The sequence below is a fragment of the Enterobacter sp. NFIX59 genome, from assembly GCF_900113755.1.
GTDB lineage: Bacteria > Pseudomonadota > Gammaproteobacteria > Enterobacterales > Enterobacteriaceae > Enterobacter > Enterobacter pseudoroggenkampii.
On record NZ_FOQN01000003.1, the window covers coordinates 57,672 to 494,662 of the forward strand.

General features: G+C 56.5%; 401 protein-coding genes, 7 tRNA genes, 3 pseudogenes, 1 riboswitch and 1 other annotated feature (1 of these 413 only partly in view). Of the genes and pseudogenes, 191 read left to right on the forward strand and 220 right to left on the reverse strand.

Translation table 11 applies throughout. The annotated features are described in order from the left end of the window. The 4 genes from BM007_RS12395 to hrpB all read right to left on the reverse strand — a co-directional run. A protein-coding gene (locus BM007_RS12395) for a fimbrial biogenesis chaperone (RefSeq protein ID WP_090419003.1) crosses the window boundary here: on the reverse strand, positions 1–566 show its 5' portion. The gene continues 148 nt to the left of window position 1, outside the view; only the first 566 of its 714 coding nucleotides appear in the window; it begins with the start codon at positions 564–566; its stop codon lies beyond the left edge, outside the window. Between the two features lie 42 nt (positions 567–608). Beyond that, positions 609–1,181 (reverse strand): fimbrial protein, encoded by a 573-nt coding sequence (locus BM007_RS12400; protein WP_175557801.1) that lies wholly within the window; start codon positions 1,179–1,181, stop codon positions 609–611. Positions 1,182–1,527: 346 nt separating this feature from the next. Beyond that, complete coding sequence (gene mrcB / locus BM007_RS12405) at positions 1,528–4,053, reverse strand: bifunctional glycosyl transferase/transpeptidase (RefSeq protein ID WP_024907503.1); 2,526 nt, start codon at positions 4,051–4,053, stop codon at positions 1,528–1,530. Between the two features lie 144 nt (positions 4,054–4,197). Then, positions 4,198–6,627 carry an ATP-dependent helicase HrpB gene (gene hrpB / locus BM007_RS12410; RefSeq protein WP_090419008.1) on the reverse strand — a complete coding sequence of 810 codons (2,430 nt, stop codon included), beginning with the start codon at positions 6,625–6,627 and terminating at the stop codon, positions 4,198–4,200. 73 nt (positions 6,628–6,700) lie between these two features. Between hrpB and thpR the strand changes: the two genes are divergently transcribed. From thpR to BM007_RS12500, 16 genes are all read left to right on the forward strand, one after another. Next, the gene (gene thpR, locus BM007_RS12415) at positions 6,701–7,255 is read left to right on the forward strand and encodes an RNA 2',3'-cyclic phosphodiesterase (RefSeq protein WP_090419011.1); all 555 of its coding nucleotides are present in this window, start codon (positions 6,701–6,703) and stop codon (positions 7,253–7,255) included. Further along, entirely contained in the window at positions 7,245–7,949 is a 705-nt protein-coding gene (sfsA, locus tag BM007_RS12420; RefSeq protein ID WP_024907500.1) for a DNA/RNA nuclease SfsA, read from the forward strand. Before thpR ends, sfsA begins: the two co-directional genes overlap by 11 nt. Before the next feature lie 176 nt (positions 7,950–8,125). Then, positions 8,126–8,581: an RNA polymerase-binding protein DksA gene (gene dksA, locus BM007_RS12430; RefSeq protein WP_001155232.1), complete on the forward strand. Its 456-nt coding sequence runs from the start codon at positions 8,126–8,128 to the stop codon at positions 8,579–8,581. Positions 8,582–8,640: 59 nt separating this feature from the next. Then, on the forward strand, positions 8,641–9,531 hold the full coding sequence (gluQRS, locus tag BM007_RS12435) for a tRNA glutamyl-Q(34) synthetase GluQRS (protein WP_090419014.1): 891 nt from the start codon (positions 8,641–8,643) through the stop codon (positions 9,529–9,531). 42 nt (positions 9,532–9,573) lie between these two features. After that, on the forward strand, positions 9,574–10,971 hold the full coding sequence (pcnB, locus tag BM007_RS12440) for a polynucleotide adenylyltransferase PcnB (protein ID WP_073961632.1): 1,398 nt from the start codon (positions 9,574–9,576) through the stop codon (positions 10,969–10,971). After that, a complete protein-coding gene (gene folK / locus BM007_RS12445) occupies positions 10,968–11,447 on the forward strand; it encodes a 2-amino-4-hydroxy-6-hydroxymethyldihydropteridine diphosphokinase (protein ID WP_090419018.1) in 480 nt (159 codons plus the stop codon). The genes pcnB and folK overlap by 4 nt, the downstream gene beginning before the upstream one ends. A gap of 123 nt (positions 11,448–11,570) precedes the next feature. Beyond that, entirely contained in the window at positions 11,571–12,362 is a 792-nt protein-coding gene (gene panB, locus BM007_RS12450) for a 3-methyl-2-oxobutanoate hydroxymethyltransferase (RefSeq protein ID WP_008501941.1), read from the forward strand. A gap of 11 nt (positions 12,363–12,373) precedes the next feature. Next, positions 12,374–13,225 carry a pantoate--beta-alanine ligase gene (gene panC, locus BM007_RS12455; protein ID WP_024907496.1) on the forward strand — a complete coding sequence of 284 codons (852 nt, stop codon included), beginning with the start codon at positions 12,374–12,376 and terminating at the stop codon, positions 13,223–13,225. A 31-nt stretch (positions 13,226–13,256) separates the two neighbouring features. Then, complete coding sequence (gene panD, locus BM007_RS12460; protein ID WP_003856284.1) at positions 13,257–13,637, forward strand: aspartate 1-decarboxylase; 381 nt, start codon at positions 13,257–13,259, stop codon at positions 13,635–13,637. A 401-nt stretch (positions 13,638–14,038) separates the two neighbouring features. Next, positions 14,039–14,623, forward strand: coding sequence for a fimbrial protein (locus BM007_RS12470; protein WP_048990228.1), 585 nt, complete (start codon positions 14,039–14,041; stop codon positions 14,621–14,623). A gap of 67 nt (positions 14,624–14,690) precedes the next feature. After that, the gene (locus tag BM007_RS12475; RefSeq protein ID WP_061715954.1) at positions 14,691–15,410 is read left to right on the forward strand and encodes a fimbrial chaperone; all 720 of its coding nucleotides are present in this window, start codon (positions 14,691–14,693) and stop codon (positions 15,408–15,410) included. A 54-nt stretch (positions 15,411–15,464) separates the two neighbouring features. Beyond that, complete coding sequence (locus tag BM007_RS12480) at positions 15,465–18,068, forward strand: outer membrane usher protein (protein ID WP_090419020.1); 2,604 nt, start codon at positions 15,465–15,467, stop codon at positions 18,066–18,068. A 27-nt stretch (positions 18,069–18,095) separates the two neighbouring features. After that, positions 18,096–18,659, forward strand: a complete 564-nt coding sequence (locus BM007_RS12485) for a fimbrial protein (RefSeq protein WP_231103404.1) — start codon at positions 18,096–18,098, stop codon at positions 18,657–18,659. Positions 18,660–18,677: 18 nt separating this feature from the next. After that, positions 18,678–19,244 (forward strand): fimbrial protein, encoded by a 567-nt coding sequence (locus BM007_RS12490; protein ID WP_048990222.1) that lies wholly within the window; start codon positions 18,678–18,680, stop codon positions 19,242–19,244. Between the two features lie 80 nt (positions 19,245–19,324). After that, complete coding sequence (locus tag BM007_RS12495) at positions 19,325–19,870, forward strand: fimbrial-like protein (RefSeq protein WP_048990220.1); 546 nt, start codon at positions 19,325–19,327, stop codon at positions 19,868–19,870. 23 nt (positions 19,871–19,893) lie between these two features. Further along, positions 19,894–20,994 (forward strand): fimbrial protein, encoded by a 1,101-nt coding sequence (locus BM007_RS12500; RefSeq protein WP_048990218.1) that lies wholly within the window; start codon positions 19,894–19,896, stop codon positions 20,992–20,994. Position 20,995: 1 nt separating this feature from the next. Here the strand turns inward: BM007_RS12500 and BM007_RS12505 are convergent, their stop codons facing one another. The 4 genes from BM007_RS12505 to BM007_RS12520 all read right to left on the reverse strand — a co-directional run bounded on the left by BM007_RS12505 (position 20,996) and on the right by BM007_RS12520 (position 24,547). Next, complete coding sequence (locus tag BM007_RS12505; RefSeq protein WP_090419023.1) at positions 20,996–22,243, reverse strand: polysaccharide deacetylase family protein; 1,248 nt, start codon at positions 22,241–22,243, stop codon at positions 20,996–20,998. Positions 22,244–22,308: 65 nt separating this feature from the next. Continuing rightward, a complete protein-coding gene (locus BM007_RS12510) occupies positions 22,309–22,749 on the reverse strand; it encodes a PTS sugar transporter subunit IIA (RefSeq protein WP_024907487.1) in 441 nt (146 codons plus the stop codon). Positions 22,750–22,853: 104 nt separating this feature from the next. Next, positions 22,854–23,624 (reverse strand): ABC transporter permease, encoded by a 771-nt coding sequence (locus tag BM007_RS12515; RefSeq protein WP_023334536.1) that lies wholly within the window; start codon positions 23,622–23,624, stop codon positions 22,854–22,856. Continuing rightward, entirely contained in the window at positions 23,621–24,547 is a 927-nt protein-coding gene (locus BM007_RS12520; protein WP_008501946.1) for an ABC transporter ATP-binding protein, read from the reverse strand. The genes BM007_RS12515 and BM007_RS12520 overlap by 4 nt, the downstream gene beginning before the upstream one ends. A gap of 107 nt (positions 24,548–24,654) precedes the next feature. Between BM007_RS12520 and can the strand changes: the two genes are divergently transcribed. After that, positions 24,655–25,317, forward strand: coding sequence for a carbonate dehydratase (gene can, locus BM007_RS12525; protein WP_008501947.1), 663 nt, complete (start codon positions 24,655–24,657; stop codon positions 25,315–25,317). Between the two features lie 61 nt (positions 25,318–25,378). On the opposite strand, the gene hpt is transcribed toward can, so the two are convergent. Beyond that, positions 25,379–25,915, reverse strand: coding sequence for a hypoxanthine phosphoribosyltransferase (gene hpt, locus BM007_RS12530; protein WP_008501948.1), 537 nt, complete (start codon positions 25,913–25,915; stop codon positions 25,379–25,381). Positions 25,916–26,123: 208 nt separating this feature from the next. Here hpt and BM007_RS12535 point away from each other — a divergent pair, with 208 nt between their 5' ends. Further along, positions 26,124–28,514, forward strand: coding sequence for a glucose/quinate/shikimate family membrane-bound PQQ-dependent dehydrogenase (locus BM007_RS12535; RefSeq protein ID WP_090419026.1), 2,391 nt, complete (start codon positions 26,124–26,126; stop codon positions 28,512–28,514). Positions 28,515–28,664: 150 nt separating this feature from the next. Here BM007_RS12535 and cueO read toward each other — a convergent pair whose 3' ends face one another. Next, positions 28,665–30,233 (reverse strand): multicopper oxidase CueO, encoded by a 1,569-nt coding sequence (gene cueO / locus BM007_RS12540; RefSeq protein WP_090419029.1) that lies wholly within the window; start codon positions 30,231–30,233, stop codon positions 28,665–28,667. A 145-nt stretch (positions 30,234–30,378) separates the two neighbouring features. Here cueO and BM007_RS12545 point away from each other — a divergent pair, with 145 nt between their 5' ends. From BM007_RS12545 to speD, 3 genes are all read left to right on the forward strand, one after another. Beyond that, positions 30,379–30,726: a YacC family pilotin-like protein gene (locus BM007_RS12545; RefSeq protein ID WP_014882582.1), complete on the forward strand. Its 348-nt coding sequence runs from the start codon at positions 30,379–30,381 to the stop codon at positions 30,724–30,726. 114 nt (positions 30,727–30,840) lie between these two features. Then, the gene (speE, locus tag BM007_RS12550; protein ID WP_023310424.1) at positions 30,841–31,710 is read left to right on the forward strand and encodes a polyamine aminopropyltransferase; all 870 of its coding nucleotides are present in this window, start codon (positions 30,841–30,843) and stop codon (positions 31,708–31,710) included. Then, complete coding sequence (gene speD, locus BM007_RS12555) at positions 31,711–32,505, forward strand: adenosylmethionine decarboxylase (RefSeq protein WP_090419032.1); 795 nt, start codon at positions 31,711–31,713, stop codon at positions 32,503–32,505. 31 nt (positions 32,506–32,536) lie between these two features. Here speD and yacL read toward each other — a convergent pair whose 3' ends face one another. Next, a complete protein-coding gene (gene yacL, locus BM007_RS12560) occupies positions 32,537–32,899 on the reverse strand; it encodes a protein YacL (protein ID WP_045907811.1) in 363 nt (120 codons plus the stop codon). Between the two features lie 190 nt (positions 32,900–33,089). After that, complete coding sequence (gene acnB / locus BM007_RS12565; RefSeq protein ID WP_090419034.1) at positions 33,090–35,687, reverse strand: bifunctional aconitate hydratase 2/2-methylisocitrate dehydratase; 2,598 nt, start codon at positions 35,685–35,687, stop codon at positions 33,090–33,092. An 891-nt stretch (positions 35,688–36,578) separates the two neighbouring features. Here acnB and BM007_RS12570 point away from each other — a divergent pair. Both BM007_RS12570 and BM007_RS12575 read left to right on the forward strand, forming a co-directional pair. Then, complete coding sequence (locus BM007_RS12570) at positions 36,579–38,144, forward strand: DUF3300 domain-containing protein (RefSeq protein ID WP_090419039.1); 1,566 nt, start codon at positions 36,579–36,581, stop codon at positions 38,142–38,144. Between the two features lie 10 nt (positions 38,145–38,154). Next, a complete protein-coding gene (locus tag BM007_RS12575; protein ID WP_090419421.1) occupies positions 38,155–38,946 on the forward strand; it encodes a DUF2950 family protein in 792 nt (263 codons plus the stop codon). Between the two features lie 52 nt (positions 38,947–38,998). Here the strand turns inward: BM007_RS12575 and lpdA are convergent, their stop codons facing one another. From lpdA to pdhR, 4 genes are all read right to left on the reverse strand, one after another. Continuing rightward, positions 38,999–40,423, reverse strand: a complete 1,425-nt coding sequence (gene lpdA, locus BM007_RS12580) for a dihydrolipoyl dehydrogenase (protein ID WP_003856313.1) — start codon at positions 40,421–40,423, stop codon at positions 38,999–39,001. A 175-nt stretch (positions 40,424–40,598) separates the two neighbouring features. Then, positions 40,599–42,494, reverse strand: a complete 1,896-nt coding sequence (gene aceF, locus BM007_RS12585; RefSeq protein WP_090419042.1) for a pyruvate dehydrogenase complex dihydrolipoyllysine-residue acetyltransferase — start codon at positions 42,492–42,494, stop codon at positions 40,599–40,601. A gap of 14 nt (positions 42,495–42,508) precedes the next feature. Then, complete coding sequence (aceE, locus tag BM007_RS12590; protein ID WP_048989635.1) at positions 42,509–45,172, reverse strand: pyruvate dehydrogenase (acetyl-transferring), homodimeric type; 2,664 nt, start codon at positions 45,170–45,172, stop codon at positions 42,509–42,511. A 123-nt stretch (positions 45,173–45,295) separates the two neighbouring features. Then, positions 45,296–46,060, reverse strand: coding sequence for a pyruvate dehydrogenase complex transcriptional repressor PdhR (gene pdhR / locus BM007_RS12595; protein ID WP_014882565.1), 765 nt, complete (start codon positions 46,058–46,060; stop codon positions 45,296–45,298). Positions 46,061–46,323: 263 nt separating this feature from the next. On the opposite strand from pdhR, the gene BM007_RS12600 reads away from it, so the two are divergent. From BM007_RS12600 to BM007_RS12615, 4 genes are all read left to right on the forward strand, one after another. Further along, on the forward strand, positions 46,324–46,551 hold the full coding sequence (locus BM007_RS12600; RefSeq protein WP_081112054.1) for a hypothetical protein: 228 nt from the start codon (positions 46,324–46,326) through the stop codon (positions 46,549–46,551). A gap of 46 nt (positions 46,552–46,597) precedes the next feature. Beyond that, complete coding sequence (gene aroP / locus BM007_RS12605) at positions 46,598–47,968, forward strand: aromatic amino acid transporter AroP (RefSeq protein ID WP_024907477.1); 1,371 nt, start codon at positions 46,598–46,600, stop codon at positions 47,966–47,968. A 164-nt stretch (positions 47,969–48,132) separates the two neighbouring features. Continuing rightward, on the forward strand, positions 48,133–49,530 hold the full coding sequence (locus BM007_RS12610; protein WP_090419044.1) for a glycoside-pentoside-hexuronide (GPH):cation symporter: 1,398 nt from the start codon (positions 48,133–48,135) through the stop codon (positions 49,528–49,530). Positions 49,531–49,540: 10 nt separating this feature from the next. Next, positions 49,541–50,491, forward strand: a complete 951-nt coding sequence (locus tag BM007_RS12615) for a glycoside hydrolase family 43 protein (RefSeq protein WP_090419046.1) — start codon at positions 49,541–49,543, stop codon at positions 50,489–50,491. Between the two features lie 18 nt (positions 50,492–50,509). Here the strand turns inward: BM007_RS12615 and ampE are convergent, their stop codons facing one another. After that, positions 50,510–51,364: a beta-lactamase regulator AmpE gene (ampE, locus tag BM007_RS12620; protein WP_090419051.1), complete on the reverse strand. Its 855-nt coding sequence runs from the start codon at positions 51,362–51,364 to the stop codon at positions 50,510–50,512. A gap of 9 nt (positions 51,365–51,373) precedes the next feature. After that, positions 51,374–51,925, reverse strand: coding sequence for a 1,6-anhydro-N-acetylmuramyl-L-alanine amidase AmpD (gene ampD, locus BM007_RS12625; protein WP_024907473.1), 552 nt, complete (start codon positions 51,923–51,925; stop codon positions 51,374–51,376). Positions 51,926–52,012: 87 nt separating this feature from the next. Here ampD and nadC point away from each other — a divergent pair, with 87 nt between their 5' ends. From nadC to hofC, 4 genes are all read left to right on the forward strand, one after another. Next, positions 52,013–52,906: a carboxylating nicotinate-nucleotide diphosphorylase gene (gene nadC / locus BM007_RS12630; RefSeq protein WP_024907472.1), complete on the forward strand. Its 894-nt coding sequence runs from the start codon at positions 52,013–52,015 to the stop codon at positions 52,904–52,906. A 174-nt stretch (positions 52,907–53,080) separates the two neighbouring features. Next, entirely contained in the window at positions 53,081–53,518 is a 438-nt protein-coding gene (gene ppdD, locus BM007_RS12635) for a prepilin peptidase-dependent pilin (protein WP_024907471.1), read from the forward strand. 10 nt (positions 53,519–53,528) lie between these two features. Continuing rightward, a complete protein-coding gene (gene gspE / locus BM007_RS12640) occupies positions 53,529–54,911 on the forward strand; it encodes a type II secretion system protein GspE (protein ID WP_090419054.1) in 1,383 nt (460 codons plus the stop codon). Beyond that, positions 54,901–56,085 (forward strand): protein transport protein HofC, encoded by a 1,185-nt coding sequence (gene hofC / locus BM007_RS12645; RefSeq protein ID WP_090419056.1) that lies wholly within the window; start codon positions 54,901–54,903, stop codon positions 56,083–56,085. The genes gspE and hofC overlap by 11 nt, the downstream gene beginning before the upstream one ends. A 41-nt stretch (positions 56,086–56,126) precedes the next feature. Here hofC and BM007_RS12650 read toward each other — a convergent pair whose 3' ends face one another. Beyond that, on the reverse strand, positions 56,127–57,170 hold the full coding sequence (locus BM007_RS12650) for a GMP reductase (protein WP_023310407.1): 1,044 nt from the start codon (positions 57,168–57,170) through the stop codon (positions 56,127–56,129). A 228-nt stretch (positions 57,171–57,398) separates the two neighbouring features. Between BM007_RS12650 and coaE the strand changes: the two genes are divergently transcribed. Genes coaE through yacG form a run of 3 tightly spaced genes read left to right on the forward strand, consistent with a single transcriptional unit; the run spans position 57,399 to position 58,966 of the window. Next, positions 57,399–58,019, forward strand: coding sequence for a dephospho-CoA kinase (gene coaE, locus BM007_RS12655; protein ID WP_024907467.1), 621 nt, complete (start codon positions 57,399–57,401; stop codon positions 58,017–58,019). Beyond that, entirely contained in the window at positions 58,019–58,762 is a 744-nt protein-coding gene (gene zapD / locus BM007_RS12660; RefSeq protein WP_024907466.1) for a cell division protein ZapD, read from the forward strand. The genes coaE and zapD overlap by 1 nt, the downstream gene beginning before the upstream one ends. Positions 58,763–58,771: 9 nt before the next feature. Continuing rightward, a complete protein-coding gene (gene yacG, locus BM007_RS12665; protein ID WP_024907465.1) occupies positions 58,772–58,966 on the forward strand; it encodes a DNA gyrase inhibitor YacG in 195 nt (64 codons plus the stop codon). A 34-nt stretch (positions 58,967–59,000) separates the two neighbouring features. Here the strand turns inward: yacG and mutT are convergent, their stop codons facing one another. From mutT to leuO, 23 genes are all read right to left on the reverse strand, one after another. Next, positions 59,001–59,393 (reverse strand): 8-oxo-dGTP diphosphatase MutT, encoded by a 393-nt coding sequence (mutT, locus tag BM007_RS12670; protein ID WP_024907464.1) that lies wholly within the window; start codon positions 59,391–59,393, stop codon positions 59,001–59,003. 56 nt (positions 59,394–59,449) lie between these two features. Continuing rightward, positions 59,450–62,155, reverse strand: a complete 2,706-nt coding sequence (gene secA, locus BM007_RS12675) for a preprotein translocase subunit SecA (protein ID WP_024907463.1) — start codon at positions 62,153–62,155, stop codon at positions 59,450–59,452. A 58-nt stretch (positions 62,156–62,213) separates the two neighbouring features. Further along, positions 62,214–62,717: a secA translation cis-regulator SecM gene (gene secM / locus BM007_RS12680; RefSeq protein WP_073961640.1), complete on the reverse strand. Its 504-nt coding sequence runs from the start codon at positions 62,715–62,717 to the stop codon at positions 62,214–62,216. Between the two features lie 279 nt (positions 62,718–62,996). Continuing rightward, the gene (gene lpxC / locus BM007_RS12685) at positions 62,997–63,914 is read right to left on the reverse strand and encodes a UDP-3-O-acyl-N-acetylglucosamine deacetylase (RefSeq protein WP_008501977.1); all 918 of its coding nucleotides are present in this window, start codon (positions 63,912–63,914) and stop codon (positions 62,997–62,999) included. Between the two features lie 101 nt (positions 63,915–64,015). Further along, positions 64,016–65,167, reverse strand: a complete 1,152-nt coding sequence (gene ftsZ / locus BM007_RS12690; protein ID WP_008501978.1) for a cell division protein FtsZ — start codon at positions 65,165–65,167, stop codon at positions 64,016–64,018. Between the two features lie 63 nt (positions 65,168–65,230). Beyond that, positions 65,231–66,487 (reverse strand): cell division protein FtsA, encoded by a 1,257-nt coding sequence (ftsA, locus tag BM007_RS12695; RefSeq protein WP_023334508.1) that lies wholly within the window; start codon positions 66,485–66,487, stop codon positions 65,231–65,233. Beyond that, positions 66,484–67,326 (reverse strand): cell division protein FtsQ, encoded by an 843-nt coding sequence (ftsQ, locus tag BM007_RS12700; protein WP_024907461.1) that lies wholly within the window; start codon positions 67,324–67,326, stop codon positions 66,484–66,486. Before ftsQ ends, ftsA begins: the two co-directional genes overlap by 4 nt. 1 nt (position 67,327) lies before the next feature. Next, a complete protein-coding gene (locus BM007_RS12705; RefSeq protein WP_032649808.1) occupies positions 67,328–68,248 on the reverse strand; it encodes a D-alanine--D-alanine ligase in 921 nt (306 codons plus the stop codon). Then, entirely contained in the window at positions 68,241–69,716 is a 1,476-nt protein-coding gene (gene murC / locus BM007_RS12710) for a UDP-N-acetylmuramate--L-alanine ligase (protein ID WP_032649810.1), read from the reverse strand. The genes BM007_RS12705 and murC overlap by 8 nt, the downstream gene beginning before the upstream one ends. Before the next feature lie 56 nt (positions 69,717–69,772). Then, on the reverse strand, positions 69,773–70,837 hold the full coding sequence (gene murG, locus BM007_RS12715) for an undecaprenyldiphospho-muramoylpentapeptide beta-N-acetylglucosaminyltransferase (protein WP_023334504.1): 1,065 nt from the start codon (positions 70,835–70,837) through the stop codon (positions 69,773–69,775). After that, positions 70,834–72,078 (reverse strand): cell division protein FtsW, encoded by a 1,245-nt coding sequence (gene ftsW / locus BM007_RS12720; protein ID WP_048989648.1) that lies wholly within the window; start codon positions 72,076–72,078, stop codon positions 70,834–70,836. The genes murG and ftsW overlap by 4 nt, the downstream gene beginning before the upstream one ends. Then, positions 72,078–73,394, reverse strand: a complete 1,317-nt coding sequence (gene murD, locus BM007_RS12725) for a UDP-N-acetylmuramoyl-L-alanine--D-glutamate ligase (protein WP_024907457.1) — start codon at positions 73,392–73,394, stop codon at positions 72,078–72,080. Before murD ends, ftsW begins: the two co-directional genes overlap by 1 nt. A gap of 2 nt (positions 73,395–73,396) precedes the next feature. Continuing rightward, positions 73,397–74,479, reverse strand: coding sequence for a phospho-N-acetylmuramoyl-pentapeptide-transferase (mraY, locus tag BM007_RS12730; protein ID WP_008501985.1), 1,083 nt, complete (start codon positions 74,477–74,479; stop codon positions 73,397–73,399). Further along, the gene (gene murF, locus BM007_RS12735; RefSeq protein ID WP_061715971.1) at positions 74,473–75,831 is read right to left on the reverse strand and encodes a UDP-N-acetylmuramoyl-tripeptide--D-alanyl-D-alanine ligase; all 1,359 of its coding nucleotides are present in this window, start codon (positions 75,829–75,831) and stop codon (positions 74,473–74,475) included. Before murF ends, mraY begins: the two co-directional genes overlap by 7 nt. Continuing rightward, entirely contained in the window at positions 75,828–77,315 is a 1,488-nt protein-coding gene (murE, locus tag BM007_RS12740; RefSeq protein WP_032649816.1) for a UDP-N-acetylmuramoyl-L-alanyl-D-glutamate--2,6-diaminopimelate ligase, read from the reverse strand. Before murE ends, murF begins: the two co-directional genes overlap by 4 nt. Next, positions 77,302–79,068: a peptidoglycan glycosyltransferase FtsI gene (locus BM007_RS12745; protein ID WP_024907454.1), complete on the reverse strand. Its 1,767-nt coding sequence runs from the start codon at positions 79,066–79,068 to the stop codon at positions 77,302–77,304. The genes murE and BM007_RS12745 overlap by 14 nt, the downstream gene beginning before the upstream one ends. 15 nt (positions 79,069–79,083) lie before the next feature. Next, a complete protein-coding gene (gene ftsL / locus BM007_RS12750) occupies positions 79,084–79,449 on the reverse strand; it encodes a cell division protein FtsL (RefSeq protein WP_008501989.1) in 366 nt (121 codons plus the stop codon). Continuing rightward, positions 79,446–80,387, reverse strand: a complete 942-nt coding sequence (gene rsmH, locus BM007_RS12755) for a 16S rRNA (cytosine(1402)-N(4))-methyltransferase RsmH (protein ID WP_021240527.1) — start codon at positions 80,385–80,387, stop codon at positions 79,446–79,448. The genes ftsL and rsmH overlap by 4 nt, the downstream gene beginning before the upstream one ends. 2 nt (positions 80,388–80,389) lie before the next feature. Further along, a complete protein-coding gene (mraZ, locus tag BM007_RS12760; protein ID WP_021240528.1) occupies positions 80,390–80,848 on the reverse strand; it encodes a division/cell wall cluster transcriptional repressor MraZ in 459 nt (152 codons plus the stop codon). Between the two features lie 599 nt (positions 80,849–81,447). Further along, positions 81,448–82,455: a catabolite repressor/activator gene (gene cra, locus BM007_RS12765; protein WP_008501993.1), complete on the reverse strand. Its 1,008-nt coding sequence runs from the start codon at positions 82,453–82,455 to the stop codon at positions 81,448–81,450. A 179-nt stretch (positions 82,456–82,634) separates the two neighbouring features. Next, positions 82,635–83,126 carry an acetolactate synthase small subunit gene (gene ilvN / locus BM007_RS12770; protein WP_008501994.1) on the reverse strand — a complete coding sequence of 164 codons (492 nt, stop codon included), beginning with the start codon at positions 83,124–83,126 and terminating at the stop codon, positions 82,635–82,637. A gap of 1 nt (position 83,127) precedes the next feature. Next, on the reverse strand, positions 83,128–84,852 hold the full coding sequence (gene ilvI / locus BM007_RS12775) for an acetolactate synthase 3 large subunit (protein WP_090419059.1): 1,725 nt from the start codon (positions 84,850–84,852) through the stop codon (positions 83,128–83,130). Between the two features lie 380 nt (positions 84,853–85,232). Next, positions 85,233–86,177 carry a transcriptional regulator LeuO gene (gene leuO, locus BM007_RS12780; RefSeq protein ID WP_050597746.1) on the reverse strand — a complete coding sequence of 315 codons (945 nt, stop codon included), beginning with the start codon at positions 86,175–86,177 and terminating at the stop codon, positions 85,233–85,235. Positions 86,178–86,783: 606 nt separating this feature from the next. Between leuO and leuL the strand changes: the two genes are divergently transcribed. From leuL to BM007_RS12810, 7 genes are all read left to right on the forward strand, one after another. Further along, positions 86,784–86,870: a leu operon leader peptide gene (gene leuL / locus BM007_RS23560; protein WP_071787438.1), complete on the forward strand. Its 87-nt coding sequence runs from the start codon at positions 86,784–86,786 to the stop codon at positions 86,868–86,870. Positions 86,871–86,961: 91 nt separating this feature from the next. Continuing rightward, entirely contained in the window at positions 86,962–88,533 is a 1,572-nt protein-coding gene (gene leuA / locus BM007_RS12785) for a 2-isopropylmalate synthase (RefSeq protein ID WP_090419062.1), read from the forward strand. Then, a complete protein-coding gene (gene leuB, locus BM007_RS12790) occupies positions 88,533–89,624 on the forward strand; it encodes a 3-isopropylmalate dehydrogenase (protein ID WP_090419065.1) in 1,092 nt (363 codons plus the stop codon). Before leuA ends, leuB begins: the two co-directional genes overlap by 1 nt. 2 nt (positions 89,625–89,626) lie before the next feature. Next, on the forward strand, positions 89,627–91,027 hold the full coding sequence (gene leuC / locus BM007_RS12795) for a 3-isopropylmalate dehydratase large subunit (RefSeq protein WP_032649821.1): 1,401 nt from the start codon (positions 89,627–89,629) through the stop codon (positions 91,025–91,027). A 10-nt stretch (positions 91,028–91,037) separates the two neighbouring features. Continuing rightward, the gene (leuD, locus tag BM007_RS12800; RefSeq protein ID WP_048989656.1) at positions 91,038–91,643 is read left to right on the forward strand and encodes a 3-isopropylmalate dehydratase small subunit; all 606 of its coding nucleotides are present in this window, start codon (positions 91,038–91,040) and stop codon (positions 91,641–91,643) included. Positions 91,644–91,806: 163 nt separating this feature from the next. After that, complete coding sequence (locus BM007_RS12805; protein ID WP_090419068.1) at positions 91,807–92,697, forward strand: cation diffusion facilitator family transporter; 891 nt, start codon at positions 91,807–91,809, stop codon at positions 92,695–92,697. Between the two features lie 106 nt (positions 92,698–92,803). Further along, a complete protein-coding gene (locus BM007_RS12810) occupies positions 92,804–93,385 on the forward strand; it encodes a cytochrome b/b6 domain-containing protein (RefSeq protein ID WP_090419071.1) in 582 nt (193 codons plus the stop codon). Positions 93,386–93,433: 48 nt separating this feature from the next. Here the strand turns inward: BM007_RS12810 and BM007_RS12815 are convergent, their stop codons facing one another. Both BM007_RS12815 and sgrT read right to left on the reverse strand, forming a co-directional pair. Then, positions 93,434–94,612 carry a sugar efflux transporter gene (locus tag BM007_RS12815; RefSeq protein ID WP_090419074.1) on the reverse strand — a complete coding sequence of 393 codons (1,179 nt, stop codon included), beginning with the start codon at positions 94,610–94,612 and terminating at the stop codon, positions 93,434–93,436. Between the two features lie 120 nt (positions 94,613–94,732). Continuing rightward, on the reverse strand, positions 94,733–94,885 hold the full coding sequence (gene sgrT / locus BM007_RS12820; protein WP_032644049.1) for a glucose uptake inhibitor SgrT: 153 nt from the start codon (positions 94,883–94,885) through the stop codon (positions 94,733–94,735). 88 nt (positions 94,886–94,973) lie between these two features. Between sgrT and sgrR the strand changes: the two genes are divergently transcribed. The 4 genes from sgrR to thiQ all read left to right on the forward strand — a co-directional run bounded on the left by sgrR (position 94,974) and on the right by thiQ (position 100,052). After that, a complete protein-coding gene (gene sgrR, locus BM007_RS12825) occupies positions 94,974–96,629 on the forward strand; it encodes an HTH-type transcriptional regulator SgrR (protein ID WP_024907445.1) in 1,656 nt (551 codons plus the stop codon). A 36-nt stretch (positions 96,630–96,665) separates the two neighbouring features. Next, positions 96,666–96,766: riboswitch (TPP riboswitch) on the forward strand. Positions 96,767–96,797: 31 nt separating this feature from the next. After that, positions 96,798–97,781, forward strand: a complete 984-nt coding sequence (gene thiB / locus BM007_RS12830) for a thiamine ABC transporter substrate binding subunit (RefSeq protein ID WP_090419077.1) — start codon at positions 96,798–96,800, stop codon at positions 97,779–97,781. Next, positions 97,757–99,367 (forward strand): thiamine/thiamine pyrophosphate ABC transporter permease ThiP, encoded by a 1,611-nt coding sequence (gene thiP / locus BM007_RS12835; protein ID WP_090419080.1) that lies wholly within the window; start codon positions 97,757–97,759, stop codon positions 99,365–99,367. Before thiB ends, thiP begins: the two co-directional genes overlap by 25 nt. Next, complete coding sequence (gene thiQ / locus BM007_RS12840; protein ID WP_024907442.1) at positions 99,351–100,052, forward strand: thiamine ABC transporter ATP-binding protein ThiQ; 702 nt, start codon at positions 99,351–99,353, stop codon at positions 100,050–100,052. Before thiP ends, thiQ begins: the two co-directional genes overlap by 17 nt. A 32-nt stretch (positions 100,053–100,084) precedes the next feature. Here thiQ and BM007_RS12845 read toward each other — a convergent pair whose 3' ends face one another. Together BM007_RS12845 and araC are read right to left on the reverse strand one after the other, a co-directional pair. Beyond that, the gene (locus BM007_RS12845) at positions 100,085–100,852 is read right to left on the reverse strand and encodes a DedA family protein (RefSeq protein WP_024907441.1); all 768 of its coding nucleotides are present in this window, start codon (positions 100,850–100,852) and stop codon (positions 100,085–100,087) included. Positions 100,853–100,980: 128 nt separating this feature from the next. After that, positions 100,981–101,826 (reverse strand): arabinose operon transcriptional regulator AraC, encoded by an 846-nt coding sequence (araC, locus tag BM007_RS12850; protein ID WP_023310373.1) that lies wholly within the window; start codon positions 101,824–101,826, stop codon positions 100,981–100,983. 337 nt (positions 101,827–102,163) lie between these two features. Here araC and araB point away from each other — a divergent pair, with 337 nt between their 5' ends. From araB to rluA, 6 genes are all read left to right on the forward strand, one after another. Continuing rightward, positions 102,164–103,873 (forward strand): ribulokinase, encoded by a 1,710-nt coding sequence (araB, locus tag BM007_RS12855; RefSeq protein WP_090419084.1) that lies wholly within the window; start codon positions 102,164–102,166, stop codon positions 103,871–103,873. Positions 103,874–103,883: 10 nt separating this feature from the next. Continuing rightward, the gene (araA, locus tag BM007_RS12860; RefSeq protein WP_032649842.1) at positions 103,884–105,386 is read left to right on the forward strand and encodes an L-arabinose isomerase; all 1,503 of its coding nucleotides are present in this window, start codon (positions 103,884–103,886) and stop codon (positions 105,384–105,386) included. 86 nt (positions 105,387–105,472) lie between these two features. Then, positions 105,473–106,168 carry an L-ribulose-5-phosphate 4-epimerase gene (araD, locus tag BM007_RS12865; RefSeq protein ID WP_090419087.1) on the forward strand — a complete coding sequence of 232 codons (696 nt, stop codon included), beginning with the start codon at positions 105,473–105,475 and terminating at the stop codon, positions 106,166–106,168. Positions 106,169–106,242: 74 nt separating this feature from the next. After that, positions 106,243–108,600, forward strand: coding sequence for a DNA polymerase II (polB, locus tag BM007_RS12870; RefSeq protein WP_090419090.1), 2,358 nt, complete (start codon positions 106,243–106,245; stop codon positions 108,598–108,600). A gap of 128 nt (positions 108,601–108,728) precedes the next feature. Continuing rightward, positions 108,729–111,635 carry an RNA polymerase-associated protein RapA gene (gene rapA / locus BM007_RS12875; protein WP_090419092.1) on the forward strand — a complete coding sequence of 969 codons (2,907 nt, stop codon included), beginning with the start codon at positions 108,729–108,731 and terminating at the stop codon, positions 111,633–111,635. Between the two features lie 12 nt (positions 111,636–111,647). Then, a complete protein-coding gene (rluA, locus tag BM007_RS12880; RefSeq protein WP_090419095.1) occupies positions 111,648–112,307 on the forward strand; it encodes a bifunctional tRNA pseudouridine(32) synthase/23S rRNA pseudouridine(746) synthase RluA in 660 nt (219 codons plus the stop codon). Positions 112,308–112,336: 29 nt separating this feature from the next. Here the strand turns inward: rluA and djlA are convergent, their stop codons facing one another. Further along, positions 112,337–113,152: a co-chaperone DjlA gene (gene djlA, locus BM007_RS12885; protein ID WP_008502016.1), complete on the reverse strand. Its 816-nt coding sequence runs from the start codon at positions 113,150–113,152 to the stop codon at positions 112,337–112,339. A 239-nt stretch (positions 113,153–113,391) separates the two neighbouring features. Here djlA and lptD point away from each other — a divergent pair, with 239 nt between their 5' ends. From lptD to apaH, 6 genes are read left to right on the forward strand one after another with little or no spacing between them, the layout of a single operon-like run. Then, the gene (gene lptD, locus BM007_RS12890; protein WP_090419098.1) at positions 113,392–115,749 is read left to right on the forward strand and encodes an LPS assembly protein LptD; all 2,358 of its coding nucleotides are present in this window, start codon (positions 113,392–113,394) and stop codon (positions 115,747–115,749) included. 53 nt (positions 115,750–115,802) lie between these two features. Continuing rightward, positions 115,803–117,089 carry a peptidylprolyl isomerase SurA gene (surA, locus tag BM007_RS12895; protein ID WP_024907433.1) on the forward strand — a complete coding sequence of 429 codons (1,287 nt, stop codon included), beginning with the start codon at positions 115,803–115,805 and terminating at the stop codon, positions 117,087–117,089. Next, positions 117,089–118,075, forward strand: coding sequence for a 4-hydroxythreonine-4-phosphate dehydrogenase PdxA (pdxA, locus tag BM007_RS12900; protein ID WP_024907432.1), 987 nt, complete (start codon positions 117,089–117,091; stop codon positions 118,073–118,075). Before surA ends, pdxA begins: the two co-directional genes overlap by 1 nt. After that, positions 118,072–118,893: a 16S rRNA (adenine(1518)-N(6)/adenine(1519)-N(6))-dimethyltransferase RsmA gene (gene rsmA, locus BM007_RS12905; protein ID WP_023310362.1), complete on the forward strand. Its 822-nt coding sequence runs from the start codon at positions 118,072–118,074 to the stop codon at positions 118,891–118,893. The genes pdxA and rsmA overlap by 4 nt, the downstream gene beginning before the upstream one ends. A 3-nt stretch (positions 118,894–118,896) precedes the next feature. Continuing rightward, a complete protein-coding gene (gene apaG / locus BM007_RS12910; RefSeq protein WP_024907431.1) occupies positions 118,897–119,274 on the forward strand; it encodes a Co2+/Mg2+ efflux protein ApaG in 378 nt (125 codons plus the stop codon). Positions 119,275–119,278: 4 nt separating this feature from the next. Beyond that, positions 119,279–120,127: a bis(5'-nucleosyl)-tetraphosphatase (symmetrical) ApaH gene (gene apaH, locus BM007_RS12915; RefSeq protein WP_023310360.1), complete on the forward strand. Its 849-nt coding sequence runs from the start codon at positions 119,279–119,281 to the stop codon at positions 120,125–120,127. A gap of 38 nt (positions 120,128–120,165) precedes the next feature. Here apaH and folA read toward each other — a convergent pair whose 3' ends face one another. The 13 genes and pseudogenes from folA to BM007_RS23435 all read right to left on the reverse strand — a co-directional run bounded on the left by folA (position 120,166) and on the right by BM007_RS23435 (position 135,507). After that, on the reverse strand, positions 120,166–120,645 hold the full coding sequence (gene folA / locus BM007_RS12920) for a type 3 dihydrofolate reductase (RefSeq protein WP_008502023.1): 480 nt from the start codon (positions 120,643–120,645) through the stop codon (positions 120,166–120,168). Between the two features lie 114 nt (positions 120,646–120,759). Next, positions 120,760–122,625: a glutathione-regulated potassium-efflux system protein KefC gene (gene kefC / locus BM007_RS12930; RefSeq protein WP_090419102.1), complete on the reverse strand. Its 1,866-nt coding sequence runs from the start codon at positions 122,623–122,625 to the stop codon at positions 120,760–120,762. Beyond that, on the reverse strand, positions 122,618–123,148 hold the full coding sequence (gene kefF / locus BM007_RS12935) for a glutathione-regulated potassium-efflux system oxidoreductase KefF (protein WP_024907429.1): 531 nt from the start codon (positions 123,146–123,148) through the stop codon (positions 122,618–122,620). The genes kefC and kefF overlap by 8 nt, the downstream gene beginning before the upstream one ends. A 103-nt stretch (positions 123,149–123,251) precedes the next feature. Continuing rightward, positions 123,252–123,485 (reverse strand): YgdI/YgdR family lipoprotein, encoded by a 234-nt coding sequence (locus BM007_RS12940; RefSeq protein WP_048989669.1) that lies wholly within the window; start codon positions 123,483–123,485, stop codon positions 123,252–123,254. Positions 123,486–123,624: 139 nt separating this feature from the next. Further along, a complete protein-coding gene (carB, locus tag BM007_RS12945) occupies positions 123,625–126,849 on the reverse strand; it encodes a carbamoyl-phosphate synthase large subunit (protein WP_024907428.1) in 3,225 nt (1,074 codons plus the stop codon). Positions 126,850–126,867: 18 nt separating this feature from the next. After that, the gene (gene carA, locus BM007_RS12950; RefSeq protein ID WP_024907427.1) at positions 126,868–128,016 is read right to left on the reverse strand and encodes a glutamine-hydrolyzing carbamoyl-phosphate synthase small subunit; all 1,149 of its coding nucleotides are present in this window, start codon (positions 128,014–128,016) and stop codon (positions 126,868–126,870) included. Positions 128,017–128,470: 454 nt separating this feature from the next. Next, positions 128,471–129,292, reverse strand: a complete 822-nt coding sequence (dapB, locus tag BM007_RS12955; protein ID WP_024907426.1) for a 4-hydroxy-tetrahydrodipicolinate reductase — start codon at positions 129,290–129,292, stop codon at positions 128,471–128,473. A gap of 205 nt (positions 129,293–129,497) precedes the next feature. Beyond that, entirely contained in the window at positions 129,498–130,448 is a 951-nt protein-coding gene (gene ispH / locus BM007_RS12960) for a 4-hydroxy-3-methylbut-2-enyl diphosphate reductase (RefSeq protein WP_024907425.1), read from the reverse strand. Between the two features lies 1 nt (position 130,449). Continuing rightward, the gene (gene fkpB, locus BM007_RS12965) at positions 130,450–130,899 is read right to left on the reverse strand and encodes an FKBP-type peptidyl-prolyl cis-trans isomerase (protein ID WP_090419109.1); all 450 of its coding nucleotides are present in this window, start codon (positions 130,897–130,899) and stop codon (positions 130,450–130,452) included. A 93-nt stretch (positions 130,900–130,992) separates the two neighbouring features. Then, positions 130,993–131,493 carry a signal peptidase II gene (gene lspA / locus BM007_RS12970; RefSeq protein WP_008502034.1) on the reverse strand — a complete coding sequence of 167 codons (501 nt, stop codon included), beginning with the start codon at positions 131,491–131,493 and terminating at the stop codon, positions 130,993–130,995. Next, on the reverse strand, positions 131,493–134,309 hold the full coding sequence (ileS, locus tag BM007_RS12975) for an isoleucine--tRNA ligase (RefSeq protein ID WP_090419112.1): 2,817 nt from the start codon (positions 134,307–134,309) through the stop codon (positions 131,493–131,495). Before ileS ends, lspA begins: the two co-directional genes overlap by 1 nt. 45 nt (positions 134,310–134,354) lie before the next feature. Then, entirely contained in the window at positions 134,355–135,281 is a 927-nt protein-coding gene (gene ribF, locus BM007_RS12980; protein WP_032644021.1) for a bifunctional riboflavin kinase/FAD synthetase, read from the reverse strand. A gap of 7 nt (positions 135,282–135,288) precedes the next feature. Beyond that, positions 135,289–135,507: pseudogene (locus BM007_RS23435) on the reverse strand (DUF2575 domain-containing protein). Between the two features lie 101 nt (positions 135,508–135,608). On the opposite strand from BM007_RS23435, the gene rpsT reads away from it, so the two are divergent. Further along, the gene (gene rpsT, locus BM007_RS12990) at positions 135,609–135,872 is read left to right on the forward strand and encodes a 30S ribosomal protein S20 (RefSeq protein ID WP_003856458.1); all 264 of its coding nucleotides are present in this window, start codon (positions 135,609–135,611) and stop codon (positions 135,870–135,872) included. 57 nt (positions 135,873–135,929) lie between these two features. On the opposite strand, the gene nhaR is transcribed toward rpsT, so the two are convergent. The 4 genes from nhaR to dnaK form a co-directional block, all read right to left on the reverse strand. After that, complete coding sequence (nhaR, locus tag BM007_RS12995) at positions 135,930–136,829, reverse strand: transcriptional activator NhaR (protein ID WP_003856462.1); 900 nt, start codon at positions 136,827–136,829, stop codon at positions 135,930–135,932. 58 nt (positions 136,830–136,887) lie between these two features. Then, a complete protein-coding gene (gene nhaA, locus BM007_RS13000) occupies positions 136,888–138,063 on the reverse strand; it encodes a Na+/H+ antiporter NhaA (protein WP_024907422.1) in 1,176 nt (391 codons plus the stop codon). A gap of 172 nt (positions 138,064–138,235) precedes the next feature. Next, the gene (dnaJ, locus tag BM007_RS13005; RefSeq protein WP_023310347.1) at positions 138,236–139,381 is read right to left on the reverse strand and encodes a molecular chaperone DnaJ; all 1,146 of its coding nucleotides are present in this window, start codon (positions 139,379–139,381) and stop codon (positions 138,236–138,238) included. An 87-nt stretch (positions 139,382–139,468) separates the two neighbouring features. Beyond that, a complete protein-coding gene (gene dnaK / locus BM007_RS13010) occupies positions 139,469–141,382 on the reverse strand; it encodes a molecular chaperone DnaK (protein WP_024907421.1) in 1,914 nt (637 codons plus the stop codon). A gap of 296 nt (positions 141,383–141,678) precedes the next feature. Between dnaK and satP the strand changes: the two genes are divergently transcribed. Next, complete coding sequence (gene satP / locus BM007_RS13015) at positions 141,679–142,245, forward strand: acetate uptake transporter (RefSeq protein WP_008502042.1); 567 nt, start codon at positions 141,679–141,681, stop codon at positions 142,243–142,245. Here satP and BM007_RS13020 read toward each other — a convergent pair. From BM007_RS13020 to tal, 3 genes are all read right to left on the reverse strand, one after another. After that, positions 142,222–143,544 (reverse strand): MFS transporter, encoded by a 1,323-nt coding sequence (locus BM007_RS13020; RefSeq protein ID WP_024907420.1) that lies wholly within the window; start codon positions 143,542–143,544, stop codon positions 142,222–142,224. The genes satP and BM007_RS13020 overlap by 24 nt on opposite strands. Before the next feature lie 122 nt (positions 143,545–143,666). Beyond that, entirely contained in the window at positions 143,667–144,254 is a 588-nt protein-coding gene (gene mog, locus BM007_RS13025; protein WP_023310343.1) for a molybdopterin adenylyltransferase, read from the reverse strand. A 110-nt stretch (positions 144,255–144,364) separates the two neighbouring features. Continuing rightward, positions 144,365–145,318 carry a transaldolase gene (tal, locus tag BM007_RS13030; RefSeq protein WP_024907418.1) on the reverse strand — a complete coding sequence of 318 codons (954 nt, stop codon included), beginning with the start codon at positions 145,316–145,318 and terminating at the stop codon, positions 144,365–144,367. A gap of 262 nt (positions 145,319–145,580) precedes the next feature. Here tal and BM007_RS13035 point away from each other — a divergent pair, with 262 nt between their 5' ends. Next, positions 145,581–147,011: an alanine/glycine:cation symporter family protein gene (locus tag BM007_RS13035; RefSeq protein ID WP_090419115.1), complete on the forward strand. Its 1,431-nt coding sequence runs from the start codon at positions 145,581–145,583 to the stop codon at positions 147,009–147,011. Between the two features lie 66 nt (positions 147,012–147,077). Then, positions 147,078–147,851 carry a peroxide stress protein YaaA gene (gene yaaA, locus BM007_RS13040; protein ID WP_061715988.1) on the forward strand — a complete coding sequence of 258 codons (774 nt, stop codon included), beginning with the start codon at positions 147,078–147,080 and terminating at the stop codon, positions 147,849–147,851. 32 nt (positions 147,852–147,883) lie between these two features. Here yaaA and BM007_RS13045 read toward each other — a convergent pair whose 3' ends face one another. The 7 genes from BM007_RS13045 to yjjY form a co-directional block, all read right to left on the reverse strand. After that, on the reverse strand, positions 147,884–148,186 hold the full coding sequence (locus tag BM007_RS13045) for a DUF2502 domain-containing protein (protein ID WP_045327616.1): 303 nt from the start codon (positions 148,184–148,186) through the stop codon (positions 147,884–147,886). A 245-nt stretch (positions 148,187–148,431) separates the two neighbouring features. Further along, complete coding sequence (thrC, locus tag BM007_RS13050) at positions 148,432–149,718, reverse strand: threonine synthase (protein ID WP_024907414.1); 1,287 nt, start codon at positions 149,716–149,718, stop codon at positions 148,432–148,434. Between the two features lie 3 nt (positions 149,719–149,721). Continuing rightward, positions 149,722–150,651 (reverse strand): homoserine kinase, encoded by a 930-nt coding sequence (gene thrB / locus BM007_RS13055; RefSeq protein ID WP_090419118.1) that lies wholly within the window; start codon positions 150,649–150,651, stop codon positions 149,722–149,724. Position 150,652: 1 nt separating this feature from the next. Beyond that, the gene (gene thrA / locus BM007_RS13060; RefSeq protein WP_090419121.1) at positions 150,653–153,115 is read right to left on the reverse strand and encodes a bifunctional aspartate kinase/homoserine dehydrogenase I; all 2,463 of its coding nucleotides are present in this window, start codon (positions 153,113–153,115) and stop codon (positions 150,653–150,655) included. 24 nt (positions 153,116–153,139) lie between these two features. Next, positions 153,140–153,257, reverse strand: a sequence feature (Thr leader region). Next, positions 153,196–153,264: a thr operon leader peptide gene (thrL, locus tag BM007_RS13065; RefSeq protein ID WP_015572623.1), complete on the reverse strand. Its 69-nt coding sequence runs from the start codon at positions 153,262–153,264 to the stop codon at positions 153,196–153,198. (Overlaps the previous feature by 62 nt.) Positions 153,265–153,475: 211 nt before the next feature. Further along, positions 153,476–154,162 carry a tRNA/rRNA methyltransferase gene (locus tag BM007_RS13070; protein ID WP_090419124.1) on the reverse strand — a complete coding sequence of 229 codons (687 nt, stop codon included), beginning with the start codon at positions 154,160–154,162 and terminating at the stop codon, positions 153,476–153,478. A 399-nt stretch (positions 154,163–154,561) separates the two neighbouring features. After that, positions 154,562–154,702 (reverse strand): YjjY family protein, encoded by a 141-nt coding sequence (gene yjjY / locus BM007_RS13075; RefSeq protein ID WP_085928893.1) that lies wholly within the window; start codon positions 154,700–154,702, stop codon positions 154,562–154,564. A gap of 95 nt (positions 154,703–154,797) precedes the next feature. Between yjjY and arcA (BM007_RS13080) the strand changes: the two genes are divergently transcribed. Beyond that, positions 154,798–155,514 carry a two-component system response regulator ArcA gene (gene arcA, locus BM007_RS13080; RefSeq protein WP_003856501.1) on the forward strand — a complete coding sequence of 239 codons (717 nt, stop codon included), beginning with the start codon at positions 154,798–154,800 and terminating at the stop codon, positions 155,512–155,514. A 45-nt stretch (positions 155,515–155,559) separates the two neighbouring features. Here arcA (BM007_RS13080) and creD read toward each other — a convergent pair whose 3' ends face one another. From creD to creA, 4 genes are read right to left on the reverse strand one after another with little or no spacing between them, the layout of a single operon-like run. Next, positions 155,560–156,912, reverse strand: a complete 1,353-nt coding sequence (gene creD / locus BM007_RS13085) for a cell envelope integrity protein CreD (protein WP_090419127.1) — start codon at positions 156,910–156,912, stop codon at positions 155,560–155,562. A 56-nt stretch (positions 156,913–156,968) separates the two neighbouring features. Continuing rightward, positions 156,969–158,393 (reverse strand): two-component system sensor histidine kinase CreC, encoded by a 1,425-nt coding sequence (gene creC / locus BM007_RS13090; protein WP_090419130.1) that lies wholly within the window; start codon positions 158,391–158,393, stop codon positions 156,969–156,971. Continuing rightward, positions 158,393–159,082, reverse strand: coding sequence for a two-component system response regulator CreB (gene creB, locus BM007_RS13095; RefSeq protein ID WP_024907408.1), 690 nt, complete (start codon positions 159,080–159,082; stop codon positions 158,393–158,395). The genes creC and creB overlap by 1 nt, the downstream gene beginning before the upstream one ends. Before the next feature lie 14 nt (positions 159,083–159,096). Next, positions 159,097–159,567, reverse strand: a complete 471-nt coding sequence (creA, locus tag BM007_RS13100) for a protein CreA (RefSeq protein WP_024907407.1) — start codon at positions 159,565–159,567, stop codon at positions 159,097–159,099. A 211-nt stretch (positions 159,568–159,778) separates the two neighbouring features. Here creA and robA point away from each other — a divergent pair, with 211 nt between their 5' ends. After that, positions 159,779–160,648, forward strand: coding sequence for an MDR efflux pump AcrAB transcriptional activator RobA (gene robA / locus BM007_RS13105; RefSeq protein ID WP_024907406.1), 870 nt, complete (start codon positions 159,779–159,781; stop codon positions 160,646–160,648). Here the strand turns inward: robA and gpmB are convergent. Continuing rightward, positions 160,645–161,292: a 2,3-diphosphoglycerate-dependent phosphoglycerate mutase GpmB gene (gene gpmB / locus BM007_RS13110; RefSeq protein WP_008502057.1), complete on the reverse strand. Its 648-nt coding sequence runs from the start codon at positions 161,290–161,292 to the stop codon at positions 160,645–160,647. The two genes, robA and gpmB, sit on opposite strands and share 4 nt — an antisense overlap. Positions 161,293–161,342: 50 nt before the next feature. Between gpmB and yjjX the strand changes: the two genes are divergently transcribed. Beyond that, positions 161,343–161,858, forward strand: coding sequence for an inosine/xanthosine triphosphatase (gene yjjX / locus BM007_RS13115; protein WP_023334447.1), 516 nt, complete (start codon positions 161,343–161,345; stop codon positions 161,856–161,858). Here the strand turns inward: yjjX and trpR are convergent. Both trpR and sltY read right to left on the reverse strand, forming a co-directional pair. Next, a complete protein-coding gene (gene trpR, locus BM007_RS13120; RefSeq protein ID WP_024907404.1) occupies positions 161,849–162,178 on the reverse strand; it encodes a trp operon repressor in 330 nt (109 codons plus the stop codon). The genes yjjX and trpR overlap by 10 nt on opposite strands. A gap of 55 nt (positions 162,179–162,233) precedes the next feature. Then, positions 162,234–164,171, reverse strand: a complete 1,938-nt coding sequence (gene sltY / locus BM007_RS13125; RefSeq protein WP_090419133.1) for a murein transglycosylase — start codon at positions 164,169–164,171, stop codon at positions 162,234–162,236. Positions 164,172–164,398: 227 nt separating this feature from the next. On the opposite strand from sltY, the gene ettA reads away from it, so the two are divergent. After that, entirely contained in the window at positions 164,399–166,066 is a 1,668-nt protein-coding gene (ettA, locus tag BM007_RS13135) for an energy-dependent translational throttle protein EttA (protein WP_003856515.1), read from the forward strand. A 91-nt stretch (positions 166,067–166,157) separates the two neighbouring features. Here the strand turns inward: ettA and BM007_RS13140 are convergent, their stop codons facing one another. Continuing rightward, positions 166,158–167,057, reverse strand: coding sequence for a LysR family transcriptional regulator (locus tag BM007_RS13140; protein WP_090419139.1), 900 nt, complete (start codon positions 167,055–167,057; stop codon positions 166,158–166,160). 108 nt (positions 167,058–167,165) lie between these two features. On the opposite strand from BM007_RS13140, the gene BM007_RS13145 reads away from it, so the two are divergent. Then, on the forward strand, positions 167,166–168,167 hold the full coding sequence (locus BM007_RS13145; RefSeq protein ID WP_090419142.1) for a zinc-binding alcohol dehydrogenase family protein: 1,002 nt from the start codon (positions 167,166–167,168) through the stop codon (positions 168,165–168,167). Positions 168,168–168,221: 54 nt separating this feature from the next. Here the strand turns inward: BM007_RS13145 and nadR are convergent, their stop codons facing one another. From nadR to serB, 3 genes are all read right to left on the reverse strand, one after another. Next, positions 168,222–169,454 (reverse strand): multifunctional transcriptional regulator/nicotinamide-nucleotide adenylyltransferase/ribosylnicotinamide kinase NadR, encoded by a 1,233-nt coding sequence (gene nadR / locus BM007_RS13150; protein WP_024907400.1) that lies wholly within the window; start codon positions 169,452–169,454, stop codon positions 168,222–168,224. Positions 169,455–169,489: 35 nt separating this feature from the next. Continuing rightward, positions 169,490–170,875, reverse strand: a complete 1,386-nt coding sequence (gene radA / locus BM007_RS13155) for a DNA repair protein RadA (RefSeq protein ID WP_090419145.1) — start codon at positions 170,873–170,875, stop codon at positions 169,490–169,492. 74 nt (positions 170,876–170,949) lie between these two features. Further along, positions 170,950–171,918, reverse strand: a complete 969-nt coding sequence (serB, locus tag BM007_RS13160; RefSeq protein ID WP_025757501.1) for a phosphoserine phosphatase — start codon at positions 171,916–171,918, stop codon at positions 170,950–170,952. 117 nt (positions 171,919–172,035) lie between these two features. Here serB and BM007_RS13165 point away from each other — a divergent pair, with 117 nt between their 5' ends. Both BM007_RS13165 and lplA read left to right on the forward strand, forming a co-directional pair. After that, positions 172,036–172,680, forward strand: a complete 645-nt coding sequence (locus BM007_RS13165) for a YtjB family periplasmic protein (protein WP_024907398.1) — start codon at positions 172,036–172,038, stop codon at positions 172,678–172,680. Positions 172,681–172,719: 39 nt separating this feature from the next. Then, on the forward strand, positions 172,720–173,736 hold the full coding sequence (lplA, locus tag BM007_RS13170) for a lipoate--protein ligase (protein WP_024907397.1): 1,017 nt from the start codon (positions 172,720–172,722) through the stop codon (positions 173,734–173,736). A 61-nt stretch (positions 173,737–173,797) separates the two neighbouring features. On the opposite strand, the gene deoD is transcribed toward lplA, so the two are convergent. The 4 genes from deoD to deoC form a co-directional block, all read right to left on the reverse strand. Next, complete coding sequence (gene deoD / locus BM007_RS13175; protein WP_032649888.1) at positions 173,798–174,520, reverse strand: purine-nucleoside phosphorylase; 723 nt, start codon at positions 174,518–174,520, stop codon at positions 173,798–173,800. Between the two features lie 89 nt (positions 174,521–174,609). Beyond that, positions 174,610–175,833, reverse strand: coding sequence for a phosphopentomutase (gene deoB, locus BM007_RS13180; protein ID WP_024908262.1), 1,224 nt, complete (start codon positions 175,831–175,833; stop codon positions 174,610–174,612). A gap of 53 nt (positions 175,834–175,886) precedes the next feature. Further along, positions 175,887–177,209, reverse strand: a complete 1,323-nt coding sequence (deoA, locus tag BM007_RS13185) for a thymidine phosphorylase (RefSeq protein ID WP_024908263.1) — start codon at positions 177,207–177,209, stop codon at positions 175,887–175,889. Between the two features lie 109 nt (positions 177,210–177,318). Continuing rightward, on the reverse strand, positions 177,319–178,098 hold the full coding sequence (deoC, locus tag BM007_RS13190) for a deoxyribose-phosphate aldolase (protein WP_003856543.1): 780 nt from the start codon (positions 178,096–178,098) through the stop codon (positions 177,319–177,321). A gap of 262 nt (positions 178,099–178,360) precedes the next feature. Here deoC and BM007_RS13195 point away from each other — a divergent pair, with 262 nt between their 5' ends. Together BM007_RS13195 and BM007_RS13200 are read left to right on the forward strand one after the other, a co-directional pair. Further along, positions 178,361–179,908, forward strand: coding sequence for a YjjI family glycine radical enzyme (locus BM007_RS13195; RefSeq protein ID WP_090419149.1), 1,548 nt, complete (start codon positions 178,361–178,363; stop codon positions 179,906–179,908). Beyond that, positions 179,883–180,743, forward strand: coding sequence for a YjjW family glycine radical enzyme activase (locus tag BM007_RS13200; protein WP_090419153.1), 861 nt, complete (start codon positions 179,883–179,885; stop codon positions 180,741–180,743). The genes BM007_RS13195 and BM007_RS13200 overlap by 26 nt, the downstream gene beginning before the upstream one ends. On the opposite strand, the gene BM007_RS13205 is transcribed toward BM007_RS13200, so the two are convergent. The 8 genes from BM007_RS13205 to BM007_RS13240 form a co-directional block, all read right to left on the reverse strand. Further along, entirely contained in the window at positions 180,738–181,520 is a 783-nt protein-coding gene (locus BM007_RS13205) for a TatD family hydrolase (protein ID WP_024908267.1), read from the reverse strand. The genes BM007_RS13200 and BM007_RS13205 overlap by 6 nt on opposite strands. Continuing rightward, positions 181,517–182,569: a patatin-like phospholipase family protein gene (locus tag BM007_RS13210; protein WP_024908268.1), complete on the reverse strand. Its 1,053-nt coding sequence runs from the start codon at positions 182,567–182,569 to the stop codon at positions 181,517–181,519. The genes BM007_RS13205 and BM007_RS13210 overlap by 4 nt, the downstream gene beginning before the upstream one ends. A 120-nt stretch (positions 182,570–182,689) precedes the next feature. Then, positions 182,690–182,851, reverse strand: coding sequence for a DUF1328 domain-containing protein (locus BM007_RS13215; protein ID WP_003856556.1), 162 nt, complete (start codon positions 182,849–182,851; stop codon positions 182,690–182,692). Positions 182,852–182,978: 127 nt separating this feature from the next. After that, positions 182,979–183,596 (reverse strand): molecular chaperone OsmY, encoded by a 618-nt coding sequence (gene osmY, locus BM007_RS13220; RefSeq protein WP_039260909.1) that lies wholly within the window; start codon positions 183,594–183,596, stop codon positions 182,979–182,981. Between the two features lie 299 nt (positions 183,597–183,895). Next, positions 183,896–185,485, reverse strand: coding sequence for a peptide chain release factor 3 (gene prfC, locus BM007_RS13225; RefSeq protein WP_024908269.1), 1,590 nt, complete (start codon positions 185,483–185,485; stop codon positions 183,896–183,898). Positions 185,486–185,576: 91 nt separating this feature from the next. Further along, positions 185,577–186,254 (reverse strand): pyrimidine 5'-nucleotidase, encoded by a 678-nt coding sequence (gene yjjG / locus BM007_RS13230; protein WP_008502077.1) that lies wholly within the window; start codon positions 186,252–186,254, stop codon positions 185,577–185,579. A 20-nt stretch (positions 186,255–186,274) separates the two neighbouring features. Continuing rightward, positions 186,275–186,718 carry a ribosomal protein S18-alanine N-acetyltransferase gene (gene rimI, locus BM007_RS13235; protein ID WP_023334424.1) on the reverse strand — a complete coding sequence of 148 codons (444 nt, stop codon included), beginning with the start codon at positions 186,716–186,718 and terminating at the stop codon, positions 186,275–186,277. Further along, positions 186,687–187,100, reverse strand: coding sequence for a DNA polymerase III subunit psi (locus tag BM007_RS13240; RefSeq protein WP_032649897.1), 414 nt, complete (start codon positions 187,098–187,100; stop codon positions 186,687–186,689). The genes rimI and BM007_RS13240 overlap by 32 nt, the downstream gene beginning before the upstream one ends. A 102-nt stretch (positions 187,101–187,202) precedes the next feature. On the opposite strand from BM007_RS13240, the gene rsmC reads away from it, so the two are divergent. From rsmC to BM007_RS13260, 4 genes are all read left to right on the forward strand, one after another. Beyond that, positions 187,203–188,231 (forward strand): 16S rRNA (guanine(1207)-N(2))-methyltransferase RsmC, encoded by a 1,029-nt coding sequence (rsmC, locus tag BM007_RS13245; RefSeq protein WP_024908271.1) that lies wholly within the window; start codon positions 187,203–187,205, stop codon positions 188,229–188,231. Between the two features lie 171 nt (positions 188,232–188,402). After that, positions 188,403–188,489: transfer RNA gene (locus tag BM007_RS13250), tRNA-Leu, on the forward strand. A gap of 28 nt (positions 188,490–188,517) precedes the next feature. After that, positions 188,518–188,604: transfer RNA gene (locus BM007_RS13255), tRNA-Leu, on the forward strand. Between the two features lie 47 nt (positions 188,605–188,651). Then, a tRNA-Leu gene (locus tag BM007_RS13260) sits at positions 188,652–188,737 on the forward strand. Positions 188,738–188,775: 38 nt separating this feature from the next. Here BM007_RS13260 and BM007_RS13265 read toward each other — a convergent pair. Continuing rightward, on the reverse strand, positions 188,776–189,045 hold the full coding sequence (locus BM007_RS13265) for a DUF1435 domain-containing protein (RefSeq protein ID WP_048991757.1): 270 nt from the start codon (positions 189,043–189,045) through the stop codon (positions 188,776–188,778). Between the two features lie 215 nt (positions 189,046–189,260). Here BM007_RS13265 and BM007_RS13270 point away from each other — a divergent pair, with 215 nt between their 5' ends. Beyond that, a complete protein-coding gene (locus tag BM007_RS13270; RefSeq protein ID WP_032649902.1) occupies positions 189,261–190,325 on the forward strand; it encodes a GGDEF domain-containing protein in 1,065 nt (354 codons plus the stop codon). A 95-nt stretch (positions 190,326–190,420) separates the two neighbouring features. Then, the gene (fhuF, locus tag BM007_RS13275) at positions 190,421–191,209 is read left to right on the forward strand and encodes a siderophore-iron reductase FhuF (RefSeq protein WP_061716000.1); all 789 of its coding nucleotides are present in this window, start codon (positions 190,421–190,423) and stop codon (positions 191,207–191,209) included. Positions 191,210–191,746: 537 nt separating this feature from the next. Here the strand turns inward: fhuF and BM007_RS13280 are convergent. Further along, positions 191,747–193,093: a PTS sugar transporter subunit IIC gene (locus tag BM007_RS13280; RefSeq protein ID WP_024908275.1), complete on the reverse strand. Its 1,347-nt coding sequence runs from the start codon at positions 193,091–193,093 to the stop codon at positions 191,747–191,749. 328 nt (positions 193,094–193,421) lie between these two features. Here BM007_RS13280 and BM007_RS13285 point away from each other — a divergent pair, with 328 nt between their 5' ends. Beyond that, positions 193,422–193,880: a YbaK/EbsC family protein gene (locus tag BM007_RS13285; RefSeq protein ID WP_008502085.1), complete on the forward strand. Its 459-nt coding sequence runs from the start codon at positions 193,422–193,424 to the stop codon at positions 193,878–193,880. A gap of 38 nt (positions 193,881–193,918) precedes the next feature. On the opposite strand, the gene bglJ is transcribed toward BM007_RS13285, so the two are convergent. Together bglJ and BM007_RS13295 are read right to left on the reverse strand one after the other, a co-directional pair. After that, positions 193,919–194,554, reverse strand: a complete 636-nt coding sequence (bglJ, locus tag BM007_RS13290) for a DNA-binding transcriptional activator BglJ (protein ID WP_032649905.1) — start codon at positions 194,552–194,554, stop codon at positions 193,919–193,921. Continuing rightward, positions 194,551–195,288 (reverse strand): helix-turn-helix transcriptional regulator, encoded by a 738-nt coding sequence (locus BM007_RS13295; RefSeq protein ID WP_024908277.1) that lies wholly within the window; start codon positions 195,286–195,288, stop codon positions 194,551–194,553. Before BM007_RS13295 ends, bglJ begins: the two co-directional genes overlap by 4 nt. A gap of 411 nt (positions 195,289–195,699) precedes the next feature. On the opposite strand from BM007_RS13295, the gene BM007_RS13300 reads away from it, so the two are divergent. The 10 genes from BM007_RS13300 to BM007_RS13345 all read left to right on the forward strand — a co-directional run bounded on the left by BM007_RS13300 (position 195,700) and on the right by BM007_RS13345 (position 203,713). Further along, entirely contained in the window at positions 195,700–196,476 is a 777-nt protein-coding gene (locus tag BM007_RS13300; protein WP_024908278.1) for a threonine/serine exporter family protein, read from the forward strand. Further along, a complete protein-coding gene (locus BM007_RS13305) occupies positions 196,467–196,940 on the forward strand; it encodes a threonine/serine exporter (protein WP_024908279.1) in 474 nt (157 codons plus the stop codon). Before BM007_RS13300 ends, BM007_RS13305 begins: the two co-directional genes overlap by 10 nt. A 67-nt stretch (positions 196,941–197,007) precedes the next feature. Next, positions 197,008–197,649 (forward strand): TetR/AcrR family transcriptional regulator, encoded by a 642-nt coding sequence (locus BM007_RS13310; protein WP_061716003.1) that lies wholly within the window; start codon positions 197,008–197,010, stop codon positions 197,647–197,649. A 41-nt stretch (positions 197,650–197,690) separates the two neighbouring features. Further along, a complete protein-coding gene (locus tag BM007_RS13315) occupies positions 197,691–198,143 on the forward strand; it encodes a MarR family winged helix-turn-helix transcriptional regulator (protein ID WP_023293337.1) in 453 nt (150 codons plus the stop codon). Positions 198,144–198,225: 82 nt separating this feature from the next. Then, on the forward strand, positions 198,226–198,654 hold the full coding sequence (locus tag BM007_RS13320; RefSeq protein WP_023310299.1) for an organic hydroperoxide resistance protein: 429 nt from the start codon (positions 198,226–198,228) through the stop codon (positions 198,652–198,654). 136 nt (positions 198,655–198,790) lie between these two features. Next, positions 198,791–199,336, forward strand: a complete 546-nt coding sequence (gene dnaT / locus BM007_RS13325; RefSeq protein WP_024908281.1) for a primosomal protein DnaT — start codon at positions 198,791–198,793, stop codon at positions 199,334–199,336. Continuing rightward, entirely contained in the window at positions 199,333–200,070 is a 738-nt protein-coding gene (gene dnaC, locus BM007_RS13330; protein ID WP_032643964.1) for a replicative helicase loader DnaC, read from the forward strand. The genes dnaT and dnaC overlap by 4 nt, the downstream gene beginning before the upstream one ends. Positions 200,071–200,153: 83 nt before the next feature. After that, positions 200,154–200,636, forward strand: a complete 483-nt coding sequence (locus tag BM007_RS13335) for a YjjA family protein (RefSeq protein ID WP_061716004.1) — start codon at positions 200,154–200,156, stop codon at positions 200,634–200,636. 270 nt (positions 200,637–200,906) lie between these two features. Beyond that, positions 200,907–203,198 carry a phosphatidylglycerol--membrane-oligosaccharide glycerophosphotransferase gene (opgB, locus tag BM007_RS13340; RefSeq protein ID WP_090419424.1) on the forward strand — a complete coding sequence of 764 codons (2,292 nt, stop codon included), beginning with the start codon at positions 200,907–200,909 and terminating at the stop codon, positions 203,196–203,198. Then, a complete protein-coding gene (locus BM007_RS13345) occupies positions 203,198–203,713 on the forward strand; it encodes a GNAT family N-acetyltransferase (RefSeq protein ID WP_090419156.1) in 516 nt (171 codons plus the stop codon). The genes opgB and BM007_RS13345 overlap by 1 nt, the downstream gene beginning before the upstream one ends. 92 nt (positions 203,714–203,805) lie before the next feature. Here BM007_RS13345 and tsr read toward each other — a convergent pair whose 3' ends face one another. Together tsr and hpaR are read right to left on the reverse strand one after the other, a co-directional pair. Next, on the reverse strand, positions 203,806–205,470 hold the full coding sequence (gene tsr, locus BM007_RS13350; protein WP_048991744.1) for a methyl-accepting chemotaxis protein: 1,665 nt from the start codon (positions 205,468–205,470) through the stop codon (positions 203,806–203,808). A gap of 83 nt (positions 205,471–205,553) precedes the next feature. Next, positions 205,554–205,994 (reverse strand): homoprotocatechuate degradation operon regulator HpaR, encoded by a 441-nt coding sequence (gene hpaR / locus BM007_RS13355; RefSeq protein WP_023334396.1) that lies wholly within the window; start codon positions 205,992–205,994, stop codon positions 205,554–205,556. 270 nt (positions 205,995–206,264) lie between these two features. Between hpaR and hpaG the strand changes: the two genes are divergently transcribed. The 14 genes from hpaG to yjiA all read left to right on the forward strand — a co-directional run bounded on the left by hpaG (position 206,265) and on the right by yjiA (position 221,135). Beyond that, positions 206,265–207,542: a 4-hydroxyphenylacetate degradation bifunctional isomerase/decarboxylase gene (hpaG, locus tag BM007_RS13360; protein WP_090419159.1), complete on the forward strand. Its 1,278-nt coding sequence runs from the start codon at positions 206,265–206,267 to the stop codon at positions 207,540–207,542. Continuing rightward, a complete protein-coding gene (gene hpaE / locus BM007_RS13365) occupies positions 207,539–209,005 on the forward strand; it encodes a 5-carboxymethyl-2-hydroxymuconate semialdehyde dehydrogenase (protein ID WP_024908287.1) in 1,467 nt (488 codons plus the stop codon). The genes hpaG and hpaE overlap by 4 nt, the downstream gene beginning before the upstream one ends. A 2-nt stretch (positions 209,006–209,007) precedes the next feature. Then, positions 209,008–209,859 carry a 3,4-dihydroxyphenylacetate 2,3-dioxygenase gene (gene hpaD / locus BM007_RS13370; RefSeq protein WP_032649922.1) on the forward strand — a complete coding sequence of 284 codons (852 nt, stop codon included), beginning with the start codon at positions 209,008–209,010 and terminating at the stop codon, positions 209,857–209,859. A 9-nt stretch (positions 209,860–209,868) separates the two neighbouring features. Further along, positions 209,869–210,249 carry a 5-carboxymethyl-2-hydroxymuconate Delta-isomerase gene (locus BM007_RS13375; RefSeq protein ID WP_024908289.1) on the forward strand — a complete coding sequence of 127 codons (381 nt, stop codon included), beginning with the start codon at positions 209,869–209,871 and terminating at the stop codon, positions 210,247–210,249. A 75-nt stretch (positions 210,250–210,324) separates the two neighbouring features. Further along, the gene (hpaH, locus tag BM007_RS13380) at positions 210,325–211,128 is read left to right on the forward strand and encodes a 2-oxo-hept-4-ene-1,7-dioate hydratase (RefSeq protein WP_090419162.1); all 804 of its coding nucleotides are present in this window, start codon (positions 210,325–210,327) and stop codon (positions 211,126–211,128) included. A 9-nt stretch (positions 211,129–211,137) separates the two neighbouring features. Then, entirely contained in the window at positions 211,138–211,935 is a 798-nt protein-coding gene (hpaI, locus tag BM007_RS13385; protein ID WP_090419165.1) for a 4-hydroxy-2-oxoheptanedioate aldolase, read from the forward strand. A gap of 21 nt (positions 211,936–211,956) precedes the next feature. After that, on the forward strand, positions 211,957–213,309 hold the full coding sequence (gene hpaX, locus BM007_RS13390) for a 4-hydroxyphenylacetate permease (RefSeq protein WP_090419168.1): 1,353 nt from the start codon (positions 211,957–211,959) through the stop codon (positions 213,307–213,309). Beyond that, on the forward strand, positions 213,281–214,171 hold the full coding sequence (gene hpaA / locus BM007_RS13395; protein WP_024908293.1) for a 4-hydroxyphenylacetate catabolism regulatory protein HpaA: 891 nt from the start codon (positions 213,281–213,283) through the stop codon (positions 214,169–214,171). The genes hpaX and hpaA overlap by 29 nt, the downstream gene beginning before the upstream one ends. A gap of 196 nt (positions 214,172–214,367) precedes the next feature. Then, positions 214,368–215,930, forward strand: a complete 1,563-nt coding sequence (gene hpaB / locus BM007_RS13400; protein ID WP_045335599.1) for a 4-hydroxyphenylacetate 3-monooxygenase, oxygenase component — start codon at positions 214,368–214,370, stop codon at positions 215,928–215,930. A 17-nt stretch (positions 215,931–215,947) separates the two neighbouring features. Beyond that, positions 215,948–216,460, forward strand: a complete 513-nt coding sequence (locus BM007_RS13405; protein ID WP_090419171.1) for a 4-hydroxyphenylacetate 3-monooxygenase reductase subunit — start codon at positions 215,948–215,950, stop codon at positions 216,458–216,460. 179 nt (positions 216,461–216,639) lie between these two features. Beyond that, positions 216,640–217,557, forward strand: a complete 918-nt coding sequence (locus tag BM007_RS13410; protein WP_024908296.1) for a helix-turn-helix transcriptional regulator — start codon at positions 216,640–216,642, stop codon at positions 217,555–217,557. 191 nt (positions 217,558–217,748) lie between these two features. Beyond that, a complete protein-coding gene (locus BM007_RS13415) occupies positions 217,749–219,902 on the forward strand; it encodes a carbon starvation CstA family protein (protein WP_024908297.1) in 2,154 nt (717 codons plus the stop codon). A 65-nt stretch (positions 219,903–219,967) separates the two neighbouring features. Beyond that, positions 219,968–220,171: a YbdD/YjiX family protein gene (locus BM007_RS13420; protein WP_003856610.1), complete on the forward strand. Its 204-nt coding sequence runs from the start codon at positions 219,968–219,970 to the stop codon at positions 220,169–220,171. Between the two features lie 10 nt (positions 220,172–220,181). Next, complete coding sequence (gene yjiA / locus BM007_RS13425) at positions 220,182–221,135, forward strand: GTPase (protein ID WP_090419174.1); 954 nt, start codon at positions 220,182–220,184, stop codon at positions 221,133–221,135. Between the two features lie 430 nt (positions 221,136–221,565). On the opposite strand, the gene BM007_RS13430 is transcribed toward yjiA, so the two are convergent. Beyond that, complete coding sequence (locus tag BM007_RS13430; protein WP_139210912.1) at positions 221,566–222,924, reverse strand: esterase-like activity of phytase family protein; 1,359 nt, start codon at positions 222,922–222,924, stop codon at positions 221,566–221,568. 411 nt (positions 222,925–223,335) lie between these two features. Here BM007_RS13430 and BM007_RS13435 point away from each other — a divergent pair, with 411 nt between their 5' ends. Together BM007_RS13435 and BM007_RS13440 are read left to right on the forward strand one after the other, a co-directional pair. Then, positions 223,336–223,881, forward strand: coding sequence for a YfaZ family outer membrane protein (locus BM007_RS13435; protein ID WP_047746519.1), 546 nt, complete (start codon positions 223,336–223,338; stop codon positions 223,879–223,881). Continuing rightward, positions 223,881–224,201, forward strand: a complete 321-nt coding sequence (locus tag BM007_RS13440) for a hypothetical protein (protein ID WP_048992924.1) — start codon at positions 223,881–223,883, stop codon at positions 224,199–224,201. The genes BM007_RS13435 and BM007_RS13440 overlap by 1 nt, the downstream gene beginning before the upstream one ends. Positions 224,202–224,246: 45 nt before the next feature. Here BM007_RS13440 and BM007_RS13445 read toward each other — a convergent pair whose 3' ends face one another. Then, positions 224,247–225,617 (reverse strand): NAD-dependent succinate-semialdehyde dehydrogenase, encoded by a 1,371-nt coding sequence (locus BM007_RS13445; RefSeq protein ID WP_090419179.1) that lies wholly within the window; start codon positions 225,615–225,617, stop codon positions 224,247–224,249. A gap of 150 nt (positions 225,618–225,767) precedes the next feature. On the opposite strand from BM007_RS13445, the gene BM007_RS13450 reads away from it, so the two are divergent. Together BM007_RS13450 and BM007_RS13455 are read left to right on the forward strand one after the other, a co-directional pair. Beyond that, on the forward strand, positions 225,768–226,511 hold the full coding sequence (locus tag BM007_RS13450; protein WP_032649933.1) for a helix-turn-helix domain-containing protein: 744 nt from the start codon (positions 225,768–225,770) through the stop codon (positions 226,509–226,511). A 47-nt stretch (positions 226,512–226,558) separates the two neighbouring features. Next, positions 226,559–227,185: a LysE family translocator gene (locus BM007_RS13455; RefSeq protein WP_090419181.1), complete on the forward strand. Its 627-nt coding sequence runs from the start codon at positions 226,559–226,561 to the stop codon at positions 227,183–227,185. Between the two features lie 21 nt (positions 227,186–227,206). Here BM007_RS13455 and tssD read toward each other — a convergent pair whose 3' ends face one another. Genes tssD through BM007_RS13470 form a run of 3 tightly spaced genes read right to left on the reverse strand, consistent with a single transcriptional unit; the run spans position 227,207 to position 228,573 of the window. Then, a complete protein-coding gene (gene tssD / locus BM007_RS13460; RefSeq protein ID WP_090419183.1) occupies positions 227,207–227,698 on the reverse strand; it encodes a type VI secretion system tube protein TssD in 492 nt (163 codons plus the stop codon). Continuing rightward, positions 227,699–228,211 carry a hypothetical protein gene (locus tag BM007_RS13465; protein ID WP_090419186.1) on the reverse strand — a complete coding sequence of 171 codons (513 nt, stop codon included), beginning with the start codon at positions 228,209–228,211 and terminating at the stop codon, positions 227,699–227,701. Beyond that, a complete protein-coding gene (locus tag BM007_RS13470) occupies positions 228,211–228,573 on the reverse strand; it encodes a tlde1 domain-containing protein (RefSeq protein WP_090419189.1) in 363 nt (120 codons plus the stop codon). Before BM007_RS13470 ends, BM007_RS13465 begins: the two co-directional genes overlap by 1 nt. Positions 228,574–228,815: 242 nt before the next feature. On the opposite strand from BM007_RS13470, the gene BM007_RS13475 reads away from it, so the two are divergent. After that, positions 228,816–230,084 carry a DUF445 domain-containing protein gene (locus BM007_RS13475; protein WP_090419192.1) on the forward strand — a complete coding sequence of 423 codons (1,269 nt, stop codon included), beginning with the start codon at positions 228,816–228,818 and terminating at the stop codon, positions 230,082–230,084. On the opposite strand, the gene BM007_RS13480 is transcribed toward BM007_RS13475, so the two are convergent. After that, positions 230,074–230,937 carry a LysR substrate-binding domain-containing protein gene (locus BM007_RS13480; protein ID WP_090419195.1) on the reverse strand — a complete coding sequence of 288 codons (864 nt, stop codon included), beginning with the start codon at positions 230,935–230,937 and terminating at the stop codon, positions 230,074–230,076. The genes BM007_RS13475 and BM007_RS13480 overlap by 11 nt on opposite strands. Before the next feature lie 97 nt (positions 230,938–231,034). Here BM007_RS13480 and BM007_RS13485 point away from each other — a divergent pair, with 97 nt between their 5' ends. Then, positions 231,035–231,343 carry a carboxymuconolactone decarboxylase family protein gene (locus BM007_RS13485; protein ID WP_024908308.1) on the forward strand — a complete coding sequence of 103 codons (309 nt, stop codon included), beginning with the start codon at positions 231,035–231,037 and terminating at the stop codon, positions 231,341–231,343. Then, positions 231,343–231,723 carry a tautomerase family protein gene (locus BM007_RS13490; protein ID WP_090419198.1) on the forward strand — a complete coding sequence of 127 codons (381 nt, stop codon included), beginning with the start codon at positions 231,343–231,345 and terminating at the stop codon, positions 231,721–231,723. The genes BM007_RS13485 and BM007_RS13490 overlap by 1 nt, the downstream gene beginning before the upstream one ends. Here the strand turns inward: BM007_RS13490 and BM007_RS13495 are convergent. The 7 genes from BM007_RS13495 to BM007_RS13525 all read right to left on the reverse strand — a co-directional run bounded on the left by BM007_RS13495 (position 231,714) and on the right by BM007_RS13525 (position 237,325). Next, a complete protein-coding gene (locus BM007_RS13495) occupies positions 231,714–232,778 on the reverse strand; it encodes a DUF2955 domain-containing protein (RefSeq protein ID WP_090419202.1) in 1,065 nt (354 codons plus the stop codon). The two genes, BM007_RS13490 and BM007_RS13495, sit on opposite strands and share 10 nt — an antisense overlap. After that, positions 232,768–233,835 carry an HlyD family secretion protein gene (locus tag BM007_RS13500; RefSeq protein ID WP_090419205.1) on the reverse strand — a complete coding sequence of 356 codons (1,068 nt, stop codon included), beginning with the start codon at positions 233,833–233,835 and terminating at the stop codon, positions 232,768–232,770. Before BM007_RS13500 ends, BM007_RS13495 begins: the two co-directional genes overlap by 11 nt. Next, positions 233,832–234,302 carry a MarR family winged helix-turn-helix transcriptional regulator gene (locus BM007_RS13505; RefSeq protein WP_090419208.1) on the reverse strand — a complete coding sequence of 157 codons (471 nt, stop codon included), beginning with the start codon at positions 234,300–234,302 and terminating at the stop codon, positions 233,832–233,834. Before BM007_RS13505 ends, BM007_RS13500 begins: the two co-directional genes overlap by 4 nt. 150 nt (positions 234,303–234,452) lie before the next feature. Continuing rightward, positions 234,453–235,148: an ArsR/SmtB family transcription factor gene (locus BM007_RS13510; protein WP_090419211.1), complete on the reverse strand. Its 696-nt coding sequence runs from the start codon at positions 235,146–235,148 to the stop codon at positions 234,453–234,455. Then, complete coding sequence (locus BM007_RS13515; RefSeq protein WP_061716024.1) at positions 235,141–235,518, reverse strand: hypothetical protein; 378 nt, start codon at positions 235,516–235,518, stop codon at positions 235,141–235,143. The genes BM007_RS13510 and BM007_RS13515 overlap by 8 nt, the downstream gene beginning before the upstream one ends. Further along, positions 235,511–235,834, reverse strand: a complete 324-nt coding sequence (locus tag BM007_RS13520) for an antibiotic biosynthesis monooxygenase family protein (protein ID WP_090419214.1) — start codon at positions 235,832–235,834, stop codon at positions 235,511–235,513. Before BM007_RS13520 ends, BM007_RS13515 begins: the two co-directional genes overlap by 8 nt. 75 nt (positions 235,835–235,909) lie before the next feature. Further along, positions 235,910–237,325 (reverse strand): aldehyde dehydrogenase family protein, encoded by a 1,416-nt coding sequence (locus BM007_RS13525; RefSeq protein ID WP_090419217.1) that lies wholly within the window; start codon positions 237,323–237,325, stop codon positions 235,910–235,912. Positions 237,326–237,425: 100 nt separating this feature from the next. On the opposite strand from BM007_RS13525, the gene BM007_RS13530 reads away from it, so the two are divergent. Then, complete coding sequence (locus BM007_RS13530; protein WP_090419220.1) at positions 237,426–238,328, forward strand: LysR family transcriptional regulator; 903 nt, start codon at positions 237,426–237,428, stop codon at positions 238,326–238,328. On the opposite strand, the gene BM007_RS13535 is transcribed toward BM007_RS13530, so the two are convergent. Further along, positions 238,315–238,794 carry a carboxymuconolactone decarboxylase family protein gene (locus BM007_RS13535; RefSeq protein WP_024909883.1) on the reverse strand — a complete coding sequence of 160 codons (480 nt, stop codon included), beginning with the start codon at positions 238,792–238,794 and terminating at the stop codon, positions 238,315–238,317. The two genes, BM007_RS13530 and BM007_RS13535, sit on opposite strands and share 14 nt — an antisense overlap. Before the next feature lie 101 nt (positions 238,795–238,895). On the opposite strand from BM007_RS13535, the gene BM007_RS13540 reads away from it, so the two are divergent. Next, a complete protein-coding gene (locus BM007_RS13540) occupies positions 238,896–240,284 on the forward strand; it encodes a MocR-like pyridoxine biosynthesis transcription factor PdxR (protein WP_090419223.1) in 1,389 nt (462 codons plus the stop codon). A 40-nt stretch (positions 240,285–240,324) separates the two neighbouring features. Here BM007_RS13540 and BM007_RS13545 read toward each other — a convergent pair whose 3' ends face one another. Beyond that, positions 240,325–240,486, reverse strand: coding sequence for a DUF1127 domain-containing protein (locus tag BM007_RS13545; RefSeq protein WP_032645487.1), 162 nt, complete (start codon positions 240,484–240,486; stop codon positions 240,325–240,327). A 176-nt stretch (positions 240,487–240,662) separates the two neighbouring features. On the opposite strand from BM007_RS13545, the gene BM007_RS13550 reads away from it, so the two are divergent. After that, positions 240,663–242,081: an aminotransferase-like domain-containing protein gene (locus tag BM007_RS13550; RefSeq protein WP_024909502.1), complete on the forward strand. Its 1,419-nt coding sequence runs from the start codon at positions 240,663–240,665 to the stop codon at positions 242,079–242,081. Positions 242,082–242,142: 61 nt separating this feature from the next. Here BM007_RS13550 and BM007_RS13555 read toward each other — a convergent pair whose 3' ends face one another. After that, positions 242,143–243,264, reverse strand: a complete 1,122-nt coding sequence (locus tag BM007_RS13555) for a ribosomal protein uL16 3-hydroxylase (RefSeq protein WP_090419226.1) — start codon at positions 243,262–243,264, stop codon at positions 242,143–242,145. 135 nt (positions 243,265–243,399) lie between these two features. Next, complete coding sequence (locus BM007_RS13560) at positions 243,400–244,002, reverse strand: ATP-dependent Clp protease proteolytic subunit (protein WP_024909504.1); 603 nt, start codon at positions 244,000–244,002, stop codon at positions 243,400–243,402. Between the two features lie 284 nt (positions 244,003–244,286). Between BM007_RS13560 and BM007_RS13565 the strand changes: the two genes are divergently transcribed. Further along, positions 244,287–244,904 carry a response regulator transcription factor gene (locus tag BM007_RS13565; RefSeq protein ID WP_032649964.1) on the forward strand — a complete coding sequence of 206 codons (618 nt, stop codon included), beginning with the start codon at positions 244,287–244,289 and terminating at the stop codon, positions 244,902–244,904. Between the two features lie 3 nt (positions 244,905–244,907). Here BM007_RS13565 and BM007_RS13570 read toward each other — a convergent pair whose 3' ends face one another. The 5 genes from BM007_RS13570 to BM007_RS13590 form a co-directional block, all read right to left on the reverse strand. Then, the gene (locus BM007_RS13570; protein WP_090419229.1) at positions 244,908–250,490 is read right to left on the reverse strand and encodes a trifunctional serine/threonine-protein kinase/ATP-binding protein/sensor histidine kinase; all 5,583 of its coding nucleotides are present in this window, start codon (positions 250,488–250,490) and stop codon (positions 244,908–244,910) included. A gap of 9 nt (positions 250,491–250,499) precedes the next feature. Further along, the gene (locus tag BM007_RS13575) at positions 250,500–250,880 is read right to left on the reverse strand and encodes a response regulator transcription factor (RefSeq protein WP_008501346.1); all 381 of its coding nucleotides are present in this window, start codon (positions 250,878–250,880) and stop codon (positions 250,500–250,502) included. Between the two features lie 20 nt (positions 250,881–250,900). Continuing rightward, the gene (locus tag BM007_RS13580) at positions 250,901–251,164 is read right to left on the reverse strand and encodes a XapX domain-containing protein (RefSeq protein ID WP_024909507.1); all 264 of its coding nucleotides are present in this window, start codon (positions 251,162–251,164) and stop codon (positions 250,901–250,903) included. Further along, positions 251,161–251,382 carry a DUF1427 family protein gene (locus tag BM007_RS13585; RefSeq protein ID WP_024909508.1) on the reverse strand — a complete coding sequence of 74 codons (222 nt, stop codon included), beginning with the start codon at positions 251,380–251,382 and terminating at the stop codon, positions 251,161–251,163. The genes BM007_RS13580 and BM007_RS13585 overlap by 4 nt, the downstream gene beginning before the upstream one ends. Positions 251,383–251,443: 61 nt before the next feature. Then, positions 251,444–252,130 carry a hydrolase gene (locus BM007_RS13590; protein ID WP_008501349.1) on the reverse strand — a complete coding sequence of 229 codons (687 nt, stop codon included), beginning with the start codon at positions 252,128–252,130 and terminating at the stop codon, positions 251,444–251,446. A 219-nt stretch (positions 252,131–252,349) separates the two neighbouring features. Here BM007_RS13590 and BM007_RS13595 point away from each other — a divergent pair, with 219 nt between their 5' ends. The 4 genes from BM007_RS13595 to BM007_RS13610 are packed head-to-tail and all read left to right on the forward strand — an operon-like array spanning position 252,350 to position 257,096. Next, positions 252,350–254,221: an amidohydrolase gene (locus BM007_RS13595; protein WP_090419231.1), complete on the forward strand. Its 1,872-nt coding sequence runs from the start codon at positions 252,350–252,352 to the stop codon at positions 254,219–254,221. Next, positions 254,221–254,628 (forward strand): DoxX family protein, encoded by a 408-nt coding sequence (locus BM007_RS13600; RefSeq protein ID WP_090419234.1) that lies wholly within the window; start codon positions 254,221–254,223, stop codon positions 254,626–254,628. Before BM007_RS13595 ends, BM007_RS13600 begins: the two co-directional genes overlap by 1 nt. Further along, positions 254,625–256,244 carry an MFS transporter gene (locus BM007_RS13605; protein ID WP_024909511.1) on the forward strand — a complete coding sequence of 540 codons (1,620 nt, stop codon included), beginning with the start codon at positions 254,625–254,627 and terminating at the stop codon, positions 256,242–256,244. Before BM007_RS13600 ends, BM007_RS13605 begins: the two co-directional genes overlap by 4 nt. A gap of 30 nt (positions 256,245–256,274) precedes the next feature. After that, positions 256,275–257,096 (forward strand): alpha/beta fold hydrolase, encoded by an 822-nt coding sequence (locus BM007_RS13610; RefSeq protein ID WP_039265314.1) that lies wholly within the window; start codon positions 256,275–256,277, stop codon positions 257,094–257,096. A 40-nt stretch (positions 257,097–257,136) separates the two neighbouring features. Here the strand turns inward: BM007_RS13610 and BM007_RS13615 are convergent, their stop codons facing one another. Together BM007_RS13615 and BM007_RS13620 are read right to left on the reverse strand one after the other, a co-directional pair. Further along, complete coding sequence (locus BM007_RS13615) at positions 257,137–258,531, reverse strand: MFS transporter (protein WP_090419236.1); 1,395 nt, start codon at positions 258,529–258,531, stop codon at positions 257,137–257,139. Between the two features lie 50 nt (positions 258,532–258,581). Further along, a complete protein-coding gene (locus BM007_RS13620) occupies positions 258,582–259,670 on the reverse strand; it encodes a cellulase family glycosylhydrolase (RefSeq protein WP_090419238.1) in 1,089 nt (362 codons plus the stop codon). Positions 259,671–259,855: 185 nt separating this feature from the next. Between BM007_RS13620 and BM007_RS13625 the strand changes: the two genes are divergently transcribed. Beyond that, the gene (locus BM007_RS13625; RefSeq protein ID WP_090419242.1) at positions 259,856–260,863 is read left to right on the forward strand and encodes a LacI family DNA-binding transcriptional regulator; all 1,008 of its coding nucleotides are present in this window, start codon (positions 259,856–259,858) and stop codon (positions 260,861–260,863) included. Here BM007_RS13625 and fosA read toward each other — a convergent pair. Further along, positions 260,849–261,274 (reverse strand): FosA/FosA2 family fosfomycin resistance glutathione transferase, encoded by a 426-nt coding sequence (gene fosA / locus BM007_RS13630; protein ID WP_090419245.1) that lies wholly within the window; start codon positions 261,272–261,274, stop codon positions 260,849–260,851. The two genes, BM007_RS13625 and fosA, sit on opposite strands and share 15 nt — an antisense overlap. A gap of 199 nt (positions 261,275–261,473) precedes the next feature. On the opposite strand from fosA, the gene trpS reads away from it, so the two are divergent. The 5 genes from trpS to BM007_RS13655 all read left to right on the forward strand — a co-directional run bounded on the left by trpS (position 261,474) and on the right by BM007_RS13655 (position 264,649). Continuing rightward, positions 261,474–262,475: a tryptophan--tRNA ligase gene (gene trpS / locus BM007_RS13635; protein WP_090419248.1), complete on the forward strand. Its 1,002-nt coding sequence runs from the start codon at positions 261,474–261,476 to the stop codon at positions 262,473–262,475. Between the two features lie 181 nt (positions 262,476–262,656). After that, complete coding sequence (locus BM007_RS13640) at positions 262,657–263,340, forward strand: hypothetical protein (protein WP_090419250.1); 684 nt, start codon at positions 262,657–262,659, stop codon at positions 263,338–263,340. Next, a complete protein-coding gene (locus BM007_RS13645; protein ID WP_090419253.1) occupies positions 263,333–263,680 on the forward strand; it encodes a hypothetical protein in 348 nt (115 codons plus the stop codon). The genes BM007_RS13640 and BM007_RS13645 overlap by 8 nt, the downstream gene beginning before the upstream one ends. A 2-nt stretch (positions 263,681–263,682) precedes the next feature. Further along, positions 263,683–264,162, forward strand: a complete 480-nt coding sequence (locus BM007_RS13650; RefSeq protein WP_028015347.1) for an Hcp family type VI secretion system effector — start codon at positions 263,683–263,685, stop codon at positions 264,160–264,162. A 115-nt stretch (positions 264,163–264,277) separates the two neighbouring features. Continuing rightward, positions 264,278–264,649 (forward strand): hypothetical protein, encoded by a 372-nt coding sequence (locus BM007_RS13655; protein WP_090419256.1) that lies wholly within the window; start codon positions 264,278–264,280, stop codon positions 264,647–264,649. Between the two features lie 73 nt (positions 264,650–264,722). Here the strand turns inward: BM007_RS13655 and BM007_RS13660 are convergent, their stop codons facing one another. Then, positions 264,723–265,196 (reverse strand): SymE family type I addiction module toxin, encoded by a 474-nt coding sequence (locus BM007_RS13660; RefSeq protein ID WP_090419259.1) that lies wholly within the window; start codon positions 265,194–265,196, stop codon positions 264,723–264,725. A gap of 458 nt (positions 265,197–265,654) precedes the next feature. Between BM007_RS13660 and BM007_RS13665 the strand changes: the two genes are divergently transcribed. Then, complete coding sequence (locus BM007_RS13665; RefSeq protein WP_090419262.1) at positions 265,655–266,668, forward strand: HNH endonuclease family protein; 1,014 nt, start codon at positions 265,655–265,657, stop codon at positions 266,666–266,668. Further along, positions 266,668–267,246 (forward strand): class I SAM-dependent methyltransferase, encoded by a 579-nt coding sequence (locus tag BM007_RS13670; protein WP_090419266.1) that lies wholly within the window; start codon positions 266,668–266,670, stop codon positions 267,244–267,246. The genes BM007_RS13665 and BM007_RS13670 overlap by 1 nt, the downstream gene beginning before the upstream one ends. A gap of 71 nt (positions 267,247–267,317) precedes the next feature. On the opposite strand, the gene BM007_RS13675 is transcribed toward BM007_RS13670, so the two are convergent. From BM007_RS13675 to rraB, 7 genes are all read right to left on the reverse strand, one after another. Continuing rightward, positions 267,318–269,495: a Z1 domain-containing protein gene (locus BM007_RS13675; protein ID WP_090419269.1), complete on the reverse strand. Its 2,178-nt coding sequence runs from the start codon at positions 269,493–269,495 to the stop codon at positions 267,318–267,320. Between the two features lie 6 nt (positions 269,496–269,501). After that, a complete protein-coding gene (locus tag BM007_RS13680; protein ID WP_090419272.1) occupies positions 269,502–271,016 on the reverse strand; it encodes an ATP-binding protein in 1,515 nt (504 codons plus the stop codon). A 20-nt stretch (positions 271,017–271,036) separates the two neighbouring features. Next, positions 271,037–272,398: a DNA cytosine methyltransferase gene (gene dcm, locus BM007_RS13685; protein ID WP_090419275.1), complete on the reverse strand. Its 1,362-nt coding sequence runs from the start codon at positions 272,396–272,398 to the stop codon at positions 271,037–271,039. Between the two features lie 371 nt (positions 272,399–272,769). Beyond that, a tRNA-Leu gene (locus BM007_RS13690) sits at positions 272,770–272,854 on the reverse strand. 106 nt (positions 272,855–272,960) lie between these two features. After that, positions 272,961–273,683, reverse strand: a complete 723-nt coding sequence (locus tag BM007_RS13695; protein WP_090419278.1) for a topoisomerase II — start codon at positions 273,681–273,683, stop codon at positions 272,961–272,963. Between the two features lie 30 nt (positions 273,684–273,713). After that, positions 273,714–274,472: a tRNA isopentenyl-2-thiomethyl-A-37 hydroxylase MiaE gene (miaE, locus tag BM007_RS13700; protein WP_090419281.1), complete on the reverse strand. Its 759-nt coding sequence runs from the start codon at positions 274,470–274,472 to the stop codon at positions 273,714–273,716. A gap of 47 nt (positions 274,473–274,519) precedes the next feature. After that, the gene (gene rraB, locus BM007_RS13705) at positions 274,520–274,945 is read right to left on the reverse strand and encodes a ribonuclease E inhibitor RraB (protein ID WP_029739283.1); all 426 of its coding nucleotides are present in this window, start codon (positions 274,943–274,945) and stop codon (positions 274,520–274,522) included. Positions 274,946–275,044: 99 nt separating this feature from the next. On the opposite strand from rraB, the gene BM007_RS23275 reads away from it, so the two are divergent. The 5 genes and pseudogenes from BM007_RS23275 (at position 275,045) to xynR (ending at position 278,125) form a co-directional block, all read left to right on the forward strand. Further along, positions 275,045–275,140, forward strand: coding sequence for a putative translational regulatory protein ArgL (locus tag BM007_RS23275; protein WP_213014347.1), 96 nt, complete (start codon positions 275,045–275,047; stop codon positions 275,138–275,140). Next, positions 275,110–276,114, forward strand: coding sequence for an ornithine carbamoyltransferase (gene argF, locus BM007_RS13710; protein ID WP_090419284.1), 1,005 nt, complete (start codon positions 275,110–275,112; stop codon positions 276,112–276,114). Before BM007_RS23275 ends, argF (BM007_RS13710) begins: the two co-directional genes overlap by 31 nt. A gap of 278 nt (positions 276,115–276,392) precedes the next feature. After that, a pseudogene (locus BM007_RS13715) lies at positions 276,393–276,755 on the forward strand (CHAP domain-containing protein). After that, positions 276,637–277,191: a DUF3828 domain-containing protein gene (locus BM007_RS13720; RefSeq protein ID WP_254780649.1), complete on the forward strand. Its 555-nt coding sequence runs from the start codon at positions 276,637–276,639 to the stop codon at positions 277,189–277,191. Before BM007_RS13715 ends, BM007_RS13720 begins: the two are co-directional and overlap by 119 nt. A 175-nt stretch (positions 277,192–277,366) precedes the next feature. Further along, positions 277,367–278,125: a DNA-binding transcriptional repressor XynR gene (gene xynR, locus BM007_RS13725; RefSeq protein WP_090419427.1), complete on the forward strand. Its 759-nt coding sequence runs from the start codon at positions 277,367–277,369 to the stop codon at positions 278,123–278,125. A gap of 4 nt (positions 278,126–278,129) precedes the next feature. Here xynR and BM007_RS13730 read toward each other — a convergent pair whose 3' ends face one another. The 5 genes from BM007_RS13730 to BM007_RS13750 all read right to left on the reverse strand — a co-directional run bounded on the left by BM007_RS13730 (position 278,130) and on the right by BM007_RS13750 (position 284,936). Then, complete coding sequence (locus tag BM007_RS13730; RefSeq protein WP_090419290.1) at positions 278,130–279,740, reverse strand: glycoside hydrolase family 43 protein; 1,611 nt, start codon at positions 279,738–279,740, stop codon at positions 278,130–278,132. 11 nt (positions 279,741–279,751) lie between these two features. Further along, a complete protein-coding gene (locus BM007_RS13735; RefSeq protein WP_047054596.1) occupies positions 279,752–281,134 on the reverse strand; it encodes an MFS transporter in 1,383 nt (460 codons plus the stop codon). Positions 281,135–281,359: 225 nt separating this feature from the next. After that, complete coding sequence (gene yagF / locus BM007_RS13740) at positions 281,360–283,327, reverse strand: xylonate dehydratase YagF (RefSeq protein ID WP_090419292.1); 1,968 nt, start codon at positions 283,325–283,327, stop codon at positions 281,360–281,362. 14 nt (positions 283,328–283,341) lie between these two features. Further along, positions 283,342–284,250, reverse strand: a complete 909-nt coding sequence (yagE, locus tag BM007_RS13745) for a 2-keto-3-deoxygluconate aldolase (protein WP_032651481.1) — start codon at positions 284,248–284,250, stop codon at positions 283,342–283,344. 242 nt (positions 284,251–284,492) lie between these two features. Then, on the reverse strand, positions 284,493–284,936 hold the full coding sequence (locus BM007_RS13750) for a YhcH/YjgK/YiaL family protein (protein ID WP_090419295.1): 444 nt from the start codon (positions 284,934–284,936) through the stop codon (positions 284,493–284,495). 675 nt (positions 284,937–285,611) lie between these two features. Between BM007_RS13750 and arcA (BM007_RS13755) the strand changes: the two genes are divergently transcribed. From arcA (BM007_RS13755) to BM007_RS13775, 5 genes are all read left to right on the forward strand, one after another. Then, positions 285,612–286,832, forward strand: coding sequence for an arginine deiminase (gene arcA, locus BM007_RS13755; protein WP_090419297.1), 1,221 nt, complete (start codon positions 285,612–285,614; stop codon positions 286,830–286,832). A 10-nt stretch (positions 286,833–286,842) separates the two neighbouring features. Continuing rightward, positions 286,843–287,754: a carbamate kinase gene (gene arcC / locus BM007_RS13760; protein ID WP_048992985.1), complete on the forward strand. Its 912-nt coding sequence runs from the start codon at positions 286,843–286,845 to the stop codon at positions 287,752–287,754. Between the two features lie 26 nt (positions 287,755–287,780). After that, a complete protein-coding gene (gene argF, locus BM007_RS13765; protein ID WP_090419300.1) occupies positions 287,781–288,785 on the forward strand; it encodes an ornithine carbamoyltransferase in 1,005 nt (334 codons plus the stop codon). Between the two features lie 47 nt (positions 288,786–288,832). After that, entirely contained in the window at positions 288,833–290,236 is a 1,404-nt protein-coding gene (locus BM007_RS13770; RefSeq protein WP_045908063.1) for a YfcC family protein, read from the forward strand. 80 nt (positions 290,237–290,316) lie between these two features. Continuing rightward, positions 290,317–290,796 carry an arginine repressor gene (locus BM007_RS13775; protein WP_090419430.1) on the forward strand — a complete coding sequence of 160 codons (480 nt, stop codon included), beginning with the start codon at positions 290,317–290,319 and terminating at the stop codon, positions 290,794–290,796. Here the strand turns inward: BM007_RS13775 and BM007_RS23050 are convergent. After that, positions 290,793–290,917, reverse strand: a pseudogene (locus BM007_RS23050) (hypothetical protein). The gene BM007_RS13775 and the pseudogene BM007_RS23050 sit on opposite strands and share 4 nt — an antisense overlap. Here BM007_RS23050 and BM007_RS13780 point away from each other — a divergent pair. The 4 genes from BM007_RS13780 (at position 290,897) to ridA (ending at position 292,902) form a co-directional block, all read left to right on the forward strand. Then, on the forward strand, positions 290,897–291,001 hold the full coding sequence (locus BM007_RS13780) for a pyrBI operon leader peptide (RefSeq protein WP_175557803.1): 105 nt from the start codon (positions 290,897–290,899) through the stop codon (positions 290,999–291,001). The pseudogene BM007_RS23050 and the gene BM007_RS13780 sit on opposite strands and share 21 nt — an antisense overlap. Before the next feature lie 34 nt (positions 291,002–291,035). Further along, entirely contained in the window at positions 291,036–291,968 is a 933-nt protein-coding gene (pyrB, locus tag BM007_RS13785; protein ID WP_024907262.1) for an aspartate carbamoyltransferase, read from the forward strand. A 12-nt stretch (positions 291,969–291,980) separates the two neighbouring features. Next, positions 291,981–292,442 carry an aspartate carbamoyltransferase regulatory subunit gene (gene pyrI / locus BM007_RS13790; RefSeq protein WP_090419304.1) on the forward strand — a complete coding sequence of 154 codons (462 nt, stop codon included), beginning with the start codon at positions 291,981–291,983 and terminating at the stop codon, positions 292,440–292,442. A 73-nt stretch (positions 292,443–292,515) separates the two neighbouring features. Beyond that, the gene (gene ridA / locus BM007_RS13795) at positions 292,516–292,902 is read left to right on the forward strand and encodes a 2-iminobutanoate/2-iminopropanoate deaminase (RefSeq protein WP_024907263.1); all 387 of its coding nucleotides are present in this window, start codon (positions 292,516–292,518) and stop codon (positions 292,900–292,902) included. Positions 292,903–292,953: 51 nt separating this feature from the next. Here ridA and BM007_RS13800 read toward each other — a convergent pair whose 3' ends face one another. Beyond that, complete coding sequence (locus tag BM007_RS13800; RefSeq protein WP_090419307.1) at positions 292,954–295,338, reverse strand: beta-N-acetylhexosaminidase; 2,385 nt, start codon at positions 295,336–295,338, stop codon at positions 292,954–292,956. 222 nt (positions 295,339–295,560) lie between these two features. After that, a complete protein-coding gene (gene mgtA, locus BM007_RS13805; RefSeq protein WP_090419310.1) occupies positions 295,561–298,269 on the reverse strand; it encodes a magnesium-translocating P-type ATPase in 2,709 nt (902 codons plus the stop codon). A gap of 391 nt (positions 298,270–298,660) precedes the next feature. On the opposite strand from mgtA, the gene treR reads away from it, so the two are divergent. The 5 genes from treR to nrdG all read left to right on the forward strand — a co-directional run bounded on the left by treR (position 298,661) and on the right by nrdG (position 305,973). Further along, positions 298,661–299,608 carry a trehalose operon repressor TreR gene (gene treR / locus BM007_RS13815; protein WP_024907266.1) on the forward strand — a complete coding sequence of 316 codons (948 nt, stop codon included), beginning with the start codon at positions 298,661–298,663 and terminating at the stop codon, positions 299,606–299,608. A 129-nt stretch (positions 299,609–299,737) separates the two neighbouring features. After that, positions 299,738–301,156: a PTS trehalose transporter subunit IIBC gene (gene treB / locus BM007_RS13820; RefSeq protein WP_029739268.1), complete on the forward strand. Its 1,419-nt coding sequence runs from the start codon at positions 299,738–299,740 to the stop codon at positions 301,154–301,156. Positions 301,157–301,210: 54 nt separating this feature from the next. Further along, complete coding sequence (gene treC / locus BM007_RS13825; protein WP_090419312.1) at positions 301,211–302,854, forward strand: alpha,alpha-phosphotrehalase; 1,644 nt, start codon at positions 301,211–301,213, stop codon at positions 302,852–302,854. A 374-nt stretch (positions 302,855–303,228) separates the two neighbouring features. Continuing rightward, the gene (nrdD, locus tag BM007_RS13830) at positions 303,229–305,367 is read left to right on the forward strand and encodes an anaerobic ribonucleoside-triphosphate reductase (protein WP_090419315.1); all 2,139 of its coding nucleotides are present in this window, start codon (positions 303,229–303,231) and stop codon (positions 305,365–305,367) included. Between the two features lie 141 nt (positions 305,368–305,508). Continuing rightward, a complete protein-coding gene (gene nrdG, locus BM007_RS13835; RefSeq protein ID WP_090419317.1) occupies positions 305,509–305,973 on the forward strand; it encodes an anaerobic ribonucleoside-triphosphate reductase-activating protein in 465 nt (154 codons plus the stop codon). A gap of 32 nt (positions 305,974–306,005) precedes the next feature. Here the strand turns inward: nrdG and BM007_RS13840 are convergent, their stop codons facing one another. Genes BM007_RS13840 through BM007_RS13885 form a run of 10 tightly spaced genes read right to left on the reverse strand, consistent with a single transcriptional unit; the run spans position 306,006 to position 314,580 of the window. Next, the gene (locus BM007_RS13840; protein WP_090419320.1) at positions 306,006–307,916 is read right to left on the reverse strand and encodes a BglG family transcription antiterminator; all 1,911 of its coding nucleotides are present in this window, start codon (positions 307,914–307,916) and stop codon (positions 306,006–306,008) included. Positions 307,917–307,935: 19 nt separating this feature from the next. Beyond that, positions 307,936–309,072, reverse strand: coding sequence for a lactonase family protein (locus tag BM007_RS13845; RefSeq protein ID WP_090419323.1), 1,137 nt, complete (start codon positions 309,070–309,072; stop codon positions 307,936–307,938). Between the two features lie 25 nt (positions 309,073–309,097). After that, entirely contained in the window at positions 309,098–309,838 is a 741-nt protein-coding gene (locus tag BM007_RS13850) for a 2-dehydro-3-deoxy-phosphogluconate aldolase (protein ID WP_024907273.1), read from the reverse strand. After that, positions 309,835–310,953 carry a DgaE family pyridoxal phosphate-dependent ammonia lyase gene (locus BM007_RS13855; protein WP_090419326.1) on the reverse strand — a complete coding sequence of 373 codons (1,119 nt, stop codon included), beginning with the start codon at positions 310,951–310,953 and terminating at the stop codon, positions 309,835–309,837. The genes BM007_RS13850 and BM007_RS13855 overlap by 4 nt, the downstream gene beginning before the upstream one ends. Beyond that, on the reverse strand, positions 310,937–312,070 hold the full coding sequence (locus BM007_RS13860; RefSeq protein ID WP_090419329.1) for an amidohydrolase/deacetylase family metallohydrolase: 1,134 nt from the start codon (positions 312,068–312,070) through the stop codon (positions 310,937–310,939). The genes BM007_RS13855 and BM007_RS13860 overlap by 17 nt, the downstream gene beginning before the upstream one ends. Positions 312,071–312,112: 42 nt before the next feature. After that, positions 312,113–312,754 carry a DUF4310 family protein gene (locus BM007_RS13865; RefSeq protein ID WP_024907276.1) on the reverse strand — a complete coding sequence of 214 codons (642 nt, stop codon included), beginning with the start codon at positions 312,752–312,754 and terminating at the stop codon, positions 312,113–312,115. 13 nt (positions 312,755–312,767) lie between these two features. Next, a complete protein-coding gene (locus tag BM007_RS13870) occupies positions 312,768–313,544 on the reverse strand; it encodes a DUF4311 domain-containing protein (protein WP_008501408.1) in 777 nt (258 codons plus the stop codon). 22 nt (positions 313,545–313,566) lie between these two features. After that, positions 313,567–313,866: a DUF4312 family protein gene (locus BM007_RS13875; protein ID WP_006810338.1), complete on the reverse strand. Its 300-nt coding sequence runs from the start codon at positions 313,864–313,866 to the stop codon at positions 313,567–313,569. Between the two features lie 2 nt (positions 313,867–313,868). After that, complete coding sequence (locus BM007_RS13880; RefSeq protein ID WP_010427372.1) at positions 313,869–314,231, reverse strand: SFCGS family glycine-rich protein; 363 nt, start codon at positions 314,229–314,231, stop codon at positions 313,869–313,871. A gap of 10 nt (positions 314,232–314,241) precedes the next feature. Further along, on the reverse strand, positions 314,242–314,580 hold the full coding sequence (locus BM007_RS13885; RefSeq protein WP_025911967.1) for a glycine dehydrogenase: 339 nt from the start codon (positions 314,578–314,580) through the stop codon (positions 314,242–314,244). Between the two features lie 449 nt (positions 314,581–315,029). Between BM007_RS13885 and BM007_RS13890 the strand changes: the two genes are divergently transcribed. After that, positions 315,030–315,152 (forward strand): Hok/Gef family protein, encoded by a 123-nt coding sequence (locus tag BM007_RS13890; protein WP_231103408.1) that lies wholly within the window; start codon positions 315,030–315,032, stop codon positions 315,150–315,152. A 70-nt stretch (positions 315,153–315,222) separates the two neighbouring features. Here the strand turns inward: BM007_RS13890 and cybC are convergent, their stop codons facing one another. Both cybC and pmbA read right to left on the reverse strand, forming a co-directional pair. Next, on the reverse strand, positions 315,223–315,609 hold the full coding sequence (cybC, locus tag BM007_RS13895; RefSeq protein ID WP_032651443.1) for a cytochrome b562: 387 nt from the start codon (positions 315,607–315,609) through the stop codon (positions 315,223–315,225). Between the two features lie 41 nt (positions 315,610–315,650). Then, entirely contained in the window at positions 315,651–317,003 is a 1,353-nt protein-coding gene (gene pmbA / locus BM007_RS13900; RefSeq protein ID WP_048992995.1) for a metalloprotease PmbA, read from the reverse strand. A gap of 95 nt (positions 317,004–317,098) precedes the next feature. Here pmbA and yjgA point away from each other — a divergent pair, with 95 nt between their 5' ends. After that, positions 317,099–317,650 carry a ribosome biogenesis factor YjgA gene (gene yjgA, locus BM007_RS13905; RefSeq protein WP_008501414.1) on the forward strand — a complete coding sequence of 184 codons (552 nt, stop codon included), beginning with the start codon at positions 317,099–317,101 and terminating at the stop codon, positions 317,648–317,650. A 73-nt stretch (positions 317,651–317,723) separates the two neighbouring features. On the opposite strand, the gene mpl is transcribed toward yjgA, so the two are convergent. Further along, a complete protein-coding gene (mpl, locus tag BM007_RS13910; RefSeq protein ID WP_024907282.1) occupies positions 317,724–319,103 on the reverse strand; it encodes a UDP-N-acetylmuramate:L-alanyl-gamma-D-glutamyl-meso-diaminopimelate ligase in 1,380 nt (459 codons plus the stop codon). 197 nt (positions 319,104–319,300) lie between these two features. On the opposite strand from mpl, the gene fbp reads away from it, so the two are divergent. Both fbp and BM007_RS13920 read left to right on the forward strand, forming a co-directional pair. Then, the gene (fbp, locus tag BM007_RS13915) at positions 319,301–320,299 is read left to right on the forward strand and encodes a class 1 fructose-bisphosphatase (protein ID WP_024907283.1); all 999 of its coding nucleotides are present in this window, start codon (positions 319,301–319,303) and stop codon (positions 320,297–320,299) included. Between the two features lie 150 nt (positions 320,300–320,449). Further along, on the forward strand, positions 320,450–320,806 hold the full coding sequence (locus BM007_RS13920; protein WP_024907284.1) for a helix-turn-helix domain-containing protein: 357 nt from the start codon (positions 320,450–320,452) through the stop codon (positions 320,804–320,806). Here the strand turns inward: BM007_RS13920 and BM007_RS13925 are convergent. The 5 genes from BM007_RS13925 to ytfQ all read right to left on the reverse strand — a co-directional run bounded on the left by BM007_RS13925 (position 320,778) and on the right by ytfQ (position 327,058). Beyond that, a complete protein-coding gene (locus tag BM007_RS13925) occupies positions 320,778–322,349 on the reverse strand; it encodes a methyl-accepting chemotaxis protein (protein WP_048989433.1) in 1,572 nt (523 codons plus the stop codon). The two genes, BM007_RS13920 and BM007_RS13925, sit on opposite strands and share 29 nt — an antisense overlap. A gap of 93 nt (positions 322,350–322,442) precedes the next feature. Further along, a complete protein-coding gene (gene yjfF, locus BM007_RS13930; protein ID WP_090419332.1) occupies positions 322,443–323,444 on the reverse strand; it encodes a galactofuranose ABC transporter, permease protein YjfF in 1,002 nt (333 codons plus the stop codon). Then, complete coding sequence (gene ytfT, locus BM007_RS13935; protein WP_024907286.1) at positions 323,431–324,456, reverse strand: galactofuranose ABC transporter, ATP-binding protein YtfT; 1,026 nt, start codon at positions 324,454–324,456, stop codon at positions 323,431–323,433. The genes yjfF and ytfT overlap by 14 nt, the downstream gene beginning before the upstream one ends. 10 nt (positions 324,457–324,466) lie before the next feature. Continuing rightward, a complete protein-coding gene (gene ytfR, locus BM007_RS13940) occupies positions 324,467–325,969 on the reverse strand; it encodes a galactofuranose ABC transporter, ATP-binding protein YtfR (protein WP_024907287.1) in 1,503 nt (500 codons plus the stop codon). A 132-nt stretch (positions 325,970–326,101) separates the two neighbouring features. After that, complete coding sequence (gene ytfQ / locus BM007_RS13945) at positions 326,102–327,058, reverse strand: galactofuranose ABC transporter substrate-binding protein YtfQ (protein ID WP_014882271.1); 957 nt, start codon at positions 327,056–327,058, stop codon at positions 326,102–326,104. A 309-nt stretch (positions 327,059–327,367) separates the two neighbouring features. On the opposite strand from ytfQ, the gene ppa reads away from it, so the two are divergent. Further along, positions 327,368–327,898: an inorganic diphosphatase gene (gene ppa / locus BM007_RS13955; protein WP_010427397.1), complete on the forward strand. Its 531-nt coding sequence runs from the start codon at positions 327,368–327,370 to the stop codon at positions 327,896–327,898. Between the two features lie 98 nt (positions 327,899–327,996). After that, complete coding sequence (locus tag BM007_RS13960) at positions 327,997–328,320, forward strand: hypothetical protein (protein ID WP_023334291.1); 324 nt, start codon at positions 327,997–327,999, stop codon at positions 328,318–328,320. Positions 328,321–328,364: 44 nt separating this feature from the next. On the opposite strand, the gene BM007_RS13965 is transcribed toward BM007_RS13960, so the two are convergent. Genes BM007_RS13965 through tamA form a run of 3 tightly spaced genes read right to left on the reverse strand, consistent with a single transcriptional unit; the run spans position 328,365 to position 334,218 of the window. Then, positions 328,365–328,709 carry a gamma-glutamylcyclotransferase family protein gene (locus tag BM007_RS13965; RefSeq protein ID WP_024907288.1) on the reverse strand — a complete coding sequence of 115 codons (345 nt, stop codon included), beginning with the start codon at positions 328,707–328,709 and terminating at the stop codon, positions 328,365–328,367. 2 nt (positions 328,710–328,711) lie between these two features. Then, positions 328,712–332,488 carry an autotransporter assembly complex protein TamB gene (tamB, locus tag BM007_RS13970; RefSeq protein ID WP_090419335.1) on the reverse strand — a complete coding sequence of 1,259 codons (3,777 nt, stop codon included), beginning with the start codon at positions 332,486–332,488 and terminating at the stop codon, positions 328,712–328,714. Continuing rightward, positions 332,485–334,218, reverse strand: a complete 1,734-nt coding sequence (gene tamA, locus BM007_RS13975) for an autotransporter assembly complex protein TamA (RefSeq protein WP_024907290.1) — start codon at positions 334,216–334,218, stop codon at positions 332,485–332,487. The genes tamB and tamA overlap by 4 nt, the downstream gene beginning before the upstream one ends. A gap of 224 nt (positions 334,219–334,442) precedes the next feature. Between tamA and msrA the strand changes: the two genes are divergently transcribed. Then, positions 334,443–335,084, forward strand: a complete 642-nt coding sequence (msrA, locus tag BM007_RS13980; RefSeq protein WP_090419338.1) for a peptide-methionine (S)-S-oxide reductase MsrA — start codon at positions 334,443–334,445, stop codon at positions 335,082–335,084. On the opposite strand, the gene BM007_RS13985 is transcribed toward msrA, so the two are convergent. Further along, positions 335,085–336,143, reverse strand: a complete 1,059-nt coding sequence (locus tag BM007_RS13985; protein ID WP_024907292.1) for a LacI family DNA-binding transcriptional regulator — start codon at positions 336,141–336,143, stop codon at positions 335,085–335,087. It abuts the gene before it with no gap. A 192-nt stretch (positions 336,144–336,335) separates the two neighbouring features. On the opposite strand from BM007_RS13985, the gene BM007_RS13990 reads away from it, so the two are divergent. From BM007_RS13990 to BM007_RS14015, 6 genes are all read left to right on the forward strand, one after another. After that, on the forward strand, positions 336,336–337,487 hold the full coding sequence (locus BM007_RS13990; RefSeq protein WP_090419340.1) for a Gfo/Idh/MocA family protein: 1,152 nt from the start codon (positions 336,336–336,338) through the stop codon (positions 337,485–337,487). 16 nt (positions 337,488–337,503) lie between these two features. Then, entirely contained in the window at positions 337,504–338,673 is a 1,170-nt protein-coding gene (locus BM007_RS13995; RefSeq protein ID WP_090419343.1) for a Gfo/Idh/MocA family protein, read from the forward strand. An 11-nt stretch (positions 338,674–338,684) separates the two neighbouring features. Then, entirely contained in the window at positions 338,685–339,752 is a 1,068-nt protein-coding gene (locus tag BM007_RS14000; RefSeq protein ID WP_090419346.1) for a Gfo/Idh/MocA family protein, read from the forward strand. Between the two features lie 12 nt (positions 339,753–339,764). Then, positions 339,765–340,787 carry a Gfo/Idh/MocA family protein gene (locus BM007_RS14005; RefSeq protein WP_090419348.1) on the forward strand — a complete coding sequence of 341 codons (1,023 nt, stop codon included), beginning with the start codon at positions 339,765–339,767 and terminating at the stop codon, positions 340,785–340,787. A gap of 79 nt (positions 340,788–340,866) precedes the next feature. Continuing rightward, on the forward strand, positions 340,867–342,414 hold the full coding sequence (locus BM007_RS14010) for an MFS transporter (RefSeq protein ID WP_090419352.1): 1,548 nt from the start codon (positions 340,867–340,869) through the stop codon (positions 342,412–342,414). 194 nt (positions 342,415–342,608) lie between these two features. Further along, a complete protein-coding gene (locus BM007_RS14015) occupies positions 342,609–343,946 on the forward strand; it encodes a polyamine export protein PaeA (RefSeq protein ID WP_023310162.1) in 1,338 nt (445 codons plus the stop codon). 71 nt (positions 343,947–344,017) lie between these two features. Here BM007_RS14015 and BM007_RS14020 read toward each other — a convergent pair whose 3' ends face one another. Further along, positions 344,018–344,224, reverse strand: a complete 207-nt coding sequence (locus BM007_RS14020) for a DUF1107 domain-containing protein (RefSeq protein ID WP_008501430.1) — start codon at positions 344,222–344,224, stop codon at positions 344,018–344,020. Positions 344,225–344,548: 324 nt separating this feature from the next. Between BM007_RS14020 and BM007_RS14025 the strand changes: the two genes are divergently transcribed. Then, positions 344,549–345,106, forward strand: a complete 558-nt coding sequence (locus BM007_RS14025) for a YtfJ family protein (protein ID WP_032651402.1) — start codon at positions 344,549–344,551, stop codon at positions 345,104–345,106. Here the strand turns inward: BM007_RS14025 and cysQ are convergent. Further along, positions 345,100–345,840: a 3'(2'),5'-bisphosphate nucleotidase CysQ gene (gene cysQ / locus BM007_RS14030; protein ID WP_024907298.1), complete on the reverse strand. Its 741-nt coding sequence runs from the start codon at positions 345,838–345,840 to the stop codon at positions 345,100–345,102. The genes BM007_RS14025 and cysQ overlap by 7 nt on opposite strands. 190 nt (positions 345,841–346,030) lie before the next feature. Here cysQ and BM007_RS14035 point away from each other — a divergent pair, with 190 nt between their 5' ends. Next, the gene (locus tag BM007_RS14035; RefSeq protein ID WP_090419354.1) at positions 346,031–347,974 is read left to right on the forward strand and encodes a bifunctional 2',3'-cyclic-nucleotide 2'-phosphodiesterase/3'-nucleotidase; all 1,944 of its coding nucleotides are present in this window, start codon (positions 346,031–346,033) and stop codon (positions 347,972–347,974) included. 98 nt (positions 347,975–348,072) lie between these two features. Here BM007_RS14035 and BM007_RS14040 read toward each other — a convergent pair whose 3' ends face one another. Further along, positions 348,073–348,459, reverse strand: a complete 387-nt coding sequence (locus BM007_RS14040) for a winged helix-turn-helix transcriptional regulator (RefSeq protein WP_023334278.1) — start codon at positions 348,457–348,459, stop codon at positions 348,073–348,075. A gap of 84 nt (positions 348,460–348,543) precedes the next feature. Between BM007_RS14040 and BM007_RS14045 the strand changes: the two genes are divergently transcribed. After that, entirely contained in the window at positions 348,544–349,392 is an 849-nt protein-coding gene (locus BM007_RS14045) for an SDR family oxidoreductase (RefSeq protein ID WP_090419358.1), read from the forward strand. 96 nt (positions 349,393–349,488) lie between these two features. Further along, positions 349,489–350,202: a 4'-phosphopantetheinyl transferase family protein gene (locus tag BM007_RS14050; RefSeq protein ID WP_048989470.1), complete on the forward strand. Its 714-nt coding sequence runs from the start codon at positions 349,489–349,491 to the stop codon at positions 350,200–350,202. Here the strand turns inward: BM007_RS14050 and BM007_RS14055 are convergent. The 8 genes from BM007_RS14055 to BM007_RS14090 form a co-directional block, all read right to left on the reverse strand. Continuing rightward, positions 350,170–351,117: an alpha/beta fold hydrolase gene (locus BM007_RS14055; RefSeq protein WP_090419361.1), complete on the reverse strand. Its 948-nt coding sequence runs from the start codon at positions 351,115–351,117 to the stop codon at positions 350,170–350,172. The two genes, BM007_RS14050 and BM007_RS14055, sit on opposite strands and share 33 nt — an antisense overlap. After that, positions 351,110–352,279, reverse strand: coding sequence for an alkane 1-monooxygenase (locus BM007_RS14060; RefSeq protein ID WP_090419364.1), 1,170 nt, complete (start codon positions 352,277–352,279; stop codon positions 351,110–351,112). The genes BM007_RS14055 and BM007_RS14060 overlap by 8 nt, the downstream gene beginning before the upstream one ends. Next, positions 352,273–353,328 (reverse strand): 2Fe-2S iron-sulfur cluster binding domain-containing protein, encoded by a 1,056-nt coding sequence (locus BM007_RS14065; RefSeq protein ID WP_090419366.1) that lies wholly within the window; start codon positions 353,326–353,328, stop codon positions 352,273–352,275. Before BM007_RS14065 ends, BM007_RS14060 begins: the two co-directional genes overlap by 7 nt. Before the next feature lies 1 nt (position 353,329). Beyond that, positions 353,330–354,346: an arylesterase gene (locus tag BM007_RS14070; RefSeq protein ID WP_090419369.1), complete on the reverse strand. Its 1,017-nt coding sequence runs from the start codon at positions 354,344–354,346 to the stop codon at positions 353,330–353,332. Further along, the gene (locus BM007_RS14075; RefSeq protein WP_368073430.1) at positions 354,343–362,082 is read right to left on the reverse strand and encodes an aminotransferase class III-fold pyridoxal phosphate-dependent enzyme; all 7,740 of its coding nucleotides are present in this window, start codon (positions 362,080–362,082) and stop codon (positions 354,343–354,345) included. Before BM007_RS14075 ends, BM007_RS14070 begins: the two co-directional genes overlap by 4 nt. Positions 362,083–362,122: 40 nt before the next feature. Further along, positions 362,123–362,950, reverse strand: a complete 828-nt coding sequence (locus BM007_RS14080; protein WP_090419372.1) for a hypothetical protein — start codon at positions 362,948–362,950, stop codon at positions 362,123–362,125. Between the two features lie 25 nt (positions 362,951–362,975). Continuing rightward, positions 362,976–363,386: a membrane protein gene (locus BM007_RS14085; RefSeq protein WP_024907308.1), complete on the reverse strand. Its 411-nt coding sequence runs from the start codon at positions 363,384–363,386 to the stop codon at positions 362,976–362,978. Positions 363,387–363,477: 91 nt separating this feature from the next. Next, complete coding sequence (locus tag BM007_RS14090) at positions 363,478–364,956, reverse strand: beta-ketoacyl synthase (protein WP_302847458.1); 1,479 nt, start codon at positions 364,954–364,956, stop codon at positions 363,478–363,480. A gap of 596 nt (positions 364,957–365,552) precedes the next feature. Between BM007_RS14090 and BM007_RS14095 the strand changes: the two genes are divergently transcribed. From BM007_RS14095 to BM007_RS14105, 3 genes are all read left to right on the forward strand, one after another. After that, complete coding sequence (locus tag BM007_RS14095; RefSeq protein WP_248165822.1) at positions 365,553–366,596, forward strand: GlxA family transcriptional regulator; 1,044 nt, start codon at positions 365,553–365,555, stop codon at positions 366,594–366,596. 49 nt (positions 366,597–366,645) lie between these two features. Further along, positions 366,646–367,470 carry an AraC family transcriptional regulator gene (locus BM007_RS14100; protein WP_024907311.1) on the forward strand — a complete coding sequence of 275 codons (825 nt, stop codon included), beginning with the start codon at positions 366,646–366,648 and terminating at the stop codon, positions 367,468–367,470. 75 nt (positions 367,471–367,545) lie between these two features. Then, a complete protein-coding gene (locus BM007_RS14105; protein WP_024907312.1) occupies positions 367,546–368,511 on the forward strand; it encodes a DMT family transporter in 966 nt (321 codons plus the stop codon). Between the two features lie 37 nt (positions 368,512–368,548). Here the strand turns inward: BM007_RS14105 and BM007_RS14110 are convergent, their stop codons facing one another. Beyond that, the gene (locus BM007_RS14110; protein WP_024907313.1) at positions 368,549–370,198 is read right to left on the reverse strand and encodes a methyl-accepting chemotaxis protein; all 1,650 of its coding nucleotides are present in this window, start codon (positions 370,196–370,198) and stop codon (positions 368,549–368,551) included. Positions 370,199–370,442: 244 nt separating this feature from the next. On the opposite strand from BM007_RS14110, the gene ytfE reads away from it, so the two are divergent. Next, complete coding sequence (gene ytfE, locus BM007_RS14115; protein ID WP_024907314.1) at positions 370,443–371,105, forward strand: iron-sulfur cluster repair protein YtfE; 663 nt, start codon at positions 370,443–370,445, stop codon at positions 371,103–371,105. A gap of 96 nt (positions 371,106–371,201) precedes the next feature. On the opposite strand, the gene cycA is transcribed toward ytfE, so the two are convergent. Together cycA and fklB are read right to left on the reverse strand one after the other, a co-directional pair. Further along, on the reverse strand, positions 371,202–372,611 hold the full coding sequence (cycA, locus tag BM007_RS14120) for a D-serine/D-alanine/glycine transporter (protein ID WP_024907315.1): 1,410 nt from the start codon (positions 372,609–372,611) through the stop codon (positions 371,202–371,204). Positions 372,612–372,923: 312 nt separating this feature from the next. Further along, positions 372,924–373,544: a BamJ family beta-barrel-assembly machinery protein gene (fklB, locus tag BM007_RS14125; protein WP_008502892.1), complete on the reverse strand. Its 621-nt coding sequence runs from the start codon at positions 373,542–373,544 to the stop codon at positions 372,924–372,926. Positions 373,545–373,777: 233 nt separating this feature from the next. Here fklB and BM007_RS14130 point away from each other — a divergent pair, with 233 nt between their 5' ends. Next, positions 373,778–374,422 (forward strand): OapA family protein, encoded by a 645-nt coding sequence (locus BM007_RS14130; protein ID WP_048989485.1) that lies wholly within the window; start codon positions 373,778–373,780, stop codon positions 374,420–374,422. Positions 374,423–374,490: 68 nt separating this feature from the next. Here BM007_RS14130 and rplI read toward each other — a convergent pair whose 3' ends face one another. From rplI to rpsF, 4 genes are read right to left on the reverse strand one after another with little or no spacing between them, the layout of a single operon-like run. Further along, the gene (gene rplI / locus BM007_RS14135) at positions 374,491–374,940 is read right to left on the reverse strand and encodes a 50S ribosomal protein L9 (RefSeq protein WP_024907318.1); all 450 of its coding nucleotides are present in this window, start codon (positions 374,938–374,940) and stop codon (positions 374,491–374,493) included. Between the two features lie 41 nt (positions 374,941–374,981). After that, positions 374,982–375,209: a 30S ribosomal protein S18 gene (rpsR, locus tag BM007_RS14140; RefSeq protein WP_000135199.1), complete on the reverse strand. Its 228-nt coding sequence runs from the start codon at positions 375,207–375,209 to the stop codon at positions 374,982–374,984. A 4-nt stretch (positions 375,210–375,213) separates the two neighbouring features. Next, positions 375,214–375,528 (reverse strand): primosomal replication protein N, encoded by a 315-nt coding sequence (gene priB, locus BM007_RS14145; RefSeq protein WP_008502895.1) that lies wholly within the window; start codon positions 375,526–375,528, stop codon positions 375,214–375,216. 6 nt (positions 375,529–375,534) lie between these two features. Next, positions 375,535–375,930, reverse strand: coding sequence for a 30S ribosomal protein S6 (gene rpsF / locus BM007_RS14150; RefSeq protein WP_014068637.1), 396 nt, complete (start codon positions 375,928–375,930; stop codon positions 375,535–375,537). Positions 375,931–376,271: 341 nt separating this feature from the next. Between rpsF and yjfY the strand changes: the two genes are divergently transcribed. Continuing rightward, the gene (gene yjfY / locus BM007_RS14155; RefSeq protein WP_010427445.1) at positions 376,272–376,547 is read left to right on the forward strand and encodes a DUF1471 family protein YjfY; all 276 of its coding nucleotides are present in this window, start codon (positions 376,272–376,274) and stop codon (positions 376,545–376,547) included. 141 nt (positions 376,548–376,688) lie between these two features. Here yjfY and BM007_RS14160 read toward each other — a convergent pair whose 3' ends face one another. From BM007_RS14160 to ulaA, 6 genes are read right to left on the reverse strand one after another with little or no spacing between them, the layout of a single operon-like run. Next, entirely contained in the window at positions 376,689–377,375 is a 687-nt protein-coding gene (locus BM007_RS14160; protein WP_090419378.1) for an L-ribulose-5-phosphate 4-epimerase, read from the reverse strand. Continuing rightward, on the reverse strand, positions 377,368–378,228 hold the full coding sequence (locus BM007_RS14165; RefSeq protein WP_090419381.1) for an L-ribulose-5-phosphate 3-epimerase: 861 nt from the start codon (positions 378,226–378,228) through the stop codon (positions 377,368–377,370). Before BM007_RS14165 ends, BM007_RS14160 begins: the two co-directional genes overlap by 8 nt. Positions 378,229–378,237: 9 nt before the next feature. Further along, positions 378,238–378,888 carry a 3-keto-L-gulonate-6-phosphate decarboxylase UlaD gene (ulaD, locus tag BM007_RS14170; RefSeq protein ID WP_008502901.1) on the reverse strand — a complete coding sequence of 217 codons (651 nt, stop codon included), beginning with the start codon at positions 378,886–378,888 and terminating at the stop codon, positions 378,238–378,240. Positions 378,889–378,900: 12 nt separating this feature from the next. Further along, positions 378,901–379,368, reverse strand: a complete 468-nt coding sequence (gene ulaC / locus BM007_RS14175) for a PTS ascorbate transporter subunit IIA (protein ID WP_024907321.1) — start codon at positions 379,366–379,368, stop codon at positions 378,901–378,903. Between the two features lie 9 nt (positions 379,369–379,377). Next, positions 379,378–379,683 carry a PTS ascorbate transporter subunit IIB gene (ulaB, locus tag BM007_RS14180; RefSeq protein ID WP_003856022.1) on the reverse strand — a complete coding sequence of 102 codons (306 nt, stop codon included), beginning with the start codon at positions 379,681–379,683 and terminating at the stop codon, positions 379,378–379,380. A 12-nt stretch (positions 379,684–379,695) separates the two neighbouring features. After that, positions 379,696–381,096, reverse strand: a complete 1,401-nt coding sequence (gene ulaA / locus BM007_RS14185; protein ID WP_024907322.1) for a PTS ascorbate transporter subunit IIC — start codon at positions 381,094–381,096, stop codon at positions 379,696–379,698. Between the two features lie 358 nt (positions 381,097–381,454). Here ulaA and ulaG point away from each other — a divergent pair, with 358 nt between their 5' ends. Then, entirely contained in the window at positions 381,455–382,519 is a 1,065-nt protein-coding gene (gene ulaG, locus BM007_RS14190) for an L-ascorbate 6-phosphate lactonase (RefSeq protein WP_024907323.1), read from the forward strand. A gap of 110 nt (positions 382,520–382,629) precedes the next feature. Next, positions 382,630–383,385 carry an HTH-type transcriptional regulator UlaR gene (gene ulaR / locus BM007_RS14195; protein ID WP_024907324.1) on the forward strand — a complete coding sequence of 252 codons (756 nt, stop codon included), beginning with the start codon at positions 382,630–382,632 and terminating at the stop codon, positions 383,383–383,385. Here the strand turns inward: ulaR and yjfP are convergent. Continuing rightward, on the reverse strand, positions 383,382–384,104 hold the full coding sequence (gene yjfP, locus BM007_RS14200; protein ID WP_090419384.1) for an esterase: 723 nt from the start codon (positions 384,102–384,104) through the stop codon (positions 383,382–383,384). The two genes, ulaR and yjfP, sit on opposite strands and share 4 nt — an antisense overlap. Positions 384,105–384,241: 137 nt before the next feature. Here yjfP and bsmA point away from each other — a divergent pair, with 137 nt between their 5' ends. From bsmA to BM007_RS14215, 3 genes are all read left to right on the forward strand, one after another. Further along, complete coding sequence (gene bsmA / locus BM007_RS14205) at positions 384,242–384,571, forward strand: biofilm peroxide resistance protein BsmA (protein ID WP_024907326.1); 330 nt, start codon at positions 384,242–384,244, stop codon at positions 384,569–384,571. 148 nt (positions 384,572–384,719) lie between these two features. Next, a complete protein-coding gene (gene yjfN / locus BM007_RS14210; protein WP_023310144.1) occupies positions 384,720–384,995 on the forward strand; it encodes a DUF1471 family protease activator YjfN in 276 nt (91 codons plus the stop codon). A gap of 172 nt (positions 384,996–385,167) precedes the next feature. After that, the gene (locus BM007_RS14215) at positions 385,168–387,099 is read left to right on the forward strand and encodes a methyl-accepting chemotaxis protein (protein WP_090419387.1); all 1,932 of its coding nucleotides are present in this window, start codon (positions 385,168–385,170) and stop codon (positions 387,097–387,099) included. Here the strand turns inward: BM007_RS14215 and BM007_RS14220 are convergent. Beyond that, on the reverse strand, positions 387,096–388,718 hold the full coding sequence (locus BM007_RS14220) for an isovaleryl-CoA dehydrogenase (RefSeq protein ID WP_090419390.1): 1,623 nt from the start codon (positions 388,716–388,718) through the stop codon (positions 387,096–387,098). The genes BM007_RS14215 and BM007_RS14220 overlap by 4 nt on opposite strands. Positions 388,719–388,911: 193 nt before the next feature. On the opposite strand from BM007_RS14220, the gene BM007_RS14225 reads away from it, so the two are divergent. Next, positions 388,912–390,186 carry an MFS transporter gene (locus BM007_RS14225; protein ID WP_024907329.1) on the forward strand — a complete coding sequence of 425 codons (1,275 nt, stop codon included), beginning with the start codon at positions 388,912–388,914 and terminating at the stop codon, positions 390,184–390,186. Between the two features lie 90 nt (positions 390,187–390,276). Here BM007_RS14225 and rlmB read toward each other — a convergent pair whose 3' ends face one another. The 14 genes from rlmB to nnr form a co-directional block, all read right to left on the reverse strand. Then, entirely contained in the window at positions 390,277–391,011 is a 735-nt protein-coding gene (rlmB, locus tag BM007_RS14230) for a 23S rRNA (guanosine(2251)-2'-O)-methyltransferase RlmB (RefSeq protein ID WP_024907330.1), read from the reverse strand. 66 nt (positions 391,012–391,077) lie between these two features. Next, positions 391,078–393,522, reverse strand: a complete 2,445-nt coding sequence (gene rnr / locus BM007_RS14235; protein ID WP_090419393.1) for a ribonuclease R — start codon at positions 393,520–393,522, stop codon at positions 391,078–391,080. Positions 393,523–393,560: 38 nt separating this feature from the next. Beyond that, positions 393,561–393,986 carry a nitric oxide-sensing transcriptional repressor NsrR gene (nsrR, locus tag BM007_RS14240; protein ID WP_023334253.1) on the reverse strand — a complete coding sequence of 142 codons (426 nt, stop codon included), beginning with the start codon at positions 393,984–393,986 and terminating at the stop codon, positions 393,561–393,563. 193 nt (positions 393,987–394,179) lie between these two features. Beyond that, positions 394,180–395,478, reverse strand: coding sequence for an adenylosuccinate synthase (locus BM007_RS14245; RefSeq protein ID WP_024907332.1), 1,299 nt, complete (start codon positions 395,476–395,478; stop codon positions 394,180–394,182). 104 nt (positions 395,479–395,582) lie between these two features. Continuing rightward, a complete protein-coding gene (locus BM007_RS14250) occupies positions 395,583–395,780 on the reverse strand; it encodes a DUF2065 domain-containing protein (protein ID WP_003855996.1) in 198 nt (65 codons plus the stop codon). Positions 395,781–395,851: 71 nt separating this feature from the next. Further along, positions 395,852–396,856 (reverse strand): protease modulator HflC, encoded by a 1,005-nt coding sequence (hflC, locus tag BM007_RS14255; RefSeq protein ID WP_024907333.1) that lies wholly within the window; start codon positions 396,854–396,856, stop codon positions 395,852–395,854. A gap of 2 nt (positions 396,857–396,858) precedes the next feature. Beyond that, positions 396,859–398,118: an FtsH protease activity modulator HflK gene (gene hflK, locus BM007_RS14260; RefSeq protein WP_032651348.1), complete on the reverse strand. Its 1,260-nt coding sequence runs from the start codon at positions 398,116–398,118 to the stop codon at positions 396,859–396,861. 56 nt (positions 398,119–398,174) lie between these two features. Beyond that, positions 398,175–399,455 (reverse strand): ribosome rescue GTPase HflX, encoded by a 1,281-nt coding sequence (gene hflX, locus BM007_RS14265; protein WP_023310136.1) that lies wholly within the window; start codon positions 399,453–399,455, stop codon positions 398,175–398,177. 74 nt (positions 399,456–399,529) lie between these two features. After that, on the reverse strand, positions 399,530–399,841 hold the full coding sequence (gene hfq / locus BM007_RS14270; protein ID WP_023334248.1) for an RNA chaperone Hfq: 312 nt from the start codon (positions 399,839–399,841) through the stop codon (positions 399,530–399,532). An 85-nt stretch (positions 399,842–399,926) separates the two neighbouring features. Continuing rightward, positions 399,927–400,877, reverse strand: coding sequence for a tRNA (adenosine(37)-N6)-dimethylallyltransferase MiaA (gene miaA, locus BM007_RS14275; protein WP_032651346.1), 951 nt, complete (start codon positions 400,875–400,877; stop codon positions 399,927–399,929). Beyond that, positions 400,870–402,714 (reverse strand): DNA mismatch repair endonuclease MutL, encoded by a 1,845-nt coding sequence (gene mutL / locus BM007_RS14280; protein ID WP_048989506.1) that lies wholly within the window; start codon positions 402,712–402,714, stop codon positions 400,870–400,872. The genes miaA and mutL overlap by 8 nt, the downstream gene beginning before the upstream one ends. A 9-nt stretch (positions 402,715–402,723) precedes the next feature. Further along, a complete protein-coding gene (gene amiB / locus BM007_RS14285; RefSeq protein WP_048989509.1) occupies positions 402,724–404,064 on the reverse strand; it encodes an N-acetylmuramoyl-L-alanine amidase AmiB in 1,341 nt (446 codons plus the stop codon). 16 nt (positions 404,065–404,080) lie between these two features. After that, on the reverse strand, positions 404,081–404,542 hold the full coding sequence (gene tsaE, locus BM007_RS14290) for a tRNA (adenosine(37)-N6)-threonylcarbamoyltransferase complex ATPase subunit type 1 TsaE (RefSeq protein ID WP_013095283.1): 462 nt from the start codon (positions 404,540–404,542) through the stop codon (positions 404,081–404,083). Beyond that, positions 404,535–406,058, reverse strand: a complete 1,524-nt coding sequence (nnr, locus tag BM007_RS14295) for a bifunctional ADP-dependent NAD(P)H-hydrate dehydratase/NAD(P)H-hydrate epimerase (RefSeq protein ID WP_090419396.1) — start codon at positions 406,056–406,058, stop codon at positions 404,535–404,537. Before nnr ends, tsaE begins: the two co-directional genes overlap by 8 nt. Here nnr and queG point away from each other — a divergent pair. Further along, positions 406,057–407,196 carry a tRNA epoxyqueuosine(34) reductase QueG gene (gene queG, locus BM007_RS14300; protein ID WP_090419399.1) on the forward strand — a complete coding sequence of 380 codons (1,140 nt, stop codon included), beginning with the start codon at positions 406,057–406,059 and terminating at the stop codon, positions 407,194–407,196. The two genes, nnr and queG, sit on opposite strands and share 2 nt — an antisense overlap. Positions 407,197–407,466: 270 nt before the next feature. Here queG and BM007_RS14305 read toward each other — a convergent pair. The 3 genes from BM007_RS14305 to orn all read right to left on the reverse strand — a co-directional run bounded on the left by BM007_RS14305 (position 407,467) and on the right by orn (position 408,396). After that, positions 407,467–407,542, reverse strand: a tRNA-Gly gene (locus BM007_RS14305). Positions 407,543–407,578: 36 nt separating this feature from the next. After that, positions 407,579–407,654, reverse strand: a tRNA-Gly gene (locus BM007_RS14310). Between the two features lie 196 nt (positions 407,655–407,850). Beyond that, a complete protein-coding gene (gene orn / locus BM007_RS14315; protein ID WP_008502926.1) occupies positions 407,851–408,396 on the reverse strand; it encodes an oligoribonuclease in 546 nt (181 codons plus the stop codon). Positions 408,397–408,503: 107 nt separating this feature from the next. On the opposite strand from orn, the gene rsgA reads away from it, so the two are divergent. From rsgA to mscM, 3 genes are all read left to right on the forward strand, one after another. Further along, positions 408,504–409,556 carry a small ribosomal subunit biogenesis GTPase RsgA gene (rsgA, locus tag BM007_RS14320; protein WP_008502927.1) on the forward strand — a complete coding sequence of 351 codons (1,053 nt, stop codon included), beginning with the start codon at positions 408,504–408,506 and terminating at the stop codon, positions 409,554–409,556. A gap of 97 nt (positions 409,557–409,653) precedes the next feature. Next, positions 409,654–410,622 (forward strand): archaetidylserine decarboxylase, encoded by a 969-nt coding sequence (gene asd, locus BM007_RS14325; protein WP_024907342.1) that lies wholly within the window; start codon positions 409,654–409,656, stop codon positions 410,620–410,622. Positions 410,623–410,641: 19 nt separating this feature from the next. Continuing rightward, a complete protein-coding gene (gene mscM, locus BM007_RS14330; RefSeq protein WP_061716099.1) occupies positions 410,642–413,965 on the forward strand; it encodes a miniconductance mechanosensitive channel MscM in 3,324 nt (1,107 codons plus the stop codon). A 37-nt stretch (positions 413,966–414,002) separates the two neighbouring features. On the opposite strand, the gene yjeM is transcribed toward mscM, so the two are convergent. Continuing rightward, positions 414,003–415,502 (reverse strand): glutamate/gamma-aminobutyrate family transporter YjeM, encoded by a 1,500-nt coding sequence (gene yjeM, locus BM007_RS14335; RefSeq protein ID WP_090419402.1) that lies wholly within the window; start codon positions 415,500–415,502, stop codon positions 414,003–414,005. 195 nt (positions 415,503–415,697) lie between these two features. Next, positions 415,698–416,675, reverse strand: a complete 978-nt coding sequence (epmA, locus tag BM007_RS14340; protein WP_023310126.1) for an elongation factor P--(R)-beta-lysine ligase — start codon at positions 416,673–416,675, stop codon at positions 415,698–415,700. A 310-nt stretch (positions 416,676–416,985) separates the two neighbouring features. Here epmA and frdA point away from each other — a divergent pair, with 310 nt between their 5' ends. Genes frdA through frdD form a run of 4 tightly spaced genes read left to right on the forward strand, consistent with a single transcriptional unit; the run spans position 416,986 to position 420,279 of the window. Further along, positions 416,986–418,776, forward strand: a complete 1,791-nt coding sequence (frdA, locus tag BM007_RS14345) for a fumarate reductase (quinol) flavoprotein subunit (protein ID WP_024907346.1) — start codon at positions 416,986–416,988, stop codon at positions 418,774–418,776. After that, entirely contained in the window at positions 418,769–419,503 is a 735-nt protein-coding gene (locus BM007_RS14350) for a succinate dehydrogenase/fumarate reductase iron-sulfur subunit (RefSeq protein ID WP_023310124.1), read from the forward strand. The genes frdA and BM007_RS14350 overlap by 8 nt, the downstream gene beginning before the upstream one ends. A 10-nt stretch (positions 419,504–419,513) precedes the next feature. After that, positions 419,514–419,909: a fumarate reductase subunit FrdC gene (gene frdC, locus BM007_RS14355; RefSeq protein WP_090419405.1), complete on the forward strand. Its 396-nt coding sequence runs from the start codon at positions 419,514–419,516 to the stop codon at positions 419,907–419,909. Positions 419,910–419,919: 10 nt separating this feature from the next. Continuing rightward, on the forward strand, positions 419,920–420,279 hold the full coding sequence (gene frdD, locus BM007_RS14360; protein ID WP_013095272.1) for a fumarate reductase subunit FrdD: 360 nt from the start codon (positions 419,920–419,922) through the stop codon (positions 420,277–420,279). Between the two features lie 29 nt (positions 420,280–420,308). On the opposite strand, the gene ampR is transcribed toward frdD, so the two are convergent. Further along, entirely contained in the window at positions 420,309–421,184 is an 876-nt protein-coding gene (ampR, locus tag BM007_RS14365) for a LysR family transcriptional regulator AmpR (protein ID WP_090419406.1), read from the reverse strand. Positions 421,185–421,316: 132 nt separating this feature from the next. Between ampR and blaACT the strand changes: the two genes are divergently transcribed. Further along, the gene (blaACT, locus tag BM007_RS14370; protein ID WP_090419409.1) at positions 421,317–422,462 is read left to right on the forward strand and encodes an ACT family cephalosporin-hydrolyzing class C beta-lactamase; all 1,146 of its coding nucleotides are present in this window, start codon (positions 421,317–421,319) and stop codon (positions 422,460–422,462) included. A 121-nt stretch (positions 422,463–422,583) separates the two neighbouring features. Further along, positions 422,584–423,114: a lipocalin family protein gene (locus BM007_RS14375; protein WP_090419412.1), complete on the forward strand. Its 531-nt coding sequence runs from the start codon at positions 422,584–422,586 to the stop codon at positions 423,112–423,114. Here BM007_RS14375 and sugE read toward each other — a convergent pair. Next, on the reverse strand, positions 423,111–423,428 hold the full coding sequence (gene sugE / locus BM007_RS14380) for a quaternary ammonium compound efflux SMR transporter SugE (protein ID WP_008502938.1): 318 nt from the start codon (positions 423,426–423,428) through the stop codon (positions 423,111–423,113). The two genes, BM007_RS14375 and sugE, sit on opposite strands and share 4 nt — an antisense overlap. A gap of 261 nt (positions 423,429–423,689) precedes the next feature. On the opposite strand from sugE, the gene BM007_RS14385 reads away from it, so the two are divergent. Continuing rightward, positions 423,690–424,289 carry a helix-turn-helix transcriptional regulator gene (locus BM007_RS14385; RefSeq protein ID WP_024907351.1) on the forward strand — a complete coding sequence of 200 codons (600 nt, stop codon included), beginning with the start codon at positions 423,690–423,692 and terminating at the stop codon, positions 424,287–424,289. Positions 424,290–424,326: 37 nt separating this feature from the next. Here the strand turns inward: BM007_RS14385 and ecnB are convergent, their stop codons facing one another. The 3 genes from ecnB to efp form a co-directional block, all read right to left on the reverse strand. Then, a complete protein-coding gene (gene ecnB / locus BM007_RS14390; RefSeq protein WP_003025482.1) occupies positions 424,327–424,473 on the reverse strand; it encodes a lipoprotein toxin entericidin B in 147 nt (48 codons plus the stop codon). A 108-nt stretch (positions 424,474–424,581) separates the two neighbouring features. Continuing rightward, entirely contained in the window at positions 424,582–424,713 is a 132-nt protein-coding gene (locus tag BM007_RS14395) for an entericidin A/B family lipoprotein (protein WP_048990206.1), read from the reverse strand. Between the two features lie 57 nt (positions 424,714–424,770). After that, positions 424,771–425,337 (reverse strand): elongation factor P, encoded by a 567-nt coding sequence (gene efp, locus BM007_RS14400; RefSeq protein WP_010427766.1) that lies wholly within the window; start codon positions 425,335–425,337, stop codon positions 424,771–424,773. A gap of 40 nt (positions 425,338–425,377) precedes the next feature. Here efp and epmB point away from each other — a divergent pair, with 40 nt between their 5' ends. Next, complete coding sequence (gene epmB, locus BM007_RS14405; protein WP_049123429.1) at positions 425,378–426,406, forward strand: EF-P beta-lysylation protein EpmB; 1,029 nt, start codon at positions 425,378–425,380, stop codon at positions 426,404–426,406. Positions 426,407–426,472: 66 nt separating this feature from the next. Here the strand turns inward: epmB and BM007_RS14410 are convergent, their stop codons facing one another. The 3 genes from BM007_RS14410 to BM007_RS14420 all read right to left on the reverse strand — a co-directional run bounded on the left by BM007_RS14410 (position 426,473) and on the right by BM007_RS14420 (position 428,929). Next, the gene (locus BM007_RS14410; protein ID WP_024907354.1) at positions 426,473–426,826 is read right to left on the reverse strand and encodes a DUF4156 domain-containing protein; all 354 of its coding nucleotides are present in this window, start codon (positions 426,824–426,826) and stop codon (positions 426,473–426,475) included. A 134-nt stretch (positions 426,827–426,960) separates the two neighbouring features. Beyond that, positions 426,961–428,604, reverse strand: a complete 1,644-nt coding sequence (gene groL / locus BM007_RS14415; protein WP_023310114.1) for a chaperonin GroEL — start codon at positions 428,602–428,604, stop codon at positions 426,961–426,963. Positions 428,605–428,635: 31 nt separating this feature from the next. After that, complete coding sequence (locus tag BM007_RS14420; protein WP_003855929.1) at positions 428,636–428,929, reverse strand: co-chaperone GroES; 294 nt, start codon at positions 428,927–428,929, stop codon at positions 428,636–428,638. Between the two features lie 179 nt (positions 428,930–429,108). Between BM007_RS14420 and yjeH the strand changes: the two genes are divergently transcribed. Continuing rightward, the gene (gene yjeH, locus BM007_RS14425) at positions 429,109–430,350 is read left to right on the forward strand and encodes an L-methionine/branched-chain amino acid transporter (protein WP_090419415.1); all 1,242 of its coding nucleotides are present in this window, start codon (positions 429,109–429,111) and stop codon (positions 430,348–430,350) included. A 34-nt stretch (positions 430,351–430,384) separates the two neighbouring features. Here the strand turns inward: yjeH and BM007_RS14430 are convergent, their stop codons facing one another. Further along, positions 430,385–430,849 carry an FxsA family protein gene (locus tag BM007_RS14430; protein ID WP_024907356.1) on the reverse strand — a complete coding sequence of 155 codons (465 nt, stop codon included), beginning with the start codon at positions 430,847–430,849 and terminating at the stop codon, positions 430,385–430,387. A gap of 335 nt (positions 430,850–431,184) precedes the next feature. On the opposite strand from BM007_RS14430, the gene aspA reads away from it, so the two are divergent. From aspA to BM007_RS14465, 6 genes are all read left to right on the forward strand, one after another. After that, complete coding sequence (gene aspA, locus BM007_RS14440) at positions 431,185–432,621, forward strand: aspartate ammonia-lyase (protein ID WP_003855923.1); 1,437 nt, start codon at positions 431,185–431,187, stop codon at positions 432,619–432,621. A gap of 115 nt (positions 432,622–432,736) precedes the next feature. Further along, positions 432,737–434,038 carry an anaerobic C4-dicarboxylate transporter gene (locus tag BM007_RS14445; protein WP_024907357.1) on the forward strand — a complete coding sequence of 434 codons (1,302 nt, stop codon included), beginning with the start codon at positions 432,737–432,739 and terminating at the stop codon, positions 434,036–434,038. A 113-nt stretch (positions 434,039–434,151) separates the two neighbouring features. Continuing rightward, positions 434,152–434,475, forward strand: a complete 324-nt coding sequence (cutA, locus tag BM007_RS14450; RefSeq protein WP_014168278.1) for a divalent cation tolerance protein CutA — start codon at positions 434,152–434,154, stop codon at positions 434,473–434,475. Continuing rightward, complete coding sequence (locus BM007_RS14455) at positions 434,451–436,148, forward strand: protein-disulfide reductase DsbD (RefSeq protein WP_090419418.1); 1,698 nt, start codon at positions 434,451–434,453, stop codon at positions 436,146–436,148. Before cutA ends, BM007_RS14455 begins: the two co-directional genes overlap by 25 nt. Before the next feature lie 49 nt (positions 436,149–436,197). Continuing rightward, on the forward strand, positions 436,198–436,773 hold the full coding sequence (locus tag BM007_RS14460) for a transcriptional regulator (protein ID WP_024907359.1): 576 nt from the start codon (positions 436,198–436,200) through the stop codon (positions 436,771–436,773). Positions 436,774–436,900: 127 nt separating this feature from the next. Then, positions 436,901–436,976, forward strand: a tRNA-Phe gene (locus tag BM007_RS14465). The last annotated feature ends 15 nt before the right edge of the window (positions 436,977–436,991 follow it).

Here is a 436,991-nt window from a genome sequence, read left to right on the forward strand (position 1 = left end):
GTCTCTTTCACCGGTACATTTTTCCCGCCAACGGCCAGTTCGCCAAAAGAGACGTAAAAAGGGGTGGGGTTGTTTGCAATTAGCGTCTCACCCTGACGATGGAACGTGATTTTTTCATAGGCTCCCAGGGCATCGGTTTCCTTCAGTTGAGCAGGACGCCAGAAAAGCTTCAGGCGCGTTTTCATCGCGAACTGCAGCGTGTTTTTCTCTTTCAGATCGCGCGACAGAGCAGAGACGGATTTCACATTCGCCAGAAAAAGTGATTCGCGGTCTGCCGGCAGGCTGTTTTTATCGCCGGTAAAAATAACGTGTAATAGCGTCTGACGATTTTCCTGCAACTTATAGACAGGCGGCGTAATAATAAAGGGAGCCTTTGCATCATTGGGATAACTGACCCAGCTTTGCACCAGATAACGCGTATGAGGATCTTTATTTTTAAGTGCGATTTGTACTTCAGATTTATTCGATGGATAAATAATTCGCGTACCACCGAGAACAACGCTTGCCTGCACTGAAAAGCAAGAGATAATTAAACAACCACATAACAATTTAAATAACGTCTTCATACAGCGTTCCAGGAGGCAGCCGTTCAGGCTGCCAATAATTGCTTAGCGATAGACAACCTCAAATGTGGCTGAGGAGGAGTAATGACCCGCGGTTGGCGCGGCATCACCGACCTGAATCACTTTCGCGGTGTAGTTAAAGACAGAAGCCGCTGCGCCGGTCGGATCGTTAGCCACGTCGGTGCCCGCATCCGGTACTGAACCGTCGAAGACCACATCGCCTTTGGAGCCGTTGTCGTTGCTGACAATGATGCCAACGTTAGTGGCGTTGCCTGCGCCGGAGAGATCGTTCTTCAAACGCTTGTACGCGGCGTCTGTCGTTGTGCCGCTGAACTTGAGGTTCAGTTTGGCGACCAGCGGGTCACATTTTTTTACTTCAATCTTAAAAGCTTTAGACGTCCCGACCTGACCGTCGATGCCAAAGTCTGAAGGATAAGTATCTGCGAATGTGACGGTGGATTCATTGGTCCCCGTACCATCAACATTGATCTCGCAGGTATCCGCCACAATTTTTCCGGCGAAATTTACCGTACCTGAATCATTCGCTGCAAAGACCGGCAGCGACAAAGCCGCCATAATGCTTCCGGCCAATAAAGAAGAAATAATTATCTTATTCATAACAACATCCTTATATATGTTTATAATGGAATCCATTCCTGGGAAAAATACTTTTCGCCAGAATGCCATTTAAAATTGGACGTCACTTAGCCCCGAAAAACCATTAATAAGAACATCCCATGAGGAAAGTGAAATTCACGAACTTAATTACATCAGATTAATCTTTACCGTGTCCAGCAGGATGGCGAATAAAATAGTTTAAAGTGATACCAACGCACTGATTAAAAAAAGAAAAATCACGCATTAATAATTCTTAATTAGACATTTACTAAAATTAAAATAAGAATAAATGTTAAGACAAAAAAAGCCGCTTATCACTAAGCGGCTTTTTTATTCAGGAAACTAATCAGTTTCCGCCAAACATGTCCTTAATCCAGCCGGCTACGCCATCGCTGTCTTTCTTCTCATTCTGCTGCTGCGGCTGTTGCTGCTGCGGCTGCTGTGGCTGAGAAGACTGATCGAACGGGTTGCCCGTCGGCTGTTCAGGCTGGCTCTGCTGGCACAGGGAATCCGGGTTGGTTGTCCAGACCGGCAGGGTACGCATTCCGCCACCGCAGACAAAGTTACCGGAGCTGTCCACGCCCATATCCACGATATCTTCCGGTGCAACGAGGTTCAGCGGCACCGGTGACTGATTGGCCAGATAGCGCTGGTAAATCGACATCGCCCCGCTCGCCCCGTACAGTTTGGTCGGCTGGTTGTTGTCGCGGCCTACCCAGGTGATCACCACTTCGCGGCCATCAATACCGGCAAACCAGGTATCAACGTTGTTGTTGGTGGTCCCGGTTTTACCCGCCAGATGCAGACCCGGATACTTCGCCCCCAGCTGACGCCCGGTACCACGCTGCACCACCTGCTGCATGGTCCACAGCGTCATGTAGGCGGCCTGAGCAGGAACGGCACGCTCTGCCTGCGGGAAGCTCTGATACAGCACGGAGCCATCTTCGGCAATCACCGAACGCAGGGCAGACAGCGGTGCGCGGTTACCCCCGCTGGCAATGGTCTGGAAAGCCTGGGCGACTTCGATCGGCGTCAGGTTAAGCGCGCCGAGGATCATTGCCGGCACCGGGTGCAGCTGATCTTTCGATACGCCCAGTTTTTGCCAGGTGTCGACAATCGCTGGCAGTCCCAGCGACATGCCCAGGTTAACGGTTGGTACGTTCATGGAACGCGTTAACGCATCCACCAGCATCACCTGACCGCTGAACTGTTTATCATCGTTCTGCGGTGACCACACCTGGCCGTTAGGCTGGCGCAGGGAGATAGGCGCATCCGCAATCCAGGTATTCAGACGATACTGGTTTGGCTGACTCAGGGCAGTGAGATAGGTCGCCGGTTTTGCCAGAGAACCGATCGAGCGACGCGCCTGCATGGCACGGTTGTAGCCTGCAAACTGCGGCTCGGCACCGCCCACCATCGCACGCACTTCGCCGGAGTTGCGATCAACCACTACCATCGCGGTTTCAAGATCGGAGAGCTTACGCTGTTTCTTCAGCGCAGGAATGCCTTCCACCGCCGCTTTTTCTGCCGCATCCTGCGCCACGGAGTCAAAGGTGGTGAAGATCTTCACGCCGGAGAGATCTTTGACCTTATCGCCAAGCTTGCTTTGCAGCTCCTGACGCACCAGCTGCATAAACGCAGGCTGAGGCGAAATCACACCGCCGCGCGGCTGAACGCCAAGCGGACGTGCGCTCAGCATGTCGTACAGCTCCTGATCAATCACCTGCTGTTGTTGCAGCAGACGCAGCACCAGGTTACGACGCTCCAGCGCCAGTTTCGGGTTACGCCACGGGTTATAGATGGACGCCCCTTTCACCATGCCCACCAGCAGCGCCTGCTGATCCAGGCTCAGCTCCTCCACCGGACGACCAAAGTAGTACAGGCTCGCCAGCGGGAAGCCGCGGATTTCGTTATCGCCGCTCTGACCGAGATACACCTCGTTCATGTACAGCTCAAGGATGCGATCCTTGCTGTAGCGCGCATCCATCAGCACGGCCATGTAGGCTTCGTTCGCTTTACGCCAGTAAGAACGTTCGCTGGAGAGGAACAGGTTCTTCACCAGCTGCTGGGTCAGCGTACTCGCGCCCTGTACGGTACGGCCGGCAGTCAGGTTAGCCAACACCGCACGACCAATCGAGTAGAGGCTGATGCCATCATGCTCGTAGAAGTGGCGGTCTTCGGTTGCCAGCAGGGTATCGACCAGCAGATCCGGGAAGCCGTTACGCGCCACGAACAGGCGCTGCTCGCCGTTTGCTGACGAAAGCATGGTGATCAGACGCGGATCGAGACGGAAGAAACCAAACTGACGGTTGTTATCCATGTTCTCGATGGTATCCAGACGATCGCCGTCAAAGGTCAGACGCGCGCGCACCTGCCCCTCTTTGCTGTCCGGGAAATCAAACGGACGACGGATCATCTCAATGCTGTTGGACTGCACGGTAAATTCGCCAGGCCGCGTCATTTTTGACACCTGACGATACTGGGTGGCTTCGAGCAGTTTAACCATCTCGTTCTTCGTGATGGACATATCTGGCTCAAGGTTCACCATACGGCCATATACTGCCGCAGGTAACTGCCAGACTTTACCGTCGATACGGCTGCGGATCTTCTGATCCAGATACACGCCGTAAATCGCCATCAGGACGACAAAAACAATGAACAGCTTCAGCAGCAGCCAGAACCAGCCGCGCTTGCCCCGAGGCTTACGCCCTTTGCCTTTTCCATTACGCGGCATCGGTTCTTCATCCTCATAATCGTCTTCATAGTCATCGTCATAGTCCTCATCTCTGAGGCGACGACGGCTTACCTTTTCTTTCGCCGGACGCGTTGGTTTTCCCTTACGTCCTATTGGCTCGCGGTCATTCCCCGCCATGCTTTTTCTCCGCAACTTTCAGGCGCAAAGGCCAGATTTTCTTTTCTTTCACAGGCCTGTGAAAGAAGAAATCTCTCAAAATTTGTTTTCTCCCTCTCCCTGTGGGAGAGAGTTGGGGTGAGGGCATCAGGCCGCACATCCCTTTCAGGAATATTTCTTCGTCCGCCTCGTCGGCGCCGTATTCGCCGGATCGTCCGGCCAGACATGTTTGGGGTATCGCCCCTTCATCTCTTTTTGCACTTCACGGTAGCTTCCCGCCCAGAACGCCCCCAAATCTCGAGTGATTTGTAATGGACGATGCGCAGGCGACAGCAGCTCAAGCACTAACGGCACACGCCCTTCCGCAATGGACGGCGTGGTGGCCTCACCAAACATCTCCTGCATCCGAACCGCCAGCGCCGGCGGATTATCCTCATGATAACGGATGGCAATCCGGCTTCCGGTGGGCACAGTGTAATGCCCTGGCAGTTCACTATCCAGACGTTGACGTAATGACCAGTCCAGTAAATTCTGTAACGCGACCTTAACATCAAGGGCTTTCAGCGCCCGAAGCGAGTGAACACCGTGCATTTGCGGCAGCAGCCAGCGCTCCAGAGAGCCCAGCAATGTCTCATCATCGACTGCGGGCCAGTCATACTCCGGCAGCCAACGTGCAGCACAATGCAGGCGAAGACGATACTGTTCAGCCTCTGGTGACCAGTTCAGCCCGCCTAATCCTTTTTCCCGAATGCCGTTCAGCATAGCCTGATGAAGCTCTTCTTCCGACGGCTTCGCCAACGGCTTCGTCCCGAGGGTCAGTTTACCAATCTGGCTACGCCGAAACGCCTTCAGCGTACCCTGGGCATCATCCCACTCAACGATGTCCGATTGCTGAAGCAGCTGCGGACAGGTACGGGTCAGGGCGTCAATATCTATGGCTATCGCCTGCAGGATACGCGCATCCGGGGAGTGACTCCCCTGCAGCAGGAGCGGCGCAATCAGCCACTCGTGACGCGTCAGGGCATCATCACTGTCCAGCATCGCTCCCATGCCGTTTGCCAGCTGGTAGCGACCGTCCAGCCCGCGCCGACGCGCAATCCTGTCCGGGAAGGCCTGCGCCAGCAGCCGGGGAATGCTCTCACTGTCCGGTACGCCGCCGCGGCTGTTAAGCCGTTTACCGAGCTGCTGCGCCCGCTGCTGCCAGTTCCCCTGACTGCGCGAAAACGCCTGCCCCAGATCGCTGCTGCCACCGCGCGGCGGCTCCTCAAGAATAGCCGCCAGTTTGGCCGCCGTGGCAATTTCATCGTCCCCCTGCGCGGCCGCCAGCATCGCGGCCAGACGCGGATCGTTGCCCAGTGCCGCCATTTTCTGGCCGCGCGCCGTCAGACGTTCGCCTTCCAGCGCGCAAAGCTGGGTCAGCAGATTGCGCGCAGCGGCGAGATTCACGGCAGGCGGAGAATCAAGCCAGGTAAGCTGTCCAGGATCCGGACAGCCCCACTGAAGCAGATCCATCACCAGGCCCGACAAATCACTTTGTAAAATTTCCGGCGTGCTTTGCTGTGCAGCGCGTTCAGCCTGTTCCGCGCTGGTCAAATGCAGGCAGATACCCGGCTCAAGACGCCCCGCGCGGCCCGCGCGCTGCATCATCGACGCCTGGCTAATGCGTTGCGTCAGAAGTTTAGTCAGCCCGGTACGCGGGTCAAAGCTTGCCACCCTCTCCTGGGCGCTATCCACCACCAGGCGAATCCCTTCAATGGTCAAACTGGTTTCAGCAATGTTGGTTGCCAGCACCACCTTGCGCTGCCCCACCGGGGCCGGAAGGATGGCTTTACGCTGATCCTGGAGCGACAGCGCGCCGTAGAGCGGGCAAAGCAGCACATCACCGGCTACGCGGGTAGAAAGCTGTTCCTGCACGCGCTGGATCTCACCGACACCCGGCAAAAACAGCAGCAGGGAACCGGGCTCCTGGCGCAGCAGCTCAGCGGTGGCAATGGCGACCGCCTCGTCAAAACGCTGGTGGGAGGGAAGCGGTTGATAGCGGCGTTCTACCGGAAACGCCCGCCCTTCAGAGCTGATGACCGGTGCATCGGGTAGCGCCTGCCGTAGCCGCTCGTTATCCAGCGTGGCCGACATAATCAGCAGCCGGAGATCGTCACGCAGTCCCTGCTGAACGTCCAGCAACAGCGCGAGGGCCAGATCCGCCTGCAGGCTACGCTCGTGGAATTCATCCAGGATCACCAGCCCGACGCCGGTGAGCTCCGGATCGTTTTGCAGCATGCGGGTGAGAATACCCTCGGTGACCACTTCGAGGCGCGTGCTCGGCCCCACGCAGGTCTCGGCGCGCATCCGGTAACCTACCGTTTCGCCCGGTTTTTCATTCAGCAGTTCCGCCAGACGCTGCGCCACGTTGCGCGCGGCCAGCCTGCGCGGCTCCAGCAGGATAATTTTCCCGCTGATGTTCCCGTCTTTCAGAATCTGCAGCGGCAGCCAGGTGGACTTCCCCGCACCCGTCGGGGCATTCAGCAAAACCTGCGGGGCATGATGTAAGGCAGCGAGAAGCTCAGGAAGAACGACGGCGACCGGCAATGAGGACACTAACAGCTCCAGAGGGTTAACATTAGTCGGCGTACATTGTAGCATCGGCGCATATCATTACCGAGTCCTCCGTATGCCTGAGTCCAAACGGCTGTTTTTTGCCATTGAATTGCCCACCGCGATACAGCGTCAAATTGTTCGCTGGCGCGCCGAACGCTTCCCGCCGGAAGCCGGTCGCCCTGTCGCGGCGGCTAACCTGCACCTGACGCTGGCCTTTTTGGGCGACGTCAGTGCCGAAAAGCAGCGGGCGTTAGCCGCAATGGCCGGGCGTATTGCCCAGCCGGAATTTACGCTGCACCTCGACGATGCGGGTCAGTGGCTGCGTTCGCGCGTGGTCTGGCTGGGCACGCGCCAGCCACCGCGCGGATTATTGCAGCTTGCGAACATGCTGCGCGCGCAGGCGGCGCGCAGCGGCTGTTATCAGAGCCCGCAGCCGTTTCATCCACATATCACGCTGCTGCGCGATGCCGGTCAGGCCGTTGCCATCCCGCCGCCGGGTTTTCACTGGGCTTTTCCGGTCAACGGATTCGCGCTTTACGAATCCGTCTTTGCACAGGGACGCACCCGCTATACGCCGCTACAGCGCTGGACGCTGGGCAACACCGAAAGGAATTCTGATGAAGTTTAGTCCTCCCCTGCAGCACGCTACGCTTATCCAACGCTACAAACGCTTCCTCGCCGACGTGATCACCCCCGAAGGGATACAGCTCACCCTGCACTGTCCCAATACCGGTGCCATGACGGGCTGTGCGACGCCGGGTGACAGGGTCTGGTATTCCACATCAGAAAATACTAAACGCAAATATGCCCATACCTGGGAAATGACCGAAACCCAAAATGGGGCATTTATTTGCGTTAACACCCTGCGCGCAAATCAACTGGTTAAGGAAGCGCTGACCCATGGCACCATTCCTGAACTGGTCGGTTATGGTACGCATAAAAGTGAAGTGAAATATGGCGATGAAAGCAGCAGAATTGACTTCATGTTACAGGCGGAAGACAGGCCGGAGTGCTATATTGAAGTGAAATCAGTGACGTTAGCGGAGCAGGAAAATGGCTACTTCCCGGATGCGGTAACGCTACGTGGCCAGAAGCATCTGCGAGAGCTAATGAGTGTTGCGGCGGCGGGCAAACGCGCCGTATTGCTGTTTGCGGTGTTGCATTCAGCCATTGAACGTTTCTCCCCTGCCCGCCATATTGATCCTAAATACGCGCAATTGTTGAATGAGGCACAAAAGCAGGGGGTAGAGGTTTTCGCTTATAAAGCGGAACTTTCTGCCGATAATATGACTCTGAGATCCTCTCTTCCCATTGTCTTATAAGGGATTAGACGATTGACGATTAAGTGTTCTGGCCGCGTGCGCAAATACGCTTTTCCTCACAGGCTTGTCAAGTGTTACGTTTAGATAATTGCCATCCGGAAAAGCATCTGCTATTTATAGCGACCTGATTTTTCCCCCAACACGGGGATCGATAGTGCGTGTTAAGGAGAAGCAACATGCAAGAAGGGCAAAACCGTAAAACATCGTCCCTGAGTATTCTCGCCATCGCTGGGGTGGAGCCGTATCAAGAGAAGCCGGGCGAAGAGTATATGAACGAAGCCCAGCTGTCGCACTTCAAGCGTATTCTTGAAGCATGGCGTAATCAACTCAGGGATGAAGTCGATCGCACCGTTACTCATATGCAGGATGAAGCTGCTAACTTCCCGGATCCGGTAGACCGTGCCGCTCAGGAAGAAGAGTTCAGCCTCGAACTGCGTAACCGTGACCGCGAACGCAAACTGATCAAAAAGATCGAGAAAACGCTGAAAAAAGTCGAAGACGAAGATTTTGGCTACTGCGAATCCTGCGGTGTTGAAATCGGTATTCGTCGCCTGGAAGCGCGTCCAACCGCCGATCTGTGCATCGACTGTAAAACGCTGGCCGAAATCCGCGAAAAACAGATGGCCGGTTAATACCAGCGCTGTTTACACACTCTAAAGGCGGGAGTCTCTCCCGCCTTGTTACTGTTGATATGTCTGAATCACACTATATTGGGCGCTTCGCGCCATCTCCTTCCGGTGAATTACACTTCGGCTCATTAATTGCCGCGCTCGGCAGCTACCTGCAGGCTCACGCCCGCCAGGGAAAATGGCTCGTCCGCATTGAAGATATTGACCCTCCGCGTGAAGTTCCCGGTGCTGCAGAGACGATTCTGCGTCAGCTGGAACATTACGGTCTTCACTGGGATGACGAGGTGCTGTGGCAGTCAAAACGTCACGGGGCGTATCGGGAACGTCTGGCCTGGCTTCGCGCACAGGGACTTTCCTATAACTGCACCTGCACCCGCGCGCGTATCCAGAGCGCAGGCGGCGTCTATGACGGCCACTGCCGCACGCTTAATCTTCCTCCGGAAAATGCCGCCGTGCGTATCAGTCAGCGCTCCCCGGTGACGCGCTTTACCGATTTACTCTCCGGTGAGATTCATGCCGATGAACGTCTGGCGCGTGAGGATTTTATTATTCACCGTCGCGATGGCCTGTTCGCCTATAACCTGGCCGTGGTGGTGGACGATCATTTCCAGGGCGTGACGGAAATTGTGCGCGGGGCGGATCTGGTCGAGCCGACCGTTCGACAAATCTCGCTGTATCACCAGTTTGGCTGGACGGCGCCGGACTACATTCATCTGCCGCTGGCGGTCAATGCGCAGGGCTTTAAATTGTCAAAGCAGAACCACGCCCCGGCCCTGCCAGACGGCGATCCGCGTCCTGTTTTGATCGACGCGCTGCGATTTCTCAACCAGAATGTAACCAACGAATGGCAGGATCTGCGTATTGACGAACTGCTGAAAATGGCCGTTGCCAACTGGACGCTCGCGGCAGTGCCAAAAATCCAGCATTCTCAAATGCGTTGCGCTGAGCTATGATTAGCCGCTTTTTTCATAACAAAACACACTACGAGGTGTACCATTTTTACCCGAGTCGCTAATTTTTGCCGTAAAGTGCTAAGCCGCGAAGAGAGCATGGCGAACGATGCTATTGCACAGCCACACATGTCGGTTATTCCGCGTGAGCAGCACACTATTTCCCGCAAAGATATCAGTGAAAATGCCCTCAAGGTGCTCTATCGACTGAATAAAGCGGGCTACGAGGCCTATCTCGTGGGCGGTGGAGTGCGTGATTTACTGCTGGGCAAAAAACCAAAAGATTTCGACGTGACGACCAGCGCCACGCCTGAGCAGGTGCGCAAATTATTCCGTAACTGTCGTCTCGTTGGCCGCCGTTTCCGTCTGGCTCACGTGATGTTTGGGCCGGAAATTATCGAAGTGGCGACCTTCCGCGGCCACCACGAAGCGGGCGCGTCCGATCGCACTACGTCACAGCGCGGCCAGAACGGTATGCTGCTGCGCGACAATATCTTCGGATCCATCGAAGAAGATGCCCAGCGTCGCGACTTCACCATCAATAGCCTTTATTACAGCGTGGCGGATTTCACCGTGCGCGATTACGTCGGCGGCATGCAGGACCTGAAAGAAGGTCTGATCCGTCTGATCGGCACGCCGGAAACGCGCTACCGTGAAGATCCCGTGCGTATGCTGCGCGCCGTGCGTTTCGCCGCCAAGCTGGATATGCGCATCAGCCCGGAAACGGCAGAGCCGATCCCGCGGCTGGCAACGCTGATTAACGACGTGCCGCCTGCTCGCCTGTTTGAAGAGGCTCTGAAGCTGCTGCAGGCCGGCCACGGCTTTGAAACCTATAATCTGCTGCGCGAATACAACCTGTTCCAGCCGCTGTTCCCGACCATTACCCGCTACTTCACCGAAAACGGTGACAGCCCAATGGAGCGGATGATTGCGCAGGTGCTGAAAAATACCGATACCCGCATTCGCAACGACATGCGCGTGAACCCGGCGTTCCTGTTTGCCGCAATGTTCTGGTATCCGCTGCTGGAAACGGCACAGCGTATTACCCAGGAGAGCGGGCTCGCCTATTACGATGCGTTCGCGCTGGCTGCCAACGACGTGCTGGACGAAGGCTGCCGCACACTCGCCATTCCGAAACGTATTACCACCCTGGTGCGCGACATCTGGCAGCTTCAGCTGCGCATGTCCCGTCGTCAGGGCAAACGCGCCTGGAAGCTGATGGAGCATCCTAAATTCCGCGCTGCCTTCGATCTCCTGTCGCTGCGTGCGGAAATTGAACGCAACCAGGAGCTGCAGCGTCTGGCGCAGTGGTGGGCTGAATTCCAGGTCTCCGCCCCGCCGGAGCAGAAAGATATGCTTACCGGGCTGGATGAAGAGCCGGAACCGCGTCGCCGTCATCGTCGTCCGCGCAAACGCGCGCCGCGTCGTGAAGGGACAGCATGACCCTCGCGTATATCGCCATCGGCAGCAATTTAGCCTCTCCGCTGGAGCAGGTGAATGCTGCCGTACAGGCGCTGGGCGAGATTCCGCAAAGCAAGATCGTGGCGGTCTCCTCGTTCTACCGCACGCCGCCGCTGGGGCCGCAGGATCAGCCCGATTACCTCAACGCCGCCGTGGTACTTGAAACTGCCCTTGATGCCGAAACACTGCTGGACAATACCCAGCGCATCGAACTGCAGCAGGGCCGCGTACGCAAAGCCGAACGCTGGGGACCGCGCACGCTGGACCTCGACATTATGCTGTTTGGTCACGAGACGATTAACACTGAACGTCTCACCGTTCCGCATTACGATATGAAAAATCGCGGGTTTATGCTCTGGCCGCTCTATGAAGTCGCCCCCAATCTCATCTTCCCGGATGGCACCTCACTTAAGTCCATTCTGGACAACCTCAACGCGGAAAAACCCGCTCGCTGGTGATCGGGTTCCCCTGTCAGTTAGCCTCAAAATAATTGTGGCTAATCGTTTACCTAAAATCATTGTTCCCTCGAATGTTACTGTTAGAATGCGCAAAGATTCGCTTTTGGGCTATCAGGAAACAGTATGAAACCAACCACCATCTCCTTACTGCAGAAATGCAAACAGGAAAAAAAACGCTTCGCCACCATCACCGCGTATGACTACAGCTTCGCCAAACTGTTTGCCGAAGAGGGGATCAACGTCATGCTGGTCGGAGATTCGTTAGGGATGACGGTACAAGGACATGATTCCACCCTGCCGGTGACGGTTGAGGATATCGCTTACCATACCCGCGCCGTGCGCCGTGGCGCCCCAGCCTGCCTGCTGCTTTCCGATCTGCCGTTTATGGCCTATGCCACGCCGGAACAGGCATTCGAAAACGCGGCGGCAGTGATGCGCGCCGGTGCCAATATGGTCAAAATTGAAGGCGGCGCCTGGCTGGTTGATACGGTGAAGATGCTCACCGAGCGCGCCGTGCCGGTCTGCGGCCATTTAGGCCTGACGCCGCAGTCCGTGAATATCTTCGGCGGCTATAAGGTGCAGGGCCGCGGCGATGCAGCCCAGACGCTGCTGGATGATGCCCTGGCGCTGGAAGCCGCAGGTGCCCAGCTGCTGGTGCTGGAGTGCGTGCCGGTTGAGCTGGCGAAACGCATCACCGACGCGCTGTCCATTCCGGTGATTGGTATTGGTGCAGGCAACGTCACCGACGGCCAGATTCTGGTGATGCACGACGCCTTCGGTATCACCGGCGGACACATCCCGAAATTTGCTAAAAATTTCCTCGCCGAAGCGGGCGACATGCGCGCTGCGGTCAGGCAGTATATTGCCGACGTTGAATCCGGTGTTTACCCGGGTGAAGAACACAGTTTCCATTAAGGAGTCTCGTTGTGCTAATCATTGAAACCCTGCCGCTGCTGCGCCAGCATATCCGCCGCGCGCGTCAGGAAGGTAAACGTATCGCACTGGTCCCAACCATGGGCAATCTGCATGACGGCCACATGAAGCTCGTCGACGAAGCCCGCGCGCGGGCAGATATCGTGGTGGTCAGTATCTTCGTGAACCCCATGCAGTTTGACCGCGCCGACGATCTGGCGCGCTATCCGCGCACCCTGCAGGAAGATTGCGAGAAGCTCAAAAAACGCCATGCGGATATCGTCTTCTCACCTGCACCGGCGGATGTTTACCCGCAGGGTACTGAAGAGGCAACCTACGTTGACGTCCCGGGGATTTCCACCATGCTCGAAGGTGCCAGCCGCCCGGGCCATTTCCGCGGCGTTTCCACCATCGTCAGCAAGCTGTTCAACCTGGTACAGCCGGACGTTGCCTGCTTCGGTGAGAAAGATTTCCAGCAGCTGGCGCTGATCCGCAAAATGGTCGCGGATATGGGTTACGATATCGAGATTGTCGGCGTACCGATTGTACGTGCCAAAGACGGTCTGGCGCTCAGTTCGCGAAATGGCTACCTGACCGCTGAACAGCGTAAAATCGCGCCGGGCTTAAGCAAGGTCATGAACACCATGGCGGAGCAGGTTCTGGCAAAAGAGTTGACCGTCGAAGAGATCGTCGCCCTCGCCGAACAGGCGCTGAACGATAAAGGTCTTCGCGCTGACGACGTACAAATTCGTGATGCTGATACGCTGCTGGAATTTACGGAAACCAGCAAACGTGCGGTGATCCTGGTAGCGGCATGGCTTGGCCAGGCTCGTCTGATTGATAATAAAGTGGTTGAGCTGGCGTAGTTCTCGCCCTTGATAATTAAAGGTAAACGTAATGATTCGCAAAATGCTGCAAGGTAAGCTTCACCGTGTGAAAGTCACCCAGGCCGACCTGCACTATGAAGGCTCCTGCGCCATTGACCAGGATTTCCTCGATGCTGCGGGGATCCTTGAAAACGAAGCGATCGATATCTGGAACGTGAATAACGGTAAACGCTTCTCTACCTACGCGATTGCCGCCGAGCGCGGTTCTAAAATCATCTCCGTTAACGGCGCAGCCGCGCACTGTGCAGACGTGGGCGACATTGTGATTATCGCCAGCTTCGTGATGATGTCTGACGAAGAAGCCCGGCGCTGGCAGCCTAAAGTGGCCTACTTCGAAGGCGACAATGAAATGAAGCGCACCGCAAAGGCGATTCCGGTTCAGGTTGCCTGACCTATTCACAGGACTGTTATATTCAGGACAGTCCTGCTCTTTATTTCGCTGTTATCGCGTTTATAATGAAACAGATACATCACCCCCAGCAATAATAAGACTAAATAAACATGAAGAAATATAAGATTTATTATATACAAACATTCATTTTTGTTAGTATTCCTACTATTACGTTCTAATTTTTCTGCTTTTTGGTCATTCCTTTCCACAATATTCATCACCCCTCATCACTCACCTCCTTGATTTTCAATAAAAAAACAGCTCAATTTAATTAACCTAAATTCACTCTAAAGTTCTTTTAAATACCAACCCTCAGAAAACAATATTATATTCATTTCGCTTTATGGGAGAAAACCATAATTATCTTGAATAACTTTATTTAATAAATGGATATTGTAAATATGTTTAAGAAAACTGTGTTGGCTGCATCTGTAGCTGTTATGGCAATGGGTTCTGTTTCCGCAATGGCTGCCGATGTTGGCCTGATCACTTTTGACGGTGCTGTTTCTGATACCACTTGCGTTATCACTACGAATAACGGTGTTGATGCAAACAACGTGACCATAACTCTGCCTGTTGTTAAAAAAGCTGACCTCGAAAAAACCACTGTTGATGCTGGCATCGGTTCCAAAGAGTTCGAACTGCATATGAGCCAGTGCCCGGATACACTAACCTCTGCATCCGCAATCTTTACCTCTCAGCAGTTCGCTGATCTGTCTAACGGCACCCTGAAAGCAGACCCAACTGTTGCGGGTCATGCTGACAACGTTGGTCTGGCTCTGTTTAACAACACCAGCGCAAACACCGATCGTATCATGATTGGCCAGCCTGCGAACAATACCCAGGTTGCGACGCTGACTGCTGGTGAAGGCACTCTGGCTTACCGTGTTGCATACGTTCCAGGCGCTGCATGGGTTAAAGGTACTAACGACATCACATCTGGTAAGGTGAGCAGCAACGTAACCTTCACCATGAGCTACGAATAAGAGTTTATCTCTGATATATGCGCTCACGGATGAGGTGGGCGCATTTTTATTTTAAAGGATTAAAATTATGCGCCCGATTAAAACCTGTCTTACCGCACTGATGTTAAGTGCTGTTTTTTCAGTTTCACATTCAGCATTTGCCGATATTGTTATCTCTGGCACGCGAGTCATTTACCCTGAATCGGCCAAAGATGTGACCGTAAATATGGAAAACCGTGGTAATAAACCACTATTAGTTCAGTCCTGGCTTGATGATGGTCGCGATACTACTAACCCACAAGAGTTAAAGCTGCCGTTTATCGTCACTCCTCCTGTTTCACGTGTTGATCCCGCAAAGGGGCAGACCGTCCGTATTACATGGCTAGGACAGGCAATGGCAAAAGACAGAGAGACCATGTACTGGTTTAACGTACTGGAAGTGCCGCCCAAAGCGAAAGAGGCGGATAGTCAGAACATGCTGCAGTTGGCTTTCCGTACGCGTATCAAGATGTTTTTCCGCCCAGATGGTCTGAAAGGCGACCCGACAACGGCAGCTGCCCAGTTGCAATGGTCTCAGCAGTCTAATGCTTTAATCGCGCGCAATGATTCACCATTCTATGTATCTATTGCCAAAATTGAAACGACCGTGGGCGGTAAGAAAATTGAATTAGAACCTCACGTTGTTGCGCCATTTGCCAGCCAGTCTTATGACCTGAAAACCGCGGTTTCGGCAAAGATTAGTAAAATCACCTTTACGTCAATCAATGATTTTGGCGGTGCAGATAAGCGCGACGCAATCGTCAATTGATTAAAAATAATTATTTGTTCTTTATTATTAGCAGCTAACGGATTAGTAATAGCAATGTTATTTCGCCGCTCATTTCTTTGTATTGCCATATGCACAGCGTTCCAGTCAGCATCTTTTGCCGCTGACAAAACGCCTGCGCCATCTTCTGGTAGTGAAGAGGTCGAATTCAACGATCAGTTCCTGTTTAATACAGGAGCCAATATTGACGTTAGCCGCTTTTCTCGCGGGAATCCCGTTATTCCAGGAACATTTAAAACACAACTCGTTTTGAACGGGCAAAAAAAAATACTCACTGACTTCACGTTTAAAGAAAACGGAACCCCGCGAGCAACGCCTTGTTTTACACCTAAGTTATTGATGCAGATCGGTATTAAAGCCGACGCGCTCAAAAATGTGTTAGGTGATCAGGATTTCGAAGAGGGTAAAGAAGTCTGTATCAATATTAGTGAGGCCTTAACAGGGGCTTCCTGGGACTTCAATGCCGCGACGCAGGAATTAAGCCTGGTCGTACCGCAGGTTTTTGTTGAACGTCGCCCGAATGGTTATGTTGACCCGTCTCTGTGGGAAGATGGTATTACCGCCGGAATGCTCTCTTACGATCTCAACGCGTGGCATTCAGACAGCACCGACGGTGCACGTGATACCGCGTATGCCGGCCTCAAATATGGCCTCAACATGGGCCCGTGGCGTTTGCGCTCACGCGGTACGCTCAACTGGAGCCAGGATGATGGTTCGGATTACTCCAGCCAGGATATTTACCTGCAACGTGATATTACGCCGTTACGCGCCCAGTTATTGTTAGGTGACTCTTTTACCCGCGGCGATACCTTTAACTCCTTCAGCCTGCGTGGCGTGAGAATGTATAACGACGATCGCATGCTGCCAGGGGGGATCTCCACCTACGCCCCGACCATCCGTGGCGTCGCAAAAAGTAACGCCAAAGTGACCGTGACACAAAGCGGGAACAAGATATTCGAATCAACCGTTCCACCGGGAGCTTTTGAACTCAACGATCTCAGCACAACCGGTTACGGGAGTGATTTGGTTGTTACCATCGAAGAATCGGACGGAAGTACTCGCACATTTTCCGTGCCCTACTCTTCCGTAAGTCAAATGCTTCGCCCGGGCTATAGCCGCTGGGATATCGGCGTCGGCGAACTTAACGATGACAGTCTTCGCGATAAGCCGCGTCTGGGTTATGCCACAGGCTATTACGGGATAAACAACACCTTTACCGGCTACACTGGCTTCCAGTATATGGACACGGGTTACTTATCTGGATTGATCGGGATCGCCATGAACACCCCGATCGGAGCCTTTGCACTGGATGTCACCCATTCTGATGCTAATATCGACGGTCTCGATAACCTGAGCGGCCAGAATTATCGCGTCTCCTGGAGCAAACTGCTTACCGATACCAACACCTCGTTTAACGTGGCGGCCTATCGCTTCTCAACGCAGAACTATCTGACGCTGAATGACGCGGCATCACTGGCGGATGACGTGAAATATCGCGATAAATCACGTAACCCCGACCATACGAACGAAGATGTGTACAACAGCTTCCAGCGTATGAAAAACCAGGTGCAGGTCAACATCAGCCAACCTTTGTCATCCGGCAAGGAGAACTACGGCTCGTTATATATCACCGGCAGCTGGCAGGATTACTGGACTGATTCCAGCTCAACATCTCAGTATTCGGTGGGTTACAACAGCTCATTCTGGCTGGGTAGTTATAGCGTCTCATTACAGCGCAGCTACGATGCATATGGCGCAAAAGATGACAGCGTCTACGTGAACCTCAGTATCCCTCTGGAAAACCTGTTTGGTCACGGCAAACATCCAGGCGGTTTCTCCAGCGTGAACATGAGCGTGAACTCAGATTTCAAAGACAGTTCGGCGTTTAACACCAGCGCAAATGGCAACTCCGACGATTACCGTTTCAGCTACAGCGTCAATACCAGTACCAGCCATGCCGACAGCGGCGATCTCAACCAAATAGGCGGCTATGGCAGTTACAGCAGCCCATATGGTCCCTTGAGCTTATCTGCCTCTGCCTCTGATGACAGCAGCCAGCAGTACTCTCTGAGCTACAGCGGAGGAATGCTGGTGCACTCAGGCGGCATTACATTGGCTCCAGGCAGCATTGGCGACACCGATACACTGGCGCTGGTAAGCGCGCCTGGGGCGAAAGGGGCCCAGCTGACGGTAGGGGACGGCGTTATTGGAAGTTCAGGTTACGCAATCATGCCTTATCTGTCGGCTTACCGTGAGAACACCGTCGGGATTGATATTGCCAGACTGGAATCAGACGTGGAAGTCAAAAACACCAGCACAGTTGCCGTGCCGCGCAGCGGCGCCATTGTTCGCGTGGATTTCGAAACCGACCAGGGACGCTCAATGCTGCTGGACCTGCATCGTTCTGACAACGGTTTTATTCCGCTGGGGGCAGATGTCCAGAACGATAAAGGCCAGTCCGTCGGTTCCGTTGGCCAGGCAGGCCAAGCATATGTGCGTGGTATCGACGATCGCGGCACGTTACGTGTTGTATGGGGAAGCGAGGCAAACAGCACCTGTACTGTGACCTATAACACCACCTCATCTACCCGGAAAGTGGGTCTGACAACCATGCTGGATAACCAGTCCTGTCAGATGTAATCGTTTTATAACATGGAGTTATTTTTAATGAAGAAAACAAGCCTTTGCGCAGTAGTTCTGCTGGCCTTAAGCGCGCAAGCCATGGCTGGCAGCACCAGTCTGGACGTGACCTTCACCGCCACGCTGCGTGAAACGACCTGCGATATGGCCATTGAAGGCGGAACGGGTGATGGTCAAAAAAACACCATTCCGATTGGTGCCGCAGGTAAAACGTCGCTGGCTGATATTAGCAGCGGAGCAGATACAGCGAGCACCACATTCAAGCTGAAAATCATTGAATGTCCATCCAGCCTTGCAGGATTGAAAACCACCATTGCGGGCAGCCAGTCCGCCAATATGGTTACAGCGATTGCAAACACAGCGTCTGTAACACCTGCTGCCAACATGGGGGTTTCTATTGCTCGCGTCTCTGCACCAACAGCACCGTTTACCATCAACTCAACAGTAGATGCAGAACGTCTGGTATGGACAGGAGGAGAGATCAGCGGCCAGGAAGTTCCCCTGATAGCGCGTCTGGTTGAAACAAAAGCAGGCGAGGCAACAACCGGCAGCTTCAGTGCAATTGCCACATTTAACTTTGAATATCAATAAGCGGAAGGAAACGCGACAATGAACAAAAAATCTTCCACTCTGATTGCGCTGGCCGTTTCCACCGGTCTGTTTAGCGTTGCAGCAAGTGCAATCACCGGCACCACAAACGTGCAGGCGACGTTTACCTCTACCATTGAAGCCGGTACCTGTTCGGCACAAATCCAGAATGCTGGCGGTCAGCCGATCAGCACCCTGGCCTTTGGCGATGTCTTCAAGTCAGACCTTGTTGCCCAGACCCGCAGCGAGCCGTTTAAAATTGCCTTCAGCGGTTGCGCTGGTGTGAAATCGGCAACCATAACCGCGACGCCAGGTACAGGGGGAGGATGTTCCGGCGGAAATGCGGATGGCGATTCTTTCGCTGCCGGTCACTCCACTGGCTTTGAAGTCTGGAAAGGTAATGTAGATAACGGCACGTTGATGATCTGTGATAACGCCAGAAGGATGCCTCAGACGGTTACAATCAGCAGTTCAACGACGAATGTTGATATGACGGCTCGAATCGTCCTGGCCAAGGGCAAAACTATCAGCCAGGTAACGCCAGGTGAAGCCAGCGCACCCGTTACTTTTCTCGTGACCTATCAGTAATTAAGTACAGGGGCAGTACCGCGATGACCAAAATAACGAACAATCATGTCCTGGGAAGTCTCCTGGTGATAGCAGGACTCATGAGCGTAAGCTGGTCTGCCCCATGTCTGTCTGAAGAGACAGGCATGGACATTACGCTCAGTGCCAATATCATTGAAACCACCTGTCAGGTGTCGATTCCCGAGGATGGACAAGTCCATCTGCCAACGGTGGGCAAAAGCTGGTTTTACAACACAGATGGAAGTTCACGTCTGCAGCCAACAGATGCGGATTCCGGCACGGCATTCACGGTAAAAATTGACAGCTGTCTGGGTGCCGGAACCAGTGTGAATACCCTTAACTTCAGCTTTCAACCTCAGAGCAAGCAGTTTCCTGCCGGCAGCCGGCAGGTATTCATCAACGAAACCAGCCCTGCCGAAGGCGGCGCTGGCAACACCGGTATTGTTATCTTTTCAAAAGAGCTCAATACCAACGTGCTGAATTCTGATGGCAGTTCCAGCGTCGCGCTAACTGCCAAATCAGAGTGGGCAACAGAATATGATTTCTATGCCCGTTTGCAAAATACCGGTCCGGTAACCGCAGGGACAGTGGCCAGCCGAGTCGTCGTGAATGCGACATATAATTAAATGGAACAGGCAAAGTTATCACTATGAAATTAAATGGATTTTCAGCAAAAGCAATCCTGATAAAAATCGCTGTTATAGCCTTGCTGTTGGTACAGGGCTATGCGAGGGCCGAATGTCACTTTGGCGCGCGTGGCGAGGGAGGCTCATCCACTATCGTGAATACAATAGCCGGTTCACCAGTCTACTTTAGTCCTGTACCCCAGGGACAATTCCCCAGTGGTGGGTATGAAATAGGCGGCCCTTACAATGCCAGCCTCACCCCTGCACTATGGTCTGACTGTGACAGTGGTAATGATGGCGATCAGATGTCTAACATCGTCTATGATGCCATTGGTGGTGTAGACGGTGATATGTGGCCAACCAATGTTACGGGTATTTACTACGCGGTCAGGATCTACTCTGATAATAACCCGGGTTCCTATTTTCAGGCCACAATGAATGGCCAATGGCAAGATTTGCCCGTGCACGCTGGCGCGGCAAGTCACGACTGGAAAGCACAAATTAAGCTGATTCAAACCAGCGAGTATCTCGGTAACCCTACGGGCATAACCATGATTACACCTAAGGAAGCGAAAAGAATCGGCGGCATGTCAATTGGTGGCCATACAGACTCGGATAACCAACCCTGGTGGTTTGATGTCACTCCCGCAACGTTCAGTATCCCTATTGCTGCGTCAACGTGCCAAACGGCCGTCGTTAACAACGGTACAAATAATGTCGATTTCGGTGAAATCATGTTTTCAACAATGAGAGACGGGTACTACCCATCTCAGACTTTTAATTTACAGCTCAGGGGCTGTAATAATGTAGTCGCAATAAATTATCGGGTTTCATCTTCCAAAGTCACAGGTACTACCCCTGGACAGATCTTGATAAATACATTGTCAGGTCCAGATGTCGCTGCCGGGATTGGCGTATCTATTGCTCAGAAATTTTCTGCAAACCCAAGCGGTCATGGCGAACCCTTTATCAATGACCCAAACTATATTTACGTGCCGTTACCCGAAGTCGGCTCTAGTGCCAGTAACGATCTTCCTTTCCAGGCATCGTTAAGAAAAGACGGAGCAGAGCTTAGACCTGGTAACTTTGTTGCCCTCGCTACCTTTACGATTAATTATCTGTAAACTACCCCTGCGGCTGATTGCTGATCAGCCGCGACATCGTCTCCAGCGAATCCGTTCTTAAGATATACAGGCGCTTCAGTAAGAACGGATTATCCCCCGGCTTGACCTTCCCGCGTACCGTCGTCACCGCCAGATGAAACCCGGCGTCATTCGCGGCTTTAATCGCCTTATCGTCGTAGCCGCCGAACGGATACGAGAGGTAAAGCACGTGCGGGTTAAACTGCGCCAGGTCCCTGCGCGAGCGCTTAAAATCAAACAAAATATTGTGATAGCTGCGGCTCAGTAGAATGGGCTGATGGTTGTCGTCGACGCGGTGCAGGAAGTGCGTGTGGGACTGATAGTCGAACACGTCATGCATCTGCTCCAGCTCCGACACGCTCATAAACTGCAGGGATTTCGGCGCCCATTTTTGCGGGTGGCGCTTGATGCGCGAGGAGATAATAAACTCCGTCGCCTTAAAGCCATACGCTTTGAGGATCGGGTAAGCATAGCGGTTAACGGACTTCAGGCCGTCGTCGAAGGTGATCACCACCGATTTCGCCGGCAGGTTCATTTTGTTACGCACGTATCCTTCCAGCTGGTACATCGTCAGGGTGGTATAGCCCTGGTCGCGCAGCCAGGTCATCTGGTTACTGAACGCCCGCACGCTGGTGGTCGTGGAGGTATGGCGGAAGCGGGTGTTCTCCTCGTCGCGCAAAATATGGTGGTAGGTAATGACCGGAATGCCATTATCTTCCTGCGCGTCCAGGCTGCTGATCCACGCCAGGCGGTTGCCGATGCGGATCTGGAACCAGGTCTGATTGAGGCGATCTTTGAGTTTATTCAGGATCGGATAGCGAAGATTAGCGCTTAAGGTGCCGAAGGGTGCGCTACCGTTGTTCGGGGCATTATAAACGGGCGTGTCTTTCCACGTTATCAGGTTTTGATTGCTCAGCGGTTTATTCAGATCTCCCAGCCCATCCTCGACGCGCTGTTTACCCTGCACCGGCTCCAGATGTCCCTTGTCGATAAAGCCCGTGCCAAATCCGAAGCGAAATTCATAGTAGTCCGCCGCCGCAGGCACCACCGCGAGGATCTGCCCTGCCCGCACGTTGCCGACGTTAATAACGCTGTTGCCGACCTGCGCCCAAATCGCCGCATCTTCGGTGGTTTGCATATATTGGGCAGGCAGTCTTTGCTGACTTAATAAACTGGCAGAAGAAGTGCCGGACACGAACATCAACAACAGAAAAACAATACGCGTGAACATGAGGGGTCTTATTCGAAGCGGAAATACTTATGCCATTGTAGCAAAAGCGACATCAATACCAACGTTTAATTCTTATACAGATCATGGAGCAGGACGAAAGGAGGATTTTTTTGCTGCTGATGCCACAAGCTGCTGACGTCCGGTGTACCCTGCGCGACGATAGCGTTCCGGAACCCGGCGCTGGTTAACGTTTCACGCTGCGGATACATCGCTTCAAGTAATGGAAGGCTGATGCCCGAGATCACCTCACAGCAATCATGCTTATGGCTCAGCAAAGCGGCTGCGCGGTAAGGCGCCGCGCCCGATTTATCGGTCAAAAAAATGACGCCATCACCGGTGTCCGTTTCATGCAGGGCATCGCACATCATGCGGCTCAGCATATTGGTGCTCAATCCGCGCCAGTAATTTACCGCCCGGCATTGCGCCAGCGGGCCAAATCTGGCTTCAAGCTTGTCCAGCATGTCCTGCGCCCGTTCATCGTGGCAGGTGATAACCCATCCCAGCATAACTCTCTCCTTAGCAGGCAAGTAGTTTAGCGGAGTGAAGGTTAGCTTTCGGTGATAACTGTCAAAGAAAGTGCCCGGCAGACAGAATGTCGCCGGGCAAAAGATTAGCTGCGCAGACCGCGTCCGCGCTGGATCAGATACCAGCACAGCAGGTAGAAGGCGATGATGAACACCACCAGCACCGCCACCGTGGTAAACAGCGGCACGTCAGTGATACCGAGGAAGCCAAAGCGGAAGCCGCTGATCATGTAGACAATCGGGTTCAGGTGCGACAGCGCCTGCCAGAACGGTGGCAGCAGCGTCAGGGAGTAGAACACCCCGCCAAGATAGGTCAGCGGCGTCAGCACGAAGGTCGGGATCAGGCTGATGTCGTCAAACGTTTTGGCGAACACGGCGTTCAGCAGACCGGCCAGCGAGAACAGGATCGCCGTCAGGAGCAGCGTCAGCGCGACGAACAGCCAGGAGTGCACCTGGAACGGCACGAAGAACAGCGAAATCGCCGTGACCAGGATCCCCACGCACAGCCCGCGCGCCACGCCGCCGCCGACATAGCCGGCGATAATAACGTGCGTCGGTACCGGCGCGACCAGCAGCTCTTCGATGTTGCGCTGGAACTTGGCGCTGAAGAATGACGACGCCACGTTGGCATAGGCGTTGGTGATCACCGCCATCATAATCAGGCCCGGCACGATAAACTGCATATAGGTAAAGCCGTGCATCTCACCAATCCGGGAACCTATCAGGTTACCGAAAATAATGAAGTACAGAGTCATCGTAATGACTGGCGGCACCAGGGTTTGCACCCAGATGCGCATGAAGCGGTTAATCTCTTTCGCCCAGATACTTTTCAGCGCGACCCAGTAAAGATGCGTCATGCCTTGTCTCCTTGTTTATCCTGCACCAGAGAGACAAACAGCTCTTCCAGTCGGTTCGCTTTGTTACGCATACTTAAGACCTGAATCCCCTGCGCGCTCAGCTGCGAGAACACGCTGTTGATGCCCTGCTCGCGCAGCACTTCCACTTCCAGCGTCGAGGTATCGACAAGACGATACTGATACCCTTCCAGCTTCGGCAGTGGACTTTTTGCCGCCAGATCGAGAATGAAGGTTTCTGATTTCAGCTTGGAGAGCAGGTTCTTCATCGAGGTGTTTTCCACCAGCTCGCCGTGCTGAATGATGCCGATGTTGCGGCACAGCATTTCAGCCTCTTCAAGGTAGTGGGTGGTCAAAATAATGGTGGTTCCCTTGTCGTTGAGATCTTTCAGGAAGCCCCACATGGAACGACGAAGTTCAATATCGACGCCCGCCGTCGGCTCATCGAGGATCAGCAGCTTTGGCTCGTGCATCAGCGCGCGGGCAATCATCAGGCGGCGCTTCATCCCGCCGGACAACATCCGCGCGCGTTCGTTACGCTTTTCCCACAGATCGAGCTGCTTAAGGTATTTTTCGCTCCGCTCCAGGGCCTCTTTACGCTCGACGCCGTAATAACCCGCCTGGTTAACGACGATCTGCTGCACCGTTTCAAACGGATTGAAGTTGAACTCCTGCGGCACCAGACCCAGCTGGCGCTTGGCGTTCACCACATCTTTTTGCAGGTCATAACCAAAGACGCTCACCCGGCCGGAGGTTTTATTGACCAGCGAACTGATGATCCCAATGGTGGTCGATTTCCCCGCCCCGTTCGGCCCCAGAAGCGCATAAAAATCACCGGCCTCTACTTTTAGATCTATTCCGCGCAGCGCCTGAACGCCGCCCGGATAGGTTTTTTTAAGCTGCTCAAGCTCCAGTGCAATTGCCATGAAATTAACTTACCTTCCGTTCTGACACACGTTGTGTGGTTTCATTAAAAGTCGGGTTACCCTATAGTAGCGCAACGCAATTACTCGGTTACAGGTCGCTAACCTCCATGAACAACATAGATACACTCATCAGCAACAATGCACTATGGTCAAAAATGCTGGTGGAGGAAGACCCCGGATTTTTTGGAAAACTCGCGCAGGCGCAAAACCCACGCTTTCTCTGGATTGGATGCTCCGACAGCCGCGTACCGGCGGAGCGCCTGACCGGCCTCGAGCCCGGCGAACTGTTTGTTCACCGCAACGTGGCTAACCTGGTGATTCACACCGATCTCAACTGTCTTTCTGTTGTTCAGTATGCCGTGGATGTTCTGCAAGTCGAGCACATCATCATTTGCGGCCACTACGGCTGCGGCGGCGTGCAGGCGGCGGTTGAAAACACGGAACTGGGGCTCATTGATAACTGGCTGCTGCACATCCGCGACATCTGGTTCAAACATAGCTCACTGCTGGGCGAAATGCCGCAGGAGCGTCGCATGGATACCCTGTGCGAACTCAACGTGATGGAGCAGGTGTATAACCTGGGCCACTCAACGATCATGCAATCGGCGTGGAAACGCGGGCAGAAGGTCTCGATCCACGGCTGGGCGTACGGCATTCACGACGGTCTGCTGCGCAATCTGGAAGTGACTGCCACCAACCGGGAAACGCTGGAGCAACGTTACCGTTCGGGAATTGCCAACCTTCAGCTTAAGCATGTGAACCATAAATAAAGCCGGGGATTTTCTCCCTCTCCCTGTGGGAGAGGGCCGGGGTGAGGGCATCAGCCCGCAATTACTCGTCCAGCAATACCACTTTCCCAACATACGGCAGATGGCGATAGCGCTGCGCGTAGTCAATACCGTAACCGACGACGAACTCGTCCGGGATAGAGAAACCGACAAACTCTACCGGCACCTGCACTTCACGGCGGTCAGGCTTATCCAGCAGGGTGCAAATCGCCAGCGATTTTGGCTCACGCAGGCTCAGGATCTCGCGCACTTTTGACAGCGTGTTGCCGGAGTCGATGATGTCTTCCACGATCAACACATCTTTGCCACGAATATCTTCATCCAGATCTTTCAGGATTTTCACATCACGGGTGGTGGACATGCCGCTGCCGTAGCTGGAGGCGGTCATAAAATCGACCTCATGGGGCACATGCACTTCACGGCACAGGTCCGCCATGAACATGAAAGAGCCGCGCAACAGACCGACCAGCACCATTTCACTGCCGCTGTCCTTGTAATGTTCGGTGATTTGACGACCCAGTTCGGCGATACGCGCTTTGATCTCGGCTTCCGGGATCATCACTTCAACAGTATGTTTCATATTACTAACCAAATGATTTTGATGAAAATCTCTCAATACGGATGAGTTAATATCCAGCACTGATACGCAAGCCAGCCATTATATCAGCAAATGGATAACCCTGGCGTATGAGTTATAAAAAGCAAATATTGTGATTCCGATCACACTTGTTAATACCTATAATTAGTTGCTAGCAAATTATTAACAAAAACTGACGAGTACACTTTCTATGGCTGAAACAAACTCTAAACAGCCGCGTCTACTGGTAACATTAACAGCGGCGTTCGCAGCCTTCTGCGCGCTGTATCTGTTAATCGGTGGCGTCTGGCTGGTCGCGATCGGCGGCTCCTGGTACTACCCGATTGCGGGCCTGGTTATGCTTGGCGTAACCGTCCTGCTCTGGCGTAGAAAACAATCTGCACTGTGGCTGTATGCCGCACTCCTTCTTGCCACCATGATCTGGGGCGTCTGGGAAGTCGGCTTTGACTTCTGGGCGCTGACGCCGCGCAGCGACATCCTGGTCTTCTTCGGTATCTGGCTGATCCTGCCGTTCGTGTGGCGTCGCCTGATTGTGCCTTCCAGCGGTGCTGTGGCGGGCCTGGTTGTTGCCCTGCTGATTACCGGCGGCATTCTGACCTGGGCCGGTTTTAACGACCCGCAGGAGATCAACGGTACGCTGAACGCAGAATCGACGCCTGCGGCGGCTATCTCGCAGGTGGCGGACGGCGACTGGCCTGCCTATGGTCGTAATCAGGAAGGTCAACGCTACTCTCCGCTGAAGCAGATCAACGCGGACAACGTTAAGAACCTGAAAGAAGCCTGGGTATTCCGTACCGGCGACCTGAAGATGCCGAACGATCCGGGCGAGCTGACCAACGAAGTGACGCCAATTAAAGTCGGCGATATGCTTTATCTGTGTACGGCGCACCAGCGTCTGTTCGCGCTCGACGCGGCCACGGGTAAAGAGAAATGGCACTTCGATCCGCAGCTGAACTCCAACCCGTCCTTCCAGCACGTCACCTGCCGCGGCGTCTCTTACCACGAAGCGCGTGCCGACAATGCGAGCCCGGAAGTGGTTGCCGACTGTCCGCGCCGCATCATGCTGCCGGTCAACGATGGCCGTCTGTTCGCCATCAATGCCGAAACGGGCAAGCTGTGCGAAACCTTTGCCAACAAAGGTATCCTGAATTTGCAGACCAACATGCCGGACACCACGCCGGGTCTGTATGAGCCAACCTCGCCGCCGATCATCACCGATAAAACCATCGTGATTGCCGGTTCGGTAACGGATAACTTCTCCACGCGTGAAACCTCCGGCGTTATCCGCGGTTTCGACGTGAACACCGGTAAACTGCTGTGGGCCTTTGACCCGGGCGCGAAAGATCCAAACGCGATCCCGTCGGACGAGCACACCTTTACCTTTAACTCGCCAAACTCCTGGGCCCCGGCTGCGTATGACGCGAAGCTGGACCTGGTCTACCTGCCGATGGGCGTTACTACGCCAGATATCTGGGGCGGTAACCGCACGCCGGAGCAGGAACGTTATGCCAGCGCTATCGTGGCGCTGAACGCGACCACCGGTAAGCTGGCCTGGAGCTATCAGACCGTACACCACGATCTGTGGGATATGGATATGCCGTCCCAGCCGACGCTGGCGGACATTACCGTTGACGGCAAAACCGTTCCGGTGATTTACGCCCCGGCCAAGACCGGCAACATCTTCGTTCTGGATCGCAGCAACGGCAAGCTGGTTGTGCCGGCACCGGAAAAACCGGTTCCGCAGGGCGCGGCGAAAGGCGATTACGTTAGCAAAACCCAGCCGTTCTCCGATCTGAGCTTCCGTCCGAAGAAAGACCTCAGCGGGGCAGACATGTGGGGTGCCACCATGTTTGACCAGCTGGTGTGCCGCGTGATGTTCCATCAGCTGCGCTATGAAGGCATCTTCACGCCGCCTTCTGAGCAGGGCACGCTGGTCTTCCCGGGTAACCTGGGGATGTTCGAGTGGGGCGGGATCTCCGTTGACCCGAACCGTCAGGTCGCGATTGCCAACCCAATGGCGCTGCCGTTCGTTTCCCGTCTGATCCCACGCGGTCCGGGCAACCCAATGGAGCAGCCGAAAGACGCGAAAGGCAGCGGTACCGAAGCCGGTATTCAGCCGCAGTATGGCGTACCGTTCGGCGTAACGCTGAACCCGTTCCTGTCGCCGTTTGGCCTGCCGTGTAAACAGCCTGCCTGGGGTTATATCTCCGGCCTGGATCTGAAAACCAATCAGATCGTGTGGAAAAAACGTATTGGTACCCCGCAGGACAGCATGCCGTTCCCGATGCCGGTTCCGGTGCCGTTCAATATGGGTATGCCAATGCTGGGTGGCCCAATTTCCACCGCCGGTAACGTGCTGTTCATCGCGGCAACCGCAGATAACTACCTGCGCGCGTACAACATGACCAACGGTGAGAAACTGTGGCAAGGCCGTCTGCCGGCTGGCGGACAGGCTACCCCGATGACCTATGAAGTGAATGGCAAGCAGTACGTTGTCATCTCCGCGGGCGGTCACGGTTCGTTTGGCACGAAGATGGGCGACTATATTGTCGCGTATGCACTGCCTGATGAAAGTAAGTAACTGAAAAGCCGGGTGGCGGCTACGCCTTACCCGGCCTACGGAAAAATGCAAAACGGCAACTTCGGTTGCCGTTTTTGTGTTTGTTCCCTCTCCAGGTGGGAGAGGGTCAGGGTGAGGGCATCAGGCCGCACCTGCGACCATCCGGCTTTTTTATACGGTAAAGCCCAGCATCATCCCCGTATCTTCATGCTCCAGCAGATGGCAGTGCGCCATATAGGCAAACTCCTTCGGCGCATCGTGGTCAAACTTCACCAGCACCTCGCTGACGCCGCCTTCCACTCTCACCGTATCTTTCCAGCCCGCGCGATGCGCGTCCGGCGCTTTACCGTTTTCTGAGAGAATGCGGAACTGGGTACCGTGGATATGGAACGGATGCAGCATCATGTCCCCTTCGCCCGAAATCACCCAGCGCTCAAACTGACCCTTTGTCGCAGCAAACATCGGCGTGTTCATGTCGAACGCTTTGCCGTTAATCATATTGGCGTTGTGGAAATCAAAGCCATGGTCGCCGTGATCCATGTTCCCCATGCCGCCCATTTTGCCGTGGTCCATATTCATATGACCCATCATCTGCCCGTGATGCATCCCCGCCATCGCCTTATCGCCATATTTCGCCATCAGCGCCTGCATGCCCATCATATCGAGCATCGGGTTCATGGAGAGCTGCAGCTTACGCTGCGTAAGCCCATCAAGCGACGGGAGTGCTGGCAGAGTGGTTAACGTATCAGGCAGCGTGCCGGAAGCGGTCACCAGTAACGGCTGAATACGCAGCACCGGATGCGGCTTGTCAAACGGTGCGACCGCCATCCCCATCTGGCTAACCGGCAGGGTCACAAGATCAAACGCCTTGCCGTCGCTGATATCCACCAGCACCTCAAAGCGTTCTCCCATCAGCATCGGCAGTTCGCTTACTTTTACCGGCTCCGGCAGAAGTCCACCGTCGCTTGCCACTACGTACAGCGGGCGCTTATCGCTAGCGGCGAAGTTCAGCGAACGCGCGTTACAGCCATTGAGCAGACGCAGGCGCAGCCAGCCTTTGGGTGCGGCGTGCTGAGGATAAATGGCGCCGTTGGTCAACAGCGTGTCGCCAAACCAGCCTACCGCCGCGCTCATCACGTCCAGCTGGTAGTCAATTTGCCCGTCCGCGGTGAATTTCTTGTCCTGCACAATCACCGGCACGTCGTCGATGCCCCACTGTTTCGGCAGGCGCAGCAGGCGGCTTTCGTCGTCTTCAATCAGCACCAGCCCCGCCAGCCCCATCGCCACCTGATGGCCCGTTTTGCCATGCTGATGCGGATGGAACCAGCAGGTTGCCGCGCGCTGGTCGGGCGTAAAGGTGACGCTGCGCGTGCCGCCCGCTTTGATGACGCCCTGCGGCCCGCCGTCTACCTCGCCCGGCACTTCCAGCCCGTGCCAGTGCAGCGTCGTCTCTTCGGCAAGCGTGTTGTGGATATCCACCGTCACCGCTTTCCCTTTGCGCAGCTGTAGCGCCGGGCCGAGCAGATTGCCGTTATAGCCCCAGGTCGTCGCGTTGTGCGCACCGAACAGCGTGTTGCCGGACTGAACAACAAGTTTGATACGGCTACGGGCATCCGCGGTCAGCAAGTCAGGGATGGGTAAGGCAGGCCTGTCAGCCGCGAAAACCGCGCGGCTCCAGAGAGGCAATGCGCTGGCAGCACCCAGCGCCACGGAATATTTTAAAAAATCACGACGTTGCATGTTCATTTCCTTATTTCCAGCAGGCGATCTTTTGAGCATAAACCCTCCCCTTACCGGAAGGTCAAGTCAAGCGGCAATAATAAAGATCGTCGCACTGGCATCAAGTATGCTAACGTTAATTTTCCGTGAAGAAGTGGTAGAAGCAATGAAGACGTTTTTCAGGACAATTTTGTTCGGTAGCCTGATGGCAATGTGTGCGAACAGCTATGCGCTAAGTGAAAATGAAGCGGAAGATATGGCCGATTTAACGGCGGTTTTTGTATTCCTGAAAAATGATTGCGGCTACCAGAATTTACCCAACGGGCAAATTCGCCGCGCGCTGGTCTTTTTTGCCCAGCAGAACCAGTGGGATCTCAGCAACTACGACAGCTTCGACATGAAGGCGCTCGGCGAAGACAGCTACCGCGACCTAAGCGGTATTGGTATTCCCACTGCCAAAAAATGCAAAGCGCTGGCTCGCGACTCACTCAGCCTGCTCGCCTACGTCAAATAACCTTCCCGACGCCCCCTGTTGAACCTCTGACCGTGCAACCGCGGTTAGAGTTAGCTATCATGTTTCGCTCATTTTTTGTGAGCGTAACGGATGTTTACACAGGAGGAGTTCGCTATGGCCGACCACACGTTGTGGCATGAAACCTTGCATGACCAGTTTGGTCAGTACTTTGCCGTTGATAACGTGCTCTATCATGAGAAAACCGATCACCAGGATCTGATCATCTTCGAGAATGCTGCCTTTGGCCGCGTGATGGCGCTGGACGGCGTCGTGCAAACTACCGAGCGAGATGAGTTTATCTATCATGAGATGATGACCCACGTCCCGCTGCTGGCGCACGGTCACGCGAAGCATGTCCTGATTATCGGCGGTGGCGATGGCGCAATGCTGCGTGAAGTTTCCCGCCATCGTTCCATTGAAACCATCACCATGGTGGAAATCGATGCGGGCGTCGTCTCTTTCTGCCGCCAGTATCTGCCCAACCACAATGCCGGCAGCTATGACGACCCGCGCTTTAGCCTGGTGATTGACGACGGCGTTAACTTCGTTAACCAGACCTCGCAGACCTTTGACGTGATCATCTCCGACTGCACCGATCCTATCGGTCCTGGCGCGTCGCTGTTTACCTCCTCGTTCTACGAAGGCTGCAAGCGCTGTCTGAACCCGGGCGGGATCTTCGTCGCCCAAAATGGCGTCTGCTTCCTGCAGCAGGATGAAGCGCTGGATAGCCATCGTAAGCTCAGCACCTATTTCGATGATGTCAGCTTCTATCAGGCCGCTATTCCGACGTACTACGGCGGGATCATGACCTTTGCCTGGGCGACGGATAACGACGTCTTACGTCATCTCTCCACCGAAATTATTCAGGCCCGCTTCCATCAGGCCGGTCTTCAGTGCCGATACTACAATCCGGCTATTCATACCGCAGCGTTTGCTCTGCCGCAGTACCTGCAAGACGCATTATCCACTAAGGGGGTGAGCTAATTGAAAAAGCTTAAACTGCATGGCTTTAACAACCTGACCAAAAGCCTGAGTTTTTGTATTTACGATATCTGCTATGCCAAAACAGCGGAAGAACGCGATGGTTACATCGCCTATATCGACGAACTCTACAACGCCAACCGTCTGACCGAGATCCTGTCAGAAACCTGTTCCATTATCGGCGCCAACATCCTGAATATCGCCCGACAGGATTATGAACCCCAGGGCGCCAGCGTGACCATCCTGGTCAGCGAAGAGCCGGTCGATCCCAAGCTTATCGACAAAACGGAACACCCGGGCCCGCTGCCGGAAGTGGTTGTTGCCCACCTGGATAAAAGCCATATCTGCGTCCATACCTACCCGGAGAGTCACCCGGAAGGTGGGCTGTGTACGTTCCGCGCCGATATTGAAGTGTCGACCTGCGGCGTGATTTCCCCGCTCAACGCGCTGAACTATCTCATCCATCAGCTGGAATCGGATATCGTCACGATTGATTACCGCGTGCGCGGTTTTACTCGTGATATCAACGGTATGAAGCACTTCATCGACCACGAAATCAACTCTATTCAGAACTTTATGTCCGAGGACATGAAATCACTGTATGACATGATGGATGTGAACGTGTATCAGGAAAACATCTTCCATACCAAGATGTTACTTAAGGAATTCGACCTTAAGCACTATATGTTCCACACGAAGCCGGAAGATTTGAGCGAAGAAGAGCGTAAGACGATTACTGACCTGCTCTGGAAAGAGATGCGCGAGATTTACTACGGCCGTAATATTCCGGCCGTGTAAGTGTTGCCCGGAGCAGGGACGCTTCGGGAAGTTACCGCTGTTTCATGAACTCGCGGTAGGCATTCACCACCTGAAGGAAGTCTTCTACGCCGCACAGCGACAGGCTTTCTTCGTCATAGTAGCTCATCCCCTCTTCCATCTCGTCGCCTGAAAACTCGAGCTGGTTGGCACGCACCATGACCTCTTCACCATCCATCCACAGCGTGTATTCGTGCCCGGCGCGTTGCCAGGAGCGTTCACTGCCTTTCACCGTATTTGCCGCCTGTTCAACCTCATCAAGAAGGGCGAGATTTTCTTTCACCTCTTCGTTAAACCAGTGTCCAACGGCTTCGTGGCCCATCGACATACGCACTTTCACCACTCCGGTGATGTCGCGCAGAAATTCGTAATCCATAGTGTTTTCCTCTGCAAAGCCATTAGGGTAATTATCGCAGCAGAGAGGAAGAAAAAAAGCGTGAGAGGTGGGAGGAATGAAAATAAAAAGGTGAGAGCAAGACCCTGCGGCCTGATCACCTCACCCCGTCCCTCTCCCACGGGAGAGGGTGCAAACACTAAAAACCGTCTCGTAGAGACGGTTTTGCTGCTTATACTGCCGTCTGGAAGATAACCCCGTCAGCCTTCTCGGTGTACTGAGAGAGCTGGTCGAAGTTCAGGTAGCGATAGGTATCCACCGCGGTCTTATCCACCTGAGCCACAAAGGTCTGGTACTCTTCCGGCGTTGGCAGTTTGCCAATCAGCGCCGCAACCGCTGCCAGCTCCGCAGAGGCCAGGAAGACGTTCGCACCGGTACCTAAACGGTTCGGGAAGTTACGGGTCGAGGTGGAAACCACCGTCGCGCCGTCGGCGACGCGCGCCTGGTTGCCCATACACAGGGAACAGCCAGGAATTTCGATACGCGCACCGCTCTTACCAAACACGCTGTAGTAGCCCTCTTCGGTCAGCTGAGCCGCATCCATACGGGTTGGCGGCGCCACCCACAGACGGGTTGGCAGCTGGCCTTTGTGGGTATCCAGAAGCTTACCGGCCGCACGGAAGTGACCGATGTTGGTCATGCAGGATCCGATGAACACTTCGTCGATCTTCTCGCCCTGAACTTCGGACAGCGGACGCGCGTCGTCCGGATCGTTCGGTGCACACAGGATTGGTTCTTTGATATCCGCCAGATCGATGTCGATCACCGCCGCGTACTCTGCGTCAGCATCAGCTTCCAGCAGCTGCGGATCGGCCAGCCATTTCTCCATGCCCTGGATACGACGCTCCAGCGTACGACGGTCGCCGTAGCCTTCTGCGATCATCCACTTCAGCAGCACGATGTTAGAGTTCAGATACTCAATAATCGGCTCTTTGTTCAGCTTGATGGTACAGCCCGCAGCTGAACGCTCAGCGGAGGCATCGGTCAGCTCGAACGCCTGCTCAACCTTCAGATCCGGCAGACCTTCGATTTCCAGGATACGGCCAGAGAAGATGTTTTTCTTCCCTTTCTTCTCAACGGTCAGCAGACCCTGTTTAATCGCATACAGCGGGATCGCGTGAACCAGGTCGCGCAGGGTGATACCCGGCTGCATTTTACCTTTGAAGCGCACCAGCACCGATTCCGGCATATCCAGCGGCATCACGCCCGTCGCCGCAGCAAACGCCACCAGACCGGAGCCCGCCGGGAAAGAGATACCGATTGGGAAACGGGTATGGGAGTCACCGCCGGTACCCACGGTATCCGGCAGCAGCATGCGGTTCAGCCAGGAGTGAATTACGCCGTCGCCCGGACGCAGGGAAACACCGCCGCGGTTCATGATGAAGTCTGGCAGCGTGTGGTGCGTGGTTACGTCAACCGGCTTCGGATACGCCGCAGTGTGGCAGAAGGACTGCATCACCAGATCGGAAGAGAAGCCCAGGCACGCCAGGTCTTTCAGTTCGTCACGGGTCATTGGGCCAGTGGTGTCCTGAGAGCCTACGGAGGTCATCTTCGGCTCGCAGTATGCGCCAGGACGAACACCGGCGACGCCGCAGGCGCGACCGACCATTTTCTGCGCCAGAGAGTAACCGCGATTGCTTTCCACCACGTCTTTCGCGTGACGGAATACATCACTGTGCGGCAGACCCAGCGCTTCACGCGCTTTGGTGGTCAGGCCACGGCCGATGATCAGCGGAATACGGCCACCGGCACGCACTTCGTCGATCAGCACGTCGGTTTTCAGCTCAAAGCTCGCCAACAGCTCGTTAGTTTCGTGGTTACGCACTTCACCTTTGTACGGGTAAACGTCAATCACGTCGCCCATGTTCAGGTTGGAGACGTCCACTTCGATCGGCAGGGCGCCCGCATCTTCCATGGTGTTGAAGAAGATCGGTGCAATTTTGCCGCCAAGGCACAGGCCGCCGCCGCGTTTGTTTGGCACATGAGGGATGTCGTCACCCATGAACCACAGCACGGAGTTGGTGGCGGACTTACGGGAAGAACCGGTACCTACAACGTCACCCACGTAGGCCAGCGGGAACCCTTTTTTCTGCAGGGCTTCGATCTGTTTGATCGGGCCAACGCTGCCAGGCTGATCCGGCTCAATGCCTTCACGGGCGTTTTTCAGCATCGCCAGGGCGTGCAGAGGGATATCCGGGCGAGACCACGCGTCCGGTGCCGGAGAGAGGTCATCGGTGTTGGTTTCACCGGTCACTTTGAAGACGGTAACGGTGATTTTTTCAGCCAGCGCAGGACGGTTCAGGAACCATTCGGCATCCGCCCAGGACTGCATCACCTGCTTCGCATAGACGTTGCCTGCTTTGGCTTTTTCTTCTACATCGTAGAAGTTATCGAACATCAGCAGCGTGGAAGAGAGCGCTTTAGCGGCAATCGGCGCCAGCTTGTCGTTATCCAGCGCGTCAATCAGCGGATGAATGTTGTAACCACCCTGCATGGTGCCGAGCAGTTCAATGGCTTTTTCAGGAGTAACCAGTGGGGAGGTGGCTTCGCCTTTGGCGATAGCAGCAAGGAATCCGGCTTTTACGTAGGCAGCTTCATCTACGCCAGGCGGTACGCGGTTGATCAGCAGATCTAACAGGAATTCTTCTTCGCCCTTAGGCGGGTTCTTCAGCAGCTCGACGAGCGCGGCCATTTGGGTTGCATCTAAAGGTTTGGGTACAATTCCCTCGGCGGCACGTTCTGCTACGTGCTTACGGTATTCTTCTAGCACGACGGTTCTCCTCGCTCTCATTGTCATATGCGGCGGGCGTTCTCTTCACGCTCCTGTGAGACAGCAGTTTGTAGGGTAAATGCCCGATACCGCGTCGGGCAGCATAGCAGGATTTCTGCACAGTGTTAATCCGTTTACAAAAAAGCAACATTAAAAAATTTGCTGAATCGTTAAGCATGGTGTAGCGGGGAGACAAGACGAATTTTGGGTACAAAAAAACCGCCTGATAGCGGTTTATTTGTTGCCTTGCGATGGTAGCACACCGTGTTGGCAGATTTGCGGCAACCCCAACGCAATGAATTTTGCATCACGCCCCGCTGGCTTGCAAGCCATTATGTCAATTTTGCGTAGCGCCTTCCTGTTTCGAATGAAAATTCGTTTCACTTCATTTTTCGCCTTCAGAATGACTACTGAGTCGATTACTCTTCCTCTCGGCCTGCTTCGCTGGTGTAGCAACCAGTCACCGGGCCCGGGAGCAGTTCCGTAACCTACGCGGCAATCCCAACTTGCCTGGTTCTGCCTTTCCCGGTGAAGAATGAACCCGCGTAGCCTGTACAGGAACGCACGCAATGGAGATGCGAATCACTGCGCTGATCGTTGTGACCGGTTTACTGCTAACCGCGCTGCACGGTGGCTGGAACATATCCGACATCACGGTGCTGTTTGTCGTCAACCTCGGCAACTAGCTGCTGGCCGCTCGTAAGAGCGGCCTTCTGAATTCCCTTCGGTTTTTCCCGCATCGCATATAATTGTGTAATAAATACTCACAATCTTTATCCGGACGTACCGGACGCTTCCCAATAAAAGTCAAAACAGTAAAAGACGGGTGAATAATACTCACGCCAACCGTAACGCCTCACGGCACAGCGCTTGTCTCGTTGGAGTCATTTTATGAAGTTGCCCTTTAAGCCACATCTGCTCGTCCTTCTGTGCAGTGCCGGGCTGCTTGCCGCCTCAGGCGTCATGTTTGTCAAAAGTCGTGCAACGGAACCCGTTGCGCCGGCCCCCGTCGCACAACAACCAGCGGCACCGGCGGTACCGGTAGCACCAACGCCCGCCCCTGTCGCCGCACCAACCTATACTGCCGCGCAAATCGATCAGTGGGTTGCCCCCATCGCGCTCTACCCGGATGCCCTGCTGTCGCAAATCCTGATGGCCTCGACTTACCCGGCCAACGTGATCCAGGCGGCGCAGTGGTCAAAAGACAACCCTAAAATGGAAGGGGACGCCGCGATTCAGGCCGTTGCCAGCCAGCCCTGGGATCCCAGCGTAAAATCGCTGGTCGCGTTTCCTCAGCTCATGTCCCTGATGGGTGAAAACCCGCCGTGGGTACAAAATCTGGGCGATGCGTTTCTCGCGCAGCCGAAGGACGTAATGGATTCCGTTCAACGCCTGCGCGCGCTGGCACAGAAGACCGGCGCTTTACAATCCACGCCTCAGCAGACGGTCACCACCGTGACAAAACCGGCACCAGCGAAAACCAGCACCACCGAGACAACGACAACCACAGCAGCAACGCCCGCGCCGGCCCCAACGGTAATCAAAATTGAATCTGCCGATCCGCAGGTTGTTTACGTCCCCACCTATAACCCCAATACGGTTTACGGGACCTGGCCAAACACCGCCTATCCACCTACCTATCTCCCGCCTACACCCGGGGAGCAGTTTGGCAACAGCTTCGTCAACGGCTTAGGCTTCAGCCTGGGCGTCGCCACAACCTATGCCATCTTCAGCAACATCGACTGGGATGATGACGATGACTGGGATCATCACCATGACGACTGGGATAATCACGGCGGCTATAACCGCAACGGTGATAACAACATCAATATCAACGTTGAGAACTTCAATAAAATCAGCGGGCAGCGTCTGACGGACGCCAACCGTACCTGGCAGCATAACCCAGCCTATCGTGAAGGCGTGCCTTATCCGACTAACCAGCTCAACAACCGTTTCCACTCCACCAGCACGGCTACCGGACTAAGCTCAACGCAGCAAAAACCGGTTAACCGGGACAGCCAGCGTCAGGCTGCCCTGAGCCAGATGGAGAAGTCCACGGGTAAAACCTTCCCCCAAACGGCGCGTCCCGGCACGAAAGATGTGCAGCGTCAGGCCTCAAGTGAACAGCTGAAGCAGATTTCGCAGCGCAATAACTACCGTGGCTACGACACCAAACCGCAGACGACGAAGCGAACCACCACGCAGCAGCGAGAAAATCGCCAGACCACCGCGCAGAGACAAGAGAAACGGGGTTCGCAGCCGGCGCAGCAACGCGCTCTCCAGCAGCGAAACAGCCAGCCCAGGGCCAATGCGCTGAGCGGCAACGACAGCCGCTCCGCGAACTGGCAGGCGCAGCAGCAGCGCGGTGCGCAAAGCAGACAGCTTGCGGCTCGCCAGCAGCAGCCACGTCAGGCGTCTGGTGGACGCGCTGAACGCCGTGAAATTCGACATCGCTAAGGGAACCGACATGAAAAGTAAACTACTCAGTGGAATGGTGTTGTTCATGCTTTCGGCCTCGGCGATGGCGCAGCAGTCTTTCAGCACGCCCGATCAGGCGACCGATGCGCTGGCCAACGCCATTGGTGAGCATAATGAGCGCGCGATGAGCAATCTGCTTGGAGAGAACTGGCGCGATTTTCTGCCCCCTGAAGGCGTTGATCCGGATGCCGTCGATCGTTTCCTGCGCGACTGGAAAGTCCGTCATAACACCGTTGTCGAAGGGGATACGGCGCATCTTGTTGTCGGCGATAACAGCTGGCAGCTTCCCATCCCGGTGATCAAAACCGCCACCGGTTGGCAATTCGATATCAAAGAAGGGGCGGAAGAGATCCTGACCCGCGAAATCGGGCGTAATGAACTTGCCGCCATTGAAGCCTTACATGCCTATGTTGATGCGCAGCAAAGCTACTTTGCGATGAACCAGAAATACGCGCAGAAGATTGTCAGCTCGAAGGGCAAAAAAGACGGTTTGTACTGGCCCGCCTCTCCCGGCGAAGCGCCCAGTCCGCTCGGACCAGCATTTAGCCCAAAAGAGCCGGGTATCGGCTATCACGGCTATCGCTTCCGGATCCTGCCGGATAATAACGGTTTCGCGATGGTGGCCTGGCCAGTCAGCTATGGTCAGACGGGCGTCATGAGCTTTGTGATAAATCAGGATGATAAGGTGTATCAGACCGATCTCGGCAGCGATTCTGAGCAGAAAGCCCGGGCGTTAACCACCTATAGTCCTGATAAAACCTGGCAGCCTGTGGCCCCCTGAACGCAGCGCATAAAAAAAGCGGCCTGAGGCCGCTTTTTTCATCTGAAGAAACTTATTTCTTCTTCGCTTTCGCGTTTGGCAGGTCGGTGATGCTACCTTCAAACACTTCTGCCGCCAGGCCCACGGACTCGTGCAGAGTCGGGTGAGCGTGGATGGTCAGCGCGATGTCTTCAGCGTCACAGCCCATTTCGATAGCCAGACCGATTTCACCCAGCAGCTCGCCGCCGTTGGTACCGACAATCGCACCACCGATTACACGGTGAGTCTCTTTGTCGAAGATCAGTTTGGTCATACCGTCTGCGCAGTCGGAAGCGATAGCACGGCCAGAAGCAGCCCACGGGAAGGTGGCGGTTTCGTAGCTGATGCCTTTCTCTTTCGCTTCTTTCTCGGTCAGACCCACCCATGCCACTTCTGGCTCGGTGTACGCGATAGATGGGATGACTTTCGGATCGAAGTAGTGCTTCATGCCGGCGATAACTTCAGCGGCAACGTGACCTTCGTGAACACCTTTGTGTGCCAGCATTGGCTGGCCGACGATATCGCCGATTGCAAAGATGTGCGGCACGTTAGTGCGCAGCTGCTTGTCAACGCGGATAAAGCCACGGTCGTCCACTTCCACGCCAGCTTTGCCCGCGTCGAGGTTTTTACCGTTCGGCACACGGCCGATAGCCACCAGCACGGCGTCGTAACGCTGTGGTTCGGATGGGGCTTTTTTGCCTTCCATGGAAACGTAAATACCGTCTTCTTTCGCTTCAACGGCAGTCACTTTGGTTTCCAGCATCAGGTTAAATTTCTTGCTGATACGTTTGGTGAAGACCTTAACGATGTCTTTGTCGGCAGCCGGGATAACTTGGTCGAACATTTCAACCACGTCGATCTCTGAACCCAGCGCATGGTACACGGTACCCATTTCCAGACCGATGATACCGCCGCCCATAACCAGCAGACGCTTAGGAACGGTTTTCAGCTCCAGCGCATCGGTGGAATCCCACACGCGTGGATCTTCATGCGGAATGAATGGCAGTTCGATTGGGCGAGAGCCTGCCGCGATGATCGCGTTGTCGAAGTTGATCACGGTTTTGCCGTTTTCGCCTTCCACTTCCAGGGTGTTCGCACCGGTGAATTTACCCAGACCGTTTACCACTTTCACTTTACGGCCTTTGGCCATACCCGCCAGACCGCCGGTCAGCTGAGTGATAACTTTCTCTTTCCAGGTACGAATTTTGTCGATATCGGTTTTCGGCTCGCCGAAGACGATACCGTGTTCAGCCAGCGCTTTGGCTTCTTCGATAACTTTCGCTACGTGCAGCAGCGCTTTAGAAGGGATACAGCCGACGTTCAGACAAACACCGCCGAGGGTGCTGTAACGCTCTACGATGACGGTTTCCAGACCTAAATCCGCGGCGCGGAATGCTGCGGAGTAACCTGCCGGGCCTGCCCCAAGTACTACGACCTGAGTTTTGATTTCTGTGCTCATCATGACCTCTTAATTTATACCCGTCGTCCACCGGGTCGTTCTATCCGCCCGCAGTTTACAAAATTGTTAACAATTTTGAAACAACAAACGGCTCACGAATTGTCGCTTTCGCCAATAACCTCACAAACCCCATGAGATTATCAGAAAAAAGCCGGCCGACTGGCCGGCTTTTCGATTACATCACCAGGCGGCGAATGTCGCTCAGCATGTTGTTGATGATGGTGATGAAACGCGCACCATCAGCACCGTCGATCACGCGGTGGTCGAAGGACAGAGAGATTGGCATCATCAGACGCGGTACGAACTCTTTGCCATTCCACACCGGCTCCATCGCGGACTTGGACACACCGAGGATAGCCACTTCCGGCGCGTTCACAATCGGCGCGAAGTGGGTAGTACCCAGGCCGCCGATGCTGGAGATAGTGAAGCAGCCGCCCTGCATTTCGCCGGCAGTCAGCTTACCATCACGCGCTTTCTTGGAGATCACGGTCAGTTCACGGGACAGCTCGGTAATGCTCTTCTTGTTCACGTCTTTGAAGACCGGAACAACCAGACCATTTGGCGTATCAACCGCAACACCGATGTTGATGTATTTCTTCAGCGTCAGCTTCTGACCGTCTTCGGACAGGGAGCTGTTGAAGCGTGGCATCTGTTCCAGAGCCGCAGCAACCGCTTTCATGATGAAGACCACTGGGGTGAATTTCACGTCCAGTTTGCGCTTCTCGGCTTCGGCGTTCTGCTGTTTACGGAACGCTTCCAGATCGGTGATATCGGTCTTATCGAAGTGCGTAACGTGCGGGATCATCACCCAGTTACGGCTCAGGTTCGCACCAGAGATTTTCTGGATACGGCCCAGCTCCACTTCTTCGATTTCGCCGAACTTGCTGAAGTCCACTTTCGGCCATGGCAGCATGCCCGGGATACCGCCGCCAGCGGCTGCAGCTGGTGCAGCTTCGGCGCGTTTCACCGCGTCTTTCACATAGGTCTGAACGTCTTCGCGCAGGATACGACCCTTACGGCCGGTCCCTTTCACTTTCGCCAGGTTCACACCGAATTCGCGCGCCAGGCGACGAATCAGCGGGGTAGCGTGGACGTAAGCGTCGTTTTCAGCGAACTCAGATTTTTCTGCTTTAGCAGCAGGAGCAGCGGCTGGTTTAGCAGCCTGAGCCGGCGCAGCAGCAGGTGCTGGAGCAGCCGCGGTAGCCGGAGCTGCGGCAGGCGCAGCGCCTTCCACTTCGAAGACCATGATCAGAGAGCCGGTAGACACTTTGTCGCCGGTGCTGATTTTGATCTCTTTAACCGTACCCGCGAACGGCGCAGGGACTTCCATAGAAGCCTTGTCGCCTTCAACGGTGATCAGTGACTGTTCAGCGGCAACTTTGTCGCCCACTTTCACCATCACTTCGGTGACTTCAACTTCGTCACCGCCGATGTCCGGTACGTTAACGTCTTTCGCGCCGCCAGCAGCGGCTGGTGCTGCGGCTGGAGCCGGAGCAGCGGCCTGTGCAGGCGCGGCAGCGCCTTCTGCACCCGCCACTTCGAAGACCATAATCAGGGAGCCAGTAGACACTTTGTCACCGGTGTTGATCTTGATCTCTTTAACGGTACCGGCGAACGGCGCTGGCACTTCCATAGAGGCTTTGTCGCCTTCTACGGTGATCAGTGACTGCTCGGCCGCAACGGTGTCGCCCACTTTCACCAGGATTTCAGTGACTTCAACTTCGTCACCGCCGATGTCAGGCACGTTCACTTCTTTCGCGCTCGCGGCAGCGGCTGGAGCAGCGGCGGCCGGAGCGGCTTTCTTCTCTTCCTGCGCAGGTGCAGCAGCTGCTGCACCGTCGGCGGAATCGAAAATCATGATCAGTTTGCCAGTCTCGGTTTTATCGCCAACAGAGACTTTGATCTCTTTAACGATGCCAGCCTGAGGAGACGGGACTTCCATAGAGGCTTTGTCGCCTTCTACGGTGATCAGCGACTGTTCAGCTTCTACTTTGTCGCCAACTTTGACCAGGATCTCGGTGATTTCAACTTCATCAGCCCCGATGTCCGGTACATTGATTTCGATAGCCATTATTCTTTTACCTCTTACGCCAGACGCGGGTTAACTTTTTCTGCATCGATGTTGAATTTGGTGATTGCGTCTGCAACCACTTTCTTATCGATTTCGCCACGTTTAGCCAGTTCGCCCAGTGCTGCTACAACCACGTAAGAAGCATCAACTTCGAAGTGGTGACGCAGGTTTTCGCGGCTGTCAGAACGACCGAAGCCGTCAGTACCCAGAACGCGATAATCATCAGCTGGAACGTAAGTACGAACCTGCTCAGCGAACAGTTTCATATAGTCAGTAGACGCCACCGCTGGCGCGTCGTTCATCACCTGAGCGATGTACGGAACGCGTGGGGTTTCCATTGGGTGCAGCATGTTCCAGCGCTCACAATCCTGGCCATCACGCGCCAGCTCAGTGAAGGAGGTCACAGAGTACACATCGGAACCGACACCGTAGTCTTTCGCCAGGATCTGCGCTGCTTCACGTACGTGACGCAGGATAGAACCGGAGCCCAGCAGCTGAACTTTACCTTTGCTACCTTCAATGGTTTCGAGTTTGTAGATACCTTTACGGATACCTTCCTCGGCACCTGCTGGCATTGCCGGCATGTGGTAGTTTTCGTTCAGGGTGGTGATGTAGTAGTAAATGTTCTCTTGCGCTTCACCGTACATGCGCTGCAGACCGTCATGCATGATGACTGCCACTTCGTATGCGTAAGACGGGTCGTAAGAGATACAGTTAGGGATAGTCAGAGACTGAATGTGGCTGTGGCCATCTTCGTGCTGCAGACCTTCACCGTTCAGGGTCGTACGACCGGAAGTACCACCGATCAGGAAGCCGCGAGCCTGCTGGTCGCCTGCCTGCCAGCACAGGTCACCGATACGCTGGAACCCGAACATGGAGTAGTAAATGTAGAACGGGATCATCGGCAGGTTGTTGGTGCTGTAAGAAGTCGCAGCAGCCAGCCAGGATGCGCCTGCGCCCAGCTCGTTGATACCTTCCTGCAGGATCTGACCTTTCTCGTCTTCTTTGTAGTAGGCAACCTGCTCACGGTCCTGCGGGGTGTACTGCTGGCCGTTCGGGCTGTAGATACCGATCTGACGGAACAGACCTTCCATACCGAAAGTACGCGCTTCGTCGGCGATGATTGGAACCAGACGATCTTTGATCGACTTGTTCTTCAGCATCACGTTCAGGGCACGAACGAAAGCGATAGTGGTAGAGATCTCTTTGTTCTGCTCTTCCAGCAGCTGAGAGAAGTCTTCCAGCGCTGGCAGTTCCAGCTTCTCGGTGAAGTTTGGCTGACGAGCTGGCAGGTAGCCTTTCAGCGCCTGACGACGTTCGTGCAGGTACTTGTGCTCTTCAGACCCTTCCGGGAAGGTGATGTAAGACAGGTTTTCTACCTGCTCATCGGTCACTGGAACGTTGAAACGGTCGCGGATATAACGCACGCCGTCCATGTTCATTTTCTTAACCTGGTGAGCGATGTTTTTACCTTCTGCGGTATCACCCATGCCGTAACCTTTGATGGTATGGGCCAGGATTACAGTCGCTTTACCTTTGGTTTCACGCGCTTTTTTCAGTGCAGCGTAGACTTTCTTCGGATCGTGACCACCGCGGTTCAGAGCCCAGATCTGCTCATCAGTCCAGTCTGCAACCAGGGCTGCGGTTTCAGGGTATTTGCCGAAGAAGTGCTCACGAACGTAGGCACCGTCTTTGGATTTGAAGGTCTGGTAGTCACCGTCAACGGTTTCGTTCATCAGCTGGATCAGTTTACCGCTGGTGTCTTTACGCAGCAGCTCATCCCAACGACCGCCCCACATAACTTTGATCACGTTCCAGCCAGCACCCGCGAAGATGCCTTCCAGTTCGTTGATGATCTTGCCGTTGCCGGTTACCGGACCATCCAGACGCTGCAGGTTACAGTTGATGATGAAGCACAGGTTGTCCAGCTTCTCACGGGTAGCGATGGTGATCGCACCTTTAGATTCTGGCTCATCCATTTCGCCGTCGCCCAGGAAGGCGTAAACGGTCTGCTCAGAGGTGTCTTTCAGACCACGGTGTTCCAGATACTTCAGGAATTTAGCCTGGTAGATCGCACCGATTGGGCCCAGGCCCATAGATACGGTCGGGAACTGCCAGAATTCAGGCATCAGTTTAGGGTGCGGGTAAGAAGACAGACCTTTACCGTGAACTTCCTGACGGAAGTTGTTCATCTGCTCTTCAGTCAGACGACCTTCCAGGAAGGCACGTGCATAGATGCCCGGAGAGATGTGGCCCTGGAAGTACACCAGGTCGCCGCCGTCTTTCTCGTTCGCTGCACGGAAGAAGTGGTTGAAGCACACTTCGTAAACGGTCGCAGAAGACTGGAAGGACGCCATGTGGCCACCCAGCTCCAGGTCTTTCTTGGAGGCGCGCAGAACGGTCATGATGGCGTTCCAGCGGATTGCAGAACGGATACGACGTTCCAGATCCAGATTGCCCGGGTATTCCGGTTCGTCTTCGACGGCAATCGTGTTTACGTAGTTGCTAGCCCCTGCACCTGAAGCAACCTTCACACCGCCTTTGCGGGCTTCAGAAAGCAGCTGATCAATCAGATACTGAGCGCGCTCAACACCTTCTTCACGGATGACCGATTCGATCGCCTGTAGCCAGTCGCGAGTTTCGATCGGATCCACGTCATTTTGGAGACGTTCTGACATGGGGGTATTCCTTATCTATCTAATACGTTGATTTGTCTGGAACCTGTCCCATTGTGCTCATGGGCAAGAACACAATAAGACAGGTTCTGCGTTTAGTTGCCGCGCTCTAAAAGTACCTGGCGCTTAATCCTTTCGTTGCTGTATGCGGCGTAATGAACGTTCGCGTCGCGATTGTTCACGGCTGCGGTCCAGCAAGATTTCCTCAATGAAAGCCAGATGGCGGTGCGACGCTTCACGCGCCTGCTCCGGTTCCCCGGCCATTATCGCCTCGAATATTCGGGTGCGATGGTTGCTTACCAGTGGGAGCATCTCCCGACGGGCATACAACAATTCAAAATTCTGACGAACGTTCTGGGCCAGCATCGGCTCCATGCAGCGTAGCAGATGGAGGAGCACCACATTGTGTGCCGCTTCGGTGACGGCGATTTGATACTGGACGACGGCGCTGGACTCGGCGTCTAAATCGCCGGACTGCTGTGCCCGTTCAATGGCCTGATGCAGTTCGCGGATACGCACGCGATCTTCATCAGTGCTGCGAAGGGCGGCGTAATAGGCCGCAATCCCTTCAAGCGCGTGACGGGTCTCAAGCAGGTCAAACTGGGATTCTGGGTGGTCAGAGAGAAGTTCTACCAGCGGATCGCTGAAGCTCTGCCACAGGCTGTTTTGCACAAAGGTTCCGCCGCCCTGGCGACGAAGCAGCAAGCCCTTTGCTTCGAGACGTTGAATCGCCTCACGCAGAGAGGGACGTGAAACGTCGAACTGTTTTGCCAGCTCGCGTTCTGGTGGAAGTTTCTCACCCGGGCGCAGAGTCCCTTCGAGGATTAAAAACTCCAGCTGCTGCTCAATCACATCAGATAGTTTTGGTTGGCGAATTTTGCTGTAGGCCATATTCCCTGTCTTACGCCTTTTTGCCCGGAGTCAATTGGTCTTACCAATTTCTATTTCGTATCGCTAAAGTAACAAAGTATTCACCTTCTGTCCATATTGGTTTTGATTGAAATCAGTAAACCCTGCACATTTTAACAACCTTACAGAAATAACGTTTCAGAAATGTAACTTTGCACAAATGAGTTGATTACTCCTAAAGAGGGAGTTTTAACCATAATGAAACGAGGGTTTTTGCAATCTGAAGCGATTCAACAAGGCAAATAATGAAAATTCGCCCACTTACGGCGCATTTCTATTCTATAGGTTGGGTTAGGAACAACGAGCGGGCCGATTTACAAATGCTTTCTTTTTATTCAAGTCGTCATCACCCCTTCATAAAGCAGGTGCATTCGCAGGCGCTTACCACTATTCTTGCGCTTACGGAAGTCATCTCCGCTTTTTTCGGTCTCGTTAACCGTAAAGAAATAAATACAGAATATGGATTTTCATAATTACACACGCACAGCGTGAACATAACAACCACACACGAGGTTTCAAATGGAAGCTCAACAGCACGGCGATCAGCTAAAGCGCGGGCTTAAAAACCGCCATATTCAGCTCATCGCACTGGGCGGTGCGATAGGTACCGGCCTGTTTCTGGGCAGCGCATCCGTTATCCAGTCTGCCGGTCCGGGTATTATTTTGGGTTACGCGATTGCGGGTTTCATTGCTTTTCTGATCATGCGCCAGCTGGGCGAAATGGTCGTTGAAGAGCCGGTCGCAGGCTCCTTCAGCCACTTTGCCTATAAATACTGGGGCAGCTTTGCCGGTTTCGCCTCAGGCTGGAACTACTGGGTGCTGTACGTTCTGGTTGCCATGGCTGAGCTTACCGCCGTCGGAAAATACATTCAGTTCTGGTATCCCGAAATCCCAACCTGGGCTTCTGCTGCGGCCTTCTTTGTCATTATTAACGCCATTAACCTGACCAACGTTAAAGTGTTCGGTGAGATGGAGTTCTGGTTCGCCATCATCAAAGTCATTGCCGTGGTGGCGATGATTATCTTTGGCGGCTGGCTGCTGTTCAGCGGCAACGGCGGACCGCAGGCCACCGTGCGCAACCTCTGGGAACAGGGTGGCTTCCTGCCTCACGGCATGACCGGTCTGGTGATGATGATGGCCATCATTATGTTCTCCTTTGGCGGTCTGGAGCTGGTGGGTATCACCGCCGCTGAAGCCGACAACCCGGAGCAGAGCATTCCAAAAGCCACTAACCAGGTTATCTACCGTATTCTGATCTTCTATGTGGGCTCACTGGCCGTGCTGCTCTCCCTGCTGCCATGGACGCGCGTCACCGCTGACACCAGCCCGTTTGTGCTGATCTTCCACGAGCTGGGCGACACCTTTGTCGCCAACGCCCTGAACATCGTGGTGCTGACCGCAGCGCTCTCCGTATACAACAGCTGCGTATACTGCAACAGCCGTATGCTGTTCGGCCTTGCCCAACAGGGCAACGCGCCGAAGATGCTGCTTAACGTTGATAAACGCGGCGTACCGGTGAATACCATCATTGTTTCCGCCATCGTGACCGCCCTGTGCGTGCTCATTAACTACATGGCACCAGAATCGGCGTTTGGCCTGCTGATGGCGCTGGTGGTCTCTGCCCTGGTCATCAACTGGGCGATGATCAGCCTGGCACACATCAAATTCCGCCGCGCGAAACAGCAGCAGGGCGTCACCACGCGCTTCCCTGCCCTGCTCTATCCGCTGGGTAACTGGATCTGCCTGCTGTTTATGGCGGCCGTGCTGGTGATCATGCTGATCACGCCGGGTATGGCGATTTCCGTCTACCTGATCCCGGTCTGGATTGCGATCCTGGGCGTGGGCTATCTCTTCAGTCAGAAAAGCCGTAATGCCATGAAGGCGCACTAAGCCTCCCTCCGCGGTACCTGCTTTTACGGGTACCGCGCGTTGTTACCTCCCTCACACTTTCGCGCCCACAGCGCATTTATCCATATCACCGCCCTGATACTGCAACGCATATATCCCTTCGCCAGCGAATAATTCTCTCCATACCGTAAACCGGAGAGCTGTCGATGGATAACAACACACTGTCAGTAAAAGAAAAGATCGGCTATGGGATGGGCGACGCCGGATGCAACATTATCTTTGGCGCCATCATGCTGTTTGTTAACTATTTTTATACGGATATTTTTGGCCTCGCGCCTGCGCTGGTCGGCGTGCTGCTGCTGTCCGTCCGCGTAATTGACGCCGTAACGGACCCGATCATGGGCGCGATTGCCGACCGTACCCGCAGTAAATATGGCCGGTTTCGTCCATGGCTGCTGTGGATCGCCTTCCCCTACGCGCTGTTCAGCATCCTGATGTTCACCACGCCGGAGTGGAGCTATAACAGCAAAGTTATCTATGCGTTTGTCACCTACTTCCTGCTCTCTTTGACCTATACGGCAATCAACATCCCCTACTGCTCCTTAGGAGGGGTAATCACCAACGATCCAAAAGAACGCGTGGCCTGCCAGTCGTATCGCTTCGTGCTGGTCGGCATCGCCACGCTGCTGCTCTCATTAACGCTGCTGCCGATGGCCGACTGGTTTGGCGGGGACAACAAAGCCAAAGGCTACCAGATGGCGATGACCGTGCTGGCGCTGATTGGCACCTGCATGTTCCTGTTCTGCTTCGCCACCGTGCGCGAGCGCGTGCGCCCGGCGGTACAGACCAACGACGAGTTGAAAAACGATTTGAAAGACGTGTGGAAGAACGACCAGTGGGTACGCATTCTGCTGCTGACGCTCTGCAACGTCTGCCCGGGCTTTATCCGTATGGCGGCCACCATGTATTACGTCACCTGGGTGATGGGCCAGAGCACCCACTTCGCTACGCTGTTTATCAGCCTGGGCGTGGTCGGCATGATGCTCGGCAGCGTGCTGGCAAAAGTGCTGACCGACCGCTGGTGTAAGCTGAAAGTCTTCTTCTGGACCAACATCGTGCTGGCGATTTTCTCCTGCGCCTTCTACTTCTTCGACCCGAAAGCCACCGTCACCATTGTGGTGCTCTACGTCCTGCTGAACATCCTGCACCAGATCCCGTCTCCGCTGCACTGGTCGCTGATGGCCGACGTGGACGACTACGGCGAGTGGAAGACCGGGAAGCGCATCACGGGCATCAGCTTCTCCGGCAACATCTTCTTCCTGAAATTAGGGCTGGCGATTGCCGGTGCGATGGTCGGCTTCCTGCTCTCCTGGTACGGCTATGACGCGGGCGCAAAAGCGCAGAGCGCGGACGCCATCAACGGGATCGTCCTGCTGTTTACCGTCATTCCCGGCATTGGATACTTAATCACCGCGGGCGTAGTACGGCTGCTGAAGGTTGACCGTGAAACGATGAAACGCATTCAGGAAGACCTGGAAAAACGTCGCACCAATTACCGTGAACTGAGCGACTATCAGGAACTGAAAGCCGCAGAGACAAAATAAGGAGAGCCAAATGCATCAGTGGCCAAACCCGTTTATCGAACAACGCGCCGACCCGTACATTTTACACCATGAGGGGGAATACTATTTTATCGCCTCCGTGCCGCAGTACGACAGGCTGGCGATCCGCCGCGCAGCGTCGCTGGAAGGCTTACGCCATGCTGAAGAAGTTGTGGTCTGGCGCAAACCCGAGACCGGACCCATGAGCCAGCTGATCTGGGCGCCGGAACTGCACCACATTGACGGGAAGTGGTACATCTACTTTGCCGCGACGCACACCCAGGCGCTCGACGCGCTCGGGATGTTCCAGCACCGGATGTTCGCCATTGAATGTGCTGACGACGATCCGCTTACCGGCGCGTGGGTGGAAAAAGGGCAGATCAAAACGCCTTTCGACACCTTCGCCCTGGACGCCACCACCTTTGTGCATCAGGGAAAACGCTGGTATCTGTGGGCGCAAAAAGCGCCGGATATCACCGGGAACTCCAACCTTTACCTGTGCGAAATGGCGAACCCGTGGACGCTAAAAGGCGAGCCGGTGATGCTCAGCAAGCCGGAGTATGACTGGGAATGTCGCGGGTTCTGGGTTAACGAAGGCCCGGCGGTACTGATTCACGGCGATAAGCTGTTTATCAGCTATTCCGCCAGCGCCACCGACGAGAACTACTGTATGGGGCTACTGTGGATAGACCTGAATGCCGATCCGCAAAACCCGGCAAACTGGCACAAATCCCCGCGTCCAGTGTTCGTTACCAGCTATGAAAACCGCCAGTTCGGCCCGGGACACAACAGCTTTACGCAAACGCCGGAAGGGGAAGACGTGCTGGTGTATCACGCGCGTAACTACACCGAAATTGAGGGCGACCCGCTGTACGATCCGAACCGGCATACCCGCCTGAAGCTCGTCCGCTGGAATGAAAACGGGATGCCTGATTTCGGCATCCCGCCCGCGGATACGCTGTAGTCTTTGCGGCGCGCTGGCTTACACCAGCGTGCCGTAAATAGTCAGCAGCGCCACGATCACCACCACCACAAACGACGTTTTCTTCGCCATGGAGACAGCGGCTTTTGGTGTTTCAATCTTGTCGGTATGCGGCTCACGCGCCAGCGAGAACTGCGCCAGACGCGTTAACACCTGGTACTGCGACGTATGGCGATCGGCAAGAGACGCAAACCAAGCGGGCAGCGCTTTTTCACCGTGACCAATTAACGCGTACACCACGCCCACCAGACGCACCGGAAGCCAGTCGAGCACGTGCAGGATGGCATCGATGCCGGACAGCAAACGTTCATGCGGCGTCAGATAGCGGGCAAGCCAGGTCTGCCAGGCGCGCAGGAACGCATACCCCATCAGCAGTACCGGTCCCCACGGGCCGCCCACCACGAACCAGAACAGCGGTGCCAGGTAGTAGCGGAAGTTAATCCACAGCAGCGCGTTCTGCAGCTCGCGCAGAAATTCGCGCTCGTCGCAGTCCGGCGGCACGCCGTGGATCATCGTCAGCTCGCTCGCCATGGCATTGCGCGCATGGGCATCGTCACGGGAGGCGGCTTTCAGGTAGGCGTGATAGTGCAAACGCACCTTGCCCGCACCAATGCACAGCACCCCAAGCAGGATCCACACCACCAGCAGCGGTACGTTGAAAAAGAGTCCGTGCAGCGAGCGCAGGAGCAGGAACGTAATGACCATCACGCCCGCCATCATCAGCAGCGTGCGCAGCATGGAAAAGTGCTTAATCCGGCGGAAAAACACCTCCAGCCGGTGATCCAGATGCCAGTGCTCGCCGAGCTTGAACAGGCGTTCAGCGATGATAACCAGCAGCATGGTAAACAACGTCATGGTATCTCCTTATTCTGACGACGCGGTGAGCATGGCGCGAAACCGGGGCCAGTCAAAGGCCGGGCCGGGATCGGTTTTTCTCTCCGGGGCAATATCACTGTGCCCCGTGATATTGTCGGCGATAGCCGGGTAGAGTCCGATAAGCGTGCGGGTCACGGCCGCTAGCTGTTGATACTGTGAATCGGTATAAGGCGTCGTATCCGTGCCTTCCAGTTCGATCCCGATAGAAAAATCGTTGCACCGTTCGCGCCCGTGATACATCGACACCCCGGCATGCCAGGCGCGCTTATCAAAGGGAACATACTGAACCACTTCACCATCGCGACGAATCAGGCAGTGAGCCGATACGCGCAGATGCGCAATTTCAGCAAAAAAGGGATGAGCATCGGGATCAATCGTTCCCGTGAATAACGCATCGATCCACGGGCCGCCAAATTCACCCGGCGGGAGACTAATATTATGAACCACCAGCAGTGTGGGCTTTTCATCCTCCGGGCGGCAATCGTGGTGCGGCGAGGGCACATGCCGCGCATCCACCAGCCATCCGTTTTCTAACAACATGCTGGAACTCCTTCTGTATGGTGCAATGACTCGGTTCAGAGTAGCATGTTTCAATATTATGATTCGTTACCAATTTGGAGTTTTATCATGCCGCCTCGCCGCTACAACCCCGACCACCGACGTGAAGCGCTTCTGGAACGTATTAATATGGATATTCCGGCAAGCGTCTCCCATGCTTTGAAAGAAGATCTGGGCGGTGACGTTAATGCTGAAAAGGATATTACCGCACAATTATTGCCAAAAGAGACGCGCTCCCACGCGGTCATCATCACCCGTGAAGACGGTGTTTTTTGCGGCAAGCGTTGGGTTGAAGAGGTCTTTACTCAACTGGCAGGCGACGATGTGCAGGTAACATGGCACGTGGAAGACGGCGATGCAGTCAAGGCCAACCAGCCGCTGTTCGAACTGGACGGACCTTCCCGCGTCTTGCTGACCGGCGAACGTACCGCGCTCAATTTTGTACAAACGCTCTCTGGCGTTGCCAGCGAAGTGCGTCGCTACGTTGACCTGCTGGCCGGTACCCGCACTCAGCTGCTGGATACCCGCAAAACGCTGCCGGGCCTGCGCACCGCGCTGAAATATGCGGTGCTCTGCGGCGGGGGCGCAAACCATCGTCTGGGCCTGTCCGACGCCTTCCTGATTAAAGAGAACCACATTATTGCCTCTGGCTCCGTGCGTCAGGCGGTGGAGAAAGCCTTCTGGCTGCACCCGGATGTGCCGGTTGAAGTGGAAGTGGAAAACCTGGACGAGCTGGAGCAGGCGATTAAGGCCGGGGCCGATATCATCATGCTCGATAACTTCGAAACAGAGCAGATGCGCGAGGCGGTAAAACTGACAAACGGCCGGGCTCAGCTTGAAGTATCCGGGAACGTCACTTTCGAAACGATCCGTGAATTCGCCGAAACCGGCGTGGATTACATCTCCGTCGGTGCGCTAACCAAACACGTTCGCGCTCTCGACCTCTCAATGCGCTTTAAATAACGCATTCTCCCCTCTCCACCCGGAGAGGGGAATTTCTGCCCCGCTCGCAGATCCGCTGTTCTTCCCTGCAATACTGAATAAATTCTCTGAAGCCCCCTTCCCGTTCCCTTTTTTGCCCCTCGTTTCTGTTCTTTCCCGCTGACAAAGTAGCGCCACTTTGCATAAGGAGCAGATATGGACAGACAACAAGGCTTCACACTCATTGAGCTGATGGTGGTCATTGGCATTATTGCGATTCTGAGCGCCATCGGCGTCCCCGCCTATCAGAATTACCTGCGCAAGGCGGCGCTGACCGATATGCTGCAAACCTTCGTTCCCTACCGCACCGCCATCGAGCTTTGCGCGCTGGATCACGGTGGTGTGGAAAGCTGCGATGCCGGCAGCAACGGCATCCCTTCCCCCACCACGACACGCTACGTTTCAGGAATGAGCGTAGCGAAAGGGGTCGTGACCTTAACAGGACAGGAGAGTCTTAACGGGCTGACGGTAACCATGACGCCACGGTGGAGCGACGGCAACGGTATGACGGGCTGGACGCGTGACTGCAGCATCAGTGCTGACAGCGCCCTGAAGCAGGCCTGCGAAGACGTTTTCCGCTTCGACAATAACTGAGGAGCGGAAAATGAATACCGATCAACTCGTGGCGCTTTGCCTGCGCCATCACGCTCTGCTGCTCAACAGCGACAGTGACATGGTCAGCATCGCCGTTGTAGGCAACCCCGCGGCTGAACTGATGGAGGCGCTGCGTTTCGCCACCCAGAAACGAATTGATATTGAGTGCTGGAGCGCTGAGCGCATGGAAAAACAGCGACAGCTAACGTCACAATCCCATCTGCCCGTTGTTTCGCTAACGCACTCAACGGTAGATATCCTCAACCACACGCTGCAGCAGGCAATCAACCAGCGCGCCTCTGATATTCATATCGAACCGATGGAGCACGCGTGCCAGATCCGTTTACGCATCGACGGGGTTCTTTGCCCCCAGCCTCCGCTTTCCGCCTCGCTGGCAAGCCAGTTCAGCGCGCGTTTAAAAGTGCTGGGTAACCTGGATATTGCAGAGCGTCGTTTGCCACAGGACGGTCAGTTTACGATTGAGCTGGCGAACGCGCCGGTCTCGTTTCGGATCGCGACGCTTCCCTGCAGCGGCGGCGAGAAAATTGTGCTGCGTCTCCTGCATCAGGTTCAGCAGGCCCTTGAGCCAAAAGCGCTTGGCATGAGTGCTGAACAACTGGCCTGTTTTAATGAGGCCCTCCACCAGCCGCAGGGGCTAATTCTGGTTACCGGCCCTACCGGCAGCGGCAAAACCGTGACGCTGTATAGCGCGCTGCAGGCGCGTAACATCCCTGACGTCAACATCTGTAGCGTGGAGGATCCCATTGAAATCCCCCTTACGGGATTAAACCAGACGCAGATTAATCCCCGGGCGGGTTTAACATTCCAGAGCGTGCTGCGGGCGCTGCTACGCCAGGATCCAGACATCATTATGGTCGGCGAAATTCGTGACGGTGAAACGGCAGGGATTGCCATTAATGCTGCCCAGACCGGGCACCTGGTGCTATCAACGCTGCACACCAACTCGACGACGGAAGCCCTGACTCGCCTGGAGCAGATGGGCGTGGCGCGCTGGATGATATCTTCCGCGCTGTCGATGGTGATTGCCCAGCGGCTGGTCCGGCGTCTGTGCCCGCACTGTCGCCGGGAAGCCAGCGAGCATGCTGAATTACCGCGCGCCGTATGGTCCAGACCGCTTCCACGCTGGCAGCCCATCGGCTGTGAGCGTTGTTATCACGGTTTTTATGGCCGTGTGGCCATTTTTGAAGTACTCACGATCGACAATGCCCTGCGGCAGGCCATTGCCAGCGGGGCGGGAACAGAAGTGATAGAGGCGAGCGCCCGGCAGGCGGGAATGATTTCTCTTTTCGAGCACGGCTGCATGGCCGTCGAACAGGGGATGACCACGATCGAAGAGCTGGTGCGCATCCTGGGCATGCCGGATGGCTGCTAATCAGCTCTGGCGCTGGCGAGCGCTCACCCAGGAAGGAGAACCCCGAAGCGGGACTCTCTGGGCCACAGACCGCAATGCCGCCTTCACCAGGCTGATGCACAGCGGCCTCCATCCTCTGACGCTGACCCGATGCGCTCAGAGACACCGCTGGCGGCCACACCACTGCTACGAGATGTTTCGCCAGCTCGCAACGCTTCTGCAGGCCGGGCTGACATTGTCCCACAGCCTGCAGATGCTGGCAGAACAACATCCGTTAAAACCGTGGCAGGCGCTGCTGCAAAGCATTGCCGATGAGCTTAGTGAGGGAGCCCCCTTTTCTGAGTCGCTAAAAAAGTGGCCAGCCGTTTTTAGCCCACTGCATGTCTCGATGGTGAAAACCGGTGAACTCACAGGGAAGCTGGAGGAGTGCTGTCGCCAGCTCGCGCAGCAGCAAAAAGCGCAGCAGCAGCTCAGTGCGAAAGTGAAAAAGGCGCTGCGCTACCCGGCGATCGTCCTGACCCTGGCCGTACTCGTGGTGCTGGCGATGGTCATCCTGGTCTTGCCCGAGTTTGCCGCGATCTACAAAACGTTTAACACTCCGCTTCCGCTGCTGACGCAAATGGTCATGGGGATGGCCGCATTTATGCGGTCATATGCCCTTGCGTTGTTCGCCGCGTTACTCGCGCCCTTAGCCACCGCCTGGACTCTGCGGCAGAACCCTCGCTGGCAGCGCATCCTGATGCTAACTCCCGTGTTGGGCGCACTGGCAAAAGGTCAAAAACTGGGACATATCTTTACCGTGCTGTCACTCACGCAACAGGCGGGCATCCCCTTTTTACAGGGCCTGGCGAGTGCAGAGGAAACTGTTGAGAGCCGGTACTGGCAGGGAATACTTCGCGGCGTGCGAGAGGACATTGAAAAAGGCCTCCCCGTCTGCTCATCCTTTCAGAAAGCGGCCATCTTTACCCCGCTGTGCATTCAGCTTTTACGAACCGGCGAAATGTCAGGTGCGCTGGACATCATGCTGGCAAACCTCGCCCGACATCACACGGAACAGACCTTTCAACGGGCAGATAGCCTGGCGGCACTTCTCGAGCCAGTGCTTCTGATTGTGACGGGGGTCATTATCGGCACGCTGGTGATGGCCATGTACCTGCCGATATTCCACCTGGGAGATGCGATGAGCGCGGGATAGTAAAATAGGGCTGGCGCACGAGCATGCGCCAGCGAAAACCATTACAGGCTATTGAATACGCGGTTTTCCTGTTCCTGAACGCGAATAAACGTTGTACGTTTTGTCAGCTCTTTCAGGCGGGATGCCCCAACGTAGGTGCAGGCCGAGCGCAGGCCGCCAAGGATATCGCGCGCGGTGTATTCAACCGGGCCGCGCAGAGGCAGCTTCACTGTTTTACCTTCTGCCGCACGGTATTTTGCCACGCCACCGACGTGACGGGTCATCGCGGATTCAGAGCTCATGCCGTAGAACAGCATAAATTTCTCGCCGTTCTCTTCAACCACGGTACCACCGCTCTCTTCGTGACCTGCCAGCATACCGCCGAGCATCACGAAGTCCGCACCGCCACCAAAGGCTTTCGCAACATCACCCGGCATGGTGCAACCGCCGTCGCTGATGATCTGGCCGCCGAGCCCGTGCGCCGCGTCGGCACATTCAATGACGGCGGAGAGCTGCGGATAACCGACGCCGGTTTTGACGCGTGTGGTGCATACGGAGCCCGGGCCAATACCTACTTTCACGATATCTGCACCGGAGAGGATCAGCTCTTCACACATTTCACCGGTCACCACGTTGCCCGCGATGATGGTTTTCGTCGGCCAGGCCTCACGCGCCTTGCTGACGAACTGCACGAAGTGCTCGGAGTAACCATTCGCCACATCAATACAAACGAAGTTCAGCGCCGGGTTAGCATTCAGGATCTGTTTGGTCTTCTCGAAATCCGCATCGGAGGTACCGGTAGAGACCATCACATGCTTCACCACGTCAGCAGACGCGGACGCAACGAACGCATTCCACTCTTCAGGGCTGTAATGTTTGTGCACGGCGGTGAGAATGTCGAACTGTGCCAGGGCGGTTGCCATCTCAAAGGTTCCCACAGTATCCATGTTGGCAGCGATGATCGGCACGCCAGACCAGGTCTGACCGGAATGCTTAAAGGTGAATTGACGTTCGAGTTCAACGTCTGAGCGACTTTTCAGTGTAGAGCGTTTAGGGCGGATAAGAACGTCTTTGAAACCTAACTTCAGATCTTCTTCGATACGCATGTGCGGATTCCTGGGGTTAGAGGCAAATATGTTAAAAGCACAACTCCAGTGACGTTATCATACGCACTAATACCTGCTCCGCAAGACTGCGAAATTCTCTTTTTTTACGCTACAATCCTATAAATTTACCTGGTAAAAAGCCGGTAAACGGGGCTAAACAGTGGCTGGCGCACGTAAGAATTTTAATCAACTGATTTTAAAAATGAATAATTCCCAGGATTTGATTTAATGGGGTATATCGTCGCATTAACCGGCGGCATCGGTAGTGGCAAAAGTACCGTTGCTGACGCTTTCTCTCGTTTGGGTGTCACGATTATCGATGCCGATATCATTGCCCGCCAGGTGGTAGAGCCCAATACACCCGCGCTAAAGGCCATCGCAGAACATTTTGGTCAGGCCATCATCAATGCCGATGGCACACTGAATCGCCGTCAGCTTCGTGAATGCATTTTTTCCGATTCCGCGGAAAAAGCCTGGCTTAATAGCCTTCTCCACCCCATCATCCACCTGGAAACTCAGCGTCAGATCGCCGCGGCCCGCTCGCCCTATGTCTTATGGGTGGTTCCGCTACTGGTTGAAAATCAGCTGCAGAAGAAAGCCGATCGGGTGCTGGTGATTGATGTCTCTCCCGAAACGCAAATCCAGAGAACCATGACGCGCGACCATGTCTCGCGGGAGCATGCTGAACACATTCTTGCCGCTCAGGCTACGCGCGCTCAGCGCCTTGCCGTGGCGGATGATGTCATTGATAATAACGGCGCACCAGATGCCATTGCATCGGATGTTGCCCGTCTGCACGCGCAGTATCTGACGTTTGCCGCGCAGGCCGTTGCACAGGAAAAACCATAATGTCGACACACATCCTTTTTGAGCATCCGCTCAACGAAAAAATGCGCACCTGGCTGCGCATCGAATTCCTCATTCAGCAGCTTTCACAACATCTGCCGGTTAACGATCACGCTACGGCGCTGCACTTCTTCCGCAACGTAGGCGATCTGCTGGATGTGATTGAACGCGGCGATGTCCGCACAGAATTACTCAAAGAGCTGGAGCGCCAGCAGCGTAAATTACAGGCATGGGCTGAGGTTCCGGGGGTGGATGTAAGCCGTATCGATTCCCTTCGTCAGCAGCTTAAAACCAGCAGCAGCATCCTGATGGCCGCGCCGCGCGTCGGGCAGTTTTTGCGTGAAGACCGCCTGATTGGCCTGGTCCGCCAGCGTCTGAGCATCCCTGGCGGCTGCTGTAGCTTCGACCTGCCGACGCTGCATATGTGGCTACATATGCCACAGGCGCAGCGTGACGCGCAGGTGAACAGCTGGCTGGCAAGCCTGGAGCCGATGCACCAGACGCTGTCGCTGATCCTCGATCTGATTCGTAACTCTGCACCGTTCCGCAAGCAAACCAGCCTGAATGGTTTCTTCCAGGATAACGGTGATGATGCCGATCTTCTGCGTCTCAATCTGTCTCTTGGCGAACAGCTTTACCCACAGATTTCCGGGCATAAGAGCCGCTTTGCGATTCGCTTTATGCCGCTGGACAGTGAAAATGGCACCGTGCCGGAACGTCTCGATTTTGAACTGGCCTGTTGTTAAGGAGTGCCGATGTCTGATGTCACCACCGTAAACTGCCCTACCTGTGGCAAAACCGTTGTCTGGGGCGAAGTGAGTCCGTTCCGCCCATTCTGCTGCAAACGCTGCCAGCTTATTGACCTGGGCGAATGGGCGGCGGAAGAGAAACGCATTCCGAGTAAAGGCGATCTCTCCGACAGCGACGACTGGAGTGAAACCCAGCAGTAATCTGTAAAGCCTGCTGGCGCGTCGCTCAGCAGGCCTACGGTTGTGCGACTAACCGCAGGATCACAGGTTCATTAGCTGGCGGGAATTTTTCGGCATCACTTGCCTGAAGCGCCACCCAGTTACCCGGCTGCCCCTCTTTTCCCCAGGGTTCACCTTCCCAGTTTTCCACTAGCCAGAACCACAGCGTGATGTGCCTGTCCGGAAACTGGTACTCAAGCTTATCAAACAGCGTAGCGCCAAGCGGAGTGATCCCCACCTCTTCCTGAAGTTCCCGAACCAGCGCCTCTTCCGGTGTTTCACCTGACTCGATTTTACCGCCCGGAAACTCCCACTTGTTCGCCATATGGGCGTCGGCAGCACGCTGGGTGATGAAGATTTGGTTTTGCGGGTTGCGAATAATCCCGACGGCAATTTGCAGTATTTTCATATTGTTACTTCCATAAAAAAGGCGCAGATGTCTGCGCCTTTTTGTTTTTTATGAACTTAGCTCAGACGGCCGTGGCACGCCTTGTACTTTTTACCGGAACCACACGGGCACGGATCGTTACGACCCACTTTACGATCGCCGGTCTGCGCGGCGATCGCCGCTGCGGCTTCGCTGTCGTCGGTCTGATGACTCAGCTGTTGCATTTGTGCCAGACGCTCGGCTTCTTCACGACGCTGCTGCTCCATCGCTTCCACTTCTTCCGGCATACGCACCTGAACCTTGCTCAGGGTGCTGATCACTTCGTACTTCAGTGACTCCAGCATAGACGCAAACATGGAGAAGGATTCACGCTTGTATTCCTGCTTCGGATCTTTCTGCGCATAGCCACGCAGGTGGATACCCTGACGCAGGTAGTCCATCGCCGCCAGGTGCTCTTTCCACAGGGAGTCCAGAGTCTGCAGCATCACGCCTTTTTCGAAGTGACGCATCATTTCAGCGCCAACAACCTCTTCCTTACGCTTGTAAACGTCCAGCGCGGTTTCAAAGATACGTTCACGCAGGGTCTCTTCGTGCAGCTCAGGCTCTTTGTCCAGCCACTCTTTGATTGGCAGTTCGAGGTCAAAGTCATTTTTCAGACGTTCCTGCAGGCCTTCAATATCCCACATCTCTTCCAGAGACTGCGGTGGAATATGCGCGTCGATGGTGGCTTTGAACACATCTTCACGAATGCTGTTGATGGTTTCGCTCACATCGGACACGTCCAGCAGTTCGTTACGCTGGGTGTAGATCGCACGGCGCTGATCGTTAGCCACGTCATCATATTCCAGCAGCTGCTTACGAATATCGAAGTTACGGCTTTCCACTTTGCGCTGTGCGTTAGCGATCGCTTTGGTGACCCACGGGTGCTCAATAGCTTCGCCAGGTTTCATCCCCAGCTTACGCATCATGCCGGACACGCGGTCGGAGGCAAAAATACGCATCAGCGCATCTTCCATAGACAGGTAGAACCGGGATGAACCGGCATCACCCTGACGACCCGCACGACCACGCAGCTGGTTATCGATACGACGGGATTCATGACGTTCTGTACCGATGATGTGCAGACCGCCGGACGCCAGAACGGCGTCATGACGAACCTGCCAGTCGGCTTTGATCTGGGCAATCTGTTCTGGCGTTGGGTTTTCCAGCTCCGCCACTTCAGCCTGCCAGCTACCGCCCAGCATAATGTCGGTACCACGACCCGCCATGTTGGTGGCGATGGTTACGGCAGCCGGATAACCCGCCTGCGCAACGATGTCCGCTTCTTTGGCGTGGAATTTGGCGTTAAGAACGTTGTGTTGGATACCCGCTTTCGTCAGCTCATGCGAAACCACTTCGGATTTCTCGATGGAGATGGTCCCCACCAGAACCGGCTGGCCATTGGCAGTACGGTCGCGAATATCTTCGATGATCGCCTGAATTTTTTCCGCTTCGGTCATGTACACCAGGTCCGGCATATCCTTACGGATCATCGGACGGTTGGTTGGAACGACCACGGTATCCAGCTTGTAGATAGAGCTGAATTCAAACGCTTCGGTATCGGCAGTACCGGTCATCCCCGCCAGCTTCTCGTACAGACGGAAGTAGTTCTGGAAGGTGATAGACGCCAGCGTCTGGTTTTCATTCTGAATATCCACGCCTTCTTTGGCTTCCACAGCCTGGTGCAGACCGTCAGACCAGCGACGTCCCTGCATGGTACGGCCGGTGTGCTCATCGACGATGATCACTTCGCCGTCTTTTACGATGTAGTCGACGTCGCGGGTGAACAGCGCGTGGGCACGCAGCGCGGCGGTCACGTGGTGCATCAGCATAATGTTGCTCGGGGAGTACAGAGACTCGCCCTCTTCCATAATGCCTTCAGCGACCAGCAGCTCTTCAATTTTCACCAGACCACGTTCGGTCAGGTTCACCTGGCGCGCTTTTTCATCAACGGAGAAGTGGCCTTCACCCTGGAAGGTATCCGAGTCCTCTTTCTCCTGACGCAGCAGGTGTGGAATGATTTTGTCGACCTTACGGTACATCTCGGAGCTGTCTTCAGCCGGGCCGGAGATGATAAGCGGAGTACGCGCTTCATCGATCAGGATGGAGTCCACCTCATCCACCAGCGCATAGTGCAGTTTACGCTGTACGCGTTCTTCCGGGCTGAACGCCATGTTGTCACGCAGGTAGTCGAAGCCGTATTCGTTGTTGGTGCCGTAGGTGATGTCCGCGTTATACGCTTCACGCTTGGCTGGCGCAGGCAGGCCGGACATGTTGATGCCGACGGTCATACCGAGGAATTCGAACAGTGGACGGTTGTTTTCGGCGTCACGCTGCGCCAGATAGTCGTTGACGGTTACCACGTGAACGCCTTTACCGGTCAGCGCGTTCAGGTAAGCCGGCAGCGTTGCGGTCAGGGTTTTACCTTCACCGGTACGCATTTCCGCGATGCAGCGCTCGTTAAGCACCATACCGCCCAGCAGCTGAACGTCGAAGTGACGCATGCCGAATACGCGCTTACTCGCTTCACGCACAACAGCAAACGCTTCTGGGATCAGGCTTTCTAAGGTTTCGCCTTTTTCCAGACGCGCACGGAATTCCGCCGTTTTCGCTTTCAGCTCATCATCAGAGAGCTTCTCCATCGCCGGTTCCATACCGTTGATGACGGCAACAGCTTTGCGCATACGGCGCAGGGTACGATCGTTACGACTACCAAAAACTTTAGTTAACAATTTGATTAGCATAATAAATTCTCAAACGCCCCATCGTGGGCAGATAAATTAAGGTATTGAAAAAGTTAATTTAGCTGAGGCGTTGCGGCCCGGCACGAATGCCGTGAGTCTGGCTAATCCAGGTTGAAACAGAGAATGAGACAGGCGGAACGAGCGCGAGCTGCGTCGTCTGGCGAACCATAACCGGCGGCTGGCTGTCCTGCGTGAGCAGCGCGTTGAGCGTGTCCAGCAGCGCAAGATGCTGTGCCTGCACCGGAAGCGTCTCTTCCGCAACAGGCATGGCCTGTGGTGCCATCGCGAAGGAGAGATGACGGATAACCGTGCGGATAGCGTGCTGGTGCCAGTAATCAACGGAGAAATTCGGGCGGCGGCTGGCTTCAAGCCACGCGAGGTTTGTAAAGTTAACCCGCGTGTTGAGATCGTGTTTGGTGGTAGAGGTTTTCGCGGGCGTCGCCGCTTCTGCACTGTTGCTGAGCGCAGGCAAGCCGAAACTCGCCGCGACCATCCCTAATAAGAGATGCGGCCAGAAGTAACGTCTGCCAAATTGTCGCCAGCGCGTCAGTATTCCGCTCACCTGCTCCACCCAATAAGCCAGCCTTGCAGAGGCTGAGTTCAGTTATTCTTTTTAGCGCCCAGATAGTACCACTAAAGCTAATGTACATCAGCAGGAATGAGGTGCCGCCGCGGGGAAAAACGGTCAAGAATGCAGCTAACGCACACATTTTCTGCGTAAGACAAACGAGAGATAACGCCGGGGCAAACGAAGAAGGGTAAAAATAAAAACGACTGGTCTTCCTGGTCGGAGAGAGTACCAGGTTAACCAGTCGATTTTTTTACGAAACGGTTTGAACCGTTACGCCAGAACCATGCTTGGTGCTTTGAAAGCCAGCGGCAGTTCAGCTTCGTCTTCGAAGGTCACATATTCCCAGGCTTCCTGTTTTGCCAGGACGGCCTGCAACAGTTTGTTGTTCAGCGCATGACCGGATTTGAACGCGGTAAATGCACCAATGATGTTGTGACCACACATGAACAGGTCGCCGATAGCATCCAGCATTTTGTGACGAACGAATTCATCTTCGAAACGCAGGCCGTCTTCGTTCAGTACGCGATAATCGTCAACAACGATGGCACAATCGAAGCTGCCGCCCAGGCACAGGCCGCGGGACTGCAGATATTCGATATCACGCATGAAGCCAAATGTACGGGCTCGGCTGATCTGGCGCATAAACGCATCAGCAGAGAAGTTCATCGCATAGCGTTGGGTGCTGGAGTCAATCGCCGGATGGTTAAAGTCGATGGTAAAGTCCAACGAGAAACCATTGTACGGTTTGAATTCAGCCCACTTGTCGCCATCTTCGACGCGAACGGTCTCTTTGATGCGTACAAATTTCTTCGCGCAGTTCAGTTCTTCGATGCCGGCATCCAGCAACAGATAGACGAACGGTGCAGCACTGCCATCCATAATCGGGATTTCTGGCGCATCGACTTCAACAATAATGTTGTCGATACCCAGACCCGCCAGGGCGGCGTTCAGGTGCTCTACGGTAGAAATCCGCACGTCATGCTCGTTCACCAGACAAGTACAGAGCATAGTATCACGCACAGATTTGGCATCGGCCGGAAAATCTACCGGTGGATTCAAGTCGGTGCGACGATAGATGACCCCGGTATTGGCCGGCGCAGGGCGTAACGTCAGCGTGACTTTCTTGCCGGTATGTAAACCGACACCAGTCGCCTGAACGATACGTTTAAGTGTCCTTTGTTTGATCATCGTATAATCTCGCCAAATTAACTATCCAACCGAGAGTGTATATCACTAACGGTGGGCCAGTTTAGCACAAAGAGCGCAAATCCCCTAATTCCAGCCAATTCTTAGTCAGCTTGCTTACGCAGGAACGCCGGGATATCCAGATAATCTGGCTCTTTCGCCGTTTGCGGCGTTGGGTCATTCACCACTTTCGCGGCCGGTTTCTGCTCCTGAGTCAGAGGAGACATACCGTGCTGCTGGTAACGATCCATTACCGGTTGCTGAGTCTGCTTGTTGGTCACTAAGGTGATCTCAGGACGTTTGTCCATACCGATACCGGTCGCAACAACGGTAACACGCAGCTCGTCGTTCATTTCAGGGTCAAGGGAAGTACCGATTACCACGGTAGCGTTGTCAGAGGCGAACGCACGGATAGTGTTACCCACGGTTTCGAACTCATCCAGACGCAGGTCGAAGCCAGCGGTAATGTTGACCAGCACGCCGCGCGCACCAGACAGATCGATATCTTCCAGCAGTGGAGAAGAGATAGCCATTTCAGCCGCTTCTTCTGCACGGTCTTCACCGCTCGCCACGCCAGAGCCCATCATCGCGTAGCCCATTTCGGACATCACGGTGCGAACGTCTGCAAAGTCAACGTTCATCAGGCCAGGACGGGTAATCAGTTCAGCGATACCCTGAACCGCACCTTTCAGCACGTCGTTTGCTGCACCGAATGCGTCCAGCAGGGAGATACCGCGACCCAGAACTTTCAACAGTTTATCGTTCGGGATGGTGATCAGCGAGTCCACATGCTTGGACAGCTCGGTGATCCCCTGCTCCGCGAAAGCCATACGCTTCTTGCCTTCAAAGTTGAAAGGCTTGGTCACGACAGCAACGGTCAGGATACCTAAATCTTTTGCCACTTCAGCCACAACAGGTGCTGCGCCGGTACCGGTACCGCCACCCATACCTGCTGCGATGAAGACCATGTCCGCACCTTCCAGTGCAGCGCGCAGGGCTTCACGATCTTCTTCAGCCGCATTGCGACCCACTTCCGGGTTAGCCCCTGCTCCCAGCCCTTTGGTGATACCACCGCCGATCTGGATAGTCTGGCCTACAGCCGTTTTACGCAGTGCCTGTGCATCGGTGTTAACTGCGAAGAACTCAACACCCTCAATGCGTTCACGCACCATATGCTCTACGGCGTTACCGCCGCCGCCACCGACGCCGATGACTTTAATCACCGCGTCGTTGGTCAGTTCCATAGGTTCAAACATAATTTCTCTCTCCGTTGTGCCTGTCGCCCGAGACCGCTAATTCTCTCCGGTCTCTTAAAAAAATTAAAACTCTTTTCGCAACCAGTTGTTCAGTCGTTTGACCCACGACCCCACTGAGACGCGTTTTTCCACTTCTGCTTCACCACTGAGATGAGATTCCTTCCCGTAGTGGAGCAGGCCCACAGCCGTTGAATAATACGGCTCCTGAGCATAATCCGTTAAACCGGTGATATTCAGCGGCGCACCAATACGCACCTGCGTATGGAACACGCGCTGAGCACAGGCCGCAAGACCTTCAATTTGCGCTGCACCGCCGGTTAATACAATCCCCGCAGCAAGATGATGTTTAACGCCCTGCTGACGAAGCTGTTCCTGTAACTGTAAAATCTCTTCGTTGACCAGGTTGAGCAGCTCGGTATAGCGCGGCTCAATCACCTCTGCCAACGTCTGGCGCTGCAGGCTACGCGGTGGACGACCACCAACGCTCGGCACTTCAACGCTCTCATCTTTGCCAACAATAGACCCCAGCGCACAGCCGTGGCGCACTTTAATCGCTTCTGCATCGCTCGGCGGCGTACCAAAAGCGTAAGCAATATCGCTGGTCACGACGTTCCCTGCGTACGGGATCACTTTGGTGTGGCGCAACGCACCGCCGGTATATACGGCGATATCCATTGTACCACCACCAATATCGACCACACAGACACCCAGTTCACGTTCATCTTCGGTCAGCACGGAATAACTTGCCGCCAGACCCGCGAAAATAAGTTGGTCAACTTTCAGGCCACAACGTTCAACGGCTTTTACAATGTTCTTCGCCATATCGTTGTGACATGTGATCAGGTGCACTTTTGCCTGCATACGTACGCCAGAAAGACCGACCGGGTTCTTGATCCCTTCCTGGTAGTCAATCGCATATTCCTGCGGGATGACATGCAGCACGCGATGCTCATCGCGGACGCGCACGGACTTCGCCGTGTGCACGACGTTTTCAACGTCTTCCTGCGTCACTTCTTCTTCGGAAATCGGCACCATACCGATTTCGTTCTGGCAGCTAATGTGCTTACCAGAAAGGGCCAGATAGACAGAAGAAATCTGGCAATCTGCCATCAATTCAGCCTGATCGATGGCGCGCTGAACGCATTTCACCACCGATTCAAGATCGTTTACCCCACCTTTATCCATACCACGGGACGGGCAACTGCCTACGCCAATGATATTGACCATACCGTCGGGCAGAACTTCCCCTACTAAAGCGGCAACCTTCGCGGTGCCAATCTCCAGTCCAACTACCAGTTTTCTGTCCGTCGCCTTGATCATTGTTGTTCTGCCTGTACCTGTGCCTGATTCTGTTGCTGATTAGGTTCCTCGACCGGAGCCGGTACCCAACCGACTGCTGCGCCTGAGTCATAGCGCAAATCAACGTAGCTTATCCGTTTGCCGTCAGTCTGTGCTTGCTGCTGTAAAACCGGGTAAAGTTCGACAAAACGCGCCAGACGCTTCATTGTGTCTCCGCGTCCCAGGTTGAGCTTAATGCCGTTCGTTAACGTCAGCTGCCAGGAACGGCGCGCCGTCATGGCAGCATCTTTTAACGTAAACCTGTCCTTCGCCAGCACCTGACCCATCTCGCGAAAACCCTGTAACACTTCGTTTTCGCTGCCTTCAGGGCCATACAACATCGGTAAATTTTGCTTGTTGACACGATCGGTCGGGACGCTGAAGGAATTTCCGTCTACGTCAACCATGTGCTGATCATTCCAACGCGCAATGGGCACATATTCAACCAGATGAATCTTCAATTCATCAGGCCATTGCTTTCTTACGCTCGCCTGTTTTATCCATGGCAGACGTTCTATCTGGCTCTGGATAATATTGACGTCCTGCGTCATAAAGGTGCCAGGCGAGCCCAGCGCCAGTATTGACTGACGAATATCGTCGTTACGCGTGTAGTGGCGCTCGCCGGTGACCACCAGCTTAGAGAGCGGCAACCGCTGCGCATCTTCCATCCAGCCCAGGACCATCCAGCCGCTGATAAACACAGTGCACAACACCCCGAGCAGGAAAATGATGCCTGCAAGACGCGTTCCATTACTGCGGCGTGAAGAGGTGTATTCGTCCTCGTCATCGCGGTTGCGCGTGTTCAATGCAGCCTGAGACATATCAGCCCGCCTGGTCCAGAATGCGTACGACTAACTGCGAGAAACTCATCCCCGCCTGACGCGCAGCCATCGGCACAAGGCTGTGACTGGTCATTCCCGGAGAGGTATTGGCTTCCAGCAAATAAAATTGCCCATCACTGTCCTGCATCACGTCGATGCGTCCCCAGCCTCGGCAACCCAGAACATGCCAGGCTTTAAGCACCAGGGACTGTAAATCTGCTTCACGCTCGGCTTCAAGACCACAAGGGCAGAAATATTGCGTCTCATCAGAGAGATACTTCGCCTCATAATCATAGAAGACTCCAGCGGGTTGGATGCGGATTGACGGTAAAATTTCTTCGCCAAGCATCGCGACGGTAAATTCTGGCCCGCTGAGCCATTTTTCAATCAGAACTTCTTCATCATGTTGAAATGCCAGTGCTAAAGCGGACGAAAGATCTTCAGCTTTGTCGACTTTGGACATTCCCACACTGGAGCCTTCCCGGCTGGGCTTTACAATAACCGGTAAGCCCAGTTCAGCAATGCGTGTATTAACGCTATCCGGCAGGCCCAATTCAAATTCGCGACGCGTCAGCGCAACCCATGGCGCAACGGGTAACCCCGCGCCCTGCCACAGGAGTTTGCTGCGCAGTTTATCCATAGAGATAGCGGAGGCCATCACGCCGCTGCCGGTGTACGGCATGCCGATCAAATCCAGAAGCCCCTGCAGGGTGCCATCTTCACCGCCGCGACCATGCAAAGCGATAAAGACTTTATCGAAGCCCATGGCTTTTAATTGCGTCACGTCGACCTCTTTTGGGTCGACCAGGTGCGCATTGACGCCCCCTTCACGCAGGCCCGCGAGCACAGCCGCGCCGGAATTCAGGGAAACCTCACGCTCGGCGGAGGTGCCGCCAGACAGGACAGCAATCTTATCAGCCATGATGCTCATCCTCCTGAGTTTGCGGCTTCAGTTTGATTTCAGCTAAGGTACGGGCGATTTTGCCGATATTTCCCGCGCCCTGAATCAGAATCAAATCGTTACCTGTCAGGACCGGAGCCAGAATTTCCGCCACCTGTGCAGGGTCAGAAACCAGAATAGGGTCAACTTTACCGCGTCCACGGATGGTGCGACATAAAGAACGACTGTCTGCGCCCGGAATCGGAGTTTCACCCGCTGAATAAACATCCAGCATTAACAGTGTATCGACCTGTGAAAGGACGCTGGCGAAATCGTCGTACAGATCGCGCGTACGCGTGAAGCGGTGCGGCTGGAAGATCATCACCAGATTCTTGTCAGGCCAGCCTGCACGTGCGGCTTTAATGGTGGCGTCCACTTCGGTCGGATGGTGGCCGTAGTCGTCCACCAGCATCGCTGTGCCGGCTTTACCGTTCACGGCGTCCAGCGGGAATTCACCGAGGAAGTCGAAACGACGGCCGGTGCCCTGGAAGCTTTCCAGCGCGCGCAGAATCGCATCATCATCAATGCCTTCTTCGGTCGCGACGGCCACTGCCGCTGCGGCATTGAGGGCGTTATGGCGACCTGGCGCATTCAGCGTGACGTGCAGCAGTTCTTTGTCCTGACGCGCCAGCGTGAAATGCCCCTGCGCACCAATCTGTTTGTACTCTTCCACGCGAACGTCAGCGTCTTCGCTGAAGCCGTAAGTGGTGATTTGACGACCCACGCGCGGCAGCAGCTCGCGGATCACCGGATCGTCTACGCACATCACCGCGCGTCCATAGAACGGCAGGTTGTGCAGGAAGTTGATGAAGGTCTGCTTTAGGTTTTCGAAGTCGCCCTGGTAGGTATCCATATGGTCAGCTTCGATGTTAGTGACAATCGCCACCATCGGCTGCAGGTGCAGGAACGACGCGTCGCTCTCATCCGCTTCGGCAATCAGATAACGGCTGTGGCCCAGACGCGCATGTACGCCTGCGGCTTTGACCAGACCGCCGTTGACGAAGGTCGGATCGAGGCCCGCTTCCGCATAAATACTGGAGACCATCGCCGTGGTCGTGGTTTTACCGTGGGTCCCGGCAATAGCGATGCCGTGACGGAAACGCATCAGTTCCGCCAGCATTTCTGCACGGCGGATCACCGGAATGCGCGCTTCATGCGCGGCAACGATTTCCGGATTGTCAGAGGAGATGGCGCTTGAGACCACCACCACGCTCGCATCGCGCACGTTTTCCGGACGATGGTTGAAATAGATAGTCGCCCCAAGCGACGCCAGCTGCTGCGTAACAGGGTTTGGCGCCAGGTCAGACCCGCTGATCTGATAGCCTTCGTTAGCTAACACTTCGGCAATACCGCCCATGCCAGCACCACCGATGCCAACAAAGTGAATGTGCCGGACGCGACGCATCTCGGGCACGATTGAACGCAGTTTTGCCAGTTGTTGTGTATTCATTCTCTAAACGCCATCGACTACTTAAAATTCGTGCCGCGCTTCACGCGCTGCGAGGGTTAAGCCTGGGCTGCCAGGCTCACTTCTTTTGCCACCCGTTCCGTCGCATCAGGGATAGCGGCCGCGCGCGCGCGTTGCGCCATCTCCAGCAGTGCGTCTCTGTTCCAGCCCGCCAGGGTGGTGGCGACCGCGTCGGCGGTAAATTGTGGCTGTTCAAAAATTTTCGCCGCGCCAGCTTTCTCAAGCGGCAACGCATTCCAGTACTGCTGTCGGTCTTTGTGCTGGAACGGCACAAACAGGGCAGGCAGACCGGCGGCGGCGATCTCGCTCACCGTCAGGGCGCCTGAACGACAGACCACGACATCGGCCCAGGCATACGCTGCCGCCATGTCGTCGATAAACTCGGTGACTTTATGCTGCGGCTGACCTTCGTCTGCATAAGCCTGCTCAACGGTCTGCTGAGCACCTTTTCCGCTCTGGTGCCAGATCGTCACGGCATCCCCCAGCTTTGCGGCAACCTGCGGCATCGTCTGGTTTAAGATACGCGCGCCCTGAGAGCCGCCGACGACCAGTACACGCACCGGCCCTTCACGGCCCGTCAGGCGAGCGTCCGGCAGCGGCAGCGCCAGCACGTCCACACGCACCGGGTTACCTACCACGTCCGCTTTCGGGAACGCGCCGGGAAACGCCTGCATAACTTTGGTGGCGATTTTCGCCAGCCACTTGTTGGTCAGACCGGCAATACCGTTCTGCTCATGCAGCACAACGGGAATACCTAACGACCACGCCGCCAGCCCGCCAGGACCCGAGACATAGCCGCCCATGCCCAGCACCACATCCGGCTTAAAGCGCTTCATGATGGTGCGCGCCTGACGCCAGGCGTTAAAAATACGCACCGGTGCCAGCAGCATTGCCTTGAGGCCTTTGCCCCGAAGGCCGGAAATACGAATAAAGTCGATCTCGATACCGTGCTTCGGTACCAGATCGGCTTCCATGCGGTCTGCGGTTCCCAGCCAGCGTACCTGCCAGCCCTGATCCATTAAATGGTGCGCAACCGCCAGTCCCGGGAACACGTGTCCGCCGGTACCGCCTGCCATCACCATTAACCGCTTCGGTTGATTCATCGTGAACCTCGTGTAAACGCCTGGGCTTTTTCCAGACGCGTCTCATAATCTATACGCAACAAAAACATGATGGCCGTCGACATAATCAACAGACTGGAACCACCATAACTGATCAACGGCAACGTCAGACCTTTGGTCGGCAGCATACCCGCTGCGGCCCCGACGTTAACCAATGCCTGGAAGCTAAACCAGATACCAATTGAACAGGCTAAGAATCCTGAGAAGCGGTGATCGATCTCCAGCGCTTTCCGGCCGATGGACATGGCGCGGAAAGCGACGAAGAATACCATTAATAGCGCTAATACCACACCGATATAACCCAGTTCTTCCGCAATAATGGAGAAGATGAAGTCAGTGTGCGCTTCCGGTAAATACTCCAGTTTCTGTACCGAGTTACCCAGACCCTGTCCCCAGACTTCACCGCGACCAAAGGCCATCAGCGACTGAGTCAGCTGATAACCGCTGCCGAACGGATCTTCCCACGGGTTCCAGAACGAGGTTACACGGCGAATACGGTAAGGCTCGGCGAGGATCAGCAGCACAACCGCCGAAATCCCCATTCCGATGATAGCGATGAACTGCCACAGCTTCGCGCCCGCCAGGAACAGCATCGCCAGGGTGGTAACGAACAGCACGACAACGGTACCGAGGTCAGGCTGCGCCAGCAGTAATACCGCCAGCACCAGAATCACGCCCATCGGTTTTAAGAAGCCGCGCAGGTTGTTACGCACTTCATCTACCTTACGCACCAGGTAGTTAGCCAGGTAGCAGAATAGGGAGAGCTTGGTAAATTCCGCAGGTTGAATACGCAGCGGGCCAAAGGCGATCCAGCGCGATGCCCCGTTAACAGAGCTCCCCACCACCAGTACGATCAGCAGCATAATAATCGAGGCGATCAGCATCGCCGTACTGTGCCGCTGCCAGAACTCCATTGGCAGACGCAAGGTCACCAGCGCCAGGCAAAACGCCAGGATGATGTACAGACCATCACGCTTGGCAAACAGGAAAGGATCGTTCGCCAGACGCTGCCCGACAGGCATTGAGGCTGACGTCACCATAATAAAGCCGACCGCTGCCAGCCCCATCGTGAGCCAGAACAGCGTGCGATCGTACATGACCAGGCTATCGTTATCTTTTTGACGAGAGCCCATCACCCAGCCTTTGAGTGCCGCAAACAACCACACCAGGATCCCAAATCCTGGCAGGCGCGGCATTTTCAGGCGAGGGAGAGATAAACGCATCAGCCTAACTCCTTCGCCAGGCGGGTAAAGACATCACCACGCTGTTCGAAATTCTTGAATTGATCGAGGCTGGCGCAGGCCGGAGAGAGCAGCACCATATCGCCTGGCTTCACGCGAGGAGCAATCAGCCGCATCGCCTGTTCCATGGTTTCGGTTTGCTCGGCGACCTCAGGGCGCAGTGCAGCCAGCTCGCTGCCGTCACGGCCGAAGCAGTACAGACGGACGTTATCACCGGAAAGATACGGTTTCAGGGAGGAGAAATCCGCTGATTTACCGTCGCCGCCCAGCAGCAAATGCAGCGTGCCGTCAACGTGCAGGCCGTTCAGCGCGGCCTCCGTGCTGCCCACGTTGGTGGCTTTAGAATCGTTGATCCAGCGTACGCCGTTGTGCTCCAGCGCCAGCTGGAAACGGTGTGCCAGCCCAGAAAACGTGGTTAATGCTTTCAGGCTGGAGGAGCGTGGCAACCCTACTGCATCTGCCAGCGCCAGCGCCGCCAGGGCATTGGTATAGTTGTGCTGACCAGTGAGCTTCATCTCTTTCACGTTCAGCACTTTCTCACCCTTCACGCGCAGCCAGGTTTCGCCCAGCTGGCGGTTCAGGTGGTAATCCCCCATCGTAATACCGAAGCTGATGCAGCGATCGTCTGCGCCACGCACCGGCATGGTCAGCGCATCATCGGCATTCACTACGCAGACTTTGGCATTCTCATAAACGCGCAGCTTGGCGGCACGGTACTGCTGCAGACCAAATGGATATCTGTCCATGTGATCTTCAGTCACGTTGAGGATTGTCGCAGCCGCAGCGTGCAGGCTGGAGGTTGTTTCCAGCTGGAAGCTGGAAAGCTCGAGAACATACAGCTCACAGCCTTTGTCCAGCAGCATCAGAGCGGGTAAACCAATGTTACCGCCAACGCCGACGTTCATGCCCGCCGCTTTCGCCATTTCACCCACCAGGGTAGTGACGGTGCTTTTACCGTTAGAACCGGTAATGGCGATAACGGGCGCCTGCGCTTCGCGGCAGAACAGCTCAATATCGCCGATAATCTCAACGCCCGCATCCGCGGCAGCGCTCAGTGAAGGATGCGCCAGCGCCATTCCCGGGCTGGCGACAATCAGATCGGCTGCCAGCAGCCAGTCATCATTCAGACCACCAAGGTGGCGTTCAACCTGTTCAGGCAGTTTGTCCAGACCCGGCGGAGAGACACGCGTATCCATCACGCGCGGCGTCACGCCACGCGCGAGGAAAAAGTCCACGCAGGAGAGTCCCGTAAGACCCAACCCGATGATAACGACTTTTTTGCCCTGGTAATCTGCCATGATTAACGTACCTTCAGCGTTGCCAGGCCAATCAGCACCAGCATCAGCGAAATAATCCAGAAGCGCACAATCACGCGCGGCTCCGGCCAGCCTTTCAGTTCATAGTGGTGGTGAATCGGCGCCATACGGAAGATGCGCTGACCGCGCAGCTTGAAGGAACCGACCTGCAAAATCACCGACAGGGTTTCAACCACAAACACACCGCCCATGATCACCAGCAGGAACTCCTGACGCAGCAGTACGGCGATAATGCCGAGCGCACCGCCCAAAGCCAGAGAACCGACGTCCCCCATAAAGACCTGCGCCGGATAAGTGTTGAACCACAGGAAGCCCAGCCCCGCGCCGACAATCGCCGTACAGACGATCACCAGCTCACCCGCGTGGCGCAGATAAGGGATGTGCAGGTAGTTCGCAAAGTTCATGTTACCGGTCGCCCATGCCACCAGCGCAAAACCGGCGGCGACAAAGACGGTTGGCATAATGGCCAGGCCATCCAGACCGTCGGTCAGGTTTACGGCGTTGCCGGTACCGACAATCACAAAGTAGGCCAGCAGGATGTAGAACAGCCCCAGTTGTGGCATCACGTCCTTAAAGAACGGCACGACCAGCTCGGTGGCTGGCGTATCTTTCCCGGCCAGATACAGCGCGAAGGCCACGCCCAGCGCAATCACCGACATCCAGAAATATTTCCAGCGGGCAATCAGGCCTTTGGTGTCTTTACGAACAACTTTGCGGTAATCATCCACAAAACCGATGATCCCGTAACCCACCAGTACCGTCAGAACGCACCAGACGTACGGGTTGGAGGGATAGGCCCACAGCAGCACGGAAACGACGATGGCGGTCAGGATCATGATCCCGCCCATGGTCGGCGTGCCGCGTTTGCTGAAGTGCGATTCCGGACCGTCGTTACGTACAACCTGACCGAAAGAGAGTTTTTGCAGACGGGCAATCATGCGCGGGCCCATCCACAACGAGATGAACAGCGCAGTCAGCAGGCTGACGATGGCGCGAAACGTCAGATATGAAAAGACGTTAAAGCCTGAATAATATTTGACCAAATGTTCGGCCAGCCAAACTAACATGTCCCGTTCTCCTGTAATGCGTGCACAACCTCTTCCATGGCGGCACTACGTGAACCTTTCACTAACACAGTCACAATTTGTTTTTCTGCAATCAACGCTTTGAGGCGCTCTATCAACGCGGCTTTGTCAGCAAAATGCTCGCCAACGCCGCTGGCATAGCTAATCGCCTGGCTCAGTTTTCCTGCGCTCAGCACACAGTCCAGCCCCGCCGCTTTCGCCGCTTCACCGACCTGGGTATGACAGGCTTCGCTTTCGTCGCCCAGCTCTGCCATATCGCCAACTACCATGATGCGATAGCCCGGCATTTCAGATAACACCTGCACTGCCGCCGTCATCGAGCCAACGTTCGCGTTGTAGGAGTCATCCAGCAGCAGCTTATTTTCCGAAAGCTGAATCGGGAACAGACGTCCCGGCACGGCTTTCAGGTTCGCCAGCCCGGTTTTAATCGCTTCATGCGACGCGCCCACCGCCGTCGACAACGCCGCCGCCGCAAGCGCATTGGCGATGTTATGGCGACCCGGCAGCGGCAGCAGCACATCGACACCACCCGTTGGGGTGGTGAGGGTGAATTCTGTGCCGTGCGACGTCACGTGGATATTGGTCGCGGTAAAATCACTGTTGACCGCATTCGGCGAGAAGCGCCAGGTTTTACGCGAACCAATAATGCTCTGCCAGTTCAGCCAGTCGTTGTTATCGGCGTTCAGGATGGCGATACCGTCATCCGGCAGGCCGGTGTAAATCTCACCTTTGGCTTTTGCTACGCCTTCCAGCGAGCCAAAGCCTTCCAGATGCGCAGCCGCGAGGTTATTCACCAGTGCGGCTTCCGGGCGAGTCAGGCTCACGGTCCAGGCGATTTCGCCCTGGTGGTTTGCCCCTAACTCGATCACCGCAAATTCATGTTCTTTGGTCAGGCGGAGTAATGTCATCGGCACGCCGATGTCATTATTGAGGTTGCCCGCGGTATAAAGCGTATTCCCGCACTGGCTGAGGATCGCCGCCGTCATCTCTTTCACCGACGTCTTGCCTGATGATCCCGTCAGGGCGACAACGCGCGCAGGGACCTGCTGACGGACCCAGGCGGCCAGCTCACCGAACGCGAGACGCGTATCTTTCACCACAATTTGCGGCAGATCGATATCCAGCTTGCGGCTGACCAGCAGCGCACCGGCGCCGTTCTCTTTGGCCTGTTCAGCAAAATCATGCGCGTCAAAACGCTCGCCTTTCAGCGCCACAAACAGACAGCCTGCGGAGATTTTGCGGGTGTCCGTCGTGACGGCATCAATCGTCAGGTCTTGCCCGTGCAGGTCGCCCTGCAGAATGGCAGCGGCCTGGCTTAACGTGATGCTAATCATGCCACGACTCCCAGCAGACGTGCTGCCGTTACGCGGTCCGAGTAGTCCAGACGGCGATTGCCAACGATCTGATAATCTTCATGGCCTTTACCCGCCAGCAGGACTACATCATTCTCCCGCGCCTGCATGATGGTGTTAGTCACGGCTTCCGCACGGCCTTCCACCACGCGAGCGCGGCCCGCGTCCAGCATGCCCGCCAGAATGTCATTGATGATGGCGCGCGGCTCTTCCGTACGCGGGTTGTCATCGGTGACTACCGGAATATCTGCAAACTGCTCGGCAATAGCCCCCATCAGCGGGCGTTTGCCTTTGTCGCGATCGCCGCCGCAGCCAAACACGCACCAGAGCTTCCCTGTGCAGTGCAGGCGCGCCGCTTCCAGCGCTTTTTCCAGCGCGTCCGGCGTGTGGGCATAATCAACCACAACGGTCGGCTTGCCCGGCGCGCTGAACACTTCCATACGGCCGCAAACCGGCTGCAGACGCGCTGAGGTTTTCAGCAGCTCAGCCATTGGATAACCCAGCGCGAGCAGCGTCGCCAGCGCCAGCAGCAGGTTGCTGACGTTAAACGCGCCCATCAGGCGGCTTTCAATTTCGCCTTCACCCCAGGAAGAGGCAAAGCGGATTGTCGCCCCGCTGTCGTGGTAATTCACTTCAACCGCCTTCAGCCAGCGGCCGTGGCAGTTCGGATTGATATGGTCTTCCATCGACACTGCAACCGCATCCGGCAGCTTCGCCAGCCAGCGGCGGCCCACTTCGTCGTCGGCGTTGATGATGGCTTGTCCGTAATGGTGAGTAGAGAACAGCAGCCATTTCGCGGCTTCGTAATGCTCCATATCACCATGATAATCAAGATGATCGCGGCTCAGATTGGTAAACACGGAAGCGGCAAATTTCAGCGCCGCGACGCGGTGCTGTACCAGACCGTGCGAAGAGACTTCCATCGCAGCAAAGGTTGCCCCCTGCCCTGCCAGACCGGCAAGCACATGCTGTACGTCTACCGCGGAACCGGTGGTGTTTTCCGTCGGGCTCACTTTGCCCAGCAGGCCATTACCCACGGTCCCCATCACCGCACCGGTTTCACCCAGCAGCTGGGCCCACTGCGCCATCAGCTGCGTGGTGGTGGTTTTACCGTTGGTACCCGTCACGCCAACCAGGCGCAGCTGGTCGGAAGGTTCGTGATAAAAACGCCCCGCCAGTGCGGAAAGACGTTCGTTTAACTGGCTGAGATAGATAACCGGCACCCCGTGCATTTCACGGATCTCACCGTCGGTTGCCTCATCTTTAGCCTCAGCAATAATGGCAGCCACACCTTGCGCAATCGCCTGCGGGATATAACGACGCCCGTCCGCCTGATGACCGACCACCGCCACAAAAAGATCGCCAGAAGCAGCCACGCGGCTGTCCAGTATCATCTCTCGCAGTGCTCGCTCCGGTGCATTTGGCACCCACGGAGCGAGAAGGTCGCGCAAATTACGATCTGCCACCTGTACCCTCGCCTTGATTAATTACAAATTCACTTTTTTCGCCCGTCGCCAGCGCATCCGGTTCAATGTTCATGGTACGTAACACGCCGCCCATGATAGCCCCGAACACAGGCGCGGAGACGGCGCCGCCGTAGTATTTACCCGCCTGTGGATCGTTAATAACGACCACCAGCGCAAAACGCGGATTGCTTGCAGGCGCAACGCCTGCGGTATAGGCAATGTATTTGTTGATATAGCGGCCATCCGGCCCCACTTTTTTCGCCGTACCGGTCTTGATAGCGATGCGATAACCTTTGATTGCCGCCTTCACGCCGCCGCCGCCGGGCAGCGCCACGCTTTCCATCATATGAACAACAGTACGGACGGTCGATTCCGGGAAGATACGCTCACCGGGAACCGGTGGATCAACTTTGGTAATCGACAGCGGACGATAAACGCCATAGCTGCCGATCGTTGCGTAGACTCGCGCTAACTGTAACGGTGTCACCATTAGCCCGTAGCCGAAAGAGAAGGTGGCCCTCTCTATGTCAGACCACCGTTGTTTTTGAGGATATAAGCCACTGCGTTCTCCGACCAACCCCAAATTGGTCGCCTTTCCAAGCCCAAAACGTGAGTAAGTCTCTACTAACGCTGAGGACGGCATCGCTAACGCCAGCTTTGAAACACCGACGTTACTCGACTTCTGTAACACCCCGGTCAGGGTCAATTCGCTGTAGCGCGCCACGTCTTTGATTTCGTGACCGTTAATTCGGTAAGGAATGGTATTCAGTACGGTATTTTCATTAACGATACCGCGCTGAAGTGCAGTCATGACGACCATCGGCTTAACGGTCGAACCCGGTTCGAACACGTCGGTGATGGTACGGTTACGCATAATATCCTTTTGCGTACCGGTAAGATTGTTAGGGTTGTAGGACGGGCTATTGGCCATCGCCAGCACTTCACCCGTGTTGACATCAACTAACACGGCACTGCCCGATTCCGCTTTGTTAAAGGCCACGGCGTTGTTCAGCTCGCGGTAAACCAGCGCCTGTAACCGCTCATCGATACTCAGCGCAAGGTTGTGTGCTGCCTGGCTGTCCGTTGAGGAAATATCCTCGATCACGCGACCATAGCGGTCTTTACGCACAATGCGCTCACCGGGCTGACCGGTCAGCCATTTATCAAAGCTTTTTTCAACGCCCTCAATCCCCTGGCTATCAACGTTAGTAAAGCCAATGAGGTGAGCAGTCACTTCGCCGGATGGATAGTACCGGCGGGATTCTTCGCGCAGATGGATCCCCGGCAGCTTCAATTTTTTGATGTAGTCCGCCATGTCAGGATTCACCTGACGCGCCAGATAGATAAAGCGCCCTCTCGGGTTGGTATTCACGCGTGAAGATAACTGGTCCAGCGGCATCTTCAGCGCATCCGCAAGGGCCTTCCATCGGTTATCAAGCGTGATGCCGCCAGCATCATGCAGTTCTTTCGGATCGGCCCAGATAGCCTTCACCGGCACGCTCACCGCCAGCGGACGACCCGAGCGGTCGGTGATCATCCCACGGGATGTCGACACTTCTTGGACGCGCAGAGAGCGCATATCGCCCTGGCGAACCAGCATGTCAGGGGCGACGATTTGTAGCCAGGCCACGCGGCCCAGCAGAAAACCCAGCGCCAGTAAAATGCAGCCGCAAAGCAACGCAAAACGCCAACTGACAAAGTTGGCCTGTTCTTCCTGACGTTTTGGTTTTAGCGTTTTTGCCGCTGCTTTCATGCGTCGCGTTTTCCCTTATTTTTGTACTACGATATTTTCCTGCGAAGGATCAACATGCTGCAGCTGCAGCTTTTCCGTTGCGATCCGTTCAACCCGGCTGTGATCGCCGAGCGCGTTTTCTTCAAGGATCAGATTTCGCCATTCAATATCCAGCGCATCGCGTTCCAGCACCATCTGCTCGCGTTGCGCAGTCAATAAACGTGTATGGTGGGCGGTGGTCACCACCGTAACTGCCGTGACAATGATGCAAATGAACAGACAGAGTGGCAGTTTCCCAAACCGCAAAAGATCGTCGCCGATCACGCCAGGCAAGGCATGGCGCTCGTTGCTTCCTAACGAATCCTTAACTTTGCTTAGGGTCTCTGTCACTCTGCCGATCATGCGTTCGTCCTCTCTGCAACACGCAGCACTGAACTACGGGCGCGTGGATTCTCTGCCACTTCTTCTTCGCCCGGCATCAACTTGCCTAATGCTCGCAACTGACGGCCACCCAGCTTCCTGAGTTGTTCTTCCGTCATCGGCAGCCCTGCTGGCACCTGCGGACCGCGGCTTTGTTCACGCATGAAGCGTTTCACAATACGGTCTTCCAGCGAATGGAAGCTGATGATGGATAACCGCCCACCCGGGGCCAGCACGTCGAGCGAGCTTTTTAGCGCCAGCTCTATTTCCTCCAGTTCACTGTTTACCCAGATGCGAACCGCCTGGAAGGTACGGGTCGCGGGATGTTTGTGCTTATCCTTCACCGGTGTCGCCGCCGCGATCACTTCGGCCAACTCTTTGGTGCGGGTCATTGGCTCAATGCGATTGCGCTCAACGATGGCGCGCGCAATACGTTTGCCAAAGCGCTCTTCGCCGAACGTTTTGATGACCCATGCAATATCGGCTTCGTCAGCGGTCTGTAGCCACTCAGCGGCAGATTGACCGCGCGTCGGGTCCATCCGCATGTCCAGCGGACCATCACGCATAAAGGAGAAACCACGTTCAGCATCATCAAGTTGGGGTGAAGAGACGCCAAGATCGAGAAGAATCCCGTCGATCTTGCCCGTCAGGCCGCGCTCAGCGACATAATCCGCGAGCGCAGAGAAAGGTCCATGCACGATGGAAAAGCGTGGGTCATTGATGGTCTGTGCAACGGCAATAGCCTGCGGATCGCGATCGATTGCCAGCAGACGTCCTTCCTCTCCAAGCTGGGAGAGAATCAAACGTGAGTGACCACCGCGACCAAACGTGCCATCAATGTAGATGCCATCCGGACGAATATTCAGGCCGTTTACGGCCTCGTCCAGTAACACCGTTTTATGTTTATAATTTTCCATCATATTTATAGAGACAAGTCCTGCAGCCGTTCCGATAATGTCGCGGAATCAGACTGCTCAGCGTCGATATCTTCCTTGACCTGTTGATACCAGGTCGTTTCATCCCACAGTTCAAACTTGTTGAACTGCCCGACCAGCATCACTTCTTTGGTCAGACCGGCATGTTGCCGCAACACAGGGGCAATCAGTAATCGCCCTGCGTTATCCATCTGACATTCACTGGCATGTCCCAATAACAGCCGCTGTACGCGGCGTTCCTGCGGGTTCATGCTCGACAGTCGCGACAGCTTTTGCTCAATAATTTCCCATTCAGGCAAGGGGTAAAGCAGCAGGCAGGGGGAGTTAATGTCAATGGTGCAAACCATTTGACCCGCAGCGTTCTCAATCAGCTGGTCGCGGTATCGGGTTGGTACCGATAAACGCCCTTTGCTGTCGAGATTGACTAACGTAGCTCCACGGAACATGCCAGTCTCACCCCTCCTCACCACTTTAACCCACAAATTCCCACCTAAAGGAGTTTACGGAGCGAGGGAAAAGCTTGTCAAGCCAGGACTCTCCATATAAGGACTCGGAAGCCCTCTATTTACAGAGATAAACAGTCCTGGTTAATAACTGCACAACTGGCGAGGCAAAATTAACGTTATGAATATTTGTAAGAAAAAAACCGAATATGCACACTAGCGTTAAAGCTCACTCAATATCATCGCAGATAAATATAAAGTGTCAGTTTGCGACGCGGGCAGCATTTTATGACAGATTCTCAGGGGATAACAGCGCCAGATTCACCCAGGCACCCGGTAAGCGCAGCGGTTGCCACGTAAGCTGGCAAAGGAGGAGGAAAAACGTCTGATTATTCATCGACCGAAAAGGGTTTGTAACAAAATAATACAAAGAATGCCGTTTAAAATCGACCGGACGTTCTTAAAAAGACAATTTAAAAGCCAGAATGAATTAAGAAAAATAGGTGATTAGGATCCCTCAAGAATTATCCTAATTTCTCTCCGGGAATTATCTGCACGAATTATCGCAACAAAAGGGGGCAGATTTCGCCGCCCCGGTCATTTCATTTTTGGCGGCTTAAAATTCCGCGATGGTAGAGATTACGTTTGATACGCGTCAGGCCCGGTTTCGGCTTGCGCGGCTCATCCAGGCTTGCCAGCACAATCTCCAGCACGCGTTCAGCCACATCGCGGTGACGCTGTGCTACCGCCAGCACCGGGCACTGGAGGAAGTCGAGCAGCTCGTTATCCCCGAACGTGGCAATCGCCAGGTCGGAGGGCAGTTTACCTTCCCGGCGTAAGGTCACGTCCATGACGCCCTGCAACAGCGCAAACGACGTGGTGAACAGCGCCTGAGGCATCGGATGCGTTTCCAGCCATTTCTCGAACAGCTGCGCGGCGGCTTCACGCTCGTAGCTGTTGGCATAGAGGTAGTGAACCTCGCGCGGATCGTCTTTCCAGGCGGTTCTGAATCCCTGCTCACGCAGGAAGCTCACAGAAAGCTCGGGCAACGCGCCAAGATACAGCACCGTTTCAGCGGGGAACGTTCTCAACTCTGCGGCCAGCATTTCTGCATCATCCTGATCCGCACCCACGACGCTGGTGAAATGCTCGCGATCGAGCGCGCGATCCAGCGCCACAATTGGGAACGGGTCATTCGCCCAGCGCTGGTAGAACGGATGCTCTGGCGGCAAGGAGGTTGACACGATAATGGCATCCACCTGACGCTGGAGCAGATGCTCAATGCAGCGCATCTCGTTATCGGGCTGGTCTTCTGAGCAGGCAATCAGCAACTGATAGCCGCGCTGACGCGCCTGACGTTCAAGATAGTTGGCGATACGGGTATAGCTGGTGTTTTCCAGGTCAGGGATCACCAGACCAATAGAGCGGGTACGCCCGGCACGCAGACCGGCTGCGACAGCATTCGGATGGTAGTTATGCTCACGAACCACCGCCATAACTTTTTCAACGGTCTTGTCGCTAACACGGTACTGCTTTGCTTTACCGTTAATCACATAGCTGGCCGTTGTTCGTGACACGCCGGCTAGCCGGGCGATTTCATCCAGTTTCACAATTGCCCCTTAAAAAAAGAAAAGAGTCCATGGCCCTGTCAAGGTTATGGTTAAATCTTTTAACATCTAAACGCAGAAAAGCCTTCGCGGCAACCGCTTTTATCTGCGTTGTCGGCTGATTACGCAAAAAAAAGCCCGGCTTTGGTGACCGGGCAGAAAGAGGCGAACCTTTTTGACAACTAACGCATGATTTTCTCGCCGCGTGACAGACCGACTACACCCGATCTCGCGACCTCGACAATTTTTGCGACATCCCGCACTGACGCCAGGAAAGCATCCAGCTTGTCGCTTGTCCCAACCAGCTGAACCGTATAAAGAGAAGGGGTGACGTCAATAATCTGTCCGCGGAAAATATCCGCATTGCGTTTAACTTCTTCACGCCCGTAGCCGCTGGCCTGGATTTTCACCAGCATGACCTCTCGTTCAACGTAGGCCCCCTGCCCCAGCTCGCTCACGCGCAGCACATCAACCAGCTTATGCAGCTGTTTCTCAATCTGCTCAAGCACTTTGGCATCGCCGACGGTTTGGATCGTCATGCGCGACAGCGTCGGGTCTTCCGTCGGGGCAACGGTCAGGCTTTCAATGTTATAGCCGCGCTGCGCAAAAAGACCAATGACGCGCGACAGTGCGCCAGACTCGTTTTCCAGTAAAACAGATAATATCCGGCGCATATCAGGTTCTCTCCGTTTTGCTTAACCACATTTCATCCATACCACCACCACGAATATGCATCGGATAAACGTGTTCGGTCCCATCAACAATCACATCCATAAAGACGAGGCGGTTGTTTTTAACGTGCTCAAGCGCTTGCGCGAGCTTCGCTTCCAGATCAGCCGGATCGGTCACCCGCATGCCTACATGGCCGTAAGCTTCAGCAAGACGAACAAAGTCCGGCAGCGATTTCATGTATGACTGAGAATGACGGCCAGAGTAGATCATATCCTGCCACTGCTTCACCATACCGAGATACCCGTTATTCAGGTTCAGCACCAGTACCGGCAGTTCATATTGCAGCGCGGTAGACAGCTCCTGAATGTTCATCTGAATACTGCCATCACCGGTCACGCAGACGACGGTTTCATTCGGCAACGCCAGCTTCACGCCCAGCGCGGCAGGCAGACCAAAGCCCATGGTTCCTAAACCACCGGAGTTGATCCAGTGTCGCGGTTTATCAAACGGGTAATACAGGGCGGCAAACATCTGGTGCTGCCCTACGTCTGAGGTTACGTACGCTTCACCTTTCGTCAGTCGCCACATCGCTTCGATGACCGCCTGCGGCTTAATGCTTTCGCTTTGCGTGTCATATTTCAGGCACTGACGCGCGCGCCACTGTTCAATCTGCTGCCACCAGTCGCGGATCTCATCCAGCGGCTGGGTTGCACTCTCCTGGGTCAGCAGGTCCAGCATTTGCTCCAGAACCTGACGAGCATCACCGACGATCGGCACATCAGCCGCCACTGTTTTTGAAATTGACGTAGGATCGATATCAATGTGCAGCACGATGGCGTTCGGGCAATACTTTGCCAGGTTGTTGGTGGTGCGATCGTCAAAGCGCACGCCGACGGCAAAGATGACATCGGAATGATGCATCGTCATGTTGGCTTCATAGGTACCGTGCATACCCAGCATCCCCAGCGCCTGACGATGGGTGGCAGGGAATGCCCCCAGCCCCATCAATGACGATGCAACTGGCAGGTTAAGTTTTTCAATCAGTTCACGGAGCTGGACTTCGCAGGCAGAGTTGATCGCCCCGCCACCGACATAGACCACCGGTTTTTTGGCTGCCAGCAGCGTTTGCAATGCCCGCTTGATCTGACCTTTATGCCCCTGCGTTGTTGGGTTATAAGAGCGCATGCTGACCGATTCCGGCCAGACATAAGGCAGCTTGTTTGCCGGGTTCAGGATATCTTTAGGCAGATCGACCACCACCGGTCCCGGGCGTCCGCTTGCTGCCAGCCAGAAGGCTTTTTTCAGTACGCCGGGAATGTCTTCTGTTTGCTTGACCAGGAAGCTGTGCTTCACAACGGGACGCGAAATCCCGACCATGTCGCACTCCTGAAAAGCATCGTAGCCAATCAGTGAGGTTGCCACCTGCCCGGAGAGGATCACCAGCGGGATAGAGTCCATATAGGCCGTCGCAATGCCGGTAATGGCGTTTGTCGCGCCGGGGCCGGACGTGACTAACACCACGCCCACTTCACCCGTCGCACGCGCCAGGCCGTCAGCCATGTGCACCGCCGCCTGCTCGTGACGTACCAGAACATGGTCAATGCCCCCTACCGTATGCAGCGCATCATAAATATCGAGGACCGCACCGCCAGGGTAGCCGAACACTTGCTTTACGCCCTGATCGATCAGCGACCGAACGACCATTTCCGCGCCAGACAACATCTCCATGCTTTGCCTCCAGGCATTTTGTTATAGACGGACTGCCGAATTCATTTCCGCACCGTCTTACGATTGGGATAAACCAATCTTATATTTTGCAGAGTGTTCTTTACCTTAACCGCTCGTTATGAGGCAGGCAATTAGCAAACCCGGGTAGATAAACGGCGCGTAAAGCAGAAAAAGCAGGCGTTAACAGGAGATATGGTTAATTCCTCTGGGAATAGAGGATGGGGTGATAAATCATCGCTGAAAAGCGCGACAATGCAGGAAATCATCTATTTTTGCGTGCCGGAGAGCAGCCCGAAAAAAAGCACCACAGAATAAAATATCAATTATCTAAAAGAACTCAGGATAAATCACATAAACCGATGCGATTTATCCTGATGCGCTTACCGGCGACAGATGCCAACCAGCAACTCTTCCATCCACTGATGCCCTTTATCCCGACCCGCCGCTTCATGCCAGGAAAGATAACAGGTACGGCTATTTAGCTTGAGCGGCAGAGGTAAAATTTGCAGGTTTAACGGGTCAGAAAACTCTTCTGCCAGCCAGCGCGGCGCAATCGCCACCAGTTGCGTCTGGGAGACCACGTTTAATACGCTAACCATGGCCATGCCCTGATACGCCACGCTCGCCTGTTTATCCGCAGTGTCATACCACGGCAGGCTAAAGGAAGCATATCTGTCGAGTGCAACAACGGCGTGCTGCTCGTTATAAACATCGCTTTCTAGCAGCGGAGAATTCAGGCGCGGATGTTTTTTACTGGCGACGAGAACCATTTCATCTTTAAACAGCGGCACACAGGAAAATTCTGGACGACGGAACTCTTCATACCCCAGAACGAATTCAATCTCCTGATAGCGTAACTGATGTTCCGTGTTTTGATTCAGGGATGATTTAAAAACCAGGTTGATATTTGGTGCAATCTCTTCAACTTTATTATAAATAATCGACGTTAAATAATTATCTAATGGGCTACAGACGCAAAGATGGAATACGCGCTCGCTGCTTAAGGGTTCAAAGCCCGAGCCCGGCAGCTCGTTTTGTACCAACTGCAACGCCTGGCGAATGGAGCCGAACAGCTGGAATGCGCGCGCCGTAGGCTGGATCCCTCTCCCGTAACGAACAAACAATTCGTCGTTAAACATGACCTTAAGCCTGGCAACGGCATTACTCACAGCAGGTTGTGACATCCCTAACGCCTGGGCCGCGCGGGTGATATTCTGTTCCTGCATGACAGCATCAAACACCGTCAGAAGATTAAGATCCACCGTGCGTAACTGCGGTTTAATCCCATCAGTAGCTTGAGGTTGTTTAATATTATTTTCTGACACTTCTGACTCCACTGTCACGCTACACTCCCTTTGCTCACGTACGGTAATCATCTCGAAAATATGATTTACCATGCAAATACGATCAGCAAAAGAGAATTATTTAAAATTCGGAATATATAAAGACTCTATAATAACGAAAATTAATGAGCGCAAATGATATGTTTGACTTTAGGATTTGAATGAAACCATAAACCAAACAAATATACAATTGCCATCAGGTTAATGATGACTTAAGTATTATTAAACTGTTATTGCTATCGCCCTACAGTTAGTTAACAACCTGTTATATCTGTTCGCTTTTCAGCATTATGGAACAGATTCACTGCATTTATAACTTAATGATATTAAAACCTTTTAATCACAACGCATTCTCTTCAGGACATTTCACTCATTTTTAAACAATTATATTTATTTGTTTCTGCAACTCTTTTCTTAAGTCCAAAATTAGACAATTAGTCGGGTCGCGAAAGCTAAAACCAGCACAATTAGCTAAAGTGAATACCCTGCTGATTCCGTCTGTCGGGCCCGTTTTCATCGTCAGGGGTTGACATGAACGGCCGTATCCAGTACCACTAAAAGCATATTGAATTTAACGGAGCACGATTCATGATTCGCACCATTCGTTTCACCGGTCTACTACTACTAAACGCATTCACTGTGCGCGGTAGACTGGCGGGCGAAATTCAGCGTTGAATCGTCACCAGTAAGACTAAAAACCCGCGCCACTGCGCGGGTTTTTTTATGCTCGTAGCAAGGCGCCCTAAGACTGACAAGGACCTAACCCATGAGCCAGCAAGTCATTATTTTCGATACTACTTTACGTGACGGTGAACAGGCATTACAGGCAAGCCTGAGTGTAAAAGAGAAACTGCAGATCGCGCTGGCTCTCGAACGTATGGGTGTCGACGTGATGGAGGTGGGTTTCCCGGTCTCGTCTCCGGGTGATTTCGAATCCGTCCAGACCATCGCCCGCACCATTAAAAACAGCCGCGTATGTGGTCTGGCGCGCTGTGTGGAAAAAGATATCGACGTTGCAGCCGAGTCACTGAAAGTGGCCGAAGCGTTCCGTATCCACACCTTTATTGCCACCTCACCGATGCACATCGCGACCAAGCTGCGCAGCACGCTGGATGAAGTGATTGAGCGCGCGGTGTATATGGTGAAACGCGCACGCAACTACACCGATGACGTTGAATTCTCCTGTGAAGATGCGGGCCGTACGCCAATCGAAGACCTGGCGCGCGTCGTGGAAGCCGCCATCAACGCGGGTGCGAAAACCATCAACATCCCTGACACCGTCGGCTACACCATGCCGTTTGAGTTCTCCAACATCATTACCGGACTGTACGACCGCGTACCCAATATTGATAAGGCAATTATCTCCGTCCACACCCACGATGATTTGGGTCTGGCCGTGGGTAATGCCATCGCCGCCGTCCACGCCGGTGCGCGTCAGGTAGAAGGTGCGATGAACGGTATCGGCGAACGCGCGGGCAACTGTTCGCTGGAAGAAGTGATCATGGCGATCAAAGTGCGCAAAGACATCATGGACGTGCACACCCGCATCAATCACAACGAAATCTGGCGCACCAGCCAGACCGTCAGCCAGATTTGCAACATGCCCATTCCGGCTAACAAAGCGATTGTCGGCACTGGCGCCTTCGCACACTCCTCCGGTATTCACCAGGATGGCGTCCTGAAGAACCGTGAAAACTACGAAATCATGACCCCGGAATCCATCGGCCTGAACCAGGTGCAGTTGAACCTGACCTCCCGTTCCGGTCGCGCGGCGGTTAAACACCGTATGGAAGAGATGGGCTATAAGGACAGCGATTACAATATGGATCAGCTGTACGACGCGTTCCTGAAGCTGGCCGACAAAAAAGGTCAGGTGTTCGACTACGACCTGGAAGCGCTGGCCTTTATTAACAAGCAGCAGGAAGAGCCAGAGCACTTCCGTCTGGATTACTTCAACGTGCAGTCCGGCTCCAGCAACATCGCCACCGCCTCGGTCAAACTGGCCTGTGGTGATGAAATTAAAGCAGAGGCCGCGAACGGTAACGGCCCTGTCGATGCCATCTACCAGGCGATTAACCGCGTCACCGAGTACGACGTTGAGCTGGTGAAGTATGACCTGACGGCCAAGGGCCACGGCAAAGATGCACTGGGTCAGGTCGACATTGTTGTTACCCACAATGGCCGCCGCTTCCACGGCGTGGGCCTGGCGACCGATATCGTTGAATCCTCCGCGAAAGCGATGGTGCATGTTCTGAACAACATCTGGCGCGCCGCCGAAGTCGAAAAAGAGTTGCAACGCAAAGCTCAGAATAAAGAGAACAACAAGGAAACCGTGTAATGTCGAAGAATTACCATATTGCTGTGTTACCGGGCGACGGTATTGGTCCGGAAGTAATGGCACAGGCGCTGAAAGTACTGGAAGCCGTTCGCGCGCGTTTTGCGATGAAAATCACCACCAGCCACTACGACGTGGGCGGTATTGCGATTGATAACCACGGTACGCCACTGCCGAAAGCGACCGTGGAAGGCTGCGAAAATGCCGATGCCGTGCTGTTTGGTTCCGTCGGTGGCCCAAAATGGGAACACCTGCCGCCAGCAGAGCAGCCAGAGCGCGGCGCGCTGCTGCCGCTGCGTAAACATTTCAAGCTGTTCAGCAACCTGCGTCCGGCGAAGCTGTATCAGGGTCTGGAAGAGTTCTGCCCGCTGCGCGCGGATATCGCCGCCAACGGTTTCGACATTCTCTGCGTGCGTGAACTGACCGGCGGGATCTACTTTGGTCAGCCAAAAGGGCGCGAAGGCAGCGGACAACACGAGAAAGCGTTCGACACCGAGGTGTATCACCGTTTCGAAATCGAACGTATCGCCCACATCGCGTTCGAGTCGGCGCGCAAACGCCGCCATAAGGTGACCTCCATTGATAAAGCGAACGTGCTGCAGTCCTCCATTTTGTGGCGCGAGATTGTGAGTGAAGTCGCTAAGCAGTACCCGGACGTTGCGCTGTCGCACATGTACATCGACAACGCGACCATGCAGCTGATTAAGGATCCGTCCCAGTTTGACGTGCTGCTGTGCTCCAACCTGTTCGGCGATATTCTCTCTGACGAGTGCGCGATGATCACCGGCTCGATGGGCATGCTGCCATCCGCAAGCCTGAATGAAGAAGGCTTTGGCCTGTACGAGCCTGCGGGCGGTTCCGCGCCGGATATCGCAGGCAAAAACATTGCCAACCCGATTGCGCAGATCCTCTCCCTGGCCCTGCTGCTGCGCTACAGCCTGGATGCAGGCGATGCGGCAACCGCAATTGAAAACGCCATTAACCGGGCGTTAGAGAAAGGCGTCCGTACCGGTGATTTGGCACGCGGCACGGCGGCAGTCAGTACCGATGAAATGGGCGACATCATTGCCCGCTATGTCGCTGAAGGGGTGTAATCATGGCTAAGACGTTATATGAAAAGTTGTTCGATGCGCACGTTGTTTACGAGGCGCCAAACGAAACCCCGCTGCTGTACATTGACCGTCATCTGGTACACGAAGTGACCTCACCTCAGGCATTTGACGGCCTGCGCGCGCACAAGCGTCCGGTACGTCAGCCGGGTAAAACCTTCGCGACGATGGATCACAACGTTTCCACCCAGACCAAAGACATTAACGCCTCGGGTGAGATGGCCCGTATCCAGATGCAGGAGCTGATTAAGAACTGCAATGAATTTGGCGTTGAGCTGTACGACCTGAACCATCCGTATCAGGGCATCGTCCACGTGATGGGGCCTGAGCAAGGGATCACCCTGCCGGGCATGACCATCGTCTGCGGTGACTCCCATACCGCGACCCACGGCGCGTTTGGCGCTCTGGCATTCGGGATTGGCACGTCCGAAGTGGAACATGTGCTGGCAACGCAGACCCTGAAGCAGGGCCGTGCCAAAACCATGAAGATTGAGGTGAAGGGTAAAGCGGCACCTGGCATTACCGCGAAAGACATCGTGCTGGCCATCATCGGTAAAACCGGCAGCGCAGGCGGTACCGGCCACGTCGTTGAGTTCTGCGGCGACGCTATTCAGGCACTGAGTATGGAAGGTCGCATGACCCTGTGCAACATGGCCATTGAGATGGGCGCAAAAGCCGGGCTGGTCGCGCCGGACGAAACCACCTTCAACTATGTGAAGGGCCGTCTGCACGCGCCGAAAGGTCAGGATTTTGACGACGCGGTAGCCTACTGGAAAACCCTGACAACCGACGATGGGGCAACGTTTGATACCGTTGTCACGCTGCAGGCAGAAGAGATTGCGCCTCAGGTGACCTGGGGCACCAACCCGGGTCAGGTGATTTCCGTCAACGACAGCATCCCTGACCCGGCCTCCTTCGCCGATCCGGTCGAGCGCGCCAGTGCGGAAAAAGCGCTGGCCTATATGGGGCTGAAGCCCGGCGTGCCGTTGACCGATGTCGCCATTGATAAAGTGTTTATCGGCTCCTGCACCAACTCCCGTATCGAAGATTTGCGTGCCGCCGCCGAAATTGCCAAAGGCCGTAAAGTGGCACCAGGCGTGCAGGCGCTGGTGGTTCCTGGCTCCGGTCCGGTGAAGGCCCAGGCGGAAGCCGAAGGTCTGGATAAGATCTTTATCGAAGCGGGCTTCGAGTGGCGTCTGCCTGGCTGCTCCATGTGTCTGGCGATGAACAATGACCGCCTGAATCCGGGTGAGCGCTGCGCCTCCACCAGTAACCGTAACTTTGAAGGCCGTCAGGGCCGCGGTGGTCGCACCCATCTGGTCAGCCCGGCAATGGCCGCCGCTGCGGCAGTCACCGGCCATTTCGCCGATATTCGCAGCCTGAAATAAGGAGACAATCATGGCAGAGAAATTTACCCAACATACGGGCCGGGTTGTCCCGCTGGACGCCGCTAACGTCGATACTGACGCTATTATTCCAAAACAATTTCTGCAAAAGGTGACGCGTACCGGTTTTGGCGCGCACCTGTTTAACGACTGGCGTTTCCTGGACGATAAGGGCGAAGTGCCTAATCCGGAATTCGTGTTGAACTTCCCGGAATATAAAGGCGCCTCCATTTTGCTGGCGCGGGAAAATTTTGGCTGCGGCTCATCCCGTGAACACGCGCCGTGGGCGCTCACCGACTACGGCTTTAAGGTGGTCATTGCCCCAAGCTTCGCGGATATCTTCTACGGCAACAGCTTCAACAACCAGCTTCTGCCGGTGACGCTGAGCGATGAACAGGTCGACGAATTGTTCGCGCTGGTTAAGGCGAATCCGGGCATTTCGTTTGAAGTGGATCTGGAAGCCGAAGTGGTGAAAGCCGGGGATAAGACCTACAGCTTCAGCATTGATGCCTTCCGCCGTCACTGCATGCTGAACGGTCTGGACAGCATTGGTTTAACTCTCCAGCACGAAGCGGCGATTGCCACTTACGAACAAAAACAACCCGCATTTATGAAATAATCCTCCGGCCTGCAGTGTACTCTGCAGGCTGTGTTTTATCCCAATGCCCATCTTCCTTCTGTAAATACTTCGCAAACCCAGCCAATAATGACGTTATATTTAATGTCAATTTAATGTTCCCTGCGCAGAATAATCGTTCAATCAGCTGGCAGCGGAAATTATCATGAAAAAGAAAAATAGCAATGAGTCTCATCTCCGTTCTCATGAAATACAAAAATGCACAATAGTGAGCGTGATAACAAATAGTTATCTCACCGGCTTTCAGATAGTTGCAGGAATATTCTCCGGATCACAGGGATTAATTGCTGATGGGATTCATTCTCTTTCCGATTTATCCTCTGACTTTGTCGTTCTGATTGCAAATAAAAAGAGTCAGAAAGCCTCTGATATCGATCATCATTACGGTCATCTGCGTTTCGAAAACGGTGCAAAGCTCATTATTGGCGCTATTCTGCTGCTTGTGGGAGTCGGGATGCTCTGGTCCGCAGGGAATAAACTGCTTCACCCCGAGACGCATCAGCTGGTGAAAGGGGCCGCTCTGTGGGTGGCGATACTGGCGCTGGTGGTGAAGGAAAGCCTGTTCAGATACATGTATGCCGCGGGAAAACGTATTCAGTCCTCGCTGCTGATAGCCAATGCCTGGCATGCCCGCTCTGACGCAGCCTCGTCAGTGGTTGTCGCCATCGGTATTGTCGGGAATTTAGTGGGTTTTCACGCGATGGACCTGATTGCGGCCCTGATTGTTGGGATATTTATCGCCCATATGGGTTACAAATTCTCTGCCGATGCCCTGCACGACCTGATGGACCGTTCGCTTGAACCCGAGCTGGAGCACGACATCAAAACGTGTCTTCTCTCAACCGAGGGTGTCACCGGACTCCATGATTTAAAAACCCGCAAGATGGGCGATTTAGCCCTTGTCGATGTCCATCTGGAAGTTAACGGCGAATTAAGCGTAAAAGAAGGGCATCAGATTGCCGTCAATGCCAGAAACAATGTGATGCAAAAATTCAATGTGCTGAACGTGATGACGCATATTGATCCTGCTCGCTAATCGGAACGCATAAATACAGTGTGACGCAACCCACCGTTAAGGTTTCGTTAATTAATTTGCGTCACACTGCATCGCATCAGCTCTCTCATTATTGAGGTAAAAAGCGATGAACCCAACGCTATGCAATACGCTTCCCCATAAAGAAACACCCTTTCTTCGCGTACTGCACATTCTTGTGGCCGTTCTGGTGCTGGTCCAGATCATCAATTCTAATTTCACCGAAAGTGAAGCCCTCCACGACTCCGGGCTGAACGGAATTGTCACCTGGATGCATATTATTTCCGGGTTTGGTTTAATTTTTTGTGGCATTGCCATGATGGCATGGATGTTAACCCAGCGCGGATTTAAATATTACTTCGCCTGGCTGGCGCTGGATTTTCGCGGAGTCGTTGACGATATTCGCACCCTCACGCAGCGCCAGCTTCCTGAGGCGCATGCCGGCGGTATGGCGGCAACGGTGCAAGGTTTGGGCGTGCTGGCGCTGCTGGGCGTTGCACTCTGCGGCGCGGCCTGGTTCGTGCTGAACGCCACGCTCGGACCCGTTTCGTCCGTCACAGAATCCGCCTTAAATTTGCATAAATTTCTGACGGTCTTTGTTGAGACATATTTCTGGGCACACGGTTTCATGGGCCTCGTTCATATGTACCTGACGCTACGCGCGCAGCGTAAATATCAGTGTTCAGAATAAAACGGTTCGCAGAGCCCGGCGTTCCCGGGCTCCGTTTCATTCATCCGATCACACGTCTTTTACGCGGCAGGTCAGCAGAAGCGTCACGACAGAAAGCGCCGCAATCATCCAGTAGACAGACGCATGCCCATAGCTTTGCGCCAGCGCCCCCTGAATCACGCCTGCCAGAATCACCCCGGTTGAAATACTGTTGGTAAAAAGCGTTGTCGCCGAGCCGGCACGACCGGGCATTAAATCCTGGAACCAGAGCATGCCGATCCCGGCAACGATGCCAATAAACACAGCATTAAACAGCTGCAGCGCAAGCAGCGCTTCACGCGAATGGAAAAGGATCAGTCCCGCGTAAAACAGCACCCCGGCCGCCACGGCGACGATCATCATCCGACGCTTCCCAAAGCGCTTAACGTAATAGCCCGCCAGAATCATCGCCGGAATTTCCAGCCCGGCAGCGGTGCCCATTAAGATCCCCGCGAGCTTGTCCGGTAAGCCCAGATCGCTGCTGATCCACAGCGGCATGTCGATGATGTACATGGTGTTGCAGGTCCACATCAGCGTGGAGGCAATAAACAGCATGCGGACGTTTTTGTCCTGCCAGCCGCTCACCTGGGTGAGCGGTTTATCCGCTGTCTGTTCGACGCGCGCCACGGACGGCAGCGCGAAGGCAATCAATGCCAGGCTGATGACAAAAATCCCGGCGGCGATGGAGAACATGGTGGTAAAGCCGTAGTTCAACGCCAGCATGAAGGCCAGCGGCGGGCCAATGACCCACGCCAGCGAGAGCTGGGCACGCATCACCGAGCTGAACATCACCACTTCCCGCGCCGAGTTATCCGCATATTCACGGGCCAGCGCGAACAGCTGCGGCATGGCGGTGTTCGCCAGTGACGCCAGCAGCACGCCGCAGGTAATGAGCGTCAGATAATGACGGTTAAAGGCGAAGAGCAGCGCGTTGCCCACCGCCATGGTGCAGCAAAAGAGGATCAGCCTGCGGCGATCGCCCTGGCTGTCCGATCGTTTCGCCAGCGCGAGGCTGACCAGGATCCCGGCAATGGCGTTAACGGTATAAAACAGGCCGACCCAAAACGGCTGTGCCCCCACCTCGCGGCTGAGAAACAGGCTCAGCGTCGGCGCCTGCAGCGCCCCCGCCACGCCCATCATAAAGGCCACCAGCATAAAAGCGGCATACACGCCGTTCAGGCGTCGCCCCATCGTCATCAACCACAGCATGCGCAAGTCCTTGTGAAAGCGAATCAAAATCGGGTGAAAGAATAAACGAAAAAAGCCAGCAAAAACATTTTGCTGGCGGGTGATAAGCACCAATACTCAGTCACACATGATCGAGGCGAGTTAGCGGGAAGAGGTCGGTGTTGTAACGTCCCACTGCATCAATTCTTCTAACGTTTTCAGCCGTTGCTCTGCACACTGGCGGGCCAGCCAGGACGATCCTTTTGTCGCTGAAAAGTACTGCTGATAAAACTGACGTGCGGTAGACCTCTTCATAATTTACCTCCTCACTTCATCGAGGAGAATTATTGGCCTAATATAGGGATAAATAAATTGCTGGTTTTTTGTCAGGAGTTCCCCTTTTATGCCTTCCGGTCGTCTGCAACAACAGTTTATCCGCCTCTGGCAGTGCTGCGAGGGGCAATCGCAGGAGACCACGCTCAACGAGCTGGCTGACCTGCTTAGCTGTTCCCGCCGTCATATGCGTACGCTGCTCAACACCATGCAGCAGCAGGGTTGGTTAAGTTGGGAAGCTGAGGCGGGACGCGGCAAACGTTCGCGGTTGACCTTTCTCTATACCGGGCTGGCGTTGCAGCAGCAGCGCGCGGAAGACCTGCTCGAGCAGGACCGCATCGATCAGCTGGTTCAGCTGGTGGGCGACAAAGCCGCCGTGCGCCAGATGCTGGTTTCCCATCTCGGACGCAGTTTTCGTCAGGGACGACACATCCTGCGGGTGCTCTACTATCGCCCAATGAAAAATCTGCTGCCCGGCACGGCCTTACGTCGCTCAGAAACCCATATGGCCCGGCAAATTTTCAGCGGTCTGACGCGGATAAATGAGGAAAACGGGGAACTGGAAGCGGATATCGCGCACCACTGGCAGCAACTTTCTCCGCTTCACTGGCGCTTCTTTTTACGCCCCGGCATTCACTTTCACCATGGTCGCGAGCTGGAGATGCACGACGTCATCGCCTCTCTGGAACGCGTCCGAAGGCTGCCGCTCTACTCGCATATTTCGCGTATCCACTCCCCCACGGCCTGGACGCTGGACATCGAGCTGTCGCAGCAGGATAAGTGGCTTCCCTGGCTGCTGGGCTACGTGCCGTCGATGATTTTGCCCGGCGAGTGGGAATCGATGAACAATTTTGCCAGCCTGCCGATTGGCACCGGGCCCTACTCCGTGTCCCGCAATAACAGCAACCAGCTGAAAATCCGCGCGTTCGATGACTACTTTGGCTATCGGGCGCTGATCGACGAAGTCAACGTGTGGGTATTGCCGGATCTCAATGAAGACCTGAGCTGCGGGCTGACGCTTGAAGGCCCCACCACGGGAGAAAAAGCCGTGGAGAGTCGCCTGGAGGAGGGATGCTACTATCTCCTCTTTGATCGCCGCACCCACCGCGGGGCAAACCAGGCCGTCCGCAAGTGGATCAGCCACGTGTTGTCCCCTGCCAATCTGATCTACCATGCGGAAGCGCAGTACCAGACATACTGGTTCCCGGCGTACGGCCTGCTTCCGCGCTGGCACCACGCCCGCCCGTCGCACTGCGACAAGCCCGCAGGGCTGGAGTCCATCACCTTGACCTACTACCGCGAGCACGTGGAGCATCGTTTTATCGCGAGGATCATGACCCGACTACTGGCAGCCGAAGGAGTAACGCTGGAGGTCAGGGAAGTTGACTATGACGAATGGCACCAGGGGGATATCACCAGTGATATCTGGCTTAACAGCGCCAACTTCACCCTGCCGCTCGATTTCTCGCTCTTCTCGCACCTGTATGAAGTCCCGCTGATCCAGCACTGCATCGACCGTGACTGGCAGCAGGATGCCGCCCAGTGGCGCGCGGGCGAGATGAATCTTGCCGTGTGGTGCCAGCAGCTACTGGCCGAACAGACCATCGTCCCGTTGATCCACCACTGGCTGATGATCCAGGGTCAGCGCAGCATGCGCGGCCTGCGGATGAATACCCTGGGCTGGTTTGATTTTAAATCCGCCTGGTTTGCGCCCCCGGAGCCATAACGCTTTCGTAATATTCACCAAATCATTACAATAGCGCCGTTCTCAACGGGGTGCTGCATCACAGATGTGCGCTGAGATAATACCCGTCGAACCTGATCCGGATAACGCCGGCGAAGGGATTTGAGGCTGTCGCTCAAAATCCTTTGCCACTCAACTTTGAGGTGCAAAGTGTTAAAAAAAGTTCTCCCCCTGCTGGCGCTTTTTGCGCTGCCTGCTTTTGCGAAGCCCGTCCTGACGGTCTACACCTATGACTCCTTCTCTGCCGACTGGGGCCCGGGCCCGGTGGTCAAAAAAGCCTTTGAAGCCGACTGCAACTGCGAGCTGAAGTTCGTGGCGCTGGAAGATGGCGTTTCGCTGCTCAACCGTCTGCGCATGGAAGGGAAAAACAGCAAGGCTGACGTGGTGCTCGGGCTGGATAACAACCTGCTGGAAGCCGCCTCGCAGACCAAACTGTTTGCCAAAAGCGGCGTCGCGTCGGATGCCGTTAACGTGCCTGGCGGCTGGAAGAACGACACCTTTGTGCCGTTCGATTACGGCTACTTTGCTTTTGTTTATGACAAAAATAAGCTGAAAAACCCGCCGAAGAGTCTGAAAGAGCTGGTGGAAAGTGACCAGAAATGGCGCGTGATTTATGAAGATCCGCGGACCAGCACGCCGGGCCTCGGTCTGCTGCTGTGGATGCAAAAGGTCTACGGGGATAAAGCACCGGAAGCGTGGCAGAAGCTGGCCGCCAAAACCGTCACCGTGACCAAGGGCTGGAGCGAAGCCTATGGTCTGTTCCTGAAAGGTGAAAGCGACCTGGTGCTGAGCTACACCACCTCTCCGGCCTACCACATCATCGCCGAGAAGAAAGACAACTACGCTGCGGCGAATTTCGCTGAAGGGCACTATCTGCAGGTGGAAGTGGCCGCGCGTACCGCCGCCAGCAAACAGCCGGAGCTGGCCGAGAAGTTCCTGAAGTTCATGGTTTCACCGGCGTTCCAGAATGCGATTCCCGCAGGCAACTGGATGTATCCGGTCACTAACGTTGCGCTGCCAGCAGGTTTTGAGCAGCTGACCAAACCAACAACCTCGCTGGAGTTTACGCCGCAGCAGGTCGCCGCGCAGCGTGCCGCATGGGTAAGTGAATGGCAACGCGCCGTCAGCCGTTGATTCCCGGCTGGCTACTTCCCGGGCTGCTCGCCGCCATAGTGATGGTGGTGGTCAGCCTGGGGGCTTTTCTTGCACTGTGGTTCAACGCGCCAGAGAGCGATCTGCTCGCCCTCTGGCACGACAGTTACCTCTGGCACGTAATCCGGTTCTCCTTCTGGCAAGCGTTTCTTTCTGCCCTGCTCTCGGTGATCCCGGCCATTTTTCTGGCGCGCGCCCTGTATCGGCGGCGTTTTCCCGGCAGGCAGGCCCTGCTGCGCCTGTGCGCCATGACGCTGATACTGCCCGTGCTGGTGGCGGTATTCGGCATTTTGAGCGTTTACGGTCGCCAGGGCTGGCTGGCATCGCTGTTCGGCCAGCTTGGTCTGGAATGGTCATTCTCGCCTTACGGACTGCAGGGCATCCTGCTGGCACACGTCTTTTTCAATATGCCGATGGCAACGCGCCTCTTCTTGCAGGCGCTGGAGAACATTCCCGGCGAGCAGCGCCAGGTTGCCGCCCAGCTCGGCATGCGCGGCGTGTCGTTCTTCCGCTTTGTCGAATGGCCGTGGCTGCGCCGCCAGATCCCGCCCGTGGCGGCATTAATCTTCATGCTCTGCTTTGCCAGCTTTGCCACCGTGCTGTCGCTCGGCGGCGGGCCGCAGGCCACCACCATTGAGCTGGCGATTTACCAGGCGCTGAGTTACGACTACGATCCCGGTCGCGCCGCGCTGCTGGCGATAGTCCAGATGACATGCTGCCTTGCCCTGGTCCTGTTGAGCCAGCGGCTGAGTAAAGCCATTCCTGCAGGCAGTCACCAAATAACCGGCTGGCGCGATCCGCAGGACAGCCTGCACAGCCGCGTCAGCGATTTTATCCTGATCGGGCTGGCACTCCTGCTTCTGTTGCCGCCGCTGCTGGCCGTTATCGTTGACGGACTGAACCTCAATCTCCTGTCTGTCCTGCAACAGCCCGTCCTCTGGCAGGCCACCTGGACCTCGCTGCGTATCGCGCTGGCTGCCGGATTACTGTGCGTCATCCTGACCATGATGCTGCTGTGGAGCAGCCGTGAGCTTTACGCCCGCCAGGCGCAAAAAGCCGGACAAATGCTGGAGCTGACGGGCATGCTGATTCTGGCGATGCCGGGGATCGTGCTGGCGACGGGCTTCTTTTTGCTGTTCAACAGCACCATCGGCCTGCCGGAAAGCGCCGACGGCATCGTGATCTTTACCAACGCCTTAATGGCCATCCCTTATGCGCTCAAGGTGCTGGAAAACCCGATGCGCGACGTCAACAGCCGCTACAGTTTGCTGTGCCAGTCGCTGGGCATGCAGGGCTGGCAGCGGCTGAAGGTGGTCGAACTGCGCGCGCTAAAACGTCCGCTGGCACAGGCGCTGGCGTTTGCCTGCGTGCTCTCTATTGGAGACTTTGGGGTCGTGGCGCTGTTCGGCAATGACGATTTCCGCACGCTGCCCTACTGGCTCTATCAGCAAATCGGCTCTTACCGCAGTCAGGACGGCGCGGTCACCGCGCTGTTACTGCTGCTGCTGTGCTTTGCCTTATTTACCGTTATCGAGAAACTTCCGGGGCGTGATGTTAAAACTGACTGATGTAACCTGGCTTTATCAGCATCTGCCGATGCGCTTCACGCTCTCCGTGCGCCAGGGAGAGATGATCGCCGTGCTTGGCCCAAGCGGCGCAGGAAAAAGCACGCTGCTTAATCTCGTTGCAGGTTTTCTGCAGCCGGCAAGTGGCTCGATCGTCATAGATAACCGGGATCATACCCACACGCCGCCCGCAAAACGTCCTGTCTCAATGCTGTTTCAGGAAAACAACCTTTTTACCCACCTGACGGTGCGGCAAAACATCGCGCTGGGAATGCACCCGGGACTCAGGCTGAACGATGACCAGCGCCATAAGCTGGAGATCATTGCCGCACAGATGGGGATCACCGGGTTTATCGACAGGCTGCCGGGCGAGCTCTCCGGCGGCCAGCGTCAGCGCGTGGCGCTGGCACGTTGTCTGGTGCGCGAACAGCCGATACTGCTGCTGGATGAGCCGTTCTCGGCGCTCGATCCCGCGCTGCGTCAGGAGATGCTGGCCCTGGTGCAGGAGGTCTGTCAGCGCCAGCAACTGACGATGCTGATGGTTTCGCACAGTATTGAGGATGCCGCACGGATTGCGCCGCGATCGGTGGTCGTTGCTGAGGGGCGAATTGCGTGGGATGGGAAGACGGAAGAGCTGCTCAGTGGTCAAGCGGGGGCGTCTTCACTGTTGGGCATTCGCGCGGTCTGATGCCCTCTCCCACGGGGAGAGGGAAATAGTCCTTAACGACTGACCACTTTCAATAAAATCTCACCGTACACCGGCATCAGCGGGTGACGAATCAGCGCAACCAGCGCCACCGCCGCCACGCCCAGCGTCAGCGGGGCAAGCCAGAGCAGGCGAGTACGCGGGAGGTAGCGCGTCAGGCGATCGATATTCGCTTTCCCGCTGCGCCACAGCCGCCAGCAGAGCCATGCCGCCAGCCACAGTAGCACAGCCGTGCCCAGCAGCAGCCACTTAAACTCACCGCTTTGCATACCGTCAGGAATATCAATGGCAGCACCCGCGAGGATCCCCGGCAGGAAGTAGAACGGCGGCCAGAAGACGCAGCCGATAATGTTTGGCACCACGAATTTCGCGACGGGCAGATCCAGCATCCCCGCTACCATCGGCACCAGCGGACGCGTTGGCCCAACGAAGCGGCCGACGAGGATGGTGAACATGCTGTGCTGGTGCAGCGCATGCTCGGTCTTATCCAGCAAGGCTTTGTTCTTTTTCATAAACGACCAGCGGTGCAGCGGCTTCTTAAAGCGCCAGCCCAGCCAGAAGGAGATCCAGTCACCCAGCAGGCAGCCGATAATCCCGGCCAGCCACGCCTGCCAGAAATTGACCTCGCCGCTGCCGATCAGCGCGCCAAGCCCCGCCATCATCACGGTGCCGGGCAGGATCAGCCCAACCAGCGCCAGCGACTCCAGAAACGCCACCAGCGCCACGGCGATGAGTGAGTACATAACGGACTGGGTAATAAAATGTTCCAGCAATGCCTGCATAACTATTCCGGTCAGAAAACGAATCAGCGATTCTGCTTAGCGCCCCGCACCGCGTCAAGGCAACAATTGTCTGAATAGTTTACAGGTTGCTTCCCGCATTCACCTGTTTGTTTATCTTTTTTTACCGTTTATTCACATCCCGCGCGGAATTCACTCGGGCTGGCACCGGTACATTTTTTAAATACCCGGGAGAAATAGAGCTGATCCTCAAAGCCCACGTTGCGCCCCACGGTGGCGATGGGCATCCGGGTGGTGCTGAGCAGCAGCTTCGCCTGGCTGATCCGCTGGTCCTCGCGCCAGCTCAACACGCTGACGCCCAGCTGCTGGCGAAACAGATGCGACAGACGCGACGGCGAAAGGCAGACGTGCTGGGCAACGCTGGCGATATCAAACTGGCTGTCAGCAAGGTGGTCGCTGATGTACTGGCAGGCGTCGCGCACGCGGTTATCCAGCGGCGGGTTAAGCGACTCGTTAATTGCCTCCATCCGTCGCAGCAGCAGCTGTTCGAGCAGGTTAATCGCCAGCAGTTCAGCGTAACGACCACCGGCCTGTCCCGCCTCGATAATCTGCGCAAAAAGCTCGCGAAACTGCGCCAGATGAACCTCATCCGGGCGATAAAAACCGGTGTGCGCAAAAATAGCCGGCCAGGAAAGCCACTCCTGCCAGTAGGCGCGCGGACGGAAGTAGACCCACTGGTGATACCACTCTTTGGCATCCGGATGACGGCCATAGTGGTGGATCTCCCCCGGCGGGAACAGCAGGATATCGCCGGGGCGGCAGACAAACTGCTGGTCACCGTTCTTGATGATCCCTTCCCCTCGCACGGTCAGGTTGAGGATATATCCTTTCATCCCAAGCGGTCGGTCGACGTAAAAGTCGAGATATCCCTCAGCCTCGATAGGGGTCAGTCCCGCCACAAGGTGCGCGTTAAACGAGTATCCCGGCAGCAGGGGATCGTTTTGCGTTTCGGCCATAGATTCAGTTCTCCCAAGGGTCCTGAAGGAAACCAATTGTCCATATCATTAAAAGCAGCTTAAAAATGGCCCGCGAAAAGATCCAAAAAGCATCACGCCGCTTTTACGTCCGCCATGTTTCAGCCTTTCCCCCTGATTTCTCCGCCTGAGCAGGTAGATAAGCAGTAACAAAAGTGTCTATAAGTGCGGCAGAAATGTCCACATTGAATATTTGCACGGCGTCACACTTTCCGTTGTAACAGCAATTTAGTCCATAAGATTAGCGGATCCTGCCTGACGACTTTTGTCCCCAGTCTCTAATGTTCTTCCATACCTCTTTTTTCGATGGAGCAACACCATGGCAATTGCGATTGGCCTCGATTTTGGCAGCGACTCGGTTCGCGCGCTGGCAGTGGACTGTACGTCCGGCCAGGAGATAGCAACCAGCGTTGAGTGGTACCCGCGCTGGCAAGAGGGGCGCTACTGCGATGCGCCAAACAACCAGTTCCGCCACCACCCGCGTGACTACATTGAGTCGATGGAAGCGGCGATCAAAACCGTCCTGGCTGAACTGTCGGACGCCCAGCGGGCTGAGATTGTCGGCATTGGCGTCGACAGCACCGGCTCCACGCCGGCCCCTGTGGATGCCGAAGGCCGCGTGCTGGCGCTGCGTCCTGAGTTTGCCGACAACCCGAACGCCATGTTCGTGCTGTGGAAAGACCATACCGCCGTGGAAGAGGCCGAAGCCATTACCCGCCTGTGCCATCAGCCGGGCAAAACGGACTACTCGCGCTACATCGGCGGAATTTATTCCAGCGAATGGTTCTGGGCCAAGATCCTCCACGTCACCCGTGCCGACGCAACCGTTGCGCAGGCTGCAGCGTCATGGGTTGAGCTATGCGACTGGGTGCCTGCCCTGCTCTCCGGCACCACGCGTCCACAGGATATCCGCCGCGGTCGCTGCAGCGCCGGGCATAAATCCCTGTGGCATGAAAGCTGGGGCGGCCTGCCTCCGGCCGCGTTCTTCGATGAGCTCGACCCGATCATCAACAAGAGCCTGACATACCCGCTGTTTACCGACACCTTTACCGCCGATATTCCCGTCGGCACCCTCTGTGAGGAGTGGGCGACGCGTCTCGGTCTGCCGCAAAACGTGGCGATCTCCGGCGGCGCGTTTGACTGCCATATGGGCGCCGTGGGCGCGGGCGCGCAGCCAAACACGCTGGTCAAAGTCATCGGGACCTCCACCTGCGACATCCTGACGGCGGATAAAGCCACCGTCGGCGACCGCGCGGTGAAAGGCATCTGCGGCCAGGTTGACGGCAGCGTGGTGCCGGACTTCATCGGTCTGGAGGCCGGTCAGTCCGCGTTTGGCGATATCTACGCCTGGTTTGGCCGCGTGCTGGGCTGGCCGCTGGATCGGCTGGCGGCGGTGCATCCTGAACTGAAAACCCAGATAGCAGAGAGCAAAAAGCAGCTTCTGCCGCAGCTCACCGAAGCCTGGGCCAAAAATCCGTCTCTCGAACATTTGCCGGTGGTGCTGGACTGGTTTAACGGCCGCCGCACGCCGTTTGCCAACCAGCGTCTGAAAGGGGTGATCGCGGATCTCAACCTGGCGACCGACGCGCCTGCGCTGTTCGGCGGACTGATTGCCGCCACCGCCTTTGGTGCCCGCGCCATTATGGAGTGCTTCACCGAGCAGGGCATCGACGTGAACAACGTGATGGCGCTGGGCGGTATCGCCCGTAAAAACCCGGTGATCATGCAGGCCTGCTGCGACGTGCTGAACCGTCCGCTGCAGATTGTGGCCTCCGATCAGTGCTGCGCGCTGGGCGCGGCGATTTTCGCCGCCGTGGCCGCAGGCGTTCATGCGGATATCCCGACCGCGCAGCAGCACATGGCGAGCGCCGTCGAAAACACACTCCAGCCGCGTACTCAACAGGCACAACGCTTTGAACAGCTTTATCAGCGCTACCAGCAATGGGCAAAAAGCGCCGAACTTCACTATCTCCCTGTCGCCGCCCCGGCCAAAAGCACCGCGGACACTACGGCAACCCTGACCCATTAAGGACACGATGATGACCATTTTTAATAATTATGAAGTGTGGTTTGTGATTGGCAGCCAGCATCTGTATGGACCGGAAGCGCTGCAGCAGGTGACGAAACATGCGGAGCACGTCGTTAACGCGCTGAACGCGGAAGCCAAACTGCCGTGCAAACTGGTGCTAAAACCGCTGGGCACGACGCCGGATGAAATTACCCACATCTGCCGCGACGCCAACTACGACGATAAATGCGCCGGCCTGGTGGTGTGGCTGCACACCTTCTCACCCGCCAAAATGTGGATCAACGGCCTGTCTATCCTCAACAAACCGCTGCTGCAGTTCCATACCCAGTTCAACGCCTCCCTGCCGTGGGACAGCATCGACATGGACTTTATGAACCTGAACCAGACCGCGCACGGCGGCCGCGAGTTCGGCTTCATCGGCGCGCGTATGCGTCAGCAGCACGCGGTGGTCACCGGCCACTGGCAGGACGGCAAAGCGCAACAGCGTATCGGCTCCTGGATGCGTCAGGCGGTCTCTAAACAGGACACCCGCCACCTGAAAGTGGTACGTTTCGGGGACAACATGCGTGAAGTGGCGGTCACCGACGGCGACAAAGTGGCCGCGCAGATCAAGTTCGGCTTCTCCGTGAATACCTGGGCCGTGGGCGACCTGGTGCAGGTGGTGAATGAAATCAGCGACGGCGACGTGAGCGCGCTGGTGGACGAGTACGAAAGCAGCTACCGCCTGACGCCTGCGGCACAAATCAACGGCGACAAGCGTCAGAACGTGCTGGACGCGGCGCGCATCGAGCTGGGCATGAAGCGCTTCCTGGAACAGGGCGGCTTCCACGCCTTTACCACCACCTTTGAAGATCTCCACGGCCTGAAACAGCTGCCGGGTCTGGCGGTACAACGTCTGATGCAGCAGGGCTACGGCTTTGCGGGCGAAGGCGACTGGAAAACTGCCGCTCTGCTTCGCATCATGAAGGTGATGTCGACCGGTCTGCAGGGCGGCACCTCCTTTATGGAGGACTACACCTACCACTTCGAAAACGGCAATGACCTGGTGCTCGGCTCGCACATGCTGGAAGTGTGTCCTTCCATCGCGGTAGAGGAAAAACCGATCCTCGACGTGCAGTACCTCGGCATCGGCGGTAAAGCCGATCCGGCGCGTCTGATCTTCAACACCCGCACGGGCCCGGCCATCAACGCCAGCCTGATCGACCTCGGCGATCGTTTCCGCCTGCTGGTGAACTGCGTCGATGCGGTTGAAACCCCACATTCTCTGCCGAAACTGCCGGTCGCCAACGCCCTGTGGAAAGCGCAGCCTGACCTGCCAACCGCCTCAGAGGCCTGGATCCTGGCCGGCGGCGCGCACCATACGGTGTTCAGCCACGCGCTGGATCTGAACGATATGCGTCAGTTCGCCGAGCTGCACGACATCGAGCTTACCGTGATTGATAACGATACCCGCCTGCCCGCCTTCAAAGACGCGCTGCGCTGGAATGAAGTCTATTACGGTTCAAAACGCTAAGCCCTGAATGCCCGGTGGCACTGCGTTTACCGGGCCTACGGTTTCGTAGGCCGGATAAGCGAAGCGCCATCCGGCAGGAGACAACTATGTTAGACGATCTCAAACGTCAGGTGCTCGAAGCCAACCTGGCGCTGCCGAAACATAATCTGGTGACCCTGACCTGGGGCAACGTCAGCGCCGTTGATCGGGAAAAAGGCGTGTTCGTGATTAAGCCTTCCGGAGTGGGTTACACGGTGATGACCGCAGACGATATGGTGGTTGTCAGCCTCGAGACCGGCGAAGTGGTGGAAGGCAACAAAAAACCGTCCTCCGATACGCCCACTCACCGCCTGCTCTATCGGTCATTCCCGACCATCGGCGGCATCGTGCATACCCATTCGCGCCATGCCACCATCTGGGCGCAGGCGGGCCAGTCCATCCCGGCGACCGGTACCACACACGCGGACTACTTTTACGGCACCATTCCCTGCACGCGTCTGATGACCGATGCAGAAATCAACGGTGAGTATGAGTGGGAAACCGGCAACGTGATTGTCGAAACCTTCGAAAAACAGGGGATCGACGCGGCGCAGATGCCCGGCGTGCTGGTGCACTCCCACGGCCCGTTTGCCTGGGGGAAAAACGCGGAGGACGCGGTGCATAACGCCATCGTGCTCGAAGAGATCGCCTATATGGGGATCTTCTGTCGCCAGCTGGCACCGCAGCTGCCGGATATGCAGCAAACCCTGCTGGATAAGCATTACCTGCGCAAGCACGGTGCGAAGGCCTACTACGGGCAGTAAGCTGTATATAAACCCAGCATTAAAATCTTAACCAGGCTATAATCAGGCCTGGTTTTGTTTTCTGGGATAACGGCGTGGCGCAGGCGCAAGAAGGTTTTTTACTGACCCGACACTGGCGGGATACCCCGCAGGGCACCGAGGTCGCGTTCTGGCTGGCGACGGACAACGGTCCGCTGCACGTTACGCTGCCCCCGCAGGAATCCGTGGCCTTTATTCCTGAAGCCCACGTCGAGAAGGTGAAACAGCTGCTGCGCGGCGAAAACGGCTGGCGCATAACCCCGCTTGAACTGAAAGATTTCCACCGCCAGCCGGTTTACGGCCTCTACTGTCGCGCCCATCGACAGCTGATGCGCTATGAAAAACTGCTCCGCGAGGCGGGCGTGACGCTCTACGAAGCCGATATCCGCCCACCGGAGCGCTTTCTGATGGAGCGGTTTATTACCGCCCCCGTCTGGGTTGATGGCATCGAACAAAACGGCGGCGTCGTTAACGCGCGCCTGAAGCCGAATCCTCACTATCGCCCACCGCTGAAGTGGGTCTCCCTGGATATCGAAACCACCCGTCACGGCGAACTGTATTGCATTGGCCTGGAAGGCTGTGGCGATCGGGTTGTCTATATGCTTGGGCCGCCAAATGGTGATGCCTCCGCGCTGGATTTCAGGCTTGAGTACGTCAACAGCCGCCCGCAGCTGCTGGAGAAGCTTAACCAGTGGTTTGCCGACTACGATCCCGATGTTCTGATCGGCTGGAACGTGGTGCAGTTTGACCTGCGCGTGCTGCAAAAACACGCCGAGCGCTACCGCATCCCGCTGATGCTCGGGCGCGGCAACAGCGAGCTGGAATGGCGCGAACACGGTTTTAAGAACGGCGTTTTCTTCGCACAGGCGAACGGCCGCCTGATTATTGACGGCATCGAGGCGCTCAAATCCGCCTTCTGGAGCTTCTCTTCCTTCTCCCTTGAAGCAGTGGCGCAGGAGCTGCTTGGCGAAGGTAAATCCATCGATAATCCCTGGGATAGAATGGACGAGATCGACCGGCGCTTTAACGAAGACAAGCCCGCGCTCGCCACCTATAACCTGAAAGACTGCGAGCTGGTCACGCAGATATTCCACAAAACCGAGATTATGCCGTTCCTGCTGGAGCGCGCGACGGTTAACGGCCTGGCGGTCGACAGGCACGGTGGCTCGGTTGCCGCCTTTAGCCATCTCTACTTTCCCCGAATGCACCGGGCAGGTTATGTCGCCCCTAACCTCGGGGAGGTGCCGCCGCAGGCCAGCCCCGGCGGCTACGTCATGGATTCCCGGCCAGGATTGTATGACTCCGTTCTGGTCCTGGACTACAAAAGTCTGTACCCGTCGATAATCCGCACCTTCCTGATCGATCCCGTCGGGCTGGTTGAGGGCCTGGCCCAGCCGGATGATGAGCACAGCACCGAAGGCTTCCTCGGCGCACGCTTCTCGCGGGAAAAACACTGTCTGCCTGACATTGTGGGAAACATCTGGAACGGCCGCGACGAGGCCAAGCGCCACGGTAACAAGCCGCTATCACAGGCGCTGAAAATCATCATGAACGCCTTTTACGGCGTGCTGGGCACCAGCGCCTGCCGCTTCTTTGACCCGCGCCTGGCCTCCTCGATCACCATGCGCGGGCACGAGATCATGCGCCAGACCAAAGCGCTGATTGAATCCCGGGGCTATGACGTCATCTACGGCGACACCGACTCCACCTTTGTGTGGCTTAAGGGCGCGCATTCGGAAGAAGACGCCGCGCAAATCGGCAAAGCGCTGGTCTGCTTCGTGAACGACTGGTGGCAGGAACATCTGGAGAAAGCGCGGTTAACCAGCGCGCTGGAGCTGGAATTTGAAACCCATTTCGCCCGCTTTTTAATGCCCACCATTCGCGGTACCGATCAGGGCAGCAAGAAGCGCTACGCCGGGCTGATTCAGGAAGGCGACGCGCAGCGGATGGTATTTAAAGGGCTCGAGACAGTGCGTACCGACTGGACGCCGCTGGCGCAGCAGTTCCAACAGACGCTCTATCTTCGAGTGTTCCGCAATGAGCCCTATCAGGACTATGTGCGCGAGACGATAGCCAGCCTGATGGCGGGCGAACTTGACGCGCAGCTGGTGTACCGCAAGCGCCTGCGCCGCCCGCTGGCGGAGTACCAGCGTAACGTTCCTCCGCACGTACGCGCCGCGCGTCTCGCGGATGAAGAAAACGTACGCCGCGGCCGCGCGCCGCAGTATCAAAACCGGGGGACCATCAAATACGTCTGGACCATTAGCGGCCCGGAACCCGTGGATTATCAGCGTTCTCCGCTGGATTACGAACACTATCTGACGCGTCAGCTTCAGCCGGTTGCCGACGGAATTTTGCCCTTCATCGACGATGATTTTGCTACACTAGTGACAGGACAACTTGGCCTATTTTGACGCGTGACGAAATGGCTGCCATCCAGTACCATAGCGCCCTTTCCATTCCCGGACCCATTTTTCGATGACCGTCTTTTTTGACGGGGGTCGAACTATTGCCTGCAATTAAAGATTAGAGCCGAACAACTATGCCTTTTACACTTGGTCAACGCTGGATCAGCGATACAGAAAGCGAACTTGGATTAGGAACCGTCGTAGCAATCGATACGCGTATGGTTACCCTCCTCTTCCCAGCCACCGGTGAAAACCGTCTGTACGCTCGCAATGACTCCCCTGTTACCCGCGTGATGTTTAATCCGGGTGACACCGTGACCAGCCATGACGGCTGGCAGCTCAAGATTGAAGACGTAAAAGAAGAGAATGGACTGCTCGCCTACATCGGGACTCGTCTGGACACCGACGAGGCCAATGTCATCCTGCGTGAAGTGCTGCTCGACAGCAAGCTGGTGTTCAGCAAGCCGCAGGACCGCCTGTTTGCCGGGCAAATCGACCGTATGGATCGCTTCTCGCTGCGCTATCGCGCGCGTAAGTTCCAGAGTGAACAGTACCGCATGCCGTGGAGCGGCCTGCGCGGCCAGCGCACCAGCCTGATCCCCCACCAGCTGAACATCGCCCATGACGTGGGCCGTCGCCACGCGCCGCGCGTGCTGCTGGCAGATGAAGTGGGTCTGGGTAAAACCATCGAAGCGGGCATGATCCTGCATCAACAGCTGCTTTCCGGCGCTGCCGAGCGCGTGCTGATTGTGGTTCCTGAAACCCTGCAGCACCAGTGGCTGGTCGAAATGCTGCGTCGTTTTAACCTGCGCTTCTCCCTGTTTGACGATGAGCGCTATGCCGAAGCGCAGCACGATGCGGACAACCCGTTTGAAACCGAACAGCTGGTGATTTGCTCCCTGGACTTCGTGCGCCGCAGCAAGCAGCGCCTTGAGCATCTGTGCGATGCTGAATGGGACCTGATGGTGGTCGACGAAGCTCACCACCTGGTCTGGAGCGAAGATGCGCCGAGCCGCGAATATATGGCTATCGAGCAGCTTGCCGAACGCGTGCCAGGTGTCCTGCTGCTGACCGCAACGCCGGAGCAACTGGGGCTGGAAAGCCACTTTGCCCGTCTGCGCCTGCTCGATCCAAACCGTTTCCACGACTTTGCGCAGTTCGTGGAAGAACAGAATAACTACCGTCCGGTGGCGGATGCCGTCGCCATGCTGCTGGCGGGCAAGCGTCTCTCTAATGACGAACTCAACACCCTGAGCGATCTGATTGGCGAGCAGGATATCGAGCCGCTTCTGCAGGCCGCGAACAGCGAGAGCGACAATGCGGAATCCGCGCGTAAAGAGCTGATCGACATGCTGATGGACCGCCACGGCACCAGCCGCGTGCTGTTCCGAAATACCCGTAACGGCGTCAAAGGCTTCCCGAAACGCGAGCTGCACACCATCAAGCTTCCGCTGCCGACGCAGTATCAGACGGCGATTAAAGTCTCCGGCATTATGGGCGCGCGCAAAACCCAGGAAGAGCGCGCCCGCGACATGCTTTATCCGGAACAAATCTACCAGGAATTTGAAGGCGATACCGGCACCTGGTGGAACTTCGATCCGCGCGTGGAGTGGCTGATGGGCTACCTGACCGCGCACCGCTCCCAGAAAGTGCTGGTGATCTGCGCCAAAGCGGCCACCGCGCTGCAGCTGGAGCAGGTCCTGCGCGAGCGCGAAGGTATTCGTGCCGCCGTGTTCCACGAAGGCATGTCCATCGTCGAGCGCGACCGCGCCGCGGCGTGGTTCGGGGAAGAGGACAGCGGCGCGCAGGTTCTGCTGTGCTCGGAAATCGGCTCTGAAGGCCGTAACTTCCAGTTCGCCAGCAACCTGGTGATGTTCGATCTGCCGTTTAACCCCGATCTGCTGGAGCAGCGTATCGGCCGTCTGGACCGTATTGGTCAGGCGCATGATATTCAGATCCACGTGCCGTATCTGGAAAAAACCGCGCAGTCCGTGCTGGTACGCTGGTTCCACGAAGGTCTGGACGCGTTTGAACATACCTGCCCGACGGGCCGCACCATTTACGATCAGGTGCATGGCGATCTGATCGGCTACCTGGCCGCGCCGGAAAACACCGACGGCTTTGACGATCTGATTAAGTCCTGCCGCGAGAAGCACGACGCGCTGAAAGCGCAGCTGGAACAGGGTCGCGATCGCCTGCTGGAGATCCATTCCAACGGCGGTGAAAAAGCGCAGGCGCTTGCTGAGAGTATTGAAGAGCAAGATGATGACACCAGCCTGATCAGCTTCTCCATGAACCTGTTCGACATTGTCGGCATCAACCAGGACGACCGTGGCGAGAACCTGATTGTCCTGACCCCGTCCGATCACATGCTGGTTCCGGATTTCCCGGGCCTGCCGGAAGATGGCTGTACCATCACCTTCGAGCGTGACGTGGCGCTGTCCCGCGAAGATGCCCAGTTTATCACCTGGGAACACCCGCTGATCCGCAACGGTCTGGACCTGATCCTCTCCGGCGATACCGGCAGCAGCACCATCTCCCTGTTGAAAAACAAGGCGCTGCCTGTCGGCACCCTGCTGGTAGAGCTGATCTACGTTGTGGAAGCGCAGGCGCCGAAACAGCTGCAGCTCACCCGCTTCCTGCCGCCAACGCCGGTCCGCCTGCTGTTGGACAAAAACGGCACGAACCTGGCCGGACAGGTCGAGTTCGAAAGCTTCAACCGACAGCTGAGCGCGGTGAACCGCCATACCGGCAGCAAGCTGGTTAACGCGGTCCAGCAGGACGTGCACGCTATTCTGCAACTGGGCGAAACCCAGATTGAGAAAGCGGCCAGAGCGCTGATTGATGCCGCGCGCGCGGAAGCCGACGAGAAACTGTCTGCGGAGCTGTCGCGTCTGGAAGCGTTAAAAGCCGTCAACCCGAACATTCGTGACGACGAGCTGGCGGCGATTGAAAGTAACCGTCAGCAGGTGCTGGAAAGCCTGAATCAGGCGAGCTGGCGTCTGGATGCCCTGCGTCTTATCGTTGTGACGCATCAGTAAACGGAGCGCAAGATGGTGATGGAGCCTTACAATCCGCCGCAGGATCCCTGGCTGGTCATTCTGTATCAGGATGAACACATTATGGTGGTCAACAAGCCCAGCGGCCTGTTGTCCGTGCCGGGGCGTCTGGATGAGCACAAAGACAGCGTGATGACGCGCATTCAGCGCGATTATCCGAAGGCGGAGTCTGTCCATCGCCTGGACATGGCCACCAGCGGCGTGATTGTGGTGGCGTTAAATAAGGCGGCGGAACGCGAGTTAAAACGTCAGTTCCGCGAGCGCGAGCCGAAAAAGCAGTATGTCGCCCGCGTCTGGGGCCACCCTGCGCAGGCGGAAGGGCTGGTGGATTTACCGCTGATCTGCGACTGGCCGAACCGGCCAAAGCAGAAGGTGTGTTATGAAACCGGCAAGGCCGCGCAGACCGAGTATGAAGTGCTGGAGTATGCGCCGGATAATACCGCGCGCGTCCTGCTAAAACCGATTACCGGACGTTCACACCAGCTGCGCGTGCATATGCTCGCTCTGGGTCATCCGATTCTGGGCGACCGCTTCTACGCGCCGCCTGAAGCGCTGGCCTTAGCGCCACGTCTGCAGCTGCACGCGCAGACGCTCACCATCACCCATCCGGCCTTTGGTAACGCGATGACGTTTAAAGCCCCGGTGGACTTCTAAAAAAAAGCCCGACACCGTCGGGCTTTTTCTTATTTGAAACCTTTCTTCTCTTTAATGAGCTCGTACGCCTTCTGGATTTCCTGCGCTTTTTGCTTCGCCATCTCCATCATTTCTGGCGGCAGGCCTTTCGCGACCAGCTTGTCCGGATGATGCTCGCTCATGAGCTTACGATAGGCACGTTTAATCGTGGTCTGATCGTCAGAGGGCTTTACGCCAAGCACGTTGCAGGCATCTTCCAGCGTCGGTCCACGCTGCGCCTGCTGCCAGGCACCGCCGGACGACTGCTGGTGATAGCCGCCGCCAAACTGCGCCCCGCCCTGCATCATGCGCAGGAACTGGTCGAACTGCATACGGGAGATGCCCAGCTCTTCCGCAATGACGTACAGCACATCACGTTCATTAGGGTGAAGTGAACCGTCGGCGAAGGCCGCCTGGATTTGAATTTCCAGAAACATCCGAATTAAATCAAAACGTCCAAAACAGATGCTGCGGAACTGACGCATTTTTTCGCGAAGCGGATAGTTATCCGATTTACCGATGCGAAACGCATTTTGCGCTTCCAGACGGGAATCGCCATGCAGGTTCATACGATCCATAAAAACGCTGGCAATCTGAATATCGGCTTCTGTGACACGCCCTTTGGATTTGGTTAAGTGCCCCATCACCTCAAAGGTGGTGGAGAAAAAGAGTGACTGACGCTCGCGCTGATTGGCAAACCAGGCCATTTTGCGGCTGCGCGCCTTATCAAACATATGGCCGATAATAAGTCCAAGCACAATCCCCCAGAACCCGGCACCCATGATGATGGCGAACGCAACGCCGATTATTTTACCCCAATACTGCATATACTCCCCGGATAGTCATATTCCTGGCCGACGCAACGTCATCATCACTGTGTTCAAGTCACGGTCAATTGAAGGACATCGCCTATAATTTGCTTTATCATACTCGTCATTCGATAGCGAGCCTAACACTCTGGCACGCAAACGGGCAGGATTAACGCTGGTACTGCGCAGATGAGTAAGATAGTCTCTGAGCGTTTGTAAGCCGTAGCCACTGATGACGGAACAATAAAATACAACGTATGAAAAAACGTATCCCCACCCTTCTGGCCACAATGATTGGCTCCGCCCTGTATAGTCAACAGGGGCTGGCGGCCGATCTCGCCTCGCAGTGTATGCTTGGCGTCCCAAGTTATAATCGCCCACTGGTGAGTGGCGATACAAATAGCTTGCCGGTAACCATTACTGCCGACAGTTCGAAAGGGACTTACCCTGACAATGCCACGTTTACGGGCAATGTGGATATTAACCAGGGTAATAGCCGCCTGCAGGCAGATGAAGTGCAATTGCACCAGAAGCAGCCGGAAGGTGCGGCCGAGCCGGTACGAACGGTGGATGCGCTGGGTAATGTGCACTATGACGACAATCAGGTCATCCTGAAAGGTCCGAAAGCCTGGTCAAACCTGAATACGAAAGATACTAACGTCTGGGAAGGTGATTACCAGATGGTGGGTCGCCAGGGGCGCGGTGACGCAGACCTGATGAAACAGCGCGGCGAAAACCGCTATACGATCCTGGAAAATGGTACATTCACGTCGTGTCTGCCGGGTTCAAATACCTGGAGCGTGGTCGGAAGCGAGGTTATCCATGACCGCGAAGAACAGGTCGCAGAGATCTGGAACGCCCGCTTCAAACTGGGTCCAGTGCCCATATTCTACAGCCCTTATCTGCAGCTTCCCGTGGGTGACAAACGTCGCTCCGGTTTCCTGATCCCAAATGCCAAATACAGCACCACGAACTACTTTGAGTTCTACCTGCCGTATTACTGGAACATCGCGCCAAACGTGGATGCGACGATCACGCCGCACTATATCCACAAGCGCGGCAACATCATGTGGGAGAACGAGTTCCGCTATCTGACACATGCTGGTGCAGGTCTGATGGAGCTGGATTACCTGCCGTCGGATAAAGTCTTCCAGGATGAGCATCCGACCGAAGGTAATAAACACCGCTGGATGTATTTCTGGCAACATTCCGGTGTGATGGATCAGGTCTGGCGTTTCAACGTCAACTACACCAAGGTGAGTGATCCGAACTACTTCAACGATTTCTCGTCAAAATACGGTTCGAGTACTGACGGTTATGCCACGCAGATCTTCAGCGCAGGCTATGCGGTGCAGAACTTTGATGCGACAGTAACAAGCAAGCAGTTCCAGGTATTTGATAGCCAAACGGCGAGTACCTATGGCGCTGAGCCACAACTGGACGTTAACTGGTACCAGAATGACGTGGGTCCATTCGACACCCGTATTTATGGTCAGGCGGTGCATTTTGTAAATACAAATTCCAATATGCCGGAAGCCACCCGCGTTCACCTGGAGCCCGTAATCAACCTGCCATGGTCAAATGACTGGGCAAGTCTGAACACGGAAGCTAAGCTGATGGCGACACACTATCAGCAGAAAAATATCGATGATTACAACGCGAATCCAAACAATACCGGTCACCTGGAAGAATCCGTAAACCGTACGCTTCCGCAGTTCAAAATGGACGGCAAGCTGATCTTCGAACGCAATATGGGTCTACTGGCGGATGGCTATACCCAGACGCTGGAGCCACGTATGCAGTATTTGTACGTGCCTTATCGCGATCAGAGCAATATTAATAACTACGACTCCTCATTACTGCAGTCTGACTATAGCGGCCTGTTCCGCGACCGTACCTACGGTGGCCTTGACCGCATCGCCTCGGCAAACCAGGTAACGACCGGGGTCACATCGCGCGTTTATGATGATGCTGCCGTTGAACGTTTTAACGTTTCTGTTGGTCAAATCTACTATTTCACCGAGTCTCGCACGGGCGATGACAATATTAAGTGGGAGAAAGATAACAAGACAGGTTCGCTGATTTGGGCTGGTGACACCTACTGGCGTATGACCGACCGTTGGGGTCTGCGCGGTGGCGTGCAATATGACACCCGTCTCGACAATATCGCCAACAGTACAGCGGCCATTGAGTATCGCCGGGATGAAGATCGTATGGTGCAGTTGACCTATCGTTATGCCAGCCCGGAATATATTCAGGCCACATTGCCAAACTACGGCAATGGGGAACAGTATAAAGACGGTATCTCGCAGGTCGGTGGTGCAGCAAGCTGGCCAATCGCCGATCGCTGGTCAGTCGTTGGCGCTTACTACTTTGACACCAACACTCATAAAGCAGCTGACCAGATGGTGGGTCTGCAATATAACTCCTGCTGCTACGCGCTGCGTGTCGGTTACGAACGTAAGCTTAACGGCTGGGATACTAACAACAATCAGAGCAAATACGATAACGTGATTGGCTTTAACTTCGAGCTACGCGGCCTGAGTTCCAACTACGGTCTGGGTACGCAGAAAATGCTGCGCTCGAATATTCTGCCATACCGTACTTCCTTGTAATGTGCTTGATTTGCAACGTAATCCGCTTTGCGGTTAATTGAAATGGAAAAAGTATGAAGAACTGGAAAACGCTGCTGCTCGGTGTCGCTATGGTTGCGAATACCAGCTTCGCGGCCCCCCAGGTTGTTGATAAAGTCGCTGCTGTGGTTAACAACGGCGTCGTGCTTGAAAGTGACGTTGACGGTCTGATGAAATCGGTGAAGCTCAATTCGGGCGAAGCCGGTCAACAGCTTCCGGATGACGCCACGCTGCGCCACCAGATCCTGGAGCGTCTGATCATGGATCAGATCGTTCTGCAGATGGGGCAGAAAATGGGTGTGAAAGTCACTGACGAGCAGCTCGATCAGGCGATCGCTAACATCGCGAAGCAAAACAATATGTCTTTAGATCAGATGCGCAGCCGTCTGGCCTATGACGGCATCAGCTACGCCACCTACCGTAATCAGATCCGTAAAGAGATGCTGATTTCGGAAGTACGTAACAACGAAGTGCGTCGCCGCGTCACTATCCTGCCTCAGGAAGTGGAGGCGCTGGCAAAACAGGTGGGTAACCAGAACGATGCGAGCACAGAGCTGAATCTGAGCCACATTTTGATTCCACTGCCAGAGAACCCAACGTCCGATCAGGCTGCGGAAGCAGAAAGCCAGGCGCGTTCTATTGTTGAACAGGCGCGTAACGGCGGCGACTTTGGCAAGCTGGCCATCACCTACTCCGCTGACCAACAGGCGCTGAAAGGCGGCCAGATGGGCTGGGGACGTATTCAGGAGCTGCCATCCATCTTTGCCCAGGCGCTGAGCACGGCGAAGAAAGGGGATATCGTCGGTCCTATCCGTTCAGGCGTGGGCTTCCACATTCTGAAGGTGAACGATCTGCGCGGCCAGAGCCAAAATATCTCCGTCACCGAAGTTCACGCTCGCCACATTCTGCTGAAACCGTCACCGGTCATGACTGACGATCAGGCGCGTGCGAAGCTGGAACAGATCGCAGCAGACATTAAGAGCGGTAAAACCTCGTTTGCGAAGGCCGCAAAAGAGTTCTCTCAGGATCCAGGCTCTGCTAACCAGGGCGGCGATCTGGGCTGGGCGGCTGCGGATATTTACGATCCTGCCTTCCGTGACGCGTTGATGAAGCTGAACAAAGGCCAGATGAGCACGCCGGTCCACTCTTCGTTTGGCTGGCATCTGATCGAGCTGATGGACACCCGTAACGTTGATAAAACGGATGCGGCACAGAAAGACAGAGCCTACCGTATGCTGTTTAACCGTAAGTTCTCTGAAGAAGCAGCCACCTGGATGCAGGAACAACGCGCCAGTGCTTACGTGAAAGTGCTGAGCAACTAATGAAACAGCATCGTGTTGTTATCACGCCCGGCGAACCCGCCGGGATTGGGCCTGACCTCGTTGTCCAGCTCGCCCAGCTCAGCTGGCCGGTAGAACTGGTTGTCTGCGCCGATGCAACACTGTTACAAGACCGGGCAACACTGCTCGGTCTGCCTTTAACGCTCATCCCTTACGTTGAAGGCCAACAGCCTGCACCACAGCAAGCCGGTACGCTTACCCTTCTCTCTGTTCCCCTTCGAACGCCGGTCATTCCGGGTCAGCTCAGCACGGAAAACGGCCACTATGTCGTTGAAACCCTTGCGCGCGCCTGCGACGGTTGCCTGAAGGGCGAATTTGCCGCTCTGATTACCGGCCCCGTTCACAAAGGCGTGATCAACGAAGCGGGCATACCGTTTACCGGGCATACGGAGTTCTTCGAAGAGCGCTCGCACAGTCCGAAAGTGGTGATGATGCTAGCGACCGAAGCGATGCGCGTTGCCCTGGTGACCACCCATCTGCCGATCAAAGCGATTCCGGATGCGATCACCCCCGATCTCCTGCGTGAGATCATCGGGATTTTGCATCACGATCTGCAGACAAAATTTGGGATCCCGCAGCCGCATGTGCTGGTTTGCGGCCTGAATCCGCACGCGGGCGAAGGCGGGCACATGGGCACCGAAGAGATCGATACCATCATTCCGGTACTCAACGAAATGCGGGCGAAGGGAATGAACCTCAGCGGTCCGCTGCCTGCTGATACCCTTTTCCAGCCGAAATACCTGGATAATGCCGACGCCGTGCTTGCGATGTACCACGATCAGGGCCTGCCCGTGCTAAAATACCAGGGCTTTGGCCGCGGGGTGAATATCACCCTCGGTTTACCTTTTATTCGAACGTCCGTTGACCACGGTACTGCGCTGGATCTGGCAGGCCAGGGGAAAGCGGATGTCGGCAGTTTTATTACGGCGCTTAATCTCGCCATCAAAATGATTGTTAATACTCAATGACTAATCGAGTCCATCAGGGCCACTTAGCCCGTAAACGTTTCGGGCAAAACTTCCTTAACGATCAGTTCGTGATCGAAAGCATTGTCTCGGCTATTAATCCGCAAAAAGGCCAGGCGATGGTCGAAATCGGCCCGGGCCTTGCTGCACTGACCGAACCGGTAGGCGAACGCCTCGACGAACTGACCGTCATCGAACTGGACCGCGATCTGGCCGCACGCCTGCAAACGCACCCGTTCCTCGGGCCGAAGCTGACCATCTATCAGCAGGATGCCATGACCATGAACTTTGGCGAACTGTCGGAAAAAATGGGCCAGCCGCTGCGCGTTTTCGGCAACCTGCCGTACAACATCTCTACGCCGCTCATGTTCCACCTCTTTAGCTATACTGATGCCATTGCCGACATGCACTTCATGTTGCAAAAAGAGGTTGTTAACCGTCTGGTTGCAGGCCCGAACAGTAAAGCGTATGGTCGTTTAAGCGTGATGGCACAATATTACTGCAACGTGATCCCGGTACTCGAAGTACCGCCGTCAGCGTTCACACCACCACCGAAAGTGGATTCAGCGGTTGTGCGCCTTGTGCCGCACAAGACGAAACCGTATCCGGTTAAAGATCTGCGCGTACTGAGCCGCATTACCACAGAAGCCTTTAACCAGCGCCGTAAAACGATCCGTAACAGCCTGAGCAATTCGTTTACCGTAGAGGTGTTAGCCGAGCTGGGGATCGACCCGGCAATGCGTGCGGAGAATATTTCCGTAGAGCAGTACTGCAAGCTGGCTAATTACATCAGCGATAATGCGCCGCCGAAGGAGAGTTAAGCCATGATTGATTCGCCCCGCGTATGTGTCCATGTACAAAGCGTCTATGTTGAATCACAGTCCTCTCCGGACGAAGATCGTTTTGTTTTCGCTTATACCGTGACCATTCGTAATCTGGGGCGGATGCCCGTGCAGCTGCGCGGGCGCTACTGGCTAATCACTAACGGCAATGGCCGCGAAATTGAAGTTCAGGGCGAAGGTGTGGTCGGTGAACAGCCCCACATCGCCCCTGGCGAAGAGTACCAGTACACCAGCGGCGCGGTAATTGAAACGCCGATGGGTACCATGCAAGGCCATTATGAAATGGTCGACGTCGATGGCAACGGATTCCGCGTTGCCATTCCTGTGTTCCGTCTCGCCGTTACTACACTCATTCATTAATCTAATGTCTACATATCTGATTGGCGACGTTCACGGTTGCTACGATGAACTGATCGCATTGTTAAAACAGGTCGACTTTACGCCAGGACAGGACACGCTCTGGCTGACGGGCGATTTAGTCGCGCGTGGCCCCGGCTCCCTTGAAGTATTACGTTTCGTCAAATCGCTGGGCGACAGCGTGCGCATGGTGCTGGGTAATCACGATCTGCATCTGCTGGCGGTTTTCGCCGGGATCAGCCGCAACAAGCCTAAAGATCGCCTCACACCACTGCTGGATGCGCCGGACGCGGACGATCTGATTAACTGGCTGCGCCGTCAGCCCCTGCTGCAGATCGACGAAGAGAAAAAGCTGGTCATGGCGCATGCCGGGATCACGCCACAATGGGATCTTGAGACGGCGAAAACCTGCGCGCGTGACGTTGAGGCGGTGCTGGCGAGCGACTCGTATCCTTTCTTCCTTGATGCCATGTACGGCGATATGCCGAACCACTGGAGCGAGGATCTCAGCGGTCTGGCTCGCCTGCGCTTTATCACCAACGCGTTCACCCGCATGCGTTTCTGCTTCCCGAACGGGCAGCTGGATATGTATTCCAAAGAAACGCCGGAAAGCGCGCCCGCCCCGCTGAAACCGTGGTTTGCCATTCCGGGACCGGTGACCAGCGAGTACAGCGTGGTATTTGGTCACTGGGCAGCACTGGAAGGAAAAGGAACGCCGGAAGGGATTTACGGTCTGGATACCGGATGCTGCTGGGGTGGGGAGTTAACCTGCTTACGCTGGGAAGATAAAGCTTACTTTGTGCAGCCGTCCAACCGACAGCTGGACTTAGGAGAAAGTGAGGCCGTTGCCTCCTGATAATGATTCCCTCTCCCGGCCGGGAGAGGGAAAATTACTTAACGACGTTCCAGAATCTCGAAGCAGTAGCTGTGGGAGTTCTGTGCATCCGCGTCGTGGAATTCGCTGAATACCGATTCCCACTCGTCCGGATCGTAGTCCGGGAAATGGGTATCCCCTTCCACTTCTGCATCAATGTGGGTCAGATACAGCTTCTGCGCTTTTGGCAGGAACTGCTCGTACACACGCCCACCGCCAATCACCATAATCTCTTCGGCATTGCCGCATGCAGCAATCGCCTCGTCTACTGATTTTACCCATTCGACGCGATCGTCAGTGCCTGGCTGGCTGCTGATAACGATATTCTTACGGCCCGGCAATGGACGACCAATCGACTCCCAGGTCAGGCGGCCCATCACTACCGGCTTGTTTAACGTAGTACGTTTAAACCATGCGAGATCGGCAGGCAGGTTCCACGGCATGGCATTTTCCATACCGATAACGCGGTCCACCGCCAGCGCTGCAATCAGACTGATCATTGAAAATTTCCCGGATGCAAAAAATTGCCGCCACTATACGGAAAGCTTAATCTTTCGTCGACTGGCGGCAGGGTAAAGATAAAGAAATTTTTTAATATTGCTGGCAACTCCACTTCACGCGGAAGGTTTACTCTCGGGCTCGTCAGCCGGATCGCCGGTATGCTTGCCCTCTTCCGTGCCCTGCCAGCCGTGGCGCTGGATCAGCGACAGGTGGTTACGGTCCTCGTTAATGATTTCCGTCAGCATCGCGCTGGTGCGTTTAAACACTGCCGCGCGCTCGGTAGCCGTACTGCCCGCCATCGCCGCCATCTCTTCAACCATATCGGTATTAAAGCGACGGAACAGGTCCGCCCGTTCGCGCGCTTCGTACGCGCCAAGCCCCAGGTTTTCCAGCGCCATACGGCCAGACTTCAGCGCACCTTCGAACGTTTCACGCTCCGGTGCGTCTACGCCCGCCTGTCGCAGCCTGATGTAGTGATCCACATCGCGCGCGCGGGAGATAATGGTCAGTGCCGGGAAATGCTCTTTAACCAGTTCCACCATCTGCATGCTGGTCTCCGGATCGTCAATGGCGTTAATCAATACCTCGGCTTTTGCCGCCCCGGCGGATTCCAGCAGATCGACGCGGGTGGCATCCCCGTAAAACACCTTCATATCAAATTTACGCAGAGTATCGACATGGTCGGGATCGTGATCGAGGATGACCATCTTCACGCCGCTGGAGAGTAATAAACGCCCGACGATCTGCCCGTAGCGACCAAATCCGGCGATGATGACGCGCGGCTGCTCCTCGTCAATCTCATCGGCTTCGCGCTCCTGCTCGCTGTCCGATTTTTCCAGACGCGTCAGCACCACCAGCAGCACAGGCGTCGCCGCCATCGACAGTGCGACCGCCAGCGTCAGCGCTTTCGCCCACTCGGGATCGAGCACGTTTGCCATCTGCGCGGCGCCAAAGACCACGAACGCAAATTCACTCCCCTGCCCCAGCAGCACGGCAAACCAGCGGCGCTGCCTGGTCGGCACGTTTAATGGACGCGCAATCAGCCACAGCATCACCATTTTAATGATCAGGAAGCCGACGAGCAGGATGACGATCCGCAGCGGGTGCGTCACCAGCGTGCCGAAGTCGACGGACATCCCCACACCAATGAAAAACAGCCCCAGCAGCAACCCTTTGAACGGCTCGATATCGCTTTCCAGCGCGTGACGGTATTCAGAACTCGCCAGCAGAACGCCTGCGAGGAACGCCCCCATCGCCATCGACAGCCCGGCCTCTTCCAGCAGCAGACCGAAGCCAAACACCAGGAACAGCGCCACGGCGCTGAACACTTCGCGCAGGCCCGAGCGGGCAACAAACCGCAGCAGCGGACGGGTGACGTAGCGACCAAGCAGCACCACCAGCGCCAGCGCGCCCGCCACCTTCAGTGCCGACAGCGCGAAAGCGCCCAGCGTGGTAGAGGAACCGCTGGCCGCCAGCAGCGGGATCATCGCCACCAGCGGGATAGCGGCAATATCCTGGAACAGCAGCACCGAGAACGCGCTACGTCCCATCTGGGATACCGTCAGATTTCGTTCGTTCATCGCCTGCATGGCAATGGCCGTTGAGGAGAGCGCCAGGGTCATGCCGATGAGCTCTGCCACTTTCCAGTCCATGCCCAGCAGGATGCAGAACCCGCCCAGCAGTAGGCCGCAGGCCACCATCTGCAGTGCCCCACCGCCAAATACCGATGCGCGAAGCTTCCACAACCGCTGCGGGTCGAGCTCCAGGCCAATCACAAAGAGCATCAGCACCACGCCGATTTCAGCGAAATGAAGGATCGCCTCTGCATCCGTCACCAGTCGAAAGCCCCACGGTCCAATGACGCAGCCCGCAATCAGGTAGCCGAGAACAGAGCCCAGCCCCAGGCGTACCGCCACGGGCACAATCAGCGCCGCTGCGCCAAGGTATATCAGCGCCTGTATCAGCGTATGGCTATCCATGGTGCGCCTCCTGCCACTCAAGTAAGCGTTGTTTATAATGGCGAGCCTGCGCCTGCAGCGTTTCATCGTCGCAGACAAACGTGCAGTGCATCGCAAACGGCGGGAGCCAGTTCAGACCGCAATACAGCGCAGTCGCCTGCAGCGGCTGTGCCAGGACGTCAAAACCCGGGAAGGAACCGATATCAAAGTGGCTTTCCCCGCCGCCGGTGGTGACCGCCCACATCAGGCTTTTCCCTTTTAGCGCATTGCCGTTGTGGCCATACGCCCAGCCGTGGGAGAAGACTTTATCAATCCACAGCTTCAGGAGCGGGGGCGTGCTATACCACTGCATGGGATGCTGCCAGATAATCAGATCGGCACGGGAAAGCGCCTCCTGTTCGGCGGCGATATCGATATTAAAATCGGGATAGAGTTGATAGAGGGAACGTATCTCTACGTTATCAAGCGTCCTTACCTGCTCAAGCATCCGCTTATTCGCATGCGAGTGCTGCGGATAAGGATGGGCATAAATTATCAGAATCATTGATTAGCCTGTTGTTACTGCTTTCTTTTAACAAAAGAGTGTAGTCAGTAATTCAACAGGCTAATAGTGAATATTATTGACGGGCTTACGTCAGAATTCTGAATTAGTTATCCAGCTCGCCCATCGATTTCACCTGGTCACGGTTGATCTGCTCGGTTTGACCGGTTTCGGCGTTTTTGTACGACACCAGACCGGTATCGTCATCTACCTGCGGTTTTCCGTCGGTAACAATGGTTTTGCCATCGGTGGTTTTTACGGCCTGATTGGACGAACAGCCCGCAACGGTAAACATTGTCGTGGCAGCCAGAACGGAAGCGATCAGTAATTTATTTGGCATGGTGTTTTCCCCTGCTCTCAGTTGAATTTCGTTATCGACCTAATGATTTTAGGCTAACTGACTGAAAGCGGATGAAAAACCAGAAGGTTCTGAAGATGGGGAGAATGCCCGGCAGCCGAACGGCACCGGGCATTTTTACTTACTTGCTAATCTGCGCGTGCATTTCCTGCACTGAAATCACCTTCTCGGTAGCATCCGCGTTCAGCGCCATGGCCGTTGCGAAACCGCCGTTCAGGGTGGTGTCGTAGTGCACTTTGTACTGCAGCGCGCTGCGGCGAATCAGCTTGGAGTCTTCGATCGCCTGGCGGCCCGCGGTGGTGTTGATGATGTAGGTATATTCGCCATTCTTGATACGATCCTGAATGTGCGGACGGCCTTCATGCACCTTGTTCACCAGACGCGGGTTGATGCCGGCTTCGCCCAGCACAATCGCCGTACCGTGGGTTGCATCCAGCTCGAAGCCCTGCTTCAGCAGCTTAGCGGCCAGGTCAACTACGCGCTCTTTGTCGCCTTCACGAACGGAGAGCAGCGCACGGCCTGATTTTCTCATGGTAGAGCTACTGCCCAGCTGCGCCTTCGCGAACGCTTCTGCGAAGGTGCGGCCTACGCCCATCACTTCCCCGGTAGAGCGCATTTCTGGCCCTAACAGCGGGTCAACGCCCGGGAATTTGTTGAACGGCAGCACCACTTCTTTCACCGAGTAGTACGGTGGAATGATCTCTTTGGTCACGCCCTGCTGCGCCAGCGTCTGGCCCGCCATCACGCGCGCCGCCACCTTCGCCAGCGGTACGCCGGTGGCTTTGGAGACGAACGGGACGGTACGTGCCGCACGCGGGTTCACTTCAATCAGGTAGACTTCGTTGTCTTTCACCGCGAACTGGACGTTCATCAGACCGCGAACCTGCAGCTCGAAGGCCAGCTTCTGCACCTGCTGGCGCATCACGTCCTGAATCTCCTGGCTCAGCGTGTAGGCTGGCAGAGAACAGGCTGAGTCACCGGAGTGCACGCCCGCCTGCTCGATGTGCTCCATGATGCCGCCAATCAGCACCATTTCGCCGTCGCAGATGGCGTCCACGTCCACTTCCACCGCGTCGTCGAGGAAGCGGTCGAGCAGCACTGGCGCATCGTTGGACACGCTTACCGCGGTCTGGAAGTAGCGGCGCAGGTCGGCTTCGTCATACACGATTTCCATCGCGCGGCCGCCCAGCACGTAGGAAGGACGCACGACCAGCGGGTAGCCAATCTCTTTCGCCTTCTCAACGGCCATCTCAATGGCGGTGACGGTGGCGTTCGCCGGCTGTTTCAGCTTCAGACGGTCAACCGCCTGCTGGAAACGCTCGCGGTCTTCCGCACGGTCAATCGCATCCGGGCTGGTACCGATAACCGGCACGCCTGCTGCTTCCAGCGCGCGCGCCAGCTTCAGCGGGGTCTGGCCGCCGTACTGCACGATAACGCCTTTTGGCTTCTCGATGCGCACGATTTCCAGCACGTCTTCCAGGGTAACCGGCTCGAAGTAGAGGCGGTCAGAGGTGTCGTAGTCGGTCGATACGGTTTCCGGGTTACAGTTGACCATGATGGTCTCGTAACCGTCTTCACGCAGCGCCAGGGAGGCGTGCACGCAGCAGTAGTCGAACTCAATGCCCTGGCCGATACGGTTTGGACCGCCGCCCAGCACCATAATCTTGTCGCGGTCGACGGACGGGTTCGCTTCGCACTCGTCTTCATAGGTGGAGTACATGTAGGCGGTGTCGGTCGAGAATTCTGCCGCACAGGTGTCCACGCGCTTGTAGACCGGGTGCAGGTCATACTGGTCGCGCAGCTTGCGGATTTCCGCTTCACGCACGCCCGCCAGCTTAGCCAGACGCGCATCGGCGAAGCCTTTACGCTTCAGCACGCGCAGGAAGTCAGCGTCCAGGCCGGTGATGCCCAGCTCAGCCACCTGCTCTTCCAGACGCACCAGCTCTTCAATCTGCACCAGGAACCAGCGGTCGATGTTGGTCAGGTTGAACACGCCGTCGACGGACAGCCCCGCACGGAAGGCATCGGCGATGTACCAGATACGCTCTGCGCCCGCGTCTTTCAGCTCGCGGCGGATTTTCGTCAGCGCTTCCGGGTCGTCCAGGCTCACTTTCGGGTCGAAGCCGGTCGCGCCCACTTCGAGGCCGCGCAGCGCTTTCTGCAGGGATTCCTGCTGCGTGCGACCAATCGCCATCACTTCACCGACAGATTTCATCTGGGTGGTCAGACGGTCGTTCGCGCCTGCAAATTTCTCGAAGTTGAAGCGTGGAATTTTGGTGACAACGTAGTCGATGGACGGCTCGAAGGACGCAGGCGTGCGGCCACCGGTGATGTCGTTCATCAGCTCGTCGAGGGTGTAACCCACCGCCAGCTTCGCCGCCACTTTGGCAATCGGGAAGCCGGTCGCTTTAGAGGCCAGCGCGGAGGAACGGGACACGCGCGGGTTCATTTCGATAACAATCAGACGGCCGGTTTTCGGGTTAACGGAGAACTGCACGTTAGAACCGCCGGTTTCCACGCCGATTTCACGCAGTACCGCCATCGAGGCGTTACGCATGATTTGATACTCTTTGTCGGTCAGGGTCTGGGCTGGCGCAACGGTGATGGAGTCGCCGGTGTGGATACCCATCGCATCGAAGTTTTCGATGGAGCAGACGATGATGCAGTTGTCATTTTTATCACGCACCACTTCCATCTCGTACTCTTTCCAGCCAATCAGCGATTCATCAATCAGCAGCTCTTTGGTTGGGGAGAGATCCAGACCGCGTTCGCAAATCTCTTCGAACTCTTCGCGGTTGTAGGCGATGCCGCCGCCGGTGCCGCCCATGGTGAACGATGGACGGATGATGCACGGATAGCCCACGTCAGCCGCAACGGCCAGCGCTTCTTCCATGTTGTGTGCGATACCGGAGCGCGCGGTGTCGAGGCCGATTTTCTTCATCGCCACGTCGAAGCGGCGACGGTCTTCTGCTTTATCAATCGCGTCGGCGGTCGCACCAATCATGGTCACGCCGAACTCGGCCAGCACGCCCTGACGCTCCAGCTCCAGCGCGCAGTTCAGCGCCGTCTGGCCGCCCATGGTTGGCAGCACCGCGTCCGGACGCTCTTTCTCGATGATTTTACGCACCACTTCCCAGTGAATCGGCTCGATGTAGGTCGCATCAGCCATTTCCGGGTCGGTCATGATGGTCGCCGGGTTAGAGTTCACCAGGATAACGCGGTAACCCTCTTCGCGCAGGGCTTTACACGCCTGCGCGCCGGAGTAGTCGAATTCACAGGCCTGGCCGATCACGATCGGGCCAGCGCCAAGGATCAGGATGCTTTTTATGTCTGTACGTTTTGGCATTGTCTTCTCGGCTCCTGATTATTTAGCGGTCTTACGGTATTGCTCGATAAGTTCGATGAAGTGATCGAACAGCGGCGCGGCGTCGTGTGGGCCCGGGCTGGCTTCCGGGTGGCCCTGGAAGCTGAACGCTGGCTTATCGGTACGGTGGATGCCCTGCAGGGTGCCATCGAACAGCGACTTGTGGGTCACGCGCAGGTTAGCCGGCATTGAGGCCTCATCGACGGCAAAGCCGTGGTTCTGCGCGGTGATCATCACCGTGTTGTTATCGATGTCTTTCACCGGGTGGTTACCACCGTGGTGGCCGAACTTCATCTTAACGGTGTTCGCACCGCTCGCCAGGGCCAGCAGCTGATGGCCGAGACAGATGCCGAATACCGGGATGTCGGTTTCCAGGAAGGACTTAATGGCGGCGATAGCGTAATCGCACGGCGCCGGGTCGCCAGGGCCGTTGGACAGGAAAATACCGTCCGGATTCATCTTCAGCACGTCTTCGGCAGACGTTTGTGCCGGCACCACCGTCAGGCGGCAGCCGCGGTCAACCAGCATGCGCAGGATGTTGCGCTTGGCGCCGAAATCGTAGGCCACCACGTGGAACGGCAGCTCGCTCTCTTTTTTCGCTTCCGGCAGGTCGCCTGAAAGCGTCCAGCTACCCTGAGTCCAGCTGTAGGCTTCAGCGGTAGTCACTTCTTTCGCCAGGTCCATGCCGTTCAGGCCCGGGAAGGCTTTCGCTTTTTCCAGCGCCAGCGTCGCATCGAGGTTATCACCCGCGATGATGCAGCCGTTCTGTGCACCTTTCTCGCGCAGCAGACGCGTTAACTTACGGGTATCGATATCGGCAATCGCCACGATGTTATGGCGCTTCAGGTAAGAAGAGAGGTCTTCGGTATTGCGGAAGTTGCTGGCAATCAGCGGCAGGTCGCGAATGACCAGGCCTTGCGCATGTACCTGAGAAGATTCTTCGTCAGCAGCATTGGTGCCGACATTGCCGATATGAGGATAAGTAAGAGTAACGATTTGGCGAGAATAGGAAGGATCAGTGAGGATTTCTTGATAACCGGTCATTGAAGTATTGAAAACGACTTCCCCAACCGCCGAACCCGTTGCCCCTATGGCCCGACCGATAAACTGGGTTCCGTCTTCCAGAACCAATAGCGCTGACTTAATCAAAACACCCTCCAGAGAATATTCACTCACTTTATTTGCATATTAATTCATAACCATGTCATGGATCAATGCAAATGTGTTGCCAGCGGATTTTTGGCAAACGGCGGCATTCTGGGGATTTGGTGGGTAAAAGTCAACTTAAAACGGATATTTTGTTTAGTCTTTTGCAGGCCTGGCGAGAGGAATGAGGCTTAAGCGACAAAAAGATCAGGTAAATCACTGCGGAAAACGCTTGCGCGCCTGGTTTAATAAAAAATCAGCGGATGGAGCATCATAAAGTGGACCAAATGGTCAAAATTTACATTTCAGCAACGTTAATACGCAGCAATAGATAGGTTTTTATAGGCTTATAGCCTGATTAACATTGAAACAGTCAAAATAAAAGGGCAATAAAATATTGCCCTATGCAATCAAACAATTACGACTGCAATAACCACATCACGATGGGTAATAATGCTTACAAATTGTTGAGATCAAGCACATCTCGCATATCAAAAAGGCCATCTTTCTTATTTTTCAGCCACAAAGCGGAACGTACGGCGCCGTTAGCAAATGTCATTCGGCTGGAGGCTTTATGCGTAATCTCGACACGTTCACCAATATCGGCGAACATCGCCGTGTGTTCGCCGACAATGTCACCCGCTCGCACGGTGGCGAAACCAATGGTGCCCGGTACGCGTTCGCCGGTGTGACCTTCGCGGGTATAGACCGCGCACTCTTTTAAATCTTTATCGAGTGCATGCGCAATCGCTTCGCCCATCGCCAGCGCCGTACCTGATGGCGCATCAACTTTGTAACGGTGGTGAGCTTCTACGATCTCAATATCGGTATAGTTGCCCATCACCTTCGCGGCCTTCTCCAGCAGCTTCAGCATGACGTTAACGCCCACGCTGAAGTTTGCGGCGAAGACAATCGCAATCTCTTTTGATGCATCCTGGATAGCCTGCTTGCCCGCGTCGTCAAAACCGGTGGTGCCGATCACCATCCCCTTGCCGTGCTGACGGCAAAACGCCAGATGCGTGAGCGTCCCTTCCGGGCGGGTAAAATCGATGAAGACATCGAAGTCCTCTTTTACCGCCTCCAGGCTGCTTTGCACGGTAACGCCCGTGTGGCCTGCGCCCGCCAGCTCACCGGCATCGGTCCCCAGAAGTGAAGAACCTTCACGCTCCAGGGCCGCGCCAAGCGCGACGCCATCCATCTGAAGAGCCGCCTGAATAAGCTGACGGCCCATACGTCCACCCGCGCCCGCAATGGCGACACGGATCTGTGCATCATGCATAGTTATTCTCTTACGTTAAAATGATGTAAACCGTTTTCAGATTAACCAGCCTTGAGAAGCACTGCCAACTGAAAACACCGATAATTAGAATTTAACGTGAAACCGACTTAAATATCAGTAAAAGACATGATTTTGTCGTCACGATAAAGTAACGGTTAAAAAAAAGGCCAGCACAGGAGGTGCTGGCCTTTCATCAGAAAAGGGACTATTCGACTTCGCGGGCATCAATGCGCAGTTCTTTCGGGACTTCGAAAACGATGTTCTCCTCACGTCCTTCCAGCGGCACCGCTTCGCCACCGCCCAGCTCCTGCAAACGGGAAATGACGTTCTGAACCAGAATATCTGGCGCAGACGCCCCGGCCGTCACGCCGACACAGGCCGCATGCTTAACCCACGCTTCCTGAATATCCGACGCGTCATCAATCAGGAACGCTGCCTTCCCCATGCGCTGCGCCAGTTCGGCCAGGCGATTGGAGTTAGACGAGTTTTTGGAGCCGACCACCAGCACCACATCCGCCTGTTCAGCCAGTGCACGCACCGCTTCCTGACGGTTAGTGGTCGCATAGCAGATATCATCTTTACGCGGACCGACGATTTTCGGGAAGCGCTGACGCAGGGCGTCAATCACGTCTGAGGTATCGTCTACGGAGAGCGTCGTCTGGGTCATAAACGACAGACGGGCTTCATTTTTCACGTTCAGCGTCAGGACATCTTCCGGCGACTCGACCAGATACATCCCCCCTTCCGGGTTGCTGTACTGGCCCATGGTGCCTTCAACTTCCGGATGACCGGCATGGCCAATCAGAATCGACTCTTCACCACGACGGCTGGCGCGCGCCACTTCCATATGCACCTTGGTCACCAGTGGACAGGTGGCATCGAATACGGTCAGATCGCGGCTTTTCGCTTCGTTACGTACCGCCTGGGAGACGCCGTGCGCGGAGAAGATCAGGATTGCACCGTCCGGCACTTCGCTGATCTGCTCAATAAAGATGGCGCCGCGCTCGCGCAGGCTGTCAACCACGTAGCGGTTATGCACCACTTCGTGACGTACATAAATCGGCGCGCCGTAAATCTCCAGCGCGTTTTCAACAATGCTGATAGCGCGGTCTACACCGGCGCAAAAGCCGCGCGGGTTAGCCAACAGGATCTGCATTTCAGGCCTCCAGTGCAGGATCGATTTCCAGCACTTCAACATCAAAATGAACGGTACGCCCGGCAAGCGGATGGTTGAAATCAACGGTAATCGAATCGCCGTTGATTTCGCGGATCACGCCAGGCATTTCGCTGCCGTCCATAGCGGTAAAGAGCATGATCGCCCCGATTTCCGGTTCACCCGCGTCCATGAACTCACGGCGCGAGAAATACTGGATCAGATCGGGACTTGGCACGCCAAACGCGGCATCCGGCTCCAGCGAAAAGGCTTTTTTCTCACCCTCTTTCAGACCGAGAAGCTGCTGCTCAAGACCTTCAGACAGGGAAGTATCGCCAAGACGAAACAGGGCCGGTTTGCCGTTATTGCGGGTGGATTCGGCCATGGAGCCGTCATCCAGCTTCAGCGTGAAGTGAACGAGAACCGCGCTGTTGCTCTGTACGGATTTAGACATGCAAATTGCTCGCTTGTTTTGCCCGGTGGCGCTGCGCTTGCCGGGCCTACATTAACCGTAGGCCGGGTAAGCGCAGCGCCACCCGGCTGGTTTTTACGCCTGCTCTTTCGCGGCCGGTTTAGGCAAGAAGCCTTCCAGCACGATTAACGCCGCACCGATGCAAATAGCGCTATCGGCGAGGTTAAAGGTCGCGAAGTGCCAGTCGCCGACGTAGAAGTCGATCATATCGACCACAAAGCCGTGCCACAGGCGGTCAAACAGGTTGCCCAGCGCGCCGCCAATGATCAGCGCGTAGGCGATGTTATTCAGCTTTTGCGTGGCCTTCGAGCGGTACATCAGCACCGCCAGGATCACGCAGATACCGAGAGCGATACCCGCAAAGAACCAGCGCTGCCAGCCACCACTATCGGCAAGGAAACTGAACGCTGCGCCGTAGTTACGTGCGTAGTGCAGGTTAAGTGACGGGAACAGCGGAACCGTCTCCCCCAGAGCAAAATTCTGGAGGATCAGGAACTTGCTGCCCAGATCGATAATCAGCACCACCACAACCAGCCACAGCCAGCGCAGTCCTGTTGAACAGAGAGTTTTACTCATCAGGCAAACTTACGTTTTTCGCCGTCACCGGCGACGTTGCTTACACAGCGTCCGCAGATGTCTGCGTGTTCCGCCACCTGACCGACATCGGTGGTGTAATGCCAGCAGCGCGGGCATTTCTCACCGTCGGCTTTGCTCAGCGCGACTTTCAGTCCTTTGAGCAGTTCGCTCTGCTGAGCATCAGCAGAAGCCTCGGCATAATCCGCAACTTTCGCACCGGAGGTCAACAGGACAAATCGTAATTCATCGCCCAGCGCCGTCAGCTTCGCCGCCAGCTCCGGTTCAGCGTACAGCGTGACTGCCGCTTCCAGAGAGCCGCCGACTTTCTTATCTGCACGCGCCTGCTCGATAACCTTGTTCACTTCGCCACGCACTTTCAGCAGCTCGTCCCAGAAGGCATCGTTCATCGCTTCGGTGCTGGAGAGGTCGAACAGACCTTCGTACCACTCGCCGGTGAAGACATACTTCTCGCGGTCGCCCGGCAGGTAACCCCAGATTTCATCCGCGGTGAAGGACATAATCGGCGCCATCCAGCGTACCAGCGCTTCTGCGATATGGAACAGCGCGGTCTGGCAGCTACGACGCGCCACGCTATCCGCTTTCGCGGTGTACTGGCGGTCTTTGATGATGTCGAGGTAGAACGAGCCCATCTCAATGGAGCAGAAGCGCATCAGGCGCTGCACCACTTCGTGGAAGTCATAAGACTCATAGGCCTTCAGGATATCTTCCTGCGCCGCTTTCGCGCAGCCTACCGCCCAGCGGTCCAGCACGACCATCTCTTCCGGTTTCACCATGTCTTTTGCCGGATCGAACCCGTTCAGGTTCGCCAGCAGGAAGCGCGCGGTGTTACGGATACGACGATAGCTGTCGGCAGCACGTTTCAGGATCTCGTCAGATACCGCCATTTCGCCGGTGTAGTCGGTCGACGCCACCCACAGACGCAGAATGTCTGCGCCCAGCTTGTTCATCACATCCTGCGGAGAAACGGTGTTACCGATAGATTTGGACATCTTACGGCCCTGACCATCCACGGTGAAGCCGTGAGTCAGTACCTGACGGTAAGGCGCTTTACCCTTCATGGCGGTGGAGATCATCAGAGACGACATGAACCAGCCGCGGTGTTGGTCAGAGCCTTCCAGATACATATCGGCAGCGTGGCCAGCAAACTCCGGACGCACGTCAACCACGGAGGAGTGGGTCGATCCGGAGTCAAACCACACGTCCAGGGTATCCGGCACTTTCTCGTAATTGTCTGCGTCAGCGCCCAGGATATCGCGGGCGTCGAGATCCCACCACGCCTGAATGCCGTCAACTTCGACACGTTTCGCCACTTCTTCCATCAGTTCCAGGGTGTTCGGGTGCAACTCCTGCGTCTCTTTATGCACGAACAGAGACATCGGCACGCCCCAGGTACGCTGACGGGAGATACACCAGTCAGGACGGTTAGCCACCATGGATTCGATACGCGCCTGGCCCCAGTCAGGGATCCACTGCACGCCTTTGATCTCTTTCAGAGACTGCTCGCGCAGGCCCTTCTGATCCATGCTGACGAACCACTGCGGGGTCGCACGGAAGATGATCGGGGTCTTGTGACGCCAGCAGCACGGATAGCTGTGCTGCATTTTTTCAACGTGCAGCAGCGCGCCGCTGGTGCGCAGCATGTCGACGATGATGTCGTTCGCTTTGAAGACGTTGATACCGTCCAGCGCCGGGTAGGTGCCAGGCAGGTAAGATCCGTCCGGGCCCACCGGGTTAGCGATTTCAAGACCGTACTTCAGGCTGATGTTGTAGTCGTCAGGACCGTGGCCACCGGCGGTATGCACCGCACCGGTACCCGCTTCCAGCGTCACGTGGTCGCCCAGGATCGCCGGAACGTCGAAGTCCAGGAACGGGTGCTTGAAGCGCATCAGCTCCAGCGCGTCACCTTTCACGGTGCCCAGCACGGTGTAGTCGGTGATATGCGCACGCTTCAGCACGCTTTCAACCAGATCTTTCGCCAGGATAACCGCCTGACCTTCAACCTGAACCAGCGCGTATTCGAACTCACCGGACAGGGAGATCGCACGGTTCGCAGGCAGGGTCCACGGAGTGGTGGTCCAGATAACCAGCGAGATTGGGCCGTTTACCGAGGCGACGCCAAATTTGGCTTTCACCGCATCCTGATCGACGGCCTGGAAGGCCACGTCGATAGATGGAGAGGTTTTGTCGTAATACTCCACTTCCGCTTCTGCCAGCGCAGAGCGGCAGTCCACGCACCAGTGCACCGGCTTAGCGCCTTTGTGCAGGTGGCCGTTACCGATGATTTTACCCAGCGCACGGATGATGTTGGCTTCAGTTTTGAAGTCCATGGTCAGGTACGGGTGCGACCAGTCGCCCAGCACGCCCAGACGGATGAAGTCAGCGCGCTGACCGTCAACCTGCGTAGCGGCGTATTCGCGGCACTTCGCACGGAACTCGGCGGCGGTGAACTTCTCACCCGGCTTGCCGAACTCCTGCTCCACTTTCAGCTCGATTGGCAGACCGTGGCAGTCCCAGCCCGGAACGTAAGGCGAGTCATATCCCGCGAGGCCTTTGGACTTCACGATAATGTCTTTCAGAATCTTGTTAACCGAGTGACCAATATGAATGCTGCCATTCGCATATGGAGGGCCATCATGCAGAATGAAGGATTTTTTGCCTTTTTTGGCTGCACGAATGATGCCGTACAGGTCATCATCGGTCCAACGCGCCAGCATTCCCGGTTCGCGCTTGGCGAGATCGCCGCGCATCGGGAACCCTGTTTCCGGCAAATTCAGGGTTGATTTATAGTCACTCATCAGATTCTCGGTTCCGTATTTATCACGTAGGCAGTTAAGCCGGGTTCAAAGCCCAAAAAACTCGCGGGCCGTCAATTCATCTCGCGCAATTTGCGCTTTGAGTTCATCCAGCGAACCAAATCGCTGCTCGTTGCGTATTTTTTTACGCAGTATCACATCTATATGGCGACCATACAGGTCCATTACAACGTCCAGCAGGTGCACTTCCAGCTGTTGACGCACACCGGCGACGGTCGGACGCGTGCCAATATTGGCGACGCCGTAAAACGGCTTATCGCCCAGTCCTGCCACTTCCACCGCATACACCCCTTTAACCGGGGAAACCTGACGACGCAGCGGTATATTCGCCGTCGGGAAGCCTATCGTGCGCCCCAGCGCATCGCCATGGACCACGCGGCCAGAGATGGTGAACGGATGCCCCAGTAGGGTCTCTGCCGTATCCAGTTCGTCATCGGCCAGTGCCCGGCGTACCGCCGTGCTGCTGACGCGAACGCCGCCTTCACAGAAGGTCATCGCGCTGGTGACGTCAAAACCGTACTCCAGACCAGCCTTCTGTAATAGCAAGAAATCGCCCTGACGACCAGCGCCAAAGCGGAAATCATCGCCCACGGCGAGAAACTGTACGCCAAGACGCTTAACCAGCAGGTCGCTGACAAAATTTTGTGCTGTCAGCGCGGCAAAGCGGCGATCGAAACGTACACACAATACGTAGTCCACACCGGACTCTGCCAGGTAGCGCAACTTCTCGCGCAGGCGAGTGAGACGGGCGGGAGATTTATCACCCGCGAACAGCTCCAGCGGCTGCGGTTCGAAAATCATCACCACAACGGGCAGGCCACGGGCCTCCCCTTCTTTACGCAATCCCTGCAACAGCGCCTGATGACCACGATGCACGCCGTCGAAATTACCAATGGTCAGCACGCACCCGTGTGGTGCGCTACTGAGATTATGTATGCCGCGTATCAGCTTCATGTCTGGCTCAAAACAGTGAAAATCGCCAAAGTATACCTTGTACAACGGTTAAGGTTAACCGGCGATTGTTCGTGCAAAACAGAAAGCCGTAATGATTTCATCAGGCTGACCTTTCGCAGCGAAAAAATCTGCTCGTGAACTGCGATTTTTATGCCGAAAGGCTGTATTCAGGGAAGACAAGCTGGTAGAATCCTGCGCCATCACTACGTAACGTAGCGTCGCTAATTAACGGCGCTTATTTGCACAAATCCATTGACAAAAGAAGGCAAAGAGGGCATATTCCTCGGCCTTTGAATTGTCCACATAGATCATATTTGGGAGTTGGACTTGGCTAATATCAAATCAGCTAAGAAACGTGCCGTTCAGTCTGAAAAGGCTCGTAAGCACAACGCAAGCCGTCGCTCTATGATGCGTACTTTCATCAAGAAAGTATACGCAGCAATCGAAGCAGGCGACAAAGCTGCAGCGCAGAACGCATTTAACGAAATGCAACCAATCGTGGATCGTCAGGCTGCTAAAGGTCTGATCCACAAAAACAAAGCAGCGCGTCATAAAGCAAACCTGACTGCGCAGATCAACAAACTGGCTTAATCGCTACTTGTTGTTGCTTGTTTAAAGAACCCGCTTAACGCGGGTTTTTTTATGTCTTCAGATTGCCGGTGGCGTAAACAGCGCTGAATAGTCGCGGTTACAGATTCGCTGTACCGCCGGGTGCTGAATCATTCTTTCGGCAAATATGGCGTGATACTCCTCCATCACGTTATCCACTCTGCCTATCTCCGTAATCTTATCGTCCGAATAGAGATCGTGCGCGTACAGCGTCGGCGCAACGAAGATCGCGTTATGCGCTTCGCCAAAGGCTTTCATCAGCGCCGCATCGTCGAACTCACCGAGTATCTCCACGTTCAGCCCCTGCGAGTTAAACCAGTTCAGCAGCTTGCGTCCGAGCATGGAGCGCCTTCCCGGCACCAGCAGGCGACGCTCTTCCAGGCACGCGGGGAACGGTTTTTCCGGCGGCGGATTAATACACCAGAAGCTGACGCCGCATTCGCCAATCTTCACCGAGAACAGCCCTTCCTGCTGGGTGGAGTCAATCGGGCAGTCCGAGATAATCATATCCAGCTTGTGCTGGCTGAGCTGTTCCAGCAGCATCTCATGGGTGGATTCAAAGCAGCGCAGATGGATTTGCTCATCTTCCACCACCGCCGCATCCAGCACGCCGCTCACCAGCCGCTTGGACAGCGCATCCGCCACGCCAACATCAAAGAGCAGGTTCGACTCTTTGCGGTAGTTGACGATATCCAGCATCTCCTGGCTCAGGGTGAACATTTTGTCCGCATAGCGGAAAACCAGTTCACCCAGTTCGCTGGGTTCAATCCCACGCCCCTTACGCTTGAACAGCTTACCCTGCAGGCGCTCTTCCAGCGCCTTGATTTGCCCGGTGATGGTTTGCGGCGTCAGGTAGAGCGCCTCTGCCGCCCCCACCACCGAGCCCTGTTTATAGACGTGCCAGAAGTAGTAAAGATGGTTGTAATTCAAATGAGACATCGCGTCTTCTCTCCCTGAGTGTGTATCGGGAGAAGGATCGCCTCCTCCCGGTGTTCCGTTATGCCTGGACGGCCTGTCCGGACAATTTCACCTTCAACAAGGTATAACCGATTACCGCGGCCAGTAATGACCCGATGAGGATGCCGAGTTTCGCCCAGACGATAAGCTCAGGCGCATGCGCACCAAACGCCAGCGTCGAGATAAAGATCGACATCGTAAACCCGATGCCACACAGCACGCCGACGGCCATAATCTGCTTAAAGGTGGTGCCGTGCGGCAAAGAGGCCAGCTTCAGCTTCGTCGCCACCCAGCAGAAGAGGCTAATACCCAGCGGCTTGCCGATAAACAGCCCGGCAATAATGCCCAGCGGCAGCACGGACGTTAGCCCGTCCAGCGTCACGCCACCCAGCGACACACCGGCGTTGGCAAACGCAAACAGCGGCAGGATCATAAAGGCGACCCACGGGTGCAGCACATGCTCCAGCTGTTTGGCAGGCGACTTGCCGTCCTGCGGCTTCAGCGGTACGAAGAAGCCGACGATCACGCCCGCCAGCGTGGCGTGCACGCCTGATTTCAGCACCGCCGTCCACAGCACCATCCCCACGAGGATGTATATACCGATACGGCGAACATTGAAGATGTTCAGCAGCGCCAGCACCGCAATCGCCCCGGCGGCCACGCTCAGGGACAGGATCGACAGATCGCTGGTGTAGAACAGTGCGATAATCACAATGGCACCCAGGTCATCGATTATCGCCAGCGCCATCAGGAAGATTTTCAGGGCCACCGGCACGCGGCTTCCCAGCAATGCCAGCACCCCGAGCGCAAAGGCGATATCCGTCGCAGCCGGGATCGCCCAGCCGTGACGTGCAATCGGATCCTGCCAGGTGAACGCCAGGAAGAGCAGCGCCGGCACCACCATCCCGCCGAGCGCGGCAATCACCGGAAACGCCGCGCGCTGGCGGCTGGCAAGCGAGCCCAGTACCAGCTCACGCTTAACCTCAAGCCCGACGAGCAGGAAGAACACCGCCATCAGCGCATCGTTGATCCACAGCAGCATGTTCTTGTTAATTTCGAGCGCCCCGACCTTCAGCTCAACGGGCGTTTCCAGAAATGCATGGTAGAGTTCCTGCGTGATGCCAAGGTTAGCCAGCACCATCGCGGCCGCAGCGGCAATAATCAGGATCACGCCGCCGGACGCCTCACTGCTAAAAAAACGGTGTAGTAATTTCACTTTAATTCTCTCTGTTACAACAATACCTCGATAAAACCATAATACCAAGCCAAATAGCTCGGCAAAAACAGATTAATATTGAGTATAGATTCAGTTTTACCGATCAATACCCGTAAATAGAAAAAGCCCGGAATCGCTTCCGGGCTTTTGCGGATGAAAATCTGAGAACAGATTAACGGGTCAAATCATCGAAGAATTTTTTGACGCCATCGAAGAAGCTTTTGGAACGCGGGCTGTTTTTCTCACCCGTCGGGCCACCAAAGCTCTCCTGCAACTCTTTCAGCAGCTGTTTCTGCTTGTCGTTCAGGCCAACCGGCGTTTCAACGACGACGCGGCACAGCAGGTCGCCCTGCGCACCACCGCGAACGGACTTAACGCCTTTCCCGCGCATGCGGAACAGCTTACCGGTCTGGGTTTCGCCTGGCACTTTCAGGTTCACGCGACCATCCAGCGTCGGTACTTCGATTTCACCACCGAGTGCCGCCATCGCGAAGTTGATCGGCACTTCGCAGTACAGGTTATTACCTTCGCGCTCGAAGATGGCGTGCTGCTTCACCTGTACCTGAACGTACAGATCGCCTGCCGGTGCGCCGTGTTCACCTGCTTCACCTTCACCCGCCAGACGAATGCGGTCGCCCGTATCGACGCCGGCCGGGATTTTAACGGAGAGGGTCTTGGTTTTCTCAACGCGACCATGACCGTGGCATTTGGTGCACGGATCTTTAATCAGCGTACCGCGACCGTGACAGTGCGGACAGGCCTGCTGTACCGCGAAGAAGCCCTGACGCATCTGTACCTGACCAGAGCCGTGACAGGTTGGACAGGTCTGAGGCTGTGTACCTGCTTTCGCGCCGCTGCCGTGGCAAACGTCACACTCTTCCAGCGTCGGAATACGGATCTCTTTGGTGACACCGCGGACGGCCTCTTCCAGCGTCAGCTCCATGTTGTAGCGCAGGTCCGCGCCGCGCGCCGCGCGCTGACGACCACGGCCACCGCCGAAGATGTCGCCAAACACATCGCCAAAGATATCGCTGAAGTCAGCGCCGCCGCCAAAGCCGCCGCCACCGAATCCACCGCCGCCCATGCCGCCCTGTTCAAAGGCTGCGTGACCGTACTGGTCATAGGCCGCACGTTTTTGTGCATCGGTCAGGACTTCGTAGGCTTCTTTGATCTCTTTAAATTTGGCTTCAGCCTCTTTATCACCCTGGTTACGGTCCGGGTGGAATTTCATGGCCAGGCGCTTATACGCCTTTTTGATTTCACGCTCTTCCGCAGTTTTCGGAACGCCTAAAATCTCGTAATAGTCTTGCTTTGCCATTGGTTTTTTTAAGCCCCTTAACATGCGAGCACGGGCGTGGAGAGTTCTCCTACGCCCGTGCCGATTAATTACCCTGCATCAGGGCGATTATTTTTTATCTTTAACTTCTTCGAACTCAGCGTCGACAACGTCGTCGTCTTTCGCGTTGTTCGCTGAAGCGTCAGCGCCCGCCTGCTGTTGAGCGTGCTGCTGCTGAGCGATTTCCATCAGCTTCTGGGAAGCCTGTGCCAGCTCCTGCATCTTCGCTTCGATGTCCGCTTTGTCTTCACCTTTCAGTGAGGATTCCAGCGCACTCAGTGCAGCTTCGATAGCAGTCTTGTCTTCCGCTGGCAGTTTATCGCCTGCTTCTTCAACCTGCTTACGGGTGCTGTGCAGCAGATGGTCACCCTGGTTACGGGTCTGAACCAGCTCTTCGAACTTACGGTCGGATTCCGCGTTAGCTTCGGCATCGCGAACCATTTTTTCGATTTCCGCTTCGTTCAGGCCAGAAGATGCCTTGATGGTGATCTTCTGCTCTTTACCGCTGTTTTTGTCTTTCGCAGACACGTGCAGGATACCGTCAGCATCGATGTCGAAGGTCACTTCGATCTGCGGCATGCCGCGCGGTGCCGGGTTAATACCGTCCAGGTTGAACTGACCCAGAGATTTGTTATCCGCCGCACGCTTACGCTCACCCTGAATCACATGGATGGTTACCGCAGACTGGTTGTCTTCAGCGGTAGAGAACACCTGGCTGTGTTTCGTCGGGATGGTGGTGTTTTTGTTGATGAGCGCAGTCATCACACCGCCCATGGTTTCGATACCCAGAGACAGCGGGGTAACGTCCAGCAGCAGTACGTCTTTAACTTCACCGGTCAGTACGCCACCCTGAACCGCAGCACCGATTGCAACTGCTTCGTCCGGGTTAACGTCTTTACGTGGCTCTTTACCAAAGAACTCAGCCACTTTCTTCTGAACCATTGGCATACGGGTCTGACCACCGACCAGGATAACGTCCTGGATATCGGATACGGACAGGCCAGCATCCTGCAGAGCAACTTTCAGCGGCTCGATAGAACGGTTCACCAGGTCTTCTACCAGGCTTTCCAGTTTCGCACGGGTCACTTTGATGTTCATGTGTTTAGGACCGGTCGCGTCTGCAGTGATGTATGGCAGGTTCACGTCGGTCTGCTGAGCGGAAGACAGCTCGATCTTCGCTTTCTCAGCGGCTTCTTTCAGGCGCTGCATAGCCAGCGGGTCGTTACGCAGGTCAATGCCCTGATCTTTCTTGAACTCGTCAACGAGGTAGTTGATCAGACGGGTATCGAAGTCTTCACCACCCAGGTGGGTATCACCGTTGGTTGCCAGAACTTCGAAGGTTTTTTCGCCGTCAACTTCGTCGATTTCGATAATAGAGATATCGAAGGTACCACCACCCAGGTCGTAAACCGCGATAGTACGGTTGCCGACTTCTTTATCCAGACCGTAAGCCAGAGCAGCCGCGGTTGGTTCGTTGATGATACGTTTTACTTCCAGACCTGCGATACGGCCAGCATCTTTGGTTGCCTGACGCTGAGCATCGTTGAAGTAGGCAGGTACGGTGATAACAGCTTCAGTTACCGGCTCACCCAGGTAATCTTCAGCGGTTTTTTTCATTTTCTTCAGCACTTCAGCAGAAATCTGCGGTGGTGCAGTTTTAGCGCCTTTCACATCAAGCCATGCATCGCCGTTATCTGCCGCGATGATTTTGTAAGGCATGATGGAAACGTCACGCTGAACTTCTTCGTCCTGGAAGCGGCGACCGATCAGGCGTTTAATCGCAAACAGGGTGTTTTGCGGGTTTGTCACTGCCTGACGTTTAGCCGGCTGACCAACCAGAGTTTCACCATCCTGGGTATAAGCAATGATAGAAGGCGTGGTGCGATCGCCCTCGGCGTTCTCCAGCACGCGTGCAGTAGTGCCATCCATAATCGCTACACAAGAGTTGGTAGTACCCAGGTCGATACCAATAATTTTACCCATCTAAACGTCTCCACTAAAAATTCAGTCAACATGTGGTTGTGTACCTGTAATAAGGGCAGAACGTGCTTTTTCAACTGCCCAGATTTGATTTTTTTCAGGTCCACACACTGCGGTTGACTACAAGATGGGGTCGCGACGGCATCCATCAAGGGGGAATGATAAAAAAAATTTTAATTTCACCCTGATGAGATCATAGACGCCATCGATTGCGCCCATTATGATGCCGCGCCCAGTCAGGGAGAACTGACGCGGGTTTAACCATTTCACCATATTAATGATGATTTTTTTGAGGACTTATGGGCAACACTAAGTTGGCTAATCCGGCTCCGCTGGGCCTGATGGGTTTTGGCATGACCACTATCCTGCTGAACCTGCACAATATCGGGATGTTCCCGATGGATGGCATCATCCTGGCGATGGGCATTTTTTACGGCGGTATCGCGCAAATCTTCGCGGGCCTGCTGGAATATAAGAAAGGCAATACCTTCGGCTTAACCGCCTTCACCTCTTACGGTTCTTTCTGGCTGACCCTGGTTGCCATTCTGCTGCTGCCTAAAATGGGCATGGCTGACGCGGCAAACGCCCACTTCCTGGGCGTTTACCTGGGCCTGTGGGGCGTCTTCACCCTGTTCATGTTCTTCGGTACCCTGAAAGGTAACCGCATGCTGCAGTTCGTTTTCCTGAGCCTGACCGTGCTGTTCGCCCTGCTGGCGATTGGTCACCTGGTGGATAACGAAGGCATCGTTCATGTTGCAGGCTGGATTGGTCTGGTTTGCGGCGCAAGCGCTATCTACCTGGCAATGGGTGAAGTGCTGAACGAGCAGTTTGACCGCACCGTTCTACCGATTGGTGAAAAACACTGATCCCTCTGTCGTGCCCGCCTCGCGGGCACGACATTCCCCCGCCTGACGAAGCCAAAATCCTAATACCAGCCCCATCACCGACAGCGCCAGCACGTACCAGGCCGGAGCCAGGGGAGACACGCCCATCAGCACGGTGACCGCAATCGGCGTTAGCCCGCCGAAAATGGCATACGACACGTTATAAGAGAACGAGATCCCGGTGAAACGAACTTCCGGCGGGAAAGCTCGCACCATGACGTAAGGCACAGCCCCCACTACGCCCACGCACAGCCCTACCACGCCGTACAGCAGGAACAGCTGTTCAGGATGGCTGCCCGCAAGATGGTAAAACGCCCAGCTTGATGCGGCCAGTAGCAGGCTACCGATGATAAAGGTAACGCTGGCACCAAAACGATCCGCCGCCAGCCCGGCGGCCAGACAGCCAAAGCAGAGCATGATTGTCGCGATACTGTTCGCCTGTAACGTCACAGCAGGGGCGAAACCGTACTGCTTTTGCAGCCAGACCGGGGACATTAATATCACCACCACAATGCCCGCCGAGAGCAGCCAGGTCAGCAGCATCGATACCACCACCGCTTTTTTATGGCGTACCACAACCGCCTTCACCGGCAGCTCCTGCGCCAGCGCTTTGCGCTGCTGCATCTCGAGGAAAATCGGCGTCTCCTGCAGCCAGCGGCGCAGGTACATCGCGACCAGACCAAACGCTCCGCCCAGCAGGAACGGAATACGCCAGCCCCAGTCGTGCACGGCCTGCTGCGTCATGCTGGTATTCACAATTGTTGCGACCACCGAGCCGAGCAGGATCCCGACCGTCAGCCCCGCCGTTAAGGTTCCGCAGGCGATACCAATGCGGCGCACGGGAACATGTTCCGCGACAAACACCCACGCGCCCGGCACTTCACCGCCAATCGCCGCCCCCTGCAGGACGCGCATCAGCAACAGCAGCAACGGCGCGAGAATGCCCATCGAGGCATAGGTAGGCAGCAGACCAATGGCCAGCGTCGGCACGGCCATCAGCAGGATGCTAAGGGTAAACATCTTCTTGCGCCCGACCAGATCGCCAAAGTGGGCCATGATAATGCCGCCCAGCGGACGCGCCAGATACCCGGCAGCAAAAATGCCGAAGGTTTGCACCTGACGCAGCCATTCCGGGATATCCGCCGGGAAGAAGAGTTCTCCCACCACGGCGGCGAAGAAGACGAAGATGATAAAGTCGTAAAACTCCAGCGCGCCGCCTAAGGCCGCGAGCGTGAGGGTTTTGTAGTCCTGTCGATTCAGAGGTCGGGTGTTATGTGACATAGCGAACCATTATGCGTGTGTTGTGGATTTATTTTTACAGCATTCGTAAAGAAAAAATTACTATACCGTAAAAGCTTCACCACGCTATCGCCGCTTCAGCTAATGTCACATATTGGTTAATTTCAGGAGATTGTTTCGCGACGTGCGTTTTTCGGGCGAAAAGCTGCTACCACTTTCTCATCGGTTTCCACATAGGGACCGTCAAGCAGCTGTATACAATACGGTACACTTGCAAAGATGCCATGAACGAGGACGCTGCCATCTTCTGCTTTAAGCCCTTCCAGCGTCTCTTTAATCGACTTCGGCTGGCCCGGCAGGTTCAGGATCAACGCCTGCTTGCGGATCACCCCCACCTGGCGGGAAAGAATGGCCGTCGGAACAAAGTGTAGACTGATCTGGCGCATCTGTTCGCCGAAGCCAGGCATTTCACGATCGGCAATCGCCAGCGTCGCGTCCGGCGTCACGTCGCGGCGCGCGGGGCCGGTTCCGCCCGTCGTCAGAACAAGGTGGCAGCTCATCTCATCCACCAGTTCGCAAAGCGTCTGCTCGATGATCGGCTGTTCGTCAGGGATCAGGCGGGTCTGAATGTCAAAGGGGGTGGTCAGCGCGCTGCCCAACCACTCTTCCAGAGCGGGGATGCCTTTATCCTGGTAAACACCGCTGGAGGCGCGGTCAGAAATCGACACTAAGCCGATGCGTAAGGTATTCATATCCATTCCATTCAAAAAGTACTGATTAAAGGGAATGATACACGCAGAGAGGAAATTCAGACAGAGGCGGGGGTAAGACGCGTGACCGGAAGCCCGGTCACGCAGAATGATTACAGCAGGTCGCCGATCATTTTTTCCAGTTTGCCCTGGTCAACAGCAAACTTACGGATACCGTCCGCCAGTTTGTCTACCGCCATTGGATCCTGGTTGTGCTGCCACAGGAACTCGGATTCAGTGATGCGCTCTGGGCGTGCTTTCACTTCACCGGTGTAGGACAGTTTACGCTCCAGGGTACCTTCGCTTTCAGCCAGCTCTTTCAGCAGCGCAGGCGCGATGGTCAGGCGGTCACAGCCAGCCAGCTCGATGATTTCACCGACGTTACGGAAGCTTGCGCCCATAACCACGGTCTCATAGCCGTGCTGTTTGTAGTATTCGTAGATTTCAGTCACAGAAATCACGCCTGGATCTTCAGCCGGTGCGTACTCTTTCTTATCGGTGTTGGCTTTGTACCAGTCCAGAATACGGCCCACGAACGGAGAAATCAGGTATACGCCTGCTTCTGCACATGCACGCGCCTGCGCGAAGGAGAACAGCAGGGTCAGGTTACAGTTGATACCGTCTTTTTCCAGCTGCTCTGCCGCGCGAATACCCTGCCAGGTAGAAGCCAGTTTGATCAGGATACGGTCGTTGCTGATGCCCGCGTCGTTGTACATTTTGATCAGACGTTTCGCTTTGGCGATAGACGCTTCGGTGTCGTAGGAGAGACGCGCATCCACTTCGGTAGAGATACGGCCAGGAACCAGTTTCAGGATTTCCAGACCGATGTTCACTGCCAGTTTGTCGGTGGCATCCACAACCTGCTGCGCGCGGTCGTTGCTCTGCGCTTTCGCCCAGGTCACTGCGTCGTCAATCAGTTTGCGATACTCAGGGATCTGTGCGGCGTTAAGGATCAGAGAAGGGTTGGTTGTGGCATCCTGCGGCTGGTACAGCTTCATTGCCGCGATATCTCCGGTGTCAGCTACGACAGTGGTGAACTGACGAAGGGAGGTCAATTTATCCGTCATGATAGTGTTTCTCTTTTAACGTGCCCTGGATAATTCACGCTACCGACAGCATGCCTGCAGCGGAAAAATGACAGGTTTACTTGTTAGGGGGATGTAACCGGTCTGCCCTGATGATAACACGACGGAGGGGTAGCGCAACCGCAGACAGTGCGCTTAGGCAGAGTATGGTAAACTCGGAAGATTAACAGGCTGCTAAGCAACAGCATGCCCAATCAGTGGTAGCGCTTACATATTCACATTGGCATCAACAAGAGGGACGTTAATGCCTGATTTCTTTTTCTTTATTAACGAAGTCCTCTGGGGTTCGATAATGATTTACCTGCTTCTGGGAGCAGGTATTTGGTTTACGCTACGCAGTGGGTTTATCCAGTTTCGCTATATTCGCAAGTTTGGCAGAAGTCTGAAAAACAGCGTTACGCCCCAGCCGGGTGGATTAACGTCGTTCCAGGCGCTCTGTACCAGCCTGGCGGCGCGTCTCGGCAGCGGCAATCTGGCGGGCGTTGCGCTGGCCATCAGCGCCGGTGGGCCAGGCGCGGTCTTCTGGATGTGGGTGACGGCGCTACTCGGAATGGCCACCTCCTTTGCCGAAAGTTCGCTTGCACAACTCTACAAAGAGAAAGATAAGCACGGCCAGTTTCGCGGTGGTCCTGCCTGGTACATGGCGCGTGGCCTGGGGATGCGCTGGATGGGCGTCCTGTTCTCGGTTTTTTTACTGCTCGCGTACGGCCTCATTTTTAATACCGTCCAGGCAAATTCTGTCGCCAATGCCCTGAGCTACGCCTTCTCCTGCCCGGAGTGGGTCGCCGGTATTGCTTTAGCCCTCGTCGTTCTGCTCACCATTTCTGCCGGTCTTAAGGGCATTGCTCGCCTGATGCAGTGGCTGGTGCCCATTATGGCGTTGCTCTGGGTTGCCGCGAGCCTGTTCGTTGCCGCACTGCATCTCGACCAGGTGCCGGGCGTGATTGCCACCATCGTCAAAAGCGCCTTTGGCTGGCGCGAGGTGGCCTCCGGGGCGCTGGGCTACACCTTCAGCCAGGCGCTGATGGCGGGCTTTCAGCGGGGAATGTTCTCCAATGAAGCCGGTATGGGGTCAACCCCCAACGCGGCCGCCGCCGCCTCTTCCTGGCCGCCGCACCCGGCCGCACAAGGCATTGTGCAGATGATTGGCGTCTTTACCGATACCATTATCATCTGTTCCGCCAGCGCCATGATTTTGCTGCTGGCAGGCCCCGTCCCACATTCCTCAGGAACCGCCGGGATACAGCTTCTCCAGCAGGCGCTGGTGAACCTGACCGGCGGCTGGGGTGCAGGGTTTGTCTCGCTCATCCTGATCTTGTTTGCCTTCAGCTCAATAGTGGCGAATTACCTCTACGCCGAAAATAACCTTATTTTCCTGAAGCTCGACTCCCGCGCTGCAATCGGAACCCTGCGTCTCGGAGTCGTCCTGATGGTGATAGCAGGCTCCCTGCTCAGTATGCCGCTGGTCTGGCAGCTGGCCGATATCATTATGGCGCTGATGGCGATCACTAACCTCACGGCAATCCTGCTGCTCTCGCCCGTGGTGACCCTGATTGCCAGAGACTATCTTCGTCAGCGCAAACTGGGTGTTCCGCCGGTATTTGATCCCGCCCGCTATCCCGATATTAAGGCGCAGCTTGCCCCCGGCACGTGGGATGATTTGCCGCGGCAATAACAGCTATCGATCAATTCGGGGCGATTTTTTGCTAAAGTCGCTCTAAATTTCCTGCAAGGACTGGATATGCTGATTCTGATTTCACCTGCAAAAACGCTCGACTACCAGAGCCCACTCGCCACCGAGCGCTATACTCAGCCTGAACTGCTGGACTACTCGCAACAGCTGATCCGCGAAGCGCGCAAGCTCTCTGCACCGCAAATCGCCTCGCTGATGAGCATCAGCGACAAGCTGGCCGATCTGAACGCGACCCGCTTTCACGAGTGGCACCCGGATTTCACCCCCTCTAACGCTCGCCAGGCGATTCTGGCGTTTAAAGGCGATGTCTATACCGGCCTGCAGGCGGAAGATTTTAGCGAAGCCGATTTCGATTTTGCCCAGCAGCATCTGCGCATGCTGTCGGGTCTGTACGGCGTACTGCGCCCGCTGGATCTGATGCAGCCCTATCGTCTGGAGATGGGGATTCGTCTGGAGAATGCCAAAGGCAAAGATCTGTACCATTTCTGGGGCGATATCATCACCGATAAGCTGAACGCGGCACTGCGCGCTCAGGGCGATAACGTGGTGATTAACCTGGCATCCGATGAATACTACAAGTCGGTGAAGCCGAAAAAGCTGGACGCGGAGATTATCAAACCGGTGTTCCTCGACGAGAAGAACGGTAAGTTCAAGGTGATCAGCTTCTACGCCAAGAAAGCGCGTGGCCTGATGAGCCGCTACATCATCCAGAACCGTCTGACGAAGCCGGAGCAGCTGACCGCCTTCAACAGCGAAGGCTATTTCTTTGACGAGGCGTCGTCAGGGAAAGGCGAGCTGGTGTTTAAGCGCCACGAGCAGTAAAAACAAACCCCGCCAGCTGGCGGGGTTTTGCATTAATGGTGTTTCCAGTCAGGGCCGCGATCGTCGCGGTGGTCATCGTGGTGATGGTCGTCATGGCGATCGTCATGTTTACGATGCTCATCATGCGGACGCCAGTGGTTATCACGCCAGTCATAATGCGCCTTCCACCAGTCGTGGTCGCGCCAGCGGCCGCCGTCCCAGTAGTGCCCGTTATTATCCTGGTCGCCAATCTGCAGTTTGACCGCAGGCACAAGGGTGATTTCGGATGCCTGTACCGCCATGGGAGCGACCAGCATCAGTGAAAGCGCAATCAGCACAGGTTTCAGTGTAGACATCGGTGACTCCTTATTATCTTTGCCCAACGTGGGCCGATGTAAGGAGAGTACGCGAGGGGAACGGGGGATGTTATTCTCTGCAATCCTAAACGCTAAGTGACCGCATTTATTGGGAATTTCTGCTTTTTCCCTGCTATTTTTCTCCTTAATTTCTTCACAAAAAAGCCGGGTGGCGGCTTCGCCTTACCCGGCCTACTTTCTGAGCCGTTGTAGGTCGGGTAAGGCGTAGCCGCACCCGACAAAAATTATGCTCGGGTCATCATCAGCTTACGCAGCGCGGCAAAGTCTGCCGGCAGCTCATGTGACAGCAGCGGCAGGTCGGCACGCTCGGCCAGCTCTTTCGGCAGCGGCAGCGTTTCGCCCAGGATCGCTTCCACGCTCTCTTTAAACTTCGCCGGATGCGCGGTGCCCAGGAACAGGCCATATTCACCCGGGTTAAGCTGGTCGCGCAGCGCGCGGTAAGCAATCGCCGCATGCGGTTCAGAGGTATACCCCACCGCCTTCAGCTCGCGCATGGTCGCTTTGGTGGTTTCATCCGTCACCGCGGCGTAGCCCAGATCGCCCAGACGCCAGATCTTACGGCGGAACAGCTCTTCCACTCGCGGCCAGTTGTTTGGCTGTGATACATCCATTGCGTTAGAGAGCGTCGCCTGCGTGGCGTTCGGCGCCCACTTCCCGTCTTTCAGGAAGCGCGGCACGGTGTCGTTAGCGTTGGTGGCGGCGATAAAGCGTTTCACCGGCAGACCCAGGGATTTCGCCAGCAGGCCAGCCGTCAGGTCACCAAAGTTACCGCTCGGCACGGAGATCACCAGCTGGTTACGCGCTTCCTGCGGCAGCTGCGCCACCGCTTCGAAGTAGTAGCAGATCTGCGCCAGCAGACGGCTGATGTTGATAGAGTTGGCAGAGTTCAGACCCAGGGCCACCTTCAGCTCTTCGTCGTCGAAGGCCTGCTTGACCAGCGCCTGGCAGGCATCGAAATCACCGTCAATTGCCACGGTTTCAATGTTGCCGCCGAGCGTACAGAACAGTTTTTCCTGCAGCGGGCTGATTTTGCCTTTCGGATAGAGGATCACCACGCGGACGTTTTTCAGGCCGTAGAACGCGTGCGCCACCGCCGCACCGGTATCCCCGGAGGTCGCGGTCAGGATGGTCACCGGCTTGTCGCCGCTGATGTGGGTCAGCATTTGCGCCATAAAGCGGCCGCCGAAGTCTTTGAACGCCAGGGTCGGGCCGTGGAACAGCTCCAGGCAGCCAACGTCAGGCTCCACCTGCTTCACCGGTGCCGGGAAAGCGAACGCCGCACGCACGCGCTCTTCCAGCAGCTCCTGCGGGATTTCGTCGCCGATAAACGCCGAAAGAATTTTAGTGCTGCGGGTGACAAAGTCCTGCTTCAGCAGTTCGTCGATGTCGGTCAGGTGGAATTCCGGCAGGTCATGCGGGAAGAACAGCCCCTGATTTTTGCCCAGCCCCTGAGTGACCGCCTGCGCGAAGCTGACCTGCTCGTTATGATCTTTAAGGTTATAGAGTTTCATTGATTATCCCAATACTCGTGCGCCAGCCGTGTCCAGACGGCAAATATGAACAAAGCCTTCCTGATTTTGCAGGTAGTGTTTAGAGAGCCACTCCGCCACGCGCTGCGCGGTATCAGGCTTGTCGCACAGGGCGAACAGCGTCGGCCCGGAGCCGGAGATGCCGCACGCCTGCGCGCCGATATCCATCGATGCCTGTCGCGCCTCGTTAAAGCCGGGCAGCAGCTTCGTGCGGTACGGCTCGGCAATGACGTCCTTCATCAGTTTGGCCGCCAGCTGCGGCTGACGGGTGTAGCAGGCGTGGATAAAGCCCGCCAGATGACGCCCGTGGGCAATACAGTCCTGACGACGATACTGCGCGGGCAGGATCGCACGCGCTTCCGCGGTTGAAACCTTGATACCCGGATAGGCCAGCACCCACAGCCACTCATCAAACCCTGGCACCTGCTGGCTGATGATGCCATTTTCTTCGATCATCAGCTGCATGCCGCCGAGGAAGCACGGCGCCACGTTGTCATAGTGAATGCTGCCGGAGATGCGCCCTTCCAGCTCGCCCATTAAGCCCAGCAGGCGGTTGTTGTTCAGCGGCTTGCCGCAGTGCTCGTTCATTGCTACCAGCGCGGCGACCACCGAGCAGGCGCTGGACCCCAGGCCCGAGCCGATCGGCATACTTTTTTCCAGCGTCATGGCGACCGGCACGTTTTTGCCGATCTCCTGACAGAAGCGTTCCCAGCACTGATAGACGATATTTTCGCGCGGCTCAGACGGCAGTTTGCTGGCGAAGCGGCCCACGTTGTTCAGGCTGAAGCTGTCTGCCGCTTCCACCGTAACCGTATCGCCCAGCAGCGAACCATCCACCGGCGTCACCGCCGCACCCAGCACGTCAAATCCGACGCTCATATTCGCGCTGGAAGCCGGGGCATAAACTTTGACCATGTTAAACTCCTAACTTCCATGACAGGGTACGCAGCAGATCGGCAAACACACCCGCCGCCGTAACATCGTTCCCTGCGCCATAGCCGCGAAGCACCAGCGGCAGTGGCTGATAATAGTGGCTGTAAAACGCGAGGGCGTTTTCGCCGTTTTTGACTTTGTACAGCGGGTCGTTGCCATCCACTTCGGCAATCTTCACCCGGCACACGCCATCTTCTTCAATGTTGCCAACATAGCGCAATACCTTACCTTCATCACGGGCTTTTGCAACGCGCGCGGCAAACGCGTCGTCAAGCTGCGGCAAACTGGCCATAAAGGCAGCGACATCACCGCTGCTGTCAAATTCTGCCGGCAGGACAGGCTCAATCACGATATCCGAAAGCTCAAGCTCGCGGCCCGTTTCGCGCGCGAGGATCAGCAGCTTGCGCGCCACGTCCATACCGGAAAGGTCGTCACGCGGATCCGGCTCGGTATAGCCCAGCTCGCGCGCGGCGCGGGTGGCTTCCGAGAGGCTCATCCCCTCATCCAGCTTGCCGAAGATAAACGACAGCGAGCCGGAGAGAATACCGGAGAAACGCTGCAGTTCGTCGCCCGCGTTAAGCAGGTTCTGCAGGTTCTCGATAACCGGCAGCCCCGCGCCCACGTTGGTGTCGTACAGGAACTTGCGGCGCGACTTGCTCGCCGCCAGACGCAGCTGGTGATAGTAATCCATCGACGAGGTGTTGGCCTTTTTGTTCGGCGTCACCACGTGGAAACCTTCGCGCAGGAAGTCCGCGTACTGATCGGCTACCGCCTGGTTCGAGGTGCAGTCGACGATGACCGGGTTAAGCAGGTGATACTCTTTTACCAGACGGATCAGGCGGCCCAGGTTGAACGGCTCTTTCGCCTCCTTCATCTCGGCCTGCCAGTTTTCCAGGTTCAGGCCGTGGACGTTGGTCAGCAGCGCTTTGGAATTCGCGATCCCGCAGACGCGCAGGTCGATGTGTTTCTTCTTCAGCCATTCCTGCTGACGCTTAACCTGCTCCAGCAGCGCGCCGCCGACGCCGCCCACGCCAATCAGGAACAGCTCGATAACCTGATCGGTATTGAACAGCATCTGGTGAACCACGCGTACGCCGGTGGTCGCGTCATCGTTGTCCACGACAACAGAAATTGAACGCTCAGACGAGCCCTGGGCAATCGCCACGATATTGATATTGGCGCGCGCCAGTGCGGCAAAGAACTTGGCGGAGATACCGCGCAGGGTACGCATACCGTCGCCCACCACGGAGATGATCGCCAGACGCTCCTGAATCGCGAGCGGCTCCAGCAGCTCTTCTTTCAGCTCCAGGTAGAACTCTTCCTCCAGCGCGCGACGGGCGCGCAGGCAGTCGGCCTGCGGCACGCAGAAGCTGATGCTGTATTCGGAAGAGGACTGGGTGATCAGCACAACAGAGATACCGTTGCGGGACATGGCCGCAAACACGCGCGCCGCCATGCCGACCATCCCCTTCATCCCCGGACCGGAGACGCTGAACATCGCCATGTTGTTGAGGTTGGAGATGCCTTTCACCGGCAGACCGTCCTCATTGGTGCTCGCGCCAATCAGCGTACCCGGCGCCTGCGGGTTACCGGTATTTTTAATCAGGCAAGGGATCTGGAACTGGGCAATTGGGGAGATGGTACGCGGGTGAAGCACTTTGGCGCCGAAGTAGGAAAGCTCCATTGCTTCCTGGTACGACATCGACTTCAGCAGCCTGGCGTCCGGTACCTGGCGCGGGTCGCAGGTATAGACGCCGTCGACGTCAGTCCAGATCTCACAACAGTCTGCGCGTAAACAGGCGGCCAGCACGGCGGCGGAATAGTCGGAGCCGTTACGGCCCAGCACCACCAGCTCGCCCTTCTCGTTACCGGCGGTGAAGCCAGCCATCAGGATCATATGGTCAGACGGAATTTTGCTGGCGGCGATACGGCGGGTTGATTCGGCAATATCAACGGTGGATTCGAGGTAGTGGCCCACCGCCAGCAGTTTTTCAACGGGATCGATCACGGTCACGCTATGGCCGCGCGCTTCCAGCACGCCGGCCATGATGGCGATAGAAAGTTTTTCACCGCGACAAATCAGCGCCGCGTTGATGCTGTCCGGACACTGGCCGAGAAGGCTGATGCCGTGCAGGACGTGTTTGATTTGCGCGAATTCCTGCTCAACGAAAGACTTCAGCTGAGCGTGCGGGAAGCCAGGCAGCGCCTCTGCCAGCCCTTGCAGCAGGTCAGCGAAGATACGCTCTGCGTCGCTGATGTTCGGGAGTGCATCCTGGCCACCGATGGTTTTTTCAATCATCGCCACCAGATGGTTCGTGATTTTTGCCGGGGCAGAGAGCACGGTCGCAACCTGCCCCTGCCTGGCGTTGCTTTCCAGGATATCGGCAACACGCAGAAAACGTTCTGCATTTGCCACTGATGTACCGCCGAACTTCAACACTCGCATGGTTCTACCTCGTTTCCTTTAGCCGAAAAAAAAGCCCGCACTGTCTAGGTGCGGGCTTCTTTTTGTTTTTCCTGTACGCGTCAGCCCGCATCGTTACCTGTGGTAATGATGATGGTTGTGGTAATGGTGGTGATGCTGATGCGTTTCATGGATGTTGTGTACTCTGTCATTATTATCTGTCTGTGCTGTATTCTTTTAGGGTTAAAGGATCGGGCACCTTAAGTCAACGAATTTTTAATTTGATCACAATTCGGGAGACTCTCACGTCCCGCTGCCGTCGGATTTATTTTCATCCGAATACCCCAAAAGCAACCCTTAGCATCAGATGATTACACCATAATAAAAATTTATGACAGCACTTTACTCGGCCAATTTTTTTTCAATATCGTGCAGCAAACGGTGCAGCATTGCCGTGTCGCGTTGCTCAAGACGGCCCAAGCGCTGCTGTAACCAGTCGACCATTTTTTGATCGTCAGCCACACCCAGCTGCATGAGCAGGTTTTCCACGCGCGCGCGAAGTGCAGCCAGCTGGTTTTCATCGGTACCTGTAACAGGCGACTGCGGAATTTGTATTAAGGATGCTAATTGATAGCAATAGACCATCACCGCCTGGCCTAAATTGAGAGAAGGGTAATCTGCAACCATCGGCGCGCCTGTCAGCACATCCGCCAGTTCCAGCTCTTCATTGGTCAGCCCGGAATCTTCACGCCCAAACACCAGCGCCACTTTATCCAGCCACTGGCTTTTCTCGCTCAGCATCGGCACCAGTTCAGCAGGAGTGGCGTAGTAGTGGAACTTCGCCCGGCTGCGCGCCGTGGTTGCGACGGTAAACGAAATATCGTGCAGCGCATCGGCAAGCGTAGCGTAAGTGGTTATATTATCGAGAATATCTCCCGATCCGTGCGCCACCCAACGGGCGGCTGGCTCCAGGTGCGCCGTGCTGTCCACGATACGCAAATCGGTAAAACCCATGGTCTTCATAGCACGCGCCGCTGCGCCTATATTTTCTGCTCTGGCTGGGGCAACCAGTACAATCGACAGATGCATTTATGCTCTCTTTTTAATCAGTTAGCGGGTAAAAATGTGATGCGCTTCAACATATTACGCAGCGCGAATTTACAAAATTGCAACACAAATCACCGAAATAGCGTTTCATAACAAATTAAAAACGCTAAACTATTCTGTGTCTGAACAATCAGTTAGAATGTTAACAGAACACTATTATCCTTATGTTTTATAATGATAATAGCGGCATGAATACCCTATTCTGATTGGATTCGCTTCGTTTATAAATCAATGTCCGCAACTAGTTGGTTTATTGAAAAATTGTGACAAAGGCTAGCATTCGGCTACGATGATTTCATCAAACTGTTAACGTGCTACAATTGAACTTGATATATGTCAACGAAGCGTAGTTTTATTGGGTGTCTGGTGTCACTTAGCCTGTTATGTTGCTGTTAAAATGGTTAGGATGACAGCCGTTTTTGACACTGTCGGGTCCAAAGGGAAAGTACCCAAGACCAAGCTAATGATGTTGTTGACGTTGATGGAAAGTGCATCAAGAACGCAATTACGTACTTTAGTCACGTTAAGCCGATCATGTTAATTTGCGACATGCATCAGGCAGGTCAGGGACTTTTGTACTTCCTGTTTCGATTTAGTTGGCAATTTAGGTAGCAAACATGCAGACCCCGCACATTCTTATCGTTGAAGACGAGTTGGTAACACGCAACACGTTAAAGAGCATTTTCGAAGCAGAAGGCTACGATGTCTTTGAAGCGACCGATGGCGCAGAGATGCATCAGATCCTTTCTGAAAATGATATCAACCTGGTGATCATGGATATTAACCTGCCGGGCAAAAACGGTCTTCTACTGGCGCGCGAACTGCGCGAGCAGGCGAACGTCGCGTTAATGTTCCTGACGGGCCGTGATAACGAAGTTGATAAAATTCTTGGCCTGGAAATCGGTGCGGATGACTACATCACCAAGCCGTTCAATCCTCGCGAGTTAACCATTCGTGCACGCAACCTGCTATCCCGCACCATGAACCTGGGTACGGTCAGCGAAGAGCGTCGTAGCGTAGATAGCTACAAATTCAACGGCTGGGAACTTGATATCAATAGCCGTTCACTGATTAGCCCGAACGGTGAGCAGTATAAACTGCCGCGCAGTGAATTCCGCGCGATGCTGCACTTCTGCGAAAACCCGGGCAAAATTCAGTCCCGTGCAGAGCTGCTGAAGAAAATGACCGGCCGTGAGCTGAAACCGCACGACCGTACCGTAGACGTGACCATCCGTCGTATTCGTAAGCACTTCGAATCTACGCCAGATACGCCGGAAATCATCGCCACGATCCACGGCGAAGGGTACCGTTTCTGCGGCGATCTGCAGGAGTAATCCGCAGTTAACGCATTAAAAAACGGCGCATTTGCGCCGTTTTTTTTATTTCCAGATCCGCATCGTGTCGTTATCAGGCTCTGCGGGTGGCTCAGGTCGCTTCGGCTGAGAGAGCGAGTACCAGTCGAAATGCCGGGTCAGGTACATCACGGCGAACAGCGCCAGCGCGAGAACCGCTGACCCCAACAGCAGCGCGCTGTCCTCCGAGCGCAGCAGGAACCACATCACGACATCCAGCCCGAGCAGTGCCAGTACAAACAGCCCGCTGCGTTTCCAGCTTTTCAGCACGGCCTGCAGGTACATTCCGTTCATCGCTGCGCCAACCAGGCTTGCAACAACCCAGGCTGGCGTAAACCCGACGTGTTCAGACAGCGCCAGCAGCACCAGATAGAACAGGACCAGCGACAGCCCCACCAGCAGATACTGCATCGGGTGAAGGCGTAATCCGGTTAAGGTTTCGAAGACAAAGAAGGCCATAAACGTCAGCGCAATCAGCAAAATAGCGTACTTGATCGCACGGTCAGTCAGCTGATACTGATCGGCGGGCGTGGCTACCGTGACGCTAAAGGCCGGGAGCGCCTCCCACTCCGGCGACTCCTTGTCGTAGAACCAGCTCTCAAGGTTATTTGCAAACCAGCTGCTCTGCCAGTTCGCCTGGAAACCAGACTCGCCAATCTGATGCTTAACAGGGAGATAATCGCCCATAAAACCCGGATGCGGCCAGTTGCTGGTGAGCATCATTTCGCTATTACGCCCTACCGGTACCACCGCAAAACTGCCGGTTCCCGCCAGACTGAGGGACATCTCAAGCGTAAACGTTTTGGCTTCCAGCGCTTTGTCGGTCAGCGGGATGTGGATCCCCGCAAGCGCCCCGTAGACGCCTGAACCGGGTTCCACGCTTAGCGTCTCACCATTGATTTTAGAGATACTGACCGTGCCAATGCCCCGCGCGTCGCCAACGCCCGTCACGATAAACGGCTGCCCTGTCGCGATCGTTTCCCCTTTCAGCTGCTTCAGCTCGTCGGTATTAAACTGCGCTTTGATCTTCAGGTCAGTGTTCCAGATTTGCCCGTCATAGATGCCAATACTTCGGGACTCCACGCGCTGGTTACCTTCCACTACCAGAGATTCCGGCAGAATGAAGTGCATATAGCTTTTCTTGTACTCGACCTTCTTCTCGTCCTCTATCTTGTAAAAGATCTCCGTCATCGGAATCGCAATCATCGGACCGACCAGCTTTTGCGGTCCGCTGGTACTCTGGCGAAGCGTATTTTCGACATCGTTGCGGTAGCTCTCCCGCTCTGATATCAGGTTACTGACCATAAAAAGCGGGACTAACAGCAGCAGGATGCACCCCAGCAGGGTGCTGACTTTCCAGAACAGGGGGGATTTCATCATTACGTCTCCTTTGTGATGAGGAGAGCGTAACCAGGCTGTGTGGGGTCAGTTTGAAGTTATGTGAAGGGACGGTGAAGTGTCAGCGTGGCCATCACGCCGCCTTCATCACGATTACGCAATGTAATCTCTCCCTGATGCAGACGCGCCACCTCCTGAACAAACGCCAGACCGAGCCCGCTGCTCTTCAACCCGTTCTCGCGCGGCAGGGAATAAAAACGCTCAAAAATACGCTCCAGCGCGTAATCCGGGATCCCGCTTCCGCTGTCGGTGACGAAAAGCTGTATCTGCCCGTGCTCCTCCCGGGCCGCCAGTTCAATGGCACCGCCCTGCGGGGTAAAATCGATAGCGTTATCCAGCAAATTGCCGAGCGCCTGCTCGAGCAGGTCGGGATCGCCTTCAACATGAAGCGAAGCGGGCTGGAGGGTCAGCGTAATCTCTTTTGCCGCCAGCACCGCCGAGCGCGCATCGGCAAGCCGCGTAAACAGCAGATCGACGCGGACGGTCTGAGGCGTAATCTCGACCCGATTTTCAAGCCGCGCCTGAGTGAGCAGTTTTTCAACCAGCGACTGCATACGCGCGTTTTGCACCAGAATATTATCGATAAACCGCGCGGCCACCTGCGGCGGTGGCTGCTCGGAGAGAATTTCTGCCGCGCCGCGTATGGCGGCGATGGGGCTTTTCAGCTCGTGGGTCAGCGCATGGACATAGCGTTCAATGTAGTTTTTCCCTTCAAGGCGAATGCGCATATTCTCCAGCGCCTGGGCCAGCTTGTGCAGTTCGCTGCTGCCAGGATTAGGCAGCGGGAGAGGCGTATCCGTGGTCACCGAGTCGGCATAGCGCGATAACGTACCGATAGATCGATTGATCCACCATGCCACAACGAGGCCAATCAGCAGGGCAATGCCGAGCAGCGCCCCGCCAGCCCACAGGATCCTTCGCTCGCTGCGGTGAATCACCGGCGCCATCGCGCTGTTCGGTTTCCCCACCGACAGCACGCCGATAATCTTGTCCTGATCCACAACCGGCGCGGCAACATACATCACCGTGCTCTCCGGATCGTCGGGATGGCTCTGGGTACTGCGCGCGCCGTATTCGCCGCGAAGCGTCAGCCAGACATCGTTCCAGCGCGAGTAATCTTGCCCCACGGCCAGACCGGCGGAATCAAACACGACGCGGCCCTGCGCATCGGTCATGTAGACGTGATACTCGTTACGCACTTTATGGATCCCGCCGATATTGGCGCGGAAAGGGCGCTGATGAAGCTGGGAAAAGGCCTGTGCCAGCTTGCCCTGCTGCGCGTGACCCGAAAGCAAATCATCACGTCCGATTTCGGCCAACAGGGTCGCGGTATCGATTAGCGTGCCCTCGGTTGCCCTACGCACGCCGGGCTTTACTTCCTGAACAAAGATCGACAGCACAAACCACGCGGCGATGGCCACGATCAGGAAGTATCCCAGCAATAGCCGCATCCCAATGCGCATCAGTAAAGGCCCAGACTGTAGCCCATACCGCGATGGGTGCTGATGGGTGATAGTTCTTCGTTCACCGCCCGCAGCTTGGCGCGCAGGGTTTTGATGTGGGTGTCCACGGTACGATCGAAGCTGTCGCCGTCTTCACCCCATACCTTGTCCATGAGCTGCTGACGCGAAAAGACCCGCCCGGGCGCCTGCAACAAGGTTTTGAGCAGCAAGAATTCGTAGCGGGTCAGGGGCAGTGCTTCCCCGCACCAGCTGATTCGCGCGGCAGGTTCGTTCAGTTCAAACTGCCCGATACGTAACGTTTCTGACGGTGCGGCGGATTTTTGCATGCGCCGTAAAATCGTCCGCACCCGGGCGCAGACTTCACGAGGGGAGAAAGGTTTCGCAACGTAGTCATCAGCGCCCATTTCCAGGCCAAGCAGCTTGTCTACCTCATCACTGCGCGCCGTCAGAAACAGCACGGGCAGTGAGGGATGCTGCGCCAGTAGCTGGCGACAAAGCTCAAATCCACTGATGTCCGGTAGCCCGACATCCAGAATGGCAAGCGCCGGAACCTGCCGCCGCGCCTCCTCCAGCACGGGTAAACCACGTTCAAACGCCTTTACCGCGAATCCTTCCTGCTGAAGCATGTAGATCAGCGTATCGGCGATACTGGTTTCGTCTTCAACCAGCCAGACCACAGGTTGTTGCATGATTCATCCCTGAATTACTGCCAAGGCATAATTGGCACCGCGCTGATCGCGTTTTTCGGCGAGCCTTCCACCACTTTATCGGAATAGGCAAGGTAGGCCAGCGTGTTGCGTTTGGCATCATAAAAACGCACCACCTGCAGCTTTTTAAACACCAGCGAGGTCCGTTTCTGGAATACCACGTCGCCCTGCGCTTTGCCGTTTTTAATTTTATCACTTAGCTCAACCGGCCCCACCTGCTGACACGAAATCGCCGCATCGGAGGTGTCTTCCGCCAGTCCCAGCCCGCCTTTGATACCGCCCGTTTTCGCGCGGCTGACGTAGCAGGTGACGTTTTTCACGTCCGGATCGTCAAACGCCTCCACCACGATTTTGTGGTCCGGGCCAAACATTTTGAACACGGTATCGACGGAGCCAATCTGCTCAGCCTGCGCCGCGCGCCCGACCATCAGCATCAACGCGGTGAAGATCAAAGTCTTGTATTTCATATTGTTACCATTCTTTAAAATTACATTGAGCAATTATTCAACACTTTAGATAAAAATGTAGCAAGATCACAGGATTAGAATATATCTGCCTGTAATGTGCTCTAAAAAGCATGAATGCGCAAAAAAAACACTGAATGCTAAAACATCAAAAAATGCTATTATCCGCTAACCTGTTATCAGGCACCTGCTGTTTTAAGGATGAGGATAGTATATGGATCAGGCTGGAATTATTCGCGACCTGCTCACCTGGCTGGAAGGTCATCTCGACCAGCCTTTGTCACTGGATAATGTGGCGGCTAAAGCAGGCTATTCCAAGTGGCATCTGCAAAGGATGTTCAAGGATGTCACCGGTCATGCTATCGGGGCCTATATTCGCGCGCGTCGTTTATCAAAATCTGCTGTGGCACTGCGCCTGACGGCGCGGCCGATTCTGGATATTGCCCTGCAATATCGTTTCGATTCGCAGCAAACCTTCACCCGCGCCTTTAAAAAACAGTTCTCGTTGACGCCAGCGCTTTATCGTCGCTCGCCTGACTGGAGCTCGTTTGGCATGCGTCCGCCGCTGCGTCTGGGCGAATTCGCGATGCCGAAATATGAAATTATTACCCTGCCGGAAACCCATCTGATCGGCACAACGCAGAGCTACTCCTGTTCACTGGAGCAGATTTCCGAGTTCCGTCATCAGATGCGCGTCCAGTTCTGGCGCGACTTCCTGAGCCACGCGCCGGCGATCCCGCCGATTCTGTATGGTCTCAACGAAACGCACCCGAGCCAGGAAAAAGACGACGAGCAGGAGGTGTTCTACACCACCGCGCTGACGCCGGATATGGCCAATGGCTACATTCAGGGTTCGAAGCCTGTCGTGCTGGAAGGCGGCGAATACGTGATGTTCGCCTATGAAGGGCTGGGAACGGGAGTTCAGGAGTTCATCCTGACCGTTTACGGAACCTGCATGCCGATGCTGAATCTGAATCGCCGTAAAGGTCAGGACATTGAGCGCTACTACCCGGCGCAGGATGCCAAACCGGAAGAAGGCCCAATCAATCTGCGTATGGAATTCTTGATTCCGATACGCCGTTAACGCTGCAGTTCGTCAAGCGCAGGGGCATCAAGATGCGAAATGTCCCCTGCCATCTCCACTACCCAACCTGACGCCAGCCACGCGCTTTCCTGATAATCAATCCGGGAAATGGAGCAGTTGCGCAGACGCAAACGGCGCTCGGCGTAAGCCGGTAACCCCAGAATGGTGCTCACCAGGCAACCCAACGCAATCCCGTGACTCACCAGCAGCGGACGGCTTCCTGCCGGGAGCTTCAGGCATTCCGCCAGTGCGGCATGCATACGTACGCTGAGCTCCTGCATGGACTCGCCCTCAGGAATACGGCCATCTTCGGTACCGTTCACCAGCGTGCGGCGCCAGCCCTCTTCCGTTTCCGTCAGCGTATCGATATGGCGTTTTTCCAGCACGCCCATATCCAGCTCGCGCAGGCGCGGCTCAAGCATGACGTCACAGCCGCAGGCGTCCGCGATGATGCGCGCCGTCTGCTGTGTGCGACCTAAATCGCTGGTAATCACGTGGGTTATGCCCAGCGTTCTGGCGCGTTCCGCCACCTGCCACGCTTGCTGCACACCCTTCTCAGTGAGAGGACTGTCTGACTGGCCTTGAATACGTCGCTCGGCGTTCCACTGCGTTTCACCGTGGCGAACAAGGTATACCTGTAACATGCTTTTTTTCCGTTATACTGCGATGAGTTTTTTTTGAATCGAGCTTAATTATGCACCATGTTGTCTCTGCTACCACTAATCCTGCCAAAATTCAGGCAATTCTAAGGGCATTTGACGAGATCTTCGGCGCAGGATCCTGCCATATTGAGGCCATCGGCGTCGAGAGTGGCGTGCCTGAACAGCCGTTTGGCAGCGAGGAAACGCGCGCTGGCGCACGAAATCGCGTGGCAAACGCTAAGGCCGCGGCACCGAATGCAGACTTTTGGGTAGCGATTGAAGCCGGTATCGACGAAGGCGCAACTTTTAGCTGGGTGGTGATCGAAAGCCGTGAACAGCGCGGTGAAGCGCGTTCGGCCACCCTGCCGCTGCCGGAGATCATTCTGGAAAAAGTCCGTGCGGGTGAAGCGCTCGGGCCGGTAATGTCGCAGTACACCGGCATCGATGAGATTGGCCGTAAAGAAGGGGCGATTGGCGTCTTTACCGCAGGCGCGCTGACGCGTTCAGGCGTTTACCACCAGGCGGTGATTTTGGCGTTAAGCCCGTTCCATAACGCGATTTATCGCTGATCGCTTAATAAGACTGACTCGAGCCACTGGCGCAGCTCAACCGGCGCCGACTTCAGGCTGTTCGAGCCGCGGGTAATCGTTGCAATGCCCGCGCCGAGCTCATTCTTCAGCTCGCGCTGGCTCATCTCGCCGCGCAGCAGCTCTTCAATGATCCGCACGCGCGTGCCCAGCGCCTCGCGCTCGTCCGGCGTGAGCATCAGCTGCATCAGGGGTAAATGCAGATCCTGTTCGTAAGACTGGCGAAGCAGCTCCACAAAACGAAGCCACTCCTGATGACGTTGTTCGGCCATTGCCGAGGAATACGGGGAATGCTGGGTCATGTTATGCTGCCTCTTGTACTCATTAGCGAGTACAGCATAACACAACCCACGCCGATCAGTAACGTCTCTGCCACTCGGCATCGCTCATCAGGGTATCTTTCTGCCCCATGAAGTAGCGATAGTAGGCGTCATAGGCCAGCACGTTCTTCACGTAGCCGCGCGTTTCCGAGAACGGGATGCTCTCGACAAACGCCACGGCGTCGATGCGTCCGGCGCTGTTGCCGAGCCAGGTGCGCACGCGTCCAGGCCCCGCGTTATACGCCGCCGACGAGAAGATGCGGTTATTGCCGAACTGCTGGTACACATACTGCAGGTAGCTGGTACCGATGTTGATGTTGGTATCCGGATCGAGAAGCTGTGACGGGCTGCTGTACCCAGGGATATTAAACATCTTCACCGTGTGCGTCGCCGTGCCCGGCATAATCTGCATCAGGCCGCTGGCGCCCACCGGGGAACGGACTTTCGGGTTCCATGCGCTCTCCTGACGGGCAATCGCCATCGCGTAGCTTTGCGGGATATCTTTGCCGCTGGTATAGCGATCGAAGAGATCTTTGTACGCCAGCGGGAAACGCTCTTCCAGATGATCCCAGAGCTTGCCGGCGATCGTCGCCTGCACGCTGAGATCCCACCAGTGATTATCAAACGCATAGCGGGCAAGCTGGGCTTTTTCGTCGGTGGTGCGGCTGGTCACCAGATTCGCCCACTCGCTGCGCGCGGTGTTATCCATATTCCAGTACATCAGCTCGCGAACGCGCGCCATTTCTGGCCCCTGCGTCAGCGCCGGGTTCGCGTTAGCGGGCGCTTTATCAATGCGGAAGGTGTACTCCTCGCCCAGGCGCTGCGCGGCCGCCATCGGGTAGAACCCGCGCTGCTGCATCAGCGTATGGAGGATATCTTTAGCTTCATCATCACGACCGCGCTCCAACAGCAGATCGGCCTGCCAGTAGCGCCATTCGTCTTTCTCTTTAGCCTCCATTGGCAACCGCGCGAGCCAGGTATTCAGCCCACGGCGATCGCCCGTGCCCAGCGCCATCCGCACGCGGCGTTCCACCAGCGACGTGGAGTTCGAACGCATAATGGCATCGTCACGCCAGCGCGCCTGTTCATCGGTCACATCGGTGCCCATCAGTCGCCACGCCACGATGTCGCGCAGCTCCTGGGTTTGCTCCTCATTAAGCTGCTGCGCCTGCACCAGCTGCGGGATCATCAGCCGCGCGTTTTCCACGTCGTCACGCGCCACGCTGGCAAAGGCCACCGCTGCCATCTGGCGGGTAAAATCGGTCGCGCCCGTAGTGCGGGCAAAGGTCAGCACGCTGTTCGGATCGTTAGCCAGCGAGATAACCGCGGTGGAGATCGTCTGGTAATCGGACGGCATCTGCCCCGCCAGCGTGGTCACCAGACGCGTGTTACCGGCTTTCATCGCCAGACGGATGCGCTCAAGGTAGGACAGCGGATCCTGCTTGCCGGAAGCGCGCCATGCGCCAAACAGGGAATCACAGGCGTTCGGCTGGTTTTTCCCGGTCAGCCAGAGCTCTTTCGCCCCGGCCCAGGCCTCTTCCTGCTGGCCGGTCGCCCATTTCGCGTAGTAGTAGTTACACTGGGCTTCGGTGGCGTTCGGCTTTTCAGGACTAAACGCCAGCAGTCCACGCCAGTCTTCGCGACGCGCCAGCTCATTCACAAAACGAGACTGGAGATTTCGGGCTGGCGGCAGGGTCGGGTTCGCCTGAATGAAGTTATTCACGGTGACGGTAGGCTGGTTCATCAGATCGTCCGTGATCTGGCGATACTCCAGATACGGATACAGCGGATAATCCTTTAGCGTCGGCATCAGCGCCTGCACGGTATCCATCTGCTTGTTGTCCCACGCCTGTTTAATCTGGGCGTAGCGACTACGTTGTTCATCCAGTGAATCGGCATGCACCGCCTGGCTTACCGCCATTACGCATACGCTGGCAGCCAGCAGACGCCAGACCACCCGTTTGGCTTTTTCCACAAGCTCTTCCTCATTGTTTTTTCGTCAATTGCAGCGTCTTGCCACGTCAAAGTCTAATTAACTTATGCTAACCAGGCATCCTTCAACGCGCCACGTCATGGACACTTTTTTACCTTTCTTGCGCGTTTTAACACTCCCGACGTTCCTGGCTGGGATTAGGCCGTGAAAAAGGCTACACTTCGAGGCTGAAATTCCTTCTCATTACGATAAAAGAGGCGAAGTCCAACGTGGCTCAATTCGTTTATACCATGCATCGTGTCGGCAAAGTTGTCCCGCCGAAACGTCATATTCTTAAAAATATCTCGCTGAGCTTCTTCCCGGGCGCAAAAATCGGTGTTCTGGGTCTCAACGGTGCCGGTAAGTCCACCCTGCTGCGCATCATGGCCGGCATTGATACAGACATCGAAGGTGAAGCCCGTCCGCAGCCTGGCATCAAGATCGGCTACCTGCCGCAGGAACCTCAGCTGAATCCGGAACACACCGTGCGTGAGTCCGTTGAAGAAGCGGTTTCCGAAGTGGTTAACGCCCTGAAAGGTCTGGATGAAGTGTATGCCAAATACGCCGAACCGGATGCGGACTTCGACAAGCTGGCCGCGCAGCAGGGCAAGTATGAAGAGATTATCCAGGCGCACGACGGTCACAACCTGAACGTGCAGCTGGAGCGCGCGGCTGATGCCCTGCGTCTGCCGGACTGGGATGCGAAAATCGCGAACCTCTCCGGTGGTGAACGCCGCCGCGTGGCGCTGTGCCGCCTGCTGCTGGAAAAACCAGACATGCTGCTGCTCGACGAACCAACTAACCACCTGGATGCGGAATCCGTGGCGTGGCTGGAGCGCTTCCTGCACGACTTCGAAGGCACCGTTGTGGCGATTACCCACGACCGTTACTTCCTCGACAACGTCGCCGGCTGGATCCTGGAGCTGGACCGCGGTGAAGGTATTCCGTGGGAAGGCAACTACTCCTCCTGGCTGGAGCAGAAAGATCAGCGTCTGGCTCAGGAAGCGTCTCAGGAAGCGGCCCGTCGTAAGTCTATCGAGAAAGAGCTGGAGTGGGTGCGTCAGGGCGCGAAAGGCCGTCAGTCTAAGGGCAAAGCCCGTCTGGCGCGCTTCGAAGAGCTGAACAACACCGAATACCAGAAACGTAACGAAACCAACGAACTGTTTATTCCACCTGGAGCACGTCTGGGAGATAAAGTGGTTGAAGTGACCAACCTGCGTAAGTCTTACGGCGACCGTGTGCTGATCGACGACCTGACCTTCTCCGTTCCGAAAGGCGCTATCGTCGGCATCATCGGTCCGAACGGCGCGGGTAAATCAACCCTGTTCCGCATGATGTCCGGTCAGGAACAGCCTGATAGCGGCTCAATCACCCTGGGTGAAACCGTGAAGCTGGCCTCCGTTGACCAGTTCCGTGACGCGATGGATAACAGCAAAACCGTGTGGGAAGAAGTCTCCGGCGGTCTGGATATCATGCGTATCGGCAACACCGAGATGCCAAGCCGCGCCTACGTTGGTCGCTTTAACTTTAAAGGCACCGATCAGGGCAAACGCGTGGGCGAGCTGTCCGGCGGTGAGCGCGGTCGTCTGCACCTGGCGAAGCTGCTGCAGGTGGGCGGTAACGTTCTGCTGCTCGATGAACCAACCAACGACCTGGATATCGAAACCCTGCGCGCGCTGGAAAACGCCCTGCTGGAGTTCCCGGGCTGCGCGATGGTTATCTCGCACGACCGCTGGTTCCTGGACCGTATCGCGACCCACATCCTGGACTACCAGGACGAAGGTAAAGTGGAGTTCTTCGAAGGTAACTTCACCGAATACGAAGAGTACAAGAAACGCACGCTGGGCGCCGACGCGCTGGAGCCGAAGCGTATTAAGTACAAGCGTATTGCGAAATAAAAGCAAAACGGCAACTTCGGTTGCCGTTTTTTATGTTTGTACCCTCTCCCCGTGGGAGAGGGCCAGGGTGAGGGCATCAGGCCGCACAAAATCACCCACCCACGTAATACCGCTTCACCTCATCAAACTGCATTGCAAAGTCGATATAGCTCATCAGCGCGGGTGAGTTGAGCTTACGGCTCGGATAGGCCAGCCACAGGTCGTTTCCTTCAACGTTCCACTCCGGCAGTACCTGCACCAGCGCCCCTTTCTCGACCTTATCTTCCAGCAAAAAAGCCGGAAGGAGCGTAATCCCCGTACCGGCAATCGCACATTCGCGGGCGTATACCAGGTTATCGGTCATGTGCGCGTTATCCGGCAGGTAGCGGTAATCCTCGCTCTCGCTTCGCAGAAGCCACTCTGACCACGCCCGATGCGTAATGCTGCGGTGCTCCACAAGCTGACGGGGATGCGTCAGCGGCGCCCGGCGCGCCAGATAGTCCGGCGAAGCCAGCATGTAGCGCGGGCAGTGCCCGATCATGCGGCCAATCAGGGAGGAGTCCTGCGGCTTGCCGGTACGCAGCGCCACGTCAAACCCGGCCTCGACCAGGTCCACCACGTCATCAGAGATCGACACGTCCAGCGAAACCTCAGGATAGCGAAGCTGGAACTCGGCATTCATATGCGCCAGCAGCGTCGCCCCAATCCCAGCCGGACAGGTGATGCGCAGCCGCCCGCTCGGGTTTTCGCGCAGGCGCTGAATGGCGTACTCCGCCCGCTCGCTGGCCGCCAGCATTTCGCGGCAGTGCACCAGATAGTGCTCGCCCGCAAACGTGAGGCTGATCCTGCGCGTGGTGCGGTTGAGCAGGCGGATACCCACCTGCTGCTCCAGCTGGCTAATTCGCTGGCTGACGCTGGATTTCGGCAGTTCCGCCTTCTGCGCCGCCGCGGTAAAGCTGCCCATCTCCGCCACCAGCGCGAAAAGCGCCATATCCTGCAGCTGCTTAAACATGATTGTTCATCCTGTACGAACGCTGAGTTCTTGATTGTCCATCTTATCATGCAGCTGGCCACTTAATAGACTAGCCTCAACAAAACGCATGCCATTGAGGAGCACACCATGTCAGTGAAAGCCATTGCCGTTAACCCTGAAAATCCCTCTACCTTCATTGAAATCACCCCGCCGATGCCGCAGCCCGGCGAGCACGATCTGCTGGTGGAGGTGAAGGCCGTCTCCGTTAACCCGGTCGATACCAAAGTCCACGCGGGCATTGCCAGGAACGGGCTGAACGCGCCGCGCATTCTCGGGTGGGATGCCAGCGGGATCGTCAAAGCCGTTGGGACGGGCGTGACCGGATTCAAGCCGGGAGATGAAGTGTGGTACGCGGGCGACATCACCCGTCCGGGCAGCAACACCACACACCAGCTGATCGATGCGCGCATTGTCGGGCATAAACCGGCAAGCCTCGGCTGGGCGGCTGCCGCTGCGCTACCGTTGACCGCACTCACCGCGTGGGAAGGCCTGTTTGAACGGCTGAACACTCAGGATGCCGGTACGGACAAAACCCTGCTGATCATCGGCGGTGCGGGCGGGGTGGGATCGCTGGCGATCCCGTTCGCGAAGCACAACAGCAAGGTGAAAATCATCGCAACCGCGTCGCGCGAAGATTCAGCCCAGTGGTGCCGCGATCGCGGTGCAGATGTGGTGGTGAACTACCGCGATCTGAAAGGCGAACTGGCGAAACACGGGCTGACCTTTGTGGATTATATTTTCATCCTCAACGATACCGACGGGCACTGGGATGCGGTCAGCGACCTGATTGCGCCTCAGGGGCATATCTGTTCTATCGTCGAGAATGAACGTCCGCTGAACCAGGACAAGCTGAAGTCGAAATCCGCCGCGCTGCACTGGGAATTTATGTACACCCGCAGCATGTACCAGACCACTGATATGGCGCGTCAGGGTGAGATCCTCAATGAGGTGGCGAAGCTGGTGGATAACGGCGTGGTGGAAAGCTCGCTGAGTGAAACGCTGCACGGGCTGAGCGTGGAAAGCATTACCGAGGCGCACCGTAAGGTGCTGGACGGGCATATGCGCGGGAAAGTGGTGATTGAGTATTGAGTGGCCTGATGCCCTCACCCCGGCCCTCTCCCACAGGGAGAGGGAGGTTAACGCTTACCCCTGCTCTCCCATCATCTCCTTCACCAGCTCGACGCAGCGCAGGAAACGGGAGTCGTAGTCCGACTCTTCCACGTGCACAAACTCAACGTTGTTTTCGTTGAGCATCTCCACCAGCATGGACTGGAACTCCCGCCGGTCCACGGAGCTGCCGAGGCTGCGCATGCCGTCAGCGACCCACGGGGTGTTGTTCTCCAGCAGGATCACCAGGTCAAAGCGGTATTCGTCAATCAGCGCCTGCACGAACGGGTGCTCGCGCCCTTCGTATTTTTTACAGAACGCCTGCGTGGTGACGAAATCGGTATCGATAAACGCCACCTTGTTGGCGTATTTCACCGCGAAATCAATGTACTGAGCGTGACCGAGCGCGATTTTATCGTAGTCGGAATACTGCAGCGCCATCTCATCACCGCCCAGATGGGAGAAGACATAGTCGCGTCCGTACTCCCACGCGCTGGTGGTATTGAAGATGTTCGCCAGCTTGTTGACCAGCGTTGATTTCCCGCTCGACTCGCCGCCCAGGATCGCGACGGTGCGCACAAAGAACGGCTTCACCTCGGTCGGGATGTAATCCCAGTAGCGGAACGGGTTTTCGCGGATCTGCGCTCCGCTGATGTTCATGAAGGTGCGCTTCGGATCGATCAGCACCGTCTCGATGCCCAAATGCTCGCGGAACTGCGGCGCATCGGACTCTTCAGAGGTGTAGATCCAGTTCGGCGCAATGCCCTTCTCTTCCATAAACGCTTTGATGCCGTTGCTCCACACGTCCCAGCCGTGCGGGTACGGCTCCATACCCTCTTCGTTAAAAGCATGAATACGAATATTTTTCTGATACTTGAAGGTCTGAAGCAGCCAGCGCAGGCGGTCCGGCACGGTCGGCTGCTGCGACATGGCGCTCTCTTCAAACAGCTGACGGTCGCGGGTTTCGTCATAGCCCATGATGATGTGCAGCTCGTCCACCTGACTACAGGCGCGCTGGATCAGATAGATATGCCCGGTATGCAGCGGGTAAAATTTGCCGAACACCACGCCGATGTTCTTTTGCATACGCGGGAATTCCAGCCCCAGAAAGCGGTGTAGCGCTTCGAGCTTCTGCGCGCTGGGGCTTTTGATTTTGGCGTTCAGCAGTTGGCTCAGGTAGCCTTTGGTCATGCCGCTGGCGTCTGCCACCTGCTGCAGCGTGCAGCCCTTCTGGCGGATAGCGGTCTTGATGTAGTCAAATGATGACATAAATTACGGTGCCTCCTGCAAAATCGAATACGTAATTATAAGTCGTCAAAGACATTTAACGCATCTGCGAGTTTCTTCACGCCAAAAACCTGCATCCCTTCCGGGATTTTTTTCGGCACGTTGGCGGTGGGAACGATCGCGCGACGGAAACCGTGTTTCGCCGCCTCGGAGATACGCTCCTGGCCGCTGGGCACCGGGCGGATTTCCCCGGCCAGCCCCACTTCACCAAACACCACCAGATCCTGCGGCAGCGGTCTGTCGCGCAGGCTGGAGACCATCGCCAGCAGCAGCGCCAGGTCTGCGCTGGTCTCAGTGACTTTGACGCCGCCGACCACGTTAACGAAGACGTCCTGATCCGCCATCTGCAGCCCGCCGTGACGGTGCAGCACCGCCAGCAGGATCGCCAGACGGTTCTGTTCCAGACCAACCGCCACGCGCCGCGGGTTGCCCATCATCGACACGTCCACCAGCGCCTGAATTTCAACAAGCAGCGGGCGCGTCCCTTCCCATAGCACCATCACCGAACTGCCGGAGGTGATCTCATCGCCACGGCTCAGGAAGATGGCCGACGGGTTGCTGACTTCGCGCAGCCCCTGCTCGGTCATGGCAAACACGCCAAGTTCGTTCACCGCCCCAAAGCGGTTTTTATGGCTGCGCAGGGTACGGAAGCGGGAGTCCGCGTCGCCGTCGAGCATCACGGAGCAGTCGATACAGTGTTCAAGCACCTTCGGCCCGGCCAGCGAGCCGTCTTTGGTCACGTGGCCGACCATCACAATCGCCACGCCGCGCGTTTTGGCAAAGCGCGTCAGGTAGGCCGCGGTTTCACGCACCTGCGCGACGCTGCCCGGCGAGGACTGGATGTCCGCCATGTGCATCACCTGGATGGAGTCGATCACCATCAGCTTCGGCTGCTCTTCTTCGGCGATCATGCAGATCTGCTCGATGCTGGTTTCCGACAGCATGTTCAGATTACCGGTCGGCAGGCCCAGACGGTGCGCGCGCATCGCCACCTGCTGCAGGGACTCTTCCCCCGTGACGTACAGGGTTTTCATCTGTTCGGCGAGCTTGCAGAGCGTTTGCAGCAGCAGGGTCGATTTACCCGCGCCCGGGTTACCGCCGATAAGAATCGCGCTGCCCGGCACTACGCCGCCGCCGAGCACGCGGTCAAACTCTTTAAACCCGGTGGAGAAGCGCGGCAGCTCTTCGAGGCTGATGTCCGAGAGCTTCTGGACTTTCGCTACGCCCGCATTGCCCGCATAGCCGCTCAGGCGTTCATTGCGCGCCACGCTCGGCGAAGCCGCCACACCACGCACTTCGGTGATGGTGTTCCAGGCATGGCAGGCGCTGCATTGCCCCTGCCAGCGCGGATAATCCGCACCACATTCATTACAGACAAATGCGCGTTTTGGAGCTTTCGCCACGGTTTACCTCGTTATTTCTGTGCGGCCTGCGAGCCGGGTGGCGCTTACGCTTACCCGGCCTACAAAGCAGGCCGTTATTTCTGATTAAGGCTGCCGGAGAGAATGCAGAACACCCCCATCAGGTCAGCGTGACGGATAGTCACTTCCGTCTTTTCATTCACTTTTGGCTTGGCATGGTAGGCAATGCCCAGGCCGGCCGCTTTGATCATCGGCAGGTCGTTAGCGCCGTCCCCGATCGCGACGGTCTGGACAACCGGAATTTCATATTTTTCCGCCAGACGCGTCAGCGTATTGGCTTTGTACTGGGCATCCACAATATCGCCGATCACCTGGCCGGTCAGCTTGCCGTCCATTATCTCCAGCTCGTTGGCCACCACGGTGGTCAGATGCAGTTTTTCCCGCAGGTAATCCGCGAAGAAGGTGAAGCCACCGGAGGCGATCGCCACTTTCCAGCCCAGCGACTGCAGCTTCAGCACCAGCTGCGTCAGCCCTGGCATCAGCGGCAGCACGTCGCGCACCTGGCGCAGAATGTTAGCATCGGCCCCTTTCAGGGTCGCCACGCGCTGTCTCAGGCTGGCGGTGAAGTCCAGCTCGCCGCGCATCGCACGCTCGGTCACTTCCGCCACCAGCTCGCCGCTGCCCGCCAGCTTCGCAATTTCGTCGATACACTCGATCTGAATGGCGGTAGAGTCCATGTCCATCACCAGCAGGCCCGGCGTTTTCAGATGCGGAATTTTACCCAGCGGCGCGACGTCCAGCCCGGCGTCATGCGCCAGACGCGTTGCGCGCTGCGTCAGAGAGCCCGCCAGGCGAATAACCTGGTAGTCTTCCACGCACCAGGCGGCGACGATGACCATCGCCGCCCCCAGCTTGCTTTGATACTGGGTCAGGCGTTGCTTATCCAGACCGCGTCCGTAGAGGAGCCAGCCGCTACGACCGGCGTGGTAATCCAGAGGCATCACCTCATCGCCACTTAAAGAGAGCGGCAATCCTGGCCATAAAGAGACATCCGTTGGCAGGTCACACCAGGTAATGTTCGGCATTAAAGCTCCTGTAGTTTCGTTCGCGCCGGAAGGTTGCAGAGGGAAAATAACGCATGAGGCTACCCTGTAACCATCACTTCTGGCAACATTAAGCCGTAAATTTTCAGCAGGTGGAATATGGCTCGCGCAAAACTGAAATTCCGGCTCCATCGCGCCGTGATTGTCCTCTCCTGTCTCGCACTGTTAGTGGTGCTGATGCAAGGGGCATCCTGGTTTAGCCAGAACCATCAACGGCAACGCAACCCGCAGTTTGAAGAGCTGGCCCGCACGCTGGCACGCCAGGTGACGCTCAACGTCGCGCCGTCCATGCGGACTGAAACGCCGGACGATAAGCGGATAGGCCAGGTTTTACGCCAGCTCACGGAGAACAGCCGCATTCTTGATGCCGGCGTCTATGATGAGCAAGGCAACCTGATTGCCCGCGCGGGCGAGCACGTCGACGTGCGCGACAGGCTGGCGCTGGACGGTAAAAAAGCCGGGGGCTATTTTAACCAGCAGATCGTCGAACCTATTCAGGGAAAGAATGGTCCGCTGGGCTATCTGCGCCTGACTCTCGATACCCACACCCTGCCCACTGAAGCCAAACAGGTCGATAATACCACCAATATTCTGCGCCTGATGCTGCTGCTTTCACTCGCCATCGGCGTGGTGCTGGCGCGCACCCTGCTTCGCGGCAAACGCACGCGCTGGCAGCAATCCCCGTTCCTGCTGACCGCCAGCAAATCCGTCCCTGAAGACGAAGAGAGCGAGAAGAAAGAATAGTGATAAAGTAGGCGAACGATTCGGAAAAGGAACTTTGCCATGACGACGTTACGCCTGCTTATCTCTGACTCTTACGATCCCTGGTTTAATCTCGCGGTAGAAGAGTGCATCTTCCGCCAGATGCCCGCTACCCAGCGCGTACTGTTTCTCTGGCGTAACGCCGATACGGTGGTCATTGGTCGTGCGCAAAACCCATGGAAAGAGTGCAACACCCGGCGTATGGAAGAGGACAACGTCCGCCTTGCGCGCCGGAGCAGCGGCGGCGGCGCGGTGTTCCACGATCTGGGCAATACCTGCTTTACCTTTATGGCAGGAAAACCGGAGTACGACAAAACCATCTCTACTTCCATTGTCCTCAATGCGCTGAATTCACTCGGCGTGAAGGCTGAAGCTTCCGGACGTAACGATCTGGTGGTCAAAACCCCGGAGGGCGACCGGAAGGTCTCCGGCTCCGCCTACCGCGAAACGATGGATCGCGGGTTCCACCACGGCACCCTGTTGCTGAATGCCGATCTGAGCCGTCTGGCGAACTACCTGAATCCGGACAAGAAAAAGCTCCAGGCTAAGGGGATTACCTCCGTGCGCGGGCGCGTGGCGAATCTGGTGGAGCTGCTGCCGGGGATTACGCACGAGCAGATTTGCGATGCGATCCGTGACGCGTTCTTTGAACATTACGGCGAGCGCGTGGAAGCCGAAGTGATCTCCCCTGACAAAACCCCGGACCTGCCCAACTTTGCGGAAACCTTCGCCCGCCAGAGCAGCTGGGAGTGGAACTTCGGCCAGGCTCCTGCGTTTTCCCATCTGCTGGATGAGCGTTTTACCTGGGGCGGCGTGGAGCTGCATTTTGACGTGGAGAAAGGCCATATCACCCGCACGCAGGTGTTTACCGATAGCCTGAATCCGGCACCGTTAGAGGCGCTGGCGGCACGTTTGCAGGGCTGTTTATACCGGGCGGATATGCTGCAGCAGGAATGCGACGCGTTGATTGGGGATTTCCCGGAGCAGGAAAAAGAGTTAAGGGATTTGTCAGCATGGATTGCGCAGGCCGTACGTTAAGTGCGGTTTGGTGCCCTCACCCCGGCCCTCTCCCACAGGGAGAGGGAGGGAAGAGACAGAATTACTCTTTATCGCCCAGCAGAACGGATTCCAGCGCGATTTTGATCATGTCGTTGAAGGTCGTCTGACGCTCAGCGGCGGTGGTCTGCTCGTGGGTACGGATATGGTCGGACACGGTGCAGATGGTGAGCGCTTTCGCACCAAACTCCGCCGCAACGCCGTAGATGCCCGCAGCTTCCATTTCCACGCCCAGGATGCCGTATTTTTCCATCACGTCAAACATCTCACCGCCGTCCGGTGCATAGAACAGGTCAGCAGAGAAGAGGTTACCCACGCGCGCGTCAACGCCCAGCGCTTTTGCCGCGTCAACCGCGTCACGCACCATGCCGAAGTCTGCAATTGCCGCGAAGTCATGGTCTTTGAAACGCATGCGGTTAACTTTGGAATCGGTGCAGGCACCCATACCAATAACGATGTCGCGCAGCTTAACGTCCATACGCACCGCGCCGCAGGAGCCAACGCGGATGATTTTCTTCACGCCGAAGTCGGTGATCAGCTCTTTGGTGTAGATAGAGCAGGATGGGATACCCATACCGTGGCCCATGACGGAGATTTTGCGGCCTTTATAGGTACCGGTGAAGCCCAGCATGCCGCGAACGTTGTTCACTTCACGCACGTCTTCGAGGAAGGTTTCTGCAATGTGCTTCGCGCGCAGCGGGTCGCCCGGCATCAATACGACGTCAGCGAAATCACCCATTTCTGCATTAATGTGAGGAGTTGCCATCTTCAGTTCCTTTTACATTGTTTATTCTTTTCACCCTCTCCCTGTGGGAGAGGGCCGGGGTGAGGGCATCAGACCGCACCCTACATGATTCAGAACATGGCCTTGCCATATTCCATGTCAGACGTACCAAAGTATTTCGCGATAGTCTGGCCGATGTCCGCGAAGGTTTCACGGTGACCGAGCGAGCCCGGCTTCACTTTCGGGCCGTACACCAGCACCGGAATGTGCTCACGGGTGTGGTCGGTCCCGGTCCAGGTTGGGTCACAGCCGTGGTCCGCGGTCAGGATCAGAATGTCATCTTCACCCACCAGTTCCATCAGCTCCGGCAGACGGCGGTCGAACAGCTCAAGACCCGCAGCATAACCCGCGACGTCGCGACGGTGACCCCAGGAGGAGTCGAAGTCCACGAAGTTGGTGAAGACAATGGTCTTGTCGCCCGCTTCTTTCATCTCTTTGATGGTGGCATCGAACAGCGCATCCAGACCGGTGGCTTTGACCTTTTTGGTGATGCCGCAGTTGGCGTAGATGTCCGCGATTTTACCCACGGACACCACGTGACCGTCTTTCTCATCGACCAGCTTCTGCAGCACGGTTGGCGCCGGCGGCTCAACGGCCAGATCGTGACGGTTACCGGTACGCTGGAAGTTACCCGCTTTGTCGCCGATAAACGGACGCGCGATCACGCGGCCAATGTTGTAGCCGCCTTCGGTCAGCTCTTCGCGTGCGATTTCGCACAGCTCGTAGAGTTTATCCAGGCCAAACGTCTCTTCGTGGCAGGCAATCTGGAACACGGAGTCAGCAGAGGTGTAGAAAATCGGCTTGCCGGTTTTCATATGCTCTTCGCCGAGCTGGTCCAGAATCACGGTACCGGAAGAGTGGCAGTTACCGAGGTAGCCCGGCAGGTTGGCACGCTTCACCAGCTTATCGAGCAGCTCCTGCGGGAAGCTGTTCTCGTGATCGGAGAAGTAGCCCCAGTCGAACAGCACCGGCACACCGGCGATTTCCCAGTGGCCAGACGGAGTGTCTTTACCGGAGGAGAGCTCGTGCGCCCAGCCGTAGGCACCCACGACTTCCGCGTTGCCATCCATACCGGCTGCGATTTTACCGGTAGAGCCTTCATGCGCTTTTACCAGACCAAGGCGGGTCAGGTTGGGTAGAGTCAGAGGGCCTTTACGACCGTTGTCCGCTTCGCCTTTCGCACAGGCTTCCGCGATGTGACCCATGGTATCGGAACCCACGTCACCAAAACGTTCTGCATCTTCGGTTGCGCCGATGCCGAATGAGTCCAGCACCATAATAAATGCACGTTTCATAATTGTTCTCCGTACGTAGTGCTTCAAAAATTATCGATCAGATCAGTATACCGCTATTCGGTGATACGGCGATAGACAGTCGGTGTGGTTTCCGGTGCTTTATCGTCAAGCGTGATGGCCGCCTTCACCGCTTTCGCCGCTTCCTGCCAGCTGGCTTCGTCTTTGGCGTGGATCACCGCCAGCGGACGTTGGCCGTCAACGCTGTCGCCCAGACGGGCCATATCGGTAAAGCCGACGCTGTAATCAATGGTGTCTGACGCCTGACGACGGCCGCCGCCCATCGAGACCACCGCCATGCCGAGGGCACGGGTGTCCATCGCAGAAACAAACCCTTCGCTATCGGCATACACCGCTTTGCTGAGCGTCGCGGTTGGCAGGTATTTCGCGTAGTTTTCGACGAAGTCGGTCGGGCCTTTTTGCGCCGCGACCATGCGGCCGAAGATCTCCGCCGCTTTGCCGTTGTCCAGCACCGCCTGCAGCTTCGCGCGGGCGTCGGCGTCGTCTTTGGCGAGCTTGCCGGAGATTAACATCTCAACGCACAGCGCCATGGTGACGTCGAACAGGCGCGGGTTACGGTATTCGCCGGTGAGGAACTGTACCGCCTCACGCACTTCGACGGCGTTACCGGCGCTGGAAGCCAGCACCTGGTTCATGTCGGTGAGCAGTGCGGTGGTGCGCACGCCCGCGCCGTTGGAGACGCCAACGATCGCTTCGGCCAGCGCCTCGGAGAGTTCATAGGTTGGCATAAACGCGCCGCTGCCCACCTTCACGTCCATCACCAACGCGTCCAGCCCTTCTGCCAGCTTCTTCGCCAGGATAGAGGCGGTGATCAGCGGGATGGAGTCAACGGTGGCGGTGATGTCGCGGGTAGCGTAGAAACGCTTGTCTGCCGGAGCAAGAGAGCTGGTCTGGCCGATAATCGCCACACCAACGTCTTTAATAATGTCGCGGAAGCGGTTGTCATCCGGGAAGATATCGAAGCCCGGAATGGCTTCCAGTTTGTCGAGCGTACCGCCAGTGTGGCCCAGGCCGCGTCCGGAGATCATCGGGATGTAACCGCCACAGGCTGCCACCATTGGGCCGAGCATCAGAGACGTTACGTCGCCCACGCCGCCGGTGGAGTGTTTATCCACAATCGGGCCGTTAAGGTTGAGGCTTTTCCAGTCCAGAACGGTTCCTGAATCTCGCATCGCCATGGTCAGCGACACGCGCTCAGGCATCGACATATCGTGGAAGAAAATGGTCATCGCCAGAGCCGCAATCTGCCCTTCTGAGACGGTGTTATCACGAATGCCGTTAATGAAGAAGCGGATCTCTTCGTCGCTTAATGCATGACCATCACGTTTTTTACGAATAATTTCTTGTGCGAGAAACACGGTAACCTCCATGCGGAATCGGGGGAGTTGTGGCGGGTGGCGCTACGCTTACCCGCCCTACGATCCTGTAGGCCGGATAAGCGAAGCGTCATCCGGCGTTGTCTGGCAATCAGTAGCTGCTTGCGCTCTTACCGTCGCCGTGACCCAGCGCCTTCAGCAGGCTAGCCAGCAGGCTGGACGCACCGAAACGGTAGTGACGGGAATCGGCCCAGTCGGCGCCGAACAGTTCGTCAGCAATCGCCAGGAACTGCTGCGCGTCTTCGGCGGTACGCACGCCGCCCGCAGGTTTGAAACCAACGGTTTTGGACACGCCCATGTCGCGGATCACTTCCATCATGATGCGCGCGCTTTCCGGGGTGGCGTTAACCGGCACTTTACCGGTAGAGGTTTTAATGAAATCCGCACCGGCTTTGATGGAGATTTCAGATGCCTTACGAATCAGCGCCTCTTCTTTCAGCTCGCCGGTTTCGATGATCACTTTAAGCAGCACGTTTGCCGCCGCACACGCGTCTTTACAGGCCTTCACCAGGTCAAAACCGACCTGCTCGTTGCCGGCGATCAGCGCGCGGTATGGGAACACCACGTCAACTTCGTCTGCACCGTAAGCAATCGCCGCGCGGGTTTCTGCCAGCGCAATCTCGATATCGTCGTTGCCGTGCGGGAAGTTAGTCACGGTTGCAATGCGCACGTCCGGCGTGCCCTGCTCTTTCAGCGTCTTACGGGCAATCGGGATAAAGCGCGGGTAGATACAAACGGCTGCGGTGTTACCCACTGGCGTTTTCGCCTGATGGCACAGGGCGATGACTTTCTCATTGGTGTCGTCATCGTTCAGGGTAGTCAGGTCCATCAGTTTCAACGCGCGCAGGCTGCTTGCAGTTAAATCGGTCATAACAATCTCCAACGGCAGTGCCGTATAAATTTTACCTTGCAGGTCTGTGAGTATTCTAACATCCACCCGCATCCACACTTCGACATTCATCACAGTTAATGAAAACTGCGTACAAATTTGCATTACTGTAATGAGATCTTCTTCAAACTTTAGTGCGCAAATTGCCGACTAAAGCAGCAATACCCCCTGTGGGATCAAAAGCGCCAACAGGCAGGCTTTCTACAATCCGTTCATCATCCGCAGAACATTCAAGGAAGCGAATATGCCCCACTCCAGCCCCGACGCCCTGCAGCAACGTTGCCAGCAGATTGTGACAAGCCCGGTGTTATCCCCGGAACAAAAACGTCATTTTCTGGCGCTGGAAGCGGAAAACAACCTGCCGTATCCGGCACTTCCTGAAGCTGCGCGCGCCGCGCTGGACGAGGGGTTTATCTGCGACATGTTCGAAGGCCATGCGCCTTACAAACCCCGTTACGTTCTGCCGGATTACGCAAAATTTCTGGCTAACGGTTCAGAATGGCTGGAGCTGGAAGGGGCAAAAGATCTCGACGATGCCCTCTCGCTGCTAACCATCCTTTATCACCATGTTCCGTCCGTCACATCGATGCCGGTCTATCTCGGCCAGCTTGATGCGCTGCTGCAACCATATGTTAGAATTCTAACACAAGAAGAAATCAATAGCCGAATAAAACGTTTCTGGCGCTATCTTGACCGTACGCTGCCGGATGCCTTTATGCATGCCAATATCGGGCCGGAAGATACGCCCATCACCCGTGCCATTCTGCGTGCCGATGCAGAGCTGAAGCAGGTCGCGCCGAACCTGACCTTTATTTATGATCCAGAGACCACCCCGGACGATTTGCTGCTTGAGGTAGCAAAAAACATATGTGAATGCAGTAAACCGCATATTTCTAATGGCCCGGTGAATGATAAAATTTTCACAAAAGGTCGTTATGGCGTGGTGAGCTGTTACAACTCCCTGCCTCTGGCTGGCGGTGGCAGCACCCTGGTGCGCCTTAACCTCAAAGCCATTGCTGAATGCAGCACGTCCATTGAAGACTTCTTCACCCGCACGCTCCCGCACTATTGCCAGCAGCAAATGGCCATCATCGATGCACGCTGTGGTTTCCTGTACGAGCAATCTGGCTTCTTTGAGAATAGCTTCCTGGTAAAAGAGGGGCTGATTGATGCCGATCGGTTTGTGCCGATGTTTGGCATGTACGGACTGGCGGAAGCGGTAAACGTGCTCTGTGAGAAAGCTGGCATCGCGGGGCGTTACGGCAAAGATGAGCAGGCCAACGCGCTGGGCTATCGCATCAGCGAACAGCTTGCGGTGTTTGTCGAAAACACGCCGGTGAAGCACGGCTGGAAGCAGCGCGCGATGCTTCACGCGCAGTCGGGGATCAGCTCCGACTCCGGCACCACGCCGGGCGCGCGCCTGCCCTACGGCGACGAGCCGGATCCCATCAGCCACCTGCTGGCGGTAGCTCCCCATCACAAGCACTACTCTTCCGGGATAAGCGATATCCTGACGCTGGATGAGACGGTAAAACGCAACCCGCAGGCGGTGGTTCAGCTGTGCCTGGGCGCGTTCAGGGCGGGTATGCGCGAGTTTACCGCCAACGTGGCGGGTAACGATCTGGTGCGCGTCACCGGGTATATGGTGCGGCTATCGGATCTGGAGAAATACCGGGAAGCAGGGTCGAGAACGAACACCACGTGGCTGGGGGAAGAAGCCGCACGCAATACCCGCATTCTGGAACGTCAGCCGCGCGTGATTAGCCATGAACAGCAGATGCGCTTTAGTTAGTCAGGTCATTCCTTTTTCCTGCGTGGACGGGCCGGGCAGCCGCCTGGCCCTGTTCCTGCAGGGCTGCAACCTGCGCTGTAAAACCTGCCACAACCCGTGGACGATTGGCCGCTGCAACGACTGCGGGGACTGCGTGCCCCACTGTCCGTACGACGCGCTGACCATTCAGGCCGGGCGCGTCTGGTGGCAGGAGAGCGACTGCCAGCAGTGCGACACCTGTCTGCACCTGTGTCAGCAGCAGGCAACGCCTATGGCGCACCGCTTCAGCGTGGAAGAGATCCTCGCTCAGGTCCGCAAATCCGCACCGTTTATCGAAGGGATCACCGTCAGCGGCGGTGAAGCCACAACGCAATTACCGTTTTTGATCGCCCTGTTCACCGCGATCAAAGCCGATCCTGCCCTGCGCCACCTCACCTGTCTGGTCGACAGCAACGGTCTGTTAAGCGAAACCGGCTGGGAAAAGCTGCTGCCGGTACTGGATGGCGCGATGCTGGATCTGAAGGCGTGGGACAATGAGCATCACCGTTTTCTGACCGGGCGCGAAAACCCGCAGATTAAACAGAGTATTCGCTGGCTGGCACAGCATCAACGGCTGACTGAATTGAGGCTCCTGGTGATCCCAGAGCAATGTGATTATCTGGAACATCTGAAACCGCTGACAACGTTTATCCACGGGCTGGGGAATATTCCGGTGCGTATTAACGCGTTTCATGCGCATGGCGTGTACGGTGAGGCGGCGTCATGGCGCAGCGCCACGCCGGAAGACGTTGAACCGCTGGCACTGGCGCTGGAAAAACAGAAGATAACGGTGATCCGCCCGGCGCTTTACCTATAGCGTGATACCAAATACCGACCGCGTATTTTCCAGCAGCGCATCGGCAATCACCTCTTCAGGCTCTTTTCGCAGTTCACACAGGGTGGCAAACACGCGCGCCGCCTGTTCCGGGCGATTCGGCTGACCCTGAAAACCATTCAGCGGCATATCCGGCGCGTCGGTTTCCAGCAGCAGCGCCGACAGCGGCAGCTGTGCCATCACGTCCCGGGTTTTACTGGCGCGCGGATAGGTGATGGTGCCACCGACGCCGATTTTATAGCCCAGCTCAATAAAACGCTGCGCCTGCTGCAGGCTGCCGGAGAAACCGTGCACGACGCCCCTGCGCGGCAGATCGATGCGTTTCAGGTGCATCGCCAGCTTATCGTGCGTGCGTCTTGAATGGAGGATCACCGGCAGATCGTGACGCTTCGCCAGCCTGAGCTGCGCGTCGAGGATCGTCTGCTGGCGCTCAAACTGCGGGTTCTCGCGATAAAGATCGAGGCCGATCTCCCCGATGGCGACAAGCTTGTCGCCTGCGGTCTGCACTATCTCATCAAGTCTCTCTATGTGCTCATCACGATGCCGCTCAATCACGATCGGATGCAGGCCGAGCGCCGCATAGAGCGCGGGGTGCCGTGCAGAAAGATCCAGCACGCGGGAAAAGTACGCCGCTTCCACTGACGGCACAATGATGGCCTGAACGCCTGCGTCAGCGGCTTTCGCAATGCTTTGCGCTTCCTCCCCCGTAAACGGCGGGAAATCAAAGTGGCAGTGGGTATCGACAAAGCGGTGCGTCACGCCAGATCCTCGTTATCCAGTAAAGCGTCATTCGCCTGCGGAATATCCACCAGCGGCATCGTCAGGGCATCGTTAGCGACAATCGCAGGCGGCGTAATAATGCGTTTATGGCGATGAAGCGGCGGTTGCTCCGCCAGCATTTTCCCCACCGTTGCCAGGAAGTAGCGCCCGCACAGCCGTCCCGTTTTGTAATCCATGCGCAGCGCAGGGACGCGGCTGCCCAAGGCCATGCTCAGCAGCGGCTTAGGCGGATAGATTTCAAAAATACGCAGCTTACCCGGCGGTTTTTCAATGAAGCGCTGCATCGCGCCGTAGGTGGTTTCATGCTGCTTCGCGATGTTCACCAGCGGCTGCAGGCTGCTGTCGCCCAACCAGCGCTCCATCCGTTTAAACCACTGCGGCGTGTAATACATTTGCGACGGTACGGTACGGATCACCACAATGGTTTTCGCCCCGCGACGGGCGGCTTCCTGCACCGGTACCGCGTCACTGATCCCCCCGTCCAGATAGCTAATGCCGTCCAGCAGCGCACCGGTACGATAAAAACCGGGGATCGCGCTGGAGGCACGGATGATGTCCAGCCAGTTCTCTTTCTGAGGCGAAAAATAGCCCGGCGAATAGTCATCCCCCCGGCTGGCGCACATCCAGAATTCTTTGCCGCTATCAAACAGACGGGCCGCGGTGTCCATGGCCAGCGGCATCTGGCTGGAGGTCGACTCCAGCAGCCAGTCGAGATCGATCAGGTTACCGCCGCGCACAAAGCGCACCGGATTAAAAAACTCTTTCGCCGTGGTATAGCGCATGATGACCTTTCGCGCGTAGCCGGGCTGGTTGCAGACATAGGCAGAAAGGTTCTGCGCCCCGGCAGACGTGCCGAAGTAGAGGTCAAACGGGTTGAACTGCGCGCGCATAAATTCGTCCAGCACGCCGGCGGTGAAAATGCCGCGCTGTCCTCCACCTTCGCAGACCAGCGCGAGTTGACCTGCGCGAAACGGTTTTAACGTCAGCGGCGCAATATTGCCGAGCGTAACGGGAATTCGTTGCCCCACCTCTGCTTTCCTGTTTTGATTATTTTATAACACCACAGTAACGCACCCGACCTGTTACGCAAATAAGAAAAAGCCAGTCACTGCGACTGGCTTTTTTTTGTTGAAGGAATATTGCGTTTGCTACGGACGTCTACGACCCGTAAACAGGCTGACCAGGAACAGAATAATACCCACAACGAAGACAATTTTAGCTGCCCATGCCGCTGTACCTGCCAGTCCACCAAAGCCCAATGCGGCGGCAATTAACGCGATAACCAGAAATATAATGCCCCAACGAAACATAAGCTTCTCCTTTACCATAGTTAATGTCGGCCGCTAAACGTGAGCGCTCAGGTCACTCACCGGCGTTTTTCCAGAGTCGTTCTTATATCGCCCGCAGGTGTTAGCCAGGCGGGCGAATGGTCCAGATTTACTTCGTTTTCAGATCGTTTTTAACGCTTTTAACACCATCTATCGCTTTCGCAATGGACTCGGCACGTTCACTTTGCGCCTGCGAATCTACCGTACCGGAAAGCTGAACCACACCATCGGTGGTTTCTACTTTCACCTTACGGGACGGCACGATGTCATCTGCTAAAAGTTTAGCTTTGATTTCGCTGGTGGTGGCGGCATCACCGGCGTAACCTTTCACCGACGCGTTTTTGCCGTCACGTACGTGCAGCTTATCGCTGACGGAGGCAACACCTTCGACGCCTTTCGCGACTTTCACCGCCTGTTCTGCCTGAGCCTGGCTTTCAACAAAGCCGCTCAGCGTGACCACTTTCTTGTCGGTCTTAACGGAAATATCGGTGCTCTTAATGGCTTCATCATCCACCAGTGCGGCTTTCACTTTTGCTGTGATTGAGCTGTCATCCATGAAGTTGCCGACTTTATTCATAGAGCTATCGATTTTTTGCCCTGCGTTATCGGCCGTGGATTGTGCTTTATCCATGGTGCTGCTTTCCGCGAGGGCGGAGCCGCTCACCAGAACGCTACCCAGGGTTACAGCCAGCAGAGTTTTAGAAATCTTCAGTCTTGTCATATTCATCGATCTATTCCTGTGTTGACCCGTTATTCGGGCTACGCACTTCCTTAGTAGTGATATATATTGCGAATAAACACACGGGCAAAATGGATAACCTAAAGTCATGCATTGAACAGTTAATTTATCCACGCCCGGTGTTAAACACTGAGTTAAATATAGATCACTCTCACAGAGCCGCTTTCAGAATTGGGTAAAAAACGCGCGAATAGCGTGAAATTGCGTTGAATTAAGAACATTCCGCAAGGGATTAATAAGACAGGAATTAAAGAAGAGCACGGCGGCAGCCGTGCTCTGAGAGGGGATTAGTGCTCGCGGGTTTTACGGAATTGAACGTCAGGATAACGTTCCTGCGTCAGGTTCAGGTTCACCATGGTTGGCGCGATATAGGTCAGGTTATCGCCACCATCCAGCGCAAGCTGAACTTCATTCTTACGCTTAAATTCTTCGAATTTCTTCACGTCAGAACACTCGACCCAGCGCGCGGTCGCGACGTTCACCGACTCGTAAATCGCTTCCACGTTGTATTCGCTCTTCAGACGCGCGACAACCACGTCAAACTGCAGCACGCCGACCGCACCAACGATCAGATCGTTGTTCGCAATCGGGCGGAAGACCTGCACGGCGCCCTCTTCGGAGAGCTGAACCAGGCCTTTCAGCAGCTGTTTCTGCTTCAGCGGATCGCGCAGACGGATACGACGGAACAGCTCTGGTGCGAAGTTCGGAATACCGGTGAACTTCATCATTTCACCCTGCGTGAAGGTGTCGCCGATCTGGATGGTGCCGTGGTTGTGCAGACCGATGATGTCGCCCGGATAGGCTTCTTCAACGTGCGAACGGTCACCCGCCATAAAGGTCAGCGCGTCGGAGATGACAACGTCTTTCCCGGTACGCACCTGGCGCAGCTTCATGCCCTTTTCATACTTACCGGACACCACGCGCATAAAGGCCACGCGGTCGCGGTGTTTCGGGTCCATGTTGGCCTGAATTTTGAACACGAAGCCGGTAAATTTCTCTTCCTGCGCTTCCACTTCACGGGTATCGGTTTTACGCGGCATCGGACGCGGCGCCCACTCCACCAGACCGTCCAGCATGTGGTCAACGCCGAAGTTACCCAGTGCGGTACCGAAGAAGACCGGAGTGATTTCACCGCTCAGGAACAGCTCTTTGTCGAACTCGTGAGACGCGCCCTTCACCAGCTCCAGCTCGTCGCGCAGCTGCGCGGCCAGCTCTTCGCCAACCGCCGCGTCCAGATCCGGGTTGTCCAGACCTTTCACGATGCGCACTTCCTGAATGGTGTGGCCTTTACCGGTCTGATACAGGTAAGTTTCGTCTTTATAGAGGTGATAAACCCCTTTGAACAGCTTACCGCAGCCGATTGGCCAGGTGATTGGCGCACAGGCGATCTTCAGCTCGTTTTCCACTTCATCCATCACTTCCATCGGATCGCGGATGTCACGGTCGAGTTTGTTCATAAAGGTGAGGATCGGCGTATCGCGCAGACGGGTGACTTCCATCAGCTTACGGGTCCTGTCTTCTACACCTTTCGCGGCGTCGATCACCATCAGACAGCAGTCCACCGCCGTCAGGGTACGGTAGGTATCTTCGGAGAAGTCTTCGTGACCCGGGGTGTCCAGCAGGTTCACCAGGCAGTCGTGATACGGGAACTGCATCACGGAGGTGGTAATCGAAATACCACGCTGCTTTTCCATCTCCATCCAGTCAGATTTTGCATGCTGGCTGGAGCCGCGGCCTTTAACGGTACCCGCAGTCTGGATCGCCTGTCCGAACAGCAACACCTTCTCAGTGATGGTCGTTTTACCGGCATCCGGGTGCGAGATAATGGCAAAAGTGCGGCGCTTGGCCACCTCTTGCAGATAAGGAGACAACGTCATAATTAAATCTTCTTTTATAAGCGCGGCAGCACGCCACGCATCATGGAATACAAAATTGCGGCTATTTTACCCATCAACGGGGGGCAGGCAATCATTGTTTACACAGGAGTTGCTCCAGTTCGTTCAACGACGTCACGGTCCAGGTCGGCTCGATGCCTTCAGGCTTCACGCGGCCATGCGCGTTGAGCCAGACGGTCGACAGACCGGCCTTCATACCGCCCAGAATATCTGACTCTGCCGTATCACCCACCATCAGGACGCGATCGCGGTCGGGATTACCGGCCTGCGCCAGCGCATAATCGAAAATTCGCGGATCCGGTTTAGGTACACCCACCTCTTCCGAGATCACCAGCGCGTCGAAATGATCGCGCAGGCCGGTGCGCTCGAGGCGGATCTGCTGCAGGGCGGTAAAACCGTTGGTGATGATCCCCAGTTTTACCTTACCTTTCAACGCATTCAGCAGGGAAACCGCGCCCGGCAGTGGCGCGCAGATATCCGCCATCGCGTTCAGAAACGCCTCGTTCAGCGTCCCCGGACTGACCTTTAAACGTTCCGCCCAGACGTCAAAGCGCTGGTGCTGAAGCTGTAACGCGGTGATGGCACCGTTCTGGTAATCCACCCACAGCGGCTTGTTTACCGCCTGATAGTCCTGAAAATCTTCAGCGGTGAAGGTCACGCTATAGTCGAGAAACATCCGCTGCAGGCCGCCGAACGAATCGAACGTAAATAGCGTTTCGTCGGCATCAAAGAAAATCCAGTCCCATTTCATCGTTACAACCTTATTTTTTATTATCCAATCGGCAGAGCCATTATGATGGCGTCTTCACGTCCCTCTGCGGTGGGGTAGTAGTTACGGCGGATTGTCGCCTCGTTAAAGCCTAAGCTTTCATAGAGCGCGATGGCGGCGACATTCGACGCGCGCACCTCCAGCCACAGGGTGAAAACGTCACGGGTTTCGAGCTCACGGATGAGGTGCTCAAGCAGTTCTCTTCCCAGCCCACGGCGCTGAAACGCGGGATCAACCGCGATATTAAACAGCGTCGCCTCATCAAGAACAACCTGCGTGATCGCGAAAGCGGCCATGGTGCCGTCAACGTCCAGGCGGTAGTTCAGATACCGTTCGCCCTGATTGCTGGCGAAGGTTTTTTCGCTCCACGGAAACGCGTGGGCGCGTGTTTCAATCGCAAACGCTGTGGTCAGGTCAGGCGTCGTGAGGGAAGAAATCGTGTTCATATTCGCAGATTTGTTGCCATAGCGCGCTGCGCGCTTTTGGGTTGGCTTTCAGTTCGTCCAGCGCTGGCGAGCAGATCTGGCTCCCCTGGAGGGGGATCTCGTTTGTCTCTCCGATACGCCAGCTGTTACAGCGGCTATCAGGAGGCAGCATCGCGACACGCTCTGGCGTCAGCGGTAAAACCTGGTCGGCCGTCAGCTTCAGGCTGCGAAGGACATCATCGATCAGGGGTTCATTCAGGGCAGGCAGTTCTTCCGCCACCATCACCAGCCGAACGTGCGCCGGGATGGAGATAGCGATTTCGCCCTGAAACGCCGTCGGGCGACGCAAAGCCCACTGGGTGATGCCCAGCTGCTGCAACTGCCAGTCTCGTCGGGATGTCATAGGGAAAACTCCTGTCTCTCAGGCGCGCAAATATAGCAAATGTGTCGAAAGTGCGCCATCTACCTACTATAATCCCCGCCTGAGTTTATTGAGGAACAATTCATGTCTGCATTTACCCCGGCAAGTGAAGTCTTGCTGCGTCACAGTGATGATTTCGAAGAAAGCCGTATTCTGTTTGCCGGAGATATGCAGGATGACCTGCCCGCGCGTTTCGACTGTGCTGAAAGCCGTGCCCACACCCAATATTACCACCACTGGCAGGTGCTGAGCCGTCAGATGGGCGAGCGCGCGCGCTTTAGCCTGGTGGCGGAGCAGAGCGATATCGCCGACTGCGATACGCTGATTTACTACTGGCCGAAGAATAAACCGGAAGCCCAGTTCCAGCTGATGAACCTGCTCTCCCTGCTTCCGGTCGGCTGCGATATTTTCGTGGTAGGAGAGAACCGCAGCGGCGTGCGTAGCGCTGAACAGATGCTGGAAGACTACGCGCCGCTGAATAAAGTCGACAGCGCTCGCCGCTGTGGTCTGTACCACGGACGACTGGAAAAACAGACAACGTTTGATGCGCAGGCTTACTGGGATGAATACCAGCTTGACGGCCTGACCATCAAAACCCTGCCGGGCGTGTTCAGCCGTGACGCGCTGGATACGGGCAGCAAGCTGCTGCTCTCCACTCTGACGCCGCACACCAAAGGCAAAGTGCTGGACGTAGGCTGCGGCGCGGGCGTGCTCTCTACCGTGCTCGCCAGCCATTCGCCAAAGGTGCGCTTAACCCTGTGTGACGTGAGCGCCCCGGCGGTTGAAGCCAGCCGCGCAACGCTTGCCGCAAACGGCATTGAAGGCGAGGTGATTGCCAGCAACGTCTTCTCTGACGTCACCGGTCGCTTCGACATGATCATCTCTAACCCGCCGTTCCACGACGGTATGGAAACCAGCCTTGAAGCGGCACAAACGCTGATCCGTGGCGCAACCCGTCACCTTAACAGCGGCGGCGAGCTGCGTATCGTTGCGAACGCCTTCCTGGCGTACCCGAAAGTGCTGGACGAAACCTTTGGCTTCCACGAAGTGATCGCCCAGACCGGCCGCTTTAAGGTCTATCGTACCGTGATGACGCGCCAGGCCAAAAAGTAATCTCACTCCTGCAGGCCGGATAAGCGCAATCACTATCCGGCAAGCAGGCGTCTCAGTTCCGGCCATTTTTGCAGCAATCAATAAAAGGTGCGCACTTTTCAGTTGACGTAAAGCTGAAAACATCTAGAATGCGCCTCCGTGGTTACGATACTTTTACAGTATCGATGGTATGCGAAGGTGGCGGAATTGGTAGACGCGCTAGCTTCAGGTGTTAGTGTCCTTACGGATGTGGGGGTTCGAGTCCCCCCCCTCGCACCATAAATCACGATGATATTGCTCGCACTGGGCGAAGGTGGCGGAATTGGTAGACGCGCTAGCTTCAGGTGTTAGTGTCCTTACGGATGTGGGGGTTCGAGTCCCCCCCCTCGCACCAACGAGGCGATATCAACATAGTAATGATGTAAATAGTAAGATGACTGTGCGAAGGTGGCGGAATTGGTAGACGCGCTAGCTTCAGGTGTTAGTGTCCTTAGGATGTGGGGGTTCGAGTCCCCCCCCTCGCACCAATTATCTTACAACCCCTCTGAATATCTTCTTTTCCCTGTTATTTCAAACTCATCAGTATCACCAGAATTCCACTGACCAGTGCTACGCAGGATGGCAGTAAAACAAAGTGACGTAGTTGCTTATGCCAGATCATGCCTGACGTGACTAACAGTCCTGATACAATGATGGCTTTCCAGGTATCGAGAGAGAGATCGGCAAACGTCAAACCGCAGAGAATGGCTCCCGGTAGCAATACCCCCCAACAACTTCCCAGCGCCCTGTTCAACATGATCTGCCCTCTCACAACGATAATGATAACCAATATCATATGACAGGAATTATCATTTGTCAGCTGAATGAATCAAAATCCATCGACCTTTACCTTTCCCGTAATGACAGGAATTGCCTAAGGTGATAAATTGCGCACCTGTTAACAACGTCTAAAGATTTTCTGATAATTACTCTTTGAGCTTTTTGCATATTTAATTGCGAAACGACATCTATTTATTTGTTTTAATTAAATTTTAATAAAAATACACGACTATGACATCACAATCCTGGCGGTCTTTGGTTCACAGAAAATATCAATTATCGTTACGTTTATTTTTATTTCTGAACGCAACATCGGCAGTGTTCTCGGTAACAAACCCGCTCAATTCTGTACGACTGTTTTCCGCCCCTCTGATTGCTATATTCTCCATCAGTACCGGCCTGTTCGTCTGGCACTGGAGAAAGCGCGCGCGGAAGATAAATATTCCTGTCGTTTCAGGGATCTTCGGTATTTTGTGGGCCTGGCAAATTGTCTCCAAATTCGCCTTAATTACCCACGATCATGCGACGTATTTGTTAATCGCCCTTTTAACGGTGCTTTTTATCGGCACGCTGGCGTTCGCCAGTAATATCAAAGCCTTTACGCTACATTCATTGCCCACCTTTATTGTCTGCCTGTGGTTAAGCGATCACGATATATGGCTGCGAATGACCTATTCTTTCGCACTTCCTGTGGTGGCAATTGCTATTCATAACATTTTGCAAAGACGCAACGACCGTTTTGCTCAGGAGCTCCTTTCTCGCCTTCTGGAGGAACGGGAAACCCTTACCGATCTCAGCATGATGGACCCGCTTACCGGGCTCTATAATCGTCGCGGTCTGCAAAGCCGTCTGGAGAATTTGCCCACGGTAGAGAATGGTGAGCACTTTGTCCTGCTGATGGATATCGACCACTTCAAAGCCTATAACGACCATTACGGCCATATGATGGGCGACCAGGCGCTGAAGCGCGTCTCTGCGGCAATCCGCGATGCCGTGCGTTCTCGCGATATTGTGGCGCGTTTTGGTGGGGAAGAGTTTATGGTGCTGCTGACCAACATTTCACTCGAACATGCTCGTCAGACGGCCGAGCGGATCCGTCAGAAAGTCTACGATTTGAAAATCCCGCATCTGTTTAACGAAAGCGTCGCGACAAACGTCACCATCAGCATTGGTATTGCCATTTTCGAGGATGAAGACGTGGAAGGCGCGCTGGAAAAAGCGGACAAAGCCCTCTACGAAGCAAAGCATATGGGCCGCAATAACATTCTGTTGAGTGAAGAGATTCAGACGGCGTAAACATCACGGCGATGTCACCAGGACAAAAGTCTTGCCATTGGTATGAGCAATAGTTAGGATTGGCAATCATTATCATTTAGATTTCTATCTATACTATGGCCACGCATACCGCACACATCGTCGAACCCCTCCTCTGGCGAGCGCCCCTCACCAGCGGGAATGCTTCGCTTGCGGATGCCATACGGGATAAGATTGCGGAAACGCGCGCCCACCTGCTGGACTTTATCCGGCTTGATGAAGCACCCCCGAACCACGCCATGACGCTCTCAGAGTGGCGCCAACCGGCAAAACTGCAATCGCTGCTGGCCACCTATTCCGACCATATCTATCGCAATCAGCCCACCCTTACGCGGGAAAATAAACCCCTGCTCTCACTCTGGGCACAGTGGTATATCGGGCTGATGGTGCCTCCCCTCATGCTGGCGCTCTTAACACAGAAGAGCATGCTGGAACTCTCGCCGGATAATTTTCACGTCGAGTTTCACGAAACCGGGCGTGCAGCCTGCTTCTGGATTGATCTTCACGAAGACCAGAATGCGGAACGCCTGACGGCTCAGGAGCGTATGGAACAGCTGGTCACTCAGGCCCTGATCCCGGTGGTAGAAGCGCTTGAAGCGACAGGAGAGATTAACGGGAAGCTTATCTGGAGCAATACGGGCTATTTAATCCACTGGTATTTAACGGAAATGAAGCCGCTTCTCGGTGATGAGAACGTTGACGCCCTGCGTCAGTCCTGTTTCTTTGCAAAACAGCTTTCCGATGGCCGTGACAACCCGTTGTTCCGAACCGTCGTGCTCCGTGATGGGCTTCTGGTTCGTCGCACCTGCTGCCAGCGCTATCGCCTGCCGGACGTTAAGCAATGCGGGGATTGCACGCTGAAGTAGAGCAGTGAATTGCCCGGCCTGATGCCCTCACCCTGACCCTCTCCCACAGGACTGAGGAATCCCCAGTAATTTTTTTACCTGAAGCGATGAACGTTGCTTCAAAAAAATTAATAACTTACAGCGACGCCCTGGTCCGGCTGTAAATCGCCGAAGCGTTTCCGTAAGGCCGGGGCGAGGCGCAGGGATGCGCCGAGAGGGCGTGGCCTGCAGGGATGCAGGCTCATGCCCGACCCGATAGCCTGAAGGAATAAGCTGAGGGGACCGCGAAGCGGCGATTTACCGCCGGGAGCCCGGGTCGCCAGGGCGGCGGCGATTGAGCCGCCATGGCACGTTCACCGGTCATGTCCTTACAGAGTAGCAAGAAACATAAAGTGAACGGAATGACCACCACAGCCGTATGTTCCCCCTCACCCCAGCCCTCTCCCTCAAGGGAGAGGGGGTCGTCCGTGCAGGCATTATTTTGTGGGGATTCCTCAGCCCACGGGGAGAGGGAACAAACACAAAAAACGGCAACCTGCGTTGCCGTTTTGCTTTTACCTAAGCCACCTGCTGATTGTCCTCTTCAGCATTACGCTGCGCTTCTTCCGCTTCCTGCTCCAGCAGCTGCTTCTCATACACTTTGAAGAACGGGAAGTAGATGATCGCCGATACGCAGGCCAGAACCACAACCAGAATCGCGGCGCGGAAGTCCCAGCCCAGAGCCCACGCTGCGCCTATCGGCGCCGGTGCCGTCCAGGGAACGACCGAGATGACGCGCCCAATCAAATCAAACGTCATCGCCGCCCACGCCAGCACGGCGTTAACCATCGGTGCCAGCAGGAACGGAATAAAGAACACCGGGTTCATCACGATTGGTGTACCGAAAATGACAGGTTCGTTGATGTTAAAGAAGCTGGGCACCACGCTCAAACGCCCGATAGAGCGTAAATGCGCTGAACGGCTACGCAGATAGCAAATCACCAGCCCCATCGTGGCTCCCGACCCGCCAATCACGATAAAGAACGTCCAGAACGCCTCCATGAAGATATGCGGCAGAGGCTGGCTGGCGGCCAGCGCGGTCTGGTTAGCGCCCAGGTTAGTCAGCCAGAACATCTGCAACATCCCGGAGACGATGGCGGCGCCGTGGATCCCGGCAAACCACAGCAGATGACCAATCAACACCGCCAGCAGGATCGCAGGCAGTGAATCCGCCGCGGAAACCAGCGGTTTAAAGACCGACATAATGGCCTGCGGGATCAGCATGCCAAACTGAGACTGAATGACCAGGCTCAGAGGATAGAGCGTTAACACCACCACCAGCACCGGGATCAGCAGATCAAAAGAGTTTTTGATCATCGGAGGAACCTGGTCTGGCAGGCGAATACCGATGTTATGCGCCTTGAGGAAACGCATCATCTCAACGCAGTAAATCGCCACCAGAATCGCGGTAAAAATCCCCGTTCCCCCCAGACTGTCGACAGGAAGCGTGCCTTTGGTTTTCGGTGCCGCGACCAGCAGAAACGCCATCAGCGACAGCATGGCGCACATGAACGGGTCTAACTGGTGCGATTTGACATAGTGTTTGCCAAGGTTATAGGCAATGGCCGCACAGATATAAATGGACATAATGCCCATCGTCATATCAAACGGCGTCAGGATTTGGCCTTCAAACTGCTTCGCCATATCCAGCCAGGCGCGGGCGAAACCCCACGTGGTATCAGGCGAAAAAGGTGGGTAAGCGAACACTAACAAAAATGAACCCACAATCATAAATGGCATCGCGGAGATAAACCCATCACGAATAGCCATGACATGACGCTGGGAAGAGATCCGCCCGGCAATCGGGCTCACGTAATTTTCAACGAAACGGAATATCAGGTTAAACGCAGCATGGTTGGCAGACATGGCAGATCTCCTGTCAGACGTTTGTTACGGGCACTTTCGCGCCGCACGTTGTTCCATAAATCAGCTTCACAACCTTGCTGGCTTGTGTACCAGTGGTACTGCTCAGACGAAATGGTTTCATATTTGGCTCTTATTATTGGATACAGGGGACGTTACGTACTCAGTATTAATCGACGCATCACGCTCTGCAACCGGTTACTGTAACCGGTTTCTGTGAATGTGAAGAGGATCCAGAAATCAGCCGTTCGGGATATTTGTTACTTAAGAGATATTTACAGAGCATAAATTCTTATGACAGATTACGCAGGATATTTGTCAGGAGGAAACAATGAGTTTGCAGTCTGTACAGCAGTTTTTTGCCGACAACGCGCCGGATATAGACGTAATTGAACTTAGCCAGAGTACCGCTACCGTTGCGTTGGCTGCTGCCGCCCATCGTGTTGAACCGGGACAAATCGCCAAGACCTTGTCACTCAAGGTGAAAAATGAGGTGATTCTGGTGGTGGCGAAAGGCGATGCGCGCCTGGATAACAAAAAGCTGAAAGACACGTTTGGTGCGAAAGCGCGCATGCTCAGCAGTGATGAAGTGGTGACCATCACCGGTCATCCCGTTGGCGGCGTGTGCCCGTTCGGGCTGGAAAATCCGCTCGCGGTTTACTGCGATATCTCATTAAAGCAGTACGCCGAAGTCCTGCCCGCCGCAGGCGCAATTCATAGTGCCGTGCGTATTTCACCTGACAGAATGGCAGAGCTGACTTCCGCAAAGTGGGTTGACGTTTGCATCTGATTGATGCGCCAGAGCCTGTCTGGCGCGCAGCGGGCTGGCTATAAAAAGGTCGGCTTGCTGAGTGCCGAACTTCGCGGTTCTCTTGCCGGAAGGTGAGTAATAATATCCGCCGCATCGAGCAACCCGACGTCAGAGCTCACCCCCAGCTTCACCATCGCATTAAACTTATGCGCCCGAATGGTCTTAATATTGCGTTCAAGCTGTGCCGCAATTTGAGGAATAGAATAGCCGCAAGACATATAACGCAGTATTGCCCGTTCCGTTGGGCTTAACATTCTGTTTTGGCTCCGGTACCAGTGATTCATCATATTGTCATTGATGCGCAGCGTTTCACTCAACAACACCATAAGTTCCTGCTGCAGGTGCTCAAGCGTCAGCGATTTACTGACCACACCGTGAAGGCGTGACGGTGAAAGATGGCTAACTAACCGTGCTTCCGTCTCATCAGCGACCAGGATAATGCGCTGGATATGACCATGCGTAAACGCGAGTTCCCGCAGGTGCGCCAGGCAGTTACGGCGCTCCTCTCGTGCATCGGAAAGTGAATAGATCAGCGAGAAAAAATTGACGTGCTGAAGTGCTTTCTTGAAGCTGTCAAATTCGCTAAACAGATGCAGCTGATAGTGATTCAGGCCGGGCATCGCAAATAAATGCTGTAGCCCAACAGCACTCATCGTGCAATTTTCGACGATGGCGATATGTCGTGTTGAATCGGTTTTTTCCATTCCTCAAACTCTCCATAGGCTGACATCAAATTCAGCTCTCTCATTCCCTGCGTACTGTTGATCCAGGCGTACATATCGGCATTACTACGTAAAGATAGCCGCCGCATCGCACTGTTTTTCTGCGCACTGATGGTTTTATTGCTCTTCTTCAGCAATGTGGCGATTTGGTTAATCCCCCATCCTTTACCTAACAGACGCAGTACCTTGCGTTCGGAGTGCGTGAGTGCGATAACGTGTTCGTCTTCATCCTCCGTACTTTGAGGCTCCGGGGTTAATAACGTCTGGCTTATCCGCTCTGCCCGCTCGCTACCTGCCCGAATCGCGTTAACCACGCCTTCAATGGGCTCCATATCAGACAGCAACGTGCTTTCCGGGCGCATAAGCAACTCAACCGCAATAGGGTAAAGCGGCCGCGAGACTAAAAAGATCCAGTGAATGTCCCGGTATTGGTTCAATAAACCGTAATACTCTTCGAGGGTTCCCCGAGGATTTCTGTATTCACCTGAAATATCGGCAATAATGACATCTGCGCGGCGTAGCTGGAGCAGTGTTAACTCCTGCAATGAGCGACAATAGGTCAATTCAAAATCCGGGAAATGGCGTGCCATCACGCCCCCTAACCCGTTTTGCATCACGGGCATCCGGCTAATGACAACGCCATACTTACCATGCAATGACAACATAGACCCTCCGTGTCCATTCTTCATTTGATGAGTAACGTTAAAACGTACCAATGTATGAGTATTTTCGTCCCTGAGTGTAAAACTGATTAATACAAGCAGAAGATGAGATATGTTCTTAGTATAAGAAATGCCTAAAACAACGGTAATATCTCATAAAGCGCAAATAAATTTAATTGCGGAGCCATTAAAATAACGACAATATAAAATTAGAATAACTAAATACAAATATTCTATATTTTTATATTTATAATTCACCGCATTGATAAATTAATCCAACGCCCCTTTCGTGATACGGGCTGAAACTGTTTGCACAAACCTTGATCTGGCCCACAGCAAGAGGGACTGCACTTTGTGCTAAAAGTACTCACTACGGGCTAACCGGCAACCTATCCATCTTTTTCAGGACAATACATGCAGGCAGATCGGTCAACGCAGCGTGCTATCACGCGGCTATGTATAAAGTGCGGTCTTTTTCTGCTCCAGCACGGCGCGGAAAGCGCGCTGGTTGAGGAGCTCTCCACCCGGCTGGGAGTGGCGCTGGGTATGGATAGCGTTGAAAGCGCAATCTCATCTAACGCCATTGTGCTGACCACGATCAAAGACGGTCAGTGCCTGACCTCCACACGCAAAAACCATGACCGCGGTATTAACATGCACGTCGTGACCGAAGTGCAGCACATCGTCATCCTTGCTGAACACAAGCTTCTCGATCTTCATGAAATTGAAAAACGGTTCAACCAGATCAAGCCATTACGTTATCCGCGCTGGCTCGTCGTGTTAATGGTAGGGCTCTCTTGCGCCTGCTTTTGTAAGCTCAATAAAGGCGGCTGGGACGGCGCGCTCGTCACCTTTTTTGCCAGCAGTATCGCCATGTATGTTCGCCAGCTGCTCACGCACCGGCAGCTGCACCCGCAAATTAACTTCTGCATTACCGCGTTTGTCGCCACCACGGTTTCCGGCCTGCTTCTGCGCCTGCCGCAGTTTGCCAACACCCCAACCGTTGCAATGGCCGCCAGCGTGCTTCTGCTGGTCCCGGGCTTTCCGCTGATCAACGCCGTCGCCGACATGTTTAAAGGGCATATCAATACCGGTCTGGCACGCTGGGCTATCGCCAGCCTGCTGACGCTGGCGACCTGCATCGGCGTGGTCATGGCCATGACTCTCTGGGGGTTACGCGGATGGGCGTGATAGATTTTCTGCTGGCGCTGGCACAGGACATGCTTCTGGCCGCCATCCCTGCCGTCGGCTTCGCGATGGTATTTAACGTACCGCAACGCGCGCTGCCGTGGTGCGCGCTGCTGGGTGCGATTGGCCATGGCTCGCGAATGGTGATGATGACGGCGGGTTTCAACATCGAATGGTCAACGTTCATCGCTTCCATGCTGGTCGGCAGTATCGGCATCCAGTGGTCGCGCTGGTATCTGGCGCATCCCAAAGTGTTCACCGTTGCCGCGGTGATCCCGATGTTCCCAGGCATATCTGCGTATACGGCGATGATTTCCGCAGTGAAAATCAGCCATTTCGGTTATACCGAGCCTCAGATGATCCTCCTCCTGAGCAACTTCCTTAAGGCGTCATCCATCGTCGGCGCGCTCTCTATCGGGCTGTCGATCCCCGGACTGTGGCTGTACCGCAAACGCCCACGCGTTTGATATTTGTATTATTTCGCTGCCGTGGAGATAATTCTTCTGGTCCGTTTGGTGAAAATAAGGAAAGGATGTGGCTAACCCTGGCAGCGAACACCCCGAGCACAGTGAAGAATCCAGCCTGAAAGAGAAAATCTTTCAGAGCGCCATCGCGCTTTTTGCCGAGTATGGATTGAACGGTGCACGGATGGAGCAGATCGCAGAGAAAGCGGGTACCACCAAACGCATGGTGGTTTACCATTTCAAGAATAAAGAGAACCTCTATCTCCTGGTTCTGGAACATGTTTACACCCAGATTCGCGCCAGTGAAAAAGCGCTAAGCCTGACGGGAATGCCCCCGGTCGAAGCGCTGGTCAATCTGGTTGAAGCCACCTTTGACTATCATGCCGACCACCCTGACTACATCCGGATTATCTGCATGGAAAACATGCAGCGCGGCCGCTTTATGCAGCAGTCGAGCTATCTCCGCCAGGTCAACCGCAGCGCGCTCGACCTGCTGGAGGAGATCCTGCGCCGGGGCAAAGAAAAACAGCTCTTCAGTGAGACGGTAGACGCCCGCGATCTTCATCGTCTGATAAGCAGCTTCAGCTTTCACTACGTTGCCAACAGCTACACCTTTACGCTGTTGTTTGAAGAAAGCGCAAACGAGCAGGCTCAGCGCCAGCACTACCGCAAAATGGCCGTTCAGGTGGCGCTCCGCTATACTTGCCCATAAAATTGCTTGCAATTAAATCGCGCACTATCTATATTCATCTCATGAACGCGAAAACGAACGACGCAACCGCTGCGCTCAAGCTGGATAACCAGCTCTGCTTTGCCCTCTATTCGGCAAACCTGGCGCTTAACAAGCTGTACCGGCAGCTGCTGGCACCGCTGAACCTGACCTACCCGCAATATCTGGTGATGCTGGTGCTGTGGGAGCAGGATGATATGACGGTGTCGGACATCGGTGAACGGCTGTTTCTGGACTCTGCAACTCTGACGCCGCTGTTGAAGCGTCTGGAAAGCGCCGGGCTCATCAACCGCCACCGTTCACGCAAAGATGAACGCCAGGTCGCCGTCACCCTGAGTGAAGCGGGACGTGAACTGCAGCAGCAGGCATTGGGTATCCCCCATGCGGTGGGTTGCGCAGCGCAGTGTGATACCGACACCCTGCTGGCGCTCAAACAGCAGCTCGAACTTTTGCGACAACAGCTACACCGCGCGTAAAGCTATACTTTACGCGTGATTATTACCCATATATATCGCACGCTATTTAATAGTGCACATTAAACAAGATGAGGAACCTGCCATGTCTTTAGAAAAAGTTGTTTATACCGCCAAAGCAAAAGCCACCGGAGGCCGTGACGGCCGAGCCACCTCCTCCGATGGCGTACTGGACGTAAAATTGGGCGTGCCAAAAGAGATGGGCGGCATGGGGGGAGAAGTGACGAACCCTGAGCAGCTGTTTGCTGCCGGCTACTCTGCCTGCTTCCTGGGCGCGATGAAGTTTGTGGCCGCACGCGACAAATTTACCCTACCTAAAGATGCTTTTATTGAAGGCGAAGTGGGTATTGGCCCCCTGCCAACCGGTTTTGGTATCGAAGCGAAACTGAACATCCACGTTGAAGGTATGGATCCTGCGGAAGCCAAAAAGCTGGTCGATGCGGCGCACATTGTTTGCCCGTACTCTAACGCGACCCGCGGCAACATTGACGTGACACTGAACATCATCGCGTAATCCCTTCTGTTCCCTCTCCCTGTGGGAGAGGGTCAGGGTGAGGGCATCAGCCCGCACTTTACCCCTCCTTTCCTTTCCCCTCTCTGTGCTACCATAAGTCCATATCACGCCCGTAGTAATCAGTAGAGTAAGCGTTATGTCCTCCAGACTTCTGACCACCAGCATTGCTGGCATTGATGCCTTTATGCGCGACCCACGCGGTGTGTTGACTCACGCCGAAGGCGGCACGGTTGCGGTTTTTGCCGACAACGCGCCGGCGTTTTACGCAATCACACCGGAACGTCTGGCACAGCTTCTGGAGATCGAAGCACAAGTGTCACGCCCGGCGAGCGATGTCACGCTGGATAGCCAGTTCTTTGATGAACCGGTTAACGTTCCCGTGACCGTTCCGATGGGCAAATTTGCCCTCTATGCGGGCTGGCAACCGGATGCGGATTTCCAGCGGCAGGCCGCGCTGTGGGGCATTGCGTTAACCCAACCCGCCACCGCGGAAGAGCTCGCCGCGTTTACCGCCTGGTGGCAGGCAGAAGGGAAAGTGTTCACCCACATTCAGTGGCAGCAAAAGCTCGCGCGTCATCTCCAGATTACCCGCGCCGGCAACAACGGCCAGCCAAAACGTGATATCAATGCGTTTTCAGAACCGGATAAACAGATCCCCAGCGGATTCCGAGGTGCGAAATGAAGAACGTCGGCGACCTGATGAAACGTCTGCAAAAAATGATGCCTGCCAACGTGAAGCCCGCTTTCACCACCGGTGAAGAGCTGCTGGCATGGCAAAAAGAGCAAGGTGAGATCCGCGCCGCCGCGCTCGCCCGCGAAAACCGGGCGATGAAAATGCAGCGCACCTTTAACCGTTCCGGTATCCGTCCCCTGCACCAGAACTGCTCGTTCGATAACTATAAAATTGAGACCACCGGGCAGATGAACGCGCTGGCCGCCGCACGGCAGTACGTGGATGAATTCGACGGCAATATCGCCAGCTTCATCTTTAGCGGCAAGCCGGGCACCGGAAAAAATCACCTTGCTGCCGCTATCTGCAACGAGCTGCTTCTGCGCGGTAAATCGGTTCTTATCATCACCGTGGCCGATATCATGTCTGCGATGAAAGACACCTTCAGCAACCGCGAAACCAGCGAAGAACAGCTGCTTAACGATCTGAGTAATGTCGACCTGCTGGTCATCGACGAGATTGGCGTTCAGACGGAATCGCGCTATGAAAAAGTGATCATCAACCAGATTGTCGATCGCCGCTCCTCGTCCAAGCGCCCCACCGGCATGCTGACGAACCACAATATTGACGAGATGACCCGCCTGCTGGGGGAACGCGTCATGGACCGCATGAAGCTGGGTAACAGCCTGTATGTCATCTTCGACTGGGAAAGTTACCGCAGCCGCGTCACCGGCAAAGAGTATTAAGACAGTTCCAGGAATCGCCGACAGGTCGCAGGTATATACTGGAACCCCTTCGGCCCAAAACGGACCTTTTTGAGAGAGCCATGATGAAAAAACAGATGATTGTCAGCACCCTTTTAGGCGCGCTGCTGGTGACCGGCGCAGCGCAAGCGGCGTCCTGGCAGGAGTCCCTGTCAAGCGCAGCAAACGAGCTGACCAAAGAGAGCAGCAGCACGCAGGGCGGACTCTCCGCCTCTTCCCTCACCAGCCTGCTGGGCAACAGCGGTCAGAGCCTGAGCGCGGGCACGATGAACAACGCGGCGGGGATTCTGGAATATTGCGCGAAGCAAAAACTGGCCTCCGTGACCGATGCGCAAAACGTGAAAAACCAGGTGCTGGGTAAACTGGGTCTGGATACCCAGGAGCAAAAAGCGGACACCAACTATATGGACGGCATTCAGGGCCTGCTTAACGCGCAGAACGGTCAGCAGCTTAACCTGAGCACCCTCGGCAACTCCTCTCTGGCCAAACAGGTGAAAACCAAAGCCTGCGATCTGGTGCTGAAACAAGGCGTTAATTTCATCTCCTGATCCACCCCATTTTCTGCCACAACACGCCGCGTTTAATGCGATAGTCTTGCAGCGCGGCGCTAAATGAGCGTTTTTCCCACCTGCCACCGTCTCAGCGTCCGTTTGTCAGGATGTGCACACCTTCATAAAAACGATTTTCTAAACCAAATCCTAACAACAGCACACTTTCGTGACACTAAAATTGCAGCTTAACGACATCGCAATTACATTGTATGACCCAAAAAATAAACAGTTAGCCAGCGAAGCATCTGGCGTCACGAGGATATGCTGTTGTCTGAATTCATGTCTCTTATCCTTTTTCTGGCTTCTGTCGGCGTTTACGCCTGCAAAGCCGGCCGTCACACCTGGTGGTTTATCGCCACGCTGGTTGTGCTCGGCATTTTTATTATTTTAAACATTACCTTATACGCCAGCGATTACTTTACCGGTGACGGCATTAACGATGCGGTGCTCTACACGCTGACAAACAGCCTGACGGGCGCGGGGGTCAGCAAGTACATTCTTCCGGGGCTCGGCCTTGTCGTCGCGCTGGTCACCATTTTTGGCGCGCTGGCCTGGGTGCTGCGTCGACGTCGCCATCATCCACACCATCATGGCTACAGCCTGCTGGCGTTATTCCTGGCGCTGGCCTCCGTCGACGCCAGCCCGGCGTTCCATCAGATCACCGAGCTGGTGAAATCCCAGTCGCGCGACGGCGATCCGGATTTCGTGGCTTACTACAAAGAGCCGTCGAAAACGATCGCCAACCCGAAGCTCAACCTGGTCTACATCTACGGTGAAAGCCTGGAACGCACGTACTTTGATAACGATGCGTTCCCTGACCTGACGCCGGACCTGGGTGCGCTGAAAAATGAAGGTCTTGATTTCAGCCACACCATGCAGCTGCCCGGTACGGATTACACGATTGCCGGGATGGTTGCCTCCCAGTGCGGTATCCCGCTGTTCGCGCCTTTTGAAGGTAACGCCTCAGCCTCCATGTCGACCTTCTTCCCGCAGAATATTTGCCTCGGCGATATCCTGAAAAACTCCGGTTACGAAAACTATTTTGTGCAGGGGGCAAACCTGCGCTTCGCCGGAAAAGATGTGTTCCTGAAATCCCACGGTTTTGATCACCTGTATGGCTCAGAAGAGTTAAAAACGACGGTTGCCGACCCAAACTACCGCAACGACTGGGGCTTCTATGACGATACGGTACTCGACGAAACCTGGAAGAAATTCGAGGAGCTGTCCCGCGCGGGCAAGCGTTTCTCTCTCTTTGCGCTGACGGTGGACACCCACCATCCGGACGGGTTTGTCTCGCGCACCTGCAAGCGCAAAAGCTATGACATTGATGGTAAAAACAATAAATCGTTCAGCGCCGTCACCTGCAGTCAGGAGCACATTGCCGCGCTGGTCGAGAAAATCAAAGCCTCACCCTGGTTTAAAAACACCGTCATCGTCGTTTCGTCTGACCATCTGGCGATGAAAAACAGCGCCTGGGATCAGCTCAACAAGCAGGATCGCAGCAATCTGTTCTTCGTCCTGCGCGGCGACCAGCCGCAGCAGGAGGAGATCGCCACCAAACGCAACTCCATGGATAACGGCGCCACCGTGCTGGACATCCTGGGCGGTGACAACTTTATTGGCCTGGGCCGGAGCACGCTGTCGGGGCAATCCCTGTCGGAAGTGTTCCTCAACATGAAGGAAAAAATCCTTGCCTGGAAGCCCGACATCATCCGCCTGTGGAACTTCCCGAAAGAGATGAAGGACTTCACCGTCGATCGGGATAAAAACACCATTGCCTTCTCGGGCAGCAACTTCCGTCTGCCGCTGCTGGTGCGCGTGTCGGAGGGACGCGTTGAGCCCCTGCCGGAAAGCGAATATTCCGCGCCGCTGCGCTATCAGCTGGCCGATTTTGCGCCACGCGATAATTTCGTCTGGGTCGACAGATGTTACAAGATGGGCCAGCTCTGGTCGCAGCCGCTGGCGCTCTCTACCGACTGGTGCGTCTCTCAGGGTCAGCTTGGCGGGGAGCAAACCGTACAGCACGTGGATAAAGCCCAGTGGAAAGGCAAAACCGCGTTTAAAGATACGGTAATTGATACGGCGCGCTATCAGCACAACATCGACATGCTGAAAATCAGCGACAACGATATTCGCTACAAAGCGGACAGCTTTATCTTTAACGTGGCCGGCGCGCCGGAAGAAGTGAAGCAGTTTAGCGGCATCTCGCGGCCGGAGTCCTGGGGACGCTGGTCAAACGCGCAGCTGGGCAATGAGGTGAAAATTGAGTACACCCATCCGCTGCCGGAACAGTTCGACCTGGTGATCACCGCCAGAGCGTATGGCCCTAACGCTAACAAGCCCGTACCGGTGCGCGTGGGCGATCGGGAGCAGACGCTGACGCTCGGGAACGACGTGAGCACGCATACGCTGCATTTTGAGAATCCTTCGCGCAGCAATACCCTGGTGATCGTCCCGCCGGATCCGCAGTCCACCAATGAAGGGAATATTCTTGGCCATTCACCGCGCGAGCTCGGAATTGGCATGGTCGAAATTAAAATTGTGAGTCGAGCAGGCTAATGGTCGACCTTAACATCACCCTTCGACCCACACGTCCCGGCGACGTTGCCGCCCTGCCCGCCATTGAACGCGCGGCGGGCGAGCGCTTTCGTGAAGACCCGGAGCTCGCCTGGCTTGCCGACGGTGAAGTCATTTCTGCTGAGAAGCACCTTGAGTATGTCGAACGTGGGCTAAGCTGGCTGGCGCGGGTGAACGACCGCCCCGTGGGGTTTATCCTCACCGAAGCGCACTCTTCGTCGCTGTTTATCGTGGAGCTTTCGGTCGATCTGAACTGGCAGGGAAAAGGGATTGGCCGGCAGCTTATCGCCTGTGCGGCTGACCATGCCCGCACGCTGGGGCTGACGTCGCTGACGTTGACGACGTTCCGGGACGTACCGTGGAACGCGCCGTTCTATGCAAAGCTAGGGTTTAAAAAAATGACGACGCTGACGCCTGAACTGCGTCAGAAAAGGGAAGAAGAGACAGCGCACGGTTTCGCGTATGAAACGCGCTGCGCCATGCGCCTGCCTCTGTAATATCGCCCGGTGGCACTGCGCTTACCGGGCCTACAAAACCCTGAACCGTAGGCCGGGTAAGGCGCAGCCGTCACCCGGCACAACGCACAGAGTTAGAACGTTTCCCAGTTATCGCCTGAATCGACCGTCGCGGTTTTACGCGCCATCACCGGCGTGGAAACCGCTTTAGCCGCAGCGAATTCGCGCGCTTTCATCTGCTCCTGCTGAATGCGGAACACCGCCACGGCCTGAGTCAGACGGCTCGCCTGCTCTTCCAGTGCGGCCGCAGCCGCGGCAGACTCTTCAACCAGCGAGGCGTTCTGCTGGGTCACGCGATCCATCTCAGCTACCGCCAGACCCACCTGGTCGATACCGCGGCTCTGCTCGTCAGACGCAGAGGCGATTTCACCCATGATGTCCGTTACGCGGGTCACCGCGTTCACGATCTCACCCATGGTTTCACCGGCGCTTTCTACCAGCGTTGAACCCACTTCCACGCGACCCACGGAGTCTTCAATCAGGCTCTTGATTTCACGAGCCGCCTGGGCACTGCGCTGGGCCAGGTTACGCACTTCACCGGCCACCACCGCAAAGCCACGGCCCTGCTCGCCCGCACGCGCCGCTTCTACCGCCGCGTTCAGTGCCAGGATGTTGGTCTGGAAAGCAATGCCGTCGATCACGCTGATAATGTCGGCAATTTTCTGCGAGCTGCCCGCGATATCGCGCATGGTCTGCACCACGTTATCCACCACTTTGCCGCCTTTCTGCGCGGTTTCGGAGGCGCTCAGGGCAAGATGGCTCGCCTGACGGGCGTTCTCGGCGTTCTGCTTAACGGTCGCCGTCAGCTGCTCCATGCTGGCAGCGGTCTCTTCCAGGGAAGCGGCCTGCTGTTCAGTACGGGAGGAGAGGTCGTTATTGCCCATCGCGATTTCACTCGCGCCGCTGTAGATCGCGTTCGCGCCGTTACGCACGTCGCCAACGGTACGCACCAGCTCACCCTGCATATGACGCAGCGAGTCGGCCAGTTCACCCATTTCGTTGGTGCCCTGAACCTCAATACGCTTCACCAGGTCGCCGCTGGCGATATGGCGAATGTTGTCGATCAGACGATTCAGCGGGGAGATCAGCGTCTGCTTGATGTTGAGCCAGACGGCCACGATCACCACCAGCACGGCAATCAGGACGCTAATCAGCACCCAGATAGCCTGGCTGAAGGAGCTGTTGCTGTCTTCGACCGCCATCTGGTACAGCTTGTCGTTCTGCTGCAGGTAGCTCACGTACTGCTTCTCAAAACCGTCCTGATAGCTCTGGGTCGGCTGGTCGAAGAAGGCGTTGATTTTGCCCGCGCCCAGCAGCTGGATCAGCTCCGCCAGCGCGCCGTGGTAAATATCATAGTTACGCTTGATCTCCATCGCTTCAGCGTCGTTTTGACGCGGATCGCGCGGCAGGGCTTCGTAGGCAGCCCAGTTTTTTTCCGCCTGTTTCAGAGACGTAGACGCGATTTGCATCAAATCGTTAACGGTCGCGCCGCTGCCGATATTGCTCTGATCCATCATGTAGCGGATACCCGCGCGGTTCAGGGTATTACGGGTTTGCAGCAACGCTACCCAGCTGGCGTTCAGCGTGGACTGTTGCTGGCGAATGGTTTGCAGGACGGTGAAATTCTCTTTGTCATTCTTCAGAGCATTAAAGAAAAGACCACCGGACGTGAGTTGTAAAAGGCCAAATATCGCTAAAACCAGCATTAAGCTGGTGACAATCTTGATACGGTTTAACATGTTTTCTCTTTCCTCAGGCAGATACAGAATTTTCGGCCTGGAAAGGGAAAACTTTACGAAAATCATCCTGGAATTTGGGGTTTTTACTCTTCTTCCCGCGCTGCGTTATGCCGGTTTCCGAGTTCAATAAACTCTTCCAGCAGCGCCGTCAGCTGTTTCATCTTCTCCGGCGTATATTCCGCCTCAATCTGCTGATACGCCTCTTCGACCTGCGCCTGAGCGTGTTCATACAGCGCATTCCCCTCTTTGGTCAGCGACACGTACAGCTTGCGCTGGTCGTTCACCGGCTTTAGGCGCAGCACCAGGCCGTCACGCTCCATGCGCGTCAGAATACCGGTCAGGCTCGGGCGCAGGATGCAGGTGCGAAACGCCAGATCGTGAAAATCCATCGACGGATGTTCAGCCAGCACGCGCACAATACGCCACTGCTGCTCGGTCAGATTATGGCGCTTCACGATCGGGCGGAAGTAGGACATCGCCGCTTCCCGCGCCTGCAGCAGCGCGATGGTTAATGAATCATGCATAGCCTCTTCCCTTCACATCATTAACAAGTAAACAATCACTAAAAGATGTTTTTATAAACAACACGTTTTCCCTCAAAAAGTCTAACAGAAACCCATCAATTTTATTAAGTCACTGATTTTAATACACATAAAACTCAATATGTAAATTTATTGTTATTCATATCACAAATTTTTCACTTCTGATTGCGAAATGAGCAGCAAAAGCATAAAACCAGATCATTAACATATTAATGAAATCCAAACAGGACATCCGGCCTGAGGAGTATGTGAATGAAAGGTACCGTTTTTGCCGTCGCCCTCAACCATCAAAGCCAGCGTGAAGCCTGGCGTGAGGCATTTGAAAAAGCCCCCTACAACACGCCGCCGAAAACAGCCGTGTGGTTTATCAAACCCCATAACACCGTGATTCGTGCGGGCGAACCCATTCCGTTCCCGCAGGGGGAAAAGGTGCTCAGCGGCGCGACGGTGGCGCTGGTGATCGGTAAAACCGCCAGCAAGGTACGCGTGGAGGACGCTGCGGAGCACATCGCGGGGTATGCGCTGGCCAACGAGGTGAGCCTGCCGGAAGAGAGCTTCTATCGCCCGGCCATCAAGGCCAAATGTCGTGACGGATTCTGCCCGCTCGGCGAACTTGTCGCCCTTGATAACGTAGATAACCTGACCATCATCACCGAGATCAACGGCCGCGAAGCGGACCACTGGAACACCGCCGATCTTCAGCGTAACGCTGCCGAACTGCTGAGCGCCCTGAGCGAGTTCGCCACCCTCAATCCCGGCGATGCGATCCTGCTCGGCACCCCTCACAGCCGCGTTGAGATCCGTCCGGGCGATCGCGTGCGTATTCTGGCGGAGGGCTTTCCGCCGCTGGAAAACCCGGTGGTGGATGAGCGCAACGTCACTATTGCGCACAGCACGCCGCCGCACGCCACGCTGTTTGCCCTCGGTCTGAACTATGCCGATCACGCCAGCGAGCTGGACTTCAAGCCGCCCACCGAGCCGCTGGTATTTATCAAAGCGCCGAACACCTTCAACGGCGACAACCAGACGTCGGTGCGTCCGAACAATATCGAATACATGCATTACGAAGCGGAGCTGGTGGTGGTCATCGGCAAAACCGCCCGTAAGGTGAGCGAAGCCGAGGCGATGGACTATGTTGCGGGCTATACGGTCTGCAACGACTACGCCATCCGCGACTACCTGGAAAACTACTACCGCCCGAACCTGCGGGTGAAAAGCCGCGACGGGCTGACCCCCATTTCCCCAAACATCGTGCCAAAAGCAGCCATTCCCGACCCGCACAACCTCGCCCTGCGCACCTTCGTTAACGGCGAGCTGCGTCAGGAAGGCACCACGGCGGATCTGATCTTCAGCATCCCGTACCTGATTGCGTACCTGAGCGACTTTATGACCCTGCAGCCGGGCGACATGATTGCCACCGGCACGCCGAAGGGGCTCTCCGACGTGGTGCCGGGCGATGAGGTGGTGGTGGAAGTGGAAGGCGTGGGACGCCTGGTGAACCGAATTGTGAGTGAGGAGACGGCAAAATGAAAAAGATTAACCACTGGATCAACGGTAAAAACGTCGCGGGCAGCGACTACTTCCACACTACTAACCCGGCCTCCGGCGAGGTCCTGGCAGAAGTGGCCGCCGGCGGCGAGGCCGAAATCCACCAGGCCGTTGCCGCCGCCAAAGAGGCGTTCCCGAAGTGGGCCAACCTGCCGATGAAGGAGCGCGCGCGCCTGATGCGTCGTCTGGGTGACCTGATCGACCAGAACGTGCCCGAGATTGCCGCCATGGAAACCGCCGATACCGGGCTGCCGATCCACCAGACCAAAAACGTGCTGATCCCGCGCGCCTCGCACAACTTCGAATTTTTCGCCGAGGTGTGCCAGCAAATGAACGGCAAGACCTACCCGGTTGACGACAAGATGCTCAACTACACCCTGGTGCAGCCGGTGGGCGTCTGCGCGCTGGTGTCGCCGTGGAACGTGCCGTTTATGACCGCCACCTGGAAGGTCGCACCCTGCCTGGCGTTGGGCAACACCGCGGTGCTGAAGATGTCCGAGCTCTCCCCGCTGACCGCCGACCGTCTGGGCGAGCTGGCCCTCGAAGCGGGGATTCCGGCGGGCGTGCTGAACGTGGTGCAGGGCTACGGCGCGACGGCAGGCGACGCGCTGGTGCGCCATCACGACGTGCGCGCGGTCTCCTTCACCGGCGGCACCGCCACCGGGCGCAACATCATGAAAAATGCCGGGCTGAAGAAATACTCCATGGAGCTGGGCGGCAAATCCCCGGTACTGATTTTTGAGGATGCCGACATCGAGCGCGCGCTGGACGCCGCCCTGTTCACCATCTTCTCCATCAACGGTGAGCGCTGCACCGCGGGCTCGCGCATCTTTATCCAGCAGAGCATCTACCCGGAATTCGTCAAGCGCTTTGCCGAGCGCGCCAACCGCCTGCGCGTGGGCGACCCGACCGATCCGACCACCCAGATTGGCGCGCTCATCAGCCAGCAGCACTGGGAAAAAGTCTCCGGCTATATCCGCCTCGGCATCGAGGAAGGCGCAACCCTGCTGGCGGGCGGCCCGGACAAACCGACCGACCTGCCTGCACACCTGAAAGGCGGCAACTTCCTGCGCCCGACCGTGCTGGCGGACGTTGATAACCGCATGCGCGTGGCGCAGGAGGAGATCTTCGGGCCGGTGGCCTGCCTGCTGCCGTTCAAGGACGAAGCGGAAGGGCTGCGCCTGGCCAACGACGTGGAGTACGGCCTGGCGTCGTACATCTGGACCCAGGACGTCAGCAAGGTGCTGCGCCTGGCGCGCAATATCGAAGCAGGCATGGTGTTCGTCAACACTCAGAACGTGCGCGATCTGCGCCAGCCGTTTGGCGGCGTGAAGGCCTCCGGCACCGGCCGCGAGGGGGGCGAGTACAGCTTCGAAGTGTTCGCGGAGATGAAGAACGTCTGCATCTCCATGGGCGACCATCCGATTCCAAAGTGGGGGATCTGAAAATGGGTAAATTAGCGTTAGCAGCGAAAATCACCCACGTGCCGTCGATGTACCTTTCCGAGCTGCCGGGCAAAAACCACGGCTGCCGCCAGTCGGCCATCGATGGACACAAAGAGATCAGCAAGCGCTGCCGGGAGCTGGGCGTGGACACCATCATCGTGTTCGATACCCACTGGCTGGTGAATAGCGCCTACCACATCAACTGTGCGGACCATTTTTCAGGCGTCTACACCAGCAACGAGCTGCCGCACTTTATCCGCGACATGACCTACGACTACGACGGCAACCCGGCACTCGGCCAGCTGATTGCCGACGAGGCGGTGAAGCTCGGCGTGCGTGCCAAAGCGCACAACATCCCGAGCCTGAAGCTCGAGTACGGCACGCTGGTGCCGATGCGCTACATGAACGCGGATAAGCACTTCAAAGTGATCTCCATCTCGGCGTTCTGCACGGTTCACGACTTCGCCGACAGCCGCAGGCTGGGCGAAGCCATCGTCAGCGCCATCGAAAAATACGACGGCACCGTGGCGGTCCTCGCCAGCGGCTCGCTGTCGCACCGCTTTATCGACGACCAGCGCGCGGAAGAAGGGATGAACAGCTATACCCGCGAGTTCGACCGCCAGATGGACGAGCGCGTGGTGAAGCTGTGGCGCGAGGGTCAATTTAAGGAGTTTTGCAGCATGCTGCCGGAGTACGCCGACTACTGCTACGGCGAGGGCAACATGCACGACACGGTGATGCTGCTGGGCATGCTCGGCTGGGACAAATACGACGGCAAGGTGGAGTTTCTCACCGAGCTGTTCGCCAGCTCCGGCACCGGCCAGGTCAACGCCGTTTTCCCCCTGCCCGCGTAAGGAGCCACCATGCCGCACTTTATTGCTGAATGTACCGACAACATCCGCCAGCAGGCCGACCTGCCGGGGCTGTTCGCCAAAGTGAACGAGGCGCTCGCCGCCACGGGCATCTTCCCGCTCGGCGGTATCCGCAGCCGCGCCCACTGGCTGGACACCTGGCAGATGGCCGACGGCAAGCACGATTACGCCTTTGTCCATATGACGCTGAAGATTGGCGCGGGGCGCAGCCTGGAGAGCCGGGAAGCCGTGGGGGAGATGCTATTTGGGCTGATCAAAGCGCACTTTGCGGAACTGATGGCGAGCCGCTACCTGGCGCTGTCGTTTGAGCTCGACGAACTGCACCCGACGCTTAATTACAAACAAAACAACGTGCACGCGTTGTTTAAGTAGCGGACCCACACCGCTTGTACCGTACATCGTAGGCCGGGTAAGCGCAGCGCCACCCGGCAACAACAGGATATCGCCATGCTAGACAAACATACCCATACCCTGATCGCCCATCGTCTGCACCAGGCGGAACAATCCCGGGAGCAGATCCGCGCGATCTCGCTGGACTACCCGGAGATCACCATCGACGACGCCTACGCCGTTCAGCGCGAATGGGTGAGCCTGAAGATCGCCGAAGGCCGCGTGCTGAAGGGCCACAAGATCGGCCTCACCTCCAAAGCGATGCAGGCCAGCTCGCAAATCAGCGAGCCGGACTACGGCGCGCTGCTGGACGACATGTTCTTCCATGACGGCAGCGACATTCCCGTCGATCGCTTCATCGTCCCGCGCATTGAAGTGGAGCTGGCCTTCGTACTGGCAAAACCGCTGCGCGGCCCGAATTGCACGATCTTCGACGTCTACAACGCCACGGATTACGTCATCCCCGCGCTGGAGCTGATCGACGCCCGCTGCCACAACGTCGACCCGGAGACCCAGCGTCCGCGCAAGGTGTTCGACACCATCTCCGATAACGCCGCCAACGCGGGCGTGATCCTCGGCGGCCGTCCGATTAAGCCCGACGAGCTGGACCTGCGCTGGATCTCCGCCCTGCTCTACCGCAACGGCGTGATCGAAGAGACCGGCGTGGCCGCAGGCGTCCTGAACCACCCGGCCAACGGCGTGGCGTGGCTGGCCAACAAGCTTGCGCCGTACGACGTGCAGCTTGAGCCTGGCCAGATCATTCTCGGCGGCTCGTTTACCCGCCCGGTGCCCGCCAGCAGAGGCGACACCTTCCACGTCGACTACGGCAACATGGGCTCCATCAGCTGCCGCTTTGTCTAGGAGAGCACGATGCAAAACGCATTTAAAGCGGCGCTGAAAGCAGGCCGTCCGCAAATTGGGTTATGGCTGGGGCTGACCAGCAGCTACAGCGCCGAGCTGCTGGCGGGGGCTGGCTTCGACTGGCTGCTGATCGACGGCGAGCACGCGCCGAACAGCGTGCAGACTGTCTTGACCCAGCTGCAGGCTATCGCCCCTTATCCCAGCCAGCCGGTGGTGCGCCCGTCGTGGAACGACCCGGTGCAAATCAAACAGCTGCTGGACGTGGGTGCGCAAACCCTGCTGGTACCGATGGTGCAAAACGCCGACGAAGCGCGGCTGGCGGTACGTGCCACCCGCTACCCGCCTGCGGGCATTCGCGGCGTCGGCAGCGCCCTGGCGCGGGCGTCGCGCTGGAACCGCATCCCGGACTACCTGCAGCAGGCCAACGACGCCATGTGCGTGCTGGTGCAGATTGAAACCCGCGAGGCGCTGAAAAACCTGCCGCAGATCCTGGACGTGGAAGGCGTCGACGGCGTGTTTATCGGCCCGGCGGATCTGAGCGCCGACATGGGCTTTGCCGGCAATCCGCAGCACCCTGAAGTGCAGGCCGCCATCGAGCAGGCGATCGCGCAGATACGCGCTGCCGGTAAGGCCCCCGGCATCCTGATGGCGAACGAGCAGCTGGCTAAACGCTACCTCGAACTCGGCGCGCTGTTTGTCGCCGTCGGCGTCGACACCACCCTGCTCGCCCGCGGCGCGGAAGCGCTGGCGGCACGTTTTATCGAACAACCGGTTACGTCAGTTAATAACAATAAATCCGTCTACTAAACGTAAGATCTGGAGCGCACCATGACGACCTCTACCCTGCAAACTCATGATAATAAAGCTGTTGAACACCGCGTCATTCACAAGCTGTTCCGGCGTCTGATCGTCTTTCTCTTTATCCTGTTTGTCTTCTCGTTTCTCGATCGCATCAACATCGGCTTCGCCGGGCTGACGATGGGTAAAGATCTGGGCCTCACGTCAACCATGTTTGGTCTGGCCGCGACGCTGTTTTACGTCACCTACGTGCTGTGCGGCATCCCGAGCAACATCATGCTGGCGAAGATCGGCGCGCGACGCTGGATCGCCGGGATCATGGTGGTGTGGGGCATCGCCTCCACCTGCACGATGTTCGCCACCAGCCCTGAAACGCTCTACGTCCTGCGCATGCTGGTGGGCATTGCCGAAGCCGGCTTCCTGCCGGGTATTCTGGTCTATCTCACCTGGTGGTTCCCGGCCTATCACCGCGCCCGCGCCAACGCGCTGTTTATGATTGCTATGCCGGTCACCATGATGCTCGGCTCGATCCTCTCCGGGTACATTCTGGCGATGGACGGACTGTGGAACCTCAAGGGCTGGCAGTGGCTGTTCCTGCTGGAAGGGCTGCCGTCGGTGGTGCTCGGCGTGGTGACCTGGTTTTACCTCAACGACACGCCGGATCAGGCCACCTGGCTGGATGACGACGAAAAGCAGGCGCTCAAAACGATGATCGCCCGCGAGCAGGAGGTCGCGATTGCCCAATCCGTCACGCCGCGTTCGACGCTGCGCGAGGTGCTGACCCCGGCGGTGCTGCTCTACACGCTGGCCTACTTCTGCCTGACCAATACGCTGAGTGCGATCAACATCTGGACGCCGCAGATCCTGCAAAGCTTCAACACGGGCAGCAGCAATATCGTCATCGGCCTGCTGGCGGCGATCCCGCAGTTCTGCACCATCCTCGGGATGATCTGGTGGAGCCGCCGTTCCGACAGGCTGAAAGAGCGAAAAAAGCACACCATCCTGCCGTACCTGTTCGCCGCGGCGGGATGGATGCTGGCCTCCGCGACGGATCACAGCCTGATCCAACTGCTTGGCATCATCATGGCCTCAACCGGATCGTTTACCGCCATGGCGATATTCTGGACCACGCCGGATCGGGTTATTAGCCTGCAGTCCCGCGCGGTGGCGCTGGCGGTGATCAACGCCATCGGCAACGTCGGATCCGCCGTCAGCCCATTGCTGATTGGGATCCTGCGCGACGCGACCGGCAGCTTCAGCTCCGGGCTGTGGTTCGTGGCCGGGCTGCTGGTGGTCGGCGCGCTGGTGCTGACGCGCATTCCGATGACGCAGCGGGATCAACAGAGGAACGGTCATGTGCCAGAGCCCTATCGCCAACATTGATATCAGCAAGGAGTACGACGAAAGTCTGGGCACCGACGATGTGCACTACCAGTCGTTCGCCCGCATGGCGGCCTTTTTTGGCCGCGACATGCAGGCGCATCGTCACGACCAGTATTTTCAGATGCACTTTCTCGATACCGGGCAGATTGAGCTCCAGCTCGACGATCACCGCTACTCGGTGCAGGCCCCGCTGTTCGTCCTCACGCCGCCGTCGGTACCGCACGCGTTTATCACCGAATCCGACAGCGATGGGCACGTGCTGACGGTGCGCGAGGATCTGATCTGGCCGCTGCTGGAGGTGCTTTACCCCGGCACGCGGGAGGCGTTCGGCCTGCCGGGGATCTGCCTTTCGCTTTCCGACAGGCCGGACGAGCTGGCGGCGCTGAAGCACTACTGGCAGCTGATTGCCCGGGAATCCACGGAGCAGCTGCCCGGGCGCGAGCATACCCTGGTCCTGCTGGCGCAGGCGGTGTTTACCCTGCTGCTGCGCAACGCGAAGCTCGACGACCACGCCTCAGGCGGCATGCGCGGCGAGCTGAAGCTGTTCCAGCGCTTTACCCAGCTGATCGACACCCACTACCACCAGCACTGGACGGTGCCGGAATACGCCAGCGAGCTGCACCTGACCGAATCCCGCCTGACCGATATCTGTCGCCGCTTCGCCAACCGCCCGCCAAAACGCCTGATCTTCGACCGCCAGCTGCGGGAGGCCAGGCGCTTGCTGCTCTTCTCCGACAGCACCGTCAGCGAGATTGCCTGGCAGCTGGGGTTCAAAGATCCGGCCTATTTCGCCCGCTTTTTTAACCGCTTAGTGGGGTGCTCGCCCAGCGCGTATCGGGCGCAGAAAGTACCGGTTTCCTGAACGCATCACGGTTCGTAGGGCGGGTAAGCGCAGCGCTACCCGCCGAAAAGCCGCACAGATCACAAAACCCAATCCCGCCCGAAAAGTACCCGCCGTTGTCCCAATCGTCCCTTCACGTTACGTCCCTCTCAGGCTTCAATTAAACAACAAAAACAAAACATAAATTTAACAACCCTATTCCGATACGAGGTCCCCTATGAAGCCTGAAGAGTTCCGCGCTGATGCCAAACGCCCGTTAACCGGCGAAGAGTATTTAAAAAGCCTGCAGGACGGTCGTGAGATTTATATCTACGGCGAGCGCGTCAAAGACGTCACCACCCATCCGGCGTTTCGCAATGCGGCGGCCTCCATCGCGCAGATGTACGACGCGCTGCACAAGCCGGACATGCAGGACACGCTCTGCTGGGGCACCGACACCGGCAGCGGCGGCTACACCCACAAGTTCTTCCGCGTGGCGAAAAGCGCCGACGACCTGCGCCAGCAGCGCGACGCTATTGCCGAGTGGTCGCGCCTGAGCTACGGCTGGATGGGCCGCACGCCGGACTACAAAGCCGCGTTCGGCTGCGCGCTGGGCGCCAACCCGGCCTTCTACGGCCAGTTCGAGCAGAACGCCCGGAGCTGGTACACCCGCATTCAGGAAACCGGCCTGTACTTCAACCACGCCATCGTTAACCCGCCGATCGACCGCCACAAGCCAGCGGACGAGGTAAAAGACGTCTACATCAAGCTGGAGAAAGAGACCGACGCCGGGATTATCGTCAGCGGCGCGAAAGTGGTGGCGACCAACTCCGCCCTGACCCACTACAACATGATTGGCTTCGGCTCCGCGCAGGTGATGGGCGAAAACCCGGACTTCGCGCTGATGTTCGTCGCGCCGATGGATGCCGAGGGCGTGAAGCTGATCTCCCGCGCCTCCTACGAGATGGTGGCAGGCGCAACCGGATCCCCGTACGACTATCCGCTCTCCAGCCGCTTTGACGAGAACGACGCCATCCTGGTGATGGATCACGTGCTGATCCCGTGGGAAAACGTGCTGATCTACCGCGATTTCGACCGCTGCCGTCGCTGGACGATGGAGGGCGGTTTCGCCCGCATGTACCCGCTGCAGGCATGCGTGCGTCTGGCGGTGAAGCTCGACTTCATCACCGCCCTGCTGAAAAAATCCCTGGAATGCACCGGTACCCTGGAGTTCCGCGGCGTGCAGGCGGATCTCGGCGAAGTGGTGGCCTGGCGCAACATGTTCTGGGCGCTGAGCGACTCCATGTGTTCTGAAGCCACCCCGTGGGTCAACGGCGCTTACCTGCCGGATCACGCCGCGCTGCAAACCTACCGCGTGATGGCGCCGATGGCCTACGCCAAGATCAAGAACATCATCGAACGTAACGTCACCTCCGGGCTGATCTACCTGCCCTCCAGTGCCCGCGACCTGAACAACCCGCAGATCGACCAGTATCTGGCGAAATACGTACGCGGCTCCAACGGCATGGATCACGTCGAACGCATCAAGATTTTGAAACTGATGTGGGATGCCATCGGCAGCGAGTTTGGCGGTCGTCACGAGCTGTACGAAATCAACTACTCCGGCAGTCAGGATGAGATCCGCCTGCAGTGTCTGCGCCAGGCGCAGAGCTCCGGCAACATGGACAAGATGATGGCGATGGTCGACCGCTGCATGTCCGAATACGACCAGCACGGCTGGACCGTACCGCACCTGCACAACAACAGCGATATCAACATGCTCGACAAGCTGCTGAAATAGCGCAGCGGGAGGTTGCAATGCATTCAGATGAACAACGCCTGCGTTTTCGCGACGCAATGAGTAGCCTGTCGGCGGCGGTCAATGTGATCACCACCGAGGGTGAGGCCGGACGCTGCGGCATCACCGCTACCGCCGTCTGCTCGGTGACCGACACCCCGCCATCAGTGATGGTGTGCATCAACGCCAACAGCGCCATGAATCCGGTATTTCAGGGTAACGGCAGGCTGTGCGTTAACGTGCTGAACCACGAGCAGGAGATCATAGCTCGTCATTTCGCCGGGATGACCGGAATAACGATGGAGGAGCGCTTTGCCCTCTCCTGCTGGCAAAAAGGCCCGCTGGCGCAGCCGGTACTCAAGGGCGCGCTGGCCAGCCTTGAAGGCGAGATTAGCCAGGTGCAAACCATCGGCACGCATCTTGTCTACCTTGTTGAAATTAAAAACATCATCCTGAGTGACGCAGGACACGGCCTGATCTACTTCAGGCGCCGTTTCCACCCGGTTATGCTGGAGGCGGAAGCCGCCTTGTAATCCCCCTCGCGCTGGCCTTTTTTTTCCGGCCAGCGCCGCTTTCTACAAAAACTCCTAAGGTTTCCGCTAAATCACGCCGTTATATAACCATAAGAGAAATTTTCTGTGCCTGAATACTGACATTCTGTGTCAGTGCACCCGCATCATTCAGCGCATACCTAAATATACAGGATGACCTTATGGCTAAAACGACGCGGAGCCGCTCGGCTGAACGTCTGGTCGATATTCTGGTTGAGCTACATTTAAACGGTGTGGTAAACCGCAGTGCGCTAATGGAGAAATTCAAAATTACCGAGCGCACCGTCTACCGGGATTTAAATGCCCTCTCTCCCATTGTTGAACATACAGGTAACGGGCTATATCGACTGATCCATTCGGCACAATCGCCCGGCGGACAAGGCTTACATCACACTCTTGCTAACTTCCTGAATGCTGATAGCTTTTTCCCTGAAAGAAATACGGAATTCTGGCAGAATCTTGAAACGCGCGTTGACGAAAACCATATTCTTATTCTTGCGAATGAAGCCGAACACACGGTACAACGTGATATTCGCCGTCATTTAACGAAAATCGAGAGATCGATTAAAAACCATAATGTTTGTCAGATTGTTTATAAGGGGAAAACCCGTCTGATTAATCCCTATAAACTCATTAACAAAAAAAATATATGGTATTTACAAGCCACCGAAAATAGCCGCCTGAAATCCTTCTCATTGAGTCAGATTAGCTGGTTTGATATTCAGAAAACGACCTTCACCCCGGAAGAAAATGTCCTTGCGCTGCTGGAAAAAAGCCTAGACCCCTGGGTCTCTGAAAATACTTTCGCGGTGAAAATATTCATCAAAGATAATATTTCACATTACTTCCTGCGTCGCGATCTTCTGCCGGAACAAGAGCTGCTGGCGGAGCAACAGGGCGGAGTCACGCTGCGCTGCCAGGCGGCCCACGAGAACCAGATCCTGCCGCTGCTGTTCTACTGGCTGCCTCATATTCAGATTCTGGAGCCGAACTGGCTGAAGGAAAAACTACTCGGAACGCTGGAGCACTATCTGGCGGTGGAGCGCAACCCGAATAATCAAGTGATCTCAATCACATAATTTCGCCCCCTGGCGGCGAGCCGAAACCGCTCGTCGCCCCCTTTGACCGCTCACCTGTCACTTTCAACCACTCATTCATTTACCGTCCTTTACACGCGCGAGGATCTGGCACGATCGCTCCAGCATTAATCAATACCTCCTCACAACGAACCCTGACCCTTTTTTCTTTACATAAAAAACCAGGTCTTACTATGGATACTAAAAAACTACTGAAGCACGTGCCCTGGGCCTTACTCGGGATCCTCGGCGCTTTTTGTCTGGCGGTTGTCGCATTACGCCGGGGCGAACACGTAAGCGCCCTGTGGATCGTGGTCGCGTCCGTTTCCGTCTATCTTGTTGCTTATCGCTACTACAGCTTGTACATCGCGCAGAAGGTTATGAAGCTCGACCCGACGCGCGCCACTCCGGCGGTCATTAACAATGACGGCCTGAACTACGTGCCAACCAACCGCTACGTGCTGTTTGGTCACCACTTTGCCGCTATCGCCGGTGCAGGCCCGCTTGTGGGCCCGGTGCTGGCCGCGCAGATGGGCTACCTGCCGGGTACCCTGTGGCTGCTCGCTGGCGTGGTGCTGGCGGGTGCGGTGCAGGACTTTATGGTGCTGTTTATCTCTTCTCGCCGTAACGGCGCCTCTCTGGGTGAGATGGTCAAAGAAGAGATGGGCCGCGTGCCGGGGACTATCGCCCTGTTCGGCTGTTTCCTGATTATGATCATCATCCTCGCGGTGCTGGCCCTGATCGTGGTGAAAGCGCTGGCCGAAAGCCCGTGGGGTGTCTTCACCGTCTGCTCAACCGTGCCGATTGCGCTGTTCATGGGTATCTACATGCGCTTCCTGCGTCCGGGACGCGTGGGTGAGGTGTCGGTGATTGGTATCGTGCTGCTGGTGGCCTCCATCTACTTCGGCGGCGTGATTGCGCACGACCCGTACTGGGGCCCGGCGCTGACCTTCAAGGACACCACCATCACCTTCGCGCTGATTGGCTATGCGTTTATCTCCGCGCTGCTGCCGGTCTGGCTGATTCTGGCCCCGCGTGACTACCTGGCCACCTTCCTTAAAATCGGCGTTATCGTCGGTCTGGCGATCGGCATCCTGCTGATCAACCCGGATCTGAAAATGCCTGCGGTAACGCAGTACATCGACGGTACCGGCCCGCTGTGGAAAGGCGCCCTGTTCCCGTTCCTGTTCATCACCATTGCCTGCGGTGCGGTCTCCGGCTTCCACGCCCTGATCTCCTCCGGTACTACGCCTAAGCTGCTGGCGAACGAGAAAGACGCGCGTCTGATCGGCTACGGCGCGATGCTGATGGAGTCCTTCGTGGCGATCATGGCGCTGGTTGCAGCGTCCATCATCGAACCGGGTCTGTACTTCGCGATGAACACCCCGCCGGCGGGTCTCGGCATCACCATGCCAAACCTGCACGAGATGGGCGGTGACAACGCGGCGCTGATTATGGCGCAGCTGAAAGACGCCAGCGCACACGCGGCGGCGACCGTCAGCTCCTGGGGCTTCGTGATTTCGCCTGAGCAGATCATGCAGACCGCGAAGGACATCGGCGAACCGTCCGTGCTGAACCGCGCAGGTGGCGCTCCTACACTGGCTGTCGGTATCGCACACGTGTTCCACAAAGTGCTGCCGTGGGCGGACATGGGCTTCTGGTACCACTTCGGTATTCTGTTCGAAGCGCTGTTCATCCTGACCGCGCTGGACGCCGGTACCCGTGCAGGCCGCTTCATGCTGCAGGATTTGCTCGGTAACTTCGTGCCGTTCCTGAAGAAAACCGACTCTCTGGTAGCGGGCATCCTGGGTACGGCGGGCTGCGTCGGCCTGTGGGGCTACCTGCTGTATCAGGGCGTTGTCGACCCACTGGGCGGCGTGAAGAGCCTGTGGCCGCTGTTCGGTATCTCTAACCAGATGCTGGCTGCCGTGGCGCTGGTGCTCGGTACCGTGGTCCTGGTGAAGATGAAGCGCACTAAATACATCTGGGTCACCGTGGTTCCTGCGCTGTGGCTGCTGCTCTGCACCACCTGGGCGCTTGGCCTGAAGCTGTTCAGCGCCAACCCGCAGCTGGAAGGCTTCTTCTTCATGGCTAACCAGTACAAAGAGAAGATTGCCGCAGGCGGCGCGGATCTGACCGCGCAACAGATTGCCAACATGAACCATATCGTGGTGAACAACTACACCAACGCGGGTCTGAGCATTCTGTTCCTGGTGGTGGTGTACAGCATTATCTTCTACGGCATCAAAACCTGGTTGAAAGTGCGTAACGCTGAAGGCCGTACGGATAAAGAAACCCCGTACGTGCCGGTGCCGGAAGGCGGCGTGAAGACCTCTTCACACCATTAATCCAGCATGTAACTGTAGGCCCGGATCGCTGCGCGCCACCGGGCTTTTTCTTATCAGGACAGGTTATGTTTGGTAACTTAGGCGAAGCAAAAAAATACCTCGGTCAGGCGGCGAAAATGCTGATTGGCATTCCGGACTATGACAACTACGTTGAGCATATGAAGACCAACCATCCGGATAAGCCGTACATGACCTACACCGAATTCTTCCGCGAGCGTCAGGAAGCGCGCTACGGCGGAAGTGGAGAAGGCGGCGTCCGCTGCTGCTAAAGGAGAGACCATGACCCCGATTGCCGTTACCCTGCTGACCGGTTTCCTCGGCGCCGGTAAAACCACCCTGCTGCGCCACATCCTGAATGAACAGCACGGCTTTAAAATCGCCGTCATCGAAAACGAATTTGGCGAAGCCTCCGTAGACGACCAGCTGATTGGCGATCGCGCCACGCAGATCAAAACCCTGACCAACGGCTGTATCTGCTGCACCCGCTCTAACGAGCTGGAAGACGCCCTGCTGGACCTGCTCGACAGCCGCGATCGCGGCGAAATCGACTTTGACCGTCTGGTGATCGAGTGCACCGGCATGGCCGACCCCGGCCCGATTATTCAGACCTTTTTCTCTCACGAGATCCTTTGCCAGCGCTATCTGCTGGACGGCGTCATTGCCCTGGTCGATGCGGTCCACGCCGATGAGCAGATGAATCAGTTCACCATCGCCCAGTCTCAGGTGGGCTACGCCGACCGCATCCTGCTGACCAAAACCGACGTGGCGGGCGAAAGCGTTAAGCTTCGCGAGCGCCTGACGCGCATCAACTCCCGCGCGCCAATTTACACGGTGACGCACGGCGATATCGACCTGTCCCAGCTGTTCAACACCAACGGCTTTATGCTGGAGGAGAATGTCACCGCAAAACCGCGCTTCCACTTTATGGGAGACAAGCAAAACGACGTGGCGTCAATTGTGGTGGAACTGGACTACCCGGTGGACATCAGCGAGGTTTCGCGCGTGATGGAGAACCTGCTGCTGTCGTTTGCCGACAAGCTTCTGCGCTACAAAGGGATGCTGTGGATTGACGGCGAACCCAACCGCCTGCTGTTCCAGGGCGTTCAGCGCCTGTACAGCGCCGACTGGGACAGACCTTGGGGCGATGAAGTGCCGCGCAGCGTGATGGTGTTTATTGGTATACAGCTGCCGGAAGAGGAGATTCGGGCGGCGTTTGCGGGTCTGAAGAAATAACCGCCATGCATCCCCTCTCCTCTGTAATTTATTAACCTGAAACGATGAATTTTGTATCAGGAAAATGAATAAATTACAGCGATGTTCTGGTCCGGCTGTAAATCGCCGAAGCGTTTCCGTAGGGCCGGGGCGAGGCGCAGGGATGCGCCGAGAGGGCGTGGCCTGCAGGGATGCAGGCTCATGCCCGACCCGATAGCCCGAAGGAATAAGCTGAGGGCACCGCGAAGCGGCGATTTACCGCCGGGAGCCCGGGTCGCCAGGGTGGTGGCGATTGAGCCACCCTGGCACGTTCACAGGTCATGCCGTTACAGAGTAGCAAGGAACATAAAGTGAACGGAATGACCTCCACAGCCGTATGTTCCCCCTCACCCCAGCCCTCTCCCTCAAGGGAGAGGGGGCCGTCTGTGCAGGCATTATTTTGTGGGGATACTTATTTCACCGCCTCCGGCAGCGTCACAATCCACAACTCGCTGTCGGACTCCGGCTTCTTCAGCGGCTTCACGCTGAGCGTGGTTTCCACCGGTTTATCATCCAGCGTCAGCTTACCCTCCGCGTTTACCCGGTAATCCTTAAGCTTCTTGCCCTCGACCGGGTTTTGCATCGCCACCTTCACGCCAAAGTCGTTATCGTTCGCCACCGCAAGCGTTTTGCTGTCGATAAGCGCCAGCCCTTCAGCCTTCTCCTGCTGCCAGCCCAGCGCGCGGAGATCGACCATCTGCGTTTTTGACGCAAGCGTAATGCCGCGCTGCGCCAGGGTTTTCTCATCATCAAACTCTGGATACTCGCCCGGCTTGTCAAAGGCGGAAAGATCGCTCGCCTTGCTGAGATCCACCTTGTAAATCAGGTTACGCATTCCGTCGTTTTTATCGCTTCCCTGCTCAATCAGCAGGATGTGCTGATTATCGAGCGCCACGATGTCGCCGATTTTGGCGTCGCTGTTTTTGTCGTAGGCCGCGCTGTCGATAGGGTAACCGTACATCGCGGTTTTGCCGGTCGCCGGGTCAAAGCTCACCAGACGGGTGAACAGCGCCTGCTTTTTGCTCTTACCGTCGATGTCCAGCGTGCTCTGCACCGCGGCGATAATCCGTCCGTCCGGCATCCGGGTCAGGCCTTCAAAGCCCCGGTTGGGCTGGCGCCATTTGATGATGTTTGGCAGACCGCCCGCGATGGATTTTTCCCCTTCCGCGGCCTGCGGCCCGTGGATCGCGAGGATCTTGCCTTTGCTGTCGACGTTAATCAGGAACGGGCCGTACTCGTCGCACAGCCAGTAGCCGCCTTTGCCGTCCGGCGTGATGCCTTCCGTATCCAGTCCGCGGTTGTCACCCTTGAGCGTCTTTAAGGTATCGCTGAACGCCACTTCATTGGTGGAACCAATCACGCCGCTTTGCAGCGGCAGACCATTAATCTCACCTTTATCGTCATGCAGCGGGCGGGCATCAACCGCCTCCGCTTTGCCGTTCTGGACGCGGATGGTCATCAGCAGCGGCGCGAAATCTGGCGTGACAAATATTTTGGCTTCGTTTTTACCCATTTTTGGCGCATCGGCGTTGGGACCGCGATCGGTCACGGTCGCAAACGTCAGGGCATCGCCCTGCTTGCCCGTAAACAGCAGACCAGAGCCAATCCCCACCGGGAGCCCGTTCGGGAACGCATCGGCAAACGCGCCGCTGTATTTCACATGGGAGCCGTCAGGGAAGCTGACGACATAGCGCTCAGCGGTAGGCTGTGCCGCCAGGCCAGAGAAAGAGAGCGCACAACCGATAAGCACAGGAATAATTTTTCTTTTCATATTGTTAGCATCCAGTTAGTGAAGCCAACAACGTAAAGAATAAACGTGTCAGAAAAATGACATGGAAAGGCAACCGGCATGGGCGAGTGAACGTATATTCATTGCCCGGAAATGTAAGGTTGTGTTGTATTGTGTGACAACTGAAATACTTTTGGAAATTATTAGAAACTCAATTAATTCACCTCTAATCACTATCCCTTCTTCGTTCAGTTTATGTTTAGTCAAAAAATTAAACGGTTCCTAAACACCAAAACATCACCCGTTGACACCCCGGCAATTAAACAGCATTGCAACAACTTCTATAAAAAACTTAACGATATCAGCATAAAACAGCGACTTTCATCACATTTGCAGTCATAAACATCGCTTGTTAAGGTGCCCCCAGATGAATTTAATGACGAGGCATAAAACATGAAAAAACTGAATATCCTTCTTCTTTCTGCTCTGACCGCCCTCTCGGGTTCCGCTCTGGCAATGGGCGGCAGCATTGAGCAGGGTAAAAACTTTACCAACCTCAATCTCGAAATGGGGAAATCCTCATCCGGCCTGTATGCCGAAAGCAACTGGCTTAAAAACACCGATGACGGTACCCAGACCGGCGGCGTGGGCGCAGGCTACAACCTGGAAGTGGGCCCGGTGATGTTGAACGCAGGTGCGAAAGCCATCTACATCGGCCCGAAAAAAGGCGATAACGGCGTGGCGTTCCCAATCGGTGGCGGCGTAAACGTAGCCCTGACCGACAGCATCCACGTGTACGGTGAAGGCTACGTGGCGCCAGAAGGGCTGAACAACAGCGTGAAAAACTACGTGGAAGCCAACGGCGGCGTAAGCTGGACGCCGATCGCGCCGGTGACCCTGAAAGTGGGCTACCGCCACGTGAGCGTTGATGGCAAAGACGGTCGTCCGAACCATACGCTGATTGACGGCGCATATGTTGGCGGTGGAGTCACCTTCTGATGAAACACCGCATGACCGCGCTTTGCGTTCTGAGCCTCACGCTGATGCTCACCGGCTGCGTCCAGTACAAATGGGTGAAACCGGGCGTCAGCGACGTGGAAATGAATAAAAAGCTCACGGAATGCGAAGCGCAGGCACTGATCGACCTTCCCCCGGATAACGTGGTGACCGGTTCGAGCTCGGAAAAAACGGACAAATCGAAAAAGAAAAAGGATATTTCCACGAGCTACACGGTTGAAGACGCGAATGAATATCGCCGGGATACGCTGGTTGACAGCTGCATGTTTAAAAGCGGCTGGGACAAGATCGAAGTGCAATAATCCCCTTAAAAAAACCTGCCGGCTGGCAGGTTTTTTTATGACCTCTTACTTACGCACCACCACCAGCTTCTGGTTCACAAACTCTTTGATCCCCAGATCCGACAGCTCGCGTCCGTAACCGGAGCGCTTCACGCCGCCGAACGGCAACTCTGGCGCGGTATCGGTAAGCCAGTTGATGTACACCATCCCGGTCTCGATCCGGGACGCCATTTTCTTCGCGCGCTCGATATCCTGGCTGAATACCGCCCCGCCCAGGCCGTAGTGGGAATCGTTCGCCAGCGCGACCGCCTCGTCGTCGTTTTTCACCACGTATATCTGCGCCACCGGGCCGAAGAACTCTTCGAAGTACGCCGGGTTGTCGCGCGAGATGTTCGTCAGGATCGTCGGCTCGAAGAAGCTCCCGTCGCGCTGCACCGGCTTGCCGCCATAGTGCAGCGTGGCGCCGCTTTTCACCGCCTCGTTAACCTGTTTGGTCAGTGTTTCAAGCGCATCTTTCGACGACAGCGGCCCCAGCGTGGTGCTTTCGTCCAGCGGATCGCCAATCTTCACCTGCTTAAACGCTTCGGTGAATTTGCTCAGGAAAGCATCCGCAATCTTTTCATGCAGGATAAAGCGCTTCGCCGCGGTGCAGACCTGCCCGGCGTTGTTGAGGCGCGCATTCACACCAATCTTCACGGCTTTGTCCAGGTCCGCATCGTCCAGCACCACGAAGACGTCGTTACCGCCCAGCTCAAGGGTAGATTTCTTAATGTGCTTCGCCGCCTGTGCGGCCACCACGCTGCCGGCTTTTTCGGAGCCGGTTAATGCGGCGCCCTGCACGCGATCGTCGGCAATGATGTTCGCCACCTGCTCGGACGAAATAAACAGGTTGGTCCACGCCCCTTCTGGTGCGCCCGCCTCGCGCACCAGATGGGCAAAGGTCTCAGCGCAGTGCGGCACAATGCTGGCATGCTTGGCGATCACCGGGTTGCCCGCCGCCAGGTTCGGCGCCAGGACGCGCATCAGCTGATAATACGGGAAGTTCCACGGCTCAACGGCCATCAGCACGCCGATGGGGTGATGCTCCACCCACGCTTCCCCAAGCTCAGAGTCGTACTTCACCGGGGCCAGGAACTGCTTCGCATTGTCGGCGTAATAGCGGGCGATCTGCGCGCACAGCTTCACCTCGCCGCGGCTCTGTTCGATGAGCTTACCCATCTCCTGGCTGGCGATTTTCGCCAGATCCTCGGTGCGCTCGTCGATCAGGTCGGCAAGCTTATGCAGCACCGGCAGGCGCTGGCTGATGTCGCCTTTCGCCCAGTCCGAATGGTAAAGCGCATCGGCCGCCTTCAGGGCCGCTTCAATATCCGCGTCGGTATGTGAGGGGTATTCTTTGATGAGCTGGTTAGTGGCAGGATTTACTGTCTGATAAGCCATGTCGAATCTCCTTGTTTTACCGCTTAGGGTATTAAGGGTAGTCAACATGACTGGCTGTGGACGTAAAGTTGGGTATATCCGGAAGGTTCTTAATGAAGCGCTGCCAGACGGTTCGCTGACGTGGTATAAAAACGTCCTGAAGGAGTTCATATGACCGATACCCGACACATCCGGCAGACTTTTCACCGCGCCTCAGGCCTTGAGCTGCGCAGCACGTGGCAGAGCACGCAGGCGTATAAACGTCATTGTCACCCGCAGCTCTCCATCGGCGCGATTGTGGAAGGCCAGACCTGCTGCGTGTGTCATGACAGAGAATACATCCTTAACCCCGGGGACCTCATTGTGATCCCGGCCTATGCGCCGCACAGCTGCAACCCCGTCGCCGGGCAACCGCGCAGCTACCATATGCTCTATATCGACACCGATCTTCCTCTGGCGCTCCAGGTGATTCGCGACCGTACGCTCTTTAAGCGCTACCTTGAGATTGTTGAGACGATGTCGCCTGCCTCCGTGGATACGCTGCTTTCAGCCCTGCCCCGCCGCCTGGAAAACGCAGATGCGCTTCGCTCAACCAGTCAGCACGTGCGGCAGGCGTTTCTTGCCGACCTGGCCGCACCGCCTTCGCTTGACGAACTTGCCCAACGATTCTCGCTGCGCAAAGAGACGTTGATCCGCACCTTCCGGCAGGACACCGGCCTGACGCCGGGCAGCTTCCTCAACATCTCCCGCGTGGAGTTCGCCAAAGCGCGGCTACGTGCCGGGGATGACATCGCCGACGTGGGCTACCAGAGCGGCTTTGCCGACCAGAGCCATTTTCATAAGACCTTCGTCAGCTATACCGCCGCCACGCCGCGCCAGTACGCCACTGGCCGATCAATATCCGACAATAAATAGCGTTTGCATCACCGTAGTCTGACCTCAGATTGTTAACCGAGGTTGCTATGGAACTGTTCTTCCCTTCCGCTTTTCTCGCCCTGGCGCTGGCGCATTTTGTCGCCCTGTTAAGCCCGGGTCCGGACTTCTTCCTGCTGGTGGGCTACTCCGCGCGCTACCGACTGCGCGGCAGCGCCGGATTGTGCTTAGGCATCGCCGCGGGCAACGGGCTGTACATCTTACTGGTGATTATTGGCTGGAGCGCGCTGCGCCAGTTTGCCTGGCTGTTTACGCTGATAGAGCTTTGCGGCGCGCTGTACCTGCTGTGGATCGGCTCGCATCTGGTACGCAGCCAACCGCAGGCGCTGAGGCTGAATGAAACCCGTCAGCACTGCCCTTCGCTGCGCAAGCAGATCCTGCTGGGGCTCGGCTCGGCGCTGCTTAATCCGAAGAACGCGCTGTTCTATCTGGCGCTGATGACGGCGCTACTGGGACCGGACGTGACGCTGCTTCAGCAGGCAACGCGCGGCGTCTGGATGGTGATGATGGTGCTGGTGTGGGATCTGGCTCTGGTGTCGCTGATGGGGCTATCGTCGGTTCAACAGAAGCTCAGCCGTGCGCTGTGGTGGATTGAGCGCACGGCGGGGGTGGTGCTGATGGGGTTTGGCGGGTGGGTGCTGTGGCGGGTGATATGAAAGAATCTTATCAGCCGTTTTCTATGCCCCTAACCGATAATCCCAGTCATCCGAGTGAATAACGTTACCGTCACGGTAATGCCAGGTAATCTTTTTATAACGAAGCAAAACAAGCTCAAGATGACCCTGTTTTTCATGGTAAGTCTCTTTCACGTCATGCATTAATGAAAACACCGTGACGACCTTCACCGCTTCCAGCGTTATCGTGAAATAGATTTCTTCCTGACCGGCATCATTGATTCTGTACAGGTCGATAGTCGCTTTCCTGAACGTACCGCCCGTGCTGAGTGCTTTATAGAGAAAAACACTGGAGGCATCTATTTCTTTCTCAATAAGAAAGGGACGATGCTGGCGTTTGCTCAATGCTCTGCCATTATGCAGGTCAGAATTATAGCTTACGTTATGATAGAGCCCTAAAACCTCAATCTGGTTTTCACGGTCTTTAACTTTCACGCTGCCTTTTATGCTATTACCCGCATCGTCAGTTAATGGCATATATCCCGGAATGGCCATTTACATATCCTTATCGAATGGAACAGAGTGTTCAACAGTTGAGATCATAACGGCGAGACATCTTTGACCCTGCGGGGTTGTTATTTTAAACATTTCCCTGATTGAATCCACAAAGAGCTTATTACCCTCTGCTTCCGTTTCTGGATAACTGGCAAAAGCACAGATTTGTTGAATAGTGAGTAAGGGCTTATCGTCTTTTAAAATGGCTAAAACGCCTGCAGGATTATGAGGGATAGCTTCAGAAAGCGCTGCTTTTAAGTCTTCAGCCGTACTGGCGTCCACGCCCGGCTCAAGAGCACTCGCGACAGCTAACCATTTCTGATTTCCTTTGCTAATCTCTGGGATAACATGATTCCACCATTCCGACTCATCGCTATCATTAGCATATAATTGTGCAACAACATGCCTGGCGCCTTTGCCGTTTATCATCTGCAAGATCTGTTCAGGAGTGTGTTTTTTGGCAAATAAACCCATCGGTAAGCACAAGAAGAATAGCGCAATAATATACTTCATTATCGCACCACCAGTATTGTATCACCCGAATCATAAATCAAATGACGCTTGTCCTGACCGTTCATAATGATGCAACCTGCTGACGCAGAACCTGGTGGCTGACCTTTTTTATCACCATGAATTTGAAAATGATCTCTACCAAAGGTATTGGTCCCCGCTATAGGCTCAAGAATAATGGCCTCAGCACTTTTATGATTATTCCACCCGGCAGTAAAATAAATACCTCTGGGAATAGGCCCTCTGTTTCGTTGACTTTCACACTCTGGCTTATCTTTCGATTCACCCGCACCGCTGTAGCAGTTAGCGACAAACACACCATTATGGCTCAATACCCCCGTCGAAACTTTATACTCCCATGTCATCGATACCGCCTCCTTTCATAAATAGTCCTTTATCTTATGGCTAACAGGAGCGTTAAAATGACTACGACGGTCACAAAACATTACGTCCGAAAATAAATAAGCACAAAAAATATAGAAAAATTAATAATAGATAATTTAGATGTATCTATTTTTTATATAGACGACATTTGTTCACACTGAGAATGCGTCTCCCCCTTACACCAGTTTTGCACTTTTGGTTCACTTGCCTCTATCCTTAACCCATGGAAAAAATAGCTGAACTCAAACGCGCCAAGCTGCTGGCGCTGTCGCTGCTGCTGGTTGCCGCCGCGGCCTTCATCACTACCCTGTTCCTGCCGCAGACCTTCTGGGTGCGCGGCGTCAAGGCCATTGCCGAGGCGGCAATGGTCGGCGCGCTGGCTGACTGGTTTGCGGTCGTCGCGCTGTTCCGCCGGGTGCCGATTCCCTTTATCTCCCGCCATACGGCGATCATCCCGCGCAATAAAGACCGGATCGGCGACAATCTCGGCCAGTTTGTGCAGGAGAAGTTTCTCGATACCCAGTCGCTGGTGGCGTTGATCCGCCGCTATGAGCCCGCGCAGATGATTGGTGCCTGGTTCAGCAAGCCCGACAACGCCCAGCGCGTCGGGCTGCATCTGATGCAGGTGATGAGCGGTTTTCTCGAACTCACCGACGACGGGCGCATTCAGCGCCTGCTCAAACGCGCGGTGCATAAGGCCATCGACAAGGTCGACTTCACTGAAACCAGCGCCGTGATGCTGGAGAGCATGACCAAAAACAACCGCCATCAGGTGCTGCTGGACGCCATCATCAATCGCCTGATTACCCTGATTCAGCGGGAAAGCACGCGGGACTTTATCGCCGACCAGATCGTCCACTGGCTCAAGACCGAGCATCCGCGCAAGGCGATGGTGCTGCCCACCGAGTGGCTGGGCGATCAAAGCGCGGAGATGGTGTCAAACGCGGTGAACACGCTGCTGGACGATATCAGCCACGACCGCACGCACCAGATCCGCCAGGCGTTTGACCGCGCCACGCTGAAGCTTATCGACAACCTGAAAAACGATCCTGAGATGGCGGCAAAAGCCGACAACATCAAGCACTACCTGAAAAACGATGAGGCGTTTAACCGCTATCTGGGCGAGATGTGGGCCGATCTGCGCCAGTGGCTGAAGGCGGATATGCAGAGTGAGGACTCGCGCGTGAAGCAGCGCATCGCCAACGCCGGGCTGTGGTTTGGTGAAACGCTGACGAACGATGCGAACCTGCAGGCCTCGCTGAACGAGCATCTGGAGCAGGCCGCGCACCGCCTCGCGCCGGATTTTGCCGCGTTCCTGACACGCCATATCAGCGACACGGTGAAAAGCTGGGATGCCAAAGACATGTCCCGCCAGATTGAGCTGAACATTGGCAAGGATCTGCAGTTTATCCGCGTCAACGGCACCCTGGTGGGCGGGACGATTGGCCTGATCCTGTTTTTACTCTCGCAAATCCCGACGCTTATCCATTGAGCGTCCTGAGGATCAGCGCCTTCATGCTGGAAATAGCGGCATTGGCGGAGGCGCTTCCCTGATGCAGCGCTATTCCCAACTCTCCTGTATCTGGCAGCAGGCGGCTGTCGACCTGTAACGTCTCGGGCAGGCCAATACGCGTGCGGAGCGTAATACCCAGCCCTGCGCTGACGCCCGCCCACAGTCCGCTCAGGCTATAGCTGGTAAAAGCGATACGCCAGGGAATACCTGCGGCATCCAGCGCTGCGATAGCCCGGCTTCGCAAGAGGCAGGGGGCGTCAAACATTACCAGCGGCAGCGGCTCACCTCGCTGCAGAAGTACCTCAATGTCCTCGCTGGACCGGCAAATCCACTTTAGCGGCTCGCTTCGCACATAGTCGCCTTCTCGTCCTTCCTGCCAGACCAGCGCCAGATCGAGTTCGTTTGCCGCCACGCCCCGCAGCAGCGGCGGGTTGCGATCGACGCGCGCGATCATGCGAAGCTCAGGGTGTTGTCTGTGAAAATCGCCGATAACCTGCGGCATCACGGACTCCCCAAAGTCCTCCTGCATACCCAGACGCACCTCGCCCTGAAGCAACTCCCCCCTGATAGCCCGGAGCGCTTCATCATTTAATGCCAGCATGCGTCGGGCGTAGCTCAGCAGAATTTCACCCTCCCGGGTCAGAGCCAGCGTACGCCCCTGCTTCACGGTGAGCGCCACGCCGCACTGCTGCTCCAGCTTTTTTAGCTGGGCGCTGACCGCAGAGGTGGACCGACACAGCCTGTCCGCCGCCTCGGCAAAGCTGGTGGATTGAATACCCTCCACAAAGCTGCGCAGCGCGTCCAGGTCTAATGCTGAAAAGCGTTTATCCATATCATCCTCATTTTCAGGACATTTGGTCCTGAACATTGTGATTTTATTTATGGTGGCAGCCTGCGAGAGTGATTTCCAGACGACAGGAGGAATAAAAATGAGCACAACACTGAATCGCGACACGCTTGCGCAGGTCTCCCCTAAGCTGGCGGAACTCAGCCAGCAGGTGCTGTTTGGCGATATCTGGCAGCGTCCGCAGCTGGCCCCGCGGGATCGCAGCCTGATCACGCTTGCCGCCCTGGCCGCCCTGGGGCGTACTGCGCAGCTTCCCTGGCATATCGACTTTGCCCGACAAAACGGCGTGACGGACGACGAGATTGCCGAAGCGTTTACCCATCTGGCGTTTTACGCAGGCTGGCCGGCAGCCGTCAGCGCCCTGACCTGCCTGGCAGAGGAGAAACAATAATGCCGTTTGTTCGCATCATGACGGGTGGCCGCTATAGCGAGAAGCAGAAAAAACAGATCTCGGACATTCTGCACCAGGCGCTAACGGAAACCTTCGCCGTTCCCGCGCAGGACCGGTTTCATTTTTTTGAATGCTTCACTGCCGGGGATCGATACGTTGATCGGCACTATCTCAGCCCGGGCAGAACGGAGGGGGCGATACTGTTCAATATCGTGGCCGGTAAGCCGAGGAGCGATGAACAAAAAGCGGCGCTCTACCGCCAGTTGGCTGCGCATCTGAATGAGAGGATGGGCATCAATGGTGGGGACGTGATGGTCGTTATCCAGTTTACTGCCGCTGAAGACTGGAGCTTCAGCGGCGGCATACGCTATCAGCCCTGAATGACGTAGCGCGTCGCCTCGAAGCGGTTCAGGATCAGGTGCACCAGAAAGACCATCGTCAGCGTCGCCACCAGCGAAAAGGTAACGGAGGTGATGCGGTACAGATCGCTGAACACCAGGTCCGTGTCCGGGTGCATGTTCTGCCCGAACATTATCCCGATGGTGGTGATGCTGGAGAAGCCCACGCCCGCCCCCACCTTCTCCATCACGTGGAGTCGCGCACCAAACGCCAGCCCAAGGCCGATCAGCGGCATCATCAATAGCATATGGCTGCTGTGATCGTAGAGGATCAGCTGCACCACCAGAATATAGAGGCAGCCCAGCACCACGCCGACCACGCGCCAGATGGAGCTCATCACCGAACCGCGATAGTGCATCGGGAACAGGATCAAAATCCCCGCCATCAGCGCCGAAAGCGAATCGCTTAAATCGCTGATCTGAAAAACGACGAATATCAGCGTCGCGACGGTGCCGGAGAGCAGCGACTCGTGGCGCACGCGGGCGTCGTCTTTCTCAATCAGCGGCGGCGGCTTGCGGGGCTCCACGTCCGGCAGGAGGTAATTCATCAGCGCGCTCAGGCACACCGCCATGACGCTGGCTTCGATGTTGGAGAACAAAAGCGTGTGCCAGTTGGTGGTGGGGTAGCTCATAAAGTTGAGCATCACGCTCTGGCACACCACGCCCATGGACCCGAACAAAAACAGCGGCCCTTTACTCATAAAGCGAAAGCGCATCACGTACAGGGCGAAGACCACCAGCGTCATGATCACCGGCCATTGCGCCAGATAGCCGATAATAATCACCATTTCAACGCAGTTTAGCGCGGCGCTGAAGATAAACTGCTTCGCCACGTGGCGGTTAAACACCGGCACCAGCGACAGCAGCATGATCGGGTAGACCACGAAAAATACGCCATAGCTGGTGTTGTAGAAGCTGGAGATGCTGAGCGCAATCATCCCGGCAAAGACGATGCGCAGGGTCTGGCGAAAGTCGTTTGCCGTATAGACGATGTTGCCGTGCGGGGTAAAGACCCGCGCCAGGGTGCTAATAGACATAGTGAAGCAGGCTCACCAGGTGGATCTGCATCCCGGAGAAGAAGCGCGCAAACGGCCCTTCGCTGTTGTAAAGCTGCACGGTCGCGCGGGCGCCGGTCGGCAGATGCTTCGGCAACGCCTCGTCCAGCGTCACGTGAATGCGCATGCGCTGAGCGTCGCGCACCCAGCGGTTAGAGGTTTCCGGCTCGGAAAGCTGGCCGTTAACGGCCTCCTGACCTGCCAGGATCCCCGCGTCGCTGCTGGTGACGTGGGCGCGGAAAACGTGTCCCGGAAAGGCGTCAAACACCACGGCCGCATCGGTGCCCTGACGAGTATGGCGCAGGCTCTTCTCGCGGAAATCGGCCACGATGTCGGTCTGGTTGTTCACCAGCGCCAGCGCGGCTGAGCCCGAGGAGGCGTAAAAGCCCGGGCTTAACTGCAGGTTACTGACCGTGCCGTCCGCCTGGGCGTAAACCTTCGTCCAGCCGAGATTGAGTTCCGCTTCATCCAGCGCGTTGCGGTATTTTTGCAGCGTCACGTTGCGGTGCTCGTCCCGCTCGCCGCGCTGGATGCGCAGGTTATGGATGTTGGCCTGAATTGAGCTGACGGACTGTTCGCTGCTCTGCCAGGTCGTGCGGACTTTATCCAGATCCGCCTGCGAGACGTTCTGCAGGGTGCTCAGCTTCTGGTAGCGATCAAAGGTTACTTTGTCGTTACGCGCGGTCAGCACGGCGGTTTTCAGGCTGGCCTGCGCGGCGGCGATCTGCGCATCCAGCTGTTCGTTGGACAGGCGTGCCTGCTCGAGCGCGATTTGCGCCGCCTCCACCTTATTGCGAAACGGCGTGTCATCGAGCTCAAACAGCAGATCGCCTCTCTTCACCTGGCTGTTGTTGTGGACATGTACCGCCGCCACGTAACCGGAGACGCGCGGAGACACCGGCGTCACCACGCGCATCACGGTGGAGTCCGGCGTCAGCGGGATCCAGATATCCGCGACGATAAAGTAGACAAACATCAGCAGGAAAGAGGCAATACTCACCCTTACCCAGCGGGCAAACTTTTGTTCAGGGGTCATTATTTTTCGGTCTTGTTATCTTCTTCGCGGATTGTCCGCAAATTGCAGGCGATTTGATTCAACGTGGCGCTGAAAATGTCGAGATGTTCCGGCGCGATGTTTTGCGATACGCGCGCCTGATACGTCTCAATCACCTGAGTGAGCCTTTGTAACAGGGCTTTTCCCTCAGACGTCAGCGTCAGAAGCCGGATGCGCTTGTCATAAGGCGATACGGCGCGCAGCAGGTATCCCTGCTTTTCCAGCTGTGTCAGGGTGCGCATCAGCGGCGGCAGTTCAATGCCCTGCACCTCCGCCAGCTCACTCATTGAGACGTTATCCCCGAGCTGATGAAGCTGCATCATCACCGTCCAGCTCGACTGGGTTAACCCGGTATCGAGAATGGCCTCGTCGATGACGGCACGCCACTGACGCACGATCATCGCCATCCGCATGCCCATCGGTCTGCGGCAGAACAGTTCTTCTTCACTCATGGGGAAACCTCTCGTCACACGCGGCCAAGATAATAGTTATCAGGGTAAGTATCAAGAAACGAGAGGCGAAAGCGCAGGAATTGCGAAAAGGGTGTTCTCCCTCTCCCTGTGGGAGAGGGGCGGGGTGAGGGCATCAGCCCGCAGCGGCGTTTAGCGGCTAAAATGCTTCCTGACGGCACTTTTCCCCGACGCCGTCACCACCACCTCCCGATACCCCGCCACCCGCTGGATCCAGCCTTTACTTTCAAGATGGTCGAGCAGCAACGCGCCGGCTTCTCCGCCCAGGTGAAACCGCCGCTCGCTCCAGTCCAGGCAGGCGCAGCAGGCCTTCCGGCGCGGATGCGCGCTTAACGAAATGCCGAGCGTCAGGAACTGCTCCCGACCGTACAGCGTCAGCGCTGAACCGTCAGCCTCCAGCCAGCCTTCCGCCTGCATGAAATCATAGATCTGCACCGCCACCGCGCCTGCGAGATGGTCATAGCAGGTCCGCGCTTCGCGCATGGCTTTCGGCGCGCTGGTTTCCGGTGGGGTAATGCGGCTCCAGGAGAGCCCCATCATCTGCTCCACCAGCGCCGCCACGTCGTGCCCGGCAAGACGATAATAGCGATGCCGCCCTTGCGACAGGCAGGTAATCAGTTGCCCTTCAACCAGCCGGGAGAGATGCCCGCTGGCGGTCGACGGCGCAACGTCAGCCGCCGCGCTCAGTTCGGTGGCCGTCCACGCCCGTCCGTCCATCAGGGCACAGAGCATCTTCACGCGCGACGGATCGGCCATTGCTGCCGCCACCGCGGCAATCGCCTTTTCCAGCAACGCGCTGTTGTCAGGGGGTAAACTCGTCTTAAGCATGGGCCGCCCAGGGTTCGGTGATCTCAGCGGCCAGCTTATCATTATCCGTCAGCAGAATAAGGTGATTCGCATGGTCGCTGTACTGAGTCAGAATAGACACACCACGTGCCGCCAGCGCCGCTGCGATCTCACCCAGCTCGCCAGGGCGTTCCTGCTTAAGCTTTCTGATCACCGGCTTTCGCACCGCCTTCACGGTAAACCCGGCGTCGAGCAGCACGCGTCGCGCTTTTTCCCCGTCTTCCACCAGGAAATGGGCATGTGTACCAAATACGCCACCGCCCTCCAGCCCCACGCCGTTGCGGCCCAGCAGCTGCCCAAAGCGCGCCAGTTCACCCGGGATATCGCGAAAAATGACATGAACGTCATACATCGGCATGCCCTCCGGTTTCAGAGGTATATTCCCGCACGAGCTGCACCACCCGAATGCGGTAGTACGCAAAAATCGACTCCCGTCCTTCGGCCTGCGCCGCCTGATGAAAGACGTTCTGCTTCCAGCGGCGGACGGCCTCTTCATCCCGCCACCAGGAAAGGGAGAGGATTTTGCCGTCGGTGGTCAGGCTCTGGAACCGCTCGATATCAATAAAGCCGTCGATGTCGGCCAGCAGCGGCTTAAGTTCGGCGGCCAGCTGAAGATAGCGCGCCTGATGGGCAGGCGCGGCTTTGGCTTCGAAAAGGACTGCGATCATGGTTTTCTCTCCGTTGTGATGTTGGGGAGAGAATGCAGGATGGAAAAGCACGATGCTTCGGTAAATAGCGAAGTTTTATCCCACAATCGACCTCGGCTCCATAAACGCCCGAATTCCCCACTCGCCCATCTCGCGCCCCAAACCGGAGTGCTTAAACCCGCCGAACGGCGCTTTCGGTTCATGGGCCAGGGTGTTCACCAGCACGCGACCGGAAACAATCTGCTGCGCCACGCGTCGCGCGCGGTCCACATCGCCGCCCAGCACCATCGCGCTCAGGCCATAGTCGGTGTCGTTGGCAATGGCGATCGCCTCCGCCTCGTCACGATAGGGGAGCACGCACAGCACCGGGCCGAAGATCTCGTCGCGGGCAACGGTCATCCGGTTGTTCACGTCGGCAAACAGCGTCGGACGCACAAACCAGCCGTCCTGCGTGCCTTCCGGCCGCCCTTCACCGCCCGCCAGCAGGCGCGCCCCTTCTTCGAGGCCTTTACGGATATAGCCCTGCACCCGCAACCACTGCTTCTCGCTGACCATCGGGCCGACGTCTGTCGCACTGTTGCGCGGGTCTCCGGAGTTCACCGCCGCCACGGCCTGCGCCAGCCCGGTTTCGATCTCCGCCTTGAGCGAGTAAGGCACCAGAATGCGCGTCCCGGCCACGCACGCCTGCCCGCTGTTCATAAACCCGGCCTGAATCACCAGCGGGATCGCCTGCGCCAGATCCACATCATCCAGCAGGATCGTCGGCGATTTACCGCCCAACTCCAGGGTCACGCGCTTAAAGCTTTCCGCCGCGTTGCGCAGGATCGCCTTGCCGGTATTCGTGGAGCCGGTAAACGAGATTTTTGCCACGTCCGGATGGCGGCTAATGGTTTCACCTACCGTCTCGCCGCGTCCGGTGACGATATTAAATACCCCTTGCGGTAATTCAGCATCGCGCAGCGCTTCGGTGACAATCTGCGTTTGCAGGGCGCTCATTTCGCTCGGCTTGATCACCGCCGTGCAGCCCGCGGCGAGCGCGGCCGCCAGTTTGCCGCAGATAAACCCGGCATCGCTGTTCCACGGCGTAATCAGCCCGGCCACGCCAAGCGGCGTCATCTGCACCGTTGCGGCACCTGCGGGGGTGACAAACTCAAACGCCTCCAGCGCCTCGATGGCCTGAGCAATCACCTCTGCCGGATAGCTTGCCATCCATGCCGAGCGCGAGGCGGGCGCGCCGTACTCCTCGACAATGGCGTCCAGCAGCGCATCGTGACGGGCGGCCACGGCGGCGTGCATGCGCTTCAGCGCGGCGATGCGTTCCTGCTTTGTGGTCTGCGACCACGCCGGAAACGCCGCTTTCGCCGCCGCGATAGCGCGTTCAGCGTCAACCTCATCCGCCAGACGAACCTGGCCGATGACCTGCGCCGTCGCCGGATTGTACAAATCAAAACGTTCGGTCCCGTGCGGGGTAACAAACTCGCCGTTAATAAAAATCTGTTCGATGGTGTGCATATAAACCTCCTCAAGCTGTGTGAGACCAGTCTGTCACGGCTTCTCCGTTGCGATAATCCACGCTATGCTGCAAGGGTTGTTTCGATTTTCAGGATAATCTATGCATCGTTCAGGTCTGACAGAGCTGGAAGTGGTGATGGCGGTGGTGCGGCGCGGCAGCTTTCGCGGCGCGGCGCAGGAGCTGGGCATGTCCGCCACGGCGGTCAGCAACGCCATCGCCGGGCTGGAGAGCCGCCTTGAGACGCGACTTTTCAACCGCACCACCCGCAGCGTGGCGCTTACCGACGCCGGACAGCGCTACGTGGCGCGTATCGGCCCTGCCCTGCAGGAGATCCGTCTCGCCGGGGAAGAGATCCACAGCGACACCGGAGAACCCGCCGGCACGCTGCGTCTGAACGTGCCAAACCATATCGGCACCCTGTTTCTGGACCAGCTGCTGATCGACTTTATGATCCGCTACCCGAAGATGCGCGTAGAGACCGTCAGCGAAGCGCGAATGATCGACATCGTCGCGGAAGGCTATGACGCGGGGATCCGCCTTGAGGAGGCTGTGCCGCAGGACATGATCGCCGTGCCGCTGACCGGGGAGATCCGCCAGCTGGTCACCGCCACGCCGGACTATTTTGCCCGTCACGGCATTCCGCAGACGCCGGACGATCTGCTTTCACATCAGGGGATCGGCATGCGGATGGCCCACGGCGGGATCTACCGCTGGGAGCTGGCCCGTCGGGGTGAAACGTACGCCCTTGCCGTACCGCCGCGTTTTGCGACGTCCGATCTTTTTGCCTCGATCCGCGCCGTGAAAGCGGGGTTAGGGGTGGGATTTTTACCGGAACTGTATATCCGTGAAGAGCTTGAGCGTGGAGAACTGATGAGCGTCCTAAACGACTGGGCGCAGCCGTTTGCCGGGCTGCGCCTGTACTACCCCGGCCATCGCCACGTCCCGCCGGGACTGCGGGCGCTGGTGGCGATGGTCCGCGAGCGCGGGATTATTCCAGGTTAGCCTTATTCAGCCCGTACGCCGCATCCAGCGCGCCGGGTTCCATGCGGGAGGTGATCCCCAGACGGTTCCAGGCGTTGATCGCCACGATAGCGAAGTTCAGCTCTGAAATCTCCACGTCCGAGAAGTGCTCCGCCACGCTGCGGTAGAGCGCATCGCTGACACCGTGAACGCCAATCTGGGTCAGCGCTTCGGTGAAGGCCAGCGCCGCTTTCTCACGGGCGCTGAACAGCGGGGACTCGCGCCAGGCCGCCAGATGGTACAGGCGCAGTTCGCGCTCGCCGGCGATTTTCGCCTCTTTTGAGTGCATATCCAGACAGAACGTACAGCCGTTCAGCTGCGACACGCGAATGTCGATCAGGTGTTTCAGCGCCGGGTCGATGGAGGTTTTTGCTACCTCCATGCTCAGGGCAGACAGCGCGTTGGCGAGGGCAGGTGTAACTTTATGGTGGTTAACGCGAGTGCTCATGGTCTTTCCTCTTTTTGTGCGGCATGTGCCGTGCGATGAGGCAAATCTACGCCGTTCATGACATAGTAAAAAGATACAAAAAGCGTGAAATGAGGTAGGACATGAAGCCGGGCTATCACGAGATTTATTCCCGCTACCGCGACAACATCATGCGCGGCGTGCTGAAGCCGGGCGACAGGGTGCCTGCCATCCGCGTGCTGGCGGAAGAGCTGAAGGTGGCGCGTAAAACCGTCGAAACGGCGTACGCCATTCTGACGGGTGAAGGGTATCTGGTGAGCCAGGGCGCGCGCGGCACGCGGGTTAACCCGGACTTACTGCTGCCGGATAAGACTGCCCCTGCGGAGCAGCCTACCGGAGCGCTTCCGGCCTCGCTCATCAGCCAGCGCGAGCGGGCGGGGTTTCTGCGCCCCGGCATCCCTGCCCTCGACAGTTTTCCGTATAAAAAATGGCTGCTGCTGGCAGGCCAGGCGACGCGCGCCATGCGTCAGGAGGAGATGCTCAACCCGCCCGTTCTGGGCTGGTATCCGCTGCGCCAGGCCATTGCCAGCTACCTCAACATCTCGCGCGGGCTCTCCTGCAGCGCCGAACAGGTGCTGATCACCAGCGGCTACAGCGGCAGCCTGCGGCTGATCCTCGACACCCTTGCCAGCCGCAGCGACAAGGTGGTGTTTGAAGATCCGGGCTATTTTATGGGCCAGCAGCTGCTCAAGCGGATCGTGCCGCGCCTGCACACGGTGCCGGTCGATCGCTGCGGCATCGACACGGACTACCTGCTGCGCCACCATCGCGACGCCCGATTTGCCATCGTCACCCCGTCGCACCAGAGCCCACTAGCGGTCACGCTCTCCCTGCCGCGTAAGCAGCAGCTGCTCGACTGGGCCAGCCAGAACGAGGCGTGGATTATCGAAGACGATTACGACGGGGAGTTTCACTACACCCGCAAGGTGCTGCCGTCGCTGAAAAGCCTCGACCATCACGACCGGGTGATTTTTATGGGCACCTTCAGCAAAACCATCATGCCGTCGCTGCGCATGGGCTACGTGGTGATGCCCGCCAGCACCGTCGGGGCCTTTACCGACTGCGCGGACATCACCACCAGCGGCCAGCCGGTGCTGACGCAAAAGATCCTCACCACGTTTCTCAACGAAGGGCATTTTTTCCGTCATCTGAAAAAGATGCGCGCGCTGTATCAGACCCGCCGCGACTGGATGATTGCCGCCCTGCAGGAGGTGTATGGCGATCTGTTTTTCACCGAGCAAAACGACGGCGGGATGCATATCGTGGCGTTCCTGACCAAAGGAAGCCGTGACCGGGAAGTGGCGCGCTGCTGGCAGGAACAGCAGCTGCAGGTCAATGCGCTTTCGGAGTGGTATCGCGGTTCCGGGAAGCGCTACGGGCTGGTGATGGGCTATAACAACGTGCGGTCGTACGAAGAGGCGGTAGAGCTGCTGGAAAGGCCGAAGCGGCAGACGTTTGCGCTGTTGCGCTGAACATCGCCGGGTGGCGGCTTCGCCTTACCCGGCCTACGGTTTAAATATCATTGCGGGACAACCCAACGTCCTTGAGCTGCTCGTCGCTCATCTGGCTCAATATGCGGCGGGTACGGTTGATGCGATACCAGTTGCAGATCGTTTTCCCGATCCAGACGAACACAATAAACGGACGTTTTGAACGATTCTCGTAGAATTCCATGATGCTCTCCTCACTGTGTCAGTGGGGTTATCATCCCGGAAATACACCCGTGCAATACAGATGCAAAAACACCTTTTGTTTAACATACAGATCCGCTAAAACAGTATCTGCATGGCAATTTTCGCAGCAATCTGTACTGGTTTTATAATCTGTATGGTGAAAACAAAGGATACAGCATGACACGCTACCAACATCTGGCCAATCTTCTGGCTGAACGCATTGAGCAAGGGCTGTATCGCAGCGGCGAACGTCTGCCGTCGGTGCGCACGCTGAGTCAGGAGCACGGCGTGAGCATCAGCACCATACAGCAGGCCTACCAGATCCTCGAAAACCTCCAGCTGATCACGCCTCAACCGCGCTCCGGCTATTTTGTCTCACCGCGCAAAGCCCAGCCGCCCGTCCCGGCAATGACGCGCCCGGTGCAGCGCCCCGTCGACGTTACCCAGTGGGATGAGGTGATGATGCTGCTGGACGCCCGCGCCGACAAAGAGATGATCTCCTTTGGCGGCGGTTCGCCGGACATTAACCAGCCGAGCCTGAAGCCCCTGTGGCGCGAGATGAGCCGCATCGCGCAGCATAATCCCGGCGAGATGCTGAGCTATGACGTGCTCGACGGGCGCCTGGAGCTGCGTGAGCAGATCGCCCGCCTGATGCTCGACGGCGGCTCCACCGTCTCGGCAAGCGACATTGTGATCACCAACGGCTGCCACGGCGCGCTGTCGATCGCTCTGCTGTCGGTATGCAAACCGGGGGATATCGTGGCGGTGGAATCGCCGTCGTTTCACGGCACCATGCAGATGCTGCGCGGGTTTGACATCAAGGCAATTGAAATTCCTACCGATCCCGAGACCGGGATCAGCATCGAAGCGTTAGAGCTGGCAATGGAGCAGTGGCCGATCAAGGCGGTGATCCTGGTGCCCAACTGCAATAATCCGCTCGGATTTATCATGCCGGAAGCGCGGAAAAAGCAGGTGCTGGCCCTCGCCCAGCGGCACGATATCGTGATTGTCGAGGATGACATTTACGGCGAGCTGGCGGCGGAGTATCCGCGCCCGCGCACCATTCATTCGATGGATATCGACGGCCGCGTGATCCTCTGCAGCTCGTTTACCAAAACCGTGGCGCCAGGCCTGCGCGTCGGCTGGATTGTGCCGGGACGCTACTACGACCGGGTAATGCACATGAAATACGCCGCGGGCGGGTTTAACGTGCCGGGCACGCAGATGGCGGTGGCGGCGTTTATTCGCGACGGGCATTACCATCGCCACGTGCGCCGTATGCGCCAGATTTATCAGCAGAATATGGAAACCTACACCTGCTGGGTGCGGCAGTATTTTCCGGCAGAGATTTGCGTCACGCGCCCGCAGGGGAGCTTCCTGCTGTGGATTGAGCTGCCGGAGAAGGTCGACATGGTATGCGTCAGCAAGCAGCTATGTCGGCTGAAGATCCAGGCCGCGGCCGGGTCGTTGTTTTCCGCCTCCGGGAAGTACCGCAACTGCCTGCGGATCAACGTGGCGCTGCCGCCGACGGACAAAAATCGCGAGGCGCTGAAGAAGCTGGGTGAAGCGATTGTGATTGCGATGGAGGAGGGCTAGTGCGGCCTGATGCCCTCACCCCGACCCTCTCCCACAGGGAGAGGGAGAAAACCGTGCCGCACTACTCGTCGAAGTACCAGTACCCCTGGTTAATCAGCCCGGTGAGCTCCTCGACAAACGCCGGGTTTTTCAGCGCATCGCCCAGCTCGGCCTGACCGAGTTCGGTGTAGCGGCACAGCGCATCCGCCCCCTTCGCGTCAACCGTCTCCAGCTGTTCGCTGTTGATGAAGAAGCTGCCGTTGATGTTCAGCACGCGCAGGCCGCTCAGGCGAGACAGCTTTTCGCCGCCCTGCAGCGCGTCCAGCACCTCTTCCGGCGCGTACGGCGGCTCGGCGGTGGCGATATCCAGCTCGTGGCGCGGCGTGGAGACAAAGCTGCCGAACCATTTTGTGAAATCATCCGGCTTGCTAATCATGTCGATCATCATCTGACGAATGCGATCCAGCTCGTACTGCTCCACGCGGCCCGGGTGTTCGCGGCAGGTCAGATCCGGATCGCTGTAGTGCTCACCGCCCAAATCGTTTTCCAGCGCATAATCGGCGAAGCTGCTGATCAGATCGCGACCGTTTGGCCCGCGGAAGCCGACGGAGTAGTTGAGTGCCGTTTCATGGGTAAAACCGTCGTGCGGGAAGCCAGGCGGAATGTAGAGGATATCGCCCGGGGCCAGGTCTTCGTCAATGATCGGCTCGAACGGATCCACGTGCAGCAGCGCCGGATGCGGGCAGAACTGACGCATCGGCAGCTTGTCACCCACGCGCCAGCGGCGGCTGCCCATCCCCTGAATGATAAACACGTCGTACTGATCGATATGCGGACCCACGCCGCCGCCCGGCACGGAGAAGGAGATCATCAGGTCATCCAGACGCCAGTCCGGCAGAACGCGGAACGGACGCACCAGTTCCGCCGCGGGCATATGCCAGTGGTTCACCGCCTGCGCCAGCAGCGACCAGCCGGTTTCGCCCAGATCGTCAAAGTGCTCAAACGGGCCGTTGCTGGCCTGCCATTTGCCGTTGAAATGGCTCACCAGACGGCTATCGACCTCCGGCTCCATCGCCAGCCCCGCCAGCTCGTCCGGGGTAATCGGGTCGACAAAGTTCGGGAAGGCATTTTTCAGCACGACGGGTTGTTTTTGCCAGTATTTCTCAAGAAATTCCGGCCAGTTCAGGTTCAGTTGATACGCCATGGGTAGCACCAGTAAGAGGGGAAACAGGCGCGATTATAGGCAAGAAGGCAGAGGGGGAACTTGTCATGGGTCAAACCCGCACGTGTAGGTCGGGTAAGACGAAGCCGCCACCCGACACAAACACGCCGCGAAAACTTAATCCAGCTTCAGTTCGTCATAGTGGGTAATCAGTTTACCCACGATACCGTAGTCCAGCGCTTCCGCCGGCGACATCCAGAAGTTGCGGTCGGTGTCTTTTTTCACTTTTTCCAGCGGCTGACCGGTGGCGTCGGCGATCAGCTTGTTCACGCGATCCAGCATGCGGATGATCTCGCGCGCTTCGATCTCAATATCCGTCGCCTGACCGCGCACGCCGCCCAGCGGCTGGTGGATCATAAAGCGGGTATTGGGCAGCGAGTAGCGGTGCTCTTTTTTCGCGGCCAGGAAGATGGTGATCCCGGCGCTCGCCACCCAGCCGGTGCCGATGACGTGCACTTCCGGGCGAATGAATTTGATGAAGTCGTGGATGGTGTCGCCCGCTTCCACGTGACCGCCCTGGCTGTTGATGTACAGCTTGATCGGATCGTTGCTGACGCTTTGCAGCAGGATCATCTGGGTGATCACTTTCTGCGCCAGCTCCTGGTTGATCTCACCGGAAATCACAATCGAACGAGACTCCAGCAGTTTTTGCTGCAGAGCGCCCGCGCCGTTTGACCCTTCCGCCTTTTCCTTGTCGCTTTCTTTCAGTGTGTAGTGCATTGTTATGTCCTCAGCATTTAGCGCTCAAAACCAGAGTGTAGCCTGTTTTACCGATCAAAGTCCTCACCGGCAAATCACGAGGGAGCTCATGCACATTGCCCATGTTGCACGCGTTTCGTTCTTTCACCGCCCCCGCCCGGATCGCTATACTTCATATGATTATCATATTGTTAAATGATAATTATATTTAATGTGTTAAGATGAAAGTCAGCATAAACAGTCCCTTACGTCACTCCTGGGGGCTGTTTGCATCCTCGACATGTAAATCAGCACCGGGGCGGTGAATGGAACACATTGTGTATGTGGTTGATGACGATGACGCAGTCAGACAGTCCGTGATCGGGCTGCTGGAATCCGCAGACTTAAACGCCATCGGCTTTTCATCGGCAGAAGCGTTTCTTCAGCACCGCTTTGAAGAACTCCCCTCGTGCGTGGTCCTCGATATGCAAATGCCCACCATCTCCGGTTTTGATGTGGCAGATGCCCTCAAGGACAGCGGGCGCGAGATCCCGATTATTTTTCTCACCGGCCACGGCACCATTCCGATGTCGGTGCGCGCCATAAAAGGCGGCGCTTACGAATTTCTCACCAAGCCCGTCGAATCCACCGCGCTTATCGACGCCATTGAGTCCGCGCTGCAGCTGGCGGAAAACAACGCCGAGCGCAATAAAGAGCACTACGCCCTGAAGCAGCGCCATCTCTCCCTCACGCCGCGCGAACACGAGGTGCTCACGCTGGCGATAAGCGGCATGCTGAATAAGCAAATTGCCGCCGAGCTGGGCGTCAGCGAGATCACGGTGAAAGTGCACCGCCGCCGCGTAATGGAGAAAATGCAGGTGCGCTCCGTGGCAGAGCTGGTCAGGGCCGTTGAGCGCCTGACCAAAAGCCAGCCCGCGGAGTAACCTTTACCCTTCCTGTACCGCCAGCGGCAGCGCAAAGGCAAATACCGTGCCGTAAGGCTCCCGGCGGCGCGCGCTCAGCTTCCCGCAGTGGCGCTCAATGATGCTGGCGCTGATGGTCAGCCCCATCCCCATTCCCTGTGGCTTGGTGGAGTAGAACGAGTCAAAGATCTGCTCCAGCCGCTCGGGCTCAATGCCGCTCCCGGTATCGGCGATCTCAACGATCGCTTTCCCGTCCGCGTTGCTGGTGCTGAGGGTGATGGTGCAGGCGCGATCCTTCACCTCTGCCATCGCCTCAACGGCGTTCATCACCAGGTTAAGCAGCACCTGCTGGATCTGCACGCTATCGCCGGTGATAAAGCTGTCCTGCGCCTTCAACAGGTAATCAACGCTAATGTGTCGCTGCTCCAGCTCGCTGCGGGAGAGCGCGATGATATGGTGGAGCAGATAGTGCAGATCGATGCGCGAGAAGGTGGGATCCTGCTTGCGCGTCAGGGACTGGATGCTGCGAATGATCTCCCCCGCCCGCGCGCCTTCCGCGGCGATCTCTTCCAGCCCTTCCCGCACTTTATCCAACCGGGCCGGCTCCCGGCTGAGCCAGCGCAGGCTCGCTCCGGCGTTCGAGACGATCGACATCAGCGGCTGGTTGATCTCGTGGGCGATGGAGGAGGTCAGCTGCCCGACGGTGGTGGCGCGGGACACCCTCGCCAGATCCGCCTGCGCCACCCGCATGGCATCCTCCGCGGCGCGCTGGCTGGTGATATCGGTGATGATGCCGTAATACTCGTTCACCTCGCTGCCCACGCCCACCGGATCGCCAATCCCCAGGATATAGCGCGTTGAACCGTCGGTACGCTTAACCCGAAACTCCGCGCGCATGGAGAGCCCTTCGCGCACGCTCTGCGTGACGATGGTGCTGATGCGGGCGTAATCGTCTTCATGAACGAAGGTCAAAAACTCCGCCATGGAGATCATCTTTTGCCGCTCGGGCAGGCCGAGGATGCGGGCGTACTCCTCCGAGACAAACATCAGATCCTGCTCCAGCTCCCAGCGCCAGCTGCCGGTGTGGCTGATCTGCTCGCCCAGCATCAGCGAGGTCTGGCTGGCGCGCAGCTCTTTTTCCACCCGACGGCGCTGGATGTTCTCCCCCAGCAGCTCGGCGTACAGCCGTGCCGTCTCCAGGGACACCGCGGCCTGCGCCCCCAGCAGGCTCACCACGCGAGAATGCTCGGCGGTGAAAACCTCCGGCATCAGGCGGTTTTCCAGGTAGAGCACGCCCACCAGCCGCGCCTGTTTGAACATCGGGACGCACATGACGGCCGCCCCCGAGGTCACCAGATAGGGATCCTGGCTGAAGGGGTGAAACTCCTCCGGCTTACCGGTGCGGATCTCCTGCCCGGTGCGGATCACCGCCGCCAGCACCGACAGGGGCATGTCGGTCGCCGTCGGCACGTCTTTCAGGATCCGCACCCGCACACCTTCGGTGCTGGTCCAGGCGCTGGCCTCGATCTCCGGGATCAGGCTATCGCTCACGCGAAGCAGCAGCCCGCGCTGCGCCCCGGCGCGTTCGAGGAGGATCGTCATCAGGTTTTCGATTAAGCGCTCGAGGTTGATCTCTTCCGACAGCGCGCGGGAGGCTTTGATGACGCTCTGCAGATCGCGGATGGTCTCGTTCTGGGCGAACGCCACCGTGTCATAGGCGCTCGCCTGCCCGGAGGCCAGCAGATGCGGGAAATCCTGCTCCAGCTGGCGCACCTTGGCCTGCGCGCCCGCCCGGCCCCAGGCGGCAATTGCGCCGCGGAAGTGTGCGTCCGAGGCGGTTGGGTAGCCGCAGGCCAGCGCAAAGCGGCCCGCCAGCTCGTGGGCCAGGGCATTAATCGGATTAAATCCGCCCTCGCGGGAGAGCCGGACCGCCTTCTCATACTGCTCAAGCGCGATGCTGTTCATCCCGTCCAGCCGCACGATTTCGGCGTAGATCAGCGCCTCTTTATCCGCGAACGTGCCGGGATTAATGCGCGCCCAGAGGGCGATTTTGTCGTAGTGGGCGTGAATGCTGCGGCGGTGGTTCGCTGAGAAGGTCTCCGGCGTCAGCTGACGCGAAAGCGCCAGGGCGCTGTAGAGATGGTAATCCAGCAGATGAATGTGCCCCGGCGCAGACCACGCGTACCAGCCCGCCATCTCCAGATCCGCCTGCGCGTCGGCATACTCGCCGCAGGTAAAGTGGGCCATGCCGCGGTAGAGCCAGTACCAGAACAGCATAGTGGAGGTCTGCTCCGGTGCCTGCTCCGGCGACGCGGGCAGCAGCGCCTCCGGCAGCACCTGCGATGCGGTCCAGGTGCCGATAACCGGCGTGCGCAGGAACTCAACGTAGCCGCGCTGGACCATCAAGATGGTCTCCACGTCCTGGAAGTGGGTTTTACGCACGAACGCCAGACCGCGATCGATGCTGGTCAGCACCCCGTCCAGGTGATCGCCCCGGGAGAGGAAGTTAATCACCTGGTGGCAGGCCGCAAAGCAGGCCATCGTCATATCCCCGTGGGTCACAGCCGAGGTAAAGCAGGCTTTCGCGCACTCGATGGTAAACGATAAAGGCTGGGTCCAGACGCTGAGCTGGTCGAGCGGCAGCAGGGTTTTGGCTTCGAACGCGTCGTAGCCGTGGCGATTCACCAGTTCGCGGGCCAGGGTGCCGTACTGGAAGCCGAGGCGATACTCGGCGTAGCGGTGGCCCATCAGCACGCCAAACCAGGCCATCGCCGTGGTGGAGGCGCCGGTAATACCGTGGTCGAGCGTCAGGTGCATCATGCGGCAAAGCAGCAAAAAGTGCAGGCGCGGACAGATGAAGCTGGCGCAAATGCTGGCGCTGTAGAGCAGGTTCATCACCGCTTCGGTTTCCGGGTTCTCCATCCGCGAGAGCGGGGCAAACAGGCTTTGCGGCACGTCGCCCGCGCGGTTACAGAAGTGTTCCCAGGCCTTGTCGCAGTCGGCATCTTCCGGATAGCGGCCGATCTGAATACCGAATACCCCCAGCCAGCAGAGCGCCGCCTCCAGCGCCAGACGGCTATCCGACTGGCGAATGTACACTTCCACCAGCAGATTGGCCGCCAGCGCCTTTTCGGTCAGCCCGCCGGGGCAGCCGAGAATGGCGTCACACAGCTCGCGGGTGCGCTCCAGGTGCCCCAGCGCAAACTCGCAGCCCGCCTCTTCGATATCGAGCATAAAGTCCGACACCGTCCCGGCGTTGCCCAGCGCTCGGGCAGTCTGGATATAGCTCAGCGCCGAAAGGTAATCCCCCGAACGCTTCGCGCGTCGCGCGGCCAGCAGGCTCAGCTCGCGGAACATCTGGCGCTGCGGGGCGGGCTGGATGCTGTCCAGCGCGGCCGTGACGTGATGTACGGCGCGGAACAGCAGCTCGTTCCCCGCCGCCTGCCGCGCGGCGTCGGCCAGCAGGCTGGCGGTGGTCAGATGAAGATGGCTTTTCTCATGCCGATCCAGCAGCGCAAAGGCGGCCTCCTGCACCCGGTCATGGGTGAAGGAGTACGCTTTCTCCGTCAGCACGATCAGCTGCGCCATGACCGCCGGATGCAGCGCGTAGCGCATTTCCGCCATCGATATACCGACCACGCGGCAGATCATCTCCATTTCCCCCGTGCCGCCGAGGCAGGCAAGGCTGCCCAGCAGGCGACGCGTCTCGTCGGGCAACTCTTCCAGCTTCTCCAGCACCAGGGTGACGACGTTTTCGGTGTAATGCCGGGCGCGGATCGCCTGCAGATCGTAGTGCCACTTGTCCTGATATTTGTTGTGCACCACCAGCCCGTCATCGACGATGCGGCGGAAAAATTCGTGTACAAAGAGCGGGTTGCCCCCGGTCTTTTCATGGATCAGCGTGGCGAGGTCGGTCGTCGCCGTGCTGCGGGTGCGAAATACCGTCCCCAGCCAGCGGGACACGGCTTTGACAGAGAGCGCCTGCGGGACAATTTCGCTCGCGTGCTGTGCCGCCTCCGGCAGGCTCGCCAGCTGCTGTTGCAGTGCGGGTTCGGACAACGAACCGATGTCGCGGTGAGCCACAACTACCAGCAGCGGGATCGCGCCGCAGTTCACCAGCAGATAGTTGAGCGTATGCAGGCTGGCGGCGTCGCTCCACTGGAGATCGTCGAGCACCAGCACCAGCGGGCAGCCCTGCGAGGCAAAGGTTTTCACCAGCGCCAGCACCATATGGCTGAAGCGCGCCCGGGCATCAATGGAAAACGTATCCGCCGGGAAGCGCGGCTTGCGCTCAAGCAGCAGGCCCAGCTCGGGCACGAGGCTGACGGCCAGCGCCTCGTGTCCTTCCAGAGCGCGGGAAAGACGGATTTTCCACTTCGCCACCTCGTCCGCCGGCAGGCCCAGCAGGTGCAGCGTCAGTGGGCGGAATGCGGAGCTTAATACGCCGTAGGGCAATGACGGTGAAAACTGATCCACTTTGCCCACCGCCAGCAGCACCGTACGCTGCTGGAGCGTTTTTAACGCCGTCGCAATGATGGAGGATTTGCCGATCCCCGACGGCCCGCCGATGGTCACCAGCTCCGGCACGCGGTTCTGCCCCACCCGCTCAAACGCGGCAATGACGTCATTCGCCTGCGGATGCGTCGCGAACAGCGAGTCCGCCAGAAGAATAGCCGGGGTGCGGTCCTGCTGGCCGGGGGTAAAGGCAACGATCTCGCCCTCACCGGTCAACGTCGCCTGGCAGCGGCGGAGGTCGGCAATCAGCCCGTCAACCGTCTGGTAGCGGTTATCCGGGTGCTTTTCCAGCAGCTTCAGGATGATAGTCGACAGCATTCCCGGCACGTCCGGGCGTATCGCATCCGGGGCCAGCGGCGCCGAGGCAATATGGTAGTGCGCCCAGTTGGTCCGATCGTCCTCCCCCAGTTCAAACGGCAGGCGTCCGGTCAGGAGTTCATACAGCACCACGCCGAGGCTGTAGAGATCGCTGCGGCCATCGACGGGGCGCTGGGTGCGGGAGGTGTGCTCCGGGGACATATACGCCGGCGTGCCGCCTGAAACGGCAAGCCGGGTCTGCGCGAAGGCGCCGGAGAGGCTGCATGAAAGGCCAAATCTGCCCAGACGGCAGGTGGCATCGTGATGAACAAAAATATTGCCGGGCTTGATATCGCCGTGGATCAGGTTTTGCAGATGCATCTGGCGCAGGGGGGCGCAGATCTGGATCGCCAGCTCGATAAAGCGCGCGATCCCCGAGATCGCCCTGCCCGCGCGCCGCGCCAGCAGCTCAAAGGAAAACGGGGCGTACACCAGCGCGAAGCGTCCCCGGTACTGGGTGGACGCGACGGCGCGAATGGCCCAGCTGTCCTGCAGCGCGTCACGCAGCGCAAACTCGTTTTTCAGCAGCCGGGTGGCCCGCTCTTCCTCTTCGTCGCTGACCGCGGTGGCGATAATGAACGAGCCGCCGGAATGAGGATGTCGAGCATGCATCCAGGCGATTCCGCCCTCCTGCGCCAGCACGGTAAAAATCACATCCTCTTTAAGGACAAAAACCCGCCCCTGGTGAAGATTCCCCTGGGCGGGCCAGAATGCAGGCTGCTCGTGTTCGTTCATCCGCGATCCTTATTGTCGGCGGGCCAGCTCCCGCTGAATATGATCCAGCAGAATATCGATGTTAATCGGCTTACGCAAAAAAGCAGCGGCGCCCAGACCGAGAGCGTACCGCTGCATATTTTCATCAGCATGACCGGAGATAAAGAGCACGGGCGGAGGCGGTACGGCCAGCAGCCGCAGCTTGTCAAACAGCTCAAGGCCGCTCATGCCCCGGAGCTTGATATCGGTGATCACCAGCGCCGCGCCGGACAGGGCAAGCGGATGGCTCAGAAATACCTCTGCCGAATCAAACGTGTCGGTTGAATAGCCTTCCGACTCCAGGAGATTACTCAACCCGCTGCGGACGGAACGTTCGTCATCAATGATGGCAATGCGCCACGGCAGCGTCATGCTGTTTTTCCTCTAACCAGTCATTTAACGTCGCGAGGGTCCTTCGCGGGCGCAGGGGGCGCCGTGCCGCTGATTTTCGGTACGCATTCGTGACGAAACCAGGCGAGGGTGAGCGGTTCGCGACTCAGTAAACGTCGTCCCACCGGGATGAGCTGTTCGCCCACCAGCATGCCAAACAGGCCAAGCAGGGCGACAACCGGCGGCGCCGGGGAATGGACGTCGAGCAGAGCGTAAATTACCCCAGCAACCACGCCGCACACCAGCGAAATTATCCATGCTTTCATGATGACGCTCCCGTCTGCGATGCCGCCTGCGGAACGGTCACCTGAGGAGGAGGGGCGCCGTCGCGGGATAAGAGATGCCGCGTCGCCTGTTCACCCGCCAGCATCCCCAGCAGACCAATCAGCGCCAGCGCGGGCGGCGCGGGGGAGCGCACCTTCAGCACGGCATACATCAGGCCAATCAACACGCCTGCCGCAAGGGATATCAGCCCAGTACTCATCGTGAACTCCAGAGAAAGAGGCAGCGGCGAGCCGGATGAGGGACCAGCCCGCCGACGGGACTTAGCGAGCCGGGACCGGCGCTAAGGTGCGGTGCTCGCTCTTCTGGCGAGACGGCGCTTTATGCACCATGGTGTAGGCGTAATCCACGCCCATGCCGTACGCGCCGGAATGCTCGCGCACGATGTCCATCACCGCGGTGTAGGTCTCTTTACGCGCCCAGTCGCGCTGCCACTCCAGCATCACCTGCTGCCAGGTCACCGGGATCACGCCCGCCTGGATCATGCGCTGCATCGCATAGTCGTGGGCTTCTTTGGAGGTGCCGCCGGACGCGTCCGCCACCATATAAATTTCGTAGTCGCCTTCCAGCATCGCGCACAGGGCAAAGCTGTTGTTGCACACTTCGGTCCACAGACCGGCCACCACGACCTTCTTCTTGCCGTTGGCCTTCAGCGCGTCGCGCACCTTCTGGTCGTCCCAGGAGTTCATGGAGGTACGCTCCAGAATGTCCTGACCCGGGAACACGTCCAGCAGCTCAGGATAGGTATTGCCGGAGAAGCTTTCGGTCTCTACGGTGGTGATGATGGTCGGGATGTTGAACACCTTAGCCGCTTTCGCCAGCGCCACGGTGTTGTTTTTCAGCACCTGGCGGTCAATCGACTGCACGCCAAACGCCATCTGAGGCTGGTGATCGATAAAGATGATCTGACAGTTCGCAGGGGTTAACACTTCGAGCTTTGAAGAGGTCATAGCATTTTCCAGTGGTTAAGGGTAGAAATCGCCGCGAGCGCCGCGACGATAAAGTCACCCTCATCCTGCGGTTTTCCTTCTCCGCGCGTAATTATCTCTTCGTATAGTTAACCTTAGGTATAGTTATACTTTGGTATACCTATCCTATTGTATAACTGGATCTTTGCCGAAACCGGTTCCCATAATCCTGACCATTCCCCTCTCAGTCAGGAGCAGTTTATGGTTACCCCAGGTAAAGCCGATCTCATTCTGGTTAACGGCCAGTTTCACACCGTCGATCGCGAGAATCCTGTCGCGGAAGCCGTTGCCGTGCGCGACGGAAAATTTCTGGAAGTGGGTACCGTCGCCGAGGTGATGCAACACCACGGCGACGGCACCAAAGTAGTGGATTTGAAAGGTCACACCGCCATCCCCGGCCTCAACGACTCGCACCTGCACCTGATCCGCGGCGGGCTGAACTACAACCTCGAGCTGCGCTGGGAAGGCGTGCCCTCCCTGGCCGACGCCCTGCGGATGCTGAAAGAGCAGGCCCTGCGCACCCCGTCGCCGCAGTGGGTGCGCGTGGTGGGTGGCTGGACCGAGTTCCAGTTTGCCGAGCGTCGCATGCCAACCCTGGACGAAATTAACGACGCCGCGCCGGATACCCCGGTCTTCATCCTGCACCTGTACGACCGCGCCCTGCTCAACCGCGCCGCGCTGAAGGTGGTCGGCTACACCAAAGACACGCCAAACCCGCCGGGCGGCGAGATCCAGCGCGACGCCAACGGCAACCCGACCGGGATGCTGATTGCCCGTCCGAACGCCATGATCCTCTACGCCACGCTGGCCAAAGGGCCGAAGCTGCCGCTGGAGCAGCAGGTCAACTCCACCCGCCAGTTCATGCGCGAGCTCAACCGTCTGGGGCTGACCAGCGCCATCGACGCGGGCGGCGGCTTCCAGAACTACCCGGAAGATTACGAGGTGATCGCCGAGCTGCACGCGAAAAAGCAGATGACCATCCGCATCGCCTACAACCTGTTTACCCAGCGTCCGGGCCACGAGCTGGAAGACTTTGAAAAATGGACCGACATGCTCACGCCGGGCCAGGGCAGCGACTTCTTCCGCCACAACGGCGCGGGCGAGATGCTGGTCTTCTCTGCCGCCGATTTTGAAGATTTCCTCGAGCCGCGCCCGGACCTCGCGCCGGGCATGGAGGACGAGCTGGAGCGCGTGGTGCGCCATCTGGTGGAGCACCGCTGGCCGTTCCGCCTGCACGCCACCTATAACGAATCCATCAGCCGCATGCTGGACGTCTTCGAGAAGGTGAACCGCGACATTCCGTTCAACGGCCTGCACTGGTTCTTCGACCATGCGGAAACTGTGTCACAGGCCAACATCGACCGCATCAAAGCGCTCGGCGGCGGCATTGCCGTCCAGCACCGCATGGCCTTCCAGGGCGAATACTTCGCCGAGCGCTACGGCATCGAAGCCACCCGCCACACGCCGCCGGTGGCGAAAATGCTCGAGACCGGCGTGCCGGTGGGCTTAGGGACGGACGCCACCCGCGTGGCGAGCTACAACCCGTGGACCGCGCTCTACTGGCTGGTCTCCGGCCGCACCGTCGGCGGGATGCAGATGTACGATCACAGCGCCCGTCTGGACCGCGATACGGCCCTGATGCTCTGGACCCAGGGCAGCGCGTGGTTCTCCAGCGAGCAGAACCAGAAGGGGCAGATCAAGGTCGGCCAGCTCGCCGACCTGGCAGTGCTGAGCAAAGACTATTTCCGCGTGCCGGAAGAGGAGATCAAGGGCATCGAGTCCGTTCTCACGGTGGTCAACGGCGATATCGTCTACGCCGCGGGCAGCTTTGGCCCGCTCGCGCCGCCGGCCATCCCGGTCCTGCCCGAGTGGTCACCGGTGGTCAAGGTGCCGGGCCACTACCGCAGCGCGCCGCCGCAGGCCGCACGCGTGGGTATGAGTGTGGCTCACCACTGCAGCGGCCCGTGCGGGGTTCACAGCCACCAGCACGATTTCGCCCGCACGTCAGCGATGCCGGTGTCCGACGATAACGCTTTCTGGGGGGCGCTGGGCTGCAGCTGCTTTGCATTCTGATGAAAAACACCACTATGCCGCCCCGGATCGACCTGGGGCTGTTCTTCCTGCGCCTGACCGGCAGCCTGCTGCTGCTCTACGTGCACGGCCTGCCGAAGGTGCTGCACTTCAGCGAAGAGCTGACGCGCATTGAAGATCCGTTCGGCTTCGGGCCTTACGCGAGCCTGATCCCGGCAATTGTCGCCGAGGTGATCTGCCCGCTGTTTATCATTGCGGGCGTCTACACCCGTCTGGCGTGCCTGCCGATTATCGCCGTGCTGCTGGTGGCGATGCTGGCGGTCCACCCGAACTGGTCGATTGCCGAAGGGCAGTTTGGCTGGCTGCTGCTGATTATCTTCACCACTCTCGCCCTCACCGGGCCGGGCCAGTGGCGGCTGCAGCGTAAGGCAACGGAGAGGTTCGCATGACCCAGGTTAACGACGTTCGCGACGCACACGTCGAGACGACGCCCGCACCGACGGTTTCACCCTGGCAGCCGCTGAGCCAGCCGGTGTTCCGCATGCTGTGGATCGCCACGGTGGTCTCTAACGTCGGCTCATGGATGAGCGACGTCGGCATCAACTGGAGCATGCTGACCCTGAGCGCCGACCCGCTGGATATCGCGCTGGTGCAGGCGGCCAGCAGCCTGCCGATGTTCCTCTTTGCCCTGCCTTCCGGGGTGATGGCGGACATCGTTGACCGGCGTAAATACCTGCTCTTCTCCCAGCTGTGGGTGTTCATCGCCGCAGCCGGGCTGACGGCGCTCTCCTTCACCGGACACGTCACCCCCACCGTGCTGCTGGTGGCGACGTTTCTGCTGAGCGTGGGGGCGGCGATGAGCTCGCCGCCGTTCCAGGCCGTGGTGCCCGATCTGGTGAGCAAGCCGGAGCTGGGCGCCGCCGTGGCGCTGAACTCGCTCGGGGTGAACATCAGCCGGGCGATTGGCCCCGCGCTGGGCGGTTTCCTGCTGTCGCTCGCCGGGCCGTGGATGGTGTTTGCCCTGAACGCGCTGTCCGTGGTGGGCGTGGCGTGGGTACTGTGGCGCTGGCGTCCGGCCCCGTCCATTCAGCGTCTGCCGCCGGAGCACTTCTTCTCTGCGGTGCGCACCGGCATCCGCTACGTGCACGCCGCGCCGGTGCTGCGCAACGTGCTGGTGCGTACGGTGGCCTTCTTCGTTTTCGGCAGCGCGGGCTGGGCGCTGCTGCCGCTGGTGGCGCGCCGCGAGCTGGGCCTGGGCCCGGCGGGCTACGGCGTGATGCTGGCGTGCATTGGCCTGGGGGCGATTGCCGGGGCCATCCTGCTGCCGCGCCTGCGCCAGCGGCTGAACGCCGACCGCCTGATGGTGGCCGCGAGCCTGGTCTTTGCCCTCACCATGCTGGCGCTGGCGTTTGTGCGCCACGTCTGGCTGCTCAACCTGTTTGAGTTCTTCACCGGCTTCGCGTGGATTGCGGTGCTCTCGACGCTGAACCTCGGCGCGCAGCGCAGCGCCGCCCGCTGGGTGAAGGCCCGCGCGCTGGCGGTCTACCTGACGGTATTCTTCGGCTCGATGACCACGGGCAGCGCCATCTGGGGGCAGATAGCCTCCCGGTTTGGCACCCCGACCGCGCTGGTTGTCGCCACGCTGGGGATGGTGCTGGCAAGCGCCACCGTGTTCCGCTGGAAGCTGGAGAAAGACCCGGAATTAAACCTCGACCTGAGCGGCCAGCCGCTGGACGGGGTGGAGATCGACCTGCCGAACGAGCGTGGCCCGGTGCTGGTCTCACACGAGTACATTATCGACCCGCACAACGCAAAAGCCTTCCTGGAGGCGGTACACGAGCTGCGTCGGGTACGACGCCGCGCGGGGGCGATGAGCTGGGCGGTGTACGAGGATATTGAGCGCCCCGGCCTGTTTATCGAGACCTTCCTGATGGGCTCGTGGATTGAGCATCTGCGCCAGCAGGAGCGCCACACCATGAATGACCTCCTGCTGCAGAGCCGCGTTCTGGCTTTTCATCAGGGCACAACATCACCGGCCATTCGCTATCTGGTCGCGCCGGTATAACCATCACCATCACCTGCACAGGAACACACTATGGCAACGTTTAAGGCAAAAGACGGCACGCAGATTTACTACAAAGAAGGCGGCGCGGGCAAACCGGTTCTCTTCAGCCACGGCTGGCCGCTGGACGGCGACATGTGGGACAGCCAGCTGAACTACCTGGCCGAGCGCGGCTTCCGCGCCATCGCCTTTGACCGTCGCGGCTTTGGCCGCTCGGATCAGCCGTGGAACGGTTACGACTACGACACCTTTGCGTCCGACATCAACGACCTGATCACCACCCTGGACCTCCAGGACGTGACGCTGGTGGGCTTCTCCATGGGCGGCGGCGATGTGACCCGCTACATCAACAACTACGGCAGCGCGCGCGTCGCCGGTCTGGCGCTGCTGGGCGCGGTCACGCCAATCTTCGGCAAATCCGACACCTTCCCACAGGGTGTGGATCAGAGCGTGTTCGACGGCATTCGCGACGGACTGCGTAAAGATCGCGCCCAGTTCATCAGCGACTTCGCCACCCCGTTCTACGGCACCAACGCCGGGCAGACCGTTTCCGCCGGTGCCCTGACCCAGACGCTGAACATCGCCCTGCTGGCGTCCCTGAAGGGCACCATCGACTGCGTGACCGCCTTCGGCGAAACCGACTTCCGCCCGGATATGGCGAAAATCGACGTGCCGACGCTGGTGATCCACGGCAGCAACGACCAGATCGTGCCGTTTGAAAGCACCGGCAAGCTGGCGGCAGAGATGATCAAAAACGCCACGCTGAAGGTGTACGACAACGCGCCGCACGGCTTCGCGCTGACCCACCAGGACCAGCTCAACGAAGACCTGCTGGCGTTTGTGAAGTCGCTGTAAGTCTTAAAAGCGAAGCCTGATGGCGCTTCGCTTATCAGGCCTACAAGGGCTGGTCCTGTAGGCCGGGTAAGGCGCAGCCACCACCCGGCGCTTTCGCAGACGCGTTGCGCTCCGCCAGCAGCCGACAAATCTCCGCGTGCTTCTCCTCGGTAAAGGTAAAGCGCGACATAAAGCCCATGCGGATCAGCGAGCCTATCGCCGGCAGCAGGCAAATCCCGAAGAACAGCCCCGACAGCACGCTCTCGCTCTGAATTTGCGCCTGCGGCACGTAGCCGATCATCGTCAGAAACACGCCGATAAGCCCGCCGCCCACCGCTACCGACATCTTGCCGGTGAAGGTCTGCCCGGAGAAAGTGATCGCCGCGCAGCGCTTGTGGGTGTGGTACTCCGCGTACTCGATGGTGTCGGCAATCATCGACGAGGTGAGGATGTTGGTCATCATCACGAACAGCGTGCTCAGGCCGAGCAGAATAAACAGCATCGTCACCTGCTGATAGCCCACAAACCACATCACCACGCGCACCGCCACGTCCAGCCCGCAGAGGATCATAAACAGCTTCCGCTTCTGCATCCGGCGCGTCAGCATCGGGGCGACCAGGCACAGCACCGCCGCGACAATCCCCATCACGCCAATCGCCATCTGCAGGCTGCCGTCGCCCAGGTTGTTGATAAAGAAGTAGATATACAGCCCGCCCGCCACGTTGTGAAACACGCAGAAGAAGAACGACAGCAGGACGATAAACAGCGGCTTGTTCTGGCGCAGGTTGCGGAAGGTGTCGCGGATGGTCACCTTTTCCGGGCTCGGCGGCACGCGCTCTTTGATCTGCATGAAGCCGTTGAGCATCAGCGGCAGGCCCACCAGCATCATCACCAGCGCCGCCATAAAGTAGCCTTTGTCATTGCTGTACTGGGCGAAATAGGCCGCCAGCTTCGGGAAGAAGATGTTGGCGCAGGCAATCCCGGCGTTCACCCCGAGCATCGCCGCCGTCACCGCGCGGGTGCGCTGCCCGGAGTCGTTGGTCATCACCGACGACATCGACCAGAACGGGATATCGGAGATGGCGTACAGCGTCCCCCACAGGATATACGTCACCCCGGCGTAGAGGATTTTGGTGGTCATGTCCGCTTCGATTTTATAGAACGACAGCAGCGTGACACCGGTGATCAGCAGCGGGGCGATCAGCAAAAAGTGGCGAAACTTGCCGAACCGGCTGTTAATGGTGTCCATAATGCTGGCAAACAGCGGATCGTGAACCGCGTCCCACGCGCGGGCAATCAGGAAGATGGTGCTCGCCGCCAGTGCTGAGATCCCCAGCACGTCGGTGTAAAAATAGTTAATAAACGAACCCACTAAACCAAAGCTAAAACACTGACCTAAACCATAACCAAAATAAGACCACAGCTCGCGAGACGGTATTTTCATTGTCGTTGCCATTGTTATATGCCTGCCTGGTTGCCCGGCGGTGGACCGCCGGGTCGATATTATTAGTCCTGCGCCTGAGGGGCGATCTTGCGCAACTGCTGCATCAGGGCGATTTCACGGCGTGAGAACGGAATGCCGTTCTCCTCAAACACGTCGTGGAACCAGAGGCGGCAGTAGTCCGTGGACTCCTTCATCACCACCGGCCACGGCAGCCACGTCTGGGTTTTGCCGCGCACCAGCCCCCACTGATACGGTGCGACCTTCGCCGCGTACATCAGCGGAAGCTGCTCCTCGATGGTGCTGCCCACGTGGCGCGCCAGCCATTCGGTACAGAACATCGGGCGACCGAGCGCCTGCAACTGCTGAATAATCGCCGTCATGCGCCCGGTGTGGGTGTAGGCGTGGAAACTCACCACGTCCGAGAGCGCCAGCGCGGTCTGGTCCAGCGGGTGCTGGAAGAACGTCTCGCCCTCCTCTTCCGGCGGCAGGCGCCACGCGCAGACGGTGAGCGGCTGGGTCGGGTCTTCTTCACGCACCCACTGGAATGCGAGCTTCATCAGCGCGTGGGCGCAGGTCTCCAGCTTCGCGTCGTACTGCACCTCCTGCGTGCCCGTCGCGAAAATGCCGCGGTTGCCCGGCTCGTTATACAGATCCCACAGCAGCACGCGCTTATCGTCGCGGAACTGGCGAACAACGTCGCGGATATAGCACTCAATCTGCGGCCAGCAGTCGGGATTGCACACCTTATCGCGCCCCGGGCTCGCCGCCGCCTGGCTGTTGTGCTTGCCCGGTACCGGCGGCTTTTGCGGGCCAAGGTACGGCTCGTCGCCGGAGAAGCCGCAGTCGTCCATCAGGGTCAGCATGGTGCTGAACCCGTGGCCGTCAGCAATCGTCAAAAAGCGGTCGATGCGCGCCATCAGCCCGTCGCGGTCGTGCTCCCAGACGATAAACGGCAGGTTGATACGCAGAGTGTTGTAGCCCGCCTCCGCCGCCCAGCCAAGCTCGCGGTCAATCGTCCCGGCGTCGAAAGTCTCTGCCTGCCAGATATCGGTCCAGTTCACCGCCGTCGACGGCAGATAGTTAAACCCGCACAGCCAGCCCTTTTGCTCATACCACGCCTGGGCCTGCTCCCTGCTCCACTGCTCTTTCATTACGCGTCCTCTTACTGATAATATTTAGCTAATAAATATTAGCTGCGGGATAAATGCGCAATTTCCCGCACGAAGAAAAGCGATACCCCTCACAAAGTTCACGCTTCGATGAATGAGAAACGTGATCGACGGCGCTAAAGCGTGCGGTTAGGGTATGATGCGAAATCGCGAAAGGGAGAGGACGGATGAAGCGAAAAACGAAGGTAACGATGAACGATATTGCGCGGGCGGCAGGGGTGTCGCAGGCGACGGTATCGCTGGTGCTTAACCAGTCCCGCAACATCAAGCTCAGCGACGACACCCGCCAGCGGGTCATTGGCGTCGCTACCGAGCTCGGCTACGACCGCCTCCCCGCCGTACACGCCCCGCGCAACCAGGAAGAGATTGCCCTGCTGGTCAGCTCGCTGCAGAGCTTTGACCCGTTTATCGACGCCATCAGCCAGGCGCGGGAAGCGGCGTGGCGCAACGAGACTCTGCTCACCGTCTACGACTACGGCGACGACATCGAGCTGGCGCTGAACATCATCCGCCAGCTGGAGAAGCGCAACTGCATCGGGATTATTCTCGCGTCTCCGGTCACCACGCTGGTGGACATGACGGCATTCCAGGACTGCACCCGCATCCCGCTGGTGCTGCTCAACCAGCGCGACCCCGGCTCGCCGCTGCTGCCGTCGTTTATCCCGGACGACTACGCCAACGCCTTCCAGGTGACGAAACACCTCATCGCCTGCGGGGCCTCGCGCATCGCCCACATCACCGGCGAGAGCTGGATGGAAGCCTCGCGCCAGCGTCTGGCGGGCTACCAGGCCGCGCTGCAGCAGGCCGGACTCGCGTGCGACGACGGCCTGGTGCGCCAGACCAACTGGCAGTTCAGCGAGTCCTTTACCGCGACGACTTCTCTGCTGGAGCTGGCCGAGCGCCCGGACGCCATCTTCTGCGCCAGCGACTGGCTGGCGATTGGCTGCTATCAGGCGCTGGCGGTGAACGGCGTGCGCATCCCAGAGGACATGCTGCTGGCGGGCTACGACGACCAGAAGATTTCCGAGCAGCTCACCCCGCCACTGACCAGTATTCAGCTGCCCTACAGCGAGCTGGGACGGCTGGCGGTGGAGTACCTGTGCAATCAGGAAGATGCCGCCACGCACGTGACGCTGGCGGGCAGGCTGAAGGTGCGCGCCTCAAGCCCCGTCTGAGGTAAACACCATCCCCGCGTAGGGCTTCTCGCGGCACGCCGCCAGCCGCGCGGCGAGGCTGCCCACGTGCAGCTCCAGCTTGTGCCCGTCCGGGTCGAGAAAATAGAACGACGCCCCCTCGCTTTTGTTCTGCTTCCAGACGGTGACGCCCGCCTGCTCAAGCCTTTGCGAGAACGGTTCAAAATCCTCTTCCGCCACGGTAAACGCGTAATGGGTGTAGTCGCTCTCCTGCGGCGGCACGTACCGGCGCGCCTCGTCGTACGACAGGCAGACCCACAGATCGCCGCAGGTGAGATAGGCCCCGGTATTCCAGCGGGCGTGCAGCGTCAGCCCCAGCAGTTCGTGCCAGAAGGTGACGCTTTTTTGCAGGTCGCTGACCGCGAGGGTCAGGTGGTTGAGTGATTGCAGCATGACGTGCCCTTTTGTTTTTCGCGCCGGACGTGGTACGGTAAAGAGATGAACATAAACCACGCCGTGCTCACCGTAAACCGCTGGTGGCTGCCTTCTTAAAGGCGGCACGGAGTAGTTTTCCCCATTTTCAGATAGCCGCCGAAAGGCGGCTTTCTCACATCTAAGACCCCTTTCGGCATTACAACGTTAAGGAGTCTTTATGAACGCACCCACCATCCTCACCGGCGACCGCCCAACCGGCCCGCTGCACCTTGGCCACTTCGTCGGATCGCTGCGCCAGCGCGTGGCGCTCCAGCACACGCACAACCAGTTTGTGCTGATTGCCGACCTGCAGGGGCTGACCGACAACGGCAGCAACCCGCAGAAGATCCGCGACAACATCCCCGAAGTGCTGGCCGACTACCTCGCCGCCGGTATCGACCCGAACCTGACCACGATCTGCCTGCAGTCCGCCCTGCCCGCCCTCGCCGAGCTGACGATGCTGTATATGAACATCGTCACCGTCGCCCGCGTGGAGCGTAACCCGACGGTGAAAAACGAGATTGCGCAAAAGGGTTTCGCCCGCTCGCTGCCGGTCGGGTTTATGGCTTACCCCATCAGCCAGGCGGCGGACATCACCGCGTTTAAGGCCGAGTGCGTGCCCGTCGGCGACGACCAGCTGCCGATGATTGAGCAGACCAACGAGATTGTGCACAAGATGAACAGCCTGCTGCCCGCCCCTGTGCTGCGCCACTGTAAGGCGATGCTGAGCGACACCAGCCGCCTGCCCGGCATCGACGGCAGCGCCAAGATGTCGAAATCGCTGGGCAACACGCTGCACCTTTCGGCCAGCGAAGAGACGATTCACCGTGCGGTCAGCGCCATGTACACCGACCCGAACCACCTGAAGGTGAGCGACCCGGGGCAGATTGAGGGGAACGTGGTGTTTACGTATCTCGACGCGTTTCATCCGGACAAAGACAAAGTGGCGGCGATGAAGGCGCACTATCAGGCGGGTGGGCTGGGTGACCGGGTTTGCAAGAACGAACTGGAAGCGTGCCTGCAGGAGCTGATTGCGCCGATGCGGGAGCGGAGGGCGATGTATATGCAGGACAAGGGAGAGCTGATGGCGATGCTGAAGCGCGGGACGGAACGGGCGCAGGGGGTGACGCAGGGGACGTTGAGGGAGGTGAAGGTTGGGCTGGGGGTGCCGGTGTTTTGATTAGGTGAGTTGATTGAGGTTGGGCGGTGGAGTGGGGGATTGGCACGAAGCCGCTTTGCCTCTCGATTTAAAATATCGTTTGTTATAAGAATACTTAATTTGCCCTTTAGATAATTTAAATTGCTTTAGTCACTTTAATATTACATTGATAAATCCTTTATAACCCGCTTAAAGGATTAACATGGCAGATGTAGATAATATATCGCTGGGATTATTCAACGTAATCGAATCTCCAGATACAGTCACAGCGTTTATAAATGGAGGCTTATCCGTTCCGCTGGATTATGGCTATTTGATCTATGGTATCTTTGACACTGAAACAAGGCATGAACGCGAAACCGAAAGAATTCGGATAGCTAACGCAATCATAAAAGACATTTTGAATTACGATAATATCGTCAATGCAGCCAAGCAAATTTTTAAACTATTCAACAGATATTTAACCGAGGCTGAGCAAGATAAGGTTTATAGACCAGCAGCTTCTTCAATACTAGGTAGAGTATCAACAAATATTATAGCGGCAACCATTGCGAAACGTGTTATTGAAAGAACGTCTTTTACATTTGTGGTTTTCAAAGGCAAATTAAATCCAATAACAGGACTGAGTACACTCCTTTTGTTTGGAGGCATGGCAGAACGCTCAATCAGAACATCTGCCCGGCTTAAAGCAGAAGCACCGGAGATATACGAACTTCTCAGACCCCGAGACTACGACCTACTCTACTTTCTCTTTGCTGATGCCGTCCAACCTTTCGTAGATGCTATCCATGCAGGTTACTCAGAAGGAAAACCTGTATTTAATCAGATCATAAACAAACTTAATGAAAAACTTAAAGCCAAACGTACGGTAGGCTCGTATGAGTAAGTTTATTATTCCCATTATAAATCTACTTCTTTGTTCATATTTAGTCTTATTATATATCCTTAGCTGGGTTGAATTCGAAACCTGGCATGATAAAATAATCGCCTTTTGCATAATTACCATAAGCGCTTACATTATTTCATTAGTAATGAATAAATTCCTGCCAGGAAAGATACATATTTTTGGCGGGATCCTGGATGTGTTATCAGGTCCCTTACTGATCATCGGTGCATTTGCTTGTATAGCTGTACTTGAACCATGGCCGCTGAAAATTATTGGCTTATTCATATGGGTCGTGGCGATGTTGCACCTACCTTCTTTTGTAAATATAGATGAGGAATAACCATGTCAAATCCAGCATATCTTTGGTTAACCGATACTAATGGCTCACCCGTCGTAGGAGGTTCCATGGTGTCCGGTCGGTTAGGCGCTATTGAATTAAAGGCGGTCGCTCATCACCTCACCATTCCTGTGAGTGGACATACAGGCCGACTAACAGGTACCCGCGTACATACACCGATTGCCGTTCAGAAAGAGTTTGATAAAACAACACCGGTTCTCATCAGGGCACTGTGTGAAAACCAAACGCTAAAATCGGCTACGATCAAAATGTATCAAATTGATGATGCAGGAATCGAGAGAGAATATTTCAACATTATCCTGGAGAATGTAAAAATCACGGGCATTACGCCCAATCTGTTCCCGGGTTCTGGAACAGGAACGCATACAGAAACAATCGAGCTAAGATATGAGGCAATCACCTGGAAACACTGTGACGGGAATATAGTTTACAGAGATGCATGGAATCATATGGCGATAGCCTGAACCGACTTTAAAATTTCTCGGGCCGGGGTAACGTTGAGCTTGTCGGTCCGACCAAGCGGAACGTCGCCGGGAAGCGCTGGCGATTATTTCTACCGCTTTAAAGGAGAGCATCATTATGGAACCCACACTCTCTCAAGTCATTGAGGTTGTTCGAAACTCCTCAGGTGAGCATCGTAAACCTATCGATAGCAATACGTTGATTGAGGCCGATTTGCATATTTGCGGTATCGATGGCGAAGACCTACTGGAAGACTGCGAAGAAGCGTTTGGCGTTCAGCTTGCCACGGAAGAAGATGGCTACAGGAAAACGTTCTCTCTCGCAGAGAATGAGTATCTGTTTACGGGTGAAGGCATAGACTTTTTTGGCATCTGTCGGTTTATCCGCAGGATACGTGGCATACCCGAACCTGTTATATGTGATTTAACCGTCGGCAAACTTCACGCTGCGCTGGTTAACGCGGTGAAAGAGCAGGTTAAGCACGATTGATTTTTACTTACAACGGGCATGGGATGACATGCCCGTTTTATTGCTTCAAGGGTTACATTAGATGGGAAGCAGGTTACTCAGACATCGCCTGCCCTGTTCCACGCTTAACAACCGGTATATCGCCGGTATCATTCAACGCGCCCGGAAACGTCTTCAACCACTGCGCCACTTTCTTTTTATTTATATTCACCACGCTCATACCTTCCAGGCATCCCCATAATTCTCTTGTATGTTGTGGCGTAATCACAATGCAGTCTTTCATGGCGCGGATTTTTACGGGCATGCCGTTGATGAAACCCGCGCGTTTTAACCAGTCGCCGCCCAGAAGAAGATATTTCATGTCGATACGTGCATAGAGTTCGCAGCAGGCGGCACTGTCCTGCGGCGTCTCCGCGCGGGGATGGACGGGCGCCGCGTTGAGCCGGTTGCCGTGAAGTCGGCGGGCGCTGTTTTTGCGCACCAGCTCGCGGTTTTCAATCATGCCGGTGAAAGCGTCTGATTCTGTTTTGCAAACAGTAAACTCTGGCTTAAAATTCGTCGCAGCCATTTTCAACTCCTCAGTAGTTGGTTGTGGTTAGCGGTATGGGGGTGTTGCAGCACCTTCATATCGCGAATTCTCTCTTTAAATATTCCTTGATACTTCCTTTGCCGTTCGGCGTAATTTCTGGTGCTCATTATACAGGACTGAATATAAATACAGCGGTTTTATGTGGGGTAAATTTGGAATTTGCGAGGGGGATTCAGGAAATAACGGTTGGTATTTTTAATTCGAGAAACAACAACGCTTCGGCCTGAAAATCACTTCAACTCCCCTCTTCCAGATATCAGTTCGTTTGCGAACCTGGCACTATTGCCGCATCGGTTGCCTCAACACCCTTCTCTCTGACCTCTCAAAAATTCATCAAACCTATAGATTAACGATTTACATCACCCTGATTTTGTTATGTGATCCTGTTACAGGCTTTAGTAACGCCCTGCCCAGCCAACCGTAACAGGACTTCATCGATGGAATTTTATCAGGCCGATCCGACGCTTGAGAACTACTGGCGTGGTGTGATCCTCTTTGGAAGGAACGTCGCATCTTACAAATTTGCGCTGGCGTCAGCGTTGTATGAAGTGGATAAGACGGGCAGCGATTTGATTACGCTCGACCAGCTTGCTGTGCCGTTTAGCCGCTATCTTTGCGAGCACCTGAAGCATGCGCCAAAACAGATCACCTCTCGCAGCAGCCAATTCCTGGAAACCTGTCTGAAATTCAACAGAGGTGAAATCACCCATGCCCAGCTCATTGAAGCGACGGTCCGCCTTGGCTTTAACAACGTGATTGATGCCTTTCACTACGTGAACCAGGGCGAGATCGATAAACGTTTTTTCCTTGATGAGCGCAAAACCCACAACGGGATCCGCCTGACGGATAACTTCTATTTACTGGGCGAACGCCTGCAGTATAAAAACCTCGCTTTTGAAACCAATGCCCGCTGGAACCTGGTAGAACAAGCCTGGTCAATGGGGATTTCACGTAACCTTGTGGGCGTGGAGTTCGACGAAGATAATCAGCTGTTGTTCACGAGGGTGAATGCGCGGCGCGTAGACATCACCAGTTGCCGCGACAGCCTGAATGGTTACCAGAAAGGACGATGCTTTTACTGCTTTAAACCCATCAGCCTGGTACCGGGCGACGCAGAACTGGCGGACGTTGATCACTTTATTCCCTGGGCTGCCCGTCATGAAGTGAGCAATATTAACGGCGTATGGAACTTAGTGCTGGCCTGTCGTTGCTGTAACCGTGGCGTTGAAGGCAAATCTGCACGCATTCCCGAGCTCAGGCTCCTGCAGCGGTTACACACCCGGAATGAGTATTTTATTCAGAGCAAACTGCCGTTACATGAGACGATTGTTCTACAGACAGGGCAACGTCCTGAAGCACGGAAAAGCTTTCTTCAGCGTAACTGGCAGGCCGCGCTGGACAAACTTCTCCATACCTGGAAACCCAATGCGGAAGGCGAGGCAACGTTTTAATGACAATTCACTACTATCAGAACCACGCGCAGGATTTCTTCGATGGCACGGTCAATGTCGATATGACCCCGCTTTACGAGGCCTTCACCCAACATCTGCCTAACGGTGGCCGTGTTCTGGATGCGGGCTGCGGTTCAGGACGAGACGCAAAAGCATTTCATGAGATGGGGTATCAGGTGGATGCTTTTGATGCCTCTTCCGCTATGGTGGAACTGGCAAGGCAACATACCGGGTTACCCGTGCAACTGATGACGTTTTCAGAGATCGACGGTAAAGCGCAGTACGATGGGATTTGGTGCTGTGCCTCTTTATTGCATGTCCCCTCTTCTGAACTGCCAGTGGTGATGCGGAAGCTTGCGGATGCGCTTAAACCTGATGGTGTTTGGTATGTTTCCTTTAAGTATGGGAACGGTGAACGCGTTCAGGGTGAAAGACGGTTTACGGACCTGGATGAAAGAGAATTGCGGAGATTACTGAATCATATGACAGAAATAGAGATTTTTCCGCTATGGACTACAAAAGATAATCGCCCAGGCAGAGAGGAAGTTTGGCTTAATGGTATTTTAAAAAGAAAATAACGCTAAAAAAATTCTGATAAGGAAAATAATAAAATTTGAAGGGCTGTAATTACACCGCCCTTCATAGAAAATTAATTATGATTTTGCACAAGAACAGAACATGCTAATCTTTGAGGAATCCAAACTGCCACCACTGGTACGTCGCAAATCATTTTTTGATTATCCTCTTTTAAGTCAATGTTATGAATCTGTACACTTACTCTTAGAGGATCTTTAATCATTATATCTCCGGGATAAATTTCACCACGACGTGAAGACTCAACGGGATAAGCACCTTGGAATAAATAGGAGTTTATTGTACGAATTCTTCTTTCATTAGGACTCATCCTATAAACTATACAACTCTCATTGATATCAGCTTCTATTGCTTTTGCTAAATGTAACAACATTGCAGTATTTGTTTGAGAATCGTTACTTCCAGTTACTCGCAGTTTAATGAGCAGGTTTTCATATAAATCTTTTAAAGGTATATTATCACAAACGAAATGTTTCTGATTCTCGGTGCGCTCATTATGCCCCTCATCTGAAACCCAAGATAAATGACTCAAAAACTCAGTTGTAGCCTCTCTATTATCAATGACTATGTTATTGGAGGGGAAGATTAATTTTGGCACAATCCATTTATCAGAAAATTTTGTATGCATGTAATCAAATTCGAGAACACTGTCCCTACAAGGTTTTAAATCCAAATCCAAAAGAAAAGCTCTTTTCCATGAGTTTAATGGTTTATTTTCTGCCTCTACAACCTTAAGTTGCCTCCTAATATCCTCTTCGTGAATGACATAATTTCTAAATGCTTCAAGAGTACTTTGTTCTAAATAAACCCTGCAGAAACCTAAATAATTTTTCTTGTATCCAAAAAATCTTGCCCTTTGCTGGATAGTATCCGCATTTCCGACTCCGACCCCCCTCGGCATGTAAGTTACAGTCAATCCTTCAACAGTAAATCCTCTATCGACTGCGATCCCCCCCACCAAAATCCATCCATAATTATGCTGCCAATCAATTGCTGGAGTTTTGGTTTTCCTGGCGTTGACTTCGACGATTTGAGTATTTTTAAATGCAATACTGAAAGAGTTTTTGACTTGTTCAAAGGGCGGTAAAGCTGTTGTTTCTTTCAGGTGGTTATAGGACTTTTTAAACTCGTTTAAAAGATCTATTTTATCTAAATCACTATCAGGTAATGCTAAACAGGCTTGCCATTCGTCAAATATACTCCGAACCCATCCATAAAATTCTTTATGCTGAGCTGTTAAATGCGATGGATGGACAAGCATAGAACGATTGCCAGTATTACCAGATTCTTCAATGCCAACAGCCACCCCCAACATAAATATACGCAGAGCATCAAGAAGCGATGATGGAGGGTAAATTAACGGATTATCTCTAGTTGGAACCTCATTTGGAGGAATAAGCTTTATATACGAAGAGTTTCTACCAAAAAAATCTCGACCTCCAATATAAGCATCACCTGGTTCTAATACTTTTACAAAATTTGGTGATAACGAATCTATAATATTAATCAATAACGGAGCTTGTGGAGTTGCAGTATATTGTAAATATGTATGATTCGGTAGAGAGTTTCTTAGCCTAATCAAACAACTATATGTTGCACTCTCTTCACCTTGTGATGCCTCTGTATTTAAACTTACTTGATCTGCCTCATCATCAATGATAAGGACTGAGGTACCATTTAGGTCTATCGCTTCCAGAATTTCAGCCAACCTGTTTATTCTTGAATGGTTTTTCAAAACCGTAATAAGAATAGTTTTTTTATAGATCGCATCGGTTGATGAATCCTTAGATATGGAAAGTGTATTCCGAATCATCTGGCCATCAGACTCTAAAGATGTCGGATTTTCTAGTTGTACCCATCTACGGCCTCTATTCACATCATTTAAGCCTAAGTCTTTTTTTAATCTGTTAGAAGACTGTGCAAGTAAAGGATTTGATGTACCAGCTATAACTATTACTATGTGAAATCCATTATCCCTTGCAAGTGCTGCAACGGTTTCAAACGACATTGTTTTTCCACTTTGCACATAACCAATAACCAGTCCAGTTTCACAGCCATTTTTTATTTGAGGTGGAACCCCATGTGAAAGGATTGAAATAGCATCTTCTAATAATTTTTTTTTTGCTTTATCTGGCATTCCGCTTTGTCCGAGAAAGCCTTCAGTTTCATCCCCCGGCCTCGGCAACCAATTTATTCCATGACTATCGAATGTAATTTTAGTTTCTACGCTCATTTATATTCACCTTTTAGAAAATACATTACGTAATATCTCATTTACATTTCTTCGAATAGTACCAGCTTTGCTTACACCACAATCTCTAGCTAATACTTCTGCTATAGCTAATGCTGCTCCTAAACGAAATACAGCTTCAGATACATCTCCATCTTTCTGTGCGAATTGGATCATCAAGGGGTGAGACATAGACATGCGAATATTTAAACGCCTAACTTCATCGCCTATCTTCCCTGTATCGCTTAATGCCAACCATTCACTATTGGAAAACTCATTAGATATTTCAATACATACTGACCAATTCTGATCTCGGAAAGAAATGTCAAATATCTTATTCATTATTTGAGATTTACATACGACAGTCTCAACTGGAGCATCAACTAAATCAGAATCAAGTATATTGGGTATTGCCGAAGGTAATCCAGCCCTCATTTCTTCAACTGAACTAGTTACTGCTTTTTCAATAATAGAAAGTAATCTACTATTATTACCTCTGGCTCTATAACCTTCAGCTTGACGTAACAGAGGCAAGTCATCGCTATCTAATTTGTCCCGTAGGATTTGGAGAAAAGCTTGCTCGAACTCACCCCATCTAAAACCATCTTTAGTATGGCTGACATCTATGCCATCAATGTGAAATTCACCGAATAAACGCTGAAATCTATAACTATTTGAATTACCAAAAATATATGCAGGACGATAAGTTTCATCAGCACTCCCCTGTATAACCCGACCTCGTCTAAAAAGTGAAAATCCCGCTTCACTAGTATTACCCACGGCCCTAATAGCGGCAAAACCATTAACTGAAAAGTTATTACCAAACGAGAAACTAATATCTTTTCGCCACTCAACAGATAATTCATCAGTACTTTTAAAATAAGGGGCGTTAAGTATTTTAGGCTCTTTAAAGGCTAATTCATCACCATTAACCTTTAATTTCAAAACTTTACTCCTAATAAAATCCCTGTATATACTGGCCAGATGATTTTTAATTTTAAAAATAGTACGTTTTACAGGAGCATGAAAAACATCATTCAAAATAATTTCAGTGAAATGCTGTTCATTAGAGCCTGAAGTTTCTTCTATAACTATTTCATAGACATTATCTGCAATCATGTTATCGATATCGAAATATATTGTTCTTATTATAGGTTCACCTATAACAGATGTGCGTACTTCCCATTTTGGTGAAAACCAGCAAGCAGCACTTTTCATACCCATACCAAACTCAGATAATCCTGTGTTATCAGGAGGTATCGATGCAGGCTTGAAAGCTCGTGGAAAATCTTCTATTGAAATCCCAAAAGCATTATCCTTAATTGATATTCTTGCGGGCAGAGAGGCATCAATTTCAATTTCAACTGTGAGCGTATCCTGTGCATTTTTTTGAGAGTTCGCTAAAAAATTTTGCAAAGCATTATCTACGAACTCTCCGATAGCAAACCAAGGCTTATAATTAAGATGTCGCAAAACTGCCAATATACTAATCCCTGGGCGAATATCAACTTTCGAAAGTGCCATAAATATCTCCTTAAAATGGCTTAATTATTGGCAACACAGCCACTTTCTATAATAGAATCTTGATTGATATTTTTTTCATCTACTAATGCATTTAATAATGCACTTGCAACCCACTCAACAACTTTTGTATTTACTGCATTTCCCAAAGCCTGGAATGCTTGAGTAGGGCTTTCGGGGAGTTTAAGTAACTCATCAAGACTTTGCAGCTTTGCACATTCCCTGGGGGTCATATAACGCTTTTGCCATGCAATAATAGGAACCTGGGTATCAGTCATCGCAATCAAACTCGGAGCTGTCGTTCTTCTTTTGACTCTCACTCCAGACGCCCTAAATTGAAGAACATAATTCCAAATATTTCTCTCTTCGCCATGCACATTCCACTCAAGCTTTTGAAGACTCGAAGGAAATCTCAAAATATCAGGTAACCATTGGTCAATCCAGGATTTATTATCATTATAAAACTTCCTATTTTGCCTGATATAGTTCTTTTTCCATTTAGGAAATTCAAATTCTTCTGTTCGAGCATGACTTGGTAATAATTTCCAGCGTTCATCAATATTTCTTCGCAGGCCAATTTTGCACCCATGGCTCGCCCTAAAGCCTTTTAAACCATCTTTTCCTAAGCGAACTTTCCTCGCATATGGAGTTTCATTTTCGAAAGGATAAGTTGCTCCCCACTCCATTGACCATAAAGGAAAAGAAGGAATCTCAACATCAGGCGGGCATAGCTCTAAGAACTTACTCCAGACATTTAAGCAATCAATAACTTGAGGGGATAATGATTTTGCATTAACCGGATTATCATCTAAAATGCTATCTATTGAAGTATCTAAATTCGAAGCTTCCGGCCATCTAAAATTATCAAGGGGCAACAATGAGCCAACGATATATATACGTTCACGAATCTGTGGTATGCCAAAATGATGTGGAGAAAGTTTTGCCGCATCAATATTATAGCCAAGACCGTCCTTACCAAGAAACTGTTGAATTTTTATCCATGTTTTTCCCTCATCATGCTTCAAAAGATTAGGAACATTCTCTAAAATAAAAAACTTTGGACGTTTATATTTCAATATTTCAACTACGTTGAAAAATAAACCACCTTGTTTTGTACATTCAAAGCCTAGCTGATCACCAGCTTTAGAAAAAGGCTGACACGGAAATCCAGCAGTTAATACATCATGATCAGGTATTTTCTCAAGAGGTACTTTTGTTATGTCACCTTGTGGTCTAATCCCAAAATTTTCTACATAGAGGTTCTGTAGTGGTTCTTTCCACTCCACAGCAAAACGACAAACACCACCTAATCGTTTCAATGCCAGATGGAAACCTCCCAGACCAGCAAATAAGTCTATGAAAGTAAAGTTTTTTTTATTTTCCATTTAAGTAATCTCAAAAAGCAAAATTCTGTCTACATACATTCAAGCATACTAACGGCTGTATATAAACACATACTTTAGTGATAGTTTTGTATACATTAGAATCTCATCAACAGAATTTTACAGTTCGATCCACAAGTATGATGTTTAATCTCATGAATTGTATAATATCAGTTCATTTTTCACCATACACATCATGCTCATCTAGCTATATCATTTCAAAATAACACTTGAATCAAAAAAGATAGACCCACCAATGTAATCCCATCAGTAATTTGATTTAATCAGGCTAAGCAATAGTCAAGAAGGCCCTGTAAAGGCAAGGTTTCAGACACAAAAAAAGCCGCCCTTAAGCGACTTTGATTTGCATCTTTTGGTGCCGAAGGCCGGACTCGAACCGGCACGTATTTCTACGGTTGATTTTGAATCAACTGCGTCTACCGATTTCGCCACTTCGGCACTGAAGGGGATGCGGAAACGTTGTGGATTATACCTGTCGCGCGCCGCCATGCAAGCGACGACGCGCTAAACCCGCGCTAAGTGCCCAAAAAACCAGCGCCCTTTGTCACTCCAGCTCAGACACCGCCAGCCGAATCACCCTTGCCGCCTTCTGCTCCGGCAGCGCCAGCACCTTGGCCCACATCTCCTGCACCATATCGCAGGAGAGCTTCTCTTTGCCCACCGCCTTCTCCGGCATCTGCAGCAGCTGGATGTCCTCGCCGTACTTATCGGCAAGTTGCTTCATAATCGGCCGCACATCCTCGACTGCCGCCTCGCGTTCGGCAGGGGTCACGGTGTGGCGGTTTTTGCCGTAGGCCGCGCGCATCATGTCAGCATCGGCCTGCATGCGCCGCGTCATCAGGTCTTTATCCAGCATGCGCATCGGGTTCACGCCGCCCTTCACCATCGGGTAGAGGAAGCGGAAGCAGGCGTCGTCGCTCACCTTCTGGATGGCGGCGGTCTGCTCCATGTTGATAGTCATGTAGTTCACCACGTTGGCGTCCGGGGCGTTCTGCAGGCGCGTCATCTGCAGATGCAGGATCTGCGGCTGGATGGTGTCGATAATCTGCTGCTCCGGCTCGCCCGCTTTTTGCAGGGCGGCCATCTGGTCGAGGATGCGCTGATGCAGAACAGGCTCCTGCTCCTTAATCACCTGCCAGGCGGGCATCGCGTTGAGGGTGGTATCAATCTGGTGTTCGGGGGCACGCTGCTTATCGAAGAATACCCAGAACGCCACGGCGGCCGCCGCGACGACGACAATCACAATACGGGTCCACGTTTTATTCATCTCACATCCTTATCCTTTCGCTATGCCGGTTTACACCGGCACGCCGCTGTGGAAGCGAAACTCGGTGTCCGGTGTCGAGATAAGTGTGGCTTCAATTTCGCCAAAAAGCTGTATGCGCGGTGAGATATCGTCGTCGCTCACCTGCCGGGCAAGCGTCAGGTAGTCCTGATAGTGGCGCGCTTCCGAGCGCAGCAGCGAGAGATAGAACTTCTGCAGGTCGTCGTCGAGGAACGGGGCCAGCGCGGCGAAGCGTTCGCAGGAGCGGGCTTCGATGTAGGCGCCGCAGATGAGCTTGTCGATCAGCGTCAGCGGTTCGTGGGTGCGCACTTCCTTCAGCATCCCTTTGGCGTAGCGGCTGGCGGTGATTTTGACGTACGGAATGTCGCGGGCCAGCATCGCCTCGCGCACCTGCCAGAAGTGGTGCAGCTCCTCTTTAATCAGCAGCACCATGCTGTCGATCAGCGCCTGGCCCCACGGGTCGTCGGTTTTGGGCATCACGCTTTTGCCAATCTGCCTGTGCAGGGCGATGAAGTCCGGCTCCGGGCCGTCGCGGAAGGTGAACTGTTCGTAGGGTTTGAGCCAGTCGAGCAGCGCGTCGGCACCGCTTTCGTCGGCGACGTATTTACGCACCAGCAGCAGCGCGGTCTGGGCGGCCTTGAGCTCGCACACCATGTGGTCGGTGAGCAGCAGCGGCAGGTTCGCCGGGTCGCGGGCTTTATCAATCCATGCTTGCGGGGTCGGGCACTGGAGGAAGTTGAGTACGGGGGCGAGTATCTGCGGGTAATCCATGGTTCTGCCTTGAAAAAAGCGGTGACGCGCGCCACCGCCTGAAACGCTTAGTGACGCACGCCGTCGTCGTCTTCGTCGACGTAATCTTCGTCGTCGCCTTCTTCGCCGTCTTCACCGTTCGGATCTTCGAAGTAGGTTCCCCAGCCGTCGTATTCCACTTCAAACTTCTCGGCCAGGTTCATCAGCTGTTCGACCTGCGCGTCGATCAGCTCCGCCTTCAGCGCGCCTTCGCTCAGGATGTCGCAGCAGATGACGGTGTCGCCCTCTTCCACTTCCAGCTCTTCCGGCTCGGTCACTTCGTAACCCAGCTTGAAGGCCTCTACCGCCAGTTTTTCCAGCGCGTCGAAATCATCCGCAGAGAAATGGTGCTCGATGGTGTACAGCGCGTCCGGATCGCTACCGTCTTCCAGCAGTTCTTCAATAATCAGACGCGTCTCTTCGCGTTGCTCTTCCAGGTGTTCCGGGTTTGCCATGGCTCAATCCTCTTTAAAGTGCGGCAGATACTTCTATTTTCACACACGGACGGGTTTGCCTCCACCTTTGTTGGAAAGATTTGTGAAACGGGGTTGCAAATGAATAATTACACATATAAAGTGAATTTTAATTCAATAAGTGGCGTTCGCCATGTGAGGATAAAATGTCTGATCTGTACAAGAAACACTTTCTGAAATTGCTCGACTTTACCCCTGCACAGTTCACTTCTCTGCTGACCCTTGCCGCACAGCTCAAAGCCGATAAAAAAAATGGCAAGGAAGTACAGAAGCTTACCGGTAAAAACATCGCGCTCATCTTCGAAAAAGACTCGACCCGTACCCGTTGCTCTTTCGAAGTTGCCGCATTTGACCAGGGCGCTCGCGTTACGTATTTAGGGCCGAGCGGCAGCCAGATTGGGCATAAAGAGTCAATTAAGGACACCGCGCGCGTGCTCGGGCGGATGTACGACGGCATTCAGTATCGCGGCCACGGCCAGGAAGTGGTCGAAACGCTGGCGCAGTATGCGGGCGTGCCGGTGTGGAACGGGCTGACCAACGAGTTCCACCCGACGCAGCTGCTGGCGGACCTGCTGACCATGCAGGAGCACCTGCCGGGCAAGGCGTTTAACGAGATGACGCTGGTTTACGCGGGCGACGCGCGCAACAACATGGGCAACTCAATGCTGGAAGCGGCGGCGCTGACCGGGCTGGATCTGCGCCTGGTGGCCCCGAAGGCCTGCTGGCCGGAAGAGAGCCTGGTGGCGGAGTGCAGCGCGCTGGCGGAGAAAAGCGGCGGGAAAATTACCCTGACGGAAGACGTGGCGGCGGGCGTGAAGGGCGCGGACTTTATCTATACCGACGTGTGGGTGTCAATGGGCGAAGCCAAAGAGAAGTGGGCGGAGCGTATCGCGCTGCTGCGCGGGTATCAGGTAAACGCGCAGATGATGGCGCTGACCGGAAATCCGGACGTGAAGTTCCTGCACTGCCTGCCGGCGTTCCATGACGACCAGACCACGCTCGGCAAGCAGATGGCGAAGGAGTTCGACCTGCACGGCGGGATGGAAGTGACGGACGAGGTGTTTGAGTCGGCGGCGAGCATCGTGTTCGACCAGGCGGAAAACCGGATGCATACGATTAAGGCGGTGATGGTGGCAACGCTTGGGGAATGATTGACTCCTCTGCGGTCTGGTGCCCTCACCCCGGCCCTCTCCCACAGGGAGAGGGAGCAAACACTAAAAAACGACAACAGGGTTGTCGTCAGGAAGAAGAATTCATTTTACTGACGCTTTCTCAGATAGACATTAACCATAATAAGAATTTATGTTTTTATTAACCATTATTTATTGAGTAGATAATGGTTAATATCAGGTCATTATCATTTACAAAACACCGTATATTATCGGCGTAATATTTCCTTATTGCTGCATTTCGTTAATAAGGATTATTTATGTCATGGAATAAGCATGAAGCTGTGTCATACGCCCGTAGCCACGCACTAACCCATACTGGACACTATTGCGCTCGCGCAATCGCCGCCGCCATTCGAGCCGGAGGGCTTAAAATCGAAGGGGCAAATGCTAAGGACTTCTGGCGTTCTCTTGAAAAAGCAGGGTTCTCAAAAGCCTATGGCACCCCCATAGAGGGGGATATCGCGGTGATTGATGCCTTGCCCGGCCCGAATTAGTACGGTCATGTCTGTATTTACGATGGCGCTGGAACCTGGTATTCAGATTTTAAACAGAGAACAATGTACCCGGGGCCAACGTATCGCCAACTCCAGCCAGTCGTCACCTTATACAGGCATTATTAATATGAATAAGCTCATCTTAATTTTATTATTCAGCACAGCAGCATTGGGGGCCGAAGATTTTCAGATACCGATGCAGCGCGCCCTTGAATTCAATCGCTGGTACGTCAAACAAGTGAACAATGATCGTTATCCCATCCAACAGGGAAATGAAATCGATAAGTTCGTTACGGCCAGCACCATGAAAAAATTACGTCATGCAGTCGATCCCCGTTATGCCGACGCTGAATTTTACGAGGCTGATTTTTTTATGAAATCGCAGTATATCGGCGAGGACTGGGCTGAGAATGTGGCTATTGATTCGTATGATTCAGACCCGGTCTGTGTAAACGTGAATATCACGTTTGGCAAAAAGACCCAGCACACAGTCATTGATTGCATGGTTAAAGAAGATGGGGTCTGGAAAATCCAGTCTGTCGCCGCTCGGGATAATAATTGATGTCCCCCGCTAACAATAATGTAGCCGCCTTTGTTGCCGGGTGGCGCTGCGGCCTGATGCCCTCACCCCGGCCCTCTCCCACAGGGAGAGGGAGAACACCGGCTCCATTTCATTGATTTTTCACCCCGAAAAAGGTACGTTTTCGCCTTATTTCCAGCGTGGACATACCAGCATTATGCCGATTATTCAGTCTGTTGAACGTGCGTTGCAGATCCTCGACCTGTTCAACGAGCAGGCCACCGAGCTTAAGATCACCGACATCAGCAAACTGATGGGGCTGAGCAAGAGTACCCTCCACTCGCTGCTGAAAACCCTGCAGCTTCACGGCTATATCGATCAGAACCCGGAGAACGGCAAATATCGCCTCGGCATGAAGCTGGTCGAACGCGGCCATTTTGTCGTGGGCTCCATCGATATTCGTCAGAAGGCGAAAGGCTGGCTGACGGAGCTGTCCCAGCGGACCGGGCAGACCACCCATCTGGGGATCCTGGACGGGCGTGAAGGGGTTTATATCGAGAAGATTGAAGGCAAGCTGGCGGCCATCGCCTATTCGCGCATCGGCCGCCGACTGCCGGTTCACGCCACCGCCATCGGCAAGGTGTTGATTGCCTGGCTGGGCGAGGCCGAGCTGAACGCCCTGCTGGAGGGCTATCAGTACACTACCTTTACGCCTTCCACCCTCGCCTCTCGTGAAGCCTTAATAAGCGCCCTGGCGCAGACCCGCGAGCAGGGTTACGCCCTGGATAGCGAAGAGAACGAGCAGGGCGTGCGCTGCGTGGCGGTGCCGGTGTGGAACCACGAATCCCGCGTCATCGCCGCCCTGAGCCTGTCGACGCTCACCTCCCGCGTGGACGACGCCGAGCTGGCCCGCTTCCGCGAGCAGCTTCAGCAGGCCGGGCTCCAGCTTTCACGCGCGCTGGGCTACCCGGCCTGAGCCGTCAGGCCGGCTCGTAGGTGAAGTAGTCGAAGTCCGCGTGGCAGCCGTCGCCGCTGATGTCCTCGCAGTGCAGCCCCACAAACGCGCCGGTGAAGAAGCCGCGCCCGCCGATGTAGTCGTCCGACAGCTTCCACGCCTCATACGTTACCGGCACGGTGTGCCACGTCTCGCCGTCGAACGAGTAGCTGTAGCGGTAGACCAGCGTATCCACGTCCACGCGCAGCCAGACGCTCTCCGCATGTTCCGGCACCGGAATGGGCTGCTCGTGCAGCGGCCACGACGGCACGTTGTGGTCGAGCTGGATCACCTTGATCGTTCTCCCCAGCCCCTCCTCGTAGTCCACAAAGCAGTAGCTCCAGTTTTTGCTGTTGTAGTAGCAGGTCAGCCCCGCGCTCTGCTGGAAGTGGACCGGCGAGAACTGCATCCGCGTCTCGGCCCGGAAAGTGAAGTGCTGCCAGCGGCGCGCCACGGTCGACTGGGTGAAGGTCGAGTTGAGCGAGTCGTTGCCGTAGAGCCGTAAGTAGCCGGGCCGCGCGGTGAGCGAGCCGAGGGTATCGTCGAACGGAATGCGCAGGGTCTGCAGCTCTGGGTCAAGCGAACTGGCGTCGAAATCGTCCCGCCAGCTGCTCTGAACGGCTGCAGGCTGCTCCGCAACCTGCGGGCCTTTCACGGTCAGCTGCGCGTGCTTGCCGCCTTCCACGTACGGCCAGCCGTCGCGCCATTCAATGCGGGCGATGCCGGTCTCGCGCCCCAGCGGGCAGTAGCCGCGCCCGCCGGAGGCCAGCAGCGGCACGCCGGGCAGACGCAGCGGGCGGCTGGTGAGGTAGGCCATGTACCACTCCCCCGTGTGGGTCTGCAGCAGCGAGCCGTGGCCGCTCTTCTGCAGCGGGTTCTCCGGCAGGTGCCAGCTGGTCATCATCGTCACGTCCGGATGCAACTCGTACGGCCCGTCGATGTTTTTGGAACGCAGCACCACGACGGCGTGCTCGTAGCTGGTGCCGCCTTCGGCCACCATCAGGTAGTACCATCCCGCGTGGCGATAGAGGTGCGCGCCCTCGGTGTAGCAGAGCGGCGTGCCGGTAAACAGGGTTTTACGCTCGGGCGAGAGCGTCCCGGTCTGCGGATCAAACTCCTGCATCACGATGGTGTTGTGCGGGTTGCTGTGGTGGCGCGGCCCCCACGGGCGGTAGATATAGTATTTGCGGCCATCGTCGTCGTGGAACAGGGACGGATCGAACCCGCCGTTGCCCATCGGGATCGGCTCGCTCCACGGCCCCTCAATGGACGGCGCGGTGACGAGGAAGTTGCGGCCGTTTTTCCACGGCGAGTCGACAATCTTCACGTCGGTATAGAGCAGCCAGAACCTGCCGTCGGCGTAGCTCAGGCACGGCGCCCAGATGCCGCCGGAGTCCGGGTTGCCCTTCATGTCCAGCATCGACACGCGGTCCAGCGGGGTACTGACCAGTGACCAGTTTTTCAGGTCGCGGGAGTGGTAGATGCGCACGCCGGGGAACCACTCGAAGGTCGAAGTGGCGATGTAGTAGTCCTCGCCCTGACGGCACAGGGACGGGTCCGGGTTGAAGCCGGTCAAAATGGGGTTAGTGATTTGCATAGTGCCTCCGGTTAATGGGATGCGGCTGTCGCGGCGTCGGGAACGGCCTCGCCCTGCGCCGCGCGGTGCTTGATCAGCTGCTGGCTGATGGCCTCCACGCGGGCGTCGGTGAGCTTGTAAAACGACAGCATGATGAACATGCCCGCGTAAAGCACCACCGGCACCACGCAGAACAGGATTTTGATGGTGGTCAGCACTTCCACCGGCTGCACGCTGCTGCTGGCGGAGTAGTTCACGTACGCCAGGATCCAGCCCACCACCGCCCCGCCAATCGCCAGGCCAATCTTCAGGCTGAACAGGTAGGTGGAGAACACCAGCCCGTCGAGGCGGCGCCCGCTGCGACTCTCCTCGTAATCCACCACGTCAGAGGCCATCAGCCACTGCAGCGGCGTGGTGGTGTTAAAGACGAACAGGAACAGGATGTTGAGGGCGAAAATCAGGGCGATATGTTCCGCCGGGGTGACGAAAATCAGCAGGCTGATCAGCGAGTAGGCGACGATGATCCACTTGAAGGCGGTGACGCGGTCGAAGCGCCCCAGCAGACGGGAGGAGCAGAGCGAGCCAAACATGGTGGCGAGGCTGCCGTAGAGTAAGAACTGGGTCGCCATCTCCGGGTGATCCATCACGTATTTGACGAAGTAGAGCGTCGCCCCGCCGCGCACCACGTTGGAACAGGTCGCCATCATCTTGAACGCGCACATGATCCGCCACTGGCCGTTGCCGAGCAGCAGCTTGAGATCTTTCGCCACCGACGAGCCCGGCTGCACCTCAAAGGTGTAGCGCTCTTTGGTGGTGAAGAAGCAGACGTAGAGCAGCACCACGCCGGTCAGGCCCAGCACGCACATGGCGCCGAAATAGCCCACCTGCTCGTTCCCTTTGCCGATGATGCTGACCAGCGGCAACGCGATGCCGCTGATGGCGAGCGACCCAGCGGCGGCAAGGAAGAAACGCCAGGACTGAAGGGCATGACGCTCTTTCGGGTCGGCGGTGATGACGCCGGGCATGGCGCAGTAGGGCACGTTAACGAAGGTGTAGACCAGGGTCAGGAGAATGTAGGTCACGCAGGCGTAGATGATTTTGCCCTGCGCGGAGAAGTCCGGCGTGTAGAAGGTCAGCACGCAGACGATGCCAAACGGGATGGCGCCCCACAGCAGGAACGGACGGAACTGGCCGTGCCGCGTGCGGGTGCGGTCTACCAGCAGCCCCATCAGCGGGTCGGTCACGGCGTCGAGCACGCGGGAGATTAAAAACAGCGTCCCCATAATGCCCGCCGACAGGCCGAAGACGTCGGTGTAGAAATAGGCCAGCAGGAACATCGTGGCCTGCCAGACGAAGCCGCAGGCGGTGTCACCCAGCCCGTAGCCAATTTTGTCTTTCATGGTTAATTGCGTCATCAGAATTACACCCTTATGTAGTGTGCTGAATTACAACATCGTGTTAATGGAGTGTAATGAGCTGTTCAATTAACCAGCAATGGTCATATCTTATTTCTGAATTACGTTATTTTGCTTTTGTGACGCCAACGATATATCACAACTTATTGTTTAAATTGATAAAAAAAGACAAGCAAAAGCCGTCCACGGAATATATTCCGTAGACGACAACCGCGTGAAAAATAATTAAAGTCCGAGTGCTTTTTTACCGGCGTTAATTACCTCGATAATTTTATCGGTGTCATAAATACAGCCTTTCCAGGTGCCGCCGCTGACCGACTGTAATGCTGCCCACAGGCGAGTGTCGTCCGGCAAAAAGTCGTGGGCGTGCAGGTCCGGGTGCGTCTGCCGCATTGCCAGCTCGCGCGCGCCCTCCTCCGGCGTCAGCGGGTTGTCCACTGTGCCGATAAAGTTCACGCTACCTGTTAATGTCAGCCGATCGACGGCTATCTCGATGATGTCGTTATCCCGCAGCTTGCCAATCGGCCCGCCCGCCAGCGCCTCCGGCGACACGTGGCCGAAGCAGGCGCCTGTCGACACGCCCGAGAAGCGCGCATCGGTGATTAACGATACCGTCTTGCCCCACGAGATATGCTTCAGCGCGGAGGTAAGCTGGTAGGTCTCTTCCATGCCGGTGCCGGACGGACCGCCGCCGATCACCACCATGATATCGCCCTGATTAATCTCTTCCCGCTTGATGGCCTTGATTGCCTGCGCTTCCGAGACAAACACCCGCGCCCGGCCGGTGTGGCGGTACACGCCATCTTCGCCCACCACCGACGGGTCGATCGCCGTGGCCTTGATCACCGAGCCTTCCGGCGCGATGTTGCCCGTCGGGAAGCAGACCGTCGAGGTCAGCCCTTTCGCTTTTGCCTTCTCCGGCGGCAGGATCACGTCATCCGGATCCACGCCATCCTGCGCGCGCAGGCACTGGCGGAAGCGCGCCCGGCGTTCGGAAGCCTGCCACCAGTCGAGGTTCTCGCCCACCGTCTGGCCGGTGACGGTCATGGCGTCCAGGTGCAGCAGACCGAGATCGCGCAGGTGGAGCATCACCTCCGGCACGCCGCCCGCGAGGAAGGCGCGCACGGTCGGGTGATAGTCCGGGCCGTTGGGCAGCACGCTGACCAGGCGCGGCACCTTACGGTTGACGCGCGTCCAGTGTTCTACGTCCGGGATCGTGCAGCCCGCCGCGTGGGCGATGGCCGGAATGTGCAGCAGTAAATTCGTCGAGCCGCCGAACGCCGCGTGGATCACCATGGCGTTTTCGATGGCTTTGTCAGTCAGGATATCGCGCGTGGTGATGCCGCGATTATCCAGCTCGCTGACCGCCCGCGCCGACTGGCGGGCAATCTCCAGCCACACCGCCTGCCCGGACGGGGCCAGCGCGGAGTGCGGCAGCGCCAGACCCAGCGCCTCCGCGACCACCTGAGAGGTGCCCGCCGTGCCGAGGAACTGACACCCGCCGCCCGGCGAGGCGCAGGCGCGGCAGCCCAGCTCGGCGGCCTCCTGCAGGGAGAGTTCGTGGTTGGCAAAGCGCGCGCCGATAGTCTGCACCTTACCTGCGTCTTCCCCCACGGTTGGCGGCAGCGTCGCCCCGCCCGGCACCAGAACGGTCGGCAGGTCGTGCATCGAGGCCAGGGCAATCATGGTGGCGGGCAGCCCTTTATCACAGGTCGCGACGCCAATCACCGCCCGGCGCGTCGGCAGGGAACGGATCAGGCGGCGAAACACGATCGCCGCGTCGTTGCGGTACGGCAGCGAGTCGAACATGCCGTGCGTGCCCTGAGAGCGCCCGTCGCACGGATCGCTGACGAAGGCCGCAAACGGGATCCCGCCGTTGCGGGTGATCTCCTTCGCCGCCGCCTGCATCTGCATGCCGATCTCCCAGTGGCCAGTGTGGTAACCCAGCGCGACCGGGCGTCCGTCCCCGGCGCGGATGCCGCCCTGGGTGCCGATAATCAGCACCTCTTTGCCGGTCAGCCTGTTGGCGTCCCAGCCCATCCCGGCATTCTGCGTCATGCCGAACAGGTTCCCGCTGGGGGATTCCATCAGCATCTGCGGGGTCAGCGGCAGCGCGCCCTGCGGCCCCGCCGCGTGGGTGATCACCGCATAAAACGCATCGTCCTGTGGGGTGAAAATCTTCTCGATGGTCATGGTTATCGTCCGGCTCAGCAGAGCTTGAGCTGTTGCAGCAGGGTTTTCAGCTGCGCCTTGCGCGGCGCGTCCAGTGGTGACGCGGGCGGCAGCACGTGCGTCGAAATCGGGCGGCCGCAGAGCACAATCGCCTCTTTAATAACGTTCACAAACGGCGTATCCAGCTGATACATCTGCGGTATTTGCAGCAGGGTCTGATGATACTCAGCCGCTTTCGCCACGTCTTTATCCCGCCAGGCTTTCAGAAGATTCACCGACACCTGCGGAGCAAAGTTGCCGCTCGCCGAAATCGCCCCGTCGCCGCCGAGCAGCAGGGTATTAAACAGATGATCGTCGTAGCCGCAGAGCACGGTGAAGTGCGGGTGAGCGGCTTTGACGGTATGGATCATGCTGCGCAGGTGGGCGACGGAGTCGATAGTGTCTTTGATGCCGACGATGTTGCTGCGAGAGTCGGCGAGGGTTTTCACCAGCGCCGGGGTCAGATCCTGCCCGGTCAGCGCCGGGAAGTTATAGAGCATCACCGGCAGCGTGACGCTGTCGGCCACCTGCTCGAAATAGCGGATCAGGTTCGCTTCCGACACTTTCCAGTAGTAGGGGTTAATCACCACGATGCCGTCCGCCCCCGCCTGCTGCGCGTGCTGGCTCAGCGCAATGGTTTCCCGGGCGTTGGTGCCGCCGGTGCCGATCAGCACCGGCACGCGACGATCGACATGATCGATCGCAAACTGGGCAATGGTTTTACGCTCTTCGGCGCCGAGCTGGGAGAACTCGCCGCCGCTGCCCAGGAAGAACAGGCCGTCAACGCCTGCTTTGATCAGATCGTCGATCAGCGCGGCGGTGCCCTGCTTATCGAGCTGGCCGTCGGCGGTAAAGATGGTGGAGACAGGGGGAATGATTCCCGTAAACAACGCGGACTGCGGCATGAGATCTCCTTGTTGAATCATTTTGTTCTACATTATAGAACAGTGTTCGTTAAATTAACGATCATACTATGACGCAGGAAAAGCGCAGGTAAATGAGAGATGAAGAAGGAGTGCGGGAAATTTAAGCTGGATCACATATTGCCCCTCACCCCGGCCCTCTCCCCAAAGGGGCGAGGGGGAAAAGATGGCTCGGTGCAGTCCCCTCTCCCCTTTGGGGAGAGGGTTAGGGTGAGGGGTAAGGGTTACTCTACCAGCATCTTCACCACAACTTTCCTGACCTTAGCAGGTGCCCCCACCGCGCACAGCGGCTTATGCACCTCGCCCGGCCAGAACACCACGAAATCCCCTTCGCTCAGCACCACGGTTTTCTCCTGCCCGCCTTCCGGCAGGAACGCAATGTCTTTCTCCGCCAGCCAGTCGGTGTCGGGCGGCAGGGTGCTGAAGGTCATCCCCTCCTGACCCTTCATCACGATCTGAATATCCAGATAGCGCGCGTGGTACTCGGCGCGGCGCTCGGCGAACGGCTGGGTTGTATCTTCAGAGACCAGATAAAACAGGCTGTTGCCGTTGATGTCGTGTTTCCCGAGCGGCGTGGCGTCGGTGACGTGGGCTTTGACGTGCTCAATGGCCTGACGCAGATCGTCAGGCAGCCAGGACTGCAGATGGTGAATGTTGCCGATAATCATGTTTCAACCCTCAATATAAAACAATGTTTCATTTTTATCTTTTATACGAGAATCCCGGCTGCCATACCAGCCCTTTTTGGACGAGGTTTGCGCGAGCGCATGTTTATCGGGAAAGGTGTTAATTCACTGTTAATCCTGCCCGGGCATTTATGCAGGGGTTATGCATAACCTCGATCGGCGCTTATCCCACGGCTGCTCTAACCTCTTGATCATGCACTCTAATTAACAAAACCTGTTGCCGCCTCACACTTTACTGTTTTGATAATTTGCTCTAAAAAACCATAATTATTTATTGATTTTTCTTAAGTCAAAAATAGTTAATTACGTTAATTGCATAGCCATTCTCACCCATGGCTCTTATCGTTTAAAATCAGTCACATAACAATATATGTCAAAAGATTAAAATCTACAAAATAATAACAAACCCAAATAATGCCACCGGATCCTGCTTAGCTATTCATCCCTCACTAATATGAAATTAATCATTATCTGATGCGAATCATGCAAATGAAAACAAACCGCCTAATATCCATTTTCGCGTGAGCAATATCACAATACGGATTATTTAACTGCCTAGTATGAATTACGAAATCAATTGAGCTTAGCCGCCATGTAATTAAATACGTTACATGGCGCATGCCCTTTTTATTCTGAAAAACAGTTAAAGGAATAATTATGGAAAAGCATTACGTCGGTTCTGAAATTGGTCAATTGCGTAGCGTTATGCTGCACCGCCCTAATTTAAGTCTGAAGCGTCTCACGCCATCAAACTGTCAGGAGCTCCTTTTCGATGACGTGCTCTCGGTTGAGCGGGCGGGTGAGGAGCATGACATCTTCGCAAACACGCTGCGCGAGCAGGGTGTGGAAGTCCTGCTGTTGACCGACCTTCTGACACAAACCCTTGATATTGCTGAGGCGAAAGCCTGGCTGCTGGAGACGCAAATCTCTGACTATCGCCTCGGCCCTACCTTTGCCAGCGACGTTCGCGGCTGGCTGGCGGATATGCCGCACCGTGAACTGGCACGCAGACTGAGCGGCGGATTAACCTACGGTGAAATTCCGGCGGCCATTAAAAATATGGTGGTGGATACCCACACGGCGAATGATTTTATTATGAAGCCGCTGCCAAACCATTTATTTACCCGCGATACCTCCTGCTGGATCTATAACGGCGTCTCTATTAACCCAATGGCCAAACCGGCCCGTCAGCGTGAAACCAATAACCTGAGGGCAATATATCGCTGGCACCCGGCGTTCGCCGACGGCGATTTTATTAAGTATTTCGGCGACGAGAATATTAATTACGACCATGCCACCCTGGAAGGCGGCGACGTATTAGTGATTGGCCGCGGCGCGGTATTGATCGGCATGTCCGAACGCACGACGCCGCAGGGCGTGGAGTTCCTCGCCAACAGCCTGTTCAAACACCGCCAGGCCGAGCGCGTGATCGCCGTTGAGCTGCCAAAACACCGCTCCTGCATGCACCTCGACACCGTCATGACCCACATCGACGTGGATACCTTCTCCGTCTACCCGGAAGTGGTGCGCAAAGACGCCCAGTGCTGGACGCTCACCCCGGACGGACGCGGCGGCCTGCTGCGCACCCAGGAAACCGACCTGCTGCACGCCATTGAGAAAGCGCTCGGCATTAACCAGGTACGTCTGATCACCACCGGCGGCGACGCCTTTGAGGCCGAACGCGAGCAGTGGAACGACGCCAATAACGTCCTGACCATCCGCCCCGGCGTGGTGATCGGCTACGAGCGCAACGTCTGGACCAACGAGAAGTACGACAAAGCGGGTATCACCGTGCTGCCCATCCCGGGCGACGAACTCGGACGCGGCCGCGGCGGCGCGCGCTGCATGAGCTGCCCGCTGGAACGCGACGGAATTTAAAGGAGCCATCATGGAACGAAAACCCACTCTGGTTGTGGCCCTGGGCGGCAACGCGCTGCTCAAGCGCGGCGAGCCGCTGGAAGCGGAGATCCAGCGCCAGAACATCGAGCAGGCCGCCCGCACCATCGCCGGCTTAACGGAGCAGTGGCGCGTGGTGCTGGTACACGGCAACGGGCCGCAGGTCGGGCTGCTGGCGCTGCAGAACAGCGCCTACGACAAAGTCACGCCCTACCCGCTGGACGTTCTCGGCGCCGAAAGCCAGGGAATGATCGGCTACATGCTCCAGCAGGCGCTGAAAAACAGCCTGCCGCAGCGGGAGGTGAGCGTTCTGCTCACCCAGGTGGAAGTGGACGCCGCCGACCCGGCCTTCAGCAACCCGACCAAGTACATCGGCCCGGTCTACAGCGAAGCCCAGGCAAAAACGCTGGCGGCGGAGAAAGGCTGGGTGTTTAAGGCCGACGGCTGCTACGTCCGCCGCGTGGTGCCGTCGCCGCAGCCGAAGCGCATCGTCGAGAGCGACGCCATCACGGCGCTGATCCAGCGCGACCACCTGGTGATCTGCAACGGAGGCGGCGGCGTGCCGGTGGTGGAACACGCCAACGGCTATCGCGGGATCGAGGCGGTAATCGACAAAGACCTCTCCGCCGCCCTGCTGGCGAGGCAGATCGAGGCCGACGCCCTGCTGATCCTCACCGACGCCGACGCGGTGTACCTCGACTGGGGCAAGCCGACCCAGCGCCCGCTGGCACAGGTGACGCCGGAGCTGCTCAAAGGCATGCAGTTCGACGCCGGATCGATGGAGCCGAAAGTGGCCGCCTGCCGCGAGTTTGTTGAAGCCTGCAACGGCATTGCCGGGATCGGCGCGCTGGCCGACGGCGCGGAGATCCTCGCGGGCGAGAAAGGCACGTTGATTCGTAACTGAACACTCATTTTAAAAAGGATTTAGCCATGACCATCAACCTGAAAAACCGCAACTTCCTGAAACTGCTGGACTACACCCCGGCGGAGATCCAGTACCTGATCGACCTCGCCATTGAGCTGAAGGCCGCCAAAAAAGCCGGGCGCGAGAAGCAAACCCTGGTCGGGAAAAACATCGCCCTGATCTTTGAAAAAACCTCCACCCGCACCCGCTGCGCCTTTGAAGTGGGCGCATTCGATCAGGGCGCGCAGGTCACCTATCTCGGCCCAAGCGGATCGCAGATCGGCCATAAAGAGTCGATGAAAGACACCGCCCGCGTGCTGGGCCGCATGTACGACGGCATCGAATACCGCGGCTATGGTCAGGCCATCGTCGAAGAGCTGGGCGAGTACGCGGGCGTACCGGTGTGGAACGGCCTGACCGACGAGTTCCACCCAACGCAAATCCTCGCCGACCTGATGACCATGCTGGAGCACGCGCCGGGCAAAACCCTGCCGGAGCTGAGCTTTGCCTATCTCGGCGACGCGCGCAACAACATGGGCAACTCCCTGATGGTGGGCGCGGCCAAGATGGGGATAGATATCCGCCTCGTCGCGCCGAAATCCTTCTGGCCGGAAGCGGGGCTGGTTGAGCAGTGCCGCGCCATCGCGAAAGAGACGGGCGCGCGCATCACCCTCACCGACGACGTGGAAGAAGGCGTGCGGGGGACCGATTTCCTCTACACCGACGTGTGGGTCTCCATGGGCGAGCCGAAGGAAGCCTGGGCCGAGCGCGTCAGCCTGATGAAGCCGTATCAGATTAACGCCCAGGTGATGAAGGCCACCGGCAACCCGAACGTCAAGTTCATGCACTGCCTGCCGGCGTTCCACAACGAGCACACCAAAGTGGGCCGCGAGATCGAGATGGCGTACGGGCTGAAGGGACTGGAGGTGACGGAAGAGGTCTTCGAATCGCCGAACTCCATCGTCTTCGACGAGGCAGAGAACCGCATGCACACCATTAAAGCGGTCATGGTGGCGACACTCGGCGACTAATCACCGCCCGGCGCGCCGCGGGGTGCGCCGGGTTTAAGGAGAACATCATGGGCAAGTTTAAGTTTCCCTCCGCTTACACCATTCTCTTTTTTCTGATTGCCGTTGTGGCGGCTCTGAGCTGGGTCGTTCCCGCCGGTCAGTACCAGATGGCGATGAACGACACCCTCGGTAAAGAAGTCCCGATTGCCGGAACGTACGCGCACGTGGCGGCGCATCCGCAGGGGCTGGTTTCCGTCCTGATGGCGCCCATCGCCGGGCTGTACGATCCGGTTTCCGGCCAGGCCGGGGCGATCGACGTGGCGCTGTTTATTCTGATCATCGGGGGATTTCTCGGGATCGTCACCAAAACCGGGGCGATTGACGCCGGGATCGAGCGCGTCACCACCCGGCTGCGCGGACGCGAGGAGTGGATGATCCCGATCCTGATGGCGCTGTTTGCCGCGGGCGGCACCATTTACGGTATGGCCGAAGAGTCGCTGCCGTTCTACACCCTGCTGGTGCCGGTGATGCTGGCCGCCCGGTTCGATCCGGTTGTCGCCGCCTCCACCGTGCTGCTCGGCGCGGGGATCGGCACGCTGGGTTCCACCATTAACCCGTTTGCCACGGTCATCGCCGCCAACGCCGCCGGGATCCCCTTTACCAACGGCATCGCCCTGCGCGTGGCGCTGCTGGTCATCGGCTGGATCATCTGCGTGGCGTGGGTCATGCGCTACGCCCGCAAGGTGCGCAAGGATCCCTCGCAGTCTATCGTTGCAGACAAGCAGGAAGAGAACCTCGCCCATTTCCTCGGCAACAAGGGCGAACAGTCGCTGGAGTTCACCCCGGTGCGCAAAATCATCCTGGTGATTTTTGCCCTCGCCTTCGCGGTGATGATTTACGGCGTGGCGGTGCTGGGCTGGTGGATGGCGGAGATCTCCGCAGTATTTCTCGCCAGCGCGATTCTTGTCGGCCTGATTGCCCGCATGAGCGAAGAGGAGCTGACGTCGACGTTTATCAACGGCGCGCGAGATTTGCTGGGCGTCGCGCTGATTATCGGCATCGCGCGCGGTATCGTAGTCATCATGGATAAGGGCATGATTACCCACACCATTTTGCACAGCGCGGAAGGGCTGGTCAGCGGGTTGTCCACGGTGGCGTTCATCAACGTGATGTACTGGCTGGAGGTCGTGCTGTCGTTTCTTGTGCCTTCTTCATCCGGCCTGGCCGTTCTGACGATGCCGATCATGGCACCGCTTGCCGATTTCGCTAACGTCAACCGCGACCTGGTGGTCACGGCTTACCAGTCGGCCTCCGGCATCGTAAACCTCGTCACGCCAACCTCAGCGGTGGTCATGGGCGGGCTGGCGATCGCCCGGGTGCCCTACGTGCGCTATCTGAAATGGGTGGCGCCGCTGCTGGCGATCCTGACGGTGGTGATTATGGTGGCGTTAAGTCTGGGGGCGTTGTTGTAATTTGCCGGATGGCGCTGCGCTTATCCGGCCTACGGATCGGTGCGGTGTCACCGGTTATTTCGGGAACTGATATGGGAAACATGATGGATTACGAAGAGTACTCTCCCAAAGAACAACTGCAGCTCACGGTGTGCCAGCGTTTGATCGCCGAAAAGAGTTATCTTTCGCAGGAAGAGATTCGCCGCGACCTGCAGGAGAGAGGGTTTGACAGCATCAGCCAGTCCACCGTTTCACGTCTGCTTAAATTGCTCGGTGTCATAAAAATTCGAAATGCCAAAGGGCTAAAGATTTATTCGCTGAATCCCCAGCTGCGCCCTGCCCCCGACGCCGCGCGTACCGTGTCCGAAATGGTGGTCAGCGTCGAGCATAATAGCGAGTTTATCCTTGTGCATACCGTCGCCGGATATGGCCGCGCGGTGGCGCGTATTCTGGATTATCACCAGCTGCCGGAAATTTTAGGCGTGGTGGCTGGCAGCAGTATCGTCTGGGTCGCTCCACGGGTCGTGAAGCGCACCGCGCTGGTGCATAAGCAAATTAATTATTTACTCAGAATGAATTAATATTCATAAAGAACCGTTTGCATTGAGTAAAGCGTGCATTAAATCGCTTGATCCGAAAAGCGAGCTGCGTATAATGCCCGACAATTTGCCGGGAGGAAGCATGGTCAAGCGTGTACGACATAACGTCTTACCGCGTCTGAAAACAGACGCTGGCCTGCCGTTTTTCTTCCCGTTGCTAAACCTATTCCCAGAGCCCCTCATTTGAGGGGCTTTTTTTTGCCCGGCGTCAGGAGATAAACATGAATCCGCTTTATCAAAAACACATCATTTCCATAAACGACCTCAGCCGCGAAGAGCTGGAACTGGTTCTGGAAACCGCGGCAAAACTGAAGGCCAATCCGCAACCGGAGCTGCTGAAGCACAAGGTGATTGCGAGCTGCTTCTTCGAAGCCTCAACCCGCACCCGCCTCTCCTTTGAGACTTCCATGCACCGCCTGGGGGCGAGCGTGGTGGGCTTCTCGGACAGCAGCAACACGTCGCTGGGTAAAAAAGGCGAGACCCTGGCGGATACCATTTCAGTGATTAGCACCTACGTCGACGCGATTGTGATGCGTCATCCGCAGGAGGGTGCGGCGCGCCTGGCGACCGAGTTCTCCGGCGGCATTCCGGTACTGAACGCCGGTGACGGTGCCAACCAGCATCCGACGCAGACCCTGCTGGATCTGTTCACCATTCAGGAGACCCAGGGCAAGCTCGAGAACCTGAATATCGCCATGGTCGGCGACCTGAAATATGGCCGCACCGTCCACTCCCTGACCCAGGCGCTGGCGAAATTTAACGGCAACCGCTTCTACTTCATCGCGCCTGACGCGCTGGCGATGCCGCAGTACATTCTCGACATGCTGGATGAGAAAGGCATTCAGTGGAGCCTGCACGCCAGCATCGAAGAGGTGATGAGCCACGTGGATATTCTGTACATGACCCGCGTGCAGAAAGAGCGTCTGGATCCGTCCGAATACGCCAACGTGAAGGCACAGTTCGTGCTGCGTGCCAGCGACCTCGAGGGCGCGCGCGACAACATGAAGGTGCTGCATCCGCTGCCGCGCATCGATGAGATCACCACAGACGTGGATAAAACGCCGCACGCCTGGTACTTCCAGCAGGCCGGAAACGGCATCTTCGCCCGCCAGGCGTTACTGGCACTGGTTCTGAATCGCGAATTGGCACTGTAAGGGGAAACGACCATGACACACGATAACAAACTCCAGGTTGAAGCCATCAAGCGTGGCACCGTGATTGACCACATCCCTGCGCAGGTGGGCTTTAAGCTGCTGACGCTGTTCAAACTGACCGAAACCGACCAGCGCATCACCATCGGCCTGAACTTGCCGTCAGGTGAAATGGGCCGCAAGGACCTGATTAAAATCGAGAATACCTTCCTGACCGACGAGCAGGTTAACCAGCTGTCGCTGTACGCGCCGGACGCCACCGTCAACCGCATCGACGAGTATGAAGTGGTCGGTAAATCACGCCCGAGCCTGCCGGATCGCATTGAAAGCGTGCTGGTCTGCCCGAACAGCAACTGCATCAGCCATGCCGAGCCGGTTTCCTCCTGCTTTGCAGTGAAAAAACGCGCCGATGACATCGCGCTCAAATGCAAATACTGCGAAAAAGAGTTTTCTCATTATGTGGTGCTGGCCAACTAATTGAGGTTGGTAATGAAATCCCGGCTGTTATAATGGCCGGGAACATTCTTAACGCTGTAATTCTGGAGAAAACATGAGCAAAGTACTCGCGACGGAAAATGCACCAGCCGCTATCGGCCCTTACGTTCAGGGCGTTGATCTGGGCAGCATGATCATCACTTCAGGTCAGATCCCCGTAAACCCAAAAACCGGTGAAGTGCCGACCGACGTGGCAGCACAGGCGCGTCAGTCGCTGGAAAACGTGCAGGCTATCGTTGAATCTGCGGGCCTGAAAGTGGGCGACATCGTCAAAACCACCGTTTTCGTGAAAGATCTGAACGACTTCGCGACCGTTAACGCCACCTACGAAGCCTTCTTCACCGAGCACAACGCCACCTTCCCGGCGCGCTCCTGCGTGGAAGTGGCGCGTCTGCCAAAAGACGTAAAAATTGAAATCGAAGCGATTGCGGTTCGTCGCTAATTCGCTTTGTCGATAAAAAAAGGCAGCCCAGGCTGCCTTTTTTGTTGCTTGCTACTGATTCCGCGTCGCCCTGAGCAGCGTCTCCAGCGGATACACCGCCGCAATCACCACTTCGTCCTGCACCTTCGCCGCGTTATCCAGCTCGCTCTGAATCGACGCAATCTCTTTATCATCCAGCGTGCCCTGGCGCGCCACCAGATCCGTCAGCCGCAGGCCAATTGAGGCCAGCTTATCCACCTCCTGGATCACCGGCTTCATCGCCTTCAGCTGGTAGCTGTTTTCGCTTAGCGCCAGCGCGTCGCTGGTGTTGCTCTGCCAGCGGTTAAAGACGTGGCGCAGGGCGTCGGCGCTTTCCGTGTCTTCCGCATCGCTCACCAGACGGTCCGCCCATTTGTGCATCTGGCGCACGGTGGCGCTTTCGGCGTTTAGCGCATCGGCGAAGCGGTTGAGGGGCTCGAACTGATGATAGTTTCCGGCCTGGAACTTCAGGTGCTGACGGGTGTAATACTGCGCGGGCTCTACCGCCTGCGCGAGGATCTGCAGCGGCAGGGTGTCGGCATTACCGGCGAGGCGCGTGAACTGCACCTGCTGCTGGGTATGCTGCTGTAGCCCGACCGACACCGTCGACCAGCTGTCCATCGCCTGCAGGCGGGTGTACATGTTGTCGACATCGTTGACGTCCTGCGCCGACCACAGCCGCTCCGCCACCGCAAACGTGCGCGGCCACAGGCGGATATCCAGCACCGGCGCCACCACGTTTTCCGCCCACAGCGCCGCTTCACCGCCGAGCAGGTTGGCCTGGTTCGCCACGTCCGGCACGACCGGCGGAACGCCTTTCGGCACGTCGTCCAGACGCGTGCCGCTGATCGGGTAGCGCGTATTCCCGACAAGGAAATAACCGGAGAGTTTGTCGTTATCGACGGTGACGACCGGGCGCGTGTCGCCCATCCAGGTGTCGACGGTAAACGTGACCTGGCTGTCATCGCGCCACTCGATGTTCTGCACCGCGCGGCGGGATTTCCCGGCAAAATCAATAAACCCGCGCCAGCCCGCATCCCCTTTCACCAGGGTGAAGCTCCCCTCCACCGGCTTGCCCTTCAGGCGCGGCATGGAGAAGGCCCAGCTCTGGGCGCTGTCGGTATCCGCTATCACATCCACACCGTTTAAGCCCTGCGGGACGATCTCGTTGCGGTAGTGATAGGCGGTGGACTGGGGCTGGTCGAGATAAAAGCCGGTCGACAGAATACCCTTGTAACCGCTCTGCGCCACCTGCCCCAGCGCGTCCTGCCCCTGCCAGGACTGGATCAGAATGCTTTTCGGCAGGTCAGGATGGTAGATCTCATCCCAGCCGACCATCTGGCGGTGATGCTTCTCGAGGATCGTTTCCAGCTTGCGGTTGAAGTAAGCCTGCAGCGCGTGGCTGTCCGCCAGCCTGTTGTCGCGCATAAACTGCTGGATAGCCGGATTCGCTTTCCACTGGCTGTCGTCCACCTCGTCGCCGCCGATGTGCAGATACGGATCGGGGAAGATCGCCGCCAGTTCGCTGACCATCGCGTCGGCAAAGGTATAGGTTGCGTCTTTTGTCGGATCCAGCACCGGCTTCAGCACGCCCCAGTGGCGTTCCATGGCGTACGGTCCCGGCGCGCTCATCAGCTCCGGATAGGCCACGGCAATCGCCGAGGCGTGGCCTGGCATGTCGATCTCCGGCACCACGCGAATGCCGCGCTCGGCGGCGTAACGCACCACCTCGCGCATCTGTTCAGGCGTGTAGAACAGCCCGTCGCTGGCAAGCTGCGTCAGCTTAGGGTAGCGCTTCGAGCTGAAGCGCCAGCCCTGATCGTCGGTCAGGTGCCAGTGCAGGACGTTGAGCTTCGCCGCGGCCATACCGTCGATCTGGCGTTTAATATCCGGCAGCGGGATAAAGTGGCGCGCCGAATCGAGCAGCAGCCCGCGCCACGGGAAGCGCGGCGAATCTTCAATGGTAACCCACGGCAGAGAGGTGTTTTCCGCTCCGTTCTGCATCAACTGGAGCAGGGTTTCCATGGCGCGCAGCGCGCCGAAGCGGGTATTGGCGGAGATAGTCACACCGTTGGCGTCCACCGTGAGCTTATAGGTTTCATCGCTGTTCGGCAGCGGCTGCGGCTTCACCTTTTTAGCGATGGCAATGCGGATAGTCGGTTTGTCTGGCTTTTCAGCCTGCGGCTGCAGCGTCCAGCCGGTTTGCAGGGCGATGCGCTGGCGCAGGCGGTTGACGGCGTCACCGAGATCGTCCCCGCTAACGCTAATGGATACGTTGTTGCTGAGCACCAGCGCGCCCTGGGTCGTCGGGCGTTCGACCTTCGCAGGCCAGGGCATTAAGGGGAGATCCCCTGCCGGGGCGGCAAAGGCAGAGGCGCCGAGCATCAGCCCGGCGGTTAAGAGACTGTACCGTAACATGAATGTTCCTTATCTGACGGGCCAAATAAAGGCAAAACATTCTGTTAACATGCGCTCAATTTGTCGTCAAGCGAATGCGCCGACGGAGATCACAGGTTGTTGAATTTGGGAGGAAAGCCAGTCCCCTCACCCCGGCCCTCTCCCCAAAGGGGCGAGGGTGAAAGGCGGCACCGAGCGGTCCCCTCTCCCTGAAAGGGAGAGGGTTAGGGTGAGGGTATGTTTTTACTGCCACCCATACCGACGCGCATAGAATCCTTTCACCATCTGCGTCAGCACCATATACCCCGCGAGGATCGCCACCAGCCACGGGAAGTAGCTCAGCGGCAGCGCCTGCAGCTGCAGGTAGCTCGCCAGCGGCGAGAACGGCAGCGCGATGCCGAGCGCCATCACAATCCCCGTCATCACAATCAGCGGCCATGCGGCACGGCTCTGGATGAACGGAATGCGGCGCGTGCGGATCATATGCACAATCAGCGTCTGCGACAGCAGACCGACCACGAACCAGCCGGACTGGAACAGCGTCTGGTGTTCCGGGGTGTTGGCGTGGAACACAAACCACATCAGGCAGAAGGTCAGAATGTCGAAGATGGAGCTGATCGGGCCAAAGAACAGCATAAAGCGCCCAAGATCTGCCGGGTTCCAGTGCTGCGGCTTCTGGATCTGCTCGTCGTCGACGTTATCAAACGGGATCGCCACCTGAGACACGTCGTACATCAGGTTCTGGATCAGCAGGTGCAGCGGCAGCATCGGCAGGAACGGCAGAAACGCGCTCGCCACCAGCACGCTGAAGACGTTACCGAAGTTGGAGCTGGCGGTCATCTTGATGTACTTGAGCATATTGGCAAAGGTACGGCGCCCTTCGATGACGCCCTCCTCCAGCACCATCAGGCTCTTTTCCAGCAGAATGATATCCGCCGCTTCGCGGGCAATATCGACCGCCCCGTCTACGGAGATACCGATATCCGCCGCACGCAGAGCGGGCGCATCGTTGATGCCGTCGCCCATAAAGCCCACCACGTGCCCTTCGCGCTTGAGCAGGGTGACGATGCGCTCTTTGTGCATCGGCGTCAGGCGGGCAAACAGCGTGGTACGCTGGGCAAGCTTCGCCAGCTCGTCATCAGAGAGATGTTCAATATCGCTCCCCACTACCACGTCGCCCGCGTCCAGCCCCACCTCGTGGCACACTTTCGCCGCCACCAGCTCGCTATCGCCGGTGAGAATTTTGACGGTAATGCCGCTCGCCTTCAGCGCCTTCAGCGCCGGTGCGGTGGTCTCTTTCGGCGGATCGAGGAAGGCGATGTAACCCTCAAGGATCAGATCGGATTCGTCGATACGCTGATAGTCCCCCTCGCGCGCCGGCAGAAACTTGCTCGCCACCGCCACCACGCGCAGCCCCTGACGGTTCAGGTTGTCGGTGACGCGCTTGATGCGGCGCAGCATGGTGTCGTCCAGCGGCACGATGTCGCCGTTATAGCGTACCTGCGTCGACACGTTGAGGATCTCCTGCAGCGCGCCTTTGCAAATCAGCTGATGCACATCCGTTTGCTCGCTCACCACCACCGACATCCGGCGGCGCTCGAAGTCGAACGGGATCTCATCCACTTTCTGCCAGCGGCCGGAGAGCGTACGGGCGGACTCTTCATCTACCCCTTCCAGCACCGCGACGTCGAGCAGGTTTTTCAGCCCGGTCTGGTAATGGCTGTTCAGCCACGCGCTGTGCAGCACGCGTTCGCTGGTTTTGCCGGAGATATCGGTGTGGTTCTCCAGCACGATTTTGTCCTGCGTCAGGGTGCCGGTTTTATCGGTGCAGAGAATGTCCATCGCGCCAAAGTTCTGAATGGCGTCGAGGTGTTTGACGATCACCTTCTGTTTAGAGAGCTTCACCGCCCCGCGCGCCAGCGTGGAGGTGACAATCATCGGCAGCATTTCCGGCGTTAAGCCGACGGCTACGGAGAGCGCAAACAGCGCCGCTTCCCACCAGTCGCCTTTGGTGTAGCCGTTGATCAGCAGCACGATCGGCGTCATCACCATCATAAAGCGGATCAGCAGCATGCTGACGCGGCCAATCCCCTTCTGGAAGGCGTTCGGCTCGCTCTCCTGCTCGCTGACGCGTCCGGCAAGCTGACCAAACCAGGTGTTGCCCCCGGTGGCGGTGACAATCGCCTGAGCGGTGCCGCTGACCACCGTGGTGCCCATAAAGCACAGGGTGTCGCACTCAAGCGGGTTCATCTGCTGCGGGTCGCGGCTGCGCGCCACCTTTTCAACGGGCAGGGATTCCCCGGTCAGGGAGGCCTGCGCGACGAAGAGATCGCGCGCCTGGATGATGCGTAAATCCGCCGGGATCATGTCCCCCGCCGCCAGCTTCACCAGATCCCCCGGCACCAGCTGGTCGATAGGCAATTCCACCCAGGCGTTTTCGCCGAGATCGTTGATCACGCGCGAGACGGTCGCGGTGTTGCTGACCATCGCCTTCAGGGCGTCCGCCGCTTTGGTGGAGCGGGCCTCCTGAATAAAGTTCAGCAGCGTGGAGATGCCCACCATCAGGGCAATCACCCCTGCGGCAAACAGATCTTCCGTCGCGTAGGAGATGATGCCCAGCACGGTCAGCAGCAGGTTGAACGGGTTGCGGTAGCAGAGCCACAGATGCACCCACCACGGAGACGGCTTTTGCGCCGGAATGAGGTTATCGCCGTGCACGGCGCGGATTTTTTCCACTTCTGACACATTCAGCCCTTCCGGGTGTCCGCCAAAGGCGCGCCAGACTTCGTTTTCATCCATCGCCGCCACGTTCAGGCAGCGTTCGGTCAGGGACGCGGGGATCGCCGCCCCCGCCATGTTTTTGGCGTTTGGCAGCGGGTCGCGCTGAACCAGACGGTGTGGCAGGTGGCGGCTCAGCAGGGCCTGCAGCTGCCGGGTGATATTTTTAAACATAGTCATTCCTCCGCACCCGCGAATGCGGACGCAGCATTTCCTTCAGGCGTGGCAAGGCCGTACCTGAGAGGCACTCAATTTTTCAAGCAGGAACGTTTGGGACGTTGCTGCCTCACATCACCGGTGAGTCAGCAACAGGCTGGCTTACCGGAAAGAACGCATTCTCCCGTTCAGGAGAGGTGTGGGATCGGGATCCATGAAGCCTCCGGTAAGTAAAAAGTAGGGTGTCGCCGCGCAGTATAAGGATTTAAGCGTACCCTTTGTGACGATTCGGGCGGTATTATACCCCCCTGCAAATAAACCGAACGTAAACCAGACTTTGCCCATAGCGAAATCGCGCTATAGCATTAGGCTCAATTGACCATTTTGTCGTTGTTACAGGGAATACAGCATGCAGAACCGCCTTACGATTAAAGACATCGCGCGTTTAAGCGGCGTGGGGAAATCAACCGTCTCACGCGTGCTGAACAACGAAAGCGGCGTCAGCGAACGCACCCGCGAGCGCGTTGAGGCGGTCATGAATCAGCACGGCTTTTCCCCTTCCCGCTCCGCGCGTGCCATGCGCGGGCAGAGTGACAAAGTGGTCGCCATCATTGTTTCGCGTCTGGACTCTCTGTCTGAAAACCTCGCCGTGCAGACCATGCTGCCCGCCTTCTATGAGCAGGGATATGACCCGATCATGATGGAGAGCCAGTTCTCGCCACAGCTGGTGGAAGAACATCTGGGTATGCTCCAGCGGCGCAACATTGACGGCGTGGTGCTGTTCGGCTTTACCGGCATCAAAGACGAGATGCTAAAACCCTGGCAGCCGTCGCTGGTGCTGCTGGCGCGCGATGCCCACGGTTTTGCCTCCGTCTGCTATGACGACGAGGGCGCGATTATCACCCTGATGCAGCGCCTGTTTGACGAAGGCCATCGTCATATTAGCTTCCTCGGCGTACCGCACGCGGACGTCACCACCGGCAAGCGTCGCCATGAGGCCTATCTGGCCTTTTGTAAAAAGCACAACCTCTCCGCCGTGGCCTCCCTGCCGGGGCTGGGCATGAAGCAGGGCTACGAGCAGGTCGCCAGCGTCCTGACGCCGCAGACCACCGCGCTGGTATGCGCCACGGATACCCTGGCGCTGGGTGCCAGCAAATATCTGCAGGAGCAGCGCATCGATAACCTGCAGGTGGCGAGCGTCGGCAGCACGCCGCTGATGAAGTTCCTGCACCCGGAGATCATCACCGTCGATCCGGGCTACGCCGAGTCCGGCAGACAGGCCGCCACGCAGCTGATCGAGCAGATCAACGGGCGCGCTGAGCCGCGTCAGATCGTCATTCCCGCTCACCTTTCGTAACCCTCCTAAAACAGATTATTGTGATCTTCGCCTGATTTCGGGAACGTTCCCATTTTCGCCGTCACGCTGAAGGAGTAGGCTTGCGCTCAGGTCATTACACCCCCTCACCATCTGTCATGAGGTTTCATGATGAGTAAAGTCAAACAAGCAGATATCGATCGGCTGATCGTCCTGGTCGGCGGCCGCGAAAACATCGCTACCGTCAGCCATTGCATTACCCGCCTGCGCTTCGTGCTGAACGATCCGGCCAAAGCTAACCCGAAGGCCATTGAAGAACTCTCCATGGTTAAAGGCTGCTTCACCAACGCCGGTCAGTTCCAGGTCGTGATTGGTACCGAAGTGGGCGATTACTATCAGGCTCTGCTGGCAACGACCGGGCACTCCTCCGCCGATAAAGAGCAGGCGAAGAAGGCCGCGCGTCAGAATATGAAGTGGCACGAGCAGCTGATTTCCCACTTCGCGGAGATCTTCTTCCCGCTCCTGCCGGCGCTGATCAGCGGAGGCTTGATCTTAGGCTTCCGTAACGTCATCGGCGACGTGCCGATGAGCGACGGCAAAACCCTGGCGCAGATGTATCCGGCGCTGAAAACCGTGTACGACTTCCTGTGGCTGATTGGCGAGGCGATCTTCTTCTATCTGCCGGTCGGGATCTGCTGGTCCGCGGTGCGCAAGATGGGCGGTACGCCGATCCTCGGTATCGTACTGGGCGTCACGCTGGTCTCTCCGCAGTTAATGAACGCTTACTTACTTGGTCAGCAGGTGCCTGAGGTGTGGAACTTCGGCCTGTTTACTATCGCCAAAGTGGGCTATCAGGCGCAGGTTATTCCGGCCCTGCTGGCGGGGCTGGCGCTGGGCTTTATTGAAACCCGACTGAAGCGCATCGTGCCGGATTACCTCTATCTGGTGGTGGTGCCGGTCTGCTCGCTGATTCTGGCGGTCTTCCTGGCGCACGCCTTTATCGGTCCGTTTGGCCGCATGATTGGCGACGGCGTGGCCTTCGCGGTGCGCCACCTGATGACCGGCAGCTTCGCCCCGATTGGCGCCGCGCTGTTTGGCTTCCTGTACGCTCCGCTGGTGATCACCGGCGTGCACCAGACCACGCTGGCCATTGATATGCAGATGATCCAGAGCCTCGGCGGCACGCCGGTCTGGCCGATTATCGCCCTGTCTAACATTGCTCAGGCGTCCGCGGTGACCGGCATCATCATCGTCAGCCGCAAGCACAACGAACGCGAGATCTCCGTTCCGGCGGCCATCTCCGCCTACCTCGGCGTCACCGAACCGGCGATGTACGGTATCAACCTGAAATACCGCTTCCCGATGCTCTGCGCGATGATCGGTTCCGGTCTGGCGGGCCTGGTGTGCGGACTGAACGGCGTAATGGCAAACGGGATTGGCGTCGGCGGCCTGCCGGGCATCCTCTCCATCCAGCCCGCTTACTGGCAGGTATTCGCCCTGGCAATGGCCATCGCGATTATCGTCCCAATGGCGCTGACTACCGTGGTTTATCAGCGTAAGTTCCGTCAGGGCTCGCTGCAGATTGTTTAATCTCTCTCTCTTTCGGGGCGCAGTTGCGCCCCTTCGCATTTGCAGGAACACACTATGAATACCCTTCCTCACTGGTGGCAAAACGGCGTTATCTACCAGATTTACCCCAAGAGTTTCCAGGACACCACCGGCAGCGGCACCGGCGATTTACGCGGCGTGACGCAGCGTCTGGACTACCTGAAAACCCTCGGCATCGACGCCATCTGGCTGACGCCGTTTTATATCTCCCCGCAGGTGGATAACGGCTACGACGTGGCGAATTACACCGCCATCGACCCGGCGTACGGCACGCTGGATGATTTCGACGAACTGGTCGCCGAGGCGCACCAGCGCGGCATTCGCATCGTGCTGGATATGGTGTTCAACCACACCTCAACCCAGCACCCCTGGTTCCGGGAATCGCTGAACAAAGCGAGCCCGTACCGCCAGTTCTACATCTGGCGCGACGGCACGCCTGAGCAGTTGCCCAACAACTGGCGCTCCAAGTTTGGCGGCAACGCCTGGCGCTGGCACGCGGAGAGCGAGCAGTATTACCTGCACCTGTTCGCGCCGGAGCAGGCGGACCTCAACTGGGAAAATCCGGCGGTGCGCGCCGAGCTGAAAAAGGTGTGCGAGTTCTGGGCCGACCGCGGCGTCGACGGCTTGCGCCTCGATGTCATTAACCTGATTTCGAAAGATCAGGATTTCCCGAATGACGAGACGGGTGACGGTCGCCGCTTCTACACTGACGGGCCTCGCATCCATGAATATCTGCAGGAGATGAGCCGCGACGTCTTTACCCCGCGCAACCTGATGACGGTAGGCGAGATGTCCTCGACCTCGCTGGAGAACTGCCAGCAGTACGCGTCGCTCGACGGAAGCGAGCTGTCGATGACCTTTAACTTCCACCACCTGAAGGTGGACTACCCCGGCGGCGAAAAGTGGACGAAGGCCAAGCCGGACTTCGTGGCGCTGAAAACCCTCTTCCGCCACTGGCAGCAGGGGATGCATAACAAAGCCTGGAACGCGCTGTTCTGGTGTAACCACGACCAGCCGCGCATCGTGTCGCGCTTCGGTGACGAAGGAGAATACCGCGTTCACGCCGCGAAGATGCTCGGCATGGTGCTGCACGGCATGCAGGGCACGCCGTATATTTACCAGGGTGAAGAGCTGGGGATGACGAACCCGCACTTCAGCCGCATCACCGATTACCGCGACGTGGAAAGCCTGAACATGTTCGCCGAACTGCGCGCCAACGGCCGCGATCCGGATGAATTACTGGCGATTCTGGCGAGTAAGTCCCGGGATAATGGCCGCACGCCAATGCAGTGGGACGCGTCGCACAATGCGGGCTTTAGCGAGGGCGAACCGTGGATTGGCGTCTGCGACAACTACGAAACCGTGAACGCCCGCGCGGCGCTGGACGATGCGGATTCCGTCTTCTATACCTATCAGTCGCTGATTAGCCTGCGCAAAACCCTGCCGGTGCTGACGTGGGGAGATTATGAAGATCTCCTGCCGGAACACCCTTCTCTGTGGTGCTACCGTCGCCAGTGGCAGGGACAGACCCTGATTGTTGCGGCAAACCTGAGCAATACGCCTCAGGAATGGCAGACAGACCTTCTCAGCGGTAAGTTGCAGGTGTTGATGAGTAACTACCCGTCACCGCAAACGACGTCGCTGCGTCCGTTTGAAGCCGTCTGGTGGTTGCAACAGTAACCGTCCTGCCGGGTGCAGCCCTGCACCCGGCTTACTTTACTGTTTTTGTTGAATAATTAATCAGATTTTTCTCGCTCGCCTTTACAAATGCTGTAGCGCCCGCCGTTTGTACTCTCGCCTTTTTACTTTGTTCTGAATCAAATAAATCGCAAACATGTTTGATGCAAATCACTATATGTAGCACTTAAAATGCACGCCGACCCAATATCTTGTATTTATCGTCTACTATTCCAACAACAAGACGGCGCTTACGCTGGCCGGAATTGTGGATAACACGAGCCGGGAACGCGGGAAGTCTTTGGCCTGGCGGGAAATGCGTCCGGTGAATACTTCTCCACCTCTGTGGATAACCTGTTTTCAAAAATGGAGTGATCATGACACCGCATGTGATGAAACGTGATGGCTGTAAAGTGCCGTTTAAATCAGAGCGCATCCAGGAAGCCATTCTGCGTGCAGCTAAAGCAGCGGGAGTCGATGACGCAGATTACTGCGCCACCGTCGCAGAAGTCGTTAGCAGCCAGATGAATGAACGCAGCCAGGTCGATATCAACGAAATCCAGACCGCGGTTGAGAACCAGCTGATGGCAGGGCCCTACAAGCAGCTGGCGCGCGCCTACATTGAGTACCGTCACGATCGTGACGTGCAGCGCGAGAAGCGCGGTCGTCTGAACCAGGAGATCCGTGGCCTGGTCGAGCAGACCAACTCCGCCCTGCTCAATGAAAACGCCAACAAAGACAGTAAAGTGATCCCCACCCAGCGCGACCTGCTGGCCGGTATCGTCGCCAAACACTATGCCCGCCAGCATCTGCTGCCGCGCGACGTGGTCTCGGCTCACGAGCGCGGCGAAATTCACTACCACGATCTCGACTACTCGCCATTCTTCCCGATGTTCAACTGCATGCTGATCGACCTGAAAGGCATGCTGACCCACGGTTTTAAAATGGGTAACGCCGAGATTGAACCGCCTAAGTCGATCTCCACGGCCACCGCGGTCACGGCGCAGATTATCGCCCAGGTCGCCAGCCACATTTATGGCGGGACCACCATTAACCGCATTGACGAAGTGCTGGCTCCGTTCGTGACGGCAAGCTTCAACAAGCATCGTAAAACAGCTGAAGAGTGGCAGATCCCGGACGCTGACGGCTACGCGCGCTCCCGCACCGAGAAAGAGTGCTACGACGCCTTCCAGTCGCTGGAATATGAGGTGAACACGCTGCACACCGCCAACGGCCAGACGCCGTTTGTGACCTTCGGCTTTGGCCTGGGCACCAGCTGGGAATCGCGTCTGATCCAGCAGTCGATCCTGCGCAACCGTATTTCCGGCCTCGGCAAAAACCGCAAAACGGCGGTGTTCCCGAAACTGGTGTTCGCGATTCGCGACGGCCTGAACCACAAGTTTGGCGATCCGAACTACGACATCAAACAGCTGGCACTGGAGTGCGCGAGCAAGCGCATGTACCCGGACATTCTGAACTACGATCAGGTCGTCAAAGTGACCGGTTCGTTTAAAACGCCAATGGGCTGCCGCAGCTTCCTCGGCGTGTACGAAGATGAAAACGGCGAGCAGATCCACGACGGGCGCAACAACCTGGGCGTCATCAGCCTCAACCTGCCGCGCATCGCGCTGGAGGCAAAAGGTAATGAAGCTGAATTCTGGAAACTGCTGGATGAGCGCCTGCAGCTGGCGCGTAAGGCGCTGATGACCCGTATCGCCCGTCTGGAAGGAGTCAAAGCCCGCGTCGCGCCGATCCTCTATATGGAAGGGGCCTGCGGCGTGCGCCTGAAGGCGGACGATGACGTATCTGAGATCTTCAAAAACGGTCGCGCGTCGATTTCGCTGGGCTATATCGGCATCCACGAAACCATCAACGCGCTGTTTGGCGACACGCACATGTACGACAGCGAGGCCCTGCGCGAAAAAGGCATCGCCATCGTTCAGCGCCTGCGCGACGCGGTAGACCAGTGGAAAGAGGAAACCGGCTATGGGTTCAGCCTGTATAGCACCCCAAGCGAGAACCTGTGCGACCGCTTCTGCCGTCTGGACACCGCCGAGTTCGGGATTGTGGAAGGCGTGACCGACAAAGGGTACTACACCAACAGCTTCCACCTCGACGTGGAGAAGAAGGTAAACCCGTACGACAAGATCGACTTCGAAGCGGGCTATCCGCCGATCGCCAGCGGCGGGTTCATCTGCTACGGCGAGTACCCGAACATTCAGCACAACCTGAAGGCGCTGGAGGACGTGTGGGATTACAGCTATCAGCACGTGCCGTATTACGGGACCAACACGCCTATCGACGAGTGCTACGAGTGCGGCTTTACCGGTGAGTTCGAGTGTACGAGTAAAGGCTTTACCTGCCCGAAATGCGGCAACCACGACGCGGCCCGCGTCTCCGTGACCCGTCGCGTGTGCGGCTACCTCGGTAGCCCGGACGCGCGTCCGTTTAACGCGGGCAAGCAGGAAGAGGTGAAGCGCCGCGTGAAGCATCTGGGGAATGGGCAGATCGGGTAAGTTCTGCGCAGGGTACTCCCCCTCACCCTACCCCTCTCCCTCAAGGGAGAGGGAACCGATCGAGCACATTGCTAATCCTGACTCCGGTTTTCTCCCTCTCCCTGTGGGAGAGGGCCGGGGTGAGGGCATCAGGTTAACGCTATGAACTATCACCAGTACTACCCCGTCGACATCGTCAACGGCCCCGGCACCCGCTGCACCCTGTTTGTTTCAGGCTGCGTCCACGAATGCCCCGGCTGCTACAACAAAAGCACCTGGCGCCTGAATTCCGGCATGCCGTTCACCGCGGAGATGGAAGATAAAATCATCAGCGACCTGAACGACACGCGCATTCACCGCCAGGGAATTTCGCTCTCCGGCGGCGATCCGCTGCACCCGCAAAACGTGCCGGATATCCTGAAGCTGGTGAAGCGCATTCGTGCAGAGTGTGCGGGAAAAGATATCTGGGTCTGGACAGGCTACAGGCTGGATGAACTGAATACGCAGCAAATGGAAGTCGTGGATCTGATTAACGTCCTGGTCGACGGCAAGTTCGTGCAGGATTTAAAAGACCCGGCGCTCATCTGGCGCGGCAGCAGCAACCAGGTTGTACATCATTTGCGTTGATCAAAGGCGGATGTTATCCATCCGCTCTTATCTCAAAAACGACTCAAACTCTCCATCGCCACCGCCTTAAATCCGGCAAAATCCTCGCAGCTACAGAGCCGCGACATCGCCCGCTCGCGCAGGAAGGTGACGAAGATATCGTAAATCGCCATCGCCTCTTCGTATTCGCTTTTGCTGATGGCAAGCAGGAAGATGACGTGCGCGGTTTCGTCGCCCCACTGGACGCCGTGCGGGGCGAGCACGGTATAGACCACCGTTTTCTGCGCCAGCAGGCCGAGGGAGTGCGGGAGCGCAATGCCGTCGCCGAGCATGGTACTGACGATGGCTTCACGCTCAACAACCGAATCAAGAAACTCCGCGCCAACAAAGCCTTCGGCCTCAAGCTGTTCACACAGCTCGCGGAACAGCGTCTGCTGATCGATCGGCTTGTCGATAATGCGGAAATGGGCCGCGTCGAAGTATTTATCCAGCATCCACGGACGGGTGCGGTCCACCAGCACCAGTTTGCCAATCTGCTCCAGCTGATAGTCGGTCGGGAACGGGGCAATCATCACCACCGGTTTTGACTTTTCGCTGACGCGGGCGGTGGCGATCACAAAGTCTTCGCCAATCGTTTCCGCCAGCTCGTACTCGCGCAGGGTGAGCGTGCGCGTGACCTCAATCTGCGGGTATTTACGCTGCAGCACCGCCTCAATCATGCGGACCATGGCATTACCGGCGTCGCATACCAGCAGCACGCGCGGCTGACGCTGGTAGCCAATGTTGTAGTGACGCTCCAGCCCGACGCCAATATGCAGCACCAGGAAACCAATCTCGTTTTCGCTGATCACATACGGCGTGTATTTGCCCCAGTTCGACACCGCCGCGAGGGTCATGTCCCACGCCATCGGGTAGTGCTGCTTGATGTTATCCAGCAGCGGATTGGGGATCATGATTTGATACCGCACGCGGGTAATCATGGTTTTGATATGCGTGAGCAGGTCCGCGTGCAGCTGCGCGTCGCTGAGCAGGTTGTAGTTATAGTGGGTGTTGATATAGCGCAGGATGTAGTTGACCAGCGCTTCGTCGTCGTCGGCGTTAATTGCGCTCGGGGCAATCTCCTGAATCTGCCGCGCCGCAATGTGCACGCACAGCCAGCTCTCCTCCGACGGCGAAAGCGTTTTGCCCGCCAGTTGCTGGATGGTCACCGCGATATCCTTCGCCGCCTCGCGCACGTTCTCTTCCACATCTTCGGCGTGGAATTCCGGCAGCGGATAGCCCTCGCTGATGCGCCGCACCGACACCGCACAGTACAGGCGCAGGAACAGCTCGCCTTCATCGGTCAGGCGAATGTGGTGACGCGTCAGGGCGTCGTGCAGCACCGGCACCATCTGCTCCGCCACGCCCGCATTCAGCGCCACGTCGGTCACCAGCGGGTTCAGGCTGTCCTGCTGCGCCAGCTCCCAGAGCAGATCGGTCAGGCAGGCGCGGGTAGACATCTCGCTGCCAAACAGCTTCATGCCGTGGCGCGGACGGGTTTCCAGCGTCAGGTTGTAACGATGAAACCACTCGCGCACCTCCGCCATGTCGCTTTGCAGCGTGGCGCGGCTGACGAACCACTCGTCCGCCAGATCCTCCAGCTTAAGAGAAAACGCCGAGGTGAGAAAACGCGCCACCAGATAATGCACGCGCTCCGGCCCGGTCCGCGGGACACGCAGCGCGCGCGGGTGGGATGCCTGAAGCTGCTGATAGCGCCCGGCATCCTCAATTTTGAGCTGGTAGCCGTTGCCCCGGCTCAGGATGAACTGCGCGCCGTGGCTGGCCAGCAGCGCGTTAAGGGCGGTAATGTCCGCACGGACGGTTCGCGTGGAGACCGACAGCCGCTGCGCCAGCTCGTCCTGCGGCAGCGTCTCGTTTTGCAACAGTTCGAAAAGTTGCGCTAAACGTTGGTTCGGAAATCGCACGGGTTTGTCCTCTTACGGCTTAAGGTGAAATGACCATCTGGGATGGGCTGCCGACCGGGGTATAGTCTGGCTCAAAGCTTAGCTTGCCGTCCTGACCGACGCGGAAACGGGTAATGTTGTCGCTCCGCTGGTTCATGACGTACAGCCAGCGCCCCTGTTTATCGAGCGTCAGGGTGCGGGGATAATCACCACGCGTCCACACATCGTCCTGATGCGTCAGCGTACCCTCCGCTGTTACGGTAAAGTGCCCGATGCTGTTATGCAAACGGTTAGCCACATACAGCTGTTTGCCATCAGCGCTTAATGCCAGCCCGGCAGCAAAGCTGGTGCCTTTGTAGCCTTCCGGCAGGGCTGAAAGCGTTTTGCCCTCTTTCAAGGTGCCGTTGGCGCTCACGGTATAATGGGTGAGCGTAGACGCCTCTTCGTTAATCAGCCACAGGGCATCGCCTTTTGGCGTAAAGACAAAGTGGCGCGGCCCGGCGCCTTTCGAGGAGGCGCTGATAAACGGTGGATCGTTCGGCGTCAGCTTCCCGGTTCGATCGTCAAAACGGTACTGGTAGAGGCGATCCAGCCCCAGATCGGTGGAAAATACGTATTTTCCGCTTGGATCGGCGGCGATCATATGCGCGTGGGGGCCATTATGATCGCTGATGGCAAAGCTGCCCTCCGCAGCGGCTTCGGGCTTCGCCGCGCCCGGTTCGCCCTTGTCCTGATGTGTGTCCGTGGCGTTACCCAGGCTGCCGTCTGCCTTGATCGGCAAAACGGCAATCGACCCGCTGACGTAGTTGGCCACCAGCAGATGGCGACCGTTCGGCGTCAGCGACAGGTAAACCGGCCCCGCGCCGCCGGAGGCCACCTGATTGAGCTCGCTCAGCGCACCGTTATCGCCGACGCGCAGCGCCTGCACCACGCCCTGCTCCACTTCGCTTGCCAGATACAGCGTTTTGCCGTCCTGTGAAAGGGTCAACTGCGCCGCATTCGGCAGTTTGCTCACCAGCGTTTTATTCGCCAGCGCGCCGGTTTGCGGATCAACGGTAAAGCGGTACAGCCCTTCGCCGTTGGGGTTGTAGGTGCCCACCCAGGCGTATTGCGTCTGGGCGATCGCGGCAGTGGTCAGTAAAGAAAGTGAAGCGACAAGCAGGGTACGGGTGTGCATGGTGGCTCCTGTATATGTGTGAGTTCTACTTCACCAGCTTCTTCGTCATCGCCAGCAGGGTACGCACATCTTCCGGACGCGTATCGCCGCTGGCTTTGTCGATAATTGAGCTGTAGATATGCGGGATGATTTTGCTCACGCCCGCGTCGAGGGCGATCTGCAGGATCTCCTCATAGTTTTCCAGATCGATACCTCCAGTTGGCTCCAGCCAGAAGTCGTGACGGGCGCAGGCTTCCGCCACCGCCTTGTACTCGTCACGGCACTTCAGGCCGCCCATCGGGAAGTATTTGATGGAGCTGCCGCCGAAATCTTTCAGCAGGGCAATTGCGGTTTCAACCGGCACGATGCCGTCCGGCGCCGCGCTGCTCAGCGGTCCGGTGGAGATTTTGACCATGCCGACGGTGCCGGTCGGAGAGACCAGACCGTTAACCACGGATTCATTCTGCCCCAGCAGCGCGCGGCTGGTAGCCACGCCGGTAAAGACCTGGTTAACATGCTGCGGCTGCACCTGGCGGGAGATTTCACTCACCATTGCCGACTGGTTCGGGTCGCCCGCGCCCAGGCCAACGGAGAGCGCGTTATCAATCAGGGCGGCGTATTCGCGCATATCGGCGACGGCACTCGCCACGTCCGGGTAATTTTTGGAGAGCACGCCCACCAGCACGTGACCTTCCGCCGCCTCGTAAATGGCGCTGGCGTTGGCTTTGGAGCCTGCCAGCACGTTCAGACAGACGCGGTCACGGTAAAAGTTGGGGGTCAGTTTCATGCTTTTTTCTCCTGTCCTAATACTTCGCTAATGCGGCGGTACACGATGTTCAGCTGGTCAGCATTCACGCTGCGCACGTCCGCCTCGATAATCCCTTCGTTGGCCTTGTAGCCACGGAAGTAAATGGCGTATTCGCCCTGCTTGAGCTTCGCCACCAGGTCACCCGTGCCGACGCCCGTTGCGGCTTCGTCGAACTTAATCTCGGTGCGGGCGATGTCGCGTCCGGCGCTGTCCCAGACCACGCGCGCGGTCACACCGTTCAGAGTGTTGAGCGCCTCGATAAACGGCGTCATTTTCGCCACCATTTCCGCACCGCTCTCTTTGGTCGCCGTCAGGTAGTGTTCGATGGCACAGGTCAGGCCAAGAATGCCCTCTTTGCCCACCTTCATGGCACGGCCAATGCCCGCCGTCTGGCGTTTTACCCACTCTACGTACTGGGTTTTGCCGATCACCAGCCCGCTGGTTGGGCCTTCGATCGCCTTCGCGCCGCTGTAGATCACCAGGTCCGCGCCGGAGCGGTAGTACACGTGCAGATCTTCTTCCGCCGCGGCATCGACGATCAGCGGGAGATCGTGTTTACGTGCGACGACTGCCGCCTGCTCGACGCTGAGCATGCTTTTCTGCACGCAGTGGTGCGATTTGATGTAGAGGATCGCCGCCGTGCGCGGGCCGATCGCCGCCGCCAGCTGATCGGCAGAGCATTCGTTGGCATAGCCCGCTTCCACCAGCTTGCCGCCGCCCAGCGCCACCATGGTGCCCACCGGCGCGCCAAAGTTCACGTTGTGGCCTTTCGGCAGGACAATTTCGTTGTTCTCAATCGGGGTGACGTGCAGGTTTTCCAGCAACCAGTCGCTGTCTTTCACCAGCACCGCCGCCACGGACTGGGCAATGCCCGCCGACGCGCAGGAGACGACCGTCGCCCCTTCCACGTCCAGCAGCTTCGCGATGTACTCCCCGGTTTTGTTGACCAGATCCTTCATCTCGAAATAGTGATTCATGCCGTCCATCGCCGCCTGTACCACTTCCGGGCGCGGCGTGGAGACGCCCAGCGCCGTCATGCGGCCAGAGGTGTTGATAACCTGCTTTAAGCGGTACTTCTCATAAATCGAAGGCATTTTCCGTGCTCCCTTGTTCGGTCATGTAGCCCTTGCCCGCGCGGATCGCGGCAAGCGGCACCAGAATGTGTTCAGCCTGCAGGCTGTCGTTTTCGGCATCCGTCAGCACCGTCGGCTGACGTTTAATCGTGAACAGCGTCAGGTCGGCGTCGAGACCCGGCTGAATGCGGCCTTTGCGCGCCAGACGCAGGCCGTCGGCGGCGTTCGCGGTCACGCAGTCAATCACCTGCGGCAGCGACATGCCGATGGCGAGGAATTTCGACATCACGCTCGCCAGCGAGCCCACCGGGCCGTTGATGCGGTTGCGGCAGTAGATATCCGAGCTGATGGTGTGCGGCAGGATGCCCATCGCGATGGCGCGTTTCGCCACCTCAAAGCTGAAGCTCGCCGTGCCGTGCCCCACGTCCAGACGCACGCCGCGCTTCAGGGCGGAGGTGATGGAGGCGCGCAGCTCGCCGGAGGGCGTCAGAATGCGGTTGGGTTTGCCGTTATAGCAGTGGGTGATGATGTCACCCGAGCTCAGCAGCTCGGCAATTTCGTCGAGGTTCGGCGGGTTGTTGCCGATGTGCACCATCAGCGGCAGGTCGCCGTTCTCTTTCTGAATGGCTTTGGCGCGCTCCAGCGGCATAATGCCGTTTTCACCGACCACGCTGCTGCTCATGCGCGCCTTCAGGCCGACGATAAAATCAGGGTGGCGCTTCACCGCCTGCTTCACCGCGTCGGCATCAACATTGGCCATATTGGCCAGCTCGTTCTGGGCAATCAGCCCCACGCGGGAGACGTTCAGCAGGGCAAACACCTCGGTGGAGGCCCTGCGGGTGATGTCGTAGAAATCGTCCACGTCGTCGGCGCCGGTGCTGCCCGCGTCCACCACGGTGGTGACGCCGGTGGCAATGCCCACGCTGTCGGGCTCGTCGTGGTAAATCGGGGAGTTCGGGTAGCAGTGAACGTGGGAGTCAATCCAGCCTGCGCTGACGAACACGTCGCCGTTCAGCTCAACCGTTTTATGCGCGGGGGCGTCAATGTCGCCCAGCGCCGCGATCTTCCCGTCCTGAATGGCGATATCGGTCAGGGTATCGTCGGCAAAGCGCGCACGGCGCAGGAGTAAATCAAACATGAGGATCTCCTGATAAGGCGGGCGCCGGAGCGCCCGCGGGTATTAAAGGGCGACCGGGAACAGCCAGCCCAACAGCATTGCGCCGAGGATCGCGCCACCGGTGATCGGCTTCTGCCAGATGTAGAACACCAGCGCACCGAGCAGGGAACCGACGCCGATAGGAATGGAGGCGGTCATGGCGCTCAGGATTATCAACGGCCCGAGAAAGCGGCCGGAGGCGTTGCCCGCGCCCATCATCACGTCTGCGCCGTAGGTAGAGTTGCTCTGGTTGATGGTGAACTTACGCGCCAGGATGATGACGTAGCCAATCGCCAGGCCAATCACCAGGCCGGTGATCAGCGAAGCAATGAAGTTGGTCACCGGGAACATGATGCCCGCGCCCAGCAGCAGCGCCGGTACCCCGAGGCCCACGCCGGTCTGGATCGCACCGCCGATGTCGAGAATACCGACCAGCGACCCTTCGATAATACGGGCGAACAGGAAGCTCGCGCCGAACGCCGCCACCGCACCGTAAACGCCGGTATCGATGCCCGCCTTCAGCATCGCCACGAAGGCCACTTCGTTAAACGCGCCGATGCCGTAGAGGTAGTACATGTGCGTCCCGGCGAAGACGCCGGAGGAGAGCAGGCCAACAAAGATCGGGAACGACCAGTCGGCATACCAAAAACCTTTATTCTGTTCCATTTAGAGGCTCCTGTTATTTACCGCTGAGCGAGTTGTGGATCATGTCGAGCCAGTTCGGCACGGTCAGATGGAAGGATTCGATCATCTTCATGTCGAAGCCGCGGAAGAAGCCGCTCAGCACGAAGAGCAGGACGATAGCCGCCATCATCACTTTGGTGACGTGGTTCCAGCCGCTCTCTTCCACGCCTTTACCGATCAGGATCCCCAGCACCAGGCCCGGTACGGCGTTGCCCATAATCAGCTGCGCCGCGCCGCCGAAAATGGTGGCCCAGAAGCCCGATTTTTTACCCGCGTCGATGGCTGCCAGCCAGAAGATCACCGGCATCACGGTGTTCACCAGCAGGTTAGCCGCAGGCACCAGCACCTTCACGGCGGTGACCTGAAGCGCTGCCGGGACGGAGGAGGCGGTCAGGTTCAGGAAGGTCACGACGATCATGCCGATTACGCCGCAGGCAATCGCCATTTTGCGCGGGTCGTGCAGCGTTTCGCCGACGTTACGGTTTTTGATCATCAGTGCAGCAGCCCCCCAGTTCGGGATGATGCGGTGGTCAACGTCCTGTGTGAAGGCACCTGCGGCCACGGAAGAGGCCCAGGCGTTAAAGAAGAAACCTAACCCAAAGGAGAAGTGGGACGCCGGATCCCCTTCACAGGAGTTCAGTTCCCCCAACGTACGAAACGCGCCCATACCCTGTGTGGTAGGCGCATGAAACATGCGTGCAGCCCCGGCGCCGACACCGACGCCAACCAGGCCGCCAATGATGAGCGATTTTATTAATATAATTAAGAACATCAGTCTGCCCTTTTATGAATAATCAGCGTTGCGTGACGAAATCCACCTGGTCAAGATTGATAGCGGTCACGTTGACGGTCACATCCAGCTCCACGCTGTAGGTGCGTCTTTCCCGGCGCAGAAAGAAGAACAGAAACGCTTCTTTACGCACCGCTTCTTGCGCCTGAACGACCTGCACATCCTGTGGCTCAATACGCAGTAAGATATGCGGTGAAGCTTTCATCACCGCGGCCTGAACGTGGTTGAGCGCGTCGGCAAAGGCGCGCGCTTTGGCGTCGCCTTTTCCCTTCACTCTCACCGTGGTTGTGAACTGTTCTTTCATGCTTATGCGCCGTATTTTTTCTGCCACGCCTGCACCAGACGCTCGCCCAGCTCTTCTTTATCCATAAAGCCAAAGCCCAGCACGTTGCAGCCTTCGTTGATGGCGGTCACGCCCTCTTCCACGGAACGCATGCCGTATTTGGCTTTGTAGCCATATTTGGTTTGAGCAGTGATGGCACCCGCGCCGCCGCTGCCGCAGAAGGAGATACCGAAGGTGGCGTTTTCCGCTTTCATCATGTCGCCGAGCTTCATGTCCGCCGCCATGCCCGGCACAACCACCGCGCGTCCACCTGCTTTTTCCACACCGGCAGCCACTTTCTGACCTTTACCCAGGCGATCGCCAATCACGACTGTAATCTGTTCCATGTGTTGCTCCTTAAAGGTTGTCTTTCGCGACTTCAAAGTGAACGGAGAGCAGCCAGGCTTCTTCATCAGGAAGATTGCCAAACTGCGCGACCACTTCACGGGCGAGCCGCATTGAATCCGGTGAAATTTCGTCAAACAGCTCTGCTTCAACCTCCGGCAGCGGCTCGCCGGTCACGGACCGGTGCGCCATGGCACGCACGTGGGAGGTGAGCATCTGCTCCTGTACCGCATTGGGGATGATGTTGTTCCGGGCCAGCAGGGCATAAACCTGCTGCAGCATGGTGTTTGCGAGCTGTTCAGTTTGCTCCGCCTGTTCCCCAACGTCGTTCATTACCGCTCCGTTAATCACTGGTCTTACCCCGTTAATGGCTCTGGAATAAAACTAACGTTGGGGGGGAATTGTTTGTAGCGAGTTGTTTTCCACTTCGAAGTGGAAAGGCGAGCCGCGGCAGTGATCTGTGCCACATAAATGCGGTGAATCTGGATAAACCGATGCATTTACGTGATGAATATCACGCTATTGCGCGGCCAAAACGGGGCAAGCAAAGCGGAAAAGATTACGAGCGGGCTCGTAGAAATGTGACGTGGATAAGGTTTTCTTATGGGGATCCGCTAGAGTGGCAACGGGTGCTTGAGACTGACCGTCTCAGGCATGGGACGGAAAGTGGAAAGCCCCGCCTGATAGAAAATCAGGGCGGGGGCTCGAAACGACACGTCACACCGTGGAGTTCGCTACCTCGCCCGCTTTAAAGCAAGGAGGCATCCATGAAACGCCAAAACCCAGGCATTGGAGTTTTGATGATTATTGCTTTGACAATAATCATCTTAACGCTGGTGACGCGGAAAACACTGTGCGAGATCAGTTTTCGAAACGATTCTTTTGCAGTGACAGCGAGGATGGATTGTCGCTCCGGCCAGTAGGGAGCAAGGATGCGGGGGCGCGTCATGCGCCTCCGCATACGGGCAAAGGACGTACAGCTCAGGCACCCAATTAACGATACTTTTGGTGGTACGTGTTGCGCGTGGTCGCAAACTGCTCGGCCGCCGCCTGGGCTTCCTTCACTTTGCCTTCGTTAGCCAGCTTCAGCGCGCCGTCGATCTGGCCGACCAGCACGTCAAAGCCGTGGCGATAGTCTTTCATCTCTGCACTGTCTGCGGCTTTGCTTTCCAGCTTAGGCGGGGTCGCTTTTTGGGCGTCCAGCGCCGCTTCACGCATTTTGGTCAGCGCGTCTTTCATTTCAGCCGCATTGTCCGTTTTCTGCACCACCTTCAGGTTTTGACCGAGGATGCCCATGTCGTCTTCAAGATCGGCAGCAAACGCAGAAGAGCCAAGAACCAGCGTTGAAGCCGCGACGATCGCTAACAGGTGTTTACGCATTGCTCACTTCCTTTTTTATTATTAAAACGCCTTTACGGGTATTACTGGCCGGCGATTTTCATTTCCGGCAGAAGTACAGAACCACACTGTATATTGCTACGTGTTTCAATATCGTTACCGACCGTAACGATATTGCGCCACATGTCCTTCAGGTTGCCGGCAATCGTAATCTCGCTTACCGGATACTGAATTTCGCCGTTTTCCACCCAGAAGCCCGCCGCGCCGCGCGAGTAGTCGCCGGTGATGCCGCTTACGCCCTGGCCCATCAGTTCCGTGACGACCAGGCCGGTACCCATCTCTTTCAGCATCTGCTCAAAGTTCAGGCCCTGCCCGGCAATGCGCCAGTTGTGGATGCCGCCAGCGTGTCCGGTGCTTTTCAGCCCCAGCTTGCGCGCGGAGTAATTAGTCAGCAGCCACTGGGTCAGCACGCCGTCTTTGACGATGTCACGACGTTCGGTACGCACGCCTTCGCTGTCGAACGGCGTGGAGGCCAGCCCTTTCAGCAGGTGCGGATGCTCTTCGATGGTCAACCATTCCGGCAGGATCTGCTTGCCCAGCGAGTCGAGCAGGAAGGTCGATTTACGGTAAACCGAGCCGCCCGCGATAGCGCCCACCAGATGACCAAACAGACCGGTTGCCACTTCGTTGGCAAAAATAACCGGGGCCTTCATGGTGGAGAGTTTACGCGGCGACAGGCGAGACAGCGTGCGTTCGGCACACTCTTTACCCACCCACTCCGGAGACTGCAAGTCCCCCAGCGCGCGGCCAATGGTGTAAGCGTAGTCGCGCTCCATGTCTCCGTTCTCTTCGGCGATGACGCAGCTGGAGAGCGAATGACGGGTGGAGCAGTAGCCCTGCAGCATGCCGTGACTGTTGCCGAAGACTTTGATGCCGTAGTGGCTGTTGAAGCTGCCGCCTTCGGTATTGGTGATGCGCTTATCAGCCTGCAGGGAAGCCTGCTCGGCGCGCGCGGCCAGTTCGATCGCTTCGTCCGGGGTCACTTCCGCCGGGTGGAAAAGATCGAGATCCGGGGCATCAAACGCCAGCAGCTCTTTATCCGCCACGCCTGCGTAAGGATCCGGGGAGGTATAACGGGCGATATCGAGCGCCGCCTGCACCGTACGGGCAATAGCATCCGGACTGAGATCGGTGGATGACGCGCTGCCTTTGCGATTCTGGTGATACACCGTGATCCCCAGCGCGCCGTCGCTGTTGAATTCGACATTCTCCACTTCGCCATAGCGGGTACTCACGCTGATGCCGGTGGTTTTGCTGACCGCCACTTCGGCGCCATCTGATTTTTCTGAAGCAAGCATCAGCGCGGTGGAGACGGCTTCTTCAAGAATCTTACGCTGCGCTTCAACTTGTGAGGTTACTTTCATCGCAAATGCCATACTGTAAGAGAGAGTTATCTGAAGTCTAACAGAGAACCGTTTTTCAGTGCGCGTCTTAACTGGTAACATTAGCCTCTTTTTTTAAGGAGCCTGACATGACTAAGCAGCCCGAAGACTGGCTCGACGACGTTCCCGGTGATGACATCGAAGACGAAGATGATGAGATCATCTGGGTCAGTAAAAGTGAAATTAAACGTGACGCCGAAGAGTTAAAACAGCTTGGCGCGGAAATGGTAGAACTGGGTAAAAACGCGCTGGACAAGATCCCGCTCGACCAGGATCTGCGTGATGCCATTGAACTGGCACAGAAAATCAAAAAAGAAGGCCGTCGTCGCCAGCTTCAGCTTATCGGGAAAATGCTGCGTCAGCGCGATGTTGATCCGATCCGCCAGGCGCTGGACAAGCTGAAAAACCGCCACAACCAGCAGGTTGCGCTGTTCCACAAGCTGGAGCAGATCCGCGATCGCCTGATTGAACAGGGTGATGATGCCGTACCGGAAGTGCTGAACCTGTGGCCGGATGCCGACCGCCAGCAGCTGCGTTCCTTGATCCGCAACGCGAAGAAAGAGAAAGAAGGGAATAAGCCGCCGAAGTCTGCGCGCCTGATTTTCCAGTATCTGCGCGAGCTGTCTGAGAACGAAGAGTAATCCCCCTCTCCCCAGAGAGGCAAGGGAGAAAAGAACGTAGGCCCGGTAAGCGCAAGCGCCACCGGGCTTTTTTTTACGCGTCGGCGGCCGCTTCCGCTTTCTTCGTAAGACCGTCCAGCAGCTTCTGATGGATCCCACCAAAACCGCCGTTGCTCATCACCAGAATGTGGTCGCCAGGCTGAGCGGCTTTCACCACCATATCCGCGAGCGCATCCACATCCGCGCTCCAGTGCGCAGGCTGAATGCAGGCGTCGGCCACTTCTGCCACCTGCCACGGAATATGCTGCGGCTGCAGCAGGAAGACTTCATCGGCACGTCCTAATGACGGCGCGAGATCGTCTTTACAGATGCCCATCTTCATGGTGTTCGAGCGCGGTTCCAGCACCGCCAGAATGCGCGCGGTACCGCCGACCTTGCCACGCAGGGCAGCAAGCGTGGCCAGAATGGCCGTTGGGTGGTGCGCGAAATCGTCATACACGGTAACGCCGTGGGCTTCACCGCGCAGCTCCAGACGGCGGCGGGCATTGATAAACGAGCCCAGCGCATTGGCTGCATCCGCAGGCAGCACGCCCACGTGACGCGCAGCTGCAATCGCCATCAGACCGTTGTGCATGTTGTGCTCGCCCACCAGGCCCCACTTCACCTCACCCACTTTTTCACCGTCGAGCAGCACTTCCCACTCGGAGGCATCGGCGTTGAGTTTTTTCGCCTGCCAGTGGCCCTGCTCGCCCACCAGCTCCTGCTCGCTCCAGCAGCCCATCGCCATCGTCTGTTTCAGGTTGATGTCGTTCTCCGGCAGGATGATGCGGCCCTGGCCCGGAACAATGCGCACCAGGTGGTGGAACTGTTTCTGGATCGCTTTCAGGTCGTCAAAGATATCCGCGTGGTCGAACTCAAGGTTGTTGAGGATCAGCGTGCGCGGGCAGTAATGCACGAACTTAGAACGCTTGTCGAAGAACGCGCAGTCATACTCGTCGGCTTCGATCACAAAGAACGGGCTGTCGCCCAGACGCGCAGAGACGTCGAAATTACCCGGTACGCCGCCGATCACGAAGCCCGGCTTGTAGCCGCAGGCTTCGAGGATCCAGGTCGCCATTCCGGCGGTGGTGGTTTTGCCGTGGGTACCGGCAACGGCAACCACCCAGCGGTCGCGCAGGACGAAGTCATGCAGCCACTGCGGGCCGGACATGAACGGAATATTGCGTTCCAGTACCGCCTCGACGCACGGATTGCCGCGGGTCATGGCGTTGCCAATGATCACCAGGTCCGGCTCGGGATCCAGCTGGCTGGCATCGTAGCCCTGAATTAAAGCGATGCCCTGTTTCTCCAGAAGCGTGCTCATCGGCGGATACACATTGGCGTCCGAACCTGTCACTTCATGGCCCAGCGAGCGCGCCAGCATTGCCAGTCCGCCCATGAAAGTGCCACAAATCCCCAATATATGAATGCGCATACGTCACTATCCTTCTTCAATGTGGCGCACATTTTACTCACATGTTAGCGGCTGTGAAACGCATTTCAGGTAAATCCGTATGTTGCTGGCGCGATTCACCTCTGCGCTAATATTTGAATGTTTGTTAAGATTGTTGGGCTTTAGTCGTTTTAGTGAACATACAATCGCTCTACTCACAAAGATGCAGGGAAAGTGTTATGAAAACGTTAGGTGAATTTATTGTCGAAAAGCAGCACGAGTTCTCTCATGCTACCGGTGAACTCACTGCTTTGCTGTCGGCAATAAAGCTGGGCGCTAAGATCATCCACCGTGATATCAACAAGGCCGGTCTGGTCGATATCCTGGGTGCCAGCGGTGCCGAGAACGTTCAGGGCGAGGTTCAACAGAAGCTCGATCTGTTCGCAAATGAAAAATTGAAAGCTGCACTGCGCGCGCGCGACATCGTTGCGGGTATCGCCTCTGAAGAAGAAGATGAAATTGTTGTTTTCGAAGGGTGTGAACACGCTAAATACGTAGTTCTGATGGATCCGCTCGACGGCTCCTCAAACATCGACGTTAACGTTTCTGTCGGTACCATTTTCTCCATCTACCGCCGCGTCACGCCTGTTGGCACGCCGGTGACCGAAGAAGATTTCCTGCAGCCGGGCATTAATCAGGTTGCTGCCGGTTACGTCGTTTATGGCTCCTCCACCATGCTGGTGTATACGACCGGGTGCGGGGTTCACGCCTTCACGTACGATCCATCACTGGGCGTTTTCTGTCTGAGCCAGGAACGCATGCGCTTCCCGCAGAAGGGCAACACCTACTCCATCAACGAAGGCAACTACATCCGATTCCCGAACGGCGTGAAGAAGTACATTAAATTCTGCCAGGAAGAAGATAAAGCGACCCAGCGCCCGTACACGTCCCGTTATATTGGCTCTCTGGTCGCGGATTTCCATCGTAACCTGCTGAAAGGCGGTATCTACCTCTACCCAAGCACCGCCAGCCACCCGGACGGGAAACTGCGTCTGCTGTACGAATGCAACCCGATGGCGTTCCTTGCTGAACAGGCGGGCGGCAAGGCGAGCGACGGTAAAGAGCGTATTCTGGACATCGTGCCGGAAAGCCTTCACCAGCGCCGTTCATTCTTCGTCGGCAACAACCACATGGTTGAAGACGTTGAACGTTTTATCCGTGAGTACCCGGACGCGTAATCCCTCTCTTCAGGGGAGCCTGTCCGGCTCCCCTTGTCATTTATATATTTTACCGTATAAGTGTTTATAAAAAACATGCTTTAATATTCACCACTGCTCCTGCATTATTTCCATAACAGTTTGACAGATATTTCGTGGAGCAGAATCGCAATGAAAAATTATTCCCGTGCTAATACCGGCATTGATTTAAATCTTATCCCTGTATTTATTGAAATCGTCCGCTGCGGCAGCATGGCAAAGGCCTCTTTGCGTCTGGAGATGTCCCGTCCTGCGGTGAGTCTGGCATTAAAGCGCTTTAATCAACTCTTTGATGAGCCGTTATTTTTCCGTAAAGGTTTATACCTTGAACCGACTGAAAAAGCGTTAGCCTTAACCAGCTCGCTGGAAATATTAATGGGCGAAATTCACGATAATATCGGGGCGCTTAATTCCGGAAGGAATAAAACCCCGGCACAGAACGTACCGGGGCTGGGTAATATTATGCCGCGTTCTGAGTCGTCACTTTGAATGATGACATGGCTTCCATCAGCTGACGCGACTGCTCCTCAAGGGAGCGGGTCGCGGCGGAGGATTGCTGCACCAGCGCCGCATTCTGCTGCGCGGTTTCGTCCATCTGGTTCACCGCAATATTCACCTGCTCAATGCCCCGGCTCTGCTCCTGAGACGCGGTCGCAATCTCTCTCATCAGTTTGGTCATGCGCAGCACTTCGGTGGCGATCTCATCCATCGTTTCGCCAGCCTGCTGGGCCAGCTCGCTCCCCTCGTTAACGTGGGTCTGCGAATCACTGATTAGCGTTCGGATCTCTTTCGCCGCATCGGCGCTGCGGCTGGCAAGATTTCGCACCTCGCCTGCGACGACGGCAAACCCGCGCCCCTGCTCGCCCGCGCGCGCCGCTTCCACGGAGGCGTTAAGCGCCAGGATATTGGTCTGGAAGGCAATGCCGTCGATCACGCTCAGGATGTCGGCGATGCGCGCCGAGCTGCCGGAAATATCGCGCATTTTTTCAATCACATAGCAGACCATCTCGCTGCCGTGATCGGCCGTGTCGGACACCGATTTCGCCAGCTGGTGCGCCTGCTCGGCGTTATCGGCGTTGAGTTTCACCGTGGCGGTGATCTGTTCCATACTGGCCGCCGTCTGCTCCAGCGACGTGGCGGTGGATTCCGTACGCTCGGCAAGATCGCGGTTTCCCAGCGTCAGCTCGCGGCTACCGGTGTCAATTTGCGCGCTGGCATCGCGTACCCGCAGAACCGAGTTCATCAGCGACTGGCGCATCTCCTCTATCACCGCGTTGAGGCGGTTAAACTCCTGGCTCGCGGGGGCATTCAGCGTATGGGTTAAATCCCCCGCCGCCACGTTCTCCAGTTGAGCAATGGAGGCCGAGAGCGGCTTGAGCAACATATGGCGCAGCACCAGCCAGGCCAGCACGATAATGCCCGCCGTCAGCAGCGCTGCGACGATAATCAGGATCAGGACGCGGGTTTTACTCGACTGCACGGCGCTCACTTCCGCCTGACCCCGCGCTTCGCTCCATTTCTGAAACGCCTGCATATCGTTATCAAACTGCTTCGCCACCGGAATCAACGTCTTCTCGAGCAGATCGTAATACCCGTCCGCGCTCTGGTCATTCAGCGTTTTCAGCATCGGATTGATCCCCTGCTGGCTATACGTCGCCAGGCTGGCCGCCACTTTATCGAGCAGCTGTTGTCCCTGCTCGTCAGCCACGCCGCCGTCGATTACCCCTTTCAGCGTTTTCTGGGCCAGGGCAACTTCCTGATTGATGTTTTTTACCGCGTTGGCCGCATCGTCCAGCATGCCGATTTCCATCATCCGGACGGCCTGACCCGCCTCATTGCGCGCGCGCAGGAGCAGCGTATAGCCTGAATTAAGCTGCACCATCTGCTCACCCTGAAGGTGATTAATACGCTGCAGCGAAGAAGAACTCTGTGTGAGGGCATAAATGCCAATACCGCTGACAATCAGCAGCAGAAGGGTCATAACGGCCAGTAAAGAGAGCAAGCCGGTACGAATCGATAGCGTTTTAAGCATGATATTATTTCCGGTAGCGAGATATTTCTGGGCATAAAAAAAGATTATCGGCCGCTACCGGAAAATGTTTAGACTTTAAGCAAATTCAGCATGTTATCGCTGTGTTACCGATGTGTTTACGCGGGTAACAGGCGAGCTTTGACGGTTCTCCCAGAGCACCGTCAGCCCCCGCTGCAGGGCAATAAAAATAAACAGCAGAATGCCGATGGCGATCTTCGTCCACCAGGAGCTGAGCGTGCCGTCAAAGTTGGTATAGGTTTGTATCAGCCCCTGAATCGCCACGCCGAACAGCGTCCCCAGCACCGTGCCCACCCCGCCGCTGAGCAGCGTGCCGCCAATGACCACAGAAGCAATCGCATCCAGCTCGACGCCCACGCCTGCAAGGGCATAGCCCGCCTGGGTATACACCGAGAAGACGATACCCGCCAGCGTCGCCAGGCCGGTCGAGAGCATATAGATGCGAATAGTCGTGCTGCGGGTTGAAATGCCCATCAGGTTGGCCGACGTGGCGTTACCGCCAATGGCGTAAACCTGATTGCCAAAACGGGTACGGTGAGCGAGGAAGATGCCAATCACTACCACGCCCAGCATCAGCAGCCCCATCGCGCTCAGGCGGCCGCCGCCGGGAATTTTCCACGCCAGGCTGGAGAGCGTGTCGTAGATGGGGTGGTTAATTGGAATCGACTCTTCCGACACCAGATAGCTCACACCGCGCAGGAAGAACATTCCCGCGAGGGTAATGATAAACGCCGGGATTTTCAGCGCGTCGATCAGCAGCCCCATAAAGGCGCCAAACGCACAGCCCATCGCCAGCACCAGCGGAAACGCCACCAGCGGAGAGATGCCCCAGAAGCCGATTGCCTTCGCGAGGAACACGCCCGTAAACGCGATCACCGACCCAACGGAGAGATCGATCCCGCCGGAGAGGATCACAAAGGTCATCCCGACGGCGATGATGCCTAAAAAGGCGTTATCGGTCAGGATATTGCAAATCACGCGCGTCGAGGCAAAACCGGGGAACTGCGTCAGACAGTAGAGGTACCCCAGCACAAACACGCCCAGCGTGATCATTAACGGTAAATTACGTTTTATCATGGCCACGGATCCCCTTAATGATGCTGACAAAGCGCGGCGACTGGACGATCAGCACGCAGAGCACGACCACCGCCTTCACCACCTGGTTAAGCTCCGGCTGGAATCCCGACAGCAGGATCCCGGTGTTCATGCCCTGAATGATCAGGGCGCCGATCACCGAGAGCAGCAGGTTAAAGCGCCCGCCCATTAGCGACCCGCCGCCGATCACCACCGCGAGGATCGCGTCCAGCTCCAGCCAGAGTCCCGCGTTGTTGGCATCGGCCCCGCGAATATCCGCCGCGACGATGACCCCGGCGATGGCGGCGCAGACGCCGCTCAGCACGTAGGTCAGCATTACCATCAGCCGGGTGTTGACGCCGGCGTTGCGCGCGGCGCGGATGTTGATCCCGACGGCCTCAATAAACATGCCCAGCGCCGTTTTGCGGGTGAAGAGCCAGAAGACAACGAGCGTGACCAGGGCAATAATCACCGGCGTCGGGAAGAACAGAAGGTTGCCGCTACCGAGCCACGCCAGGCTCGGGGAGTTAAAGGTGACAATCTGGCCGGAGGTTATCAGCTGCGCGACGCCGCGCCCGGCAACCATTAAAATCAGCGTGGCGACGAAGGGCTGGATTTTCAGCACCGCAACCAGAATACCGTTCCATAATCCTGCCAGCACGCCGGTGCCCAAGGCTGCCAGCAGGATCACCGGCAGGCTATGTCCGGCCACGGTCATGGAGGCGGCCGTAGCCCCGGCGATAGCCATCACCGCGCCGACGGAGAGGTCAATCCCACCGGTGGCAATCACCAGCGTCATTCCGATGGCCAGAAGCGCCACCGGCGCGGCGCGGTTTAAAATGTCTATCGGGCTGCCAAACAGGCGGCCATCCTGCACGATGATCTGGAAGAAATGCGGCGCGACCAGGCTATCCACCAGCAGAACCACCAGCAGCGCCGCGATTTGCGGCGTGCCGGTCGGCCAGCTGAAGCGGCGCTTTGACTCACCGGTTTGCGAAAGCGAACGGGGCATCACGATTCACTCCTTATGCCGCGATGGCATTCATGATCGCCGGAACGGACAGCTTATCCAGCGGGATCTCTGCCACCTGCTTGCGATCGCGCATGATGATGACGCGATCGGCATAGCCCACCAGCTCTTCCAGCTCGGAGGAAATGACCAGCAGCGCCAGACCGTCCGCGCACAGGGTTTCGATAAGCCGGATAATTTCAGCGTGCGCCCCCACGTCAATGCCGCGGGTCGGTTCGTCCAAGATCAGGAACTGGGGTTTGGTCAGCAGCCAGCGGGAGAGCAGTACTTTCTGCTGGTTACCGCCGGAGAGGAATTCAATGGGCTGTTCCGCGCTCGGGGTGCGGATGCCGAGCTGGCGGATAAAGCGCTCGGCAATGGCGTTTTGCTCGCGCTTAGGGATCGGCCGTAGCCAGCCGCGCTGCGCCTGTAGCGCCAGAATGATATTTTCCCGCACCGAGGCCGCGGCAATAATGCCGTCCGTTTTCCGGTCCTCCGGGCAGAAGCCGACGCCCAGACAGGAGGCCTGATGCGGCGATCGCAGGGTCTGCGGTTTGCCCTTGATCAGCGCGCTGCCGCTGTCGGCAGGCTTGATCCCGAAGATCACCTCGGCGGTCTCGGTCCGGCCGGAGCCCAGCAGGCCCGCCAGCCCGACAATTTCGCCTGGCCGCACCTCAAGGTTAAACGGCGAGATCACCCCTTTTTTGCCGTAATCGCTGAACGCGGCGACCGGTTTCTCGCTCAGCAGCGTGCGCCCTGCACGCTGGAGGGCGTTGGTCTCCAGCTCGCGGCCCAGCATCATTTTTACCAGCTCGATTTGCGGCAGCTCGCGGGTTTCGCGGCAGCCGACAAAGCTGCCGTTGCGCAGCACCGTAATGCGATCGCTCACCTCATACACCTGATCGAGGAAGTGGGTGACGAAGATCAGGCTGACGCCCTGATCGCGCAGCTGGCGCATCAGGGTAAAGAGCATCTCCACCTCCTGGGTATCGAGGCTGGCGGTGGGTTCGTCAAGGATCAGCACCTTTGCCGAGAGATCGATCGCGCGACAAATGGCGACGATCTGCTGCATCGCCACGGAAAAGCGGTTCAGCGGCTCGCGGACGTCGAGGGAGAAGCCGTACGATTCCATCAGCGTTGTCGCCCGCGCTTCCATCTCTTTGCGGCGCAGCAGGCCAAAACGGCGTGGTTCGCGGCCAATAAACAGGTTATCCGCCACCGACATATTCGGCAGCAGGTTCACTTCCTGGTACACCGTCCCGATCCCCAACTGCTGGGCATGGGCGGTGTTTTTGGGCGAAATGGCGTTGCCTTCCAGCCAGATGGTGCCGCGGTCGGCGTGATAAACACCGGTCAGGGATTTAATCAGCGTCGATTTTCCCGCCCCGTTCTCGCCCAGCAGCGCCATGATCTCCCCGCGCCGCAGGCTGAAATCAACGCTATCCAGCGCCTTTACGCCGGGGAAGAATTTACTCAAGCCCTCTGTGCGGAGGATTTCCTGGTGTTGTTCAGTGGTCATGGTTTCCCCCTCACCCTGACCCTCTCCCCGGAGGGGAGAGGGGATTGATCGTGCCAATTGTTAATATCCAGCTCCGCCCTGCCTTTCTCCCTCTCCCCTCCGGGGAGAGGGCTGGGGTGAGGGGCGCGGGTCTTAATAGCCCATATTTTTCTTCTTCTCTAACTCCTCTTTCGCCGTATCAGGCAGGTAGAGGGTGGACTTGGTGACCGTCACTTTCTCCGGCATCGTGCCGTCTTTCTTGAATTTCTCCAGCGCGTCGAATGCCGGACCCGCCATGTTTGGCGTCAGCTCCACGCTGGCGTTGGCTTCGCCGTCGATCATCGCTTTGTAGATGTCCGGCACGCCGTCGATAGAGCCGGTGAGGATATCTTTGCCCGGCTTCAGGCCCGCTTCTTTAATTGCCTGAATCGCACCAATCACCATGTCATCGTTGTGGGCGTAAACCATGCAGATGTTCTTGCCGTTGTTTTCAGCCTTAATGAAGCTCTCCATAACCTCTTTACCTTTGCTGCGGGTAAAGTCGCCGGACTGAGAGCGGATAATCTTAATGTTTGGCGCTTTCGCGATGGCTTCAGCAAAGCCTTTTTTACGGTCGATGGCCACGCTCGCGCCGACGGTACCCTGCAGCTCAACGACGTTACACGGCTTGCCGTCGACCTGCTTCACCAGCCAGTCGCCAATCAATTGCCCTTCAAGCACGTTATTGGCGGTGACGGTGGTCATATAGAGGGATTTGTCTTTGACGTCGATGGAACGGTCGAGCAGGAAGACCGGGATCTCAGCGTCTTTCGCTTCCTTCAGGACGGGTTCCCAGCCGGTCGCCACGACGGGTGCAATAAAGATGGCATCCACGCCCTGGGCGATAAAGGAGCGCACGGCTTTGATCTGATTCTCTTGTTTTTGCTGACCATCGGCGATTTTCAGGGTAATGCCGCGTTTCTGAGCCTCGCTTTTCGCCACGTTGGTTTCTGCCGCTCGCCAGCCAGATTCAGAGCCGACTTGCGAAAAACCTACGGTTAAGGGAGCGGCCATCGCCATAGACGACATGGCTGCCGAAACTGCTGTGACCAGGAGTAAGCGCTTCCACATATGAACGTCCTCGTAGGGTGAGTTATTGTTGGTTAAAAGATGTTCTGCGGAATGACTATAGCCCATGAAATATGTAACGAATTGCGTTACATCACACTTCAGAAAAGTGAATAAAACGTTAATCACAAGTTTGTAATCGCTTTCATTTCGCCATGAAAAATGCGGCTGAGTTTATGGATTTTCCTGTCATGGAATCGGTCTGAAAAGTGGAGAAAGCGGGGAGATAAAGCGAAAACAGGCGGAGACATTCAGCGCGAGTTGGCTATAATACCTGCCACTTGTTTACCATCCATTTTAAAGGACACCGACATGAGCTTACTCAACGTCCCAGCGGGTAAAGAACTGCCAGAAGACATCTACGTAGTTATCGAAATCCCGGCTAACGCAGATCCGATCAAATACGAAGTGGACAAAGAGAGCGGCGCCCTGTTCGTAGACCGTTTCATGTCTACCGCGATGTTCTATCCGTGCAACTACGGTTACATCAACCACACCCTGTCTCTGGACGGTGACCCGGTTGACGTGCTGGTCCCAACGCCATACCCACTGGAGCCAGGCTCCGTCATTCGCTGCCGTCCAGTTGGCGTGCTGAAAATGACCGACGAATCCGGTGAAGATGCGAAGCTGGTTGCGGTACCGCACACCAAGCTGAGCAAAGAATACGATCACATCAAAGATGTGAACGACCTGCCAGAGCTGCTGAAAGCGCAGATCACTCACTTCTTCGAGCACTACAAAGACCTCGAAAAAGGCAAGTGGGTTAAAGTTGACGGCTGGGACAACGCAGAAGCAGCGAAAGCGGAAATCATCGCCTCTTTCGAACGCGCTGCTAAGAAGTAATTCTTACTGCTGATTGATGAAAGCCCCGCATGTCGGGGCTTTTTGTTGCCTTTGAAAAAGACATACACTCCTGACCATCAAGATCGTGAGCGTTATACATGCTAAGTTTCTTTCTTCAAAGCATCAAGATGGGCTACATAAAGGCGTTTGACTGTTACGGCAAAGACAGCAAATGGCAGTATCTCTGCATCATGACATTCCAGCTTGCCTGGTTTTTGTTTTACTTATGGATCCCTTATCGAAGCGATTATGCGATTCTGCTGTTTTTACTGTTTTTCCTGCCCGTCATTTCAAGCAATACGCGGTGCATAAACTACTATGGCCGTTCACGCGCCCTGTGTTTGTTATGGCTTATAGCCCCTTACATCATGCTGTTCGTTCCTCTGTTTTTAACCCGGCGCCGGGATACGGAAGAGAGTTGAAGGAACAAAAAAACAACGCCACCTCACGGTGGCGTTGTCTTTTTTCAGTACTGGTCTCTGTCTAACCAGTTACCGCTTACAATCCGCGTTAACCCTTCGACCGGACGCTGGTAGACATACATCCACGCACTTCCGTACGGCGTCTGGATCAACTGGCGCGCGTATTCACCGCCCCTGGTGCGCAAGGCATCAAGTTCGGCAAGCGTCGCGTTATCAATACGATAGACTTCACCCTGTACTGTTCCTTCGCCCGGAACCGCGCCTGGATAGTGGCCCAGGCTGTACAACTGGTAGTTCTCGATATTGTAATTCCCCAGCAGCAGGGCATTGGTCATCCAGTGACTGTTGCCTTGCCTGGTTCTTAAACTGCCGTAGACAAATATTCGCATTGCTAAAACTCAAACTGATAGAGCAGATCAAGTGCCTGGTCTACGCCGGACACTGCTTCCAGATATAGCTTAGGCATCAGGCGATAGCGTAGCGTGAGTGTTGCCAGTGAGTCAAAGATCCCCACACCATATTTTACCTGCAGACCCGGCAGTACATAGCCGCTGACCACCACCTGCGAGGAGTCACCCACGCCCTGGGTGTCCAGCGCCAGATTGCTTACGCCGAACGTCTCGCCGATTTTACCCACAACCTGCCCACTTTGTGCAACCCCCAGACCCACTAACATCGAGGTCATCGCCGCACTGTCGCTTTGTCCACTGTCCAGACCTTGTCCACGCAGCAGATAAGAGAGGGCTTCCTGCTGCGACATCGCCGGGTCAGAGAAGATCTCCGCCTTCGGTTCGTCGGCGGAACCGGTGACGCGAACGCCAGCAATAACGTCGTTTTCCGTCGCTTCCGGGTTACGAATCGCTTCGATGTTCAACAGGGGCTGATCCGGTGGGCCGGAGAACAGCAGCTCGCCTTTGCGAACAATCAGATCCTGACCATAGGCATGGAAACGCCCTTCAGGAATGTTGATCTGCCCGTTCAGGCCAAGCCCTTGTTTATCCTGCGCCACTTTCAGGTCGCCCGTGAGCCTCGCCTTCAGCCCAAACGCATTCAACCGCACGTTATTCCCCACGTGCACGGTAAGGTTACTATTAATCGGTATGCCAGCGCTCTTCTGTTCGACAGGTTTCAGATTTTCATTGAGCATAACTTCATCACTTGAGACGCCGACCGCACTTTCCGGCACGTCGTGAACCACGATGCGCGCCCACGGCACGTCGACACGACCGTCAAGCGTGAAGAGGCTTGGCGTGGCTTCAAAGACCACATCAGGCGAGACGTCCAGGCGCACCATCGGCGGTACGGTGATGCGCACCTTACTGCCCTTCGCGGCAATACGGGCGCGCCAGTTGTCGAGCTGGCTCCAGTCCGCGTCGCCGCTCAGGTTGATTTGCCCTTGCTGCGTTAATACCGAGCCGCTCAGCGTCGAGCTCATGCCGTTGAAGTTCATCGCGATCTGGCTGGGCTGCATGTCAAACGGCATGAAGTTGCCGTCAATATCCAGGCCGCTGAGCCGCATCTGACCGAACAGCTGCGGGCTTTGCGCGTTGCCGGCCAGGCGCAGGTTAGCGTTCAGCATGCCTTCGGCTTTTTCCCCACGCGCGAAAATCGGGTTCACCATCGCCAGGTTGAAGTTGCGGATGTTAACGTTGCCGCCCAGATTACGCCGTCCCTGCGGGTCGGTAATCTGGACCTGACCATCCAACTGACCGTTATTGGTCAGGCGGATTGTCCACCCCAGCTGTGCGCGATTGTTATGCAGATCGGCACTCAGGTTCAGGGTGTCGAACGCCACCGGCAGCGGCGCGTCGTTGACCTCCTGCGTCACCTTCACGTTACGCCCGGACAGCGTGACGCTACCCTGCGGCAGCCCCTCTTTGGTGGTGTCCCAGGCGACATCGGCTTTCCCACTGAAGACGCCGCTCGCCTGCGTGGTATCCGGCATAAACGGTTTTAGCATCGCCAGATCGAAGCGGTTGAGGTTGATCTGCGCGCGCCCTTCCGCGCCCGCATCGATGGTCTGCGGCACGCACAGTTCCGCATTCGGGTTGGTCCAGCAGTGCGGCCCAATGCTGATCTTCTGCTCGGCGTTGCGGTAGTCCAGAGCAATGGCGCGCGACAGCGCCAGCGGCCCGACCGGCGTATTGAAACGGGTGTTATCCAGCGTCCCTTTCCAGCGCTCCTCTTTGCGGTCGAAGCTGCCGGTCAGGTGAAGCTGGCCGGAGACCGGCTCGCCCTGCACGCGTAGCTGCAGGTCGTGCTGCTTCTCGTTCCCTTTCGCGTCCAGGGTGACCAGGCTGATGTTCACGTCCGGCTGGGAAATACGTTCCACGCGCAGGTTCAGGTTACCGCCGATCTGGTCGGTGGATTTCACATCCCCCTCCACGCGAACCCGGGCAACGCTCAGCTCCTGCCAGCGCAGGCTATTGGCGGTGATATCCGCCAGCAGCTGCGGCGCGTCTACCGTGCCGCGCACCTTCACGAGCCCCTTCGCCGTACCGCCAAGCCCCGGCAGGGCGTTATCCAGATTCGGCGCGTCGATGGTGGCATCCAGATTGAGATCTTTCACCCCCAGCTCGCCTTTGATATCCGCCGTGTTGCGCCCCAGCGCCACGTGCAGGCCCGGGATAACCCACTGCAGATAGCTGTTGCCTTTCACCGAGCCTTCAACGTTTACCTTGTTCTGCTTCACGTTCCCGGTGAGCTTGATCTCCGGCACGTCCATCTGCCACGTGCCGCCGTACAGGCTGCCGCGCGTTTTAATCAGGCCATCCAGCTTCGACGGCCAGTCCGGCACCTCTTTGGCGGTGTTAATACCCGTCAGCTTCAGCTCGCCGCGCCAGCTGATCGCCTGCTGCCAGTCGAGCAGCGCGGTCAGCTCGGTTTTACCTTCCAGCGCCGCGACGGTCAGCTTGTCAAGGTTGACCTGCTGTTCGTTGCCCTTCGCATCCAGGGTGATGTTCGCGGGCGGCACGCCCTGCCCCTTCACCGCGGTGCGGAACGAGAGCGTGTAGTCGGTCATCTTGCCGCTCAGCTTCAGCTTCAGGTCATCGGCCTGGAACTGCTTTTCGCCGGTGAACGGCCAGGAAAGCTGCTTGCTGACAACCTCAAGATTGAGCGGCAGCCCGGCTTCCGCCAGCTGGGTTTGCGCACGCAGGGCCATATCCACCGGGCCGGAGAGATTCACGCCAACATCGAGCTTATCGCGCAGCGCCCCGCCCACCTTGACCTTCACTTTCTCGCCTTTCAGCGGGTCGATGTTCAGGGTGCTATTCAGCGTGATATCCACCGGCCAGCTGTCGCGCAGCAGCGCATTACCCGACGCATTCACCGAGCCCTGGTTGGTGTCGATATCCAGCGCGTCGAGCTTCATGTTGCCGTCAATGCTGCTGACCTTCAGCAGCATGTTATAGACCGTCAGGTCGGTATCACCGGTCAGGCGCAGCTGTTCGCCTTTGAATTCCTCAATGTTAAGGTTCAGCGGCAGATGTACGTCGGTCATTTCCGGCAGCACTGGCTTCGAGAAGAGGTCTTTCAGCGTTTCGCCCAGCGGCTTCTCTTCTGGCTGCGGGTTCTGGATCTTCGGCTCGACGATCTCTTCCTGCGCCACGTCGGCCACTTTCGGCAGCGCGATCAGCAAGCCCTGCAGGGACGTTGGCGTCAGAGTGAGGTTTTTCTCCTGCCAGCGCAGGCCGGAGGTGAAATCCATCACGGACACGGTGGTGTTGTCGATTTTGATATTGACGTTATCGAGCGCCACCCGATAAAGCGCGATCGGGTATGGCGTGGAGAGATTCAGCGGGCCGCTGTCTTCTTCTTCAACCGGCGCAGACTTCGGCATTTTCTTTGAATCTATCGCCACGTTGACATCTTTTAGCGACAGATCGTTGACGCAGAGCTTGCTGTCACGCAGACAGCCCAGCTTTACCGCGAGATGGAACTCCCCGGCGTTGACCGCCACGCCCGGCTGCTCATAGCGGATGTTCTTCAGGCGCAGGTCGCGCCAGCCGCCCGTCACCTGACCAATCTCCAGCCCCGGCACCCAGCGGTTCGCGGCGTTAAACAGCAGATGCAGCCCGGTCGTCGTTCCTACCAGAAACGCCACCGTCCCGAGCAGCAGCACGATAAAGATCAGCACTCCGAGGCTTATTTTCTTCCATAAACTCATAATTCAGGCCCCAGACCGATGTAAAACTGTAATCCGTGTTCATCTTTGTCGCCGACAGGCACGGCAAAATCGAGCTTGATGGGCCCGACGGGTGACTGCCAGCGCACGCCGACGCCCGCGCCGGTTTTAAAGTCGCTGCGGCGGATATCGTTCACCGCTTCACCGCCGTCAACAAACATCGCGCCCCACCACTTTCCGCTGACGTTGTACTGGTACTCCAGCGATCCCGTGGCCAGTTTTGACGCACCGGTCAGCTGGCCCTTTTCGTTCTCAGGTGAGATCGATTTGTACTTATACCCGCGAATGCTGCGGTCGCCCCCGGCGAAGAAGCGCAGGTCCGGCGGAACGCGCTCGAAATCTCCCGTTTCAATCCAGCCGAGATTGCCGCGCATCACAAAGCGATGTTTGTCGTACAGCGTACGGATCCAGACGTTTTGCGCCTGCATGACGGAGAAGTCCACGTCGGAGCCCCAGGCGGAGTTGGAATAATCGATGGAGTAGCGCTGCGAGTCGCCCCAGGTCGGCATCAGGCCCCCACGCGAGCGGGTACGGCTGATCATCACGCCCGGATAAAGCAGCATGGTGGTATTGGTGACGTTGGCCTGGGTAAAGTGGTCCAGGCTCCAGCGCAGGTTAATGGCGCGCTGCCAGCCGCTGGAGAGATCCCAGAAGCGGGAGACGGCAAGCGTCGTAGAGTCCTGCTTTGTGTCGTTTAAATCGGTGCGCTTAAAACCGCCCTGCAGAAGGTAATATTGCTCAAGCGGATTTTTTAGCAGCGGCATTTTGTAGCTGAAGTCCAGCTGCTGCTCGGGCGCAGAGAGGCTCAGGCTGGTGGTCAGGCTGTGACCGTACGAGTTCATCCACGGTTTTTTCCACGAGGTTTTCACGCGTGGTCCCACATCCGTCGAGTAGCCAACACCGGTCTCAATGGTGTTCTCGGTGCGCGGCGAAACAACGCCATGCAGCGGCAACACCTTGGTTTTGCGAGACTTATCAAATTCCGGCGCGACAACCACGGAGTTAAACCAGCCGGTAGCTGAGAGGCGTCGGTTCAGCTCTCCGAGGTCACTCGACTGGTAGTAATCCCCTTTTTTGAACGGCACGAGGTTTTGCAGGTACTCTTCACGAATTTGCGAACCTTCAAACGTCACGTCGCCAAAGCGGTAGCGTTCCCCGCTGTCGTAGTCGATATCCCAGAAGGCCTGACGTCGCGCCAGCGCAATGCCCAGCTGGCTTTTGTTGAACTGGCTGTCAAAGTAGCCCTTACGCAGGGAAACGCTCGTCAGCTCTTTTTTGAAATGGTCGTAGTCACCGTGGTTGAGCACGGTGCCGACTTTTGGCCGCGTGCTGAGCAGGTCCAGGTAGTCCCGATCGGTACGGGCCCCGCCGCGCAGGATGACGTTCGTGCCGCCAATCAGTACCGGCTCACCCGGCGAAACGCGGGCAATGAGGACCTGGCGCCCCTTCTTTGGCGGCGGGCGAAGATCAAAATCAATGGTGGGTTCGTAATACCCCAGCGCTTTCAGCCCCTCGCGGATCGCATCATCGACGCGCGCGCGAAAACGCCGGTCCGGCGTCACCTCATCACTCTGGATGGTCGATAGCTGCGCACGCACGTTTTTTTCCAGCGCCCCGGATAACCCCTCAACCTGCAAACGGACATTCGCCGCGCTGGCAATCCCGCTTGTCAGCAACACACTGACTAAACATAACTGGCGGATTTTTGTCACGTTTTCTCCTGAATATCCCTGTTTCCACCCTGGAAGCAAATGAAGTGCCGCTCCGCGGCAAAATACGGCCTGTTGGCCAAAAACCCGAATCGCGGGTTGAAAATGGGTATAACACCCAAATATTTCTTATGATTAAATCTAGACTCATTCAGCGCATTTATTGTGTTCAATTAAACGCTTCGTGACAACCTTAACTGAAACATCGCACCCCGGGAGGCCCCATCGTGAGTTTATTCGACAAAAAGCATCTGGTTTCACAAACCGATGCATTACCGGGACGCAACACCCCTATGCCTGTGGCGACCTTACACGCCGTCAATGGCCATTCCATGACCAACGTGCCGGAGGGAATGGAAATCGCCCTGTTCGCCATGGGCTGCTTCTGGGGCGTTGAGCGCCTCTTCTGGCAGTTGCCCGGCGTTTACAGCACGGCGGCTGGCTACACGGGCGGTTACACGCCAAATCCTACCTATCGCGAAGTCTGTTCCAGCGAAACCGGGCATGCGGAAGCGGTACGCGTGGTGTACGACCCTGCGGTAATTAGCTACGAGCAGCTTCTGCAGGTCTTCTGGGAAAACCATGACCCGGCGCAGGGCATGCGTCAGGGCAACGACCACGGCACCCAGTACCGTTCGGCTATCTATCCGCTCACGCCTGAGCAGGATGCCGCCGCGCGCGCCAGCCTGGAGCGTTTCCAGCAGGCCATGCGTGAAGCGGGCGATACGCGCGAGGTGACCACGGAAATCGCGACGGCGAAACCGTTCTACTACGCCGAGGACGATCACCAGCAGTACCTGCATAAAAACCCGTACGGCTACTGCGGCATCGGGGGCATCGGCGTCTGCCTGCCGCCACAGCTGGCCTGATTACTCATCCAGCGCCACGCGAGCCGCGTGGCGCGTGGCGTTGCTGACTGAACCGTAATCCATCACTTTGCCCTGTAACAGCAGGTTAAAGACCGCTGCCTGCGGTCGGTTGAGCCGCGTTTGCAGCAGGTGAACGGCCTCAATCCCCAGCTCGCGGCAGGGCACCGTGACGCCGGTGACCGGTTTTTCCAGACGGTGCGCTAAATTCCATGCAAAATCGGTCGTAATCAGCGAAATGTCTTCCGGAATCCGCAGCCCGTGGCGCGTTAACACCCTCACCACCCCTTCCACCATGCGGGTACTGTTCGGGAAAATCACCTCCGGCCACTGGGATCGATCATGACTCACTAACCACGCATCCAGCGCCTGCTCGGCCTCTTCCGCGGTAAACCACTCCGTCACGAGCAAATCGCGCTGCGGGTCAAAGGCGACGTGAAAATGGCGATACGCCTCTTTGATGCCGTCCAGACGCGCGTACAGCGTATCCCGCCGCAGGCAGGTGAGCGTGAGCACGCGGCGATGCCCCTGCTCGAAAAGGTACTGCATGGCGGTGAAGCCAATCGCCCGGTGATCGGGCGACACGGCATCCAGCACCCGATCCCGATCGACGGAATTAATCAACACGCAGGGCTTATTCAGCGTGCTGGCCAGTTTAAATATGGTGGAATCATCAGTGCCAATAATAATTATCGCGTTGATATTCTTATGACTGGCCTTTTCCATAAAGACTTTCACATCGGCGTGCTGTTCTTCTAAACCACAGCACGTGACCCACACATTATGTCGCGCGCAGGCTTCCGCAATTCCTTTCGTCACTTCCAGATAAAAAATATCCCCGCGTCCCTGAAAGGTTCTTTCCGGCGCAAAAACAGCGATTCCGTTAATTAGCAGTCTTCCGCTCGCCATGGACTCCAGTACCCCTAATTCTCGCGCGGTGCGAACGATCGCCTCCCTGGCTTTATCGCTGGTGTAAGACTTGCCGCTTAATACCCGCGAAACCGTGCTGACGGAATAGCCCGTCAGGGCCGCAATTTCCTCCATTTTTAACTTGCCCGGCATAGTGTGACCTCGCTCTCATTCAGTTTTTGCAAATATTTGCAGAAACAGTCCGTTGATTTTAAAACTAAATTTCAGAAAGCCTGGAGATTACTTAATCACCTTGCGAGTATTCTCACAAAAACACATTGTCGCTGCGGCTCCCCTTTCCTATTTTCCGGTCATCACTCATTTCAACTGAAATTAAGGTGTGACATGGAGAAGGTACGTTTTGGCATTATTGGAATAGGGAATATCGGTACGGTCCACGCGCGTTATTTACTGGCGGGTACGGTCAGCGACGCCTGCCTGGCGGCGGTTTGTGATAATGCACCGGAAAAGCATCCGGCTATTCGCCAACTGGTCGGCACTCTCCCCTTATTCAGCGACGCGCAGGAGATGCTCCAGAGCGGGCTTATCGACGCGGTGATTGTCGCCACGCCGCACTACGAGCATCCGCGCCTGTCGATGCTGGCGATGCGCAACGGCATCCACACCCTGTGTGAAAAGCCGGCGGGCGTGTATACCGCCCAGGTGCAGGAGATGAACGCCTGCGCCCAGGCGTGCGATGTGGTGTTCGGCATCATGTACAACCAGCGCCCGAACCCGCTCTACCAGAAGGTGAAAGATCTGATCGACAGCGGCGAGCTGGGTGAGATCCGCCGCTCCAACTGGATCATCACCAACTGGTATCGCTCGCAGAGCTATTACAACTCCGGCGGCTGGCGCGCCACCTGGAAAGGGGAAGGCGGCGGCGTGCTGCTTAACCAGGACCCGCACCAGCTCGATCTCTGGCAGTGGCTGGTCGGCATGCCGGTCCGCCTGCGCGCGTTCTGCCAGTTCGGTAAGCATCGTGAAATCGAAGTGGAAGACGAGGTCACCGCCTACGCCGAGTATGCCAACGGCGCAACGGGCGTGTTTATCACCACCGTGGCGGAAACGCCGGGCACCAACCGGCTGGAAATCGTCGGCGATCGCGGCAAGGTGGTCGTCGAAGAGGGCAAGCTGCGCTTCTGGCGGCTGCGGGAATCTGAAACCGCCTTCAACGCCCGCTGGCAAAACGGTTTTGGAGAGCCTGAATGCTGGGAGGTCACTCTTCCCGTCGCCCCGGAATGCAGCGAACATCACGTTATTACCGCCAACTTCTGTGCCGCCATTCTGCGCGGCGAGCCGCTCATTGCGCCGGGTCTGGAAGGGATCCGCGGGTTGACGCTCTCCAATGCCATGCACCTCTCTACCTGGACCGACGACTGGGTCGAACTCCCGCTCAACGAAAAACAGTATTTGCGCCTGCTTCAGCAGCGCATCAGCACCTCAGTGGCTAAAGAGACAGCCAGCGTCACGCTGGATGCCTCCGGCACCTGGTAACTCCGGAGAAGAAACGATGTTAAATGTCGCTATCGTGGGAACAGGGAATATCTCGCACAACCATATTCAGGGCTATTTGCAGTTTGGTCAGCGCTGCCGGATCGTCGCGCTGGTGGATATCTACCCGGAAAAAGCCCACGAGAAAAAAACGCGCTACGGCCTGACGGACGCCCGGGTGTATGACAGCCACCAGCAGATGCTGGCGTCAGAGCCGGATATCGATATCGTCGACGTCTGCACGCCGCCCTACGTCCACGCAGAGATCGGCATTGATGCCCTGAACGCGGGCTGCCACGTGCTGTGCGAAAAACCGATGGCCGCCTCGCTGGAGGAGTGCGACGCGATGATCGCCGCACAAAAGGCCAGCGGCAAAACGCTCTCCATCATTGCCCAAAACCGCTTTACCGATGCCTTCTGGCGCTTAAAAGCAGCGCTGGATTCGGAGCTTGCGGGCAAGGTTTGCCACGCGCAGGTGGACTCCTTCTGGTGGCGCGGACACTGCTACTACGACCTGTGGTGGCGCGGCACCTGGGAAAAAGAGGGCGGCGGCTGTACCCTTAACCACGCGGTTCACCACATCGACGCCATTCAGTGGATGCTCGGCTTCCCGTCCGAGGTGGTGGCGATGATGACCAACGTGGCGCACGACAACGCTGAAGTCGAAGACCTCAGCGCCGCGATCTTCAAATACCCCAGCGGCGCGCTCACCCAGCTTACCGCCTCGGTCGTGCACCACGGGGAAGACCAGAAAATCATTATTCAGGGTGACAAGGCACGTATCTCTGCGCCGTGGCAGGCCTTTGCCAGCGTCAGCGCCGATAACGGCTTCCCGCAGGAGACCCACGACCAGCAGCGAGAAGCGCAGCTCAACGCCGTTTTTCAGGAGACGCCGAAGCTCGAGTGGACGCTGCACACCGGGCAGATTAATGACCTGCTTTCCGCCATCGAGCACGGCACGGCGCCGTTAGTGGATGGCCTGCAGGGCAAACGCTCGCTGGAGCTGATTACCGCGATCTACAAATCCGCCATTACCCGCACCGTGGTCTCGCTGCCGATTCAGCGCGATGACCCGTTTTACCGTACCGGCGGGACGAGCACCCTCGCTCCCCGTTTTTATGAAAAATCCGCAAGCGTCGCCAACTTCAGCGAAGTGGGTGCCATCCCCCTTGGCAAAGATCTGGATTAAGGAGTGACACCATGAACAAAAATGACGGAATGAACTACGCCCCGGTGGGTAAACCCCAGCCGGTTGTCCGCGAGGGGGAATTTGTTTTTGCCGCTGCCGCGCTCGACCACGGCCATATCTACGGGATGAGTAACGGCCTGATTGAAGCCGGGGCCACGCTGAAGTGGGTATACGATCCCGATCCGGCCAAAGTGGATAAATTTATCCAGCAGTACCCGCAGGCAAAAGTGGCCGAGTCGCTGGAGGTGATACTCAACGACGACGAGGTGCGTCTGGTGGCCGGTGCGGCCATCCCCTCCGAGCGCTGTGCGCTGGGGCTGAAAGCCATGTCCGCAGGCAAGGACTACTTCACGGATAAAGCGCCGCTCACCACTCTTGAACAGCTGGCGGATGCCAAAGCGATGGTTGAGAAAACCGGGCGGAAATACGCCGTGTACTACAGCGAACGTCTCCACGTGGAGAGTGCGGTGTTTGCCGGACAGCTGGTGCAGCAGGGGGCCATTGGCCGCGTCGTCCAAACCCTGGGAACCGGCCCGCACCGGGAAGGGGCCGGCCGCCCGGACTGGTTCTACGATCGTCGCTATTTTGGCGGCATTCTGTGCGACATCGGCAGCCACCAGATTGAGCAATTTCTGTTTTACACGGGCAACAGTGAGGCATGCGTGGTCGCCAGCCAGGCACGCAATTTCAACCATCCGCAGCATCCGGCATTTGAAGATTTCGGTGACGCAACAATCAGGGGCGAAAACGGCGCCAGCGGCTATTTCCGCTGCGACTGGTTCACCCCGGACGGGCTCTCAACCTGGGGCGACGGCCGTCTGACGCTGCTCGGCACCGACGGGTATATCGAGATCCGCAAATATGTCGATCTCACCCGCGGCGAGCAGGACGTGGTTTATCTCGTCAATAAAGAGGGGGAATTCCGCTATCCGGTCGCCGGACAGGTCGGGTTCCCGTTCTTTGGCGAACTGATCCTCGACTGTCTGCATCGTACCGAAAACGCCATGACGCAGGCGCACGCCTTCAAAGCGGCGGAGCTCTGCGTGAAGGCCCAGATGCTGGCCAACGCGACGGAATAACGGGAGGCGACAATGACGATCCTGAACACGGCGGTTATCGGTGCCGGAGCGATTCACGGCTGCCATATGAATGCGTTGCGCCAGATGCCCAACGTCGCGCTACGCGCGCTGGTGGACATCGACAGCGTCAAAGGGCTGGAGCTGGCAATACGCTATCAGTGCCGCTTCTATCAGGATTACCGGGAAATGCTGCTGGATGATGCCATCGACGTGGTCCACATCTGCACGCCGCATTTCGAGCATAAGAACATGATCCTGGCGGCGCTCGCCGCCGGGAAGCATGTTTTCTGCGAAAAACCGGTGGGCATGAACAGCAGCGAACTCGTGGACATCACCCGTGCCGCCGAACAGGCGTCGGGTCTGCTCGGCGTGTGCTACCAGAACCGCCTCAACCCCACCAGCCTGCGCATTCGCCAGATGCTGGAGGACGGCGAGCTGGGAAAAATGCTCAGCATTAAGGCCGTGCTGACCTGGTCACGCTCGGGCGCGTACTACACCGAAAGCCCGTGGCGCGGGCGGCTGGCAACGGAGGGTGGCAGCCTGCTGATCAACCAGGCTATTCATACCCTCGACCTGATGCAGTGGTTCGCCGGCGGCGTAACGCGCGTGAAAGGCGTGGTGGACAGCGGCGAGCTGGCGGACGTGACCGAAGGGGAAGACAGCGCGATGGCCACGCTGCATTTTGCCAACGGCGCGCGCGGCCTGTTTTACGCCAGCAACTGCAATACCACCGATTCCCCGCTTCTGATGGAGATCCACTGCGAACAGGGCTCGCTGCTGCTGCATAACAACGCCCTCTGGTGCATCGCCCGCGGCGAGCGGCTCAGGCTGGCCAGCGATAACTCCCCTGACGGCCAGATCAAAAGCTACTGGGGACTGGGGCACGAGCAGGCGATCCGCCGGTTTTATCACGCTATCACCCACCCGGGAAACATGGATTACACCGACATCCGTGAAGCCGGACATTCACTCAAGCTTGTGGAGGCTATTTACCGCTCATCTCAGTTAAAACAATGGATAGATATCAATAACTAGAACGTAATTTGTATTCCAGCACTTAATAAAAAACGACCCGAGAAAACGGGTTAATCATTACCCTACACTGGATATTATTATGGTCAAACCAACTGAACGTAGAGTGGGTTATGGCGTGGCGCTCGGCTACGGCGTAACCGATCTTTTTGGCGGGGGTGCGTTTACCATTATCGGCACCTGGCTGTTATTTTTTTACACCACCTATTGCGGACTCTCAGTCATTGAAGCGGGATCTATATTCGCCATTGCCCGCGTGATTGATGCGCTATTAAGCCCGATTATGGGCTATATCACCGATAACTTCGGGGATACCTGGCTCGGGCGTAAATTTGGCCGTCGCCGCTTCTTTTTATTACTCAGCTCACCGCTCATGTTTTTGTATGCCCTGCTATGGATGACGGACATGGGTTACTGGTATTACCTGGGCACTTATCTCTCTATTGAACTGCTGTCGGCGATGGTGCTGGTACCCTGGGAGACCCTGGCGGCTGAGATGACGAACCGGTATGAAGAGCGTAGCCGCCTGTCCGGCGTGCGGATGATCTGCTCCCAACTGGGCGGTTTTCTTGCGGTTTCCGTTCCCGGCGTGATTATGCAGTTTACGGGTAAAGATAATCCCTTTACCTATACCCTCACCGGGCTGATATTTTCCTGCGTGTTCTGCCTTGCGGTGTTTATTACCTGGTACACCACCTGGGAAGCAAAGGATGTGCATCAAGAGTCAGATTTTAAAGTGGACAACCAGCGCAGCGGCGGGCTACTGAATCACCTGAAATATCTGGTGCTGGATCTCTTTTCTTCATTCCGTATTCGCGCGTTCCGCCTGCATATCATTATTTACATCTTTTCGTTCACGGCGATGGACGTGTTCGGCTCGGTCTTTACCTATTACGTCGTGTATTGCCTGAGCCAGGATGCCTCGGCGGTTTCCGGCTGGCTGAGCATTGCGGCCTTCGCCTCGGTACCCGGCACCTATGGATTTATGCTGTTGCTGAACCGGCTGAACGTCACGCCGTCTGCCGCCCTGCGGCTCTCCTACGGCTGTATCTTCCTGGTGCTGGCCTTCCTGTTTACGGTCTACCTCACCAAAACGCAGGTACCGACGCTGCTGTTCTCCGCGGTCTTTATTCTGCTCGGTGCCGCCCGCTCTGGCCTCTACTATATTCCGTGGAATATCTACAGCTTCATTCCGGATATTGACGAGATGGTGACCCAGCAGCGCCGCGAAGGGATTTTTGCCGGCGTGATGGTCCTGACCCGCAAGAGCACGGTGGCGATTGCCATCATGATCATTGGCCTGGTGCTGCAGGAGTCCGGCTTTGTGAAGGGCAGCGGCGCGCAGCCTGAAAGCGCGCTGGGGGCGATTATCGGCCTGATGATCTTCGCAACGGCAGCCCTGCTGGCGGTCAGCTTCTTCACCACCTACAGGTTCAAGCTCACCCGTGAGACGCACAAGCTGCTTCTGAAGGAGATTGCGCGCCGTAAGCTGGGCGGGGATTACCGCGACTGCGACCCCAGCACCCGCGTGGTGATCAAGCAGCTCACGGGCTATGAATACGATCAGGTATGGGGAGGCGATGCTACCCGTCGGGCGGTAGGCGATGTGCGCCTGTCTACCGTGAAATAACGCGATGTACCGGACAGCGCCCGCTGTCCGGTCTGTTTTATGCCAAAAATGTGACCTCTGGCAGATTTACATCTCTTTACGCTATACTACCCGCTGAAATAATCGGCTCAACGCTACGAGCTGGTGTTCAATGTGTTTTCACACAAATGGTATCAACTCCCCTTCTGAGGATCTGGCGAGAAGCCGGATAAACTATGTTAAACAGTATTTTAGTAATACTTTGTCTGATTGCCGTCAGTGCATTTTTCTCGATATCTGAGATCTCGCTGGCCGCGTCCCGTAAAATCAAACTGAAGCTGCTTGCCGATGAAGGCAACATCAATGCCACCCGCATCCTGAAAATGCAGGAAAACCCCGGCATGTTCTTCACCGTGGTGCAGATCGGCCTCAACGCGGTCGCCATTCTCGGCGGTATCGTGGGCGATGCGGCGTTTTCCCCGGCGTTTTATAGCCTCTTTGTTAAGTACATGTCCGTTGAGCTGGCCGAACAGCTGAGCTTTATCCTCTCCTTCTCGCTGGTCACTGGCCTGTTTATCCTCTTTGCCGACCTGACCCCGAAACGCATCGGTATGATTGCGCCAGAAGCTGTGGCTTTGCGTATCATCAACCCGATGCGCTTCTGTCTGTACGTGTTTCGTCCGCTGGTGTGGTTCTTCAACGGCCTGGCGAACGTGATTTTCCGCATCTTTAAGCTGCCGATGGTGCGTAAAGACGACATCACCTCTGACGACATTTATGCGGTCGTGGAAGCCGGCGCGCTGGCCGGTGTGCTGCGCAAGCAGGAGCACGAGCTGATTGAGAACGTATTTGAACTGGAATCCCGTACCGTGCCGTCTTCCATGACGGGCCGTGAAAGCATTATCTGGTTCGATTTACATGAAGATGAGCAGAGCCTGAAGAACAAAGTGGCGCAGCATCCGCACTCCAAGTTTCTGGTCTGTAATGAAGATATCGACCACATCATCGGCTACGTCGACTCCAAAGACCTGCTGAACCGCGTGCTGGCAAACCAGAGCCTGGCGCTCAACAGCGGCGTGCAGATCCGCAATACCCTGATTGTGCCGGACACCCTGACGCTCTCCGAAGCGCTGGAAAGTTTCAAAACCGCCGGGGAAGACTTCGCGGTTATCATGAACGAATACGCGCTGGTGGTGGGTATTATCACCCTGAACGACGTGATGACCACGCTGATGGGCGACCTGGTTGGCCAGGGGCTGGAAGAGCAGATTGTTCAGCGTGACGATAATTCATGGCTGATTGATGGCGGCACGCCGATTGAAGACGTGATGCGCGTGCTGGATATCGACGAGTTCCCGCAGTCCGGCAACTACGAGACCATCGGCGGCTTTATGATGTTTATGCTGCGTAAGATCCCGAAACGTACCGACTCGGTGAAGTTCTCCGGCTACAAGTTTGAGGTGGTGGATATTGATAACTACCGCATCGACCAGCTGCTGGTGACGCGCATCGACAACAAACCGACCGTACTGGTGCCGAAGCTGCCGGACGCGGAAGAGAAGGTGTCGGCGTAACGTTCTGGCCCTCACAAACATCAACGGCTCCCATCGGGAGCCGTCTTTTTAACTACTGCATAGCACGTTGGTTAAGCCATCTCAGTCTGCAGACGCATAACCTGACGGTTGACTTCGGACATCACAGACAGGTGCTGTTTGTCCTTCACTTTTGGGACAAGGATCTTGCCCTTATCAAACTCAAAAGCGCCAACATCCTTGATATACAACCGTCCACGGAACAGGATCTTCACGTACTTCGCCACCTGAAGCGGGTTGTAGCGTTGGAAAATTTTCATTCTTGTATCTCCTGCGAATCATACGCTCTTGCGGTGCCACAATCGGCCCGACTGTCCTGAGCGCAAATTTTAATGCCCAATGACTATAGACCAGAACTACGGTGTTACCCAGTGTGCATAAGTTTATTTACCGTTTGATTACAATTATTCAGAATAATCTTTGCAAAGCGTGACTGAGAGCAGTATAAGCCGTCGTTTTTTCATGGATATGTGCGTTCACCCGCAAACTGGCATCGGGATTGCGGGAAAACCACATTGATCGCACTTATCATTAAAAGCGCAAGACCAAGTGGTCGGATCACCTGCAAACAATAAGGAAACGCCATGACCCTACGTAATATCCTTGCAGCAGCCTGCCTGCTGCTGCCCCTGTGGGCTTCCGCTCACAGCATTGAAAAAGGACAACGTGTACCGCCAGTCGGCATTGCTGACCGGGGAGAATTGATTCTCGACAATGATAAGTTTAGCTATAAAGCCTGGAATAGCGCGCAGCTCGCGGGCAAAGTGAGAGTTGTACAACATATTGCCGGTCGTACATCCGCAAAAGAGAAAAATGCCAACCTGGTGGAAGCGATCAAGGCCGCAAAATTCCCTCACGACCGCTACCAGACCACCACGATCGTGAATACCGATGACGCCATTCCGGGCTCCGGGATGTTTGTGCGCTCAAGCCTTGAGAGCAATAAAAAGCTCTACCCGTGGTCGCAGTTTATCGTCGACAGCAACGGCGTCACCCGTAAGGCCTGGCAACTGGAAGAAGAGAGCTCCGCCATTATCGTGCTGGATAAAGAAGGTCGCGTTCAGTGGGTGAAAGACGGGGCGTTAACCCAGGAAGAGGTGCAGCAGGTTGTCGACCTGCTGCATAAGCTGCTGGCTCAATAAATCGAGACGCGGAAGCCGGGGTTGAGGAAGGATTCGCGCGGGGTATAGTCCAGCGGCTTGCCCTGCCAGTCATGAACATGCGCCCCGGCTGCCGCGGCAACGGCATGCCCGGCAGCGGTATCCCAGACGTTGGTTGGCCCGAAGCGGGGGTAGAGCTGCGCATGACCTTCCGCCACCAGGCAGAATTTCAGCGATGAGCCAATCGAGGTGGTCTGGTGTTCACCCAGCTGTTGCAGATACTCCTGCAGCTCGCTGTCGCTGTGCGAGCGGCTAATCACCACCAGCGGTGGACGCGCATCGCGCACCTGGATCTGCTTGCGCACGCCGCACTCTTCCTTCCACGCCTTCCCTTCTGCGGCGCTGTACATCACTTTCATGACCGGCGCATAGACCACACCCAGCACCGCTTTTCCCTTTTCAATCAGGGCGATATTGACGGTGAATTCACCGTTGCGCTTGATGAACTCTTTTGTCCCGTCCAGCGGATCGACCAGCCAGTAGCGCTGCCAGTGCTGACGCTCCTCCCAGCTTTGCGGCGCTTCTTCTGACAGGACGGGGATGTCCGGCGTTAAGGCCTGTAACCCTTTCAGGATCACCTTATGCGCCGCAATATCCGCCGCCGTGACCGGAGAGTCGTCGGCTTTGCTGACCACCTCCATAGGTTTACTACCGTCATACACCTGCATGATGGCATCTCCCGCATCCCGTGCGAGCTGACAAATTTTATCTAGCATTTTCCACCTCTTTGTTAACGCAGTGAGGTTAACTCTTTGTTTTAGTTATATCGTAATGTGAACAATTCCGCTATCTGTGAAGCAATTCCGGTTTCAGGTTACATTTTTCTGTCAGGATTCACATTTCTGTAAGCAACAAGCTATAGATACATACTCTTTTGTGGTCTGCATCGAAAAAAGGACTCCTCTGATGATTAAGTTTAGTGCAACGCTTCTGGCGACGCTGATTGCAGCGAGCGTTCAGGCGGCGACGGTAGATCTGCGTATTCTGGAAACGACCGATCTGCACAGCAACATGATGGACTTCGATTACTACAAAGATACCCCGACGGAAAAATTCGGACTGGTACGTACTGCAAGTTTGATCAATGCGGCGCGTGGCGAAGTGAAAAACAGCGTGCTGGTCGACAATGGCGATCTCATTCAGGGCAGTCCGCTCGGAGATTACATGGCGACCAAGGGGCTGAAAAAAGGCGAGATCCATCCTGTTTATAAAGCGATGAACACTCTGGATTATACCGTCGGCAACCTTGGCAACCATGAATTCAACTACGGTCTGAAATACCTCCATGACGCCCTGGCCGGTGCGAAATTCCCGTACGTTAATGCCAATATCATCGACGTTAAGACCCAAAAGCCGCTCTTTACCCCTTACCTGATTAAAGAGACAAGCGTCGTCGACAAGGACGGTAAAAAACAGACGCTAAAAATCGGCTATATCGGTTTTGTCCCACCGCAGATCATGACGTGGGATAAAGCCAACCTCGACGGTAAAGTGACCGTGAACGACATCACCGAAACCGCTCGCAAATACGTGCCGGAAATGCGTAAAAAAGGCGCCGATCTGGTGGTCGTTGTCGCCCACTCGGGTCTCTCCGCCGATCCGTACCAGGCCATGGCAGAAAACTCCGTTTACTACCTGAGTGAGGTCCCGGGCGTTGACGCAATCCTCTTCGGCCACGCCCACGCGGTCTTCCCGGGCAAAGATTTTGCCGGCATCAAAGGGGCGGACATTGAGAAAGGCACGCTCAACGGCGTGCCGTCGGTGATGCCGGGCATGTGGGGCGACCATCTGGGCGTGGTGGACCTGGTGCTGAACAACGACAGCGGCAGCTGGAAGGTGACGCAGTCAAAAGCTGAAGCGCGCCCGATTTACGACGCTGCGGCTAAAAAATCGCTGGCGGCTGAAGATAAAAAACTGGTCGACGTGCTGAAGCACGATCACGACGCCACGCGCGAATTCGTCAGCAAGCCGATCGGCAAATCCGCCGACAACATGTACAGCTTCCTGGCGCTGGTGCAGGATGACCCGACCGTTCAGGTCGTCAATATGGCGCAGAAAGCCTATGCCGAACACTTTGTGCAGGGCGATCCGGATCTGGCAAAACTGCCGGTCCTGTCCGCCGCAGCGCCATTCAAAGTGGGCGGGCGTAAGAATGACCCGGCAAGCTATGTGGAGGTCGAAAAGGGCCAGCTGACCTTCCGTAACGCCGCCGATCTCTACCTCTATCCGAATACGCTGGTGGTGGTTAAAGCCACCGGGAAAGAGGTGAAAGAGTGGCTGGAGTGCGCTGCCGGACAGTTTAACCAGATTGATCCGCACAGCAGCAAGCCGCAGTCGCTGATTAACTGGGACGGCTTCCGTACCTACAACTTCGACGTGATCGACGGCGTGAACTACCAGATTGACGTCACCCAGCCGGCGAAATATGACGGCGAGTGTCAGGCGATCAACCCGCAGGCGGAGCGCATCAAAAACCTTACCTTCAACGGCAAGGCGATCGACCCGAATGCCACGTTCCTGGTGGTGACCAATAACTACCGTGCCTACGGCGGTAAGTTTGCCGGTACGGGCGATAGCCACATCGCCTTTGCTTCTCCAGATGAGAACCGCTCGGTGCTGGCGGCGTGGATCAGCGCGGAGTCGAAAAAAGCGGGAGAAATTCATCCGGCAGTGGATAACAACTGGCGTCTCGCGCCGATCCACAGCGATACGCCGCTGGATATCCGTTTTGAAACGTCACCGTCCGATAAGGCAGCCGCGTTTATTAAGCAGAAGGCGCAGTACCCGATGAAACAGGTCGCGACGGATGATATCGGGTTCGCGATTTATCAGGTGGACTTGAGCAAGTAAAAGCAAAACAGCAACGCACGTTGCCGTTTTTGGTGTTTGTTCCCTCTCCCTGTGGGAGAGGGCCAGGGTGAGGGCATCAGGCCGCACATACCCGGCTTTTACGCCGCGCGATCGTCCCTGTTCGCCATCACCTTCGGCGTATTAACCTCAATCCAGTCCGCCAGCGCGGCGACCTTCTCGCTCACCTCAACGCCCAGCGGCGTCAGGCTATACTCTACGTGCGGCGGCACCACCGGATACGACACGCGATCGACAAACCCGTCCAGCTCCAGCGCCTGGAGCGACTGGGACAGCATCTTTTCGCTCACCCCGCCCATTTTACGGCGCAGATCGCTAAAGCGATGCGTTCCCTGGCGCAGGGCCAGCAGGATCAGGACACCCCAGCGGCTGGTCACGTGTTTGAGCACCTCGCGTGAAGGGCACTGCTCCGCGAAAAGATTGCCATCGCGCATTTGTTCGCTGAGCGTCGGTATCGTTGTTTTCATACTTACCTTTTTGTACGTACTTACTAAAAGTTAGCTATGGTGCTAGTGTGCCACAACATCAGACAAACACGAAGGAGATTCATCATGATCGCGATTACCGGCGCCACCGGCCAGCTTGGCCATCTCGTTATCGAACAGCTGTTGAAAACCGTACCGGCCAGCCAGATTGTGGCTATCGTACGTAACCCGGCGAAAGCGCAGGCCTTAAGCCAGCAGGGGATAGTGGTGCGTCAGGCAGACTATACGGATGAAGCCGCCTTCGCCGCCGCGCTGAGCGGCGTGGATAAACTGCTGCTGATCTCTTCCAGTGAAGTCGGCCAGCGCGCAACCCAGCACCAGAACGTGATTAACGCCGCCAAAACGGCAGGAGTGAAATTTATCGCCTACACCAGCCTGCTGCACGCGGACAACTCACCGCTCGGTCTGCACGTTGAACACGTTGCCACTGAAAACGCGCTGGCGGCGTCCGGCATTCCTTATGCCCTGCTGCGCAACGGCTGGTATACCGAAAACTATCTGGCGAGCGCGCCGCCTGCGCTGGAACACGGCGTGTTTATTGGTGCGGCAGGCGAAGGCAAAATTGCCTCTGCTACTCGTGCAGACTATGCCGCGGCAGCGGCCAAAGTAATTGCTGAAGAGGGCTACGCGGGCAATGTGTATGAACTGGCGGGCGACCACGGCTGGACGCTGAGCGAACTGGCAGCTGAACTCAGCAAACAGAGCGGGAAGCCGGTCACCTATCAGAATCTCAGTGAAGCGGATTTTGCCGCCGCGCTGAAAAGCGTCGGCCTGCCTGCCGGGCTGGCAGATATGCTGGCGGACTCCGATGTCGGTGCCTCCAAAGGGGGACTTTTTGACGATAGCCATACGCTGAGCAAACTGATCGGGCGCGCAACGACGCCGCTGGCGCAGAGCATCAAAGCCATTCTGTAACGGCCTGACCGTTTTCTCCCGCGGCCGGGTGATTCCCCTTACCCGGCACGCACTTATATGGCATTCTGTCCTCCCGACAGATACCGAAACCCTGCTATGTTTACTGCGATAAACACGGATTCCGCGCCCCCTTTTATTCACTCCGTTGAGATGGGCAACGTCGCCCCTTTCCCCGCACTGCGCTACTGCCTGGTCTCATTCACCGCGCGTGATTACCATGACGGGCTCTTTGATAAATGGGGCATCCCTTTTCCCGTTCCGCTCAACAGCGCCGTGGTAAAACGCAGGGCGGAGTATCTTGCGGCACGCTATGCCGCGCAGCGGGTGCTGAGATCCTTCGGCTGTGACGCTACGCCGGGCAGCGCGCCGGATCGTTCTCCGGTGTGGCCTTCCGGCTGGCGGGGAAGCCTGTCACATTCTCATGAGTGGGCGCTGGCGGTCATCGCGCCAGAGGCGTCTGGCCTGACGCCGGGCGTCGACATTGAGTTTTTTGCCCCCGGGATGATGCAGCGGACAGCGCACCTGTTTACCACACCGCAGGAGCGGGAATGTCTTGCCGCCAGCCCGTTCGACGAGGCCAGCGCGCTACTCATCACCTTTTCCGCAAAAGAGAGCCTCTATAAAGCGCTCTATCCTGAGGTTGGCCGCGCCCTCGATTTTGACGCGGCCCGCGTGTGTCACATCGCGCCTGAACAGCAGAGGATCACCCTGGAGCTGACCCAAACGCTGTCACCTCAACGCGTAAAGGGCAGCCGGATCCAGGGCTATTATCAGCTCTCAGGCGACAGGGTTATCACGCTCATTGCCTGACGCCAGCAAGGGAGCCAGATACGCCATCACCATGTCGATGCCCTCCCCCGGACGGCGCAGCGGATTATGTCCCTGACCGTGGGTCTCTGCCAGCCTCGCGCCAGGCCAGGCGTTGACCAGGCATTCCGCTTCGACCCGCAATACGATGTCATCGCTGCTGTCGTGAATAACCAGAGCCGGCTGATCGACCTGCTGCAGCCCCTCATAGGCGTTAAAGCGCTGCCAGACCGCCTCGCCAATACCAAAGTACCCTTCAATATACCGTCGTAGTCTTTGCTGCTGACGACCCGGGAGATTCAGGATCGCGGCATATTTGGTGACCAGCCCGCTAAAGTGCGTCGGCGCCCCCACGATAACCAGCGCGCGGGTCCGCAATCCCGCCTTTACCGCATTAATAACGGATAACCCGCCAAACGAGTGCGCCACAATCGCGTCAAAACCCCCTTCCTGCTGCGCCAGCTGTTCAATGATTTCAATGAACTCGACGATGCTGCTCTGACGTCCAGCCGCGTTGCCATGTGCGGGGGCGTCAAACCCGATGACCTGAAAGCCCTTTTCGACCAGCGTCTTGATCAGCCTGCCAAAGTGGGAAGCCCTCGACTCCCAGCCGTGGGCTAACAGCACGGTAGGTCCCTCGCTGCCCCAGCGGTACACCACCGCATGTTTACCATTACTCAGAGGGAGAGACTCAATGCGGCTCGCCAGCGCCGTCATCTCTTTATCGCCTGCACGCGTCGGCACCCGGCGCGGCGTAAAAAACCGATTGCCCAGCCAGTCGGCGGTCGCCCCCGGCACAACCCGATCCATCAGGCGGATACCGGCCTTCACGCATGACACCATCGGTGAGCGCAGGTAGGCGGGGCCACGATACTGCTGGTAGGCTTGCTCAATCAGTCGATCAAATTGCTCACTCATGGGACTCTCCGGAAACACAGGGAACAGTGGACTTAACCGCGGATGATTCAGACTGACGGATCAGGGCACGCTCTGCGTCACTGGCAACGTGTTCGTCCCAGTACGCGAGTTTTGCTTCCATTCGCTTAAACCACAGCGGCGGGATCAGCGCGTAAAAAATATGGGCGACATACCCTTTTTCGATTCCCACCGCGTAGCTGTGCGCCTGCAAATTCCAGTATTCACGACGCGGATGGGTGTGATGATCGGAGTGGCGCGTCAGGTTCAGCAGACCGGCCGACGAGGCCCGGTTATTGCAATCCCAGCTGTGTCGCGGCTCCACGCGCGTGCCGGGCAGACGAACCAGACCGTAGTGCTGGATATAATTCACCGTTTCAAACAGGAACTTAGAGACCAGCATGGTCACCAGGCACGCCAGCGCGCCCCGGACGCCCGCCGCCGTAAAGCATATCGCCACGATCAGCAGGCTCATCAGCACCCCGCTCACCACCCGGTTCACCAGCATGGCCCCGCCTCGGTTCTGCAGCGACAGCCGCTGCGCTTCCACCTGCCAGGATTCAACATACTGCGACAGAGAAGAACGGATAAAGAAGCGATACACACTCTCCCCACGACGCGCCGTCGCGCCGTCCGCCGGGGTCGCCACGTTAGGATGATGCGAATAGACGTGTGAAATCGAAAACTGCGCATCGCCGACCAGCGCCAGAAGCCAGCGCCCGACCATCATCGCCGCCAGGCTGTGGGTTTTGTGGATAAGCTCATGGGCCACCACGGTGTTGGTGCTCATGGTATAGCCGGTGGAGGCCGCCGCAAGCAGCAGCTCCGGCACAGTTAGGTGATGCAGCGCCATGATGTTGTAACCCGTCAGGGCGGAAAGCCATGCGCCAAACCCGAGCAGATCGCCCGGCGCGGCCTGCCAGATCAGGGCGAACAACGCCAGCAGCGCGGCCGGGAGCTGTAAATACGGGATGATTTCCAGCAGCGCCGGAAGCCGGTAGCGGCGATCGGCGGTGTCGTGCGTGGTTGCGTTATCGAAAAGGAGATAGCTCAGCGTCACGCAGAGGATGGAAACGACGATCCACACGCCGCCGAGCACGGTTGTGAGCGCGGTCAGCGGAAAAAAAACGCAGGGGACAAGGGCAAATCTCAGGTAACTCAACATACGGGCTCCTTATTGTTATGACTGTTTTTTGCACCGACCGGCGGGGAGAAGCAGTCCATTTCAAGCAGGTGGCTCATCACCCCTCCGGCAAGCAGCCTTTGCCGGCACGCCTGCGCCAGCGCGGGATTGCCGCAAATCACGACGCGCCATTCGGCTACCGCCGTCCGGCGGGGATAGAGGGCGCGCCAGTCGTCCAGCCAGCAGGTAATGCGTCCTGCCAGCTCCAGCGCCTGAACCTCACGCTCCCGGGATAACGCGTGCAGATAGTGAAAACCGGGATAGTGCTGACGCAGACGCTGCAGTTCCTGCAGGTCGAATGTGTCCTGCCGCCTGTGAACCGCGTGGATCAGCATGACCTCGCGGTGGGGATGACGCGCCAGCGCGGCGCGGACCAGACCCAGCGTCGTTCCCAGTCCCGATCCACTGGCGATAGCCAGCAGAGGACCGTTACCGTCATCCCGCTGGCCGAACTGCCCCCGGCAGTCTGAGAGCCACACCTTCCGGCCAGCCGCCTGTTCATCACACAGCAGTGGGGATAACCGCCCCTCTTCACGGCGCGTGATATCCAGAACAATCTCTCGCCCCTGGCTCGGCCAGCTCACGGAGAAGCTCCGGATATCCTTATCCTTTTCGAGACCGACCTGAACGTATTGTCCTGGCTGAAAGGACAACGTCTGCTCCGCCAGCAGCGTCACGCGCCATACCGTGGATGAGAGCGCAACAGCCTGCTTAACTCGCGCAGGCGTCCAGGACGCGGATGCCGCGGCCAGCGTTAAATCCGATTCCGGCAGGCACTGGCATGCCAGCACGTGGCCCGCGGCAATCTCCTCCTGGCTGAGCAAATAGCTCAGGTCGACAAGCGAACGCACCTTGCCGCTCGTTACCCGGCAAAGACAGGATTTACACGAGCCGACCTGGCAGTTATACGGCAGGGAAACGCCGGCGTTGATCGCGCTTTCGAGGAGCGTATGGCCCGACGGCAAGGGGAATTCATGTCCCTCAAGCGTCCCCTGAAAATGACCACGTCGGGAAAACCATCTCTTCAGCATCTTATTGCTCCCCGCACAGCAGCAGCCCGTCGTCAAAGACGCTGCCCATCATCACTTTTCCGCCCATGGGCGCGGCAACGCTGACTGCCGCCAGCGACGCACCGTGGCTTTGATAGAAAAGAGTGGCCTGACTGATTTCACCCTGTGCACCGGTTGTCAGCCGCCACACCATGGACGGTGAATGCGCCTGGGCATCTTTCTGATAGGCGGCCAGCTTCAGAAGCTGCGGGTGCGCCGCCACCAGCATTCCCTGCCCGTCCGGCAGGATATTGTCGACACCATGCAGACCGCTGAAGCGCCCCAGCAGGACGGGCGCAGCCTCATTCGGCTGCCACGCCCAGCTGCTCACCGCACCGCGGGTGGTTTCCGCCACGTACAGACGCCCCAATTGTCGGTTGTAGTAAATGCCGTTCGCAAAATGCAGGTCATCGATCAGGGTATGCAGCCCCGCCTCGTCTGCCAGCAGGACGCTGGAGAGCGGCAGTCGCAGATAGTCCTCCACGCGTCCCGCGAAGCCCGTCCAGCGGTGATCGCGCGTCAGCAGCCAGCGGGTTTTATCAATCACGCTGATATCATTGATGTTGTTTCCGACCGCGCGCGACAAGGCGGGCTGATACTCAAGACGCATCTGCGCGCGATTAAAGCGAAACACATCAATGCTGTCCTCCTGGGGACGGTGGTTCACCACGTAGATCCACGTCTCGCCCTCCTGCTGCCAGACATCGATACCGTGCGGGAAAAAGGCATCCGGATAGTCACCGGCTAATCGCTGCGGCCTGTCGCTGCCGTTGAGATAATAGAGCGCGCCGGGCGCGCTGCCGTGCCGGTTGAGGCTACTGGCTATTGCCCCGCCATCCGATAAGGGCGCGATATCTTCCGCGCCCTCAATACCGGTGATTTTTTGGCACTGTTCACCGCCGCGCTCCTGCACCTGATAAAACAGTCCGGCATCGATCAGCAGATTAACCACGAACGCCAGCACGGCGCCCGCGAGGACGATAATCGTCAGCTTTTTCATGATGCGGCCAGTACCTCTGACGACGAGAATAATGCTTCGGCAGCCTCTTCTCCCTGCTCGGCCAGCACGGCGATCGCCTTGAGGAAGTGCTCCAGCAACGCACGGGCGCTCGCCTCGGTGAAATAGCGCATCTGGTAATCCAGCTCGACGGACAGCCCCTCTTTCGTCTCGAGAATGTTAACCATCAGCGGGAATTCGACGGCGCCGATCGGGAGGAGCGACAGGCTGGCCTCCCACTGCCGCAGCTCTGCCAGCGGAGCATGCGGCTCGACGTTAAAGGTCGCCAGCAGCGGAAGCGGCGCATCCTGACCGTGGAAGCAGCGTGACGGCAGGGCGGGCTCGTCGCGCTGCGCGAGGATGCCGTCATGGATTGCCCTGGCGACATCAGATAACGACGCACAGGCGGCGCTGTCGATACACAGCGGCAACAGCCGGACGCACTGGCCGACAAGCGCATCGCCCTGCCCGAAATCCCGCCCGGCATCCGGCACGCCGACCGGCACCGGAGAATGACCGACCACCTTCTCAAGCGTCAGGGTAAAGAGCGCATTCAGCATCGCGAAGCGGGTCACCCGCAGCTCGGCGGAGGCTTTGCGCAGCTGCGCGGTCAGGCCCGGATACGACAAGCGCTGTACCAGCCGCTGCCCCTGATACGTCCGGGAAGGTGCCAGCACGGTAAGGACGTCTGGCGTTGCCCGGCGGGCAGGAAGCGCCGCAAGACGCGCAGGTAGCGCTGCCTCGCTGACGATGTTCTGCGCACGGATAGCCTGCAGATAGCTTGCCGCAGCCGCCAGGTCAGGGCGTTTACCCGACGCCAGGGCATCGTAAAGATGCAGCAGCTCGCGCAGCATCACCATGAACGACCAGCCGTCCGCCACCGAATGATGTGCCGCGATGGCGAGCGTGGTTTTCCCCTCATGGCGGACCAGCAGCAGTCGGGCCAGCGGCGCGGCGGTCAGGTCAAAGGGACGCGCGGCAAACTCAGCGAGACAGGCGGCAGGCGCCGCGTATTCCTCGCTGATATCGACGGTGGGCGCCAGGGCCACCTGAAGTTCGCCTGCGTCAGTGAACTGCATACGCATCGCGTCATGGCGCTCGCACAGCAGTTGCCAGGCGGCGCGCATGATCTCGCTGTCTACGTTGCGCGGCGTTTCAATGACGCCGCCGATCGTCCCGGCCAACCGCCCGCTTTCATCCCGCGCGGCCAGCTGCAGAAAACGCTGCTGGCTGTCTGCAACGGCATAGCGCGTGTCGGGGCGCAATCCGGCCAGTCCAAAGAAGCCGTCCACGCGCATAGCGTTAACGCTCTCTTTCACTGCCGCAATAAAGCGGTCGATATCCTCGTCCGTGTGCGCGACCGAGACAAAGCAGTTACGCCCTTCCCAGATGAAAATGCCGCGCAGCATCAGGTGGTGGAAGAGGATGTCGTAGTTGCCGTTGAATTTGAAACGGAACAGGCTGCCGGCAGAGACGATCTCAATCGGCGTACCGGTTGCAGAGAACCAGGTATTTAGCGACATCGTCAGACGCGCGGTTTTTTGGTTGATGTCGTCATACAGCGCCGGATGGGCTTTGATGTACTCCAGCACGGCTTTGCTTGCCGCCATGGTCAGCGGATGCTTGGAGAAGGTACCGGCAAAGAAGATCAGTTCAGCCTGCGGCCAGGAGTCATCGCCATACTGCCAGAATCCGCCGTCGATACTGTCCATAAAGCGGCTGGAGCCTGCAATCACGCCGATCGGCATACCGCCGCCGACGATCTTACCGTAGGAGGCGATATCCGCCTGAACGCCGTAATACGCCTGCGCGCCGCCGGCCGCCAGACGGAAACCGGTGATCACCTCGTCAAACATCAGCGCAATATTGTGGGTCGTCGTCAGCTCACGCAGGGTATGCAGGTATTCGCGCGGCTGATGATCGGGATAACGGCTCTGCACCGGTTCGACGATCACCACCGCCAGCTCGGCGGCATAGCGGGCGATAAGCGCCAGGCTCTCTTCGCTGCCGTAATCGAGCACCAGCAGGTCGTCCACCAGCGATGGCGGCGTACCGGCGGCAATCGGCGTGGCGCGCTCGGGGGTTTCTCCGCCCTGCTGCCGCCCCAGAATGCCGTCAAACACGCCGTGATATGAGCCGCTAAACAGCGCGACTTTATTTTTCCCCGTCACGGCGCGCGCCAGGCGCACGGCGCTCATTACCGCTTCAGAGCCGGAGTTACAAAATGCCACCCGCTGCTGGCCGGTCAGCTCGCTGATAAGCGTTGCCACCTCGCCCGCCAGCGCGCTTTGCGGCCCGATCTGCATGCCCCGCGCCAGCTGGTCGGCAACCGCCTGCTGCACGCAGTCCGGTGCATGCCCCAGCAGGTTGGCGCCAAACCCCATCGTAAAATCAATATACTCGTTGCCATCAACGTCCCAGATGCGCGATCCCTGAGAGCGTTCCCCCACTAAGGGGTAAAGCATCTCCTTGGTGGATAAACGAAAGCCCGCAGAGGCCCGGTTATCCGCCAGCACGGCGCGGTACTGCTGGGCATTGCGTTTCGACCCGCCTGTTTTATCGACAAACCGCTGGGTGAGCTGCGCCAGATGCTGGTCGCGCTCGGTGCCCAGGGAGACCTTTTTCGTCTCTTTTTTAAACCAGCTGCTGTGCGCGCTGGCCTTCACCGGTGCGGCCGGGGTGGCGACAGGCGCTGGCGCGATGACGTCCGGCATCGTTGGCGCGACGGGCATCGGGAGAGTCTGCGCCGTGCCGTTGAGCAGCGTGAGCTGCTGGGACATAAGCTCCAGCTGGCGGGCAATCAGATCCTGAACCGCGCCAGGCACCGGCTTGCTGGTTCCCGGCATGGCCACGACAGGCTGCGCCGCCTGCCCGGCGGTTTCCGGGGTGCTGAGCGGAGCCGCAGCCGCCGCTGGCTGCGCGTGCTCCACCACATAACCGATCACCGCGTCCAGCGTATTGAGCTCTTCAAACAGCGCGCGTACCGGGATGGCCACGCCGTAGCGGTCCTTAATGGTATTGATGGCATCCAGCAGCACCAGCGAGTCCGCCCCCATTTCCAGGAAGGGCAGTTCGTCGTCAAGCGTGGCGGGATCCGCCTCAAGAAAACCGGCAATAATCGCTTTTATTTCAGCGGCTAAATGGTGTTGATTTGACATAGCGTCCTCTTTTGCAGATGGGGTCTGCGCTGGCGTCTCATCCGCCAGCCAGTAACGTTTGCGGCAGAACTGGATGGCGGGCAGGTTTAACGCCTCCCGCGTGGTCGCGTGGTACAGCCCGCTCCAGTTGATGTCGTGCCCGTGCTGCCACAGCGTTCCCAGCAGCGTCAGCAGTGATTTGTACTCATGTCGCCGATCGCCTGCGGCCAGCACCCGGTGACGGCGGTCGGTGGCGGTCACAAATTTGCCCAGCGAACTGTCCGCGCTCAGATCGATAAAGGTGAACTCACCCTGCGCAAGCACGTTTTGCACGCCCTGAAGGAAACGAACGGGCTGGCGAATTTGCCGGGTCCAGTAGTCGGCGTCGGTTTGGTCGCGCGCCTCGCCGTTCAGGTTGCTGTAAAACGGGATCGTCCCGCGGGTGAAGGTGACGTTGTTGACCAGCCACTCGCGCCAGGCACCGAGGATCGGATCCATCATCGAGGAGTGAAATGCGCTGGCGGTTTTAATTTTTCTGGCGTGGCCACCCTGAGCAGAAATGGCCTGGAGACAGGCGTCAATCGCCGTCTGGCTGCCTGCGATGGTGGTCAGCGTCGGGGTGTTGAATGCGGCAATATCAATGTCACCCGCCCAGGGTGAAATCAGCTGGCACACCTCGGCTTCACCGCTGAAGACAACCGCCATCGCCCCTTCCTGCGTCAGGGCTGACATCAACAGCGCGCGCTGATGAACCATAGCCAGCCCGTCGTCGAGCGAGAGATAGCCTGCGATGACCGCCGCGCAGTACTCTCCCAGGCTGTGCCCCATCACGGCTGCCGGACGGGGTCCAAACTGCATCACGCTCTGAGCAAGCGCGTAGCTACAGGCAAATAAGGAGAGCTGGCAGGTTCTGGCGCAGCGCTGCCAGCTATCGTCACGGGCAAACAGCGCCTGCGTGATATCAATCTGATAACGCTGCCGGATGGTCGTCGCCAGCGCGTCAAACTGGGCGCGATAGTGCGGCAGATGGTGATACAGCTCGGCCCCCATGCCGATTTGCTGGGTGCCCTGCCCCGGGAAGAGCCAGACCTGAGGCTGGGCTTTACCTGCTTTGCAGGCCGTGAGCTGCGCAAGGCTGTCCGCCAGCTGGGCGCGGTCCGCGCCATACGCCACGCCGCGATAGCGGGCCGCATCGTAGCGGGTGTTCACCAGCCGACACCAGGTGGCGATATCGCTCTCCTGACATGTCGATAACCCTTTTTTGACCGCCTCCCGCTGAAGGGGAAACGCCCCTTCATCATGTGAACCGATCAGAAGCAGGCCGTGGGGCGCAGCGGGCTCCTGGCGTTTTTCCACCGCTGGCGCGCTGCGCAAAATCACGTGACCGTTGGTGCCGCCGAAGCCAAAGCTGCTTACACCCGCGTAGCGTACGTCACCATCGGCATGCCATGAGGCAGGCTGCGCACCGCTTACCTCAACATGACGGCTAATCGCCGCAATATGCGGGTTTTTATGCTGGAAGTTGAGGTGCGGCACATATTGTCGGTAGTGCAACATCAGAGACGTTTTCACCACGCCCAGCACGCCCGCCGCCGCCTCCAGGTGGCCAATGTTGGTTTTAATCGACCCCACCTGGACAGGTGCGTTTTTTTTCCGGTCCGCAAATACCGCTTCCAGCGCCTGATATTCAATCAGATCGCCCAGCGCCGTTCCCGTTCCGTGCGCTTCGATATAGTCAATGCTATCGCTGTCCACTCCGGCATACGCCATTGCCTGCCGGATGACCGCCTGCTGCGATGGGCCATTTGGCGCGGTAATGCCGTTGCTGCGGCCGTCCTGGTTCACGGCGCTCGCCACCAGCGTGGCATAAACCCGATCGCCATCCGCCAGCGCCTGCGAAAGCGGCTTAAGCACCACAACGCCACACCCTTCGCCACGAACGTAACCATCGGCGCGGGCGTCAAAGGTTTTACACCGGCCGTCGGGGGCCAGCATCTGGGCATCGGTGAAGACTTTTTGCAAATGCGGCGTCAGCGCCAGATTAACGCCTCCGGCAATGGCCAGAGAACTCCGTCCGGCCCGCAGGCTTTGCATTGCCCCCTCTATCGCCACCAGCGAGGAAGAGCATGCCGTGTCGACAGCGACGCTTGGCCCTTTTAAATCATAAAGATAAGAAATTCGGTTGGCCGCGATGCTGTGCGCGTTGCCTAAGCCGCTGTATGCCGAGACGTTATCGCCGCAGGCCAGGGCATAGTCGCTGGCGCTGATCCCGACATAAACCGCCGTATCGCTCCCGCGCAGGGAGGATGCCTTAAGGCCGGCATCGGTGAGCGCCTGTTGAACGGTTTCTAACAGCAGACGATGCTGCGGATCGATATAGACGGCTTCGCGGGGAGAGATGCCGAAGTAGCCTGCGTCGAAGGCGTCGACCTCGTCAAAGAAACTGCCTTTACGGTTAAAGCCGTCAAGGGACGAGGTACGCCAGCGCTGCGCCGGGATCTCGCCGGTCGTGCTGTGGCCCTGCTGCAGCAGCGACCACAGCGCCTCCACGCCGCTATGCCCCGGCAGCTCCACGCCGATACCAATCACCGCAATGGCGCTTTCCGCGACGGCGGCGCTGACCGGCCGGACCGCAGCCGGTTCTCCCAGCGCGACCGCCAGCTGATTGATGGTGGGATAGTCGTAAATCAGCGCGGGAGAGAGCTCGCGGCCCAGCCGCTGTTCAAGCTCGCCAATGACGCCCACCGCCTGCAGAGAGCTCAAGCCAAAGCCGGTAAACGCGTCATCCCACCGGGATTCGCCGATCGTCGTGTTCAGCGTGTTGCCGATTATCCCGGCAATCAGCTCCGCCAGCGCGGGAGAGGTTTCCCCCGCGTGTTCAACCGGTTTCGACGCGTCCTGGCGGCTGCGCCAGGACACGTCCAGGGTCCCCTGCTGATACATCATCTTCGCGCGGGTGCGCTGTAATTTCCCGCTGGTGGTGCGGGGGATTGCCCTTCGTTCGACAAGGAGCAGTTCATCCAACGTAATGCCGTGGCGCTCCGCCACCGCCGCGGTCACGGACGGCGCCAGCGTCGCCATATCGAGATCATTTTTATGGCGCGTCATCAGCTCAAGCAGCGCTACCGGGCGCTCGTCTTCACTGGCAAACACGCAGACCGTCGCTTCCGCCAGCGCGGGAGCGGACTGGCGGATCGTCTCTTCAATATCCGTCGGGTAGTGGTTCTGGCCGTTGATAATCAGCAGTTCTTTGAGCCGTCCGGTGACGTACAAATGGCCGGACTGGAGAAAACCCATATCGCCGCTGCGCAGCCACGGGTGCGGATCGCCTGCCAGAGACGCCCGGAAGGTTTCGCGCGTGGCGGCATCATTGGCCCAGTATCCGGCGGCAACGCTCGGACCACGCAGCCATATTTCTCCGCTCTCACCGTCAGCAAGCGGCTGATGGTGGTCAGGATCGACAATACGCACCTCGGTATCAGTCAGAGCCTGCCCGCAGCTCACCGCACCGGCCTCGTCCGACACGCGGAGCCCCTGCCCTTTGTCCATTCCGGTGACGATGAGCGTGGTTTCCGCCATGCCGTAGCAGGGCAGGAACGCGCCGGGCCGGAACCCTGCGGGCGCAAAGTGTTCGCTAAACTGCGCTAGCGTGGCGGGCCGAATCGGCTCTGCGCCACAGAAAGCCACGTCCCAGCGCGAAAGATCCAGTACCTCAACCTGCTCTCGGCCAATCTTACGCACGCACAGATCGTAGGCGAAATTAGGGCCGCCGGAGGTCGTGGCCTGATAGTCGGAAATCTGTTTGAGCCAGTTAAGGGGGTTTTTCATTAACATCATCGGCGACATCACCCGACAGGGGAAGGCGCCGAACACGGGCTGCAGTAGACCGCCAATAAGCCCCATATCATGAAAATGCGGCAGCCAGATCGTGCCCCGGCTTTCGCTGTGGTGGCCGAAAAAGCGGTGAATGGCATGTGAGTTAGCCCACAGGTTGCCATGGGTCACCATCACGCCTTTCGGGGAGCCCGTCGAACCCGAGGTGTACTGTAAAAAAGCCAGATCGTTGTCTGCTACCGGAACGGGGTGAAATGCCCCGGAGAAGGTGCGTTCAAGATGATGCAGACGATAACCCGCAGGTAGCGCAGCTGTGTCTGGTTTGTCGAAGGTAAAAATAAGCGGGGATAACGGAAGTGATAGCTGGCCTAGCGTTTCTGCCCCCCTGGCTGTCGTAACAATACAGTCCGTTTGCGCATTACGTAATACGCCGGCAAAACGCTCCCACGCGCTTCCTGACGATTTTGCGGGCATCGGGACGGGAACCGCCACTCTGCCGGCGTAAAGACAGCCAAAAAAAGCGCCAATAAAATCTTCACCATCCGGATAAAGCAATATGACCCTGTCGCCCCGCTGCCCGTACTGCATTAAAGCCTCTGCAAGCGACGCGGCGCGCTGGTGTAGCTGGTCATAGCTTTGGCTGTGAATTTCACTGGCGCTGCGGACGAATTCAAATGCCGTCTGAGTAGTCTGTTGAACAGCAAGTTCGGGCAAAAGCTGGTTGAAGGAATGATATCCCCTGTTAAACAACTGATGAGACGGCATCATAATTCGCTCTATATTTTCAAATGTAATGAGGGTGGGAAGATTATTTTCCGGCGCGGCCAGCCAGCAGATCGTTACAGAAGTCGTTCCAGACCTTCAGCCACAGATCGACACGCTGTTCCATCTCGGCGTAGCGGTCTTCCGTCAGCGCCTGGCAGAACAGGATCCATGCATCTTCGGAGTGACCATCTTCAATGGACTCTCCCGTTTCGCTTTCTACATGGATGCTGTGATAGCCCTTCGTGACGTCTATATCCGTTGCTTTATCAACACCTTTTGCCCACGGCGTGGCAAAGTCATGGAAGACGGTCTCGGCCACGGCCAGCAAACCCACCAGCTGGGTATAGTCGCCATAGGCATTCTCCAAGGTTGCGCGGCAGGCCAGAGAGCTGGACATCGGCAGCCAGGATTTCACCTCGTGTTCCGTCATCCCCAGCTGCTGGATGGTCGTAAAGAACTGCACGTAGTGCGCCAGCGCGGGCTGGCCGTTGTAATTGCCCTCGGCGTCTTCGCCAGGGTGGAAGCCCAGTTCATCCAGCAGGTTGATTTGCAGCAGAAAACGGGCCGCCATTTTCGCCTGCGCGCCCAGCGGCGCTTCCAGCTGTTTCGCCGCGCTTAATGCTTCAATAACGGCATCGGTAAAGACTTGCGCAAACGCGTGATAAAATTCCAGATGGAATACACGCATCTGTTGAATATCAACTTCGCCGCTGTTCATTTTTGCCAAAATAGGGCTGCGCATCAGCGGATGGGATTCAATCCGGTCAATAAGCCTGTTGGCAAAGGCGCGGTTTTCGGTATAAACGTGCTTATCTACGGTCGCGACAATAGCGTCCCGACCCAGCTGGCGGGTATTCAGTAACGTTTTCATTTTTATTTCTCAGGTAGGTGATAGTTTACAGGGCGGAAACCCTGCCAATTGCCATTACAACTAACGCATACATTCCACAGCTAAACGGTATAACCTGCACATATTTAAATGGCAGATAAAAACACGATGCAATCAGCAGAACCGGAATACCCACCGAAAGTATCATCATGCAAATAACGGCATAATATTTATAGGTATAAGACACGGCGAGGTCATCAATACACATGCCATAAAGCATGGATATTAACGGCAGCATAATAAAGGCAATATGTGCCAGCCTTAACATTCTGCGATTTAAATCGGTATAGTTTTCATGTCCTTTGGGTGCGCGAAACGGTCCCTTAAAAGCGTACATCCCCATTAACCCACCCATCATTATGCCGACGACAATACCGCTCCAGCCAAAGGCAATCAGTATTGCACTGAGATTAGCCACTTTCTTTCTCCTGTTTAGTGGTGCACAAAGGTAAGGCGCCTGAGAAAATACAAGCACCTTTATTTATTAGAAATAAAATCAAATATAACGATTAAAAGTCCGGGTATTCTTTATCCATCGCGTATGTAATCGGTTTTTCAAATCCGGGAATAGTGATGCCATTCATATCAATCTTAATATCTTCCTCATTTATCCCCTGCTGGCCAAACAGATAAATGACATTGAGTTCACCCTGCGAAGCCGCCTCATCATACGCGTTAGCCTGACGTCGCACCTGGCGGTTACGCTGCTGATACTCCGCAAACACCGCGTCCCCATAGCGTTTGCGCAACCATTGATGGGTAAGCTTTGGCGAGTAAACCACCCCCGTGGCATTATTACCGCCAAAGCCTTTTGAATTTATAAAGGCAATATGCCCCTGGCCTTCCTCTAATTTGCAGTCCTGAACAGGTATGGTTAAGCGTGCGTTGTTCACCTGTGGCGCAATGTGCGACACGCTTTTAATTCCCGGCAAAATGCCATAGCGGAAGACGCCGAGGCAGCTGATGAGCTGGTCGCCGCTGGCGGGCCCCAGGGAGTGACCAAGATACGATTTCACCGCCGTCACCGGCCAGTCGCGAATCGAAAAGGCTTGCGCAACGCGGTCAAAAATATCCGCCTCGGAGACGCAATTCTTCGGCGTGCTTGAACCGTGCGCCTGAATAAACGATCCCTTCTGCACCGTCTCTATCCCCGCCATCGATACCGCTGAGGCTACCGCTTTCGCCATGGTGATGTAGTTCCCCGGCCCCGGTGACGCGATAGAACGCTTAAAGCCGTCAGCGTTGATGAAGACATTCCCCACCGAACCGTAGATCTCTGCCCCAAGCTGCAGCGCCAGCTCGTCGTCCATTAACACGACGTACTGGCTGGATTCTGCGATAACAAAACCGCAGCTGTTGCCAAACGGGCGGCTGCTGTTGCGCCAGTCGGCCGTTTCCGTTTCATCAATATGCTTAAGCTTGCTCTCCGTTGCCAGGGCACCCATGGCATCGAATCCTTCAATCACCTCTGAGGTGACCGGCGCTTCGGCGCTGCCCACAACGGCAACGCGAATGCGTCCCGCTTTAATATCTTCAACTGCCGCATTCAGGTTATACAGAAACGTGGCGCATGCCCCCAGCGTGGCGCTGGTATGACCGACGCTACCCAGCACATACGCATTGAGGAAATCGGCGCACATGCTGTTCAGGCCCAGCGGACACTGTTTGGCGCTGACGCGATGGCCTTTCAGGCGCGACTGGAGCATACCGCCAAAGCCATAATCGTCGAGCTGTCCCATGATATTGCCCGAATAGACCCCGAGCTGATCCGGCGTGATGTTGGCCTGTATCTCTCGCCACGGGATCCCCAGGGCGTTGATGGCGTCTGACGCTCCGACAATCGCCATTTGTAGCGCCCGCGGATGGAACTGCGAATTGTAATGGTCACCCGGGCGGAATCCCTGCGGCAGCAAACCTGCAGCCTGAACCTCCGTGCGCAACAATGCCTCAATTTTACAGTCCATCTCTCCCTTAACGGTAATACGCACACGCTGATCCGCTAATTCTTCAACGTGCCATCCCGCCGGTAAGGGTTGAGGTAATTGTCTGGAAGATATATTAAAACTGAATCCCTCTTCGCCTGAAACCATATTCAATTTTGCATGGCTGACGATAGCATCGACATCAAAATAGTCGCGCGTAATTTTTCGGATAAGGGTTCCCTCAAGCGCCTCGTCTTTTATCTTCGCGGCAGCCTGAGCAGGTGTAAATCTTTTACCGGAAATGTCGCAATATCCGCCCTCATCATATTTAAGCACGCCCATCAGAATGGCTAACGATAATAACGTCGCTTGCCTTTCCTCTTCCGATAATGACTCAATAATCATTCGACGAAATGCATGATGTGAAGAACTACGACCAGCTGGACCATAGCCGCCAAAAGCCGTTATTACGGGTAATTTCGCCATAATTCATCCTGTAGTGGTCGTGGATTTATTTTGTTAAGTAAGTGCGATAATTTCAGATATTAGTTTACAAATTACCAACAAAAGCTAATATGAAAATCCAGCCAAAATGCTGACTTTTTTGGCCAGGACAACGATGAGCTACCAAAAATAATAGTCAAAACAGGTATTAATCAAAAATGACAAATACACAAATAGGATTTGTGTTATGTGAACGCATGCTAAGTTCCGGTCTCAGTCTTCCGATTGAAATGTGGAAAGCCGCAGCCAGTAGCTATTTAGCCGAGCAAAAAACAACATCCCACGCAGACACGCACAAACCGGAGACGTCTTCATTCAGGCTCTGTCGTCCGGAGAATATACTGAAAGTTCATACTATTGGCATAAATAACGAGCCCATCCTGACGCACAGTGGCTTCAGCATTACCGCCGATACCACCCTTGCCGCAGACAGGCACTATGACGTTATCTATCTTCCCGCCCTGTGGCGCAATCCTCGCGCGGTGGTCAGACAACAGCCTGAACTCCTGGCATGGCTTAGCGAACAGGCGGCGCGAGGGACCCGCATCGCGGCCGTCGGAACGGGCTGCTGTTTCCTGGCGGAGTCGGGATTGCTCAACGGGAAACCTGCCACCACCCACTGGCACTACTTCAAACAGTTCTCGCGCGACTACCCCAACGTAAAATTACAAACCAAACATTTTCTCACGCAGGCCGATAATATTTACTGTGCCGCCAGCGTCAAAGCCCTCTCAGATCTGACCATCCATTTCATCGAAACGATATACGGGAAACGCGTAGCCACACATACCCAGCGGACCTTTTTCCATGAAATTCGAAGTCAGTTCGATCGCCAGTGTTACAGTGAAGAAAACAAACCGCATCCGGATGAAGATATTGTTCAAATTCAAATCTGGATAAAAGCCAACTGCACCTCGGATATATCTATGCAAAATCTTGCCGATATGGCTGGCATGAGTTTGCGCAACTTCAACCGTCGCTTTAAAAATGCCACCGACATGTCCCCCCTGCAGTATTTATTAACCGCCAGAATTGAATCCGCCATGACGATGCTGCAATCCACCAATTTGAGCATTCAGGAGATCGCCAATGCGGTTGGATATCAGGACATTGCGCACTTTAACCGCCAATTTAAGCATAAAACCACGGTGTCACCGGGGGATTATCGTAAGACGGTCCGGGCAAAGATGTTTAGTGCATAAACTCCGGTCATCTCTGATAATAAAATAGATGACCGCGAGGAGGCTCACCGTGCAAGGCGTACCGGAACAGTTTAATGATGAAAGAGACAGCGCGCGCTTTCGCCATCTGGCGCAGCTGCCGGGCCTGGAGCTTTATCATGCCCATATTTCTGACTACGCCTTTGAGCCTCACACCCATGAAGCCTTCGGGATCGGTACGATTGAAACCGGTGCCGAGCGCTTTCGCTATCGCGGGACACAGCATCTCGCGGCGGAAAAATCCGTCGTTACCATGAACCCGGACGAGATCCACACCGGCGAATCCGCCACCGAGGGCGGCTGGCGCTACCGGATGGTCTATATCGAACCCGACCTGCTGGAAGAGGTGACCGGCCTCCGGCACTGGTGGTTTAGCGACGTAACGCGTCATGACCCGCTGCGCTCGCAGCAAATCGGCAGGCTCATTTACGGCCTGTGGCACACGGACGATCCGCTTGCGCAAAAAGGATTACTGCTGGATCTGATTGAAACCTTCCAGCCGTTTGCTCATCACGCGCCGAGGGTTCAGGAAGGTGCGCACCGCTTTGAACGGGTACGCGAGTATCTGCATGACAACTATATGCGCGCTCTGACGCTGGACGAGCTCGCCAGCGTCGTTTCACTCAGCCCGTATCATTTCCAGCGCCAGTTCAAAGCCCATTTTCACGTGACGCCACATCAGATGCTGATGGCCATTCGCCTCTGGCGCGCCAAAGCGTTCCTCACGCACGGCATGCCCGCGGCAGAGGTCGCCGCCGCAACCGGGCTGACCGATCAGTCGCATCTCACCCGCGCGTTTACCCACCGCTACGGCATTACCCCCGTGCGCTACCAGAAGCAGGTCACCCGGCGCTAATGCGCAACCTCATACAATACGCGCGCATTTGCCCCACCTACACTGAGAACAGCGTAAATACCTGTGGATGGAAAAATGATTAGTGGAGTGTTGTATGCCCTGCTGGCCGGGATGATGTGGGGGCTGATTTTTGTCGGCCCGCTGATCGTACCCGAGTATCCGGCAATACTGCAGTCGACCGGCCGTTATCTGGCGCTGGGGCTGATTGCCCTGCCCCTGGCGTGGCTGGGACGGGCGCGCTTGCGTCAGCTCAGCCGTCAGGACTGGGGGACCGCGCTGGCGCTGACCATGATGGGCAATCTCATCTATTACGTTTGCCTCGCGAGTGCCATTCAGCGTACCGGTGCGCCGGTATCGACCATGATTATCGGCACGCTGCCGGTCGTCATCCCCGTCTTTGCTAACCTGCTCTACAGCCACCGCGATGGCAAACTGGCGTGGTCAAAAATGGCACCGGCGCTGATCTGCACCGCCCTGGGGCTGATATGCGTCAATATTGCCGAGCTGCGTCATGGGCAGGCGGATGTTGACCTGTGGCGTTACGGTTCTGGCATTCTGCTGGCGTTCATTTCCGTGGCGTGCTGGGCATGGTATGCCCTGCGCAATGCGCGCTGGCTGCGTGAGAATCCGGACAAGCATCCGATGATGTGGGCAACGGCGCAGGCGCTGGTCACGCTGCCCGTATCCATCGTGGGATATCTCGGCGCATGCCTCTGGCTGGGCCATCAGCAGCCGGACTTCACCCAGCCCTTCGGGCCAAGACCGTGGGTGTTTATCGGCCTGATGGTGGCGATTGCGGTGCTGTGTTCATGGGTGGGCGCGCTGTGCTGGAACATTGCCAGCCAGAAGCTGCCGACGGTGATCTTAGGGCCGCTGATTGTCTTCGAAACCCTGGCCGGGCTGCTTTATACCTTCCTGATGCGCCAGAGCGTGCCGCCGTTATTCACGGCCTGCGGGATCGCGCTGTTGGTCATAGGGGTGGTGATGGCGGTGAGAGCGAAGCCGGAAAAACCGCGGGTTATTCCGGCGTCGGAGATGTAATTTTTGCTGGGTGGCGTAGCCGCCACCCAGCAAACCCTTAAAACGTTTCCCAGTTCCCTTCTGACGCCGCGGCTACAGGCTGCGATTTTGGCACATAGGTTTTCACCGGTGCCGCTTTAACCGCCTGATTGCGGGTGATTTTGAACACCGCTACCGCTTCGTTCAGGCGTGCAGCCTGATCTTCCAGCGCCGCCGCCGCGGCCGCAGACTCCTCCACCAGCGAGGCGTTCTGCTGGGTCACGCGGTCCATCTCGGCTACCGCCTGGCCCACCTGGTCGATACCGCGGCTCTGCTCGTCAGAGGCCGAGGCAATTTCGCCCATGATGTCGGTGACGCGGGTAACCGCATTGACGATCTCGGCCATCGTGGCGCCGGCTTCGTTAACCAGCTGCGAGCCCGCGTTCACGCGCTCACCGGAATCATCAATAAGCGCTTTGATCTCTTTCGCCGCCTGAGCGCTGCGCTGCGCGAGGGTACGCACTTCCCCTGCCACCACCGCAAAACCACGGCCCTGCTCGCCCGCTCGCGCCGCTTCCACCGCCGCGTTCAACGCCAGAATGTTCGTCTGGAAGGCAATACCGTCGATCACGTTAGTAATTTGCGCGATTTTGCTGGAACTGGTGGCGATCTCATCCATCGTACGTACGACGCCTTCCACCACGTTACCGCCCTTCTTCGCCGTTGAGGAGGCGTCCAGCGCCAGACGGGACGCCTGACGCGCGTTATCGGCGTTCTGCTTCACGGTTGCTGTCAGCTGTTCCATGCTGGCTGCCGTTTCTTCAAGAGAAGCGGCCTGCTGCTCGGTACGGGAAGAGAGATCGTTACTGCCCGCAGAGATTTCGCCTGCACCGGTGTAAATCGTATCTGCGCCTTCACGCACCACGCCCACCGTGTTCGCCAGCGAGGTTTGCATCTCCTGAACGTTGCGCGCCAGGATGGCCATCTCATTTTTACCGTCAGCCTGAATCGGCTGGGTTAAATCCCCTGCCGCAATGGCGCGAATATGGTTAATCACCTCTTCCAGCGGCAGCAGCAGCACGCGGCGCATAGCAATCCAGCTGGAGATAATCACCACAATCACCAGCAGCATGACCGCAGAGAGGATCCACAGGATGTGCTTGTAATCACTTTCGTTATCCTGAATGCCTTTATCGGTGAGCGCGGCCTGCGCTTCACGCCATTCACGATAAACCGCCTGCATCGCGTTTTGTTTTTGTTCGGCATTCTGCTTGAACATATCTTCCAGATTGCCCTGGCTCAGCAGAACGTTCATTTGCGTCAGCGTTGTAGAGTAATTACGGTACTGCTCCTCAAGGCGATTAGTCAGGTTCTCATCCAGGCCTGGCGTATTCGGCAAGGCATAGTATTTATCGTAATGAACCTGCGCTTCAGTCAGCAGATTTTTCGCCGTGGTCACCAGCTCATTCAGCTGACCGCCGTTAATTTGAGAGGCCATGCTGCTTTGCAGGCGCAGCATCCCGCGGTTCAGGGTGACGCGCGCCTGGTTCAGACTGATCCACGCATCGGTAAACTCCGCCACGTTCTTGCTGGAGAGCTGCGCCACGGTGAAGTTGTCTTTATCGTTGTTCAGGGCGTTGATAAAGATACCGGCGGAAATCACTTGCATGATGCCGAGCACGAGCAGCACCGAAATCAAAAGGGTAATGACTTTTATACGTTTAAACATGCGTTGCCTTTGTTATATGCAGGTTTGTCTGACGTGGATATATCGGCAGGCGCAGCGGGTTGTTTACTGTTTCTCCACCTTTAAAAAGTTTCGAAACCACTTTCCTGAGCCCATTCAGAGAGTTAAATCGGATATTTTTTTGTGATCTGCATCTCACTTTTTCCCGTCCCTCTAAAGGGTTATAGCGCCGGCTTAAAGATGCATTTAATATGCATCTTATATTATTGATGACGAGGTAACTGCTATGGCCTTTCGCGACCAACCCCTTGGCGAGCTGGCGCTCTCCATTCCTCGCGCTTCTGCGCTGTTCCGTAAATACGATATGGATTACTGCTGCGGCGGTAAGCAAACCCTGGCGCGTGCGGCTTCACGCAAAGAGCTGGACGTTGAGGTGATTGAAGCAGAACTGGCGCAGCTGGCCGAGCAGCCCGTCGACAAAGACTGGCGAACCGCTCCGCTCGCGGAAATCATCGACCATATCCTCGTGCGATACCATGACCGCCACCGTGAACAGCTGCCGGAGCTGATCCTGCAGGCGACCAAAGTCGAGCGCGTCCATGCCGACAAACCTTCCGTACCGCGCGGTCTGGCAAAGTACCTGACCCTGCTGCACGAAGAGCTTTCCAGCCACATGATGAAAGAAGAGCAGATTCTCTTCCCGATGATTAAACAGGGAATGGGAAGCCAGGCGATGGGACCTATCAGCGTGATGGAAAGCGAGCATGATGACGCGGGTGAACTGCTGGAAGTGATCAAACACACCACCCACAACGTCACGCCGCCGCCAGAAGCGTGCACAACGTGGAAAGCGATGTACAACGGTATTAACGAAACGATCGACGACCTGATGGAACACATCAGTCTTGAGAACAACGTTTTGTTCCCGCGGGCTTTAGCGGGGGAATAAAAAAGGCCGCTGCGGCCTGATGCCCTCACCCCGACCCTCTCCCACAGGGAGAGGGTGCAAAAACTAAAAACGGCAACTGACGTTGCCGTTTTGCTTTTACCTTACGCCTGCCATCCGTTTCTTACCGATAAACACCCAGCCCAGCCCCAGCGCGATAAACCACAGCGGCGTGACGATGAGTGCCTGGCGGGTATCATCTTCCAGCGTCAGCAGAACCAGCACGAAGACGAAGAACGCCATGCACACCCAGCACATTAGCTTGCCCAGCGGCATCTTGTAGATCGATTTTTCATGCAGGTGTGGACGCTGCTTGCGGTACACCAGGTATGAACAGAGGATGATGGTCCAGACGAACATAAACAGGATCGCAGAGACCGTGGTGATCATGGTGAACGCGCCAATCACGCTTGGGTTCACGTAGAGCATCACCACACCGCCCAGCAGGCACATGCAGGAGAAGGTCAACCCTTTTGCCGGTACCGCACGCTTAGAGAGCTTGGCGAACGCGCTCGGCGCCACGCCTTCCTGCGCCAGACCAAACAGCATACGGCTGGTGGAGAATACGCCGCTGTTGGCAGACGAGGCAGCAGAGGTCAGCACCACGAAGTTAATCAGGCTCGCGGCAGCAGGCAGGCCTACCAGCACGAACAGCTCGACGAACGGGCTCTTGGTAGGTACCACGGAGCTCCACGGCGTCACGGACATAATGATGACCAGCGCGAAGACGTAGAACATGATGATACGCACCGGAATGGAGTTGATGGCGCGCGGCAGGGACTTCTCCGGATCTTTGGTTTCCGCAGCGGTCGTTCCGACAAGCTCAATCCCCACAAACGCGAACACCGCAATCTGGAAACCAGCAAAGAAGCCGCTGATGCCTTTCGGGAACCAGCCGCCGTCATTCCACAGATGGGTAAACGACGCCTGAACGCCGGTTGGTGACTGGAAGTGGGTAAGCACCATTACCAGGCCCACCACGATGAGCCCAACAATGGCCACGATTTTGATCATCGCAAACCAGAACTCCATCTCACCGAACATTTTGACGGTGGCGAGGTTCAGGCTCAGCAGCAGCACAATAACCGCCAGCGAGGCCACCCAGTCCGAGAGCCCCGGGAACCAGAACTGCGCATAGGCAGTAATCGCCACGACGTCCGCCATACCGGTGACGACCCAGCAGAACCAGTAGGTCCAGCCGGTGAAATAGCCCGCCCACGGCCCGAGCAGGTCTGAAGCGAAGTCGCTGAAGGATTTGTATTCGAGGTTCGAGAGCAGCAGTTCACCCATTGCACGCATCACGAAGAACAGCATAAAACCGATAATCATATAAACGAATATGATTGACGGTCCGGCGAGACTGATGGTTTTGCCTGACCCCATAAACAGCCCGGTACCGATGGCACCCCCAATCGCAATGAGCTGAATATGACGGTTTGTGAGATTGCGCCGTAGCGACTGTTCAGACGACGCCTCTTCGTCGGCGACGACTTTGACCTGATCTACCATGTGATATTTTCCTGTTTATGCCTGTCTGTGTTGTTAAGGCTCTTCTGGCCTTTAAATACGTCAAAAAAATGACGTTCCCTTGTAAGGGCTAATCGATATTAGGTAAGAATCGGCGGGATGAATACTATGATTTAGATATTATGTTAATAATATGTTGAAAGTGAGTGTCATATCACTCATACAGCGCGAAACAGCTCACAAAAATACACGCAACAGTTTCGTTTGCAAGATAAAATGTTGATAGCACCATAACTATAGGTTTTTACACTATTTTCCTCTCCCCAAACGGGGAGAGGAAATAAGAAAATTCGATTACAGAATTTCCAGCAGCTCGACTTCAAAGACCAGGGTGCTGAATGGCGGGATGGACGCGCCAGCGCCGCGCTCGCCGTAGGCCAGGTTATGCGGGATAGTCAGTTCCCATTTGGAACCCACTGGCATCAGGGTCAGGGCTTCGATCCAGCCTGCGATAACGCCATTTACCGGGAACTCAGCCGGTTCGCCGCGCGCCACGGAGCTGTCGAAGACGGTACCGTCGATCAGCTTACCGGTGTAGTGCACGCGAACGTGGTCGGTACGCGCCGGGATTGCGCCGTCGCCCTGATTGATCACGCGGAACTGCAGACCGGATTCGGTGCTGTTCACGCCTTCACGTTCGCGGTTCTCTTCCAGATATTTCACACCTTCGGCGGCCATCTCTTCAAAGCGCGCACGACGCACGGCGTCAGCACGTTCGTGGATTTCACGCAGCGCACGGTGCACGACGTCAACCGGAACGGCAGGCTGTTTGCCTTCCAGCGCGTCAGCGATACCCGCCACCAGCGCTTCTGGTAACAGACCTTCCAGGCCGGATTCGCTCAGCTGCTGTCCTACCTGCAAGCCGATACCGTAACTTGCCTGCGCTTCGATAGTGTCAAAAGTCGGGGTGGTCATGGGTTTTCCTTCCATCACATTTAAAGTAGCGGGCAGCATATCAGCCATGCCCTTATGGGTAAAACTTTGTCTGAAGTTAAGGTGACAAACCGCGACGAAACAGAAACAATAGAGATAACCAGGATTAATCCCGAACTGATGTCACGGATGTCGGGTTTACTACGCCGTTCAGGCAGTTAGCAAACTATACTTCGGGGCACAGGATAAAAAATACGCGGAGCAGGAGGAGTGCCATGCCCGGGCGATTTGAACTGAAACCTACCCTGGCGAAAATCTGGCAGGCGCCGGACAATTTTCGCATCATGGACCCGCTGCCTCCTCTGCATCGCAGAGGGATCATCATTGGCGCGCTGATGGTGATTGTGGGCTTCCTGCTTCCTTCCGGGGGCGATGATGTCGATACCGCACCCGTCACCCGCAATGCCCAACTGGACATTCAGTCGCAGACGCGGCCGCAGCCTGACGCACAGCCGATGCAGACGCAGCTCGTCTCCCCGTCGAACGATCCGGGTCAGGTTGCGCCCGTTGAGCCAGAGCCCATTCAGGATGAACAGCCGCAGGATCAAGCCGCCGCCCCGTCTCAGCCTCAGACGCAGCAGCCCACCGGCATTGAGCAACAGTGGCGCTCCTATCGCGTAGAGCCGGGCAAAACCCTGGCACAGCTGTTCCGCGACCACAACCTGCCGCCAACCGACGTGTATGCCATGGCGAAGGTGGAAGGTGCGGGTAAACCGCTCAGTAACCTGCAGAATGGTCAGATGGTACAGATTCGCCAGAATGCCAGCGGGGTGGTGACAGGGTTAACGATTGATACGGGAAGTGGACAACAGGTACTGTTTACCCGCCAGCCAGACGGCAGTTTTATCAGGGCGCGTTAAGAGCCCGGATCTCTAAAACGCAAAACGCCGGCACAAGGCCGGCGTTTCAACGTGAGCAGAGTAAAAAATTACTCAGCTACAACGTTAACAACCAGTTTAGCGAACACTTCGCTGTGAACCTGGAAGTCAACTTCGTGCTCACCAGTGGTACGCAGAACGCCGTTCGGCAGACGAACTTCGCTCTTAGCCACTTTAACGCCTGCAGCAGTTACTGCATCAGCGATATCGCGGGTACCGATGGAACCGAACAGTTTACCTTCGTCGCCAGATTTAGACGCGATGGTAACGGTGCCCAGTGCGTTGATTGCTTCAGCGCGAGCGTTAGCAGCCGCCAGAACGTCAGCCAGTTTGGCTTCCAGTTCAGCGCGACGTGCTTCGAAAAACTCTACGTTTTTCTTGGTAGCTGGAACAGCTTTACCCTGTGGAACCAGGAAGTTACGTGCGTAACCCGCTTTAACGTTAACCTGATCACCCAGGCTGCCCAGGTTTGCTACTTTATCAAGCAGAATAACTTGCATTACCTTATCCTCTTAAAGTCGTATTAATGGACCGTGCCCGATTACTGATGACGATCAGTGTACGGCAGCAGGGACAGGTAGCGAGCGCGTTTGATAGCGCGAGCCAGCTGACGCTGGTATTTTGCACGAGTACCGGTGATACGGCTTGGGACAATCTTACCGCTTTCGGTGATGTAGTTTTTCAGCGTTGCGATATCTTTATAGTCGATCTCTTGAACGCCTTCCGCGGTGAAACGGCAGAACTTGCGACGACGGAAATAACGTGCCATATGGCTAGTCTCCAGAATCTATCAAATCAATCTGCTCGGCATGCAGAACCATTTTGCTCAGGCCGTTCTTTGCCTTGTGGCAAGAGATGAACCCCTGAACGATTACTGCGCTACCGACCGTTAAACTGTGAGTAATGGCCTGGTTTTCGTGTCCGCTAATAATAACGGGCATTTGGCACCACGCCTGCCGGTGAAACCCGGCTTCCTCTTGCACAGAACGATGCTCAAGCACGAACTGGCAATGCGGAATTCCTGATGGACTGACCTTTCGAAGGGGAGCCCTGCATACGATGCCGGACAACGCCAGACGGTTGGTCATCAGAAATTACTCTTCAGAATCCCCAGCATCAGAATCATCTGCGGTTTCGTTTGCGAAATCATCGCGACGCTCACGGCGCTCGTCTTTCGCTTTAACCATCGGAGATGCTTCGGTAACTGCGTTTTTGGTACGCATAACCATGCTGCGGATAACGGCATCGTTGAAGCGGAAGGTAGTTTCCAGCTCATCGATCACTTCCTGCGGCGCTTCAACGTTCATCAGAACGTAGTGTGCTTTGTGCAGTTTGTTGATCGGGTAAGCCAGCTGACGGCGGCCCCAGTCTTCCAGACGGTGGATCGTACCTTCTGCACCAGTGATGGCAGCAGAGTAACGCTCGATCATACCCGGAACCTGTTCGCTCTGGTCAGGATGGACCATAAAAACGATTTCGTAATGACGCATCGAATTGCTCCTTACGGATTATTCAGCCTCCTGTCTGGGTCAGCCGAGGCCCGGGGAGGCAAGGAACGTGTTAAAGGTCGGCTGAAAAATTGACGCGTCATAATACTTGCGCGCCCCTGGAAACTCAAGCTGATTGCACAAATAATTCGCACAAAGCGCGAAGCGGGTCTAAGTGAGTGATTTAAAATTGGTCACACCCGGAAGCGTTGTTTTTTTGAACAACTGCATCAGAAATGGTCACGCATCCCCGCCGGATGAGTGATTACACTTTAATCAGAGATCACCTGAATTAAAGAAGGAGCATCCCCCCTCTCGCAGCACGTAGTCGTGGAGCGCATATCATGAAAAAAATCGCATTAGCCATAATGGCGGCGCTTTTGCTCAGTGCAAACGCGATGGCAGCCATCAAGATAGACAGCCGACAGGCCAGAAACATGGATGATGTGCAAAGCTTGGGCGTCATTTACATCAATCATAATTTCGCCACGGAAAGTGAAGCAGATCAGGCCCTTAATGAAGAAACCGATGCACAGGGCGCAACCTATTACCACGTGATGTTAACCCGTGAGCCCGGCAGCAACGGCAACATGCACGCCAGTGCAGATATTTACCGATAACGCATTAACGCTAGCACCAGGAAAGCCAACAACGAGAACATAGCCATAGTTGACGTTGCCCCCTGCCCGGGGGCTTTTTTTTGTGAATGGCTCCGGAATACCACCGGTTACAACTGTTTTTCGGTATTCCAGAGCGCTTATTCACTTCTGCCCGTAGTAGGCATTCGGGCCGTGCTTGCGCATGAAATGCTTGTTCATCAGGTAATCATCAATGCCCTGCAGCTGTGGGTTGATGCCGCGGGCAATCCACGCCATGCGTGCCACTTCCTCCATGACGACCGCATTATGAACGGCGTCGTGGGCATCTTTTCCCCAGGCGAACGGACCGTGCTGATAGAGCACAATACCCGGCATATGCAGCGGCTCACATTCTCCCAGCGTCTCGATAATCACCTTTCCGGTGTTGAGCTCGTATTCGCCTTCCACTTCATCCTGCGTTAATGCGCGCGTGCAGGGGATGTCGCCAAAGAAGTAGTCCGCGTGGGTCGTGCCCAGCGCCGGGATGGGCAGCCCGGCCTGTGCCCAGGCCGTTGCGTGCGTGGAGTGGGTATGCACCACGCCGCCAAGGGACGGATAACGCCGGTACAGCGCCAGATGGGTTGCGGTATCTGAAGAGGGACGCCATTTTCCCTCCACGACGTTTCCGTCGAGATCCACCACCACCATATCGTCTGCTTTCATGGTGTCATACGCCACGCCGCTCGGCTTAATCACGATCAGCCCCTGCTCGCGGTCGATAGCGCTTACGTTGCCCCAGGTGAAGGTGACCAGGCCATAGCGCGGCAGATCCATGTTGGCTTCAAAGACCTGCTGTTTAAGCTTAAGCATGTTCAGCCTCCAGCAACCCTGCCCGCGCCATACGTTCGCGCACCCAGTCCCGCGCCTTCGCCACTTCCGCTGCCGGGTTGTCCGACGTCTCGCTCCACATCTCAATCAGGTAAGGCCCGCAATAGCCTGTCTGCCTGAGCGTCTCGAAGCACCGTTCAAAATCCACCACCCCGGTGCCGAACGGTACGTTTTTAAACACGCCAGGACGGGTATCTTTGACGTGCACCGCCACGATATGCCCCATGCCTGCCTGCAACTCCATCTGCACGTCGTTATCCCATGCCGACAGGTTGCCGATATCGGGATAAAGCTGGAACCACGGGTTATTCAGATAGTGCGCGTAGCCCAGCGCCTTGCTGATGGAGTTCATCAGGGGGTAGTCCATGATCTCCATCGCCAGCGTGACCTGCGCGCGGCTGGCCATCTCGACGCTCTCTTTCAGGCCGTCACGGAAACGACGGCGCGTTTCATCGTTGGCTTCCTGATAGTAAACGTCATAACCCGCCAGTTGGATCACGCGGATACCGACATCCTGCGCAAAGCGAATGGCTTTACGCATGATCGCCAGCCCCTGCGCGCGTATAGCATCGTCTTCGCTGCCGAGCGGAAAACGACGGTGGGCGCTCAGGCACATGGACGGCACGCGCACGCCCGTTTCAGCAACGGCGCTCACCAGCGCCAGGCGCTGTTCGCGGCTCCAGTCGAGGCGAGAGAGACGCTCGTCCGTCTCATCCACGGACATTTCGACAAAATCGAAGCCCAGCTGTTTTGCCAGCTGTAACCGCTCCAGCCAGCACTCCCCCGCAGGGAGTGCCTTTTCATAGATGCCAAGCGGGACCTGTTTTGACAACATACCCGCTCCTTAGCCCCAAAGCTGAGCGATTGAGCGTTTGAACTGACGCGCCGCTTCCACCGGAGACGCCGCATCACGAATGCTGCGACCGGCAATAAAGACGTGAATCGGAATGCCCTTGAACAGCGGCAGATCTTCCAGCGCCAGACCGCCGGTGACGGTGACTTTGAAGCCCATATCCGCCAGACGTTTGATCGCGCTGATATCCGCTTCGCCCCACGCCACGCCTGCGGCCTGCGCGTCGCGGCTGCGGTGGTACACCACCTGCTGAATGCCCGCATCGCGCCACTCCTGCGCCTGCTCCCAGGTCCAGAAGCCGGTCAACTCAATCTGCACGTCGCCGTTAAACTCTTTTGCCACGTCCAGCGCGCCCTTGGCGGTGTTGATATCCGCACAGCAGATCACGGTGACCCAGTCAGCATTCGCTTCGAAGCACATGCGGGAGAGGATTTTCCCTGCGTCGGCAATTTTGGCATCTGCCAGCACGATTTTGTGCGGATAAAGCGCCTTCAGGTCGCGAACGGCACGCACGCCTTCGCCCACGCACAGAATGGTGCCCACTTCGATGATATCGACTTCTTCCGCGATCAGGCGGGTGGTTTCGTAAGCGTGGGACAGAGTTTGGTTATCCAGCGCAACCTGCAACATAGGTAATGACATGTTCAATTCCTCTTAGACTGCCGCCGCTGTGGCGTTATCAATTAAATCCAGCACGTCCTGCTCGGTACGGCAGGCGCGTAAACGGTCGAAATTAGCTTCGTCATCAAACAGGTTGACGATCTGCATGATGCCCACCTCCTGGTGGGTGTTAGCATCGACCGCGGCCATGGTGATCAGGATATCGACCGGATCGTTATCTTCGTGGTTGAATACCAGCGGCGTTTTCAGCGTCACCAGCGCGAAGCCGGTTTTCTTCACGCCCTCTTCAGGACGCCCATGCGGCATTGCCAGCCCTGGCGCTATCACAAAATAAGGGCCGTGCTGCGCGACGCCATCAAGAATGGCCTGGTAGTAACGCGGCTCGACAACGTCAGCCTTAACCAGCAGATCCACGCTCAGCTTCACCGCTTCCTGCCAGGTGCTGGCCTCAGCCTGTAAAAGGATGGAGTTATTCTCTGCCAGCGAATCACGTAGTTTCATGTGGCGTCCTTACTTCACGTCTTGTGGGAAGTGCTCTTTAATCACTTCCAGCAGTTTTGGTCCGAAATCCGCAGGCGACAGCATGTTGCGCACGCCCACCACATATTTATTGCCCGACACGCTAATTTCGCCGGCGATATGGGTAGAGGCGATGATGATGTCCGCGCCGTTGAGTTCACTTTTGTATTCACCCACCGCGCAGCTGTTCACCGTGTGGTCGATGTTTGACTGGGTTAAAAACTGGTCCACTTTCATCTTCATGATCATGGAGCTGCCTTGCCCATTGCCACACACAGCCAGGATACGTACGGTCATAATCGAAACTCCTTAATGAGCAGAGACTTCTGCTGTTTGTTTTTCCGCATCTTCTTCAGCTCGCAGCGAACGGCCAGCGAAGAACATATAAGCCAGAGCAATCAGGATGATGACGGCCATAAAGACCACCCCGACGGAGGCAAAGCCCTGCATCATCGGCGGTGCCAGAATTGACCAGTCCGCCATGCCCATCCAGGCACTCATACCGGTGAGCTTCACCGCCCACACGCAACCAAAGATTTCCACCATGCCCATCACCAGGCAGATCTTGAGCGCCGCGCGCCAGCCGCCGAAGTGGTTAGCGAAGACGCCGATGGTGGCGTTGGAGAAGAACATCGGGATAAAGCCAGGAATAATCAGGATTGAGGAGCCGCAGCCGACCAGGATGCCCACCGCAATCAGCTGGCCGATGGTGCCCCACATAAAGCCCCAGACCACCGCGTTTGGCGCGAAGCTGTAGATAGCGGCACAGTCAATCGCCAGCACCGCACCAGGGATCAGGCGCTGCGAGATGCCGTTGAAGGCTTCCGACAGTTCGGCGACGAACATACGCACGCCCTGAGTGATGATGAAAATGGCCACCGCGAAGGAGAAGCCGGTCTGCAGGATATAAACCGTCCAGTGCGTTTTACCCGCCATCGCCTGAACAACGTCAATACCGAAGGAGAGCAGAATGGCGCCGAAGAAGATGGTCATCACAATCGCGGTTGAAACGATGTTGTCGTGGAAAATATTCAGCCAGCCCGGCAGCTTGAGGTCTTCAACGCTCTCTTCTTTTTTGCCCAGGTACGGTGCAACTTTATAGGCAATCCAGGAGGCAAACTGCTGCTGATGGCCGATGGAGAAACCGCAGCCGTCAGTCACTTCCTGAGTAGGCTTGTACATCATGTTAGAGGTGATACCCCAGTAGAGCGAGACCAGCACCGCGGTGCAGATAATCGTGGTCCACATTGGGTAGCCGAAGATATAGAGAGAAACCGCGATCAGCCCCGCCTGCTGGAACATGATGTGGCCGGTGAGCATGATGGTGCGAATGCCGGTAATACGGCGTAGCAGAACGTAGATGATGTTCAGGGCCAGGGCGAGCAGTACCGCATACCCCACCCAGCTATAGGCATCCCCCATGCGCTCGATGGTCGCCATCATTGAGGCGTAAGTGTCAGAGATGGCACCGTTGATGCCATACACTTCCGACATTTTGGCGACGACCGGCTTAAAGGTGCTGGTCAGAATGCCTGACCCCGCCTGCAACAGCATGAAACCGATAATGGTTTTGATGGTGCCTTTAATAATCACGCTGACGCTTTTGCGCAGCAGGATATAACCCAGACACGTCACGATACCCAGCAGCAGCGGGGCGTTGGTCATTACCTGATTAAAGAACACGGTAAAGACGTTGTAGAGGATCTCCATAACTCTCTCCAGAAATGAGAACACGAGGGGCAATCCCTGTGTGGTTGGTGCCATCACTCTATTAATCACAAATAATCACCACAAGATTGCATTTGATTATTTGTGACGTATCACGCAATTTATTTCCATGGTGTTAGTAATGATTTTCACTACCGTACATGAAAAATAAATTAACCTTTATAATTCATGCAATTAATAATTGATACAGGATAGTCTAACAAGGAATAAGTGCAGAGTACGTGAAGTTGCGCAGATAAAATTCCGCATTTTTGCCATTGCAAAGCGCATCAAATGGTGCCAGCATTAATCACAACAAATCACCATGTGATTACTTTTGATTAAACCAGGAGTCAAAACGATGAGTAAAGTGAACACCATCACCCGTGAGTCATGGATTCTGAGCACCTTCCCGGAGTGGGGCAGCTGGCTGAATGAAGAGATCGAGCAGGAACAGGTTGCTCCTGGCACGTTTGCAATGTGGTGGCTGGGCTGTACCGGTATCTGGCTGAAATCAGAAGGTGGTGCCAACATCTGCGTCGATTTCTGGTGCGGCACCGGCAAGCAGAGCCACGGCAACCCGCTGATGAAAAAAGGCCATCAGATGCAGCGCATGGCGGGCGTAGAAAAACTGCAGCCGAACCTGCGTACCACACCGTTTGTGCTCGATCCGTTTGCCATTCGCCAGATCGACGCCGTCCTTTCTACTCACGATCACAACGATCATATCGACGTGAACGTGGCGGCTGCGGTGATGCAAAACTGTGCTGACGATGTGCCGTTTATCGGGCCACAGACCTGCGTGGATCTGTGGATCGGCTGGGGCGTGCCGAAAGAGCGCTGCATCGTGATGAAGCCTGGGGACGTGGTGAAAATTAAAGATATTGAAATTCACGCGCTGGACGCCTTTGACCGTACGGCACTGATCACCCTGCCTGCCGATCAGAAAGCCGCGGGTGTACTGCCGGACGGTATGGATGAGCGCGCGGTTAACTATCTGTTTAAAACCCCTGGCGGCTCCCTGTACCACAGCGGCGACTCTCACTACTCCAACTACTACGCGAAGCACGGTAACGAGCACCAGATTGACGTGGCGCTGGGCTCCTACGGCGAGAACCCGCGCGGTATTACCGACAAAATGACCAGCGCCGACATGCTGCGCATGGCGGAAGCGCTGAATACCAAAGTGGTGATTCCGTTCCACCACGATATCTGGTCAAACTTCCAGGCCGATCCGCAGGAGATCCGCGTACTGTGGGAAATGAAAAAAGACCGCCTGAAGTATGGCTTCAAGCCGTTCATCTGGCAGGTCGGCGGCAAGTTCACCTGGCCACTGGACAAAGATAATTTCGAATATCACTACCCACGTGGTTTCGATGATTGCTTCACCATTGAGCCAGACCTGCCGTTCAAGTCCTTCCTCTGATTGTGCAGCCGCATCGCCAGACATGATGTCTGGCGAAGTCATATTTCTTTTAGTAATTTCACGCTATTTCAAATATCATCTTTTCAAATCAATTCTTATCGGAATAGCTCATGACGGAAGCGCAACGGCATCAAATTCTCCTGGAACTCCTGGCGCAAACCGGGTTTATCACCGTCGAGAAAGTGATCGAACGTTTAGGCATCTCCCCGGCAACGGCGCGGCGGGATATCAACAAGCTGGATGAAAGCGGCAAGCTGAAAAAGGTCCGCAACGGCGCGGAAGCGATCAGCCAGCAGCGCCCTCGCTGGTCTCCGATGAATATTCATCAGGCGCAGAATCATGATGAAAAAGTGCGGATTGCCAGAGCCGCATCGCAGCTGGTGAATCCCGGCGAGAGCGTGGTCATCAACTGCGGCTCCACGGCGTTTCTGCTGGGCCGTGAAATGTGCGGCAAGCCGGTGCAAATCATCACCAACTACTTACCGCTCGCGAACTATCTCATCGACCAGGAGCATGAGAGCGTGGTGATCATGGGCGGGCAGTACAACAAAAGCCAGTCCATCACCCTTAGCCCTCAGGACAGCGAAAACAGTCTCTATGCCGGGCACTGGATGTTTACCAGCGGCAAAGGCCTGACGGCAGATGGCCTGTATAAAACCGATATGCTGACCGCGATGGCGGAGCAAAACATGCTTAACGTTGTGGGCAAGCTCGTTGTGCTGGTCGACAGCAGCAAAGTGGGCGAGCGCGCAGGGATGTTATTCAGCCGTGCCGAACAGATCGACATGGTGATCACCGGCAAAGGCGCCAACCCCGAGATCCTCCAGAAGCTGGAAGATCAGGGCGTAAAAGTGCTGCGCGTTTAAAGGTGCTGGCGGAAAAACGCTACCGTGGCATCCAGCGCCGTTGGCGTGATGCGGTGGCGGACGCCCGGTTCCCACAGACAGGTCAGATTACCGTCCAGTCCTGCATTCATTAACGCCTGCTGCAGGCGGAAGGTTCCCTCGGGCGGGACCACATCATCCGCGTCACCGTGCCACAGCAGCAGCGGGCGATCGGCCAGGCGCGGCAATGCCCGGGTCACTTCCCACTCTTCGAGCGTCGCGGTGATTTCCGCTAAATCCTGAGGGGGAAAGAGCGTCTTCGCCAGCGACGTAAAATAGCCCGAGCCCATCAGGCAGGCGACAGACTTCACTTCAGGATGATGCGTCATAATCCCCAGCGCCGTCATACCGCCCATCGACGCTCCAGCCACGGCCAGACGATTGTCGGCCACCAGCCCTGCCTCATACAGCGCATCGCGTAGCCCGGCAAACTCGGTCAGACTCCCGTGCAGAATCTGCCAGAACTGCCCAAGACGCGCCTGTTCGTTACCCAAAAAGCGCGCGCCGTGGTCGGGTGCATCCGGCATCACCACGCGGAAACCCGCCTGCGCCAGCGCGACCGCAAAATAACTGTAAACCATCTTCGATGAGGTAAACCCATGATAAAAAACCACAACAGGCAGCGGTTTATCACGTTTACCCGCTGGCATCGCGTGTAAAATTTCATGGTCGCCGAGGTGGCGTATTTCAATTTCAATCATTGTCGACCCTGTGCGAATGTATGATTCATAATGTTGAGAACTGGGTTACGCTTTCACGTCATTTTCATTCGAAATATACGTCCCAGATAACACTTCGGGAACATTCCCCCAAAACTAAATTCACAGACAACTACACTATGGCTATCAGGAAACGAGATATGGTTATGCGCAGGTTTGCTGCTTTATTGCTGGTGTTTCTGCTCAGTGGCTGTAGCGCGCTGCAGGGAACGCCGCAACCCGCTCCACCGGTCGCCGATCATCCACAGGAGATTCGTCGTAATCAGACGGAAGGATTACAACGAATGGGCACCATCTCCGCGCTGGTTCGCGGCTCTCCGGATGACGCAGAAGCGGCAATAAAAGCACAGGCCGTCGCTGCCAAAGCAGATTATTACGTCATCATTATGATCGACGAAACCATCATAACGGGACAGTGGTATTCACAGGCCATTTTGTACCGGAAATAATGGTTTACCTTTGAACGAGATTTACACTGCTTTGCGTCCATAGACATTTTCCTGTCCACAATAAACTCCATGCCCGCGTCAATGGAAGGGAGTTTATTTGCGAAGGATTGCCCGGCGGATACCGGATATATGTGAAATGGAGCTGACGATGAAACGAACTCTTGCTTTGACCTCACTGTTGCTCTCAGCAGGCCTGCTGAGCACCACCGCGCAGTCAGCAGAATTCGCCAGTGCTGATTGTGTGACTGGCCTGAATGAAATTGGCCAGATCTCCGTGAATAATATCTCGGGGAGCCCGCAAGACGTTGAACGTGTCGTGGCATTAAAGGCCGATGAGCAGGGTGCTTCATGGTATCGCATCATCCAGATGCAGGAAGATAACCATATCGACCACTGGCGGGTACAGGCCATTCTCTACGTGTAATCTCCCTCCTGATAAAAGCCACTTATTTTTAGTGGCTTTTCGTTTTTGCAAATTTTTTATCTTATAAAAAACAAATCAAGAACAATAAAATAACATTTTGTTACATTAAACCAGTAAACGTAATCCCCGCTCTGCCGTTGAAGAACCATACCTTTTCAATGATGAGCAATTTATGATCAACATTTTTCGCCGCGCAGGCCTGGGTGCGAAGCTGTCGCTGCTTACCGGCGTCAGTGTCGCCACGCTGTTTCTGCTTTTCACTTTTCTGCTCAGTCAAAAAGCCAGCCAGCAGCTTGAAGCCCTTGCGGTAGAAGATCTGCATAATCAGTCCACCGGCATGGTCGACATGGTGCAGATGTTTAACACCAGCCTGAGTGAAGAGGTTGAGAGCTATACCCGTCTGTTCACCACCTTTTTACCGCAGCCCCTGAACATTGATGCTTCCCAAACCCAGACAATTAACGGGCTCAGCGTTCCGCTTCTGAAAGGCGGAGATACCGGGCTGCATGAAAACAACACGCTTTCGGACGCGTTCCTGAACCGTACGGGAGCCATTTCGACGCTGTTTGTACGCAGCGGTAACGACTTTGTTCGCGTAGCCACTTCCCTGCGTAAAGAGAACGGCGAGCGGGCAATGGGTACCGTTCTGGATAACGCCAGCCCGGCCTTTGCCGCCGTCAACAAAGGTGAAGTCTACCGCGGCCTGGCGCTGCTGTTTGGCAAACGCTACATCACCCAGTACCAGCCGGTTAAAAACGCCGAAGGACAGGTCATTGCGATCGTCTTTGTCGGGGTGGACATCACCCACTCCTGGAACGTCATGCGTGAGAAAATCCTCAACCGCCGCCTGGGCGAGAGCGGTCACTTCTTCGTGCTGGATCGCAGCAACGGCAAAACGCGCGGGCAATACCTTTTCCACGCCAGCGAAGAGGGAAAACTGCCGAAGTGGGACGGCACGACGCAGCAACAGCTTCTGAGTGATAAACCCGGCACGCTGGAGCGCGTAAGCGACGACGGCCGCACGCTGAAAATGGCTTATACCCCGCTGCCAGGCTGGAACTGGACTATCGTGGGTGAAGTGGATAAATCGGTACTGCTCTCAAGCGTCACCGCCATGCGCGACGGTTTCCTCCTCGCCGGTACGGCCTTATCCATCCTGTTTGCTGGCCTGTTTGTAGTCCTGATTCGCCGCGTGCTGACCCGACCACTGCGCAATGTGATCCATCTTGCCCGGCAATATGCCGCAGGGGATCTCCGTTCCAGCCTGCCCGTGACGCGTCAGGACGAAGTCGGACAGCTGATCGACGCCATCAACGGCATCGGTGGCGGCCTGCAAAAAATTGTCCTGCAGGTCCGCGAGGCCGCAGGTGAGATCCATTCAGGCACCAACGCGCTAGCCGCCGATACGGGCGAAATTTCAGAGCAGATCAACAAGCAGGCCAGCAGCGTGGAAGAGACCTCCGCCAGCATGGAGCAGCTGGCCGCCACCGTACAGCAAAATGCCGCCAACATGGAGCAAACGCAGCAGCTGGTGGGTGAAACCTCGCTCGCGGTTCATCAGGGCGGTGAGACGGTCACCCACGCGGTGTCGACCATGGACGACATTCGCGAAGCGTCAAAACGCATCGCAGACATCACGCGCGTGATCGAGTCCATTGCTTTTCAGACCAATATCCTGGCGCTGAATGCGGCCGTGGAAGCGGCCCGCGCGGGCGAGCATGGAAAAGGGTTTGCGGTCGTCGCGCAGGAAGTTCGCGCCCTGGCGGGACGCAGCGCTAACGCGGTGAAGGAGATTGAACAGCTGATTGGCGATACGCTCAGAAAAGTGAGTGAGGGTCATGCGCTGTCTGAACAGACGCGCCTGGCGATGGATGACATCATCATTCATATCGATAACATCAGCCAGCTGGTCACCGAGATTAACCATGCCTCACGCGAGCAGTCCGCCGGGATCGGTCAAGTGAACCTCGCCATGACCCACATTGGCGAAGCGTCGCATATCAATGCCGATCGCATCTCACGCAGCGAACAAACGGCTCAAACGCTGCGCGAGAAGGGTTCACACCTGGCTCAGCTGGTGAGTCTGTTCCAGCTACAAGGCTAGCCGACTCTGCCCGTCGCACGCAGCAGCAGGTCACTTTGCACCTGCTCGCTCATCACCGTTCCGCCACGGGTATCCAGCATCATGCGGCACCACGCCTGCGCCACCGGAGGCGACGCGTGCCGCAGCATTTCGCTCCCGGCACTCAGCAGGAAAAGCTGCTGGGCGATCTCCCGCCCCTGCGCCTCCTGCGGTTTACGCAGTTTTTGCTGAAGCTGTCGCCAGCTGCGGTCGAAGTGTCTGTCCTGCCCTTTTACCTGCGCAAACTCATCGGCAAGCCGATCGTGTATACCCGGCTGCTTCGCCAGCACGCGCAGCACGTCCAGGCACATGATGTTCCCGGACCCTTCCCAGATGCTGTTCACCGGCATCTCGCGATACAGGCGGGGAAGTTCGCTCTCCTCGCAGTACCCGACTCCGCCCAGCACCTCCATCGCTTCAGCGACAAACGGGATGCCCGCTTTACACACGCTAAATTTCGCGGCCGGGGTAAACAGCCGCGCCCATGCCGCCTCCTGCGGATCCGCGCGTTTATCCCACGCCCGCGCCAGGCGGAACAGCAGCGCCGTTTGCCCCTCCAGCACCAGCGCCATCCGGCTTAGCACTTCGCGCATGAGCGGCTGATCGATAAGATTTTTGCCGAAGGTCTGGCGCTGATGCGCATGGTACAGCGCCACGGAGAGCGCACGGCGCATCAGTCCGTGGCTGCCCAGCGCGCAGTCAAAGCGCGTCAGGCCGCCCATTTTGAGGATCTGCCGTACCCCTTCGCCTTCTTCCCCCAGCAGCCAGCCGGAGGCATCAAGGAATTCCACCTCGCTGCTGGCGTTGGAGCGGTTCCCGAGCTTGTCCTTAAGGCGCTCCAGCCGGACGGCGTTGTGCTGCCCGTCAGGTAAAAAGCGCGGCACAAAAAAGCAGGATAGTCCGCCCTTCGCCTGCGCCAGCACGAGATGCGCATCGCTTTGCGGGACGGAGAAAAACCATTTATGTCCCACCAGCCTATAACTGCCGTCGCTGCATTTTTCCGCTTTAGTGGTGTTGCTGAGCACGTCTGAGCCGCCCTGCTTTTCCGTCATCCCCATACCGATCAGCAGGCCGCGCTTTTGCGCGCCGGGCGCAAGATGAGGATCGTAGCGATCGCTGAGCAGCGGCGTCAGCCAGTCGTGAAAGGGTTTGGGGAGCGCCTGCTGCAGGAGCGGTGTCGCGGCAAACGTCATGGTGACAGGGCACAGCGTGCCCGCCTCCACCTGAGCATGAAGCACAAAGCGTGCGGCCCGCGCGACAAACGCCCCTTTACGCACCTCCTCTTCCCACGCCAGGTTATGCACGCGGTTGGCACACAGGCCCTGCATCAGCAGGTGCCATGCCGGGTGAAAGCGGACGTCATCCAGCCGCTCCCCGGTGGCGTCATAGCGAAGCAACTCCGGCGGATTCACGTTCGCCAGCCTGCCCAGCTCCAGCGACTCCGCCGTACCCAGCTGCTGACCAATGCTGGCGAGGAGTTCGATATCCCACTCGGCCCCTTCACGCGAGACCGCATCGCGCAGGGCGCAGTCGGAGAGGAAAAGGTTACTGTTGGAAAGCGGTGCAGGTTGATTGAAAACGGTATGGGTCTGCCAGTGCATGCTGTCTCCCTCCTTCAGTGGCAATGACGATAAGTATGGACAGACCGCGCACACGCTGCATGGGAGGGGAGTCACACGTTCACGATCCCGCTGATATCATTCGTGAAATAGCTCACAGAACATAAGAATAAACTATTTCATGACTTCGCTTTTGTTGAATAATTTATTCTTACCCTTTTCAGTGAGGATCGTTATGCAACCGGATGCGCACAAGCGAGCATTAATTGCAGGCTCCATTGGTAACTTTATCGAGTGGTATGAGTTTGCGGTCTACGGTTTTCTGGCGACCGTCATTGCGAAAAACTTCTTCCAGCTTGAAGGGGAAGCGGGGCTCACCAGCCTGATCCTCACCTACGCCTCGTTTGCCATCGCCTTCTTCTTCCGCCCGCTGGGTGCGGTGGTGTTTGGCCGCATCGGCGACCGGATTGGCCGTAAGCCGACGCTCATTATTGTGCTGGTGCTGATGACGCTCGCTACCGCCGCCATCGGCATTGTGCCGGTCTATGCCAGCATCGGGATTGCCGCGCCGCTCATTATTACGCTGCTGCGCATCCTGCAGGGACTTTTCGCGGGCGGTGAGTACGGCGGCGCGGTCTCGCTGATGACGGAGTTTGCCCCGCGCGGCAAGCGTGGGCTCTATGGCGCGTGGCAGTCCTTTACCGTGGCGCTGGGGCTGTTAGCAGGCGCAGGCATCGTGGCGCTGCTCTCTGCCCTCCTCACGCCGGAAGCCCTGCACGACTGGGGCTGGCGCATTCCTTTCTTCCTGGCGCTGCCCATGGGCGTCGTTGCGCTGTGGCTTCGTGTCAGTATGGAAGAGACACCCAGCTTTGTGCAGCAGCAGGATAAACCGGTTATCGCTCAGGCGGATACTGCCGCCACGCTCCGGGCCATCGTGATGGGGATTGGGCGCGTAATGGTCTGGTCTGCAGCGGGGTACACTTACCTGGTGATTATGCCGACCTATCTGCAGTCGGCGCTGCATACCGGGTTTAACCAGGCGCTGCTTATAGCGGTGATTTCGAATATTGGTTTTGCACTCACCATCATTCCGTCGGGGATCCTGAGCGATAGGATCGGGCGTCGCAGGGTGATGATTATCGCCACCGCGCTGCTGCTGATCCTCGCCCTGCCGCTGCTGAAAATTCTTCAGGCAGAGTCGAGTACGCTGGCGGTGAAGGCTGTTGTGGTGTTGATTGCGGGCGGTCTGGTCGGGATGCTGGCAGGGCCAGGCCCGGCGATGCTATCTGAGATGTTCCCGACGCGCGTGCGCTATACGGGGCTGGGGCTGGCCTACTCGTTGTCGAACGCGATTTTCTCAGGCTGTGCGGGGTTAATTATTACCGGGCTGATTAAGCAGACGGGTAACCTGGATATTCCGGCGTACTACGTGATGGCGACGGCGGTGGTGAGTATTTTCGCGCTGATGACGCTGCGGAAGGATGACCATTTGCGGTCGTTAGAGGAGTGAGTTTGTCACCGTCTGGTGCCCTCACCCCGGCCCTCTCCCACGGGGAGAGGGAGAAAACACAAAAGGCCGTCCTGTGGACGGCCTTGCTGTTTATTCTCCCCGCTGACGCACCGCTTCAAACAGGCAGATGCCCGTCGCAACAGAAACGTTCAGGGACGACACGCTGCCCGCCATTGGGATGCTGATCAGCTCGTCACAGTGCTCGCGGGTCAGACGACGCATGCCTTCACCTTCCGCCCCCATCACCAGCGCCAGACGGCCGGTCATTTTGCTCTGGTACAGAGTATGATCCGCTTCACCGGCGGTACCGACGATCCAGATGTTCTCTTCCTGCAGCAGACGCATGGTGCGCGCCAGGTTGGTCACGCGGATCAGCGGAACGTTTTCCGCCGCGCCGCAGGCCACTTTCTTCGCCGTTGCGTTCAGCTGCGCGGAGCGATCTTTCGGCACGATCACCGCATGCACGCCCGCCGCATCGGCGCTACGCAGGCACGCGCCGAGGTTGTGCGGATCGGTAACGCCATCGAGGATCAGGAAGAACGGATTATCCAGCCCAGCGATCAGATCCGGCAGATCGTTTTCCTGATACTGACGGCCCGGCTTCACGCGGGCAATAATGCCCTGGTGAACCGCACCTTCACTTTTCTCATCCAGGAACTGGCGGTTCGCCAGTTGGATCACCACGCCCTGCGCTTCCAGGGCGTGGATCAGCGGCATCAGACGCTTATCTTCACGCCCTTTCAGAATAAACACTTCCTGAAAACGCTCCGGTGCGCGCTCGAGAAGGGCCTGCACCGCGTGGATGCCGTAAATCATTTCACTCATTGATGGTTCTCGTAATAAGTATTTCCCCTCTCCCGGTTAGGGAGAGGGTCAGGGTGCGGGGAGACTTTACTCCGCCTGCTTTTTCTTGGCCGCGCGCTTCGCTTTGGTGGCGGCCGCTATTTTCTGCGTTTTCGCGGACGGTTTTTTCGCTGAACGGGCTTCTTTCTTCGCCGCCTTCGGCTTCTGTTTCTTCTCGCCGCGGAACGCGCTGTCCGGCTCGAAGTTTACCTTCTTGCCCGCCTGACGACGTTTACCGCCGCCTGGTTTACCGTTACCGGTTTTTTTCGCCCTTTCACGTTCGGTTTTCCCGACGTTACGCGGCGCACGCTCGCTGGAGATCAGGCTGAAGTCGATTTTACGATCGTCCATATTCACGGCTTCGACCTTCACTTCCACACGGTCGCCCAGACGATAGGTCTGGCCGCCAGATTCGCCAATCAGGCGCTGACCCACCTGGTCGAAGCGATAGTAGTCGTTATCCAGGCTGGAGACGTGCACCAGACCGTCGATGAACAGCTCGTCCAGACGAACGAAGAAACCAAAGCCGGTCACGCTGGCAATCACGCCTTTAAAGACGTTACCCACCTGATCGAGCATAAAGTCACACTTCAGCCAGTCCGCCACGTCACGTGTTGCTTCATCAGCACGACGTTCGGTCATGGAGCAGTGCTGACCCAGCTGCAGCATCTCTTCCATCGAATAGTGGTAGCCACCGGTTTCGGTGGTGTTCCCTTTATGGCCCTGCTCCTGCGCCAGCAGATACTTGATCGCACGGTGCAGAGAGAGGTCAGGATAGCGACGGATCGGCGAGGTAAAGTGGGCGTAAGACTGCAGCGCCAGGCCGAAGTGACCGCGGTTTTCCGGATCGTAAATCGCCTGCTTCATTGAGCGCAGCAGCATCGTCTGCAGCATTTCTGCGTCAGGACGGTCGCCAATGGACTCCAGCAGCTCGGCGTAATCGCGCGGCTCTGGCTTGTTACCGCCAGGCAGTTCCAGACCCAGTTCGGCCAGCACGGAGCGGAACGCGGTGATGGCTTCCGTCGACGGTTTATCGTGAATACGGAACAGCGCAGGCTCTTTGGCTTTCTCGACGAATCGTGCCGCCGAGATGTTCGCCAGAATCATACACTCTTCGATCAGCTTGTGCGCATCGTTACGCTGGGTCTGCTCGATACGCTCAATGCGGCGTTCCGCGTTGAAAATGAATTTCGCTTCTTCACTCTCAAAGGAGATCCCGCCGCGCTCTTCGCGCGCCTGATCCAGCGTTTTGTAGAGGTTATGCAGCTCTTCGATGTGTTTAACCAGCGGCGCGTACTGTTCGCGCAGATCCTGGTCGCCCTGCAGCATATGCCAGACCTTGGTATAGGTCAGACGCGCGTGCGAGCTCATCACTGCTTCGTAGAACTTGTAGCCGGTTAAGCGCCCTTTGGTGGAGATGGTCATCTCGCAAACCATACAGAGGCGGTCAACCTGCGGGTTCAGGGAGCACAGGCCGTTAGACAGCACTTCCGGCAGCATCGGCACGACCTGGGACGGGAAGTAGACCGAGGTACCGCGGCTGCGCGCTTCGTTATCCAGCGGAGTGTGCGGACGAACATAGTAGCTTACGTCTGCAATAGCGACCCACAGGCGCCAGCCGCCGCCGCGTTTTTTCTCGCAGTAGACGGCGTCATCGAAGTCGCGGGCGTCTTCACCGTCGATAGTGACCAGCGGCAGGGAGCGCAGATCCACGCGGCCCGCTTTGGACTCTTCCGGCACTTCTTCGCGCAGGCTTTCGATCTGCTCTTCAACAGCTTTCGGCCAGATGTACGGAATTTCATGGGTACGCAGCGCCATATCAACGGCCATTGTGGTGCCCATGTTGTCGCCAAGCACTTCGACGATTTTACCTACCGCTTTAGTGCGACGGGTTGGGCGCTGGGTGAGCTCCACCACCACCACAAAGCCCATGCGGGCACCCATCACCTCTTCAGGTGGGATCAGAATGTCGAAGCTCAGACGGCTGTCGTCCGGCACCACGAAGCCCACGCCCGCGTCGGTAAAGTAGCGGCCAACGATCTGGCTGGTTTTTGGCACCAGAACGCGTACCACGCGCGCTTCGCGGCGACCTTTACGGTCAGCGCCCAGCGGCTGCGCCAGGATCTGGTCGCCGTGAATGCACATTTTCATCTGTTCAGATGAGAGGTACAGATCGTCTTTACGGCCTTCCACGCGCAGGAAGCCGAAGCCATCGCGGTGACCAATGACGGTCCCTTTCAGCAGATCGAGACGTTCTGGCAGCGCATAGCACTGGCGGCGGGTAAAGACCAGCTGCCCGTCACGTTCCATTGCGCGCAGGCGGCGGCGAAGGGCTTCAATTTGCTCTTCACCTTCAATGTTTAATTCAACGGCAAGTTCTTCACGATTGGCGGGTTTTTCGCGTTTTGTTAAGTGTTCAATGATGAACTCGCGGCTGGGAATAGGATTCGCGTATTTTTCGGCTTCGCGTTCCTGGAAAGGATCTTGTGACATGTCGGTTCCTCCGTTGTCAGCTCCGGTGGAAATTTTCTTCATTCCACCAGCAATAATTTATAAAGCGGTTGATTCTCTTCAACCAAATCGGCCAGCGTGTAGTTATCCAGTTCCATAAGAAAACTTTGCACGGCCTTTGAAAGCGCCTTTTTCAGGCGGCAAGCGGGCGTGATGTGGCAGAACTCGCTGCTGCAGTTCACCAGAGACAGCGGCTCCAGTTCACGTACCACATCGCCCACACGAATACTCTGTGCCGGTTTACCGAGACGGATCCCACCATTCTTCCCGCGGACGGCAGCAACGTATCCGGCACGACTAAGTTGATTGATTATTTTGACCATATGATTACGGGATACGCCGTAGACCTCTGTAACTTCAGAGATACTGGTCATCTTCCCCTCGGGTAACGACGCCATGTAAATCAGCGCACGTAAGCCGTAATCGGTGAAACTTGTTAACTGCACATCAACCTCAGGAAAAAAGGGAAAACGCGGTCAAACCGCAGAGATATTCATTAATGATGATAAACCAGCCAGATAGTTAGCGGCTAATTTATTTGACAGACGGGGCGAAAAAGCGGAGATCCAGGAGCGTTCGCCGGATGGCGCTACGCTTATCTGGCCTACGGGTCACCCCGCAGGCCAGCATTCACGAAGATTATGCGTCGAACGGGTCGCGCAGGATCATCGTTTCAGTACGATCCGGGCCGGTAGAAATAATATCGATCGGCACTTCGGTCAGTTCTTCAATACGCTTGATGTAATCCAGCGCCGCCTGCGGCAGGCCGCTACGCTCTTTCACGCCGAAAGTGGTCTCAGACCAGCCCGGCATGGTTTCGTAGATTGGCTCAATGCCTTCCCAGTCGTCAGCTGCCAGCGGAGTGGTGGTCACTTCGCGGCCGTCTGGCATACGGTAGCCTACGCAGATTTTCACTTCTTTCAGGCCGTCCAGTACGTCCAGCTTGGTCAGGCAGAAGCCAGAGAGGGAGTTGATCTGCACTGCACGACGCACGGCAACCGCATCCAGCCAGCCGGTACGACGACGACGACCGGTGGTCGCGCCAAACTCGTTACCCTGCTTGCACAGGAACTCGCCGGTTTCATCAAACAGCTCGGTCGGGAATGGACCCGCACCCACGCGAGTGGAGTACGCTTTGATGATGCCCAGAACGTAATCCACATAACGTGGACCCAGGCCAGAGCCGGTCGCCACGCCACCTGCAGTGGTGTTAGAGGAGGTAACGTACGGATAGGTACCGTGGTCGATGTCCAGCAGCGTACCCTGCGCGCCTTCGAACATGACGAAATCGCCACGCTTGCGCGCCTGGTCCAGCAGATCGGACACATCAACAACCATACCGGTCAGAATGTCAGCAATCGCCATGACGTCATCCAGCACTTTCTGGTAGTCAACAGCGTCAGCTTTGTAGAAGTTCACCAGCTGGAAGTTGTGATATTCCATCACTTCTTTCAGTTTTTCAGCGAAGGTTGCTTTGTCGAAGAGGTCGCCTACGCGCAGACCGCGGCGCGCAACTTTATCTTCGTAAGCCGGGCCGATACCGCGACCGGTGGTACCGATCGCTTTCGCACCGCGCGCTTTCTCACGCGCGACGTCCAGCGCCACGTGATAATCCAGGATCAGCGGGCAGGCTTCGGAGAGCAGCAGACGCTCACGAACAGGGATACCACGGTCTTCCAGACCTTTCATCTCTTTCATCAGCGCAGCAGGAGACAGCACAACGCCGTTACCGATGATGCTGGTGACGTTATCACGAAGAATGCCTGATGGAATAAGATGGAGGACGGTTTTTTCACCGTTGATTACGAGAGTATGGCCTGCGTTGTGACCGCCCTGGTAGCGTACAACATATTTAGCCCGTTCAGTCAGAAGATCAACAATCTTCCCTTTACCTTCGTCACCCCATTGGGTGCCCAGTACGACGACGTTGTTACCCATTTTTTTCAAAATCACCGTTTGCTTAAAAATGGATTCTACCATCGCTTTTTCAGATATACAGCACTTTTTGACCTCAAAATACGCCGATTGCGCCCACTTTTTGATCAGCCAATCGTTTTCCTCAACATGTAGTAGATCACGATGCCCGCAACCACAAGACCACCGCCAAAACGACGCAAAATATTATCCGGCAGTTGGCTCATCGTGGCGATCATTCGACGCCAGGCGCGTGGATAGAGCATCGGTCCAAGGCCTTCCAGCACCAGGACCAAAGCCAGTGCGAGCCAGATCGTTGAATTCATTTTTATTCCTTATAAAAGAAAACCACCGCTCCGTTAAGAGCGGTGGTTTGAATACTCAAACGAGCCTGAGTTTATCGCGTTGCGTTAGTCGGCGTCTTCATATAACGGAAGAAATCGCTGTCCGGGCTGAGCACCATCACATCCTGATTGCTCTGGAAGCTATTCTCGTAAGCACGCAGGCTACGGATAAAGGCGTAGAAGTCAGGATCCTGGCTGAAGGCATCAGCGAACAGCTTCGCCGCTTCGGCATCACCTTCACCGCGCAGGATACGGCCCTGGCGCTCAGATTCCGCCAGCGTCTTGGTGACTTCGTAATCCGCTGCTGCACGCAGCTTCTCAGCCTCTTCCTGGCCCTGTGAACGGTGACGACGGGCTACCGCTTCACGCTCGGCGCGCATACGGTTGTAAATCGCCTCAGACACTTCTGCTGGCAAGTTGATCTGCTTGATACGCACGTCAACCACTTCGATACCCAGCGCAGCCATACTGTTCGGGTTGATCACCGGCACTTTACCGTTGGTCTCCGCCTGAACGCGTTCAGCCGCTTTGGCAATCGCATCATCTGCTGCCGGGGTTGAAACTTCGTCTTCCGTGCCCGCGGTACCGGAGTTCAGGGCATCGCGAACTTCCAGGGTCAGACGACCACGGGAGTCGGTCACGATGTCTTTCACATCCAGACGACCAATCTCGGAACGCAGACGGTCAGAGAACTTACGTTTCAGCAGCACTTCTGCCTGAGAAACGTCACCACCGCCCGTTGCCAGGAAGTAACGGCTGAAATCGCTGATACGCCATTTGATATAGGAATCAACGATCAGGTCTTTCTTCTCTTTGGTCACGAAACGGTCAGCCTGGTTATCCATGGTCTGGATACGCGCATCAAGCGTTTTCACTGACTGGATGAACGGCACCTTGAAGTGCAGGCCCGGCTCGTAAATTACCGGGCGTTTGTCGCCATCACGCACGACGCTGCTGAACTGGAACTTGATCCCACGTTCGCCTTCTTTCACCACAAAGATCGAGGTATAAAGCACGACCAGTACGATGACGATGATCGCAATAACTGACTTACGCATCCTTATTCCCCCTGACGCTGGTAGTCGTTACGCTGCGCGTTAGCACGGCGTTGGTCCATAATGTCACCATCGTTCGAAGAAGGCGTTGTGTTCGTGCTGGCGCTGCCTGTTGAGGCTGGCGGCAGACGCAGCAGGTTGTTCGCGCCGCTGGTGTCGCCTTTCGCTGCTGGCGCAGAACTGCCTTTCAGCATCTGATCCAGCGGCAGAACCATCAGGTTTCCGCCTTTATTGTCGTTAACCAACACTTTGCGGGTGTGGCTCAGCACTTTTTCCATGGTCTCGATATAGAGACGCTCACGGGTAATTTCCGGTGCCGCTTTATATTCCGGCAGGATCTTCGCAAAGCGAGCCACTTCACCCTGAGCTTCCAGGATGGTCTGGGTCTTATACGCGCGCGCTTCTTCCAGAATACGCTGCGCCTGACCGTTAGCGCGTGGCTGAACTTCGTTGGTGTACGCTTCTGCTTCACGGATGTACTGCTGTTCGTTTTCACGGGCAGCAATCGCATCGTCAAATGCGGCTTTCACCTCTTCCGGCGGACGCGCAGCCTGGAAGTTGACGTCCAGCAGGGTGATACCCATGTTGTACGGACGAATGGTCTCTTCCAGCTCGCGCTGGGTATCGCTACGAATAACGGTACGACCTTCGGTCAGGATACGGTCCATGGTGTATTTACCGATCACACCGCGCAGGGCGCTGTCGGTCGCCTGACGCAGGCTGTCATCGGCGCTGGTCACGCTAAACAGATAACGCTCTGGATCGGTCACGCGGTACTGCACGTTCATCTCAACGCGCACCACGTTTTCGTCAGAGGTCAGCATCACGCCAGAGGCGGCCAGTTCACGGACGGATTCCACGTTTACCGCGGTCACGTCGTCAATGAAGGTCGGCTTCCAGTTCAGACCTGGCTCAACCAGATGGCTGAACTTGCCGAAACGGGTGACCACGCCGCGCTCTGCTTCTTTAATGGTGTAGAATCCGCTGGCTGCCCAGATGATGACCACCGCAGCGGCCACGATGCCCACTACGCGGCCACCCATCGGCGGACGCGGACTCTGAGTGGAATTGCCACCCGAGCCAGAACCTTTTCCTCCGCCAAGGCCACCAAGCTTCTTGCTCAGCTTGCGGAAGATATCATCCAGATCCGGCGGCCCCTGCTCGCGACCACCTTTGTTGCCATTTCCCTCAGAGTTGCCGCCAGGTTTGCTGCTTCCCCACGGGTCGCGGTCTTGTCCGTTATTACCGGGCTGATTCCACGCCATGTATATGCTCCATATTTGTTATGCAAGGGCGAATTATTCAGGCATCCCCTTTCTGATCAGACGATATAGTCGACCAGCGCAGGTTCTTGTTTACAGAGGCGACGCCAGTCAACGATCGGCATACGCACCTGCATCCCCACGCTGCCGTCATCCTCCATCCACTCTTTTTCTATCGCCTGAAGCTGATAAAACCGGCTGCGCAGCCTGCCTTCCTGTGGCGGCAGTCGCAGCGTGTGCTGAGCTACCTCACCGGAAAGACGTTCTGTCAAAGCCTGGAAAAGCAGTGGCACACCAATACCGGTCTGGGCAGAAAGCCAGACCCGAATCGGTTTGTTCTCTTCATCTCTGTCGATACGCGGTTCGAAATCGTCCAGCATATCGATCTTATTCATGACCAACAGCGTTGGGATCTCATGGGCGTCGATCTCTTCGAGCACCACGTTTACCGCGTCGATGTTCTCCTGCACGCGCACGTCTGCCGCATCAATCACGTGCAGCAGCAGAGTCGCCTGTCGCGTCTCCTGCAGGGTGGCTTTAAACGCCGCCACCAGGTCATGCGGCAGATGGCGGATAAACCCTACGGTATCCGCCAGCACCGTTTCACCGACGTCTGCAACGTCAATACGGCGCAGCGTAGGGTCCAGGGTCGCAAACAGCTGGTCTGCGGCATACACCTGGGCCTCGGTTATCTGGTTAAACAGGGTGGATTTACCGGCGTTGGTATAGCCCACCAGCGACACCGTCGGGATGTCGGCTTTCGTTCGCGCCCGACGTCCCTGTTCACGCTGTTTCTCTACACGTTCCAGACGTGAGAGGATCTGGGTAATTCGGCCACGCAGCAAACGACGGTCGGTTTCGAGCTGGGTTTCACCCGGGCCGCGCAAACCAATCCCGCCTTTTTGTCTTTCAAGGTGTGTCCAGCCACGCACCAGACGCGTTGCCAGATGGCGCAGCTGCGCCAGCTCAACCTGCAGTTTCCCTTCGTGGGTACGTGCACGCTGAGCAAAAATATCTAAAATCAAACCCGTGCGATCGATAACACGGCATTCGCAAAGGGCTTCCAGGTTGCGCTCCTGGGCTGGAGACAGCGCATGATCAAACAACACGACTGACGCGCCGGTTGCTTTTACGGCATCCGCAATTTCGACTGCTTTACCTTCACCAACAAAATACTTTGGGTGCGGCGCTTTACGGCTACCGGTAATCACCTGCATTGCTTCGACACCGGCGGAAGAGACCAGAGATTCAAACTCCTGGAGGTCTTCCATATCTTTGTCTTGCGAAAAATAGATGTGTACCAGCACCGCCTGCTCACCGGCATCATAACGGTCAAACAAGCGTAAACCTCTCTAAAAAGATCAGCGGGGAACGCAGGATCCCTGGCTCCCCGTGTGGATAACAGTGCGAAACCTTATTCGGTTTCGTCGCTGTCCTGCGCCGGCGTTGAAGAGCCCTGCGCGCTGCTGCCATGATGGTAGTTACTACCAGTGCCGCCGCCAGCGTTATTGCTGTGATGAGATACCGGACGGGACGGAACAACAGTAGAAATAGCGTGCTTGTAGACCATCTGACTGACCGTGTTTTTCAACAGAATCACAAACTGATCGAAAGACTCAATCTGACCTTGCAGCTTAATACCATTCACCAAATAAATAGAAACTGGAACACGTTCCCGACGCAATGCGTTCAGGAACGGATCTTGTAAAGATTGCCCCTTAGCCATTCTATCTTTTCCTTATATGCTTGTTTTGTACTTAGAACCTTGCGATTCTGAAAAATTGCGCACGATACGTCTCAATTGTACACATTCAGTGAGCGATATCACCAACAACCTCAATCACTTCGTTTAACGCCTGTTGCGGTTTTTCACTGTCTAACCAGTGAACGCCGTCCCAACCGCGCAACCAGGTGATCTGGCGCTTCGCTAACTGTCTCGTGGCGCAAACACCTCTATAAACCATTTCATCGTATGAAATCTCACCTTCAAGATACGACCACATCTGGCGGTATCCCACACAACGAATGGAAGGCATGTCCGTATGCAAATCTCCACGGGCAAATAGCGCCCGCACTTCTGCTTCAAAATCTGAAGCTAACATCTGATGAAAACGCTGCTCAATTCGCTGATGGAGCAGTTCACGGCTCGCCGGGGCGATGGCGAACTGATGCACCTGATACGGCAGAGCGTCTCCTGACGTTTGCGTCAGTTCCGTTAAAGTTTTACCCGAAATGAAAAAAACTTCCAGTGCCCGGGAAAGCCTTTGCGGATCATTTGGATGGATCCGTGCTGCGGCAACCGGGTCAATTTCCGCCAGTTGCTGATGCAAAACGTCCCAACCCTGCTCTGCCGCCTGCTGCTCAATTTTCGCTCTTATTTCCGGGTCCGCGGATGGCAGGGGTGACAACCCCTCCAGCAACGCCTTGAAATAGAGCATGGTTCCGCCAACCAACAGCGGTATACGTCCCGCCGCCGTTATCTCGGCCATCTCGGCTAAGGCATCCCGGCGGAAATCCGCTGCGGAGTACGCCTGAGCCGGGTCGAGAATATCCAGCAAACGGTGCGGTGCCGCACGCAGCTCTTCTGCGTCAGGCTTCGCCGTGCCGATGTCCATCCCCCGGTAGATGAGGGCGGAGTCGACGCTAATCAACTCTACAGGCAAAACTTTACGCAACTCAATGGCGAGCGCCGTTTTGCCGGAGGCCGTTGGGCCCATTAAAAAAATTGCCTTAGGCAGGCTCGCCTTACTTGCGTCAATCATGTTTCAGGGCGTTCATCGCCGTTTGTAAATCAACAGGTTGTAATAACCCACCCGGCGGCGTTTTCACCAGATGCGGACAGAGGCGTTCCACCTCCGCCAGCACGCTAATGGCCTGCGCCATACTCCACGGCGTGTGTTCGCTTGCCAGATGGCGGGCGATCCACTGCGCGGTGTTGGCGGCATCAAACGCTGTTTGCTGCGCCAGGTAGCCTATCAGTTCAGGAATCAAGTTTTGTAAATTTTGTTGGCGTAAGGGTAAAGGCACTGCACGAATTGTCACATGTTGTGGTTCGAGCACAGTTTCAATACCCATCTGCGCCAGCTGCGACTCGGCGCGCTGCAATACCCTTGTTTCATCAGGGGATATTTTCAGGCGAACCGGAATTAACAACGGCTGCGCGCAGGCGGCATTTTCGCCAGGCGTGAGCTGCACCTGCTTAAGCCAGCGTTCGGCGACCGGCAGTGCCAGAAGCATCAATTTGCCGTCACGCTCAAGCAGTGCCATATCCGGCGCGATAATCGTCAGCACCCGGCCAAAACTCTGGCTATGGCCGTCCAGAGAAGGCTGAGCGGCCGGAATGTGCTCTTTACGTTCCACGGCTGGCGTTTCCAGCAGCTTGCGGTACAACGCGCCCTGCTGCTTCTGATAGCCAGGCTGGGCATTCGGATAGTTCGCGCCCGTTGGACGCGGCGCGCTACCAGCCGGGGAGTAACGCGGGGCTTCCGGTTCACGCGCAACGGCAGGCTCCGCAAAATGGTTGCGCCCTGCCGCCACACGGTTTTCGGGCAGCGGACGCGGTGCAGGAGCGTCGTTCTCCAGCGGCAGCGTTGGCTCTGCCTGCTGCTGCAACACGGTGGCCACGCCCTGATAAATGAAGTCGTGAACCAGACGCGACTGGTGGAACCGCACCTCATGCTTGGCGGGATGGACGTTCACATCCACCTGATGGGGGTCGATGTCCAGATAAAGGACGAATGCAGGCTGCTGATCGGCACCCAGTTTGTCTTCGCAGGCCTGGCGAATCGCGTGATTGATGAGACGGTCGCGCATCATGCGGCCGTTGACGTAGCAATACTGGATCTCCGCAAACGCAGCACTGCTCGCGTTTGGATCGGCAACCCAGCCGCGCAGCGCCAGATCGCCGTGCTGCCACTCAATGGCCAGAGCCTGTTCAAGGAACGGCGTACCGCAGATCGCCCCCAAACGGCGCTCTTTCTGTCCACCTTCTGCCACCGCGCGATACTGGCGCATCACCTTGCCGTTGTGGCTGAGGTTGATGGTGACATCGAATCGCGCCAGTGCGATACGGCGGATGATCTCGTCGATATGGCCGAACTCGGTCTTCTCAGTACGCATAAACTTGCGTCGGGCGGGGGTGTTGTAGAAGAGATCTAATACTTCAAGCGTCGTGCCGACAGGGTGCGCTGCGGGTTTCACCGTGACATCCATATCGCGCCCTTCGGCGTAAGCCTGCCAGGCTTCCTGCTGTTCGGCGGTACGGGAGGTCAGCGTTAAGCGCGAAACCGAGCTGATACTCGCCAGCGCTTCACCGCGAAAACCGAGGCTAATAATCGCCTCCAGGTCATCCAGAGAGGCAATTTTACTGGTGGCGTGACGGGCCAGCGCCAGCGCGAGCTCGTCTTTTTTAATGCCACAGCCGTTGTCGCGAATGCGAATAAGCTTCGCGCCACCGCGTTCGATATCAATATCGATGCGGGTTGCGCCCGCATCGAGGCTGTTTTCCACCAGCTCCTTCACCACCGACGCAGGGCGTTCCACCACCTCACCGGCGGCGATTTGGTTCGCGAGCTGCGGCGGTAGAACCTGAATCGGCATGAATTCTCCTTAGTTGGTCGCGGTCATCTCACCCGGCAGCGCTGCGCTGGCCGTCTGGCCAGCACCACTCTGTGGCGCAGACTGCAGCGGATGGGCATCAAAGTATTTACGCAGACCGTTATAAATCGCTTCGGCAATTTGCTGCTGGTAGCTGTCGCTTCCCAGCAGACGCTCTTCACCGTTGTTACTGATAAAGCCCGTCTCTACGAGGATGGACGGGATATCCGGCGAGCGCAGAACGCCGAGGCTGGCATGTTCCGGACGACGCTTATGCAGCACGCCAACGCTTTGCAGCTGGTTCAATACGTTAGTGGCGACATCATACCCGACGCGTTGAGAATGACCGAACTGTAAATCCAGCACCGCCTGGCTGAGGTACGGATCGGACTGGCTGTTCGCCAGCACGTCGCCCGCGCCGCCTAACAGTTCAGACTGCTTCTCATGCTCTTCCAGCCAGTTGGCCATTTCGCTGTTGGCGCGACGGTTTGACAGCACCCAAACCGAGGCGCCGGTGGCGCTACGATTCGGTGCGGCGTCCGCATGAATGGAGACCAGGAAATTCGCGTTTTGCTTACGCGCCACATCCGAGCGTCCCATGACGGAGATAAAGTAATCCCCGTCGCGGGTCAACACGCCTTTAAACATAGGGTCGTCATTGAGTAGCGAACGCAGTTTACGCGCGATAGCGATCGTCACGTTTTTTTCTCGCGTGCCGCCAGGGCCAATCGCCCCCGGATCTTCCCCGCCGTGACCCGCATCAATGGCGATAATCACTTTGTCACCGCTGGCCGTCGCGCGTCGCGCGCTGGCAGCCGGACGCGTCACCGTATTGCTGCTGGTTGCCGCAGTAATGCGATCGTTCTGCGATTTAAACGGATTACGCGCAGGTTCAGAAGGACGCGGCGTATATACCGGTTCTTCCACGCGCTTCGCTACGACCGGCGGCGGTGGAGGCGGTGGCGGTGCGTCGGCATTGATGGTAAAGACCACCGTATAGTTCGCCCCATTTTGCTGCTTCACCGCCTTCGTTATGCCCTTTTCGGTCAGATCGACCACCAGGCGTAGCGACTGGCTATCCTGCGGTGTTCCCGAACGGATGCTTTTCACCAGGTTGTTACCGCTGAACCGCAGCGGTAGCCCCTGAATCACGCCTGTCTGTTTGATATCCAGCGCCACGCTGTGGCTGTCTGGCTGTGAAAACGCATATTCAGGATCGCCCATAAAGCTGAACGTGATCCGGGCCTGGCTTTCGCCGTTCGATACCTGAATATCTGAGAGGTTTGCCGCCCCGGCCTGCGCGCACAGCAGCACGGTGGCAGCCAACAACCAACCTTTAACGCGATTTATCATCCCGTCATCCCTACGCTTAACCGGCCAGTCGCGCCAGTAAGGAACTGCCTGATGAGGAAACAGCACTGATGCGTGCCTCACGCCCTTGTGCCTGGTAATCTAAGTGAATTTCGACATCCGGGTCAGGCAGCACACCCGCACCTTGTTGCGGCCACTCCACCAGGCAAATGGCGTCGTTGGCAAAATAATCACGGATCCCCATAAATTCCAGCTCCTCAGGATCCGCAAGGCGGTATAAATCGAAGTGGTACACCATGAGATTTTCAAGGGTGTACGGTTCTACCAGCGTGTAGGTTGGGCTTTTGACATTCCCGTTATGCCCTAACGCCTGCAAAAAACCCCGGCTAAAGGTGGTTTTACCCGCACCTAAATCACCATACAGATAAATGACGGTTGCCCCCTGACAGGCCTGCGCCACGCGCTTGCCGAGTTCTAAAGTGGCTTGTTCATCAGGTAAAGGAATCGCTCGATTAGTCATTTTCTACGTCAATCACATCCGGGTTAACAACACGCCGCAGCGTGCAAAAAAGATCGGTGGCCAGCATACCGCGTGTACCGTAACGCGCAGCCAGTTTATCCGCCGCAACGCCGTGAGCCACGCAGCCCGCGCAGGCTGCATCATAAAGGGGAAGTTTCTGTCCAAGCAATGCGCCGATGATGCCGGAAAGCACATCGCCCATGCCGCCGCTCGCCATGCCCGCATTTCCGGCATCAATAATGCCCTGCGTCTCCTCACTGGCGACAACGGTTCCAGCCCCTTTCAAAACAGCAACACCTCCGTAACGTTTTACCAGACGCTGAGCAGAAAGTAAGCGATCGCTTTCAATTTCTGCCACGCTGCAGTTAAGCAGGCGCGCGGCTTCGCCGGGGTGTGGCGTCAGAATGCGATTGTGACGCTTATCCGGGTTTATTGCCAGAAGGTTAAGCGCGTCGGCATCCCACAGCATCGGTTTACGAAAATTCTCGACCTTTTGCAGGGCCTGTTTACCCCATGCCTGTTGCCCAAGCCCCGGGCCAATCACCACCACATCCGCCCATTCAAGGCTCTCTTCAAGCGACTGGGGCGTAAGCTCGTGCACCATCAGCTCCGGTCGGGCTGTAACGATCGGCGCAATATTCTCGATGCGAGTGAGTACTCGCACTAATCCGGCACCGCTGCGCAGAGCCGCTTCGCCGGTCATGCGAATCGCACCTGCCGTACCATGGTCGCCGCCAATAATCACCAGCCTGCCGTGATCGCCCTTATGGGACGTCGGCCGGCGCGGCGGGAGCCACGCTGCAAGCTGCGATGCATCAAAACGCGCGATGCGCATTTCCTGCCCGTCGAGCCAGCTCTCCAGCCCCAGCGCACTGTGGTGCAGCACACCGACGACATCCCGCGCTTTGCCGGTCAGTAACCCCGGTTTGAGGGCGATGAAGGTCACCGTATGTGCAGCCTGAATCACCGCCCCCGGCGTCGCGCCGGTTTGTGCAATCAGGCCAGAGGGAATATCCAGGGCGACTATCGGCGCGGAATGTCTGTTAGCGTGTTCAATGAGTGCGGCAATGTTCTCACGAGGCGCGCTGCGTAGCCCGGTGCCCAGCAGCCCGTCAACAATCAGATCCACCTCTTCCGGCCAGACGATATCAGGCGCATGGATCACACCGCCTGCGTTAAGCCACGCCTCCCGGGCCGCGCCGGCCTCTTCCGGCAGCGGTTTATCACTTTCGAGAGCCAGCAAGGTCACGCGGATACCTGCCGCAACCGCCAAACGGGCGACGACGTAGCCATCGCCGCCGTTATTGCCGTGACCGCACAGAATCAACCAGTGGGCGGCCTGCGGGTACGCGCTGCGGGCAACGTTAAACGCCGCCTCACCCGCGCGCAGCATCAGTTCATACAGGGTAATCCCGAGACTGTCTGCGGCCTCTTTTTCGGCGCGCCGGAGGTCATCCGCATGCCAGATGGAATGTGGTATACTTGCGGGGTTTTTCTTCACCGTATGGTCCGTCATGTCACAGCCCCTCGATCTCAATGAATTAGCGCAAAAAATAAAACAGTGGGGTGCTGAGCTTGGCTTCCAGAAGGTGGGCATTACCGATACCGACCTTTCCGCCAGCGAGCCGAAACTGCAGGCCTGGCTGGACAAACAATACCACGGCGAAATGGAGTGGATGGCGCGCCATGGCATGATGCGCGCCCGTCCACACGAGCTTTTGCCGGGGACATTACGCGTCATCAGCGTGCGCATGAACTATCTGCCCGCCAACGCGGCCTTTGCGCGCACGCTAAAAAATCCCTCTTTGGGTTACGTCAGCCGGTACGCCCTGGGACGTGATTACCATAAGCTTTTGCGTAACCGTTTAAAAAAACTCGGGGAAACTATTCAGCAGCACTGTGTTTCGCTGAATTTTAGACCCTTTGTCGATTCTGCGCCTATTCTTGAGCGCCCGATTGCCGAAAAAGCCGGGCTTGGCTGGACAGGTAAGCACTCACTAATCCTCAGCCGCGACGCCGGATCGTTCTTCTTTCTGGGTGAACTGCTGATTGATTTACCGCTGCCGGTAGACGGCCCGGTAGAGGAAGACTGTGGCCGCTGCGTGGCCTGTATGACCATCTGCCCCACCGGCGCCATCGTTGAGCCTTACACCGTTGATGCCCGTCGCTGTATCTCCTACCTCACTATCGAACTGGAAGGGGCCATTCCAGAGGAGTTCCGACCGCTTATCGGCAACCGCATCTACGGCTGCGACGATTGCCAGCTCATCTGCCCGTGGAACCGCTATTCGCAGCTTACGGACGAAGAGGATTTCAGCCCGCGTAAGGCGCTCCATGCGCCGCCGCTCATCGAGCTGTTCGCCTGGACCGAGGCCTGGTTCCTGAAGGTGACGGAAGGTTCGGCCATTCGCCGTATCGGGCATCTGCGCTGGCTGCGAAATGTGGCCGTCGCGCTGGGTAATGCCCCGTGGGATGAAGCGAACGTGCGGGCGCTTGAAAGCCGTAGAGGTGAGCACCCACTTCTTGATGAGCACATAGAATGGGCGATTGCGCAGCAAATTGAGAAACGTAATGCCTGCGTGGTCGAGGTGCAGCTACCGAAGAAACAGCGTCTGGTGAGGGTGATTGAAAAAGGGCTTCCGCGGGATGCCTGAACTATTCACAGCCTGTGAATAAAATTACAAACTCAAGCGCCATCTGGGCTGGAGAAGAGATCAAGTGATCTCAATAACATTTTGAAATCAAATTTTATACTGTAAATACAGTGCGTTACGAAGATATTATTCACCATGCTAAGTTTTAACCCTGTTTCGGTTAAGCGCAGTTTCTGTGGATAACTCTGTTCACAAGAGTATTTCAGAGACAACAGAAAACGTCCCCAGCGATGCTTTTCGCTGTGGATATTTTAGAGATGAAGAAGAATTTGGAGCGGGAAACGAGACTCGAACTCGCGACCCCGACCTTGGCAAGGTCGTGCTCTACCAACTGAGCTATTCCCGCTTGGGCAGTCCGTGCTGTGGAAGCACTTTCAAATTTTGGAGCGGGAAACGAGACTCGAACTCGCGACCCCGACCTTGGCAAGGTCGTGCTCTACCAACTGAGCTATTCCCGCAAATCTGCACTGCTTTTGTTGCTGTCGTAACGTGTAATTCTCTGTCGTTACGGGAGGCGCATTATACGAGAAATCCTTTTAGCTGCAACCCCCCTTAAAGCGATTTTTTCGAAATTAAGTTCAAATGCTTATTTAATCGGCAAGCTGAACAATTTAACGACAAAAACCCGGCCACGCAAGGCGCCGGATCGCAAAATCACAGCTTAATAAAGTTTTCGCGGTAGTAGGAAAGCTCCGCCACGGACTCTCGGATATCATCCATCGCCTGATGCGTGCCCTGTTTTTTAAAGCCGTCGAGGATTTCAGGCTTCCAGCGACGCGCCAGCTCTTTCAACGTGCTGACGTCCAGATAGCGGTAGTGGAAGTAAGACTCCAGCTCCGGCATGTACTTAAACAGGAAACGACGATCCTGGCCGATGCTATTCCCACAGATTGGCGATTTGCCTGCCGGAACCCACTGTTTCAGGAACTCAAGCGTCGCCAGCTCCGCCTCACGGTCACCCATAGTGCTCGCCTTCACCCGCTCCACCAGACCGCTGCCGGTGTGGGTACGCACGTTCCACTCATCCATCAATGCCAGCTGGTCATCGGACTGATGCACCGCTATCGTTGGTCCTTCCGCCAGGATATTCAGGTTGGCGTCCGTCACCAGGGTTGCAATTTCAATAATGCGATCGCGCTCGGGATCCAGCCCGGTCATTTCGAGATCGATCCAAATCAGGTTGTTTTCATCCGCGCTCATGTTATTTTCCACCCTTCTCGCATAACCGGCAGTAGCAGGTTAACTAGTATTAATTAGAGTGTATCATAGAGGTTTTGCCCCCTACGGGCGACCAGGAGCCAGTGCGATTGAGTAAAAATAAACTCTCCAAAGGGCAGCAGCGCCGCGTGAATGCCAATCACCAGCGCCGTCTTAAAACCACTGCGGAGAAGGTCGATTACGACGACAACCTGTTTGGCGACCCAACGGAAGGCGTAGTCATCAGCCGTTTCGGTATGCACGCTGACGTGGAATCCGCCGATGGTGCGATTCACCGCTGCAACATCCGCCGGACCATTCGTTCTCTGGTGACCGGCGACCGCGTCGTCTGGCGGCCGGGTAAAGAGGCGGCGGAAGGCGTGACGGTAAAAGGCATCGTTGAAGCGGTCCATGAGCGCACGTCTGTGTTAACCCGTCCCGATTTCTACGACGGGGTCAAACCGATTGCCGCCAACATTAACCAGATTGTTATCGTATCGGCGATTTTGCCCGAACTGTCGCTCAATATTATCGACCGATATCTCGTCGCCTGCGAAACGCTGCAGGTTGAACCGATTATCGTGCTGAACAAAATCGATCTGCTGGACGACGACGGCATGGCCTTCGTCAATGAGCAGATGGATATCTATCGCAAGATTGGCTACCGCGTTCTGATGGTCTCCAGCTATACCAAAGATGGTCTGAAACCGCTGGAAGAGGCGCTTACCGATCGCATCAGCATCTTTGCGGGCCAGTCCGGCGTGGGCAAATCGAGCCTGCTGAACAACCTGCTTGGCCTCCAGCAAGAGATCCTCACCAACGATGTCTCTGATGTCTCGGGCCTGGGCCAGCACACCACCACCGCGTCACGCCTGTATCACTTCCCGCACGGGGGCGATGTCATCGACTCCCCGGGCGTGCGAGAGTTCGGTTTATGGCACCTGGAGCCGGAACAAATCTTTAACGGATTTGTCGAATTCCATGATTATTTAGGCGCTTGCAAGTACCGCGACTGTAAACACGATAACGACCCAGGCTGCGCTATCCGTGAAGCGGTTGAGAAAGGCGAGATCGCGGAGACCCGCTTCGAGAATTACCACCGTATTCTTGAGAGCATGGATCAGGTAAAAACGCGTAAAAACTTTTCTGATTCTGATAACTGACAACTAAGCTAAGCATCGCTAAAATCGTCCCCTTTTTTCAGGTTCCGGCGGCATAACGCCGGATCAGGAACGACAAAACAATGGCCTGGAGGCTACCTTGTTAAACGCATTTAAACTTTCGCTTCAATACATTCTGCCAAAACTGTGGCTCACTCGCCTGGCGGGCTGGGGCGCAAGCAAACGCGCGGGCTGGCTGACCAAACTGGTCATCGACCTTTTCGTAAAATATTACAAGGTCGATATGAAAGAGGCGCAGAAGCCGGACACCGCCAGCTACCGCACCTTCAACGAATTCTTCGTGCGCCCGCTGCGTGACGACGTGCGCCCGCTGAACACCGACCCTAACGTCCTGGTGATGCCGGCAGACGGCGTGATCAGCCAGTTGGGTAACATCGAAGACGACAAAATTCTGCAGGCGAAGGGCCATAATTACAGCCTGGAAGCGCTGCTGGCGGGTAACTACCTGATGGCGGATCTGTTCCGCAACGGTACCTTTGCCACCACCTATCTGTCACCGCGCGACTACCACCGCGTGCACATGCCGTGTAACGGCATCCTGCGTGAAATGATTTACGTCCCGGGCGATCTGTTCTCCGTGAACCACCTGACCGCGCAGAACGTGCCGAACCTGTTTGCCCGTAACGAGCGCGTCATCTGCCTGTTTGATACTGAATTTGGCCCTATGGCACAGATTCTGGTGGGTGCTACCATCGTAGGCAGCATTGAAACCGTCTGGGCCGGCACCATCACTCCACCGCGTGAAGGCGTGATCAAACGCTGGACCTGGCCTGCCGGTGAAGCGGAAGGCTCTGTGGCCCTGCTGAAAGGTCAGGAGATGGGTCGCTTCAAGCTGGGCTCCACCGTGATCAACCTGTTTGCGCCAGGCAAAGTGAAGCTGGCTGAACAACTCGAAAGCCTGTCGGTCACCAAACTGGGCCAGCCGCTGGCGGTCTCGACAGAAACCTTCGTGACGCCAGAGGCAGAACCTGCTCCGCTGTCACAGGAAGAGATCCAGGCCGAGCACGACGCCAGCCCGCTGGTTGACGACAAAAAAGACGAAGGCTAACAACAGAAGGATCGCTGACGTGCGCCCGATTATCGTTCTACTGATGGCCTGGTGCCTCAGCATGGGGGCGTACGCAGCGACAGCCCCCGACGCCAAACAGATAACCCAGGAACTGGAGCAGGCAAAAGCGGCCAAACCCGCTCAGCCAGAGACCGTCGAGTCGCTCCAGGCTGCCCTGAACGCGCTTGAGGAGCGGAAAGGCTCGCTTGAGCGCGCTCAGCAGTATCAGCAGGTTATCGACAACTTTCCCAAACTCTCCCAGACGCTGCGCGCGCAGCTCAATAATCTGCGTGACGAACCGCGCGATGTGCCGGCAGGCATGACCTCCGACGCGCTGAACCAGGAGATCCTGCAGGTCAGCAGCCAGCTTCTGGAAAAGAGCCGCCTTGCTCAGCAGGAGCAGGAGCGAGCGCGTGAAATTGCCGACTCCCTCAGCCAGCTTCCGCAGCAGCAAACCGACGCCCGTCGCCAGCTTAATGAAGTTGAGCGCCGCGTGGGTACGCAAAACGGCAACACGCCACAGGCGCAGGCCCAAAATCTGGGCCTGCAGGCAGAATCGGCTCGCCTGAAGGCCCTTGTCGATGAACTGGAGCTGGCGCAGCTTTCCGCCAATAACCGCCAGGAGCTGTCGCGAATGCGCTCTGAACTCGCTCAGAAGCAGAGCGAGCAGCTGGACGCTTACCTTCAGGCCCTGCGCAATCAGCTCAACAGTCAGCGCCAGCGTGAAGCGGAGCGTGCGCTGGAAAGTACCGAGCTGCTGGCGGAAAACAGCGATAACCTGCCTTCCGGCATCGTCCAGCAGTTTAAGGTCAACCGTGAGCTTTCTGCCGCGCTGAATCAGCAGGCGCAGCGTATGGATCTGGTTGCCTCGCAGCAGCGTCAGGCGACCAATCAAACCTTGCAGGTTCGTCAGGCGTTAAACACCCTGCGCGAGCAGTCCCAGTGGCTCGGGTCATCAAACCTGCTGGGCGAAGCGTTGCGTGCCCAGGTCGCGCGCCTGCCGGAAATGCCCAAGCCGCAGCAGCTGGATACCGAGATGGCCCAGCTGCGCGTTCAGCGCCTGCACTTTGAAGATCTCCTCAATAAGCAGCCGCAAATCCGCCAGATCCGTCAGGCTGATGGACAGCCGCTGACCAGCGAGCAAAACCGTATTCTGGAAGCCCAGTTGCGTACCCAGCGTGAACTGCTGAACTCTCTGCTGCAGGGCGGGGATACGCTGATTCTGGAGCTGACCAAGCTGAAGGTTTCTAACAGCCAGCTGGAAGATGCGCTGAAAGAGGTGAACGAGGCGACGCACCGTTATCTCTTCTGGACGTCCGACGTGCGTCCGATGACCTTCTCGTGGCCGATTGAGATTGTCCAGGACCTGCGCCGCCTGATTTCACTGGATACTTTCAGCCAGCTGGGACAGGCCAGCGTGATGATGTTCACCAGCAAAGAGACCATTTTCCCGCTGCTGGGGGCGTTGATTCTGGTGGGCTTCAGCATTTACTCGCGCAGACATTTCACCCGTTTCCTCGAGCGTTCCAGCTCCAGGGTCGGGAAAGTTACCCAGGATCACTTCTGGCTGACGTTGCGCACCGTATTCTGGTCGATTCTTGTCGCCTCTCCGCTGCCGGTGTTGTGGATGACCCTGGGCTATGGCCTGCGGGAAGCCTGGCCCTATCCGCTCGCAGTAGCGATTGGTGATGGCGTCACCGCCACGGTGCCGCTGCTGTGGGTGGTGATGATATGCGCCACCTTCGCGCGCCCCAATGGCCTGTTCATCACCCACTTTGGCTGGCCGCGTAATCGCGTTGCGCGCGCCATGCGTTACTACCTGATGAGCATCGGGCTGATTGTGCCGCTGATTATGGCGCTGATCATGTTCGATAATCTCAACGACCGGGAATTCTCAGGCTCGCTGGGCCGCCTCTGCTTTATGCTGATATGCGGGGCGCTAGCCATCGTCACGCTCAGCCTGAAACGCGCGGGTATTCCGCTCTATCTGGATAAATCCGGCAGCGGCGACAACATGTTCAACCGGCTGCTCTGGAACCTGCTGCTTAGCGCGCCGCTGTTTGCAATGCTGGCAGCCGCGGTGGGCTATCTGGCAACCGCGCAGGCGCTGCTGGCGAGGCTGGAAACCTCGGTGGCCATCTGGTTCCTGCTTCTGGTGGTGTACCACGTGATCCGCCGCTGGATGCTGATCCAGCGCCGCCGTCTGGCGTTTGACCGTGCCAAGCACCGCCGGGCGGAGATCCTCGCCCAGCGCGCGCGGGGTGAGGAAGAGCCAAACCACGTCAACAGTACGGAAGGCACAACGGAAGCGGACGAGGTCGAGCTGGATCTGGATGCCATCAGTACCCAGTCCCTGCGCCTGGTTCGTTCCATCCTGATGCTGATTGCCCTCCTCTCGGTCATCTTCCTGTGGTCGGAGATCCACTCCGCGTTTGGCTTCCTGGAGAACATCTCGCTGTGGGACGTGACCTCCACGGTGCAGGGTGTTGAAAGCCTGGAGCCGATTACCCTGGGGGCGGTACTGATTGCCATTCTGGTGCTGATCATCACCACCCAGCTGGTGCGCAACTTCCCGGCGCTGCTGGAGCTGGCGCTGCTGCAGCATCTGGATTTAACGCCGGGTACGGGCTATGCGATCACGACCATTACCAAGTATCTGATCATGCTGTTTGGCGGGCTGGTTGGCTTCTCGATGATCGGTATTGAGTGGTCGAAGCTCCAGTGGCTGGTGGCAGCGCTCGGTGTAGGGTTAGGTTTTGGTTTACAGGAGATCTTCGCCAACTTCATCTCCGGCCTGATCATTCTGTTCGAAAAACCGATCCGTATTGGCGATACCGTCACGATCCGCGATCTGACCGGCAGCATCACGAAGATCAACACCCGTGCAACGACGATCAGCGACTGGGATCGGAAAGAGATCATCGTGCCAAACAAGGCGTTTATCACCGAGCAGTTCATCAACTGGTCGCTGTCAGACTCCGTTACCCGTGTGGTGCTGACGGTGCCGGCACCGTCGGACGCCAACAGCGAAGAGGTTACCCAGATCCTCTACACCGCCGCTGAGCGCTGCTCGCTGGTGATCGACAACCCGGCGCCGGAAGTCTTCCTTGTGGATTTACAGCAGGGGATCCAGATTTTCGAGCTGCGTATCTACGCCGCCGAAATGGGACACCGTATGCCGCTGCGCCATGAGATCCACCAGCTGATTCTGGCGGGCTTCCGCGAGCACGGTATTGATATGCCGTTCCCACCGTTCCAGATGCGTCTGGAAAGCCTGGACGGGCGTAAAACGGGAAGAACGCTGACGTCAGCGGCGCGTACGCGCCCGGCGGGCAGTTTATAACGCGTCTCCCCTCCCTTTCGGGAGGGGACTATTCCCGCTACGCCACTTCTGCGACGTATGCCATCGCGCGTCGACGGTAATTCTCATAAATCCCCATCGCCAGCAGCGAGAAGAAGATAGGGCCGCCCACCATCCACAGCGCGCTGTTCCAGTCGTTCGCCTCAATTACCGGCTGGATAATGGTGAAGATGTTCGCAAACGCCACCACCAGCACCACCACCGTGGTGGCCAGCAGCGTAGCCGCGCGGGTTTTAAAAATCACAAACGGACGTTCAAGATCCTGCTTCGCCTTAAAGAACGGGAACGCCAGGGTCAGGAACAGGTACGGTAGCGTCATCGACACGTTCGCCATCAGGGTCAGCTTGTTGTAAAACGCAGACGCCGTATCGCCGCCAAATGACACCAGCAGAATGAACACGCACACCAGCACACACTGCATCCACATGGCGTTGGCAGGCATGCCTGCGGTGTTCAGCTGGGTCATACTCGCAGGCCACAGCGCTTTTGGCGTACCCTGAATAATCGCTTTCAGCGGCGAATAGATCAGCGTGAAGAATGCGCCGGTATAGGCCAGGAACATCGACAGGCCGGTAATACGCGCGAACCAGACCCCCATTACCGATGCCGCCTCGGGACTCAGGTTCATCGCCTGCCCCAGCGTCATCCCCAGGCTTTTCATCAGCACATAGGTGATGTTGCCAAGGTTAGTGGTGTTGTTGCTCAGCACCTGCTGCCAGTTGGTGCTGACGCCCCAGAGAAAAATCGCCAGCGAATAGCCGATGGAAATCACGATGGCGGCAAAAATAATGCCTTTCGCAAAGTTCTTTTCCGGGTTTTCCGTCTTATCAACCAGGCCGCCTACGGCTTCAATACCGCCGTAAGCGAAGATGGCAAACACCACGAAGGAGAGCATGGCGAGCCCGGACTGGTAGCCCGGATTCGGCGAGAAGGCAAAGTTAACCTCCTGCGCGAAGTGACCACCGTTCAGGCACAGGATAGCGATGCTCACCAGCAGCAGCACCAGGTTCAATCCCATCACCGAAATCCCGCCCACGGCGGTAATCCGGGCAATTTTATTGATGCCTTTAGACGCCACCAGCGTCACGACAACCATCCAGCATACCGCCAGAATCCCGACGACCTGCGTGGAGCTCAGCCCGGCCAAAGACCAGACCTGCGTTTTATCGGCGCCGAAAAGAAACGTTGAGAACGGCACCCAGACTTTGGCCGCCGTACTCACCATCCAGACGACGTAGGATGAAAACCACATAAACGTGCCGATAAACGCATAGCGCGGCCCGACGCTGTTATTCATCCATGAGTAGATCCCGCCCTCTTCTTTCCGGTAAGCCGAGCCCATCTCCGCCATCATCAGCGCAAACGGGATAAAGAAGAACAGAGCAGAAACGATATAAAACGGCGTCGCGCTGTAGCCCATCAGATAGAACGCTGACGGGCTGTTGGCAAAGCCAAAGACTGAGGTAAATATCATCAGGATGAGCCCGGTGAGGGTCATCTTTTTGAGTGACTGGGACATAGAACCATCCGAAAAGGAATTAAACTGCGCGGATGGTAGCAGAAGACCAGACAGATATTGTGGCTATGCGGGGCAAATTAAGAAAAAGACCCGTGTATAGGGAATGTGGCAGTTTTTAATGTTGTCGTGCTGAAATGGAAAGGTTAATTGACAGGAATAGTAGGCCGGGTAAGCGCAGCGCCACCCGGCATTTTATTAGGCGCGATCGACCGTAAAGGCAATCACATCGCCAAGCTGCTCTGCGCCCAGGGCCAGCATGACCAGACGGTCAACACCCAGCGCCACGCCGGAGCAATCCGGCAGACCTGCTTTCAATGCTTCAAGCAGATTAACATCAATAGGCTGCTGCGGCAGACCGCGCGCGGCGCGCTTGCGGTTATCCTGCTCGAAGCGCTGCGCCTGCTCGCGGGCGTCGGTCAGTTCATGGAAGCCGTTCGCCAGCTCGATGCCTTTGTAATAGACCTCAAAACGCTCTGCGACACGATGATCTTCGGTACTGATCTGCGCCAGTGAGGCCTGGCTTGCCGGGAAGTGATAAACAAACGTCGGACGGTCTTTGCCAATCTGCGGTTCCACGCCGAAGGTGAACAGCAGCTGCAGCAGCGTGTCGCGATCCTCTTCGGTATCCGCCACGTTGCTCAGATCCAGTTTTGCCGCCACTTCGCGCAGCTGGGTTTTGTCCGCCGACAGCGGATCGATTTCCAGATGGCGCTGGAAAGCCTGCTGATAGGAAAGGGTTTCGGCTTCCGAGCAGTCCAGGACCTGCTGCAGCAGATCGTCCACCTCATTCATCAGGCGGTACATATCATAATGCGGGCGGTACCACTCCAGCATGGTGAATTCCGGGTTGTGGTGACGACCCATCTCTTCATTACGGAAACTGCGGCACAGCTGATAGACCGGACCACACCCCGCTGCCAGCAGGCGTTTCATGTGGTATTCCGGGCTGGTCATCAGATACAAATTCATGCCCTGAGAGTGGCCGGGGCCAACAAAACGGGTTTCAAACGGGACCAGATGAATATCCGTTACCGTTGCCTGACTCATGCACGGGGTTTCCACCTCCAAGACGCCGCGGTCGGCAAAGAAACGGCGGATCTCCGCCATAATTGCAGCGCGTTTTAACAGATTAGGGATGGATGCGCTCGGCTGCCAGGTGGCCGTTTCGCTCATGAGTTGTTCTCCGATTTCAGACAAGGGCACGAAGTCTACTCGTTAGCCGGGGCAGAGACAAATTTTGTGCAGTAAAAAAGCGCATTTCATTTAGGTGAACAATTGCGTGACGTATTTCATCAATCTTCATGATAAATCGCCTGACAGAACAGCAAAAAAATCGAACACGTCAAATTTCCCTGACATCTACACGGTTATACTGTTTTACCCATAAAGGAGCAGTGGAAACGCTTTCGCAATCGTCCTTTTGGACGGGTGAACTACCTTTAGTTTGTCGCGTTGCGAAATAACAAAAATCTGGAGGAATGTCGTGCAAACTTTTCAAGCCGATCTTGCCGTAATAGGCGCTGGCGGGGCTGGATTACGTGCTGCGATTGCTGCAGCACAAGCTAATCCCAACGCTAAAATCGCATTGATTTCAAAAGTCTATCCAATGCGTAGTCACACAGTGGCAGCAGAAGGAGGGTCCGCCGCCGTTGCGCAGGATCATGACAGCTTTGAATACCATTTCCACGACACGGTTGCAGGGGGCGACTGGCTTTGCGAACAGGATGTCGTTGACTACTTTGTGCACCATTGTCCAACGGAGATGACCCAGCTTGAACAGTGGGGATGTCCATGGAGCCGCCGTCCGGACGGCAGCGTCAACGTTCGCCGCTTCGGCGGCATGAAGATCGAACGCACCTGGTTCGCCGCCGATAAGACCGGCTTCCACATGCTGCACACCCTGTTCCAGACCTCCCTTCAGTTCCCACAAATCCAGCGCTTCGATGAACATTTCGTCCTCGACATTCTGGTGGATGATGGACAGGCGCGCGGCCTGGTGGCGATGAACATGATGGAAGGCACGCTCGTCCAGATCCGCGCCAATGCGGTGGTGATGGCGACGGGCGGTGCGGGTCGCGTTTATCGTTATAACACCAACGGCGGCATCGTTACCGGCGACGGTATGGGCATGGCGCTCAGCCACGGCGTGCCGCTGCGCGATATGGAATTCGTGCAGTATCACCCAACCGGCCTGCCGGGCTCCGGCATTCTGATGACGGAAGGCTGCCGCGGTGAAGGCGGTATTCTGGTCAATAAAAACGGCTATCGCTATCTGCAGGATTACGGCATGGGCCCGGAAACCCCGCTCGGCGAGCCGAAGAACAAATACATGGAGCTCGGCCCGCGTGACAAAGTCTCTCAGGCTTTCTGGCACGAGTGGCGCAAAGGCAACACCATCTCCACGCCGCGCGGCGATGTAGTCTATCTCGACCTGCGTCATCTGGGCGAGAAGAAGCTGCTGGAACGTCTGCCGTTCATCTGCGAGCTGGCGAAAGCCTACGTTGGCGTGGATCCGGTTAAAGAGCCGATCCCGGTGCGTCCAACCGCGCACTACACCATGGGCGGTATCGAAACCGATCAGCAGTGCGAAACCCGCATTAAAGGGCTGTTCGCCGTCGGCGAATGTTCTTCCGTTGGCCTGCACGGCGCTAACCGTCTCGGGTCTAACTCGCTGGCAGAGCTGGTTGTCTTTGGCCGCATGGCGGGCGAGCGCGCAATGGAGCGTGCGGCAACCGCAGGTGAAGCCAACGGTGCCGCGCTGGATGCGCAGGTCGCAGACGTTGAAAAACGCCTGAAAGATCTGGTGAACCAGGAGGGTAACGAGAACTGGTCTAAGATCCGCGACGAGATGGGCCTGTCGATGGAAGAAGGCTGCGGTATCTACCGTACCCCTGAGCTGATGCAAAAAACCGTCGACAAGCTGGCGGAACTGCAGGAGCGCTTCAAGCGCGTGCGCATCACCGACACCTCCAGCGTATTCAACACCGACCTGCTCTACACCATCGAGCTGGGCCACGGTCTGAACGTCGCGGAATGTATGGCGCACTCTGCGCTGGCGCGCAAAGAGTCGCGTGGGGCCCACCAGCGTCTGGACGAAGGCTGTACCGAACGTGACGACGTCAATTTCCTGAAACACACTCTCGCCTGGCGCGATGCGGATGGCACCACACGTCTGGACTACAGCGACGTGAAAATCACCACGCTGCCGCCGGCAAAACGCGTGTACGGTGCAGAAGCAGAAGCCGCCGAGAAGAAGGAGAAGGCGAATGGCTGAGATGCAAAAAATGAAAGTTGAAGTGGTGCGCTACAATCCGGAAGTGGACGCCGCACCGCACAGCGCTTTCTATGAAGTGCCTTATGACGAGCAAACCTCCCTGCTGGACGCGCTCGGCTATATCAAAGACAACCTGGCGCCAGACCTGAGCTACCGCTGGTCCTGCCGCATGGCGATCTGCGGCTCCTGCGGCATGATGGTCAACAAGGTGCCGAAGCTGGCCTGTAAGACCTTCCTGCGCGAGTACACTAAAGGTATTAAGGTCGAAGCGCTGGGCAACTTCCCGATTGAACGCGATCTGGTGGTCGATATGACCCACTTTATCGAAAGCCTGGAAGCCATTAAGCCGTACATCATTGGTAACCCACGCACGCCGGATCAGGGGCCAAACACCCAGACCCCGGCGCAGATGGCGAAATATCATCAGTTCTCCGGCTGCATCAACTGCGGTCTTTGCTACGCCGCCTGTCCACAGTTTGGCCTGAACAAGGAGTTCATCGGCCCGGCCGCCATTACCCTGGCGCACCGCTATAACGAGGACAGCCGCGACCACGGCAAAAAAGAACGTATGGCGCAGCTTAACAGCCAGAACGGCGTCTGGAGCTGTACCTTTGTGGGCTACTGCTCCGAAGTCTGTCCGAAGCACGTCGACCCGGCCGCCGCTATTCAGCAGGGTAAAGTGGAAAGCTCGAAAGACTTTCTTATCGCTACCCTGAAACCACGCTAAGGAGTGCATGATGACGACTAAACGCAAAGCCTATGTGCGGCCAATGCCGTCCACCTGGTGGAAAAACCTGCCGTTTTATCGCTTCTATATGCTGCGTGAAGGCACGGCGGTACCGGCGGTCTGGTTCAGCCTAGAGCTGATGTACGGCGTTTTTGCCCTCAAGCACGGTCCGGAAACCTGGGCCAGCTTCGTCGGTTTCCTGCAAAACCCGATCATCGTTGTGCTGAACCTGATCGTGCTCGCGGCCGCGCTGCTTCATACCAAAACGTGGTTTGAACTGGCGCCAAAAGCGGCGAACATCATCGTTAAAGACGAAAAAATGGGGCCAGAGCCGGTGATTAAAGGGCTCTGGGCGGTGACGATTCTGGTCACTGTGGTCATTCTGTTTGTCGCACTGTTCTGGTAAGGAGGCACCTGTGATCAATCCAAATCCAAAACGTTCTGACGAGCCGGTCTTCTGGGGCCTGTTTGGCGCAGGCGGCATGTGGAGCGCCATCATCGCCCCCGTCATCATCCTGCTGGTCGGCATTATGCTGCCGCTGGGGCTGTTCCCGGGCGATGCGCTGAGCTACGAGCGCGTACTGGCGTTCGCGGGCAGCTTTATCGGTCGCGTGTTCATCTTCCTGATGATCGTCCTGCCGCTGTGGTGTGGTCTGCACCGTATTCACCATGCGATGCATGACCTGAAAATCCATGTCCCGAGCGGTAAATGGGTGTTCTACGGTCTGGCGACCATCCTGACCGTGGTGACGCTGATTGCCGTGGTCACCATCTGACGCTTCTGGCCCGCCATCCGGCGGGCCTTTTATTTCTGCATCTTTCCCACCAGCCACTGGGCAAACTCGCGCATTGCGGGCGTTTCTGTCCGTGACTGTAGTCTTGTGAGCCAGTAGCTGCCGAGGTCAATCTGCGTTGTAAACGGCTGCACGATGCGCTCGCTGCTGAGTAAATGGGCAAACATGTCGACAGGCGCAATGGCAATCCCGACGCCTGCCTGGGCCGCTTCCAGCATGGTCACGGACGAGTCAAACACCATCACCCGGTGCGTCGGCGAGGGAGGATGTTCACCCGCTGCCTGCATCCACTCAGCCCACTCGTCGCGTCGGTAGGAGCGCAGCAGGGTAAACTTCAGGATATCTGCCGGGCTTTTCAGGCAAGAGGCAATATCGGGTGTACAGAGCGCAGACAGCGGCGCGGCGCAAAGAAATTCAGCATCGGTTCCATGCCACGCGCCGCCACCGTAGCGAATGGTGTAATCAAGCCCTTCAGCCGCCGGATCGACGCGATTGTTATGGGTGGAAATCTGAAGATCAATATGCGGATAGCAGCGGCGAAAGTCCGCGAGCTCTGAGAATAAAACACCCGTGGCAAAGGTCCCTACCACACCTATTTTGAGCTTCTCCTGAGCACGCTGGCTGGCAAAGCGATCCAACATTCCGGCGATACGATCGAACGAGTCATTCAGCACCGGCAGCAAATTCTCGCCTTCGGTGGTCAACATCAGCCCGCGCGAAACGCGGACAAACAGCTGGCAATTAAGGTGCTGCTCCAGCGCCTTTACGTGCTGGCTAATCGCGGAATGAGTGACGTTCAGCTCGATAGCGGCATGCGTAAAACTAAGGTGCCTGGCAGCAGCTTCAAACGCCCGCAGGGAATTAAGAGGAAGATAGCTGCGCGTCATAGTCTCGTCCGTTAGAAAAATTAACAGCTAATGCTAAATTTAACCGTTTGTCAGCCATAGTCAAATCCAACAGACTACAGCGGTCTGACGGGCCCGGACACTCCCTTGAACCGCTATTACGGAAGATAACTGATGATGAAAAAATCCCTAAGCTGTGCCCTGCTGCTCAGCGCCTCCTTCTCAGTATTGGCTGCACCGATGTCAGAAAAACAGCTGGCTGAGGTGGTGGAACGTACCGTTACGCCGTTGATGAAAGCGCAGGCCATCCCGGGTATGGCGGTGGCGGTGATTTATCAGGGTCAGCCGCACTACTTTACCTTCGGTAAAGCCGATGTTGCGGCAAACAAACCTGTCACCCCACAAACCTTGTTCGAACTGGGCTCTATAAGTAAAACCTTCACCGGCGTACTGGGTGGCGATGCCATTGCTCGCGGTGAAATATCGCTCGGCGATCCGGTGACAAAGTACTGGCCTGAGCTGACGGGCAAGCAGTGGCAGGGGATTCGCATGCTGGATCTGGCAACCTATACCGCAGGCGGTCTGCCGTTACAGGTACCGGATGAGGTCACGGATAACGCCTCCCTGCTGCGCTTTTATCAAAACTGGCAGCCGAAGTGGAAGCCGGGCACCACGCGTCTTTATGCTAATACCAGCATTGGTCTTTTTGGCGCGCTGGCGGTCAAACCTTCCGGCATGAGTTATGAGCAGGCCATAACGGCGCGGGTCTTTAAGCCGCTCAAGCTGAACCATACGTGGATTAACGTTCCGAAAGCGGAAGAGGCGCATTACGCCTGGGGATACCGTGACGGTAAAGCGGTCCACGTTTCGCCAGGCATGCTCGACGCGGAAGCCTATGGCGTAAAAACTAACGTGAAGGATATGGCGAGCTGGGTGATGGTGAACATGAAGCCTGACTCCCTTCAGGATACTTCACTCAGGCAAGGCATTGCCCTGGCGCAGTCTCGCTACTGGCGCGTGGGGGCCATGTATCAGGGGTTAGGCTGGGAAATGCTTAACTGGCCGGTCGATGCCAAAACCGTAGTTGAAGGTAGCGACAATAAGGTGGCGCTGGCACCGCTGCCTGCGAGAGAAGTAAATCCTCCGGCACCGCCGGTTAAGGCCTCCTGGGTCCATAAAACAGGCTCTACCGGCGGATTTGGCAGCTACGTGGCCTTTATACCTGAAAAGCAGCTCGGCATTGTGATGCTGGCAAATAAAAGCTATCCGAACCCTGCACGCGTTGATGCGGCATACCGCATCCTCGATGCGCTGCAGTAAAACATTGCCGGGTGGCGGCTTCGCCTTACCCGGCCTACAAAATCCACGGTGTGACGCCGTACAAAAACCACATTTTCCTTGCCGTCATCTACACTTAACAAAAAACAGTAAGGAAACTCCTATGCGCATTTTGCCTGTTATCGCCGCGGTGACAGCCGCGTTTTTAGTGGTTGCCTGCAGTTCCCCTACCCCACCGCCTGGCGTTACCGTCGTCACGCCTTTTGATGCACAACGCTTCCTTGGAACATGGTATGAAATCGCGCGCCTCGACCACCGGTTTGAGCAGGGCTTAGAGAAGGTCACTGCGAATTACAGCCCGATGGATGATGGCGGTATTCAGGTGATCAACCGGGGCTATAACCCCGACCGGGAGATGTGGCAACAGTCGATTGGGAAAGCGTACTTCACGGGCGACCCGCGGCGGGCCGCGCTTAAAGTCTCGTTCTTTGGCCCGTTTTATGGCGGCTATAACGTGATCGCGCTCGACAGAGAGTACCGTCACGCGCTGGTCTGCGGGCCAGATCGCGACTATCTGTGGATACTCTCCCGCACGCCAACTATTTCGTCAGATATGAAACAGCAGATGCTGGACGTCGCGACCCGGCAAGGGTTTGATGTGTCAAAACTTATCTGGGTGAAACAACCCCATTAATGGGTGCTGAGCTTCAGCCCAACGATCCCGGCCACAATCAAGGCGAGGCTGGCGATACGCGCCAGACTCGCTGACTCTCCCAGCAGCAGAATGCCGGTGATAGCGGCACCCACCGCGCCAATACCCGTCCAGACGGCATAAGCCGTTCCCACAGGCAGAGAGCGCATCGCCCAGGATAACAGAACGATACTGACTATCATGGCGGTAACGGTAATGACGCTGGGCGTCAGGCGGGTAAATCCGTGGGTGTACTTGAGACCAATCGCCCATACCACTTCGAGCAGGCCAGCAATAAAAAGAATGATCCAGGACATGTCAGGCTCCTTAACTTAATACAAGTTGGGGCCGTCCCCGGTGAAAGAAATGCTTACGGGTCGTCCCGTAAGGCAGAGATTACGCCACCTATTGTGGTTAGCGTGCTATTTTTTTTCAATCATTTTTTGCTGAACACGTTAAGGCAAGAAATAGCCGCAGTATGGCGCGGAGTTCCGGCTTTTAGCACTCATCCGACTTCTCTATGATGATGTGCTTTCTGATGGCAGGAAGCCAAACCACTAGCCGACTGCGAATAAAATATGTTCAAAATTCTTTTGATTGACCGTTGTCACTTCACCCGCACGGGGTTTGAAGCATGGCTCAATCATTCCGGTTTGTTCCCGGGACACTACGTTGTGACCGGGCTGAATAATCTGTTTCTTGCCAGAGAACACATTCTGCAATGGAAACCTACGCTGGTTATTGCTGACCTGTACGGCTTCAGGCAGGACATTCACCATTTTCAGCAGCTCTCGTCCCTGCTTAACGCCAGTGAACGCTTACCGTTTATTTTGCTGCAATCGGGAGAGGACAGCGGCATGACAGACTGGCTCGGACAGTTCCCGGTGTGGTCGTCGTTGTTGAAAAACGCCAGTCTCGAAGAAGTGGCAACGGTTATCAACGACGCATTGATCTCGCGCTCATGCGCAGAAAGGCCAGCGGCGGCGGCCCCCTTGCTGACCCGGCAGGAAGAGAAAGTGCTGACATTGTGGATGGACGGCGCGAGCAATCAAAAAATTGCCGCTCACCTGAGTATCAACGGAAAAACGGTCTATACCTATAAACGCAATATCCGCATGAAATTGCATATGGATACGCGTTTTTCTCCGTTTTTATCCCTGCAGGAATCGGAAAGCTGACGGTACGAAACCCGGCTGGTCCCGTACCGTTTATTCATTACTGCTGAGCTTTTGTTGCTGCACCAGAGATTGCGCTACCACCTTCAGAAATATCCTGACCGACGCCACGCGTGGTATTACAGGCCGTTAACACTGAAGAAAGTACCAAGACTGAAAAGATCGCTGCAATTGTCTTCTTAACCATAATATCTTCCTTTTATAGCCAAAGTTGTTTTGTGTATAGCAACTTAAGAATAGACAAGATCCCGCCGGTTGACGGAAAAGGACGCATTTTTAGGAAAATTAGACGAACTTAGCTGGCGGCGTGAGAAATGATATGGCCGAGATCCTGGATGTCTTGTCCCATTCCACGCGTGGTGTTACAGCCGGAAAGCAATGCGCAGGAAAGCGCTAACAGAAGCAGAATTTTAACGGTACGTTTCATCATCCCTGCCTGCAAGAATCAGGCGCAGCGGGCGCTGCGCCTTCAATCATACGTAAATTACTTCACGCGAGATACGTATTCGCCGGAGCGGGTATCCACTTTGATCACTTCGCCAGTCTGTACGAACAGTGGCACTTTAACCACGGCGCCGGTAGACAGTTTGGCTGGTTTACCGCCGGTACCTGCGGTATCACCTTTCAGACCTGGATCGGTTTCAACGATTTCCAGTTCTACGAAGTTTGGTGGGGTCACAGCGATAGGCTGGCCGTTCCACAGGGTCACGATGCACTCAGCCTGATCCAGCAGCCATTTAGCGCTGTCACCTACCGCTTTCTCATCAGCAGACAGCTGTTCGAAAGTGGAGTTGTTCATGAAATGATAGAACTCACCGTCGTTGTACAGATAGGTCAGGTTCATATCAACAACATCAGCGCCTTCAGCGGAGTCAGTAGACTTGAAGGTTTTCTCAACACGGGTACCGGTCAGCAGACGGCGCAGCTTAACGCGTGCGAATGCCTGGCCTTTACCTGGTTTAACGAATTCGCTGGCTTCAACCGCGTACGGTTCGCCGTCCATCATGATTTTAAGACCAGCACGAAAATCGTTGCTATAGTACGTTGCCATAAGGCCCTCTAAATTTGTTAACTGGTAGCTAAGCCACAAAATGGCGCATATTGTAACCCTAAACACCCCGTCCAGAGAAGATTGGTTATCGCAACTTGCCGATGTAATCACCAGTCCTGATGAATTGCTGCGTCTTTTAGACCTCGATCAGCACCCAGAGTTGCTTGCAGGCCGCGAGGCAAAGCGCCTGTTCGCCCTGCGCGTTCCCCGCGCGTTTGTGGCGCGGATGGAGAAAGGCAATCCCGACGATCCGCTATTAAAACAAACGCTTACTTCGCAGGATGAGTTTGTCACCGCGCCGGGTTATAGCACCGATCCGCTGGAAGAGCAGAACAGCGTGGTGCCCGGTTTACTGCACAAGTATCTCAACCGCGCCCTGCTGCTGGTAAAAGGTGGCTGTGCGGTAAATTGTCGTTATTGCTTCCGTCGGCACTTCCCTTATGCCGAAAACCAGGGCAATAAACGCAACTGGCAGGTCGCGCTGGACTATATCGCCGCCCATCCGGAGCTGGATGAGATTATTTTTTCCGGCGGCGACCCGCTGATGGCAAAAGATCATGAGCTGGACTGGCTGCTGACTCAGCTTGAAGCCATCCCGCACATTAAGCGCCTGCGCATTCACAGCCGTTTACCGATTGTTATTCCGGCACGTATCACGGACGGCCTGGTGTCACGCCTGGAGCAGTCCCGATTGCAGGTGCTGCTGGTGAACCATATTAACCACGCGAACGAAATTGACGATGCGTTTCGCGCGGCGATGGCGCGACTGCGTAAAGCGGGCGTGACGCTGCTGAACCAGAGCGTGCTGCTGCGCGGCGTCAATGACAGCGCCCGCGTGCTGGCCGATCTGAGCAATGCCCTGTTTGATGCGGGCGTGATGCCCTATTACCTGCACGTGCTGGATCGCGTTCAGGGCGCGGCCCATTTCATGGTGACGGACGAAGAAGCCCGGCAGATTATGCGCGAACTGTTAACGCTGGTTTCAGGCTATATGGTGCCGAAGCTGGCACGCGAGATTGGCGGAGAGCCGAGCAAGACGCCGCTGGATTTGCAGCTGCGGCAGCACTAAAAAGGCAGGTGGCGCTACGCTTACCTGCCCTACGGGGTCCGGGCGCAGCGCCATCAGCAAGTTAACTCAGTTTGGGCACTTGTAGACCTGGCCGCTCATCTGGCTGGCGGTCGGCACGAAGCTGGACAGCATACTCTGCGTTGGGCTGCTCACGCCGTAAATCACGTTGCCACCCATTGCCGCAGCCTGGTTACGCAGGGCATTCGCCGCACCGCGCATAGAGCCACCTTCTTCGCCATGCTGACCAGACATCCAGTTGCTTTGCTCACCGGTTGCCGTGCCTAACAGCTGGCATTCACTGCCTGGCTTATCTTCCACAAAGCGAACACCCTGGCCCGCTGCCGACAGCTCATTGCTGGAGCTACAACCCGCCAGCAGCAATGCTGCCCCTACAATCCCTGCACAGACTTTTACGCGCATGTTATTCCTCGTTTTCAATAAGCTGGACAGTAGTTGTCCGTGTGTAAATCTTATACCTAAAAGATGACCAAAAGAAAAACCCCCGAGCATTTCTGCCCGGGGGTTTTTCACATTCTACGACGTAGAGCGCACGATTACATCATGCCGCCCATCCCGCCCATGCCGCCCATACCAGCAGCACCTAAGTCAGGCGCATCGCCTTTTGGCAGGTCGGTCACCATGCACTCGGTGGTGATCATCAGACCAGCAACAGAGGCCGCATACTGCAGAGCAGAACGGGTTACTTTAGTTGGGTCCAGGATACCGAAGTCGATCATATTGCCGTATTCTTCGGTTGCCGCGTTGTAACCGTAGTTACCTTCGCCCGCTTTAACGTTGTTCGCCACAACAGATGGCTCTTCACCGGCGTTGGACACGATCTGACGCAGAGGCGCTTCCATTGCGCGCAGCGCAACTTTGATACCCACGTTCTGATCTTCGTTCTGAGCGGTCAGGCCAGCCAGTTTAGCGGCCACGCGCACCAGCGCAACGCCACCACCCGCAACCACGCCTTCTTCTACCGCAGCACGGGTCGCGTGCAGGGCATCGTCAACGCGTGCTTTTTTCTCTTTCATTTCAACTTCGGTCGCCGCACCGACTTTAATTACCGCAACGCCGCCAGCCAGTTTCGCTACGCGCTCCTGCAGTTTTTCACGGTCGTAATCGGAAGTCGCTTCTTCGATCTGCTTACGGATCTGACCCACGCGGCCCTGAATAGCGGCTTCTTCACCCACGCCATCGATGATGGTGGTGGTGTCTTTGTTGATCACAACGCGTTTCGCCTGGCCCAGGTCTTCCAGGGTCGCTTTTTCCAGCTCCATACCGATCTCTTCAGAGATCACGGTACCGCCGGTCAGAGTAGCGATATCCTGCAGCATCGCTTTACGGCGATCGCCGAAGCCAGGTGCTTTAACAGCAGCCACTTTCACGATGCCGCGCATGGTGTTAACCACCAGAGTTGCCAGCGCTTCGCCTTCAACGTCTTCAGCGATGATAACCAGCGGTTTGCCTGCTTTAGCAACGGCTTCCAGCACTGGCAGCATTTCGCGGATGTTGGAGATTTTCTTGTCAGCCAGCAGGATGAACGGGCTTTCCAGCTCAACAGCGCCAGTCTCTGGCTTGTTGATGAAGTATGGGGACAGGTAACCGCGGTCGAACTGCATACCTTCAACCACGTCCAGTTCGTCTTCCAGACCGGTACCGTCTTCAACGGTGATCACGCCTTCTTTACCGACTTTATCCATCGCTTCTGCGATCAGTTTACCTACGGTTTCGTCGGAGTTAGCGGAGATGGTACCAACCTGAGCAATGGCTTTAGAGTCAGAGCACGGTACGGACAGCGCTTTCAGTTCTTCAACAGCGGAGGCGACAGCTTTGTCGATACCACGTTTCAGATCCATTGGGTTCATGCCCGCAGCAACGGCTTTCAGACCTTCAGTGATGATAGCCTGCGCCAGAACGGTCGCGGTGGTGGTACCGTCGCCTGCAGCGTCGTTCGCTTTAGAGGCAACTTCTTTCACCATCTGCGCGCCCATGTTTTCGAACTTGTCTTCCAGCTCGATTTCACGTGCTACAGAAACACCATCTTTGGTGATGGTTGGCGCGCCGAAGGATTTATCCAGCACTACGTTACGGCCTTTCGGGCCCAGGGTCACTTTAACTGCATCTGCCAGTACGTTTACGCCGCGGAGCATTTTTACACGAGCGTCGTTACCGAATTTTACGTCTTTAGCTGCCATGTTCTTATTTCCTCAAATTCTCGTGCGTAAATTACGCTTCAACAATTGCCAGAATGTCGCTCTCGGACATGATCAACACTTCTTCATTGTCGATCTTCTCGGATTTCACGCCGTAGCCATCGTTGAAAATTACGATGTCACCAACTTTAACGTCCAGCGGCTGCACAGTTCCGTTTTCCAGGATGCGGCCCTTACCGACAGCGATGATTTCGCCACGCGTTGATTTGGCTGCTGCAGAACCGGTCAGAACGATGCCGCCAGCAGACTTGGTTTCAACTTCTTTACGTTTGACGATCACACGATCATGTAACGGACGAATACTCATTGATAGCTCTCCTTTGAGAAAGTCATTATCAGTTATGGATGACGCCGGCCCGCAAGCGGTTTTCCGACTAGTGCCCTGAGAGATGGGGATAGCTTTTTACCCCTTCAAGGGGGAGTTGAAAAAAAAATTTGCGAAAGTGTTACCATCGCCTCTCTTTTGGTACTGGCAGGGCGATGTCAATGAGTGGACTCAAGCAGGAGTTAGGGCTGGCGCAGGGCGTTGGCCTGCTCTCAACCTCCTTGTTAGGTACGGGCGTGTTTGCCGTACCGGCACTGGCGGCGCTGGTCGCGGGAAATAATAGCCTGTGGGCGTGGCCAGCGCTGATTGTACTGGTTTTCCCGATAGCCATTGTGTTTGCCATCCTGGGGAGGCATTTCCCCAGCGCGGGCGGCGTGGCGCACTTTGTCGGTCTGGCCTTTGGGCCGCGGCTGCAGCGTGTCACCGGCTGGCTGTTTCTCTCCGTCATTCCGGTTGGCCTTCCTGCGGCATTGCATATTGCGACCGGCTTTGGTCAGGCGCTGTTTGGCTGGCATAACGAGCAGTTATTGCTGGCCGAGTTGGGCACGCTGGCTATCGTCTGGTGGGTAGGCTCTCGCGGGGCCCGCTCCAGCGCCAACCTGCAGACGCTGGTTGCGGTGCTGATTGTCGCGCTCGTTGCCGCTATCTGGTGGGCGGGCGATATCACAATCAAGGAAATTCCCTTCCCGGCGGTGACAGACGTCGATCATTCACAGCTTTTCGCCGCGCTCTCCGTCATGTTCTGGTGTTTTGTGGGTCTGGAAGCCTTTGCCCATCTTGCCTCTGAATTTAAGCAGCCTGAGCGCGATTTCCCCCGGGCGCTGATGATAGGCCTGCTGCTGGCAGGCACGGTCTACTGGGCGTGTACCGTGCTGGTGTTGCACTTCCACGCGTTCGGCGCGGATCTCGCCGCCGCGGCATCGCTGCCGGGTATCGTGGTTAATCTGTTTGGTGTGAAGGCGCTGTGGATCGCCTGCGTCATCGGCTATCTGGCCTGTTTTGCCAGCCTCAACATTTATATCCAGAGCTTTGCCCGGCTGGTGTGGTCGCAGGCGCTCGACAAACCTGAGAATCGCCTCGCGCGCCTGTCTAAACGCCAGCTTCCGCTGAATGCCCTGAATGCCGTGCTGAGCTGCTGCGTGTTGAGCACGCTGTGTATTTACGCACTGAAGATCAATCTGGACGCGCTGATAGTCTACGCCAACGGTATTTTCATTATGATCTACCTGCTGTGCATGCTGGCGGGATGTCGTTTGCTGCAAGGTCGCTATAAAACACTGGCGGTCATCGGGGGTGGGCTTTGCCTGCTGTTGCTGGCGATGGTGGGATGGAAGAGTCTGTACGCGATTGTCATGCTGGCAGGACTGTGGCTGTTTTTACCGAAGCGCGATGCGCACCAGTAGCGCCCGGTAAGCGAAGCGCCACCGGGCAAATCTATCACCGATCGTCTTTATGGTCTAAACGGTCGTGCTGTTCATCTTTACGCTGATATTCCCCTTCAAAGGTATCGCCTGGCCCGGTGCTGAACCCACCGCCAGGCATACGGTTAAAGCGCAGATGCGGCAGCAGCTTCATGGTCAGGTGCTTTTGCACCGGCGGCAGAAGCAGCAGGAGGCCGAGGAAGTCGGTGAAGAACCCCGGCAGGATCAGCAGCAGCCCCGCAATAATCAGCGATACGCTTTTGATCATCTCCGCTGCCGGGCTTTCGCCTGCGGCCATCTTCTCCTGCATTAACAGGAAATTTTTGAAACCCTGATTACGCACCAGCGACATGCCGATGACGGAGGTGAAAATCACCAGAATCAGCGTCAGCAGGACGCCCAGGACATGAGCAACCTGGATGAAAATGGAAATCTCAATGTAAACATAGAGAAAGAAAGCAATAAACGGTATCCAGCGCACTGGCATCTCCTGTGTGGCAAGGGCCGGCGGGCCCCTGTCTGAATGTGTTCGCGACGCGCGTTTGTATGAGATGGTGACGGTTAGCGAAAATTCAATCAGTTTGCACGGATATTTTTTTTGGAAATATTAAAGCGGTGACCCATTTCACAGATTAATAATTATCATGGAATCGGCTCGATAATAAGTGATCCAGCTTACGGCAATTCGCTATCATCAGCATATGATCTCGAACATCTGGCTGATTGAGGGAATAATCGTCGGCCAGAAAATATTCAAAACCACATAAATACTGTGTGTTTAGTACAATCCATCGGCAGCTTGAAAAGAAGGTTCACATGTTAAACAACATTCGTATCGAAGAAGACTTGTTGGGTACCAGGGAAGTTCCAGCGGATGCCTACTACGGTGTTCACACTCTGAGAGCGATTGAAAACTTCTACATCAGCAACAGCAAAATCAGCGACATCCCTGAGTTTGTCCGTGGCATGGTGATGGTGAAGAAAGCCGCAGCCCTGGCCAACAAAGAGCTGCAAACCATTCCTAAAAGCGCGGCAAATGCGATTATCGCAGCCTGCGATGAAGTGCTGAACAACGGCAAATGCATGGACCAGTTCCCGGTTGACGTCTATCAGGGCGGCGCGGGCACCTCCGTCAACATGAATACCAACGAAGTACTGGCAAACATTGGCCTGGAGCTGATGGGTCACCAGAAAGGTGAATACCAGTACCTGAACCCGAACGACCACGTTAATAAATGCCAGTCCACCAACGACGCTTACCCTACCGGCTTCCGTATCGCGGTGTATGCCTCTGTAGTGAAACTGGTGGATGCGATCAACCAACTGGGTGATGGCTTCCAGCGTAAAGCGGTTGAGTTCCAGGACATCCTGAAAATGGGTCGTACCCAGCTGCAGGACGCGGTGCCGATGACCCTCGGCCAGGAATTCCACGCGTTTAACGTGCTGCTTAACGAAGAGACCAAAAACCTGCTGCGCACCTCCGAGCTGCTGCTGGAAGTGAACCTGGGCGCAACCGCCATCGGTACGCGTCTGAACACCCCGGATGGTTATCAGCAGCTGGCGGTACAGAAGCTGGCTGAAGTCTCTAACCTGCCGGTTGTGCCTGCAGAAGACCTGATTGAAGCGACCTCCGACTGCGGCGCCTACGTCATGGTACACAGCGCGCTGAAACGTCTGGCAGTGAAACTGTCCAAAATCTGTAACGACCTGCGCCTGCTCTCTTCCGGTCCGCGCGCTGGCCTGAACGAAATCAACCTGCCAGAGCTGCAGGCGGGTTCGTCCATCATGCCGGCCAAGGTGAACCCGGTTGTGCCAGAAGTGGTGAATCAGGTTTGCTTCAAAGTCATCGGTAACGATACAACCGTGACCATGGCCTCTGAAGCGGGTCAGCTGCAGTTGAACGTGATGGAGCCAGTGATTGGCCAGGCGATGTTTGAATCTATCCACATCCTGACCAACGCCTGCTACAACCTGCTGGAAAAATGCATTAACGGCATCACAGCGAATAAAGAAGTCTGTGAGGGTTATGTCTATAACTCCATCGGGATCGTCACCTACCTCAACCCGTTCATCGGTCACCACAACGGTGACATCGTCGGTAAGATTTGCGCCGAAACCGGTAAGAGCGTACGTGAAGTGGTGCTGGAGCGCGGGCTGTTGACCGAAGCGGAGCTGGACGATATCTTCTCGGCCCAGAACCTGATGCACCCGGCATATAAAGCAAAACGATATACCGATGAAAGCGAACAGTAACCGTTCAGGCTAGGCTTCTTAAGGCACGTCACTTGTGACGTGCCTTTTTTCTTTTTAGGCGTTACCGAAATACAACAATTCAATATCAACTTGTTAATAAGCAAGGAAGGTCCTTATGTTTGGAGCAGAACTCGTCATCGTCTTGTTGGCGATTTATTTGGGAGCAAGACTCGGGGGTATCGGCATCGGTTTTGCTGGTGGTCTCGGGGTGCTCGTTCTTACCCTTATCTTTCAGATTAAACCCGGCGCAATCCCGTTTGACGTTATCGAAATCATCATGGCCGTTATTGCCGCTATCGCCGCCATGCAGGTGGCAGGCGGTATGGACTACCTGGTGAGCCTGGCGGAGCGTATGCTGCGCCGCCATCCAAAATACATTACCTTCCTTGCCCCGCTGGTGACCTGGTTTATGACTATTCTCGCCGGTACGGGCCACACCGCCTTCTCCACGCTGCCGGTGATTACCGAAGTGGCGAAAGAGCAGGGTATCCGTCCGTCTCGTCCGCTCTCTATTGCCGTCGTCGCGTCCCAGATTGCGATTACCGCCTCGCCGATTTCCGCTGCGGTGGTCTTCTTCGCCGGTATCCTTGAGCCGATGGGCGTGAGCTACCTGACGCTGCTGGCGATCTGTATCCCGGTGACGCTGATTGCAGTGATGATTACTGCCGTGCTGTGTAACTTCCTCGGCGCTGAACTGAAAGACGATCCGGTTTATCAGGAGCGTCTGGCAAAAGGTGAAGTGAGCCTGCGCGGCAGCCAGGTCTTCGAGCTGAAGCCACATGCGAAACGCTCCGTGCTGCTGTTCCTGATTGGGATTGTCGCCGTCATGTTCTATGCGACCGCCATCAGCGATACCGTGGGCCTGATCCAGAACCCGGTCCTGCCGCGTAACGAAGCGATTGTGGTGTTCATGCTGACCATCGCAACACTGATTAGCATCACCTGTAAAATTGATACCAGCGAAGTGCTGAACGCCAGCACCTTCAAATCCGGTATGAGCGCCTGCGTGTGCGTACTGGGCGTGGCGTGGCTCGGTGATACCTTCGTGAAAGCGCACATCAGCGACATTCAGACCGTAGCAGGCGACCTGCTGCACAACTATCCGTGGCTGCTGGCGGTGGTGCTGTTCTTTGCCGCTACCCTGCTTTATTCCCAGGCGGCGACCACCAAAGCGCTGATGCCTGCGGCACTGATGCTGGGCGTTACCCCGCTGACGGCGATTGCCTCTTTCGCGGCGGTGTCTGCCCTGTTCGTTCTGCCAACCTACCCAACCCTGCTGGCGGCGGTGGAGATGGACGACACAGGCTCAACCCGTATCGGTAAGTATGTGTTTAACCACGCGTTCCTGATCCCGGGCGTGGTTGCCATTTCACTTTGCGTGATCCTCGGCTTTATCATTGGCGGCGTGGTGCTGTAAACGGTGAGTAGTTGTAAAAATAGTTAAAATCGGGCCGCTCTGCGGCCCGTTTCATTAATGACCAATCGCCTTGCGTGATATAGTGAAGACTTTCGTGATGAGGAGGTCGACTTGTGAACACGCCTGATGCTGTTGTCGTACTGTGTACCGCCCCTGATGAAGCCTCTGCCCAGGATCTCGCCGCCAAAGTGCTGGCCGAAAAGCTGGCTGCCTGCGTGACGCTCCTCCCTGGTGCCACCTCCCTTTATTACTGGGAAGGCAAGCTGGAGCAAGAGTACGAAGTTCAGATGTTGCTCAAAACTAATCTGGCGAATCAGCAGGCTCTCCTGGACTGCCTCAAATCTCATCATCCTTACCAAACCCCGGAGCTGCTGGTCCTGCCAGTGGTTCATGGCGATAACGACTATCTCTCATGGCTCAACGCTTCCTTACGCTGATCCTGCTGCTGTGCAGCACGTCAGCTTTTGCCGGGTTGTTTGACGCGCCCGGCCGTTCGAACTTCATCCCTGCCGACCAGGCTTTCGTTTTCGATTTTCAGCAAAACCAGCATGACCTTACGCTCAACTGGCAGGTGAAAGAGGGTTATTACCTCTATCGCAAGCAGGTAAGCATTACGCCTGCTCAGGCCAGCATGGGCGCTTTACAGATGCCCTCTGGCGAGTGGCATGAGGACGAGTTCTACGGCAAGAGTGAAATCTACCGCCAGCGCCTGAGCGTGCCTGTTACGGTGAATCAGGCGGATAAAGGTGCGACCCTGACGGTGACCTATCAGGGGTGCGCGGACGCGGGATTCTGCTATCCGCCTGAAACGAAGGTCGTTCCGCTCAGCGAAGTTAAGGCTGCCGCCGCTTTCTCCCCTCTCCCCTCTGGGGAGAGCGGTAAAAGTGAAGCCGCGTCAGACCTTCCGTTCTCCGCGCTGTGGGCCTTGCTGATCGGTATCGGCATTGCCTTTACGCCGTGCGTGCTGCCGATGTATCCGCTCATCTCTGGCATCGTGCTGGGCGGTAAGCAACGGCTTTCCACCGCCCGCGCCCTGCTGTTGGCCTTTATTTATGTGCAGGGCATGGCGTTGACCTACACAGCCCTTGGCCTTGTGGTTGCCGGTGCTGGGTTACAGTTCCAGGCCGCACTGCAGCATCCTTACGTCCTTATTGGCTTGTCGGTGGTGTTTATCCTGCTGGCTCTGTCGATGTTCGGCCTGTTTACCCTGCAGTTACCGTCGTCTCTGCAAACTCGCTTAACGCTAATGAGTAATCGCCAGCAGGGTGGCTCGGCGGGTGGGGTATTCGCGATGGGAGCCATCGCTGGTTTAATTTGTTCCCCTTGCACCACCGCACCGCTGAGCGCCATCCTGCTCTATATTGCCCAGAGCGGCAATCTGTGGCTTGGCGGCGGTACGCTGTACCTTTACGCGCTGGGCATGGGCCTGCCGCTGATTCTGGTCACGGTTTTCGGCAATCGACTTCTGCCGAAGAGCGGCCCGTGGATGGAGACGGTGAAAACCGCGTTTGGCTTTGTGATTCTGGCGCTGCCGGTGTTCCTCCTCGAGCGTATCATCGGCGACGTCTGGGGTTTGCGCCTGTGGGCGATGCTCGGCGTAGCATTCTTCTCCTGGGCGTTTATCGTCAGTCTGGGGGCGAAAAAAGCGTGGATGCGCCTGGTGCAAATCCTCCTGCTCGCCGCCGCGCTGGTGAGCGTGCGTCCTCTTCAGGACTGGGCGCTCGGCTCGCCGGTAGGCCAGACGCAGGCGCATCTGAACTTCATCCAGATTAAGAACGTTGATGAGCTCAACAGCGCGCTCGCACAGGCAAAAGGCAAACCGGTGATGCTCGATCTCTATGCCGACTGGTGCGTTGCCTGCAAAGAGTTTGAGAAATATACCTTTAGCGATCCGCAGGTGCAAAGCGCCCTGAAAGAGACCGTTTTGCTTCAGGCGAACGTGACCGCCAATAATGCGCAGGATAAGGCTCTGCTAAAGCAGCTTAACGTGCTCGGGCTGCCAACCATTCTGTTCTTCAATCAGCAGGGCCAGGAGCAGCCAGAACAGCGTGTAACCGGGTTTATGGATGCAGCGGCATTTAACGCGCATTTGCGCAATCGCCAACCGTAAACAACACTTTAAACGGGACAAACCGTTGGGAATAGCGGAGGAGATAACCGTGCAACGTGAAGACGTACTGGGACAAGCTCTGCAATTACTTGAGATTCAAGGGATCGCCAGCACCACGCTTGAGATGGTAGCCGACCGTATCGATTACCCCGTAGATGATCTTAAGCGCTTCTGGCCGGATAAAGAGGCGCTTGTTTATGATGCCCTGCGCTATCTCAGCCAGCAGGTTGATGTCTGGCGCAGGCAGCTGATGCTGAATGAAGAACTGACTGCGGAACAAAAGCTGCTGGCGCGCTATACCGCCCTGACGGAATGTGTCAGCAACAACCGGTACCCGGGTTGTCTGTTCATCGCCGCCTGCACTTATTTTCCCGACCCAGGCCATCCTGTCCATCAGCTGGCGGATCAGCAAAAACGGGCGGCGCATGACTTCACCCACGAGCTGCTGACCAAGCTGGAAGTGGATGATCCGGCAATGGTGGCGAAACAGATGGAGCTGGTGCTGGAGGGCTGCCTGAGCCGCATGCTGGTGAACCGTAGCCAGGCCGACGTGGATACGGCGCACCGGCTGGCGGAAGATATTCTGCGCTTTGCTCAGTGTCGTATGGGCGGGGCATTGACGTAAGTGAACCTGTTAAATTCGACGTATTCGGCGCGTAAACCGCCAGATTGCCGCAAACTTAAGCAGTTGAACAGCTTTTCCCGAAATAATGTTGACGCTAGAGCGTGATTGCGGTTTAATGCGCTCCGTTGCCCGGATAGCTCAGTCGGTAGAGCAGGGGATTGAAAATCCCCGTGTCCTTGGTTCGATTCCGAGTCCGGGCACCACTATTTAAAGAACCC

What these genes read in the sequence shown, in the direction of transcription:
- BM007_RS12400 (WP_175557801.1), bottom strand. Translation starts at nt 1,181, where the DNA reads ATGAATAAGATAATTATTTCTTCTTTATTGGCCGGAAGCATTATGGCG.
- mrcB (WP_024907503.1), bottom strand. Translation starts at nt 4,053, where the DNA reads ATGGCGGGGAATGACCGCGAGCCAATAGGACGTAAGGGAAAACCAACG.
- thpR (WP_090419011.1), top strand. Translation starts at nt 6,701, where the DNA reads ATGCCTGAGTCCAAACGGCTGTTTTTTGCCATTGAATTGCCCACCGCG.
- sfsA (WP_024907500.1), top strand. Translation starts at nt 7,245, where the DNA reads ATGAAGTTTAGTCCTCCCCTGCAGCACGCTACGCTTATCCAACGCTAC.
- dksA (WP_001155232.1), top strand. Translation starts at nt 8,126, where the DNA reads ATGCAAGAAGGGCAAAACCGTAAAACATCGTCCCTGAGTATTCTCGCC.
- gluQRS (WP_090419014.1), top strand. Translation starts at nt 8,641, where the DNA reads ATGTCTGAATCACACTATATTGGGCGCTTCGCGCCATCTCCTTCCGGT.
- folK (WP_090419018.1), top strand. Translation starts at nt 10,968, where the DNA reads ATGACCCTCGCGTATATCGCCATCGGCAGCAATTTAGCCTCTCCGCTG.
- panB (WP_008501941.1), top strand. Translation starts at nt 11,571, where the DNA reads ATGAAACCAACCACCATCTCCTTACTGCAGAAATGCAAACAGGAAAAA.
- panD (WP_003856284.1), top strand. Translation starts at nt 13,257, where the DNA reads ATGATTCGCAAAATGCTGCAAGGTAAGCTTCACCGTGTGAAAGTCACC.
- BM007_RS12470 (WP_048990228.1), top strand. Translation starts at nt 14,039, where the DNA reads ATGTTTAAGAAAACTGTGTTGGCTGCATCTGTAGCTGTTATGGCAATG.
- BM007_RS12475 (WP_061715954.1), top strand. Translation starts at nt 14,691, where the DNA reads ATGCGCCCGATTAAAACCTGTCTTACCGCACTGATGTTAAGTGCTGTT.
- BM007_RS12480 (WP_090419020.1), top strand. Translation starts at nt 15,465, where the DNA reads ATGTTATTTCGCCGCTCATTTCTTTGTATTGCCATATGCACAGCGTTC.
- BM007_RS12485 (WP_231103404.1), top strand. Translation starts at nt 18,096, where the DNA reads ATGAAGAAAACAAGCCTTTGCGCAGTAGTTCTGCTGGCCTTAAGCGCG.
- BM007_RS12490 (WP_048990222.1), top strand. Translation starts at nt 18,678, where the DNA reads ATGAACAAAAAATCTTCCACTCTGATTGCGCTGGCCGTTTCCACCGGT.
- BM007_RS12495 (WP_048990220.1), top strand. Translation starts at nt 19,325, where the DNA reads ATGAGCGTAAGCTGGTCTGCCCCATGTCTGTCTGAAGAGACAGGCATG.
- BM007_RS12500 (WP_048990218.1), top strand. Translation starts at nt 19,894, where the DNA reads ATGAAATTAAATGGATTTTCAGCAAAAGCAATCCTGATAAAAATCGCT.
- BM007_RS12505 (WP_090419023.1), bottom strand. Translation starts at nt 22,243, where the DNA reads ATGTTCACGCGTATTGTTTTTCTGTTGTTGATGTTCGTGTCCGGCACT.
- BM007_RS12510 (WP_024907487.1), bottom strand. Translation starts at nt 22,749, where the DNA reads ATGCTGGGATGGGTTATCACCTGCCACGATGAACGGGCGCAGGACATG.
- BM007_RS12515 (WP_023334536.1), bottom strand. Translation starts at nt 23,624, where the DNA reads ATGACGCATCTTTACTGGGTCGCGCTGAAAAGTATCTGGGCGAAAGAG.
- BM007_RS12520 (WP_008501946.1), bottom strand. Translation starts at nt 24,547, where the DNA reads ATGGCAATTGCACTGGAGCTTGAGCAGCTTAAAAAAACCTATCCGGGC.
- can (WP_008501947.1), top strand. Translation starts at nt 24,655, where the DNA reads ATGAACAACATAGATACACTCATCAGCAACAATGCACTATGGTCAAAA.
- hpt (WP_008501948.1), bottom strand. Translation starts at nt 25,915, where the DNA reads ATGAAACATACTGTTGAAGTGATGATCCCGGAAGCCGAGATCAAAGCG.
- BM007_RS12535 (WP_090419026.1), top strand. Translation starts at nt 26,124, where the DNA reads ATGGCTGAAACAAACTCTAAACAGCCGCGTCTACTGGTAACATTAACA.
- cueO (WP_090419029.1), bottom strand. Translation starts at nt 30,233, where the DNA reads ATGCAACGTCGTGATTTTTTAAAATATTCCGTGGCGCTGGGTGCTGCC.
- BM007_RS12545 (WP_014882582.1), top strand. Translation starts at nt 30,379, where the DNA reads ATGAAGACGTTTTTCAGGACAATTTTGTTCGGTAGCCTGATGGCAATG.
- speE (WP_023310424.1), top strand. Translation starts at nt 30,841, where the DNA reads ATGGCCGACCACACGTTGTGGCATGAAACCTTGCATGACCAGTTTGGT.
- yacL (WP_045907811.1), bottom strand. Translation starts at nt 32,899, where the DNA reads ATGGATTACGAATTTCTGCGCGACATCACCGGAGTGGTGAAAGTGCGT.
- BM007_RS12570 (WP_090419039.1), top strand. Translation starts at nt 36,579, where the DNA reads ATGAAGTTGCCCTTTAAGCCACATCTGCTCGTCCTTCTGTGCAGTGCC.
- BM007_RS12575 (WP_090419421.1), top strand. Translation starts at nt 38,155, where the DNA reads ATGAAAAGTAAACTACTCAGTGGAATGGTGTTGTTCATGCTTTCGGCC.
- lpdA (WP_003856313.1), bottom strand. Translation starts at nt 40,423, where the DNA reads ATGAGCACAGAAATCAAAACTCAGGTCGTAGTACTTGGGGCAGGCCCG.
- aceF (WP_090419042.1), bottom strand. Translation starts at nt 42,494, where the DNA reads ATGGCTATCGAAATCAATGTACCGGACATCGGGGCTGATGAAGTTGAA.
- aceE (WP_048989635.1), bottom strand. Translation starts at nt 45,172, where the DNA reads ATGTCAGAACGTCTCCAAAATGACGTGGATCCGATCGAAACTCGCGAC.
- pdhR (WP_014882565.1), bottom strand. Translation starts at nt 46,060, where the DNA reads ATGGCCTACAGCAAAATTCGCCAACCAAAACTATCTGATGTGATTGAG.
- BM007_RS12600 (WP_081112054.1), top strand. Translation starts at nt 46,324, where the DNA reads ATGAAAATTCGCCCACTTACGGCGCATTTCTATTCTATAGGTTGGGTT.
- aroP (WP_024907477.1), top strand. Translation starts at nt 46,598, where the DNA reads ATGGAAGCTCAACAGCACGGCGATCAGCTAAAGCGCGGGCTTAAAAAC.
- BM007_RS12610 (WP_090419044.1), top strand. Translation starts at nt 48,133, where the DNA reads ATGGATAACAACACACTGTCAGTAAAAGAAAAGATCGGCTATGGGATG.
- BM007_RS12615 (WP_090419046.1), top strand. Translation starts at nt 49,541, where the DNA reads ATGCATCAGTGGCCAAACCCGTTTATCGAACAACGCGCCGACCCGTAC.
- ampE (WP_090419051.1), bottom strand. Translation starts at nt 51,364, where the DNA reads ATGACGTTGTTTACCATGCTGCTGGTTATCATCGCTGAACGCCTGTTC.
- ampD (WP_024907473.1), bottom strand. Translation starts at nt 51,925, where the DNA reads ATGTTGTTAGAAAACGGATGGCTGGTGGATGCGCGGCATGTGCCCTCG.
- nadC (WP_024907472.1), top strand. Translation starts at nt 52,013, where the DNA reads ATGCCGCCTCGCCGCTACAACCCCGACCACCGACGTGAAGCGCTTCTG.
- ppdD (WP_024907471.1), top strand. Translation starts at nt 53,081, where the DNA reads ATGGACAGACAACAAGGCTTCACACTCATTGAGCTGATGGTGGTCATT.
- gspE (WP_090419054.1), top strand. Translation starts at nt 53,529, where the DNA reads ATGAATACCGATCAACTCGTGGCGCTTTGCCTGCGCCATCACGCTCTG.
- hofC (WP_090419056.1), top strand. Translation starts at nt 54,901, where the DNA reads ATGGCTGCTAATCAGCTCTGGCGCTGGCGAGCGCTCACCCAGGAAGGA.
- BM007_RS12650 (WP_023310407.1), bottom strand. Translation starts at nt 57,170, where the DNA reads ATGCGTATCGAAGAAGATCTGAAGTTAGGTTTCAAAGACGTTCTTATC.
- coaE (WP_024907467.1), top strand. Translation starts at nt 57,399, where the DNA reads ATGGGGTATATCGTCGCATTAACCGGCGGCATCGGTAGTGGCAAAAGT.
- zapD (WP_024907466.1), top strand. Translation starts at nt 58,019, where the DNA reads ATGTCGACACACATCCTTTTTGAGCATCCGCTCAACGAAAAAATGCGC.
- yacG (WP_024907465.1), top strand. Translation starts at nt 58,772, where the DNA reads ATGTCTGATGTCACCACCGTAAACTGCCCTACCTGTGGCAAAACCGTT.
- mutT (WP_024907464.1), bottom strand. Translation starts at nt 59,393, where the DNA reads ATGAAAATACTGCAAATTGCCGTCGGGATTATTCGCAACCCGCAAAAC.
- secA (WP_024907463.1), bottom strand. Translation starts at nt 62,155, where the DNA reads ATGCTAATCAAATTGTTAACTAAAGTTTTTGGTAGTCGTAACGATCGT.
- lpxC (WP_008501977.1), bottom strand. Translation starts at nt 63,914, where the DNA reads ATGATCAAACAAAGGACACTTAAACGTATCGTTCAGGCGACTGGTGTC.
- ftsZ (WP_008501978.1), bottom strand. Translation starts at nt 65,167, where the DNA reads ATGTTTGAACCTATGGAACTGACCAACGACGCGGTGATTAAAGTCATC.
- ftsA (WP_023334508.1), bottom strand. Translation starts at nt 66,487, where the DNA reads ATGATCAAGGCGACGGACAGAAAACTGGTAGTTGGACTGGAGATTGGC.
- ftsQ (WP_024907461.1), bottom strand. Translation starts at nt 67,326, where the DNA reads ATGTCTCAGGCTGCATTGAACACGCGCAACCGCGATGACGAGGACGAA.
- BM007_RS12705 (WP_032649808.1), bottom strand. Translation starts at nt 68,248, where the DNA reads ATGGCTGATAAGATTGCTGTCCTGTCTGGCGGCACCTCCGCCGAGCGT.
- murC (WP_032649810.1), bottom strand. Translation starts at nt 69,716, where the DNA reads ATGAATACACAACAACTGGCAAAACTGCGTTCAATCGTGCCCGAGATG.
- murG (WP_023334504.1), bottom strand. Translation starts at nt 70,837, where the DNA reads ATGAATCAACCGAAGCGGTTAATGGTGATGGCAGGCGGTACCGGCGGA.
- ftsW (WP_048989648.1), bottom strand. Translation starts at nt 72,078, where the DNA reads ATGCGTTTATCTCTCCCTCGCCTGAAAATGCCGCGCCTGCCAGGATTT.
- murD (WP_024907457.1), bottom strand. Translation starts at nt 73,394, where the DNA reads ATGGCAGATTACCAGGGCAAAAAAGTCGTTATCATCGGGTTGGGTCTT.
- mraY (WP_008501985.1), bottom strand. Translation starts at nt 74,479, where the DNA reads ATGTTAGTTTGGCTGGCCGAACATTTGGTCAAATATTATTCAGGCTTT.
- murF (WP_061715971.1), bottom strand. Translation starts at nt 75,831, where the DNA reads ATGATTAGCATCACGTTAAGCCAGGCCGCTGCCATTCTGCAGGGCGAC.
- BM007_RS12745 (WP_024907454.1), bottom strand. Translation starts at nt 79,068, where the DNA reads ATGAAAGCAGCGGCAAAAACGCTAAAACCAAAACGTCAGGAAGAACAG.
- ftsL (WP_008501989.1), bottom strand. Translation starts at nt 79,449, where the DNA reads ATGATCGGCAGAGTGACAGAGACCCTAAGCAAAGTTAAGGATTCGTTA.
- rsmH (WP_021240527.1), bottom strand. Translation starts at nt 80,387, where the DNA reads ATGATGGAAAATTATAAACATAAAACGGTGTTACTGGACGAGGCCGTA.
- mraZ (WP_021240528.1), bottom strand. Translation starts at nt 80,848, where the DNA reads ATGTTCCGTGGAGCTACGTTAGTCAATCTCGACAGCAAAGGGCGTTTA.
- ilvN (WP_008501994.1), bottom strand. Translation starts at nt 83,126, where the DNA reads ATGCGCCGGATATTATCTGTTTTACTGGAAAACGAGTCTGGCGCACTG.
- ilvI (WP_090419059.1), bottom strand. Translation starts at nt 84,852, where the DNA reads ATGGAGATGTTGTCTGGCGCGGAAATGGTCGTTCGGTCGCTGATCGAT.
- leuL (WP_071787438.1), top strand. Translation starts at nt 86,784, where the DNA reads ATGATTCGCACCATTCGTTTCACCGGTCTACTACTACTAAACGCATTC.
- leuA (WP_090419062.1), top strand. Translation starts at nt 86,962, where the DNA reads ATGAGCCAGCAAGTCATTATTTTCGATACTACTTTACGTGACGGTGAA.
- leuB (WP_090419065.1), top strand. Translation starts at nt 88,533, where the DNA reads ATGTCGAAGAATTACCATATTGCTGTGTTACCGGGCGACGGTATTGGT.
- leuC (WP_032649821.1), top strand. Translation starts at nt 89,627, where the DNA reads ATGGCTAAGACGTTATATGAAAAGTTGTTCGATGCGCACGTTGTTTAC.
- leuD (WP_048989656.1), top strand. Translation starts at nt 91,038, where the DNA reads ATGGCAGAGAAATTTACCCAACATACGGGCCGGGTTGTCCCGCTGGAC.
- BM007_RS12805 (WP_090419068.1), top strand. Translation starts at nt 91,807, where the DNA reads ATGAAAAAGAAAAATAGCAATGAGTCTCATCTCCGTTCTCATGAAATA.
- BM007_RS12810 (WP_090419071.1), top strand. Translation starts at nt 92,804, where the DNA reads ATGAACCCAACGCTATGCAATACGCTTCCCCATAAAGAAACACCCTTT.
- BM007_RS12815 (WP_090419074.1), bottom strand. Translation starts at nt 94,612, where the DNA reads ATGCTGTGGTTGATGACGATGGGGCGACGCCTGAACGGCGTGTATGCC.
- sgrT (WP_032644049.1), bottom strand. Translation starts at nt 94,885, where the DNA reads ATGAAGAGGTCTACCGCACGTCAGTTTTATCAGCAGTACTTTTCAGCG.
- sgrR (WP_024907445.1), top strand. Translation starts at nt 94,974, where the DNA reads ATGCCTTCCGGTCGTCTGCAACAACAGTTTATCCGCCTCTGGCAGTGC.
- thiP (WP_090419080.1), top strand. Translation starts at nt 97,757, where the DNA reads ATGGCAACGCGCCGTCAGCCGTTGATTCCCGGCTGGCTACTTCCCGGG.
- thiQ (WP_024907442.1), top strand. Translation starts at nt 99,351, where the DNA reads ATGTTAAAACTGACTGATGTAACCTGGCTTTATCAGCATCTGCCGATG.
- BM007_RS12845 (WP_024907441.1), bottom strand. Translation starts at nt 100,852, where the DNA reads ATGCAGGCATTGCTGGAACATTTTATTACCCAGTCCGTTATGTACTCA.
- araC (WP_023310373.1), bottom strand. Translation starts at nt 101,826, where the DNA reads ATGGCCGAAACGCAAAACGATCCCCTGCTGCCGGGATACTCGTTTAAC.
- araB (WP_090419084.1), top strand. Translation starts at nt 102,164, where the DNA reads ATGGCAATTGCGATTGGCCTCGATTTTGGCAGCGACTCGGTTCGCGCG.
- araA (WP_032649842.1), top strand. Translation starts at nt 103,884, where the DNA reads ATGACCATTTTTAATAATTATGAAGTGTGGTTTGTGATTGGCAGCCAG.
- araD (WP_090419087.1), top strand. Translation starts at nt 105,473, where the DNA reads ATGTTAGACGATCTCAAACGTCAGGTGCTCGAAGCCAACCTGGCGCTG.
- rapA (WP_090419092.1), top strand. Translation starts at nt 108,729, where the DNA reads ATGCCTTTTACACTTGGTCAACGCTGGATCAGCGATACAGAAAGCGAA.
- rluA (WP_090419095.1), top strand. Translation starts at nt 111,648, where the DNA reads ATGGTGATGGAGCCTTACAATCCGCCGCAGGATCCCTGGCTGGTCATT.
- djlA (WP_008502016.1), bottom strand. Translation starts at nt 113,152, where the DNA reads ATGCAGTATTGGGGTAAAATAATCGGCGTTGCGTTCGCCATCATCATG.
- lptD (WP_090419098.1), top strand. Translation starts at nt 113,392, where the DNA reads ATGAAAAAACGTATCCCCACCCTTCTGGCCACAATGATTGGCTCCGCC.
- surA (WP_024907433.1), top strand. Translation starts at nt 115,803, where the DNA reads ATGAAGAACTGGAAAACGCTGCTGCTCGGTGTCGCTATGGTTGCGAAT.
- pdxA (WP_024907432.1), top strand. Translation starts at nt 117,089, where the DNA reads ATGAAACAGCATCGTGTTGTTATCACGCCCGGCGAACCCGCCGGGATT.
- rsmA (WP_023310362.1), top strand. Translation starts at nt 118,072, where the DNA reads ATGACTAATCGAGTCCATCAGGGCCACTTAGCCCGTAAACGTTTCGGG.
- apaG (WP_024907431.1), top strand. Translation starts at nt 118,897, where the DNA reads ATGATTGATTCGCCCCGCGTATGTGTCCATGTACAAAGCGTCTATGTT.
- apaH (WP_023310360.1), top strand. Translation starts at nt 119,279, where the DNA reads ATGTCTACATATCTGATTGGCGACGTTCACGGTTGCTACGATGAACTG.
- folA (WP_008502023.1), bottom strand. Translation starts at nt 120,645, where the DNA reads ATGATCAGTCTGATTGCAGCGCTGGCGGTGGACCGCGTTATCGGTATG.
- kefC (WP_090419102.1), bottom strand. Translation starts at nt 122,625, where the DNA reads ATGGATAGCCATACGCTGATACAGGCGCTGATATACCTTGGCGCAGCG.
- kefF (WP_024907429.1), bottom strand. Translation starts at nt 123,148, where the DNA reads ATGATTCTGATAATTTATGCCCATCCTTATCCGCAGCACTCGCATGCG.
- BM007_RS12940 (WP_048989669.1), bottom strand. Translation starts at nt 123,485, where the DNA reads ATGCCAAATAAATTACTGATCGCTTCCGTTCTGGCTGCCACGACAATG.
- carB (WP_024907428.1), bottom strand. Translation starts at nt 126,849, where the DNA reads ATGCCAAAACGTACAGACATAAAAAGCATCCTGATCCTTGGCGCTGGC.
- dapB (WP_024907426.1), bottom strand. Translation starts at nt 129,292, where the DNA reads ATGCATGATGCACAGATCCGTGTCGCCATTGCGGGCGCGGGTGGACGT.
- ispH (WP_024907425.1), bottom strand. Translation starts at nt 130,448, where the DNA reads ATGCAGATCCTGTTGGCTAACCCGCGCGGCTTTTGCGCCGGTGTAGAC.
- fkpB (WP_090419109.1), bottom strand. Translation starts at nt 130,899, where the DNA reads ATGTCTAAATCCGTACAGAGCAACAGCGCGGTTCTCGTTCACTTCACG.
- lspA (WP_008502034.1), bottom strand. Translation starts at nt 131,493, where the DNA reads ATGAGTAAAACTCTCTGTTCAACAGGACTGCGCTGGCTGTGGCTGGTT.
- ileS (WP_090419112.1), bottom strand. Translation starts at nt 134,309, where the DNA reads ATGAGTGACTATAAATCAACCCTGAATTTGCCGGAAACAGGGTTCCCG.
- ribF (WP_032644021.1), bottom strand. Translation starts at nt 135,281, where the DNA reads ATGAAGCTGATACGCGGCATACATAATCTCAGTAGCGCACCACACGGG.
- nhaR (WP_003856462.1), bottom strand. Translation starts at nt 136,829, where the DNA reads ATGTCTCATTTGAATTACAACCATCTTTACTACTTCTGGCACGTCTAT.
- dnaJ (WP_023310347.1), bottom strand. Translation starts at nt 139,381, where the DNA reads ATGGCAAAGCAAGACTATTACGAGATTTTAGGCGTTCCGAAAACTGCG.
- dnaK (WP_024907421.1), bottom strand. Translation starts at nt 141,382, where the DNA reads ATGGGTAAAATTATTGGTATCGACCTGGGTACTACCAACTCTTGTGTA.
- satP (WP_008502042.1), top strand. Translation starts at nt 141,679, where the DNA reads ATGGGCAACACTAAGTTGGCTAATCCGGCTCCGCTGGGCCTGATGGGT.
- BM007_RS13020 (WP_024907420.1), bottom strand. Translation starts at nt 143,544, where the DNA reads ATGTCACATAACACCCGACCTCTGAATCGACAGGACTACAAAACCCTC.
- mog (WP_023310343.1), bottom strand. Translation starts at nt 144,254, where the DNA reads ATGAATACCTTACGCATCGGCTTAGTGTCGATTTCTGACCGCGCCTCC.
- tal (WP_024907418.1), bottom strand. Translation starts at nt 145,318, where the DNA reads ATGACGGATAAATTGACCTCCCTTCGTCAGTTCACCACTGTCGTAGCT.
- BM007_RS13035 (WP_090419115.1), top strand. Translation starts at nt 145,581, where the DNA reads ATGCCTGATTTCTTTTTCTTTATTAACGAAGTCCTCTGGGGTTCGATA.
- yaaA (WP_061715988.1), top strand. Translation starts at nt 147,078, where the DNA reads ATGCTGATTCTGATTTCACCTGCAAAAACGCTCGACTACCAGAGCCCA.
- BM007_RS13045 (WP_045327616.1), bottom strand. Translation starts at nt 148,186, where the DNA reads ATGTCTACACTGAAACCTGTGCTGATTGCGCTTTCACTGATGCTGGTC.
- thrC (WP_024907414.1), bottom strand. Translation starts at nt 149,718, where the DNA reads ATGAAACTCTATAACCTTAAAGATCATAACGAGCAGGTCAGCTTCGCG.
- thrB (WP_090419118.1), bottom strand. Translation starts at nt 150,651, where the DNA reads ATGGTCAAAGTTTATGCCCCGGCTTCCAGCGCGAATATGAGCGTCGGA.
- thrA (WP_090419121.1), bottom strand. Translation starts at nt 153,115, where the DNA reads ATGCGAGTGTTGAAGTTCGGCGGTACATCAGTGGCAAATGCAGAACGT.
- BM007_RS13070 (WP_090419124.1), bottom strand. Translation starts at nt 154,162, where the DNA reads ATGCATCTGTCGATTGTACTGGTTGCCCCAGCCAGAGCAGAAAATATA.
- arcA (WP_003856501.1), top strand. Translation starts at nt 154,798, where the DNA reads ATGCAGACCCCGCACATTCTTATCGTTGAAGACGAGTTGGTAACACGC.
- creD (WP_090419127.1), bottom strand. Translation starts at nt 156,912, where the DNA reads ATGATGAAATCCCCCCTGTTCTGGAAAGTCAGCACCCTGCTGGGGTGC.
- creC (WP_090419130.1), bottom strand. Translation starts at nt 158,393, where the DNA reads ATGCGCATTGGGATGCGGCTATTGCTGGGATACTTCCTGATCGTGGCC.
- creB (WP_024907408.1), bottom strand. Translation starts at nt 159,082, where the DNA reads ATGCAACAACCTGTGGTCTGGCTGGTTGAAGACGAAACCAGTATCGCC.
- creA (WP_024907407.1), bottom strand. Translation starts at nt 159,567, where the DNA reads ATGAAATACAAGACTTTGATCTTCACCGCGTTGATGCTGATGGTCGGG.
- robA (WP_024907406.1), top strand. Translation starts at nt 159,779, where the DNA reads ATGGATCAGGCTGGAATTATTCGCGACCTGCTCACCTGGCTGGAAGGT.
- gpmB (WP_008502057.1), bottom strand. Translation starts at nt 161,292, where the DNA reads ATGTTACAGGTATACCTTGTTCGCCACGGTGAAACGCAGTGGAACGCC.
- yjjX (WP_023334447.1), top strand. Translation starts at nt 161,343, where the DNA reads ATGCACCATGTTGTCTCTGCTACCACTAATCCTGCCAAAATTCAGGCA.
- trpR (WP_024907404.1), bottom strand. Translation starts at nt 162,178, where the DNA reads ATGACCCAGCATTCCCCGTATTCCTCGGCAATGGCCGAACAACGTCAT.
- BM007_RS13140 (WP_090419139.1), bottom strand. Translation starts at nt 167,057, where the DNA reads ATGTTTAAGCAGCTGCAGGATATGGCGCTTTTCGCGCTGGTGGCGGAG.
- BM007_RS13145 (WP_090419142.1), top strand. Translation starts at nt 167,166, where the DNA reads ATGTCAGTGAAAGCCATTGCCGTTAACCCTGAAAATCCCTCTACCTTC.
- nadR (WP_024907400.1), bottom strand. Translation starts at nt 169,454, where the DNA reads ATGTCATCATTTGACTACATCAAGACCGCTATCCGCCAGAAGGGCTGC.
- serB (WP_025757501.1), bottom strand. Translation starts at nt 171,918, where the DNA reads ATGCCGAACATTACCTGGTGTGACCTGCCAACGGATGTCTCTTTATGG.
- BM007_RS13165 (WP_024907398.1), top strand. Translation starts at nt 172,036, where the DNA reads ATGGCTCGCGCAAAACTGAAATTCCGGCTCCATCGCGCCGTGATTGTC.
- lplA (WP_024907397.1), top strand. Translation starts at nt 172,720, where the DNA reads ATGACGACGTTACGCCTGCTTATCTCTGACTCTTACGATCCCTGGTTT.
- deoD (WP_032649888.1), bottom strand. Translation starts at nt 174,520, where the DNA reads ATGGCAACTCCTCACATTAATGCAGAAATGGGTGATTTCGCTGACGTC.
- deoB (WP_024908262.1), bottom strand. Translation starts at nt 175,833, where the DNA reads ATGAAACGTGCATTTATTATGGTGCTGGACTCATTCGGCATCGGCGCA.
- deoC (WP_003856543.1), bottom strand. Translation starts at nt 178,098, where the DNA reads ATGACCGATTTAACTGCAAGCAGCCTGCGCGCGTTGAAACTGATGGAC.
- BM007_RS13195 (WP_090419149.1), top strand. Translation starts at nt 178,361, where the DNA reads ATGCCCCACTCCAGCCCCGACGCCCTGCAGCAACGTTGCCAGCAGATT.
- BM007_RS13200 (WP_090419153.1), top strand. Translation starts at nt 179,883, where the DNA reads ATGAACAGCAGATGCGCTTTAGTTAGTCAGGTCATTCCTTTTTCCTGC.
- BM007_RS13215 (WP_003856556.1), bottom strand. Translation starts at nt 182,851, where the DNA reads ATGTTTCGTTGGGGCATTATATTTCTGGTTATCGCGTTAATTGCCGCC.
- osmY (WP_039260909.1), bottom strand. Translation starts at nt 183,596, where the DNA reads ATGAATATGACAAGACTGAAGATTTCTAAAACTCTGCTGGCTGTAACC.
- prfC (WP_024908269.1), bottom strand. Translation starts at nt 185,485, where the DNA reads ATGACGTTGTCTCCTTATCTGCAAGAGGTGGCCAAGCGCCGCACTTTT.
- yjjG (WP_008502077.1), bottom strand. Translation starts at nt 186,254, where the DNA reads ATGAAATGGGACTGGATTTTCTTTGATGCCGACGAAACGCTATTTACG.
- rimI (WP_023334424.1), bottom strand. Translation starts at nt 186,718, where the DNA reads ATGAACACGATTTCTTCCCTCACGACGCCTGACCTGACCACAGCGTTT.
- BM007_RS13240 (WP_032649897.1), bottom strand. Translation starts at nt 187,100, where the DNA reads ATGACATCCCGACGAGACTGGCAGTTGCAGCAGCTGGGCATCACCCAG.
- rsmC (WP_024908271.1), top strand. Translation starts at nt 187,203, where the DNA reads ATGTCTGCATTTACCCCGGCAAGTGAAGTCTTGCTGCGTCACAGTGAT.
- BM007_RS13265 (WP_048991757.1), bottom strand. Translation starts at nt 189,045, where the DNA reads ATGATATTGGTTATCATTATCGTTGTGAGAGGGCAGATCATGTTGAAC.
- BM007_RS13270 (WP_032649902.1), top strand. Translation starts at nt 189,261, where the DNA reads ATGACATCACAATCCTGGCGGTCTTTGGTTCACAGAAAATATCAATTA.
- fhuF (WP_061716000.1), top strand. Translation starts at nt 190,421, where the DNA reads ATGGCCACGCATACCGCACACATCGTCGAACCCCTCCTCTGGCGAGCG.
- BM007_RS13280 (WP_024908275.1), bottom strand. Translation starts at nt 193,093, where the DNA reads ATGTCTGCCAACCATGCTGCGTTTAACCTGATATTCCGTTTCGTTGAA.
- BM007_RS13285 (WP_008502085.1), top strand. Translation starts at nt 193,422, where the DNA reads ATGAGTTTGCAGTCTGTACAGCAGTTTTTTGCCGACAACGCGCCGGAT.
- bglJ (WP_032649905.1), bottom strand. Translation starts at nt 194,554, where the DNA reads ATGAGTGCTGTTGGGCTACAGCATTTATTTGCGATGCCCGGCCTGAAT.
- BM007_RS13295 (WP_024908277.1), bottom strand. Translation starts at nt 195,288, where the DNA reads ATGTTGTCATTGCATGGTAAGTATGGCGTTGTCATTAGCCGGATGCCC.
- BM007_RS13300 (WP_024908278.1), top strand. Translation starts at nt 195,700, where the DNA reads ATGCAGGCAGATCGGTCAACGCAGCGTGCTATCACGCGGCTATGTATA.
- BM007_RS13305 (WP_024908279.1), top strand. Translation starts at nt 196,467, where the DNA reads ATGGGCGTGATAGATTTTCTGCTGGCGCTGGCACAGGACATGCTTCTG.
- BM007_RS13315 (WP_023293337.1), top strand. Translation starts at nt 197,691, where the DNA reads ATGAACGCGAAAACGAACGACGCAACCGCTGCGCTCAAGCTGGATAAC.
- BM007_RS13320 (WP_023310299.1), top strand. Translation starts at nt 198,226, where the DNA reads ATGTCTTTAGAAAAAGTTGTTTATACCGCCAAAGCAAAAGCCACCGGA.
- dnaT (WP_024908281.1), top strand. Translation starts at nt 198,791, where the DNA reads ATGTCCTCCAGACTTCTGACCACCAGCATTGCTGGCATTGATGCCTTT.
- dnaC (WP_032643964.1), top strand. Translation starts at nt 199,333, where the DNA reads ATGAAGAACGTCGGCGACCTGATGAAACGTCTGCAAAAAATGATGCCT.
- BM007_RS13335 (WP_061716004.1), top strand. Translation starts at nt 200,154, where the DNA reads ATGAAAAAACAGATGATTGTCAGCACCCTTTTAGGCGCGCTGCTGGTG.
- BM007_RS13345 (WP_090419156.1), top strand. Translation starts at nt 203,198, where the DNA reads ATGGTCGACCTTAACATCACCCTTCGACCCACACGTCCCGGCGACGTT.
- tsr (WP_048991744.1), bottom strand. Translation starts at nt 205,470, where the DNA reads ATGTTAAACCGTATCAAGATTGTCACCAGCTTAATGCTGGTTTTAGCG.
- hpaR (WP_023334396.1), bottom strand. Translation starts at nt 205,994, where the DNA reads ATGCATGATTCATTAACCATCGCGCTGCTGCAGGCGCGGGAAGCGGCG.
- hpaG (WP_090419159.1), top strand. Translation starts at nt 206,265, where the DNA reads ATGAAAGGTACCGTTTTTGCCGTCGCCCTCAACCATCAAAGCCAGCGT.
- hpaE (WP_024908287.1), top strand. Translation starts at nt 207,539, where the DNA reads ATGAAAAAGATTAACCACTGGATCAACGGTAAAAACGTCGCGGGCAGC.
- hpaD (WP_032649922.1), top strand. Translation starts at nt 209,008, where the DNA reads ATGGGTAAATTAGCGTTAGCAGCGAAAATCACCCACGTGCCGTCGATG.
- BM007_RS13375 (WP_024908289.1), top strand. Translation starts at nt 209,869, where the DNA reads ATGCCGCACTTTATTGCTGAATGTACCGACAACATCCGCCAGCAGGCC.
- hpaH (WP_090419162.1), top strand. Translation starts at nt 210,325, where the DNA reads ATGCTAGACAAACATACCCATACCCTGATCGCCCATCGTCTGCACCAG.
- hpaI (WP_090419165.1), top strand. Translation starts at nt 211,138, where the DNA reads ATGCAAAACGCATTTAAAGCGGCGCTGAAAGCAGGCCGTCCGCAAATT.
- hpaX (WP_090419168.1), top strand. Translation starts at nt 211,957, where the DNA reads ATGACGACCTCTACCCTGCAAACTCATGATAATAAAGCTGTTGAACAC.
- hpaA (WP_024908293.1), top strand. Translation starts at nt 213,281, where the DNA reads ATGTGCCAGAGCCCTATCGCCAACATTGATATCAGCAAGGAGTACGAC.
- hpaB (WP_045335599.1), top strand. Translation starts at nt 214,368, where the DNA reads ATGAAGCCTGAAGAGTTCCGCGCTGATGCCAAACGCCCGTTAACCGGC.
- BM007_RS13405 (WP_090419171.1), top strand. Translation starts at nt 215,948, where the DNA reads ATGCATTCAGATGAACAACGCCTGCGTTTTCGCGACGCAATGAGTAGC.
- BM007_RS13410 (WP_024908296.1), top strand. Translation starts at nt 216,640, where the DNA reads ATGGCTAAAACGACGCGGAGCCGCTCGGCTGAACGTCTGGTCGATATT.
- BM007_RS13415 (WP_024908297.1), top strand. Translation starts at nt 217,749, where the DNA reads ATGGATACTAAAAAACTACTGAAGCACGTGCCCTGGGCCTTACTCGGG.
- BM007_RS13420 (WP_003856610.1), top strand. Translation starts at nt 219,968, where the DNA reads ATGTTTGGTAACTTAGGCGAAGCAAAAAAATACCTCGGTCAGGCGGCG.
- yjiA (WP_090419174.1), top strand. Translation starts at nt 220,182, where the DNA reads ATGACCCCGATTGCCGTTACCCTGCTGACCGGTTTCCTCGGCGCCGGT.
- BM007_RS13430 (WP_139210912.1), bottom strand. Translation starts at nt 222,924, where the DNA reads ATGAAAAGAAAAATTATTCCTGTGCTTATCGGTTGTGCGCTCTCTTTC.
- BM007_RS13435 (WP_047746519.1), top strand. Translation starts at nt 223,336, where the DNA reads ATGAAAAAACTGAATATCCTTCTTCTTTCTGCTCTGACCGCCCTCTCG.
- BM007_RS13440 (WP_048992924.1), top strand. Translation starts at nt 223,881, where the DNA reads ATGAAACACCGCATGACCGCGCTTTGCGTTCTGAGCCTCACGCTGATG.
- BM007_RS13445 (WP_090419179.1), bottom strand. Translation starts at nt 225,617, where the DNA reads ATGGCTTATCAGACAGTAAATCCTGCCACTAACCAGCTCATCAAAGAA.
- BM007_RS13450 (WP_032649933.1), top strand. Translation starts at nt 225,768, where the DNA reads ATGACCGATACCCGACACATCCGGCAGACTTTTCACCGCGCCTCAGGC.
- BM007_RS13455 (WP_090419181.1), top strand. Translation starts at nt 226,559, where the DNA reads ATGGAACTGTTCTTCCCTTCCGCTTTTCTCGCCCTGGCGCTGGCGCAT.
- tssD (WP_090419183.1), bottom strand. Translation starts at nt 227,698, where the DNA reads ATGGCCATTCCGGGATATATGCCATTAACTGACGATGCGGGTAATAGC.
- BM007_RS13465 (WP_090419186.1), bottom strand. Translation starts at nt 228,211, where the DNA reads ATGAAGTATATTATTGCGCTATTCTTCTTGTGCTTACCGATGGGTTTA.
- BM007_RS13470 (WP_090419189.1), bottom strand. Translation starts at nt 228,573, where the DNA reads ATGACATGGGAGTATAAAGTTTCGACGGGGGTATTGAGCCATAATGGT.
- BM007_RS13475 (WP_090419192.1), top strand. Translation starts at nt 228,816, where the DNA reads ATGGAAAAAATAGCTGAACTCAAACGCGCCAAGCTGCTGGCGCTGTCG.
- BM007_RS13480 (WP_090419195.1), bottom strand. Translation starts at nt 230,937, where the DNA reads ATGGATAAACGCTTTTCAGCATTAGACCTGGACGCGCTGCGCAGCTTT.
- BM007_RS13485 (WP_024908308.1), top strand. Translation starts at nt 231,035, where the DNA reads ATGAGCACAACACTGAATCGCGACACGCTTGCGCAGGTCTCCCCTAAG.
- BM007_RS13490 (WP_090419198.1), top strand. Translation starts at nt 231,343, where the DNA reads ATGCCGTTTGTTCGCATCATGACGGGTGGCCGCTATAGCGAGAAGCAG.
- BM007_RS13495 (WP_090419202.1), bottom strand. Translation starts at nt 232,778, where the DNA reads ATGTCTATTAGCACCCTGGCGCGGGTCTTTACCCCGCACGGCAACATC.
- BM007_RS13505 (WP_090419208.1), bottom strand. Translation starts at nt 234,302, where the DNA reads ATGAGTGAAGAAGAACTGTTCTGCCGCAGACCGATGGGCATGCGGATG.
- BM007_RS13510 (WP_090419211.1), bottom strand. Translation starts at nt 235,148, where the DNA reads ATGCTTAAGACGAGTTTACCCCCTGACAACAGCGCGTTGCTGGAAAAG.
- BM007_RS13515 (WP_061716024.1), bottom strand. Translation starts at nt 235,518, where the DNA reads ATGTATGACGTTCATGTCATTTTTCGCGATATCCCGGGTGAACTGGCG.
- BM007_RS13520 (WP_090419214.1), bottom strand. Translation starts at nt 235,834, where the DNA reads ATGATCGCAGTCCTTTTCGAAGCCAAAGCCGCGCCTGCCCATCAGGCG.
- BM007_RS13525 (WP_090419217.1), bottom strand. Translation starts at nt 237,325, where the DNA reads ATGCACACCATCGAACAGATTTTTATTAACGGCGAGTTTGTTACCCCG.
- BM007_RS13530 (WP_090419220.1), top strand. Translation starts at nt 237,426, where the DNA reads ATGCATCGTTCAGGTCTGACAGAGCTGGAAGTGGTGATGGCGGTGGTG.
- BM007_RS13535 (WP_024909883.1), bottom strand. Translation starts at nt 238,794, where the DNA reads ATGAGCACTCGCGTTAACCACCATAAAGTTACACCTGCCCTCGCCAAC.
- BM007_RS13540 (WP_090419223.1), top strand. Translation starts at nt 238,896, where the DNA reads ATGAAGCCGGGCTATCACGAGATTTATTCCCGCTACCGCGACAACATC.
- BM007_RS13545 (WP_032645487.1), bottom strand. Translation starts at nt 240,486, where the DNA reads ATGGAATTCTACGAGAATCGTTCAAAACGTCCGTTTATTGTGTTCGTC.
- BM007_RS13550 (WP_024909502.1), top strand. Translation starts at nt 240,663, where the DNA reads ATGACACGCTACCAACATCTGGCCAATCTTCTGGCTGAACGCATTGAG.
- BM007_RS13555 (WP_090419226.1), bottom strand. Translation starts at nt 243,264, where the DNA reads ATGGCGTATCAACTGAACCTGAACTGGCCGGAATTTCTTGAGAAATAC.
- BM007_RS13560 (WP_024909504.1), bottom strand. Translation starts at nt 244,002, where the DNA reads ATGCACTACACACTGAAAGAAAGCGACAAGGAAAAGGCGGAAGGGTCA.
- BM007_RS13565 (WP_032649964.1), top strand. Translation starts at nt 244,287, where the DNA reads ATGGAACACATTGTGTATGTGGTTGATGACGATGACGCAGTCAGACAG.
- BM007_RS13570 (WP_090419229.1), bottom strand. Translation starts at nt 250,490, where the DNA reads ATGAACGAACACGAGCAGCCTGCATTCTGGCCCGCCCAGGGGAATCTT.
- BM007_RS13575 (WP_008501346.1), bottom strand. Translation starts at nt 250,880, where the DNA reads ATGACGCTGCCGTGGCGCATTGCCATCATTGATGACGAACGTTCCGTC.
- BM007_RS13580 (WP_024909507.1), bottom strand. Translation starts at nt 251,164, where the DNA reads ATGAAAGCATGGATAATTTCGCTGGTGTGCGGCGTGGTTGCTGGGGTA.
- BM007_RS13585 (WP_024909508.1), bottom strand. Translation starts at nt 251,382, where the DNA reads ATGAGTACTGGGCTGATATCCCTTGCGGCAGGCGTGTTGATTGGCCTG.
- BM007_RS13590 (WP_008501349.1), bottom strand. Translation starts at nt 252,130, where the DNA reads ATGACCTCTTCAAAGCTCGAAGTGTTAACCCCTGCGAACTGTCAGATC.
- BM007_RS13595 (WP_090419231.1), top strand. Translation starts at nt 252,350, where the DNA reads ATGGTTACCCCAGGTAAAGCCGATCTCATTCTGGTTAACGGCCAGTTT.
- BM007_RS13600 (WP_090419234.1), top strand. Translation starts at nt 254,221, where the DNA reads ATGAAAAACACCACTATGCCGCCCCGGATCGACCTGGGGCTGTTCTTC.
- BM007_RS13605 (WP_024909511.1), top strand. Translation starts at nt 254,625, where the DNA reads ATGACCCAGGTTAACGACGTTCGCGACGCACACGTCGAGACGACGCCC.
- BM007_RS13610 (WP_039265314.1), top strand. Translation starts at nt 256,275, where the DNA reads ATGGCAACGTTTAAGGCAAAAGACGGCACGCAGATTTACTACAAAGAA.
- BM007_RS13615 (WP_090419236.1), bottom strand. Translation starts at nt 258,531, where the DNA reads ATGGCAACGACAATGAAAATACCGTCTCGCGAGCTGTGGTCTTATTTT.
- BM007_RS13620 (WP_090419238.1), bottom strand. Translation starts at nt 259,670, where the DNA reads ATGAAAGAGCAGTGGAGCAGGGAGCAGGCCCAGGCGTGGTATGAGCAA.
- BM007_RS13625 (WP_090419242.1), top strand. Translation starts at nt 259,856, where the DNA reads ATGAAGCGAAAAACGAAGGTAACGATGAACGATATTGCGCGGGCGGCA.
- fosA (WP_090419245.1), bottom strand. Translation starts at nt 261,274, where the DNA reads ATGCTGCAATCACTCAACCACCTGACCCTCGCGGTCAGCGACCTGCAA.
- trpS (WP_090419248.1), top strand. Translation starts at nt 261,474, where the DNA reads ATGAACGCACCCACCATCCTCACCGGCGACCGCCCAACCGGCCCGCTG.
- BM007_RS13640 (WP_090419250.1), top strand. Translation starts at nt 262,657, where the DNA reads ATGGCAGATGTAGATAATATATCGCTGGGATTATTCAACGTAATCGAA.
- BM007_RS13645 (WP_090419253.1), top strand. Translation starts at nt 263,333, where the DNA reads ATGAGTAAGTTTATTATTCCCATTATAAATCTACTTCTTTGTTCATAT.
- BM007_RS13650 (WP_028015347.1), top strand. Translation starts at nt 263,683, where the DNA reads ATGTCAAATCCAGCATATCTTTGGTTAACCGATACTAATGGCTCACCC.
- BM007_RS13655 (WP_090419256.1), top strand. Translation starts at nt 264,278, where the DNA reads ATGGAACCCACACTCTCTCAAGTCATTGAGGTTGTTCGAAACTCCTCA.
- BM007_RS13660 (WP_090419259.1), bottom strand. Translation starts at nt 265,196, where the DNA reads ATGGCTGCGACGAATTTTAAGCCAGAGTTTACTGTTTGCAAAACAGAA.
- BM007_RS13665 (WP_090419262.1), top strand. Translation starts at nt 265,655, where the DNA reads ATGGAATTTTATCAGGCCGATCCGACGCTTGAGAACTACTGGCGTGGT.
- BM007_RS13670 (WP_090419266.1), top strand. Translation starts at nt 266,668, where the DNA reads ATGACAATTCACTACTATCAGAACCACGCGCAGGATTTCTTCGATGGC.
- BM007_RS13675 (WP_090419269.1), bottom strand. Translation starts at nt 269,495, where the DNA reads ATGAGCGTAGAAACTAAAATTACATTCGATAGTCATGGAATAAATTGG.
- BM007_RS13680 (WP_090419272.1), bottom strand. Translation starts at nt 271,016, where the DNA reads ATGGCACTTTCGAAAGTTGATATTCGCCCAGGGATTAGTATATTGGCA.
- dcm (WP_090419275.1), bottom strand. Translation starts at nt 272,398, where the DNA reads ATGGAAAATAAAAAAAACTTTACTTTCATAGACTTATTTGCTGGTCTG.
- BM007_RS13695 (WP_090419278.1), bottom strand. Translation starts at nt 273,683, where the DNA reads ATGAATAAAACGTGGACCCGTATTGTGATTGTCGTCGTCGCGGCGGCC.
- miaE (WP_090419281.1), bottom strand. Translation starts at nt 274,472, where the DNA reads ATGGATTACCCGCAGATACTCGCCCCCGTACTCAACTTCCTCCAGTGC.
- rraB (WP_029739283.1), bottom strand. Translation starts at nt 274,945, where the DNA reads ATGGCAAACCCGGAACACCTGGAAGAGCAACGCGAAGAGACGCGTCTG.
- BM007_RS23275 (WP_213014347.1), top strand. Translation starts at nt 275,045, where the DNA reads ATGAATAATTACACATATAAAGTGAATTTTAATTCAATAAGTGGCGTT.
- argF (WP_090419284.1), top strand. Translation starts at nt 275,110, where the DNA reads ATGTCTGATCTGTACAAGAAACACTTTCTGAAATTGCTCGACTTTACC.
- BM007_RS13720 (WP_254780649.1), top strand. Translation starts at nt 276,637, where the DNA reads ATGTCTGTATTTACGATGGCGCTGGAACCTGGTATTCAGATTTTAAAC.
- xynR (WP_090419427.1), top strand. Translation starts at nt 277,367, where the DNA reads ATGCCGATTATTCAGTCTGTTGAACGTGCGTTGCAGATCCTCGACCTG.
- BM007_RS13730 (WP_090419290.1), bottom strand. Translation starts at nt 279,740, where the DNA reads ATGCAAATCACTAACCCCATTTTGACCGGCTTCAACCCGGACCCGTCC.
- BM007_RS13735 (WP_047054596.1), bottom strand. Translation starts at nt 281,134, where the DNA reads ATGACGCAATTAACCATGAAAGACAAAATTGGCTACGGGCTGGGTGAC.
- yagF (WP_090419292.1), bottom strand. Translation starts at nt 283,327, where the DNA reads ATGACCATCGAGAAGATTTTCACCCCACAGGACGATGCGTTTTATGCG.
- yagE (WP_032651481.1), bottom strand. Translation starts at nt 284,250, where the DNA reads ATGCCGCAGTCCGCGTTGTTTACGGGAATCATTCCCCCTGTCTCCACC.
- BM007_RS13750 (WP_090419295.1), bottom strand. Translation starts at nt 284,936, where the DNA reads ATGATTATCGGCAACATTCACCATCTGCAGTCCTGGCTGCCTGACGAT.
- arcA (WP_090419297.1), top strand. Translation starts at nt 285,612, where the DNA reads ATGGAAAAGCATTACGTCGGTTCTGAAATTGGTCAATTGCGTAGCGTT.
- arcC (WP_048992985.1), top strand. Translation starts at nt 286,843, where the DNA reads ATGGAACGAAAACCCACTCTGGTTGTGGCCCTGGGCGGCAACGCGCTG.
- argF (WP_090419300.1), top strand. Translation starts at nt 287,781, where the DNA reads ATGACCATCAACCTGAAAAACCGCAACTTCCTGAAACTGCTGGACTAC.
- BM007_RS13770 (WP_045908063.1), top strand. Translation starts at nt 288,833, where the DNA reads ATGGGCAAGTTTAAGTTTCCCTCCGCTTACACCATTCTCTTTTTTCTG.
- BM007_RS13775 (WP_090419430.1), top strand. Translation starts at nt 290,317, where the DNA reads ATGATGGATTACGAAGAGTACTCTCCCAAAGAACAACTGCAGCTCACG.
- BM007_RS13780 (WP_175557803.1), top strand. Translation starts at nt 290,897, where the DNA reads ATGGTCAAGCGTGTACGACATAACGTCTTACCGCGTCTGAAAACAGAC.
- pyrB (WP_024907262.1), top strand. Translation starts at nt 291,036, where the DNA reads ATGAATCCGCTTTATCAAAAACACATCATTTCCATAAACGACCTCAGC.
- pyrI (WP_090419304.1), top strand. Translation starts at nt 291,981, where the DNA reads ATGACACACGATAACAAACTCCAGGTTGAAGCCATCAAGCGTGGCACC.
- ridA (WP_024907263.1), top strand. Translation starts at nt 292,516, where the DNA reads ATGAGCAAAGTACTCGCGACGGAAAATGCACCAGCCGCTATCGGCCCT.
- BM007_RS13800 (WP_090419307.1), bottom strand. Translation starts at nt 295,338, where the DNA reads ATGTTACGGTACAGTCTCTTAACCGCCGGGCTGATGCTCGGCGCCTCT.
- mgtA (WP_090419310.1), bottom strand. Translation starts at nt 298,269, where the DNA reads ATGTTTAAAAATATCACCCGGCAGCTGCAGGCCCTGCTGAGCCGCCAC.
- treR (WP_024907266.1), top strand. Translation starts at nt 298,661, where the DNA reads ATGCAGAACCGCCTTACGATTAAAGACATCGCGCGTTTAAGCGGCGTG.
- treB (WP_029739268.1), top strand. Translation starts at nt 299,738, where the DNA reads ATGAGTAAAGTCAAACAAGCAGATATCGATCGGCTGATCGTCCTGGTC.
- treC (WP_090419312.1), top strand. Translation starts at nt 301,211, where the DNA reads ATGAATACCCTTCCTCACTGGTGGCAAAACGGCGTTATCTACCAGATT.
- nrdD (WP_090419315.1), top strand. Translation starts at nt 303,229, where the DNA reads ATGACACCGCATGTGATGAAACGTGATGGCTGTAAAGTGCCGTTTAAA.
- nrdG (WP_090419317.1), top strand. Translation starts at nt 305,509, where the DNA reads ATGAACTATCACCAGTACTACCCCGTCGACATCGTCAACGGCCCCGGC.
- BM007_RS13845 (WP_090419323.1), bottom strand. Translation starts at nt 309,072, where the DNA reads ATGCACACCCGTACCCTGCTTGTCGCTTCACTTTCTTTACTGACCACT.
- BM007_RS13850 (WP_024907273.1), bottom strand. Translation starts at nt 309,838, where the DNA reads ATGAAACTGACCCCCAACTTTTACCGTGACCGCGTCTGTCTGAACGTG.
- BM007_RS13855 (WP_090419326.1), bottom strand. Translation starts at nt 310,953, where the DNA reads ATGCCTTCGATTTATGAGAAGTACCGCTTAAAGCAGGTTATCAACACC.
- BM007_RS13860 (WP_090419329.1), bottom strand. Translation starts at nt 312,070, where the DNA reads ATGTTTGATTTACTCCTGCGCCGTGCGCGCTTTGCCGACGATACCCTG.
- BM007_RS13865 (WP_024907276.1), bottom strand. Translation starts at nt 312,754, where the DNA reads ATGGAACAGAATAAAGGTTTTTGGTATGCCGACTGGTCGTTCCCGATC.
- BM007_RS13870 (WP_008501408.1), bottom strand. Translation starts at nt 313,544, where the DNA reads ATGTTCTTAATTATATTAATAAAATCGCTCATCATTGGCGGCCTGGTT.
- BM007_RS13875 (WP_006810338.1), bottom strand. Translation starts at nt 313,866, where the DNA reads ATGAAAGAACAGTTCACAACCACGGTGAGAGTGAAGGGAAAAGGCGAC.
- BM007_RS13880 (WP_010427372.1), bottom strand. Translation starts at nt 314,231, where the DNA reads ATGGAACAGATTACAGTCGTGATTGGCGATCGCCTGGGTAAAGGTCAG.
- BM007_RS13890 (WP_231103408.1), top strand. Translation starts at nt 315,030, where the DNA reads ATGATTATTGCTTTGACAATAATCATCTTAACGCTGGTGACGCGGAAA.
- cybC (WP_032651443.1), bottom strand. Translation starts at nt 315,609, where the DNA reads ATGCGTAAACACCTGTTAGCGATCGTCGCGGCTTCAACGCTGGTTCTT.
- pmbA (WP_048992995.1), bottom strand. Translation starts at nt 317,003, where the DNA reads ATGGCATTTGCGATGAAAGTAACCTCACAAGTTGAAGCGCAGCGTAAG.
- yjgA (WP_008501414.1), top strand. Translation starts at nt 317,099, where the DNA reads ATGACTAAGCAGCCCGAAGACTGGCTCGACGACGTTCCCGGTGATGAC.
- mpl (WP_024907282.1), bottom strand. Translation starts at nt 319,103, where the DNA reads ATGCGCATTCATATATTGGGGATTTGTGGCACTTTCATGGGCGGACTG.
- fbp (WP_024907283.1), top strand. Translation starts at nt 319,301, where the DNA reads ATGAAAACGTTAGGTGAATTTATTGTCGAAAAGCAGCACGAGTTCTCT.
- BM007_RS13920 (WP_024907284.1), top strand. Translation starts at nt 320,450, where the DNA reads ATGAAAAATTATTCCCGTGCTAATACCGGCATTGATTTAAATCTTATC.
- BM007_RS13925 (WP_048989433.1), bottom strand. Translation starts at nt 322,349, where the DNA reads ATGCTTAAAACGCTATCGATTCGTACCGGCTTGCTCTCTTTACTGGCC.
- yjfF (WP_090419332.1), bottom strand. Translation starts at nt 323,444, where the DNA reads ATGATAAAACGTAATTTACCGTTAATGATCACGCTGGGCGTGTTTGTG.
- ytfR (WP_024907287.1), bottom strand. Translation starts at nt 325,969, where the DNA reads ATGACCACTGAACAACACCAGGAAATCCTCCGCACAGAGGGCTTGAGT.
- ytfQ (WP_014882271.1), bottom strand. Translation starts at nt 327,058, where the DNA reads ATGTGGAAGCGCTTACTCCTGGTCACAGCAGTTTCGGCAGCCATGTCG.
- ppa (WP_010427397.1), top strand. Translation starts at nt 327,368, where the DNA reads ATGAGCTTACTCAACGTCCCAGCGGGTAAAGAACTGCCAGAAGACATC.
- BM007_RS13960 (WP_023334291.1), top strand. Translation starts at nt 327,997, where the DNA reads ATGCTAAGTTTCTTTCTTCAAAGCATCAAGATGGGCTACATAAAGGCG.
- BM007_RS13965 (WP_024907288.1), bottom strand. Translation starts at nt 328,709, where the DNA reads ATGCGAATATTTGTCTACGGCAGTTTAAGAACCAGGCAAGGCAACAGT.
- tamB (WP_090419335.1), bottom strand. Translation starts at nt 332,488, where the DNA reads ATGAGTTTATGGAAGAAAATAAGCCTCGGAGTGCTGATCTTTATCGTG.
- BM007_RS13985 (WP_024907292.1), bottom strand. Translation starts at nt 336,143, where the DNA reads ATGCCGGGCAAGTTAAAAATGGAGGAAATTGCGGCCCTGACGGGCTAT.
- BM007_RS13990 (WP_090419340.1), top strand. Translation starts at nt 336,336, where the DNA reads ATGGAGAAGGTACGTTTTGGCATTATTGGAATAGGGAATATCGGTACG.
- BM007_RS13995 (WP_090419343.1), top strand. Translation starts at nt 337,504, where the DNA reads ATGTTAAATGTCGCTATCGTGGGAACAGGGAATATCTCGCACAACCAT.
- BM007_RS14000 (WP_090419346.1), top strand. Translation starts at nt 338,685, where the DNA reads ATGAACAAAAATGACGGAATGAACTACGCCCCGGTGGGTAAACCCCAG.
- BM007_RS14005 (WP_090419348.1), top strand. Translation starts at nt 339,765, where the DNA reads ATGACGATCCTGAACACGGCGGTTATCGGTGCCGGAGCGATTCACGGC.
- BM007_RS14010 (WP_090419352.1), top strand. Translation starts at nt 340,867, where the DNA reads ATGGTCAAACCAACTGAACGTAGAGTGGGTTATGGCGTGGCGCTCGGC.
- BM007_RS14015 (WP_023310162.1), top strand. Translation starts at nt 342,609, where the DNA reads ATGTTAAACAGTATTTTAGTAATACTTTGTCTGATTGCCGTCAGTGCA.
- BM007_RS14020 (WP_008501430.1), bottom strand. Translation starts at nt 344,224, where the DNA reads ATGAAAATTTTCCAACGCTACAACCCGCTTCAGGTGGCGAAGTACGTG.
- BM007_RS14025 (WP_032651402.1), top strand. Translation starts at nt 344,549, where the DNA reads ATGACCCTACGTAATATCCTTGCAGCAGCCTGCCTGCTGCTGCCCCTG.
- cysQ (WP_024907298.1), bottom strand. Translation starts at nt 345,840, where the DNA reads ATGCTAGATAAAATTTGTCAGCTCGCACGGGATGCGGGAGATGCCATC.
- BM007_RS14035 (WP_090419354.1), top strand. Translation starts at nt 346,031, where the DNA reads ATGATTAAGTTTAGTGCAACGCTTCTGGCGACGCTGATTGCAGCGAGC.
- BM007_RS14040 (WP_023334278.1), bottom strand. Translation starts at nt 348,459, where the DNA reads ATGAAAACAACGATACCGACGCTCAGCGAACAAATGCGCGATGGCAAT.
- BM007_RS14045 (WP_090419358.1), top strand. Translation starts at nt 348,544, where the DNA reads ATGATCGCGATTACCGGCGCCACCGGCCAGCTTGGCCATCTCGTTATC.
- BM007_RS14050 (WP_048989470.1), top strand. Translation starts at nt 349,489, where the DNA reads ATGTTTACTGCGATAAACACGGATTCCGCGCCCCCTTTTATTCACTCC.
- BM007_RS14055 (WP_090419361.1), bottom strand. Translation starts at nt 351,117, where the DNA reads ATGAGTGAGCAATTTGATCGACTGATTGAGCAAGCCTACCAGCAGTAT.
- BM007_RS14060 (WP_090419364.1), bottom strand. Translation starts at nt 352,279, where the DNA reads ATGTTGAGTTACCTGAGATTTGCCCTTGTCCCCTGCGTTTTTTTTCCG.
- BM007_RS14065 (WP_090419366.1), bottom strand. Translation starts at nt 353,328, where the DNA reads ATGCTGAAGAGATGGTTTTCCCGACGTGGTCATTTTCAGGGGACGCTT.
- BM007_RS14070 (WP_090419369.1), bottom strand. Translation starts at nt 354,346, where the DNA reads ATGAAAAAGCTGACGATTATCGTCCTCGCGGGCGCCGTGCTGGCGTTC.
- BM007_RS14075 (WP_368073430.1), bottom strand. Translation starts at nt 362,082, where the DNA reads ATGATGCCGTCTCATCAGTTGTTTAACAGGGGATATCATTCCTTCAAC.
- BM007_RS14080 (WP_090419372.1), bottom strand. Translation starts at nt 362,950, where the DNA reads ATGAAAACGTTACTGAATACCCGCCAGCTGGGTCGGGACGCTATTGTC.
- BM007_RS14095 (WP_248165822.1), top strand. Translation starts at nt 365,553, where the DNA reads ATGACAAATACACAAATAGGATTTGTGTTATGTGAACGCATGCTAAGT.
- BM007_RS14105 (WP_024907312.1), top strand. Translation starts at nt 367,546, where the DNA reads ATGATTAGTGGAGTGTTGTATGCCCTGCTGGCCGGGATGATGTGGGGG.
- BM007_RS14110 (WP_024907313.1), bottom strand. Translation starts at nt 370,198, where the DNA reads ATGTTTAAACGTATAAAAGTCATTACCCTTTTGATTTCGGTGCTGCTC.
- ytfE (WP_024907314.1), top strand. Translation starts at nt 370,443, where the DNA reads ATGGCCTTTCGCGACCAACCCCTTGGCGAGCTGGCGCTCTCCATTCCT.
- cycA (WP_024907315.1), bottom strand. Translation starts at nt 372,611, where the DNA reads ATGGTAGATCAGGTCAAAGTCGTCGCCGACGAAGAGGCGTCGTCTGAA.
- fklB (WP_008502892.1), bottom strand. Translation starts at nt 373,544, where the DNA reads ATGACCACCCCGACTTTTGACACTATCGAAGCGCAGGCAAGTTACGGT.
- BM007_RS14130 (WP_048989485.1), top strand. Translation starts at nt 373,778, where the DNA reads ATGCCCGGGCGATTTGAACTGAAACCTACCCTGGCGAAAATCTGGCAG.
- rplI (WP_024907318.1), bottom strand. Translation starts at nt 374,940, where the DNA reads ATGCAAGTTATTCTGCTTGATAAAGTAGCAAACCTGGGCAGCCTGGGT.
- rpsR (WP_000135199.1), bottom strand. Translation starts at nt 375,209, where the DNA reads ATGGCACGTTATTTCCGTCGTCGCAAGTTCTGCCGTTTCACCGCGGAA.
- priB (WP_008502895.1), bottom strand. Translation starts at nt 375,528, where the DNA reads ATGACCAACCGTCTGGCGTTGTCCGGCATCGTATGCAGGGCTCCCCTT.
- rpsF (WP_014068637.1), bottom strand. Translation starts at nt 375,930, where the DNA reads ATGCGTCATTACGAAATCGTTTTTATGGTCCATCCTGACCAGAGCGAA.
- yjfY (WP_010427445.1), top strand. Translation starts at nt 376,272, where the DNA reads ATGAAAAAAATCGCATTAGCCATAATGGCGGCGCTTTTGCTCAGTGCA.
- BM007_RS14160 (WP_090419378.1), bottom strand. Translation starts at nt 377,375, where the DNA reads ATGCTTAAGCTTAAACAGCAGGTCTTTGAAGCCAACATGGATCTGCCG.
- BM007_RS14165 (WP_090419381.1), bottom strand. Translation starts at nt 378,228, where the DNA reads ATGTTGTCAAAACAGGTCCCGCTTGGCATCTATGAAAAGGCACTCCCT.
- ulaD (WP_008502901.1), bottom strand. Translation starts at nt 378,888, where the DNA reads ATGTCATTACCTATGTTGCAGGTTGCGCTGGATAACCAAACTCTGTCC.
- ulaC (WP_024907321.1), bottom strand. Translation starts at nt 379,368, where the DNA reads ATGAAACTACGTGATTCGCTGGCAGAGAATAACTCCATCCTTTTACAG.
- ulaB (WP_003856022.1), bottom strand. Translation starts at nt 379,683, where the DNA reads ATGACCGTACGTATCCTGGCTGTGTGTGGCAATGGGCAAGGCAGCTCC.
- ulaA (WP_024907322.1), bottom strand. Translation starts at nt 381,096, where the DNA reads ATGGAGATCCTCTACAACGTCTTTACCGTGTTCTTTAATCAGGTAATG.
- ulaG (WP_024907323.1), top strand. Translation starts at nt 381,455, where the DNA reads ATGAGTAAAGTGAACACCATCACCCGTGAGTCATGGATTCTGAGCACC.
- ulaR (WP_024907324.1), top strand. Translation starts at nt 382,630, where the DNA reads ATGACGGAAGCGCAACGGCATCAAATTCTCCTGGAACTCCTGGCGCAA.
- yjfP (WP_090419384.1), bottom strand. Translation starts at nt 384,104, where the DNA reads ATGATTGAAATTGAAATACGCCACCTCGGCGACCATGAAATTTTACAC.
- bsmA (WP_024907326.1), top strand. Translation starts at nt 384,242, where the DNA reads ATGGCTATCAGGAAACGAGATATGGTTATGCGCAGGTTTGCTGCTTTA.
- yjfN (WP_023310144.1), top strand. Translation starts at nt 384,720, where the DNA reads ATGAAACGAACTCTTGCTTTGACCTCACTGTTGCTCTCAGCAGGCCTG.
- BM007_RS14215 (WP_090419387.1), top strand. Translation starts at nt 385,168, where the DNA reads ATGATCAACATTTTTCGCCGCGCAGGCCTGGGTGCGAAGCTGTCGCTG.
- BM007_RS14220 (WP_090419390.1), bottom strand. Translation starts at nt 388,718, where the DNA reads ATGCACTGGCAGACCCATACCGTTTTCAATCAACCTGCACCGCTTTCC.
- BM007_RS14225 (WP_024907329.1), top strand. Translation starts at nt 388,912, where the DNA reads ATGCAACCGGATGCGCACAAGCGAGCATTAATTGCAGGCTCCATTGGT.
- rlmB (WP_024907330.1), bottom strand. Translation starts at nt 391,011, where the DNA reads ATGAGTGAAATGATTTACGGCATCCACGCGGTGCAGGCCCTTCTCGAG.
- rnr (WP_090419393.1), bottom strand. Translation starts at nt 393,522, where the DNA reads ATGTCACAAGATCCTTTCCAGGAACGCGAAGCCGAAAAATACGCGAAT.
- BM007_RS14245 (WP_024907332.1), bottom strand. Translation starts at nt 395,478, where the DNA reads ATGGGTAACAACGTCGTCGTACTGGGCACCCAATGGGGTGACGAAGGT.
- BM007_RS14250 (WP_003855996.1), bottom strand. Translation starts at nt 395,780, where the DNA reads ATGAATTCAACGATCTGGCTCGCACTGGCTTTGGTCCTGGTGCTGGAA.
- hflC (WP_024907333.1), bottom strand. Translation starts at nt 396,856, where the DNA reads ATGCGTAAGTCAGTTATTGCGATCATCGTCATCGTACTGGTCGTGCTT.
- hflK (WP_032651348.1), bottom strand. Translation starts at nt 398,118, where the DNA reads ATGGCGTGGAATCAGCCCGGTAATAACGGACAAGACCGCGACCCGTGG.
- hfq (WP_023334248.1), bottom strand. Translation starts at nt 399,841, where the DNA reads ATGGCTAAGGGGCAATCTTTACAAGATCCGTTCCTGAACGCATTGCGT.
- miaA (WP_032651346.1), bottom strand. Translation starts at nt 400,877, where the DNA reads ATGATTGACGCAAGTAAGGCGAGCCTGCCTAAGGCAATTTTTTTAATG.
- mutL (WP_048989506.1), bottom strand. Translation starts at nt 402,714, where the DNA reads ATGCCGATTCAGGTTCTACCGCCGCAGCTCGCGAACCAAATCGCCGCC.
- amiB (WP_048989509.1), bottom strand. Translation starts at nt 404,064, where the DNA reads ATGATAAATCGCGTTAAAGGTTGGTTGTTGGCTGCCACCGTGCTGCTG.
- tsaE (WP_013095283.1), bottom strand. Translation starts at nt 404,542, where the DNA reads ATGACTAATCGAGCGATTCCTTTACCTGATGAACAAGCCACTTTAGAA.
- queG (WP_090419399.1), top strand. Translation starts at nt 406,057, where the DNA reads ATGTCACAGCCCCTCGATCTCAATGAATTAGCGCAAAAAATAAAACAG.
- nnr (WP_090419396.1), bottom strand. Translation starts at nt 406,058, where the DNA reads ATGACGGACCATACGGTGAAGAAAAACCCCGCAAGTATACCACATTCC.
- orn (WP_008502926.1), bottom strand. Translation starts at nt 408,396, where the DNA reads ATGAGCGCGGATGAAAACAACCTGATTTGGATCGATCTCGAAATGACC.
- yjeM (WP_090419402.1), bottom strand. Translation starts at nt 415,502, where the DNA reads ATGTCCCAGTCACTCAAAAAGATGACCCTCACCGGGCTCATCCTGATG.
- epmA (WP_023310126.1), bottom strand. Translation starts at nt 416,675, where the DNA reads ATGAGCGAAACGGCCACCTGGCAGCCGAGCGCATCCATCCCTAATCTG.
- BM007_RS14350 (WP_023310124.1), top strand. Translation starts at nt 418,769, where the DNA reads ATGGCTGAGATGCAAAAAATGAAAGTTGAAGTGGTGCGCTACAATCCG.
- frdC (WP_090419405.1), top strand. Translation starts at nt 419,514, where the DNA reads ATGACGACTAAACGCAAAGCCTATGTGCGGCCAATGCCGTCCACCTGG.
- ampR (WP_090419406.1), bottom strand. Translation starts at nt 421,184, where the DNA reads ATGACGCGCAGCTATCTTCCTCTTAATTCCCTGCGGGCGTTTGAAGCT.
- blaACT (WP_090419409.1), top strand. Translation starts at nt 421,317, where the DNA reads ATGATGAAAAAATCCCTAAGCTGTGCCCTGCTGCTCAGCGCCTCCTTC.
- BM007_RS14375 (WP_090419412.1), top strand. Translation starts at nt 422,584, where the DNA reads ATGCGCATTTTGCCTGTTATCGCCGCGGTGACAGCCGCGTTTTTAGTG.
- sugE (WP_008502938.1), bottom strand. Translation starts at nt 423,428, where the DNA reads ATGTCCTGGATCATTCTTTTTATTGCTGGCCTGCTCGAAGTGGTATGG.
- BM007_RS14385 (WP_024907351.1), top strand. Translation starts at nt 423,690, where the DNA reads ATGTTCAAAATTCTTTTGATTGACCGTTGTCACTTCACCCGCACGGGG.
- ecnB (WP_003025482.1), bottom strand. Translation starts at nt 424,473, where the DNA reads ATGGTTAAGAAGACAATTGCAGCGATCTTTTCAGTCTTGGTACTTTCT.
- BM007_RS14395 (WP_048990206.1), bottom strand. Translation starts at nt 424,713, where the DNA reads ATGAAACGTACCGTTAAAATTCTGCTTCTGTTAGCGCTTTCCTGCGCA.
- efp (WP_010427766.1), bottom strand. Translation starts at nt 425,337, where the DNA reads ATGGCAACGTACTATAGCAACGATTTTCGTGCTGGTCTTAAAATCATG.
- epmB (WP_049123429.1), top strand. Translation starts at nt 425,378, where the DNA reads ATGGCGCATATTGTAACCCTAAACACCCCGTCCAGAGAAGATTGGTTA.
- BM007_RS14410 (WP_024907354.1), bottom strand. Translation starts at nt 426,826, where the DNA reads ATGCGCGTAAAAGTCTGTGCAGGGATTGTAGGGGCAGCATTGCTGCTG.
- groL (WP_023310114.1), bottom strand. Translation starts at nt 428,604, where the DNA reads ATGGCAGCTAAAGACGTAAAATTCGGTAACGACGCTCGTGTAAAAATG.
- BM007_RS14420 (WP_003855929.1), bottom strand. Translation starts at nt 428,929, where the DNA reads ATGAGTATTCGTCCGTTACATGATCGTGTGATCGTCAAACGTAAAGAA.
- yjeH (WP_090419415.1), top strand. Translation starts at nt 429,109, where the DNA reads ATGAGTGGACTCAAGCAGGAGTTAGGGCTGGCGCAGGGCGTTGGCCTG.
- aspA (WP_003855923.1), top strand. Translation starts at nt 431,185, where the DNA reads ATGTTAAACAACATTCGTATCGAAGAAGACTTGTTGGGTACCAGGGAA.
- BM007_RS14445 (WP_024907357.1), top strand. Translation starts at nt 432,737, where the DNA reads ATGTTTGGAGCAGAACTCGTCATCGTCTTGTTGGCGATTTATTTGGGA.
- BM007_RS14455 (WP_090419418.1), top strand. Translation starts at nt 434,451, where the DNA reads ATGGCTCAACGCTTCCTTACGCTGATCCTGCTGCTGTGCAGCACGTCA.